General features: G+C 72.4%; 378 protein-coding genes, 8 tRNA genes, 12 pseudogenes and 2 riboswitches (1 of these 400 only partly in view). Of the genes and pseudogenes, 190 read left to right on the forward strand and 208 right to left on the reverse strand.

Annotation, left to right across the window (positions count from 1 at the left end):
- Positions 1–798, forward strand: the 3' portion of a protein-coding gene (locus ACH4EB_RS02125; protein WP_398345319.1) for an LLM class F420-dependent oxidoreductase. It extends 213 nt beyond the left edge of the window; only the last 798 of its 1,011 coding nucleotides appear in the window; the start codon falls outside the window, past its left edge; the stop codon is at positions 796–798.
- 80 nt (positions 799–878) lie between these two features.
- Here the strand turns inward: ACH4EB_RS02125 and ACH4EB_RS02130 are convergent, their stop codons facing one another.
- Entirely contained in the window at positions 879–1,670 is a 792-nt protein-coding gene (locus ACH4EB_RS02130) for a maleylpyruvate isomerase N-terminal domain-containing protein (protein WP_398345729.1), read from the reverse strand.
- 119 nt (positions 1,671–1,789) lie between these two features.
- Between ACH4EB_RS02130 and ACH4EB_RS02135 the strand changes: the two genes are divergently transcribed.
- Positions 1,790–2,089, forward strand: a complete 300-nt coding sequence (locus ACH4EB_RS02135) for a hypothetical protein (protein WP_398345320.1) — start codon at positions 1,790–1,792, stop codon at positions 2,087–2,089.
- A gap of 48 nt (positions 2,090–2,137) precedes the next feature.
- On the opposite strand, the gene ACH4EB_RS02140 is transcribed toward ACH4EB_RS02135, so the two are convergent.
- The 3 genes from ACH4EB_RS02140 to ACH4EB_RS02150 form a co-directional block, all read right to left on the reverse strand.
- Positions 2,138–3,208 (reverse strand): prenyltransferase, encoded by a 1,071-nt coding sequence (locus ACH4EB_RS02140; RefSeq protein WP_398345321.1) that lies wholly within the window; start codon positions 3,206–3,208, stop codon positions 2,138–2,140.
- The gene (locus ACH4EB_RS02145; RefSeq protein WP_398345322.1) at positions 3,205–3,969 is read right to left on the reverse strand and encodes a methyltransferase domain-containing protein; all 765 of its coding nucleotides are present in this window, start codon (positions 3,967–3,969) and stop codon (positions 3,205–3,207) included. Before ACH4EB_RS02145 ends, ACH4EB_RS02140 begins: the two co-directional genes overlap by 4 nt.
- A gap of 103 nt (positions 3,970–4,072) precedes the next feature.
- Positions 4,073–5,485 carry a glycosyltransferase family 4 protein gene (locus tag ACH4EB_RS02150; protein ID WP_398345324.1) on the reverse strand — a complete coding sequence of 471 codons (1,413 nt, stop codon included), beginning with the start codon at positions 5,483–5,485 and terminating at the stop codon, positions 4,073–4,075.
- Positions 5,486–5,779: 294 nt separating this feature from the next.
- Between ACH4EB_RS02150 and ACH4EB_RS02155 the strand changes: the two genes are divergently transcribed.
- Together ACH4EB_RS02155 and ACH4EB_RS02160 are read left to right on the forward strand one after the other, a co-directional pair.
- On the forward strand, positions 5,780–6,412 hold the full coding sequence (locus ACH4EB_RS02155; protein ID WP_398345325.1) for a TetR family transcriptional regulator: 633 nt from the start codon (positions 5,780–5,782) through the stop codon (positions 6,410–6,412).
- Between the two features lie 121 nt (positions 6,413–6,533).
- Positions 6,534–7,124: pseudogene (locus tag ACH4EB_RS02160) on the forward strand (DNA-binding response regulator); the annotation flags it as partial.
- Here the strand turns inward: ACH4EB_RS02160 and ACH4EB_RS02165 are convergent.
- From ACH4EB_RS02165 to ACH4EB_RS02190, 6 genes are all read right to left on the reverse strand, one after another.
- Complete coding sequence (locus tag ACH4EB_RS02165) at positions 7,050–8,933, reverse strand: ATP-binding cassette domain-containing protein (RefSeq protein ID WP_398345326.1); 1,884 nt, start codon at positions 8,931–8,933, stop codon at positions 7,050–7,052. The pseudogene ACH4EB_RS02160 and the gene ACH4EB_RS02165 sit on opposite strands and share 75 nt — an antisense overlap.
- Positions 8,926–10,632: an ATP-binding cassette domain-containing protein gene (locus ACH4EB_RS02170; RefSeq protein ID WP_398345327.1), complete on the reverse strand. Its 1,707-nt coding sequence runs from the start codon at positions 10,630–10,632 to the stop codon at positions 8,926–8,928. Before ACH4EB_RS02170 ends, ACH4EB_RS02165 begins: the two co-directional genes overlap by 8 nt.
- A gap of 119 nt (positions 10,633–10,751) precedes the next feature.
- Entirely contained in the window at positions 10,752–10,868 is a 117-nt protein-coding gene (locus ACH4EB_RS02175) for a SapB/AmfS family lanthipeptide (protein WP_063726143.1), read from the reverse strand.
- Between the two features lie 150 nt (positions 10,869–11,018).
- Entirely contained in the window at positions 11,019–13,688 is a 2,670-nt protein-coding gene (gene lanKC, locus ACH4EB_RS02180; protein ID WP_398345328.1) for a class III lanthionine synthetase LanKC, read from the reverse strand.
- A 184-nt stretch (positions 13,689–13,872) separates the two neighbouring features.
- Entirely contained in the window at positions 13,873–14,190 is a 318-nt protein-coding gene (locus ACH4EB_RS02185) for a ferredoxin (protein ID WP_398345329.1), read from the reverse strand.
- An 8-nt stretch (positions 14,191–14,198) separates the two neighbouring features.
- The gene (locus tag ACH4EB_RS02190; protein ID WP_398345330.1) at positions 14,199–15,650 is read right to left on the reverse strand and encodes an aldehyde dehydrogenase; all 1,452 of its coding nucleotides are present in this window, start codon (positions 15,648–15,650) and stop codon (positions 14,199–14,201) included.
- A gap of 148 nt (positions 15,651–15,798) precedes the next feature.
- Between ACH4EB_RS02190 and ACH4EB_RS02195 the strand changes: the two genes are divergently transcribed.
- The 8 genes from ACH4EB_RS02195 to ACH4EB_RS02230 all read left to right on the forward strand — a co-directional run bounded on the left by ACH4EB_RS02195 (position 15,799) and on the right by ACH4EB_RS02230 (position 25,596).
- Positions 15,799–16,872, forward strand: a complete 1,074-nt coding sequence (locus ACH4EB_RS02195) for an MBL fold metallo-hydrolase (protein WP_398345331.1) — start codon at positions 15,799–15,801, stop codon at positions 16,870–16,872.
- A 134-nt stretch (positions 16,873–17,006) separates the two neighbouring features.
- Positions 17,007–17,089: riboswitch (cobalamin riboswitch) on the forward strand.
- Positions 17,090–17,357: 268 nt separating this feature from the next.
- Positions 17,358–18,689 carry a prenyltransferase/squalene oxidase repeat-containing protein gene (locus tag ACH4EB_RS02200; protein ID WP_398345332.1) on the forward strand — a complete coding sequence of 444 codons (1,332 nt, stop codon included), beginning with the start codon at positions 17,358–17,360 and terminating at the stop codon, positions 18,687–18,689.
- Entirely contained in the window at positions 18,689–19,420 is a 732-nt protein-coding gene (locus ACH4EB_RS02205; RefSeq protein WP_398345333.1) for an SCO2322 family protein, read from the forward strand. Before ACH4EB_RS02200 ends, ACH4EB_RS02205 begins: the two co-directional genes overlap by 1 nt.
- Complete coding sequence (locus ACH4EB_RS02210; RefSeq protein ID WP_398345334.1) at positions 19,417–20,628, forward strand: energy-coupling factor transporter transmembrane component T; 1,212 nt, start codon at positions 19,417–19,419, stop codon at positions 20,626–20,628. Before ACH4EB_RS02205 ends, ACH4EB_RS02210 begins: the two co-directional genes overlap by 4 nt.
- Positions 20,625–22,478 carry an ABC transporter ATP-binding protein gene (locus tag ACH4EB_RS02215; protein ID WP_398345335.1) on the forward strand — a complete coding sequence of 618 codons (1,854 nt, stop codon included), beginning with the start codon at positions 20,625–20,627 and terminating at the stop codon, positions 22,476–22,478. The genes ACH4EB_RS02210 and ACH4EB_RS02215 overlap by 4 nt, the downstream gene beginning before the upstream one ends.
- Positions 22,475–23,341, forward strand: a complete 867-nt coding sequence (locus ACH4EB_RS02220; protein ID WP_398345336.1) for an ECF transporter S component — start codon at positions 22,475–22,477, stop codon at positions 23,339–23,341. Before ACH4EB_RS02215 ends, ACH4EB_RS02220 begins: the two co-directional genes overlap by 4 nt.
- 322 nt (positions 23,342–23,663) lie before the next feature.
- Positions 23,664–24,110, forward strand: coding sequence for a transglycosylase SLT domain-containing protein (locus tag ACH4EB_RS02225; protein WP_398345337.1), 447 nt, complete (start codon positions 23,664–23,666; stop codon positions 24,108–24,110).
- 76 nt (positions 24,111–24,186) lie between these two features.
- Positions 24,187–25,596, forward strand: coding sequence for an alpha/beta hydrolase (locus tag ACH4EB_RS02230; protein WP_398345339.1), 1,410 nt, complete (start codon positions 24,187–24,189; stop codon positions 25,594–25,596).
- 69 nt (positions 25,597–25,665) lie between these two features.
- On the opposite strand, the gene ACH4EB_RS02235 is transcribed toward ACH4EB_RS02230, so the two are convergent.
- The gene (locus ACH4EB_RS02235; RefSeq protein ID WP_398345340.1) at positions 25,666–26,835 is read right to left on the reverse strand and encodes a steroid 3-ketoacyl-CoA thiolase; all 1,170 of its coding nucleotides are present in this window, start codon (positions 26,833–26,835) and stop codon (positions 25,666–25,668) included.
- 316 nt (positions 26,836–27,151) lie between these two features.
- On the opposite strand from ACH4EB_RS02235, the gene ACH4EB_RS02240 reads away from it, so the two are divergent.
- The 4 genes from ACH4EB_RS02240 (at position 27,152) to ACH4EB_RS02255 (ending at position 30,738) form a co-directional block, all read left to right on the forward strand.
- Entirely contained in the window at positions 27,152–28,384 is a 1,233-nt protein-coding gene (locus ACH4EB_RS02240; protein ID WP_398345341.1) for a cytochrome P450, read from the forward strand.
- A 238-nt stretch (positions 28,385–28,622) separates the two neighbouring features.
- Positions 28,623–29,243 carry a DUF6230 family protein gene (locus tag ACH4EB_RS02245; protein ID WP_398345342.1) on the forward strand — a complete coding sequence of 207 codons (621 nt, stop codon included), beginning with the start codon at positions 28,623–28,625 and terminating at the stop codon, positions 29,241–29,243.
- Entirely contained in the window at positions 29,234–29,725 is a 492-nt protein-coding gene (locus ACH4EB_RS02250; protein ID WP_398345343.1) for a DUF6114 domain-containing protein, read from the forward strand. Before ACH4EB_RS02245 ends, ACH4EB_RS02250 begins: the two co-directional genes overlap by 10 nt.
- 302 nt (positions 29,726–30,027) lie before the next feature.
- Positions 30,028–30,738 carry a hypothetical protein gene (locus ACH4EB_RS02255; RefSeq protein WP_398345344.1) on the forward strand — a complete coding sequence of 237 codons (711 nt, stop codon included), beginning with the start codon at positions 30,028–30,030 and terminating at the stop codon, positions 30,736–30,738.
- A 96-nt stretch (positions 30,739–30,834) separates the two neighbouring features.
- Here the strand turns inward: ACH4EB_RS02255 and ACH4EB_RS02260 are convergent, their stop codons facing one another.
- Both ACH4EB_RS02260 and ctaD read right to left on the reverse strand, forming a co-directional pair.
- Positions 30,835–31,188 carry a hypothetical protein gene (locus ACH4EB_RS02260; protein ID WP_398345345.1) on the reverse strand — a complete coding sequence of 118 codons (354 nt, stop codon included), beginning with the start codon at positions 31,186–31,188 and terminating at the stop codon, positions 30,835–30,837.
- Complete coding sequence (gene ctaD, locus ACH4EB_RS02265) at positions 31,185–32,810, reverse strand: cytochrome c oxidase subunit I (RefSeq protein WP_398345346.1); 1,626 nt, start codon at positions 32,808–32,810, stop codon at positions 31,185–31,187. The genes ACH4EB_RS02260 and ctaD overlap by 4 nt, the downstream gene beginning before the upstream one ends.
- Positions 32,811–32,891: 81 nt before the next feature.
- Here ctaD and ACH4EB_RS02270 point away from each other — a divergent pair, with 81 nt between their 5' ends.
- A complete protein-coding gene (locus ACH4EB_RS02270) occupies positions 32,892–33,593 on the forward strand; it encodes an RNA polymerase sigma factor (RefSeq protein WP_398345347.1) in 702 nt (233 codons plus the stop codon).
- Between the two features lie 103 nt (positions 33,594–33,696).
- A complete protein-coding gene (locus ACH4EB_RS02275; protein ID WP_398345730.1) occupies positions 33,697–34,722 on the forward strand; it encodes a CU044_5270 family protein in 1,026 nt (341 codons plus the stop codon).
- 192 nt (positions 34,723–34,914) lie between these two features.
- Here the strand turns inward: ACH4EB_RS02275 and ACH4EB_RS02280 are convergent, their stop codons facing one another.
- Positions 34,915–35,481, reverse strand: a complete 567-nt coding sequence (locus ACH4EB_RS02280; RefSeq protein ID WP_398345348.1) for a superoxide dismutase family protein — start codon at positions 35,479–35,481, stop codon at positions 34,915–34,917.
- Positions 35,482–35,919: 438 nt separating this feature from the next.
- On the opposite strand from ACH4EB_RS02280, the gene proP reads away from it, so the two are divergent.
- A complete protein-coding gene (gene proP, locus ACH4EB_RS02285; RefSeq protein ID WP_398345349.1) occupies positions 35,920–37,485 on the forward strand; it encodes a glycine betaine/L-proline transporter ProP in 1,566 nt (521 codons plus the stop codon).
- A 151-nt stretch (positions 37,486–37,636) separates the two neighbouring features.
- Here the strand turns inward: proP and ACH4EB_RS02290 are convergent, their stop codons facing one another.
- Both ACH4EB_RS02290 and ACH4EB_RS02295 read right to left on the reverse strand, forming a co-directional pair.
- Positions 37,637–37,900: a hypothetical protein gene (locus ACH4EB_RS02290; protein ID WP_398345350.1), complete on the reverse strand. Its 264-nt coding sequence runs from the start codon at positions 37,898–37,900 to the stop codon at positions 37,637–37,639.
- A 183-nt stretch (positions 37,901–38,083) separates the two neighbouring features.
- Positions 38,084–38,608 carry a nitroreductase family deazaflavin-dependent oxidoreductase gene (locus tag ACH4EB_RS02295; RefSeq protein ID WP_398345351.1) on the reverse strand — a complete coding sequence of 175 codons (525 nt, stop codon included), beginning with the start codon at positions 38,606–38,608 and terminating at the stop codon, positions 38,084–38,086.
- A gap of 200 nt (positions 38,609–38,808) precedes the next feature.
- Here ACH4EB_RS02295 and ACH4EB_RS02300 point away from each other — a divergent pair, with 200 nt between their 5' ends.
- Positions 38,809–39,141 (forward strand): antibiotic biosynthesis monooxygenase family protein, encoded by a 333-nt coding sequence (locus ACH4EB_RS02300; RefSeq protein WP_398345352.1) that lies wholly within the window; start codon positions 38,809–38,811, stop codon positions 39,139–39,141.
- 22 nt (positions 39,142–39,163) lie between these two features.
- Here the strand turns inward: ACH4EB_RS02300 and ACH4EB_RS02305 are convergent, their stop codons facing one another.
- A complete protein-coding gene (locus ACH4EB_RS02305; protein ID WP_398345353.1) occupies positions 39,164–39,748 on the reverse strand; it encodes a hypothetical protein in 585 nt (194 codons plus the stop codon).
- Positions 39,745–40,515 (reverse strand): hypothetical protein, encoded by a 771-nt coding sequence (locus ACH4EB_RS02310; RefSeq protein ID WP_398345354.1) that lies wholly within the window; start codon positions 40,513–40,515, stop codon positions 39,745–39,747. Before ACH4EB_RS02310 ends, ACH4EB_RS02305 begins: the two co-directional genes overlap by 4 nt.
- Before the next feature lie 207 nt (positions 40,516–40,722).
- Here ACH4EB_RS02310 and ACH4EB_RS02315 point away from each other — a divergent pair, with 207 nt between their 5' ends.
- Positions 40,723–41,277, forward strand: a complete 555-nt coding sequence (locus ACH4EB_RS02315) for a GNAT family N-acetyltransferase (RefSeq protein ID WP_398345355.1) — start codon at positions 40,723–40,725, stop codon at positions 41,275–41,277.
- A 117-nt stretch (positions 41,278–41,394) separates the two neighbouring features.
- Here the strand turns inward: ACH4EB_RS02315 and ACH4EB_RS02320 are convergent, their stop codons facing one another.
- Positions 41,395–43,491 carry a DHA2 family efflux MFS transporter permease subunit gene (locus ACH4EB_RS02320; protein ID WP_398345356.1) on the reverse strand — a complete coding sequence of 699 codons (2,097 nt, stop codon included), beginning with the start codon at positions 43,489–43,491 and terminating at the stop codon, positions 41,395–41,397.
- Between the two features lie 132 nt (positions 43,492–43,623).
- Between ACH4EB_RS02320 and ACH4EB_RS02325 the strand changes: the two genes are divergently transcribed.
- Together ACH4EB_RS02325 and ACH4EB_RS02330 are read left to right on the forward strand one after the other, a co-directional pair.
- Positions 43,624–44,577, forward strand: a complete 954-nt coding sequence (locus ACH4EB_RS02325) for a peptidoglycan-binding protein (protein WP_398345357.1) — start codon at positions 43,624–43,626, stop codon at positions 44,575–44,577.
- A gap of 179 nt (positions 44,578–44,756) precedes the next feature.
- The gene (locus tag ACH4EB_RS02330) at positions 44,757–45,419 is read left to right on the forward strand and encodes an HAD-IA family hydrolase (RefSeq protein WP_398345358.1); all 663 of its coding nucleotides are present in this window, start codon (positions 44,757–44,759) and stop codon (positions 45,417–45,419) included.
- A 265-nt stretch (positions 45,420–45,684) separates the two neighbouring features.
- On the opposite strand, the gene ACH4EB_RS02335 is transcribed toward ACH4EB_RS02330, so the two are convergent.
- Together ACH4EB_RS02335 and ACH4EB_RS02340 are read right to left on the reverse strand one after the other, a co-directional pair.
- Complete coding sequence (locus tag ACH4EB_RS02335) at positions 45,685–46,266, reverse strand: TMEM165/GDT1 family protein (protein ID WP_398345359.1); 582 nt, start codon at positions 46,264–46,266, stop codon at positions 45,685–45,687.
- A 240-nt stretch (positions 46,267–46,506) separates the two neighbouring features.
- On the reverse strand, positions 46,507–47,265 hold the full coding sequence (locus tag ACH4EB_RS02340) for an ABC transporter permease (protein ID WP_398345360.1): 759 nt from the start codon (positions 47,263–47,265) through the stop codon (positions 46,507–46,509).
- A 222-nt stretch (positions 47,266–47,487) separates the two neighbouring features.
- Here ACH4EB_RS02340 and ACH4EB_RS02345 point away from each other — a divergent pair, with 222 nt between their 5' ends.
- From ACH4EB_RS02345 to ACH4EB_RS02355, 3 genes are all read left to right on the forward strand, one after another.
- Positions 47,488–48,132, forward strand: a complete 645-nt coding sequence (locus ACH4EB_RS02345) for an HNH endonuclease family protein (protein WP_398345361.1) — start codon at positions 47,488–47,490, stop codon at positions 48,130–48,132.
- Between the two features lie 207 nt (positions 48,133–48,339).
- Positions 48,340–50,139, forward strand: coding sequence for an alkaline phosphatase D family protein (locus ACH4EB_RS02350; protein ID WP_398345362.1), 1,800 nt, complete (start codon positions 48,340–48,342; stop codon positions 50,137–50,139).
- Between the two features lie 317 nt (positions 50,140–50,456).
- A complete protein-coding gene (locus tag ACH4EB_RS02355) occupies positions 50,457–50,930 on the forward strand; it encodes a DoxX family protein (RefSeq protein ID WP_398345364.1) in 474 nt (157 codons plus the stop codon).
- Between the two features lie 158 nt (positions 50,931–51,088).
- Here ACH4EB_RS02355 and ACH4EB_RS02360 read toward each other — a convergent pair whose 3' ends face one another.
- Positions 51,089–51,790: a superoxide dismutase family protein gene (locus ACH4EB_RS02360; protein WP_398345365.1), complete on the reverse strand. Its 702-nt coding sequence runs from the start codon at positions 51,788–51,790 to the stop codon at positions 51,089–51,091.
- 379 nt (positions 51,791–52,169) lie between these two features.
- Between ACH4EB_RS02360 and ACH4EB_RS02365 the strand changes: the two genes are divergently transcribed.
- The gene (locus tag ACH4EB_RS02365) at positions 52,170–52,817 is read left to right on the forward strand and encodes a DedA family protein (RefSeq protein WP_398345366.1); all 648 of its coding nucleotides are present in this window, start codon (positions 52,170–52,172) and stop codon (positions 52,815–52,817) included.
- 67 nt (positions 52,818–52,884) lie between these two features.
- A complete protein-coding gene (locus ACH4EB_RS02370) occupies positions 52,885–53,433 on the forward strand; it encodes a GNAT family N-acetyltransferase (RefSeq protein WP_398345367.1) in 549 nt (182 codons plus the stop codon).
- A gap of 83 nt (positions 53,434–53,516) precedes the next feature.
- On the opposite strand, the gene ACH4EB_RS02375 is transcribed toward ACH4EB_RS02370, so the two are convergent.
- Positions 53,517–54,458 (reverse strand): universal stress protein, encoded by a 942-nt coding sequence (locus ACH4EB_RS02375; protein WP_398345368.1) that lies wholly within the window; start codon positions 54,456–54,458, stop codon positions 53,517–53,519.
- Between the two features lie 147 nt (positions 54,459–54,605).
- Here ACH4EB_RS02375 and ACH4EB_RS02380 point away from each other — a divergent pair, with 147 nt between their 5' ends.
- Positions 54,606–55,811, forward strand: a complete 1,206-nt coding sequence (locus ACH4EB_RS02380) for a methyltransferase (protein WP_398345369.1) — start codon at positions 54,606–54,608, stop codon at positions 55,809–55,811.
- A 137-nt stretch (positions 55,812–55,948) separates the two neighbouring features.
- Complete coding sequence (locus ACH4EB_RS02385) at positions 55,949–56,620, forward strand: nucleoside/nucleotide kinase family protein (protein ID WP_398345370.1); 672 nt, start codon at positions 55,949–55,951, stop codon at positions 56,618–56,620.
- Positions 56,621–56,698: 78 nt separating this feature from the next.
- On the opposite strand, the gene ACH4EB_RS02390 is transcribed toward ACH4EB_RS02385, so the two are convergent.
- The gene (locus ACH4EB_RS02390) at positions 56,699–58,366 is read right to left on the reverse strand and encodes a glycosyltransferase family 39 protein (protein WP_398345371.1); all 1,668 of its coding nucleotides are present in this window, start codon (positions 58,364–58,366) and stop codon (positions 56,699–56,701) included.
- Positions 58,367–58,488: 122 nt separating this feature from the next.
- On the opposite strand from ACH4EB_RS02390, the gene ACH4EB_RS02395 reads away from it, so the two are divergent.
- The 4 genes from ACH4EB_RS02395 to ACH4EB_RS02410 all read left to right on the forward strand — a co-directional run bounded on the left by ACH4EB_RS02395 (position 58,489) and on the right by ACH4EB_RS02410 (position 62,749).
- A complete protein-coding gene (locus ACH4EB_RS02395) occupies positions 58,489–59,928 on the forward strand; it encodes a glycosyltransferase family 87 protein (RefSeq protein ID WP_398345372.1) in 1,440 nt (479 codons plus the stop codon).
- 203 nt (positions 59,929–60,131) lie between these two features.
- Positions 60,132–60,695, forward strand: a complete 564-nt coding sequence (locus tag ACH4EB_RS02400; RefSeq protein WP_398345373.1) for a MarR family winged helix-turn-helix transcriptional regulator — start codon at positions 60,132–60,134, stop codon at positions 60,693–60,695.
- A gap of 236 nt (positions 60,696–60,931) precedes the next feature.
- The gene (locus tag ACH4EB_RS02405; RefSeq protein WP_398345374.1) at positions 60,932–61,771 is read left to right on the forward strand and encodes an alpha/beta fold hydrolase; all 840 of its coding nucleotides are present in this window, start codon (positions 60,932–60,934) and stop codon (positions 61,769–61,771) included.
- A gap of 216 nt (positions 61,772–61,987) precedes the next feature.
- Positions 61,988–62,749, forward strand: a complete 762-nt coding sequence (locus tag ACH4EB_RS02410) for a PE-PGRS family protein (RefSeq protein WP_398345375.1) — start codon at positions 61,988–61,990, stop codon at positions 62,747–62,749.
- A 456-nt stretch (positions 62,750–63,205) separates the two neighbouring features.
- Here the strand turns inward: ACH4EB_RS02410 and ACH4EB_RS02415 are convergent, their stop codons facing one another.
- Entirely contained in the window at positions 63,206–63,541 is a 336-nt protein-coding gene (locus ACH4EB_RS02415; protein ID WP_398345376.1) for a zf-HC2 domain-containing protein, read from the reverse strand.
- A 61-nt stretch (positions 63,542–63,602) separates the two neighbouring features.
- Between ACH4EB_RS02415 and ACH4EB_RS02420 the strand changes: the two genes are divergently transcribed.
- Entirely contained in the window at positions 63,603–64,247 is a 645-nt protein-coding gene (locus tag ACH4EB_RS02420) for a sigma-70 family RNA polymerase sigma factor (RefSeq protein ID WP_398345377.1), read from the forward strand.
- Between the two features lie 162 nt (positions 64,248–64,409).
- On the opposite strand, the gene ACH4EB_RS02425 is transcribed toward ACH4EB_RS02420, so the two are convergent.
- The 3 genes from ACH4EB_RS02425 to ACH4EB_RS02435 are packed head-to-tail and all read right to left on the reverse strand — an operon-like array spanning position 64,410 to position 67,995.
- The gene (locus ACH4EB_RS02425; protein ID WP_398345378.1) at positions 64,410–64,955 is read right to left on the reverse strand and encodes a copper chaperone PCu(A)C; all 546 of its coding nucleotides are present in this window, start codon (positions 64,953–64,955) and stop codon (positions 64,410–64,412) included.
- Positions 64,952–67,759 carry a heavy metal translocating P-type ATPase gene (locus tag ACH4EB_RS02430; protein ID WP_398345379.1) on the reverse strand — a complete coding sequence of 936 codons (2,808 nt, stop codon included), beginning with the start codon at positions 67,757–67,759 and terminating at the stop codon, positions 64,952–64,954. The genes ACH4EB_RS02425 and ACH4EB_RS02430 overlap by 4 nt, the downstream gene beginning before the upstream one ends.
- The gene (locus ACH4EB_RS02435; RefSeq protein WP_398345380.1) at positions 67,756–67,995 is read right to left on the reverse strand and encodes a hypothetical protein; all 240 of its coding nucleotides are present in this window, start codon (positions 67,993–67,995) and stop codon (positions 67,756–67,758) included. The genes ACH4EB_RS02430 and ACH4EB_RS02435 overlap by 4 nt, the downstream gene beginning before the upstream one ends.
- Positions 67,996–68,584: 589 nt before the next feature.
- Between ACH4EB_RS02435 and ACH4EB_RS02440 the strand changes: the two genes are divergently transcribed.
- Together ACH4EB_RS02440 and ACH4EB_RS02445 are read left to right on the forward strand one after the other, a co-directional pair.
- Entirely contained in the window at positions 68,585–69,919 is a 1,335-nt protein-coding gene (locus ACH4EB_RS02440) for a cytochrome P450 (RefSeq protein ID WP_398345381.1), read from the forward strand.
- Positions 69,920–70,005: 86 nt separating this feature from the next.
- Positions 70,006–71,064 carry an L-tyrosine/L-tryptophan isonitrile synthase family protein gene (locus ACH4EB_RS02445; RefSeq protein ID WP_398345382.1) on the forward strand — a complete coding sequence of 353 codons (1,059 nt, stop codon included), beginning with the start codon at positions 70,006–70,008 and terminating at the stop codon, positions 71,062–71,064.
- Positions 71,065–71,195: 131 nt separating this feature from the next.
- Here the strand turns inward: ACH4EB_RS02445 and ACH4EB_RS02450 are convergent, their stop codons facing one another.
- From ACH4EB_RS02450 to ACH4EB_RS02460, 3 genes are all read right to left on the reverse strand, one after another.
- A complete protein-coding gene (locus ACH4EB_RS02450; RefSeq protein WP_398345731.1) occupies positions 71,196–71,981 on the reverse strand; it encodes an ABC transporter ATP-binding protein in 786 nt (261 codons plus the stop codon).
- Positions 71,982–72,250: 269 nt separating this feature from the next.
- Complete coding sequence (locus ACH4EB_RS02455) at positions 72,251–73,573, reverse strand: iron chelate uptake ABC transporter family permease subunit (RefSeq protein WP_398345383.1); 1,323 nt, start codon at positions 73,571–73,573, stop codon at positions 72,251–72,253.
- Positions 73,573–74,631 (reverse strand): ABC transporter substrate-binding protein, encoded by a 1,059-nt coding sequence (locus ACH4EB_RS02460; RefSeq protein WP_398345732.1) that lies wholly within the window; start codon positions 74,629–74,631, stop codon positions 73,573–73,575. Before ACH4EB_RS02460 ends, ACH4EB_RS02455 begins: the two co-directional genes overlap by 1 nt.
- 243 nt (positions 74,632–74,874) lie before the next feature.
- Positions 74,875–75,088, forward strand: a riboswitch (cobalamin riboswitch).
- Here ACH4EB_RS02460 and ACH4EB_RS02465 point away from each other — a divergent pair.
- The gene (locus ACH4EB_RS02465; RefSeq protein ID WP_398345385.1) at positions 75,086–76,303 is read left to right on the forward strand and encodes a HoxN/HupN/NixA family nickel/cobalt transporter; all 1,218 of its coding nucleotides are present in this window, start codon (positions 75,086–75,088) and stop codon (positions 76,301–76,303) included. (Overlaps the previous riboswitch by 3 nt.)
- Before the next feature lie 196 nt (positions 76,304–76,499).
- Here the strand turns inward: ACH4EB_RS02465 and ACH4EB_RS02470 are convergent, their stop codons facing one another.
- The 4 genes from ACH4EB_RS02470 to ACH4EB_RS02485 form a co-directional block, all read right to left on the reverse strand.
- The gene (locus ACH4EB_RS02470) at positions 76,500–77,000 is read right to left on the reverse strand and encodes a VOC family protein (RefSeq protein WP_398345386.1); all 501 of its coding nucleotides are present in this window, start codon (positions 76,998–77,000) and stop codon (positions 76,500–76,502) included.
- Positions 77,001–77,453: 453 nt separating this feature from the next.
- On the reverse strand, positions 77,454–78,005 hold the full coding sequence (locus tag ACH4EB_RS02475; RefSeq protein WP_398345387.1) for a DoxX family protein: 552 nt from the start codon (positions 78,003–78,005) through the stop codon (positions 77,454–77,456).
- Positions 78,006–78,255: 250 nt separating this feature from the next.
- A complete protein-coding gene (locus ACH4EB_RS02480; RefSeq protein ID WP_398345388.1) occupies positions 78,256–78,489 on the reverse strand; it encodes a hypothetical protein in 234 nt (77 codons plus the stop codon).
- A 313-nt stretch (positions 78,490–78,802) separates the two neighbouring features.
- Positions 78,803–78,877, reverse strand: a tRNA-Val gene (locus tag ACH4EB_RS02485).
- Positions 78,878–79,053: 176 nt separating this feature from the next.
- Here ACH4EB_RS02485 and ACH4EB_RS02490 point away from each other — a divergent pair.
- The 4 genes from ACH4EB_RS02490 to ACH4EB_RS02505 all read left to right on the forward strand — a co-directional run bounded on the left by ACH4EB_RS02490 (position 79,054) and on the right by ACH4EB_RS02505 (position 84,999).
- Positions 79,054–80,448, forward strand: coding sequence for a hypothetical protein (locus ACH4EB_RS02490; RefSeq protein WP_398345389.1), 1,395 nt, complete (start codon positions 79,054–79,056; stop codon positions 80,446–80,448).
- A 218-nt stretch (positions 80,449–80,666) separates the two neighbouring features.
- Positions 80,667–81,308: a DUF4383 domain-containing protein gene (locus ACH4EB_RS02495; RefSeq protein ID WP_398345390.1), complete on the forward strand. Its 642-nt coding sequence runs from the start codon at positions 80,667–80,669 to the stop codon at positions 81,306–81,308.
- Between the two features lie 161 nt (positions 81,309–81,469).
- Positions 81,470–82,615 carry a galactonate dehydratase gene (gene dgoD / locus ACH4EB_RS02500; RefSeq protein ID WP_398345392.1) on the forward strand — a complete coding sequence of 382 codons (1,146 nt, stop codon included), beginning with the start codon at positions 81,470–81,472 and terminating at the stop codon, positions 82,613–82,615.
- A 2,165-nt stretch (positions 82,616–84,780) separates the two neighbouring features.
- Positions 84,781–84,999 carry a zinc ribbon domain-containing protein gene (locus ACH4EB_RS02505; RefSeq protein ID WP_398345393.1) on the forward strand — a complete coding sequence of 73 codons (219 nt, stop codon included), beginning with the start codon at positions 84,781–84,783 and terminating at the stop codon, positions 84,997–84,999.
- Positions 85,000–85,209: 210 nt separating this feature from the next.
- Here ACH4EB_RS02505 and ACH4EB_RS02510 read toward each other — a convergent pair.
- The 3 genes and pseudogenes from ACH4EB_RS02510 to ACH4EB_RS02520 form a co-directional block, all read right to left on the reverse strand.
- Positions 85,210–85,752 (reverse strand): annotated as a pseudogene (locus tag ACH4EB_RS02510) (O-methyltransferase); the annotation flags it as partial.
- Between the two features lie 9 nt (positions 85,753–85,761).
- Positions 85,762–86,418, reverse strand: coding sequence for a response regulator (locus ACH4EB_RS02515; RefSeq protein WP_398345394.1), 657 nt, complete (start codon positions 86,416–86,418; stop codon positions 85,762–85,764).
- On the reverse strand, positions 86,409–87,545 hold the full coding sequence (locus ACH4EB_RS02520) for a sensor histidine kinase (protein ID WP_398345396.1): 1,137 nt from the start codon (positions 87,543–87,545) through the stop codon (positions 86,409–86,411). The genes ACH4EB_RS02515 and ACH4EB_RS02520 overlap by 10 nt, the downstream gene beginning before the upstream one ends.
- Positions 87,546–87,653: 108 nt before the next feature.
- On the opposite strand from ACH4EB_RS02520, the gene ACH4EB_RS02525 reads away from it, so the two are divergent.
- Complete coding sequence (locus tag ACH4EB_RS02525; protein WP_398345398.1) at positions 87,654–88,280, forward strand: DedA family protein; 627 nt, start codon at positions 87,654–87,656, stop codon at positions 88,278–88,280.
- On the opposite strand, the gene ACH4EB_RS02530 is transcribed toward ACH4EB_RS02525, so the two are convergent.
- From ACH4EB_RS02530 to ACH4EB_RS02540, 3 genes and pseudogenes are all read right to left on the reverse strand, one after another.
- On the reverse strand, positions 88,246–89,064 hold the full coding sequence (locus tag ACH4EB_RS02530) for an HAD family hydrolase (RefSeq protein WP_398345399.1): 819 nt from the start codon (positions 89,062–89,064) through the stop codon (positions 88,246–88,248). The two genes, ACH4EB_RS02525 and ACH4EB_RS02530, sit on opposite strands and share 35 nt — an antisense overlap.
- Positions 89,061–91,838: pseudogene (locus ACH4EB_RS02535) on the reverse strand (phosphoribosyltransferase). The gene ACH4EB_RS02530 and the pseudogene ACH4EB_RS02535 overlap by 4 nt, the downstream one beginning before the upstream one ends.
- 72 nt (positions 91,839–91,910) lie before the next feature.
- The gene (locus tag ACH4EB_RS02540; protein ID WP_398345400.1) at positions 91,911–93,083 is read right to left on the reverse strand and encodes an HpcH/HpaI aldolase/citrate lyase family protein; all 1,173 of its coding nucleotides are present in this window, start codon (positions 93,081–93,083) and stop codon (positions 91,911–91,913) included.
- Between the two features lie 219 nt (positions 93,084–93,302).
- On the opposite strand from ACH4EB_RS02540, the gene ACH4EB_RS02545 reads away from it, so the two are divergent.
- Positions 93,303–94,595, forward strand: a complete 1,293-nt coding sequence (locus ACH4EB_RS02545) for a TerD family protein (protein ID WP_398345401.1) — start codon at positions 93,303–93,305, stop codon at positions 94,593–94,595.
- A gap of 684 nt (positions 94,596–95,279) precedes the next feature.
- Here the strand turns inward: ACH4EB_RS02545 and ACH4EB_RS02550 are convergent.
- The 6 genes from ACH4EB_RS02550 to ACH4EB_RS02575 form a co-directional block, all read right to left on the reverse strand.
- Complete coding sequence (locus tag ACH4EB_RS02550) at positions 95,280–96,017, reverse strand: Tellurium resistance (protein WP_398345402.1); 738 nt, start codon at positions 96,015–96,017, stop codon at positions 95,280–95,282.
- Between the two features lie 175 nt (positions 96,018–96,192).
- The gene (locus ACH4EB_RS02555) at positions 96,193–97,374 is read right to left on the reverse strand and encodes a DUF475 domain-containing protein (protein WP_398345403.1); all 1,182 of its coding nucleotides are present in this window, start codon (positions 97,372–97,374) and stop codon (positions 96,193–96,195) included.
- 54 nt (positions 97,375–97,428) lie between these two features.
- The gene (locus tag ACH4EB_RS02560; protein WP_030023140.1) at positions 97,429–98,004 is read right to left on the reverse strand and encodes a TerD family protein; all 576 of its coding nucleotides are present in this window, start codon (positions 98,002–98,004) and stop codon (positions 97,429–97,431) included.
- A gap of 259 nt (positions 98,005–98,263) precedes the next feature.
- Positions 98,264–98,839 (reverse strand): TerD family protein, encoded by a 576-nt coding sequence (locus tag ACH4EB_RS02565; RefSeq protein WP_398345404.1) that lies wholly within the window; start codon positions 98,837–98,839, stop codon positions 98,264–98,266.
- 212 nt (positions 98,840–99,051) lie between these two features.
- On the reverse strand, positions 99,052–99,510 hold the full coding sequence (locus ACH4EB_RS02570) for a peroxiredoxin (RefSeq protein WP_398345405.1): 459 nt from the start codon (positions 99,508–99,510) through the stop codon (positions 99,052–99,054).
- Between the two features lie 207 nt (positions 99,511–99,717).
- On the reverse strand, positions 99,718–100,158 hold the full coding sequence (locus tag ACH4EB_RS02575; RefSeq protein WP_398345406.1) for a DUF3052 domain-containing protein: 441 nt from the start codon (positions 100,156–100,158) through the stop codon (positions 99,718–99,720).
- 471 nt (positions 100,159–100,629) lie between these two features.
- Here ACH4EB_RS02575 and aceE point away from each other — a divergent pair, with 471 nt between their 5' ends.
- Positions 100,630–103,362 carry a pyruvate dehydrogenase (acetyl-transferring), homodimeric type gene (gene aceE, locus ACH4EB_RS02580; RefSeq protein WP_398345407.1) on the forward strand — a complete coding sequence of 911 codons (2,733 nt, stop codon included), beginning with the start codon at positions 100,630–100,632 and terminating at the stop codon, positions 103,360–103,362.
- Positions 103,363–103,522: 160 nt separating this feature from the next.
- On the opposite strand, the gene ACH4EB_RS02585 is transcribed toward aceE, so the two are convergent.
- From ACH4EB_RS02585 to ACH4EB_RS02595, 3 genes are all read right to left on the reverse strand, one after another.
- On the reverse strand, positions 103,523–103,852 hold the full coding sequence (locus ACH4EB_RS02585; RefSeq protein ID WP_398345408.1) for a small hydrophobic protein: 330 nt from the start codon (positions 103,850–103,852) through the stop codon (positions 103,523–103,525).
- A 69-nt stretch (positions 103,853–103,921) separates the two neighbouring features.
- Positions 103,922–104,326, reverse strand: coding sequence for a peptidase inhibitor family I36 protein (locus tag ACH4EB_RS02590; RefSeq protein WP_398345409.1), 405 nt, complete (start codon positions 104,324–104,326; stop codon positions 103,922–103,924).
- A gap of 388 nt (positions 104,327–104,714) precedes the next feature.
- Positions 104,715–106,319, reverse strand: a complete 1,605-nt coding sequence (locus ACH4EB_RS02595) for an MFS transporter (RefSeq protein ID WP_398345410.1) — start codon at positions 106,317–106,319, stop codon at positions 104,715–104,717.
- 113 nt (positions 106,320–106,432) lie between these two features.
- Here ACH4EB_RS02595 and ACH4EB_RS02600 point away from each other — a divergent pair, with 113 nt between their 5' ends.
- From ACH4EB_RS02600 to ACH4EB_RS02630, 7 genes are all read left to right on the forward strand, one after another.
- Positions 106,433–107,146, forward strand: a complete 714-nt coding sequence (locus ACH4EB_RS02600) for a TetR family transcriptional regulator (protein ID WP_398345411.1) — start codon at positions 106,433–106,435, stop codon at positions 107,144–107,146.
- A gap of 207 nt (positions 107,147–107,353) precedes the next feature.
- Entirely contained in the window at positions 107,354–108,577 is a 1,224-nt protein-coding gene (locus ACH4EB_RS02605) for an alpha/beta hydrolase (RefSeq protein ID WP_398345412.1), read from the forward strand.
- Positions 108,578–108,744: 167 nt separating this feature from the next.
- Entirely contained in the window at positions 108,745–109,641 is an 897-nt protein-coding gene (locus tag ACH4EB_RS02610) for a DUF4429 domain-containing protein (protein WP_398345413.1), read from the forward strand.
- A gap of 143 nt (positions 109,642–109,784) precedes the next feature.
- Positions 109,785–111,167: a sensor histidine kinase gene (locus ACH4EB_RS02615; protein WP_398345733.1), complete on the forward strand. Its 1,383-nt coding sequence runs from the start codon at positions 109,785–109,787 to the stop codon at positions 111,165–111,167.
- On the forward strand, positions 111,164–111,844 hold the full coding sequence (locus tag ACH4EB_RS02620; RefSeq protein WP_398345414.1) for a response regulator: 681 nt from the start codon (positions 111,164–111,166) through the stop codon (positions 111,842–111,844). The genes ACH4EB_RS02615 and ACH4EB_RS02620 overlap by 4 nt, the downstream gene beginning before the upstream one ends.
- A gap of 347 nt (positions 111,845–112,191) precedes the next feature.
- Entirely contained in the window at positions 112,192–113,355 is a 1,164-nt protein-coding gene (locus ACH4EB_RS02625; RefSeq protein ID WP_398345415.1) for an alpha/beta hydrolase, read from the forward strand.
- 72 nt (positions 113,356–113,427) lie between these two features.
- A complete protein-coding gene (locus tag ACH4EB_RS02630) occupies positions 113,428–114,654 on the forward strand; it encodes an acyltransferase (RefSeq protein ID WP_398345416.1) in 1,227 nt (408 codons plus the stop codon).
- Between the two features lie 73 nt (positions 114,655–114,727).
- Here the strand turns inward: ACH4EB_RS02630 and ACH4EB_RS02635 are convergent, their stop codons facing one another.
- Both ACH4EB_RS02635 and ACH4EB_RS02640 read right to left on the reverse strand, forming a co-directional pair.
- The gene (locus tag ACH4EB_RS02635; RefSeq protein WP_398345417.1) at positions 114,728–115,747 is read right to left on the reverse strand and encodes an aldo/keto reductase; all 1,020 of its coding nucleotides are present in this window, start codon (positions 115,745–115,747) and stop codon (positions 114,728–114,730) included.
- Between the two features lie 7 nt (positions 115,748–115,754).
- Positions 115,755–116,228 (reverse strand): MerR family transcriptional regulator, encoded by a 474-nt coding sequence (locus ACH4EB_RS02640; RefSeq protein ID WP_398345419.1) that lies wholly within the window; start codon positions 116,226–116,228, stop codon positions 115,755–115,757.
- Between the two features lie 208 nt (positions 116,229–116,436).
- Between ACH4EB_RS02640 and ACH4EB_RS02645 the strand changes: the two genes are divergently transcribed.
- Entirely contained in the window at positions 116,437–117,255 is an 819-nt protein-coding gene (locus tag ACH4EB_RS02645) for a serine hydrolase domain-containing protein (RefSeq protein WP_398345420.1), read from the forward strand.
- Positions 117,256–117,323: 68 nt separating this feature from the next.
- On the opposite strand, the gene ACH4EB_RS02650 is transcribed toward ACH4EB_RS02645, so the two are convergent.
- Positions 117,324–117,998 (reverse strand): pirin family protein, encoded by a 675-nt coding sequence (locus ACH4EB_RS02650; RefSeq protein WP_398345421.1) that lies wholly within the window; start codon positions 117,996–117,998, stop codon positions 117,324–117,326.
- A gap of 72 nt (positions 117,999–118,070) precedes the next feature.
- On the opposite strand from ACH4EB_RS02650, the gene ACH4EB_RS02655 reads away from it, so the two are divergent.
- The 5 genes from ACH4EB_RS02655 to ACH4EB_RS02675 all read left to right on the forward strand — a co-directional run bounded on the left by ACH4EB_RS02655 (position 118,071) and on the right by ACH4EB_RS02675 (position 123,070).
- Positions 118,071–119,261: a PucR family transcriptional regulator gene (locus tag ACH4EB_RS02655; RefSeq protein WP_398345422.1), complete on the forward strand. Its 1,191-nt coding sequence runs from the start codon at positions 118,071–118,073 to the stop codon at positions 119,259–119,261.
- 89 nt (positions 119,262–119,350) lie between these two features.
- Positions 119,351–120,292, forward strand: coding sequence for an ACP S-malonyltransferase (locus ACH4EB_RS02660; RefSeq protein ID WP_398345734.1), 942 nt, complete (start codon positions 119,351–119,353; stop codon positions 120,290–120,292).
- A 13-nt stretch (positions 120,293–120,305) separates the two neighbouring features.
- Positions 120,306–121,352: a ketoacyl-ACP synthase III gene (locus ACH4EB_RS02665; RefSeq protein ID WP_398345423.1), complete on the forward strand. Its 1,047-nt coding sequence runs from the start codon at positions 120,306–120,308 to the stop codon at positions 121,350–121,352.
- 122 nt (positions 121,353–121,474) lie between these two features.
- Positions 121,475–121,723, forward strand: a complete 249-nt coding sequence (locus tag ACH4EB_RS02670; protein WP_398345424.1) for an acyl carrier protein — start codon at positions 121,475–121,477, stop codon at positions 121,721–121,723.
- 78 nt (positions 121,724–121,801) lie between these two features.
- On the forward strand, positions 121,802–123,070 hold the full coding sequence (locus ACH4EB_RS02675) for a beta-ketoacyl-[acyl-carrier-protein] synthase family protein (protein ID WP_398345425.1): 1,269 nt from the start codon (positions 121,802–121,804) through the stop codon (positions 123,068–123,070).
- Positions 123,071–123,159: 89 nt separating this feature from the next.
- Here ACH4EB_RS02675 and ACH4EB_RS02680 read toward each other — a convergent pair whose 3' ends face one another.
- Positions 123,160–124,029, reverse strand: a complete 870-nt coding sequence (locus ACH4EB_RS02680) for an NAD(P)-dependent oxidoreductase (protein ID WP_398345427.1) — start codon at positions 124,027–124,029, stop codon at positions 123,160–123,162.
- 67 nt (positions 124,030–124,096) lie between these two features.
- Positions 124,097–124,591 carry a DUF3145 domain-containing protein gene (locus tag ACH4EB_RS02685; protein ID WP_398345428.1) on the reverse strand — a complete coding sequence of 165 codons (495 nt, stop codon included), beginning with the start codon at positions 124,589–124,591 and terminating at the stop codon, positions 124,097–124,099.
- A 326-nt stretch (positions 124,592–124,917) separates the two neighbouring features.
- Between ACH4EB_RS02685 and ACH4EB_RS02690 the strand changes: the two genes are divergently transcribed.
- Both ACH4EB_RS02690 and ACH4EB_RS02695 read left to right on the forward strand, forming a co-directional pair.
- Positions 124,918–125,811: a GDSL-type esterase/lipase family protein gene (locus tag ACH4EB_RS02690; RefSeq protein WP_398345429.1), complete on the forward strand. Its 894-nt coding sequence runs from the start codon at positions 124,918–124,920 to the stop codon at positions 125,809–125,811.
- Positions 125,812–126,015: 204 nt separating this feature from the next.
- Positions 126,016–126,747 carry a DUF4097 family beta strand repeat-containing protein gene (locus ACH4EB_RS02695; RefSeq protein ID WP_398345430.1) on the forward strand — a complete coding sequence of 244 codons (732 nt, stop codon included), beginning with the start codon at positions 126,016–126,018 and terminating at the stop codon, positions 126,745–126,747.
- Positions 126,748–126,870: 123 nt separating this feature from the next.
- Here ACH4EB_RS02695 and ACH4EB_RS02700 read toward each other — a convergent pair whose 3' ends face one another.
- On the reverse strand, positions 126,871–129,486 hold the full coding sequence (locus ACH4EB_RS02700) for a glycoside hydrolase family 3 C-terminal domain-containing protein (RefSeq protein WP_398345431.1): 2,616 nt from the start codon (positions 129,484–129,486) through the stop codon (positions 126,871–126,873).
- 236 nt (positions 129,487–129,722) lie between these two features.
- Here ACH4EB_RS02700 and ACH4EB_RS02705 point away from each other — a divergent pair.
- The 3 genes and pseudogenes from ACH4EB_RS02705 to ACH4EB_RS02715 all read left to right on the forward strand — a co-directional run.
- Positions 129,723–130,250, forward strand: a pseudogene (locus ACH4EB_RS02705) (TetR/AcrR family transcriptional regulator); the annotation flags it as partial.
- Between the two features lie 281 nt (positions 130,251–130,531).
- Positions 130,532–131,872 carry a pyroglutamyl peptidase gene (locus ACH4EB_RS02710; protein ID WP_398345432.1) on the forward strand — a complete coding sequence of 447 codons (1,341 nt, stop codon included), beginning with the start codon at positions 130,532–130,534 and terminating at the stop codon, positions 131,870–131,872.
- The gene (locus ACH4EB_RS02715; RefSeq protein WP_398345433.1) at positions 131,869–132,678 is read left to right on the forward strand and encodes a carbon-nitrogen hydrolase family protein; all 810 of its coding nucleotides are present in this window, start codon (positions 131,869–131,871) and stop codon (positions 132,676–132,678) included. Before ACH4EB_RS02710 ends, ACH4EB_RS02715 begins: the two co-directional genes overlap by 4 nt.
- Positions 132,679–132,793: 115 nt before the next feature.
- Here ACH4EB_RS02715 and ACH4EB_RS02720 read toward each other — a convergent pair whose 3' ends face one another.
- The 6 genes and pseudogenes from ACH4EB_RS02720 to ACH4EB_RS02745 all read right to left on the reverse strand — a co-directional run bounded on the left by ACH4EB_RS02720 (position 132,794) and on the right by ACH4EB_RS02745 (position 141,651).
- Positions 132,794–133,693 carry a ribokinase gene (locus tag ACH4EB_RS02720; RefSeq protein WP_398345735.1) on the reverse strand — a complete coding sequence of 300 codons (900 nt, stop codon included), beginning with the start codon at positions 133,691–133,693 and terminating at the stop codon, positions 132,794–132,796.
- 7 nt (positions 133,694–133,700) lie between these two features.
- Positions 133,701–135,790: pseudogene (locus ACH4EB_RS02725) on the reverse strand (substrate-binding domain-containing protein).
- Complete coding sequence (locus tag ACH4EB_RS02730; RefSeq protein ID WP_398345434.1) at positions 135,780–137,504, reverse strand: sugar ABC transporter ATP-binding protein; 1,725 nt, start codon at positions 137,502–137,504, stop codon at positions 135,780–135,782. The pseudogene ACH4EB_RS02725 and the gene ACH4EB_RS02730 overlap by 11 nt, the downstream one beginning before the upstream one ends.
- Positions 137,501–138,535, reverse strand: coding sequence for a LacI family DNA-binding transcriptional regulator (locus ACH4EB_RS02735; protein WP_398345435.1), 1,035 nt, complete (start codon positions 138,533–138,535; stop codon positions 137,501–137,503). Before ACH4EB_RS02735 ends, ACH4EB_RS02730 begins: the two co-directional genes overlap by 4 nt.
- A gap of 1,570 nt (positions 138,536–140,105) precedes the next feature.
- A complete protein-coding gene (locus ACH4EB_RS02740) occupies positions 140,106–140,534 on the reverse strand; it encodes an organic hydroperoxide resistance protein (protein WP_398345436.1) in 429 nt (142 codons plus the stop codon).
- Between the two features lie 94 nt (positions 140,535–140,628).
- Positions 140,629–141,651, reverse strand: a complete 1,023-nt coding sequence (locus tag ACH4EB_RS02745; RefSeq protein ID WP_398345437.1) for an NADP-dependent oxidoreductase — start codon at positions 141,649–141,651, stop codon at positions 140,629–140,631.
- Positions 141,652–141,740: 89 nt separating this feature from the next.
- Here ACH4EB_RS02745 and ACH4EB_RS02750 point away from each other — a divergent pair, with 89 nt between their 5' ends.
- From ACH4EB_RS02750 to ACH4EB_RS02760, 3 genes are all read left to right on the forward strand, one after another.
- The gene (locus tag ACH4EB_RS02750; RefSeq protein WP_398345439.1) at positions 141,741–142,172 is read left to right on the forward strand and encodes a MarR family winged helix-turn-helix transcriptional regulator; all 432 of its coding nucleotides are present in this window, start codon (positions 141,741–141,743) and stop codon (positions 142,170–142,172) included.
- A gap of 101 nt (positions 142,173–142,273) precedes the next feature.
- Positions 142,274–142,912 carry a DsbA family protein gene (locus ACH4EB_RS02755; protein ID WP_398345440.1) on the forward strand — a complete coding sequence of 213 codons (639 nt, stop codon included), beginning with the start codon at positions 142,274–142,276 and terminating at the stop codon, positions 142,910–142,912.
- Positions 142,913–142,952: 40 nt separating this feature from the next.
- Positions 142,953–143,756, forward strand: a complete 804-nt coding sequence (locus tag ACH4EB_RS02760; RefSeq protein ID WP_398345442.1) for a maleylpyruvate isomerase family mycothiol-dependent enzyme — start codon at positions 142,953–142,955, stop codon at positions 143,754–143,756.
- Here the strand turns inward: ACH4EB_RS02760 and ACH4EB_RS02765 are convergent.
- Positions 143,743–145,425, reverse strand: a complete 1,683-nt coding sequence (locus ACH4EB_RS02765; RefSeq protein ID WP_398345443.1) for an MFS transporter — start codon at positions 145,423–145,425, stop codon at positions 143,743–143,745. The two genes, ACH4EB_RS02760 and ACH4EB_RS02765, sit on opposite strands and share 14 nt — an antisense overlap.
- 169 nt (positions 145,426–145,594) lie before the next feature.
- Here ACH4EB_RS02765 and ACH4EB_RS02770 point away from each other — a divergent pair, with 169 nt between their 5' ends.
- Positions 145,595–146,653: a TetR/AcrR family transcriptional regulator C-terminal domain-containing protein gene (locus ACH4EB_RS02770; protein WP_398345444.1), complete on the forward strand. Its 1,059-nt coding sequence runs from the start codon at positions 145,595–145,597 to the stop codon at positions 146,651–146,653.
- Here the strand turns inward: ACH4EB_RS02770 and ACH4EB_RS02775 are convergent.
- Together ACH4EB_RS02775 and ACH4EB_RS02780 are read right to left on the reverse strand one after the other, a co-directional pair.
- Complete coding sequence (locus ACH4EB_RS02775; protein WP_398345445.1) at positions 146,619–147,854, reverse strand: helix-turn-helix domain-containing protein; 1,236 nt, start codon at positions 147,852–147,854, stop codon at positions 146,619–146,621. The genes ACH4EB_RS02770 and ACH4EB_RS02775 overlap by 35 nt on opposite strands.
- Before the next feature lie 11 nt (positions 147,855–147,865).
- A complete protein-coding gene (locus ACH4EB_RS02780) occupies positions 147,866–148,009 on the reverse strand; it encodes a hypothetical protein (RefSeq protein ID WP_398345446.1) in 144 nt (47 codons plus the stop codon).
- A gap of 279 nt (positions 148,010–148,288) precedes the next feature.
- On the opposite strand from ACH4EB_RS02780, the gene ACH4EB_RS02785 reads away from it, so the two are divergent.
- The 9 genes from ACH4EB_RS02785 to ACH4EB_RS02825 all read left to right on the forward strand — a co-directional run bounded on the left by ACH4EB_RS02785 (position 148,289) and on the right by ACH4EB_RS02825 (position 160,616).
- A complete protein-coding gene (locus tag ACH4EB_RS02785) occupies positions 148,289–149,251 on the forward strand; it encodes a DUF3068 domain-containing protein (RefSeq protein ID WP_398345447.1) in 963 nt (320 codons plus the stop codon).
- Between the two features lie 245 nt (positions 149,252–149,496).
- On the forward strand, positions 149,497–150,723 hold the full coding sequence (locus tag ACH4EB_RS02790) for a glycosyltransferase family 4 protein (RefSeq protein WP_398345449.1): 1,227 nt from the start codon (positions 149,497–149,499) through the stop codon (positions 150,721–150,723).
- Positions 150,724–150,730: 7 nt separating this feature from the next.
- Complete coding sequence (locus tag ACH4EB_RS02795; protein WP_398345450.1) at positions 150,731–151,456, forward strand: class I SAM-dependent methyltransferase; 726 nt, start codon at positions 150,731–150,733, stop codon at positions 151,454–151,456.
- Positions 151,453–156,045 carry an alpha-(1->3)-arabinofuranosyltransferase family protein gene (locus ACH4EB_RS02800; protein WP_398345451.1) on the forward strand — a complete coding sequence of 1,531 codons (4,593 nt, stop codon included), beginning with the start codon at positions 151,453–151,455 and terminating at the stop codon, positions 156,043–156,045. Before ACH4EB_RS02795 ends, ACH4EB_RS02800 begins: the two co-directional genes overlap by 4 nt.
- Entirely contained in the window at positions 156,042–157,586 is a 1,545-nt protein-coding gene (locus ACH4EB_RS02805) for a condensation protein (RefSeq protein ID WP_398345452.1), read from the forward strand. The genes ACH4EB_RS02800 and ACH4EB_RS02805 overlap by 4 nt, the downstream gene beginning before the upstream one ends.
- Before the next feature lie 296 nt (positions 157,587–157,882).
- On the forward strand, positions 157,883–158,578 hold the full coding sequence (locus tag ACH4EB_RS02810; protein WP_398345453.1) for a class I SAM-dependent methyltransferase: 696 nt from the start codon (positions 157,883–157,885) through the stop codon (positions 158,576–158,578).
- Between the two features lie 4 nt (positions 158,579–158,582).
- Positions 158,583–159,731, forward strand: a complete 1,149-nt coding sequence (locus ACH4EB_RS02815; RefSeq protein WP_398345454.1) for a hypothetical protein — start codon at positions 158,583–158,585, stop codon at positions 159,729–159,731.
- Between the two features lie 3 nt (positions 159,732–159,734).
- Positions 159,735–159,971 (forward strand): Trm112 family protein, encoded by a 237-nt coding sequence (locus ACH4EB_RS02820; protein ID WP_398345455.1) that lies wholly within the window; start codon positions 159,735–159,737, stop codon positions 159,969–159,971.
- A 39-nt stretch (positions 159,972–160,010) separates the two neighbouring features.
- A complete protein-coding gene (locus tag ACH4EB_RS02825; protein ID WP_398345456.1) occupies positions 160,011–160,616 on the forward strand; it encodes a hypothetical protein in 606 nt (201 codons plus the stop codon).
- On the opposite strand, the gene ACH4EB_RS02830 is transcribed toward ACH4EB_RS02825, so the two are convergent.
- Positions 160,596–162,944 carry an ATP-binding cassette domain-containing protein gene (locus ACH4EB_RS02830; protein ID WP_398345457.1) on the reverse strand — a complete coding sequence of 783 codons (2,349 nt, stop codon included), beginning with the start codon at positions 162,942–162,944 and terminating at the stop codon, positions 160,596–160,598. The two genes, ACH4EB_RS02825 and ACH4EB_RS02830, sit on opposite strands and share 21 nt — an antisense overlap.
- A gap of 62 nt (positions 162,945–163,006) precedes the next feature.
- On the opposite strand from ACH4EB_RS02830, the gene ACH4EB_RS02835 reads away from it, so the two are divergent.
- The gene (locus tag ACH4EB_RS02835) at positions 163,007–164,065 is read left to right on the forward strand and encodes a helix-turn-helix transcriptional regulator (protein ID WP_398345459.1); all 1,059 of its coding nucleotides are present in this window, start codon (positions 163,007–163,009) and stop codon (positions 164,063–164,065) included.
- Between the two features lie 87 nt (positions 164,066–164,152).
- On the forward strand, positions 164,153–165,184 hold the full coding sequence (locus ACH4EB_RS02840; RefSeq protein WP_398345460.1) for a rod shape-determining protein: 1,032 nt from the start codon (positions 164,153–164,155) through the stop codon (positions 165,182–165,184).
- Positions 165,185–165,260: 76 nt separating this feature from the next.
- Here the strand turns inward: ACH4EB_RS02840 and ACH4EB_RS02845 are convergent, their stop codons facing one another.
- The 4 genes and pseudogenes from ACH4EB_RS02845 to ACH4EB_RS02860 form a co-directional block, all read right to left on the reverse strand.
- Complete coding sequence (locus ACH4EB_RS02845; RefSeq protein ID WP_398345462.1) at positions 165,261–165,857, reverse strand: histidine phosphatase family protein; 597 nt, start codon at positions 165,855–165,857, stop codon at positions 165,261–165,263.
- Positions 165,850–166,236, reverse strand: coding sequence for a thioredoxin (trxA, locus tag ACH4EB_RS02850; RefSeq protein ID WP_398345463.1), 387 nt, complete (start codon positions 166,234–166,236; stop codon positions 165,850–165,852). Before trxA ends, ACH4EB_RS02845 begins: the two co-directional genes overlap by 8 nt.
- A gap of 117 nt (positions 166,237–166,353) precedes the next feature.
- Positions 166,354–169,272: a molybdopterin-dependent oxidoreductase gene (locus ACH4EB_RS02855; protein ID WP_398345736.1), complete on the reverse strand. Its 2,919-nt coding sequence runs from the start codon at positions 169,270–169,272 to the stop codon at positions 166,354–166,356.
- Positions 169,273–169,362: 90 nt separating this feature from the next.
- A pseudogene (locus ACH4EB_RS02860) lies at positions 169,363–170,169 on the reverse strand (FAD binding domain-containing protein); the annotation flags it as partial.
- Positions 170,170–170,376: 207 nt separating this feature from the next.
- On the opposite strand from ACH4EB_RS02860, the gene ACH4EB_RS02865 reads away from it, so the two are divergent.
- On the forward strand, positions 170,377–170,745 hold the full coding sequence (locus ACH4EB_RS02865; RefSeq protein WP_398345465.1) for a PucR family transcriptional regulator: 369 nt from the start codon (positions 170,377–170,379) through the stop codon (positions 170,743–170,745).
- Between the two features lie 206 nt (positions 170,746–170,951).
- Here the strand turns inward: ACH4EB_RS02865 and ACH4EB_RS02870 are convergent, their stop codons facing one another.
- A complete protein-coding gene (locus ACH4EB_RS02870; protein WP_398345466.1) occupies positions 170,952–171,377 on the reverse strand; it encodes a hypothetical protein in 426 nt (141 codons plus the stop codon).
- 950 nt (positions 171,378–172,327) lie between these two features.
- On the opposite strand from ACH4EB_RS02870, the gene ACH4EB_RS02875 reads away from it, so the two are divergent.
- The 3 genes from ACH4EB_RS02875 to ACH4EB_RS02885 all read left to right on the forward strand — a co-directional run bounded on the left by ACH4EB_RS02875 (position 172,328) and on the right by ACH4EB_RS02885 (position 174,203).
- Entirely contained in the window at positions 172,328–172,462 is a 135-nt protein-coding gene (locus ACH4EB_RS02875; protein WP_398345737.1) for a hypothetical protein, read from the forward strand.
- A gap of 368 nt (positions 172,463–172,830) precedes the next feature.
- Positions 172,831–173,172: a PadR family transcriptional regulator gene (locus tag ACH4EB_RS02880; RefSeq protein WP_398345467.1), complete on the forward strand. Its 342-nt coding sequence runs from the start codon at positions 172,831–172,833 to the stop codon at positions 173,170–173,172.
- Positions 173,169–174,203, forward strand: a complete 1,035-nt coding sequence (locus ACH4EB_RS02885) for a hypothetical protein (RefSeq protein ID WP_398345468.1) — start codon at positions 173,169–173,171, stop codon at positions 174,201–174,203. The genes ACH4EB_RS02880 and ACH4EB_RS02885 overlap by 4 nt, the downstream gene beginning before the upstream one ends.
- A 112-nt stretch (positions 174,204–174,315) precedes the next feature.
- On the opposite strand, the gene ACH4EB_RS02890 is transcribed toward ACH4EB_RS02885, so the two are convergent.
- Positions 174,316–174,861 (reverse strand): hypothetical protein, encoded by a 546-nt coding sequence (locus ACH4EB_RS02890; protein ID WP_398345469.1) that lies wholly within the window; start codon positions 174,859–174,861, stop codon positions 174,316–174,318.
- Between the two features lie 1,302 nt (positions 174,862–176,163).
- On the opposite strand from ACH4EB_RS02890, the gene ACH4EB_RS02895 reads away from it, so the two are divergent.
- On the forward strand, positions 176,164–176,796 hold the full coding sequence (locus tag ACH4EB_RS02895) for a hypothetical protein (protein WP_398345738.1): 633 nt from the start codon (positions 176,164–176,166) through the stop codon (positions 176,794–176,796).
- Positions 176,797–177,515: 719 nt separating this feature from the next.
- Here the strand turns inward: ACH4EB_RS02895 and ACH4EB_RS02900 are convergent.
- From ACH4EB_RS02900 to ACH4EB_RS02910, 3 genes are all read right to left on the reverse strand, one after another.
- Positions 177,516–177,592, reverse strand: a tRNA-Ile gene (locus ACH4EB_RS02900).
- A 180-nt stretch (positions 177,593–177,772) separates the two neighbouring features.
- Positions 177,773–177,845 (reverse strand) — tRNA-Asn (locus tag ACH4EB_RS02905).
- Between the two features lie 5 nt (positions 177,846–177,850).
- A tRNA-Asn gene (locus ACH4EB_RS02910) sits at positions 177,851–177,923 on the reverse strand.
- Between the two features lie 256 nt (positions 177,924–178,179).
- Between ACH4EB_RS02910 and ACH4EB_RS02915 the strand changes: the two genes are divergently transcribed.
- Together ACH4EB_RS02915 and ACH4EB_RS02920 are read left to right on the forward strand one after the other, a co-directional pair.
- Positions 178,180–178,479 carry a YtxH domain-containing protein gene (locus tag ACH4EB_RS02915; protein ID WP_398345470.1) on the forward strand — a complete coding sequence of 100 codons (300 nt, stop codon included), beginning with the start codon at positions 178,180–178,182 and terminating at the stop codon, positions 178,477–178,479.
- A 113-nt stretch (positions 178,480–178,592) separates the two neighbouring features.
- Positions 178,593–180,032: an FGGY family carbohydrate kinase gene (locus ACH4EB_RS02920; protein ID WP_398345472.1), complete on the forward strand. Its 1,440-nt coding sequence runs from the start codon at positions 178,593–178,595 to the stop codon at positions 180,030–180,032.
- A 639-nt stretch (positions 180,033–180,671) separates the two neighbouring features.
- Here ACH4EB_RS02920 and ACH4EB_RS02925 read toward each other — a convergent pair.
- The 6 genes from ACH4EB_RS02925 to ACH4EB_RS02950 form a co-directional block, all read right to left on the reverse strand.
- Positions 180,672–181,868: an RNA polymerase sigma factor gene (locus ACH4EB_RS02925; protein ID WP_398345474.1), complete on the reverse strand. Its 1,197-nt coding sequence runs from the start codon at positions 181,866–181,868 to the stop codon at positions 180,672–180,674.
- Between the two features lie 408 nt (positions 181,869–182,276).
- Positions 182,277–184,199, reverse strand: a complete 1,923-nt coding sequence (gene dnaG, locus ACH4EB_RS02930; RefSeq protein ID WP_398345475.1) for a DNA primase — start codon at positions 184,197–184,199, stop codon at positions 182,277–182,279.
- Positions 184,200–184,331: 132 nt separating this feature from the next.
- Positions 184,332–185,294 carry a pyridoxal-phosphate dependent enzyme gene (locus tag ACH4EB_RS02935; RefSeq protein ID WP_398345476.1) on the reverse strand — a complete coding sequence of 321 codons (963 nt, stop codon included), beginning with the start codon at positions 185,292–185,294 and terminating at the stop codon, positions 184,332–184,334.
- Between the two features lie 92 nt (positions 185,295–185,386).
- Complete coding sequence (locus tag ACH4EB_RS02940) at positions 185,387–186,670, reverse strand: NAD(P)/FAD-dependent oxidoreductase (protein WP_398345478.1); 1,284 nt, start codon at positions 186,668–186,670, stop codon at positions 185,387–185,389.
- 343 nt (positions 186,671–187,013) lie between these two features.
- Positions 187,014–188,345 (reverse strand): deoxyguanosinetriphosphate triphosphohydrolase, encoded by a 1,332-nt coding sequence (locus ACH4EB_RS02945; RefSeq protein ID WP_398345479.1) that lies wholly within the window; start codon positions 188,343–188,345, stop codon positions 187,014–187,016.
- Positions 188,342–189,343 (reverse strand): sirohydrochlorin chelatase, encoded by a 1,002-nt coding sequence (locus ACH4EB_RS02950; RefSeq protein ID WP_398345480.1) that lies wholly within the window; start codon positions 189,341–189,343, stop codon positions 188,342–188,344. Before ACH4EB_RS02950 ends, ACH4EB_RS02945 begins: the two co-directional genes overlap by 4 nt.
- Before the next feature lie 248 nt (positions 189,344–189,591).
- Between ACH4EB_RS02950 and ACH4EB_RS02955 the strand changes: the two genes are divergently transcribed.
- Positions 189,592–191,736, forward strand: a complete 2,145-nt coding sequence (locus tag ACH4EB_RS02955; RefSeq protein ID WP_398345482.1) for a molybdopterin oxidoreductase family protein — start codon at positions 189,592–189,594, stop codon at positions 191,734–191,736.
- Between the two features lie 18 nt (positions 191,737–191,754).
- On the opposite strand, the gene ACH4EB_RS02960 is transcribed toward ACH4EB_RS02955, so the two are convergent.
- From ACH4EB_RS02960 to ACH4EB_RS02975, 4 genes are all read right to left on the reverse strand, one after another.
- On the reverse strand, positions 191,755–192,213 hold the full coding sequence (locus tag ACH4EB_RS02960; protein ID WP_398345483.1) for a nuclear transport factor 2 family protein: 459 nt from the start codon (positions 192,211–192,213) through the stop codon (positions 191,755–191,757).
- A 117-nt stretch (positions 192,214–192,330) separates the two neighbouring features.
- Entirely contained in the window at positions 192,331–192,786 is a 456-nt protein-coding gene (locus tag ACH4EB_RS02965) for a MarR family transcriptional regulator (protein ID WP_398345484.1), read from the reverse strand.
- Positions 192,787–192,926: 140 nt separating this feature from the next.
- Positions 192,927–193,940, reverse strand: coding sequence for an adenosine deaminase (locus ACH4EB_RS02970; RefSeq protein ID WP_398345485.1), 1,014 nt, complete (start codon positions 193,938–193,940; stop codon positions 192,927–192,929).
- Positions 193,941–194,127: 187 nt separating this feature from the next.
- On the reverse strand, positions 194,128–194,406 hold the full coding sequence (locus ACH4EB_RS02975; RefSeq protein ID WP_398345486.1) for a hypothetical protein: 279 nt from the start codon (positions 194,404–194,406) through the stop codon (positions 194,128–194,130).
- A gap of 238 nt (positions 194,407–194,644) precedes the next feature.
- Here ACH4EB_RS02975 and ACH4EB_RS02980 point away from each other — a divergent pair, with 238 nt between their 5' ends.
- Positions 194,645–194,968 carry a DUF397 domain-containing protein gene (locus ACH4EB_RS02980; RefSeq protein ID WP_398345487.1) on the forward strand — a complete coding sequence of 108 codons (324 nt, stop codon included), beginning with the start codon at positions 194,645–194,647 and terminating at the stop codon, positions 194,966–194,968.
- A 62-nt stretch (positions 194,969–195,030) separates the two neighbouring features.
- On the opposite strand, the gene ACH4EB_RS02985 is transcribed toward ACH4EB_RS02980, so the two are convergent.
- Positions 195,031–195,465, reverse strand: coding sequence for a gamma-glutamylcyclotransferase family protein (locus tag ACH4EB_RS02985; protein WP_398345488.1), 435 nt, complete (start codon positions 195,463–195,465; stop codon positions 195,031–195,033).
- Positions 195,466–195,658: 193 nt separating this feature from the next.
- Here ACH4EB_RS02985 and ACH4EB_RS02990 point away from each other — a divergent pair, with 193 nt between their 5' ends.
- Entirely contained in the window at positions 195,659–196,360 is a 702-nt protein-coding gene (locus ACH4EB_RS02990) for a vancomycin high temperature exclusion protein (protein WP_398345489.1), read from the forward strand.
- 31 nt (positions 196,361–196,391) lie between these two features.
- Here ACH4EB_RS02990 and ACH4EB_RS02995 read toward each other — a convergent pair whose 3' ends face one another.
- Together ACH4EB_RS02995 and cutA are read right to left on the reverse strand one after the other, a co-directional pair.
- Positions 196,392–197,450, reverse strand: a complete 1,059-nt coding sequence (locus tag ACH4EB_RS02995) for a trypsin-like serine peptidase (RefSeq protein ID WP_398345490.1) — start codon at positions 197,448–197,450, stop codon at positions 196,392–196,394.
- 1 nt (position 197,451) lies between these two features.
- Positions 197,452–197,748 carry a divalent-cation tolerance protein CutA gene (cutA, locus tag ACH4EB_RS03000; RefSeq protein WP_398345739.1) on the reverse strand — a complete coding sequence of 99 codons (297 nt, stop codon included), beginning with the start codon at positions 197,746–197,748 and terminating at the stop codon, positions 197,452–197,454.
- A 325-nt stretch (positions 197,749–198,073) separates the two neighbouring features.
- On the opposite strand from cutA, the gene ACH4EB_RS03005 reads away from it, so the two are divergent.
- Positions 198,074–198,406, forward strand: coding sequence for a cupin (locus tag ACH4EB_RS03005; RefSeq protein WP_398345491.1), 333 nt, complete (start codon positions 198,074–198,076; stop codon positions 198,404–198,406).
- A 121-nt stretch (positions 198,407–198,527) separates the two neighbouring features.
- On the opposite strand, the gene ACH4EB_RS03010 is transcribed toward ACH4EB_RS03005, so the two are convergent.
- Positions 198,528–199,313: a sulfite exporter TauE/SafE family protein gene (locus tag ACH4EB_RS03010; protein WP_398345492.1), complete on the reverse strand. Its 786-nt coding sequence runs from the start codon at positions 199,311–199,313 to the stop codon at positions 198,528–198,530.
- Positions 199,314–199,858: 545 nt separating this feature from the next.
- The gene (locus ACH4EB_RS03015; RefSeq protein ID WP_398345493.1) at positions 199,859–201,499 is read right to left on the reverse strand and encodes an alpha/beta hydrolase-fold protein; all 1,641 of its coding nucleotides are present in this window, start codon (positions 201,497–201,499) and stop codon (positions 199,859–199,861) included.
- A gap of 319 nt (positions 201,500–201,818) precedes the next feature.
- Between ACH4EB_RS03015 and ACH4EB_RS03020 the strand changes: the two genes are divergently transcribed.
- Positions 201,819–203,831, forward strand: coding sequence for a glycoside hydrolase (locus ACH4EB_RS03020; protein WP_398345494.1), 2,013 nt, complete (start codon positions 201,819–201,821; stop codon positions 203,829–203,831).
- A gap of 242 nt (positions 203,832–204,073) precedes the next feature.
- On the opposite strand, the gene ACH4EB_RS03025 is transcribed toward ACH4EB_RS03020, so the two are convergent.
- Together ACH4EB_RS03025 and ACH4EB_RS03030 are read right to left on the reverse strand one after the other, a co-directional pair.
- Positions 204,074–204,301, reverse strand: a complete 228-nt coding sequence (locus ACH4EB_RS03025; RefSeq protein WP_398345495.1) for a general stress protein — start codon at positions 204,299–204,301, stop codon at positions 204,074–204,076.
- A gap of 186 nt (positions 204,302–204,487) precedes the next feature.
- Entirely contained in the window at positions 204,488–205,429 is a 942-nt protein-coding gene (locus ACH4EB_RS03030) for a beta-ketoacyl-ACP synthase III (protein ID WP_398345496.1), read from the reverse strand.
- A gap of 275 nt (positions 205,430–205,704) precedes the next feature.
- Between ACH4EB_RS03030 and ACH4EB_RS03035 the strand changes: the two genes are divergently transcribed.
- From ACH4EB_RS03035 to ACH4EB_RS03060, 6 genes are all read left to right on the forward strand, one after another.
- The gene (locus tag ACH4EB_RS03035; RefSeq protein ID WP_398345497.1) at positions 205,705–206,331 is read left to right on the forward strand and encodes a TetR/AcrR family transcriptional regulator; all 627 of its coding nucleotides are present in this window, start codon (positions 205,705–205,707) and stop codon (positions 206,329–206,331) included.
- Positions 206,328–207,119, forward strand: coding sequence for a GNAT family N-acetyltransferase (locus tag ACH4EB_RS03040; RefSeq protein WP_398345498.1), 792 nt, complete (start codon positions 206,328–206,330; stop codon positions 207,117–207,119). The genes ACH4EB_RS03035 and ACH4EB_RS03040 overlap by 4 nt, the downstream gene beginning before the upstream one ends.
- 272 nt (positions 207,120–207,391) lie before the next feature.
- Positions 207,392–208,726, forward strand: a complete 1,335-nt coding sequence (locus ACH4EB_RS03045) for an NAD(P)/FAD-dependent oxidoreductase (RefSeq protein ID WP_398345499.1) — start codon at positions 207,392–207,394, stop codon at positions 208,724–208,726.
- 2 nt (positions 208,727–208,728) lie between these two features.
- Positions 208,729–211,365, forward strand: a complete 2,637-nt coding sequence (gene nirB, locus ACH4EB_RS03050) for a nitrite reductase large subunit NirB (protein ID WP_398345501.1) — start codon at positions 208,729–208,731, stop codon at positions 211,363–211,365.
- Positions 211,362–211,724 carry a nitrite reductase small subunit NirD gene (gene nirD / locus ACH4EB_RS03055; RefSeq protein ID WP_398345502.1) on the forward strand — a complete coding sequence of 121 codons (363 nt, stop codon included), beginning with the start codon at positions 211,362–211,364 and terminating at the stop codon, positions 211,722–211,724. Before nirB ends, nirD begins: the two co-directional genes overlap by 4 nt.
- Before the next feature lie 70 nt (positions 211,725–211,794).
- Positions 211,795–212,733: an oxidoreductase gene (locus ACH4EB_RS03060; protein WP_398345503.1), complete on the forward strand. Its 939-nt coding sequence runs from the start codon at positions 211,795–211,797 to the stop codon at positions 212,731–212,733.
- A gap of 156 nt (positions 212,734–212,889) precedes the next feature.
- Here the strand turns inward: ACH4EB_RS03060 and ACH4EB_RS03065 are convergent, their stop codons facing one another.
- A complete protein-coding gene (locus ACH4EB_RS03065) occupies positions 212,890–213,540 on the reverse strand; it encodes a hypothetical protein (RefSeq protein ID WP_398345504.1) in 651 nt (216 codons plus the stop codon).
- A gap of 355 nt (positions 213,541–213,895) precedes the next feature.
- Between ACH4EB_RS03065 and ACH4EB_RS03070 the strand changes: the two genes are divergently transcribed.
- Positions 213,896–215,848, forward strand: a complete 1,953-nt coding sequence (locus ACH4EB_RS03070; RefSeq protein ID WP_398345505.1) for an APC family permease — start codon at positions 213,896–213,898, stop codon at positions 215,846–215,848.
- A 161-nt stretch (positions 215,849–216,009) separates the two neighbouring features.
- Positions 216,010–216,684, forward strand: a complete 675-nt coding sequence (locus ACH4EB_RS03075) for a protocatechuate 3,4-dioxygenase subunit beta (RefSeq protein WP_398345506.1) — start codon at positions 216,010–216,012, stop codon at positions 216,682–216,684.
- On the opposite strand, the gene ACH4EB_RS03080 is transcribed toward ACH4EB_RS03075, so the two are convergent.
- Complete coding sequence (locus tag ACH4EB_RS03080; protein ID WP_398345507.1) at positions 216,668–216,808, reverse strand: hypothetical protein; 141 nt, start codon at positions 216,806–216,808, stop codon at positions 216,668–216,670. The genes ACH4EB_RS03075 and ACH4EB_RS03080 overlap by 17 nt on opposite strands.
- 56 nt (positions 216,809–216,864) lie before the next feature.
- Positions 216,865–217,401: pseudogene (locus ACH4EB_RS03085) on the reverse strand (ATP-binding protein); the annotation flags it as partial.
- Here ACH4EB_RS03085 and ACH4EB_RS03090 point away from each other — a divergent pair.
- The 5 genes from ACH4EB_RS03090 to ACH4EB_RS03110 all read left to right on the forward strand — a co-directional run bounded on the left by ACH4EB_RS03090 (position 217,291) and on the right by ACH4EB_RS03110 (position 221,489).
- Entirely contained in the window at positions 217,291–217,956 is a 666-nt protein-coding gene (locus ACH4EB_RS03090) for a Scr1 family TA system antitoxin-like transcriptional regulator (protein ID WP_398345508.1), read from the forward strand. The pseudogene ACH4EB_RS03085 and the gene ACH4EB_RS03090 sit on opposite strands and share 111 nt — an antisense overlap.
- 3 nt (positions 217,957–217,959) lie before the next feature.
- Positions 217,960–218,142, forward strand: a complete 183-nt coding sequence (locus ACH4EB_RS03095) for a DUF397 domain-containing protein (RefSeq protein WP_398345509.1) — start codon at positions 217,960–217,962, stop codon at positions 218,140–218,142.
- 192 nt (positions 218,143–218,334) lie between these two features.
- Positions 218,335–219,603: an ABC transporter substrate-binding protein gene (locus ACH4EB_RS03100; RefSeq protein WP_398345510.1), complete on the forward strand. Its 1,269-nt coding sequence runs from the start codon at positions 218,335–218,337 to the stop codon at positions 219,601–219,603.
- 92 nt (positions 219,604–219,695) lie between these two features.
- On the forward strand, positions 219,696–220,610 hold the full coding sequence (locus ACH4EB_RS03105; protein WP_398345740.1) for a carbohydrate ABC transporter permease: 915 nt from the start codon (positions 219,696–219,698) through the stop codon (positions 220,608–220,610).
- Positions 220,611–220,613: 3 nt separating this feature from the next.
- Positions 220,614–221,489, forward strand: coding sequence for a carbohydrate ABC transporter permease (locus ACH4EB_RS03110; RefSeq protein WP_398345511.1), 876 nt, complete (start codon positions 220,614–220,616; stop codon positions 221,487–221,489).
- Positions 221,490–221,577: 88 nt separating this feature from the next.
- Here the strand turns inward: ACH4EB_RS03110 and ACH4EB_RS03115 are convergent, their stop codons facing one another.
- Positions 221,578–222,495 (reverse strand): acetylxylan esterase, encoded by a 918-nt coding sequence (locus ACH4EB_RS03115; RefSeq protein ID WP_398345512.1) that lies wholly within the window; start codon positions 222,493–222,495, stop codon positions 221,578–221,580.
- 321 nt (positions 222,496–222,816) lie between these two features.
- On the opposite strand from ACH4EB_RS03115, the gene ACH4EB_RS03120 reads away from it, so the two are divergent.
- From ACH4EB_RS03120 to ACH4EB_RS03130, 3 genes are all read left to right on the forward strand, one after another.
- Positions 222,817–223,263: a GNAT family N-acetyltransferase gene (locus tag ACH4EB_RS03120; protein ID WP_398345513.1), complete on the forward strand. Its 447-nt coding sequence runs from the start codon at positions 222,817–222,819 to the stop codon at positions 223,261–223,263.
- Positions 223,264–223,338: 75 nt separating this feature from the next.
- Entirely contained in the window at positions 223,339–223,482 is a 144-nt protein-coding gene (locus ACH4EB_RS03125; RefSeq protein WP_398345514.1) for a hypothetical protein, read from the forward strand.
- A 196-nt stretch (positions 223,483–223,678) separates the two neighbouring features.
- The gene (locus tag ACH4EB_RS03130; protein ID WP_398345515.1) at positions 223,679–224,632 is read left to right on the forward strand and encodes a TauD/TfdA dioxygenase family protein; all 954 of its coding nucleotides are present in this window, start codon (positions 223,679–223,681) and stop codon (positions 224,630–224,632) included.
- Between the two features lie 87 nt (positions 224,633–224,719).
- Here the strand turns inward: ACH4EB_RS03130 and ACH4EB_RS03135 are convergent, their stop codons facing one another.
- The 3 genes from ACH4EB_RS03135 to ACH4EB_RS03145 all read right to left on the reverse strand — a co-directional run bounded on the left by ACH4EB_RS03135 (position 224,720) and on the right by ACH4EB_RS03145 (position 228,259).
- Complete coding sequence (locus ACH4EB_RS03135) at positions 224,720–225,784, reverse strand: ArsR/SmtB family transcription factor (protein ID WP_398345516.1); 1,065 nt, start codon at positions 225,782–225,784, stop codon at positions 224,720–224,722.
- A 374-nt stretch (positions 225,785–226,158) separates the two neighbouring features.
- Positions 226,159–227,394, reverse strand: a complete 1,236-nt coding sequence (locus ACH4EB_RS03140; RefSeq protein ID WP_398345517.1) for a tyrosine-type recombinase/integrase — start codon at positions 227,392–227,394, stop codon at positions 226,159–226,161.
- Positions 227,387–228,259 carry a helix-turn-helix domain-containing protein gene (locus ACH4EB_RS03145; protein ID WP_398345518.1) on the reverse strand — a complete coding sequence of 291 codons (873 nt, stop codon included), beginning with the start codon at positions 228,257–228,259 and terminating at the stop codon, positions 227,387–227,389. The genes ACH4EB_RS03140 and ACH4EB_RS03145 overlap by 8 nt, the downstream gene beginning before the upstream one ends.
- On the opposite strand from ACH4EB_RS03145, the gene ACH4EB_RS03150 reads away from it, so the two are divergent.
- From ACH4EB_RS03150 to ACH4EB_RS03200, 11 genes are all read left to right on the forward strand, one after another.
- The gene (locus ACH4EB_RS03150) at positions 228,258–228,575 is read left to right on the forward strand and encodes a helix-turn-helix transcriptional regulator (protein ID WP_398345520.1); all 318 of its coding nucleotides are present in this window, start codon (positions 228,258–228,260) and stop codon (positions 228,573–228,575) included. The genes ACH4EB_RS03145 and ACH4EB_RS03150 overlap by 2 nt on opposite strands.
- Before the next feature lie 134 nt (positions 228,576–228,709).
- Entirely contained in the window at positions 228,710–229,123 is a 414-nt protein-coding gene (locus ACH4EB_RS03155) for a hypothetical protein (protein ID WP_398345522.1), read from the forward strand.
- Between the two features lie 20 nt (positions 229,124–229,143).
- A complete protein-coding gene (locus ACH4EB_RS03160) occupies positions 229,144–230,016 on the forward strand; it encodes a bifunctional DNA primase/polymerase (protein WP_398345523.1) in 873 nt (290 codons plus the stop codon).
- A complete protein-coding gene (locus tag ACH4EB_RS03165) occupies positions 230,013–231,053 on the forward strand; it encodes an AAA family ATPase (protein ID WP_398345524.1) in 1,041 nt (346 codons plus the stop codon). The genes ACH4EB_RS03160 and ACH4EB_RS03165 overlap by 4 nt, the downstream gene beginning before the upstream one ends.
- Before the next feature lie 210 nt (positions 231,054–231,263).
- On the forward strand, positions 231,264–231,626 hold the full coding sequence (locus ACH4EB_RS03170; protein ID WP_398345525.1) for a hypothetical protein: 363 nt from the start codon (positions 231,264–231,266) through the stop codon (positions 231,624–231,626).
- The gene (locus tag ACH4EB_RS03175; protein ID WP_398345526.1) at positions 231,623–231,958 is read left to right on the forward strand and encodes a hypothetical protein; all 336 of its coding nucleotides are present in this window, start codon (positions 231,623–231,625) and stop codon (positions 231,956–231,958) included. Before ACH4EB_RS03170 ends, ACH4EB_RS03175 begins: the two co-directional genes overlap by 4 nt.
- Positions 231,955–232,386: an excisionase family DNA-binding protein gene (locus ACH4EB_RS03180; RefSeq protein WP_398345527.1), complete on the forward strand. Its 432-nt coding sequence runs from the start codon at positions 231,955–231,957 to the stop codon at positions 232,384–232,386. Before ACH4EB_RS03175 ends, ACH4EB_RS03180 begins: the two co-directional genes overlap by 4 nt.
- Positions 232,383–233,084 (forward strand): hypothetical protein, encoded by a 702-nt coding sequence (locus ACH4EB_RS03185; RefSeq protein ID WP_398345528.1) that lies wholly within the window; start codon positions 232,383–232,385, stop codon positions 233,082–233,084. Before ACH4EB_RS03180 ends, ACH4EB_RS03185 begins: the two co-directional genes overlap by 4 nt.
- Positions 233,084–233,350 (forward strand): hypothetical protein, encoded by a 267-nt coding sequence (locus tag ACH4EB_RS03190; RefSeq protein WP_398345529.1) that lies wholly within the window; start codon positions 233,084–233,086, stop codon positions 233,348–233,350. Before ACH4EB_RS03185 ends, ACH4EB_RS03190 begins: the two co-directional genes overlap by 1 nt.
- Before the next feature lie 27 nt (positions 233,351–233,377).
- Positions 233,378–233,758 carry a hypothetical protein gene (locus tag ACH4EB_RS03195; RefSeq protein WP_398345530.1) on the forward strand — a complete coding sequence of 127 codons (381 nt, stop codon included), beginning with the start codon at positions 233,378–233,380 and terminating at the stop codon, positions 233,756–233,758.
- A 30-nt stretch (positions 233,759–233,788) separates the two neighbouring features.
- Positions 233,789–234,538: a hypothetical protein gene (locus ACH4EB_RS03200; protein WP_398345531.1), complete on the forward strand. Its 750-nt coding sequence runs from the start codon at positions 233,789–233,791 to the stop codon at positions 234,536–234,538.
- 282 nt (positions 234,539–234,820) lie between these two features.
- Here the strand turns inward: ACH4EB_RS03200 and ACH4EB_RS03205 are convergent, their stop codons facing one another.
- Positions 234,821–235,144, reverse strand: a complete 324-nt coding sequence (locus ACH4EB_RS03205; protein WP_398345532.1) for a hypothetical protein — start codon at positions 235,142–235,144, stop codon at positions 234,821–234,823.
- A 169-nt stretch (positions 235,145–235,313) separates the two neighbouring features.
- Here ACH4EB_RS03205 and ACH4EB_RS03210 point away from each other — a divergent pair, with 169 nt between their 5' ends.
- Positions 235,314–235,607: a GntR family transcriptional regulator gene (locus tag ACH4EB_RS03210; RefSeq protein ID WP_398345533.1), complete on the forward strand. Its 294-nt coding sequence runs from the start codon at positions 235,314–235,316 to the stop codon at positions 235,605–235,607.
- Positions 235,608–235,629: 22 nt separating this feature from the next.
- Here the strand turns inward: ACH4EB_RS03210 and ACH4EB_RS03215 are convergent, their stop codons facing one another.
- Entirely contained in the window at positions 235,630–236,184 is a 555-nt protein-coding gene (locus ACH4EB_RS03215) for a GNAT family N-acetyltransferase (RefSeq protein ID WP_398345534.1), read from the reverse strand.
- Positions 236,181–237,440 (reverse strand): hypothetical protein, encoded by a 1,260-nt coding sequence (locus ACH4EB_RS03220; RefSeq protein WP_398345535.1) that lies wholly within the window; start codon positions 237,438–237,440, stop codon positions 236,181–236,183. Before ACH4EB_RS03220 ends, ACH4EB_RS03215 begins: the two co-directional genes overlap by 4 nt.
- Positions 237,441–237,770: 330 nt before the next feature.
- Here ACH4EB_RS03220 and ACH4EB_RS03225 point away from each other — a divergent pair, with 330 nt between their 5' ends.
- The 5 genes from ACH4EB_RS03225 (at position 237,771) to ACH4EB_RS03245 (ending at position 240,577) form a co-directional block, all read left to right on the forward strand.
- Positions 237,771–237,923, forward strand: a complete 153-nt coding sequence (locus ACH4EB_RS03225) for a hypothetical protein (RefSeq protein ID WP_398345536.1) — start codon at positions 237,771–237,773, stop codon at positions 237,921–237,923.
- A complete protein-coding gene (locus ACH4EB_RS03230; RefSeq protein WP_398345537.1) occupies positions 237,920–238,141 on the forward strand; it encodes a hypothetical protein in 222 nt (73 codons plus the stop codon). Before ACH4EB_RS03225 ends, ACH4EB_RS03230 begins: the two co-directional genes overlap by 4 nt.
- A 173-nt stretch (positions 238,142–238,314) precedes the next feature.
- Positions 238,315–239,433 (forward strand): radical SAM protein, encoded by a 1,119-nt coding sequence (locus ACH4EB_RS03235; protein ID WP_398345538.1) that lies wholly within the window; start codon positions 238,315–238,317, stop codon positions 239,431–239,433.
- Positions 239,434–239,439: 6 nt separating this feature from the next.
- A complete protein-coding gene (locus ACH4EB_RS03240; RefSeq protein ID WP_398345539.1) occupies positions 239,440–239,619 on the forward strand; it encodes a hypothetical protein in 180 nt (59 codons plus the stop codon).
- Between the two features lie 82 nt (positions 239,620–239,701).
- Positions 239,702–240,577, forward strand: coding sequence for a GNAT family N-acetyltransferase (locus ACH4EB_RS03245; protein WP_398345540.1), 876 nt, complete (start codon positions 239,702–239,704; stop codon positions 240,575–240,577).
- A 316-nt stretch (positions 240,578–240,893) separates the two neighbouring features.
- Here the strand turns inward: ACH4EB_RS03245 and ppdK are convergent, their stop codons facing one another.
- Both ppdK and dusB read right to left on the reverse strand, forming a co-directional pair.
- The gene (ppdK, locus tag ACH4EB_RS03250) at positions 240,894–243,632 is read right to left on the reverse strand and encodes a pyruvate, phosphate dikinase (protein WP_398345541.1); all 2,739 of its coding nucleotides are present in this window, start codon (positions 243,630–243,632) and stop codon (positions 240,894–240,896) included.
- 456 nt (positions 243,633–244,088) lie between these two features.
- Positions 244,089–245,216 carry a tRNA dihydrouridine synthase DusB gene (gene dusB, locus ACH4EB_RS03255; RefSeq protein WP_398345542.1) on the reverse strand — a complete coding sequence of 376 codons (1,128 nt, stop codon included), beginning with the start codon at positions 245,214–245,216 and terminating at the stop codon, positions 244,089–244,091.
- Positions 245,217–245,378: 162 nt separating this feature from the next.
- Here dusB and ACH4EB_RS03260 point away from each other — a divergent pair, with 162 nt between their 5' ends.
- The 4 genes and pseudogenes from ACH4EB_RS03260 to ACH4EB_RS03275 all read left to right on the forward strand — a co-directional run.
- Positions 245,379–246,863: an MFS transporter gene (locus ACH4EB_RS03260; protein WP_398345543.1), complete on the forward strand. Its 1,485-nt coding sequence runs from the start codon at positions 245,379–245,381 to the stop codon at positions 246,861–246,863.
- Positions 246,864–247,272: 409 nt separating this feature from the next.
- Positions 247,273–248,280, forward strand: a complete 1,008-nt coding sequence (locus tag ACH4EB_RS03265; RefSeq protein ID WP_398345545.1) for an aldo/keto reductase — start codon at positions 247,273–247,275, stop codon at positions 248,278–248,280.
- A 135-nt stretch (positions 248,281–248,415) separates the two neighbouring features.
- Positions 248,416–249,000 (forward strand): TetR family transcriptional regulator, encoded by a 585-nt coding sequence (locus ACH4EB_RS03270; RefSeq protein ID WP_398345546.1) that lies wholly within the window; start codon positions 248,416–248,418, stop codon positions 248,998–249,000.
- Positions 249,001–249,162: 162 nt separating this feature from the next.
- Positions 249,163–249,465: pseudogene (locus tag ACH4EB_RS03275) on the forward strand (Uma2 family endonuclease); the annotation flags it as partial.
- Between the two features lie 56 nt (positions 249,466–249,521).
- Here the strand turns inward: ACH4EB_RS03275 and ACH4EB_RS03280 are convergent.
- Both ACH4EB_RS03280 and ACH4EB_RS03285 read right to left on the reverse strand, forming a co-directional pair.
- The gene (locus ACH4EB_RS03280; protein WP_398345741.1) at positions 249,522–250,154 is read right to left on the reverse strand and encodes a response regulator; all 633 of its coding nucleotides are present in this window, start codon (positions 250,152–250,154) and stop codon (positions 249,522–249,524) included.
- 20 nt (positions 250,155–250,174) lie between these two features.
- Complete coding sequence (locus ACH4EB_RS03285; protein WP_398345547.1) at positions 250,175–251,386, reverse strand: sensor histidine kinase; 1,212 nt, start codon at positions 251,384–251,386, stop codon at positions 250,175–250,177.
- A gap of 176 nt (positions 251,387–251,562) precedes the next feature.
- Here ACH4EB_RS03285 and ACH4EB_RS03290 point away from each other — a divergent pair, with 176 nt between their 5' ends.
- Entirely contained in the window at positions 251,563–251,970 is a 408-nt protein-coding gene (locus tag ACH4EB_RS03290) for a hypothetical protein (RefSeq protein WP_398345548.1), read from the forward strand.
- 106 nt (positions 251,971–252,076) lie between these two features.
- On the opposite strand, the gene ACH4EB_RS03295 is transcribed toward ACH4EB_RS03290, so the two are convergent.
- Complete coding sequence (locus tag ACH4EB_RS03295) at positions 252,077–253,459, reverse strand: glycine--tRNA ligase (RefSeq protein ID WP_398345549.1); 1,383 nt, start codon at positions 253,457–253,459, stop codon at positions 252,077–252,079.
- A 199-nt stretch (positions 253,460–253,658) separates the two neighbouring features.
- On the opposite strand from ACH4EB_RS03295, the gene ACH4EB_RS03300 reads away from it, so the two are divergent.
- The 4 genes from ACH4EB_RS03300 (at position 253,659) to ACH4EB_RS03315 (ending at position 256,952) form a co-directional block, all read left to right on the forward strand.
- Positions 253,659–254,660, forward strand: a complete 1,002-nt coding sequence (locus ACH4EB_RS03300) for a metal ABC transporter substrate-binding protein (protein ID WP_398345550.1) — start codon at positions 253,659–253,661, stop codon at positions 254,658–254,660.
- A 67-nt stretch (positions 254,661–254,727) separates the two neighbouring features.
- Positions 254,728–255,501 (forward strand): metal ABC transporter ATP-binding protein, encoded by a 774-nt coding sequence (locus tag ACH4EB_RS03305; RefSeq protein WP_398345551.1) that lies wholly within the window; start codon positions 254,728–254,730, stop codon positions 255,499–255,501.
- A gap of 16 nt (positions 255,502–255,517) precedes the next feature.
- Complete coding sequence (locus ACH4EB_RS03310; RefSeq protein ID WP_398345553.1) at positions 255,518–256,426, forward strand: metal ABC transporter permease; 909 nt, start codon at positions 255,518–255,520, stop codon at positions 256,424–256,426.
- 97 nt (positions 256,427–256,523) lie between these two features.
- On the forward strand, positions 256,524–256,952 hold the full coding sequence (locus tag ACH4EB_RS03315; RefSeq protein WP_031001961.1) for a Fur family transcriptional regulator: 429 nt from the start codon (positions 256,524–256,526) through the stop codon (positions 256,950–256,952).
- An 84-nt stretch (positions 256,953–257,036) separates the two neighbouring features.
- Here the strand turns inward: ACH4EB_RS03315 and ACH4EB_RS03320 are convergent, their stop codons facing one another.
- From ACH4EB_RS03320 to leuA, 4 genes are all read right to left on the reverse strand, one after another.
- Positions 257,037–257,852 (reverse strand): isoprenyl transferase, encoded by an 816-nt coding sequence (locus ACH4EB_RS03320; protein WP_398345554.1) that lies wholly within the window; start codon positions 257,850–257,852, stop codon positions 257,037–257,039.
- A gap of 93 nt (positions 257,853–257,945) precedes the next feature.
- A complete protein-coding gene (gene recO / locus ACH4EB_RS03325; RefSeq protein ID WP_398345555.1) occupies positions 257,946–258,692 on the reverse strand; it encodes a DNA repair protein RecO in 747 nt (248 codons plus the stop codon).
- 80 nt (positions 258,693–258,772) lie between these two features.
- On the reverse strand, positions 258,773–259,498 hold the full coding sequence (locus ACH4EB_RS03330) for a TerB family tellurite resistance protein (protein ID WP_398345556.1): 726 nt from the start codon (positions 259,496–259,498) through the stop codon (positions 258,773–258,775).
- 250 nt (positions 259,499–259,748) lie between these two features.
- The gene (leuA, locus tag ACH4EB_RS03335) at positions 259,749–261,527 is read right to left on the reverse strand and encodes a 2-isopropylmalate synthase (protein WP_398345557.1); all 1,779 of its coding nucleotides are present in this window, start codon (positions 261,525–261,527) and stop codon (positions 259,749–259,751) included.
- Positions 261,528–261,830: 303 nt separating this feature from the next.
- On the opposite strand from leuA, the gene ACH4EB_RS03340 reads away from it, so the two are divergent.
- The 4 genes from ACH4EB_RS03340 to ACH4EB_RS03355 all read left to right on the forward strand — a co-directional run bounded on the left by ACH4EB_RS03340 (position 261,831) and on the right by ACH4EB_RS03355 (position 265,941).
- The gene (locus ACH4EB_RS03340) at positions 261,831–262,895 is read left to right on the forward strand and encodes a M4 family metallopeptidase (protein ID WP_398345558.1); all 1,065 of its coding nucleotides are present in this window, start codon (positions 261,831–261,833) and stop codon (positions 262,893–262,895) included.
- 61 nt (positions 262,896–262,956) lie between these two features.
- Positions 262,957–263,223 carry a protealysin inhibitor emfourin gene (locus ACH4EB_RS03345; protein WP_398345559.1) on the forward strand — a complete coding sequence of 89 codons (267 nt, stop codon included), beginning with the start codon at positions 262,957–262,959 and terminating at the stop codon, positions 263,221–263,223.
- 76 nt (positions 263,224–263,299) lie between these two features.
- Positions 263,300–264,685, forward strand: a complete 1,386-nt coding sequence (locus ACH4EB_RS03350) for a GH1 family beta-glucosidase (RefSeq protein ID WP_398345560.1) — start codon at positions 263,300–263,302, stop codon at positions 264,683–264,685.
- The gene (locus ACH4EB_RS03355) at positions 264,682–265,941 is read left to right on the forward strand and encodes an MFS transporter (protein ID WP_398345561.1); all 1,260 of its coding nucleotides are present in this window, start codon (positions 264,682–264,684) and stop codon (positions 265,939–265,941) included. Before ACH4EB_RS03350 ends, ACH4EB_RS03355 begins: the two co-directional genes overlap by 4 nt.
- 27 nt (positions 265,942–265,968) lie before the next feature.
- On the opposite strand, the gene era is transcribed toward ACH4EB_RS03355, so the two are convergent.
- From era to ACH4EB_RS03370, 3 genes are all read right to left on the reverse strand, one after another.
- A complete protein-coding gene (gene era, locus ACH4EB_RS03360) occupies positions 265,969–266,916 on the reverse strand; it encodes a GTPase Era (protein ID WP_398345562.1) in 948 nt (315 codons plus the stop codon).
- 171 nt (positions 266,917–267,087) lie between these two features.
- Complete coding sequence (locus tag ACH4EB_RS03365) at positions 267,088–267,441, reverse strand: cytidine deaminase (protein ID WP_398345564.1); 354 nt, start codon at positions 267,439–267,441, stop codon at positions 267,088–267,090.
- 103 nt (positions 267,442–267,544) lie between these two features.
- Positions 267,545–268,327 carry a helix-turn-helix domain-containing protein gene (locus tag ACH4EB_RS03370; RefSeq protein ID WP_398345565.1) on the reverse strand — a complete coding sequence of 261 codons (783 nt, stop codon included), beginning with the start codon at positions 268,325–268,327 and terminating at the stop codon, positions 267,545–267,547.
- A 102-nt stretch (positions 268,328–268,429) separates the two neighbouring features.
- Between ACH4EB_RS03370 and ACH4EB_RS03375 the strand changes: the two genes are divergently transcribed.
- A complete protein-coding gene (locus ACH4EB_RS03375; RefSeq protein WP_398345566.1) occupies positions 268,430–269,656 on the forward strand; it encodes an MFS transporter in 1,227 nt (408 codons plus the stop codon).
- Here ACH4EB_RS03375 and ACH4EB_RS03380 read toward each other — a convergent pair.
- From ACH4EB_RS03380 to ACH4EB_RS03395, 4 genes are all read right to left on the reverse strand, one after another.
- Positions 269,619–270,938, reverse strand: a complete 1,320-nt coding sequence (locus ACH4EB_RS03380) for a hemolysin family protein (RefSeq protein WP_398345567.1) — start codon at positions 270,936–270,938, stop codon at positions 269,619–269,621. The genes ACH4EB_RS03375 and ACH4EB_RS03380 overlap by 38 nt on opposite strands.
- 14 nt (positions 270,939–270,952) lie before the next feature.
- Entirely contained in the window at positions 270,953–271,450 is a 498-nt protein-coding gene (gene ybeY, locus ACH4EB_RS03385; protein ID WP_398345569.1) for an rRNA maturation RNase YbeY, read from the reverse strand.
- A 20-nt stretch (positions 271,451–271,470) separates the two neighbouring features.
- Complete coding sequence (locus tag ACH4EB_RS03390) at positions 271,471–272,481, reverse strand: PhoH family protein (RefSeq protein ID WP_398345570.1); 1,011 nt, start codon at positions 272,479–272,481, stop codon at positions 271,471–271,473.
- Between the two features lie 193 nt (positions 272,482–272,674).
- The gene (locus tag ACH4EB_RS03395; RefSeq protein ID WP_398345571.1) at positions 272,675–273,889 is read right to left on the reverse strand and encodes a PfkB family carbohydrate kinase; all 1,215 of its coding nucleotides are present in this window, start codon (positions 273,887–273,889) and stop codon (positions 272,675–272,677) included.
- Between the two features lie 66 nt (positions 273,890–273,955).
- Between ACH4EB_RS03395 and ACH4EB_RS03400 the strand changes: the two genes are divergently transcribed.
- Positions 273,956–275,290 carry a 6-phospho-beta-glucosidase gene (locus tag ACH4EB_RS03400; RefSeq protein ID WP_398345572.1) on the forward strand — a complete coding sequence of 445 codons (1,335 nt, stop codon included), beginning with the start codon at positions 273,956–273,958 and terminating at the stop codon, positions 275,288–275,290.
- Between the two features lie 67 nt (positions 275,291–275,357).
- On the opposite strand, the gene ACH4EB_RS03405 is transcribed toward ACH4EB_RS03400, so the two are convergent.
- The 3 genes from ACH4EB_RS03405 to ACH4EB_RS03415 form a co-directional block, all read right to left on the reverse strand.
- Positions 275,358–275,996: an MBL fold metallo-hydrolase gene (locus ACH4EB_RS03405; RefSeq protein WP_398345573.1), complete on the reverse strand. Its 639-nt coding sequence runs from the start codon at positions 275,994–275,996 to the stop codon at positions 275,358–275,360.
- Positions 275,996–277,081, reverse strand: coding sequence for an S-(hydroxymethyl)mycothiol dehydrogenase (locus ACH4EB_RS03410; RefSeq protein WP_398345575.1), 1,086 nt, complete (start codon positions 277,079–277,081; stop codon positions 275,996–275,998). Before ACH4EB_RS03410 ends, ACH4EB_RS03405 begins: the two co-directional genes overlap by 1 nt.
- 95 nt (positions 277,082–277,176) lie before the next feature.
- Complete coding sequence (locus tag ACH4EB_RS03415; RefSeq protein ID WP_398345576.1) at positions 277,177–278,520, reverse strand: enolase C-terminal domain-like protein; 1,344 nt, start codon at positions 278,518–278,520, stop codon at positions 277,177–277,179.
- 302 nt (positions 278,521–278,822) lie between these two features.
- Here ACH4EB_RS03415 and ACH4EB_RS03420 point away from each other — a divergent pair, with 302 nt between their 5' ends.
- Positions 278,823–279,617 carry an HAD family acid phosphatase gene (locus tag ACH4EB_RS03420; RefSeq protein WP_398345578.1) on the forward strand — a complete coding sequence of 265 codons (795 nt, stop codon included), beginning with the start codon at positions 278,823–278,825 and terminating at the stop codon, positions 279,615–279,617.
- 28 nt (positions 279,618–279,645) lie between these two features.
- Here the strand turns inward: ACH4EB_RS03420 and ACH4EB_RS03425 are convergent, their stop codons facing one another.
- The 3 genes from ACH4EB_RS03425 to ACH4EB_RS03435 all read right to left on the reverse strand — a co-directional run bounded on the left by ACH4EB_RS03425 (position 279,646) and on the right by ACH4EB_RS03435 (position 282,022).
- The gene (locus ACH4EB_RS03425; RefSeq protein WP_398345579.1) at positions 279,646–280,551 is read right to left on the reverse strand and encodes a ribonuclease Z; all 906 of its coding nucleotides are present in this window, start codon (positions 280,549–280,551) and stop codon (positions 279,646–279,648) included.
- Between the two features lie 22 nt (positions 280,552–280,573).
- The gene (locus ACH4EB_RS03430) at positions 280,574–280,930 is read right to left on the reverse strand and encodes a histidine triad nucleotide-binding protein (RefSeq protein ID WP_398345580.1); all 357 of its coding nucleotides are present in this window, start codon (positions 280,928–280,930) and stop codon (positions 280,574–280,576) included.
- Between the two features lie 243 nt (positions 280,931–281,173).
- Positions 281,174–282,022 carry a hypothetical protein gene (locus ACH4EB_RS03435; protein ID WP_398345581.1) on the reverse strand — a complete coding sequence of 283 codons (849 nt, stop codon included), beginning with the start codon at positions 282,020–282,022 and terminating at the stop codon, positions 281,174–281,176.
- A gap of 195 nt (positions 282,023–282,217) precedes the next feature.
- On the opposite strand from ACH4EB_RS03435, the gene ACH4EB_RS03440 reads away from it, so the two are divergent.
- Positions 282,218–282,646, forward strand: coding sequence for an OsmC family protein (locus ACH4EB_RS03440; protein WP_398345582.1), 429 nt, complete (start codon positions 282,218–282,220; stop codon positions 282,644–282,646).
- Positions 282,647–282,722: 76 nt separating this feature from the next.
- Here the strand turns inward: ACH4EB_RS03440 and ACH4EB_RS03445 are convergent, their stop codons facing one another.
- The 4 genes from ACH4EB_RS03445 to hrcA all read right to left on the reverse strand — a co-directional run bounded on the left by ACH4EB_RS03445 (position 282,723) and on the right by hrcA (position 287,048).
- Positions 282,723–283,466, reverse strand: a complete 744-nt coding sequence (locus ACH4EB_RS03445) for a 16S rRNA (uracil(1498)-N(3))-methyltransferase (protein ID WP_398345583.1) — start codon at positions 283,464–283,466, stop codon at positions 282,723–282,725.
- Positions 283,463–284,614, reverse strand: a complete 1,152-nt coding sequence (locus ACH4EB_RS03450; protein ID WP_398345584.1) for a nitronate monooxygenase — start codon at positions 284,612–284,614, stop codon at positions 283,463–283,465. Before ACH4EB_RS03450 ends, ACH4EB_RS03445 begins: the two co-directional genes overlap by 4 nt.
- Positions 284,615–284,894: 280 nt before the next feature.
- On the reverse strand, positions 284,895–286,031 hold the full coding sequence (gene dnaJ, locus ACH4EB_RS03455; protein WP_398345585.1) for a molecular chaperone DnaJ: 1,137 nt from the start codon (positions 286,029–286,031) through the stop codon (positions 284,895–284,897).
- On the reverse strand, positions 286,032–287,048 hold the full coding sequence (hrcA, locus tag ACH4EB_RS03460) for a heat-inducible transcriptional repressor HrcA (RefSeq protein ID WP_398345587.1): 1,017 nt from the start codon (positions 287,046–287,048) through the stop codon (positions 286,032–286,034). It abuts the gene before it with no gap.
- Between the two features lie 251 nt (positions 287,049–287,299).
- On the opposite strand from hrcA, the gene ACH4EB_RS03465 reads away from it, so the two are divergent.
- Positions 287,300–288,034, forward strand: coding sequence for an MBL fold metallo-hydrolase (locus tag ACH4EB_RS03465; protein ID WP_398345588.1), 735 nt, complete (start codon positions 287,300–287,302; stop codon positions 288,032–288,034).
- Between the two features lie 28 nt (positions 288,035–288,062).
- Positions 288,063–288,896, forward strand: a complete 834-nt coding sequence (locus tag ACH4EB_RS03470) for a DUF3097 domain-containing protein (protein ID WP_398345589.1) — start codon at positions 288,063–288,065, stop codon at positions 288,894–288,896.
- On the opposite strand, the pseudogene ACH4EB_RS03475 reads toward ACH4EB_RS03470, so the two are convergent.
- From ACH4EB_RS03475 to ACH4EB_RS03485, 3 genes and pseudogenes are all read right to left on the reverse strand, one after another.
- Positions 288,874–289,459: pseudogene (locus ACH4EB_RS03475) on the reverse strand (Uma2 family endonuclease). The gene ACH4EB_RS03470 and the pseudogene ACH4EB_RS03475 overlap by 23 nt on opposite strands.
- Before the next feature lie 99 nt (positions 289,460–289,558).
- Positions 289,559–290,791 carry a radical SAM family heme chaperone HemW gene (hemW, locus tag ACH4EB_RS03480; RefSeq protein ID WP_398345590.1) on the reverse strand — a complete coding sequence of 411 codons (1,233 nt, stop codon included), beginning with the start codon at positions 290,789–290,791 and terminating at the stop codon, positions 289,559–289,561.
- A gap of 245 nt (positions 290,792–291,036) precedes the next feature.
- Positions 291,037–293,079, reverse strand: a complete 2,043-nt coding sequence (locus tag ACH4EB_RS03485; RefSeq protein WP_398345742.1) for a SpoIIE family protein phosphatase — start codon at positions 293,077–293,079, stop codon at positions 291,037–291,039.
- Positions 293,080–293,948: 869 nt separating this feature from the next.
- On the opposite strand from ACH4EB_RS03485, the gene ACH4EB_RS03490 reads away from it, so the two are divergent.
- Together ACH4EB_RS03490 and ACH4EB_RS03495 are read left to right on the forward strand one after the other, a co-directional pair.
- The gene (locus tag ACH4EB_RS03490; RefSeq protein WP_398345743.1) at positions 293,949–297,971 is read left to right on the forward strand and encodes a HAMP domain-containing protein; all 4,023 of its coding nucleotides are present in this window, start codon (positions 293,949–293,951) and stop codon (positions 297,969–297,971) included.
- A complete protein-coding gene (locus tag ACH4EB_RS03495; protein ID WP_398345591.1) occupies positions 297,968–298,558 on the forward strand; it encodes a two-component system response regulator in 591 nt (196 codons plus the stop codon). The genes ACH4EB_RS03490 and ACH4EB_RS03495 overlap by 4 nt, the downstream gene beginning before the upstream one ends.
- Positions 298,559–298,730: 172 nt before the next feature.
- Here the strand turns inward: ACH4EB_RS03495 and ACH4EB_RS03500 are convergent, their stop codons facing one another.
- The 3 genes from ACH4EB_RS03500 to lepA all read right to left on the reverse strand — a co-directional run bounded on the left by ACH4EB_RS03500 (position 298,731) and on the right by lepA (position 303,535).
- Complete coding sequence (locus ACH4EB_RS03500) at positions 298,731–300,620, reverse strand: AMP-dependent synthetase/ligase (protein ID WP_398345592.1); 1,890 nt, start codon at positions 300,618–300,620, stop codon at positions 298,731–298,733.
- A gap of 379 nt (positions 300,621–300,999) precedes the next feature.
- The gene (locus ACH4EB_RS03505; RefSeq protein ID WP_398345593.1) at positions 301,000–301,287 is read right to left on the reverse strand and encodes a hypothetical protein; all 288 of its coding nucleotides are present in this window, start codon (positions 301,285–301,287) and stop codon (positions 301,000–301,002) included.
- A 379-nt stretch (positions 301,288–301,666) separates the two neighbouring features.
- Positions 301,667–303,535 carry a translation elongation factor 4 gene (gene lepA, locus ACH4EB_RS03510; RefSeq protein WP_398345594.1) on the reverse strand — a complete coding sequence of 623 codons (1,869 nt, stop codon included), beginning with the start codon at positions 303,533–303,535 and terminating at the stop codon, positions 301,667–301,669.
- 190 nt (positions 303,536–303,725) lie between these two features.
- On the opposite strand from lepA, the gene rpsT reads away from it, so the two are divergent.
- The gene (gene rpsT / locus ACH4EB_RS03515; RefSeq protein WP_030023016.1) at positions 303,726–303,992 is read left to right on the forward strand and encodes a 30S ribosomal protein S20; all 267 of its coding nucleotides are present in this window, start codon (positions 303,726–303,728) and stop codon (positions 303,990–303,992) included.
- Between the two features lie 565 nt (positions 303,993–304,557).
- Here rpsT and holA read toward each other — a convergent pair.
- Positions 304,558–305,541 (reverse strand): DNA polymerase III subunit delta, encoded by a 984-nt coding sequence (gene holA, locus ACH4EB_RS03520; protein WP_398345595.1) that lies wholly within the window; start codon positions 305,539–305,541, stop codon positions 304,558–304,560.
- A gap of 72 nt (positions 305,542–305,613) precedes the next feature.
- On the opposite strand from holA, the gene ACH4EB_RS03525 reads away from it, so the two are divergent.
- Complete coding sequence (locus tag ACH4EB_RS03525; protein ID WP_398345596.1) at positions 305,614–305,859, forward strand: hypothetical protein; 246 nt, start codon at positions 305,614–305,616, stop codon at positions 305,857–305,859.
- 4 nt (positions 305,860–305,863) lie between these two features.
- Here the strand turns inward: ACH4EB_RS03525 and ACH4EB_RS03530 are convergent, their stop codons facing one another.
- Together ACH4EB_RS03530 and ACH4EB_RS03535 are read right to left on the reverse strand one after the other, a co-directional pair.
- Positions 305,864–306,655 (reverse strand): arylamine N-acetyltransferase, encoded by a 792-nt coding sequence (locus ACH4EB_RS03530; protein WP_398345744.1) that lies wholly within the window; start codon positions 306,653–306,655, stop codon positions 305,864–305,866.
- A gap of 113 nt (positions 306,656–306,768) precedes the next feature.
- Positions 306,769–307,254, reverse strand: coding sequence for an RrF2 family transcriptional regulator (locus ACH4EB_RS03535; RefSeq protein WP_398345598.1), 486 nt, complete (start codon positions 307,252–307,254; stop codon positions 306,769–306,771).
- Positions 307,255–307,355: 101 nt separating this feature from the next.
- Here ACH4EB_RS03535 and ACH4EB_RS03540 point away from each other — a divergent pair, with 101 nt between their 5' ends.
- Positions 307,356–307,685, forward strand: coding sequence for a hypothetical protein (locus ACH4EB_RS03540; RefSeq protein ID WP_398345600.1), 330 nt, complete (start codon positions 307,356–307,358; stop codon positions 307,683–307,685).
- On the opposite strand, the gene ACH4EB_RS03545 is transcribed toward ACH4EB_RS03540, so the two are convergent.
- The 5 genes from ACH4EB_RS03545 to leuS all read right to left on the reverse strand — a co-directional run bounded on the left by ACH4EB_RS03545 (position 307,663) and on the right by leuS (position 317,082).
- Positions 307,663–310,545 carry a ComEC/Rec2 family competence protein gene (locus tag ACH4EB_RS03545; RefSeq protein ID WP_398345601.1) on the reverse strand — a complete coding sequence of 961 codons (2,883 nt, stop codon included), beginning with the start codon at positions 310,543–310,545 and terminating at the stop codon, positions 307,663–307,665. The genes ACH4EB_RS03540 and ACH4EB_RS03545 overlap by 23 nt on opposite strands.
- Positions 310,542–311,285: a helix-hairpin-helix domain-containing protein gene (locus tag ACH4EB_RS03550; protein ID WP_398345602.1), complete on the reverse strand. Its 744-nt coding sequence runs from the start codon at positions 311,283–311,285 to the stop codon at positions 310,542–310,544. Before ACH4EB_RS03550 ends, ACH4EB_RS03545 begins: the two co-directional genes overlap by 4 nt.
- A gap of 785 nt (positions 311,286–312,070) precedes the next feature.
- On the reverse strand, positions 312,071–312,916 hold the full coding sequence (locus ACH4EB_RS03555; RefSeq protein WP_398345604.1) for a DegV family protein: 846 nt from the start codon (positions 312,914–312,916) through the stop codon (positions 312,071–312,073).
- Between the two features lie 368 nt (positions 312,917–313,284).
- Complete coding sequence (locus ACH4EB_RS03560; protein ID WP_398345605.1) at positions 313,285–314,040, reverse strand: hypothetical protein; 756 nt, start codon at positions 314,038–314,040, stop codon at positions 313,285–313,287.
- A gap of 168 nt (positions 314,041–314,208) precedes the next feature.
- Positions 314,209–317,082, reverse strand: coding sequence for a leucine--tRNA ligase (gene leuS, locus ACH4EB_RS03565; protein WP_398345607.1), 2,874 nt, complete (start codon positions 317,080–317,082; stop codon positions 314,209–314,211).
- Between the two features lie 425 nt (positions 317,083–317,507).
- Here leuS and ACH4EB_RS03570 point away from each other — a divergent pair, with 425 nt between their 5' ends.
- Complete coding sequence (locus tag ACH4EB_RS03570) at positions 317,508–318,449, forward strand: hypothetical protein (protein WP_398345608.1); 942 nt, start codon at positions 317,508–317,510, stop codon at positions 318,447–318,449.
- Positions 318,446–319,981, forward strand: a complete 1,536-nt coding sequence (locus ACH4EB_RS03575) for an NADH-ubiquinone oxidoreductase-F iron-sulfur binding region domain-containing protein (RefSeq protein WP_398345609.1) — start codon at positions 318,446–318,448, stop codon at positions 319,979–319,981. Before ACH4EB_RS03570 ends, ACH4EB_RS03575 begins: the two co-directional genes overlap by 4 nt.
- A gap of 464 nt (positions 319,982–320,445) precedes the next feature.
- Here the strand turns inward: ACH4EB_RS03575 and ACH4EB_RS03580 are convergent, their stop codons facing one another.
- Together ACH4EB_RS03580 and ACH4EB_RS03585 are read right to left on the reverse strand one after the other, a co-directional pair.
- A complete protein-coding gene (locus tag ACH4EB_RS03580; RefSeq protein ID WP_398345610.1) occupies positions 320,446–320,748 on the reverse strand; it encodes a hypothetical protein in 303 nt (100 codons plus the stop codon).
- Positions 320,749–325,500 carry a DUF6531 domain-containing protein gene (locus ACH4EB_RS03585; protein WP_398345612.1) on the reverse strand — a complete coding sequence of 1,584 codons (4,752 nt, stop codon included), beginning with the start codon at positions 325,498–325,500 and terminating at the stop codon, positions 320,749–320,751. It abuts the gene before it with no gap.
- Between the two features lie 864 nt (positions 325,501–326,364).
- Between ACH4EB_RS03585 and ACH4EB_RS03590 the strand changes: the two genes are divergently transcribed.
- Positions 326,365–326,646 (forward strand): hypothetical protein, encoded by a 282-nt coding sequence (locus tag ACH4EB_RS03590; RefSeq protein WP_398345613.1) that lies wholly within the window; start codon positions 326,365–326,367, stop codon positions 326,644–326,646.
- Between the two features lie 189 nt (positions 326,647–326,835).
- Here ACH4EB_RS03590 and ACH4EB_RS03595 read toward each other — a convergent pair.
- Positions 326,836–326,908, reverse strand: a tRNA-Ala gene (locus ACH4EB_RS03595).
- Positions 326,909–327,073: 165 nt separating this feature from the next.
- Here ACH4EB_RS03595 and ACH4EB_RS03600 point away from each other — a divergent pair.
- Positions 327,074–328,459, forward strand: coding sequence for a glycosyltransferase 87 family protein (locus ACH4EB_RS03600; protein WP_398345614.1), 1,386 nt, complete (start codon positions 327,074–327,076; stop codon positions 328,457–328,459).
- Positions 328,460–328,616: 157 nt separating this feature from the next.
- On the opposite strand, the gene phsA is transcribed toward ACH4EB_RS03600, so the two are convergent.
- From phsA to ACH4EB_RS03650, 10 genes are all read right to left on the reverse strand, one after another.
- The gene (phsA, locus tag ACH4EB_RS03605) at positions 328,617–330,443 is read right to left on the reverse strand and encodes an O-aminophenol oxidase PhsA (protein WP_398345615.1); all 1,827 of its coding nucleotides are present in this window, start codon (positions 330,441–330,443) and stop codon (positions 328,617–328,619) included.
- A gap of 275 nt (positions 330,444–330,718) precedes the next feature.
- Positions 330,719–330,952: a hypothetical protein gene (locus tag ACH4EB_RS03610; RefSeq protein WP_073761452.1), complete on the reverse strand. Its 234-nt coding sequence runs from the start codon at positions 330,950–330,952 to the stop codon at positions 330,719–330,721.
- A 3-nt stretch (positions 330,953–330,955) separates the two neighbouring features.
- Positions 330,956–331,195 (reverse strand): hypothetical protein, encoded by a 240-nt coding sequence (locus ACH4EB_RS03615; RefSeq protein WP_398345616.1) that lies wholly within the window; start codon positions 331,193–331,195, stop codon positions 330,956–330,958.
- 265 nt (positions 331,196–331,460) lie between these two features.
- Positions 331,461–331,533: transfer RNA gene (locus ACH4EB_RS03620), tRNA-Ala, on the reverse strand.
- A 149-nt stretch (positions 331,534–331,682) separates the two neighbouring features.
- Positions 331,683–332,336, reverse strand: a complete 654-nt coding sequence (locus tag ACH4EB_RS03625) for a histidine phosphatase family protein (RefSeq protein ID WP_398345745.1) — start codon at positions 332,334–332,336, stop codon at positions 331,683–331,685.
- Positions 332,333–332,767 (reverse strand): ribosome silencing factor, encoded by a 435-nt coding sequence (gene rsfS, locus ACH4EB_RS03630; protein WP_398345617.1) that lies wholly within the window; start codon positions 332,765–332,767, stop codon positions 332,333–332,335. The genes ACH4EB_RS03625 and rsfS overlap by 4 nt, the downstream gene beginning before the upstream one ends.
- 193 nt (positions 332,768–332,960) lie before the next feature.
- On the reverse strand, positions 332,961–334,865 hold the full coding sequence (locus ACH4EB_RS03635) for a LytR C-terminal domain-containing protein (RefSeq protein WP_398345618.1): 1,905 nt from the start codon (positions 334,863–334,865) through the stop codon (positions 332,961–332,963).
- Between the two features lie 60 nt (positions 334,866–334,925).
- Entirely contained in the window at positions 334,926–335,555 is a 630-nt protein-coding gene (nadD, locus tag ACH4EB_RS03640) for a nicotinate-nucleotide adenylyltransferase (RefSeq protein ID WP_365834917.1), read from the reverse strand.
- 52 nt (positions 335,556–335,607) lie between these two features.
- Positions 335,608–335,769, reverse strand: a complete 162-nt coding sequence (locus ACH4EB_RS03645; RefSeq protein ID WP_031001894.1) for a hypothetical protein — start codon at positions 335,767–335,769, stop codon at positions 335,608–335,610.
- A gap of 170 nt (positions 335,770–335,939) precedes the next feature.
- A complete protein-coding gene (locus ACH4EB_RS03650) occupies positions 335,940–336,107 on the reverse strand; it encodes a hypothetical protein (protein WP_398345619.1) in 168 nt (55 codons plus the stop codon).
- 140 nt (positions 336,108–336,247) lie between these two features.
- Here ACH4EB_RS03650 and ACH4EB_RS03655 point away from each other — a divergent pair, with 140 nt between their 5' ends.
- Complete coding sequence (locus ACH4EB_RS03655) at positions 336,248–337,384, forward strand: M48 family metallopeptidase (RefSeq protein ID WP_398345620.1); 1,137 nt, start codon at positions 336,248–336,250, stop codon at positions 337,382–337,384.
- On the opposite strand, the gene ACH4EB_RS03660 is transcribed toward ACH4EB_RS03655, so the two are convergent.
- From ACH4EB_RS03660 to ACH4EB_RS03720, 13 genes are all read right to left on the reverse strand, one after another.
- Positions 337,356–338,447 carry a hypothetical protein gene (locus ACH4EB_RS03660; RefSeq protein WP_398345621.1) on the reverse strand — a complete coding sequence of 364 codons (1,092 nt, stop codon included), beginning with the start codon at positions 338,445–338,447 and terminating at the stop codon, positions 337,356–337,358. The genes ACH4EB_RS03655 and ACH4EB_RS03660 overlap by 29 nt on opposite strands.
- Before the next feature lie 136 nt (positions 338,448–338,583).
- Positions 338,584–339,222 carry a hypothetical protein gene (locus tag ACH4EB_RS03665; protein ID WP_398345622.1) on the reverse strand — a complete coding sequence of 213 codons (639 nt, stop codon included), beginning with the start codon at positions 339,220–339,222 and terminating at the stop codon, positions 338,584–338,586.
- Positions 339,223–339,338: 116 nt separating this feature from the next.
- Positions 339,339–340,607, reverse strand: coding sequence for a glutamate-5-semialdehyde dehydrogenase (locus ACH4EB_RS03670; protein ID WP_398345623.1), 1,269 nt, complete (start codon positions 340,605–340,607; stop codon positions 339,339–339,341).
- Positions 340,608–340,743: 136 nt separating this feature from the next.
- On the reverse strand, positions 340,744–341,241 hold the full coding sequence (locus ACH4EB_RS03675) for a hypothetical protein (RefSeq protein WP_398345624.1): 498 nt from the start codon (positions 341,239–341,241) through the stop codon (positions 340,744–340,746).
- A gap of 357 nt (positions 341,242–341,598) precedes the next feature.
- Positions 341,599–342,696 carry a glutamate 5-kinase gene (proB, locus tag ACH4EB_RS03680; RefSeq protein ID WP_398345746.1) on the reverse strand — a complete coding sequence of 366 codons (1,098 nt, stop codon included), beginning with the start codon at positions 342,694–342,696 and terminating at the stop codon, positions 341,599–341,601.
- A 299-nt stretch (positions 342,697–342,995) separates the two neighbouring features.
- Complete coding sequence (gene obgE, locus ACH4EB_RS03685; protein WP_398345625.1) at positions 342,996–344,432, reverse strand: GTPase ObgE; 1,437 nt, start codon at positions 344,430–344,432, stop codon at positions 342,996–342,998.
- Between the two features lie 142 nt (positions 344,433–344,574).
- Positions 344,575–344,832 carry a 50S ribosomal protein L27 gene (gene rpmA, locus ACH4EB_RS03690; protein ID WP_030020524.1) on the reverse strand — a complete coding sequence of 86 codons (258 nt, stop codon included), beginning with the start codon at positions 344,830–344,832 and terminating at the stop codon, positions 344,575–344,577.
- A 14-nt stretch (positions 344,833–344,846) separates the two neighbouring features.
- A complete protein-coding gene (rplU, locus tag ACH4EB_RS03695; protein WP_242585072.1) occupies positions 344,847–345,167 on the reverse strand; it encodes a 50S ribosomal protein L21 in 321 nt (106 codons plus the stop codon).
- A 231-nt stretch (positions 345,168–345,398) separates the two neighbouring features.
- Complete coding sequence (locus ACH4EB_RS03700) at positions 345,399–349,451, reverse strand: ribonuclease E/G (protein ID WP_398345626.1); 4,053 nt, start codon at positions 349,449–349,451, stop codon at positions 345,399–345,401.
- A gap of 250 nt (positions 349,452–349,701) precedes the next feature.
- On the reverse strand, positions 349,702–350,445 hold the full coding sequence (locus tag ACH4EB_RS03705; protein WP_398345627.1) for a TIGR03936 family radical SAM-associated protein: 744 nt from the start codon (positions 350,443–350,445) through the stop codon (positions 349,702–349,704).
- A gap of 116 nt (positions 350,446–350,561) precedes the next feature.
- A complete protein-coding gene (locus ACH4EB_RS03710; protein ID WP_398345628.1) occupies positions 350,562–351,719 on the reverse strand; it encodes a hypothetical protein in 1,158 nt (385 codons plus the stop codon).
- 310 nt (positions 351,720–352,029) lie between these two features.
- Entirely contained in the window at positions 352,030–353,961 is a 1,932-nt protein-coding gene (locus ACH4EB_RS03715; RefSeq protein WP_398345629.1) for a TIGR03960 family B12-binding radical SAM protein, read from the reverse strand.
- 237 nt (positions 353,962–354,198) lie between these two features.
- Complete coding sequence (locus ACH4EB_RS03720; RefSeq protein WP_398345630.1) at positions 354,199–355,962, reverse strand: CHAD domain-containing protein; 1,764 nt, start codon at positions 355,960–355,962, stop codon at positions 354,199–354,201.
- A 294-nt stretch (positions 355,963–356,256) separates the two neighbouring features.
- Here ACH4EB_RS03720 and ACH4EB_RS03725 point away from each other — a divergent pair, with 294 nt between their 5' ends.
- The 3 genes from ACH4EB_RS03725 to ACH4EB_RS03735 all read left to right on the forward strand — a co-directional run bounded on the left by ACH4EB_RS03725 (position 356,257) and on the right by ACH4EB_RS03735 (position 360,045).
- Positions 356,257–357,639 (forward strand): family 2B encapsulin nanocompartment shell protein, encoded by a 1,383-nt coding sequence (locus tag ACH4EB_RS03725; protein ID WP_398345632.1) that lies wholly within the window; start codon positions 356,257–356,259, stop codon positions 357,637–357,639.
- Complete coding sequence (locus ACH4EB_RS03730) at positions 357,626–359,347, forward strand: SufS family cysteine desulfurase (protein WP_398345633.1); 1,722 nt, start codon at positions 357,626–357,628, stop codon at positions 359,345–359,347. The genes ACH4EB_RS03725 and ACH4EB_RS03730 overlap by 14 nt, the downstream gene beginning before the upstream one ends.
- Before the next feature lie 239 nt (positions 359,348–359,586).
- Complete coding sequence (locus tag ACH4EB_RS03735; RefSeq protein WP_398345634.1) at positions 359,587–360,045, forward strand: hypothetical protein; 459 nt, start codon at positions 359,587–359,589, stop codon at positions 360,043–360,045.
- 58 nt (positions 360,046–360,103) lie between these two features.
- On the opposite strand, the gene rodA is transcribed toward ACH4EB_RS03735, so the two are convergent.
- The 9 genes from rodA to ACH4EB_RS03780 all read right to left on the reverse strand — a co-directional run bounded on the left by rodA (position 360,104) and on the right by ACH4EB_RS03780 (position 370,742).
- On the reverse strand, positions 360,104–361,312 hold the full coding sequence (gene rodA / locus ACH4EB_RS03740; RefSeq protein ID WP_398345635.1) for a rod shape-determining protein RodA: 1,209 nt from the start codon (positions 361,310–361,312) through the stop codon (positions 360,104–360,106).
- Entirely contained in the window at positions 361,309–363,450 is a 2,142-nt protein-coding gene (mrdA, locus tag ACH4EB_RS03745; protein ID WP_398345636.1) for a penicillin-binding protein 2, read from the reverse strand. Before mrdA ends, rodA begins: the two co-directional genes overlap by 4 nt.
- Positions 363,447–364,166: a rod shape-determining protein MreD gene (gene mreD, locus ACH4EB_RS03750; RefSeq protein ID WP_398345637.1), complete on the reverse strand. Its 720-nt coding sequence runs from the start codon at positions 364,164–364,166 to the stop codon at positions 363,447–363,449. Before mreD ends, mrdA begins: the two co-directional genes overlap by 4 nt.
- Before the next feature lie 3 nt (positions 364,167–364,169).
- A complete protein-coding gene (mreC, locus tag ACH4EB_RS03755; RefSeq protein ID WP_398345638.1) occupies positions 364,170–365,102 on the reverse strand; it encodes a rod shape-determining protein MreC in 933 nt (310 codons plus the stop codon).
- Between the two features lie 187 nt (positions 365,103–365,289).
- Positions 365,290–366,309, reverse strand: a complete 1,020-nt coding sequence (locus tag ACH4EB_RS03760) for a rod shape-determining protein (protein WP_003985182.1) — start codon at positions 366,307–366,309, stop codon at positions 365,290–365,292.
- Between the two features lie 290 nt (positions 366,310–366,599).
- On the reverse strand, positions 366,600–367,013 hold the full coding sequence (ndk, locus tag ACH4EB_RS03765; RefSeq protein ID WP_398345639.1) for a nucleoside-diphosphate kinase: 414 nt from the start codon (positions 367,011–367,013) through the stop codon (positions 366,600–366,602).
- 300 nt (positions 367,014–367,313) lie between these two features.
- Positions 367,314–367,673: a DUF4233 domain-containing protein gene (locus ACH4EB_RS03770; RefSeq protein WP_398345640.1), complete on the reverse strand. Its 360-nt coding sequence runs from the start codon at positions 367,671–367,673 to the stop codon at positions 367,314–367,316.
- A gap of 2 nt (positions 367,674–367,675) precedes the next feature.
- On the reverse strand, positions 367,676–369,214 hold the full coding sequence (locus tag ACH4EB_RS03775) for a bifunctional folylpolyglutamate synthase/dihydrofolate synthase (RefSeq protein WP_398345641.1): 1,539 nt from the start codon (positions 369,212–369,214) through the stop codon (positions 367,676–367,678).
- Between the two features lie 79 nt (positions 369,215–369,293).
- Complete coding sequence (locus ACH4EB_RS03780; protein ID WP_398345642.1) at positions 369,294–370,742, reverse strand: peptidoglycan D,D-transpeptidase FtsI family protein; 1,449 nt, start codon at positions 370,740–370,742, stop codon at positions 369,294–369,296.
- Positions 370,743–371,081: 339 nt separating this feature from the next.
- On the opposite strand from ACH4EB_RS03780, the gene ACH4EB_RS03785 reads away from it, so the two are divergent.
- Complete coding sequence (locus tag ACH4EB_RS03785) at positions 371,082–372,287, forward strand: hypothetical protein (protein WP_398345747.1); 1,206 nt, start codon at positions 371,082–371,084, stop codon at positions 372,285–372,287.
- Here the strand turns inward: ACH4EB_RS03785 and ACH4EB_RS03790 are convergent.
- Positions 372,253–374,892 carry a valine--tRNA ligase gene (locus ACH4EB_RS03790; RefSeq protein WP_398345643.1) on the reverse strand — a complete coding sequence of 880 codons (2,640 nt, stop codon included), beginning with the start codon at positions 374,890–374,892 and terminating at the stop codon, positions 372,253–372,255. The genes ACH4EB_RS03785 and ACH4EB_RS03790 overlap by 35 nt on opposite strands.
- Positions 374,893–375,050: 158 nt before the next feature.
- Between ACH4EB_RS03790 and ACH4EB_RS03795 the strand changes: the two genes are divergently transcribed.
- Both ACH4EB_RS03795 and ACH4EB_RS03800 read left to right on the forward strand, forming a co-directional pair.
- Positions 375,051–375,971 carry a hypothetical protein gene (locus tag ACH4EB_RS03795; protein ID WP_398345644.1) on the forward strand — a complete coding sequence of 307 codons (921 nt, stop codon included), beginning with the start codon at positions 375,051–375,053 and terminating at the stop codon, positions 375,969–375,971.
- Positions 375,972–376,008: 37 nt separating this feature from the next.
- Entirely contained in the window at positions 376,009–376,956 is a 948-nt protein-coding gene (locus ACH4EB_RS03800; RefSeq protein ID WP_398345645.1) for a hypothetical protein, read from the forward strand.
- Between the two features lie 86 nt (positions 376,957–377,042).
- On the opposite strand, the gene clpX is transcribed toward ACH4EB_RS03800, so the two are convergent.
- From clpX to ACH4EB_RS03825, 5 genes are all read right to left on the reverse strand, one after another.
- Positions 377,043–378,332 (reverse strand): ATP-dependent Clp protease ATP-binding subunit ClpX, encoded by a 1,290-nt coding sequence (gene clpX / locus ACH4EB_RS03805; RefSeq protein ID WP_398345646.1) that lies wholly within the window; start codon positions 378,330–378,332, stop codon positions 377,043–377,045.
- 164 nt (positions 378,333–378,496) lie between these two features.
- Positions 378,497–379,180, reverse strand: coding sequence for an ATP-dependent Clp protease proteolytic subunit (locus ACH4EB_RS03810; protein ID WP_398345647.1), 684 nt, complete (start codon positions 379,178–379,180; stop codon positions 378,497–378,499).
- Between the two features lie 71 nt (positions 379,181–379,251).
- Positions 379,252–379,854, reverse strand: coding sequence for an ATP-dependent Clp protease proteolytic subunit (locus ACH4EB_RS03815; protein WP_030643979.1), 603 nt, complete (start codon positions 379,852–379,854; stop codon positions 379,252–379,254).
- Between the two features lie 324 nt (positions 379,855–380,178).
- Positions 380,179–381,576 (reverse strand): trigger factor, encoded by a 1,398-nt coding sequence (gene tig / locus ACH4EB_RS03820; protein WP_398345649.1) that lies wholly within the window; start codon positions 381,574–381,576, stop codon positions 380,179–380,181.
- 292 nt (positions 381,577–381,868) lie between these two features.
- Positions 381,869–381,945 (reverse strand) — tRNA-Pro (locus ACH4EB_RS03825).
- 215 nt (positions 381,946–382,160) lie between these two features.
- On the opposite strand from ACH4EB_RS03825, the gene ACH4EB_RS03830 reads away from it, so the two are divergent.
- Together ACH4EB_RS03830 and ACH4EB_RS03835 are read left to right on the forward strand one after the other, a co-directional pair.
- A tRNA-Gly gene (locus ACH4EB_RS03830) sits at positions 382,161–382,231 on the forward strand.
- A gap of 249 nt (positions 382,232–382,480) precedes the next feature.
- Positions 382,481–382,858, forward strand: coding sequence for an arsenate reductase family protein (locus ACH4EB_RS03835; RefSeq protein ID WP_398345650.1), 378 nt, complete (start codon positions 382,481–382,483; stop codon positions 382,856–382,858).
- A gap of 46 nt (positions 382,859–382,904) precedes the next feature.
- Here the strand turns inward: ACH4EB_RS03835 and ACH4EB_RS03840 are convergent, their stop codons facing one another.
- Complete coding sequence (locus tag ACH4EB_RS03840) at positions 382,905–383,099, reverse strand: hypothetical protein (protein ID WP_398345651.1); 195 nt, start codon at positions 383,097–383,099, stop codon at positions 382,905–382,907.
- 657 nt (positions 383,100–383,756) lie between these two features.
- Here ACH4EB_RS03840 and ACH4EB_RS03845 point away from each other — a divergent pair.
- Positions 383,757–384,497 (forward strand): annotated as a pseudogene (locus tag ACH4EB_RS03845) (acyltransferase family protein); the annotation flags it as partial.
- Positions 384,498–384,569: 72 nt separating this feature from the next.
- On the opposite strand, the gene ACH4EB_RS03850 reads toward ACH4EB_RS03845, so the two are convergent.
- Positions 384,570–385,361 (reverse strand): ABC transporter ATP-binding protein, encoded by a 792-nt coding sequence (locus ACH4EB_RS03850; RefSeq protein WP_398345748.1) that lies wholly within the window; start codon positions 385,359–385,361, stop codon positions 384,570–384,572.
- A gap of 311 nt (positions 385,362–385,672) precedes the next feature.
- Between ACH4EB_RS03850 and ACH4EB_RS03855 the strand changes: the two genes are divergently transcribed.
- On the forward strand, positions 385,673–386,875 hold the full coding sequence (locus tag ACH4EB_RS03855) for a cation:proton antiporter (protein WP_398345652.1): 1,203 nt from the start codon (positions 385,673–385,675) through the stop codon (positions 386,873–386,875).
- A 110-nt stretch (positions 386,876–386,985) separates the two neighbouring features.
- Here the strand turns inward: ACH4EB_RS03855 and ACH4EB_RS03860 are convergent.
- Positions 386,986–387,429 (reverse strand): annotated as a pseudogene (locus ACH4EB_RS03860) (SRPBCC family protein); the annotation flags it as partial.
- A 155-nt stretch (positions 387,430–387,584) separates the two neighbouring features.
- A complete protein-coding gene (locus ACH4EB_RS03865) occupies positions 387,585–388,727 on the reverse strand; it encodes a PP2C family protein-serine/threonine phosphatase (protein ID WP_398345653.1) in 1,143 nt (380 codons plus the stop codon).
- 127 nt (positions 388,728–388,854) lie between these two features.
- Between ACH4EB_RS03865 and ACH4EB_RS03870 the strand changes: the two genes are divergently transcribed.
- Positions 388,855–390,084 (forward strand): GNAT family N-acetyltransferase, encoded by a 1,230-nt coding sequence (locus tag ACH4EB_RS03870; protein WP_398345654.1) that lies wholly within the window; start codon positions 388,855–388,857, stop codon positions 390,082–390,084.
- A 63-nt stretch (positions 390,085–390,147) separates the two neighbouring features.
- Here the strand turns inward: ACH4EB_RS03870 and ACH4EB_RS03875 are convergent, their stop codons facing one another.
- Both ACH4EB_RS03875 and ACH4EB_RS03880 read right to left on the reverse strand, forming a co-directional pair.
- Complete coding sequence (locus ACH4EB_RS03875) at positions 390,148–390,957, reverse strand: Fpg/Nei family DNA glycosylase (RefSeq protein ID WP_398345655.1); 810 nt, start codon at positions 390,955–390,957, stop codon at positions 390,148–390,150.
- A gap of 84 nt (positions 390,958–391,041) precedes the next feature.
- Positions 391,042–391,527: a ribose-5-phosphate isomerase gene (locus ACH4EB_RS03880; RefSeq protein WP_398345656.1), complete on the reverse strand. Its 486-nt coding sequence runs from the start codon at positions 391,525–391,527 to the stop codon at positions 391,042–391,044.
- A 204-nt stretch (positions 391,528–391,731) separates the two neighbouring features.
- Here ACH4EB_RS03880 and ACH4EB_RS03885 point away from each other — a divergent pair, with 204 nt between their 5' ends.
- Positions 391,732–393,234, forward strand: coding sequence for an amino acid permease (locus ACH4EB_RS03885; protein WP_398345657.1), 1,503 nt, complete (start codon positions 391,732–391,734; stop codon positions 393,232–393,234).
- A 179-nt stretch (positions 393,235–393,413) separates the two neighbouring features.
- Here the strand turns inward: ACH4EB_RS03885 and ACH4EB_RS03890 are convergent, their stop codons facing one another.
- Complete coding sequence (locus tag ACH4EB_RS03890; RefSeq protein ID WP_398345658.1) at positions 393,414–394,013, reverse strand: biotin transporter BioY; 600 nt, start codon at positions 394,011–394,013, stop codon at positions 393,414–393,416.
- A 310-nt stretch (positions 394,014–394,323) separates the two neighbouring features.
- Between ACH4EB_RS03890 and ACH4EB_RS03895 the strand changes: the two genes are divergently transcribed.
- The 3 genes from ACH4EB_RS03895 to ACH4EB_RS03905 all read left to right on the forward strand — a co-directional run bounded on the left by ACH4EB_RS03895 (position 394,324) and on the right by ACH4EB_RS03905 (position 398,321).
- Positions 394,324–395,736, forward strand: coding sequence for an amino acid permease (locus tag ACH4EB_RS03895; protein WP_398345659.1), 1,413 nt, complete (start codon positions 394,324–394,326; stop codon positions 395,734–395,736).
- Positions 395,737–395,985: 249 nt separating this feature from the next.
- Positions 395,986–397,452 (forward strand): amino acid permease, encoded by a 1,467-nt coding sequence (locus ACH4EB_RS03900; protein ID WP_398345660.1) that lies wholly within the window; start codon positions 395,986–395,988, stop codon positions 397,450–397,452.
- 227 nt (positions 397,453–397,679) lie between these two features.
- Positions 397,680–398,321, forward strand: coding sequence for a superoxide dismutase (locus tag ACH4EB_RS03905; RefSeq protein WP_398165930.1), 642 nt, complete (start codon positions 397,680–397,682; stop codon positions 398,319–398,321).
- A gap of 169 nt (positions 398,322–398,490) precedes the next feature.
- On the opposite strand, the gene ACH4EB_RS03910 is transcribed toward ACH4EB_RS03905, so the two are convergent.
- On the reverse strand, positions 398,491–399,147 hold the full coding sequence (locus ACH4EB_RS03910; RefSeq protein ID WP_398345661.1) for a disulfide bond formation protein DsbA: 657 nt from the start codon (positions 399,145–399,147) through the stop codon (positions 398,491–398,493).
- 123 nt (positions 399,148–399,270) lie between these two features.
- On the opposite strand from ACH4EB_RS03910, the gene pepN (ACH4EB_RS03915) reads away from it, so the two are divergent.
- Both pepN (ACH4EB_RS03915) and ACH4EB_RS03920 read left to right on the forward strand, forming a co-directional pair.
- Entirely contained in the window at positions 399,271–401,853 is a 2,583-nt protein-coding gene (gene pepN / locus ACH4EB_RS03915; protein WP_398345662.1) for an aminopeptidase N, read from the forward strand.
- 181 nt (positions 401,854–402,034) lie between these two features.
- Positions 402,035–403,081: a hypothetical protein gene (locus ACH4EB_RS03920; protein WP_398345664.1), complete on the forward strand. Its 1,047-nt coding sequence runs from the start codon at positions 402,035–402,037 to the stop codon at positions 403,079–403,081.
- Between the two features lie 30 nt (positions 403,082–403,111).
- Here the strand turns inward: ACH4EB_RS03920 and ACH4EB_RS03925 are convergent, their stop codons facing one another.
- The gene (locus tag ACH4EB_RS03925) at positions 403,112–404,887 is read right to left on the reverse strand and encodes a TIGR03767 family metallophosphoesterase (protein WP_398345665.1); all 1,776 of its coding nucleotides are present in this window, start codon (positions 404,885–404,887) and stop codon (positions 403,112–403,114) included.
- A 268-nt stretch (positions 404,888–405,155) separates the two neighbouring features.
- Here ACH4EB_RS03925 and ACH4EB_RS03930 point away from each other — a divergent pair.
- Positions 405,156–405,866, forward strand: a pseudogene (locus ACH4EB_RS03930) (pre-peptidase C-terminal domain-containing protein); the annotation flags it as partial.
- 83 nt (positions 405,867–405,949) lie between these two features.
- A complete protein-coding gene (locus tag ACH4EB_RS03935; RefSeq protein WP_398345666.1) occupies positions 405,950–406,981 on the forward strand; it encodes an aspartate-semialdehyde dehydrogenase in 1,032 nt (343 codons plus the stop codon).
- An 85-nt stretch (positions 406,982–407,066) separates the two neighbouring features.
- Here the strand turns inward: ACH4EB_RS03935 and ACH4EB_RS03940 are convergent, their stop codons facing one another.
- The 3 genes from ACH4EB_RS03940 to ACH4EB_RS03950 all read right to left on the reverse strand — a co-directional run bounded on the left by ACH4EB_RS03940 (position 407,067) and on the right by ACH4EB_RS03950 (position 408,250).
- Positions 407,067–407,588, reverse strand: a complete 522-nt coding sequence (locus ACH4EB_RS03940) for a DUF1203 domain-containing protein (protein WP_398345667.1) — start codon at positions 407,586–407,588, stop codon at positions 407,067–407,069.
- Between the two features lie 97 nt (positions 407,589–407,685).
- On the reverse strand, positions 407,686–408,033 hold the full coding sequence (locus ACH4EB_RS03945) for a type II toxin-antitoxin system PemK/MazF family toxin (RefSeq protein ID WP_398345668.1): 348 nt from the start codon (positions 408,031–408,033) through the stop codon (positions 407,686–407,688).
- Complete coding sequence (locus ACH4EB_RS03950; protein WP_398345669.1) at positions 408,020–408,250, reverse strand: ribbon-helix-helix domain-containing protein; 231 nt, start codon at positions 408,248–408,250, stop codon at positions 408,020–408,022. Before ACH4EB_RS03950 ends, ACH4EB_RS03945 begins: the two co-directional genes overlap by 14 nt.
- Positions 408,251–408,362: 112 nt before the next feature.
- On the opposite strand from ACH4EB_RS03950, the gene pepN (ACH4EB_RS03955) reads away from it, so the two are divergent.
- A complete protein-coding gene (gene pepN / locus ACH4EB_RS03955; RefSeq protein WP_398345670.1) occupies positions 408,363–410,939 on the forward strand; it encodes an aminopeptidase N in 2,577 nt (858 codons plus the stop codon).
- A gap of 189 nt (positions 410,940–411,128) precedes the next feature.
- On the opposite strand, the gene alc is transcribed toward pepN (ACH4EB_RS03955), so the two are convergent.
- The 7 genes from alc to ACH4EB_RS03990 form a co-directional block, all read right to left on the reverse strand.
- Positions 411,129–412,286, reverse strand: a complete 1,158-nt coding sequence (gene alc / locus ACH4EB_RS03960; RefSeq protein WP_398345671.1) for an allantoicase — start codon at positions 412,284–412,286, stop codon at positions 411,129–411,131.
- Positions 412,287–412,426: 140 nt separating this feature from the next.
- The gene (locus ACH4EB_RS03965) at positions 412,427–413,401 is read right to left on the reverse strand and encodes a LysR family transcriptional regulator (RefSeq protein ID WP_398345672.1); all 975 of its coding nucleotides are present in this window, start codon (positions 413,399–413,401) and stop codon (positions 412,427–412,429) included.
- A 165-nt stretch (positions 413,402–413,566) separates the two neighbouring features.
- The gene (locus tag ACH4EB_RS03970; RefSeq protein ID WP_398345673.1) at positions 413,567–414,541 is read right to left on the reverse strand and encodes an acyl-ACP desaturase; all 975 of its coding nucleotides are present in this window, start codon (positions 414,539–414,541) and stop codon (positions 413,567–413,569) included.
- Between the two features lie 241 nt (positions 414,542–414,782).
- Complete coding sequence (locus tag ACH4EB_RS03975; RefSeq protein WP_365835026.1) at positions 414,783–415,025, reverse strand: hypothetical protein; 243 nt, start codon at positions 415,023–415,025, stop codon at positions 414,783–414,785.
- A gap of 166 nt (positions 415,026–415,191) precedes the next feature.
- Entirely contained in the window at positions 415,192–416,940 is a 1,749-nt protein-coding gene (locus tag ACH4EB_RS03980) for an alpha-L-fucosidase (RefSeq protein WP_398345675.1), read from the reverse strand.
- A gap of 156 nt (positions 416,941–417,096) precedes the next feature.
- Positions 417,097–419,361 (reverse strand): 4-alpha-glucanotransferase, encoded by a 2,265-nt coding sequence (gene malQ, locus ACH4EB_RS03985; protein ID WP_398345676.1) that lies wholly within the window; start codon positions 419,359–419,361, stop codon positions 417,097–417,099.
- Positions 419,361–419,693, reverse strand: coding sequence for a hypothetical protein (locus ACH4EB_RS03990; protein WP_398345677.1), 333 nt, complete (start codon positions 419,691–419,693; stop codon positions 419,361–419,363). The genes malQ and ACH4EB_RS03990 overlap by 1 nt, the downstream gene beginning before the upstream one ends.
- Positions 419,694–420,516: 823 nt before the next feature.
- On the opposite strand from ACH4EB_RS03990, the gene ACH4EB_RS03995 reads away from it, so the two are divergent.
- A complete protein-coding gene (locus tag ACH4EB_RS03995; protein WP_398345749.1) occupies positions 420,517–423,726 on the forward strand; it encodes a beta-N-acetylglucosaminidase domain-containing protein in 3,210 nt (1,069 codons plus the stop codon).
- 133 nt (positions 423,727–423,859) lie between these two features.
- On the opposite strand, the gene ACH4EB_RS04000 is transcribed toward ACH4EB_RS03995, so the two are convergent.
- On the reverse strand, positions 423,860–424,396 hold the full coding sequence (locus ACH4EB_RS04000) for an HNH endonuclease (RefSeq protein ID WP_003982442.1): 537 nt from the start codon (positions 424,394–424,396) through the stop codon (positions 423,860–423,862).
- Between the two features lie 277 nt (positions 424,397–424,673).
- Here ACH4EB_RS04000 and ACH4EB_RS04005 point away from each other — a divergent pair, with 277 nt between their 5' ends.
- Complete coding sequence (locus ACH4EB_RS04005; RefSeq protein ID WP_398345678.1) at positions 424,674–425,744, forward strand: mechanosensitive ion channel family protein; 1,071 nt, start codon at positions 424,674–424,676, stop codon at positions 425,742–425,744.
- A 64-nt stretch (positions 425,745–425,808) separates the two neighbouring features.
- On the opposite strand, the gene ACH4EB_RS04010 is transcribed toward ACH4EB_RS04005, so the two are convergent.
- Genes ACH4EB_RS04010 through ACH4EB_RS04025 form a run of 4 tightly spaced genes read right to left on the reverse strand, consistent with a single transcriptional unit; the run spans position 425,809 to position 429,128 of the window.
- Complete coding sequence (locus ACH4EB_RS04010) at positions 425,809–426,429, reverse strand: SUKH-3 domain-containing protein (RefSeq protein ID WP_398345679.1); 621 nt, start codon at positions 426,427–426,429, stop codon at positions 425,809–425,811.
- 4 nt (positions 426,430–426,433) lie between these two features.
- A complete protein-coding gene (locus tag ACH4EB_RS04015) occupies positions 426,434–426,823 on the reverse strand; it encodes a YwqJ-related putative deaminase (protein WP_398345680.1) in 390 nt (129 codons plus the stop codon).
- Complete coding sequence (locus tag ACH4EB_RS04020) at positions 426,816–427,292, reverse strand: SUKH-3 domain-containing protein (RefSeq protein WP_398345681.1); 477 nt, start codon at positions 427,290–427,292, stop codon at positions 426,816–426,818. The genes ACH4EB_RS04015 and ACH4EB_RS04020 overlap by 8 nt, the downstream gene beginning before the upstream one ends.
- A 33-nt stretch (positions 427,293–427,325) precedes the next feature.
- The gene (locus tag ACH4EB_RS04025) at positions 427,326–429,128 is read right to left on the reverse strand and encodes a YwqJ-related putative deaminase (protein WP_398345682.1); all 1,803 of its coding nucleotides are present in this window, start codon (positions 429,126–429,128) and stop codon (positions 427,326–427,328) included.
- Between the two features lie 90 nt (positions 429,129–429,218).
- Here ACH4EB_RS04025 and ACH4EB_RS04030 point away from each other — a divergent pair, with 90 nt between their 5' ends.
- The 3 genes from ACH4EB_RS04030 to ACH4EB_RS04040 are packed head-to-tail and all read left to right on the forward strand — an operon-like array spanning position 429,219 to position 433,041.
- The gene (locus ACH4EB_RS04030) at positions 429,219–429,851 is read left to right on the forward strand and encodes a (2Fe-2S)-binding protein (protein ID WP_398345683.1); all 633 of its coding nucleotides are present in this window, start codon (positions 429,219–429,221) and stop codon (positions 429,849–429,851) included.
- On the forward strand, positions 429,848–430,864 hold the full coding sequence (locus tag ACH4EB_RS04035; RefSeq protein WP_398345684.1) for an FAD binding domain-containing protein: 1,017 nt from the start codon (positions 429,848–429,850) through the stop codon (positions 430,862–430,864). The genes ACH4EB_RS04030 and ACH4EB_RS04035 overlap by 4 nt, the downstream gene beginning before the upstream one ends.
- Positions 430,861–433,041, forward strand: coding sequence for a xanthine dehydrogenase family protein molybdopterin-binding subunit (locus tag ACH4EB_RS04040; RefSeq protein WP_398345685.1), 2,181 nt, complete (start codon positions 430,861–430,863; stop codon positions 433,039–433,041). The genes ACH4EB_RS04035 and ACH4EB_RS04040 overlap by 4 nt, the downstream gene beginning before the upstream one ends.
- Here the strand turns inward: ACH4EB_RS04040 and ACH4EB_RS04045 are convergent.
- Positions 433,013–433,144: a hypothetical protein gene (locus ACH4EB_RS04045; RefSeq protein ID WP_398345687.1), complete on the reverse strand. Its 132-nt coding sequence runs from the start codon at positions 433,142–433,144 to the stop codon at positions 433,013–433,015. The two genes, ACH4EB_RS04040 and ACH4EB_RS04045, sit on opposite strands and share 29 nt — an antisense overlap.
- A 216-nt stretch (positions 433,145–433,360) precedes the next feature.
- Between ACH4EB_RS04045 and ACH4EB_RS04050 the strand changes: the two genes are divergently transcribed.
- The 13 genes from ACH4EB_RS04050 to ACH4EB_RS04110 all read left to right on the forward strand — a co-directional run bounded on the left by ACH4EB_RS04050 (position 433,361) and on the right by ACH4EB_RS04110 (position 453,842).
- Positions 433,361–434,497 (forward strand): ROK family transcriptional regulator, encoded by a 1,137-nt coding sequence (locus ACH4EB_RS04050; protein ID WP_398345688.1) that lies wholly within the window; start codon positions 433,361–433,363, stop codon positions 434,495–434,497.
- Positions 434,498–434,840: 343 nt separating this feature from the next.
- On the forward strand, positions 434,841–436,178 hold the full coding sequence (locus ACH4EB_RS04055) for an ABC transporter substrate-binding protein (RefSeq protein WP_398345689.1): 1,338 nt from the start codon (positions 434,841–434,843) through the stop codon (positions 436,176–436,178).
- A 12-nt stretch (positions 436,179–436,190) separates the two neighbouring features.
- Entirely contained in the window at positions 436,191–437,180 is a 990-nt protein-coding gene (locus ACH4EB_RS04060) for a carbohydrate ABC transporter permease (RefSeq protein WP_398345690.1), read from the forward strand.
- 2 nt (positions 437,181–437,182) lie between these two features.
- The gene (locus ACH4EB_RS04065; RefSeq protein WP_398345691.1) at positions 437,183–438,091 is read left to right on the forward strand and encodes a carbohydrate ABC transporter permease; all 909 of its coding nucleotides are present in this window, start codon (positions 437,183–437,185) and stop codon (positions 438,089–438,091) included.
- A 7-nt stretch (positions 438,092–438,098) separates the two neighbouring features.
- Positions 438,099–439,391, forward strand: coding sequence for a 6-phospho-beta-glucosidase (locus ACH4EB_RS04070; protein WP_398345692.1), 1,293 nt, complete (start codon positions 438,099–438,101; stop codon positions 439,389–439,391).
- Between the two features lie 107 nt (positions 439,392–439,498).
- Positions 439,499–440,509, forward strand: a complete 1,011-nt coding sequence (locus ACH4EB_RS04075; protein ID WP_398345750.1) for an N-acetylglucosamine kinase — start codon at positions 439,499–439,501, stop codon at positions 440,507–440,509.
- A gap of 293 nt (positions 440,510–440,802) precedes the next feature.
- Positions 440,803–442,275 (forward strand): hypothetical protein, encoded by a 1,473-nt coding sequence (locus tag ACH4EB_RS04080; RefSeq protein ID WP_398345694.1) that lies wholly within the window; start codon positions 440,803–440,805, stop codon positions 442,273–442,275.
- 20 nt (positions 442,276–442,295) lie between these two features.
- On the forward strand, positions 442,296–443,285 hold the full coding sequence (locus tag ACH4EB_RS04085; RefSeq protein ID WP_398345695.1) for a glutamate ABC transporter substrate-binding protein: 990 nt from the start codon (positions 442,296–442,298) through the stop codon (positions 443,283–443,285).
- 433 nt (positions 443,286–443,718) lie between these two features.
- Positions 443,719–445,068, forward strand: coding sequence for a hypothetical protein (locus ACH4EB_RS04090; protein ID WP_398345696.1), 1,350 nt, complete (start codon positions 443,719–443,721; stop codon positions 445,066–445,068).
- Positions 445,065–448,100 carry a tetratricopeptide repeat protein gene (locus ACH4EB_RS04095; RefSeq protein ID WP_398345697.1) on the forward strand — a complete coding sequence of 1,012 codons (3,036 nt, stop codon included), beginning with the start codon at positions 445,065–445,067 and terminating at the stop codon, positions 448,098–448,100. The genes ACH4EB_RS04090 and ACH4EB_RS04095 overlap by 4 nt, the downstream gene beginning before the upstream one ends.
- Before the next feature lie 733 nt (positions 448,101–448,833).
- Positions 448,834–450,177: a PP2C family protein-serine/threonine phosphatase gene (locus ACH4EB_RS04100; RefSeq protein ID WP_398345698.1), complete on the forward strand. Its 1,344-nt coding sequence runs from the start codon at positions 448,834–448,836 to the stop codon at positions 450,175–450,177.
- Between the two features lie 320 nt (positions 450,178–450,497).
- The gene (locus tag ACH4EB_RS04105) at positions 450,498–451,871 is read left to right on the forward strand and encodes a VWA domain-containing protein (RefSeq protein WP_398345699.1); all 1,374 of its coding nucleotides are present in this window, start codon (positions 450,498–450,500) and stop codon (positions 451,869–451,871) included.
- Between the two features lie 465 nt (positions 451,872–452,336).
- Positions 452,337–453,842 (forward strand): FHA domain-containing protein, encoded by a 1,506-nt coding sequence (locus tag ACH4EB_RS04110; protein WP_398345700.1) that lies wholly within the window; start codon positions 452,337–452,339, stop codon positions 453,840–453,842.
- The last annotated feature ends 186 nt before the right edge of the window (positions 453,843–454,028 follow it).

A 454,028-nucleotide genomic window follows, 5' to 3' on the forward strand; every position in this document is an offset into this window, starting at 1 on the left:
ACCGCCACCGCCATGCAGGCCCTGACCCTGGACCACCTCTCCGGCGGCCGGACACTGCTCGGGCTCGGCCTGTCGGGGCCGCAGGTGGTCGAGGGCTGGTACGGCCGCCCGTTCCCGGCGAGCCCGCTCACCGCCACCCGCGAGTACGTGGACATCGTGCGCCAGGTGCTGCGCCGCGAAGCCCCGGTGGCCCTCGACGGCCGCTTCCACCCGCTCCCCTACCGCGGCCCCGGCAGCACCGGCCTCGGCAAGCCCCTCAAGCCCATCACCCACCCGCGCCGCGCCGGCCTCCCCGTCCTCCTCGGCGCCGAGGGCCCCAAGAACATCGCCCAGACCACGCGCATCGCCGACGGCTGGCTCCCGCTGTACTGGTCCCCGTACCGCACCGACGTGTACGCGGCCTCCCTCGCCGGCGCCCCCGAAGGCTTCCTCGTCGCCCCGATGGCCCGTGCCCAGGTCTGCGACGACGTGGCCGCGGGCCTGCTCCCGGTCAAGGCCATGCTCGCCTTCTACATCGGCGGCATGGGCCACACCTCCCGCAACTTCCACGCGGACCTGATGGCCCGCATGGGCCACGAGGAAGAGACCCGCCGCATCCAGGACCTCTTCCTCCAGGGCCGCCGCGACGAGGCCGTCCACGCCGTCCCCGACACCTTCGCCGACGAGATCTCCCTCATCGGCCCCCGCCCCCGCCTCGCCGCCCGCCTGACCTCCTGGCGCACGGGCCCGGTCACCGACCTCCTGATCACGGCCCCGGACCTGGAGACACTACGGGTACTGGCGGAGCTGAACACCTGACCCGGCAGGCCGGACACCCCGCTCGGATGAGCCTCTCCTCTCCACCACTGCTCCAGCCAGGTGCGCTTCCCGCCGCGCGCTCAGAACCGCGCTGCCTCCAGCCACTCCTCCAGGAAGGCCCGGTCGCCGGTTATCCGTACGCCGGGGGTGTCCGTCGGGAGGCGGCGGTAGTAGACGCGGAGGAGGTCGGCGAGGGGGGCCTGGAGGGTGACGGTGGCTTCTTCGGAGGAGTGGCGGTAGGTGAACGCGTCGCCGGTGAAGTCGAGGAGCCAGTCGGCGGGGGCGCCGGGCGGGGCGTCGGTGGCGTGGAGACGGAGGGTACGGCCGGTGCCGAGGAGGCGGTTGGCCGGGTGGTCGGGCATGAGGCGGGGGACCAGGCAGATCAGTTGGGTCCACTCCTCGACGGTGTCGGCGGCCACCTCGGGGTCGAGGCTGAAGGCGGCACCCGTCGTCGCCGCCGCGTCCGCCCGGTGGACGGCCGTCTCGTGGACCATCCGCCGGGCCCAGAAACCGGACGGCTGGTCCGGCGCCCAGGTCCAGATCCGGGCGTCGGGGCCCACTTCCCGCAGCGCCTCGACGACGCGCCGCGCGCCGTCCGCCAGCCAGGCGTCCAGGGCCGCCGGGTCGCTGCCCGTGGGGCCCTTGTGGTTCGGCGTCGCTTCGTGCGGCACCATTTCGGTGGCCCTGGTCCGTACGACCGTGTCCACCCAGCGGTACGCGCCGCCGACATGGCGCAGGAGGTCTTCCAGGGTCCATTCCGGGCAGGTCGGTACGGTCGCCTTCAGGTCGGCGCCGCGGACGGTCTGCCGGAGCAGGTCGGTCTGGGCGAGGACTTCGGCACAGTAACGGTCGTGGTCGAGTGTTCCGGTCATGGTCGTCATGGGTCGCACAGTAACGGGTGCAGGGAACGGACGGCTTCCGGGTTTCCGGTGAACGACGCGGGTCCGCGCGGGAGTTGTTTATGACGCACTCATGCGGCTACCCGGGCACCATGCCCAGGAGACACCGGTACGGAAGCAGCCACGCGGCCACGGCCGTCACCGTCATCGCGGACCTCACGGCCGTCATCCTCGGCCTGTGGATCGCGATGTACCTGCTCGACGCGAACCACGCCAACGACTTGGTGCACTTCGTCCAGGGCGCGGCGCGGTGGCTGGCGGGCTGGTCCTACAACCTCTTCACCTTCGACACGGACTGGCTGCGGACGCTGCTGAACTACGGGCTGCCGGCCATCGTGTACCTGGTCGTGGGGCACGCGCTGGCGGCCCGTATCCGGCGTATCGAGCACTGAGGGACCGAACTGGGGGACCGAGGGGCGGGGCGGCGGCGCCCCACCCCGTCAGCGGCAGCAGTCCGGGTCCAGCCCCGTCGGCAGGCGCTCACCGCCGAAGACGGCCGTGGTCGCCTCGTCCCCGCCCAGCGCGGCCACGGCGAGCAGCATCGAGCCCGCCGTCCAGGACGTCTGCTCCTCGGGCCAGACCGCGTCGTCGTCGAAGACGTAGCCGGTCCAGTACATGCCGTTGTCGGCGCGCAGATGCTGGACCCACTTGAGGATCTGCACGGCGCGGTCGGACTCGCCCATCACCCAGAGCGTCAGGGCCAGTTCGGCGCTCTCGCCGCCGGTGACCCATGGATTGGGCAGGACGCAGCGCACGCCGAGGCCGGGGACGACGAAGTCCTCCCAGGCGGACTCGATGCGGTCCTTGGCGGCGGTGCCGCGCAGGGCGCCGCCGAGGACCGGGTAGTACCAGTCCATCGAGTAGCGCGCCTTGTCGAGGAAGCGTTCCGGGTGGTGCTGGATGGCGTGGCCGAGGCGGCCGAGGGCCAGTTCCCAGTCGGGCTGGGGTTCCTCGCGCTGGTCGGCGATGGCCAGGGCGCAGCGCAGCGCCTGGTAGATGGAGGAGGAGCCGGTGAGCAGGGCGTCGGTGACGGGGGTTCCGTCGTCCTCGCGCTTCCAGCCGATCTCGCCGCCGGGCTGCTGGAGTTCCAGCACGAACTCCACGGCCGCGTAGACGGCGGGCCACATGCGGTCCACGAAGGTGTCGTCGCCGGTGGACAGGTAGTGGTGCCAGACGCCGACGGCCAGGTACGCGCAGAAGTTGGTCTCCCGGCCGCGGTCGGTGGGGGCGGCGGCGTCCCCGTCGGCGTACGCCGCGTACCAGGAGCCGTCCGGGTTCTGGTGCCGGGCCAGCCAGTCGTACGCGGCCTCGGCGCGCTCGTGCTCGCCGGCCGCGTCCAGGGCCATGGCGGCCTCGGTGTGGTCCCACGGGTCGAGGTGGTGGCCGCGGAACCACGGGATCGCGCCGTCCTCGCGCTGGGCCGCCAGGATGCCGGCGACCGTGCGGGCCGCTTGTCCGGCGGTCAGCACCCCCGGCAGGACCAGGCGTTCGGTACGTCCTGGTGTCGTCACTTGGCGGCCCCGGCGGCGGACTCGTCGGTGGCGGCGGCCCGCGCCGGCAGATGCGGCTTGGTGGCGTACGCGACGAAGCTCTTGCCGATGACCGGGTTGAGCACCTGCTCGGCCAGCCGCGTGGCCAGCGGCTTCTTCATGATGTCCCAGACCAGCAGCTTGTGGTACGCCTTGACGGGCAGCGCCTGGTCGTTGTCGACGCCGAAGGCGCACTTGAGCCACCAGTAGGGACTGTGCAGCCCGTGCGCGTGGTGGGTGCCGTACGGCTTCAGGCCCGCCTCGCGCATCCGGCCGAGGAGTTCGTCGGCCTTGTAGATGCGGATGTGGCCGCCCTCGACCTCGTGGTATTCGTCGCTGAGCGCCCAGCAGACCTTCTCCGGGCCGTAGCGCGGCACGGTCACCGCGATCCGCCCGCCGGGCCGCAGCACCCGCACCATCTCGGCGAGCACCCCTTTGTCGTCGGGGATGTGCTCCATGACCTCGGAGATGATGACGACGTCGAAGCTCTCGTCGGGGAACGGCAGGGCCAGCGCGTCGCCCTCCATGGCGGTGGCGGTGGCCCCCGCCGGGGCCTCCCCGGCCTCCTTCATCGCGGCGAACCACTTGGCGACCTCGCGGATCTCCTCGGCGTTCTGGTCGAGCGCCACGACCTGCGCGCCGCGCCGGTAGCACTCGAAGGCGTGCCGGCCCGCGCCGCAGCCCAGGTCCAGGACACGGTCGCCCGGTGCCAGCGGGAATCGGGAAAAGTCGACGGTCAGCAAGGGCTCTCTGCTTTCGTCCTGGGGTCGCGGGCGGGCCGGGCCCGACGGCGGTGGGTCTTGGCGGTGGTCGTGGCAGGGGTGGTCGGTGCCCGGCCGGGCCGCATCAGGCGCGGCCGGCGGGGGACGGGGCGGGCGCGGTGGTGCGGGCGGTCCGGGCGGCACGCCCGCGCGGGTGGTGCAGGGCGATGGCCTCCCGGTAGCGCTCGGCGGTACCGATGGCGGCCTGACGCCAGGTGAAGCGGGCGAGGACGCGTTCGCGGCCGGCGGCGCCGAGCCGGCGGCGCAGGGCGTCGTCGTCCAGCAGCCGGGTCAGCCCGGCGGCCAGCGCGTCCGCGTCGCCCGGCGGTACGGACAGGCAGGTCTCGCCGTCCGGTCCGGAGACCTCGGGGATGGCGCCGCCGGTGGTGGCCAGCAGCGGCGTACCGGTGGCCATGGCTTCGGCGGCGGGCAGCGAGAAGCCTTCGTAGAGGGAGGGGACGCAGGCGACCTGGGCGCCGCGGACCAGGTCGACGAGTTCGGCGTCGCTGATGCCCTTGACGAACTCGATCGCGTCGCCGAGGCCGTGCCGTTCGATGGCGGAAGCCACCGGCCCGTCGTCGGCGCGCCTGCCGACGACCACCAGGTGGGCCCGCGGGTTGCCGGCCCGGACCTTGGCCAGCGCCTCGACGAGGTGGACGAGGCCCTTGAGGGGGACGTCGGCGCTGGAGGTGGTGACGATGCGGCCGGGGATCTCGGGCACCGACGGGTCGGGCGAGAAGAGATCGGTGTCGGCGCCGATGTGCACGACGTGGATCCGGCCGTCCCGTACGCCGAGGTGGTCGACGATCTCCTGGCGGGAGGAGCCGGAGACGGTCAGCACCGACGGCAGGCGGCGGGCGACGCGCTTCTGCATCCGGGTGAAGCCGTACCAGCGGCGCACCGAGGCGCGGCGCTTCCAGCCCGCGGCGGCGTCCAGGTCGAGCTGCCGGTCGACGGTGATGGGGTGGTGGATGGTGGTGACCAGGGGCGCGCCGAGGTCGCCGAGCAGGCCGTAGCCGAGGGTCTGGTTGTCGTGCACGACGTCGAAGTCGCCGCGGCGGGCGGCGAGGTGACGGCGGGCGCGCAGGGAGAAGGTGAGCGGCTCGGGGAAGCCGCCGGTCCACATCGTGCCGACCTCGACGGCGTCGATCCAGTCCCGGTACTCGTCGCGCTTCGGCGTACGGAAGGGGTCGGGCTGCCGGTAGAGGTCGAGGCTGGGCAGTTCGGTGAGGGTGACCGCGCCCCCGGAGCCGGCCCGGGAGGGGTCCACGTGGTCCAGGACCGGGTAGGGCTGGGCGCCGATCACTTCCACGGTGTGGCCGAGGCGGGCCAGTTCGCGGGAGAGGTGGCGGACGTAGACGCCCTGGCCGCCGCAGAACGGGTTGCCCTTGTAGGTCAGCAGGGCGATGCGCAGGGGGCGGTCACCGTCCGGCCCTGCGGAGGCGGCGGGGGCCTCGGCGGGGTGCGGCGCGGCTGCCTGGACGGCCTCGGCGGACACTCTCGGCCCCCTTCTCGCTGGACTTTCGCCGGAGCGTAACCGCTGGCGCTAATCTAGAACAAGTTTCAGTACGGTTCGGCCGCGGCCGGCCGGCGGCCGGTGCGCGGCATCCGCGGGCCGCGACGGCCGGCGGGCTACTGATCAGTTCAAGGAGCCTCGAATCTACCGGCCGGAAACCCGGCGGAAAGAGCCGCACCAGGTGATTCGCGCCACCACCCGCGCCCCTGCCATGCTGTGCCGATCGCATGACCGGTACGTACCGCACCGCGGACGGACTGTCACGGAATGGGACATATGACTACGGACTCCACAGCGGCCGGAGCGGCGCTTCCCGCCAGTCCTCCCCTGACCGCGCGTCAGGAGGCCCGACGCCGCCGCATCCTGCACGCCAGCGCCCGGCTGGCCGGCCGGGGCGGGTTCGACGCCGTACAGATGCGCGAGGTCGCCGAGTCGTCCGACGTGGCGCTCGGCACCCTCTACCGGTACTTCCCGTCCAAGGTGCACCTGCTCGTGGCGACCATGCAGGACCAGCTCCAGCACATGCACGAGACGCTGCGCAAGCGCCCGCCGACGGAGCGGGAGCCGGGCGCGCGGGTCGCCCAGACCCTGATGCGGGCCTTCCGGGCGCTCCAGCGCGAACCGCACCTGGCGGACGCCATGGTGCGCGCCCTGACGTTCGCCGACCGCTCGGTGAGCCCGGAGGTGGACACCGTCTCCCGGCTCACCACGGCGATCATCCTGGACGCGATGGGGCTGGACGGCGCGCCGACGCCGGAACAGCTCTCCGCCGTCCGGGTCATCGAGCACACCTGGCACTCGGCGCTGATCACCTGGCTCTCCGGGCGCGCCTCGATCGCTCAGGTGAAGATCGACATCGAGACGGTCTGCCGGCTCATCGATCTCACCGCGCCGCGGCGCGGCACCTGACGTAAAGGCTACGAACGGGTAACCCCTAACGCGGCGCATTCGGGGCGCGCGCAACCCCAACGCGCGCCCCCACGACCCTGCTTGGCCAATTCTCCGGGTCCATGACAGTGGCATTGCCGGTATGAATTCCGGGTACTCGCAACGGTGCCGGTACACGGGGGTCTGGAGGGGGACTGCAGTGATCCGGGTGTTACTCGTGCATGACATTTGTCTGTTCCGGTGGGCATTGACAGAAGTTCTCGACCGGGAGAACGACATCGAAGTCTCCGCCGCCACCACCCGGGACGCGGCGGAACGGGTGCGCGCATTGCGCCCCGACGTCTGCGTGGTGGACGCGGAGAGCCCGGAGCCCACCGGGCACGGCATATGGCGCAAGTTATCCAGAATCCCGAAAGGGAAAGGCCCGGGGAAATCACCGGCCCTGCTGGTGCTGGGCTCCGCCCACCGGCCCGGCCCGCTGCGCCGGGCCTACGAGGCGGACGCCCTCGGCTACGTCGACAAGGAGGCCACACCGGTGCAGTTGACCACCGGGATACGGCAGGTGGCGGCGGGGAAACGGTTCATCGACGGGTCGCTGGGCTTCGGCTTCCTCCAGGCGGCCGACATACCGCTGACCCGCCGCGAGCTGAGCGTGCTGTCACTGGCCGCCGAGGGCTCCTCGGTCTCCGAGATCGCCGGCGTCCTGCATCTGTCGACCGGGACCGTGCGCAACTACATGTCCGCCATCACCCGCAAGACGGGAGCCCGCAACCGCGTCGACGCCATCCGCATCTCGCGCGGGGAGGGCTGGCTGTAACGGCGGGGCGGCCGGGACCGCGGCGGCCCTCCCCGGTTCCCCGTGCGCCCACCCGCCCGTCAATTCGCGGTAGAGCGCCGACCGCCGCAGCAGCTCGCCGTGCCGGCCCGTACGGACGTGCGTACCGTCCATCACCAGCACCCGGTCGGCCCGCAGCGCCGAGCTGATGCGGTGCGCGACGACGATCAGCGTGCCGCCGGGCCGGGCCGCGAAGGCACGCTCGGCGCGAGCCTCGGCCTCCGGGTCGAGGTGGCAGGTCGCCTCGTCGAGGACGACCAGCGGCGCCGGCGCGAGGTAGGCGCGCACCAGCGCGAGGAGCTGGCGCTCCCCCGCGGACAGTTCCGCGGGGGCGAGCGTGGCGTCCGGGCCGCCCAGCCGGGCCAGCAGCGCGTCCGCGCCCACCTCCGCGGCGGCGGCCCGGACGTCCGCGTCCGTGACCCGGCCGCCCGGACACAGGTAGAGCAGGTTCTCCCGCACGGTGCCGGAGAAGACGTACGCCTCCTGCGGTACGAGCACCCGGTCCGCGGTGGCGGGGCGGCGGACCTCGCCGCTGCCGGGCTCCAGCATGCCCGCGACCAGCGCGGCGAGGGTGGACTTGCCGATGCCGCTCGGCCCGACGACGGCCAGGTGCCCGCCGGCCGGCACGCTCAGGTCGAGGCCGCGCACGACCGGGTCGGCGTGCGGGCCGTACGCGAAGGTCACGCCGGTGAGTTCGACGGCGAGCCCGTCGCGCGGCGCGCGGTGCGGCCGGGCGTCCGCCGACCCGGTCGTCGGCTCGGCGGTGAGACGGCGCAGCACCACGCCCAGGCGGGTGCCGGCCGTACCCAGTCCGTGCATCAGACTCTGGAGCGCGGGCAGCAGCGACTGCGTGAGGTACGCCAGGGCGCCCACCAGCGCGCCGGGCGTCACCCCGCGGTCGAGCAGCCAGGGCGCGGCGAGCAGCAGCAGGACGATGGGCAGCCGGCCGCTGAGCCCGAGGGCGAGCACCCGGCACACGCTCCAGCGGGCCAGGGCGCCGGACGCCCGCAGTTCGGTGTCGAAGCGCTCGCCCGCCGCGGCCGCCACGGTCCGCTCGGCGCCGGCCGCGGTGATGTCGCGCAGTCCGCCGACCGCCGTACCGGTCTCCGCGGCGATGGCCTCGTCCGCCGCGAGGAACGTCTCCTGCCGGCGCGCCATCGGCCGCAGCGCCCCGGCGAACAGCGCCAGGCCGAGCACCAGCGGCGGCAGCACCAGCAGCAGCAGGACGGGGGCGAGCGAGCACAGCCCGACCAGCGCGCCGGCGGTGACGAAGACGAACGAGCGGGACACCAGCACCAGTCCGGCGAAGGTGTCGCGGGCGATCTCCACCTGATGGGTCAGCCGGGAGACCGCCGCGCCGTCGGGGGCGTACAGCCCGCGGGTGACGACCTTGCGCACCAGGGCGTCGCGCAGCGGTTCCACCAGGTCGGCCACGGCCCGGTAGACCCGTGCGGTGCCGTACGCGCCGGCGCCGACGCACAGCGCGGCGGCGGCCAGCCAGGCGACGCCGACGGCCGGGCTGCCGCGCAGGAACCCGTCGTCGAGGGCGCGCGCGAGCGCGAACCCGAACAGGAAGGTCTGCGCGGACTCGACCAGCGACCAGCCCGCGAGCCGGGCCAGGACAGCGCGCCGCCGCTTGAGGAAGCGCAGTCCGGACCGCCGCAGGGGGGCGCCCGGGACGACCCCCCGCTGCTGGGCTTCAGACATGCGCGGTCTCCTTCGGGGCCGTGGCGAACAGCGCCCGGTAGGCGGGGAGCTGCCACAGGTCGGCGTGCGGCGCAAGGGCGCGAATGCGCCCGTCGTCGAGCCAGGCCACCAGGTCGGCGCGGGCGGCGGTGGCGGCCCGGTGCGCGACGACGATCCGGGTGGTGGCCCGCACGTCGTGCAGCAGGGCGCGGGTGACGTTCAGCTCGGTGACGGTGTCCAGGCTGGACGTGGCGTCGTCGAGGATGAGCAGCCGCTCGGCGTGCGCGAAGGCCCGCGCCAGGCCGAGGCGCTGGGCCTCGCCGCCGGACAGCGGGGCGTTCGCGCACGGGGTCGCGTAACCGTCGGGCAGCCGGTGGATGAAGGGCGCGGCGCAGGCGGCTTCGGCGGCCGCCGTCACCTCCTCGCGCCCGGGGTCGTACGAGCCCAGGGCGACCGTGTCGCGGAGGGTGGCGCCGAGCAGCGCCGGGCGCTCGAAGGCGTAGCCGACCGCGCGGCGCAGCGCGTCGTGCGACAGGTCGGGCAGCGGTACGTCGTCGAGGGTGATCATGCCGGAGTCGGGGTCGGCCAGCCGTCCGGCGACCGCGGCCAGGACGGACTTGCCGGTGCCGGAGCGGCCGACGACGGCGACCGACGTGCCGCCGGGCACGGTCAGGTCCAGGCCGCGCAGCACGGTGCGGTCACCGCGCCGCACGGTGACCCCGTGCAGCTTCAGCGTGCCGCCCCCCGCGCCGAGTTGCCGCCTCCCGTAGGGCATCGCCGGGATCTCCAGGACCTCCGCGACGCGCCGGGCGGCGGCGCGGGCGTGCACCAGACTGTTCAGCCGGCCGACGAGCTGGCCGACCCCGGTGGCCAGCGCCGCGTACCGGGACGCGGCGAGCAGCGCGCCGACGGTCAGCGCGCCCTGTGAGAGCCGGACGCCCGCCGCGCACAGCACGGCGATCTGGAGCAGCGGTACGAGCATGGCGGCCTGCGCCGTGGACCGGCCCAGGACGTGCCACATGCGGTGGCCGTGCACGGCGAGGCCGGGCAGCGGGGCGAGGACACGGGCGGCCTCGCGGCGCTGGGTGCCGGCGGCGGCGATGGTGCGGGCCCCGCCGACCGCTTCGACGAGGCGGCCCGCCATGTCGCCCTGGCTCTCCTGGTACCGGCCGACGCAGTCACCGGTGTCGCGCGCGAAGGCGCGCAGCAGGAGGGCGAGCAGCGGCATGCCCAGGAGGAAGACGGCGGCGGTCCACACGTCCACCAGCGCGAGGGCGGCCAGCGCGCCGACCGGGGTGGCGACGGCGGCGAGCGAGGCGGCGAGGGCGGTGGGGGCGGTGCCGGCGTGGGTGGCGTTGCCGACGACGCGGGTGACCAGGTCCCCGGTCCCGTACCGCTCGGTGGCGCGCGGCCCGGCGGCGAGGAGGTGGTGGGTCAGGCGCCGCCGTACCCAGGCGGTGCCGCGGGCGTCGGTGGTGCCGGTGAGCAGTCCATCGAGGGCGTCCAGCAGGACGATCAGGCAGGTCAGGGCCGCGCAGGCGGTGAGCCAGCCGGTTGCGGGCCGCCGTTCGAGCAGCAGGTCGAGGGTGTGACCGAGGGCGGCGGGCAGGGCCAGGCCGAGTCCGGCCGAGGCGGCGGTGAGCAGCAGGAGCGCGGTGGCGCGCAGGGCGCTGTGGCGCAGGGCGCCGCCCAGCAGCCGGTCGGCGGGGGTCACGGTCACGGCCTCTCCCACGGGGTGTGCGTGCGGCCCGCGCAGGGGCCGCACGCACGTCCGGATCACACATCCCGGATCTGGGCTACCGGTTCAGGCGTTCCGGTAGCGGTGTCCGACCGGTCAGGTCAGAGACACAGGACGATGCTGGCCTCGCTCCAGCAGAGCAGCAGGCTGGCCTCGCTGCCGCCACCGCCGCCGCCGTGCTCCGGAGCGTCCATCGCCTGGAGGTCGAGAAGCGCCATGACACTTTCCTCTCACTATGGGGACGTTGTTGTGCTGGTGTTGCTGGTGTTGCTGGTGTTGCTGTGTTGCGGGTGTTGCTGCGGTGCCGGGTGGCGGGTCTCCCCGTGACACCCGGTGGTACGGCTCCGGCACGACGGCCGGGGCCGGCTCTAGGGCCGCCGGGCCTCCGGAGAGGGCGGTGGCGGGAGGAAGGGCAACTGGACGGGCCGGTCGTGCAGCGCGGCACCGAGGGCCAGCAGACAGCCCGCCGTACCGGTCGCCAGGTCCATCGACAGGCGCATCATCTGGTCGCCGGGGAAGGCGAGCTGCTTCCGGTAGGGCATGGCGTACCAGCTCAGGTACGAGATCTGGGCCGCCAGCTCACCGTCGAGGTCGGCGCCCGGCGTGGTCGTCCGCGCCAGGTGCAGGACACAGCCCGCGCGGCCGCGGAAGAGGCCGGGCTGCGCGTAGAAGCGGGACCTGGCGGCGGGCAGGATGGCGACCCGCGCCTCCTGGAACTCCTCGTCCGCCCGGTGCGCCAGGTAGTCGTCCAGGACGGCCGCGATGCCGACGCTGCCGCCGCCGAGGTACGGCAGCGTCCGCCACCCCTCGTCGACCACCAGGGCGCCGTTCTTGTTCCGTACGCAGCGGGCCAGGTCGCGCCGGAGCGCCTCGGCCGCGAGGTCGAGCAGGCCCGGGTCGCCGGTGGTCTCGTACAGCCGCAGGAAGAGCAGCGCGGGTCCGCTGGCGCCGCGCAGCAGGCCGGCCCGCTTTCCGCAGGCGTCGAGCCGTTCGGCGGTGTGCCCGGCGGCCTCCAGGGCCCGGTCGCGCAGCTCGCGTTCGCCGCTGGTGCGGGCGAGGTGGTCGAGCGCCAGGCCGACGCCGGCCAGACCGCCGTGCAGGTCGGGGGCGAGGCGGTGCCACTTCTCGGCGAGCACCCGCTCCATCAGCTCCCCGGCCCGCTCGGGGTGGCCCAGCCGGTCCAGGACGCAGGCGACGCCGGCCAGGCCGTCGTAGAAGCCCAGCGGGGTGCCGGGAGGAGGCGGGGCGGTCTGCCGCAACAACCACTCCTCGCCTTCCCCGTACCTCCCGGCACCGGTCTCGGCGAGCGCGTACAGGACGCCGGCGGCGCCGTACGCGATCCCCAGGCCGCCGCCGTCCGTGAACTGGGCGATGTCGCCGGGAAAGAGCCGGTCGGTGCGTTCGGGGGTGGCGGAGGCGAGGATGCCGGCGGCCATCGCGTCGCGACTGTGCGGCCAGTCGGCGGGCTCGGCGGGGAGGTAGGGCGTGGAGCCGGTGCGCCGCTTCGCGGGCGGGGCCGCCGTCGCGGGGGCGGCCGGTGCCGGTTCCGGCGCGGCCGGTGCCGTCTGCGCGGCCGGGTCCTGCGCGGTCCCCTGGATCACGGCCACCGCCTCGGCCAGGAACTCCGCCGGTACGTCGGGAAATTCGTGCGCCACGATCTCGGCGAGGTGCGCGGCCTTGTCCCGGTCGATCACCAGCAGGGTGGTCATCGGCAGGAACAGCGCGAGCCGCAGGCAGGCGAGGGCGTACCGGTCCACCGCGAAGCCGGTGCGGTCGGCCGGGGCGATGAAGCCGGGGTGGGCCAGCGTCTGCCGCTGTGCCGCGCCGGCCTCCGCGGCCGCCTCGAAGTCCAGGAGCCGCACGCCGCTTTCGTCGGGCGCGACCATGATGTTGAACATGTGCAGGTCGTTGAAGACGACGCCGCGCCGGTGCACGGCGGCCACCACGTCCTCGACCGCGGCGTGGATGCCCAGCGCCCACCGCGTGTAGTCGGCCAGCGCGGACGGCTCCGGCGCGGCCCCGATCAGCGGATGCCGTTCGGCGAAGAACGAGTTGAGGGTGCGCCCCTCCAGGAAGTCCATGACCAGGAAGCGGTGGTCGTCCAGGGTGAACCAGTCGCGGACCTCCGGCGCGACACCGAGCCCGGACAGCTTCTCCAGTGCGGCCCGTTCGCGCTCCAGGCGGGTGACGGCGTCGGCGCGGTCGGCGGCCAGTCCGGCGTGCGGGCGGGCCTCCTTGAGCACCACCTTGTCGCCGGTGCGCCGGTCACGGCCGAGGTAGACACCGCCGCCGTTGGAGAAGTGCAGTGCCGACTCGATCTGGTACGGCAGGTCGGTGACGGTGGTGGAGTTGCGGGCGGCGAGCTGCGGGGCGAGGAAGTCCGGCAGTTTCACCCACTCCGGCACCTGGAAGCGCGGCTCGCGCCGGTCGGGGACCAGCTTGCCCTCGGGGTTCTCGACGGCTCCGACCAGGCTGCCGTGCTCGTCGACGCAGTAGCGCCGGGTGAATCCGCCGTACCGCACGTAGAGCGGGCCGTCCTGCCAGCGCAGGTCGCTGAGGATGTACGGGCCCGGCTCGCCGGCCAGCAGCGCGCCCAGCTCCCGCAGGACGGTGTGCAGCTCCTCCTCGTCCGCGGGGTAGAGGGTGGCGAACTTGCCGCTGGAACCGCGGTCGGCGTACTTGGAGTTGCGCAGGTGCAGCGGGCGCGGCCCCGGCACGAACTTGAACGGGATCAGCCGGGCGACGCAGTAGTCCCACACCTGGGACGCCAGCTTCTCGGCGTTGTCGGTACAGGCCGAGACGTGGATCTTCCAGCCCTGTGCGGGCAGTCCGGGGCACGCCTGCCCCTCGGCGTCGACCGGGTTGACGTGGAGCCAGTCCCCGGAGAGGAAACACCGCCAGCCTTCGGGGACTGCGCGCTGCGCCGCTTCGTACAGGGGACCGCGGCCCGACGGGGCTTCGGTCCCGGCGGACAACCGGTCCGGGGTCTCGTAGAAGAATCTGTCGGCGAGACAGTAAACCTCGTACCGCTTGTCCATCGTCTCCCCCCTCGGCGGCGTGGCACCGAGATTTCCACGCCGCCGGGGAGCGTTAACAGTCGCAGATGTCACGAGGTAACCGTGAGAAGTTCACGGGTTACCGACGGTACGTACCGGTGGGTGCGGGGGCTCGTACCCGTACCGCCCAGCGGGAACGCCCGCGGCTCCGGTGGCCGGAAGCCGCTCACTCCTCGGGCGGGAAGACGGCCTCCCCCGTGGCGGCGAGCGTCACGGTGATCGCTTCGACGGGGCAGTTCTCGGCCGCCGCCAGCACGTCGTCGGACGCCTCGCACTCGGGCCGCACGGGGTGCGACTGGCGGGCCGAGTCCAGCTCGAAGCCGCCGGGCGCGGTGGCCGCGCACATACCGGAGCCGATGCACACGCCCCGGTCGACCGCCACGTGCCAGCGAGGCCCGGGACGCGCCTCCCCGGGCGCGCTCCCGCCGGCTCCGGCCGCGTCGCCCGCAGCGGCCCCGTCGTCCTTGTCGGCCGTACCGCTCATGTCGTCCCTCATCCCTCCGCCGGCAGGTGGATCATCTTGTGCTCCAGGTACGCGCCGAAGCCCTCGGGGCCGAACTCCCGCCCGATGCCGGAGTTCTTGTAGCCGCCGAAGGGGCCGAGCATGTCGATGCTGAAGGTGTTCACGGAGTACGTGCCGGTGCGCACCCGCCGTGCGACCTCGATACCGTGCTCGGTGTCCGCCGTCCACACCGAGCCGGACAGCCCGTAGTCGGAGTCGTTGGCGATCCGGATCGCGTCGGCCTCGCTCTCGTACGGCAGCAGGCAGATCACCGGACCGAAGATCTCCTCGCGGGCGATGCGCATCCCGTTGGACACGTCACCGAACAGGGTCGGCTCGACGTACCAGCCGGTCTCCAGGCCCTTCGGCCGCCCGCCGCCCGTGAGGACCTTGGCCCCCTCCCGCTGCCCGAGGGCGATGTACTCCAGCGACCGCCGCTGCTGGCGCCGGGCGACCAGCGGGCCGACCTCGGTCGCCGGGTCCAGCGGGTCGCCCACGCGCAGCGCGGACGCCGCGGCGGCGAAGCGTTCGGCGATCTCGTCGTAGCGCTCGCGCGGCGCCAGGATGCGCGACTGCGCGATGCACGCCTGCCCGTTGACCAGGTACGCGAACGGCACGATGCCGGCCACCGCGGCGTCCAGGTCGGCGTCCGGCAGGATGACGGCGGCCGACTTGCCGCCCAGTTCCAGCGTCACCCGCGTCAGGTTGCGCGCCGCGACCTCCATGACCCGCTTGCCCGCCGCGACCGACCCGGTGAAGGCCACCTTGTCCACGTCCGGGTGGCCGACCAGATACTCGCTCACCTCGCGGTCCGCCGGGAGGATGGACAGCACCCCCGGGGGCAGCCCGGCCTCGCTCGCGATGTCCGCCAGCAGGTAGGCGTCCAGCGGCGTCTCGGGCGACACCTTGAGCACCACCGAGCAGCCGGCCAGCAGCGCCGGCGCCAGCTTGGCCGCCGCGGTGAACTGCGGCACGTTCCACGGCACCACGGCCGCCACCACGCCGACCGGCTCGCGCCGCACCAGCAGCGGCCCGAGCGCCCCGGCCCGGCGCTCCTCGAACGGGAAGCCGCGGGCGACGGTGACGGCCGCGTCCCACGCCATCATCGCGGCCAGCGCCTGCACCATCACACCGGAGGTGTACGGGGTGCCGTTCTCGGCGCTGATGACCCGGGCGATCTCCTCGCTCCGTACGGCGAAGGCGTCCTTGATGCGCGTGACCACCGCGATCCGCTCCGCGAGCGGTGTGTCCGCCCACACCCCGGAGTCGAAGGCGGCGCGGGCCGCGGAGACGGCGCGGTCCACGTCGGTCCGCGAGGCGTGCGGCACCCGGCCGATGACCTGCTCGGTGTGCGGCGAGACCACCTCGATGGTGCCGCCGCCGGCCGGGTCGGCGAACTCGCCGCCTATGTAGAGCTGTTCGTACTCGACGAGTGCGCTCATGGCTGCCGCCTCCTGCGGGTCGACCGGTGGAGTGCGAACGTACGGAAAGTTTCTGACGCCGCATCAGGACTGATACCAGTTCTAGTTATGCTGGGCAATGCCCGGCACAGGGGCGCGGCGCGTCCGCGCGGAAGCGGAGGTGCGGCGGATGACGGCAGCAGCCCGGACCGGGACGGCGGAGGCCGGGCCCCGGGTGACCGACCACCGGGGCGGCGTGTGGTCGATCGCCGTCCCCATACCGGACAACCCGCTCGGCCACACTCTCGTCCACCTCCTGGAGACCGGCCGCGGGCCGGTCCTCGTGGACACCGGGTGGGACGATCCGGACGCCTGGGACACCCTCACCGCCGGGATCGCCGCCTGCGGCTTCGGCGTCACCGACCTGCACGGCGTCCTCGTCACGCACCACCACCCCGATCACCACGGCCTCTCCGCCCGCGTACGGGAGGCGTCCGGCGCGTGGATCGCCATGCACGCGGCGGACGCCGCCGTCGTACGCCGTACCCGGCAGACCGAACCCGGGCGGTGGCTGGAGTACCTGATCACCAAGCTGGCCGCGGCCGGGGCGCCCGACAGCCACCTCGCCCCCCTGCGGGCGGCCCGCGCCGAGGGACGGGCGCGCGACCTCCCCGGGCGGCGCGCCGCGCTGCCCGACCGCGAGATCGCCCCCGGCGCGCTCCTCGACCTGCCGGGCCGCCGGCTCCGCGCCGTCTGGACACCCGGCCACACGCCCGGCCATGTCTGCCTGCACCTGGAGGAGGACCATCCGGCGCGGCGCCCCGGCCACGGCCGGCTCTTCTCCGGCGACCACCTGCTGCCCGGCATCAGCCCGCACATCGGGCTGTACGGGGACCCGGACGACGCGGCGCCCGCCGACCCCCTCGGTGACTACCTGGCCTCCCTGGAACGCGTCGCCCGGCTCGCGCCCGCCGAGGTGCTCCCCGCCCACCAGCACGCCTTCACGGACGCGGCCGGCCGGGTGCGCGCACTGCTCGCCCACCACGAGGAGCGGCTGGCCGGCCTGCGCGCGCTGCTCGCCGTACCCCGTACGCCGTGGCAGCTCGCCGAGGCCATGGAGTGGAACCGGCCGTGGGAACGGATCCCGTACGGGTCGCGGAACATCGCCGTCTCGGAGGCCGAGGCACATCTGCGGCGCCTGGTCCGGCTGGGGCTGGCGGAGGCGGTGGCGGGGTCCGAGCCGGTGACGTACCGGGCGGTGTGAGGGCCGGACTGGGCGGGGGCCGGGCGAGGAGCGGGGCGGGGCGGTGCGCGGGAGTGCCAGCCGGGCCCGTGGCCGGGGCCCGCCCGGCCTGCCGGTTAAGGTGTGCGGGACAACTTCATCCCGTGCCCGATCGGGGGAAGCCGGTGGAAATCCGGCGCTGACCCGCAACCGTGATCCGGGACGTACGGCATCGACGCACCGGCCGCCCGCCGGGACCGTGACCAGGCCCCCGCGCCGGCCGCCCGTACCCCCGGCGAGCCGGAGCACCCGCTGGGGCACGGCCAAGGCTCCCGCCACCGCAAGGCCGCGCCTGCTCGCGCGGACGCCCGGTGCGCGGCACCGTCGAGGTATGCGGAGCTGAGCCCGGTGTGCCACCGCGGCCGATCACGATCGGCGGGCGGCGGGGCGTCCGAGTGCGGCTGCGCACCCACCGCAGACCCACCGCGGTCCCACCGCAGCGAACCGACCCGAGAGGCACCGACCCGATGGCCACCACGGCTTCCCAGGCTCCCCTGGCCCCCCTGGCCCCCAGGGCTTCCACGGCCCCCACCTTCGCCGCCCTGGCGCGCCGCGCCGCCGCGGCGCTGGCCGGGGCCGCCGTGCTGTGCGCGGCCGGTGCCCCCGTGGCGGCCGCCGACTCCCCCGCCCCCGCCGCCAAGGCGTCGAAGCTGCCCGAGGGGCTGTACGGCACCAAGGACCCGCAGTACGACGGCGTGTGGCGGCAGTCACTCGCCCTGCTCGCGCAGCGCACCGTCGGCGTGCGCCCGTCGGTGACGGGGGTCGACTGGCTCGCCGGGCAGCAGTGCTCCGACGGTGCCTTCAGCGCCTACCGCGCCGACCCGGCCAAGGCGTGCGACGACAAGACGATGCGGGACACCAACCAGACGGCCGCCGCGGTGCAGGCGCTGGCCGCGCTCGGCGGGCACGACGACGCCGTACAGAAGGCCGTGAAGTGGCTGAAGTCGGTGCAGAACGACGATGGTGGCTGGCCGTCGATGAGCGGCTCGCCCAGCGACGCCAACTCCACCTCCGTGGTGATCGGCGCGCTGAAGGCGGCGGGGCAGAAGCCGGAGTCCGTGCAGAAGGGCGGCAAGTCCCCGTACGACGCGCTCGTCACCTTCCAGCTCGGCTGTGCCGCGAAGGAAGGGGAGCGCGGCGCGTTCGCCTTCCAGCCCAAGGACGGCAAGCTCGCCCCGAACGCGGACGCCACGGCCGCCGCCGTGCTCGGCGGGCTGGGTGAGGGCTTCGTGGTCGACCCGGCGGGCAAGGACGTCAAGGAGCCGGTCGCGCCCCTGAAGTGCGACGGCGGCGAGGACCGGAAGCCGGACGCCGAGCAGGCCGCCGAGGGCGGCGCCGCCTACCTGGTCGCGCTGCTCGACGCGGGCGGCGGGCACCTGAAGTCCGCGCTGCCCGGTGCCGGGGACCAGCCCGACGTCGGCAACACCGCCGACGCCGTCGTGGCGCTCGCCGCCGGCTCGCACGGCGACGCCGCGCAGAAGCCACTGCGGTGGCTGGAGAAGAACTCCGCGAACTGGGCCGAGGAAGCCGGCCCGGCCGCGTACGCGCAACTCGTGCTGGCCGCGCACGCCGCGGGCGCCGACCCGCGCCACTTCGGCGGCGCCGACCTGGTCGCCCAGCTCAACGCCACGGGCCCCAAGCCGGCCGGCAGCTCCGCGCCGTCCGCCGCGCCCCGCAAGGACGCCCAGGACCAGGACGAGCAGGGCTCCGGCGTGTGGTGGATCTTCGGCATCGTGTTCGTCGCGTGCGTCGGCGTCGGGTTCCTGCTCAGCGGCCGCCGGAAGAAGAACGGCCTCTGATGCGCTCACCACGGCCCCGCCCCGCCCGCCTCCTCGGCGCCCTGGCCCTGGCCGGTACGGTCACCGGCCTGGGCGCGGCGCCCGCCCAGGCGCAGGAGTACCGCTACTGGTCCTTCTGGGACGGCCCCACCGCCGGCGCTCCGGCCGCCGGGGACGGCGGCTGGTCGTACGCGACCGAGGGCCCGGCCACCAGCCGCCCCCGGGACGGCGCCGTGGCGGGCTTCCGCTTCACCGTCGGCGCCGACTCGGCGGCGGTCGGCAAGCCGCGCCACGCCGCGGACTTCGACGCGCTCTGCGGAAAAACGCCCGCGCGGGACGGCACCAAGCGCGTCGGCCTGGTCCTCGACTTCGGCACGAAGGCCGACGCACCGGCCGGGGAGCACCCGCCGCCGGTCCGTACGGAGTGCGCGCGGCTGCCCGAGGACGGGACGGTCGGTGACGCGCTGGCCGCCGTCGCGGGGCCGCTGCGGTACGACGCGAGCGCGCTGCTGTGCGCGATCTCCGGTTACCCGAAGGCGGGGTGCGCGGACAAGGCGGGGTCGGGGGCCGGCTCCGGGTCCGCCTCCGGGGCCGGTTCGCCGGAACCCGGGGCTTCCGGTGACGCTTCCGCTTCCGGGCAGGCGGACGACGACGCTTCGGGCGGCCCCTCCGCCGGACTGATCGGTGGCATCGCCCTGGTGGTCGTCCTGGGCGCGGCGGCCGGGTGGCAGGCCCGCCGCCGCCGCGGATGAGCGCCCGCGTCCCCCGCGCCACCCGCTCCACCGCCTTGCACGCGGGCGCCTGGTGGCTGTGGGCGCTGGGCCTGGCCACCGCGGCGTCCCGGACGACCAACCCGCTGCTGCTGGGCCTCCTGATCGGTGTCGCCGGGTACGTCGTCGCGGCGCGCCGCACGGACGCGCCGTGGGCCCGCTCGTACGGCGCGTTCCTGAAACTCGGCCTGCTGGTGATCGGCATCCGGCTGGTCTTCGCGTTCTTCCTCGGCTCGCCCATCCCCGGGACGCACACCCTGGTGACGCTGCCCGAAGTGCCGCTCCCCGAGTGGGCGCGCGGCGTGCGGATCGGCGGCCGGGTCACCGCCGAAGGCATGCTCTTCGCCTTCTACGACGGGCTGAAGCTGGGCACCCTGCTGATCTGCGTCGGCGCCGCCAACGCGCTCGCCAGCCCGGCCCGCCTGCTGAAGTCGCTGCCGGGGGCGCTCTACGAGGCGGGCGTCGCGGTCGTCGTCGCGATGACCTTCGCGCCCCACCTCGTCGCCGACGTCCAGCGGCTGCGCGCCGCACGCCGGCTGCGCGGCCGCCCGGACCGGGGCTTCAAGGCGCTGCTCCAGGTCGGGCTGCCGGTCCTGGAGGGCGCACTGGAACGTTCGGTGTCGCTGGCCGCGGCGATGGACGCGCGCGGTTACGGCCGTACGGCGCGGGTACCGTCCGCCGTACGGCACACCACCACCGCGCTCACCCTCGGCGGCCTGCTCGGGGTCTGCGCCGGTACGTACGGGCTGCTGGCCGACACCGGAGCCGCGTACGGCCTGCCGGTGCTGCTCGCCGGGCTCGTCGCGGCGCTCGGCGGACTGTGGCTGGGCGGCCGCCGGTCCGTACGCAGCCGCTACCGCCCCGACCGGTGGGGCGTGCGCGCCTGGCTCGTGGCGGGCTCCGGCATCACGGTGGCCGCCCTGATGATCTGGGCCAACTCCTCCGACCCGGCCGCCCTGCACCCGCCCGCCGTCCCGCTCACCGCACCCGTCCTCCCGCTGTGGCCCGCGGCCGGGGTCCTGGCGGGGCTGCTCCCGGCGTTCGTCGCGCCCCTGCCGCCACGGGCGGCGCGGACCGGGCCGGGGACGGCGGAGGCCGGACCGGGGGCGGGAGAACCGGGCGCCGGGCGGGCACGAGCAAGGAAGTCACCGGCGCAGGGCGCGCCGCACACGAAGGAGTCCCCGCAGTGATCCGCTTCGACCAGGTGTCGGTCACCTACGGGGACGCGGCGCGGCCCGCCGTCCAAGGCCTCGACCTGACCGTGCCGGAGGGCGAACTGTGCCTGCTCGTGGGCCCGTCCGGCGTCGGCAAGTCCACCGTCCTGAACGCCGTCTGCGGCCTCGTACCGCACTTCACCGGCGGCACCCTGCGCGGCCGCGTCACCGTGGCCGGCCGCGACACCCGTACCCACAAGCCCCGCGAACTGGCCGACGTCGTCGGCACCGTGGGCCAGGACCCGCTCGCCCACTTCGTCACCGACACCGTCGAGGACGAACTCGCGTACGGCATGGAGTCGCTGGGCCTGGCCCCGGACGTCATGCGCCGCCGCGTCGAGGAGACCCTGGACCTCCTCGGCCTCGCCGACCTGCGCGACCGCGCCATCACCACCCTCTCCGGCGGGCAGCAGCAACGCGTCGCCATCGGCTCGGTGCTCACCACCCACCCCAAGGTGCTGGTCCTGGACGAGCCGACCTCCGCCCTGGACCCGGCCGCCGCCGAGGAGGTGCTCGCCGTGCTGCAACGCCTGGTGCACGACCTCGGGACGACGGTCCTGCTGGCCGAACACCGGCTGGAGCGCGTCGTCCAGTACGCGGACCAGGTCATCCTGCTGCCCGCGCCCGGCGCGCCTCCGGTCGTCGGCGCGCCCGCCGACATCATGGCCGTCTCCCCCGTCCACCCGCCGGTGGTGGCCCTGGGCCGGCTCGCGCACTGGTCGCCGCTGCCGCTGTCGGTACGCGACGCCCGCCGCAAGGCGTCCGCCCTGCGGCAGCGACTGGCGGGGGTGGAGCCGGGGGACACGGGTGCCGCTGGGGTCGCGGGTGCGACAGGTGCCGCCGGGATCGCGGGTGTCGGCGTGGCGGCCGGGAACGGTACGGGGCCGGAGGCGGTCGGTGCGGGCGCCGGGAATGGTTCGGGCGCCGCCGGAGCCGGAGCCGGAGCCCGTAGGCGTTCGGGCTGGTGGCGCCGGCGCGACAGCCGTACCGGTTCCGACGCGGGGGCAGGTGCCGACGCGCGGTCCACACCGGGACCCACGCCTCTCCCTGGCCCCGCCGGTGCCCCGCTCGCCGCCGAGGCCGTGGCGCTGTCCGTACGGCGCGGCCGGATCGACGCCCTGCACCGCGTCGGCCTGACCGTACGCGCCGGCGAGACGCTCGCCCTCATGGGCCGCAACGGCGCGGGCAAGTCCACCCTGCTCACCACCCTCGTCGGAATGCACGAACCCGCCGCCGGCTCGGTCAGCGTCGGCGGCGCGACCCCGCACCGCACCGCACCGCGTGACCTGCTGCGGCACGTCGGCCTGGTACCGCAGGAGCCGCGCGACCTCCTGTACGCGGACACCGTCGCCGCCGAGTGCGCCGCCGCCGACCACGACGCGGACGCCGCCCCCGGCACCTGCCGCGACCTGGTCACCCGGCTGCTCCCGGACGTACAGGACGGCACCCACCCACGCGACCTCTCCGAGGGCCAGCGGCTCGCCCTCGCGCTGGCCGTCGTGCTCACCGCCCGCCCGCCGCTGCTCCTGCTCGACGAGCCGACCCGCGGCCTGGACTACGCGGCCAAGGGCCGCCTCGTGGAGCTGCTGCGCGGCCTGGCCGCCGAGGGACACGCGATCATCCTGGCCACCCACGACGTCGAGCTGGCCGCCGAACTCGCCCACCGCGTCGTCATCCTCGCGGACGGCGAGATCGTCGCGGACGGCCCGACCGCCGAGGTCGTCGTCTCCTCCCCCGCCTTCGCACCGCAGGTCTCCAAGGTGCTCGCCCCGCTGCCGTGGCTCACCGTGCCCCAGGTCGCGCACGCCCTGGAGGCCACGGCATGACCCGTACGCTCCCCGCTCCCCCGGACCGGCAGGCACGGGCGGTACGGCTGGGCCCGCGCGCCGTGGCCGCACTCGTCCTGATCTCCGCCATCGGTGTGATGGCCTTCGGCTGGCCGCTGCTGGCCGGCTCCGCCTCCGGCCTCGCGCACTCCAAGGACGCGCCGTGGCTGTTCGCGGCGCTGCTGCCACTGCTGCTCGCCGTCGTCGTGGCCACGATCGCCGACACCTCGGCGTCCTCGGCGGCGGGCGGCGCGCCCGGCCTGGACGCGAAGGCCATCGCCATGCTCGGCGTGCTGGCCGCCGCGGGCGCCGCGATGCGCCCGCTGGGCGCGGGCACCGCCGGTATCGAGCCGATGTTCTTCCTGATGGTGCTGTCCGGGCGGGTGCTGGGGCCGGGCTTCGGGTTCGTGCTCGGCTCGGTGTCGATGTTCGCCTCGGCGCTGCTGACCGGCGGCGTGGGGCCGTGGCTGCCGTTCCAGATGCTCTCGATGGGGTGGGTGGCGATGGGCGCGGGCCTGCTGCCCGGCCCGAACCGGCTGCGCGGCCGCCGTGAACTGGTCATGATCGCGATGTACGGCGCGGTCTCCGCCGTCCTGTACGGGCTGCTCATGAACCTCCAGGGCTGGCCCTACATCGGCGGCATGGCCAGCGGCGTCTCCTTCGTGCCGGGCGACCCGCTGCCCGACAACCTGGCCCGCTTCCTCGCCTACTGCCTGGCGACCTCGCTGGGCTGGGACCTGCCCCGGGCCGTGGTCACGGTCGTTCTCACCCTCACCCTCGGCGGCACCCTCCTCAAGGCCCTGCGCCGCGCCACCCGCCGCGCGGCATTCGACGCCCCGGCGACGTTCGACACCACTCCGTAACGCCTGAATCCGGACTGAACCCCTTACCCCCCTCTCCCCACCCCCCTCTCCCCTCGCCCGGTTCCCTGTGACTCCGACCACAGGACTTCCGTCCCATACGACCGGCCTTCGTAGACCCGGCCCTTCGCGTGATCCGCTCCCCCTGGGGCCGGAGCGGGCGGGACTTTCCACCTTCGGTGCGAGATCCACTAGTACGTGCGGGTATTGCCATCCCCGCCGACCACTTCCCAGGGTGGAGGTGTCGCCGAGCGCAGCGTGCTTCTTCCCCCCTGGCCGCAGCCTCGGCGGCGCCCCTTGCACCCCGTCGGAAGGTAACTCCTCCGTGAGCGTCACCTCGTCCACGATCACCCGCCGCCTCGCCGCCCACAAGAAGGCCGTCGTCGCCGCCGGCGCCGTCGCCCTGGGCGCTTCGGCCGCCGCCTTCGCCGTCACGCCGGCCCAGGCCGCCACGCCCGCACAGGCACCGTCCTCCGCGAGCGCGAGCGACGCCAAGGCCGCGGCGCACAAGCTGATCCCGGACCAGGCGCAGTACCAGTGCTTCAGCAACATCGTCGAGCGGGAGAGCGGCTGGGACCCGACCGCCACCAACCCGTCCAGCGGCGCCTACGGCCTCGTGCAGGCACAGCCGGGCTCGAAGATGGCCTCGGCGGGCCCGGACTGGAAGACCAACCCGGAGACCCAGATCAAGTGGGGCCTGGACTACATGAACTCCACCTACGGCAGCCCCTGTGACGCCTGGAACTTCTGGCAGTCCCACAACTGGTACTGAGCCCCCGCCCCTCCTCCCCCAGGACTCGGGGAAGACCCCCATACCCCTTCCCCATGGGCCGCCCTAACATCGGCCCATGTCCCGTCACACCAGTAACCGGCGCCCGGACAAAGGCGGTTGGCGAGCCCGGAGCACCCGGCGGCCCGCCGCCGGCGCGACAGCGGCACTTCTCGCGGCGGCCACCGCCCTCGTCCCGCTCGCCACCGCACCGCCCGCGACCGCCACACCGGTCCACCCGGCCGCACTCCCGGCGACGCGCCCGGCCACACCGCCGCCGGCCCGCCCGGACTCCGCCTCCGTCGGCCGTGGCGCCCTCCTCACCGTCACCCCTCTCGGTACGCGGGATCGCGCCCAGCTCGTCGCCGCCGCCCGGCAGGCGCACTTCGCCGGCAGCGCGGCGGACTGGCGTCACGCTGTACGGCACGACGTGTCCGCGTACCGCGTCGGCTACCGCACCATCACCCCGGACGGGCGGCCGACCACCGCCTCCGGGCTGCTCGTGCTGCCACGCGGCGCCCCGGACCGGCTGCCCGCCCTCGTGCACACGCACGGCGGTATGACGGCCCGCGACCGGGCACCCTCGGTCAACGCCCAGGGCCCGGACCGCCTCGCCACCGCCCTCTACGCCGCGGGCGGCCGGGCTGCCGTCGCCCCCGACTACCTGGGGCTCGGCAAAGGACCGGGCCGGCACCCTTTCCTGCACACCGCGGCCACGGTCTCCGCCTCCCTCGACATGCTCCGCGCCGCCCGTACCGCCGTCCCCCTCCTGAGCGCCGCCCACTCGGCTGGCACAGACCACCCCGAGCACGCCTCCCCGCCCCGGCGCACCTCGCTGGACGGGCGGGTGTACGTCACCGGCTACTCGCAGGGCGGCCACGCCGCCATGGGATTCGCCCGCGCCCTGGCCGCAGGAGCCGACCCGCGCTTCCGGCTGCGCGGGCTGGCGCCCGGCGGCGGCCCGTACGACCTGCTGAACGCCGAGATCCCGGCCGCGTTCGACGGCCGCGTCAGCGGTGTGGCCGCCGTGCTCACGTTCTCCCAGGCCCTCATCTCACACCACCACTTCCTCTCGCCACCCCTCTACTCCGACCCGCACGAGGTCTTCCGCCCTCCGTACGCCTCCTTCATCGACGAGCTGTTCAACGGCGAGCACCAGCAGGACGAGGTCATCGAGAAGCTCCCGGGGACGCTCAGGGAACTGCTCACCGACGCCTGGTACGAGAAGCTGCGCCGCCCGTCCGGCCGCCTGCTCGACGTGTTCCGCGCCATCGACACCACGTGTTCCTGGGCGCCCGAGGTGCCCGTGACGCTCCACACCGCGTCCGGCGACCACGACGTGGTCAAGGAGAACACGCTGAGCTGCGCCCGGCAGTTGACCGCACGGGGCGCCTTTGTGACGGTCGTCGACCGGGGCGCCGCCGGTCACAACGAAGTGTTCCAGCAGTCGGTCCTGGACGTGACCCGCTCCTTCCCGCTCACGGACTGAGGACGCCCACCGGCCCGGCTCCCATCCGACCGCCGACGGCTGACGGCCAACTCCCGACGCCCCCACCCCTCACAACCGCTGAATGATCGTCCCCGTCGCCAGCCCCCCGCCCGCGCACATCGTGATCAGGGCGAATTCCTTTTCCGTACGCTCCAGTTCGTGCAGGGCCGTGGTGATCAGGCGGGCGCCCGTGGCGCCGACCGGGTGGCCCAGGGCGATGGCGCCGCCGTTCACGTTGACCTTCGCCAGGTCCTGGTCGAAGACCCGGGTCCACGACAGGACGACCGACGCGAACGCCTCGTTGATCTCGACCAGGTCGATGTCCTTGAGGGACATCCCGGCCTTGCCCAGTACGGCCCGGGTCGCGTCGATGGGCCCGTCGAGATGGTAGTGGGGGTCGGCGCCGACCAGGGCCTGTGCGACGATCCGGGCCCGGGGCCGGAGTTTCAGCGCGCGGGCCATCCGTTTGGACGCCCACATCACCGCGCACGCGCCGTCCGAGATCTGTGCACAGTTGCCCGCCGTGTGCACGGCGGTCGGCATGACCGGTTTGAGCCCGCCGAGCGCCTCCGCGCTCGTGTCGCGCAGCCCTTCGTCGCGGTCCACGAGCCGCCACATGCCCTGTCCGGCGGCCTGTTCCTCCTCCGTGGTCGGCACCTGCACCGCGAACGTCTCGCGCTTGAACCGCTCCTCGGCCCAGGCCGCCGCGGCCCGCTCCTGGGAGAGCAGCCCCAGCGCGTCGACGTCGTCGCGGGTCAGTCCCCGGTTGCGGGCGATGCGTTCGGCGGCCTCGAACTGGTTGGGCAGGTCCACGTTCCACTCGTCCGGCCAGGGTTTGCCGGGGCCGTGCTTGGAGCCGCTGCCCAGCGGCACCCGGGACATCGCCTCCACGCCGCAGCCGATGCCGATGTCGATGACGCCGCCCGCGACCATGTTGGCGACCATGTGGTTGGCCTGCTGGGACGAGCCGCACTGACAGTCCACGGTGGTGGCGGCGGTCTCGTACGGCAGGCCCATCGTCAGCCAGGCGGTGCGGGCCGGGTTCATGGACTGCTCGCCGGCGTGGGTGACGGTGCCGCCGACGATCTGTTCCACGCAGTCGGGCTGGATGCCGGTGCGGGCGAGCAGTTCGCGGTAGGTCTCGCCGAGGAGGTAGGCGGGGTGGAGGTTGGCGAGCGCGCCGCCGCGCTTGCCGATCGGGGTGCGTACGGCTTCCACGATGACGGGTTCCGCGGCCATGACTGACTCGTCCTCTCCTCACGTCCCGCAGGACGTCCCGGCACCCCCGACGACGGAACTGGTACGCGTTCTAGTTCCACGGTCAGTCTCTTTGAGCCGCGGGCGGCGGCGCAAGGGTGCTGCACGGGCGTTCCGCCCCCGACGACCCCGCGGCGGAGGCACTTGACGCCCCGCGCCCCCTTGCCACTTGTGGAACTCGTTACTACCTTCACCATGAGCTGACGGCCCGTCAGTCCCGCCGGACGGCATCCGCACGACGACAGGCCGCCAGGACCCGCTACCGGCACCGGGCCGGACCAGAGCTGGAGTCGCCGAGATGCCATGCCCCGCGCTGCCCGACGGGTTCGACTTCACCGACCCCGACGTCTACCAGCACCGCGTACCGCTGCCCGAGTTCGCCCAGCTCCGGCGCACCGCGCCCGTATGGTGGAACGCCCAGCCGCACGGCATCGCCGGCTTCGGCGACGACGGCTACTGGGTGGTGACCCGCCACGAGGACGTCAAGGAGGTCTCCACCCGGCCGGAGATCTTCTCGGCGAGCCTCAACACCTCGATCATCCGCTTCAACGCGGCCATGACCCGCGACAAGATCGACGTGCAGAAGCTGATCATGCTGAACATGGATCCGCCGGAGCACACCCGGGTCCGCCAGATCGTCCAGCGCGGCTTCACGCCCCGCGCCATCCGTGCGCTCGAAGGCGCCCTGCGGGACCGGGCGCACGCCATCGTCACCGCGGCCCGCCGCAAGGAGTCCGGCGACTTCGTCACCGACATCGCCTGTGAGCTGCCGCTCCAGGCCATCGCCGAACTGATCGGCATCCCGCAGGACGACCGGGCCCGCATCTTCGACTGGTCGAACAAGATGATCGCGTACGACGACCCGGAGCTGGCCACCACCGAGGAGGTCGGCAACACCGCGGCGGAGGAGCTGATCTCGTACGCGATGGACCTGGCCGCGGCCCGCAAGGAGTGCCCGGCCCAGGACATCGTCAGCCGGCTCGTGGCGGCGGAGGACGAGGGCAACCTCGCGTCCGACGAGTTCGGGTTCTTCGTCCTCCTGCTGGCCGTCGCGGGCAACGAGACGACCCGCAACGCGATCACCCACGGGATGCACGCGTTCCTGACCCACCCCGACCAGTGGGACCTCTACAAACGGGAGCGCCCCGGCACCGCGGCCGAGGAGATCGTGCGCTGGGCGACGCCCGTCGTCTCCTTCCAGCGCACCGCCACCCAGGACACCACCCTGGGTGGCGCGCGGATCGAGAAGGGCCGGCGGGTCGGCCTCTTCTACGCCTCCGCCAATCACGACCCCGAGGTCTTCGAGAACCCCGGGACGTTCGACATCACCCGCGACCCCAACCCCCACCTGGGATTCGGCGGGGGCGGCCCGCACTTCTGCCTCGGCAAGTCGCTCGCCGTCCTGGAGATCGACCTGATCTTCCAGGCCATCGCCGACACCGTGCCGGACATCGCCCTCGCGGGCACCCCGCGCCGGCTGCGGTCGGCCTGGCTCAACGGGGTGAAGGAGCTGCGGGTCCGGTACGCGTAGGGCGGCCGCGTCCCGGCCGTGGCACCGCGGCTCTTTTTGCGCCTCCTGTGGTTCCTTCGGTCCCCAACCTTGCCAACGGCTACTGGCAGACTTACATTCAACTCGCCAGTAACACCGGCCAGTTCTTCACACCCTCCACATGATCATCACGCACCTCCCTCTCCTGGCCAGGTGTCCAGCACGTCCCCCCACATCTCTCGGCTGCGCGATTCACCGCACTTCGAAGGGGACCACTCTCATGAAGGACGCACACGGCAGACACGTCACCGGGCGGGTGAGCTGGCGCAAGTTCGCCGTGCTGTCCGTCCCGGCCTTCGCCGGGACCGCCGCGCTGGCCATCGCCCTGGCCAACGGCGCGCTGGCGGCTTCGTTCGCCGTATCGGGACAGCAGTTCAAGGTGTCCGCCGCTTCTCTCAAGGGCGACGGCTTCGCCCAGTACGGCGGCGTCGACCAGAACGCCAGGGGCGACCTGCTGCCGGTGGCCGTGACCGCCATCAAGAAGGCCGAGCTGCGCAAACTGTGCCAGTCGGTCGTCACCTCACTGCCCGTCATCGGTGACATCTCGCTCAACCTCACCGCGGGCGGCGGCAGAACGCCGGTCAAGGCGACCGACCTCTTCGTGGACGCCACCCAGCTCTCCGGCAACGCGGACTTCACCAACATCGAGATCGGCCGGGACGCCTCCACCCTCGACAAGGGACCGGCGACAGCCCAGGGCATGCAGGACCTGTTCGCCCAGCAGGCCGACGACGTGAACATCACCAACCTCAAGCAGACGGCCTGGGCCACCAACGCCGGGACGTTCCGTCTGGCCGGCCTGAGCATGAACATCTCCAAGGGCAAGAAGGAATGCTTCTGACCGGGAAGGGCTCCTGGCGGCGCGGACGCGCGGCCTGGCGCCGCTGGCGCAAGGGCCGTCCCTTCTGGGGCGGGCTGGCGGCCGTCGTCGCCGGTGCGGAGATCTGCGCCATCCCGCTGGCGCCGCTGAAGGTCATGCTCCAGCAGGGCATCGCCGGGATCCCGTCTGTCCTGATGGGCCTGGTGATGATCCTGATGGGCCTGTCCGCGTGGTTCGCGCCGCACTACCGGGGGCTGGCCGGCATCCTCACCGTCCTGGTCGCCACCGCCGCGCTGGTGATGTCCAACCTCGGCGGATTCCTGTTCGGCACCATCGTCGGCATCCTCGGCGGCGGCATGATCTTCGCCTGGCAGCCACGCCCGCTGCCGGACCCGGACCCGGGGGCGGACACCGGGCCGGACGCGGTCCCGGGCACGGACCCGGCGCAGGGGCCGTCCGGCAGCGAGCCGTCCGCGCCGCCCCGCTCCCGGCCGCGGAGCTGACAGGACCGCACGGGACCGCCGTACGCGTACGGCAGCGCCTGCACACGCGTACGGCGGTGACCGCCGCGGATCCCGTCCGCGGACGACCGTCCCCCGCTCGCGCTGCCGTCACCCCGGCAGCCCGCGCCCGGACCGTCACCACCGGCACACCCCCCTGACCCGCAGGTACGCACCGGCACCTGCGTCGCCCCTCCCGCACCAGGGGCAGTAACAGCACCACCCGTTCCATCGCCCCATGAGCACCACCGGTTCCACCGCACCATCTCCGTACCACCCATACCGCTCGCAGAAGGAGATTCGCGATGACGCACAGACCCGCACGCTCTCGCGCACATCACCCCGTCGTACGGCGGCCGCGCGCCCTGCTCGCCGCCGGTACGGGAATCCTCGCGACCGCGTCCCTCTCCCTGGCCCTGACCGGCTCGGCCACCGCCCAGCCCACCGGGGCCCCGGTCGCCGCCGGCCCGACCACCGTCACCCCGGCCGGTCACGCCTACGCCGCCGACCTCAGCGGCAAGGCCACGTTCAAGGCCGGTTCGGTGACGGTGACCTGCGCCGTCTCGCACGCCGCCGGGCAGGTCCCGGACGCCCCGGACAACACCAACGCCGCCGGCCCGGTCGACAGCACCCTCTCGGCGCCCACGTACAGCTCCTGCACCACGAGCATGCCGGGCGTCAGCGCCACCATCCAGACCTCCGGCACCTGGGGTGTCTCGATGCAGAACGGCGCACCGAGCACCGCCGGGCTGACCATCCCGACCGGCGGTTTCGTCCTGAAGACCAGCGGCCTGGCCAGTTGTACGGTGACGGCGGCGCCCACCGCCGCGGCGACGGTGAACGGCGTGTGGACCAACGGCGCGCCGTCCGGCCTCGTCTTCACCAACGCCTCGGTGCCGGTCAAGGTCGTCGGCGGCTTCGGCTGCCCGACCAGCGCCACGACGTCGGCCTTCAACGCCACGTACCAGGTCACCGACACCACCGACCCGGCGTCGCAGATCACGGTCACCGGCTGACGGGCAGCCCCCGGCCGACAGCCGGGAGGTGCCCGCCGGCCGCCCCCTCAGCCGCGGGGCCCCGGCCGTCGTCAGGCCGTCGTCAGGCCGTCGCCCTCACCCGCCGGTGAGGGCGACGGCGACCGTCACCGCGCCGGCCACCAGCGCTCCCGTCACGGCGAGCAGCCCCGTCACCAGCCGGCGCCGCAGCACCTGGTGGACGCCCTCGTACTCGGCGCGCAATTCCCCGCTGCGCGCCGCGATCCGCCGCAGATACGCGCGGGAGAATTCCAGTTGGTCGGCCTGGTACTGCCGCTCGACCTCCTCCCGCTGCGCCCGGGTCAGCCACGGCAGCCGGGCGCTGAATTCGCGGGCCCGGGCGCGGGCGCGGTCCTTCTCGGCCTCCCAGAGCAGATAGCCTTCGATCTCGTTGATCGCCTCGGCCGTACTCACCGGCGTACCGCCGCTCATACCAGTACACCTCGTTCCTTCTCACTGACCGGTTCGGGCGCGCCGACCTCGGGGTGGTGCAGGTCGAACGCGGGGGATTCGGAGCGGATGCGCGGCAGCGAGGTGAAGTTGTGGCGCGGCGGCGGGCAGGAGGTCGCCCACTCCAGCGAACGTCCCCAGCCCCACGGGTCGTCGGAGGCGACCTTCTCCCCGTACTTCGCGGTCTTCCAGACGTTGTAGAGGAACGGCAGTATCGACAGGCCGAGCAGGAACGAGGCGATCGTCGAGATGGTGTTCAGCGTGGTGAAGCCGTCGGCGGCCAGGTAGTCGGGGATGCGGCGCAGCATTCCTTCGGCGCCCAGCCAGTGCTGGACGAGGAACGTGCCGTGGAATCCGATGAACAGCGTCCAGAACGTGATTTTCCCGAGCCGCTCGTCGAGCATCTTTCCGGTGAACTTCGGCCACCAGAAGTGGAAGCCGGCGAACATCGCGAAGACGACGGTGCCGAAGATGACGTAGTGGAAGTGGGCGACGACGAAGTACGAGTCCGTCACGTGGAAGTCCATCGGCGGGGACGCCAGGATGACGCCGGTCAGGCCGCCGAAGGTGAAGGTGATCAGGAAGCCGACGGCCCACAGCATCGGTGTCTCGAACGAGAGGCTGCCCTGCCACATCGTGCCGATCCAGTTGAAGAACTTCACCCCGGTCGGTACCGCGATCAGGAAGGTCATGAACGAGAAGAACGGCAGCAGGACGCCGCCCGTCGCGTACATGTGGTGCGCCCACACCGTGACCGAAAGGCCCGCGATCGAAATCGTCGCGGCGATCAGACCGATGTAACCGAACATCGGCTTCCGGGAGAAGACCGGAATGACCTCGGAAATGATGCCGAAGAACGGCAGCGCGATGATGTACACCTCGGGGTGGCCGAAGAACCAGAAGAGGTGCTGCCACAGCAGCGCGCCGCCGTTCGCCGCGTCGAAGACGTGCGCACCGAATTTGCGGTCCGCCTCCAGGGCGAAGAGAGCCGCCGCCAGCACCGGAAAGGCGAGCAGGACCAGCACACCGGTCAGCAGCACGTTCCAGGTGAAGATCGGCATACGGAACATCGTCATGCCGGGCGCGCGCATACAGACGATGGTGGTGATGAAATTGACCGCGCCCAGGATCGTCCCGAAACCGGACAGCGCCAGGCCCATGATCCACATATCGCCGCCGATCCCCGGGGAATGCACGGAGTCGGAGAGCGGCGCGTAGGCGAACCAGCCGAAGTCGGCGGCGCCCTGCGGCGTGAGGAAACCGCCGACCGCGATCAGCGAGCCGAAGAGATAGAGCCAGTACGCCAGCATGTTCAGCCGGGGGAAGGCGACGTCGGGGGCGCCGATCTGCAGCGGCATGATCCAGTTGGCGAAGCCGGAGAACAGCGGCGTCGCGAACATCAGCAGCATGATCGTGCCGTGCATCGTGAACGCCTGGTTGAACTGCTCGTTCGACAGGAGCTGATGGCCCGGCCGGGCCAGCTCGGCGCGCATGAGCAGGGCCATCAGGCCGCCGACGCAGAAGAACGCGAACGAGGTGATCAGGTACAGGGTGCCGATGGTCTTGTGGTCGGTGGTCGTCAGCCACTTCACGGGGGACTTCATGCACCGTAGGTGTCCGGGGCCGCGGAAATCTTCACCGCGGGCGGGTGTGAAGATCCTGTACGTGCCGGACACCAACAGATCATGAGCAAGGACGCAGGCGCCGAGGACGGCCCCGGCCAGGACTTCGACACGGGCGTCGACACAGGCGTCGATGAGGCCTTTGCCGACGCCTACCGCGCGCACTACTGGGCGGTCAGCCGCTTCGTCGCCCGCCGGCTGGACAGCGGGCAGACGGACGATGTCGAGGAGGTGGTGGCGGAGGTCTTCTCCATAGCCTGGCGGCGGCGCGCCGAGCTGCCGTCGTCCCCGCTGCCCTGGCTGTACGGCGTGGCCCGCAACTGCCTGTCGAACACGGTGCGCGGCTTCGGCCGCTACCGGCGTCTGCTGCACCGTCTCGGCAACCACGAGGCCGCGCACCGCCGCCAGACCGTGGACAGCCCCGACGCGGAACGGCCGGGCTCCTGGGTGCACGAGGCGCTGGAGCGCCTCTCCCCCGCCGACCAGGAAGTGCTGCGCCTGACGGCCTGGGAGGAACTGACCCTCCAGGAACTGGCCGTCACCCTCGACTGCAGCCAGAGCGCCGCGGCGATGCGGCTGCACCGGGCGCGCAACCGGCTCCGTACACAGATAGACCGCCTCCGCCCGAAGGGGGCGCCGGAGCCGGGGCCCGGCCCGGGCCCCGCCCCTCCCCCGCCGCGCCCGCGCGCGCACCGTACGCCCGCACTTCCCCCCCTGCCCGCTCCCGCGGTGCCGACCCGAGCCGGAGGCCGCAGCCTTGACTGACGAACTGGGGCTGCTGCGGCAGGCCGATCCCGTACGGTCCGACGAAGGGCCCTGGCGTGACCGCCCGCTCACCGCGCGCGCCGAACACCGGCTGACCGCGCTGATGGGCGCCGACGCGCCGGCTCCCACGCCGGTGCGCGCCCAGGAGCACGCCACCACCCACGAGCACACCACCAACGTCCACCGGCACACCGTCAGCGCACACCAGCGCGCCGCCCGCGCCCGCCGTCCACGCCGCACCCGCCGCCTGCTCATCGGCGCCACCGCGGCCTCGGCCGCCGTACTGGCGGTCCTCACCCTCACCTTCTCCGGTGCCGGTACGACACCGGCGGAGGCCTCCCCCGCCCCGCTCGTCGTGCAGCGCGACGCGCCCGCTCTCCCGCTCGACGAGGTCGCCCGCAACGCGGAGGCGTACGCCCGCGCCCAGCGCGACGCTCCCAAGCCGCACCGGGGCAGCCACCTCCAGAGCTGGTACCTGAGCATGCGGACGGGCCCGAACGCCGAGCCACCGGTCACCGTCCCCGAGGAGCGCATCACCCGCTGGAACCCGGACGGCAGCGGCTCGGAACTCGTCGTCGCCACCGACCCCCGGCACCCCGGCCGACCGGTGATCAACGACGCCGACGGCGCATGGCGCACCGTCAACGACGGCAAGGTCCTGCACCGCAAGACGTATCCGGCGGGCACCCGCCTGGACGACCCGGTCACCGGCGAGGGCACGCTGCCCGCCCGGCCGCCCGCCGACCCCGACGAACTGCGCTCCTACCTCGCCACGTTCTACAGCGGCGCCGGCACGAAGACGCAGCCCCTGCTCATGGCCCTGTCCTCCTTTCTCCAGGAGTGGACCCCGGGCCCGCGCGAGTCGGCGGCGCTGGCCCGGATGCTCTCCCGGCTGCCGGACCTGCGCCCGGCCGGGCAGGTCGTCGACCGCCTCGGCCGGCGGGGCCAGGCGTACGCCTACCACGGCACGGACACGTCGGACGGCGCCATGGACGGGGCCCTGCAACTGGTCATCCTCGACCCGGAGACCGGCCGGGTCCTCGGCCTGGAGACGACGTTCACGAAGGACGTCCCCGACTTCAAGATCAAGAGAGGTGATGTGCTGTCGTACGAGGCGTGGCTGCCGTAAGAGGCAACGGCCCTGCGGCGACGGATTCCGGGGCCCGGCCCGGCGCCCTGCACAGGCAGCCACCGGCCGCCACCCGGGCAGGTCCGCGCTCCTCCGAGTGGCGGGGTGCGGCCGGAGGGCCGATGCTTGATGGGCGCGACGATCCCGCGGCGCGGCAGTGCGACACTGCCGCGCCGCGCACGTCCGAAGGGGTCAGGCCAGCGGAACGTTGACGCAGGCCAGGCGGGCGCCCGCGGTCCCCGCGTGGCCGGGTTCGGTGTGGGTCCGGTGCTCGTGGACGACCACGGAGCGGGCCTGTCCGTGCCGGACGTGCCAGTTGACCCTGGCGGCCGAGGCGCCGTCGCCGTCCTCGTCCGTCCTCAGGTCGAGCCACACCTCGTTGCGCGGGTTGGCGTAGGCGGGGTCGGTGGAGGGCTGCACGGGGTCGGGCACGTTCTGGTAGTGCGGGCCGGAGTCGTTGGGCTTCGGCCCGCACGGCTTGGTGTGGACATGAGCGCCGTACGTACGGTCCGGGACCAGGCCGGACAGGCGCAGGGCGACGACCGTACGGGCGTCCTTGCCGGATCCGTACCGCTTCTCCACCACCGTGACCCGGCTGCCCTCGGGCACCAGGGCCGGGTCGTAGGTGACGGCCTCACCCGTCGGCGAGGCGGCGAAGTGGGCGCGGACGGTCACGCTGGTGCACTGCACTCCCATGGATGGCGCGGCGGCCGGCGCCATCGCCAGTGATGCGGTCAGCACTGCCGTAGCGATAGACATGCGACGCACCCTCGCGTCCCGGCGCGCCGGTCCGGAACCGGGTATCCGGTCAAGCGGAACGTACGGGAGAGTTATGGAAGAGGGGTGGGGGAAGGGACCGCGGGGCACCCGGGAGGCGGCGTGAAGTGGGCCGCCGCGGGCCCCGGAGAAATTCTTCGGCACGGCCTGCATACATCGGCGCGGAGTGGGCAGGGTCAGGTTCGTGCGCTGCGCATGTGGCGCAACACAGGGCAATTCGGTTGCGGTGATCACCGCGAGATGGATCACATTCATAAAGGCCGGATAAAGACCCTCGGGACGCCGTTTCCCCTGCCGGGAGCTGGGCTGCGCGCTGTTGCGCGGTCAACCGTGCACTGTCCGTGATGAGCCGCTCTGCCCCTATGGTCGACCTTTGCCCGTCACGCCATGACGGGCCGGACCCGCCAACGCGGGTGTTCCATGCAGTCGACCCAGAGAGCGCAGGCGAGCGAGCACGTGCCGACGCAGTCACCCGTCGCACCGCGGACCCGTACCGGTGGTCCCGTACCCGACCCGGCCAAGCCGGAGAAACCGGAGAAGCGGGGGCAGGGCAGCGACGACGTCACCGTCGTCGACCCGACCATGGTCAAGCGCGCCGTGTCGGCAGCCGCCGTCGGCAACGCGATGGAGTGGTTCGACTTCGGCGTCTACAGCTACATCGCGGTCACGCTGGGACAGGTCTTCTTCCCGTCCGGCAACCCGACCGCGCAGTTGCTGTCGACGTTCGGCACCTTCGCCGCCGCCTTCCTCGTCCGCCCCATCGGCGGCATGGTCTTCGGGCCGCTCGGCGACCGTATCGGCCGGCAGAAGATCCTCGCCATCACCATGATCATGATGGCCGCGGGCACCTTCGCGATCGGTCTGATCCCCTCCTACGCCTCCATCGGCGTCTGGGCACCGATCCTCCTGCTGGTCGCCCGGCTGGTGCAGGGCTTCTCCACCGGCGGTGAGTACGGCGGTGCCTCGACCTTCATCGCCGAGTACGCGCCGGACAAGAAGCGCGGCTTCCTGGGGAGCTGGCTGGAGTTCGGCACGCTCGCCGGTTACGTCGGCGGCGCGGGCCTGGTCACGCTGCTGACCTACCTCTTCCGCCACGATCACGACGCCCTGCTGTCCTGGGGCTGGCGCATCCCGTTCCTGGTCGCGGGCCCGATGGGCATCATCGGCCTCTACCTGCGGATGCGGCTGGAGGAGACGCCGGCCTTCGCGCAGCTCGAACAGGAGGCGCGGTCCAAGGAGAAGGAGCGGCGGGAGGTCGAGAAGAAGATCGGCCTGCGCGAGATGATCTTCGGTCAGTGGCGCTCGATGCTGCTCTGCGTCGGCCTGGTGCTGGTCTTCAACGTCACCGACTACATGCTGCTGTCGTACATGCCCAGCTACCTGACCTCGGAGCTGAAGTACGACGAGACGCACGGACTGCTGGTCGTGCTGGCCGTCATGGTCGTGATGATGTGCGTGCAGCCCTTCGCGGGCCGGCTCACCGACCGCTTCGGGCGCCGCCCGGTCATCGCGACCGGCTGCGTCGGCTTCCTGGTGCTGTCCGTACCGTCGCTGCTGCTGATCCGGCAGGGTTCGCTGGCCGGCATCGCGCTGGGCATGGCCGTCCTCGGCCTGCTGCTGGTGTGCTTCACGTCCACCATGCCGTCCACGCTGCCCGCGCTGTTCCCGACGAAGGTGCGCTACGGCTCGCTGTCCATCGGCTTCAACATCTCGGTCTCCGTCTTCGGCGGTACGACGCCCCTGGTGGTGACCGCGCTGATCGGCGCCACGGGCAACAACATGATGCCCGCGTTCTACATGATGGCCGCCGCCGTGGTCGGCGGAATCGCGGTGCTGATGATGTCGGAGAGCGCGGGCAAGCCGCTGCCGGGGTCGCCCCCGGCGGTCGAGACGGAGTCGGAGGCACGCGCGCTGCGCCGGGCTTCCGGCCCGGCCTCCAGGCCGGCTGCGGGCAAGCGGCGGGTGGCGGCGAAGTCTCCTGCCTGATCCGCCCGGTGGCGCGAGCCACCGCCGCGCACCCCCACGACGCCGGTGCGCGAGGACACCCTTGTCCTCGCGCACCGGCGTTTTCGGCGGTACGGGCGCGGCGTGGGCTGCGCACGCCCCGTGGGTCCCACGCGCCCCTGCGCCCCGTACCTCAGGTGTCGCTCGGGCGGTTCGGACCCACCCAGCCGCCGTTGTCGCAGGTGCGCCCCAACGGGTCCTTCTTGCCGTGTGCGTAGAGCCCGTCGCCCGTGATCGCGCCGGTCGGCGAGGGGAAGAAGCTGGTGTAGGCGAAGCGGCAGGAGTCACCGCCCGCCGAACGGTCGTGCGCGGGACAGGCCGACGCGGCGGGAACGGCGGTCAGCACGGCGCCGGCCACGGAGACCGACACCACCGCGGCACGGGTGAACTTCCGCATGGGGTACAAGAGGTTCCCTTTCGTCACCGGGCCGCGCCCTCGCGCGCCCAGGTGGCCATGCTGGCGGGAAACCGCCGCCCGGACCCGGCCACACTCCGGTGTCCCCGCGACTGCAACCCCAACAGCGGACCCGGCCGTCACCTCCACCGCCGCCGCCCCGTTGACTCCTCCCGGCCGCCCGCGTCACTGCTCCACGAGCCGTACGAACGGTATGTTCTCCCCCGCCTGCCGGTAGCCCTCCGGCGTGCCGTCGACCTCGAATCCCATGTACGCCGTCAACTGTCTGGCCGCCTTCGGGTGCTTCGGCGCATACCGCGCCATGACCCGGCCGCCCTCCTCGGCGGGGAGGAAGTGCGCGATGACGGCACACCGCCTGCGGCCGACCTGGATGGTGGCCCTGGGCTGCGCCTGGAGATTGCGGTACCACTGCGCGCCCGGACCGAAGCCGGAGGCCAGCGTCCACGTACGGGCCTGCCGGTCGTACGACACCACTTCCAGGACGACCCGGCGGGTCTTGCCCGACGTACGGCCGAGGTGCTCCAGAAGCAGCAGCCGCTTGCCGAAAAGGCCGCCGAGACCGAGCCGGTAGAGGTGGATCGGAGCACGGAAGGCAAGCCGTTTCCAGCCCGTCGGCCGCTCCGGTCTGCTGACCCGCCGCGCCGCCCGCGGCGTCTGCGACGATCCCTGTCCCGCTTCTGAGTTCGACATGCTCCGACGCTAACCCCGCCCACCGACAACGGGAGTGACGCAACCGGCCGAGCTGTGGCCCGGACGCGGGACCGCCCGCGGCCCCGCGGACCGGCCGACAAGGTGATCAAGGCGCGAAGCCGCCGGCCCGGCCCGCGGCACCGGCCCGGCGGGCGGCCCTGGCCTCCGCCCGCCGGCCGGCATGGGGCACGATGTTCGGTATGAGCATCGTGAAGATCAATGTGCTGACCGTCCCCGACGAACAGCGGGAGGTCCTGGAGAAGCGCTTCGGCGCACGCGCCGGTTCCGTGGAGTCCTCGGACGGCTTCGAGTGGTTCGAGCTGCTGCGCCCCGTCGAGGGCACCGACCAGTACCTCGTCTACACGCGCTGGCGGGACGAGGAGTCGTTCCAGGCCTGGATGGAGGGGCCGATGAAGGCCGCGCACCAGGGTGGTGGCGCGGAAGGCGGCGAGCGGCCCAAGCCCGCCGCTTCCGGATCCACGCTGTGGTCCTTCGAGGTGGTGCAGCAGGCCGGACCGAAGGCGCAGGGCTGAGCGACCCGGTGACCGGGGCGGCTCAGAAGTCGAGCAGCCGCTGGGCCGTCTCCCGGTAGTGGCGCAGGGCGACGCGGAGCTGTTCGGTGTCGGTGCCGCCCTGCTCCCAGGACGTGTGCAGGGCGCGGCGGCGGGCGGCCAGGGCCTCCGGGAGGAGAGCGGCCAGTTCCTCGTAGATGCCGTCGGCTTCCTGCACGGCCTCACGGGGGCGGTCGACGAAGCCGTTGACCGCGTGGTCGAGCCGCTGCCGCAGCTTCTCCCGGGCGTCGGAGGGGAGCAGGGGCTCGGGGGACCCCGCCCGGCCGGGGGTTTCGGACGGGGTGGATGAGGCGGGTGTGCCGGTCGCGCCGGACCCGCCGGGCGTTCCCGCGGGGTAGTCGGTCCCGGTGCCGGGCAGGCCGGCGTACACGCCCGGTTCGGACTCGGTGGCGCCCTGCGTGGCGGTGGGCGGCGGTGCGGTCGGCTGCTGGGCGGTCGGCTGCTGGGCGCTGCGGTCGCCCTCGTACGCCGCGGCTCCGCGCTCCGGGGGCGGCATGCCCTCGCTCGCCGCGCGCTCCCCGGGCGTCTCGACGGGACGTCCGGTCCCGCGTTCGTCGTAGCTGCTCATCGCGCACCGCCTTCCGCGGTGTCGTGCCCGTGGCCGCGGCCGTGCGTCCAGGGAGAACGCAGCCGGTCGCCGAGCCGCCGGGCGGTGGGCTTGTGGTGCCGGGCACCGGGCCGGCCGGTCGCGGGGCCGTGGCCGTCGCCGGACGGGTCGGTCCGGCCGTGCGCCGTGCCGCCGTGGCCGTGGCCCCGGGGGCCGTGCGCGGCGGAACGGCCCTGGCCGGCTTCGAGCAGTTCGGTGAACAGGGCGCGTGCGTGGACCACGGCGGCGCGCAGTTCCTCGGTGCCGGCGGCGTTCTCGGGCCGGTTGTTCCGGGCGCGTACGGCCGTCTCGTGGGCCTTGCGGTAATCGTGGACGGCCTGCGCGTGGTGCACGGAGAGCGCGTCGGTCTGCTCGTCGTAGGTGTCCGCCGGGTAGCCGCGCTCGCGGGCGAGCCGGCCGATCAGCAGGTCGGCCTCGACGACGGCCTGCTCGGGCTCGTCGACGAACTGTCGCTGTACGGCCTCCCACCGCTCCTCGTACTGCAGGCGCAGTTCGGCGCTCAGCGGCAGCGGACGGAACGCGCCGTGCCGGTCCAGCCGCTGGTTCAGCTCGCGTTCGGCGGCCGTGGTGTCGCCGTCGTGCACGGCGACGGCGCGTTCGTACTCGGGGCCGAATCGCCGTCGCAGACCTCTGCTGCCACTGCGGGCGACCTTGGCGCGTGCCATGAGGACGAGAGCGGCGATCACGAGTAGTGCCACGATGGGGACGATGATGAGAGTGATGGACATACGGGGCGGGTTGCCCGGCCCCGGGGCGCCAAACACCGCCAGGTGAAGGGCCCTTGGGGCATGACGGTCCGGTACGGCGGCCCGGTGCGGCGGGGCGTACGGCGGCCCGGCGGGGCGGTACGGCGGCGCGGTGCGGTGGCGCGGTGCGGTGGCGTGCCGCGCGATATTCGCGGGCGGCCGTGCGGGCCGTACCGGCACAATGCCGCCATGACCGACGCCGCCACCAGGCTCCCGCCCGTGACCTGGCACCTCTCGGCCGAGCCCGACGACTCGCCCGCCGCCACGGCCCTGTTCCGTGAGTACTACACCGAGGTCGCGCAGCGGTACCACACCCTGCACGGGCGGCCACGGATCACCCCCGAGGAGATCGACGAGGGGGTCGCCGGGTACCCGCCGGGCCAACTGGCGCCGCCGATGGGCGTGTTGTTCGTGGCCCGGCAGGCGGGTGCGGCCGCCGGGTGCGCCGGGCTGCTGCTCATCGACGGCGGGCGCACGGCGGAACTGAAGCGGGTCTTCGTCCGGGCGCCATGGCGCGGACGGGGCGCGGCGGGCGTGCTGATGCGCGCCGTCGAGCGCCGCGCGGCGGAACTGGGCGCCGAACGCCTCCGGTTGGACACCCGGCGCGATCTGACCGAGGCGGTCGCACTGTACCGCGCGTACGGGTACGCGGAGATTCCCGCCTACAAGGAGGATCCGTACGCGGATGTCTTCTTCGAGAAGCGGACGGGGGCGGCGGGAGGTGGGGCGGCAGGCGGAGAGTAGGGCAGCGGAAGGCGGAGCGGGCAGGCCGGGAGCAGGGCGAAGGCAGCCGGGGCAACGCCGGGATGCCGGGTTCCGTGGGGCGGGGAAACCGGTACCGCCGCGCTCGGCGGCACCGGTTCAGCGCGGCGCCGCCGGCGGGCGCCGCCTGCGGATCTCACCGTCGTGCTGCGGACTCTCCGCGTCCGAGCCGCACAGTTCCGCGGTCAGCTCGTCGACCAGCTCCGCCAGGTCGGTCGGCCGGTCCTCGGTCCACCAGTCCCCGAGCAGTTCGGCCAGCGACCGGCGGCGCGCGTCGGCCAGCCGCTCCGCGACCGCGCGGCCCTTGTCGGTGAGGACCAGCGGCAGCCCTTCCCGTACGGCCAGGCCGCGTTCCTCGACCTGCCGGGCGGCCTCGGCGATCACCCGGAACGGCACGATGCTGCGCTCGGCGAGCAGGGCGGGCTCCACCGACCCGTAGCGGTTGATGCGCAGCAGCATCCAGCTCGCCGCGGGCCGCAGGTCCAGCCCGGCCTCCTCGGTGATCCGCTCGTAGACCGCCTTGCGGCCCTCCAGGCTGCCCAGCTTGGACAGCGCGCGGCAGACCTCGTCGTACGAGGAGCGCTGCACGGGGTTCGAGGACAGCACCTCGGAGGTGTCGGGCGCGGTGACGCCGCGGCGCAGCGGCTCCTCGCGCAGGAACCAGGCCAGGACGAAGGCGACCAGCACGACCGGGGCCGCGTACAGGAAGACGTCGGTGATGGAGGTCGAGTAGGCGTCGAGCACACCGGACGCGGCGTCGGCGGGCAGTTGCCGCACCGTCCGCGGGTCCTCCGCGATCTTCGACGGATCGATGCCGGGCGGCAGTTGGCTGCCCGCGAGGGCGTCGGCGATCCGGGGCCCCAGCTTGTTGGCGAAGATCGTGCCGAAGATGGAGACACCGAAGGAGGAGCCGATCGACCGGAAGAAGGTGGCGCCCGAGGTGGCCACCCCGAGGTCCCGGTAGTCGACGGCGTTCTGCACGATCAGCACCAGGACCTGCATGACCAGGCCCAGCCCGAAGCCGAAGACGAAGAAGTACAGGCTCATCACGGGGACACCGCTGGACGGGCCGAGCTGGTGCAGGAGCAGCAGGCCGACGGCCGTGACGGCGGTACCGGCGATCGGGAAGACCTTGTAGCGCCCGGTCCGGCTGACGAGCTGCCCGGAGGCGGTCGAGGACAGCAGCATGCCGACGACCATCGGCAGCATGTGCACCCCGGACATGGTCGGCGAGACGCCCTGCACCACCTGGAGGAAGGTCGGCAGGTACGTCATCGAGCCGAACATCGCGAAGCCGATGACGAAGCCGATGACCGCGGTCAGCGTGAAGGAGCGCAGCCGGAACAGGCGCAGCGGCAGCACCGGTTCGGCGGCCCGCCGCTCGACGGCGACGAACGCCGCCAGCAGCACGAGCCCGAGCACGCCGAGGCCGATGATCTGCCAGGAACCCCAGCCGTAGCTGACGCCGCCGAGCGAGGTCATCAGGACGAAGCAGGCGGCGACCGCGGCGATCAGCACGGTACCGAGGTAGTCGATGCGGTGCGGGGTGCGGCGGACCGGGATGTGCAGCACGGCGGCGATGACGGCCAGCGCGACGATCCCGATGGGCAGGTTGATGTAGAAGACCCAGCGCCAGCTCAGATGGTCCACGAACAGGCCGCCGAGCAGCGGCCCGAGCACGCTCGTCGCACCGAAGACCGCGCCGAACAGGCCCTGGTAGCGGCCGCGGTCCCGGGGCGGCACGATGTCGCCGACGATCGCCATCGACAGCACGATCAGACCGCCGCCGCCCAGCCCCTGGACCGCGCGGAACGCGATCAGCTCCGGCATGTTCCGCGCGATGCCGCACATCGCGGATCCGATCAGGAAGATCACGATGGCGGTCTGGAACAGCCGCTTGCGCCCGTACTGGTCGCCCAGCTTGCCCCACAGCGGGGTCGCGGCGGTCGAGGCCAGCAGGTACGCGGTGACCACCCAGGACAGATGGTCCAGGCCGCCGAGGTCGCTGACGATGGTGGGCAGCGCGGTGGCCACGATGGTCTGATCGAGTGCCGCGATGAGCAGACCGAGCAGCAGCGCGCCGATCGCGACGAGGACCGTCCGCCGGGACTGGCCCTCGCCGGGGACGGCCGGAGCACCGGTGTCCTGCGCCATGAGCGCCTCTCTTCGTGCGGGCGGGGTCGGACTTCCCTCCATCCTGATCGTTTCGGTGGGATACGGCCTGCTGAGAGCCGTGGGGCCCGGTGGCTCCCGGATGCTCCCTGTGCAGGAAGGGGTCAGACCGGGATAATCGCTGACCGATCGAGGGCTTCAGGAGGGGGAAGGCTCGTGACGGCTCAGACCTGCCCGCACTGCTCGGCACCCGCGCGTGACGACGGCCGGCCGAGGTGTCTGTGCCAGGCGGTGGGCGCCGAGGACTTCGATCCCCTGCGGGTACGCCCGTACGTGCGCCTGCCGGACGGTACGGACACCACCGGGGCGGCGGGCACGACGGCGGACGCCCTGCGCCCCGAACCGCGCCCCGCGCCACGTTTCGGCTTCCGCACGGTGCCCCCGGCCGGGTCCAGGACCGGGGTACGGGGCGGGCCGGGGACGGATGCCGGGGGCGGGCCCGGGGCCGGCCTCCTTCCCGACGCGCGCACGGCAGCGCGTGACGACGCCGCCCGCCGCCGCAAGAAGCAGGCGGCGCTGGCCGTCATGGCGGTCGCCGCGGCGTCCTTGGCCGCGGGAGCGGTGCTGCTCAGCGGGGCGCTGCTGTCCGACACGGATCAGTACCGCGCCCTGCCGGACGACCACCGGCACATGCCCAGCGCCGCCCGGACACCGGACAGCCGCGACGACGGCCCCGCGGGCGGCGGTCCGGGCCGCCGGGCCGCGCCGCCGTCCGCCGCGCCCACCCCGGCGCCTCAGCGGCCGACCAGGGCCCGGCCGTCGCCCGGCCCGTCCCGAGCCGCGTCCCCGCCGCCCAGCCCGTCGGCGGCCGCGCGTACGGCCACGGCGTCCGGCAGCATCACCGGCGCCCCCGAGAGCCGCGCGCCGAGCAGCCCGCCGGCCGGGCCGCTCGTGCTGCGGGAGGGGGCCGGCGGGCCGGAGGTGCTGGAGCTCCAGCGACGGCTGGAGCAGGTGGCCGCGTACCCGGGTCCGGTGGACGGCCGGTACGGCGCTGCCGTGCGCGAAGCCGTCGCCGCGTACCAGTGGTTCCACGGGCTGCGGCAGGACCCGACCGGCGTGTACGGGGTGCAGACCCGCCGTTCACTGGAGGCCCGTACGGTCGAACCGTGAGCCGGGGCGCGCGGCCGGACGGACGCGTGCGGACGGGCGGGCGGCCCGTCGGCCGAGGGGGCGGTTGGCCTCACACCGGGGGCTCTTTGTATCGTGTAGGAACAAAGTGGTTCCGCCCGCACTCCCTGACCGGCGGGCGGAGCCGCTTGACTCTTTCCTCAGCGCCCAGGAGCCCGCCGATGCCGGCAACCACCACGCTCACAGCCCGCGCCCTGCTGCTGGACATGGACAGCACGATCGTGAACTCCGAGGCCGTGGTCGAGCGCTGCTGGCGCCGCTGGGCCACCGAGCAGGGGCTCGACACGGACGAGGTCCTCAAGGTGGTGCACGGCCGGCAGGGCTGGGCCACGATGGCGGCGCTGCTGCCCGACCGCCCGATGGAGCTGAACCACGAGGACAACCGGCGGATGCTGGAGCAGGAGACCGCCGACGTCGAGGGCGTCGTGCCGGTCCCGGGCGCGCCCGCCTTCATGGCCGCCCTCGCCCGCCTCCCGCACGCGCTGGTGACCTCCGCCGACATCGCCCTCTCCGACGCCCGGATGGGCGCCGCCGGACTGCCGATGCCGGACGTGCGGATCACCGCCGAGTCGGTCAGCGCCAGCAAGCCGGACCCCGAGGGCTTCCTCAAGGGCGCGGCCGAGCTGGGGTACGCGCCCGAGGACTGCGTGGTCTTCGAGGACTCCGAGGCGGGCATCGCGGCCGGCCGCGCGGCGGGGATGCGGGTGGTCGGCGTCGGCGAGCGGGCCGGGGCCTTCGGTCCCGACGTCCACGTACGCGACCTGGAGCAGATCCGCGTCGAGGCGCTCGCGGACGGCTCGATCGCGCTGCACGTCGACGCCTGAACCGCCCTGCGCGACGACACCTGAACCGCCCGCGCGTCGAGGCCTGAACCGTCCGCGCCTCGGCGTCTGGAACCGCCCGCGCATCGACACCTGAGCTGCGGCCCGCCCGTCGGCAGGGCGGGCCGGGTCACCGGTCGGCAGGGCACGCAGCCGACCGGTCACGACCCACCGGACCAGCCACGGCCCCACCGACCGGCCAAGCCCCGCCGGACCAGCCACGGCCCCGTCGGCCGGCGCGTCGGCGGGGACGTGGCCCGGGCCGCGCTCAGCCCACGATCGCCTCGTACAGGCTGAAGCCCGCCAGCAGCACCATCACCGCTGCCGCCACCTTCGTGATCAGCTTGAGCGGTACGTACTTCATCAGCGTGCGCCCGCCGAGGATGCCCAGGCCCGCCACCGCCCACAGGGCCAGCACCGCGCCGACGCCCACCGAGACCGGGTCGTCGTAGCGGGCGGCCAGGTTCGCGGTCATGATCTGGGTCAGATCGCCGAACTCGGCGACCAGGATCATCGTGAAGCCCGCCCCGGAGACCTTCCAGAAGCTTTGGTCGGCGGGCTTCTTGACCTCCTCCTCGTCCTCGTCCTTCTTGAAGAGCAGGACCGCCGCGCCCGCGAGGAAGAGCACGCCGACGACCGCCTGCACGAGGCGGTGCGGGAGCAGGGACAGCACACTGCCCGCGGCGATGGCGAGCGCGACGTGCACGGCGAAGGCCGCGGCGACGCCGGCGAACACGTACGAAGCGCGGTAGCGGGTGCCGAGCATCAGCCCGGCCAGGGCGGTCTTGTCCGGCAGCTCGGCCAGGAAAACGACGCCGAAGACGACGGCGGCGACGGTGAAACTGAACACGGGGTGTCTTACCTCGATCGGTCGGGCCGCACCGAGGGGCCCGGGAAAGGGGTCGCTTCGGCACGGCAGCGTCCCTTGCGCAGACGTGCGTCTGCGCAAACACTGCGGCCGAAGGTCTCGCTGGCGCGGCAGGGACACCGGTCACCTGCCACGCTCCGGGCGCCGGCCCACCGCGGGCGGCCTGTCACCTGTGCGGTGGCGGCCGACGGGCGGGCAGTATGTCGACGGTCCGGCGAAGAGCTACTCCCCTTCTGCTGGGGGCAAGGGTACGCGGTGCAGCCGCCCGCGGGCCACCAGCTCCAGCACCACCGCCACGGCCGCCGCCTGTACGGCGAGCAGCGCGACGAGGACGAAAAGCTGCACCGCGCCCGCCTGAACGGGTGACGCGCCGCCCAGCAGCATGCCGACGAAGGCGCCGGGGAGCGTGACGAGTCCCACGGTGCGGGTCTGGTCCAGGCCCGGCAGCAGCGCGTCGGACGCGGCCGGACGGGCGACCTCCATCCGGGCCTCCCGGTCGAGCAGGCCCAGCGCCAGCCCCGCCTCCACCTCCCCGTGCCGTGTCTCCAGCTCGTCCAGGGCCCGCCGCCCGCCGAGAACGGTGGCGGTGAGGGCGCCGCCGATCAGGATGCCGGCGACGGGGACGAGGGTGACGCCGCGCGGCGGGACCAGGCCGGTGAGCAGCAGGGCGCCGACGACCGGCACGACCCCGGCGGCGAGCGGCGCGGCCGCCCACCACCAGGTGCGGTTCGGGGTGAGACGGCGGCCCGCGGTCCGTACGGCAACCGCGAACATCAGTACGAGGAAACAGAGCAGCCAGGGCACGTCCCGTACCACCCAGCCGATGAGGTACGAGACGGCGGCGAGCTGGAGGGCCGCGCGCAGGCCGGCGAAGGCGATGGCCCGCGCGTGATCGAGGCGGGCGAGCGCGGCGACGGCCACGGCGGCGGCGAGCAGGACGGCGAGAACGACCCCGAGGGTGGTGTTGACCGGCAGCAGCACGCGATCACTGTAGGGCGCGGCGGACGGCGCCCCGGAAGGGCGCACGCGCCCGCGCACGCCACATCCCGGGCCGCCGGGGGCGGGTGACGTCATGTCAACCCCTTGAAGTGACGTGAGCATGTCGTCACCCTGTTACCTGGGGACTGCCTCGCGGTAACCCCACGGCACCACCATGAGGCCCCGTCCCGCACCTCGACTTCCCCCCACAGCAAGGGAGTTCCGATGCCCAAGGTCTACGCGCGTCGTGTCACACTCGCCGCCGGATCCGCCGCCGCCCTCGCCTGCACGCTGGTGCTCGGCACCCAGCCCGCCCAGGCGGCGCCGCCCACCCCGCCGGACGCCGCGACCGCCCGCGCCTATCTCGCGCAGATCAAGGAAGCCCCCCAGGGCTCGCAGGACGGCTACAGCCGCGACAAGTTCCCGCACTGGTCCGACCAGGGCAAGAACTGCAACACGCGCGAGGTCGTGCTCAAGCGGGACGGCGAGAACGTGCAGACCGACAGCAAGTGCGCCTCGACCGGCGGCACCTGGAAGTCGGCCTACGACGACGGCGTGTGGACCAAGGCGTCCGACGTGGACATCGACCACGTCGTACCGCTGTCGGAGGCGTGGAAGTCCGGCGCCTCCAAGTGGACGACCGAGCGCCGCGGCCAACTGGCCAACGACCTCACCCACGCGCAGCTCATCGCCGTCACCGACAACGTCAACCAGGAGAAGGGCGACAAGGACCCGGCCAAGTGGCTGCCGCCCAAGACCTCGTACCACTGCACCTACGCGCGGATGTGGGTGTCGGTGAAGCACGTGTACGGGCTGACGGCCGACACGGCGGAGAAGGCGGCACTGAAGAAGATCCTCGACCGCTGCTGAGGGCCGTCGCCCGGCACGGCCCCGAACGGTGGGCGCCCGGTGGGTGATCGGCCGCTGACCGGCGGATGACCGGGTGACGCAACCGTACGACCGGACGGCTCCGTCTTTCTCCGCGAGGAGGCCGGAGCCGTCCCGTCACCCGCGCTCGGCTCCTATCCTCTGAGCACACACGTACGGGCACCGGCCCGTACGAGGGGAGGATCGCCGATGGCCGGGCTGCTCCTGGGGCCGCTGCTGCGGTACGTGGACGAGATCAGCGCGACGGTGTGGGTCGAGACCGACCGGCCCTGCGAGGTGCACGTCCGTTGCGAGAACGGCGCGGGCGGCGCCGAGCGCACATGGCAGGTGGCCGGTCACCACTACGCGCTGGTGCCCGTCGCCGGACTGGCGCCGGACAGCGAGACCCCCTACCGCGTCCTGCTGGACGGCGAGCAGGTCTGGCCGCTGCCCGGCAGCCGCTTCCCGCAGAGCACGATCCACACCCCGGCGGCCCCGGGCGATGCCCCGGCGGACCAGCACCTGCGCGTCGCCTTCGGCTCCTGCCGCTGGGCCGCGCCGCCCGCCGACGCCCACGACCCGGTCGGCCCGGACGCCCTGGACACCCTCGCCGCCGCGCTCGCCGCCGACCCCGCGCTCCGCCGCCCGGACGTACTGCTCCTGCTGGGCGACCAGGTGTACGCCGACCAGACCTCGGACGCGACCGCCCGGCTGCTCGCCGCCCGCCGCGACACCTCCGAGCCGCCGTGGCGGCAGGTCGCGGACTACGAGGAGTACACCCACCTCTATGCCGAGTCCTGGCTCGACCCGGAGGTGCGCTGGCTGCTGTCCACCGTCCCGAGCTGCATGATCTTCGACGACCACGACGTCATGGACGACTGGAACACCTCCGCGGCCTGGCAGGCCCGGATGCGCGCGACCCCCTGGTGGCGGGAGCGGGTGCTGGGCGGCCTGATGTCCTATTGGGTGTACCAGCACCTGGGCAACCTCTCCCCCGCCGAGCTGGAGAAGGACGAGCTGTACGCCCGGGTCAGGGCGCTGCCGGACGGCACGGACCTGGTACGGGAGTTCGCCGCGGCCGCCGACGCCGACCCGGGCTGTGCCCGCTGGAGCTACCGGCGCGACTTCGGCCGCGTACGGCTCGTCATGGTCGACACCCGCGCCACCCGCGTCCTGGACGAGGGACGGCGGGCGATGCTCGACCCGGCCGAGGCGGGCTGGCTGCGCGAACAGGTGCTGGCCGACCACGGCGCGTACGACCACCTGCTGATCGGCAGCTCACTGCCCTGGCTCCTGCCGAACCTGATCCACGACGCGGAGGGCTGGAACGCCGCACTGTGCGCCGGCGCGCGCGGCGCACGCTGGGCCCGCCGGAGCGAGTCGCTGCGGCAGCGGGCCGACCTGGAGCACTGGGCGGCGTTCCCGGAATCCTTCGCCGCGCTCACCGACCTGCTCACCGAGGCCGGCACGGGTGACGCGGCACCGGCGACGGTATGCGTGCTGTCCGGCGACGTGCACCACGCGTACGTGGCCGAGCCGCACTGGCACGACGGCTCCACGCCCGCCGCCCGCGTGCTCCAGCTCACCTGCTCGCCCGTACACAACAGCATCCCCGCCACCATGCGGGCCGGCTTCCGCTTCGGGTGGAGCCGGCCCGGCCGCCGGCTGGGCCACGCACTGGCCCGGCACGCCCGGCTGGAGCGGCCGCCGATCGGCTGGCGCCGCACGGGAGGCCCGTGGTTCGGCAACCAGCTCATGACCCTGGCGCTGGACGGGCGCGCGGCCCGGCTGCGGCTGGACCAGGCACAGCGCGAGCAGGGCGGCGGCGCGCGGCTGGTCCGCGCGTGGGACGAAGAGCTGACGGGCGGGAAGGCGCCGGGAGCGGGGAAGGGCGCGGAGGCGGACGCGGGGGCGGCCTCGGAGAAGGGCCCGGGGGCGGACGCAGGGGAGGGCCCAGGGGAGGCACCGGGGGCGGACGCGGGGAAGGGCCCAGGGGCTGACGCGGGCTAGATGGCGGGCCGCCTCACCCGGCCGCCCGGGCGCTTTACCCGCTCTTTTGCCTGGCCTGTCGCCGGGCTTTGCGCCGGAGCTGCCTTCTGCTGCCGCCGAAGCGTTCCGCCCGGCGGAGGGCCACATTCCAGGGCATCCCGGGGTGAGTTCGGTGGCCAGGGCACACACTGATGCCGTCGCTCGGGCGGCACTTCGGGCCATGACCATTTTCGGCCACCGGCCGGATATGGCCAGATGTTGAACTTGCAAGTACCGATTAGGTCTCCCTAACCTTTCTCCTTGTCGGTTCCCGTCCCCGAAACCGCAGGAGTTCCTCCATGTCCGCGCAATCCCCGGTGACCGAGCTCACCGAACGAATCAAGCCGCACACCCTCTCGCTCTTCCGCGTCGTCACCGGCCTGCTCTTCGCCTGCCATGGCGCGTCCTCGCTGTTCGGCGTCCTCGGCGGCGCGATGGGCAAGGGCCTGACCGTGCCCGTGGGAAGCTGGCCCGGCTGGTACGCGGCCGTCATCCAGTTCGTCGGCGGCGTCCTGGTCATGCTGGGCCTCGGCACCCGCGTCGCCGCCCTGATCAGCTCCGGCTCCATGGCGTACGCGTACTTCTCCGTGCACGCGGGCCAGTCCCTGTGGCCGCTCCAGAACGGCGGTGAGCTGTCCGTGCTGTTCTGTTGGGCATTCCTGCTGCTCGTCTTCACCGGCCCCGGCACCTGGTCGCTGGACCACCTGTTCTTCCGCTCGCGGCAGCCGGCCGAGGCCACGACGGGCGCCCAGCGCGAGCCGAGCGCGGCCTGACGGCAGCACGGCGGCCCTTCCAGCCACCACCCGGCGTCGAGCGGCGGCCCCCGGTACACACCGGGGGCCGCCGCTCGTTCACACGCCTAAGGGTGCCGCCGGGCCGCGCCGAGTCCGCTGGACCGGGCCGTAGGCGGAAGGCAGGTCCGGACCCGCGGTCAGAAAAGCTTCCCCAGGAGGCCGGAGACGGCCTTCGCGGCTTCCTTCGACTGGTTGAACGGCACGGAGTAGCACGCCACCACCCGGCCGGCCGTGCCCGCCACCCCGGCGCCGGTCGCGGTGCGCCGCTCGTGGATCGCCACGGACCGCGCCTCGCCGGACCGGAAACGCCACGCGTGCCGGGACTCGGCGCTGCCCTCGCCGCGCCCGTCGGTCGTGAAGTCCAGCCAGACCTCGTTCTTCGGGTTGGCGTAGGCCGGGTCGACGGACGGCGTGCGCGGGTCCTTGCGGTGCTGGTAGTGCGGCCCCGAGCTGTCCGGGCTGACTCCGCACTTGCCCGTGTGGACGTGCGCCCCGTAGGCGCGATTCGCCACCAGGCCGGCCACCCGCAGGCCGACCCGGGTCCGTGCGCTGTCGGCACGCTCACTGACCGTCACGCGGGAGTTCACGGGCACCAGCTTGGGGTCGTACGTCAGCGCGCTGCTCAGCATGGCGCTGTTCGGCCGTGTGAACTGCGCCGCGGTCGTGACGGCGTACTCCTGGTTGACGGTGTTCTTCACGATCTTGTCGCCGTCCGCCGCCACGGCCGCCGGTGCGAGCAGGAGCGCGCTCGCCGTGGCGAGGACCGCCGCGGAGGCACCCGCCGCCCTGGCCGCCGTCCGCCTGCGCGCCGCACCGTTCCCGGACCGCCCCCCGCTCACGGCCCTTCCCCTTCCAGTGGCCGGTTCCGCCGCGCTGTCCGACGCCGTCGACGGCTCCCTCAACGTCTGCATGCCTGTCTCCATTCGTGTGCCGTTCCGCTCCGGAGCGCCCTGCTGTGCGCACTTCACAAGGCACTTATATCGGCACATAACATGCCCAAAGCCGCGCTCTTTTGCGCCACGGCCGGAGCAGACGGGTGACAGTGCCGCCCGGGACGGTTCCGCGCGGGTGTGAACCCAACAACACCGGGCGCCCCGGAACGTCACTGCGGGCACGCCAGGCGTACGCTGTATGGCGGTAAGCCGCCCCAGCCGCCGATGCGACGTCGCGGCAGGGGTTCGGATCAGGAGAAGGACGTTGTTGGAAAGCCTGGGGTCGTTGAGCGACACCCCTTGGGTCTACGCGATCGTCGGACTCTCCGTACTCCTCGACGTCTTCGTGCCGATCCTGCCCAGCGGCGTCCTCGTGATCACCGCGGCCACCACCGCCGCGGGCACCCGCACCGCGGCCGGCGCGGTGGGCGTCTCCACCTCCGTACGCGGCGACGCCGACCTCTTCGAGATGCTGGCCCTGGTCCTGTGCGCCGCGACCGCCTCGGTGCTCGGCGACATGGTCGCCTACCGGCTCGCCTGGCGCGGCGGCGACCGCTTCGACCGCGCCATCGCCCGCTCCCGCCGCCTGACCGCGGCGCAGGAACGGCTCGGCGCGGCCCTGACGCGCGGTGGCGGCGGCATCGTCGTCCTGGCCCGCTTCGCCCCCGCCGGGCGCTCGGTGGTCAGCCTGGGCGCGGGGGTCGCGCACCGTACGGTCCGGGAGTTCCTGCCGTGGTCCGCGCTGGCCGGGCTGGCCTGGGCCGTGTACGGCGTGTGCCTGGGCTATGTGGGCGGTACGTGGCTGGGCGCGTCGTGGATCAGCACCGCCATGTCGGTGTTCGCGCTGTTCGCGGCCGGGTCGGCGGCGGTCTTCCTGATGCGCAGGCCGGAGCGGCAGGCCGCCGCGGCGTTCCCCGCGACCAGCTCGGACTGATCGCCCGCGGCACGGGGCGGGAAAAACGCGCGGGCGGATTGTCGGACCCCGATGCGACCATGTGGGCATGAACAACTGGCAGTGCCGCCCCGAGACCCCCGAGGACATCCCGGCCGTCCGCCGGATCGGCCTCGCCGCCTTCGAGACGGCCGGCGAGGCCGACCTCGTCGACGCGCTGCGGCGTGACCCGGCGGCCTGGCTGCCGGGCCTTTCGTACGTGGCCGAGCCCGCCGCCGGGCCGGGCGGCGAGTCGGCCGGCGCCGTGGCGGCGTCCGCGCCCGTCGTCGCGCACGCGCTGCTCACCCGCTGTCACATAGCCGGCGAACCGGCCGTCGCGCTCGCGCCGTGTGCCGTGCTGCCGGAGTTCCACCGGCAGGGCGCGGGCAGCGCCGTCGTCCGCGCCCTGCTGGACGCGGCCCGGGCCGCCGGCGAGCGGACGGCCGTCGTGCTGGGCCACCCGCCGTACTACCCCAGGTTCGGCTTCGAGCCCGCCTCCCGCTCCGGCATCCTGCCGCCCCAGGAGTGGCCGGACGAAGCGTTCCTCGCGCTGTCCCTGGACGGCAGCACACCGCCGCGCGGCACGGTGCGCTATGCGGAGGCGTTCGGCATCGACTGAGGGGGCCGTGGGGGCTTCCCTGGCGCGTCCTGCTCGGCTCGCGTGGCCTGCTCCCCTTGCCTGTCCTGTTCTCCCTGCGTGCTCTACTCCCCCTGCTCGCTCTGCTTCTCCTGGTTGCTGCGCTCGGACGCTTCCGGTACGACCGCGATCGGGCACACCGCGTGCAGCAGTACGGCATGGGCGACCGAGCCGAGGCGGCGGCCGACCGGCAGGCGCCTGCGGTGCCGGGCGACCACGACCAGGTCGCTGGACCTGGACGCCTCGACGAGCTGCCCGGCCGCGTCCGCCTCCCGCAGCTCGGCCGTCACCGCCACCTCGGGGTAGCGCTCACGGTACGGCGCGAGCGTCAGCGTGACCTGCTCGCCCAAGGCGTTCGCGTACTCCTGCTGGGTGCCTTCGTAGGCCGCCATGTATTCGAAGGACGGCGCGGTCAGCATCGGCCAGGCATAGCCGGAGACCACCTTCAGGCGCGCGCCGCGGCGGCTCGCCTCGGCGAAGGCGAAGCCGATCGCGCCCGGCTCGTCCGAGGAGGCGTCGACGCCCAGCGTGACCTGTGGCGGATCCGACCGGACCAGTTCGCCGTCGGGGCCGCGTTCGGCGCCGGCGCGGTCCGGGCGCGGCACGACCACCACGGGCCCCTCCGAATGCGCCGCGCACGCCATGCCGTTCGAGCCGAGCAGCAGGCTGGCGAAGCCGCCGCGCCCGCGCGAGCCGAGCACCAGCAGTTGCGCCTCGGCCCCGAGGGCGGGCAGCAGGGTGTCGGTGAGCCCGCTGAGGCTGCGGAATTCGATGCCCGGCAGACCGGCCGTGTCGGCCTGCCCGTCCAGCGTCTTGCGCAGGCCGTCCAGGACCGGGTCGCCGATGCCGGACTCGGCCGCCGCGCGGCCCTCCGAGGTGACGTACGGCCAGACGTGCACGACCTGGAGCGGCGCGGAGCGCAGCCGGGCCGCCTCGATCGCCCAGCGCAGTGCCCGTTCGCTGTCGGGGGATCCGTCCACCGCGACAATGACCGGCATGGTGTCCATGTCCGCCTCCATACGACCAACAGCGAGTGCTATGCCCAACTATTTCCATACTCCTACCCCGCGCCGTTCCGGCGACAGGGGACGAAGGTCCCTCCCCGGCACGGAGTAGAGTCGAACGTCACTTCTCAGCCCCTTACCTGGGACGCAATGAACACACTTCAGGCCCCGCAGTCCGTCGCGTGGACCGAGGCCGGCGCCGCCCGCGCCGCACGCTGGCGTTCCGAGAGCGGCGCCCCGGCGCCCCGGCGGGTGGTCGTCGCGGACGACCGCACGAAGGCCGACGACGCCTACAAACTCGCCTGCGAAGGCACCGCGCTACTGTGGCGCGGCGACTTCCACAACGCCCGCCAGTTGCTGACGGCGCTGGCCCGCCGTATCGACCGCCGCCCGCGCAAGCGGCCGCCGGCCGACCCAGCCCAGGCCTTCCACCAGCACCGGGCCGCGCAGAGCCAGCGCGCCCGCATCCTGGGGATGCTGCTGGTGCCCCTGGAGCCCGGGTACGGGCTCGCGCTGCGCCGCGCGCCCGACGTACGGGAGGCGTGCCTCCACGCGTACGGCCCGGACGACGCCGGAAGGCCCGCCGAGGGGGCGCGAACGGCACCCGTCGGGGCGGATCCCGCCCTGCCCCTGATCGTTTCGCTGCGCGAACTGCTCGGCGTGATCGGCGCGTACGAATGGCGCAGAAACGGCGTCGTCATACCGGCGCTCGGCGGCGACCGCGTCCACCCGTACTACGGCGTCTTCTCACCCGTCCGCGGCGAGTACGTCGACCTGGTGGCCCGGGCGCCGCTCCCGTCCGTCCCGGGTCCGGCGTTCGACATCGGCACCGGCACCGGCGTCCTGGCCGCGGTGCTGGCCCGGCGCGGCGTGCCCCGGGTCGTGGCCACCGACCAGGACCCGAGGGCGCTGGCCTGCGCCCGGGAGAACACCGAGCGACTGGGGGTGGCCGGCCGCGTGGCGGTCGTGGCGGCCGACCTGTTCCCGGCCGGGCGCGCGTCGCTGATCGTCTGCAACCCGCCGTGGGTGCCCGCCAAGCCCACCTCCCCCGTCGAGTACGCGGTCTACGACCCGGGCAGCCGGATGCTCCGCGGCTTCCTGAACGGCCTGACCGACCATCTCGAACCGGGCGGCGAGGGCTGGCTGATCCTGTCCGACCTCGCCGAACACCTCGGGCTGCGCCCCCGCGCCGAGCTGACCGCCGCCTTCGACGCGGCGGGCCTGACGGTCCTGGACCGCCTGGACATCCAGCCGCGGCACCCCCGCGCCAGTGACGCCACCGACCCCCTGCACGCGGCGCGCGCCGCCGAGGTGACCTCGCTGTGGCGGCTGGGGGTGGCGGGAGAGTCGGAGTAGGCCGACCGCCCCACCGAACCCGACCGCCCCACCGAACCCGCCCGTCCGAACGGACCGGCCCACCGAACCCGCCCGCACCGGCCGTCCCCATCGAACCCGTCCGCAGCCGGCCCGAAGGAGGAGCAGGAACCGCGATCATGGAACTGCAGCAACTCGTCACGCGCGCCCGGCGCCTCGCCGCCTCCGCCTCCGTCTCCGCCATCCCGGCCCGCCGGCGGCTTCTCGGTATCGCGGGGCCGCCCGGCTCGGGCAAGTCCACCCTGGCCGCCCACCTGGTCTCCGAACTGGCCGGATCGGCGGTGCTCGTCCCCATGGACGGCTTCCACCTCGCCGAGGCGGAGTTGCGCCGCCTGGAACGTACGGACCGCAAGGGCGCGCCGGACACCTTCGACGCCACCGGATACGCGGCCCTGCTCGCCCGCCTGCGCTCCCCCGAACCGGACACCGCCGTCTACGCCCCTGCCTTCGACCGCCGCATCGAGGAACCGGTGGCGGGCAGCATCGCCGTAGCGCCCGACGTGCCGCTCGTCGTGACGGAGGGCAACTACCTGCTGCTCGACGACCCGTCGTGGAAACGGGCCAGGGACTGCCTCGACGAGATCTGGTACGTGGACCTGGACGACGCGGAACGGGTACGGCGCCTGATCGACCGGCACGAGCGCTTCGGCAAGTCCCGCGCGCACGCCGAGCACTTCGTACGCACCTCGGACGAGGCCAACGCCCGGCTGGTGGCGGCCGGGCGGGAGCGCGCCGATCTGGTCGTCAGGTTCGGTGCGGGGGCGGAGCCGGGGCCGTGCGGGGGAAGCTGAGGGGTGTGCGGCTGCGGGCCAGGACTCGCCAGTCAGGTTTCGGGGCCGTAGGTCCGGGCTCGGCTTTCGGCGGGTGGGTCACCGCACCTTTTCGTAGACCTCTATACGGCGGCCGACGGTGTCCGTACGGTCGGTCCGCTGGAAGTGCTGGTCGAGGACGCGGAGCTTCTCGGTCTCGCGTACGGGGGCCGGCGGCGCGGCCCGGCGGGTGTCGGTGACCACCACTATGCGGGACTTGGCCAGCATGGCGATACGTATCTGCTCGGCGCTGCCCTCGACGCCCTTGATGGTGCCGGAGGCCACCGGGCCCTCGGCCAGCGCGAGGTCGTCCAGACCCGTGAACGCCGACGGCGTCACCAGCGCCGTGTCGCGCCGCGCGGCCGGTATGAACAGCACGCCGTCGCCCGTGCGCGCGGTCGCCGCGACCCGGTCCGCCGCCCGCAGCACGTCGTCCGCCCGGCTCTCCGGCTCGCGCAGGCCGGTCTCCACGGGCAGCAGTGCCACAAAGGCCAGCACCGTGACGCCCGCGAGCAGCGCCCCCGTACGGACCGGGAGCGCCTGCACGGCCGCGGCCACGCCGACGCCGAGGAGCAGGGCGAAGCCGATGTTCGTGTAGAGGACATAGCGGTCGAGGTAGAGGGGTTCCACGAGGACCGAGGCCAGCAGCAGGCCGCACTGGGGCACGGCGAGCAGCGGCAGTCCGACGGAGGCCGGTGACACGGGCGCACGGCCCCGGCCCGGGTACGGGACGCGGGCGCACACCAGCGCCACGAGCAGCAGAACGGCGATGCCCAGCACCGTGGACCCGGCGACGGGCCTGATCCACGACACCTGGCCCGCCTGGGCCCGGCTGGCCTGGATGAGCGGCAGCGCCCCCGCCAGCACCACGGCGGCGGAGACCGACCACGGCGCGAGCAGCGGACGTCCACCGCGGCGGCGCGCGACGAGCACGGTGACGGCGTGCGCGGGCAGGACGAACAGCGAGAACCAGTTCAGCAGGGCCGTGGTCAGCAGGGCCAGGACGTAGCCCACCCAGCGCGGCCAGTGGTGCCAACCGGGCCGACGGGGCCGGCGGTTCCGACAGGGCCGCACCGTGGCCGACGCGCGGTCGGCGACTGCCGGAGCGTTCCCGCCCTTCGAAGCGGCCGGGCCGACGCCGGCTTCGGCGGCGCTGACCAGGAGCCAGGTGGCCACCGCCGTACCGGCCGTGACCAGCGCGTACGCCCGGCCCTCCTGGGCGTAGTGCTGGATGTTGGGGATCAGTGCGAGCACCAGCCCGGCCGCGAGGCCGGCCCACGGCCCGGCGAGGCGGCGTCCGGCCGCGGCGGTCGCCGCAGCGGCCACGGCGACGGCCAGTACGGACGGCATCCGGAGTACGGCCGGTCCGGTGCCGAAGACTTCGAAGACGCCGTGCATCAGCACGTAGTAAAGGCCGTGCACGACGTCCACCTGGCCGAGCATGTCCCAGATCTCCGCCACCGAACGCTGCCCGACCTGCCAGGTCACGGCCTCGTCCCGCCACAGGCTGCCCTCCCGTCGGATGCCCCACAGACCGAGCGCCAGCGCCAGCAGCGCGGGCAGCACCGGGACGGCGAGCCGCGCGAGGGCGGAGGCCGAGCCGAAGGGCGCGGGGCCGGGGCCGGGGCGGCCGGGGCCGGAAGCGGAGGGGCCGGTGGGGACGCCGCGTTGCGTGGGAGGAGTGACGGCCGGTGCGGCGGGGACGGCAGGGACGGCTTCAACGGGCATGACGGGGACTCTACACTGCACGTATACATTGCATGTATACACCCCGTGGGTAGCCTGTTCGCCTGCCGTCTCCGCAGGTCAGGCACATACCGCCCCACTCGTACGAACGGAGCCCCGGCACAGTGCCCGACCAGACCACCGTTCAGGCCACCGGACGGGTCACCCCCCGGGCCGCCGATCACGCCGACACCCGGAAGACCGCGGTTCACGCCGACACCCGGTCCGCCGATCAGGCCGTCAGCCCGACCGCCGATCACGGCGCCGAGGGGACCACCGTCCAGGTCACCGAACGGATCGCCCACCAGGCCACCGACCGCCCCATCGGGCAGACCACGGCGCAGGCTCCACTCCCGAAGCGCCGCCGCGCGGCGTTCCTTCCCCTGCTCGCCGTCTGGGTCCTCACCCGGCTCTGGCTGGTGCCGGCGGCGCTGAAGATCAGCCCGTTCGTGGGCGGCGGCGGGCTCGATCCGTCCGTGAGCAGGGTCTACACCGGCTGGTACATGGTCCTGAGCGGTGGCGGCTTCCCGCTGCACGACGTGAGCTGGCAGTACCCGCCCGGCGCGGCGCTGCCGATCCTGGCCCCCGGACTCGTCCCCGGCCTCGCTTACGGGCACGCCTTCATCGTGCTGGCCGCCCTGTGCGACGCCGCGATCTTCGCGGTGCTGGTGTGGGCGGCGCGGCGGCGCGGCCGCTCCCTCGCCGCCCCCTGGCTGTGGACCGTGGGTCTGGCCGTCCTCAGCACCATGCCGTGGAACCGGTTCGACCTGCACGTCACCGCCCTGGCGATACTCGCCCTGGTGGCCGCGTCCGCGCGGCGCGCCTGGTCCGACCGGCTCTTCGGCGCCGTGACGGCCGTCGCCGCCGTCATCAAGGTCTGGCCCGCGCTGCTGCTCGCCGGCACGTCGCGGGGCCGCCGCACGCGTACGGCCTGGGCGGTCGCAGCCGTCACCGGCGCGGCCGTGACCGCCGGGTTCGCCCTCACGATGCCGAACGCGCTCTCCTTCCTCTCCGCCCAGGAGGCGCGCGGCATCCAGATCGAGTCGGTCGGCTCCCTGCCGTTCCATGTGGCGCGGCACCTCGGCTGGAGCGGTACGTGGGCGGCGAAGGACGGGTCGCACGAGTTCGTCGGCCCGTGGGTGCACGGGGTCAGCGTCGCCATGCAGGTGTCGACCGTGTCGGCCTTCGGCTGGCTGCTGTGGTGGCGGCGCCGCTCGGACCGCACCGCCGCCCGGGTCCTGCCGGACGCCGCGCTGACCGCCACGCTGCTGTTCGTGGTCACCAGCCGGGTGATCAGCCCGCAGTACATGGTCTGGCTGCTCGGCCTGGCCGCCGTCTGCCTGTTGCGCGGCGACACCACCCAGCGCCCGGTCGCCGCGCTGATCCTCGCGGCCTGCGTCTTCACCACGCTGGACTTCCCGCTCCTCTACCGCGGGCTGCGGGATGACGCGGCCTGGCTGTCCATCGCCAACCTGTACGCGCGCAACCTGCTGCTGCTCGCCGCGGCCTGGCTGTCCGCCCGCCGCCTGTGGCGCGGAACCGTGCCCGTGCGCCGCCTTTCCTGACGGGGCGAGAGGAAGCGATACCGGTGCGGGAACTTCGGCGCGCGTTCGTCCGTACATACAGCGGAATCCCCGGATTTTGCGGGGCCGGCGGATCCGATGGGGCCGGCGGGTGTCCGGAAGGGTGTGAGCGCCGGGCGTACGCCGCAACTGCCGGGCGCGTGGCGCGACTTCCGTAATGACACTGTCGATGTCATCATGACACCATGAGTGTCACTGAGGGCGGCGCGGACTCCGCCGAGCACCTCGCGTACGAGGTGCTCCGCCGCCTGTGGCCGCTGCACCGGACGGTCGTGCGCGCAGTGGAACGGGAACTGGCGGGTACGGGCCTGACGGCCGGTCAGTGCGCGCTGCTGGACGCCCTGCGCTCGCAGGGCCCGCGAACCGTACCGGAGCTGGCCCGCACCCTGGAGCTGGACCGGCAGCCGGTGCAGCGCTGGGTGAACCACGCGACGGGACTGGGCCTGGTGGAGGCCGTCCCCAACCCCGCGCACCGACGCTCTCCCCTGATCCGGCTCACGCCGGACGGCTCCGAGGTCATGAGTGCGCTCCAGCAGTCCGAGGCGGCCGGGCTGCGGCGGGTGCTGGCCGGGGTGCCGGCTGCCGACGTGGCCACCACGCTGCGTGTGCTGGACCGCCTCGGCGAGGAGTTCCGGGCCCTGGCCCGGGACGACCCGGCGCGCCCACCCACCTCCCGGGCGCCCCGAGCACCCCACGCGCCCCGAGCGCCCCACCCGACACCAGCACCCACAGGACGGCACGGAGCATGACGACCGAAGGAATCCACGAAGCCAACGGGATTCGAGAGACTCAAGGGGCTCTGGGCACCCCGGGGATATTGGCGGTCCCGGGGAACTCGGCCGCCCCAGGATTTCTGGAAGCCTCAGGGATCTCGGGCACCCCTGGATTCCTGGATGCCCCTGGGTTCCTGGCTGCGCCAGGGGCTCTGGAGGCCCCAGGGGCGCTGGAGTCCCAGGGGGCTCCGGCAGCCGACGCATGGTTCGGGGTGGAGGTCGAGAACGACACGGTCCCGGTCGAGAACGGTGAGCTGTTCTACGAGGCGGCCGGCGCCGGAACGGAGGGCGACCCCTCGGTGGTGCTGCTGCACGGCGGGATGCTCGACCAGCGCATGTGGGACGAGCAGTTCGCCTGGCTCGCCCGCTCCGGCCTGCGCACGGTCCGCTACGACGCGCGCGGTCACGGCCTGTCCTCCACCGTCGACGGTGACTACGCCAACCACGAGGACCTGCGTACGCTCCTCGACCACCTCGGCATAGCGAGTGCCATCCTCGTCGGCCTCTCCCACGGCGCACGTATCGCCCTCGACATGGCGCTCACCCACCCGGACCGCGTCTTCGCGCTGGCCCTGGCGTCGCCCGGGGTGAGCGGCCGGGCCTTCACCGATCCGTTCATCCTGGAGCACATCAAGGAGCAGGTGGCCGCCGTCACCGAGGACGAGGACGGCACGGAGCGCTACATCGAGCACTTCCTGCGCATGTGGGTGGACGGCCCGCACCGTGGTCCCGACGCCGTGGACCCCGCCCTGCGCGAGCGGATGCGGGCGTCGGCGGACGCCAACGTGGTGGTGCACGCGGGCGGTATGGGCGCCGGGGTGCCGGTCGAGGTCGGCGCGTACGAGCGGCTGTCGGAGATCCGCGTACCGACCCTGGTCCTGGACGGCGACCTGGACAGTTCCGACATCTCCGCCAACGCCCATGCCATCACCCTCGCCGTGCCGGACGCCCAGCGCGTACGGATCCCGGGCGCCGGCCACATGGTGAACCTGGAGAACACCGGCCACTTCGACCACGCCCTGCATGCGTTTCTCTCCGGGCTGCCGTACTGAACCCGACGTGGACCCGGGAGCCGGAGCTGGACCTGGGCCTTGCACCTGGACCACGCCTGGATCTGGGCTCAGGCCTGGGCCCGGGCCTGAGCACGTACCTGGATCTGGGCCTACCTCGCCCCCTTTCCCTGCCCCTGCCGTCCGGCGTCCGGAGCGGGGTGCAACGATGTGCGGGTCATGATTGCGGGGCGCGTTCTCAGGGGATTGCGGGCCGGGGTGTTCGCGGCGGTGTGTGTGCTGCTCGCCGCCCTCGGCCACGCCCTCATGTCCGGCGCGCCCGTGCCCTGGTGGGTACTGCTCGGCACGGTGACGCTGACGGCCGGCGGGGCGTGGTGCCTCGCCGGACGCGAGCGGGGACCGCTGTTCGTCACCGCGCTGACGCTGGTGACACAGGCCGCGCTGCACGCCGCCTTCTCCTTCGGTCAGTCGGTGGCGGCCAGCGTGTCCGCCGCCGGGGCCGGGGGCGAGCAGGCGTCCTTGGCCCAGCGGTGGGCGGCCTCGCTGACGTGCGGCACGGTCGGCCCGATCCCGCAGCGTCAGGCCGAACAGATGCTGTACGACGTGGGGATAGGGCGGCAGTACGGCGATGCCGTGACCGGCATGCAGGGGACGCACGGGCTGCACGCGATGCACGGGGCCCACGGAACCCACGGGGTCCATGGCGGCCACGGGATACATCACGTACATGACATGCCGGGGATGGACGGCAGCATGACCGGCATGGTCGCGGCGCACCTTCTGGTCGCGCTGCTGAGCGCCTGGTGGCTGTGCGGCGGCGAGCGGGCCGCGTTCCGCGTCGTACGGACCGTCTCCGTACGGCTGTTCGTGCCGCTCGCCCTCGTCCTGCGCGCGGTCCTGCCCGAGCCGCCCCGGCCCGGCCGTCCGGTGCGCCGCGAGCCCCGGCAGCCGCTGCGGCGGCTGGTCCTCGTCCACGTCATCTGGCTCCGCGGCCCGCCCCGGGAGACCGCTGTCTGCTGACAGCACGGTCACACCCAGGACTACGCGCCTCTCGGTACCTCGTGCTTCTTGGTGCCCGCGCCTGCGCCGCCTTTGGTGCCCGCGTCATGGGCGCCCGCACCTCTTGGCCCCTCGTACCTCGCGCCGCGCCGTTACGCGCTCCCGCGCAGGCGTGGCCGGAGCCGGTCCTGGTCCTCGTAATCGTCACCGGTCCCGATCGCCGTCGTCCGTTTCGTACACGGCGGGACCGGTTCTCCCGAAGGACTACTGATGTTGACTCCTGTCCGGAGAGCGGCGGCGCCGGCATGCCCCGCTTCCACCTCCGCGGTCAGGCGCGCTGCCGAAGCGCCATGCGCCGACACGTCGAACGCCCAACCGTCGGGCCCCGAAACGTCGAGGCCCGAAATGTCGAGGCCCGAGCCCTCCGGCTCCGGGCTCACCGGCTCCGGGCCGGTGGGCGAACGGGGCAGCTCCCGCTCAGGGCCGCTCGCCATCGCCGTGTGCGGCGGACCGTCGCAACCGGTCGAGCCGCCCGTCCGGAGCCGGCGCAGCCGCCGGATCGTTCCCCGTACCGCCGAAGGCACCGCCGACCGCACCGCCCACCGCGCCGCCCACCGCGCCGTCGTCCGCGCCACCGGCCGTCGTCCGCGCGGCCGAGATGAGACGCTGCAACCGTGCGGCCCGCTCCCGCCAGAGACGGCAGTCCGCGCAGCCCGCCAGGTGGGCGTCGAGCTGCCCGCCCGTGACGCCCGGCGGCAGTTGTTCGCCGTCCAGGCGGGCGGAAACGGCGGTTCGTACGCGCGAGCAGTGCATGCCCCCATCCTCCCCGACATGCGCGGCCACGGTTCCGCGGCCGGCGGCGAGGGGGTGCGGCGTGCGCGATGACAGTGCGGTGACGGCCTGGGCCCTGGCGGCCCGTACCGGGGACGAGACGGCCGTGGAACGGTTCGTGCGCGCCACACAGTTGGACGTACGCCGCTACGTCACGCACCTCAGTGGCGACGCACAGGCCGCCGACGATCTGGTGCAGGACACCTATCTGCGGGCCCTGCGCAGCCTGCCCCGATTCGAGGGCCGGTCGTCGGCTCGTACCTGGCTGCTGTCCATCGCCCGCCGTACGGTCGCCGACCGGCTGCGGTCCATGGCCAGCAGGCCCCGGCTCGCCGGGACCGACGACTGGCAGACCGCGGTGGAGCAGGCTCAGCCGCGTGGCGTGCCCGGTTTCGACGAAGGCGTCGCCCTCGCCGACCTGCTGTCGGCGCTGCCCGCACCCCGCCGGGAGGCGTTCGTGCTGACCCAGTTGCTGGGCCTGCGGTACGCGGAAGCGGCGGTGATCGCCGACTGCCCGGTGGGGACGGTGCGTTCCCGAGTGGCCCGGGCCCGCGAGACGCTGGTGGCGTTGCTGGCGGAACAGGAGGAGCGGGGCGAGGGGCACGAGCGGGAGCACAGGAGTCCGGCCCACTCCGTGGGCGCGCTCGCACGGGCGCACGCCCGCGTGCCGGCGGGGTCCGCCGCGTGAAACGGGCGGCGGAAGCGGGTGACTGTTCCGGTTTCCTGAAGCAGTGCCCTGAATCCGGCCGTGTTTGAACCGGATGCCTCAACAGACCGGTGCCCCGGGTGCGCGCCCGGGGCACCGGCCTCCGGCGGGGCGCTCATGGCCCTCGTCGGCTCAGAGCCTGTGTCATAGCCGTAGCTGACCCGGGCGTACCGCGACGGCCTGGGCCGTGACGGGTCCGCTGTCGCGGAAGTGCAGGGTGAAGCTGAGCCGGTCGCCCGGTTCGAGACGGGGCGGCGGGCTGATCATGACGTCCAGGCCGGTCGGCGCCATGCGCAGTTCGCCGCGTGCCGGGACGGTGACGGCGCCGGCCATCTCCATCCGGTGCGCTCCTTCGGCGACCTCGGCGTCCCGGCCGACCATGGCCCGCAGCCCGGCCGGGCCGGTGACGCCCGTCAGTTGGTCGGCGGTGGTGCCGGTGTTGCTGATGGTGAAGAAGGCGGCGGTGGCTTCCGTGTTGGAGGCGGTGAGGATACGGCCGTCGGTCACGCGCAGCCGGGGCGGAGTGCCCGCGTTGCCGGTGACGGTCCAGGCGGTGAGGCAGCCGAGCGTCAGCACGCCCGCGAGCAGCGGTACGGCGGCGGAGCGCAGGACGGCGCGGACCGCACTCGCAGGACGCCCGGCGCCAGCGCCGTCTGCGATGCCCTGAGCGCGTGTGGCGGAAGAGGTCATGGAGTGTCCCGGGAAGTCGCCGAAGGAATGCGGGAGGTGTCGGCCGTAGCGCGCGGGGCGGCGTACGCGGCACGTTTCCCGGGCCCGCTGCGCGGCCGGCCGTTCCGGTCCCCGCGGCCCGGGCCCCCGCCGCCCCGCTTGCGGCCGCCCGGCTGCCACGCACGTAGCCGCAAGCTGTTGCCCACCACCAGCAGCGAACTCGCGGACATCGCGGCAGCCGCGATCATCGGGTCCAGCCGTCCGACGGCGGCGAGCGGCACGGTGACCAGGTTGTAGCCGAAGGCCCAGACAAGGTTGACGCGGATGGTGGCCAGCGTGCGCCGGGCCAGCCGTACGGCGTCGGGTACGGCCTGGAGGTCCTCGCGCAACACGGTGACGTCGGCCGCGCCGATCGCGGCGTCCGTACCGCTGCCCATGGCGATGCCGAGGTCGGCGCGGGCCAGGGCGGCCGCGTCGTTGACCCCGTCCCCGACCACCGCGACCCGGCCGCCGTGTTCCTTCAACGTGGTGACCAGTGCGGCCTTCTCCTCGGGGAGGGCCCCGGCGTGGATCTCGGTGATGCCGAGGTGGTCGGCGACGGCCCGCGCGGTGGCCGCCCGGTCCCCGGTGGCCAGCACCGGCCGCAGGCCGAGGCGGCGCAGTTGGTCGACGGTCCGGTAGCAGTCGGGCCGCAGCGTGTCGCCGACGGCGACGACGGCCTGCGGAGTGCCGTCGACGGACACCAGTACAGCGGTGTGCCCGGCGGCCTCGGCCGTACGGACGGCGTCCGCGAGCGAGACGGGCAGTTCCGCCGGCTCGCCGGGCCGCCCGACGGTCACCGACCGCCCGTCCACCTCGCCGGTCACGCCGTACCCCGCGGTCGCGGCGAAATGGCGCACCACGGGAGACGGCCGATGGTCGGCGAGGGCCTTGCGGCGCAGGTCGCCGTACGCGGTGATGGCGCGCGCCAAGGGGTGCTCGGAGCCGTACTCCACGGCCGCGGCCAGGCGAAGGATCTCGTCGGCCGGGTAGGCGCCGGGCGCGTCCGCGGCTCCTGCGGGTTCCGTGGATCTCGCGGGCTCCGTGGCATTGGCGAGCTCCGTGACTTGCGCAGGCTCCGTGATTTCCGCAGACTCCACGGCTCCCGTGGGCTCCGTGGCATCCACGGCCCCGCTCGTTATCTCCGCGGCTCCCGTGGCCTGCGTGACCTGTGTGACCTGCGCGCCCCCTTCCGTGGCCTCCGCTGCCCCTCTCGCCTCCGCGATCTCCGTACGGGCCGTCACGGCGATCACGCTCATCCGCCCGGTGGTCAGCGTGCCGGTCTTGTCCAGCACCAGAGTGTCGATGCGCCGCAGCCGCTCCAGGGCTCGCGGACCGCTGACGAGGATGCCCAACTGCGCGCCCCGGCCGGTGGCGGCCAGCAGGGCGGTGGGCGTGGCCAGTCCGAGCGCGCAGGGACAGGCGACGACCAGGACGGCCACCGCGGCGGTCACGGCCGCCTGCGGGTCGGCGCCGGCGCCCAGCCAGAACCCGAGGACGGTGACGGAGACCGCCAGCACAGCCGGGACGAAGACCCCCGCGACCGCGTCGGCCAGGCGCTGCACCTGGGTCTTGCCGGTCTGTGCCTCCTCCACGAGGCGGGTGATCCTGGCGAGCCGGGTGTCCGCGCCGACCGCGGCCGCGCGTACTTCCAGGAGGCCGCCCGCGTTCACCGCGCCGCCGATCACCGCCGAGCCCGGCCCGACCTCCACCGGGCCGCTCTCGCCGGTGACGAGGGAGAGGTCGAGGGCGGAACTGCCGTCCACCACCGTGCCGTCGGTGGCCACCCGTTCCCCGGGGCGCACGAGGAATCGGTCACCGACCTGGAGCCGGGACACCGGAATACGGCGCTCCACGGTGGCGGCAGCGCCCCCGGAGCCGCTGCCGGAACGGTCACCGCGGCCGCTGCCGCTGCTGGGACCGCTGCTGGGACCGCTGTCCGTGGCGTCGGCCGCCGGTACCCGTACGGACACGTCCTTACCGACCAGTTCGGCCAGTGCCCGCAGCGCGGACCCCGTACCCCGCCGGGCCCCGGCCTCCAGCCGCCGCCCCGCGAGGACGAACAGCGGTACGCCGACGGCCGCTTCCAGATAGATGTGCGCGGTACCGCCGCTCAGGAAGAGCGCGTACGTGGACCAGGCGAACGAGGCGGCCACGCCGAGGGAGACCAGGGTGTCCATCGTCGCGGCGCCGTATCGCAGGCCATGCGCCGCGCGGCGGTGGAACGGCAGGGCGCTCCACACGGCGACCGGCGCGGTCAACGCGAAGCAGAGCCACTGCCAGTCGCGGAACTGCCAGGCGGGGACCATCGAGAGGACGAGGACGGGGACGGCCAGCAGCGCGGTGACGAGGAGGCGGTCGCGTTCGGTTCCCGGCGCCTCCCCCTCGGGAGACGCCGGACCGCCTTCGGGGGACGATGGGCCGCCTTCGGGGGGCGGCGCATCGCCTACGGGGAGTGGCGGGACACCTGCCGGGGGCGGCGCATCGCCTACGGGGAGTGGCGGGACACCTGCCGGGGACGGTGGCTCGCCTACGGGGGACGTCGGGGCACCCACCGGGCCGCGCAGTCGGGCCTCCGGTAGCCCCGCCGTGAACCCCGCGGCCTCCACGGTCGCCACGAGGTCGGCCACCGGCAGTGCGTCCGGGTGATGGACGCGGGCCTTGCCGGTGGCCAGGTTCACCGTGGCGGTCACCCCGTCGAGCCGGCCGAGCTTCTTCTCCACCCGGTTCACGCACGCGGCGCAGGTCATCCCGCCCACCGTCAGTACGGTGACACGCTCGCTCATCCCATCTCGCCCATGCCGCCCATGCCGTCCATCCCGCTCATGCCGTCCATGGAGCCGCCGCCCCCGGGTTGTTGCGAGGTTCCGGGGAGCGTGCCGCTCGGCCGGATCCCCGGCGCCACGGGACCGGCGGCCGCCCCCGCGACGTACGCGCACACGAACAGGACGGCAAGCAGCGCCACGAACCCGATCACCGGTTTCGCGGGCAGCGCGGATGACAGACGCCGCACGAGAGGCATGGCCGCTCCGATACACAGACGAGGGAAAGGAATGAGAGTGAGAGAGGGAGAAGGAAGGGGGAAAGGAAAGGGGCGGAAGTCTCCAAGGCCCGAACGACGAGGAGACGAAACCGGATCCGGAAACCGGCGAATAGCAATCAGAGGCTGGTCAGGAAGAAACCCGGAGCAGCCATCCTGGCACGCCGATCACCTCACGCGCTGTCCCGAACACACCCCCAACCACGTGAGGTTTGTCCTGCCCACCCGCCGGAACCCACCCGGCCGCCCACCCGACTACCTGAGGTTCCCAACACCGTCCTGATGCCGTCCCGACGCCGCCTCGATATCGTTCCCGCCGCCACCGCCCGCCATCCGCACGGCAATTGCCCTCCCTCAGTGGAATTCCCGTACCGCGCCGGGAACTCATCGCCCTTTCCGTCCGACCTCTGGGTGAAGCGTGTGCGCGACCGACCCCGGGCGTGTACGCGAAATCCTGCCGACCGCCGAGGGGTTCGGCCCGTGCGTGCCGGCACCGGACGGGTCTCGTACCGCGAGGCTCTTCGGCCCGACCGGGCCCATCCCCGCCCCACCCCAGAGGAGCCCTCATCCCATGTCCCTCCCCGAACCGCTTCCCCTCTACGGAGAGGACTACAAGCGTGACCCGTACCCCCTCTACGCCGAGCTGCGCGAGCGCGGTCCGGTTCACCGTGTCCGGTTCCCGAGCGGTGTGTGCGCCTGGCTCGTCACCGGTTACGAAGCCGCGCACCGGGCGTTGAACGACCCACGACTGGGCAAACATCACTCCCGGGGCAACGCGGCCTGGCGCGCCCGTGCCTCGATCATGCCGGAGCCGCAGCACTCCCAGCTCCAGGTGCACCTGCTGCACCAGGACCCGCCCCGGCACACCGCCCTGCGCCGGCTGATCACCGACGCCTTCGCTCCCAAGCGCGTAGCGGAACTCCGCCCGCGCTTCGAGGCCCTGGCGGACGCGCTGCTCGACGAGCTGCCGCCCGCGAGCCCGGCGCACGGCGGTACCACCGATCTCGTCGGGTCATTCGCCGCCCGCTTCCCCTTCCTCGTACTCGCCGAGGTCATCGGTCTGCCGGACGAGTTCGCCCGGCGCTTCGACCGGGACTGGGGCAAGGTCGTCCAGCCCGTCGGCCCGGAGGATCCCGGGCGCCCGGCGTACGAGGCGAGACTGCGCGGCCTGCAGGACTACATCGCCGGGCTGGTACGTCACAAACGGCAGGCCCCCGGTGCCGACCTGCTCTCCCGTCTCGTCGCCGCCCACGACGCGGGAGCCCTGGACGGCGCCGAACTGGACTCCATGATCTTCCAGCTCCTCGTCGCCGGACAGGAACCCGTCACCAACCAGATCACGACGGCCCTGATCGCCCTGCTGCGCCACCCTCAGCACCTCGCCGCACTCCGCGCCGACTCGGCGCTCCTCCCCCGCGCCGTCGAGGAACTCCTCCGTTACGACAGCGCCTTCGAGCTGACGACCTGGCGTTTCCTCGCCGAGGACGCGGAAGTGTCCGGCACCCGCGTCCCGGCCGGCGACTCCGTGATCGTCTCGCTGTGCGCGGCCAACCGCGACCCCGCCCGTTTCCCCGTACCCGACACCCTGAACCTCGACCGGTCCCCCAACCCCCACCTCGCCTTCGGCCACGGCATCCACTTCTGCCCGGGCGCCACGCTGGCCCGTACCGAACTGCACATCGCCCTGGAAACGCTGCTCCGCCGCCTGCCCGGCCTCCGGCAGGCCGTACCGGACAGCCGGCTGACATGGATCCCGGCAGTGCTCGCGCGCGGCGTCGACAAGCTCCCTGTCGCCTACGGGCCGGGCACCGACGGCGGAACGGTTACGACGCGGGCCGATGCCGGAACCACACCCGGCTGCCCGTTCAGCGGGACCAGCGGCACCGGGGAGGCCACCACCCGATGAAACCGACGAGACCGACGAGACCGACGAGCCCCATGCTCTCGATGCGCCCGATGTACCCGATGAACCCCATGCGACAGACGAGACCGATGAGACAGGCGACCGACTCGACGACGGACATGAACCCGAGCGACGCGGCTGCCGACCCTTCCACCGCCATAGCCAACGACATCCTCGCCCTCCTCCTCCCCCACCGCCGCACGCTGGAGACACCACACAGCGCCTACGACCACCAGGACCCCACTCCCGCCCACTTCCCCCACCAACTTCAGCAGGTGCGGCGCCTGGTGGCCGCCCGCCGCCCCATCCGTCTCACGCTCCCCGGCTTTCCCTGCAAGTCCCCCAACCCCGCCAAGGTCATCGGCCACCTCCCCGACGAAGGCGAACGCCTCGCGCTGCGCTTCCTCGACGGCCTCTGCGCCGCGATAGGCGAGCGGTACGCGCCGGGCGCGCGGCTCGTCATCTGCTCGGACGGGCACGTCTTCAGCGATGTGATCGGCGTGCCGGACGCGCACGTCGACGCGTACAACGACGCGCTGCGCGCCATGATCCGTACGGCCGGGCTGTCCCACCTCAGCACCTTCGACCTCCGGGACGTCTACGGAGACCTGCCCTGCGACGTCAAACGCGCGGAGGTGCACCGCCGCTACGCCCCGTCCCTGGACTCCCTGCGCGCCGAAACCCGCGGAGCGGCCGCCAACGACGGCATGCGCAGCGGCCACGGCGGTCGCGACAGCGATAGCCGTGGCGAGGGTGACAGCGATGGCGAAACACTGCGCCTCTATCGCGGCATCACCCGCTTCCTCTTCGAGGACAGCACCGGATTCGAGGGCACCCGCTCCGCCCTGCAACGTGCCTGCCGCAGCCGCGCCTACAGGGTCATCCAGCGAAGCCGCGCCTGGGGCGCGCTGATCGCCGAGCACCATCCGGACGCCGTACGGCTGTCCATCCACCCGCAGCCGCGCGGCGCGGCGAAGTTCGGCATCCGGCTGCTCGACGCACCCGACGTGTGGATGACGCCCTGGCACGCGTGCGTACTGCGGGACGCGGACGGCGGTGTACGACTGATGCGCGCGGCGGACGCGGCACAGCGCGGGCGGCTCGTCCACCGGGACGGCCACCCCAGCCACTACGTGCGCGAAGACTGATCGGATCGCCTCGTGCACGGAAGCCGATCGGACCGCCACGCGTACGGGAGCCCCTCCGGCCACCACGACTACACGGCCGGGCGGCCGGCACCGGATCAGCTACCGGCACCGACCCGCCTAACGGCACCGGCTCAACCACCAGCGCCAACGGCCCCGCGCTGATCGACGGCGATCAGCGGGTCCCCCGTCAGCGGGTGGTCGACCACCGCCGCCCGCACCCCGAAAACCTCGGCCAGCAGCTCCGGCGTCAGAACGTCGCGCGGCGCGCCGGACGCCACCACCGTCCCCTCGGAGAGCACGTGGAGCCGGTCGCAGACCACGGCCGCCGCGTTCAGGTCGTGCAGCGAGACGAGCGTTGTACAGGCCCGGCCGCGCAGCAGGGCCAGCAGCTCGACCTGGTGCCGTACGTCCAGGTGGTTCGTCGGCTCGTCCAGTACGAGGACGTCCGGGGCCTGGGCGAAAGCGCGGGCGAGCAGGGCCCGCTGCCGCTCCCCGCCGGAGAGCGCCGAGAACCGCCGCCCGCCGTGCTCCGCCAGCCCCACGTCGGCCAGGGCGCGGGCCACCGTCTCCCGGTCGGCGCGGTCGTCGCCCGCGAATGCCCGCTTGTACGGGGTGCGGCCCATCGCCACCACCTCGTGGACGGTGAGTTCGAAGTCGCCGCCGCGTTCCTGGGGCAGGGCGGCGATGTGCCGGGCGGTGCGCGTCGGCGGCATGGCCCGGATGTCCTCCCCCGCGAGCAGCACCCGGCCCGCTTCCGGGCGCAGATGCCGGTAGACCGTACGCAGCACCGTGGACTTGCCGCTGCCGTTCGGACCGACCACCCCCGCGATCTCGCCCGGCGCCGCCATCAGACGCACCCCGGCCACCACACACCGGCCGGCGTAGGACACCCGCAGATCCTCGATGTCGATCCGCAGACCGTGGCCCGTGGTCGTGTCCGTAGCCATGCGCGTCGGCGTGTCCATCGTCGCCTCCGTGGGCGTGTCCATCGCCGTCTCCGTAGCTGTGTCCGTAGCTGTGTCCGTAGCCATTTCCGTAGCTGTGTCCGTAGCCGTATCCGTAGCTCTGTCCGTCACCGGGCCCGTAACGGCAGCCGCGGCGCCCACACCCGTAGGCCCGCTCCCGCTCACGTCCCCATTCCCGTCCCCGCCCCCGTTCTCCTCCCCGCTGACGCTCTCGCCCCCGCTCACGTCCCGCCCCCCAGCCGCCGGTCCAGGACGTACAGCAGCACCGGCGCGCCGATCAGCGCCGTCACCACGCCCACGGGCAGTTCCTGGGTATCCATGGCGGTACGGCACACGATGTCCACCACCACCAGCAGGAGCGCCCCGGTCAGCGCGGCCAGCGGCAGCAGCCTGCGGTGGTCGCCCCCCACGATCAGCCTGCACAGATGCGGCACCATCAGCCCCACGAAGGCGACCGCCCCGGACACCGACACCAGGACGCCGGTGAGCAGGCTGGTCACCACGAACAGCGTGCGGCGCAGCCGGACGACGTCCACGCCGACGCTCGCCGCCGTCTCGTCCCCCATCGTGAGCGCGTTCAGCGCGCGGGCCCGCGCCTGGAGGACCAGCAGCCCGGCCGGCACGGCGAGCGCCGGCAGGACGAGCGTGCCCCACGTGGCGCCGCCGAGGCTGCCCATCAGCCAGAACAGCACGCCGCGCGTCTGCTGCTCGTCCCCGGCCTGTAGGACGAGATAGCTGGTGAACCCCGCCAGGAACTGCCCGATGCCGACCCCGGCCAGCACCAGCCGCAGCGGCGCGAAGCCGCCGCCCCGGCGGGCCAGCGTCCACACCAGCGCGAACGAGGCGAGCGCCCCGGTGAAGGCGGCCAGCGACAGACCCACGCCCCCACCCAGGCCGAACGTTCCGCCCGCGCCGAACACCCCGCCCGTTCCCGCCATCGCGCCCGCGCCCAGCACGATCGCGGCCACCGCGCCGAGCGACGCACCGTTGGAGATGCCCAGCAGGTACGGGTCCGCCAGCGGGTTGCGCACCAGCGCCTGGGTGGCCGTACCGACGAGCCCGAGGCCCGCGCCGACCAGCGCGGCGAGCAGCGCCCTCGGAACGCGTAGCTGCCAGACGATCAGGTCGTCCGTACCCGGCCGGGGCGGCTCACCGCCCAGCCGCCGGAACACCACCGACCACACCTCGGCCGGAGCGATGTCGGTGGCACCGAGCGCGACGGCCGCGGTCAGCGCGCCGAGCAGCGCGACCAGCAGACCGATGGCGAGCCATACGGTACGAGCCGCGCCTACGGCTCCCGTAGGGGCAGCGTCCGGGGCCGTACGGTCCGACCCGTTACGCTCCTCGACCCGCTCGGCCTGCCCGGCCTGCCCGGCCCCCTCGGCCCGCCCGGCTGACTCGGACCGCTCGGCCGACTTGGCCCGCTCAGCCGGCTCGGCCCGCTCGGACGTCTCGGCCCGTCCGGACGTCTCGGCCCGTCCGGCCGACTTGGCCCGCCCATCCCGCTCAACCTGATCGGCCCGCTCAGCACCGAACGGCGCCATCAGCGGCCCGCCCCGGACGTGGCCAGCCGGTCCGGGTAGAGCGTCTCCGCGATCTGCCGTACCGTGTCGGCATTGCCCACCCCGGCGATGGTCGTCCGCTCCGAGCCGATCCGAAGGAATTTTCCGTCCTTCACCGCCCGCAGCCCCGCCGTGGCCGGAAACTCCTTGAGAAATCTCTCGGCCTCGTCGAATGCCTTCTCGTTGGCCGCGGCGCTGCCCCGGTTCCGTACGCCGAGTTGAATCCAGTCCGGGTCCTTGCCGACCACGTCCTCCCACGACACCGGCTTGAAAGCGCTCGCGCAGTCCGCGAAGACGTTCCGCGCCCCGGCTTCGGTCAACACCGCGTTCGCCACCTGGCGATTGCAGACCGCGACGGGCTGTTTCGTCCCCGCGTCGAAATCGAAGAAGAAGTACGACGGCCGCTTCGCCGCGGGCACGTCCGCGAGGGCCGCATGTACCGAGGAGACCTTCTTCCGCATCTCCCTCACCAGTTGCGTCGCACGCTGCGAAGTGCCCGTGACCTGCCCGAGCCGCTGAATGTCGCCCTCCACCGCCGACAGATCCCGCTGCGGCACCTTCTTGCGCGGCGCGCACGCCGTCGACGCCAGATAGACGTGCTTGATGCCCGCCGCGGCGAATTCCTCCTCGGTCGGCCCGGTCGCCGCTCCACCCATGGTGCCCATGGAAGCGAACGTGTCGATATAGACGTCGGCTCCGGAACCGAGCAGCTTCTCCTTCGGAATCACCGTCTTCCCCAGCACCGGGACACGCTGCGCGCGGGCATCGAGTTCAGGCGGCAACGTGCCCTTTCCGGGCGGGAATCCGGTACCGATGACCCGGTCACCCGCACCCAGCCGGAGCAGCATTTCCAGGCTCGCCGCATTGCTCGTGACGATTTTCCGCGGCGCCTCGGTGAACGTCGTCCGCCGCCCGTCGCAATCGGCAACCGTGACGGGAAAGCCTCCCGCCGCGCCGCCCGAACCGGCCGATCCGCCCGCAGCCGTACGCCCGTCACCACTGCCGCAACCAGTGGCCAGCGCGGCCACCGCCAGCACCACCACTGACGCCGCCGTCGTCACCGATCGCTTTCCGGTCACCGACTTCACCAGACCCACGCGAGGACGCATACGTCCGCTCTCCCTGCCTCTCGACTGCCCACGGCCCGCGTATACGGGCCCAGGACCAGGTAGTCGAGCGGACGGCGCCCCGGGTTCCCGCCATGTTGGTCCGATGACCTTGTCCGACGCCCCTGTCCGATGACCATCCAGCGATCATGACCATGACCATGTGGCCAGCGGGCGTTAGAGTGTCCGGGCCGTGGTGTCGGGAAGACCGGTGAAGACCTTCGGGTCCAGACCGGAGCGGCCCTCGCCACTGTGATCGGGAAGTTCCCGCCCCTTTCCGTACGCGCCGGGCGCCCGTACGGAGCCACTGGCCGCAGCCCGCGGCCGGGAAGGCAGGGGCGGGCGCGTACACCCGTCAGCCAGGAGACCGGCCACGGCATCTCACGAAATGATCCACGAGGTGCTGGAGCGTGACCACCGGATGCCCCTGTCCGCCGATTCCCCTACGCCGTCCCCGACTTCTCCGCCAACCCCTCCCCCAGCCGCAACGTCGTCCCCCTCGCCTTCCCCCTCCCCGCCCCTTCTGCCCGGGTTTCGCTGGCGGCGCCAGGACACCGTGCGGACCGCGGGCCTGATGGCGGTCATAGCCGCCCTGCACGTCGTCGCCTTCGGTGTGCTCTTCCTGCTGGTCGTGCCGCAGCACTACACCGTGGGCTCGCAGGTCTTCGGGGTCGGCCTCGGCATCACCGCGTACACCCTCGGCATGCGGCACGCCTTCGACGCCGACCACATCGCCGCCATCGACAACACCACCCGCAAACTGATGGCCGACGGCAAGCGCCCGGTCTCGGTGGGCTTCTGGTTCGCGCTCGGGCACTCCAGCGTGGTCGTCGCCATGGCGGCCCTGGTCGCCGGCGGCGCACAGTTGGCCGGCACCCTGCTCGACGACGGATCGAGCGCCCACCAGGTGCTCGGCACCGTGGGCACCACGGTCTCCGGCGGCTTCCTCTACCTCATCGCCGCCCTCAACCTCGTCGCGCTGGCGGGCATCTGGCGGGTGTTCCGCGCGATGCGGCAGGGCCGGTACGACGAGACGGAGCTGGAACAGCACCTCGACTCCCGCGGCTTCATGAACCGCGTACTGGGCCGCTTCACCCGCTCCATCACCCGGCCCGGCCAGATGTACCCGCTCGGCCTGCTCTTCGGCCTCGGCTTCGACACCGCGACCGAGGTGACGCTGATGGTGATGGCGGGCAGCGGCGCGGCGGCCGGTCTGCCGTGGTACGCGATCCTGGTCCTGCCGCTGCTCTTCGCTGCGGGGATGAGCCTGTTCGACACGCTGGACGGTACGTTCATGAACTTCGCGTACCAGTGGGCGTTCTCGAACCCGGTACGCAAGGTCTACTACAACCTCACGATCACCGGCCTGTCGATCGCCGTCGCCTTCTTCATCGGAACCATCGAACTGGTCACCGTCCTGCACGAGAAGCTGGGCCTCACCGACGGCCTCACCGGCTGGATCTCGTCGATCGACCTGGACAACGTGGGCTTCATCATCGTCGGCCTGTTCGTGGTCGTCTGGGCGGCCGCCCTGGCGTACTGGCGGCTGGCCGGGGTGGAAAAGCGCTGGTCGGCCCGGGCGACGGAGGGCCGGGAGGCCGCTTGACCTAGGAGGCGCGGCGGCTGGGGGGCGGTAGGTCGCTTGGCGTGCGGGGGCGCGGAGCCGGGATCGGAAGGCTGCTTGGCCTACGGGGACGCGGAGCCGACCCGACCACGCGTACCCCGCTCTCAAGCTGCCGACCCGGGCGCCGCGCCCACCTTCCCCTTCGCACCGCCGACCCGGGCGCCGCGCCCCCTCCCCCTCAAGTCGCGGAACCGGCCGCCGCGCCCGTCTTCACGTCCCGCCCCCAGCGCGCCAGCTCGGCTTCGAGGTCGAGCGGACGGAGCCGGTCCGGTTCGTCCGGCCCCGGCCAGTCCTCCCGCGGCACCCGCCACATGACCTCGAACTCGTTGCCGTCCGGATCCTTGGCGTACACCGACTTGGACACCAGGTGATCGGTGGCGCCGACCAACGCGCCCCGCTCCGCCAGGTCCGCCGACACGTCCGCCAGCTCGCCGAGGGTGCCGACCTCCCAGGCCAGGTGGTAGAGCCCCACCCGCCCATGCTCCGGCCCGGGCGCCGCGGCGCCGACCGCGAACAGCCCGAGGTCGTGATCGTTCGCGGTCCCCTCGGCCCTGAGGAACGCGGCCCTCCCCGGGATCTCGCTGTCCACCCGGAACCCCAGCGCCTCCGTGTAGAAGTCCACAGCGCGCGCCACGTCCCGTACGTAGAGCACCGCGTGATTCAGCCGCCGCACCGCCACGTCAACCCCTCACCTTCCGCTTCTCCACTCACGTCGCTTTCGCTTCCTTCAAGTCCGCGTGGTCCCGGCCCGAGGACGTTTCCCCCGGCTCTGGCCCGACGTCGCTTTCCTCGGCAGCCGGCCCGACGTCGCTTCGCCGACCGCCGGCTCGGCGTCGCTTCGCCGACCTCTCGTGGACCTACGTGCCTGCACGTGGTCGTACGTGTCTTCACTCGACCCCGTGCGACCCCACGTGGGCCCATGCGGCGTCATGTGGGCCCACGCGGCTTCACGGGCCCCCCACGGCTTCAAGTGACCCCCACGGCTTCACGTGGGCCACGCCGTTTCACGTGGCCTCACATAGACCGGCACATAGCCCCGCGCGGCTCACATGACCGCACGCGCCCCCGCAGCCTCACGTACGCCAACCGCCCCCACGCGGCCTCACTTCACCCAGTTCCACCCAGCTCAGCCTCAGTCGCGTACCAGCAGAATCACGAACGCCGCGACCACGCCGAACACCAGGGCAGCCACCCCATATGCGAGCCGGTGCGTACGCAGCACCGGGAGCAGCCGGTCGACCGCGTAGCGGCCGGGCCCGGTCAGCGCGAGGGCGCCCGCGCCCGCCGTGAGCAGCAGCTCGTACTCCACGCCCTCGGGCGCGAAGAAACCACCGCCCCACTTCACCGCCAGCGCGTTCACCATCGTTCCGACGACCGCCGCGCCCGCCAACGGCGTCAGCAGCCCGAGCACCAGCCCGACGCCGCCGAGCGTCTCACTGAGGCCGGCCACCACGGCCATCGCCTTGCCTGCCGGGTAACCGCTGGCCGTGAAGAACTGCCCGGTCCCGTCCAGCCCGGCCCCACTGAACCAGCCGAACAGCTTCTGCGTACCGTGCGCGGCCATGATCAGACCGACCGCGAGCCGCAGCACGAGCAGACCGACGTCGTACGCGTGCGGAGTGGCGGCGTGCCGGTCGTCGACACCGCTGCCGTAGTCACGGAGGGGGCTGAGGGGGGAGGACATGCGAGTGCTCATTTCTGTCTGGTCTGCCTGGGCCGACGGACCCGGCACGGGGACCGGCCGTCGGCCACCGGAAGTACTTGAAACTTCAAGTCACACCTCGACGATACACACCACTTGAAAGCTGAACAACAACCCACGCCGCACACCGTCACCCTCCGGATGCCGACCCGCACAGCGCGTAACCCCAATACCTACCCTCCCCGACCGCACCCCACCCCACCGCACGCGCGCCCCGCCCCCTTCACACCCCTCACCCCTCCCCTTCCGAAACCGTCCACGTGTCCTTGTCACCCCCACGCCACTCGACCAGCCCCGGCGCGTCCAGGTCGATGTCCTCGGCATCCGGCGCCAGCCCCGCATGCCGCAGAAACTCGGCGACGTCACCGCGCCCGTGCGCCAGCCCGACGATCTGCCCGTGGATGGTGACCCGCCGCCTCCCGGACGACGAGGGCGGGTGCACGATCACCGGCGGATGCTCAGCCATGCTTTCAGCGTGCACCGGGACCGACCACCACGCATGTCGACCGCCCACCACGACGTCATCGCGCGCCTCCCGGAACGGCACAGCCCCCCGAACCAACGCCACTATCGGCAGCGTTGACCACACAGATCGGCCACACCAACCAGGCCCCGATAACCCCGCACCAACAACAGACCACCCCACAACCACCCCAACCCGCGCCCCACACCACCGCCCCACCCACCGGCCGGCAGTCCACGGCCCGGCCCCCCTCCAGCCCCACCAACCCCAAAAACACCAAAGGCCCCCCGTCAAGATCGACGGGGGGCCTTCACGCTGGTGGGCACAACAGGATTTGAACCTGTGACATCTGCTTTGTAAGAGCAGCGCTCTACCGCTGAGCTATGCGCCCTGGCTGAGCCGACAGACTACCTTGCTCCCCGGGCGATACCGCAAACCAGGGCGCACCCCTCACCGTGGGGCCGGTGAACCAGACCCCGCGATCGCGAACCAACCGGCCGCTGTGTTCGTTCCTACTGGGTGGGAGAATGGCAGTCGGGCCTGGGGCGATGCGATCGGGAGAGGGATGTGACGGCGACACACACGCAGCCGCACGAGCAGCGAGCGCGCCGTGCAGTACGCCGTCGCCCTCGACGGGGCGCGTTCCGGGACACGATGACGCTGCTCCTGCTGCCGCTGCCCCTGCTGGCGGCCGCGGCGCCGGCCGCGTTCGCGGGTGGCGGTACGCGGCGCTGGTTCGGGCGCGGGGAGAGCCAGCGTGCGGACGCGCAGGCCGCGAAGGATGCGGCGGCGGCGGCGTTCTACGAGCTGGACACGGCGCAGCGCGATCTCCGGATCTCCATAGAGACGATCACGGCGGTCGACAGATCTCCGGCGGCCAGACGTGCCGCGGAGGACTACGAGAACTTCGGGCGGCGCATCGACGAAGTCAGCCAGGGCTACATCTCCGCCGTCGACGCCCATGATCTCGACCGGGACGATCTCGACGCCGGTGCGGCCTCGCGGGCCCGCGCCGACCTCACCCGGGCCAAGGAGGAGCTGGAGCGGGTCAAGGCCGACCTCGACCGTTTCGCGCAGGGCCTCGGCCCGCTTCTCCAGACCGCGGAAACGCAATTGGCCCGGCTCGCGCCGGCGGTGGAACGGGCCCGGCAGGCCCTGCTCGCCGCGAGCAACGCACTGGACACCGTCCGCGCGCAGGACTTCCGGGCCGACGATCTGGCGGCCCGGCTGGCCGCCCTGTCGCCCGAGCTGACCAAGCTGAACCAAGGCGCCGGGCAGCACGGCGTGCAGGAGACGATCCGGCGCGCCGACGACGTACTGCGCCAGGCCGAGTCGGTACGGACCGAGGCGGAGCGGCTGCCCGAGAAAGCCGCGGAGATCGACAAGCGGCTGGTGTCGCTGCGCACCCGGGCCCAGGCCATCACGACACGGGCGAGCAAGGTCGACCCCGTACTGAGCGAACTGCGCCGGCGTTACAGCGCTGCCTGCTGGCAGGACCTCCAGCACGTACCGGACCAGGCCGCGGACGCCGTCGCGCAGGCCGAGACCAAGGTGCGGGAGGCCCAGCGGGCCCGGGACGAGCAGCGATGGGCCGACGCCACGAGCCTGCTGGCGACCGTACGGGCCCTGCTGAACACCACCGACGAGGCGGTTTCGGCGGCCGGCGACCGGCTGCGGCGGCTGGACGAGGTGTCCTTCGACCACGAGAAGGAGGTCGAGCGTACGCGCTTCGCCGTACGGGACGCGCAGCGCCTGGCGATGGCGGGGCGCAGCACGCCCGACCCGCGGCATGCGCGGCCGCTGGACGACGCGGTGGCGCGTCTGGAGCGCGCGGTCACCGGCCTGGAGGGGAGGCATCCCGACTGGTGGCACTTCCTGACCGAGACGGAAGCGGTACGGCAGACCGCGGCCCGGGTCGTTCAGGAGATCCGCGAGGAACGGGGTGGCGGAGCGGCGGGCTGAAGCCGACGCCTCCGGACGCCCGGCGGCCCAGCCGGCAGTCCGACGGCACAGCCGACTGCCCCTGGCCCCCTCCCCGCCCGGCCCCGCACCCGGTACCCGCCCTGGCCCGCGTCCCCTTCCCCAGCCTCATGACCTGGCACTATGGCGTCACGCCGCAGACAGGCGGATGCTGGACTCAGGCACGGCCCAGGCGGTTCATCGCGCTAAGGAGGCCGCACATGGAAGCTGGCCAGGCCCTGCACGGGCCCTCCCGGACGCTGCGCGGCAAGGTGCGGCGCACGCGACTCGACGAACACCTGCCCGTCGATCACCGGCTCAGCACGGTTTACCGTTTCGGAGCCGGACTGATGGGCCTGGTACTCGTCGCCTTCGGCATCCTCGGGCTGATCGACAAGATCGGATTCTTCGACACGGGTGGTGACACCGTCGCCGGTCTGAACACCAACGGCGCACTGAGCGTCCTGTCGATCATCGTGGGGCTGATCCTCTTCGGAGGCATGGTGATCGGCGGCAACTTCGCCTCCACGCTCAACATCGTGCTCGGAATGGCATTCCTGCTGAGCGGCTTCATCAATCTCGCCATCCTGGAAACCGGCTTCAACTACCTGGCTTTCCGCATCCAGAACGTCCTGTTCAGCTTCGTCGTCGGCCTGATGCTGCTGGTCTTCGGCATGTACGGACGGGTCTCCGGCGGCCTGCCGCACGACAATCCGTACTGGCGCGCGCGGCACCCTGAAGTGGCGCAACGGCAGACCCGGCGCCCTCCCCCGCCGCACACCGGCGCTCATGCGGCACCGCAGTACGAGACTGCCAAGCGAGGCCGCCATCGCGCCCCGAAGCACCGCAGACACGCCCTGTGACAACGGCCTCGCCAGACGCCAACGCCCGACACCGTTCCTCCCACTCCGCTCTCCAACCCCACCTCCATGTCCCACGCCCCACCGATTGATGGCCTCCACTCCCCGTGCCAACCTCTGGCCAGTCACAGTCACAGCCACAGTCGGAGAAAGGGCGGCGGCCCGTGAAGATCAGCCGTGTCGAGACGTTCTTGGCCCCGCCACGCTGGATGTTCGTCCGCGTGGAGACCGACGAGGGACTCAGCGGCTGGGGCGAACCGGTGGTCGAAGGCCGAGCCGAGCCGGTACGCGCCGCCGTCGAGGTCCTCTCCGAGTACCTTCTCGGCCAGGATCCGTCACGCATCGAGGACCACTGGCAGGTCATGACGAAGGGCGGCTTCTACCGCGGCGGGCCGGTACTGTCCTCCGCCGTCGCCGGACTGGACCAGGCCCTGTGGGACATCAAGGGCAAGCAGTACGGCGTGCCCGTCCACCAGCTCCTCGGCGGGCCGGTACGGGAACACGTCCGCGCGTACACCTGGGTCGGTGGCGACGAACCGGACGAGATCCGGGACGCGCTGGCCGCCCAGATCGAGGCCGGCTTCACCGCCGTCAAGATGAACGGCTGCGGACCGATGACACCGGTAGCCACCCGCGCGGAAATACGCGACTGCCTGCGTCGCGCCGAAACCGCCCGGGACGTGCTCGGCGACGAACGGGACTTCGGCCTGGACTTCCACGGCCGAGTCTCCCCCGCCAACGCACGACGCCTCCTTCCCCTGTTGGCCGAGCACGCGCCGATGTTCGTCGAGGAACCCGTCCTCTGCGACTACCCGCACGCCCTGCCCGACCTGGTCAATGCCTCCAACATCCCGCTGGCGCTGGGCGAGCGGCTCTTCACCCGCCAGGAGTTCCTGGCTCCTCTCCGAGCCGGCGTCGCCATCCTTCAACCGGACATCTCACACGCGGGCGGCATCTCCGAACTGCGCCGGATCGCCGCTCTCGCGGAGACGTACGGAGCCCAGCTCGCCCCACACTGCCCACTCGGCCCGGTCGCCCTCGCCGCCAGCCTTCAAATCGCCTTCACCACCCCCAACTTCCTCATCCAGGAACAGTCCATCGGCATCCACTACAACCAGGACGCCGAACTGCTCGACTACGTGGCCGACCCGGAACCCTTCCGCTTCCACGACGGCTCGCTCCTGCGCACCGACCGCCCGGGGCTGGGTGTGACGGTCGACGAGCAGGCCATACGTGCTGCCGACCGGCAGGGACACGCCTGGCGCAACCCGGTCTGGCGTCACGCGGACGGCTCATTCGCCGAATGGTGAGCGGCAACCGAGCCCCCAACCGACACGTACGCAGCAGAGAGGGAAGACAGAGACTCACCGCATGGGTTTCGCCACGCGCTACACACCGCGCCCAGCCGCCATCGCCATCGTCCCTGGCACGGACACCGACGCATCGTTCCGTACGGCCCTGACGCTCGCGAAGGCAGGCACCTCCACGACCGAGGCCTCCCTGGCCGAGGGATCCTCCACCCTGAAGTTTCCCTGGCCGAGGGCTCCTGCACGACTGAGGTCCCCCTGGCCGAGGAATCCTTCAGCGAGGCCTCCCTCGCCTGGCGGGACGCTCTTCACGTGATCCGCCACACCCACGTCGAACTGGGCGGTGACGCCCGGCTCGGTGCCGGAACCGTACTCACCACCGACGGCACCCGTCTCGCCGCCGAAGCCTGAGCGAACCTGACCGTCACCCCGTCCCGAGCGCGGGCCTGGACACCTCTGTACACCTCCGTCTGCCGGTCCTTGCCGAAATCCTCACCCCTTCAAAGTGATCGCTGCCGATGCCGCGGGAGCAACCGCACTGAAGCTCTTCCCGGCTTCAGTCGGCGCCCCGGCTACCTCAGAGGTCTCCGCACGTCGCCCCCTGATGCGTCGTTCTCCGATGCGCCGTTCGTGCCGGTCAGCGGGTGGACGCGGCAGCGGCCCACGCCTACCTGGCCGCCGGAGCAGTGACTGTCGGAGTCGGCCCCCTGACCGGGCCATCGCAGACGGCGGCGACCTGGCCGCCCTCCGAACCCGCGCAACCGACTGCCTCTCGATGCGCGCAGGATGAGCACCGACACGACCATCGACGCGGAACGAGCAGCACCGGTTACCCCTACCAGCGCGAGCCCCAGCCCGCCCCCAGCTCCGGGCGCCTGCACAAATCCGAATACCGAAGCGGCGCCGCGGCGCGTAGCTGGCCCAAATCTCCCAGCGGGTCCGAGTCCCGCAGCGGGTCTGGGACCCGCAGCGACCCCGGCTGGCGAAGCGAGCCCGGTTGGCGAAGTGACCCCGAGTGTCGAAACAGTCCCAAGTTGCGATGCTGATACGGGCAACAGCCGTGACGTTCTCGCCTTCGGCGAGACCAGGGTCGCGCTGCGCGGAAGCGGCCCGCTCAAGCTGGGCGGCACAACGAACGTCTCCATCGCAGGCGCAGAGAGCAACATCGCCATCGGCCTCGCCCGGCTCGGCCGCCCTGCCCGCTGGGTGGGCGCCTCCGGGAACGATAAGACCGACGGGTTCGTACTCCGTACGCCGTGAGTGGAAGCGGTGAACGTCTCGGGAGCCCGAAGGGGCCCCGGCGCCCCAACCGGGCTGATCCTCTCCGAGCCACGGCTGCCAAACCTGCCCCGGGTGTACTACTACCGCGGGGGCCCGGCCGACTCGCGTCTGGCTCCGGACGCACTCGACCGGGCCTCCACCACCGCCGCACCTCGGATCCTTCACCTGACCTGCATCAACCCGGCGCTGACCTCCACCGCCCGTGCGGCCTCGGCGCATGTTCTTCGACTGGCCCGGGGTCATGGCCCCTTGGCGTGCTGGGACGTCAACCCCCGGGGTCGACTGTGGACGGGTGACCACGCCTCGGCGGTGTCGCGGGACTGGATGCCATACGTGGGCCCCCTGGTCACCTCGGCCGACGAAGTCCCCCTGCGCTCCCCACCGGGCGCCCTGCCCGGCACCGCTGCTCAGGCGGGGCAGTTGCTGGCCACGGGCGCCAAGGAGGCTGCCTTCGAACTCGGCCAGGCCAGCGCCACCCCTTACACGCGCCCGAACCGCCCCGTCACCCCGACAAACAGGATAAGCAGCCCATACCCGACAGAGAGCCCGCACGACGCGCACGACACCGGAGGCGATTCGCTGCACCAGCCGGCCATAGCCGTGCGGGCCGTGGACGCGGTCTGCGCCGCCGACGCGCTCGTGGCGGGGCGCCTTTCCGCCCCGCTGGACTCCGCACTGCCGGATGGCGAGGGCGTCGCCGGGCGCTTGGAACGAACCGTGACGACCGATGCCTTCGCGGTCGCCTCGCCCGGCGGCTGGGAAGGGGCACCCACGCGTGCCGAAGTGAGCCTTCTCGGCGCCCCTCCGGGCACGGTCGAACGCTGCCCCGGACTGCTTCCGCCTCACGCCCCGCCCCCTCTCTCCCACTCGCGGGCTAATCTGTCGCCATGCCTCGTTACGAATACCGCTGCCGTTCCTGCGGCTCGACCTTCGAGCTGAACCGCCCGATGGCCGAATCCTCCGCCCCGGCCACCTGTCCGGACGGGCACGAGGACACGGTCAAGCTGCTGTCCACGGTCGCCGTCGGCGGCACCGCCGCAACCCCGTCCCAGACGCCCAGCGGCGGCGCAGGCGGTGGCTGCTGCGGAGGCGGCTGCTGCGGCTAGCACCGACAGCCACGGCTCCCGGCAGTCGACCGGCCCGGGGCCCGGGCGCCGACTCCGACGTCGGCCCGGTACCCGGCGCTGGGCACCCGTCTGCCGTCTGCCGTCTGCCGTCTGCCGTCTGCCAGCGTTCGGCTCTCGCCTACCGGCTGTCCATACCTGCGCCTTGGCGTCGTGTCTCGAAGCTGCGCCCCCGCCCGTCCCTAGTTCTGACGACCTCCGCTCCACCATCAGTCCACCTGCCCCGGCAAGCCCCATCGCCTCCACCCGCTCGTCCGCACTGGCGTGCTCGGTGAACTACCTGATGGCCGTGACTGCGCCTTCCGCCTGCGAGACGCCGACGGCCGACGTCGCGACCCCGTCAAAGAGGACGCTGTCCGCGATGATCAAGCCCCCGGATCGCAGACGCTGAATCAACTCGTCCCAGAACTCGGGTTAGTTGACTTTGCCCGCACCGAGGCAAGCGAAGCCGATGTGCGGCTCGGTGGGTATCGTCCGCAGGGTGTCCAGCACCGGTGCAATCCGCAGGTCGATCAAATCGGCCAAGCCGACCTTCTCCCACGCCTCACGGCCATACGCCGTCCGCTCCCCGGAGACGTCACAGGCGACCAGCTTGCCGCCCGGGGACACGGCCTGTGCCAGCACCAAATGCGTGGTCTCCACCAGCTCCCGCTGCACGGCGGCCGGCGGCGAGATGTGCGCGAGTACGTAGTCGGGCAGCTCCTCCGCGACGGCGGTGGTTTTGCTCTTGATCACTGGCCCTCCTCAGGTCCCCAGGTAGCGCAGTACGGCCAGAACGCGGCGAGAGTAGCCCGAGGTGCCGGTCAGGCCGAGCTTGTCGAAGATCGCGTTGGTGTGCTTCTCCACCGCGCTCTGCGAAATGTGCAGCCTCCCGGCGATGGCGGCGTTGGTGTGTCCCTCGGCCATCTGGGCGAGCACCCCACGCTCGCGGGCCGTGAGCGAATTCAGCGGATCGGTACGGCTGCTGCGGGAGAACAGGACGCGTACGACTTCCGAGTCGAACGCGGCCTTCCCGGAACCGACCCGCTCCAACGCGTCCAGGAACTCATCCACCTCTACGACTCTGTCCTTGAGCAGGTAGCCGACCCCCTCGCTGTCCTCGGTCAGCAGCTCGGCGGCGTACCGCCGCTCGACGTACTGCGAGAGGACAAGGACGCCGACGTCCGGCCAGCGTTCACGGATCTGCACGGCCGCCCGCAGCCCCTCGTCCGTGTGCGTGGGCGGCATCCGTACGTCCACGACCACCACGTCGGGCCGCTGCTCCGCCGACGCGCGCTCCAGCACGGTCATCAGTTCAGCGGCGTCCCCGACCGCGGCTGTCACCTCGTGGTCCTCTTCCGTCAGCAGTCGCACCAGGCCCTCCCTCAGCAAGGTCGAATCGTCGGCAAGTACTACGCGCACGGCAGCTCCGCGGTGATCGTGGTGGGTCCGCCGACCGGGCTGTCCACCCGTAACCGGCCGTCCATGGCGGCGACCCGGCGGGCCAGCCCGAACAGACCGCTTCCCGCGGCATTCGCCCCACCCCGGCCGTCGTCCTGAATCCGGACGGACAGGAGGTTGTCCTTCCGGTCGACGGTAACGGTTATTCCTACCGCGGAAGAGTGCTTGACCGCATTGGTGACCGCCTCGGAAACGACGAAATAGGTGACGGTCGCCACGGCGGTCTCGGGCTCTTGAGTGAGTCGGTACGTCAGCCGGACAGGGACCGCCGAGCGCTCCGCGACGGTTTCCAGTGCGGCCCGCAGTCCGGCCTCGTCCAGGACCGTCGGATAGACACGCCAGGCGACCTCGCGCAGCTCGGTCAGTGCCTGGCGGCTCTCCGCATGGGCCTGCCGCAGCAAGTTCACGGCGTGGGCCTCGTCCTTGCTGCGCAGCGCGCGGCCGAGCAACATCCCGAGGGCCACCAGTCTCTGTTGGACACCGTCGTGCAGGTCGCGCTCGATGCGGCGACGTTCGTCATTGACCGCGGCGACGACCCCGGCCCGGCTGGAGGCCAGTTCCGCGACCCTGCGTTTCAGTTCTCTCTCGTGCGTGGGGCCGAGGAAATGGCGCGCCAGACGGGCCTCCAGAGCCGCCACCCCGAACACCGACTGCAGGCTGAGGAAGAGGAGGAACAATGCGCCCACGCCGGTCTCCGCGACATCGACCGGATGCTCGATGTGGGAGAACATCCATGCCGTCGCCGCCCACAGAACGACGGTCGCCCCCATGAGCGCGGCGAGCACCACGCACGCGCCCAGGAGACCCAACAGCCAGCGCACCGCCAGGTACTTGAGCGCACGCTCGTCGTCGTACCCGTAGGAGAAATCGGCCCCGCCGAACCGCAAGCGGCGGCGCGCCGACTCGATGAGCCACCGGGCCATGGTCATCACCGGCTCCATTACCTTGCGTCTCCCACGCGGCCAGACGAACACGCAGAGCAGCGCGAGCCCCGAGAGCACGATGAACGGCAGCTCGACCGCCACCGTGCCCGCGCCGACCAACAATCCGACCGTGAGGCGCATCCCGCGCCGTGCCATCCCCCGCATGATCGAAACGCTAGCGGCTGCGCCGACACCACCGCACTGCGGAAAACCGCAGTGTTCCGTGCGGTTTTCCGCAATGTGCCGACGCCCGCGAATTTCTAACGTCGAAGCATGAACGAACACGCGGATATCGACTGGATCACCGGACTCATGGACACCCTCGGCGCGCCCGGCGCGGGCCTGGCGGTCGCCGCCGAGAATCTCTTCCCGCCCCTGCCGAGCGAGCTGATTCTGCCCCTCGCGGGCTTCGCGGCGGGCCAGGGCCGGATGACTCTGTTCTCCGCGCTCGCGTGGACGACGCTCGGATCGGTGCTCGGCGCACTGGCTCTCTACGGTGTGGGCGCGCTGCTCGGCCGGGCCCGGATGCTCGCGATCGCGGCCAGGCTGCCGCTGGTCAAGGTCTCCGACATCGAGAGGACGGAGCGCTGGTTCCAACGGCACGGCAACAAGGCGGTGTTCTTCGGCCGGATGGTCCCGATCTTCCGCAGCCTGATATCGATACCGGCCGGTATCGAGCGGATGTCGATACCGGCCTTTCTCGCCCTGACCACACTCGGCAGTCTGATCTGGAATTCGATCTTCGTCCTCGCCGGCTACGCACTCGGTGAGAACTGGGAGGAAGTGACCGGCTATGTGGACGCGTACTCGAAGATGGTGCTGGTGGCCGCCACCCTGGCTGTCCTGGCGTTCCTCGCCGTACGGCTCAACAAGAGCGGGCGGGGGCAGCACCGCGGGTGAAGGCCCGCAGGATCTCCTCGCCTGCCGCCACTCCGCGCTCGTCCAGCGCGGTGACATGCGGGGCGCTCCAGCCCGAGTCCGCCAGCTCCCCGTGGCCGGGTCGCCACCCGCGGTCCGCGGCCAGCAGCAGATCGGCGTCCAGGAGCGAGTCGCCGGCGGCGAGTACTCGCGAGGCCTCGGTCCGACGGACGACCTCGGCCACGGCCGCGCTCTTGGTCAGCGGTTTCGGCACGGCGTAGACCTTCCGGCCCTGGAGCGAGACGGTCCAGCCGCGGGCGTCCGCCCACTCGGCGAGTTCCTTGACCCAGGTCTGCGGCAGCAGCGAGCGCTCGACGACGAGGTAGGCGAAGAGTCCTTCGGCGACACGCTCCTTGAGCAGCCATGCCGGGTCGACGGTCCGCAGCAGATGCGTGCGGACCTCGTCGAGCGAGGCGCACTCCGCGCTCAGCCGGGCGGCGACGGTGTGCTGCCAGTCCCGGTCGGACTCGCCGTCGACGAGCAGGTGGCCACCGTTCGCGCAGATGGCGAACCGCGGGGCGGGGCCCGGGAGGTGGATGCGTCCATACTGCTCGCGGGTGCGCGTGGTCGTGGGGACGAACGTGGTGGTGTCGGCGAGGCCGGCGAGCAGTTCCGCCGCCGTCTCCGTCATGTAGGAGAGCGGTCTGTGTTCGTAGACCTCGACGCAGAGCAGGCGTGGCGCAGCGGCGTCGGGCATGGCCAGGTCCAGTGCGGCGGCCGAATAGATGAGGGTGCGGTCCAGGTCACTGGCGACGATCGTGCTCACGGCGCGGTCACCGCCTTGCCGTCCGCACCCGTCGCGCCCCGGGTGAAACGGGGGTGGATCAAGCCAACGCAGGTGTAGGGGAGTTCGTCGACCTCTTCGACGGGCACGCCCCGCTGTTCAGCCAGGAGACGCACATGATCGAGGTCCGTTCCGGCGCCGCGCCGGGCAAGAATCTTCCAGGGGACACGGCGGAGCAGTACCCGCGTGGTCTCGCCGACACCCGGCTTGACGAGGTTGACGTCATGGATGCCGTACACCTCGCTGATCCGCTCGACCGCGGCCCAGCCCGCCCACGTGGGCGTCCGGTCGGCCGCGGCCAGTTCCTTCACGTCGGCGGCGACCTGCTCGGCGACCTCGTCGAACCGCGCGGCGACCGCGTCGATCAGCACCCGCGACAGGTCGGCCCCGGCGAGGTCGCGGTAGAACTTGGCGCCGTGGAAATCATCGGGTCCCACGAGGTCGTCGCGCAGTACGGTGCGCGAGATCAGGCCCGACACCGTCGAGTTGAGGCACGCGGAGGGGATCAGGAAGTCGTCGCGGGTGCCGTAGGTGTCCACGCAGCCGCCGGGGTCGGCGAGCACGGCGATCCGCGGGTCGAAGCCCGGGAAGTCGCGCAGTGCCTGCGCCAGTTCCCGGGTGATGGCGCCCTTGCCCGTCCAGCCGTCGACGAAGACGACGTCCGCCGGGTCGTGGTGGGCCGCGAGCCAGCGCAGTGCGGTGGTGTCGATACCGCGCCCGCGCACGATCGAGACGGCGTAGTGCGGCAGGTCGAGCCCGTCGGCGTGCAGCGCCCAGCGGCGCATCAGCACGCCCACCGGGGTACCGGCGCGGGCCAGCGAGACCAGTACCGGGCGAGGGGAGCGCTCGGCGAGCACGGTTTCCGTGACCGCACCGACCGCCCGCGCGATGCGGCCGGCGGAGGTCTCCAGAGCGCTGTGGAACAGCGCCTGGTACTGCTCGCTCGGCTGGTATTCGACGGGCAGCGACTCGGCATAGTGCGCGCCGCCGGCCTGTATCGCCTCCTCGCGTTCCTCGGTGGGCGCTTCCAGACTGATCGAGGACAGGTCCTGGAGCAGCCAGCCGACCTCGTCAGGGGCGTAGGAGGAGAAGGCGGGGCCGCGCAGCGGCTCGGGGAGGGGCATCGGTCAGACCTGTCGTCGCGTGGCGTGGGGCGTGGACTTCGGGGCGGGCTCCGGCGTCTGCGGCAGCGGGTACGCCGGTGTGTAGGAAGGGATGACGGCGAGCAGCAGCCGGTCGGTGTGCGCGGCGAGCCGGTCCAGGAGACCGTCGGGTCCATGGAGTTCCGGGGTGTCGCCGTGCGAGTCCGTGACGGCGACGATCGCGTCGAAGCGTCGCTGCGGGTCCGCGCCGGCCGCGACGTTGTACGCGTACCGCTCCCCCGGGCCGTCGGCCGGCCGGTCGTGGGCGGGGAAGGTCAGCCGGGTGCGTATGGCGTAGCCCGGGTCGTCCACGGCGAGGACCGGCGAGCGGGTGGTGGTCGAGAAGTACACCTCGGCCGACGTGGAGTCGTCCAGGGCTCCGGCGAGGCGCAGCGGTGCGTACATCAGCTCTTCGTTGCCGAGGACCAGTATCCGGCGGGCGCCGGCGAGTTCGTCGGCGATCCGGTCCGCCATACCGGGGAGCGCGGCCTCCAGGTCGGCGCGGTGGGCGGGGGTGAAGCCGTGGCGCCCACCGTCCGGCACGGCCTCCGGCCAGCCGAGGTCGATGCGTACGGCTTGCGCCGGGCCGCCCGGAGCCGTGGTCCGGCCCGAGGTCGCCGACTCGCCCGAGGCCGCAGCCCCGCCCGCGACAATCTCCGTGGCCGAGGCCACCGACGCGCCCGCAACAACATCTGCGTCCGAAGCCACAACCCCGTCCGCAGCCATGCCTCCGTCCCCACCTCCACCCCAGCCACTGCCACTGCCACTGCCACTGCCACTGCCACTGCCACTGCCACTGCCACTGCCACTGCCAGCGTCTCCGGCGGGGGCCGCCGCTGCTTCCGGAGCCCGCGGCGCCTGTTCTGGCACGGGTGTCGCGTTCTGATGGGCGGCTACGAGGGCCTGGCCGCGTTCGAGGACGTCGGCCGGGAGCTGCACGCCTCCGGCAGCCAGGGCCATGAGGTCGACCCGGGCGCCCAGGTCGGCGGCGAACTTCTCCAGGTGGCCGCGGTCCGCGTCCGAGCGCATGTCGACCAGGGCGACGACGACGTACCGCTCGCGGGGGAAGCGGGCGTGCAGCGCCTTGATGGTGTTCAGGACCGTGCGACCGGTGGAGAACTCGTCGTCGACAAGGACCAGGGGGCCGTCACCGGCCAGCAGCTCCGGATTCTCCGGGAGCAGCAGGTGCGAGGTCGCGTGGCTGTGTTCCTCCTCGAAACCGCCCGCCTGCTCGACGCCCGCGACCGGCCGACGCGTGGAGTGCAGATACGGCGCGAGGGCCAGCCCGTCGGCCACACTGTGCCCGAGTCCTGTGGCGGTCTCGGCATATCCCAGGACGACGGCGCGTGCCGCCTCGGTGTCGCCGAGAAGTTCCCGGACCTGGCGGCCCAGCCCGAGGCCCGCGCCGTAGACCGTTTCAGGACGCTGCGGCACATGCTTGCCGAGCACGTTCGACACGAGCAGGTGAGCTCGCTTGGGGTTGCGCCGCAGCGCCAGTCCCAGCAGCCGGGGCAGCTCCGCCCCACCTCTCAGCGAGACACCGAGCCGCTGGGCGACCCACTCTCCCGTCCACACCACTGTGCCCGTCTCCTTCGTCTCTTCCGCCGTCGTCATCGTCCGTTGCTTGCCGGGCGTCGCGGGCCCGGTGGGGCGGTAGCCGCCCGGTCTGTTGAACCGTTCGCCGCCTCAGGTGTGCGGAAGGCTGGCCGTCAGCAGTTCCACGAAGCCGACGCCCTCGCGGGCGACGCCGAACGCGTCGGCGCGCAGCAGGGTCCGTTCGGCCCAGGCACGGTGCGGCTTGATCTCGTTCATCTTGTTCGTGTACGCCGAACGCAGTACGCCGCCGGCGCCCCGCTCGGGCCGCAGGATGTCCACGGCGTCGCTGAACTCCTCATGGCTGACGACCGACAGCGCGTGTACCGGTGCCACGTGCGAGGGGTGGATGCAGGTCTTGCCCTGCAGGCCGTTCGCACGGTCGAGTTCGATCTCGCGCAGCAGCCCGTCCATGTCATGTTCGATCAGGGCTGTCCGGAGTTCCTCCGCCCGGCCCAGGAAGGGGCTTTGCCGCAACTGCGGCTTGAACATCCGCTCATGCAGGCGGAAGTACTCCCACACCGGGCCGGTGACGGTGAATCCGGTGCCGTCCGCCCGGCCGAGCACGTTCACCACGTCGGCGATCACGGATGCGACGATCTGTACGTCGTACGCGGTCATGTCAGGTGCCCGGCGCAGGCCGTAGGCCGAGCAGAAATCAGTGACACCGAGCCGGAGTGCCAGGATGCGTTCGCGGTATTTGTCCACCGTGCGTGCGATGCCCCGCAGTGTCTCGCCGCGGCTCTCCAGGTGGAGCAGGTCGGGGGATTCGAGCACCGGCATCGCGAACAGCCGCCGCCCGCACTCCGCCTCCGCACCGGCCAGCGCCTCCAGGAACGGGACGCCGCGCTCCTCGGTGAACTTGGGCAGCACGAATCCGGACAGCAGCCGCACGTCGCGGCCCAGTCGGCGCACCAGGTCGGGTATCTGCGCGGCCGCGCGCACCCGGATGAACAGCAGCGGAAGGTCCGTACCTTTCTCGGCCTCCTCACCGAGGGCCGCGAACTGCCGTACGAGGTTCTCCTCACCGGCGACCACGTCCGCGTCGCTGATGGAGTCCTCCAGACACAGCACCATGGACACCACTCCACGGCCGGCCTGCTTGACGACGTCCTCGGCGAGCCGCGGACGGGTGGCCGGGCTGTAGAGGGTGGCGCCGAGGGCGACCGACAGCGTGCCGGGCGGGGAGTCGGCGGTGAACTCGACCGGCTCCTGGTGGAACAAAGCGTTCCGGATATCGGGCGCAAGGTGCCCAAAATGACGCATAGAACTCCCCGTGAGCAGGCGGGGCCGGGGCCACCCCGCGGCGACTCGTTGTCTGGATCCGGCCGGTAATCGTACGTGCGGCCGCATCGGGAAAGTTCCCGCCCACATGAAAAGCACATGACCCGCACGCGGCGGCCAGGTGTCGCGAGCACCGTGCGGGCCACGCCGGGAAGGCCCCCGCGTTGTCCCCCCGACCTCCGGGAAGGCAGGATTACGGACATGACGCACGCGATGCTGAAAGGGTCGAACGTACCCCTCGACACCACGGCGGTCCGGGCCGTACTGCGCTGGGCGCCCGGCGCGGGAGTGCCCGATGTCGATGCCTCGGCCCTGCTCCTGGGCACCGATGGACGCGTGCGTTCCGATGCGGACTTCGTCTTCTACAACCAGCCCCGGCACCCCAGTGGGCTGGTGCGGCACCTGCCGAAGACGCAGCTCGCCGACGCGGTGGCGGACACGATCGAGGCGGACCTGTCCGGGCTCGAAACGTCGGTGGACCGTGTCGTGCTCACCGCTTCGGCGGATGGCGGAACCTTCGCGCACGTACGGGATCTGCGCGTAGTGCTGCATGACGCCTCCTCGCCGGACGACGAGCCGGTCGCGGTCTTCGACGTGGTGCCGGAGACGGGCAAGGAGACGGCGCTGATCTGCGGCGAGTTGTACCGGCGCGGCGATCAGTGGAAGTTCCGTGCGCTCGGGCAGGGGTACGAGAACGGGCTGATCGGCCTGGCGACCGAGTTCGGGATCTCGGTGGAGGAGGACGAGTCCGCAGCGCCGGAACCCGGCACGGCTGCGGCGTCCGCCGCCACCGTCGCATCGGACGGCTCCGGCGAGGCGGAGTCCCTGTCGCCCGCTGCGGACCCTGACGCCGCGACACAGCACCTTCCCGACCCGGACCCGGCGACACTGACCCCGGCCCCGGCCCCGGCATCGCCCTCGACGCAAACTCCGGCCACGACCCCAAGCACGGCACCAGCCCCAGCCCCAGCCCCGGGCACCGCGCCGGCCCCGGGCACCGCGCCGGCCCCGGGCACCGCACCGGTCCCAGGCACGGCACCGGCGCCGGCCTCGGTCCCGGCGCCGGCCCCCGCTTCGCAGGCCGAACCGGACTCCTTCCCGCTTTCGCCGCCCACCGCTCCGCCCTCGACTGCCCCGCACGCGGCCGCGCCGGCTGCCGCGTTCCCGCCTCAGCCTCAGCCCACCGGCGGGGGCTACGGTTATCCGCAGAACGCTCCGAACATCCCGCCGCCTCCTGCCCAGCCCCCGGCCCAACCCGCGTACGGGTATCCCGGGCCGATGCCGCAGCAGCCGCAGCCCGCGTACGGGTATCCGCAGCCTCCGCAGCAGCCCCAGCACCAGCCGTATCCGACGGGTCCCGTGGCAGCGGCTGTTCCAGCGCCTCCCGCCTACGGCCACCCACAGCAGCCCCCGGCCCCAGGCCCCGGGCCTGGTCCCGGACCGGACCCGCACTTCGTTCTGCCGCCTCAGGGGCCGCAGTTTCAGCACCGTTGACCAACGGCAGCAACCGCCCACCGCCGGGAGAGGCTGACTGTAGCGCCTGGCCACCACGGCCCCTCCTCGCCCGGCAACGGCACCCCGGTGCGGCGAACCCGCCGCACCGGCCTCGGGCAGGGGCATCCCGCATCGGCTCCGGGCGAGCACTCCACACCGTCCCCGGGCAGGTACCCCACAGCGCCCCGGACGCGCACCCCACACCGGCCCCAGGCAAGCACCCCATACCGGCCCGGGCGGGCACCCCACACCGGCCCGGGCGGGCAACCCCCATACCGCCCCCAAGCGGAATGCCCAGACCATCCCCATACGGGCTCCCCACAGCGCCCCTGGGCGGAGTCCCCACACCACTCCCGAGCGAGCACCTCACACCCCCCGGACACGCACCCCACACAGGTCCCAGCCGGGCACCCCACACCGCCCCTGGGCGGAGTCCCCACACCAATCCCGAGGATCCCCGCCCCCAAACAAGGCCCCGCCCACCCCAAGCGCCCAAGCACCCCACCCCGAACGCCCCCACCCACAGCACCCCCCATCCACAGCCCACCCCCAAAGCCAAGCTCAACCACCGCCCAGCCATGCCGACAGATGCCGCCCCACCCACGGGACGGCACCCGCGTCGGATGTCTCACCACCGCGTCGGCCGGACCGTTTCCCCGTCCGGTCTCCCTGGGCCGCCGTCCCTCACACCTTTGTCTTGTACCCCCGTCCCCACTGCAGCCCCCAGCCGTACAGGCGGTCCAGTTCGGACTGGAAGCCGTAGACGTACTTCACCTCGCGGCGGACGGTGAGTTCGCCCTTGTTGTTCTCCAGCATGAAGATGGCGCAGGAGCGGGCCTGTGGCGCGCGTTCGTCGAGGCCGATCTCCACGCGGGGGCCGCTGCTCGGGTAGAGCGTCACGACGGCGTGGGTGCGGTCGAACGCCGGGGTGCCGTCGTAGATGTAGACGAAGATCAGCAGGCGCTTGATCTCGTCGCGGTGGTCGAGGTTGATGTAGAGGGTTTCGCCGGAGGGCGAGCCGAACCGGTCGTCGCCGCTGAGCTTCACGTAGGGCGCGGCGTTGATGTCCCCCAGGAAGTTGCCGAGGGGCTGCACCACGCCCTTGGTGCCGTCCTGCAGCTCGTACAGGCAGGCCAGGTCCAGGTCGATCTTGACGACCGCCGGCCCCTGCGCCTGCACCACCTCCGGTTTGAACATCTTGACCGGGTTGCGCAGCAGGCTCCCGCCGCGCTGCGAGCCCCGCATCCCGATGTCGGACGTGCGCATCTGCCAGGACAGGTTGACCCGCAGGTGGCCGGAGGCCGCGCCCTGCTTCGTCAGTGAGACGACCGGATTGCGTTTGGTCAGTTCGACCACGTACGACGCGCCACCGGCCTCGTATTTCGGCGCCCCGCCCCGACGCCAGTTGTCCAAGAACGACACCTTGCCCCACCCCATCGATCCGAACCGGAGGCCGCCCGCCCCGATGGCCGGACGGCCCGACTGCTGCTTGTCCCGGCTGTCCCGGCCGCCCCATGGCCCGGTACGGCCGCGGGGCGGCCATGGAGTGAGCACTCCATGGCCGCCCCGCTGAGAGCGTTCCTCAATCGGACCCTCGTCACACTCCGGAGGCGACTTCCGACTTTGCCGCGGAATCTTCGCCCGGTTTGCCGTCCTGCCGGTTCTTGCGCACGGACGACCAGAACGACAGCACGATCAGGACGATTCCGATCAGGCCGGTGACGAGCTCGTTGACCTCGTACTTGATCGTGACGAGCAGGAGGACGGCGAGCGCGCCGATGGCGTAGTGCGCGCCGTGCTCCAGGTAGACGTAGTCGTCCAGGGTTCCCTTGCGGACCAGGAAGACCGTCAACGAACGGATGTACATCGCACCGATGCCGAGACCCAGCGCCATCTCGAAGATGTCGTTGGTGACGGCGAAGGCACCGATGACGCCGTCGAAGGAGAACGACGCGTCGATGACCTCCAGGTAGAGGAACAGGAAGAACGCGGCCTTGCCCGCGAGCCCCACGCCCGAGACGGAGCTGCGGCCGGACGCCGCGCCGTTCGGCCCGGCCTCCTGGGCCGCCACGGCCCCCTTCGCCGCCGAGCCGTTCTCGACGTCCTCGTCCTCGTCCTCCTCGGCGTCCTCCAGCTTGTCCTCGAAGTAGCCGGAGATACCGCCCACCACCAGATACGTGAGCAGGCCGGCGACGCCGGACAGGAGCACCGTCGCGCTCTTGTCACCGCCGCCGTGCGCGACGTCGGTGGCCAGCGTCATCGCGCTGACGAGCAGGACGACGAGCGCGATGATGACGGAGAGCATGTCCAGCTTGCCCAATTTGGCCAGCGGCCGCTCCAGCCAGCCCAGCCACTTGTGCTCGCGCTCCTCGAAGATGAAGTCGAGGAAGATCATGAGCAGGAACATGCCACCGAAGGACGCGATGGCCGGGTGGGCCGCCGTGACCAGGTGCTCATACTGCGTCTTGTCGTTGATCGCCAGGTCGACGGCCTCGATCGGCCCCAGCTTCGCGGTGATCGCGACGATGACGACCGGGAAGACCAGGCGCATGCCGAAGACGGCGATGAGAATGCCGATGGTCAGAAAGATTTTCTGCCAGAAGGCATTCATCTTGCGCAGGATTCCTGCGTTGATGACCGCGTTGTCGAACGAGAGCGAGATCTCCAGGATCGACAGGATGCCGACGATCGCTAGCCCCTGCCACCCCCAGAGGACGCCGGCCAAGGCCAGTCCGGCCGCCGTGACGGCGAACGACCAGCCAAAGGTTTTCAGGAGCACTGCCTAACCCAATCCCTCGCTGTATGGGGTCCCCCGCGCGCAGCGCGCGGCGCTTTACGAAACGTTGACCCCGAAGTCTAGAGCGATGCCTCGCAACCCCGACGCGTACCCCTGGCCCACCGCGCGGAACTTCCATTCACCGCTGTAGCGGTAGACCTCACCGAAGATCATTGCGGTTTCGCTGGAGGCGTCCTCGCTGAGGTCGTAGCGGGCCAGCTCGCTGCCGTCCGCCTGGTTGACCACCCGGATGAAGGCGTTGCTGACCTGGCCGAAGCTCTGGCCACGGACATCCGCCTCGTGGATCGAGACCGGAAAGACGATCTTGTCGACCTCTTCGGGGACCGTGCTGAGGTCGACGAGGATCGACTCGTCGTCCCCTTCACCCTCACCCGTGAGGTTGTCGCCCGTGTGCTCGACCGAGCCGTCCGGACTCTTGAGGTTGTTGTAGAAGACGAAGTACTCGTCGCCGAGCACCCGCCCTGACCTGCACAGCAACGCGCTGGCGTCCAGGTCGAACGGCGCTCCCGTGGTCGAGCGCGCGTCCCAGCCGAGGCCGACCATGACCTGCGTGAGATTCGGAGCGGCCTTGGAGAGGGAGACGTTGCCTCCCTTTGCGAGCGTGACGCCCATGGTGTTCGCATCCTCCCCGGTGACGGTGGTGCCGCGGTGGTCCACGGCTTTCATACGGGTTCGTACGGGCCCGTACGGGACGGACACGGCCCCGGATACGCCACCTTTACGGCGCACGCGTGGACTCCGTGCGGTGCGCGTACGCCGCGTCGCGGGATCCGTGTCCCGTACGGCTCCCGTACGGGCTTCAAGCGCGCCCGGCGCCGTACTCCCCGGACAGGGGTGTACGGCGCCGGGTGCGGAAGGGTGACGGCTCGGGTCAGACGTTGACGCCGAAGTCCTGCGCGATGCCGCGCAGGCCCGAGGCGTACCCCTGACCGATGGCCCGGAACTTCCACTCCGCACCGTTGCGGTACAGCTCGCCGAAGACCATGGCGGTCTCGGTCGAGGCGTCCTCGCTCAGGTCGTAGCGCGCGAGCTCGTTGCCGTCGGCCTGGTTGACGACGCGGATGAACGCGTTGCGCACCTGGCCGAAGCTCTGCTGGCGGTTCTCGGCGTCGTAGATGGACACCGGGAACACGATCTTGGCGATATCGGCCGGCACCGCGGCCAGGTTCACCTTGATCTGCTCGTCGTCGCCCTCACCCTCACCGGTGATGTTGTCGCCGGTGTGCTCGACCGAGCCGTCCGGGCTCTTCAGGTTGTTGAAGAACACGAAGTTCTGGTCGTTGGCGACCTTGCCCTGGTCGTTGGCCAGCAGAGCGCTGGCATCCAGGTCGAAGTCCGTACCGGTGGTGGTACGGGCGTCCCAGCCCAGACCGACGACGACCGCGGTCAGATTGGGGGCTTCCTTCGTCAGCGAGACGTTTCCGCCCTTGCTGAGGCTGACTCCCACGAGTCCTCCCTGGGTTCGAGGGGTACGTATTGCTTTGCGCCCCCATCGTGCATGGCATCAGATCAACGATTTGATCCTAGTGACCGGTTCCCACCGATTACAGGTACCGGTACGGACACCGCGCCGATGTCGCGGCGGGAGCCGCTCCCGGCGGGGCCGGCCGCCGGAAAGGGCGGGCCGGGGACCGGCCGGGAACGGCCCGGCGCCCGGGATCAGAGGGTGTCGAGCGCCTTGAGGTAGTCGTTGAGGTCACGGGCGTCGGGCAGGCCGTTGACGACCGACCAGCGCACCACGCCCTCCTTGTCGATGATGAAGGTCCCGCGCACCGCGCAGCCCTTCTCCTCGTCGAAGACGCCGTACGCCCGCGAGGCCTCGCCGTGCGGCCAGAAGTCCGACAGCAGCGGGTATTCCAGGCCCTCCTGCTCGGCGAAGACGCGCAGCGAGAAGGGCGAGTCGTTGGAGACGGCCAGCAACTGCACGTCGTCGTTAACGAACTTCGGCAGCTCGTCGCGCAGGGCGCACAGCTCACCGGTGCACACGCCGGTGAAGGCGAAGGGGTAGAAGAGGAGGACGACGGCCTTCTCGCCGCGGAAGTCGGAGAGCTTGATCAGCTCACCGTGCTGGTTCTTCAGCTCGAACTCCGGAGCCTTCGAGCCGACCTCGATCGCCATGGGGACCGTTCCCTTCGCAGACACCGTGCGCGGACGCCTTCGCCGTGCCCGGCGCCGTCACCGGCGTGCGGCGCGGGGCACCGCCGGCAGCGTCCGCTCCGGCGGATTCCAACAGGTTGCGGCCAACCCTACGCGCCGGGGCGCACACGCCGAGCCCCCCACCGGATCATCCGGCGGGGGGCTCGGTACGGAACGTGGGGGCGCAGGTCAGCGCTTGCCCGACTTGGCACCCTTGGGGGTGACCAGGCGGCTGCCGCTCCAGTCCTTGCCCGCGTTGATGCTCTTGGTCTGGGAGAGGCCCGCGGTCTGCGCGGCTTCATTGATGTCGCTCGGCTCGACGTACCCGTCACGGCCGGTCTTGGGGGTCAGCAGCCAGACAGGGGCACCCTCGTCGATCAGACCGATGGCGTCCACCAGCGCGTCCGTGAGGTCGCCGTCTTCGTCCCGGAACCACAGCAGGACGACGTCAGCGACGTCGTCGTAGTCCTCGTCGACGATTTCCTGGCCGGTCACGGCCTCAATGCCTTCTCGGAGCTCCTGCTCGACGTCGTCGTCGTAGCCGATCTCCTGGACCACCTGCCCGGGCTCGAACCCCAGCCTGGCGGCAAGGTTGGTCCGCTCCTCCGCGTGGTCCGCGGTCGCGCTCACGGATTGCCTCCTGTCATGTTTCGGAAAATGGCTTGCACCCACGCGTGCGCGGGGCATTGGGCGTAGTCCACACGGGCCGGGCGGATCGCGCAAGTACCCGGCGGCCGAGACCGTCGAAACGGTGACGTTTACCGCCGTCTCGCCGCAACTGCGACCCCTTCACGCGCGGCGGTAAGTGATTCACCCCACACCGCTTTGCCGTCTTTATCAGGTTTTGGTAGAAGACTGGGCCCTTTGGGGGGCGTCGCTCGGTACGCGGACACCCTCTCGGGGTTCGCACGACCGTACGGCGACCGGTTCCGGCGTGGGCGTATGGTTGCGATTTGGCCGACCTCAAAAACCGGCCTTGCAGCGCCCGTCTCTTAGGGAGTGGTTACCCACCGGTAGAGATGACGTATCCCGGCGAGCCGGTACACGATGGAAGACGGCGCGACACCAAAGCAGAGCAAGACCGAACAGCGAAGGAACAGCGTGGCTTCCGGATCCGATCGCAACCCGATCATCATTGGCGGCCTTCCCAGCCAGGTCCCGGACTTCGATCCCGAAGAGACCCAGGAATGGCTCGACTCGCTCGACGCAGCCGTCGATGAGCGAGGCCGGGAACGTGCCCGCTACCTCATGCTTCGCCTGATCGAGCGGGCCCGCGAGAAGCGCGTGGCCGTGCCCGAGATGCGCAGCACGGATTACGTCAACACCATCGCGACCAAGGACGAGCCGTTCTTCCCCGGCAACGAGGAGATCGAGCGCAAGATCCTGAACGCGACCCGGTGGAACGCCGCGGTGATGGTCTCCCGGGCGCAGCGCCCCGGTATCGGCGTCGGCGGCCACATCGCCACCTTCGCGTCCTCCGCCTCCCTGTACGACGTGGGCTTCAACCACTTCTTCCGGGGCAAGGACGACGGCAAGGGCGGCGACCAGATCTTCTTCCAGGGCCACGCCTCCCCCGGCGTGTACGCCCGCGCCTACCTCCTGGACCGCCTGAGCGAGGCGCAGCTCGACGCCTTCCGCCAGGAGAAGTCCAAGGCCCCGCACGGCCTGTCCAGCTACCCGCACCCGCGGCTGATGCCGGACTTCTGGGAGTTCCCGACCGTCTCGATGGGCCTCGGCCCGCTCGGCGCGATCTACCAGGCCCGGATGAACCGCTACATGGAGGCGCGCGGCATCGCCGACACCTCCGACTCGCACGTGTGGGCCTACCTCGGCGACGGCGAGATGGACGAGCCGGAGTCGCTCGGCCAGCTCTCCATCGCGGCGCGCGAGGGCCTGGACAACCTGACCTTCGTCGTCAACTGCAACCTCCAGCGGCTGGACGGCCCGGTCCGCGGCAACGGCAAGATCATGCAGGAGCTGGAGTCGCAGTTCCGCGGCGCCGGCTGGAACGTGATCAAGCTGGTGTGGGACCGGAGCTGGGACCCGCTGCTGGCCCAGGACCGCGACGGCATCCTGGTCAACAAGCTGAACACGACCCCGGACGGTCAGTTCCAGACGTACGCGACCGAGACCGGCGCATACATCCGCGAGCACTTCTTCGGTGACGACCACCGCCTGCGCGCGATGGTCGAGAACATGACCGACCACCAGATCCAGCACCTGGGCCGCGGCGGTCACGACCACAAGAAGATCTACGCGGCGTACGCGGCGGCCAAGGCCCACAAGGGCCAGCCAACGGTGATCCTCGCGCAGACCGTCAAGGGCTGGACCCTCGGTCCGAACTTCGAGGGCCGCAACGCGACCCACCAGATGAAGAAGCTGACGGTCGACGACCTGAAGATGTTCCGCGACCGGCTGCACCTGCCGATCCCGGACAAGGACCTGGAGGACGGCCTGCCGCCGTACTACCACCCGGGTCGCGACTCCGAAGAGATCCAGTACATGCACGACCGCCGCAAGGCGAACGGCGGGTACGTCCCGACCCGTGTCGTGCGGGCCAAGCCGCTGCCGCTGCCGGACGAGAAGGCGTACGCGGGCGCGAAGAAGGGCTCCGGCCAGCAGAAGATCGCCACGACCATGGCGTTCGTGCGGGTCCTGAAGGACCTCATGCGGGACAAGGAGATCGGCAAGCGCTTCGTGCCGATCGCGCCGGACGAGTACCGCACCTTCGGCATGGACGCGTTCTTCCCGTCCGCGAAGATCTACAACCCGCTGGGCCAGATCTACGAGTCGGTCGACCGCGAACTGCTGCTGGCCTACAAGGAGTCGCCGACCGGCCAGATGCTGCACGACGGCATCACCGAGGCCGGCTGCACCGCCTCGCTGATCGCGGCGGGCTCCGCCTACGCCACGCACGGCGAGCCGCTGATCCCGGTCTACGTCTTCTACTCGATGTTCGGGTTCCAGCGCACCGGTGACCAGTTCTGGCAGATGGCCGACCAGCTCGCGCGCGGCTTCGTGCTGGGTGCGACCGCCGGCCGTACGACCCTGACCGGTGAGGGCCTCCAGCACGCGGACGGCCACTCCCAGCTCCTCGCCTCGACCAACCCGGCGTGTGTCGCCTACGACCCGGCGTACGGGTACGAGATCGCGCACATCGTCAAGGACGGCCTGCGCCGGATGTACGGCGAGGACAGCGAGGACGTCTTCTACTACCTCACCGTCTACAACGAGCCGATCCAACACCCGGCCGAGCCGGCGGACGTGGACACCGAGGGCATCCTCAAGGGCCTGTACCGCGTCAACCAGGGCGCGAAGGGCGAGCACGCGGCCCAGATCCTCGCCTCCGGCGTGGCGGTGCCGTGGGCGCTGGAAGCCCAGCAGATCCTGGCCGACGAGTGGAACGTCAAGGCGGACGTCTGGTCGGCGACCTCCTGGAACGAGCTGCGCCGGGACGCGGTGGAGGCCGAGGAGCACAACCTGCTCCACCCGGAGGAGGAGCAGCGCGTCCCGTACGTGACGCAGAAGCTCGCCAACGCCGAGGGCCCGAAGGTGGCCGTTTCCGACTGGATGCGTGCGGTTCCCGACCAGATCGCGCGCTGGGTGCCGGGCACCTACCAGTCGCTGGGCGCCGACGGCTTCGGCTTCGCGGACACGCGCGGCGCGGCCCGCCGCTTCTTCCACATCGACGCGCAGTCGATCGTCCTCGGCGTGCTCACCGAGCTGGCCCGGGAGGGCAAGGTGGACCGCTCGCTGCTGAAGCAGGCGATCGACCGCTACCAGCTCCTGGACGTCGCGGCCGCGGAGGCCGGCGAGGCGGGCGGCGACGCGTAGGCACCCGACGCGTCGTCACCCGCGCGAGCGCTGACACCGCGAGGCGCCCCCGGCCGGATCTCTTCGGCCGGGGGCGCCTCGCGTCGCGGTTCCGGTGGTCCTGCCCGCCCGTTTCCTCACCCGCGGGCAGGTGATCGCGTACGGCTGCGGCGGGACCCGCTCAGAACGGGGCCCCCACGGCCGTGGTGGTGATCCGGATGATCGCCAGTACCGTGTCGATCGCACCGAGGACGACAGCCACCAGCGCCGGGAGCGCATGGCTCCCGTTGCTCCACCGGCGGCCCATCGCGAGCCAGCCGAGCAGCACGGACACCGGCCCGAGAATGATGCTCAGGATGAAGAATCCGGCAACCGCGCAGATCAGTCCGATCACGCCCAGCGTCGCGCGGTCCGGCCCGGTCCGAGGCCCCGTCCGGTCTCGTGAGCGGGGGTTGCTCCGCAGGTGGGTACGCCATCGGGTACGGCTGTGCTGTCCGAGGCCCGCCATCATCCCTCCCGAGGGTCGCGTGGTTCGGGCTCGGAGCCCGGGTACCCCCCGTCGCCGTACCCACTCCCCCGGTCAGCGCTCCCAGATTTTGAACGCCCTGACCTGGTAAGGGGATTCGGGCACCCAGCTACCGCCGCCCGGGTAGGTGTCGAACTCCCCGGTTTCCTCGCACTCGGCGCTCTGGTAGGTGGTGACGGGCCGGCCCGTGCGGTTGGCGAACGAGCTGCCGCGGACTCCGGCGGGCAGCGTGACGCAGCTTTCGATGTCGGTGCCGGACAGTTCGTAGGTGTGCCGCTTGCCGCCGAAGCCGCGGGCCGGCCAGACGCAGAACTGGCCGGTGGCGCAGTCGCCCGCGGCCGGTCCCGCATGGGGCCGAGGCCGGTGCTGCGGCGCTCCGTGCGCTGACGGGACGCCGAGGTGGGCGGCGGTCAGTGCGGCGGCTCCGGTCAGCAGCGCGACGGCGTGGATCGTACGCATGTGGATCTCCCCCGTGGAGTATGTGGTGGCCTGCCACGGCGGGCGGTTGTCCGCCGTGGGTCGATGATCCGAGCTTGGCCGCGCGGTGCCGCCGGAGCCAAGCCCGCGACGGGTGGCCCACCCTGATAGGCGATGCGCTGCCGCCGGGGCGGCAACATGGCCGGCACGGCGGGCCGTTGACGTCTCTGCCACCGGCTCCGGCGCCGTGGTGTCCGGGCGGGCGGCGTGCAGGCCGGACCCGTACGGCCGGGTCGCGGAGGCGGGGTGCGGAAAGCCGCACGTCCGTACGGGGGACCGGGCACCTGTGGAGAAACGAAACGCGCGGCCGGCCGGAGCGGGGAGCCCCGGCCGGCCGCGCGTCGACGCGACCCGGTCGTCCGGCGGACGGTCAGATGTGACCGACGCCCGCGCCCGCCTCCGCGTTGGCGCCGCGCTTGGTGAACAGCGCGACGACCGCCGCGACGACCGCGACGGCGCAGGCGACGGTGAAGGCCAGCCCCATGCCCGACACGAAGGTGTCGTGCACGGCGGTGCTGACGCGGTCGACGATCTGCGGCGTCATGCCCGGGGCCTGGGCCACCTGCGGCGGCACCGCGCCGACCTCGGCGGCGGCCTTCAGCGCCGGGTCCGGAGCACCCGGCAGGCCGGCCTTGGTCCAGTTGCCCGCGAACTCCGAGCTGACCTTGCTGGACATCACGGCGCCGAGCACCGCCGTACCGAGGCTGCCGCCGACCTGCATGGCCGCCTGCTGGAGGCCGCCCGCCACACCGGACAGCTCCAGCGGCGCGTTGCCGACGATGACCTCGGTGGCGCCGACCATGACCGGCGCGAGGCCCAGGCCCAGCAGCGCGAACCACAGCGACATCGTCAGGGTGTCCGTGCCGGTGGTCAGGGTGGTCATGCCGAACATGGCGACGGCGGTGCAGACCATGCCGCCGACGAGCGGGATGCGGGGGCCGAACCTGGTGATCAGCGCGCCCGCGGCCGGCGAGCCGACGATCATCATCGCGGTCAGCGGCAGCAGGCGCAGACCGCTGTCGACGGGGCTCAGGCCGTGCACGTTCTGCAGGTAGAAGGTGACGAAGAAGAGGCCGCCCATGAAGGCGAAGGCCATCAGCACCATCAGGACCGTGCCGGCCGTCAGCGGTACGGAACGGAACATCCGCAGCGGGATCAGCGGCTCGCGGACCTTGGTCTCCAGGACCGCGAAGGCGGCGAAGACGACGATCGCGGCGCCCAGGAAGCCCAGCGTCTTCGCGTCGCCCCAGCCCCACTCACCGGCCTTGATCAGGGCCCAGATGAGGCAGAACATGGCGCTGGAGAGCAGCACGATGCCGGGGATGTCGAAGGAGCGCGGGGCGTTCGCGGCGCGGTGGTCCTTGAGGATCGCCAGGCCCAGTACGAGGGCGAGGACGCCGACCGGCACGTTGATGAAGAACACCGACTGCCAGTTCACGTGCTCGACGAGCAGGCCGCCGACGATCGGGCCGCCGGCGGTGGAAGCGCCGATGACCATGCCCCAGATGCCGATGGCCATGTTGAGCTTCTCGGCCGGGAAGGAGGCGCGCAGCAGTCCGAGGGCGGCGGGCATCAGGAGCGCGCCGAAGATGCCCTGGAGCACGCGGAAGGTGATGACCAGCGAGGCCTCACCGGACAGACCGATGGCCCCGGAGGCGAGCGCGAAGCCCACCACGCCTATGAGGAACGTCTGCCGGTGGCCGAAGCGGTCACCGAGCTTGCCGGCCGTGATCAGCGAGACGGCGAGGGCCAGCAGATACCCGTTGGTGATCCACTGGACGTCGGCGAGCGACGCCTTCAGGTCCGCCTGGATGGCCGGGTTGGCGATGGCGACGATGGTGCCGTCGAGGGCCACCATCATCACGCCGATCGCGACGGAGAACAGGGTCAGCCACGGATGACCCCGGAGTCCCTTGCGAGGCTCCGGGGCGGGGAGGTCCGGCGCGGCTTCGGCAACCGAGGTCTGAGAGCTCATCCCCCGAGGCTAGTGTCAGCCACTGACAGTTGACAAAGTAATTCATGAGTCGGTAACTGTCATTTAGCTCACAGGTATTCTGAGCAGCGGCGACAACAGAAAGGCGGCGCAGGATGACCGGCTCCACGCCGCAGGTGACACGGCCTGAAATCGCCCGGCCCCACGAAGGCGGACCCCCCGGCAGTACCGGGCCCGGCGGCCTGCGCGAGCGCAAGAAGCAGCGCACCCGGGACGCGCTGATCCGCTCCGCCCTCGAACTGTTCACGGCGCACGGCTACGAAGAGACGACGATCGACGAGATCGCCGAGGCCGTCGACGTCTCGCAGCGCACGTTCTTCCGCTACTTCGCGAGCAAGGAGGAAGTCGTCTTCGCCGTACAGGAAATGGTGGAGGCGCGCTTCATCGAGGAACTGGAGCGGCGGCCGGCGACCGAAGTGCCCCTGGAGGCGCTGCACAACGCCACGATGACTTCGTGGAACGACATCGGTGGCGCGATCCAGTCGGTGATTCCGCTGGAACTGCACATGCGGACGTACCGGATGATCGAGTCGACGCCCGCTCTCGTGGCCGCCCACTGGCGCCGCTACTCGGAGCTGGAGGAGCAGGTCGCCCGGCTCATCGCGCGCCGCGAGGGGCTCGACGTGACGGCCGACCCGCGGCCGCGGGTGGTGGTCGCGGTGTTCAGCGGCGCGATGCGGGTCGCGGGGAAGGTGTGGGGCGAGGGCGAGGACGTCAGCGTGGAGTCCATCCGCGAGATCACCGAGGAGTACCTCGCGAAGATCGGCCCGGCCGTCTGCGGGGACTGGCGCGGCCCGAAGGGCCGCTGACCGGGCGGTCGGCGAGCCGCGGCGGAAGGCCGGTGCGGGCCGGGCGTCCCGGCGCCGGTCCGAGTTCCTGCCTGAGCCCGTTTCTGCACGTCTGAGCGTCGGGCCAGGGCGCACCGTGTCCGAAGTGGTCCCATATGACCAGCGCGAAACGTGATATCCCTCACCCGCTCAGCGGGCGCCCCGTCACGTCTCCTAGGGTGGCCCGCGGTGACTTCTTCCTTTCCGGGGCTCGGTTCCCCCTCCTTCGGTTTCCTGCAGTCCACCGCCTGGCGTGCCGCGCTCGCCCTGTTGGTGGTGTTCGTGATGCTCGCGATGACCGGCTGGACGGCCGTCAGAGGCAGCAAGGACGACGCGAACCCGCTGGCCTCCGCGCGGTCCGCCTGGGAGCACGCCTCCTTCCGCGGCCACCGGCTGCCGGACACCGGCTCCGCGCCCGGCACGCTCGCCGCCTTCTTCCGGAAGCTGGGCCGCGCCGACCGGGCCGCGCTCGTCAGCCGCTACCCGCTGGTGGTCGGCAACATGGGCGGCGCCCCCGTCGACCTGCGCTACCGGGCCAACAGAGAGGCGCTGCGGCAGGCCGGTGAGGTGGAGCGGAAGCGGATGCACGACCGGCGGCTGACGCCGGTGGGCCGCCAGGAGGCGAGCCGGCTGATGCACCGCTTCGAGTCGATGCGCGGCCCCGGCCGGCAGATCCTCGCGTTCGATCCGGCCGGGGGCGGCCGGGCCGCCGAGGTCTTCGGCGACCTGCGCCAGGCGCGCCGCGTCTCCGTGGTGGTGCCCGGCGTGGACACCAATCTCGCGACCTTCGAGCGCACCGCGCGGGCGACGAGCGCGCCCGCCGGCATGGCCAGGTCGCTCTACGACGCCGAGCGGTCCGTAGGCGACGGCGACTCCCGTACGGCCGTGATCGCCTGGGCCGACTACACCGCGCCCGCCGGACTCGGTGTCGGCGCGGCCACCGGCCGGCTCGCCGAGGCGGGTGCGGTACGGCTGAACGCGCTGGTGCGGGCGCTGCCGAAGCCGGCTTCCGTCTCGCTGATGTGCCACAGCTACGGCTCCGTGGTGTGCGGCGTGGCGGCCCGCCGGCTGCCGTCCAGCGTCAGTGACATCGCGGTGGCGGGCAGCCCCGGGATGCGGGCGGAGAGCGCCGAGGGGCTCGGTACGCACGCCCGGGTCTGGGCGATGCGGAACGCCGACGACTGGATCCAGGACGTGCCGTACCTGGAGGTCGGCGGGCTCGGCCACGGGGCCGACCCGGTCACCGCAGCCTTCGGCTCCCGGGTGCTCTCGGCCGCCGGCGCCGAGGGCCACGCCGGGTACTTCGTGCCCGGCAGCCAGAGCCTGCGCAACTTCGCGAAGATCGGGGTGGGCGCGGTCGCCTCGGTGGACTGCGCCGCGCAGGACCGGGACTGCTCGGCCGGCCTTGCCTGAGCGGCGGGGTCCGACGGGCCCTGGCCGCCAGGTACCGGCCCCGCGGCCGGGGCACGTACCGGACGGGCCGGGCGGGCGGGCGGCATGGGGCAAAAGCGGCTTGACGCGCGTAGCGCATGATGTCCGGAAGGGGGACGGGCGGGCGACCGCCGCTTACGATGAGCCGCATGGGTGATGTGCTGGCCGGTTTTCACGCCGTCTGGGAGTTCGACACGGACTCCGTGCTCATCCGCTTCGAACGGGGGATCCGCAGGCCGAAGCTCTTCCAGGCGCTCGGCGAGCGACGCGTCCCCTACGAGGCGCTGAGGTCCGTCGAGCTGTCGCCGGGCAGACGCGGCACGGTGGTGCTGCGCGCGCTGCCCCGGCCGGGCGCCGACCCGCTGATGGAGGCCGCCGACGGCCAGCTCAAGGACGATCTCGACCCGTACCGCCTGGTGCTGCCGGCCGATCGCGGGACCCTCGCCGAGTACTACCGCGACGAGCTGCGCGCCGTCCTCGGACCCGCCGCCGCGCTGCCCGCCGACGAGCATCTGGTGGCCGCGCCGGAACCGCCGCTGACCTTCAAGGCGTACGACGGCAAGGCGTCCTTCGACGGCAGCTCGGTGGCGTTCCGCTGGTTCTGGACGGGGGCGTCTTCGGCCAAGTGGAAGTGCGGTGACCAGCACTTTTCCGTCGGTGAGCTGTCCGGGGTGGAGTGGCGCTCGCCGGAAGGCGGCGCCGGGGTGCTGTCGGGCAACGGCTACCTGCGGCTGGTGGAGCGCGACGCGCGGGACGCGCGGCCCGGCGAGGCGGACCAGGACCCGGCCTCGGTGGTCTTCGGGCTGGGGTACGGTCCGGTGCACGAGTCGCTGCCGTTCGCCGCCTCGGTGCTCCAGGCGGTACGAACCGCCGCGCCCGGCGCCGGTCCGGCGCCGGGACGGCCGGTGCGGACCCGTACCGACGAACGCCGCGACCCGGCCGACATCGCCGACCGCATACGGCAACTGGGCGAGCTGCACACGGCAGGCCTGCTGACGGATGCCGAGTTCACGTCGAAGAAGGCCGAGTTGCTGGCGGAGCTGTAGCGGCGCGGGCGCGGGGCCGCGGGCACCGTGGGGCGAGCCGGTGGGGCCGCTGGCCGTGGGCGGACCCGGCCGCACCCGCCAGTACCGCGGTATGACATCCGTGCTCCCCGTACCGGGGTATGACGGCAGAGGCCGACCCCCGTATGACGCCCCGGCCCCCGGCCGCCGCTTACGCTGACCAGGCCATGAAGACCACACCACGCCCCACGGGCGACCGCCGTCCCGCCCGCGACCGCCTCCTGCGGGCCGGGCGGCAGGCGCTGCGCACCCTCGCCGAGGACCTCGGGAGGCCGACCGACCCCGGCACCCCGCTCTTCGGCCACGTGCAGAACCGCTGGCTGCGCCTGCTGCCGTACGCGGTCGCCTTCGCCTTCATGGCCTCCCTGCTGCCCACGACGGTGCACGTCTTCACGCACGACTACGGGCTCAGCGGCGGCCCGGCCGGCGCGCTGGCCACCGCCCAGACCGTGCCGCTGCTGCTCGCGGTGGCCCGGCCGCTCCAGGCCTGGTGGGTGATCTTCGCGGCGGACATCGCCGGCGCGGTGCTGCTGGCCGCCGCGCCGGCGGGCGAGGGACGCGTCTGGCCCTGGCCGGCCACGGTCATCATCGGTTACCTCGCCCTGATGCTCGCGCTCTCGCTGCGCGAGCGGCGCCGCACGCTGATGGCCGTCTGGGGAGCGACCGGCGCCGTGAGCACCTACTTCGAGCTCGTCAAGCCGGAACACAGCGACGGCACCTGGGTGCTGACGTTCGTCCTCTCCGGTGTCGTGCTGCTGGTCGGTGGCGCGCTCCGGGAGCGCGGTGCGGCCCAGCGCAAGCTGATCGAGCAGGAGAACATCAGCGAGGCGGAGCGGGCCATGCGCACCCTGCTGGAGGAGCGCACGCGCATCGCCCGCGAGCTGCACGACGTCGTCGCCCACCACATGTCGGTGATCACGGTCCAGGCCGACAGCGCGCCGTACCGCATCAGCGGCATACCGGAAGCCGCCCAGGAGGAGTTCAGCACCATCGCCGCCACCGCGCGGGAGTCGCTGGCCGAGATGCGGCGGCTGCTGGGCGTGCTGCGCAGCGAGGAGACGGAACGGCACGGCGGTCCGGAGAAGGCGCCGCAGCCCGGCCTGGCGCAACTGCCGAAGCTGGTCGAGGGGACGGTGCGGGCGGGCGTCCCGGTCGAGTTGGCGCTGCCCGACGAGCCGGTGGCCCTGGCGCCCGCGGTGGACCTGTCGGCGTACCGCATCGTGCAGGAGGCGCTGGCCAACGTCGTACGGCACGCCCCGGGCGCGCCCACCCGCGTCTCGGTCACCGCCGACGGGGCGGGCGGCCGGCTGACCGTACTGGTCGTCAACAGCGCCCCGCCGCGCGCCGCCGCGCCCCTGGAGCCCTCCGGTACGGGCCATGGACTGGTCGGTATGCGCGAGCGCGTACGGCTGGTGGACGGCACCCTGGACACCGGGCCGCTGCCCGACGGCGGCTTCCGGGTCGCCGCCCAACTCCCCCTCACAGCAAAGGACCGCCACCCCGCATGACCACTCGGGTGATCATCGTCGATGACCAGGCCATGGTGCGCGCCGGCTTCGCCGCGCTGCTCGCCGCGCAGAGCGACATCGACGTCGTCGGTGACGCGCCGGACGGCGTGCGGGGCGTCGAACTGAGCCGCCGCACGCACCCGGACGTGGTGCTGATGGACGTCCGGATGCCGGAGATGGACGGGCTGGAGGCGGCCCGGCACCTGCTGGATCCGCCGCCCGGCGTCGTGCACCGGCCGAAGGTGCTGATGCTCACCACGTTCGACGTGGACGACTACGTGTACGAGGCGCTGCGGGCCGGGGCGTCGGGGTTCCTCCTCAAGGACGCGCCGCCGGCCGATCTGATCTCGGCGGTTCGGGTCGTCGCGGCGGGTGAGGCGCTGCTCGCGCCGTCCGTGACGCGACGGCTGATCGCCGACTTCGCCCGGCAGCGGCCCGCGCCCCGCAAGGACCGGACCGCGCTGCGGCTCAACGGGCTGACCCCGCGCGAGACGGAGGTGCTGGAGCTGATCGCCCGCGGGCTGTCGAACCAGGAGATCGCGGACGCGCTGGTGCTCGCCGAGCAGACCGTGAAGACCCACATCGGCCGGGTGCTGGCCAAGCTGGAACTGCGCGACCGTGCGCAGGCCGTGATCTTCGCGTACGAGTCGGGGCTGGTGTCGCCGGGCGTGAACTGACCGGGCGGTGTGGTGAGGGGGCGGATGGGATCGCGCGGGGTGGCGCGACCGGTCCCCGCACCCCCGTGTCCCGCGCCCCCGCACCCCGGCCCCCACCACCCGCTCCGGGCCGCCCGCTCCCGACCGCCCACCGCCGGCGATGCCCACCGCCGGGCCGGTCAGCGCGGCCGAAGGTGGGGCTAACCCCCCACGCTGCCTGAGGGTGGCCGGTCGTGCTGGAGGACTAGCAGGTCAGCCACCCCCTACCCCGGTATCAGCGGACAGTTGGCCCCGCGGTGTGACGCCGCGTCATACGTCCGCTTCCTACGTTTCCCTCCGTCACACCAACGGAAGAGGGAGACCCCACCATGTCCTTGCTGCGCCGGTTCACCCCACGCGGTAGGCGCACGCTCGTCGCGGTCACGCTGGCGGCGGCGGTCGTCGGCGGCACCGGCGGCTGGGCGGCGGGGTCCACCCAGGAGGCCGTCACCGGCCCCGCGCCCGGGGCCGCCGCCTGGCGCGCGGATCACTCGTTGGGCCAACGGCTCCCCGACCCGGCGGCCGCCACCCCGGCGGACGTCGCCCGGTTCTTCGCCTCGCTGACCGAGGCCCAGCGGCAGGAGCTGACGGCCCGTCACCCGCTGACCGTGGGCAACCTGGACGGCGCGCCCGTGGCCCTGCGCTACCGCGCCAACGCCCTCGCGCTGAAGGCCGAACGCGACCGGCAGACGGCCCGGGCCACCGATCCGGCCGGGACCCTCCAGGACCACCGGGAGGCGCGCCGACTGGCCGATCGTTACGCCGAACTGCTCCGCCCCGGGCGGCAGATACTCGCCTTCGACCCGCGCGGCCGAGGCCAGGTGGCCGAGGTCTTCGGGGACCTGGCGGCCGAGCGGACGTCCGTGTTCGTGCCGGGCTCGGACATCGACCTGTCCTCGTCCGACCGCGAGCGCGACCCCTACGGCACGCCGTCCGGCATGGCGAAGTCGCTGCGGGCCCGGATGGCCGCCCAGGCGCCCGGTGTCCGTACGGCCGCGATCGCCTGGACCGGCTACACCACACCGGTCGGCCTCGGCCCGGACGCCGCGACCGGCCGCCTGGCGGAGGCCGGCGCCCCGCGCCTGGCCCGCTTCCTGGACGGGCTGGCCGCCGTCGGGGTCCGGGCCCCCGCCCTGCTGTGCCACAGCTACGGAACGGTCGTGTGCGCCCAGGCCGTACCGCTGGTGGAGCCGGGGCGGATCGCGGACCTCATCGTCTTCGGCTCCCCCGGTATGCGCACGGACAGCGTGGCGGCGCTGCGCACCACCGCCCGGGTGTGGGCGGCCCGCGACGCCTCCGACTGGATCGGCAACGTGCCGCACGTCGAGTTCCTGGGCCTGGGCCACGGTACGGACCCCACCGACCCGGAGTTCGGCGCGCGCCGGGTGCCCGCGCGGACGGCCGAGGGCCACACCGGCTATCTGGCGCCCGGCACGGACTCGTTGCGCAACTTCGCCGACATCGCCCTCGGCCGTTACGGCCAGGTGCGCTGACGGACACCGGGCCCGCGCCCCACGCCTCCCGCCCCCGAACCTCCACCGCGACGTCCTCCGAAGGAGGCCCTCATGGCCACCTCACTCCTGGCCCCCGTCCACCGGGCCGTCCGCACCATAGAGGGCCGCACCCCCGCCCACCGTGACCGCGCCGTCGACGGCCTGCGGGCTCTCGCGCTGCTCGCCGTGCCGACCGGGCACTGGCTGCTCGGCGGTTTCACCCTCGATCCCGACGGCGCGCTGCACAACGCGAGTCCGCTGACCTCCTTCGCCGCCCTGGCGCCCGCGAGTTGGGTGCTCCAGATGCTCGGCATCTTCTTCCTGGTCGGCGGGTACGCCTCGGTGCTCTCCTTCCACCGCGCCGCCGCCCGCGGGGAGTCGACGGGCCGCTGGCTGCGGGCCCGCCTCGCCCGGCTGGGCCGCCCCGTCCTCGGCGTGACCGCCGTGTGGGCGGCGATGATCGCCGTACTGTCCCCGCTCGGCGTGCCCGAGGCGACGCTGCGTACGGGCGCGACGCTGGTCATCCAGCCCCTGTGGTTCGTCGGCGTCTACGCGGGGATCACCGCGCTCACGCCGTACTGCGTCCGCGCGGCACGCCGCACGGGCGTCTGGTCCGCGGCGCCGCTCCTGGCCGCCGTCGCCGTCGTCGACCTGCTGCGGTACGGGCCGTACGCGGACGCCATGCCCTCGTGGCTGAGCCTGCTCAACCTGCTGCCGGGCTGGATGTTCGCCTACCAACTGGGCGTGGCCTGGGGGGAGAAGCGGCTCGGCGGGCGTGCCGCCTGGACGCTGCTGCTCGGCGGCACCGCCCTGTTCGCCGCGCTGCTGCTCTTCTTCCACTACCCGGTGAGCATGGTCGGCGTCCCGGGCCAGGACCGTACGAACTCGCACCCGCCGTCGCTGCTGGTGCTCGCGCTGGCCGCCGCCCAGTCCGGGGCCGCGATCCTGCTGCGCGACCGCATCGCCCGGCTGCTGCGCCGCCCCGCCCTCTGGGCGCCCGTGGTCGTCGTCAACCTCTGCGCGATGACGATCCTGTGCTGGCACCAGACGGCGCTGTTCTCGGCGGCCGTCCCGGCCTCCTTCCTCGGGGCCGTGCCCGGCCTGACCACCGCCCCGGACACCGCCGGCTGGATTCTCGCGCGCCTCGCGTGGCTGCCCGTCCTCGCCGTCGCGCTGCTGCTCATCGGCCGGCTGACCCGCCGTTTCGAGGCGCCGTGGACGGGCGTCACGGCGGTCCGCCGGGCCGTGGCGGGGGTCCTGGCGGCGGCCTTCGCGGTGTTCGCGCTGGGCCTGGCCTGAGCGGGGCGGGGGCGTGGGCGCGGTGGGCGGAGCCGATCGGGGGACGGCTCCGCCCGCCGCTTGTCCGGGTCCGCTACTCCCGGCCCGCCGAGGTGAACCGCATGTCCGCGTACCGGTCGCCCGCGACCTTCCCCGCGACGGGCGCCAGGAGTGCCAGCTCCGCCTCGCCGAGCACGACGCGGGTGGCGGCCGCGTTCTCCTCGACCCGGCTGCGCTTGCGCGTCCCCGGGATCGGCACCACGGGCAGGCCGTGCACCCGCGCCTGCTGATGTATCCAGGCCAGCGCGATCTGCCCGAGCGAGGCCCCGTGGGCCGCGGCGACCTCGCGGACCGGCTCCAGCAGGGCCGCGTTGGCCTTCGCGTTGTCGCCCGTGAAGCGGGGCTGCTGACGGCGGAAGTCGTCCGCGCCCAGCTCGACGTCGGCGTTGACGAACGAGCCGGTCAAGAACCCGCGGCCGAGCGGCGAGTACGGCACGAAGCCGACGCCGAGTTCGCGGGCGGCCGGCACCACGCCGTTCTCCACGTCCCGGCTGAACAGCGACCACTCCGACTGCACGGCCGCGATCGGGTGGACGCCCTGCGCCGCGCGCAGTTCGGCACCGGTGACCTCGCTCAGGCCCAGGTGCTTGACCTTGCCCTCGGCCACCAGCTCGGCCATCGCGCCGACCGTGTCCTCGATGGGGACGGCCGGGTCGCGCCGGTGCATGTAGTACAGGTCGATCTCGTCCACGCCGAGGCGGCGCAGGCTCGCCTCGACGGCCTGGCGGATGTAGGGGCGGTCGTTGCGGATGGAGCGTTTGGTGGGGTCGTCCGGGTCGACGGCCAGGGCGAACTTCGTCGCCAGCACGACCTCGTCGCGGTGCGCCCGGATGAACGGCGCGATGAACTCCTCGTTGTGCCCCATGCCGTACATGTCGGCGGTGTCGAAGAGCGTCACGCCCAGTTCCAGCGCGCGCTCCAGCGTCGCCCGCGCCTCGCCCCCGTCCTCCGTGGGCCCGTACGCGAAGCTCATGCCCATGCAGCCGAGGCCCTGGATGCCGACCCGCGGGCCGGTGGCTCCCAGTCGGACGGTTTCGATCTTTTCGGTGGTCATGCCGACCTCAGACTCTCTCGGACGCCCGGCGGGCGTCGGCGTAAACGTCGATCTTGTAGTCGAGGACCTGGAGGGTGCTCCGCAGCTCGGCGATCCGCTGCCGTACGTCCTCGCGGTGGGCGGTCAGCAGCCGTTCCCGCTCGGGGAAGGTGTGGGCGCCCTCGCGCACCAGCTCGGCGTAGCGGACCATGTCCGCGACCGGCATGCCGGTCAGGCGGAGCTTGGTCACCAGGTCCAGCCAGTCCAGGTCGCGGTTGCTGAAGCGGCGCTGGCCCGTGTGCGTACGGTCCACGTGCGGCATCAGCCCGATCCGTTCGTACCAGCGCAGGGTGTGCGCGCTCAGACCGGTGTGCTCGGCGACCTCGCTGATCGTGTACTGGTCGCGGCCGGCGGGCCGCGGGTGCAGCACCGCGCCCTTGCAGAGGGCCGGCCGCACCGGCTCCTGGTCCGCCGCCGTCCTGTCCGTCGCCGTCACCGTCATGTCGCGCCTCCCGTAGTCGCCGGATGTCCCGGTACCGGGACGCCTTCTCCCGGATCTCTCACGACGTCCTCAACGCTAGAGACCTGGAGTGCACTCCAAGCAAGCGAAGTCTTGACCCGGTCTTGGGCGGAGGGGAGCCCCCCGCCCCTTCCCCACCGTCTGCCCGGCCCGTCCCGGCCGCGCCACCGGGGGCGTTAGGCTCGGGGCCATGTCCTTGCAGAGCCTTCGGATGATCGAGAACTGGCCGGTGCCGACCGCGGCCGCCGCCGTCGTACGGACCGACGGGACGGTGGCCGGATCGTACGGTCCCCCGGAGCACCGCTTCCCGCTGGCCTCGGTCACCAAGCCGCTCGCCGCGTACGCCGCGCTGCTCGCCGTCGAGGAGGGCGCGGTCGAGCTGGACGAACCGGCCGGGCCGCCGGGCTCGACCGTCCGCCATCTGCTCGCGCACACCTCGGGCCTGGCCTTCGACGAGGACCGTGCGCAGGCCGCGCCGGGTGAGCGCCGCCTGTACTCGAACGCGGGCTTCGAGGCGCTCGGCGACCACATCGCCAAGGCCACCGACATCCCCTTCCCGCGGTACCTGCGCGAGGCGGTCCTCGAACCGCTCGGCATGACCGCCACCGACCTGCCGGGCTCGCCCGCCAAGGACGGCGTCTCGACCGTCGCGGACATGGCCCGCTTCGCCGCCGAGCTGCTCGCGCCGCGCCTGGTGGCGCCGCAGACGCTCGCCGAGGCGACGTCGGTGGTCTTCCCCGGCGTCCGCGGTGTGCTGCCCGGCTACGGCATGCAGAACCCGAACGACTGGGGCCTGGGCTTCGAGATCCGCGACGGCAAGACGCCGCACTGGACGGGCGCTTCGTCCTCGCCGCGCACCTTCGGGCACTTCGGCCAGTCGGGGACGTTCCTGTGGGTGGACCCGGACGCGGGCGCGGCCTGCGTCGCACTGGCCGACCGGGCCTTCGGCCCCTGGGCGATCGAGGCGTGGCCGCCCCTCACGGACGCGATCCTCGCCGAGCTGCGCTGAACGCGCGCGACGGCGGCGCGGTGGCACCGGCCCGGCCCCTTTCGGCCGGCCGCCCGGCCGCCGCCCCCTCAGCCGTACGACGGTTCGCCCGGCATCTCCCACAGCAGGCACTCCGCGGCGCCCTCGGCGGCCAGCTCCAGGCCCGCCGCGTCCGTGATCCGCGCCGCGTCCCCGGCCGCCAGGCGCTCGCCGGCCAGCCGGACCGCGCCGCGCACGACGTGCACGTACACCCGCGGCGCGTCCGGCACCGCGGACCGCTCGCCGTCGGACAGCCGCCGGACGTGCAGCATCGACGCGGCCCTGGGCAGCGCGTACGGCGTCCCGTCGGCGATGCCGCGCACCACCTCGTACTCCGGTTCGCCGCCGAAGCAGGTGGGTGCGAGCCACATCTGCACGAACCGCAGCGGCTCGGCACCGTCGTTGCGCTCCTCGTGCCGCACGCCGTCCGCCGCGCTGAGGCGCTGCACGTCGCCGGGCCGCACCACCGTGCGGTGGCCGGTGGTGGAGTCGTGGTGGGTCAGCTCCCCCTCGACGACCCAGGTGACGATCTCGGTGTCGCGGTGCGGGTGCTCGTCGAAACCGGCGCCGGGTGCCAGCCGTTCCTCGTTGCAGGCGATGAGCGCGCCGCAGCGGAGGTTGTCCGGGTCGTAGTGCGGGCCGAAGGAGAAGGCGTGCCGGGTCTCGATGCCGGCTGCCGCGTCACCGCCCGGATAGCGTTCGTCGCCTCTGTGTACCTGGATCACCCGACCACCGTAGTCCCCGCCCCGAGAGCCCACCGCGCCATCACACCGCCCCGATAAGGCAGGCTTGTCCCCGTGTCTGAACCCGCATCGCGCGACCCGCACCCGCATCCGCACACCGCGACCCTCCGCCGTCTGGAGAAGTCGTCGGGAAAGCTGGCTGCCAACGCCATCGCCCGCATGGACGCGCAGTTGCCGTGGTACCGCGCCATGCCGCCGGAGAACCGCTCGTGGATCGGGCTGGTGGCCCAGGCGGGCATCGCGGCCTTCACCGAGTGGTTCCGGCATCCGGAGACGCCCCAGGCCATCAGCACCGACGTGTTCGGTACGGCGCCGCGCGAGCTGACCCGGGCGATCACCTTGCGCCAGACCGTCGAGATGGTCCGCACGACCATCGAGGTCATGGAGGCGGCGATCGACGACGTGGCGGCCCCGGGCGACGAGGGCGTGCTGCGGGAGGCGCTGCTCGTCTACGCGCGGGAGATCGCCTTCGCCACCGCCCAGGTGTACGCGCAGGCCGCCGAGGCGCGGGGCGCGTGGGACGCGCGGCTGGAGTCGCTGGTCGTCAACGCGGTGCTCTCCGGGGAGGCGGACGAGGGGGCGGTCTCGCGGGCCGCCGCGCTCGGCTGGAATTCTCCCGAACACGTGTGCGTTGTGCTGGGTACGGCCCCCGACGGGGACAGCGAGCTGACGGTGGAAGCCATCCGCCGTGCGGCCCGGCACGCCAAGCTCCAGGTGCTCACCGGCGTCCTGGGCAGCCGTCTGGTGGTCATCGCGGGCGGCTCGGACGATCCGCTCAAGGCGGCGAAAGCCCTGATCGGTCCGTTCGCGGCGGGCCCGGTGGTGGCCGGTCCGGTGGTCGCCGACCTGCTGGCGGCGACCCGTTCCGCGCAAGCCGCCGCGGCGGGGCTGAAGGCATGTGCCGCTTGGCCGGATGCCCCCCGTCCCGTACTGTCCGACGACCTGCTCCCGGAGCGGGCGATGGCCTCCGACCCGGCGGCGCGTGACCAACTGGTGGAGGAGATCTACAGACCGCTGGAGGAAGCAGGCTCGGCGCTCCTGGAGACGCTGAGCGTGTATCTGGAACAAGCCAGCAGTCTGGAGGGCGCGGCCCGGATGCTCTTCGTCCACCCCAACACCGTGCGCTACCGGCTGCGACGTGTGACCGACGTCACCGGATGGTCACCTTCGGACGTACGCTCCGCCTTCACGCTGCGCATCGCGCTGATCCTGGGGCGGCTGGCCGACAGTGACAGCCAACCCTAGCCTTTTGTAGAACACCGACAATTCCCCTGATGGTTCTTCGTCCCTGTCCCCACGGGCGGGCGGGACCTCCCACAAGAGAGAGTGTGAGGGTGCTCGTACTCGTCGCTCCCGGCCAAGGCGCTCAGACGCCCGGCTTCCTGACCCCCTGGCTCGACCTCCCCGGAGTCGAAGACCGGCTTCGCGCGTGGTCGGCCGCCATCGACCTGGACCTGGTCCACTACGGCACGAAGGCCGACGCGGACGAGATCCGCGATACCGCGGTGGCGCAGCCGCTGCTGGTGGCGGCCTCCCTGCTCTCCGCCCGGCAGCTTTTCGCGACCCCGGAGGACTTCTCCCGGCAGGTCGGCGCCGCCGCCGGGCACAGCGTCGGCGAGCTGGCCGCCGCGGCGCTGACCGGCGTGCTGTCCGAGGACGCCGCGCTGCGGCTGGTACGCAAGCGGGGCCTGGCGATGGCCGACGCCGCCGCCGTCACCGAGACCGGCATGGCCGCCCTCCTCGGCGGCGAGCAGGACGTGGTCCTGCCGCACCTGGAGAAGCTGGGCCTGACCCCCGCGAACGTCAACGGCGCGGGCCAGATCGTCGCCGCTGGCACCGCCGAGCAGCTCGCCGCGCTGGCCGCCGACAAGCCCGAGGGCACCCGCCGGGTCGTACCGCTGAAGGTGGCCGGCGCCTTCCACACCGTCCACATGGCCCCGGCCGTGACGGTCCTGGAGGAAGCGGTCGGGCAGGTCACGCCCGCCGACCCGCACACCCGGTACGTCTCGAACAAGGACGGCCGCGTCGTCACCGACGGGCAGGACGTCGTGCGCCGCCTGGTCGGCCAGGTGGCCAACCCGGTGCGCTGGGACCTGTGCATGGAGACGTTCAAGGAGCTGGGCGTCACCGGCATCGTCGAGATGAGCCCCGGCGGCACCCTCGTCGGCATCGCCAAGCGCGCCCTGCCCGGGGTGCGGACCCTGGCGCTCAAGACCCCGGACGACCTCGACGCGGCCCGCACGCTGATCGCCGAGCACTCTGCCCAGGCCGAATAGGAGCCCCGAGAGCATGACCTCGAAGATCAAGCCCGCCAAGGGCGCCGCGTACGCGCGCATCATGGGCGTCGGCGGCTACCGCCCGACCCGTGTGGTGCCGAACGAGGAGATCCTCAAGCACATCGACTCCTCCGACGAGTGGATCCGCTCGCGCTCCGGCATCGCCACCCGGCACTGGGCCGGCCCGGACGAGACCGTGGCGGCCATGTCGGTGGAGGCGGCCGGCAAGGCCATCGCGGACGCCGGCATCACGCCCGAGCAGATCGGCGCGGTGGTCGTCTCGACCGTCTCGCACTTCAAGCAGACCCCGGCCATCGCGACCGAGATCGCCCACAAGGTCGGCGCGGGCAAGCCCGCCGCGTTCGACATCTCCGCAGGTTGCGCCGGATTCGGTTACGGTCTGACGCTCGCCAAGGGCATGATCACCGACGGCAGCGCGGAGTATGTGCTCGTCATCGGCGTCGAGCGGCTCTCGGACCTGACCGACCTGGAGGACCGGGCCACCGCGTTCCTCTTCGGTGACGGCGCGGGCGCCGTGGTCGTCGGCCCCGGCAAGGAGCCCGCGATCGGCCCGACCGTCTGGGGCTCGGAGGGCGACAAGGCCGAGACGATCAAGCAGACGCTCGGCTGGGACATCTACCGCCGCACCCCGGTGCCCGGCGGCGACGGCCCGGACGCCCGGGTGGCGCTGGACGAGATCCGCTACCCCGCCATCACCCAGGAGGGCCAGGCGGTCTTCCGGTGGGCGGTGTTCGAGATGGCGAAGGTCGCCCAGCAGGCGCTGGACGCGGCCGGGGTCAGCCCGGAGGACCTGGACGTCTTCATCCCGCACCAGGCCAATATGCGGATCATCGACTCGATGGTGAAGACTCTGAAGCTGCCGGAGAGCGTCACGGTCGCCCGTGACGTGGAGACCACCGGCAACACCTCGGCCGCCTCGATTCCGCTCGCCATGGAGCGGCTGCTGGCGACCGGGCAGGCCAAGAGCGGGGACACCGCGCTCGTCATCGGCTTCGGGGCGGGTCTCGTCTACGCCGCGACGGTCGTTACCCTCCCCTAGGCGAGATTCGCGCAGTGCCATCCGTGTCCGAGCGTCCCGGTGGCCGTGCGGAGCTCGCTCCACAACCCGGAACTGCAGACTTCTCTACCGTTCCCCCGACAAATTACCGAAGGAGCGCCATCATGGCCGCCACTCAGGAAGAGATCGTCGCCGGTCTCGCCGAGATCGTGAACGAGATCGCCGGGATCCCCGCCGAGGACGTCCAGCGTGACAAGTCCTTCACCGATGACCTGGACGTCGACTCGCTGTCCATGGTCGAGGTCGTCGTCGCCGCCGAGGAGCGCTTCGACGTGAAGATCCCCGACGACGACGTCAAGAACCTCAAGACGGTCGGCGACGCGACCGATTACATCCTCAAGCACCAGGGCTGATCCAGCCCCGGCGCATGTCGCCACCCCGCGGTGGCGCCGTCGATTCTCAACCCCTCTACCTGTGGAGTAAGAATTCCCGTGAACGCGACCAATCGCACCGTGGTCGTCACCGGTATCGGCGCAACCACACCGCTGGGTGGCGACAGTGCCTCGACCTGGGAGGGGCTGCTCGCCGGCCGTTCCGGCGTGTCCGCCCTCGACCAGGACTGGGCGGCCGACCTCCCGGTCCGCATCGCCGCCGCGGCAGCCGTCGACCCGGGTGAGATCATCCCCCGGGCGCAGGCCCGCAAGCTGGACCGCTCGGCGCAGTTCGCGCTGATCGCGGCCCGTGAGGCGTGGGCGGACGCCGGTTTCCAGGCCCGGGCCGGCGAGGACGCGTCGGTCGACCCGGACCGGCTCGGCGCGGTCATCGCCTCCGGCATCGGCGGCGTGACCACCCTCCTCGGCCAGTACGACGTGCTCAAGGAGAAGGGCGTACGCCGCGTCTCCCCGCACACCGTGCCGATGCTGATGCCCAACAGCCCGTCGGCCAACGTCGGCCTGGAGGTCAACGCGCGGGCCGGTGTGCACACCCCGGTCAGCGCCTGCGCCTCCGGCGCCGAGGCCATCGGCTACGCCATCGAGATGATCCGTACGGGCCGTGCCGACGTCGTCGTCGCGGGCGGTACGGAAGCGGCCATCCACCCGCTGCCGATCGCCGCGTTCGGCAACATGATGGCGATGTCGAAGAACAACGACGACCCGCAGGGCGCGTCCCGCCCCTACGACGCGGACCGCAACGGCTTCGTGCTCGGCGAGGGCTCCGGCGTGATCGTCCTGGAGTCGGCCGACCACGCCGCCAAGCGCGGCGCGAAGGTCTACGCCGAGGCCGTCGGCCAGGGCATCTCCGCCGACAGCCACGACATCGTGCAGCCCGAGCCCTCCGGCAACGGCATCGCGCACGCCCTGCAGAACCTGCTGGCCAACACCGACCTCAAGCCGGCCGAGATCGCGCACGTCAACGCGCACGCGACCTCGACGCCGCTGGGCGACCTGGCCGAGATCAAGGCGCTGCGCAAGGTCTTCGGCACCGACGTCGACCACATGGCGGTCTCCGCCACGAAGTCGATGACCGGCCACCTGCTGGGTGGCGCGGGCGGTGTGGAGACCGTCGCGTCGGTGCTGGCGATCCACCACCGGACGGCGCCGCCGACCATCAACATCCAAAACCTCGACCCCGAGGCGGCGGACGCGGACATCGTCCGCGACGAGAAGCGCGCGCTGCCCGCCGAGGGCACCCTCGCGGTGCTGAACGACTCGTTCGGCTTCGGCGGCCACAACGTGGTGCTGGCCTTCCGGACCGTCTGACCGGAGCCGGACCCGCCGGTCCGCCGTACGTGGGAGGGGGCCGTGCCATCGGGCGCGGCCCCTTTCGCGTGCCCGCGGGCCGGGCGGTCTCAGAAGCCGGCGAAGTACGCCGCCGCGCCGTCCTCGTCGCCGTGCCCCTGCGCCTCCGCCCGCCGGAAGCGCTCCGCGGCGGCCGCCGCCAGGTCCATGTGCACCCCGCCCGCCGCGGCCGCCTCCGCGATCAGCCGGGCGTCCTTGCGCGCGGCGGACACCGTGAAGGCGGCCGGGTAAGCGCCGGACAGGATCATCTCCGACTTCATCCGGAGGTAGGGCAGGTCGAGCGGGCCGCCCTCGACCGCTTCGAGGAAGGAGCGGGGGTCCACGCCGAGCCCCTGCGCGAGGGCCAGCGCCTCGCCCGTGCCGTTGATGACGGTCAGCACCCAACTGTTGACCACCAGCTTGAGGCGGCCGGCCGCTCCCGAGGAGGCGTCCTCGTCGACCCACAGGGTGCGCTGTCCGAGGATGTCGAGGACCCGTGCGGCCCGGTCCCGTACCTCCGGCGGCCCGGCCGCGAGAACGGTCAGCAGGCCCTTCTCCGCGGGTTCCTTCGTGCCGACCACGGGCGCGTCCACGAGGTCCAGCCCGTGGTCGCGGGCGAAGGCCGCGAGCGGGGCGTGTCCGCCGATGCCCACGGTGCTCATCTGGAGCCAGAGGGTCCGCTCGCGCAGGGCGGGGGCGCTGTGCCGCATGGCGTCCAGCACGGCGGGCCCGTCCAGGAGCATGGTCAGGACGGCGTCCGCGCCGTCCACCGCATCGGCCGGGGTGTCCGCGACCCGTACGCCGACGGCGGCCAGCGGTTCGGCCTTGGCGCGGGTACGGTTCCAGGCGCGTACGTCGAGGCCGGCGCCGGCGAGGTTGCGGGCCATCGCCGAGCCCATGATTCCGGTGCCGAGCACCGCCACTGAGGTCTTGTCAGGCATGCCCGCACGCTACGGCGTGGAGTGGACTCCAGGGCAAGGGCGGCGTCGGCGCGCCGCCGCGGCCGCCTCAGACGACCTGGTGCAGCCAGCGGACCGGGGCGCCCTCGCCCGCGTACCGGAAGGGCTCCAGCTCGTCGTCCCAGGGCTTGCCGAGCAGCTTGGCGACCTCGGCCGCCAGCTCGGTCTCGCCGCCCGCCGAGCGGGCGAGCGCGGCGCGCAGCCGGTCCTCGGGGATGAGGATGTCGCCGTGGATGCCGGTGACGGCGTGGAAGATGCCCAGGTCGGGCGTGGCGCTGTAGCGCTCACCCTCGGCGGTGGCGCAGGGTTCGGCGGTCACCTCGAAGCGCAGCAGGTGCCAGCCGCGCAGCGCGGAGGCCAGCTTGGAGGCCGTGCCGGCCTCACCCTGCCAGGAGAACTCGGCTCTCCAGGTGCCGGGGGACGCCGGCTGGCGGATCCAGTCGAGGTTGACGCGCACACCGAGGACGCCCGCGACGGCCCATTCGACGTGCGGGCACAGCGCGCGCGGTGCGGAGTGGACGTACAGAACTCCACGTGTCGTCACCGGGACCTCCAGTACGGTTCGAGGTTCGCCTTCCCCAGCGGCCTCGTGCCCGTTCCGGTCGCGGCCGGGACAGCTTCCAGCATTCTGCCCCAGTGATCACGTCGGCACCAGCATCCGAGGTTACCTACAGTAAACACCATGAGCCCCAATTTGCCGCAAAAGGGACAGTAAATGACGCGATGTCATGCACGCGTGCCGACCGTGCCGGTGCTGTCGGGCGAGGACCCTACGGGCCACGGCACAAGCTACCGCGCGGCAGCGGTCAGGTGGTGACGTACCGTCGGTACCGGAACAGATATCACTCGCACGCCGGAGGGGGACAGGGGATGACCGTGGTCAATCGGCCCTTTCGGCCAATCCGGGCCCGTACCGCCGCGGCCGCCGCCCTCACGGCGGCCGCGCTCACCGTCTCCCTGACCGCCTGCGGCAGCGCTCCGGAGGACGGCGGACCGGCCGCGCGCCCCTCCCCCGAGCCCACACCCGCCTGGCGCACCGACCCCGCCTCGGTGGCCGCGCTGGGCGACTCCATCACCGTCGGGTTCGACGCCTGCTCGGTGCTGTCCGACTGCCCCGCCGTCTCCTGGGCCACCGGCACGGACCCGGGGGTGAACAGCGTCGCCCGCCGGCTGGTGCGGGACCCCGCCACGCAGAGCTGGAACTTCGCGCGGACCGGCGCCCTGATGCGCGACCTGCCGGCCCAGGTCGACCAGGCCGTACGGAAGCGGCCCGAGCTGGTCACCGTCCTGGTCGGCGCCAACGACGCCTGCCGCACCGACGTCGGCGCGATGACCACGGAGGCCGCCTTCCGCGCCGGCTTCGAGACCTCCCTGCGCAAGCTCCGCCGCGCCCTGCCCAAGACGCAGGTGTACGTCGCGGCCGTGCCCGACCTGATGCGGCTGTGGTCACAGGGGCGGCAGAACCCGCTGGGCAAGGAAGTGTGGAAGCTGGGCATCTGCGGCTCGATGCTGCGTGACCCCGACGACCTCTCGAAGGCCGCGGACACCCGTCGGCAGAGCGTGCGGGAGCGGGTGATGGGCTACAACAGGGCCCTGGAGTCGGTCTGCGGACGCGACGCGCTGTGCCGCTTCGACCGGTCCGTCTTCGACTTCCGCTTCACCGGCGCGGAGTTGAGCACCTGGGACTGGTTCCACCCCGGCCGGGAGGGGCAGCGGGAGCTGGCCCGGATGGCGTTCCAGGAGATCACCCGTAAGGGGACGTAGCGACCCGGACGGGACGGTACGGACACCCCTATGCGGGGTGGCGGGCACCCTTAAGGGGGGCGCCGGAGAGATCGTTCCTGCTGGGGACCCGGGCGGAGCGCGGGCCGCGAGAGGATGACAGCCGACCCGAGCGGCGGTGCGCGCGGAACCCGTACGCCGCTCCGCGCTCTCACACTCCGCATTCCATTTCCGGGGGGACCCGCCATGACCGCACGCCGCACCACCAGACCGGGACAGCGCACCACCCGCATCGCCCTCGCCTCGGCCGCCCTGGTCACGGTGACCGTCGCGGTCACCGGCTGCGAGCTGACCGAAAAGGCCACCGAGAGCACGCAGACCTACACGGTGGACGGCCGGACCACCGAGCTGAACGTGACGACGCCGGGCGGCGCCATCGAGGTCGTCGCCGACGACACGGCCGACGGCAAGGTCAAGGTGACGGAACGGCTGCTGTACGACAAGAAGAAGCCCGCCACCCGGCACACCCTCGAAGGCGGCCGCCTCAAGCTGACCGCGGACGACTGCGGAGGCGCCAAGAGCAACTGCAGCGTCGCCTACGAGGTACGGGTGCCGCGGTCGGTCGCCGTGAAGCTGGAGACGGACGGCGGCGACATCGACGTCAAGGGGACCTCGGGGGCCGTCACCGCCAGGACCGGCGGCGGCGACATCGGCCTCACGGACTGCGCGGCCAAGCAGGCGACCGCGGACACCGACGGCGGTGACATCGACGCGCGCTTCACCGCCGTACCGGACCGGGTGGACGGCCGCAGCAGCGGCGGCCGGGTCTCGGTCCGGCTCCCGCGGGGCCGCTACGCGGTGGACGCCGGCACGGACGGCGGCGACCGCAGGGTGACCGGCGACGTGGACAGCGGCTCGCCGCACAAGGTCAAGGTGCACAGCGACGGGGGCGATGTCGAGGTGCGGGCCGGCCGCTGAGGGGGAGGGGTTCGGGCGGCTGCCTTTCCTGGTCTTAGGGGGCTTTCCTGGGGTCGCGGCTCCAGGGGCTCGGGACTCCGGCTTGGAGGCGCGGCTCGGGGGTGCGGCTCGGGGGTGCGGCTCTCAGGCCACGGTGACCTGCGCGGTCAGCCGCCGGTCGGTGACGCTGCGGGCCGCCTCGATCGCGTACGTACCGTCGACGAAGCGGCGGGCGCCGGCCGACTCGTCCCAGACCTCGAAGGCCCGGCGCGGCAGCGCGATCTCGGCCTCGGCCGTCTCGCCCGGGGCGGCCTCCACCGTCGCGAACCCGGCCAGCCAGCGGTCCGGACGGTCCGCCGGTGCCCCGACCGCGACCCGGTCCCGGGGCGCGAGGTAGATCTGCACCACCTCGCGGCCGTGGCGCGTACCGGTGTTGCGCACCCGGACCCGGGCGCGTGCCGGGGTCGCCTCCAGGGACTCGTAGCTCCAGTCGGTGTAGCCCAGTCCGTGCCCGAAGGGGTACGCCGGCTCCGGGCCCGCCCCTTCCCGCGCCCGGCGCTGCCAGGCCCGGTAGCCGATGAAGACGCCCTCTTCGTACACGACCCGGCCGTCCACCGGGGTGACCTGGGTGACCGGGGCGTCCGCCAGACGGGCGGGCCAGGTGGTCGGCAGCCGGCCGCCCGGCTCGTACGTCCCCAGCAGGACGTCGGCCAGCGCGGCCCCCGCCTCCTGGCCGGGGAACCAGCCGAGCAGGACGGCGGGCACCTCGGCGCGCCACGGCAGCTCCACCGGAGAGCCCGCGTTGACGACCACGACGGTGTGCGGGTTGGCGGCGGCCACCCGGGAGACCAGCTCGTCCTGGCGGCCCGGCAGTGCCAGGGTGGTGCGGTCGAAGCCCTCGGACTCGGTCTCCTCGGTGGTCGCCACGACCACGACCACGGCGTCCGCCCCGGAGGCGGCCCGCACCGCCTCCTCGATCTCGGCGTCCGGGTCGAGTTGCGGTTCCGCGTGGCCGAGCGCGAAGGTCAGTACGGGCAGGTCCGCGCCGAGACCGGTGCTGCGCGGGACGAACCGCAGTGCCACGTCCAGGGCCCGGCCCGCCGTCAGCTCCGCCTCCAGGCGGTGTTCCGCGGGGTTCATGAACGCCTCGAACGGGTCGTCGGTGTCCGGGGCACAGGGGGCGTCGAACAGCACCCGGCCGCCGACGGTCAGCCGCAGTTCGCCGGTGCCGGAGACGGCGAAGGTGTGCGCGCCGCCGGCCCGCGGGGTGAAGGTGCCCGCCAGCTCCACACTGTGCAGGTTGTGCTGCGTGACGCCGTCGGGCAACCGGCCCATCACCTGGACCTTGCCGTCGAACTGCGGCTCCTCGGCGAGCAGCGCGCCGTCCGCGTCGCGGTAGCGGGCGCACAGCTCGAAGCCCGCGCGGGCGTGCGGGACCTTCGTACGGGGGTCGGCGCCGACCGCGAAGACGACCTCGGTGCCGGGCAGAGCGGCGCGCAGGCCCTCCAGCGGGGAGACGATGCGCTCGGGGAAGACGGTGGCGGAGCCGCCGCCGAGCACCCGGGCGTCCTTGGCGGCGGCACCGATGACGGCGAGCTTGCGGAGGGAGTGGGGGGTGAGGGGGAGGGCGCGGGCTCGGGAATGGGGCCGGGCGGGGGCGTGGTCAGGGGCGGCCTCGTCGCGGACGGCCTGGCCGTTGCGTACGGTCTGCCCGGCGCGTACGGCCTGCCCGCCGCGCGTGACCGGCGCGTCGCGTGCGACCGGCTCGTTGCGGACGAGGACGAAGGCGCGACGGGCGACCTCGCGGGCCAGCGCGCGGCCGTCGATGTCCTCCGGCAGTTCCTCCGTGGCGACGGCGGCCGGGACGCCGTCCAGGCAGCCGGTGCGCGCGGCGAGCAGCAGCACGCGGCGCACCGCGTCGTCCACCTCGGCCTCCGTCACCCGCCCCGCGCGGACGGCCGCCGCGAGCGGGGCGCCGAAGACCGTGTGCGGCCCCGGCATCGCGAGGTCCAGGCCGCCGCGCAGCGCCCGTACCGTGTCGCGGGCCGCCGTCCAGTCGGAGACATTGACCCCGTCGAAACCCCACTCGCCCCGCAGAACGCCGGTGACCAGCTCGCGGTGTTCGGTCATCGTCGAGCCGTTGACCCGGTTGTAGGCCGTCATGACGCCCCAGGGGCGGGCGGTTTCGACGATGTGCTCGAAGGGCGCCAGGTACAGCTCGCGCAGCGGGCGCGGGGCGATCCGGTTGTCGACGGTGAAGCGCTCGGTCTCGGCGTCGTTGCCGACGAAGTGCTTGACGGTCGTCCCCACCCCGCCGTCCTGGACCCCGGCGACGTACCCCGCGCCGATCGCTCCGGTCAGGTACGGGTCCTCGGAGAGGCACTCGAAATGACGGCCGCCGAGCGGGGAGCGGTGCAGATTGACGGTGGGCGCCAGGAGGACGTGCACACCCTTGCGGCGTGCCTCCTGGGCGAGCAGCCGACCCGCGCGGCGCGCCAGCTCCGGGTCCCAGGTGGCGGCCAGCGCGGTGGGGCTGGGCAGCGCGACGGACGGGTCCTGCGCGCCCCACCCCTGGCCGCGTACGCCGATCGGCCCGTCCGACATGACCAGGGACCGCAGCCCGATCTCCGGGACGGCGGGCAGCGTCCAGACGTCCTGCCCGGACAGCAGCCGGGCCTTGGTGTCGAGGTCCAGCTTTCCGAGGGCCGCCTCGACGGCCTGGGCGGCTGCCGCGGTGTGGGCACTCCGGTGGTCGGTCATACGGCTCTCCCTGGCGTGGACGTACGGCTCTGGGCCCCTGGCCCGATTGTGCCGCGTTCGCCTGGCGTCCGGTAGGCATCGTTATCGTCACGTAATCGTACGGACAGGGTCGGCGGCGGAGTTACGCTCGGCCGGTGACTGCACGACACGAGGCGCGGCCCGAAGGCCGTCGCCGGACCGGTGGAGGGCGCGAGGCGCAGCGCGAGGAGCGGCGCGCGGCGATCCTCCAGGCCGCCATGGAACTGATCGCCGAGCGCGGCTACCGGGGCACATCACTCGCCGCCGTCGCCGAGCGCGCGGGGCTCACCCAGCAGGGCCTGCTGCACCACTTCCCCAGCAAGGAACTGCTGCTGGTCGGCGTTCTGGAGGCGCGCGACCGCTGGGACACGGCCGCCGCGGCGGCGTCCGGCGCCTGGCGCACGGAGACCCTGGCCGGGCTGGTCGAGTACAACGCCGGGCGGCCCGGCGTCGTGCAGACGTACACGGTCCTGGCCGGGGACAGCGTCACCGAGGAACACCCCGCCCGGGACTTCTTCGAACGGCGGTTCCGGCACGTGCGCGGGGCGCTGGCCGCGACGCTGCGGGCGGAGTACGGCGACCGGCTGCCGGGCGGGCTGACCCCGGAGCGGGCCGCGCCGCTGCTGGCCGCCGTGATGGACGGGCTCCAGCTCCAGTGGCTGCTGGACCCGGAGGAAGTGGACATGCCCACGGCGTTCGGGGACTTCCTGGCGCTGCTCAGGGGGGCGGAGGCGGGTACGGGGGCGGGCTCCAGGACGGGCTCGGGGGCGGACTCGGGGGCGGCCCCGGAGGCGGGCTCCAGGACGACCCCGGAGACGGGTACGGGGGCGGACGCCAGGACGACCCCAGGGGCGGCCCCGGAGGCGGGCTCAAAGGCAGACTCCCGGACGGGCCCGGAGGCGGGCGAGCGGTCCTGAAGGGGCGCGTTCCTGTGGGGCGGTCGGTCCGGTGCGGGTTCCGGGTGGGTGCCCGCCGTGGCGGGGATCAACCTCTTCCACCGGGGGCGCGGCGCCGGTTTACTCACCCCATGAGACGCATACGTACCAGGGTGGGCGTCCTCGGCGCCGCATTTCTGACCGCGGCCCCGCTCGCCCTCACCGCACCATCCGCCGCCGCCATGACCACCGGCAACACCGCCCCCGTCGTGGCGCGGGAGCGGCCCGCCACCGCGTCGGCCGTCGAGGAACGGCGGCTGTCACAGCGCGCTCCGCAGGAGATCTTGCGGCGCAGCGGGTTCGCCGGCGTGGCCGGGACGTTCGGCGACGGGCTCGCGCGGGTGCACTCGTACGGGGCGGCGAAACGGTACGTCGCCGAGGCGGGGCGCGGCCTGTGGCGGCGCGCGGTGGACCGCGTCCAGGGGCGCGGGCCGCAGGGCGGTGACCTGAGCCGGGACGACGACCGGCCGCTGTACTGGGCGCGACTGGGCATGACCAAGGCGCTGCGCGAGTGGAAGCCGCCGTTCCGGCTGACCGCGGGCCAACGGGACGCGCTGATGGGGTCGCTGGAACGCGGCTCGCGCGGGCAGGACTCGATCGACCTGCCCGGCGGCGGGCACGCCCCGTCCCGCCCCCTGCGCGTCGTCGTGACCGGCTTCGACCCCTTCCAACTGGACGCGGACGCCCGGCGCAGCAACCCGTCGGGCGCCGCGGCGCTCGCACTGGACGGCACGACGGTCCGTACGTCCTCCGGGCGGCTCGCCCGCGTCGAGACCGCCGTCTTCCCCGTACGGTGGGCCGACTTCGCGGCGGGCACCGTGGAGCGGACGCTGCTGCCGCACTTCCGGCGCGGGCCCCGTCAGGTGGATCTGTTCACCACCATCAGCCAGGGGCGGCCGGGGCAGTTCGACCTGGAGCGGACGAACGGCGCCTGGCGGGGCGGCTTCCCGGACAACGCCCGGGAGTCGCGGACCGGGACGATTCCCGTGCCGAAGGGCGTGCCGACCGTACGGCCGCAGCCGCAGTGGACCACCACGACCCTGCCGTACGCGCGGCTCACCTCCGCCGCCACCGGGCCGTTCCCGGTGCGGGACAACACGGCGGTGACCGAGATCCCGGCGGGCGGCGGGGCGCCCGTCGAGCGGCCGGACGGGCCGACGCCGGGCTCCACGGCCCGCGAGGGCGGCGGCGGTGACTACCTGTCCAACGAGATCGGCTACCGGGCGACACTGCTGCGGGACGCGCTGAAGCTGAAGGTGCCGGGCGGCCATCTGCACACCCCGGTGCTCCAGTTCGGCCCGGCAAACACCGATCCGGCGACCGGCGAAGTCACCGATCCCGACTTCGTGCGGAACCGGACGGCCATCACCGGGCAGGTACGGGCCCTCCTCACCGCCGCGTTGTCAGTGGCACCGGGCATGATGGCGAAATGATCGTCGCAGCAGCGCAATTCCCGTCCGCCGCCCTGGACATCGAGGCCAACGCGGCCCGTACGGCCGAAGCGATCGCCGAGGCCGCCGGCCGCGGTGCCGAGCTGGTCGTCCTCGCCGAGCTGGCCCTGACCGGCTATGAGCTCGACGCGATAGCCGCCGCCCCCGAGCGGTGCGTCCTCGCGCCGGACGACCCGCGGCTGGACCCGGTCCGGGAGGCCTGCCGGGCGGCGGGCGTCGCCGCGGTGGTCAACTGCCCCGGCCGTGGCCCGGCGGGCCCGGCGGACGGCATGGCGATCTCCACGTTCGTGTACGGGCCGGACGGCGCGCCGCTGGCCCGCTACGACAAGCACCACCTGCACGGCCGGGAGAACGGGCTGTTCACGGCGGGGCCGACCGCGGGCGGCCGCTTCACCTTCCGCGGCCTGAGGTTCGCTCTCGCCACCTGCTACGACAATGCCTTCAGCGCGGTGGCGGAGCAGGCCGCGGCCGACGGCTGCCAGGTGTATCTGGCCAGTTCGTTCCACGACACGGTGGACGGCACGGAGCGGTACGCCGTCAAGGCACGGGACCACGGACTCGATGTCCTGCTCGCCAACGGCATCGGCCCGGGGAGCGAGAGCGTGGCCTGCGGGTACAGCGGCATATGGGCGGCGGACGGGACATGCCTCGCGCGCCTGGCCGACGGGACCGGTCTGGCCGTGGCCGAGGTCGGCCCCGCCGCCGGGCGCACAGCGGCGGGTCCGGAAGGGGCAGCGATGTCCGACGGCCAGGGCCGGGCGAGCGCGTCGGTCCCCCAGCTCCCCTAGCCCCCCAGGCCCCTTAGGCCCCCAAGTCCCCTAGGTCCCCCAGCAGGCCCGAACGCACCCGAGCGGGCCCCGGCGGGGGCGGCGGCCGGAGAGCGGCCGCCGCCGCGCCCTCCGCTCAGGACGGCAGTTCGTCCAGCGTCGGGTAGGACGGCTGGGCGCCCGGCTTGGTGACGGCCGCGGCGCCCACCCGTACGGCGAAGCGGGCCGCGTCCGTGAGGGAGTCTCCGCGGGCCAGCCGGGTCGCGAGGGCGCCGGTGAAGGCGTCGCCCGCGCCCGTGGTGTCCACGGCCTCGACCTTGACGCCGGGGACCCGGTCGGCGCGGCCCGCGCCGTCCACGACCAGCGCGCCGTCGCCGCCGAGGGTGACGACGACCGAGCGGGCACCCTGCTCGCGCAGCGCGTGGGCCCACTCCTCGGGCGTGCCTTCGCCGCGGCCCGCGAGCTGCTGCGCCTCGTGCTCGTTGACCACGAGCGGGTCGGCGGCGCCGAGGAGTTCGGGGTCCAGGCTGTCGGGCGTCGGGGACGGGTTGAGGACGACCCGGGTGCCGGTCTCCGTGGCGGTGGCGGCGGTGGCCCGTACCGTCTCCATGGGCACCTCAAGCTGGAGGGAGACGGCGGCGGACGCCGCGATGGCGTCGCGGGCGGCCGCCACGTCCGCGGGGGTCAGCGCCGCGTTGGCGCCCGGGGAGACGACGATGCTGTTGTCGCCGTCCGGACCCACGATGATCATCGCGGTGCCGGTACGGGTACCGGACTCCACGATCACCTGACCGACGTCCGTGCCCGCGGCCCGCTGCGCGTCCAGCAGCAGCTCTCCGTACGCGTCGTCACCGACCCGGGCCAGCAGACCGACCCGGCCGCCGATCCGGGCAGCGGCGGCGGCCTGGTTGGCGCCCTTGCCGCCCGCCGACTCGACCAGGTCGGAGCCGTGCACGGTCTCGCCCGCGCCGGGCCGCCGCGCCACCCGGACCGTCAGATCCGCGTTGGCCGAGCCCACTACCAGTACGTCGTACATCTGCTTCTCACCCATCGAATTCCGCCGCGTTCTTGCCGGTCACCAGGACCACCGGCACCTTCACCTGCTTCGGCAGCCGCTCGCCGCGCGCCGCCTTGAGCGCCTGCTCCACGGCCCGCCTGCCCAGCAGCCTGGGCTGCTGGGCGACCGTGGCGGTCAGCGTCCCGCCCCGTACGGCCGCGACGCCCTCCGGCGTCCCGTCGAACGCCACGATCTTCACCTCCTTGCCCGCGCGGGCGCCCAGCGACTTGGCGGCGCCGAGCGCCATCTCGTCGTTGGCCGCGAAGACGCCGCCGAGGTCCCGGTGTACTTGGAGCATATTGGACATCACGTCCATGCCCTTGGCCCGGTCGAAATCGGCGGGCTGCCGCGCCACCACCTCGATGCCCGGATACGCCTTGATGCCCTCCTCGAAGCCCTGTCCGCGCTCGCGGGCGGCCGAGGTGCCGGGCTGGCCCTCCAGGAAGGCCACCTTGCCCTTGCCGCCGAGGGACGCGGCGAGCGTCTCGGCGGCGAGCCGGCCGCCCGCGACATTGTCCGAGGCGATGGCCGAGCCGACCCGGCCGCCGTTGACGCCGCGGTCGAGGGAGATCACCGGCACGTCCGCCCGGTTGGCGACACCGACGGCCGGCACGGCGGCGTCGGAATCCACCGGGTTGATGATCGCCGCCTTGACGTCCTGGCTGGTGAACGTCTCCATCTGGTTGATCTGCTGCATGGGGTCGTTCTGCGCGTCGGTGATGTTGATGTTCAGGCCGCGCCGGTCCGCCTCGGCCTGCGCGCCCTCCCGGACGGCGACGAAGAACGGGTTGTTCAGGGTGGACAGGGCCAGGCCCAGGTCCGTGTCGCCGCCGCGGTCGCAGCCGGACAGCACGAGAGCGCCGGCCAGGGCGGCCGCACCGAACAGCCCCGTACGCCTGCGCAGCGGACCCGTACGCCCACCGAGCAGACCCGCACGCCGGCCGAACGGCCCCGAACTCCCGCCCAGCAGGCCCGTCCACCGATCGAACGACCCTGAACCCCTGCCGAGCAGACCCGTCCACCGGCCGAACGATCCCGCACTCCTCCCGAGCAGCCCCACCCGCCGCCTCATCGGGCGCTCCGGCGCCGCAGTGTGTCCAGGAGCACCGCCAGCGCGATGACCAGGCCGGTGGCCACCTGCTGCCAGAACGCGGAGACGCTCAGCAGGTTGAGGCCGTTGCGCAGTACGGCGAGGATCAGCGCGCCGATGAGCGTGCCGGAGGCCTTGCCGGAACCGCCGGAGAGGCTGGCACCGCCGATCACGACGGCGGCGATGGCGTCCAGTTCGTAGCCGACGGCGGCCTGCGGCTGGGCGGAGGTCAGCCGGGAAGCCAGGACGATGCCGGCGACCGCCGCGAACACCCCGGACAGCGCGTAGATGACCAGTTTGCGGCGCTTGACGTCGATGCCGGAGAGCCGCGCCGCCTCCTCGTTGCCGCCGATCGCGAACATCGCGCGGCCCGCGTACGTACGGTTGAGCACCAGCGCCGCCACGAGGCCCATGGCGATCATGACAAGGACCGGGACGGGCAGCCAGCCGCCCAGCGTGTCCCCCAGCGCGCTGACCGAGGCGGGGAAGGGGATCGGCGTACCGCCGGTGATCACCAGGGCGAGGCCGCGGCCGACCGAGAGCATCGCGAGGGTGGCGATGAAGGCGGGCAGCTTCCCGTACGCGACGAGCGCGCCGGAGACCAGGCCCGCCGCCGCGCCGATCGCGAGCCCCAGCAGGACGGCGGCCCACACCGGCAGTCCGGCGTCGGTCGCGCCCCAGGCGACCACGGTGGCGCTGAGCGCGGCGACCGAGCCGACCGACAGGTCGATGCCGGCCGAGACGATCACGAAGGTGACGCCGAACGCGAGAATGGCGGTGACGGACGCCTGGACGCCGACGTTGAGGAGGTTCTGCCCGTTCAGGAAGTCCCCGGAGAGGACCGCCATCACCACGACGAGGGCGATCAGGCCGCCCAGCGGGCCGTTCTTCAGGACCGCCCGGGTGAACCAGGGGCCGAATCCGTCACCGGGCGGGGCGGTGCCGACCGCCTCGGCGCCCGCTCCCGTCTTCACATCAGCGGTCATCGGAGCCCTCCATCGCGCTCTCGTTCGTCGTCCTGTGCGGCCCGGACGCGCCGTCGGCGGGCCGTACCGCCAGTTCCATCACCGCGTCCTGCGTCGCCTCGTCACCGCGGAGTTCACCGGCGAGCCGTCCCTGCGCCATGACCAGCACCCGGTCGCTCATGCCGAGCACCTCGGGCAGATCACTGGAGATCATCAGCACCGCGCGGCCGGCTGCCGTCAACTCGTTGACCAACTGGTAGATCTCGACCTTCGCGCCCACGTCGATGCCGCGTGTCGGCTCGTCCAGGATCAGCAGCCGGCTGTCGGCCAGCAGCCACTTGCCGATGACGACCTTCTGCTGGTTGCCGCCGGAGAGCGTGCGGGCGTGCTGCCCTAGGCCGCTCATCCGCACCTTCAGTTGCGCGGCCACGTCGGCCGCGGCGCGCCGCTGGGCACGCCGGTCGACCAGGCCGCCGCGGGTGTCCCGGTCCAGCCGGGCCAGCGTCAGGTTGTCCTGGAGCGAGGCGTCCAGGACCAGCCCCTGGCCCTTGCGGTCCTCGGGGACCAGCCCGAGCCCGGCGCGCATCGCGGCCCGTACGTCGCCGGGGGCCAGCGCCTGCCCGTCGATCTCGACGGTTCCGGCGTCGGGCCGGTCCACGCCGAAGATCGCCCGCGCGACCTCGGTACGGCCCGCGCCGACCAGGCCCGCGAGGCCGACGACCTCACCGGCCCGCACCTCGAAACCGATGTCCGCGAAGACCGGGGTGCCGTTGGGGCCGTGGCGGGTCAGGCCGCGGACGCGCAGCAGGGGAGCGCCGGGCTCGTCCGGGCGCTGCCGCGGATACTGCTCGGCGATGTCCCGGCCCACCATCAGGCGGATCAGCTCGTCCTGGTCCGTACCGGCGGGCACCTCGGCGACCGAGCGGCCGTCGCGCAGTACGGTGACGCGGTCGCCGAGCGCGCCGATCTCCTCCAGATGGTGGGTGATGAAGATGATCCCCACCCCGTCGGCGCGCAGTTCGCGCACGATGGTGAAGAGGGTCTCGACCTCCTCGGAGGTCAGCACGGCGGTCGGCTCGTCCATGATCAGGACGCGGGCGCGCAGGCTCAGCGCCTTGGCAATCTCGACCATCTGGAGGCGGGCGATACCCAGTTCGGCGACCGGGGTGTCGGGGGAGACGTCCAGGCGTACCCGGCGCAGCAGTTCGGCGGCGCGCACCCGCATGGTCTTCCTGTCGATCAGGCCGAGCGCGGTGCGTGGCTGCCGGCCGAGGAAGATGTTCTCCGCGACGGTCAGGCGGGGGACGAGGTTGAACTCCTGGTAGATGGTGGCGATCCCGAGCCGCTCGGCGTCCTGCGCGGAGCGGATGTGCACCTCGTGGAGGGCGGCGCGGGAGGCGGAGCGGCGGTCCGCGCGAGGGTCGGCGGCTGGTCCGGTGATGGGGCCGAGGGCCGGGCCCGGGGCGGCCGGGTTGCCGGGCGGGCCGGTGGCCGGGCCGGGGGCTGCGAGGATGCGGCCAGCGTCGGGGCGGTGGGCGCCGGAGAGCAACTTGATCAGCGTGCTCTTGCCCGCCCCGTTCTCGCCCAGCAGGACGTGCACCTCGCCCGCGCGCAGGCTCAGGTCCACGCCGTCCAGCGCGCGCACGCCGGGGAACGACTTCGTCACCCCCTCCACGCGCAGCAGTTCGCGGCCGGCCGGTGCGTCCTCCCGAACGTCGTCGTTGACGTCGGTCATGCGCTGCCCTCCTCCTCTTGGGTGTCCTGCCGGGCGGTGCCCGGTTCGCCGCAGGAGCGGCGGATGACGAGGCGGGCCGGCAGCAGTACGGAGCCGGGCGCGCGCCCCTCGATCCGTTCCAGCAAGGTGTGCAGGGCGGCCCGGCCCAGTTCGCGGGTGGGCTGCGCGATGGCGGTGAGCGGCGGGTCGGTGTGCGCGAACCACGGCACGTCGTCGTACACGACCAGCGCCATGTCGTCGGGCACCCGCAGCCCGCGCGCGCGGATCTCGTCCATCGCGCCGAGCGCCATCAGGTTGTCGGTGGCCAGTACGGCGTCGGGCCGCTCGGGCAGGTCCAGGAAGCGGCGCATCACCTGGCGGCCGCCGGTGTGCTGGAGGTCGGGCGTGGAGCCGACACGCTCATCCGGCAGCGCTATGCCGTGTGCGGCCAGCGCCGTACGGAAGAGTTCCAGCCGCTCGTCGCCGGTCGGCGTGCCGGCCGGGGCGACGATGATCGCGGGGCGCCGGCGGCCGAGGGCGGCGAGGTGCGCGGCGAGGCCGGTGAGCGCCGCGGCGCCGTCGGCCCGTACGCACGGCGCGTCGATGCCGGGCACGATCCGGTCCAGCAGCACCAGCGGCGTTCCGGAGGCGACGACCTCGCGCAGCATCGCGGAACCGGTACCGGCCGAGCTGACCAGCAGGCCGTCGATACGGCGGTCCAGCAACGTACGGATGTAGTCGTCCTGCTGGCCGGTGCGTTCGGCGGCGTTGCCGATGATCAGGCTGTAGCCGAGGCCGCGCGCCGCGTCCTCGACGGCGTCGGCCAGCTCGGTGAAGAACGGGTTGGTCAGGTCGCTGATGACCAGGCCGAGCGTGCCGGTACGGGCGGTCCGCAGGGCCCGGGCGACGCTGTTGGGCCGATAGCCCAGCTCCTCGACGGCGGCCAGCACCCGCTCCCGGGTCTCGGCGACCGGGCTCCGTCCGTTGAGCACTCGGGAGACGGTCGCCACGGACACCCCGGCCCGCTCGGCCACATCCTTGATCTTCGCCATGCCGCCCCAGCCCTTCCGTGCGGGTCCGCGCAGGCCGGTCGAGGACACCTCGGCGCGTGGCGTCTCGATCGCACAACAGCGTGTAATCGATTTCGTGTGGGCTACGAAATCGATTACACGCCGGTGGCGTCAAGATGCCGCGAGAGTGGTCTGCGTCACAGGCGAGGGCGCGAGGGGGCAGTGATCGGTGCCGGGCAGGGAGCTGCGGCCGAGGGCGGACAGGGACTGGCGGCCCGTGACGGACAGGCGACGGCGGGACACAAGGGCCACGGAAATGCACCTTCGGCGCCCCGCTCAACCGTTCCATCACTCGCCCCCCTCAAATGCCCTGCGCTCCCAAGGTAGCCACTGCCCACACACCACCCCAGGGCCCCACCATCCTTTGGCGTGAACCCGACAGGCAGCGTCAGAACAGCGGGCCGGTCGCGGCCGGTTGGAGCAGCAACTCGGGGCAGCCACTCGGCCTTCGCGGCCACCGGGGCAACCGGGGCGTCGTGGACGCCGGGCCGTTGCGCCAGCAGGGCCGCCGTGGATACCGGGGCGGCGGGCAGTCGTGGACGCCGGGGCAGCCGGGGCAGCCGGGCCGTCAGGCCGCTGCCGCAGCAGGGCCGCCGTGGACGCCGGGGCAGCCGGGGCGGCTGGGTCGCCAGGCCGCTCCCGCAGCAGGGCCGCCGTGGACGCCGGGGCAGCCGGGCCACCGCAGCCACCGGGTCAACCGGGGCGGCTGGGCCGTCGCGGCCATTGGGACACCAGGCCATCGCGGCCGCCAGGCCGTTACGGCAGCAGGGCCGCCGTGGACGCCGGGACGGCCGGGCCATCGCAGCCGCCGGGTCACCGGGCCGTCGCGGCCGCCAGGCCGCTCCCGCAGCAGGGCCGCCGTGGACGCCGGGGCAGCCGGGGCAGCCGGGCCACCGCAGCCACCGGGTCAACCGGAGCGGCTGGGCCGTCGCGGCCATTGGGACACCAAGCCATCGCGGCCGCCAGGCCGCTGCCGCAGCAGGGCCGTCATGAACGCCGGGGCCACCGGGGCGTCGCGGCCACCCGGCCACCGTGTCCCCCGGAACAGCCGGGCCGACACGGCCACTTGGCCATCATGCACGCCGGGCAACCAGCCACTGCGGGCCACCTGGCCATCGTGACGCCGGGGCCAACCAGGTGGCCGCGACCATCTGACCCCTGCGGCCACCAGGCCACCAGGCCACCAGGCCACCCTGGACGATGGGCCGCCCTGGACATCAGGCAGCCGGGATATCCGGGCCATCGCATCCGCCGAAGGCAGCCAAGCCGCCCGAGCAGCCTGACCACCGGGCCAACCGGATCACCGCGCCCGCCCGAACCCCCGGCCCTCCGGGGCATCCGGACCACCGCGCCCGCCCGAGCAACCGGTCCGCCCGAACACCCGGACCGCCAGACCAACCCGACCACCACGCCCGCCCGAACACCCGGCCCGGCAGACCAACCGCACCACCCCACCACCGAAGCAACCACACCACCCGCACCACCCCACCCACCAGAACAACCAAGAACCGCACCCCTTCCAGGAGTGCGGCCCTCGGTTCAATGGGTGGTGTCAGATGACGCTCAGTTTGACGTCGATGTTGCCCCGGGTGGCGTTCGAGTAGGGGCACACCTGGTGGGCCTTCTCGATCAGGCTCTGAGCGGTGGCCGCGTCCACGTGGGGAATGGAGGCGGCGATCTCGACCGTGAGGCCGAAGCCGCCGGACGGGGTCTTGCCGATGCCGACCTTGGCGGTCACCCGGGAGCCGGAGACATCCGCCTTCTCCTGGCGGGCGACGACGCTGAGCGCGCCCTGGAAGCAGGCGCTGTAGCCTGCCGCGAAGAGCTGCTCGGGGTTGGTGCCGGCGCCGCTGCCACCCTGCTCCTTGGGCGGGTTGACCACGACGTCCAGCTTGCCGTCGTCGCTGGCGACGCGGCCGTCCCGGCCGTTCTCCGCGGTGGCGACGGCGGTGTAGACGACGTCTACGGGCTGGATGGACATAGAGATCCTCCTGTGGTTCGCCGCGACTCGCGCCCACGATCGCGACGGCTTGGCGCCGAGCCTAGTGGCCCGGCCTGGCTGGCTCCCCGGAGGGTCAGTCCGTGAGATCGACGATCATCTTGCCGGTGTTGTCACCGCGCAGCAGGCCGAGAAACGCCTCGAAACCGTTCTCGATGCCGGCGACCTTGGTCTCGCTGTACTTCAGTTCACCCGAGCGGACCCAGGCCGACACCTCGGAGACGAACTGCTCCTGGAGGTGGGCGTGGTCGGCGACGAGGAGGCCCTGGATGCGCAGCCGCTTGCCGATGACCTGCGCGAGGTTGCGCGGCGCCGGGGTCGGCTCGGTGGCGTTGTACTGCGAGATCATGCCGCAGACGGCGACGCGGCCGTGCACGGTCAGCGAGTCGAGGGCGGCCTCCAGGTGGTCACCGCCGACGTTGTCGAAGTAGACGTCGATGCCGTCGGGGGCGGCGTCGCGGAGCTGCTCCTTGACCGACCGGTCGGACTTGTAGTTGAAGGCGGCGTCGAAGCCGTACTCCTTCGTCAGCAGCTCGACCTTCTCGTCGGAGCCCGCGCTGCCGATGACGCGCGAGGCGCCCTTGAGCTTGGCGATCTGGCCGACCTCACTGCCGACCGCGCCGGCCGCGCCGGACACGAAGACGGCGTCGCCCTCCTTGAAGGAGGCGACCTCCAGCAGGCCCGCGTAGGCCGTCAGGCCCGGCATGCCGAGCACGCCGAGGTAGGCGGAGAGGGGCGCCAGGGAACCGTCCACCTTGGCGATCTTGGCGGCATCCACCACCGCGTACTCACGCCAGCCCTTGAAGTGCAGGACGTGGTCGCCGACCGCGAAGCCGTCGGCGCCGGAGGCGATGACCTCACCGATCGCGCCGCCCTCCATCGGCTCGTCCAGCTTGAAGGGCGGGGTGTAGGACTTCACGTCGTTCATCCGGCCGCGCATGTACGGGTCGACGGAGAAGTAGAGGTTGCGGACGAGGAGCTGTCCCTCGCCGGGCTGGGCGACCTCGGCCTCGCGCAGCGCGAAGTCCTCCGGCTTCGGCCAGCCGTGCGGGCGGGCGACCAGGTGCCATTCGCGGCCGGACGTGGGCTGTGCGGACATGGGTTGCTCCTCCTCGAAATGCTTCAGGTGCTGAAACAACAATGCTCCTAGATATTTCAGGTTGTCAAGCAATTCGGTACCCTGGTGTCATGACTCCTCGCCCAGAGCACCTGACCGTCGAGGTCGTCGAGCTGATCGGCACCGTCGTGGCCCGCTATCACGAGGAGTACGAGCACGCCGCGGCCGAGCACTCCCTCACCGGCGCCCAGGCGCGCGTCCTCGGCCTGCTCGCCCGCGAGCCGATGCCGATGCGCCGGATAGCCCGGAGCCTGAAGTGCGAGCCGTCCAACGTGACCGGGATCGTGGACCGGCTGGAGTCCCGCGGCCTGGTCGAGCGCCGTCCGGACCCGGCCGACCGCCGGGTCAAGCTGGCCGCCCCCACCGAAGCGGGGCTGTCGACGGCCGCGCAACTGCGTGATTCTCTGGACTTCGCGCGCGAGCCGCTCGGCGAGCTGTCCGTCGCGGAGCGCGCGCTGCTCAAGGAGCTGCTCCAGCGGATGCTGGGCATCACACCGGAGTAGGCCGGGCCCCGCACCCGGCGCGGGCCGGCCACAGGTGCCCGGACGGAAAGCCACGGATCGAACTTCCGGCCGGAAGTTCGGATGCGAACTATCGTGGCGCCATGACTGTCCAGAACACGCCTTCCCCGAACACGACCCGTCACACGGTCGACTTCTACTTCGACCCCCTCTGCCCGTTCGCCTGGATCAGCTCGCGCTGGATTCTGGAGGTGGAGGCCCACCGCGACATCGACCTGCGGTTCCGCGTGATGAGCCTGTCCGTCCTCAACGAGGGCCGGGAGGGGCTGCCGGAGCAGTACCAGGAGCTGCTGGCCAAGGGCTGGGGGCCCGTACGGGTGTGCATCGCCGCCGCCCAGCAGCACGGCGAGGACGTACTGCGCGATCTGTACACCGCGCTCGGCACCCGCCTGCACAACGGCGGCCGGGACGACTACGCGACCGTCATCGAGGAGGCGCTGGCCGAGGCCGGGCTGCCCGCGGAGCTGGCCCGCGCCGCCGACAGCACGGAGTACGACGACGCGCTGCGCAAGAGCCACCACGAGGGCATGGACCCGGTCGGCGAAGAGGTCGGCACGCCCACCCTGCACATCGACGGCGTCGCCTTCTTCGGCCCGGTGCTGACGGCGATCCCGCGCGGTGAGGACGCGGTGCGGGTCTTCGACGGCGCCCGGCTGCTCGCCGGTTACGACAAGTTCTTCGAGCTGAAGCGGACGCGGACCGGGGACCTGGACTTCGGCTGACCCCAAGGCGGTTGTCGGTGGCGGGACTTACCGTGGCGTCATGAACGCTTCGACGTACGACCGCCACTGCTCCGAAATCGTCGCGCAGACGGACCTGTTGCGGTCCCTCATCAGGGACGCGCACCACCTGAGAACCCCGGTCCCCTCCTGTCCCGGCTGGAACGTCGGCCAGTTGCTGCGGCATCTGGGCGGCGCCCACCGCTGGGCCGAGGAGGTCGTGCGTACCGGAGCGGAAGCGCCCCCGCCCGACGGGCACTTCCGCGATCTGTCGCCGTACGCCGACGAGAACCCGGCCGTGCTCGACGGCTGGCTGGGGGAGGGGGCCGCGCTGCTGGCGGAGACCCTGCGGACCGCCGGGCCCGGGGCGGAAGCCTGGGTCCCTCTCCCCCGGCTGGGCCCGGCGGCCGCGTTCTTCGCCCGCCGGATGGCCAACGAGACGGTGATCCACCGCGCCGACGCGTTCCTGGCCGAGGATGCCCGGTTCACCCTCGGCGAGGAGACCGCCGTCGACTGCTTCGGCGAGTGGCTGGAGCTGGGCTCGCAGCCGGAGATGTCCGACCGCCACCCGGAGCTGCGCGAGCTGCTCGGCCCCGGCCGCACGCTGCGCTTCAAGGCCACCGACACGGCACCGGGGACGGCGGCCGACTGGCTGGTCGACCTGACCGGCGAGGCGATCACCTGGCGCCACGCACCGCGCGAGGAGGCCGCCGTCACCGTGCGCGGCCCGCTGACCGACCTGCTGCTGGTCGCCTACCGGCGGCTGCCGGCCCGCAGCCCCGGCATCGGGATCGACGGTGACGCGGAGCTGCTGGACTTCTGGCTGGAGCGGGTCAGCTTCGGGTGACGGCGGCGTCGGCAGCGGCGCTCGGACCGGCCGCTGCGCCCCGGGCGGCCGCCGCCTCCGGACCGGCCGCGCCCACCGGCCCGCCCGCAGCCGGTCCGGCCGCGCCCGGCCCGCCCCCGGCCGTCTCCTCCCCCGGCGCCGGTGGCTGCGCCCGTACGCCCTTGAGCAGCGCCGCCGCCAGCAGCGCGCCCAGGATCATCACGGCCGCCGCACCGAGCATCGCCGCGTGCAGGCCCCCGAGGAACGACGTACGGGCCGCCGACAGCAGCGCCTCCCCCGCCCGGCCCGGCAGTTCCCCCGCGACTGCCGCGGCTCCGGCCAGAGTTTCCCGTACGGTGTCCGCCGCGCCCGCGGGCAGCCCGCCGGGGACGGCGCCGTCGATGCCGCCGCGGTAGACGGCGTTGCCGAGGGTGCCCAGGAGCGCCAGGCCCAGGGCGCCGCCCAGTTCGGACCCGGACTCCAGGAGCGCGGAGGCCGAGCCCGCGCGCTGCGGCGGGGCGACGCCGAGGGCGAGTTCGGTGCCGAGCGACATCACCATGACCAGCCCCGCCGCGTAGACGCCGGCGCCGAGGAGCACGGCCCACAGCGGTGTGTCCGCCGCCATCCGGGACACCCACAGGAATCCCCCGGCAGCGGCCAGGAAGCCGCCGGCGATGACGAAGGCCCGGTCCACGCGCTGCGCGAGGGCGGCGGCGGCCGGGGCCATGCCGCCGACCGCGACGGTCGGCACCACGTTCCACAGGGCCGCCTCCAGGGGACCCATACCGCGTACGGACTGGAGGTACTGGGTGAAGAAGACCGCGCTGCCGACCAGGGCGAACATCGCGAGCAGATTCATCAGGACGGAGCCCGAGTAGCCGCGGTGGCGGAAGAGCCGCAGGTCCAGCATCGGGTGCCGGGCGGTGCGCTGACGGTGTACGAACGCGGCGGCGGCCAGCAGCCCCGCCACGACGGCCAGCACGGGCAGCACTTCGAGGCCGTCGCGGGCCAGCTCCTTGACGCCGTGGACGACCGACAGCATCGCGGCCAGGGAGAGCAGTGCGCCCGGCAGGTCGAAGCGGCCGGCCGCCGGGTTCTTGAACTCCGGGAGCAGCAGGGGCCCGGCCACGAGCAGCAGCACCATCGCCGGGGCGTTGATCAGGAACACCGAGCCCCACCAGAAGTGCTCCAGCAGAACACCGCTGAGCACCGGACCGACCGCGATGCCGCCCATCATGCCGCCGGACCAGATGGCGACGGCCTTGCCGCGCTGCTTGGCGTCGTGGAAGAGGTTGCGGATCAGGGCCAGGGTGGACGGCATGAGGGTGGCGCCGCCGACGCCGAGCACCGCGCGGGCGGCGATGAGCGTCCCGGGGCTCTGCGCGTACGCGGCCAGGGCCGAGGCGATGCCGAACAGGACGGCGCCGGAGAGCAGCAGCCTGCGGCGGCCGATGCGGTCGCCGAGCGCGCCCATGGTGATCAGGAGTCCGGCCAGGACGAAGCCGTAGACGTCGAGGATCCAGAGCTGTTCGACGCCGCTGGGCGCGAGTTCCGCGGAGAGGAACGGTACGGCGAAGTAGAGCACCGAGACGTCCATCGAGACGAGCAGGCAGGGCAGCAGGAGCACCACGAGGGCGGCCCACTCGCGGCGCCCGGCGCGAGGTGGCGGTGCGTACGAAGTAAGCGTCATAGCCAGGAAGGTAGACAGTGCCCGCTTACAGCGCAAACCCTAGGCGCAACAGGGGTTTTGGAGGTGCATCACACTAGTGCACCTGGGGCGCTCCGACCGGCGTCGGCGCCGTCTTGCTACCCTCGCCCTGCCCTGGTGCACTAGTACGGAGAGTCCGGAGGCCGCCGCCATGGACCGTTCAGCCACCCCGCCGTACCGCCGGATCGTCGCGGAGATCCGGCGGCGCATCGACGCGGGAGAGCTGGCCACGGGCGACCGGGTGCCCTCGACGCGGCGGATCACCCAGGAGTGGGGGGTGGCGATGGCGACCGCGACCAAGGTCCTGACGACGCTGCGCCAGGAAGGGCTGGTCCGGGCGGTCCCGGGGGTGGGCACGGTGGTCGCGGACACCGCCGCGCGCACGGACAGCGGCCCCCCGCACCGGGCACGCGGCGACAGCGGCCCCCATGGCGGCGCTCCCGGCGACACCTCCCACCGGCCCCCGGCCGGCCCGGGGCGGCCCCGTACCGACCAGGGACGGCCGCGCACCGGCCACGCCCAGCCCCCCGGCCTCAGCCGCCACCGCATCGTGCGGGCCGGTATCCGGATCGCCGACGCCGAAGGGCTGCGTTCCCTGTCGATGCGCCGGGTCGCCGCCGAGTTCGAGGCGTCCTCCATGGCGCTCTACCGCCATGTGGCGAACAAGGACGAGCTGGTGTTGCTGATGGCGGACGCCACCTTCGCCGAGATCGAGCTGCCCGACCCGGGCCCGGAGCACTGGCGCGCGCGGCTGGAGGCCGGGGCCCGCCTCCAGTGGGAGCTGTACCAGCGGCATCCGTGGGTGGCCCAGTACCTGTCGATCACCCGTCCGCAGCCGATGCCGCACGCGATGGTCGTCATCGAGTGGACCGTGGCCCGGCTGACCGGCTTCGACCCGCTGACCAAGCTGCGGCTGGCCCTGACCCTGGTCAACCACGTTCGCGGTACGGCGGTCGCCCTGGAGGAGGACCTGGAGGCCGAGCAGCAGACCGGCATGGACCGGGACCAGTGGATGGCGTCGCTGGAGCCGGAGTACGAGCGGATCATCGATTCCGGTTCGTTCCCGATGTACGAGGGGGTCAACGACGCGGACGACGCGAACGACGCGGAGATGCTGCGGCTGGACGCGATGTTCGAGTTCGGCCTGGCCCGGCTGCTGGACGGCTTCGCGCTGTTCACCGAGGGCAGGACGGACGGCCCGGCACGCTGAGTTCGCCGCGCAGCCGCCGGGCCCGCAACACCAGTTCCAGTTCGAAGCGGCGGTCCGGGTCGTCCACCTCGTCGCCCCACAACTCCCGTATCTGGCGCAGCCGGTAGCGGACGGTCTGCGGGTGGACACCGAGCCGGGCGGCCACCTCGGGTGCGCCGCCGCGCGTCTCCAGCCAGGCGAGGAGGGTTTCGGCCAGCCGGCGGCCGTGGGTGGGTCCGCAGTGCGCCAGCGGTTCCAGGCGCCGCCGGGTCAGGTCCTCGATCAGCTCCTCGGGCGGCAGGAGGACCAGCGCCTCGGTGTGATCGGTGCAGTGCAGCAGTTGTCCGGCGGGCAGCAGGCCCCGCTCCATCAGGTCGACCGCGGCGCCCGCCCAGCGCAGGGACTTCGCCGCGTGTGCCAGAGGTACGGCCGGGCCGAGCGCGCCCGACCAGCCCGCCGTGGCGCGCTGGAGCAGTTCCCGGCGTCCGGCGGCGTCCGGTTCCGGCACCACCATGCGGGGCCGCTCGCACTCCATGTCCAGCAGGACGTCGGTGCCGACGGCCGGGGCGACGGCCTCGGGGGCCGGGCGCAGCAGCACGGCCACGGCGACGCGTTCGGGCAGCGCCCAGCCGATCCGGGCGGCGCGGTCCGTGAGCGCGGGCGCCGGGCGGGCCCGCGTCCCGGCCGCGAAGAGCTGTTCCATCAGGCGGCGTTGGTGCCGCAGCCGCTCGCCCGCCTGGCGGGCCGCGGCCTCGGCGAAGCCGCGGACGGATTCGGCCACCAGCCCGTCCAGGTACTCGAAGCCGGATTCGGCCAGTTCGTACATGGCGGGGGCCGGGATCGCCACCTGCTGGCCGATCTCGGCCAGCCGCCGCCAGGCCAGCCGTACGCCGAGCCGGTAGATGGCCTGGAGGGCGTCCAGGCTGCGGCCTTGAATGCCCGCGCCGCGGCCGAACTCCTGGAAGATGCGCGGGTGGACGTGCGGGCTGTCCAGGCCGGTGGACATGTGCTCGACGAAGTGCTCCAGGGACTGCCGGATACCGACCAGGGCGCGTGGCTCACCGAACCCGTCGAGGGCGAGCGGCAGTTGCGGGTACGCGCGGCGGATCTCCGCCAGGATGCGCTGGGCCAGCGCCGGGACCTCGTCGAGGGCGCGGGCGGCGAACTCCCGTACCTGCGCCGGGGGCACGTCCCGCCAGGCCGAGCGGGAGGTCTCCACCACGCCTGCGCTCCCTAAGGCGTCCGGTCGAAGGTCACCAGGGGCACGTTCGGCTGTTCGGGGGTGGCGTCCAGGGCGGCGACGACGCCGAGGGAGGCAGCGACGGCGAGGGCGGCGGCGGCCAGCGAGGTCAATACGGCGGCGAGCAGTCTGTGCATGGCGCGGCGAGCCCCTTCGGTGGCGGGAACGTCGAGGGTTGCGCGGCGCACCGGCCCGGCCGGGCCCGCGGACGGCCTCGGCGCACGCGGGACCGCACGACGGCGGCCGCGGTGCCGTTCCGCTCCGGCGGGGTGCCGGTCCGCGTCGGCCGCGGTGCCTGCCGAGTGTGTGGGGGCATTGACGGCATGTCAAGCGGTCCCCTACGGTTCCCGCCCGTTCACCCGGACCCACCGCCACGCCGCACGTGCACTGCCCCCGCCGCCCTCAGGAGTGCCCGTATGCGTAAGACCGCCTCGCCCTTTTCGCTGGTCCTGCTGGGACTCGGCGTCTTCCTCCTGGTGCTCGCCCCGATGCTCGCCTGGTACGTCGCGCCGCGCGCCCAGCGCACCCCGGTGGACGTCGACGTGACCACCGTCTTCACCGGCACCGGCAGCTATTTCGACGCCGAGACGCTGCGCACCAAGGACCAGCAGAAGATCACCATCACCCGGCACGTACTGGGGGACGTGGCGGAGAGCGAGCGCAGCGGACGGGCGGTGTGGGACGTGTCCACGACCGTCGACACCCCGGTGACGCTGGAGCTGAAGGACCCGCGCAGGGCGTTCCAGTGGACGCTGGAGCGGTGGGTCACCGACCGGCGCACCAACGCCCCGGTGCACTGCTGCAAGGAAGCGCCGACCCGCTTCGAAGGGGACGCGTACCTGAAGTTCCCCTTCGACGTGCAGCGCCGGTCCTACCGCTGGTGGGACAACACCCTCGGTGCCGCGGTCCCGCTCCGCTTCGCCGGCACCAAGCGCGTACAGGGCTACGAGGGCTACCGCTTCACGGGGACCGTCGAGCCCACCAGGACGGGCAGCCGGCAGGTGCCGGGACGGCTGGTCGGGCGGTCGGCGCAGGGCCAGGTCCAGGCCGAGGAGTGGTACGCGAACAGCGGGATCGAGCTGGTCGTCGAGCCGCGCACCGGCCGCATCATCAACGCGTCGCTCTCGCCGCACAAGACGCTGCGGGCGCCCGGGGCGCGGACCGACGCGGTGACCCTGCTGCGCGGGAACGGCCTGGAGTTCACGCCCGCGACCCAGCGCAAGCAGGTGGCGCTGGCGGACGCGGACAGCACCCGGCTCAAGACGGTCGGCGAGACGGCGCCGCTCGCGGCGGCCGTGGCGGGTGGCGGTGCGGCGCTCTTCGGGGTGGTGCTGGTGGTGCGCGGGCGGCGGCGGTTCAGCTCATCCAGCGCGAAGTGATGAGGCGTCAGGCCGAGTCGGGGCGGAAATTGTCACGCCGGTGAGTAGCCGCATCGAACAGGGCGGCGAAAACTATCGAGCCCACCCACCCGTGTACCGGTCCCCCGCCCCGCCCGCAGCCCCGGGCCGACAGGCCCGCACGGCGCAGTACCACGACTCGGCACCACCGTTCGGCACCACGACTCAGTACGCAGTACGTCCCCCCACACCACTGGTACCGCACCCTGAGACGAGTTGGAGCGCACATGCCCCAGCACGTACGACCGTCCTTGTCCGCCGCACCGCCCGCACGTCCCGCACCACCCGCAGCATCCGCACCCCCCGTACCACCTGCCCGGCACGCACCACCCGCCCAGCCGGCCACCCCCGAGCACCCCGCACCCCCGCTCCCCCGCCGCATCGTCTTCCTTGCCCGCCGCGACCTGGGCAACCCCGCCGCCGGCGGATCCGAGCTGCTCGTGGACCGCATCGCCGAGGGCCTGACCGCGCACGGCCACGAGGTCACCCTGCTGTGCGGCGGACCCGCCGCCGACCGCGGCTACCGGGTGGTGTCCGCGGGCGGTGACGCCGGGCACTTCCTGCGCGTCCGGCGGCAGTTCGGCCGCCGGGTCGGCGCGTGCGACCTGCTGGTCGAGGTCTGCAACGGCATGCCGTACCTGTCCCCGCTGTGGCACAGCGGACCGACACTGTGCCTGGTCAACCACGTCCACACGGACCTGTGGGGGATGCGCTACCCGGCGCCCGCCGCCCGGCTCGGCCGCCGGCTGGAGCACTGGGCACTGGCGGGCACCCACCGCGGCAACCTGATGGTCGCCGTGTCGGGCTCGACCGCCGCCGCGCTGCGCGGGCTCGGCGTGGAGCGGGAGCGCATCCGGCTGGTGCACAACGGCGTGGCGGAACCGGGGACGCTGCTCCCCGAGTCGCCGGAGCCGCTGTTCCTGGCCATGGGCCGGCTGGTCGAGTACAAGCGCGTCGATCTGCTGCTGCGCCTGTGGGAGCGGGTGCGGCCGGTCACCGGCGGCCGGCTGGTGATCGTCGGCGACGGCCCCGAGCGCGACCGGCTGGCCGCCATGGCCGGTCCCGACGTGCACTTCACCGGCCGGATCAGCGAGCAGGAAAAACACGAACTCCTCTGCCGCGCCTGGCTGCTGCTGCACCCGTCACTGATCGAGGGCTGGGGGCTGGTCGTCATGGAGGCGGCCGCCCGGCACACACCGGCCGTCGGGTTCGACATCCCCGGCCTGCGCGACTCGGTGGACGACGGGGTGACGGGGCTGCTGGCGCGCGGCGAGAGTTCGTTCGCCGCGCACTGGTGCACGCTGGCACTCAGCGGCCCGCGCCGGCAGGCCCTGGGCGCCGCCGCCGCGCAGCGCGCCGCGCGGTTCCGGTGGAGCGCCACGGTCCGCAGCTTCCGGGCCGTGGCGGCCGAGTCGTACGCCGAGGCGCACCTCGACCTCCCCGCCGGGCGGTGATGCTGAGGTGCGGGATCCTTCCCTGCGCAGATCTCTCTCCCTCTTCCGCGCCTTCCTGCGCGAGCAGCACGACCCCGAGCACTGTTACGGCCTGCTCGCGCGGGACGCCGCCGACCAGATCGAACGGTACGAGCCGCTGGCGGGCCGCGTCGTCGCCGACGTCGGCGGCGGCCGGGGGCACTTCACCGAGGAGTTCCGGCGCCGCGGCGCGTACGGCTACCTCTTCGAACCCGACCTGCGCGAGCTGGCCGCGCGCGGCCGCCCACCGAGCTGCGCGGTGCTCGCCGACGGCTACCTCCTCCCTCTGGCCGACGGCGCCGCCGACGTCTGCTTCTCCTCCAACGTCCTGGAGCACGTGGCGGACCCGCAGACCTTCCTGAGCGAGCTGGTACGGATCACCCGGCCCGGCGGCCTGATCTACCTGTCGTTCACCAACTGGCTCTCCCCCTGGGGCGGGCACGAGATGGCGCCCTGGCACTACCTGGGCGCCCGGCGGGCCCGCGAGCTGTACCGGCGGCGTACCGGCCGGCCCGCCAAGCACACCCTGGGCGTGAACCTCTTCGCGCTGCACGTCGGCCGGACACTGCGGCAGATCAGGGCCCGGGACGACGTCTGGATCGTGACGGCCCGCTCCCGGTACGCGCCGTTCCTCGCCGAAACGATCCCGCGCCTGCCGGGCGTACGTGAAGTAGCCACCTGGAACCTCCTCCTCATCCTGCGGCGGTTGCCATGACCCAGACGCTCGTGTCCAGCTCACCGGGTTCGCCGGACGCCGGTGGCACCCCGGCCTCCGCGCCGGGCGCGCCGCCGCCCGGACCGCCCCGGTCCCGCCGCTGGCTCCTCGCGTTCTGGGCCGTCGCCTTCGCGCTCCTCCTCGCCCCGTCCGCCGGGAAGATGACCTTCGAGACGAAGCTGGGCGTGACCACCGACCCCTGGCGGTTCCTGAGCGACCTGGGACAGCTCTGGCACGACCGCGCGGGGTTCGGCGGCATCACGGACCAGTACGTCGGCTACGCGTTCCCGTCCCTGCCGTACTACGCCCTGACGGACCTCGTGCACCTGCCGGTGTGGCTGGCCGAGCGGCTGTGGATGTCGCTGATCGTCACCACCGCCTTCTGGGGTGCGCTGCGGCTGGCCGAACGGCTGCGCGTCGGTTCCCCGCCGGCCCGGCTGCTCGCCGCCGCCGGGTACGCGCTGTGGCCGACGTTCACCATGGTGATCGGCTCCACGTCCGCCGCCGCCCTGCCCGGCGCGCTGCTCCCCTGGGTGCTGCTGCCGCTCACCGGCCACCACACTTCGGCGCGCCTGGCCGCCACCCGGTCCGCGCTGCTGATCCCCTTCATGGGCGGCGTCAACGCGGCCTCGACCCTGGCCTCGCTGCTGCCCGCGCTCCTGTACGTCCTGTCGCGCCCGGGCCCCCGGCGCGGAGCACTGCTGGCCTGGTGGATCCCGGGCGTCATCCTGGCGACCGCGTGGTGGGCCGTGCCCCTGCTGCTGCTCGGGGTGTACGGCGAGAACTTCATGCCGTACATCGAGCAGGCGGACACCACGACCGGCACCATGTCGGCGACCGAACTGCTGCGCGGCGCCGGCAACTGGACCGGCTACCTCAACTTCGGCGAGCCCTGGCTGCCGGCCGGCTGGACCATGGCGGCGGGCGCCGTCGCGATCCTCGGCTCGGCGCTGGCCGCCGCGCTGGGCCTGGCCGGACTGGCCCGCCGCGATGCGCCGGAACGGCGCTGGCTGCTGCTGACCGTGCTGGTCGTGGCCGGTATCTGCCTGACCGGGTACGCCGGTTCGCTGGGCGGCCCGTTCCACGGGGTGTGGCAGGACTGGCTGAACGGCTGGCTGCGGCCGTTCCGCAACATCTACAAGTTCGGGCCGGGCCTGGCGCTGGCGCTCGCCTTCGGCCTGGCGCACCTCGTCGGGGTGGCCGGCGAACGGCGCGGCACCCGGCGCGTCCCCGGACGCCGCCACACCCTGCTGCTCGTCGCGCTGCTGACGGTCCCCGCGCTCGCCCTGCCGTACCTCAACGGCACCGTCCTCCAGCCCGGCGCCTTCAAGGAGCTGCCGTCCGCCTGGGAACGGACCGCCGACTGGCTGAAGAAGAACACCCCCGACAACCGCGCCCTCGTCGTCCCCGCCACCGCGCACGGCGTCTACACCTGGGGCTCCCCCATCGACCAGCCCCTGGACGTGCTCGCCCGCTCCCGGTGGGCACAGCGCGACTTCGTGCCGTTCGGGACACCGGGCGTACGGCGCGCCCTGGACGCCGTCGAGCAGGCGCTGATGTCCGGCTCCGAAGTGCCCGGACTGCGGGCCTTCCTGGGCCGGGCGGGCCTGTACGACGTCGTCGTACGCAACGACCTGGACCCCGACCAGATCGGGTACGTGCCGACGCAGACCGTCAAACGCACCCTGGAGGCGTCCGGCTACCGCAAGGTCGCCGCGTTCGGGCCGCTGACCACGGACGGGCGGATCGCCCCCGACACCCCGGTGCAGATCCAGGGCCTGTACCCGCGCCAGCGGTCGGTGGAGATCTACGAACCGGTGGACACCCCGCGGCCAGGGCCGGTCACGGCGCTGCCGGTGGCCGACACCGCGCAGGTCAGCGGGGGGCCGGAGGCGCTGCTCCCGCTGTCCGCCGACCCCACGCTGCGCCATCGCCCGGCCGTTTTGACCGGCGACAACCACCCGGGCGTCGGCACCCCGCCGCTCCAGCTCACCGGCGACGGGCTGCGCCGTGCCGACACCCGGTTCGGCCTGGTCAACTCCCACACCTCCTACACGTATACGCCCGACGAACGAAATCACCCGGACAGCGTCCAGGACGCCGGGCGCCCGCCGCGGCAGATCCTGCCGACCTCGGGCCTGGCGCACCAGACCACCGGGGTGCTGCGCGGCGCCGCCTCCGTCACCGCCTCCAGCAGCGGCAACTGGCTCTTCCACCTGCCGCAGTACGACCCCGTGCACGCCTTCGACGGCGATCCGGACACCGGCTGGGCCGAGGGCAGCGCGGGCGAACCGGTCGGCCAGTGGCTGCGGATCGGCTTCACCCGGCCCACGTCCGTTCCGTCCACGATCGCGCTGACGCCGCTGCCCGGTGACGGGATGCGGGCGGCACCGACCTCCGTACGCGTGCAGACCGACCGGGGCAGCGTGACGAGCCAGCTCCTGACCAACGGCGCGCGGCAGCAGGTCAGGGCGCCGGCCGGGACCGCGAAATGGCTCAAGATCACTATCACCGGGTCGCAGACACCGCGCGCCGGGCTGTCCGGCGCGGGCTTCTCCGAGGTCTCCGTACCGGGCGTACAGGTCAACCGGCTGCTGCGGCTCCCGGCGGACGCCGAGCAGTCCACGGCACCCGCCGCGACGTACTCCCTGCATCGCGGCAGCGATCCCGGCGGCCTCTCGCCGGTCTCCGCCGAGGTCGGGCTGCACCGCCAGTTCCGTACGGGCGCGAGCGCGTCGTACGAGGTGTCGGCGCGGGCACTGGCCGTACCGGGCCCGGAACTCGACCGCCTGCTGGACCGCGTGGCCCCCCGACAGCAGGAGCGGATCACCGCCACCGCCGACTCCACCAGCTTCGGCTCCGGCCGCTCGCTCAGCCCCCGCAACCTCGTCGACGGGGATCTGACCACCGCCTGGATCGCGGGCGACAAACCCACCCTGCACCTGCGCTGGCCCGGCAAACGGCGGATCGACCAGATCGTGCTGGCCGCGGCGGGCGGCATCTCCACCCGCCCCGAACAGATCCTGGTCAACTCCCCCGACGGGGCCGCCACCGCCGGCGTCGACGAGAACGGCCAGGCCCGCTTCGACCCCATCACCACCGACCGCCTCGACATCACCATCAGCAAGGTCAAGGAACTCACCGTCCACAACCCGGTCGCCGACCAGGCACTGCAACTGCCCGTCGGCCTCAGCGAGGTCCACCTCCCGGCGCTGGACGCACTGCGCACCCCGCCGCCGTCGGCCGGCGACCGGTTCTCGCTGGCGTGCGGCCAGGGCCCGCCGCTGGCCGTGGACGGCACCCTGCACGCCACCAAGGCCGCCGGATACGTCCGCGACCTCACCGAGCGGCGGCCCGTCACGGTGGAACTGTGCGCGGGCGCGGCACGTGACGGGCGCCTCGGACTCCCCTCGGGACAGCACCGGGTGGAGGCCGGCGACCAAGGCCCGCTGGCGCTGACGGACGTCACCCTCAGCCGGGGCAGCGCCCCCGCGCCCGCCAGCGAGCGGCGGTCGGTGACGGCGCAGGACTGGGCGGGCGACCAGCGGTCGGTGCGGGTGGGCACCGGCGCCGCCGCGTACCTCCAGATGTACGAGAACGCCAACGACGGCTGGCACGCGACACTCGGCGGGCGCGAACTGTCACCGGTCCGGCTCGACGGCTGGCAGCAGGGATTCCTCGTCCCGGCGGGCGAAGGCGGGCTGGTCAAGCTGTCGTACGAGCCGTCCACGGCGTACGACCTCGGGCTGCTCGGCGGAGCGCTCGGCATCGCCGTACTCATCGGCTCGGCCCTGGTACGCCGTACACCGCGCACGCCGCCGCAACCGCGGACGCCGCCGGCGCCCTCCTGGGTGCTGGGGGTCGTCGCCCTCACGGTGGTCGTGGCGCTCGCCGCCGGGCCGTACGCGGTGATCGTGCCGCTGCTGGTGCCGGCGGCGCGGTTCCGGCCGGGGCTCCTCGTACCGGTCGCGCTCCTGGCCATGGTGGGCGCCGGCGTCACGGCGGCCCTCGGCGCGGGCGAACCGGCCGCCGCCGACGCCGGGGCCTTCAGCGCCACGGCGCAGGCGCTCGCCCTGCTGGCGCTCGCGGCGGCGGTGGTGACCGTACCCGTCGCGGGGGCGCGACGCGGGGCGCATGCGGGGACGGGGGCGGGGCCGCTCGGGGAGCCGGCGATGGCCGGTGCGCCCAGCGCCTCGGGAGCGGGCCCGGAACCGCTCGGGTCGGCGCCGGACACCGCCAGGGGCACGTCCGTGACCGGACCGAAGCAGCCGACGGCGTCCGGACCTCCGGTACCGCCGCTGCCCCGCCGACGGCGGCGGCGCGGCGCGCCAACGGAGAGCGCGTCTTCGGAGAGCGTGCCGCCGGGAGGCGTGCCGCCGGGAGGCGTGCCGCCGGGAGGCGTGCCGCCGGGAGGCGTGCCGCCGAACGATACGCCTCCGTACGGCACATCGGCGGACGGCACGCCTCCGTACGGCATGTCAGCGGACAGCGCACCTCCGCATGGCACACCGGCGCGCGGAACACCGCCGAAGGGCGCACCACCGAGCGGCACACCGACGAACCGGAGCGGGGAGGAACCCACTCGATGACCGCACTACAGCCGGCCCGGCAGGATCCGGACGGGGACGGGCCGCCCGGCACGGCGGACCGCACCGTACGGCGCATCCCGTTCCCGGTGGTCGACGAGATCACCCGGCACTGCCTCACGGACGACGAACCGGAAACCGTGCACATCGAGATCCACCTGCCCGGAAGGCCGGACCCCGGCCGGCTGCGGGCGGCGTTCCGCGAAGCGCTGTGCCGGCACCCCCGCATCCTGATGCGCCAGGCACCGCACCGCTGGTGGCGGCGGCGGTACGAGTGGGAGCTGACCGGCGTACCGGACGTGGACCCGGTCGTCATCCCGCCGCCGGGCCCGGACGCCCTCGAACGCGCCCGGGAGCGGGCGCTGGCCGACCTGCCGCCGCTGGACGCCTCGCCGCCGGTGCGGCTGGAGATCATCGAGCGGGAGCCGGAGGGCGGCAGCGCGGGCGGCACAGTGCTGCTCGTCACCATCAACCACACCGCGCTGGACGGCCCGGCCTGCCTGCGGGTGCTGGCCACCGCCGCCCAGCTCTACGGTGGCGCGGACAACTCCCCGGCGCCGCCGCCCGTACGCGCGGCGGCCGGCACCGCCGCGGACGGCGCGCCCCAGGACGTGCCGCCGCTCGGTGGGCACCGCCTGGCCCGGCCGGTACGGATCGCCGCCGACCACGGGCAGCACCGCCCGTCCGATCATGGCAGCCGGGGCCGTAGTGACAGGAAGGTCGGTAGTGACAGCCCGGGCAGCAGTGGTAACCCTGGCAGTAGTGGCAAACAGGGCAGTTGTGACAGGCGGGGCAACGGGATGCTCATCACCGAACTGCCCGTGCCGGCCCGCCCGCCGCGCACCGGCGGTGTCGCCGCCTTCACCGTCAACGACCAACTCCTCGTCGCCACCTGCCTGATGGTGGCCCGCTGGAACCACGTCCACGGGCGCCCGAGCGCTCCCGTCGTCGTCACCATGCCGGTGGACGACCGTCCGCGCGGCGCGGACATGCCCATCGGCAACGGCACCCGGCTGGTCTCCGTCGGCTTCGGCCCGGAGGAACGGCGGGACGCGGCACTGCTCACGGCCGACCCGCCCGACCCGGCGGCGGTCGCCCGGCTGCTGCGGCGCACCGCCGCCCGCACCCGGTCCCTGAAGGCCGCGCCGGGCTCCCAACTCGGCCTCGGCGCGGTGCTGCTCACCGCACCCGCGCTTCCGGTCGGCGTGCGCGGCGTGCTCACGCGGGCGCTGCGTACCGCCGCCGCACCACTGGCGTCCACCACGCTGCTGTCCAACATCGGCCGCATCCCCTATCCACTCGACTTCGGGGACGCGGGGCGCCCCACCGCCGTGTGGTTCTCGGCCCCGGCCCGTATGCCACGCGGCCTGACCGTCACCACCGTCTCCGTCGGCGGGCGCGTCCAGCTCGCCCTGCGCTGGTCGCACGCCCTCCTGGACGACGCGGCGGGCGCCCGCCTGGGCACGCTCTTCGCCCGCTCCCTCGCGGCCACTTCCTGGTCACCGGGGGCCGACGAGTCCCACCCCGAAGGAGGCGCCCCATGACCCGTCAGGCGACCACCGCACGGCACGGAGCGTCGGGCGGACATCCGGGCGGCCCGCCGGAGGGGCTTCCGGGCGGTCCGCCGGACGGGCACCCGGCCGGTCCGCCGGGTGAGCTTCCAGACGGGCATGCGGCCGGTCCGCCGGACAGGCATCCAGGTGAGCATGCGGCCGGCAGGCCGGGCGGGCACCCGGCCGGTCCGCCGGGCGAGCACCCGGACAGCCCGCCGGGCGAGCTTCCAGGCGGCCCGTGCGAAGGGCGCCGCGACAACCTGCGGGAGTTCTACGAGAATCCCGCCGTGCCCGTCGCCTCCGGTGACGCCCGCAGTCGCCGTCAGGCGCTGATGCTGGCCCGCGCCCTGGGGCCCGTACGCCCGGGCGCTCCCCTTGCCCCGGCCACGGTCCTGGACGTCGGGTGCGGTGACGGGAGCGCGGCCGCCGTCGCGGCCCGCGCCCTGCCCGGCCACCGCATCGTCGGCGTCGACTGGTCGCAGGACGCGCTGCGCCGCGCCGCGTCCCGCGTGCCGTACGCGGTGCGCGGTGAACTGGGTGGCGGCGGGCTGCCGTTCGCGGACGCCACCGCCGACGCCATTCTCTTCAGCGAGGTCATCGAGCATCTCGTCGACCCGGACGCGGCCCTCGACGAACTGCGCCGGGTGCTGCGTCCCGGAGGTCATCTGATGCTCTCCACCCCCAATCTCGCCGCCTGGTACAACCGCGGACTCCTTCTCGCGGGAGTCCAGCCCGTCTTCTCGGAGGTGAGCATGCGAGGCATCCACGGCCGGCCCGGCACCCAGGTCGTCGGCCATCTGCGCCTCTACACCGCCCGCGCGCTGCGTGGCTTCCTGCCGGCCTGCGGCTTCGAGGTCGTACGGATCGCGGGGGCGCCCTATCACGACGTACCGCGTCCGCTGCGGCCCCTGGACCGCGCCGCCTGTCACCTGCCGTCGCTGGCCTCCGTCCTGCTCGTCCATGCCCGCCGGAGAAGGGAGTAGGGCAGTGCTGTGGTGGGGCGTGGCGGCCGCACTGCTCGCCAACGTTCTGTACAGCACCGGCTTCGTGCTGGAGAAGCGCGCCCTGTCCGCGCTGCCCGCGCTCAGCACCCGTCGGCCCGCCCGGCTCGTCCGCCATCTGCTGGGCAGCCCGCTGTGGCTCGGCGGCTCGCTCGCCCTCGCCGCCGGTTTCGCCGCCCAGCTCGCGGTCTACCGCACTCTTCCCATCGCCGCCGCCCAGGGCATCTTCGTCTCCGGCCTGGTCCTGCTGCTCCTCCTGTCCTCCGTCTTCCTCGGCGAGCGCACCAGCGGCCGCGAACGGCAGAGCATCCTGGCGATCCTGCTCGCGCTCGGCATGGTCGTCGGCTCACTCCAGGGCAGCGGCGCCGGCACCGTCACGCGCACCGCGCCCACCGGCACCCTGCTCGCCATCGCGCTGCCCTCACTGGCCGCGGGGCTGTGGCTGTACGGGGCCGCCGAACAGCGCGCCAAGCGCCGCCACCGCCAGCCCACCTCGGGCGTCCCCTACGGTGTGGCCGTCGGTCTGCTCTACGGCGTCAGCTCGCTCGCCATCAAGGGCGTCTCCGGACTGCTGAGCGCGCACGATCCGGCGGGTGCCGTCCGCGATCTGTTCACCTCCCCGTATCCATATCTGCTGCTGTTCACCGGCGCGGTGGGGCTGGTGCTGTCGCAGACCGCGCTCCAGCGCTGCCGTGCCTCCCTGATCGTCCCCGTCTGCACCACCGTGACCTGTGTCTTCACCGTCGCCTGCGGCACGGTCGCCTTCGGCGAGCCGCTGCCCTCCGATCCCCTGCGGCTGACCCTGCGCCTGGGCGGCACCGCGGTCGCCGTCCTCGTCCTGCTCGCCCTGCCCCGCCAGGACGCCACACCATCGGCCCCGGAGCTGGAATCAGCACCGCCACCGGCATCGGCACCGGCCCCGCCACCGGAACCGGCACCAACCCCGCCCTCCCCCACCCGGGAGGCCGAACCGGCAGAAGCCGACCCACCGGAACCCACCCCGCCGAAAGCCACCCCACCAGGCACCGCCCTCACGACAGCCGCCCCGCCAAGCGCCATCCCCTCGGACCCCATCCCCTCAGACGCCACCCCCTCACCGGCCCAGCAGGCCGAACCCGACCTCCCCAGGAGCTGAGCCGTGACACCCGACGACCCGTTGCTGAAGATCCTGGCCTGCCCGATCGACAAGGGGCCGCTGACCCTGCTCGTCCCGGACGACGTCCTCTACAACCCCCGGCTGCACCGCCGTTACCCGATTCTCGACGACATCCCCCAACTCCTCCCCTCCTCCGGTGAACAGGTCACCGAGACCGAACACGAAGCCATCCTGCGCCGTCTGCCCCCGGACGCGCGCCCACCCGACGAGCCCCGGTAGGCCCCACCCGCACACGCCGTATCCGCGAACATGTCCATCATGGACCCCACCACTGACAACGGACCGGCCGGCGGGCCCGGCGGGTCTTCCGACGGCCCCCGCGCCTTCCAGCTCGTCCTGCTGCGCCGCATGGCCGACCACCAGCCCGGCCTGGTCGAGGACGCGCTGCGCACGCTCGGTGCCTCGCGCGCCGAGCTGCGCGAGGCCAACCGCCGCTGGCAGGCATGGGCCCACGCGCCCCGGTCTCGCGGCGCGGTGCAGCGGTACCGTTCGCTGCTCGGCCGCCCCGAGTCCGTCACCGCCCGCCGCCTCGGCGACCTCACCTGCGAGGCGCTGACCTGGCCCGTACCGCTCTGGCCCGACCTGCGTTTCGAGGTGCTCACCGGCCCGCAGGGCACCGCGTGGAACGCGTGGCTCGTCCGGGCGCCGGGCGCCGCCGCCCCCGGCCTGCGGACGACCGACGACCTGGTCCCCTGGTCGTGCACGGTCGACGAGGTGGCGCGCGCCTTCGCACCGGCCCGCCCCATGGAGGGCTCGGCCCCCACCCGCTGGCGGCTCGCCTTCACGGCGCCCGACGCGGACGGCGCGCCGCGGGCGACGGTCGCGGAGTTCACCTGGGGCCTGCTACAGCGCACCGTCGAGTGAGGCCCGCAGACAGTCGGCCGTGGCCGAGCCACCGGCCGACACCAGGTCGTGCGGCGTCCCGGCGAACACGATCCGGCCGCCCCGCCGGCCGCCGCCGGGCCCGAGGTCGACCACCCAGTCCGCGCGCTTGACCACGTCGAGGTCGTGTTCGATCACCAGGACGGTGCTGCCGCCGTCCACCAGCCGGTCGAGCAGCGCCAGCAGTCCCTCGACGTCGGCCGTGTGCAGCCCGGTGGTCGGCTCGTCGAGGACGTACACGCTCCCCGTACGGTGCAGCCGGGTGGCCAGTTTGAGGCGCTGCCGCTCGCCGCCGGACAGGGTGGACACCGACTGTCCCAGCGTCAAGTAGCCGAGTCCGACCTCGACGAGGGCCGCCAGCTTGCGCACGATCCCCGCCGCGTCCTCGGTCCCGCCGTCGAAGAACGCCTTCGCCTCCGCCCCCGTCATCTCCAGCACCTCCGCGACCGACCTGCCCCACAGGGGCAGCCCGAGCACCTCGTCCTTGAAGCGCCGCCCCCGGCACGCCTCGCAGGTCGAGGTCACCGGGTCCAGGTACGCCAGGTCGGTGTGGATCACCCCGCGCCCCCGGCACTCCTGGCACGCCCCGGCCGCGTTGAAGCTGAACAGCCCCGCCGGTACGCCGTTCTCGCGCGCGAAGAGCGCCCGTACCGCGTCCATCACCCCGAGGTACGTGGCCGGAGTGGACCGTGCGGACACCCCGATCGCCGACTGGTCGACCACGACCGCCTCCGGGTGCGCGCCCACGAACGCCTCGGACACCAGCGTGCTCTTGCCGGAGCCCGCCACCCCCGTGACGACCGTGAGCACCCCGGTGGGCACCCGGAAGTCCACTCCCTTGAGGTTGTGCAGCGTCACGTCCCGTACGGTCAGCCAGCCGCCCGGCGTACGGACGTCCTCCTTTACGCCCGTCACCCGCCGCAGGCCACGGCCCGTGGGCGTGTCGGCCGCCGCCAGTCCGCGCACCGTGCCCGCGAAGACCACTTTCCCGCCGTCCCTCCCGGCCCCGGGCCCCATGTCCACCACGTGGTCCGCGACGGCGATGACGTCCCGGTCGTGCTCGACGACGAGAACGGTGTTGCCCTTGTCGCGCAGGCGCACCAGGAGGTCGTTGAGGCGGCGTACGTCGCCGGGGTGCAGCCCGGTACTCGGCTCGTCGAAGATGTACGTCATGCCCGTCAGGCTGCTGCCCAGGTGGCGCACCATCTTCAGCCGCTGTCCCTCGCCGCCGGACAGGGTGGCGGCCGGGCGGTCGAGGCTGAGGTAGCCGAGGCCGATGCCGGCCAGCCGGTCCAGCGCGGTGACCGCCCGCGCCGCGATGGCCGCGCCCACCGGTTCCCCGGCCGGGTCGATGCCCCGCAGGACCTCGCTCAGTTCGGTGGCCTCCAGTGCCGCCATCTCGGCGATGGAGCGCCCCGCGACCCGGGATTTCAGCGCCGCCGCGGTCAGCCGCGCCCCCTGGCACTGCGGGCAGGTCCCTTCCCGTACGAAGCCGCGCACCATGGCCCCGGTCTTCTCGGACAGCACCGTGAGGTCCCGTTTCACATAGCGCCGGTCGAAGTTCTCGACCAGTCCCTCGTACGTGTTGTTGTAGGCCCGCTCACCGCGCTTGACCGTGAACCCCTTGCCGTACAGGAGCAGCTCCCACTCCCGTGGCGTGTACCGGTCCAGCGGTTTGTCCGGGTCGAAGAGGCCGGAGGTCGCGTAGATCTGCCAGCCGGCCGTGCCGACGGCGAGCGGCGGGAAGCGGATCGCGCCGTCGTTGAGGGAGCGGCCGGTGTCCAGGAAACGGTCGAGGTCGATGCCGGTGGTGCGGCCCAGCCCGGCGCACTCGGGGCACATTCCGGCGGGGTCGTTGAAGGAGTACGCGGTGGCCTCGCCGGCGCTCGGCGTGCCGCAGCGGGAGTAGAGCACCCGCAGGATCGCGTAGATGTCGGTCAGCGTGCCGACGGTGGAGCGCGCGCCGCCGCCGAGGGGCCGCTGGTCCACGACGATCGCCGGGGAGAGTCGCTCGATGGTGTCGGCCTTCGGCCGTTCGTGTTTGGGCAACTGGTTGCGTACGTACCAGGTGAAGGTCTCGTAGAGCTGGCGCTGCGACTCCACCGCCACCGTGTCGAAGACCACCGAGGACTTGCCCGACCCGGACACCCCGGTGAAGACGGTGATACGCCCCTTGGGGATCTCCAGGTCCACGTCCTTGAGGTTGTGCTCACGGGCTCCGGTGATGGTGACGTGGCCGGCACCGGCGATGTGATCGGTGCGGGTGCGCCTCTCCGTACCGGCAGCGCTGTCGATGTCCTGGGCTTCCATACGGACCACGCTAGGGACGAAGCAGGTCAGAACATGGCCGCCCGCTGCGCCACCCTGGAAACATGAGCGACACTCCGGCGCGCCTCCTGAAGCTCCTCGCGCTCCTGCAGACCGGCCGCGAGCGGACCGGCCCCGAACTGGCCGAGCGGCTCGGCGTCAGCCCGCGCACCATCCGCCGCGACATCGGCCGGCTGCGCGGCCTCGGCTACCCCGTTGACGCGGCCATCGGCGCCGTCGGCGGCTACCGCCTCGCCTCCGGCACCGCGATGCCGCCGCTGCTCCTGGACGACGAGGAGGCCGTCGCCATCGCCGTGGGGCTGCACGCCGCGGCGGGCGGCACGGTCGCCGGCGTGGCGGAGACCTCCGTACGCGCCCTCGCCAAGCTGGAACAGGTGCTGCCCGCCCGGCTCCGGGACCGGGTCGCCGCCCTCCAGGAGGCCACCGTCCCGCTCTACGGCCTGCTCACCGGCGGCGGCGAGGCGCCCGTCACCGACCCGGCCGTGCTGACCGCCCTCGCCACCGCCTGCCGCCGCCGCGAGCGGGTGCGCTTCGCGTACGCGACGGCGGACGGCGCCCCGGGCAAGCGGCACGCCGAGCCGTACCGCCTGGTCAGCGCGGATCACCGGTGGTACCTCGTCGCGTACGACCTGGACCGCGCCGACTGGCGCACGTACCGGGCCGACCGGATCAGCGGCCCGTGGCCCACCGGGGCCCGCTGCGTACCGGACCGCCGGCCGCCCACCCCCGACGCCGCCGCGTTCGTCGCCGAGTCGATCACCAGCCACCGCGCGCGGCACCGGGCGCTGGTCACGCTGCACACCACCCTGGAGGACGCGGCCGCCCGGCTCCCCGCGGGCACCGGACTCCTGGAGCCGCTCACCCCGGACTCCTGCCTGCTGCGTACGGGAGGCGACGCGCTGGACTGGCTCGCGTACCGGCTGGGCTTCCTCGGCGTCCCCTTCGAGGTGCACGAACCGCCGGAGCTGATCGCCTACTTGCGCGACCTCGGCACCAGGCTCCTCGACGCCTCGCACCACGCCACACCCCCACCGGACCCCACCGGCCCCCCGGAGCCCGCGGGCCCGGCGTCCCCCAACCGGACCTCCTCAACGCGCACCTGACGAACCGTTGGCACACGATGGATCACGAGTGGCCGCCGGCGGCCACTCGGCCCGTACTGCCGAACGCTTCCCGGGGAGGCACCATCCATGACCGCCAGCCTGGCACAGTTGCTCCGTTGCTCGGTCGCCGTCGACCTGGGCGCGGCCCGCACCCGGATGTACGTCAAGAACCAGGGCCTGGTGGTGGACCAGCCGACCGTCGCGGCCGTCAACATCCGCACCGGTGCGCTGATCGCCGTCGGGGACCGCGCGGAGGTGATGGACGGCCGCACGCCGGACCACATCCGTGTCGTGCGCCCGGTCTCCGGCGGCACCGTCGTGGACATCGACATGGCCCAGCGGCTGCTGCGCAACCTGGTCGACGACAAGCTGCGCAAGGCGTGGCGCCGCAGACCCACCATGCGGGCCGCGGTCTGCCTGCCGTACGGCAGTGAGCCGCTGGCGCAGCGGGCCGCGGTGGAGACCCTGAACGGGATCGGCGCCCGCCGGGTGGAGATGGTGGACACGCTGGTCGCCGCGGCCGTCGGCTGCGACCTGCCGGTGGAGCACCCCGAAGCCACCATGATCGTGGTGTGCGGGGCGGGGACCACGCAGATCGCGGTGCTCTCGCTCGGTTCGATCGTGGCGGCGAAGACCGTCTCGGTGGGCGGCAACGCCATCGACCACGCCGTCGTCCAGCACCTGAGGCTGCATCACAAGCTGATGCTGCCGGGCCAGTCCGTACGGCCGCTGCATCTGATGCTCTCCAGCAACGGCGACCTGGTGGCGGGCCCGACCGAGGTGCACGGCCGGGACGTGGTCAGCGGGCTGGCCCGTTCGGTCATGGTCGAGACCGAGCCGGTTCAGCGGGCCATCGCCTCACCGCTGACCACCATCCTGGACGGAATCGGGTCGGTACTGCGCCGCTGCCCGCCGGACCTGGTGGCCGACCTGGGCGAGCGCGGCATCATGCTGGCGGGCGGCAGCGCGCTGATCCCCGGCCTGCAGTCGATGATCCGGCAGGCCACGACCATGCCGGTGCACATCGCGGACCGGCCGGACACCTGTGCGGTGCTGGGGCTGGGCGCCATGATCGAGGGCAAGGTTGAGCCCCTGCACCTCGATCCGATGGCCACCTAGGCGAGCCGCCCGACGGCGGCCCGGGCGGACAGCCGGCACCCGCCTTCAGGAACGTTCCCCGGCGTGCGCCTGCCGCTCAGAGCGTCCGGGTGTTCCAGCCCACCACCGCGGGCCGCCCGTGCTCCTCGCCGAGTACGCCCACCGTGCCCGTCTCGAAGGTGAACAGCGCGCCCGCCGACGGCGGCAGGCCCAGCCGGCGGGCCGCCAGCACGCGCTGGAAGTGCCCGTGGCCGACCAGCACCACGTCGCCGTCCGCCGTGCGCAGCCGTTCCTCGATACGGGCCAGCACCCGGTCGGCGCGCGCGCCGACCTGCTCGGGCGACTCGCCCGGGTGCTCCGGGGGCCCGGCGGTCACACCGTCGGTGAACAGGAACCAGTCGGGGCGGGTGCGGTGGATCTCGTCGGTGGAGATGCCCTCGTAGCCGCCGTAGTCCCATTCGCTCAGGTCGGCGTCGACCTGCGCATCCGGCAGTCCGGCCAGCTCGACGGTGTGCCGGGCCCGCCGCAGCGGGCTGGTGAGCACGGCGCCGATCTTCCGGTTCGCCAGGACCGGCCGCAGGGAACGGGCCTGCTCCTCACCGCGGGCGGTGAGCGGCAGATCGGTCCAGCTCGTGTGCTGCCCCGACCTGCTCCACTCCGTCTCGCCGTGGCGGATCAGCAGCAGTTCACTCACCGCCGCCCTGTCCCTCCTGCTGCTGGGCCTCCTCCACGGAGGAGCGGACCTCGTCCATGTCCAGGTTGCGGGCCTGGCCGATGACGTCCTCCAGGGCCTCCTCCGGCAGCGCGCCGGGCTGCGAGAACACCGCGATGTTCTCGCGGACGATCATCAGCGTCGGGATCGACTGGATCTGGAAGGCGGCCGCCAGCTCGGGCTGCGCCTCCGTGTCGACCTTCGCGTAGACCAGGTCGTCGTTCTTGTCGGACGACCGTTCGAAAACCGGACCGAACTGCTTGCACGGGCCGCACCACTCGGCCCAGAAATCGATCAGGACGAAATCGTTGCCGGAGACGATCTCGTCGAAGTTGTCCTTGGTGAGCTCTACCGTGCTCATGCGTACTTCCCTGCTTCCGGTTCCGGTCTCTTGTCGGTCCCGCTGCGACAACGGGTTCATCGCATGACCTATTCCGCACGCCGGACCGTCCCGCACCCCTGCCCAGCAAACGCCGTCCTATCCATACGAATTTCCACGGCTGTACGGAGGCGCCCCGGACGCCCTCCGGGACAGCACCCGCCACACCCGGTCCCGGGCCAGCGGCAGCCGCGTGAAGCGCGCCCCGGTGGCGTCACGGAGCGCGTTGGCCAGGGCCGGCGCGACCGGATTGAAGGGGCTCTCGCTCATCGACTTCGCGCCCGCCGGACCGATCGTGTCGGACGTCGGTGTGAAGTACACCTCGGTACGGGGCACATCCGCGAAGGCGGGCAGGTGGTACTCGCGGAACGCCGCGGTGCGCACCGCGCCGCGCCCGTCCAGCCGTACGTCCTCGAAGAGCGCCGCCCCCAGCGCCTGGGCCACCCCGCCCTCGACCTGCCCCCGGCACTGCATGGGATTGATCACAGTGCCGGCGTCCGCGGCGTGCACGCTGCGCAGGATGCGGATCTCCCCGCTGTCCGGGTCCACCGCGACGCGGAACCAGTGCGCGTTGAAGGCCACCGTGCGCGGCGTACCGTCGAAGTGCCCGTACCCGGTCAGCGGCCCGCTCCCGCCCCCGCCGGCCTCCCGGTCCCTGATCAGCCCGGCCAGGGACCGCGCCGCGCGCCGCACCGCCTCGCCCCCGACCACGATCCCGGCCGAGCCGAAGGCGCCGGTGTCGTGCCCGACCGCGTCGGTGTCGGCCTGCCGTACGGTGATCCGCGCGGCGGTGATGCCCAGCTCCGCGGCGGCGATCTGGCGCAGCGCGGTGGTGGTCCCGCTGCCCGCCTCGGTCGCTCCGACGGCCAGTTCGTACGTGCCGTCGGCGGTGCGCGTGACCCGGGCGTCGGCGTGGTGCCCGCCGGGACCGCCCGCGGCGATCATCGACACGGCGCCGCCTTCGCCGATCAGCCATCCGTCCGGGGCGGGGGCGGTGTTCGGGTGGCCTTCGGGGGCAGTGGCGGGCGCACCGGCCGGCCCTCTGCCGAGGTCCCTGTCGAGCCCGCCGACTGGCCCTGCGTGCGGTCCTCCATCTCGCTCTCCGTCCGGTCCTGCGTGCGGCCCCGCTTGCGGCGCTTCGGAAGCGGACGCCGTACGCAGCACCTTCAGGCACGCGTCCAGGCCGTAGCTGCCGATGCGCAGGTCGGTTTCCCCCTTCACCACTGTCTCCAGCACGTCGCCGGGCCGCACCACGTTGCGTTCCCGCAGCAGCAGCGGGTCGACGCCCAGCCGCCGCGCCAGCTCGTCGAGCGCGCTCTCCAGCGCGAAGACGACCTGCCCGAGCCCGTACCCGCGAAAGGCACCGGCCGGGACGGTGTGGGTGTACACGGCGCGCCCGTTCACCTTCTTGTCCGGGCAGCGGTAGAGAGCCAGGGCGTCGCCGCAGCCGTGCGCCAGGACGCTGCGGGCGTGATTGCCGTACGCCCCGGTGTCGGACACCACGTCCAGCCGGAGCGCGGTGAGCGTCCCGTCCCGGCGCGCACCGGCCTTGACCCGCACGGTGAACGGGTGCCGCGTCGTCGCGCCATGGAACTGCTCGGCCCGGGTGAACTCCAGCTTCACCGGACGCCCGGTCCGCAGCGCAGCCAGCGCCACCACGTCCTCGACGAGCATCTCCTGCTTGCCGCCGAAGGCACCACCGACCCGCCCCGCGACGACCCGTACCGCCTCGGGCGGCAGGTCCAGCAGCGTGCACAGGGAGCGCCGCACGAGGAACGGCACTTGTGTACTGGTACGGATGACCAGACGGCGTTCCGGGGGGTTGTCGCCCTTGGGCGGGGTGGGTGGGCCGGGTGGCTCGGGTGGTTTGGTCGGCTCGACCGGCTCGAAGTACGCGAGCGCGCCGTGCGTTTCCAGGCTGGCGTGCTGCGCCCGCTGCGTACGGAAGGTCTCCTCGTACACCGCGTCGGCGACCGCGAACCCGCGCTCCACGTCACCGATCTCCCCATGCACCTCACCCGCCACATTGGCGCCGGGCCGCGCTGTACCGGCCGCCCACACCCCCCTCTCGTGGACGACCGGAGCCCCCGGCAGCATCGCCTGCTCCGGATCGAGCACCGCGGGCAGCACCTCGTACGTCACCTCGACCCGGCGGCAGCCCTCCTCCGCCGCCGCCTCACTGTCCGCGACCACCGCGGCCACCCGCTGCCCCACATGGCGGACCGTGTCGTCCAGGAGCCGGGTGTCCCGCGGATCGTCCTCGGGGTGCTCGTGCTGAGCGGTGGAAAAGCGCCGGTCAGGAACGTCGTGGTGGGTGAGGACCGCGTGCACGCCCGGCACCCGCAGTGCCGCGCGGGTGTCGATGGCGGTGATCCGGGCATGGGCGTGCGGTGAGCGCAGCAGCTTCATGTGCAGCAGGCCCGGCAGGGCATCCGTGTCCAGGTCGAAGGTGTAGCGGGCCGCGCCGGTGACCACGTCCGTGCCGCCGGGCGCGGGCACATCGCGGCCGACGGCGGCCCCCGCCGCCGGCTCCTCGGTGTGCCGGACGCCCCGTACGGCGTCCTCGATGGCCCGGTAACCGGTGCAGCGACACAGATTCCCCTTGAAGGCGTGCGGCAGATCGGCGAGCAGCCCCTCGTCGAGCGCGGCAGTCGTCATCACGAACCCGGCGGTGCAGAACCCGCACTGAAACCCCTGAGCTTCCAGAAACCCCCGCTGTACGGGATGCAGCCGACCGCTCCCCTCATCGGCCAGCCCCTCGATCGTGGTGACCGACCGCCCGTCGGCACGCACGGCCGGATACACGCAACTGTGCACCGGCTCCCCGTCCACGTGCACCGTGCACGCCCCGCAGTCTCCGGCGTCACAGCCTTTCTTGACGCCGAAACAGCCCCGCTCGCGCAGGTAGGTGCGCAGACACTGCCCGGGCCGGGGGACGGCGTCGGTGGTGCTGCCGTTGACCTCGGTACGGAAGGGGACACGGTGACCCCGCCGGACGGGCGGGACCGCAAGCGGCACGGACGTCCCGGCCACCGCCCGCGCCCGCGAAGCGGAAGGCGAACCGGAAAGCACAGCAAGACGCGACCGCGCCCGGGTGGTCGCCCCCTCCCCCACCTCCTCCCGGATCTCCTCCCCCATCCGATACGTCATGTGCCGCCGCCACTCCGGCAACCCATGAACATCGTCGAACCACCCGTCGTCCGGCACGGCCCGCCCGATCGCTCCTTCCAGCTCACGGGCGGAGGGCAGCTCCGGGAAGCGCAGCCGTACCGGCCGTACGGTGGAGGCGGTGACCGTCAGGGCGAACGCGCCGTCCACCGGGTCGAGCGTCCCGATCAGCAGCGCGGCCGAGCGCCCGAGCCCGTACAGCGACGTCTGCCGGAACGCCGTACGGCACGCCAGCGCGCGGGCCGGCAACGTGACCGAGCGCAGCAACTCGCCCTCCACCAGGGCAGTGCGCCCGGCCCCGGTGACGAGGTCGGTGACCGGCAACCGCCGGGTCGTTCCGTCCCTGGCGAGCAGCAGGCAGGTGCCGTCCAGCGCCACCGTGAGGGAGATCATCGGGCCGGCGGGCAGCGCGTGGCACAGATTCCCGCCGACGGTGGCCGTGTTCCAGATCTTGAACGAGGCCAGGAAGGCGCGGCAGCACTGCTCGAAGAGCGGCCCCGCCGGCTGCCCGGCACTCCGGCCGAACCGGGACACCTCGGCGATGGTGCACGTCGCCGAAATCTCCAGCCCGCCGTCCGGTAGCCGCCGCAGCGGCTCCCAGCCCATCCGGCTCAGGTCCAGCAGCCGCCGCAGGCCGGGCTGGGGTTCGGAGAAGAGGTACGTGCCTCCGCCCAGCCAGGCGTCACCCGCCCGCCATTCCGGACGTTCCCGGGCGTCCCGGACCTCCCGCACCGTATTCAGGTCCATGCCCCGAGTGAAGCAAGCACACCCCGCCGAAACCCGCCGCAACGCACCACGACCTCCTCGAACACACCCTCACCCCGCCCTCGGCATCAGCACCACTATCCGACCTGTCACCCTGGCATTTACGATGCTTTTCGACACTCTCACCTGGCGAGTGCGCACGGCAGAGCCCCGGGCCCGGCGCCCGGAACGGTACGAGGAGCACGCCCCATGCCGCACACCACCCCGCCCTCCGCCGGGAACGGCTCCGCCCCCGCCACCCTCGAGCGGCTCCTGGCCGCCGTACCCGCCGACGTACGCGCCGTCTACAGCGCCCGCGCCCTGCGCCCGCTCCTCCCCGAACACGACAGAACCGGCACCCTGCTGCGCACCCTGGAGGTCTTCCTCCACCACGACGCCTCCTGGTCCCGCACCGCCGCCGCCCTCCACCTCCACGTCAACACCGTCCGCTACCGCATCCACCGCATAGAACACCTCACCGGCCGCGACCTCACCCGCCTGAGCCACCGCCTCGACCTGCGAGCCGCACTGCTGTGCCACGCGGGGCCGGCGGACGCCGGGGGTAAGGCCGGGGCGTAACCCGTGGCGGAAGTCCGAGGCGGAGCGGCGTCGAAGCACGGGCCGGTGCCATAGCACGGAGCGACGCCAAGCACGGACCGGCCGGCGCCGGAGATCGGACCGGCCGGCGCCGGAGCACGGACCGGCCGGCGCCGGAGCACGGATCGGACACGCGAAAGGCGGGACGGCAAGCGCCGCCCCGCACGCTTCCGGGAGAACTGCCCGAATCAGATGTGCAGCAGGTACACGTACTTACCGCCCGCGCCCGCGTTGAGATCCCTGTCGTACCGCTCCCAGGGCTTCGGGGGCTGGTAGTCACGGTTGTCGGTGAGCGCGACGTCCAGGGCGTTGATCGGCGAGCCCTGCTCGGCGTTGCGGGTGTAGGCGGCGTAGATGTACTCGCCGCCCGCGCCGGCGTTCAGGTCCTTGTTGAGCTTGCGGTAGCCGTGCGGGGGCTCGTCGCCCTTGGACAGGAAGATGATGTCGGTGATGGGGCCGAACGCGGCGTTGGGCGCGGCGAGCTTGCTGTCGGTCTCGAAGGCGAAGTACAGATATTGGCCGCCGGCACCGGCGTTCAGGTCCTTGCTGATCTTCGTCCAGCCCTCGGGCTCCTGCTCGTCCCCTTCGAGGACCATGAGGTTGATGACAGCCATGGCGTCCGTTCCTTTCTCGTCGGCGTACGGAGAAGAGGCGGGCTCACGCTATGGCTGCCACCCCCGCCCCACATCGTGCGCAACCGGCCAGCGGCACGTTCGAATCGGCATCAGGTCACGGCCCCGCTGAGCTGCCGACCAGGTAATTCACCCGGCAAACACCCTCGAACAGCCCAGCGGCACGACAGCCCACCCCCTGTCCGATTCCCCCGCCGCACCCCCCTCCCGCCCCCCTGACCCCCCTCACGAACACAGACGACGCAAATCCCACCACCGAGGACCAGCCGATCCCGAACCGGCAACCCCCGATACCCGAAGTCGATTACACCCACCCCCGCCCCCTCGCACCTCACCCAAACCAAGCCACGCCTGGCCAACGGCATTGACGGGGCGGATAGCCGCTACCTGCGGGCAGTAGTGTGAACAGGCCCCTGAACTCCCCTCCCGCTGCGCCTCTTTGAAACCAAGATGCCGGAATCCACGAAAGCAAGTGAAGAGCCGCACTTCGCCGGGCGGAACTGCGGGTCACGGACAATGGTCCCCGCGCGTGCGGGGGTGGTCCCTCGCGGCGCTTGCGGCCCTGGAGGTCTTCGCTATGGTCCCCGCGCGTGCGGGGGTGGTCCGTGTCAGCGGCGCGTGGGCACGGACGCCGAAGAAGACCTCCGTGCTGATCCCGGTGAACGCGGCCTCATCCAGGAGCTTCGTCCACACGCGCTTCTGCATGACCAACAGCGCATGATGGCCGCCTCATCAGTCCGGTGCCTGCGCGCCGATGTCAGTTCAACGACCGGACCCGGTTCGCCAACGGGGTGCTGGCTCTCGTCGAGGAGATCGCCGGACTCACGCGCTCACCGGAGCCCGGTTCGACGAGCACCGACGCCCGATGCCGATCCGGAGCCTGCCCGGCACGGTCCCCCCTCGGCGCCGAGTTCATCGCCACCGGCGGAGACATGGAGGCGTTCGGCACAGCCGACCGCTTGGCCTCCTTCGTCGGCCTCCCACCCGTTCCGCGGGACTCCGACCGCGTCAGCGACACCACGCACTGTTGGGTACTGCAGGCGTCACCAGGCCCAAGGCACTTCTGATGGGTCTCCGTGGAGGCCCGAGGGCGTTCGGCGCGTGCGCTCGGCGCGCGGCGTGAAGGGTCACGTCGCGGAGCCGCCTGCCCGCTTGCGCCACGCGCGAGGGCGCGCGCCGGCGCCGCGATGCCGCGGAGATCCACCAGAAACGCCCTGGGCGCGGACTTCATGTTGAGTGTCGCCCGGGCCTGACGCCTCCGGTGACGTCGATCTTTGTGCCGGCGCCCCGGCGGGTGCCGCCCGAGGCCAGGAAGGTGACCGCGTCGGCGCTACCCGGGGACCTGGCCGGTCCGGCCGAGGGGGCTGATGACAAGTGTCGAGTTCTCCCACTACTCTGGATTTCGTACTAGACGGGATTGCTGAACGGAGGAAGGATGTCGGGGACACCAGCTCTTGCCGCATGGACGCGCGCCCTGCTGCAACTGTGCCTGCTGGGCGTCCTGGAGGCCGAAGGAGCCAGCTACGGCTATGCGTTGCTCAACCGGCTGTCGGCGGCCGGGCTCGACACGGTGAAGCCCGCCACTCTCTACCCAGCACTGGCCCGCCTGGCGGACGAGGGGGCGGTGGAGGTGCGGTGGGCAGCCGGGGAGCACGGTCCGGGGCGCAAGTACTACAACATCTCGGAGGAGGGGCGAAGACGCCTCGACGATCAGCGCAGGGCATGGGGTGACTTCAACGCCGCGGTGACGGCACTGGCAGGGGGCGAGCAAACGTGACGGCGAAGACGGGAATCCAGTGGGCGCGCAAGGACGATGAGAAGTGGGCCGCCGCCTTCGAACTTCACCTCGTCATGCAGTTCCACCCGCCCAAGGGGCTGGCGCACCAGGCGCTGTCGGAGATTCACGAGATGGTGACCGAGACCGGCAGGCCGGCGGAGAAGCTGTTCGGTGAGCCTCGGCAGTACGCGGCCAGCGTCGCGGCTGAACGCATGGACGAGACGCACCCGCCCATGGTGGATCTGGAGGGCGTGACACCCGGTGAGCGTTTCACCAGTGGTGTGGTGGTGGCCGGTTTCTTGGCGTTCGTCCTGTCGGTGGTGCGGTGGGCCCGCGACGGGCTGTGGGCCGAAGTGTCGTGGGCGTCCCTGGTCGGAGTCAGCGCACTGGCCGCAGGTGCTCTGGCCCTGTGTCTCGCAGCCGCGCTGCGCCCGGCGGGGCGTGTGCGGGCAGCAGGCGTGTGCTGGTGTGTGGTTGTGACACTGGTGGCTGGTGGGATTGCCGCCCTCTCGGCGCTGCCCGAGACCGCGCTGTTCCGGCTGCCCGTGCCGGTACTGGTGGCAGGGGCGGTTGCGGTGACGGCCGGCGCGCATCTCATGCCGGACGCCAGGGCTGACAGGTGGTTCACCCCGTCGCACGATGGCGACAGCGGGCAGTGGACGCGGCATCTGGACGGGTTGTTGCGGGGCCGGCACGGCATGTCGGCGAAGGAAGCTCGTGAGCATGCGGCCGAAGTCCGCTCGCACCTGGCCAGTGCGACGGAGACGACGGCGCAGGACGAGTTCGGGGACGTGGAGGTCTACGCGTCCCGGCTGGCCGGGGGCAGGCGCCGCATACAGCGGGCCCAGCGCCAAAAGGCGCGGATGGCCGCGGTGTTCGCGTTGGGCATCGTTGTGGCGGACTTCGACGCCCTGCGCAGCTTGGACCTGACGTCGTTCTGGTTCTGGTTCGGACTGTTGGCCGTGGTGTTCTCGGCACTCCTTGCCGCGCTGCGGTACCGGGACATTCCCCGATCTCATCGGCACCAGTGACGGACAGCGCCGGGTGACAGGACGGGGGAGGGCGGTAACGTCGCCCTCCCCCGTCGCCGGTCGACCCACGCGGCACCTGCTCACCTGTCAGCCAGCGGGCGCCCGCACGTCATCAGAAGCAGTTGGCCTGGATCGCGGAGACGCCCAGAATGTCGAGAGCAGCGTTGCCCGCAGCCGCCTTGAAGGCGTTCCAGTCACGGGAGACGACCAGCAGCTTCGCCGCCTCCGCGACACCACCGAGTTCCTTGATGGCCTTGTACGCCTTGGACGTCGGGATGAAGGCCGCGCCGACAGCCGCAACGCACTTGGTGTACTTCCAGGTGGTGTCCCAGAAGCCGTACGCAGTGACGTTCGAGCGGGCGGCTTCAGGCGACTCGCCGTGCAGCACCCGCAGAGTGACAGCCTGGGCGTTCTTGTCGCCCGGGTACATCGCGCCGACGATCTGATCCATCGTGCGCTCCTTCGGGAGCGCGGCCAGACGGTCGTCCAGCCCCTCGGTCTGGATCTCCGGCACGTCGGCGGCCTGCTCGAAGCGGTGAGCCGCCTGGACGGTGACAGCCTCGCGCTGGTGCTTGGCCTCGCTGGCTGAAGCGAGCGGAGCGGTGACACCGAGAGCCACTGCTGCCATGGTGGAGGCGGCGGCTATACGTATGGGCATGCTGGTCTTCACGGCTATCCTGTTCTGCGCGGTACATGGTGTGGGCGTCACCGCGCAAGTGGCCTAGGAACCGAACTGCGCCCTGACGCCCGCACCCCAGCCACTCCTCGGGCCGGGGTTCTTGATCCTTTCTCGCACGTTGATGGGCGTCACCCGCACGATCAGGCCATTGGGACACCTGGACCACTGAGGTGATTTGCCCGATATATCGGTTCGCGCTGTTGATGGCCGGCCCGCCTGGGGGCGATGCCACGGGATCCGCCCGTACGGGCGCGTTGGCACGTCGCACTGTTCGTCAGGGCGAACGGGTGCGTACAGGCTCGCACTTCACCCCCCACCCGCGTCATTTCAGATGAATGCCCGAGGGATATCCAGTAAGGGCATAAGGCCCGGTCGGGCATGTTGAGATGGTGTGTGCGCGGATGGCTGATCTGCACTGGCTTGTCTCGCCGCCAGGCCGATTCGCCAGAAGCACCCCCGGCCCTGCGGTTCTGGACCCGGACCTGTTCCCGCCTCGCCCAGCAGGCGCGCGGCATGGGCAACGGGCGGGATCACCGGTGGGCGCCGGTCGCGGATGCCGGTGCGGCTGACGCTGGATTCGCCCGACCGGACAGTGGAACAATTGCGCCCCGCGCTGATCGCCGGTGGCATCCGCCCGGCGGCACCACATAAGCAACAGTGCGCTCGGGGCGGAATCGTTCGCGACCCTACTGACACTGTCCACCTGATCCAGCGGTCCTTCACGTCCCCGTCGCGAAGGACCGCTTCACATCAGGACGCCGCGAGTCGGCCGCACGGTTGTGGAATCCACCGGCACGTTGCCGCGGCCTATGAACAGCCTCTGGACGCCTGATCCTCGCCGAATGCCCAAGCGGCGGGCCGGAGCCGCTCCGATGCTCGGCAGAACCATGTGGTTCTGCATGGAACTCTGTCAGTTGGTGCGGGACCGCCCGGATACGCCTGTCAGCAGCTCGACACACTCAAGGGCATGAACCGGGGAACAGTTCCCCGGTCACGCACCCAGGCTCACACGGCCCCTCGACGAAGCCCTCACCCTTGCCCCAGCCAGGCGGCCATCGCTGTCCGTGACCGTTTGCGAGACCACGGAAACGCTTCGCCGCTGTCTCACCCGGCGGTGGTTGACCTGACAGTGGTACCCGCGCGCGGGTGTCGGCGTACACCCGTACCTGCTCAGTGCGGTACACCCGAAGGTGCCCACCTCTTTGGAGCGGGATGAGGGTGCTCGATGTGATCGGGAGGCGATACGGCGGCGTGTGGGGAACACTTCTCCGGGTGATCGTGATGCAGCCCGTCCTGGAAATATACGCACCTGACAGCTTCGACCTCTGGCCTGTCACAGAGGCCGAGTCGTTTGGCTTCCTGCCTCTCAGCGGTGAGCTCTCACCCACCGAGGTCGGGACGGCGGTGATGCGCATCGCCAGTTGCAATGACATCACCGCCGACGGCGACCGCCCGCACCATCAGGCCGATGCCCTTGACTCGTTCCTTCACGGACTGCTGACCTTCGACAGTCTTTTCGCGGCTGGCGGCCTGCGGGTCACCGACAACTCCACAGGCGTCACCTTCCTGCCTGGCTGCTGCGATGGGCTGGAGGAATGGCGCGACTGGCATCAGCTCGTCGACGGCGGCAGCCTGCTCGGATTCGGCCACGCCCCCTTGTCACCGGTTGCGGAGCGCTTCGGCGACACCGTCCGGCTCACCGTCAACGCCGATCGGAGCGACAGTCCGGTGGTCGAGCTGTCCGTCACCGAGCTTCGCAACCTGCTCGCCGGTGCCGAGCGCGACCTGGCCGACTTCCTCGCGCTGGCAGCCGACTGGGCCTCCAGGCACCTGCCCGACCACTGCGCTCCCGTCACAGCCGCCCTCGCCCGTGCCCTTGACCTTCCCGCGCTGGCCATACCACCGCAGCCGTAGGACGGCGGGCCTGGCTTCGCCGGCCAGGAAGGCAGGCCCGGGATTGCCATGGCGTGCGAAACGGTGAGCATGTTCGTGTGCACCTGCCTGAGCACTTCGGCGTGTACGCCCACAGCGGGGGTGGAACCGAGGAGGTGGCGGCAGCGGAGGTCGGCGGGGAGTGGTCCCCGCGCGCACGGGGCTGCCCCGGACACCCCGGAGGCGGGTCCTTCGGCGCGCCCTCGCCGTCGGCCGGCCGATCGCCGTCGACGCGGTTGGAGGAGCCTGCCGCCACCTGACCGCCGGCCGCCCGGCATCACCGGCGGCCGCTGGGGCCTCGTCGGTGCCGAAGCGTTTCTCCGGCGCCCTGCCGTCATCGCGGACGACGGTTTCGCCACCTTCCGGCACTTCCGGGAGGGCACAGGCGGGATACGTCACGTCGCCGCCCTCAAAGATGTGACGGTCGCGGCAGTGCTTCTGGCTGCGAGATGGGCAACACAGGTCCGGGCCGCGTGGAGCTCACGACAAGTTCTTGTTCGATCCGGGTGGGGTGCCTTGCGCAACGGCCGTGGGAGCATCGACTACGCCTCCCACTCCGGCGCCGCTCCAAAACCCCAGGTCACCAGGGGACCGACGGCTCGACCGGGCCACACGGGCCCGCGTTTGCCGCACCGCTCTGAGGCAAACGCCGCACGCAACCGTCCGCTCCGCCCGCGTTTATGCAGGTCAGAACGATTCTTTGGTGGGGCGGGTGGGACTCGAACCCACGGCCGACGGATTATGAGTCCGCTGCTCTAACCGGCTGAGCTACCGCCCCGAAACGGCGCGCCGCGCACATTTGTGCGCGCCGTCTGCCGCAGCATAGCCGCTCATACGATCTGTTGCGCGGGTGGGTCCTCGATGGGCCGCCATGCTTGTCCAAGAGGACTTCGGCCACCGGGTGTTCGGTTCCCCCGCACAGGAAAGAGGACCCCCGTGGGGGTCCTCTTCCGTCCTGCTCCCCCGACTGGACTCGAACCAGTAACCCTCCGGTTAACAGCCGAATGCTCTGCCAATTGAGCTACAGGGGACCGAGCTCCCCCGACTGGACTCGAACCAGTAACCTGCCGGTTAACAGCCGGCTGCTCTGCCAATTGAGCTACAGGGGAATGCTCTGTGTGCCTCGAATGCACTCCGTTCCGGGGGCTCCGGACGGCGCGCGCTCGCTGCTGCACATACATTAGCGCAAGCAGGGGGGTGCTCCGCCAATCGGTATGGCCCCGGGCGGTCCGGATGATCTTCCGATCCGCGGGTAGGCGGGCAGCACAGACCGGCGGACCCCGCGGGCAGGCGCGCAGTGCGGCCCCGGCGGACCGGCGCACAGCGCGCGCGAGCGAGACCGACGAGAGGGAAGGTGGAGCGACGATGCGCTACCGGCTCACGTTCATCACGGGACTGGCCATCGGATACGTGCTCGGCACCAAAGCCGGCCGGGAGCGCTACGAGCAGCTCCGCAAGAGCGCCCGGCGGATCGCGCAGAACCCTGCCGTACGCAACACCGCGGAGTCCGCCGCCCTCGGCGGCCGTGAGGTGGCCACCAAGGCGTACGACAAGGTGTCGGCCAAGGTCGGCGACCGGATGCCGGGGCCGGTGGCCGAGCGCATCCGCGCGCTGCGCGAGCAGCGCGGCACCGACGAGGACGACTGGGGTACGAGCAACACCTGAGCCCCGGACCGCGCGGGCGGCCGGGGCCGGCCGTCCGCGCCCGGGCGGCCCATGCCCCCGGGGTGTGAACCTGGCGGCCGTCGTGTCCCGTCGATGGGGCATCATCTGGGGGCATGGGGATAGTCGCCGGGCTGGACAGTTCGTCCGAGAGCACACGGATCGTCGTCTGCGACGCGGACACGGGTGCCGTCATCAGGCAGGGGTACGCACCGCACCCCGCCGAAAAGGGACACGAGATCGACCCGCAGGCGTGGCTGATGTCACTCGGCGAGGCCGCGGGCAACGGGCTTCTGGAAGGCGTGCAGGCGATCGGCGTCTCCGCCCAGCAGCAGGGGGTGCTGCCGCTGGACGCCGACGGCGCCCTCGTACGGGCCGCGCTGGTCGGCAACGACAAACGGGCGCAGAGCGCCGCGGCCGACCTGATCGACGCGCTGGGCGGGCGGGCCGCCTGGACGCAGGCCGTCGGGGCCGTCCCGCACGCCGCACAGCCCCTCACCAAGCTGCGCTGGCTGGCGCGGAACGAACCGGCGAACGCGGCGCGCGTCGCCGAGGTCCTTCAGCCGCACGACTGGCTGGTGTGGCAGTTGCTGGGGCGCCCGGCGCGGCGTACGACGGACCGGGGCGGCGCGTCCGGCACCGGCTACTGGTCGGCGGCGGCCGGTGCGTACCGGCCGGATCTGGTGGAGCTGGCACTCGGGCACCAGGTGCGTCTGCCGGAGGTGCTGGGGCCGTCCGGCACCGCCGGGTTCACGCCCGAGGGGCTGCTGATCTCCGCCGGGACGGGCGAGACGATGGCCGCCGCGTTCGGGCTGGGGGTCAGCGCGGGTGACGCGGTGGTGTCGCTGGGCGCCTCGGGCTCGGTCTTCGGCATCCACCACGAGGCGCTGGCGGACTCCAACGGCACCATCACCTCGTTCGCCGACGCGACGGGGATGCACCTGCCGGTGGTGCACACGAGCAACGCGGTACGGGTGCTGCGCGGTACGGCCGAGATGCTGGGCACCGACCTCCAGGGGCTGTCCGAGCTGGCGCTGAAGTCGACGCCCGGCTCGTACGGCATGGTGCTGCTCCCCTATCTGGAGGGCGAACGGACGCCGCACCTGCCGCACACGGCGGGCTCCCTGCACGGGCTGCGGCGGGAGAGCATGAAGCCGGAGCACCTGGCGCGGGCGGCCTTCGAGGGCATGCTGTGCGGGCTCGCGGACGCGCTGGACGTCCTGCGCGGGCGCGGCGTCGAGGTGCGCCGGGTGTTCCTGCTGGGCGCGGCGGCCGAGCTGGGCGCCGTACAGGCGGCGGCGCCGGGACTGTTCGGGGCGCAGGTCGTGGTGCCACAGCCGGCGGGCTACGCGGCGCTGGGCGCGGCCCGGCAGGCGGCCTGGGCGCTGGGCGCGGCACACGGCACGCTGGCTCCGCACGAGCCGCCGCGCTGGCCCGCGGCGGCCAGCCAGATCTTCGAGCCGGGCGAGGACCTGCCGGTCGGGCAGGCCGTGCGACAGCAGTACATCGCGGTGCGGGAGGAGAGCTACGCCGGGGCGTTCTTGTCCGCTCAGTAGGGCCGGCGGGCGGTTCACGGCCGGGATCGTGACCGCCGGGACCGGGGGCACGGCGGGCGGTTCACGGCCGGGATCGTGACCGCCGGGACCGGGGGCACGGCGGGCGGTTCACGGCCAGGGTCGTGGCCGCCGGGACCGGGGGCGTGACCGCCACGGCCGGGCCGGTACCGGAGCGACGTCCGGGCGGCTGGGCCTGACGTTCTCGTCCGCTCCGTAACACCGGCGAGCGGTTCACCGCCGGGGTCGTGCCGCCACGCCAGGCTGGTGTCGGAGCGGTATCCGGGCGGCTGCGCCGGGGCGTTCTCGGCCGGCCAGCAGGCCCCCGCCGAGGGCGTCCCGCAGTCCGCAAGCGTGACCGCTTGGATCGGGCTGGTGCCGGAGCGACGTCCGAGCGCCCGGGCCTGACATTCTCGTCCGCCTCGTCCGCCTCGTCCGCCTCGTCCGCCCAGTAGGCCCGCCGGGCGTCCCGCAGCCGTGAGCGTGACCGCCAGGATCGGGCCGGTCCCGCAGTGGCCTCCGGGCGGCTGCGCCGGGGCGTTCTCGGCCGGCCAGCGGGCCCCCGCCGGGGGGCGTCCCGCAGCCGGGAGCGTGACCGTCAAGGCCCGGGGGGGAGAGACCGAAGCGGCGTCCGGGCCCCGGCTAGTCGAGGTACCCCCGGAGCTGATCCGCGAAGGCGTGGTCGCGCAGTTTGTTCAGGGTCTTGGACTCGATCTGGCGGATGCGTTCGCGGGTGACGCCGAAGATCCGGCCGATCTCTTCCAGGGTGCGGGGGCGGCCGTCGACGAGGCCGTACCGCAACTGGACGACCTTGCGTTCCCGTTCGCCGAGGGTGGACAGGACCGCTTCGAGGTGCTCGCGCAGGAGGAGGAAGGCGGCGGACTCGACGGGGGACGCGGCGTCGCCGTCCTCGATGAGGTCGCCGAGCGCGACGTCGTCCTCCTCGCCCACGGGGGCGTGCAGGGACACCGGCTCCTGGGCGAGCCGCAGTACCTCGCTGACCCGTTCGGGGGGCAGGTCGAGCTGGGCGGCGACCTCTTCGGGCGTGGGCTCGTACCCCCGCTCCTGGAGCATCCGGCGCTGTACCCGGACGACCCGGTTGATCAGCTCCACGACGTGCACCGGGACGCGGATCGTACGGGCCTGGTCGGCGAGCGCGCGGGACATGGCCTGGCGGATCCACCACGTGGCGTACGTGGAGAACTTGTAGCCGCGGGCGTAGTCGAACTTCTCGACGGCGCGGATCAGCCCGAGGTTGCCCTCCTGGACGAGGTCGAGCATGGTCAGGCCGCGGCCGACGTAGCGCTTGGCGACGGAGACGACCAGGCGGAGGTTGGCCTCGATAAGGCGGCGTTTGGCCATCCGGCCGAGGACGACCAGCTTGTCGAGGTCGAGGGCGAGTTGGGAGTCCAGGTCGGGGGCGAGCCGCAGCCGTTCCTCGGCGAACAGGCCGGCCTCCACCCGGCGGGCCAGTTCGACCTCCTCCACGGCGGTGAGCAGCGGTATCCGGCCGATCTCGCGCAGGTACTGGCGGAACAGGTCGGAGGAGGGGCCGCCGGCCTCGGCACGCGGCGGCGGCTCCGGGGCGATCTCCTCCACGAGGATTTCGGGCGCGGGCGGCTCGGCCTGCTGTGGCACGGTGGCCGAATCCGCGGCCGGCGCGTCGGCGAGGGTCCGGGTCTGCACGGGGGCGACCTCCAGTGTGATCGCTGCTGAGGCGGCGGAAGGGCCGGGACCGTCTGCGGCCGAGCCGCTGTCCGTCCCGTACATCAAGAGCGGTTCCGCGGGGGGTTCAGGTTCCGTACGTCCGGACCCGCCGCGCTCCGAGGACTCAGGCACCGCTCCTCAGTGTGGAGTACGACACACGCCCGCCACGAGGGGCGTGCGGGCACTTTTTGGGTCCGGACGGTGACCGCGCGGCTACGGCGGGGTGGCTACGGGCCGTGCCGGGGTACCGGGGTGCCGACGGCCGTCCGCTCCGGCCGGGGTACGGGGCACGGGCGCCGCCGGGCGCGGGCCCCCGGCGCGGGCACCGCCGGGCGCAGACTCAGCCGGGCACGGACATCCCGGGCGCGGGCACTGCCGATCGCGGACCCGCGGGACGCGGGCACCGCCGCGCACGGCCCCCGGACACGGGCACCGCCCGGCACGGGCACCCCGAGCGCCGGCACCGCCGGGCGTGGACACTCCGGGCACGGGCACCCCGAGCACGGGCACCACCCGGCGCGCACCCCCAACCACGCGCCGCTACAACGCGGCAGCCCCCCGTACGCGCAGGGTCTTGCCGTACTGCTGGAGGACCCACAGCTCTTGCAGTACGGCTGCCGAGCCGGCGTGGTCGCCCTGTGCCTCCAGGCGGCGGGCGCTGCCTTCCAGGTCGGCGATGCGCGCGTCGACGGCGGCGATGCGGACGGTGACCAGTTGTTCGCCGGCGTACGCCTCGTCCGCGTCGCGGCGGGTGTGCAGCGGCTCCACGGCCAGCTCGGTGACCATGGCGCGGACCGTGTCGTCGGGGGCGGCGGCGCGGACCCGGGAGAGGTAGGTGTTGTCGCCCGCGGCGGACATCGCGCCGCCCGCGTCCTCGATGCACCGGCGGACGGTCGCGTAGGGGGGCGCGGTGAACTCGTCGGCGCCGTACGCGTCGAAGGCGGGCGAGACCAGGTCGGGGCGCTGGAGGGCCAGCTTGAGCAGCTCCCGCTCGACGCGGTGGGCGGGGCTGCGGAGGTTCAGCGCGGGGCCGCGCGGGCCGGGCGGCCGGGCGGCCTCCGGGGTCTGCGGGCCGGCGCGGCGGCCCGCGCGGGCCGCGTCGTCCCGGCCGTGGTGCCCGTCCCGGCCGCGCTCGCGGGCCCAGCGGGCGAGCTGGCCGACCCGGCGGACGACGAACTGGGTGTCGAGGATGCCGAGCATGCCGGCGAGCTGCACGGCGGACTCGTGCTGGATGGAGCTGTTCTTGATGTTGGCGACGATGGGCGCCGCCTCGTCCAGGGCGGCGGCGCGGCCCACCGTCGTGTCGAGGTTGTGCCGGGCGACGACCTGCCGCAGCGCGAACTCGAACAGCGGCGTCCGGGACTCGACCAGGTCGGCGACGGCCGCGTCGCCCTTGGCCAGGCGCAGGTCGCAGGGGTCCATGCCGCCGGGGGTGATGGCGATGGAGGTCTGGGCGGCGAACTTCTGGTCGTCCTCGAAGGCGCGCAGCGCGGCCTTCTGGCCGGCCGCGTCACCGTCGAAGGTGAAGACGACCTCGGAACCGGAATTGTCCATCAGCAGCCGGCGCAGGATCTTGATGTGGCCCTCGCCGAAGCTCGTGCCGCAGGTGGCGATGGCGGTGCGGACGCCGGCGAGATGGCAGGCCATGACGTCCGTGTAGCCCTCGACGACGACCGCGCGGCTGCCCTTGGCGATCTCCTTCTTGGCGAGGTCGATGCCGTACAGGACGTGGGACTTGCGGTAGAGGGGGGTCTCCGGGGTGTTCAGGTACTTGGGGCCGTTGTCGTCGTCGCGCAGCTTGCGGGCGCCGAAGCCGACGACCTCGCCGGCGATGTCGCGGATCGGCCACATCAGGCGGCCGCGGAAGCGGTCGATGGGGCCGCGGCGGCCGTCCTGGGAGAGGCCGGAGAGGATCAGCTCCTGGTCGCTGAAACCGCGGCCGCGCAGGAACCGGGTGAGGTGGTCCCAGCCGGCCGGGCTGTAGCCGACGCCGAAGTGCTGGGCGGCGGCCTGGTCGAAGCCGCGCTCGGCGAGGAACGCGCGGCCGATCTCGGCCTCGGGGCTGTCGAGCTGCTCGATGTAGAACTGCGCCGCGACCTTGTGGGCCTCGACCAGGCGGGTGCGCTCGCCCTGCTGACGGCCCGGGGTGTAGCCGCCCTCCTCGTAGCGCAGCGTGATGCCGGCCTGAGAGGCGAGGCGCTCGATGGTCTCGGCGAAGGAGAGGTGGTCGAGCTTCATGATGAAGTCGACGACGTCCCCGCCCTCTTGGCAGCCGAAGCAGTGGTAGAGGCCCTTGGCCGGGCTGACGTGGAACGACGGGGACTTCTCGTCGTGGAAGGGGCACAGGCCCTTGAGGTTGCCGCCGCCCGCGTTGCGCAACTGGAGGTACTCGGACACGACGGCGTCGATCGGGACCGCGTCCCGCACCGCCTTCACGTCGTCATCGTTGATCCTGCCTGCCACGCCTGAATTCTACGGGTGGGGTACGACAGTCCCGCCCGGGCCCGCCCGGCGGCCGGGGCACCGCCGCCGGGCCGCCCGGGATCCCCGCCCCCGGGCGGGCCGGGGCCGCGTCCCCGGGCGGCCCTCAGGCCATCAGGCCATCAGCTCCAGGAAGCGGTCCAGCCCGATGTTCCCGCCGGAGATCACCACGCCGACGCGGCGCGGCAGCGGATCGACGGCCCCGGCCAGCAGGGCGGCCAGCGCGCTCGCCCCGCTCGGCTCGGTGACGATCTTCAGCCGTTCGAAGGCCAGCCGCATCGCGGCCCTGATCTCGTCGTCGCTGACCAGGACCACCGAGTCCAGCAGCCGCCGGTTGATCGCGAAGGTCAGCTCGCCGGGCTCCGTCACGGCCTGTCCGTCGGCGATGGTGCGCGGTACGGGTACGCGTACCCGCTCGCCGGCCGCCAGCGAGCGCCGGTGGTCGTCCCCGGCCTCCGGCTCGACGCCGATCATGCGGATGCCGGGCGACAGCGCGGTGGCGGCGACCGCCGAGCCCGCCATCAGCCCGCCCCCGCCGACCGGCGTGAGCAGGGCGTCCAGCGGGCCGGTCGCCTCGATCAGCTCCAGCGCGGCCGTGCCCTGTCCGGCGATGACGTGCGGATGGTCGTACGGCGGGATCAGGGTCAGGCCGCGTTCGGCGGCGAGCCGCGCGCCCAGGGCGGCCCGGTCGCCGGTGTAGCGGTCGTACGTGACGATCTCGGCGCCGTAGCCCTCGGTCGCGTCCCGCTTGGAGCGCGGCGAGTCCTCCGGCATGAGGATGACCGCGCTGCTGCCCAGCTCCCGGGCGGCCAGGGCGACCGCCTGGGCGTGGTTGCCGGAGGAGAACGCCGCGACACCGCGGGCGAGCCGCTCCGGCGCCAGCCGCGAGACGGCGTGGTAGGCGCCGCGGAACTTGAAGGCGCCCACCCGTTGGAAGTTCTCGCACTTGAGGTGCACCTCGGCGCCCACGAGGGCGTCGAGGGTGCGGGACCGCAGCACCGGGGTGCGGTGGACGACGCCCTTGATGCGGGCGGCGGCGTCCCGGACGTCGTCGAGCGTGACGGTGGCTTCGCTCATGTGTGGCTCTCCTGGGCGGCGGGGCGGCTCGCCCCGGGCGTCGGTCTGCAGTACGGGTTTCCCGCCGCCCGGTCCGCGGGCGGCCCCCGGGCTCAGAGCAGCGAGTCCAGGGCCACCTGCGGGTTGGCGAGCGCGTTCGGGTCGAGTTCCCGGCCGGAGCGGATGAGCTGCTGGATCGGCTCGGTGACGTCCCACATGTTGACGTTCATGCCCGCCAGCAGCCGGCCCTCGCACAGCCAGAAGGCGATGAACTCGCGCTTGCCGACGTCGCCGCGGCACACCACCTGGTCGTACGAGCCCGGCGGCGCGTAGCCGGAGTACTCCAGCCCGATGTCGTACTGGTCGGAGAAGAAGTAGGGGATCCGGTCGTACGTGACGTCCTGGCCGAGCATGGCGCGGGCCGCGGCGGGGCCGCCGTTGAGGGCGTTGGCCCAGTGCTCGACGCGCAGCCCGGCGGGCTCGCCGCCGTCCCCGCCGCCGGGCAGCAGGGTGTACGGGAAGGCGGCGATGTCACCGGCCGCGTAGATGTGCGGGTCGGAGGTGCGCAGCGCGGCGTCGACCGCGACGCCGCCGCCGTGCGCCGGGTCGACCAGGGTCAGCCCGGCCTGCTCGGCCAGGGCCGTGCGGGGGGCGGCGCCGATCGCGGCGAGCACGTCGTGGGCGGGGTGCTCCTCGCCGTCGTCGGTGCGCGCGGCCAGCACCACGCCGTCCTGTCCGGCGATCTCGGTCAGGCGGGCGCCGAAGTGGAAGCGGACGCCGTGCTCGCGGTGCAGGTCGGTGAAGAGACTGCCCAGTTCGGGCCCGACGACGCCGTGCAGCGGGGTGGGCTCGGGCTCCACGACGGTCACCTCGGCGCCGTACGAGCGCGCGGCGGCGGCGACTTCCAGGCCGATCCAGCCGGCGCCGGCGATGACGAGGTGGCCGTTGTCCCGGCCGAGGGACTGCAGGACGCCGCGCAGCCGCTCGGCGTGCGCGAGGCGCCGCAGGTGGTGGACGCCGGCCAGGCCGGTGCCGGGGATCTCCAGCCGGCGCGGTTCGGCGCCGGTGGCCAGCAGGAGCTTGTCGTACGCGATCAGGGTGCCGTCGCCGAGCCGTACGGTGCGGGCCGCCGGGTCGAGGTGGACGGCGGGCTGGCCGAGGTGCAGTTCGATGTCCGCGCCGGCGTACCAGGCGGGCTCGTGGACGAAGACGCTGTCGCGCTCCTCCTTGCCGAGCAGGTACCCCTTGGAGAGCGGGGGGCGCTCGTACGGGTGGTCGCGCTCGTCGCAGATCAGTATCACCCGGCCGGTGAAACCTTCCGCACGAAGGGTCTCGGCGGCCTTGGCACCGGCCAGGCCACCCCCGACGATGACGAACGTCTGGTGTGCGTCGACCACTTGCTTCCTCCTCGCTGCGGCGCGGTGCGTCCGCGTCCGTGAACGCCCCCGGTCGTGTCCCCGTTCTACCCCCCGCGGTGCTGCTGCCGCGTACCGCCCGGCGCGGCCGGCCGGGTGTCCCCCGCCCGGCCGTGTGACGCGGGTGCGTCCCCCGGCCGTTCAGGCACTGGGGGACATACCGCGTTCCCGGGCCGTCCACCCCGTCGTGCCCCTGATGTGTTTCCCCCGTGCGCAACGCTCAAGCCCGAGCGTCCCGCACCGGGCGCGCCACGGGAAGGGGGCCCGTTCCCCAGGGGGCGCACCGGCCCCGTCCATGGTGGCCCGGCGGCTCGGGTGCCGCTGGTCAGCGCGTGCCCCGCGGCCGGGTGAGCCGGGCGTGCAGGGAGCGCGCCGAGGCGTCGGTGAGGGCGGCGATCTGGTCGATCAGGGCGCGCATCCGGGCGGTGTCGTCGCCCGCCGCCTCGGCCCGGTCGTACAGGGCGCGGAACTGCGGGTCCAGGCCGTCCGGCGCGCGGGCGACCAGCGCCTCGGCCAGTTCGGCGATGACGACGCGCTGGTCGGCGCGGAGCGCCTCCTGGTCGGGCCGGCGCATGACGTAGCGTTCGGCGACGGCCTTCAACACGGCGCATTCCAGCCGGGTTCCGGGCGGTACGACGAGCCGGGCGCGGTGCCGGGTGAGCCGGCCGGTACCCCATTCGGCGCGGGTGGCGGTCTCGGCGGCGAGGCAGAAGCGGCCGATGAGCTGGCTGGTGGCGTCCTTCAGGCGGGCCTGGGCGACGGCCGTGCCGTCGTAGCCGTGCGGCCACCACTCCTGGTCGAGCAGGCGGTCGAGGGCTTCGCCCAGTTCCGCCGGGTCCGCGCCGGGCGCGTAACGTTCGGCGGCGATCGCGAACACTTCGGCACGTTCGGGCTCGGCGAGCAGGCAGTTCGGGTCCAGGTGGCCGGCGTGCAGCCCGTCCTCCACGTCGTGCACCGAGTACGCCACGTCGTCGGCCCAGTCCATGACCTGCGCCTCGAAGCTGCGTGCCATTTCCGGCGCGCCCTGCCGGAACCAGGTGAAGACCGGCAGGTCGTCCTCGTAGACACCGAACTTGGACGAACCGGGATCGGTGGGGTGACCGCCGCGCGGCCACGGGTACTTGGTCGCGGCGTCCAGCGCGGCGCGGGTGAGGTTGAGGCCGACGCTGACGGCCGAGCCGTCCGTGTCGGGGACGAACCGTTTCGGTTCCAGGCGGGCGAGCAGCCGCAGCGACTGGGCGTTGCCCTCGAAGCCGCCGCACGGCGCGGCGACCTCGTTCAGCGCCTGTTCGCCGTTGTGCCCGAAGGGCGGGTGGCCCAGGTCGTGGGCGAGGCAGGCGGTCTCCACCAGATCGGGGTCGCAGCCGAGCGCCGCGCCGAGTTCGCGGCCGACCTGGGCGCACTCCAGGGAGTGGGTGAGACGGGTGCGGGGGCTGGCGTCCCACAGGTGTTCGGTGGTGCCCGGGGTGACGACCTGGGTCTTGCCCGCGAGGCGGCGCAGCGCGGCCGAGTGCAGCACCCGGGCCCGGTCACGTTGGAAGGCGGTGCGTCCCGGGCGTTTGTCGGGCTCGGGGACCCAGCGTTCGGTGTCGGCCGCGTCGTACCCCGTACCGTTGTGGCCCGCTTCGCGGCCGGTCGTCGTTCGTGTGCCCGTCATACGGCGACGGTAGCCGCCCCGGCCGCGTCGTGGTCGCACCCGCCGCGTGCAGCGCGGGCCTGGTCGTCGGCGCGGGCCTGGTCGTAACGGTGCAGGACCAGCCGGGCCAGCGCGGGGTGGTCGCCGAGCGGCGCGGCGGCGGGGCCGGGGGCGGCCGCGGCGCACTGGGCGGCGAAGCGGCCGGGCGCGGTGAAGCAGGAGGCGAGGGCGGGCCGGTGGTGGCCGCGGGCGGCGAGGTCGCGCAGCGCGGCGCGGACGGAGAGCGGGGTGCCGGGCGGTCCGCCTTCCGGGGGCGCCGAGGCGTACGCGGGCAGGACGGGTACGCCGCCGAGCCGCTCGGACAGGAGCCGTGCCGTACGGGCCGTGTCGGCGGCCGATTCGGGAGCCCGGGACCCGGCGGCGGCCAGCACGACGGCGCTCGGGCGCCGGGCCCCGGCCTCTTCGAGGCGGGCGTGCAGGGCTTCGGCGAGCAGCGGGTGCGGGCCGAGCGGGCGGGCGAGGAGCGCCGCGAGGTGGGGCGCGCCGGCCAGCGCGGCCGGTATGTCGTGGCCGGTGTGGTGGCCACGGGCGAGCAGCAGCGGCACGGCGACGGCCGGTCCGCTCAGCCGGGCCAGGGTGTCCGGGAGCAGCGGCGCGTTCAGTTCGATGTGCCCGAGGCGGACGACGAGCCCGGGGCGCAGTCGCCGTATCCGCTCCAGGAGGGCGGTGACGGTGCGCAGCGCGGCGGGGTCACGGCTGCCGTGCGCCACGGCGACGAGTGGGGGCGCCTCCCGGGCCGCCGCGGCACGGGGGAAGGGCCGGGGGCCGTCCGGTGCGCGGCCGGGGCGGGGGCCGTCCGGTACGGCCGCGGGCCGCGGGGGCAGGCCGCGCAGCCCGGCCCGGCCGAGCCGGTCGCTGAGCTGGGTGCTGATCTCCGTCATGAGCTGCGCCGTACTGTCGAAGGGAACCGCGGTGCACGAGGGGGCCGCGGGCGGCGGGGGCGGTGTCGACGCCTTCATGCGGGGAGCCTGGCAGCCGGGCGTTGCCGGGCCGTTGCGCGGGTGTGACGGCTGGTTTCCGGTGGCTGTCGGGCGGGCGGGGGCGGGCGTGAGGGCGGGGCGGGTCCGGGCCCGCCGGCCGGGCGGGGCGGCCACGGGGTGCGTGGCGATCCTTCTCACCTCCCCCGTACGAACGCCGTGAGGCACGCTTCCCCGGCCCGTAACGCCGCCACGGACCGGCGGAAACACGGGCGCCGCACGCTGGCCGCATGAACGCCGCCACCCCCCGCGCCACCGCCACGCCGACGGCCTCGCCCCCGGACCCGCGGGCGCCCGTGGACACCCACTGCCCCTACTGCTCCCTCCAGTGCGGCATGGGTCTGCGCCGCCGCCCGGCGGGCGCCACCGGCGCGCCCGCCGAGGTCGTGGAACGCCCCGCCTTCCCCGTCAACCGGGGCGCCCTGTGCGGCAAGGGCCGCACCGCCGCCGAACTGCTCGCGCCCGGCGTCCGGCTGACCGGTCCCCTGGTGCGCGACACGGCGACCGGCCGGCTCGTACCGGCGGACTGGGACACGGCCCTCGACCGGGTCGCCGCGGGGCTGTCCCGTACCGGCGCGGTGCACGGCAAGGACGCGGTGGGCGTCTTCGGCGGGGGCGGACTGACCAACGAGAAGGCGTACGCGCTGGGCAAGTTCGCGCGGGTGGTGCTCGGCACGTCGCAGATCGACTACAACGGCCGGTTCTGCATGTCCTCGGCCGCCGCCGCACACCAGCGGGCCTTCGGCCTGGACCGCGGGCTGCCCTTCCCGCTGGCCGACATCGCCCGTACCGGCTGCGTCATCCTCGTCGGCTCCAACCTGGCCGAGACCATGCCGCCCGCGCTGCGCTACCTGACGGAGCTGAAGGAGAACGGCGGCCGGCTGATCGTCGTCGACCCGCGCCGTACCCGTACGGCCGAACAGGCGGACCTGCACCTGGCGCCGCGCCCCGGCACCGACCTGGCCCTCGCGCTCGGCCTGCTGCACCTGGTGGTGGCGGAGGGCCGTACGGACGAGGACTTCATCGCGGCGCGCACCAGCGGCTGGCCGGCGGCACGGGCCGCCGCGATGGCGCACTGGCCGGAACTGGTGGAGCGCGTCACCGGCGTACCGGTCCCGCAACTCCGTACTGCCGTACGGCTGTTCTGCGAGGCCACCACCTCCATGGTGCTCACGGCACGCGGCCCCGAACAGCAATCCAAGGGGACGGACACCGTCAGCGCGTGGATCAACCTGTGCCTGGCGACCGGCCGCGCGGGCCGCCCGCACTCCGGTTACGGCTGCCTGACCGGCCAGGGCAACGGGCAGGGCGGGCGCGAACACGGCCAGAAGGCCGACCAGTTGCCGGGCTACCGCAAGGTGTCCGACCCCGCCGCGCGGGCGCACGTCGCGGAGGTGTGGGGCGTGCCGCCCGCGTCCCTCCCCGGCCCCGGACGCAGCGCGTACGAGCTGCTCGACGCCCTGGGGCGGGACGTACGCGCCCTGCTCCTGATGGGCTCCAACCCCGTCGTCTCCGCACCCCGCGCCGCCCATGTCGAGCAGCGTGTCCGGGCGCTGGACTTCCTCGCGGTGGCCGATGTGGTGCTCTCGGAGACCGCGGCCCTCGCGGACGTGGTCCTGCCGGTGGCCCAGTGGGCCGAGGAGACCGGGACGACGACGAACCTGGAGGGCCGGGTCCTGCTGCGCCGCCGCGCCCTCGACCCCCCGCCCGGCGTCCGCACCGACCTGCACGTCCTCAACGCCCTCGCCGCCCGCCTCGGCTGGGAGAAAGGCTTCTCCGCCGACCCGGAAGAGGTCTTCGACGAACTGCGGCGCGCCTCGGCCGGCGGCCCGGCCGACTACGCCGGGATCACCTACCGGCGGATCGCCGCCGAGGACGGCGTCTTCTGGCCCTGCGCCGACGAGGACCACCCCGGCACCCCCCGCCTCTTCCTGGACCGCTTCGCGACCCCCGACGGCCGGGCCCGCTTCACCCCGGTCACCCACCGCCCGGCGGCCGAGGAGCCCGACGGCCGCTACCCGGTGGTGCTGACGACCGGCCGCGTCCTGGCCCAGTACCAGTCAGGCGCACAGACCCGCCGGATACCGGAGCTCAACACCGCGGCGCCCGGCCCGTACGTGGAGATCCACCCGCGGCTCGCCCGGCAGTACGGCATCGAGGACGGCACCCCGGTGGCAGTGGTCTCCCGGCGCGGCCGCGCGGTGGCCCCCGCCCGCTACAGCGAAGCGATCCGCCCCGACACCCTTTTCATGCCCTTCCACTGGCCGGGCCCCGGCCGCGCCAACACCCTGACCAACCCGGCCCTGGACCCGACATCGGGGATGCCGGAATTCAAGGTGTGCGCGGTACGGCTGGAACGGGTGGAGGAGACGTAGGAGCGACGGCCGGTGCCTTCACGGCGTGCAGGCTTCGGCGACCGAGAGGCTGTTCTCGTAGAGGTGGTGGCGGGTGATGCGGCCGTTCTCGACGGTGAGGCGCAGGGCGAACGGCCCCTCGAAGGTCTTGCCCGTCGCCCGTACGGTCCCCGCCACGTGCCCCGTCAGCACGGCGTCGGTGCCCTCCACGAGGAAGGCGTCGACGGAGGCGCGCGACTCCTCGGGCACCGTGTGTGCCGCCAGCTCCTCGGCCTGGGCGGCACATTCGGCGGCCGTGGTGCGCGGGCGGATCCACGGGACGACGGGGTTCTCGGCGAGCAGCCAGTCGACCTCGTCGGCGAAGAGCGCGGTGAGCCGAGCGGTGTCCCCGGCGATCCGGGCGGCGAGGAACTGTGCCACGACGGCCCGGGTGCCCTCGGCGGCCGGTGTCTCGTCCGCGGCCGTACCGGGGGTGTCGGCGGTGGGGTCGGCGGTCATGGCGCTCTCCTCGCGGTGCGGCCGGGCCCGGCGGGGGACCCCGCCGGTGTGTCCGATGCTGCCGTGGGCGGGGCGGCCGGTCGATTACCCCGAAGGTAAGGGGGCGGATCGGCGCCCTCAGTGGTGCCGCATCTTCCCGCCGACGTTGTGGATCATCCGCTGGAGCACCTTCAGCGTGCGCACGTACTCCTCGTCGCTGATGCCGTCGTGGATCCGGGCGCGCATCTCCACCTGGAGGGCGGCGCAGGTGGCGTGCAGGGCCGCGCCGTCGGCGGTGATGTGCAGCCGGTCGCCGTCGGCGGCGGCGAGACCGCGGCCGAGGAGGTCGTCGGCGGCCGCGCGGATGCCGTCGGCGCCGGTGTCCAGATAGTCCTTGAGCATGTCGGTCACCTCCGTCCGGCCGCGGCCGCCGGGGTGGCCCACGAGCTGGTTGAGCACCCACCACTGGGGCTGGTTCAGGCCGTGGCGGGCCAGGCCGGCGCGGATGTGGGCGACGGCCGCCGTGTGGGCGGCCCAGGCCCAGTAGCCGATGGGCTGACCGGCCAGTTCGGCGTCGCTGTGCGAGTACTCCATGGTGGTGCCTCCTCTGCCCGTTGCGGGCGTCGTGCCTGATGAGGAAGAACCTAGGAACTCAACCGGACTTGAGGTCAACGGTGGCGTCGGTCACGCGGCCGGCGGCCGGGGACCATCGGCGTCCCCGGCCCGGCGCACGGTCACGTACGGCCGTGCGCCTCGACCTCCTTGAGGTATGCCTCGCGGGTCGCCTCGTCCAGGAAGGACGCGCGGAAGGAGTTGCTGGCGAGGGTGCGCAGGGTCTCCTCGTCCAGGTTGAGGGCGTCGCGTACGGCGGTGAAGTTGTCGTCGGCGTAGCCGCCGAAGTAGGCGGGGTCGTCCGAGTTGACGGTGACCAGCAGGCCCGCTTCCAGCATGGCGGGCAGCGGGTGGTCGGCCAGTTCGCCGATGACGCGCAGGCGGACGTTGGACAGCGGGCAGACGGTGAGCGGCACCTGGTCCGCGACCAGGCGGGCGACCAGCCGCTCGTCCTCCAGGCAGCGCACGCCGTGGTCGACGCGGTCCACGCCGAGGATGTCCAGCGCCTCCCAGACGTACGACGGCGGGCCCTCCTCGCCCGCGTGCGCCACGCACTTGAGCCCGGCCTCCCGCGCCAACGCGTAGACCTCCTTGAACTTCGACGGCGGGTGCCCGACCTCCGCCGAGTCCAGGCCGACGGCGGTGATCCGGTCCAGGTACGGGCGGGCCGCCTCGAAGGTGGCGAGCGCGGACTCGGCGCTCTCGTCGCGCAGGAAGCACATGATCAGGCGGGTGGTGATGCCGTACCGCTCCTCGGCGGTGTCCAGGGCCCGCGTCAGGCCCTCGATCACCGTGCCGACGGGCACGCCGCGCGCGGTGTGCGCCTGCGGGTCGAAGAAGATCTCGGCGTGCCGGACGCCCTGGGCCTGCGCGCGGGCCAGGTAGGCGTGGGTGAGGTCGGCGAAGTCGTCCTCGGTGCGCAGCACCGCCATCAGCGCGTAGTAGAGGTTCAGGAACGACTGGAGGTCGGTGAAGGAGTACGCGCGGCGCAGCTCGTCCTCGGTGGCGTACGGCAGCGTGACACCGTTGCGCTCGGCGAGGGCGAAGGCCAGCTCGGGTTCCAGGGTGCCCTCGATGTGGAGGTGCAGTTCCGCCTTGGGGAACGGGTTCGCCGGGGCCGGGGAGGTGGGGGGCACGCTGGGATCACACCTGTCTGCTGCTGGGACTGCCGGGGCTGCCGGGTCCTGTGCGGTACGGAACAAGTCGTCCAGATTAACGGGGCGGCGGCGCCGGCCGGGCGGGCGGGGCCGCTGTCCGGCGCGCCGGACGCGGGAAGGGGGTGGCGTCATCGCGTCGTGCCCCGCCCAGCGCCGCCGCTCTTGCTTACGTGCGCTGTTCCTGGGCGGGCCCGGAGAAGACGTTGACGGTCTCCTCCGTGTACCGCACGTACTTTTTGCGCACTTCTTGCGCCCTTCTTGCGCCCTTCTTGTGCTCGTGCTCGTCCGCGTGGGCGCGAATCCGCACGTCCAGGGACCTGGGCGAGTCCCAGGCGTCGGAACGGGCGCCGCACGGCCCGTCATCGACGGGCGTGACACATTCGGCGACGTGCTTCCGAATGCCGGTGATCTGAAGGTCTGTGCGCGTCGGGGTGGGGAGGGCCATGGCTGTGCCTTCGCGTCGGGGTGGTCGAGGGCGGCGTCACTGCCGCCGCCGGTACGCAGGAAGAGCACGTCGTCGTGCCCGCTGGAGCGCATGAGACGGATGAAATCTTTCCGGCTGGAGCCGGGGTTCGGGCTGGTCACCTGCGACCGTCCGTTCCTCTCCGTGTTCGCGCCACTGCCGGAGAGGGTCGGAATGGTCCTACGGTCGCCCCGTATTCGACGTTCCGGAAACGGAGGGCATGTTGGTCACCATCGAGGAGCTGAACCCGGAGGCCGGGCCGAAGGCGGCGTACGGCGCGCGCCTGCGCAGCGCGCGGGAGGCACGCGGATGGAAGCAGGAAGGGCACCTCGTGACCACCGACACCCAAACCCTCGTCTGGTCCAAGTCTTCCTACAGCGGCAACGGCGGCTCCTGCGTCGAGTGGGCCCCGGCGCAGGCGACCACCGGCACAGTTCCCGTCCGCGACAGCAAGGACCCGAACGGCCCCGTTCCCTCCGTCCCCACCCGCTCGTTCGCGGAATTCGTCGCGGGCGTCAAGGGTGACGCGTTCTCCGCCACGTGATGCGGCACGCTCGCGCCACCCGGCTTTGAGCCCCGCCGCTCCCCACCGGAGTGGCGGGGTTTTCAGCAGGTATGTCCGCGCGGCCAGTCGCCGCCGGGTATCGGCGCGCCGGACGTGCGCAGGCGACCGGCGAGCGGTTCGGCGGCCACGTAGATCCATGCCCGTACGGTCCGGCCGTCCGCGCACTCGGCCTGCCCTATCACCCGCTCGTAGAGGTTGCCGGGAGCGTCGGGCACATACCCCTCCAGCCGGTCGAGGGCGGCTCGCACCGTGTCATGGATCTCCGTGCGCAACCGGACGAGGTCGCCGTGCACGACCGCCTCGGCGGGTCCCGTCACGGCGTACGGGTACCCGGGCCCCTCGTACAGCAGCACCCCTCTGACCAGCGCCGGCTCCTCGGACGCGGTCCGTCCGCGCAGGCAGCGCGCGTGGTTGGCCCGGCCGGGGCGCAGCGTTCCGTAGACGAAGAACGGGAGGCGCTCGGGCTCGGTGGGCATCGGCGGGCTCCTTCGGTCGGGGCGGCGAGTGGCGGCGCCTACGGGCCGGGGCGGGTGGCCGGTGGCGACGGCCGGCCCCGTGCGGGCCGGGAGCGGCCGGTGGCGGCGGCCGGGCTTGGCTCGCCTCCGCAACCATGCCAGGGCGCGACGCGTCGGTGCTTGCGACGGCAACACGAACAACGGGGGACATCCGGTGACACAGCAGACGCAGTGGATACGGCGGATATGGCACCGTCTGCGGCTGCCCCGGACGCGGCGCGGACAGCGGCGGGCCTTCCAGGTCACCGTGCTGGCGTGCGTGCTGGCGCTGCTGCCGACGACGTGGATGAACGTCGCCGCGGGGTCCCGGGTCCGCACGGTCGAGGACGTGCCCGCCGCGCCGGTCGCCGTCGTCTTCGGCGCGGGGCTGTGGGACGGCGAGCCGTCCCCGTACCTGGCGCACCGGCTGGACGCCGCCGCCCGCCTGTACGAGCGGGGCACGGTCCGCGCGCTCCTGGTCACCGGCGACAACAGCCGTGAGGATTACGACGAGCCGGACGCCATGCGCCGGTACCTGGTCGCGCACGGCGTCCCCGCGCGACGGATCGTCAGCGACCACGCGGGCTTCGACACCTGGGACTCCTGCACCCGCGCCCGCCGGGTCTTCGGCGTGGACCGGGCCGTCCTGGTCAGCCAGGGCTTCCACATCCGGCGCGCGCTGGCGCTGTGCGGTGCGGCCGGTCTCGACGCGTACGGGGTGGGGGTCGACGCCGAGCACGACGTCACCTGGTACTACGGCGGGACCCGCGAGGTGTTCGCGGCGGCGAAGGCGGCCGCCGAGGCCGCCGTACGGCCCGATCCGCGCTTCCTCGGGCCGGAGGAGGACGGGGTGGCTACGGCCCTGCGGCAGCCGTAGCCCGGCCCGGCGGGCCGCCGCCGTGGCCCCGTCAGCCCGTGACGGCGCGGGCGTAGAGCCGGAAGACCTCAGAGCCGTAGAACGGGCTGTACGACGTCCGGTGGCTGTCCGGGCCGGACGGTCCGCCGCCGTTCAGGCCGCCGATGTTGCCGACCACGAACCCGGTCTTCGTCCGCTCGTCGAAGCGGCTCAGCCACGGGCTGCCCGAGGTGCCGCCGTGGAACCCGCCGCACTCCATCCGGAGCTGCCGCTGCCCGGTGAGCCGGGTGGTCCGCACGTCGCACCGTATGGCCCGGTCGGCGGGGTCGTTGCGGACGGTCGGGTAGCCGATGACGGTGACGTCCGTGGTGTAACCGGGGGTGCGCGAGAGGATGTTGCCGCCGGTCACCGACTCCAGGGCGCGGCCATCAGCGTCCGGCTCGACCGTCGCGAACGCGAAGTCCAGGTCCGATCCGGGGCCGGTGCCGGTGCGTCGCGGGTCGGTGAAGCCGCGGGCGACCGCCCAGACTCCGTACGGCTGGGTGGCGGCGCCGGAACGATACTGCGGAACGAAGGCCGCACGGGCCCCCGGGTCGCAGTGCCCGGCCGTGAGGATCAGGTTGCGGTGCGGGCTGCGGACGACACTGGCGGTGCAGTGGTGCGCCCGCGCGTCCTTGTCGACGGAGAAGAGCACACCGACGGAGGGCACACCGTCGAAATGCCGGGCGGTCCGCCCGGCGGCCGCCGTGGCACGCGCGGCCGGTGCACCGGCGCTCTTGCCGCTGCCCGTGCCCGCCGGAACGGCCGCCGCCATCCGGCCGGCCGTCCAGTACCGGGCCGCGGCCTCGCTCGTCCAGCCGCCCGCGCCGTCGTCGACGGCGGCGGCGGTGACACCGGCGGTCGCACCGCTCGCGGGCGCCACCAGGAGGCACAGCGCGAGCCCGGCCCCGGCGGCGCCCGCCCGGCGCCGGACCGGCCGCCCGGCCCGACGCCGGGGGCTGTGCCGGGGACCGGGCGCGCCCCTCCGGCCGTCACCCGCCGTGCCGTCCGGCCCACCGCCGGCCTCCTGCCGGGCCCCGGCCCCGCTCCGCTTCTCGGACCACCGCCCCACGTCAGCTCGTCTCCTCCGCGACCCACGCCAGATAGCCGGCCCCGCCCCGGGTGACGGGCGTGGCGATGATCTCCGGTGTGTCGTAGTCGTGCGCCCCGAGGAGATACGACTGAAGCGCCTCGTACCGCGCGGCCGCCGTCTTGAACAGCACCTGCCACTCCTGTGCCGTCTCGATCGCCTGCCCCCACCGGTACACGGACGTGACGGGTGCGCTGATCTGCGCGCACGCCGCCACCCGGGCCTCGACCGCGCCGCGCGCCAGGGTCTCCGCCTTCTCGGCGCTGTCGGTCGTGGTCATGACGGTCAGGAAACCGGCCGGGCCGCCGTCCGTTCCCGTGGCGGGCTCCTGCTCCCTGCCGTGTTCCGCCGGTTCGCCTCGCATGCGGATTCCCCCTTCGGGCACTGGGTCCGTGATCAGGTCCCCCGCATCGTACGGACCTCGGTGATCATCCGGCTGCCGGCCACGCGCCATGCGGCGTCCACCGGCCATTCGGCAGCCGACCGGCCACCCGTCAGGATGGACCGCGCCCGGCGGTGGTGCGGTTACCGGAGCCGATACGGGTACCAGTACGGCACCGGTGCCGGCCCCGGCGCCGTGGACCCCCCGATCGAAAGGCCGCGTCATGGACGACCTCAGCTCGCTCGCCCGCCGCCAGCTCGACGACGCCAGGGCCTCCGCTCACGGGCGCAGCGCCCACCTCTTCCTCCAGGACGGCCCGCTCCGGCAGACCGTGATCGCGCTCATCGAGGGCGCCGCCCTGGACGAGCACGTCACACCCCCGGCCGCCAGCCTTCAGGTGCTGCACGGCCGGGTGCGGCTGACCGGGACGAGCGACGACCGGGACCTGATCGCCGGGCAGGTCATGCCGATCCCCCACGAGCGGCACGGCCTCAAGGCCCTCCAGGACTCCGCCGTACTGCTGACCGCCGTCACCGCGACGAAGTCCATGAACTGACGGGGCGGCCGCCGGGGGGTCGGCCGTAGGGCCGGTCGCTCGTCGGACCGGCCGTCCGTCGGACCGCCCGTCTGTCAGGCCGGTGCCCGTCGCGCCGGTCGTCCGTCGAACCGGCCGTCCGTCAGGCCAGCCACTGGTCGAAGGCCAGCTTGCACAGCAGCGACACGACGACCACGACCAGCACCCCGCGCACGAACCCGGCACCCCGCTTGAGGGCCATGCGCGCGCCGGCCGTGCCGCCGGCGAAGTTGAACACCGCCAGCAGCGCGCCCAGTTGCCACAGGACCGTGCCCTGGTAGGCGAACATGGCCAGGGCCCCGACGTTGGTGCACACGTTGACGATCTTGGCGGTGGCCGAGGACGTCACCAGGTCCATGTGCAGGATCGCGGCCAGTACGACGACGAGGAAGGCCCCGGTACCGGGGCCGATCAGGCCGTCGTAGAACCCGATGCCCAGGCCCGCCACCAGGATCGCGGCCAGGACCCGCCGCCGGGTGACGGGCCCCGAGGGCGGCGGGGCGGTGCCGAACGCCGGGCGCAGGAGGACGAACGCCAGCACCCCCACCAGGACGGTCATGATGAGCGGGCGCAGCACCTCGCTGTCGATGCCCGCCGCGAAGAACGCCCCGCCCAGCGAGCCGCCGAGTGCGACCAGGCCGATGCGCAGCGCGGTGCGCAGGTCGACGGGGGCCTTGCGTACGTAGGTGCAGGCCGCGGCGGCGGTGCCGACGACGGCCGTGGACTTGTTGGTCCCCAGGACGTACGCGGCGGGCGTGTGCGGGAGGCCGACGAGCAGCGCCGGCAGGAGCAGCAGACCGCCACCGCCCACGACGGCGTCGATCCAGCCCGCCGCGAGGGCGGCCAGGCACAGCAGCAGGGTCGTCGTCAGCGATATGTCGGCGGGCACCGGCCGATCTTAAGGAGTCGGGTGGGGCGGCAGAGGTCCGCGTGGCGGGAGTCACAGGAGGGGCGGGCAGGCAGGGGCGGGCGGTGGGCGGCCCGTGACCGCCGCCCGCCACCCGTCCGAATCAGGGGCGCCCCGCCCCGGCACTGGTGGGGCGGGACGCCGCGTCCGTCACCCGGCGAGGGCCTTGGTACGCCGGTGAGGACGGTCAGGGACGGACCGCGGCGGGCGGTCCGGGGCGGGCCGTTGGGGGTGGTCCGGGGCGAGGCGGTACGGGAGGCCGCTGAGCGGCCGCTCCGAACGGTCTGCCGTCGGCCACTCCGAAGGGCCCGGTGTCGACCGCTCCGAAGGGCCCGGTATCGGCCACTTCGAACGGTCCGGTACCGGCCGCTCCGCGAGGCCCGGCGTCGCGCGTCGCGGGTGGTCCGGGTGGCGTTCCGCGGCCGTCGGCGCTGCCGACTTGGCCGTACGGAAGCGGGGTGTGCGCAGGACGGCACGGTACGCGCGGGACTTGAGGACGTAGTACGCGAGGCGCGGCGTGAAGGACCTCATGCCGGTCCCGCCCCCGGTGTTCCGGCGTCGGCCCCCGGTGCGGCGTCCGGCCGGCCCAGGAGGTCCGCCAGCCCCTCCGCCAGGCCGCCCGCCCAGCAGGCGTGGTCATGACCGCCGTTGTACTCCCTGTACGTGACCAGATGGCCGAGGGCACGCAGCGTGTCGCGCAGTTCCCTGGACCGTTCACGCGTGTCGCCCGCGTACCGGCTGACCCGCAGGTGCGTCCGCAGCTCACGGCGGCCGCCTTCGGCGAACCGTTCCGCCGGCCAGGACGGCCGTTCCGTGACAGTGGCCCCGGCCGCCGGCCGCCGCCACGGCGACGGCGACTGGGCCAGCACCTTGCCGAACCGGCGCGGCGCCGCGAACCCGGCGTACAGCGCGGTGAGTCCGCCCAGGCCCTCACCCGCGACGACGGTGCGCGACGGGTCGAAGGTCACCGGCAGCCGCGCCGCCGCCCAGGGCAGCAGTTCGGCGGCGAGGAAGTTCGTGTACGCCGGCCCGCCGCCGAACTCGCGGGCGCGGGTGGCGTTGTCCACGGCGTCCGGGGCGAGCACGACCAGCGGCGGCAGCGCGCCGTCCGCGATCAGCCGGTCGAAGAGGTCCTGGACGCCGAGCCGCCCGAACCACATGTCACCGTCCAGGAGCACCAGCGTGTCGGCGCCGCCGTCCGGGAGCGGCCCCGGCGGCAGGTACGTCCAGACGTCGCGGTGGGTGGCGAGGGCGGCGCTGGTCACCCGGTGCCGTTCCACCACGCCCCGGCCGCCGCCGCCCGGCCCGGCGACCGGCGCCCACGGCCGCCACGGCTGCGGCGACGCGTCGGGCAGCTCGAACACCGACCCGCCCTCACCGCGCCAACGGGAGGGCAGGACACGCGGGTTGAGCGGGTCCGGCCGGGCGGCGGCGAGCAGCGGGAGCAGCCGGGCCTGGAAGTCGTCCGCCGGCCCGGAATCCGGCGCGGACGGGGACACCGGTACGGGCATGGACGGCGACACCGCTACGGGCGTGGCCGGGGGCCCCGGTACCGGCGCGGGCGCGGCCGGGGACTCCGGTACAGGCGTCGGCGCGGCGGGTGGCGCCGGTACGGGCGAGGCCGCCGTGCGCCGACGGCCGCTCCCCGTACCCGTGTCGGGCGCGATGACGTACGACCCGCGGTGATCGGAGGGCAGCCGGTAGGTGAGGTGCCAGACGTCGGTCCCGTGGATCCGGCGCATCAGGCTGCCCGCGAGGTGCGAGCGGTCCACGAGGCGGTCGGCCAGGAGGAGGACCCGGCGGGTCCCCTCCGTGCCGCGCCACAGGAAGGTGACGGCCCGGTGCTCGGGGTCCCAGGGGATCGGCTCGACGAGCGGGGTCCCCTGCGCCTCTGCCTCGGCCCAGAATTCCCGTACGGCGGCGTCGCGTCCGCCCGCGACGGAGGCGGCCAGCGCGACGATCCGCGGGCTGTCCACGATCTCGGCCGGCGCCGGGCGCGGCGGGCGCGGCGGCCCCGCGGGTACAGCCTGCGCCGCCCCCGTTTCCGCCGGCCCACCGGAGGGCGCGCCCGGCGCCGCCCCCGCTGCCGCCCCCGTCGCCGTACCCGTCGCGGCGCCCGGCGGGGTTCCCCCGACCGCGCCCGTCGACGTGCCCACCGATGCCTTCATCGACGCTCCCATCGACAACCCGCTTTCCCGCCCGGCGCGGTGGCGCGGGCACAGACGACTTCGGCCGGGGCCGTACACGGCATGTGGCGACACACACCGTGCGACGACCTCGACTTAGGTAAGGCTAACCTAACCGCATTCGTGGTGCCCGACAACACCTGTCCGACACCCTCCGTCCGGCAGCACCCACCGACCACTCGACGGACTCGCCGCATTCGTCGTCGCCGTCAGCCAGTCGCCGGCCGTACCGAGACGGGCCGGCACTGCCCGCGCACACGTTCTTAGAGAGTTCTTAACTCCGCCCACTATCCACGTGTCCATGGATTCCAAGATCGCTCCAAGCGGTGGCCGCCCCCGCTCCCGTACCCGCACCGGTACGCGCGTGCTCGCCGCCTCCCTCGTCCTGACGGCCACGGCCACCGTCGGCGCCTCCGGGTGCAGCAGCCAGGCCGTGGCCGGGACCGTCGGAGGACGGCACGTCGAGATCCCCGTGCGGGGCGGTACGGCCACCGTCGACACCGGGACCCTCGCGGTGAACGCCCGTACGGCGGACGGCAGGAGCCTGGTGCTGTCCGCCCCCTCCGGCACCGGCCTCGGCAAGCCGGGACCGGTCGAGCGCGCCGACGGCGGCGCCCGCTGGAGCTACCCGGACCAGGGGCTGACGGTGACCGCGCGCGCCGACCACGGGCGGCTGCGGGTCAGCATGAAGGCGGGCCGCGACACCTCGGTCACCTGGCCGGTCACCGGCACCGACCGGGCCGCGTCGTCCGTCCAGTTGCCGCGCGGCGAGGGCCTGGACATTCCCGTACGCGACACGTTCTGGAACTCCGCGAAGGCCGGGCTCGCGGACAGCGCGATCGACGTGGGCGGGCAGCTCGAACTGCCGCTGTGGGGCTACTCCCTGGGCCGCGGACACGGCGTCAGCTACCTCACCCCCACCGACCTCGGCACCTCGTTGACGTTCCGCTCCGCCGGCGGGCGGCTGAGCACCTCCACCACCCACGACTTCAACGGCGGCGACGGCACCCGCGACTACACCGTCACCTTCGCCCTCACCGACGGCAACCCCGTCGCGCCCGGCGCCGACTACCGTTCCTGGCTCTCCGAGCACGGGCAGCTCGGCAGCCTGCGCGAGAAGATCGACAAGAATCCGGCCAACGGCAAACTGCTCGGCGCCTTCCACGCGTACGTGTGGGGCGACGCGCGCAAGGCCGGAGGCGTCCAGGAGCTGCGGAAGCTGGGGGTGGACCGGATGTGGCTCGGTTACGACGCCGGGCCCGACCCGATGGACGCCGCGGCCGTCAAGGCCGCCAAGAAGGCGGGCTACCTCGTGGGCCCGTACGACACGTTCGCCAACGGCCAGGACCCGAAGGCCGCCGACTCCCCCACCTCCGTGTGGCCCGGCACGGTCTACCCGGACTTCTGCGTCCGGGACGCCCAGGGCAAGCCGGCGACCGGCTTCGGCAACCGCGGCTGCTACCTCAGCTCACGCGCCTTCGAACAGGCCGAGCCGCGGCACCACTACCTCGCCGACCGCACCCGCGCCATGACCGCCAACGGCGCGGACAGCTACTTCCTGGACGTCGACGCGACCGGCGAGGAGTTCCGCGACCACAGCGCCGCCCACCCGATGACCAAGGCCGGCGACCGTGCGAACCGGCTGGCCCGGATGCGGCGCCTCGCCCAGGACGACAAGCTCGTACTGGGCTCGGAGAGCGCCCAGTCCTGGGCCAACAAGGTGCTGGCCTTCAACCACGGGGCGGCCACACCGGTCGCCGACGGCCTGTGGAAACTCCAGCGCGACAGGGAGACCTGGGGCGGCTACTACCCGCAGAACGCCCCCAAGGCCTTCTTCAAGCCGGTGGAGCTGCCGGCCGACCTGGCAAAGGCGATGTACGACCCGGCCTACCGGGTGCCGCTGTACGAGACCGCGCTGCACAGCTCGCTCGTCAACGCCGAACGCTGGGAGCTGTCGTACGACAAGCTGCCGCGGCAGAAGACCGACCGGGCGCTGCTCGCGATGCTCTACAACATCCCGCTGAACTACGTGCTCGACGGACCCGCCATCAAGAAGTACGGCCCGGAACTGGCCGCCCTCCAGAAGTACTTCTCGCCGCTGCACAAGGCGGCCGGCACCGAGAAGCTGACCTCGTTCCGCCGACTGACCGGCGACAACCTCGTGCAGCGTACGGAGTTCGGCGACGGCAAGCTCACCGTCACCGCCAACTTCGGCAGCACCCCCCACGCCGGTCTGCCCGGCGGCTGTGTGGACGCCGAGCTGAGCGGCGACAAGCAGCCGCGCCGCCTGTGCCCGGCGAAGATCACGGGCTGACGGTCAACAGGGGCTGACGGAGGCCACCGGCCGGCACGACACCGGGCCGGCGGAGATCACTGGCCGGCACGGCAAAAAGGGGCGGACGTCTCGTGGACGTCCGCCCCAGTGCTTCGGTTGCTGTCCGCGGGCTCGCGCCCGGCCCGCCGCGGACGCCGCAACGGCGTCCCGCCCGGCCGACGGTCACCGGCCCGCCCGGCAGCTTCCGTCGCGACGGCGGCTGTTCGCCGTGACAGTGGCGGCTACGCGCCGTGGCGGCTGCGGCCGCCCTTCTGCCCGGCCTCGGCGGCCCGCTCGCGGTCGTTGGCGAAGTTGCCGCCACTCTCGTGACCGCCCTTCTGCCCGGCGTCCGCCGCGCGCTGCGGGTCGTTGGCGAAGTTGCCGCCACTCTCGTGGCCGCCCTTCTGCCCGGCGCGTGCGGCCTTCTCGCGGTCGTTGGCGAAGTTGCCGTTGTTGGTGGACTCAGCCATCACTACTCACCCTTACTCGTTGTGGGGGCTGTTTCCTTCCCAACAGGCGGGTTGCCTCGCGCCCCAGGAGTAAACACCCGCACCAGGAAGAAAATCCGCGAACCCGACCCATCCACCCCTTCCGCACTCCGTCTCCTCCGTCCGCTCCATCCGCTCTTCCCGTTCCCTTCGACCGGCCCCCGCCCCCTACGGGCAGTCCACGACCTGACCCGCGTACGACAGTCCGCCACCGAAGCTCAGCAGCAGGACGGGACCGCCGGACGGCAGCTCGCGGCGCTCGGCCAGCTTGGACAGGGCGAGGGGGACCGACGCGGCGGACGTGTTGCCGGAGTCGACCACGTCCCGCGCGATCACCACGTGTTCGGGCAGGCCGAGCTGCTGCGCCAGGGCCTCGATGATGCGCAGGTTGGCCTGGTGGGTGACGACACCGGCGAGGTCGGCGAGGGCGATACCGGCCCGGGCGCAGGCCTCCCGGGCCAGCGGGGCGAGTTCGGTGGTGACCCAGCGGAAGACCGTCTGCCCCTCCTGCGCGAAGCGCGGGTGCCAGTCGCCCATCAGGCGCACGGCCTGCGAGCGGGTGGGGTCGGAGCCCCAGACGACGGGCCCGATGTGCGCGGACTCCGCGGCGCTCAGCACGGCGGCACCCGCGCCGTCCCCGAGCAGGACACACGTACTGCGGTCGGTCCAGTCCGTCACGTCCGACATCTTCTCGGCGCCGATGACCAGGGCGTGCCGGGCGGCACCGGCCCGGACCGAGTGGTCGGCGCAGGCGAGTGCGGTGCAGAAGCCGGCGCAGCCGTTGTTCAGGTCGTACGCGACGGCCGAGGGGATGCCGAGCGCGGCGGCGACCTGGGCGGCGGTGGACGGACAGCGGTCGATGGCCGAGCAGGTCGCCACGGTGACCAGGCCGATGTCACCGGGCTCCAGCCCGGAGGCGGCCAGGGCCTTGCCGGCGGCGGCCGTGGCCAGGTCGGCGACGGACTCCGCGTCGGCCACCCGGCGGGTGGCGATGCCGGTACGCCGCCGGATCCACTCGTCGCTGGTGTCGACCATGCCCGCCAGGTCGTCGTTGGTCAGGACGCGGGACGGCTGGTGGTGGCCCAGCGCGGCGATTCGGGTTCCCGGCACGTGCTCTCCTCGGGTCGCCGGCCGCACACGGCGTGCGGCCCGGTACGGGTGATGCGGTCGGTATGGACGAGCGGTGCGGACGGTACGGACGAACGGTGCGGGCCGCGTCGGTCCCACGGGCCATATCGGTCACACCAGGCCCGCGGACCACGCTGAGCCCCGCCGACCCCATGGACCACTCCGTCCACACCATCCACACCGGCCGGAAATATAGCAACCGATCGTTCGGAAGCTAATTGGAGGGGGGTCCTGGGCACGCTGGATACGATGGCGGCATGAGCCCACGCAAGTCCGCCGCCGAGTCCCGCAGGACCCGCGAGCGGATCATCGACCGCAGCATCGCGATCGCCTCGGTCGAAGGGCTGGACGGGCTGACCATCGGGCGCCTCGCCACCGACCTGGGCATGAGCAAGGCCGGGGTGCTCGGTCACTTCGGCACGAAGGAGGCGCTCCAGCTCGCCTCCCTGGACGGCGCGTCGGCGATCTTCTCCAGGGCGGTGTGGGAGCCCTCCACGCACACCGCCCCCGGCCTGGCCCGGCTCCGCGCCGTCTGCGAGTCCTGGATCACCTACCTGGAGCGTGAGCGCGGCGCGTTTCCCGGCGGCTGCTTCTTCACCACGGCGGCGGTCGAGTTCGACGCGCGCGTCGGCCCCCTCCGGGACGCGGTGGTGCGCCGCTCGACCCTGTGGCGCCGCCGTCTGGCCAACGAGATCCGGTACGCCGTCGACGCGGGCGAACTCCCCGCCGACACCGACCCGGATCAGCTCGTCTTCGAGCTGATCGGCCTCTACACCGGCCTCAACCAGGCCATCCAGCTCTTCGCCGACCCCACGGCCCCCGACCGCACCCGCCGCGCGCTCACCCGGCTGCTCGGGCCGACGCCGGAGAAGGAGGCCCGGTGACCGACCCGCGCCGGACGCACGTCGCGCATCTGCTCAGGACCGAGATCGAGGTCATCTGGCGCACGGACGGACGCGGCCGCTTCCGGGGCCCGCACCACATGGTGCTCGCCGTGTCGGCCGACGGCCGCACCCAGGTCCCGGCGGCGGCCGACCACCTCCCGGACGCGCTCGCCGCCGAGCTGCTGGCCGCCGTCTCACCGCAGCCGGCCCCCGCGGGCCCGGAGTTACCGCCTCCTGACCTCCCCCGCCTCCACCACCTGCTGGAGACGGCCCTCGGCCCCGTACACATCACCTCGGGCCCCAGCTACCTGGTCCGTCCCGACCGCATCCGGTACGCCCCGACCGCCCCCGTCGTCCGCTCCGACACCACGGACCCCGCCGTGGTCGCGTCCCTGCGCACCGCCAACCCCGGCAACTGGGACGCCGACGAGTGGCACGACCTGCTCGACGGGAAACTCGGACCGTGGGCCATGGCCCTGGACCCGGCGGCCCCGGCTCCCGACCCGGACGCCGGGCACCCCGCCCACGTCGTCTCGATCTGCCACACCCCCTGCTGGACCGACCACGGCGCGGAGGCCGGCACCTGGACCCGCCCCGGTCACCGTGGCCGGGGCCACGCCGCGACCGTCACCGCCGCCTGGTCCCGCCTCCAGGCGCCCACCGGCCGCCACCTCTTCTACAGCACGTCCGCCACCAATCACGCGTCCCAGAACGTCGCCGCCCGCCTGGGCCTGCGCCCCCTGGGCCACCTGTGGAAACTCTCGCCGCCGGCGAGCATCGCGCTCTAGCCCGCCCCCGGCGCGCTGCCTCCCTGTCCCCCTGTCCCCCCTGCCCTGCCCCCACCGCCTCCAGAGACCGCAGCACCGCCGGCACCCGGCGGTGATCGGTTTCGGACGGGGGGCGGTCCCCGGGGAGAGGGGTTACGGGTGGGGACGCGGACGGTGACCACGGCCAGGCCCCGGCCCCTCACACCGCGCCCTCCCCCGCGCTGAGGGCAGCGTTCCCCACGGGAAACAGCGCGGATGCGGTCGGGTAACAGCCCGGCCGCACGCTGGCGGACATGACCTCGCAACAGCGTGTGGTGGTGATCGGCGGCGGGATGGCCGCCGCCCGGCTCGCGCAGCGCCTGAGCCCGGCCGGCGCCGACGGCACCGGCGGCGCCCCGGCACTCACCGTCCTCGGTGCGGAGCCGCACGCGCCGTACAACCGTGTCCTGCTCGCCGAGGTGCTGGCCGGCCGCTACGCGCACGAGGTCATCGCCCTCCCGGCCCCGCACGGTGCGGTGCGGTGGCTGAGCGGAGTGCGGGCCGTCCGGATCGACCGGGCGCGCCGTACGGTGCTGTGCGACGGCGGGCAGGCCGTCCCGTACGACCGGCTCGTCCTCGCGACCGGCTCCAACCCGGTGCTCCCGCCGCTGCGCGGGCTCTTCCCGCCCGGACAGGACGATCTGCCGCACGGCGTCCACCCGTTCCGCACGCTGGACGACTGCACGGCGCTCGACGCGGCCGCCGCACGCTCCGGAGCGCGCGCCGTGGTGATCGGCGGCGGCCTGCTCGGGGTCTCCGCGGCCCGTGCCCTGGCCGAGCGCGGCGTACCGGTTCTGCTGGCACAGCAGGGCGAGCACCTGATGGAACGCCAACTCGACGCCGAAGCCGCGGCCCTGCTGCGCGCCCACCTGGAAGCGCTCGGGGTGGAGGTGCACACCGAGTGCCGGGTGCGCGGGCTGCGGGTCGAGGACGGTTCCGTGCGTGCCGTGGAACTCGCGGACGGTTACGTGTCCGACGCCGACCTGGTCGTCCTCGCCTGCGGGGTGCGCCCGCGCGTCGGCCTCGCACGGGCGGCCGGGCTGCCGGTGGACCGCGGCATCGTCGTCGACGACCACCTGCGGACGGCCGATCCCCGTATCCACGCGATCGGCGACTGCGCACAGCACGACGGCCTGGTGTACGGCCTGGCCGGCCCCGCCCTCGAACAGGCCGACCTGCTGGCGAGGATCCTCCTGGCGGAGGCCGGGGACGCGACCGCGCGGGCGCGTGCCTACCGCGGCACCCGCGCCCTCACCCGCCTGACCCTCACCCGCACCGGCCACGGGCCACGTCCCGGAACCGTGCCGCCGGCCCCTTTCGACCTGGCCGCCTTCGGCACCCCCTCCCCCCGCCCCGGCGACGACGTGATCCACCTGTCCGACGCCACCCGCAGCGCCTACCGCAAGGTCATCGTCCGCGGTGACCGCCTGGTCGGCGGCATCCTCCTCGGCGACCTCGGTGCCGTCGGCGCCCTCGCCCGTACCTGGGAGGCCGACGACCCGCTGCCGGCGGCGCCCCTCCTGCACCTGCTCACCACCGAACCCAGCGGCGGTCCCCGCACCGCCCCCACCCCCGACGGAGGCTCCTGACCATGGCCGCAACCGCCGTTCCCACCCTTGTGCTCATCGGCCACGGCATGGTCGGCCAGCGGTTCCTCGAAGCGCTCGCCGACCGTGGGGTGACCGGGCGCGCCCGGGTGGTCGTGCTGTGCGAGGAGCCCCGCCCCGCCTACGACCGGGTCCAGCTCACCTCGTACTTCGCCGGCCGCACGCCGGACGACCTGTCCCTGACCGACCCCGGTTTCATGGCCCGGCACGGCATCGAGCTGCACCTCGGCGACCCGGCCACCGCCATCGACCGCGCGGCGCGCACCGTCACCGCCCGGTCCGGCCTGACGGTCCCGTACGACACCCTCGTCCTGGCCACCGGCTCGTACCCGTTCGTGCCGCCGGTGCCCGGCAAGGACAGCACCGGCTGCTTCGTCTACCGGACCGTCGAGGACCTGCTCGCCATCGAGGCGTACGCCGAGAACTGCCGCACCGGCACCGTCGTCGGCGGCGGGCTGCTCGGCCTGGAGGCGGCCGGCGCCCTCAAGGGGCTCGGACTGCGCACCCGCATCGTCGAGTTCAACCCGCGCCTGATGGCGCTCCAGGTGGACGAGGGCGGCGGCGGCGCGCTGCGCCGGACCGTCGAGGGCATGGGCCTGAGCGTCCACACGGGCGTCGGCGGCAAGGAGATCGTCGCGGATGAGGACGGCGCGGTGCGGGCCATGGAACTGTCGGACGGCTCACGCGTCGAGACCGACCTGGTGATCTTCTCGGCCGGGGTGCGCCCGCGCGACCAGCTCGCCCGGGACTGCGGGCTGGCGGTGGGCGAGCGCGGCGGCATCGCGGTGGACGAGCGGTGCCGTACCGGGGATCCCGCGGTGTACGCGATCGGCGAGTGCGCGCTGGCCTCCGACGGCACGGTGTACGGCCTGGTGGCGCCCGGCTACGAGATGGCCGAGGCGGCGGCGGCCGCGATCGCCGACGCGGCCGGGGCGCCCGTCTTCACCGGCGCGGACACCGCCACCAAGCTCAAGCTCCTCGGTGTGGACGTGGCCTCCTTCGGGGACGCGCACGGCGCCACGCCCGGCTGCCTCGACGTCGTGTACGCCGACTCCCGCTCCGGCGTCTACAAGAAGCTGGTCATCGGCGCGGACGGCGAGCTGCTCGGCGGTGTGCTGGTCGGCGACGCCGAGTCGTACGGGCTGCTGCGCCCGCTCACCGGCACCGTGCCGCCGGTCGCCCCGGAGCAGCTCGTCCTGCCCGCGGGCTCCGGCGCGCCGGCTGCCCTCGGGCCCGCCGCCCTCCCCGACGACGCGGTGATCTGCAACTGCCACAACGTCACCAAGGGCACCATCCGTTCCGCGGTCTCCGAGCACTCCTGCACCACCGTGCCCGAGGTGAGGAAGTGCACCAAGGCGGGTACCGGCTGCGGCAGTTGCGTCAAGGCGCTGACCACCCTGGTCAACGACGAGCTGACGGCCGGCGGCGCGGTCGTCGACCGGGGCCTGTGCGGCTGCTTCCCGCACACCCGCGCCGAGCTGTACGAGATCGTCCGCACCCGCCGCCTCACCTCGTACGCCGCGCTACTGGACGGCCACGGCCGGGAGGCGGCGCGCGGCGGTGACGGCTGCGAGGTCTGCAAGCCGACGGTGGGTTCGATCATCGCCTCCCTGGCGCCCACGGTCGGCGCCGACGGGTACGTCCTGGACGGCGAGCAGTCCGCCCTCCAGGACACCAACGACCACTTCCTCGCCAACCTCCAGCGCAACGGCTCGTATTCGGTCGTCCCGCGCGTCCCCGGCGGCGAGATCACCCCGGAGAAACTGATCGTCATCGGTGAGGTGGCCCGGGACTTCGGCCTCTACACGAAGATCACCGGCGGCCAGCGCATCGACCTGTTCGGCGCCCGCGTCGACCAGCTCCCGCGGATCTGGGCCCGGCTGGTCGACGCGGGCTTCGAGTCGGGGCACGCGTACGGCAAGGCACTGCGCACCGTGAAGTCCTGCGTCGGACAGACCTGGTGCCGCTACGGCGTGCAGGACTCGGTCCGTATGGCCATCGACCTGGAACTGCGCTACCGGGGCCTGCGCTCCCCGCACAAGCTCAAGTCGGCCGTCTCCGGATGCGCGCGCGAGTGTGCCGAGGCGCGCGGCAAGGACTTCGGCGTCATCGCCACCTCCAACGGCTGGAACCTCTACGTCGGCGGCAACGGCGGCGCCGACCCGCGCCACGCCGACCTGCTCGCGCAGGACCTCTCCGACGCCGAACTGGTCCGGCTCATCGACCGCTTCCTGATGTTCTACATCCGCACCGCCGACCGCCTGGAGCGCACCTCCGCCTGGCTGGAGCGCATCGAGGGCGGCCTCGACCACGTACGCGACGTGGTCGTGCACGACTCGCTGGGCCTGTGCGACGAGCTGGAGGCGCTGATGGCCGCGCATGTGTCGGCCTACCGCGACGAGTGGGCCGACACCCTCGCCGACCCGGAGCGCCTCGCCCGCTTCGTCTCCTTCGTCAACGCGCCGGACGCGCCGGACCCGGCCGTCCGCTTCGTCCCGGAGCGCGACCAGATCAAGCCGGACCTGCGCCTGCTGGCCGGCCCGACGCTTCCCGTCCGCACCCTGGCCGACGCCCCGGCCGCCTCCGCCGCCCGCACCCTGGAAGGGACCGCCGCCCGATGACACTCGCCGTGGAACTCACCGAACACGCCCCGGAACAGCGAGGGGACGGCCACTGGTTCCCGGTCTGCGACCCGTCCGCCCTCGTCCCCGGCCGGGGCGTCGCCGCCCTCCTCCCGGACGGCGGTCAGGTGGCGCTGTTCGTGGACCGCGCGGGACGCCCGTACGCCATCGGCAACCGTGACCCGTTCACCGGCGCGTACGTCCTGTCCCGCGGCCTGACCGGCTCGGCGGACGGCCGCCCGTTCGTCGCCTCGCCGCTGCTCAAGCAGCGCTTCGACCTGGAGACGGGCACCTGCCTCGACGATCCGGCGGTGTCGGTGCCCGTCTACCGGGTGCGGGACCTCGGCACCGGTGCGTGAGGGGCGTGTCCTTACCGTTCCGGGCGTACGCTGGTGCCCCCCGACGCCCCGACGAAGGAGCGCAGCAGGCGTGACCCGTTGGACCACGAGCCACATCCCCGACCAGACGGGCCGCTCGGCGGTCGTCACCGGCGCCAACAGCGGTATCGGCTACATCACCGCCCGCGAACTCGCCCGCCGTGGCGCACGTGTCGTCATGGCCTGCCGCAACGAGGCACGCGGGCACACGGCGCTGGCCCGGCTGCGATCCGAAGTGCCGGCCGCCGAGGCCGAGTTCCGGCGGCTCGACCTGGCCGACCTGGCGTCCGTGCGCGCCTTCGCGGCGGGCCTCGACGACTTCGACGGCGACCGCCTCGACCTCCTGATCAACAACGCCGGTGTGATGGCGCTCCCGCACCGCCGCACCGCAGACGGCTTCGAGATGCAGTTCGGGACGAACCACCTCGGCCACTTCGCGCTGACCGGCCTCCTCCTGCCCAAGCTGCTGGCCACCCCGGGGGCCCGCGTCGTCACCGTCTCCAGCGGCTTCCACGTGCTGGGCAACGTCGACCTGGAGGACCTGGGCAGCGAGCGCGGCTACCGCCGCTGGATCGCCTACGGCCGCTCCAAGAGCGCCAACCTGCTCTTCGTCCACGAACTGTCGCGCCGCCTCGCGCGCGCCGGTTCGCAGGTGCTGGCCGTCGCCGCGCACCCCGGATACGCCGACACCAATCTGCAGGCCGCCGGCGTGCGGATGGAAGGCCGTACGGGCGCCGAGCGCGTCGTGGCGCTGGCCAACCGCCTCATCGGCCAGCCCGCCGAGTCCGGCGCCCTGCCGACCCTGTGCGCCGCCACCGCACCGCACATGAAGCCGGACGCCTTCCTCGGCCCCCGCAACGGCCTGCGCGGCGCCACCGCACCGTGCTTCCGCGCCCCGTGGACACGGGACGACGAGACGTCGGCCCGGCTGTGGGACGCGTCGGAGGAGCTGACGGGCGTGCGGTACGACTTCGGCGGGGCCGGGGGCTGATTCGGCGGAGCCGGGAGCTGATTCGGTGGGGCCGAGGACCGAGGGGCGGGCAGGCCGGAGCGGGCACGCCGTGGTCCTGTCGGCCGGGGCCGGCAGGCCGTGGACCTGACGGCCGGGACAGCCACGCCGTGGCCCCGACGGCCGGGGCCGGCGCGGTCAGTGGAGGCCCGACGCCTCGAAGACCGCCCTGGCCCCGTCCCGGTCGATCCGCTCGCTCAGTACCCGCAGCACCTCACCGCCCGACCGCAGCAGACCGCGCTCCCGGGACAGCCGGGCGCCGGTGTCGAGCAGATGCCACAGGGCCGGGTCGGCGGTGAGGACCTTGGGGTCCAGTTCGACGCGGTCGCCCAGCGCGTCGCGGAGCACCAGCCGGGGCGCCATCCCGTCACTGCGGTGCACGAGGACCAGCAGGTCCGTACGGACCCGGTGCTCGCGCAGCAGTCCGCGTACGGCGAGCCAGCCCGCCCCGGCCGTCACCCGGGGCGGGAAGAGCGCCGCGAAGAGCACCACCGCGAGGGCCGCCCAACAGGCGGCGCGCAGCGGATCGAGGGTGTGGCAGGCGAGGTCGACGACGAGCATGAGGCCGAGGACGCCGGCCGTGCCGCAGGCCGCCGTGCGCAGCTCGGCCGTCCACCGGCGGTCGCGGTAGGCCGCCGGGCCGTGCACCGGGGGTGGAAGGGCGTACCTCTTCCGCGCCTGCCGTCCATCGCGCGCCTCACCGCCTCTCCGCCCCGTGCCGTACGCGCCGTCGTCGCCGTCCCCTCCGTGGGCCGTGGCCCCGGCCCCCGGCATCCATCGCCGTCCCATGGCCGCGACGCTAGGGCCACGGTGCCGGAATCGGCGGGACCTTGACGCGGCGCTGACGCACGGCGCGGGAACTTGACGCGCCGTTGACCATGTGCCGCGCCCTACGCCGGCCACGGGCCCCGGCCGCTCCTGTCCCGGGGAGCGCGTCCGTACGGTGTGTGCCCCGCCCAACCGGTGCTCCGGCCACCCGTACGTATCCGTACGCCCCCGCCGGGCATCAAGAAGGCGTGAAGAAGGCCGGATCTTCCGCCAAGGCCACGCCAAGAACCGGCGCGCCCGTACGAACCGGCACTCACGCTGGGCTGGCCCCGGTACCGGGGCTCTCATCCCGCAGCGCACGGAGGTACGGCGAACGATGTCGATGGTGTGGAAGCCCACGGGCGGGACCGCGGGCCGTACCGGCGGACGGGCCGTGGGCCGGAAACCGCCGGACGCCGGGGCCGCCGACGCGACGGGCGCCCCGACGGCCGCGCCCGCGCCGCCCGCCGACCCGGCAGCCGCGCCCCGGCCCGGCCCCGACCCGGACGCCCGGCACCGCCTGACGTCCCTCCAGGGCCTCGCCGCCCTCTCCCTCGACGCGATGGCCTCCGTCGCGTACGGGCCCGAGTCCATCGTCCTGGTGCTGGCCGCCGCGGGTGCCTACGGCCTCGGCTGCACCCTCCCGGTGACCCTCTGCATCGCGGGGCTGCTCGCCGTCCTGGTCGCCTCCTACCGTCAGGTGATCGCGGCCTTCCCGAACGGCGGCGGTTCGTACGCCGTCGCCAAGGCCCACCTCGGGCGCCGTACCGCACTGGCCGCCGCGGCCTCTCTCCTCCTCGACTACGTCCTGAACGTCGCCGTCTCGGTGACGGCCGGCGTCGCCGCGCTCACCTCCGCCTTCCCCGCCCTCTACGGCGAGCGGCTGTGGCTGTGCCTGGGGGTGCTCGTGCTGGTGACCGGTGTGAACCTGCGGGGCATCGTCGACTCGGCGAAGGCGTTCCTCGTGCCGACCGCCGTCTTCGTGGGGTCGATCCTCGCCGTCGTCGCGGTCGGCCTGTTCCGGGACGCGCCCGTCTCCACGGCGTCCGCCACCGGCCACGCCTCCGTACTCGCCGGCAACGCCACCTCCGTCGGCGCGCTGCTGCTCCTGAAGGCGTTCGCCGCCGGGTGCTCGGCCCTGACCGGCGTCGAGGCCGTCGCCAACGCCGTACCGTCCTTCCGGGCGCCCGCCGTCAAGCGGGCGCAGCGCACCGAGATCGCCCTGGGCGCCCTGCTCGGTGTGATGCTGATCGGTCTCTCGGTACTGATCGGGCGCTTCCACCTCCAGCCGGTCGAGGGCGTCACCGTCCTCGCCCAGCTCGCGGACGCCTCGCTCGGCCACAACTGGGCTTTCTACGTCGTGCAGTTCGCCACCATGGTGCTGCTCGCCCTCGCCGCCAACACCAGCTTCGGCGGGCTGCCGGTCCTGATGAGCCTGCTGGCCCGCGACAACTACCTGCCGCACGTCTTCGGCCTCAAGGCCGACCGGCAGGTGCACCGGCACGGCGTCCTGGCGCTGGCCGCCGTCGCCGCCCTGCTGCTCGGCTTCTCCGGCGGCGAAGTGAACACCCTCGTGCCGCTCTTCGCCATCGGTGTCTTCGTCGGCTTCACCATCTGCCAGGTGGGCATGGTCCGGCACTGGCGGCAGGAACGTTCCTCCGGCTGGCGCGGCAAGGCCGTCCTCAACGGTTTCGGCGCACTGCTGACCGGCGTCTCGGCCGTCGTCGTCACGGCGACGAAGTTCACCGAGGGCGCCTGGCTGATCGTCATCGCGCTGCCCGCCCTCGTCCTCGCCTTCGAGGCGGTCCACCGGGCGTACGGCAGGATCGCGGACCACCTGCACCTCGGCCGCATCCCCGAACCCCCGCACCGCGACCGCTCCCTCGTCGTCGTCCCCGTCTCCCACCTCTCCAGGCTCACCTGCGAGGCGCTGAACGCCGCGGTCTCGCTCGGCGACGAGGTACAGGCCGTCACCGTCACCCACGCCGGGCCCGAGGACCGCCGCGCGGCGGAGTCCCTGCGCCGCGACTGGGAACTGTGGAACCCCGGCGTCGACCTCCTCGAACTGCCCTCCGCCACCCGCACCGTCGGCCGCCCGATCGCCGCCTACGTACGCGACCTCGCCCACCGGCAACCGCGTACCCGGATCACCGTCCTGATCCCCGAGGTCGAACCGGCCCACCTGTGGCAACGCCTCCTGCAGAACCAGCGCGGCGCGGTCGTCGCCCACGCGGTCCGCCGCACGACGGACGCGACGATCTGCCGACTGCGGTTCCGGTTGTCGGCGTAGCGGCGCGGGGAGGGCGCGTCCGGCACCTCCGGGCCGGCGGGCGGGGGCCCGGGGCCACGCAGGGGTCGCTCTCCCCCGCCCTCGTGGTGCGGTACGGGGCCGACCGCACCGGGCCGGTTCGCGGCCTTGCCCGGCCCTCCGCCACGTGCGACAACGGCCCCATGCCGACCTCACCCACGCCGTACCGGGGCTTCCCCCTCCGCCACCCCACCCGGCCGCCGTTCGTCCTCCCCGCCGGCCCGGAGAGCGCCGAGCTGTACGGCCCGGTCTTCGGCCATACGGACGTGACGCCACTCGACAGCGACCTCACCCGCCACCACGCGGGCACCCCCATCGGCGAACGCATCACCCTGACCGGCCGCGTCGTCGACGACCTCGGCCGCCCCGTCCCCCACCAGCTCCTCGAACTCTGGCAGGCCAACGCCGCCGGCCGCTACGCGCACCAGGGCGACCAGCACGACGCGCCCCTGGACCCCCACTTCACCGGCGCGGGCCGCGCCCTCACCGACGCCGACGGCCGCTACACCTTCACCACGATCAAGCCGGGCCCGTACCCGCTCGGCGCCCCGGACGACGCCTGGCGCGCCGCCCACCTGCACTTCTCCCTCTTCGGTCGCGCGTTCGCGCAACGCCTGGTCACGCAGGTGTACTTCGAGGGCGACCCCCTCCTGGCCCACGACTCGGTCCTCCAGGCGGCCCCGGACACGGCCGCCCGCCGCCGCCTGATCGCCACGTACACCCCGGCACCCCTGCCACCGGGCCGCCCCGTGTCCCTCACCTACCACTGGGACATCGTCCTCGGCGGCCCCTCTCCCACGGTCACTCCCGCCGCCTGACATCCAGCTCGCACCACACCGTCTTGCCGACCTCCCACTCCCGCACACCCCACCGCGCGGCCACCTCCCGCACGAGCACCAGCCCGAGCCCGCCACGGCCGTCGCCCCCGGCTCCCGTACGCACGGCCGGGCCTCCCCCCGCGCGTCACTCACCGCCAGCCGCAGCACGTCCTTCCCCAGCGTCAGGTCCACCCGCACCAGCCGCCCCGGCGCCCTCCCGTGCGTGATCGCGTTCGTGAGCAGCTCCGACACGAGCAGCTCGGCGTCGTCCACGAGGTGTCCGCACCCCCACTCCCACAGCAGCCGGGCCGTCCGGTACCGCGCGAGCCGCACACTCTTGGGGAACGGCGAGTAGTCGAGCAGGTCCTCGTGGAGGACAACTTCTGTGGGGTCATGCGGAGAGATCGTCGACGGCCTCCTCGTGATGACGAGCAGCGCGCACCCTTGCGCCAACTGATGCGGCCGCACGAGTGGTTCGTTCGTTACGGACGGCAGGGGCAGCAAGCGCGCCGTACAAGTTCCTCTCGGAGGAAATCCTCCGAACGAGTTGCGAGGCCGTCTCGGACGCCACCAGACTGATCCGGCCCCGCCGAGGAGGAGCAATACGTGGCAACCAGCCAGCCGACGCAGGGAAACAGCACCTCGACCGTCTTGGGCCGCAGACTCGGCGGCGAACTGACGCGCCTGCGCACCACAGCAGACCTCCGCCAGCCCCACGCCGCCAAGGCCCTCACCGCCTCCACCACCAAGATCGCCAAGATGGAGGGCGGCTGGGTACCGATGCGCGACCCGGACATTCGAGCGCTGTGCGAGCTGTACGGAGTGCACGACCCCGCCGTCGTGGGCGGCCTGCTGGAACTGGCGAGGTTGGACCGCGAACGGCGGAAGGCCAGGGGGTGGTGGAGTGAGTTTCCGGGCATCGGCGCCATACAGGAGTACGTGGCACTGGAGTGCGCCGCGACGACCATCACAACTTGGCAACTGGCCTTCGTACCTGGCTTGCTACAGGCGCCGGAGTATGTGCGCGCGCTGAACCCGAACGAGAGCTGCGCTGGTGCTCAGCCCGGCATGGGATGCGCCTTCAACGTCCTCTCATTCGCCGAGCCAGGCGCCATGGACGTGGTCTACATGGAGATCCCTCGCAACGAGCTGTGGCACGAAGGGGGCGAAGAGGCTGGCGTGTACGGCGCCATGTTCGAGAACATCGAACGGAATGCCCTCAGCGCCGAAGAGTCCCTGGCTCCCATCACGAGCCTCAGCACAGAACTGTGAGCCATGCCCCCCTACGCCTTCCTCAAGTCCGGCTACAGCAACGAAGAGCGCGAGTGCGTCGAAGTAGCCACCGACCTCCCCCACCTCATCGCCATACGCGACTCCAAACGCACCGACGGCCCCACCCTCCACGTCAGCCCCGCCGCATGGACGGCGTTCCTCACCGCGCTCCGGCCGGAGTCGTGAACCGGCCCGGTCGGTGCTCACTCTTACGGCGTGCTCACCGGCCGGTTTCGTGAAGGTGTCATGCGTTCTTCACGCCGGTGCGGCAGAGTAGGCGGCCGCGGCAGGCGGTGATCGACGATCACCGGGGCCGTACCGCAAGCCGTACGACGACCGCGCGCGACGCGCGACGGGTGACGCAGGGGGCGATCGGGCATGACACGCGACATCGGCAGACGGCGGTTGCTCGGAGTGGCCGGTGGTGCCGCGCTGGCCGCCGTGCTGGCGGCTTGTGGTTCCAACACGGGCCGCAACGGGAAGGGTTCGGGGCCGGCGCTCAGCCAGTGGTACCACCAGTACGGGGAGCCGGGCGCCGAGCAGGCCGTCCGGCGGTACGCCGCCGCGTACGGCAAGGCGCGGGTCACCGTGCAGTGGCGGCCGGGCGACTACGACCGGCAGACCGCCGCCGCGCTGCTGACGGACTCCGGGCCGGACGTCTTCGAGGTCAACGGGCCGAAGCTGGACCAGATCAAGGGCGGTCAGGTCGTGGACCTGACGGCGGAGATCGAGCCCGTCGAGGACGACTTCAACCGCACGGTGCTCGCGCCGAAGATCTGGCAGGACAAGGTCTGGGCGGTGCCGCAGGCCATGGACACCCAGTTGCTGTTCTACCGGAAGAGCATGCTGAAGGCGGCGGGTGTCGAGCCGCCGCGCAGCGTCGACGAACTGGTCGAGGCCGCCCGGGTGCTGACCGCCCGGCACCGCAAGGACAAGGTCAAGGGGCTGTTCCTGGGGAACGACGGCGGGGCCGCCGTGCTGGGCGGCACGCCGCTGTTCGCCGCGGGGCTGAGCCTGGTCACGGAGGACGGCAAGGTCGGTTTCGACGATCCGGCCGCCGCCCGCGTCATCGGGAAGATCCGGCGCCTGTACGCCGATGAATCGTTGTTGCTCGGAGCGCCGACGGACTGGTCCGACCCGGCGGCGTTCGTCCAGGGGCTGACCGCCATGCAGTGGTCGGGTCTGTGGGCGTTGCCGCAGGTGAAGAAGGCTCTGGGGGACGACTTCGGGGTGCTGCCGTTCCCGAAGGACGGCAGCGGCGGGCCGGCGGTGCCCGTGGGCGCGTACGGCTCGGCGGTCAGCGCCCGCAGCAAGCACCGCGCGGAGGCCAAGGCGTACGTGAAGTGGCTGTGGGTGGACGGGACCGACAAGCAGGAGGACTTCGCCCTCTCGTACGGCTTCCACATCCCCGCCCGCACCTCGCTCGCCAGGAAGGCGCAGCAGCTCAAGGAGGGCGCGGCGGCCGACGCGGTCGCGTACGCCACCGAGCACGGCTACGCCGAGCCGCTGCTCTGGACGACGCCGAGCAGCACCGCCTACCAGGACGCGCTGAACCGCGTCATCAAGGGCGGCGCGAATCCGGAGAGCGAACTGAAGGCCGTGGTGCGCAAGGTCGAGGCCGAGCTGCGGCGGGCGAAGCAGAAGTGAGGGGAACAGGCGCGCGGACCGAGGCCGCGGCCGGTACAGGATCGGGATCGGGATCGGCGGCAGGGTCGGGCTCGGGCGCACGGCCCGGCGGCCTGCTCGCGCGCCTCCGGGGGCCACAGAACCGGAACCTGTGGTTCTGGGCCTTCGTGGGCCCGTTCGCGATCGGCCTCGCGCTGTTCACGTACGTACCGCTGGCCTGGAGCGTCTACCTCAGCTTCTTCGACGCCCACAACACGGTCACCCCGACGGACTTCGTCGGGCTGGACAACTACACGGCGATGCTGGGCGACAGCGCCTTCCTGAGCAGCCTGGGCACGTTCCTGCTGTTCACGGCCTTCATCGTGCCGGCGACGTATGTGCTCTCGCTCGGGCTGGCGCTCATGGTCAACCGGCTGCGCTTCGCCCAGGCGTTCTTCCGGTCGGTGTTCTTCCTGCCGACCGCCTGCTCGTACGTGGTCGCGGCGCTGATCTGGAAGCTGTCGATCTTCAACGGGGTGCGGTTCGGGCTCGCCAACACCGTGCTGGGGTGGTTCGGCGCGGACCAGACCGCCTGGCTGTCCACGACCGACCCGCCCTGGTACTGGCTGGTGATCGTGACCGTACGGCTGTGGCTCCAGGCCGGATTCTTCATGATCCTGTTCCTGGCGGGGCTACAGCGGATCTCGCCGCGCCTGTACGAGGCCGCCGCGGTGGACGGCGCGCGGCCCGGCTGGCAGACGCTCCGCCACATCACACTGCCGCAACTGCGCGCGACGTCCGTGGCCGTCGTCCTGCTGCTGGTGATCAACGCGTTCCAGGCGTTCGACGAGTTCTACAACCTGATGTCCGACGCGCGCGGCTACCCGCCGTACGCCCGCCCACCGCTGGTCTACCTCTACTACACCGCGCTCGGCCAGGAGCAGAACCTCGGCCTGGGCAGCGCGGGAGCGGTGATCCTGGCGCTGATCATCGCCGTGGCGACCGTCGCCCAGGCCCGCTGGTTCGGCCTCGGGCGGAAGGAGGACTGACCGATGGCCACCACGTCCGCGGAACGGGCACGGCGGAGCGCCCCACGGGACCCCCGGGTACGCGCCGGACGCGCGCTGCGCGCCGCGCTCGTCACCGTCCTGGCCGTACTGTTCCTCATCCCGTTCTACCTGCTCGTACGCAACGGCCTGGCCACCGAGCAGGACATCACCTCCCCCGACTGGACGTTCTTCCCGCGCGACATCCAGTGGTCCAACCTGACCGAGGTCTTCGACGACGCGAACCTGCCGATGGCGCGGGCGCTGCTCAACTCCACGCTCATCGCGGTCTCCACGACGATGGGCACGGTGCTGCTGGCGTCGCTGGCCGGGTACGGGCTGGCGCGGATCCCGTACCGGCACGCGAACCCCGTCTTCTACGCCGTCCTCGGCACGCTGATGGTCCCGGCGGCCGTCACCTTCGTGCCCAGCTTCGTCCTCGTCTCGTCGCTCGGCTGGATCTCGACGCTGCGCGGGCTGATCATCCCGACCCTGTTCAGCGCCTTCGCCTGTTTCATGTTCCGCCAGTACTTCCTGGGCTTCCCCCGGGAGCTGGAGGACGCGGCGCGGGTGGACGGGCTCGGGTACTGGCGTACGTACTGGCGGATCGTGGTGCCCAACTCGCGGCCCGTCTTCGCGGCCGTCGGCACGATCGTCTTCATCGGCGCCTGGAACGCGTTCCTGTGGCCGCTGGTCATCGGCCAGGACCGCGAGTCCTGGACGGTGCAGGTCGCGCTGTCCACGTTCACCACGGCCCAGAACCTCAACCTGCACGAACTCTTCGTCGCCGCGGCCATCTCGATCGCGCCGCTGGTGGTCGTGTTCGTGCTGTTGCAGCGGTACATCGTGGCGGGGGTGGAGCGGTCGGGGATCGACGACTGAGGAACGTACCGATGCGCGGGCGGATGCGAACCCGGGTCCGAACGGAGTCGATCCGTCCGCGGCGGAACCGTTCCGCCCGCGCGTCCGGTCAAGAGGTTTCGGCCGCCTTCGCGTTGCGCTCGAAGGCCGACCACGGGCCGCCGCTGCCGTCGGCAGTGCCGTCACAGTAGCCGCAGTGTGCCCCGAAGAACTCGGCGCGGGCCTGCCGGTCGCCGAGCAACTGTGCCCGGAACCATGCCGTGACCGGGCCGCGGAACCCGCCGCCGTCGGACACGGGCGTGAGGTGTGTCGCGCCCGCCAGTTCACCGTAGACCGCGGGGACGTGCGTGGTCTGCCGGAAGCGCGGGTGGACGAGGAGCCAGGGCGCCACCACCGCGTCGTACTGCCCGGCGAGGAAGAGCGCGGGGCCCCGCAGCGCGCGGACGCTGCCCTGCGGTCCGGGCTCGATCGCCACCGTGGTGTCCACCCGGGGGTTGGCACCGGCGGCGAGCGCGCCGCCACCGCCCTGGGAGTGCCCGGTCGCGCCGACCTCGGACAGGTCCACCTTCCCCTCGTAGACGCTGCCCGGGGTTCCGTTCTCCCGGGCCAGGTGGTCGATGCCGGCCAGCATCTCCCGGCCGGAGCCGGACCATGTCGTACGGGCGGCGGCGACGATGAAGCCGTGCGAGGCGAGGTGCCGCAGCAGCGGCCCGTAGACCGCTACGGGAGCGCCGGTGCCGTTGCCCCAGAGGATCACCGGGTGCTTGCCGCAGCCACGGCTGCCGAGGTCGGCCGGCCGGTAGACGGTGTGGGCCGGGCCGACGGGCTCGACGGTGACGGCGAACGGTCCCGGGGCCGCCCAGTCGCCTTGGGCGGAGGGGCAGCCGGACGCGGTCGGTGCCGTGGGCGCGACGGCCGCCGCCGCGGGGGCCGTACCGCCGGCGGTCAGGGCGGCCGTGAGCAGGGAGCAGGCGAGCAGGGAACCGAGTGTGCGGAGGCGGCGGGTCGTGCGGAGGGGACGGGGCACGCGGAGGGCTCTGAGGGCTTTCGACGGGTCGAGGGGGCTCGGTGCGCCGAGGGGGCGCGGACTTGGGACCATCGCACACTCCTGCTCCTCGTGGGGTGTTGACCGACACATGATGAGGCATACGCCGCCGTCCCGCACGCCCCCCGGCACGGTCGACCACCGGTTGCTCCGGGTCCGCGCGCTGACCGGCCCGGACCCGACGAAGGCCACCGACGCGAGCCTCCTCGGAGCAGCCCTGGCGGCGCGCCGGGCCGGGCGACCGGGTGCGGCGGTGCGAAAACCCGGTGGCGGTGCCCGCGGACCGTGTGGGAGAACTCAGGGATGAGCGATGCCACGCCCCCGATCCAGGACACGGCACTCGCGGTCGGCGCGCACGACCCCGGGCTGGACAAGCGCCTGGAGGACGAGCTGGACGCCTTCAACGCCGCGGCGACGGACCACGCCGAACAGGCCGACTTCTCGGTGCGGGTGACGGACGCGGAAGGCGAGCTGATCGGCGGGCTGAGCGCCTGGACCTGGGGCGGGCTGTGCGGAATCCACCTCCTGTGGGTACGGGAGGACAGCCGCGCGGCCGGCTGGGGCGCGAAGCTGCTGCGCGCCGCCGAGCAGGAGGCGGTACGGCGGGGCTGCGACCGCGCCACGGTGTCCTCGTACACGTTCCAGGCGCCGGGGTTCTACGAGCGCCAGGGGTACGTCGAGGTGGGCCGCGTACCGGGGATTCCGGGTGGTCACGCGGATGTGTACCTCTACAAGGAGTTGAAGGGCTGATCCCCCCCGGGACGCCACGGGGCGGGCGCCCCTTGCACCTGCCGCGCGCGCCGGACATGAGGTACGGTGCGTGCCATGACCACGTACTCGACCTTCCGTGAGACGGAGCCGCTGCACCGCGGCCCCCACGGCGAGTGCGCGCCGCGCGGCATGACGTTCCTGCGCCGCCGCGGCCGGGTGGGTTCGCCCCCGGCCGCCGCTTTCCACGACTGTCGGTGACTCCCGGGCCCTGAGGGCCTGTTCCCGAGCCCGCCCGACGGCAGCCTCCGCCCACCGCGGAAGTTCCGCACTCCGTACGGCCGTGGCGCCCGTTCCCGCACTCCGGGGCCCATACCCCCACATATCCGGATGGACACCGCGCCCCGCCCCCTCCCCCTTCCCGTACCTTCCGCTCCTCGCCCTTCAGGAGGTCCCCTTGACGGCCACCGCCGACCACGCCGCCCCGGCCCCCGCCCCGCTCTCCGCCGCCCTGCGCGACCACCGCATCCCCGCCGACGGCCTCTACGAGGGCACGCGCGTCCTGCGCCGTACGCCCGAGGGCTGGGAGGACCGGCCGTACGAGCGTTTCGAGCTGGTCCCGCAGGCCGCCACGATCGGCGCGGAGATCCGTGGCCTCGACCTGTGCCGGCCCCTGGCCCCGGCGCTGCGCGCGGAGTTGAACCGCGCACTGCTGGAGTGGAAGGTGCTCTTCTTCCGTGGGCAGCACCTCACCTCGGCCGCGCAGCGCGCGTTCGCCCGCAACTGGGGTGAGCTGGAGACCAACCCGCTGCTGGCGACGGGTGACGCCGAGGACGTCGTACGGTTCGACCGCAGCGCCGTGCCGACCTTCGAGAACGTCTGGCACACGGACGTCACCTTCCGCGAACGCCCGGCGCTCGGCGCGGTGTTGCAGCTCCGCGAGGTGCCGCCGTCCGGTGGCGACACCATGTGGGCGGACATGGCGGCCGCATACGACAATCTGCCGCAGGACGTGCGGGACCGTATCGACGGGGCGACCGCCGTGCACGACTTCCTGCCGGGCTTCGCGCGCTTCTACGCCGCCGAGCGGCTGGCCCCCTTCCAGGAGCGGTTCCCGCCGGTGGAGCACCCGGTCGTACGGCGGCACCCGGAGACCGGCCGCCGGATGCTGTTCGTCAACACCTCCTTCACCACCCGCATCGTGGGATGGGAACGGGCGGAGAGCGACCGGATGCTGCGGCTGCTCTTCCAGCAGGCGCACGTACCGGAGTTCCAGGTGCGGTTCCGCTGGCAGGCGGGCGACCTCGCCTTCTGGGACAACCGGGCCACGCAGCACTACGCGGTCAACGACTACGGGTCGTGGCGCCGGGTCGCCGAACGCGTCGCGATCACGGGCGACCGGCCGTACTGACGCGGGGCGCGGGCGCGGGGCGCGGACACGGGCGCGCTTCGCCTGGCGCGTGGCGCGGAAGAGCAGCGCGCCCCGGCTGCCGGAACGTTACTGCACAGCTCCGGCACCCGGCACCCGGACCCCCACCTCCCGCGCCTCCAGCGCCGAGATCTCCAGCCCCCGGGTGTCCACCCCGCGCACGTCCACCTCCGGGCCGCCCCGCAGCAGCGCCGCCCCCAGCGGCGTCAACGTGTGCAGCACGGCGTTGCCATGACGCAGCGTCAGCAGCAGGCCCGCGTCCCGCAGCACCGTCGCGTGCTGGCTGGCCGAGGCCAGTGAGACGTCGACGCGCCGCGCCAGCTCGCTCGTCGTACAGCCGCCGCCCACGCCGTGCAGGATCGCCGAGCGGGTACGCCCGACGAGCTTGCCCAGCGAGTGACCGGGCGAGACCGTCGGCAGGACGCGCGGCGCGGGGTGTTCGAGGGGGTAGACGAGGACCGGCGTCAGGTCGGGGTTGTGGAAGGTGACGGGCGTACGGCGACAGAAGAACGACGGCAGCAGGAGCAGCCCCCGGCCGTTCAGGAAGAGGTCGCGGTCCACCGGGTAGTCCACTTCCAGGACCGGCGGCCGCCAGCGCATCGTCGGCGGGAGCGAGGCGAGCAGGTGGTCCGCGCCGCCGTCCAGGAGCGCCCGGCCCCGGGCGGCGCGGTCCGCCTCGATACGGGCCTGGAGCAGCGGCCAGTACGGCGCGACCGCGTTCTCGTAATAGCTCCGCAGCGCGCACGCGAGCCGGCCGAGCGCCGCGGAATCGCCCTCACTCAGCTCCCGCAGCCACGCCGGCAGCGGCCGGGTCGCCGGCAACCGCGAAAGTTCGGCATGCACTCGGGCGGGCGGGGTGGCGCGGAGCGCCGCCAGCCCTTCGTCGATGCCGAGCAGCCCCTCCGGTGGCGTCAGGAAATCCGGAAAATAGCCCCGCGTGGGAACGAGCGGCGCCAGCAGCCGTGTTTCACCATTCAACCTGCAACGGGCTTCGGAGCGCCATTTGCCGAAGGCCGCGCCGGGCCGCCGGTCGCGCAGTCGGTGAAAACTTAAAACGGTCTCCCACAGCACGTCAGGGCGCGCGGCAATGCGCACCCGGGCCAGATCCGGTCCACTGAAATGGACGCGTAGCACCGAACCCCCACCAATGCTTCCTAGTCGACCCCCGGCCATCTGAGTATGCACGCAGACACAGGCTGTCACCACGCCCTTTTGGCCAGAGTTGAAAGGGGTCGCGCCAACACGCCGTACCGGGAAAGCTGTTACTCAATTCGACGGCAGTGCGAATGGAACGGATTGCTCGATCCCGTGGGGGGTGACGAGGCAATGACCGACCGCTCAGCATTTGCCGTGGAAGGCCGTCAACCAGGCCGACATGGCTGACGGCAGCTCCCGAGGGGGGAGTCCGGAGAAAAACGAGGGCGGCACCTCCGCACAGGTGCCGCCCTCGTTCGGCTGACCTGCACAAAGATCCATTCGGTGGGGCCGCAGGGCACTCTGAGGGCACATCACGCCAAAACCGCATCCATGATGTCCGCGGTGTCGTCCTCGTCGTCCTCCCACAGGTGGACGTACAGGTCCCACGTGATCGAGGGCTTCGCGTGCCCGAGGAGCCGCTGCACCTTCTTCACTGTAGCGCCATGCTTGATCAGGACGGACGCGTAGAAGTGACGGAGATCATGCAGCGTCGCACCCTCCGGCACCCGCAGCGGCGAACCCCACTCCTCCAACAGCTTGTCGGCTCGCCTCACGATGCGGGCCCACGTCTTGGCCCACGAGCCGCGACGGACGGGGGCGTTCGCCTCGCTGAGGAACAGCAACCGCGCCTTGCGCCACTTCGGCTTGCGCGGGTCCGTACGGTCCTCGATCTCGACCTCGCGTGGCGGGAACATCTCGCGATGCAGCTTGATCGCCTCAGCCGCGGATGCCGACAACCGACCCGTCCGGTAGCTCTTGTCCGTCTTCGGCGGCCCCAGGTACGGCACCCCCTTGTCAGGGCCTATGAGCTGCTGCTCGACTATGACTTCCCTGGTGTCCAAGTCGATGTGGTGATCTTCCAGTCCGAACAGCTCACCGCCACGCAGCCCCGTTGTGCCGTCCAAGCGGACTGCCGCCCTGTAGCGATCTGAGGCCGCCTGCATGAGCGCCTTCACCACCAGCGGTTCGAGGGGTACCACCTCGGCGTTACGCGGCTCGGGCAGCTCGACGCCGTGGCACGGGTTCGACGTGATGATGCCGTCCGCGACCGCGGCGCTCATCACGGCAGTAAGCGCGTTCCAAGGCGTGCGCAAGCTGATGGGCGCGAGGACCTGCGATCTCTCCTTGACCCATGCGCGGACATCGGTCCGATTGATCGCGGCCGGCGGACGGTTGCCGAAGGTCGGGTAGACGTGCAGCCGCAGCGCCCGCTCGACGTTGACCTCCGTACGCTCCCGATGCGTCGCTGAGGTCCGCCACTCCTCGGCGAAGGTCCGGAAGTCCTGCTTCTTTCGCTCCGGGTCCACGTACGTGCCGCGATCGAGGTCCGCCTGCACCTCGTCGGCCCGCTTGTCCGCAGCGGCCTTCTTGGCGAAGTTCTCCTTGCACTGCTTCCCGCTCGCATCGCGCCAACGGACCTGCCACCGCTTCCCCTGGCCGTGCTCGCTGCTGGCGACCATCTTGCGGGTCTTGCTGGTGTGCTCGCCACACGGCTTGTCGGCCTCGCCCGGACGGGACTTGTGCCAACGGTCGTAGACCTCAGCCATTCGCCTCCCCTCCCTTCCTGCTGACCCCCATAGGGCCGAGGTCCGCAGGGTCGGGCCGCTCTGCCTCGCCGCGCCGCTCCTCGTAAGCCTTCACGATGGGCTCCAGCTCAGCCACGAGAGCGCGCGTGATGTGCCCGCGCGCAGACTGGAGGGCCCGTTTGCCTTCCGGTAGTTCGCCTCGATCCCGCAGGCGCGCCTCGCGCTCTGCGGCGAGGCCGTGCCCCCATACCTCTCTCGCGGCGTATGCGACGTAGTGCGGGGTTGTTTCCAGCCGCTTGGCCGCCTTAGTCTCCGCGTCGTCGGGCCTGTCCTGCGTGTGACGGATCTCGGCGTTGGTCGGCCATGGAGAGTGCGCCTGCAAGTACGAGATCGCCTGTGCCGTCCGGCGGGCGACCTCTTCGGGGGCCTGATCACTCACACCCTTCACGTGCCAGCCGCCTGGCGCCCGAAGCGCAAGGAAACTGGGATTGTGGTCGCCGCTGAGGACTCGACGCACCTCGCGGTCGTAAACGCCAACCTCAGACGTCAGCCACACCGTCCCCTCGGGCAGTAGGTCACCCAACGGGCGGGCGTAGATGATCGGCAGCATGATCAGCTCGACCGCGGAGAGTGCGCGTCGCCCCCGCTCGATCTGGCCAACGGTCGGTCGATGCCACGAGAGTCCGAGTTGCTGCGCCGTCTGCGCCACCTCTTCCGCCGTGCGACCGGCATCCTCCCGGGCACGCAAAAGCCGCCGCCCGATCGCCTCACCGAAGGTGAGGGCCTGCGCGAGGGCACGTTCCCAACGCTCCTGATCTGTAGCAGGCGCGACCTCCGCAGCGGACTGACTCTCTGGCGTTCGTTCGTCGCTGTTACTTCGCTTCATGGAGCGCAACAATACATTCCGCTGGACAAGGGTACGGAAGATCGCTAAGTTTCGAGAGCACGATTTCGTAACGCTTCAACCCAAGGAGTCCGGCACCGTGCCCCGCACCCGCCTCGTCAGCGTCACTTCCTCTGACCGCCGCAAGCTCGTCACCGCAAGCGAACTCGCCGATTACTGCGGCGTCCCGCTCGCCACCGTCTACCAGTGGAGCCACCGCGGCGGCGGCCCCCGGATGATCAAGGTCGGCCGCCATCTGCGAGCCCGTTGGGATGACATCGAGCGATGGCTCGACGAGCAGACGATCGAAGCCGCCTGATGCACAGCGGCCCTCAGCCGGTGCGCCAACACCGATCGCTGAGGGCCGGAAGCATCCATCCGCCCTTTGCTGAAAGACAGACCGGTGGCGCGGGCCGTGAACCCATATGCGCCGCCGTTGTAAGGAGCTTCACCATGAAGCGTACTGAGTACGCCCCCACCCCCACCCCAGTCACCACGGCGCCGGCGGCCGTCGCGGATGCTGCCCACTACGTTCTCGGCCTTGCGGCCCTGCGTCAGGCTGCGAACGCCCCCGCGGACGGGCGCGGCGCCGCTGGCCGCGTCGCCCAGCGTGGGCGGGAACTCAGTGGCGCCGTGGCAGCAGCCATGGCGCAGGCAAGCGGTGAGAACGGCACAGTGGGCACGCCCGGCGAACTGCTCGCCGAGTCCCACCTGCGTCTCGTCATCCACCACGCCCGCGAGTACCTCCTCGCCTCATCCGTGGCTGCTGTCGAGACCGGCGAGGACACCGAGAAGGCATCACAGCGCGCGGTCGCCATGATGCGTCGTCTTGCCGATCGCCTGCGAAGTGCCGGGGCCGCCCGGTGACGAACGCCTCGAAGCATCGAATGCAGCAGGTCGAGCGAGTGCTCGACCTCGCGGCCCATGGCCTGTACGTCTTTCCCCTCCGCCCCAACGACAAGCGGCCCGCCGTCAGCGACTGGCAGCAACGGGCCACAACCGACCCCCACCGCATCGAGCGCGCCTGGTCCGCCGGCGCCTATGGGGTTGGCATCGCCTGCGGCCCGTCCGGGCTTGTAGTGATCGATCTCGACACTGCCAAGGGCGCTACCCCTCCCGACGAGTGGAAGCTGCCCGGCATCGTCGACGGTGCCGATGTCTTCGCCGAGCTGCACGCCCGGCACGGCGCCCGCTGGCCGTTCGGCGCTACTCCGTCCGTTCGCACTGCCTCGGGCGGGATGCACCTGTACTACCGTGCGCCCGCCGGCCGCGAGGTCCGCAACAGCGCCGGGCGCCTCGGCTGGAAGATCGACGTACGTGCGGCAGGTGGATACGTCGTCGCTCCGCCGTCTCCCGTGGCAGGCAGCCTGTATCGCTGGGAGACCGGCCCCGGCGTGGCGCCGATCGACCTGCCTGAATGGCTCGCCGCCCTCGCTGCGCCCCGCGCCGAGCAGCCGCTCGCGACCGTGCAACCGCTGCCTTTCGCACGCCGCAACCAGCGCGGGTATGCCGCTGCTGCCCTGCTCGACGAGGTCGACAAAGTGCGCACGGCGGTCCCCGGCACCCGCAACGACACCTTGCACCGAGCCGCATTCAACCTTGGCACCCTGGCCGGGCGCGGTGACCTCGCCCCCGCCGAGATCGTCGACCACCTGTTCGTCATAGCGGTGGCCGTCGGCCTCGGCCCGACCGAAACGGAGAAGACCATCACCTCGGGCCTGCGCGCCGGAATGCTGCACCCGCGCGGAGCCGCCGCATGACGGACGCCGCCGCGCGTGAGCGCATCCTCGCCGCAGTCCCCTCCCCGCCCGTCCCGCCGGCCGAGGAGCAGAACCCCACTCAGGCCCGGCTCGCCGAGCTTCGGTCCCTGCTCGTCGACACCGACGGCCTCGACTCCATCGCCGACCCCGAACCGCTGATCGACGGCGTCCTGTACCGCGACTCGCTCGCTTGGCTGTACGGCAAGCCCGGTCACGGCAAGTCGTTCGTTGCCCTTGACTGGGCCGGCTGCATCGCCAACGGAATGCCCTGGCAACACCGCGAGGTACGCCGCGGCCCGGTCCTCTACCTCGTAGCCGAGGGCGCGTCCGGCATTCGTCGCCGCGTCCGCGCGTGGGAGCAGGCGTTCGGCCAGCGTATGCACGACGTTGTATTCCTGCCCGTCCCGGTGCAGCTTCTGCACGGCACCGACCTGAGCGCGTTCACGTTCTTGATCCGAGAGCAGCAGCCGGCCCTCGTCGTCATCGACACGCAAGCGCGCGTAACGGTGGGGGCCGAGGAGAACAGCAACACCGAGATGGGCCGCGTCGTGGCCGCCGCCGACGCGCTGCGCCAGGAGTCCGGAGCCTGTGTGCTCATGGTGCACCACGCCGGCAAGAGCGGCCTCGACATGCGCGGCGCTTCGGCTTTCGACGGCGCGGCGACCAGCGTCATCAAGGTCACCAAGGATGGCGAGTACGTCGAGGTGCACAGCGGGAAGCAGAAGGACACCGAGGACTTCGACACCGTGTTCCTTCGGCTTCGTCCTGCTGGGCAGTCCGCCGTACTGGAGTCCCGAGAGGCCAGCCGGCTGCCGCTGGACGTGACCCGGAGCGAAGAGACGCTACTCGCCACCATGCGGGAATCCTTCGGGACGACCGGTGCCACCGGGCCGCAGCTCTTTGAGGTGTGCGACGTACCCAAGAGCACGTTCTACCGATCCCTCAACTCGCTATTGGGACGAGGGGCGTTGGTGAACATCGGCACGGAGAAGCGAGCCCACTACAAGCTACCCGCCGCCCTGCCCGCTGCGGCCTAGCACGCACAGTCCCACCCGGTCTCACCCGGTCCCGCGAGACCGGTCCCCAGTCCAGTCCCGTCCCACCCCCTTTAGGGGTGGGACGTGGGACCAACCCGAGATGGCACTGCCTGCTCGGTACCCCACCCTCACCCCTTCACCCCCGCGGAATGTCCGTCCGCGTCGTTCGGCGTCTCGCGCGCGTGCGCGAGGCCGATAGGAGTCTGAATCTTGACCAGCACCCGCCGCCCTGCCGCCGTACTCGCCCTCGCTCAGGGCCGTACGACCGGGCAGGCCGCCAAAGCCGCCGGAGTGTCCGGCCGCACCGTCCTGCGTTGGCTTGACGAACCCGAATTTCATCGCGAGGTCGCCGACATGCGCACCGAGTTGCTACAGCTCGCCGTCGGCCGCCTCGCCGCCGGCGCCACCAAGGCCGTTGACGCCCTGGTCGACGCGCTCGACACCGAGCGCGGGCAGGCCCGCGTACAGGCCGCTCGCACCCTGCTCGACGCCTGCCTGTCGCTGCGCGAATCCCTCGACCTCGAACAGCGCCTCGCCGCTCTTGAACAGGACGAGGAGGCTCGCCGCCGATGAGCCGCCCGACCCCGCTTGCCCGCCGCCTGGTCGCCATCGAGAAGCAGCGCGACAGCCGGCGCCTCATGCACGCCCACCGGCTGACCGACGGCCGTACGGTGCGTCTGTCCACCCTCGATGTGCTGGAAGCCCTGCACGACGGCCTCGCGCTGCACGGCCATCACGTCACCGAACCGCCGTCTGACGTCGTCCGCTGCCTGGCTCTGCTCGCCCCGGACGACGACACATCGATGATGGGCCGCCTCACACGCTCTGTCGCAGCCGAGTGGTGCGCTGCTTACGACGAGGGGCGCGCCGTGTCCCTTCACGATGGCGAGGAGGCCGACGGATGAACCACCTCGGCACCGATCACCTGACGCGCGCCGACGGGGCTGTGATCATCCTGCCCTCGGTGGCGGGCGAGGTGCTGCGCGCCCTTATACGTGACCTCACGACCCGTGTGCGCGCCGATGGGGGCGAGGTACCCACCAGTGTCCGCCAGTTGCTCTACGCCTTGCATACGGCCGCACAGCGCGCCGAAGCGTTCGATTCCGTTACCGCGCCGTTCGATTCTTCCGCTACCGGAACCGCCCCCGACCCGTCAGGCACGGTGTCAGTAGCAGAGGCCGCCACGCTGATGGGCTGCTCAACTCGCCACATCCGCGCCCTCATTGCCAGCGGCCGGCTACCCGCCGAACGGGTCGGGGCACGCGTGTGGGCCATCGACGCCGCCGCCCTCGACCACTACCGACACCACCGAACAGGAGATGCCCGACCATGACCGCCGCCACGACCACGGACCAGCCCGGAACCGGGGCCGCCGAGCAAGCCGAGCAGGAAGCCAGCGAGGCCGAGCAGTTGCTCGCCGCACTGGAGGAACGTGTACGCGACGGGGACGAACAGGTCACCGCGCAGCAGCTTGCCGACGCGCGCGAACTCGGACGCTTTGCCAAGCTCCGGGCCGAGGCCGCCCGGCGCAAGGCTGAGCGCGCCGCCCAGGCCGCAGCGGACAAGGCGCGGGCCGACCGCCTAGCCGAGGCCGCCGCCATGACCGCGCCCGGCGGGGCACTCGACGCCACCACGCTCGCTGCCTCGTACGCCACCGCACGAGATGCGGTGCGGGCGTTCGTTACTGCCTCCGAGACGTACAACGCCGCCATCAAGGAAGCCACTGGACTGCTCGCCGCCGCGGACGTACCCGACAGCGCCTATGGTCATAACCTCGCCCCCGGCGCCATGGCCCGTTGGGGCACAGACACGCTGCGCCTCGCCGATGGCACCCCCATTCACCGGACGGGAACCGGGCTCCGCCTCGCGGTCCTGCTCGACGACCTCGACCGCGAGTTCGCCGGCATCCCGACCGGTGGCTACCACCCGCCGTTCGGCCGGACCCCGCTCGCCGACCAGGCTGCCCGTGGACGCGACGCTCAGCCGCGCTTGCACATACTCGCCAACCAGCAGGCAGGGGGCGCGGCGTGATGAAGCGCGAGCACGTCACCCACGACAACCACCAGCAGACCGCCGCCACCCCGCGGCACCGTGCCGAGGCAAGCGAGCACTACATGTCCCCCGCCTACCTCCGTTGGGCCGAGCAGGTCGAGCAGGCCGCCCGCCCGCCGTCCGACACCTTCGTCCTGCCCACCACCACGGCCGAGCTGGACGTCCTGAGCTACCCCGACCGTGTGCGCGTCTACACCGAGGCGCCCGCCTTGTACGACCAGCTCACCGGCCGTACTGGCGCCTGACGCTCTACGACCAGGAGACCCGATCCCATGAGTACCGCCACCGTCCACCCCTCCCAATGGGATGACCGCACCCCCAAGAGCTGCCGCGTCCCGTGGCGCAAGGTCACCGCTGCGGACGCCCGCTCCGGCCCACTCAGCACGCATCCCGTGATGGGTGAGCGCGGCTTCGTGCACCCCGCTCCCTGGTGGGTCGACGGCACCCTCTACACCAATGACGCCCGTTGGCTCGCCCTCGTCCGCGACCAGGCCACCAAGAGCGGCGAGGAGATCACCGACGAGGCCGCGCCCGACGGGCCGCCCGACGGCCACCTCGCTGAGATCGAGGCCATGCGCCGCTACGCCGAGCTGCACGGCCTGCGCCCCGTCGTCGCTCCAGCCCCCAATGCACCCCGCATCCGCCCGTACTGAACTCGCCGCCTAACCAAGGGACTTGCCCTCGTGCCCATGCTCACCGGCCCCGACCACATCGACGCCAACACCGCCACCCACCGACTCAACCAGACCCGCAAGACCGAGCTTGTCGAGCTGCGCCGCACCCTCGACGCCGCCCTCGCCGCAGCTCGCACGTTCCGCGACCCTGACCTGACCGACGAAGCCAACGCCCGACGCCGCGCCGACATGGAGCGCACCGCGCGCGCCCAGGCCGCCGCCGCCCTCGACCGCATCGAGCGGGAGGCCAACAACGCTGCCACCCTGGTACGTACCGTCGCCGACAAAGCCGGCGCTGCGAGCCAGCCCCGCGACGCCACCGGGCAGCTACTCGCCGAAACCCGGCAGGCCCGCGCGTGGGATCGCGCCCGCGCACTCCTCGACGCCGGCCGTACCCCGCAGGAAGTCATCAAGGGGGCCGACCTCGACACCCTGCACGCCCTGCGCGCCGAACTGCCTACTTACCTCTCCGCTCAGCGCACCAAGCCGCAGGGCCTCGCCGGAGCAGAATTCACCGAGGTCAACCCGGCCCGCATCCTGCACACCATCGACCGAGCGCGCCTCGATCACCTGCCCAAGGAACAGGCCGCCGCCCTTCGTGCCCGCCTCGACCTCGACGCCATCGAGCCCGGTCTACGCGAAACCTTCGCCGGACTGCGCCGCGAAGTCGATGGCACGGCCGACCCCGGCAACGGCCTGCGCACTGCCGTCGCCGCCCGCCTCGCCGACCAGCAGGCCGCCCCGCCGCCCGCTACGTAGGGACCTCAGCCCCGCAGCGACGCCCCGACACGACGAAGCCCCGCCCGGCACTGCATAGCCGAGCGGGGCCTTTCGCTGCCTGCGGGCGCTACCTGGCAGCCTCCTCCGGCGTCATGCCGGGAACTTCATACGGTGCGCAGTTCGGACAGGCCCACTGCGTCCAATCGGGGCCGCTTGCACGAGGGACGAACCGCACGAAGACCAGGGCACGCGTCAGCTTTGAGCAGCGGCAGCACACGGCGGCCCTCTCTGGCGGAACAAGCGGAAAGCAGCGGTCCGCCCTCATGCGGACACCGCACAGCTAGCCGTGAGCGGCACCGGACCGTACGGGTAGTCGATTCCCATCGTGGCGAGTGCCGCCGCAGTGCGCCTCTCCCGCTGCCACTCACACTCGCGCTGCCGCTCCCACGCGAGCAGGTACCGAGGGATGCGGAACTCTTCTCGGGCCGGCATCGAGCGCGCGAGCACGTGCAACGGGATTGGACGCGCGCAGATGACGCGCACGGCGGGCGCCTCGTCCGGCGTCGTGCTTGCGCGGTGCTTGCCGCGACCGGGGATGAACAGCAGGCACAGGCACGCCGCTAAACGGGCGATAAGGTCGGTCACGTTCGTCAGCTCCCAAATAGCTGATGGGCTTCGCCCCGGTGACGGCCTGGCCGCTGTCACCGGGGCTTTGTCATAGACGAAGCTATACCAGTAGGTACTAGTCGTACAGGCTGGAGACTGTACGTATAGCTCCGAGCAGCTAAGAAGCTAGCGCCCTACGCTCTGCGGCATGAGCGAATACGCGCCGGAGGAGTACGGACCGGATGACGAGATCATCCACGGCGGGCCGGTGCCGGTGTACGTACAGATCGCCGGCGTGCTGCGCGCCCGCATCAACCGCGGCGACTGGAAACCGCTACGCCCCTTGCCGGGCGAGCAGCGTCTCGCCGACGAGTTCGGCGTCGCTCGCATGACCGCGCGCAAAGCCGTTCGCGTGCTTGCGGACGAGGGGACGCTGTTCGTCGTTCCGCAGCGAGGCGCGTTCGTCTCCGCTCCCAAGCAGCCCGACCCCGAAGGGACGTGAGTCGACGACCGCCCGACCGCGCTTACGCAGTCGTCCGCGGCAGATCAAGGACCATCACGTCATGCAGGGCCGCCCCGTCCCACGGGTGAGCCTCCCCGACCTTGCGGTACCCCCACGACCGGTAGGCAGCCTGTGCAGCCTCGACATCCGGCCGTGCGTTGAGCAGTACCCGTTCCTCCGTGGCATCGGCGAGCACCGCCTCGTGCAGGCGCCGGGCTACGCCGAGGCGACGCCACGGGGCGCGCACCGCAAGTTCGATCAGTCCGAACGTCCGGTGCCCGTCCTCACGGCGCAGTTCGTCGGGTACAGGCGTAGTCAGCCGGCCCCACCAGCCAGTAGCAGGGCTGAGAGGGTAGCCGTAGGCCATACCGATCGGCTCACCGTCGCCAGCGCGGGCGAGGGCGGCTCGGAACGTTGCCTTACGGACCTGCGAGCGGAACCGCCGGAAGTTCGCTTCGACGTCCTTCTCGGACTTGTTGTAGGGCGGCTCGGCGAATGCCTCGGCGTAGACCACGGCGAACGCGTCCTCGGCCTTCGCTGCGTCCGCACCACTCATGCGCTCTATCGTGATCGTCATCGGCTCCCACCCCGCGTCATCTCGCGGATGCGCTCGACCGCGTCGCGCGCTACAGGAGCACCGAGGCGTACAGCGGCCCGCTCGAAGGCGCGCAGGCGGCGGCGCAGGCGCACCGACGACACTCCACCGCAGGCATCGAGCACACCCGTCATCTCGTGGCACGCATCCTCTACCTCGTCCGTGTCGAGCAATGTCTGCGCGAGCCGTGCACGGTACCAAGCGGTATTGCGGGTGTAGCCGCCCCCGAGGCCCGCGACCGCCGAGCGCAGGAATGGCACGGCCCGCTCGGGGCGGCCCTCTCGGGAGTAGTAGGCCGCCGTCGCATAGTCGACCTCGACGGGCCCGGCGAACCGCGCCCACCGCGGCACCTCAGCATCGGTATCGGCACGTCCCTGAAAGGACACGGCACGGCTCAGCGCCCGACGCGCGCCCGGCAGGTCGCCTGAGTGCGTCGCCGCGCTCGCCTCACGCAGCGAGATCACCAGGCGCACCGTCGCCCCCGCACCCGCCCGGCGCGCGAGGCCATAGGCGTTTTCGACCGCCGATGCGGCTTCCCAGTACCGCCCTGCGTCCACGGCGAGCAGGCACAGAGTGTTGAGCGCGCGGACCTGCAACAGGGGGTTGTCGATGAGCTGTGCCGCAGTCATCGCTTCCATGCAGGCGGCGCGGGCTTCGTCGGGCGGTCCCCCGTCGTACCCGAACCAGGCACGATGGCAGGCGAGTTCGCACACCATCGTGTGTAGCTCGCGGCCGACTCGGCTCGTGTAGACGCTACTGCTCAGGGTCCGCGTGATCTGCTGCTCAAGCTGCTTGGCGCGAGCCTTGGCGGGAATGCCGCCGGATCTGTGGTCGACCGCGTACAGGTCGACCAGACTGGCCCGAAGTGCCGCCGCGTCGCTCGTACCGATACGCGGACCGTGTTGATCGGGGAAGATCGCCGCTGCCGCGAGCGCCCCCGTGCCGGTGACGAATGCTCGACGTTTCACCTCTCCATCGTCACCGATCCTCCGAGCCGCTTCGTTCCGGCGAGGTGGGACCTCGAACCCCATCTCGGCGAGCGGTACGCCGAACATGGCCTCTAGTACGTCCTGCTGACTCGGATGCGGCAACGGCGGAGGGGACTCGTTCTCCCACCGCCGAAGCTGGCGGACGCTCACCGACGCATCGACGCCCAGACGTGCAGCCTCTCGGGCGAACGCGGCAACAAAGGTCACCTGTGTGTAGCCGGCTTTACGCAACCGCGCGAGTTTGCTCACGCCTGCACCTGCCATGCGCTTCCCCTCGCGGTCGGGCAATTTCCTTCCCAGAGTACTGACTTGATCAACGGGCGACGGCGAAAGCGTCCGCCTAAACGTCCGGTCGCCGGGCACCCTCGGATACCGCCGAAGCGGTGCACTGATGAAGCACCACGTCATGAGGCAGACCTTCGAGGGGGTTCACCCGTGATCAGTCCGCGAGCGCGGCAGAACGCACCGTACGGCGTCGGGGCTCACTTGGCAGACAGGCGCCGTGGCCGAACGGGCGTGGTGATGGCCTCGACTGCCTCGCGCGTGTGGCTTCGTCCGGTCAGTGGTGGCCGTGAATGGGTGGCGCGTGTAGACGAGGTGTCCCTCGCCGCCGGGGCCGCGTACCGGATTCGGCACGGTGACCCGTGCTACTGGACCGCCCATGAGATCGAGGTCTACCTCGACCTCGTGACCGGGGCTGCCCGGCCGCTCGTACCGGAAGGCAGCAGATGACCGTAGAGGTACCGGGATGGCTGCACATCGGCGCGCGCGTGGTGGACACGTCCCTCAACCGCGAGGGCGTAGTACACGGCATGGGTGAGCCGTATGTGCAGGAGGAAACGCCCTCGTGCGTGTGGCTGCTGCCACCACACGGCGGATACGAGTGGCGAGCGAAGATCGCGGACGTGTGTCCCGCCGAAGGAGCACCGGAGACATGCGGCAGCGACTAGCGGTACTGCTGTGGATCTTCCTGTGTATCGCCGTCGTCGTGCCGCTCGCCATCGCAGCCGACCCGAGGCGATAGCCCACGAACTCCGCCCCTGCCGGTGACTGCCCACCGTGCTCCCCCACGAGCCGAGACCCGGCAGGGGCGGACCCAACGCCGAGGAAGAGAAGAGGGGACATGCACGAACTGATCGCCAGCCCGTTCCTCGAACAGCACATGCTCGTACGTCCTGGGGACTCGTCCGGGCTACTGCTCCCCGAAGCGAACTACGAGGAACTGCGGCGCGTAGCCGGCAGCGACGCCCCCGCCCCGCCGTGGCTGCTCGACGCCGTCCGCGAACGCTGGGGGACGCACATCGGCGACCGCACCATGACCGACTACCTACTCGTTCGGGAGCCGTCCGCACACGGCTACTCGCGGGCGAGTTGGGAAATCAACCTCGGCTGTAACTACCAGTGCAAGCACTGCTACCTCGGCTTGAAGGTCTTCTCTGGCATGTCGCTCGCCGACAAACTCAAGGTGCTGGAGGTCGTCCGCGATGCCGGGGTGCTGTTCTTCCAGATCACCGGCGGCGAACCGACCGTCGACAAACACTTCATGCACACCTACGAGGCAGCGTTCCGCATGGGCATGATGCTCACGGTCTCGACGAACGCCTCCCTCCTATGGCGCGAGAACCTGCTGAGCATGTTCGAGCGGTTCCCGCCGTACCGGGTCACCGTGTCGATGTACGGCGCCACGAAGCCCAGCTACGACGAGTTGACCCAGCGCAAAGGCGCATGGGACCTGTTCCAACGCGGCATGACAGCCGCCCGCGAGGCGGGGCTGCCACTGAGACTTTCGATCATCGTCACCGAGGTCAACGCGCACGAGGAACAGCAGATGATCGCGCTCGCCGAGCACTGGGGCATCGAGCACAACGTCTACACGAACATGACGCCGACGATCTACGGAGGCGCCGAATCGCTCACCGCCCAGTCGAAAGAGCACCTGCGGATGCGAAAGCCGTTCACCGGGTGCAACGCGGGACACACCTTCTTCCACGTCGACCCGCACGGCCTCGCCTCGATCTGCAAGATCGGGCGTGACGACCACATCAATCTGGTCGAGGAAGGGCTCGACGGCCTCGCACGGCTCGGCGCCGTCGCCGACCGACTCATGCTTCGCACTGGCGGTTGCTCAGGCTGCACGCTCGCCGGCCAGTGCGTTGTGTGCCGCCCGCTTGCCAAGCACTACCAGGAGGCGGGGGCGCAGAAGGAAACCTACTGTCAGCACGGAATGAAAAAGGCAGGGTGAAGCCGCATGACAGCCGTATCCGTCGAGATCGCCCCGATTCAGCCCTCGGGGACCGCGCCCTACGCGACGCGTCCCGTCGCGCCCGCCGCAGCCCCGGTCACCACGATCACCGCGGTACCTCAGCTCGACGACGTCATGGACAGTGCGATGTGTTCGTGCCAAGCGGGCGACGACAACCCGCACTGACCGCAACCGCTCGATCCCGCTCAGGCCCCGACACTTTCGTGCGGGGCCTGAGCCCTGTGTGGCAGGCGAGTAATGTGCCGCCATGCGATTCCGCTGGGACTGGCTGAGACCCCAGATCACTGCCCCGTACGTCCCGACGATCGGTCCGGTGCACCCCGACACGCTCGGTCAGCATCTGTTCGCCGACGTTGTCGCCAACGCCCCTACCGGCCGTTTCCTCCCGTACGACAAAGACCAACGATGGTCCGACGTGAAGGACGAACGTGTGCTCGTCGAGGACATCGCTCACAGCCCTCGCGAGACGTTGCTGCCGACCCTGTCACGGCGGGGTGCGGGAACGGTGAGCGTCCACCTGTACGGCACGCACCCCGACGGGCACGACCTCGCCGCCGACCTCGCCGTGAAACTCTGTGCCACGCATGACGCGGCGACCGGTCGCGTCGTCTCGTTCGCAGGCCCGGAAGAACAGCCGGCCACTCAAGGTCAGGTGACCCGCGTCCAACTCCGCGAGTTCGGCCCTGAGTATCCGGCCCACGCCTCCGAAGGGGTACACCCACTCACCGACTGCCCTGCATCCGTGCAGGCGACGTTCCCGAGATTCGCCGAGCTGCTTGCCGACGAGGGATTCGCCTTCCTGCACGACCGTATGGGGGCCGGCGGTGTCGGCCCCGTACTGGTCGCGGTCGACGAGGGGCGTGTCGTGGGCGCCATCGGACCGATGGAGGTCATGCCCGATTCACGCGGTGCCACCCGCCTGCTCCCGCAGTACTTCGGCATCCTTCCTGAGCAGCGGGGCCGCGGCCTCGGGCGCGCTTTGTGGCGTGCGGCGATGAGCTGGGGGCAGCGGAACGGCGCCGCCTACCAGCTTCTACAGACCGAGGTCGGCGGCGCTTCTGATCATCTGTGCCGGTCCGAGGGACTGCGGTCGCTCGGGTTCGTCTGCGTCACCAAGGTGTGAAAGCGCGCCATGCCGCCGAGAGACGTCTGTGCCCCGGCTCACCGACACATGGTGAACCGGGGCACTGTCCTGCGAGGCCGCCTTACCCGGAGGGCACAACGAGGGCACAAGGGCCAGGAAGATCCCGGAAAACTACGGCAATCACTGCGAGTAGTTTTCGCACTTCAGAGCCATGATTGTTGCGTTCCCGCAGATCACAAAAGCGAGGGCGGCACCTCCGCACAGGTGCCGCCCTCGTCGGGTTCCGGAGCCGGCGTCGGGGTGAGGGTTGGATGACCCGACGCCAACTCCGGTGGGTGTGCGGTCCGTTGCCGCGTCAGCGGCTGTCGCTGCCCAGGGACTCCGCCGCGGCGCGGCCCGCTTCGAGGCGGGCGACCGGGATGCGGAACGGGGAGCAGGAGACGTAGTCCAGGCCCACCTCGTGGAAGAAGTGCACCGACTCCGGGTCGCCGCCGTGCTCGCCGCAGACGCCGAGCTTGAGGTCGGGGCGGGTGGCGCGGCCGGCTTCGGCGGCGCTGCGGACCAGGGAGCCGACGCCGTCCTTGTCGATGGTCTCGAACGGGCTGACGCCGAAGATGCCCTTCTCCAGGTAGGCGGTGAAGAAGCTGGCCTCGACGTCGTCGCGGCTGAAGCCCCAGACCGTCTGGGTCAGGTCGTTGGTGCCGAAGGAGAAGAAGTCGGCGGACTCGGCGATCTGGCCGGCGGTCAGCGCCGCGCGGGGCAGTTCGATCATCGTGCCGAGGGTGAGCCCGAGGTCCACGCCGTGGGCCCGCTCGACCTCGGCGATGACCTGCTCGGCCTCCTCGCGGACGATCTCCAGCTCCTGGACGGTGCCGACCAGCGGGATCATGATCTCGGCGCGCGGGTCGCCCTTGGCCCCGTTCTTGCGCTCGGCCGCGGCCTCGGCGATGGCCCGTACCTGCATGGCGAACAGACCGGGGATGACCAGGCCGAGGCGGACGCCGCGCAGGCCCAGCATCGGGTTCTGCTCGTGCAGCTTGTGCACGGCCTGGAGCAGGCGCAGGTCGTTCTCGTTGGCGTCCTTGCGGGACTCGGCGAGGGCGACGCGCACGGACAGCTCGGTGATGTCGGGCAGGAACTCGTGCAGCGGCGGGTCCAGGAGCCGTACGGTCACCGGCAGGCCGTCCATCGCCTCGAACAGCTCGACGAAATCGGCCTTCTGGAGGGGCAGCAAGCCACCGAGGGCGGCTTCGCGGTCCGCGTCGGTGTCGGCGAGGATCAGCCGCTCGACCATCTCGCGGCGCTCGCCGAGGAACATGTGCTCGGTGCGGCACAGGCCGATGCCCTGGGCGCCGAAGCGGCGGGCGCGGGCGGCGTCCTCGGCGTTGTCGGCGTTGGCCCGTACCCGGAGCCGGCGCACCCGGTCCGCGTACGCCATGATCCGGTGCACGGCCTTGACCAGCTCGTCGGCGTCGTCGGCGCCGGCGTGCATCCGGCCCTCGAAGTACTCGACGACCGGCGACGGCACGACCGGCACCTCACCGAGGTAAACCTTGCCGGAGGAGCCGTCGATGGAGACGACGTCGCCCTCCTCGACGACGATGCCGCCGGGCGCGGTCATGCACCGGCGCTTGGTGTCGACCTCCAGCTCCTCGGCGCCGCAGACACAGGTCTTGCCCATGCCGCGGGCGACGACGGCGGCGTGCGAGGTCTTGCCGCCGCGTGAGGTGAGGATGCCCTCGGCGGCGATCATGCCGTTGAGGTCGTCCGGGTTGGTCTCGCGGCGGATGAGGATGACCTTCTCGCCGGAGCGGGACCACTTGACCGCGGTGTAGGAGTCGAAGACGGCCTTGCCGACGGCGGCGCCGGGCGAGGCGGCGATGGCCCGGCCGATCATCTGCGCCTTCGCGTTCTCGTCGAAGCGCGGGAACATCAGTTGCGCGAGCTGCGCGCCGTTGACCCGCTGGAGCGCCTCGGCCTCGTCGATCAGGCCTTGGTCGACGAGCTGGGTGGCGATGCGGAAGGCGGCGCCGGCGGTGCGCTTGCCGACGCGGGTCTGGAGCATCCACAGCTTGCCGCGCTCGATGGTGAACTCGATGTCGCACAGGTCCTTGTAGTGCGTTTCGAGGGTTTCCATGATCTGCATCAGCTCGTCGTACGACGACTTGTCGATGCCTTCGAGGTCGGCGAGCGGCACGGTGTTGCGGATGCCCGCGACGACGTCCTCGCCCTGCGCGTTCTGGAGGTAGTCGCCGTAGACGCCCTGCTGGCCGCTGGCGGGGTCGCGGGTGAAGGCGACGCCGGTGCCGGAGTCCGGGCCGAGGTTGCCGAAGACCATGGAGCAGACGTTGACGGCCGTGCCGAGGTCGCCGGGGATGCGCTCCTGACGGCGGTAGAGCTTGGCGCGGTCGGTGTTCCACGAGTCGAAGACCGCGCGGACGGCGAGGTCCATCTGCTCGCGGGGCTCCTGCGGGAAGTCCCGGCCGGTCTCCCTGGAGACGATGTCCTTGAACTGCCCGACGAGGTTCTTCAGGTCGGCCGCGTCGAGGTCCACGTCGACGCGTACGCCCTTGGCGCGCTTGGCCTCCTCCAGCGCCTCCTCGAAGAGGTCGCCGTCCACGCCGAGCACGGTCTTGCCGAACATCTGGATGAGGCGGCGGTAGGAGTCCCACGCGAAGCGCTCGTCGCCGGCCTGGGCCGCGAGGCCGGAAACCGACGCGTCGGACAGGCCGATGTTCAGCACGGTGTCCATCATGCCGGGCATCGAGAACTTCGCCCCGGAACGCACCGACACGAGAAGGGGGTTGTCGGGCTGGCCGAGCTTCTTGCCCATGGTCGCTTCGAGGGCTTCCAGGTGCTCACTGACCTCGGCACGCAGTGCCGCGGGCTCCTGGCCGCTCTCCAGGTGGACCTTGCACGCCTCGGTGGTGATGGTGAACCCCGGCGGAACGGGAAGCCCCAGGTTGGTCATCTCGGCGAGGTTGGCTCCCTTGCCACCGAGAAGGTCCTTGAGGTCCTTGTTGCCCTCGGTGAAGTCGTAGACGAACTTCGCAGGCTCGGACGGGGTTACGTGGGGATCTTGTGTTTCCGGCACGAGAGTGACTCCTCGCTGGGGGTCCCCCCGGCGAAGCTGGGGGAGGTCTGCCCTGACGGCGAGGAACATACCCAGATCGAAGGTGTCTGGGTACGTCCACTCGGTCGACATACGCCTGTAACCCGTCGTCCGCCAGCAGATCGAAAGTCACTTCACTCGAAGACGCGGCTTCAAGCCTTGAAGGCAAGGTGACGTTCGGCGAGAGGAATCGGCCCGGACGGCTACGGAACGCACTGTTCGCTTGATCAGCCGAACACAAGAAGGGTGGCACCCAGTGCCACCAATTGGAGAGGTGCACTCCCCTTCGAAGTGCTCATCTGAGCGCTACCCCTATCAAGGGTGGCGAGAATCACGCCGTCGCGCGGGCCCGGATCCCGCGATGCGGACCCGGAATCGGACCGGCCGCCTCCCCCGTGTCCGCACCCCCGACCGGGCCCCGCGCACGGCGTTCACGGGTCAGCCGCCCGAAGTGTCCAGTTCCGCGTCGGCCGTGACGCCCGCGCGGTCGTACGGGTCGTCCAGCCAGCCGTCCGGCAGGACCACCCGGTTCCGGCCAGATGTGCGGCCCCGCGGTCCGTCCGCGCCCACGGGCCAGGGCTGGTCGAGATCCAGCTCGCTCATCAGAGCGTCCAGTTCGTCCAGCGATGAGGCGATGGCCAGCTTCTTCCGCGACTCCGAGCCGATCGAGAAGCCCTTCGTGTACCAGGCGACGTGCTTGCGGAAGTCGATGACACCGCGCGCCTCGTCCCCGAGCCACTCCCCGAGCAGCGTGGCGTGCCGCAGCATCACGGCCGCGACCTCCTTGAGGGTGGGCCGTGCGTACGTACCCGTACCTTCGAACGCCGCCACCAGATCGCCGAACAGCCACGGCCGCCCCAGGCAGCCGCGCCCCACGACCACCCCGTCGCAGCCGGTCTCGCGCACCATCCGCAGCGCGTCGTCCGCCGACCAGATGTCCCCGTTGCCCAGCACCGGGATCTCCGGCACGGCCTCCTTCAGCCGGGCGATGGCCTCCCAGTCGGCGGTGCCGCCGTAGTGCTGGGCCGCGGTCCGGCCGTGCAGCGCGATGGCCGTGACGCCCTCCTCGACCGCGATCCGGCCCGCGTCGAGGTAGGTGATGTGATCGTCGTCGATGCCCTTGCGCATCTTCATCGTGACCGGCAGCTCACCGGCGTTGGTGACCGCCTCGCGCAGGATGGAGCGCAGCAGGTGGCGCTTGTACGGGAGGGCCGAGCCGCCGCCCTTGCGGGTCACCTTCGGCACCGGGCAGCCGAAGTTCAGGTCGATGTGGTCGGCCAGATCCTCTTCGGCGATCATGCGGACGGCCTTGCCGACGGTGTCCGGGTCGACACCGTAGAGCTGGATGGAGCGCGGCTTCTCCGTCTCGTCGAAGTGGACGAGCTGCATGGTCTTCTCGTTGCGCTCGACCAGCGCCCGCGTCGTGATCATCTCGCTGACGAACAGGCCCTTGCCGCCCGAGAACTCCCGGCACAGCGTCCGGAAGGGGGCGTTGGTGATCCCGGCCATCGGGGCGAGGACCACGGGCGGCTGCACCGCGTGCGGGCCGATCTGCAGTCGAGTCATGGGGAGCGGGTTTCCTTCGGCGGTCGACGGGCGGACTGAGCGACCTCCCATTGTCGCGCACTCCGGCGGCGGCCTCGCCGGAGCCGTCGGTCCCCGTTCGTCGCGCACCCGGGCGGCGGCTTCGCCGGAGCCGTCGGTCCCCGTTCGTTGTAACGTTCACCTATGCCCGAGCCGAGCCACCGGCGACGTCTGCTCGTGCTGGCGATCTGCTGCATGAGCCTGCTGATCGTCAGCCTCGACAACACCGTCCTGAACGTCGCCCTGCCGTCCATGCAGAAGGACCTGGACACCTCGGTCTCCGGAATGCAGTGGACGATCGACGCCTACACCCTGGTCCTCGCCTCGCTGCTGATGCTGGCCGGCTCCACCGCCGACCGGCTCGGCCGCCGCCGGGTCTTCCAGGCGGGCCTGGTGGTCTTCTCGCTCGGCTCGCTGCTGTGCAGCCTGGCGCCGAACCTGGAGTGCCTGGTGGTCTTCCGCATGGTGCAGGCCGTCGGCGGCTCGATGCTCAACCCCGTCGCCATGTCGATCATCACCAACACCTTCACCGAGCCGAAGGAGCGGGCCCGCGCGATCGGCGTGTGGGGCGGCGTGGTCGGCATCAGCATGGCGGCCGGGCCGGTCGTCGGCGGACTGCTGGTGCAGACCGTCGACTGGCGGGCGATCTTCTGGATCAACGTCCCCATCGGGGCGCTCGCGCTGTTCCTGACCATGCGGTACGTACCGGAGTCGCGCGCGCCCCGGCCACGCCGCGTCGACCCCGTCGGTCAGCTCCTGGTGATCGTGCTGCTCGGCACACTGACGTACGCGATCATCGAGGCGCCGGCGGCCGGCTGGACCTCGCCGCTGATCCTCGGCTGCGCCGCGGCGGCCGTCGCCGCGCTCGCCGGCCTGCTGCGGTACGAGCGGCGGCGCACCGAACCACTGATCGACCTGCGGTTCTTCCGCAGCGCGCCGTTCAGCGGCGCCACCGTCGTGGCGGTCTGCGCGTTCGCCGCGCTCAGCGGCTTCCTCTTCGTCAACACCCTCTACCTCCAGGACGTGCGGGGCCTGTCCGCCCTGGACGCGGGGCTCTACATGCTGCCGATGGCGGGCATGACCCTGGTCTTCGCGCCGCTGTCCGGGCGGCTGGTCGCCTCGGTGGGCCCGCGGCTGCCGCTGCTGCTGGCCGGACTGGCGATGGCGGCGAGCGGGGTGCTGTTCGCGGGCTTCGAGGCGGAGGCGAGCACACCGCTGCTCTTCACCGGGTACGTGCTCTTCGGCATCGGCTTCGGGCTGGTCAACGCGCCCATCACCAACACCGCGGTCTCCGGGATGCCCCGTACGCAGGCGGGCGTGGCCGCGGCCATCGCCTCCACCAGCCGCCAGGTGGGCGGATCGCTGGGGGTCGCGGTGATCGGCGCCGTCCTGGCCGGCGGCATCCGTACCGCCGCCACCGGCAGCCGGTTCGTCGAGGCGAGCCGCCCCGCCTGGTGGATCATCGCCGGATGCGGCGCGGCCGTCCTGCTGCTGGGCGCGCTGACCACCGGCCGCTGGGGACGCGACACCGCCCGCCGCACCGCGGAACGGCTGGAGGCGGCCGCGCGAGACGGACAGACCCCGCCGCCCGGCCCCGGCGGTCAGCCTTCGGCACCGATCGGGGCCTGAAACCGCTCCAGCCGCTCACGCGGCGCCTCGTCGTCGGGCGTACGCGTCGTCGGGCCTGCGGCCAGGGGCCGGTGTGCAGGTGAGCGTCGTGGCCCCGTGGTACGGGTGCCGCCCACGAGCCGGTGGCGGACCGCCGCAGCGCACCAGCGTCCTGCCGCCGGAGGACCTTGACGTGGCCCACCGGCCGTACCGTCTCCTGCCCCGGCGGGACCGGCTGCCCGGTCCGGGACCGGCTGACGCTCGTCCTTCCTGATCAGTGTGCCGATCACCGCGACCCCCCTGCGGCGTAATGACAGATATTGAAATCTGTCATCGCACATGCCATGGTTGCTGTGCCGCCACGCCATACCGCGCCTGCCATGGCGCCCGACGGCCCACCCATCACCCCCTCCCCTCTGAGGAGCCCTCCGTGCAGACCCGCACCCTCGGCACCACAGGCCCGCAGTCCTCGGCCCTCGGCCTCGGCTGCATGGGCATGTCCGCCCTGTACGGCGACCCCGGCGACCGCGCCGAATGCCTCGCCACCATCCACGCCGCCCTCGAAGCCGGCATCACCCTGCTGGACACCGGCGACTTCTACGGCATGGGCCACAACGAACTGCTGATCAACGAGGCGCTGCGCACCGCCCCAGCGGCCCGTCGCGAACAGGCGCTGACCAGCGTCAAGTTCGGCGCCCAGCGCGCCGTCGAAGGCGGTTTCATCGGGTTCGACGGCAGGCCGTCGGCAGTGAAGAGCTTCGCCGCGTACTCGCTCCAGCGCCTGGGCACCGACCACATCGACATCTACCGGCTCGCCCGCGTCGACCCCGACGTACCGATCGAGGAGACGGTCGGCGCCATCGCCGAACTGGTCGAGGCCGGTCACGTACGACACATCGGGCTGTCCGAGGCCGGCGCGGACACCCTGCGCCGGGCCGCCGCCGTCGCCCCGATCGCCGACCTCCAGATCGAGTACTCACTCATCTCCCGCGGCATCGAGGAGCGGATCCTGCCCACCGCGCGGGAGCTGGGCATCGGCATCACCGCGTACGGCGTCCTCGCCCGCGGCCTGCTCAGCGGCCACTTCGAGCGCGACCGCCAATTGGCCGCGGGCGACTTCCGCGCGGCCAGCCCGCGCTTCCAGGGCGCGAACCTGCACCGCAACCTCGACCTGGCCGACGCGCTGCGCGCGGTCGCCGAGCGGAAGGGCGGCACGCCCGCGCAGACCGCCATCGCCTGGGTGCTCGCCCAGGGCGCGGACATCGTGCCGCTGGTCGGCGCCCGCCGCCGGGACCGGCTGGCGGAGGCCGTGGGCGCGCTGGACGTCACGCTGGACGCCGGCGACCTCGCGGCGATCGAGCGCGCCGTCCCGGCGGACGCCGCGGCCGGTGACCGCTACCCGACGGATCAGATGGCCCTTCTGGACAGCGAGCGCTGACCTCCCCGGGCACGGGCCGGGGGGCGTACGGGCACGGTCGGGGAACATGCGGGTACGGTCCGGGGAAGGACGCCCCCGCGTCCGTACCAGGACGCCCCGCACGGCGTCCCCGACCGAAAGGCCCGTACGCCCGCCATGCCTCCCGCCGAGACCCTGACCCCCGAACGCATCCTCGAAGTGACCGAGGAGGTGCTGCGCCGCTACGGCCCGGCCAAGGCCACCGTCGTCGACGTGGCCCGCGCGCTGGGTGTCAGCCACGGCAGTGTCTACCGCCACTTCCGCACGAAGACGGCGCTGCGCGAGGCGGTCACACAGCGCTGGCTGGACCGTACGAGCGAGCAACTGCGGACCGTCGTCGCCGAGGACGGCCCGGCGCCGGAGCGGCTGGAGCGCTGGCTGCGCACGCTGTTCACCGCGAAGCGGCACAAGGCGGGCGACGACCCCGAACTGTTCGCGACCTACATGACGCTGGTCGGCGAGAGCGGCGGCGTCGTGGAACGTCATGTCGCCGATCTGACGGGGCAGTTGGCGGCGATCATCCTCGACGGCATCGAACAGGGCGCCTTCGCACCGGGCGACTCGGCGACGCTGGCCCGCGCCGTCTTCGACGCGACGGGCCGCTTCCACGACCCGTGCTACGCGGCGGAGTGGGCGAAGCCCGGGATCGAGGAGGCGCTGGGGGCGGTGGTGGAGTTGGTGTTGCGGGGGTTGCGTGCTTGACGAACACCCGGCGACTGTCAGCGGCGCCCGTTACTCTGTGTGGTGAACGGCTCACTTCGCGGGGGAGGGCGCATCATGACAGTGATGCCCGAACGACCGAAGACCATGGACGTTCCCCACGGCTCAGCCGAATTCCAGGGGCCGCGCCGCACCGTCCTGAGCATGGACGTGCCCGATGACTACCGGGTGGAAATCATCAGAGATCTTCACGTCGCCGCTGCGAGCGCGTTCGACACCGACGCCACCTTCCTCGACGGCGAAGCGCTCTCACGCGTCGGCGAGCTGACCTCCACATCGACACGTGGCGCGGACTGGGAGGACAAACTTCCTGTGTACGGGCACGCCGGTGTGCCGGTGTACCTGCTCCTGGACATGCGGGAGCAACACGCGATCGTGTGCTGGGAACCCTCCGGAGATGGCTACACCAAGCGCCGCACTGTGCCGTTCGGTGACAAGCTCCGCATCCCCAAGCCCTTCGACTGCCACCTGGACACCACCGACTTCGTCCGGCCCTGGCCCCCTCACACCCCCAAGAACCGCAGCACCGCCAGCACCCGCCGATGGTCCGCGTCCGCCCTCGGCAGATCCAGCTTGGCGAGGATGTTGTTGATGTGCTTGGCCACGGCCGACTCGCTCACCACGAGCGCCGCCGCGATGCCCGCGTTGGAGCGGCCCTCGGCCATCAGGGCCAGGACCTCCCGTTCGCGTTCGGTCAGCCGCTCCAGCGGATCGCTCCGCCGCCGTACCAGCAACTGGGCGACCACCTGCGGGTCCAGCGCCGTTCCGCCGTCGGCGACCCGGCGCAGGGCCTCGATGAACTCCTCGACGTCGGCGACCCGCTGCTTGAGCAGATAGCCGATGCCGCTGGTGTTCGAGGCGAGGAGGTTGGCGGCGTACCGTTCCTCCACGTACTGCGACAGCATCAGTACGGCGGTGTCCGGCCACCGCTCCCGGATCTCCAGCGCCGCGCGCACCCCCTCGTCCGTGAAGCCGGGCGGCATCCGTACGTCCACCACCGCGATGTCCGGCCGGTGCGCGTCCACCGCCGCCACCAGGGCCGCGCCGTCACCGACCTCGGCGGCCACCTCGAAACCGGCCGCCTCCAGCACCTTCACCAGCCCCACCCGCAGCAGGACGGAGTCCTCGGCGATCACGGCACGGCGTACGGCGGGTGTCAGGTCAGGCACGGCAACTCCACGGTCATGGTGGTCGGGCCCCCGGCGGGGCTGCTCATCCGGAACGCCCCGTCCACGGAGCGCACACGCTGGGCGAGCCCCCTCAGGCCACTCCCCCGGGCCGGATCGGCACCGCCCACCCCGTCGTCGGCGACGACCACCCGCAGTATCTCCCCGAGGCGGGTCACGGTCACGTCGGCCCGGGTCGCGGCCGCGTGCTTGGCCACGTTGTTGAGGGCCTCGGAGACGACGAAGTAGGCGACCGCCTCGACGGCGGGCGCGGCCCGGCCGGGCAGGTCCGTCCACAGCCGCACCGGCAGCGGAGCCCGTGCCGCCAGGCCCGACAGGGCGGCGTCCAGGCCGAGTTCGTCCAGTACGGCCGGGTGCAGGCCGCGTACCAGGCTGTTCAGCTCCTCGATGGCCTCCTTGGCCTCGCGGTGGGCCTCGTCGATGGCCTGCCGCGCCTCGGGCGGCAGGTCCTTGAGCGTGGCCTTGGCCAGCCCCAGGTTGAGCGCGAGGGCGACCAGCCGCTGCTGCGCCCCGTCGTGCAGGTCCCGTTCGATACGGCGGCGCTCGGCGTCGGCGGCGTCGACCGCGCCGGCCCGGCTGACGGTCAGGTCCTCGACCCGCCGCTCCAGCTCCTCGGAGCGGCTGACGTCCAGCACCGCCCGGCCGACGACGTTCTCCAGCCGTACGAGTCCGCCGGCCAGGGCGGGTACGGCGGCCAGCACGAGCAGGCCCCCGACCGTGGCGTACCCGAGCGGGGTGGCGTACCCCCGGTGGTCCACCCGCCACTGCCACCCGAGCGTCCAGATCCACACCGGGCTGGTCGCCGCGGCCAGGGCGGCCGCCAGCGCCCCGAGCACACAGAGTTCGAGGAGGCCGAGGAGCGGGCCGACCAGGCAGTTGTAGGCCCACTGCCGCTTTCCCGCACGGAAGCGCAACCTTGGCAGGTCCATCCCGCACAGCGACCGGAACCGCCACCGCTGGGCCTCGGTGAGGCCGTAGGCGGCGAGCAGGAGCAGTCCCACCGGGAACGGCAGCAACAGCGTCCCCAGGTCGGACCCGGGCCCCATGATGTCCTTCAGTTGCATGAGCACCCAGAAGAACAGCACCGGCGGTATGGCGTGCAGCGGCAGCCCGGCGCCCATGAAGAGGAGATCGCGGCGCAGCCGTACCAGAGAACGGCGCAGCCGCGGTGGAATGTTCATGATCCAACGGTATGCGGCGCCCTTCCGGGCCACCATGAAGCCGGTTTCCCCTTCGGGGGTGCAACCAGTGCCACCCCAGGTCGGAAACGGGCGTTACTGACGGTGGCCGCCCGCGCCGGGAGAGTGGAACACGAGCCCGAAGGCCGGGTTCACCACCGCCCGGAAGAGGACCGACCATGGCGCTCATCGCCCTCAGCTCCCCTTGCACCGCACGCCGGTTCGCCCCGGCGGCGAGTCGCCGCACCTGGGCGGGCCGCATCCTGACCGGCGCCGGGCTGGCCCTGCTGCCGTGGATGGGCTACCTCGCGGGGACGCTGCCGCCCGCGCAGGCGGCGGCCTGGGTGGCGCTGGACGCGGTCGAGGCGGCGTGCCTGCTGGCCGCCGGTACCCGGCTGATGAGCGGCCACCGCGGCCACCGGGCGGCCGCCACGGCGGCCGCGGTGCTGCTCCTCGCCGACGCGTGCGCCGACGTGGCGACGGCCGGGCCGGGCGGCGAGCTGGCGGGCGCCCTGGCCATGGCGGTCGGCGCGGAGCTGCCGCTGGCGGTCCTGTGTGCGGCGCTCGCCGCGCGGGCGGGCCGGTGACGTCCGGCGGCGGTCCCACGGACGACGAGCGCCGGCCGGGCCGGAGGATTCCGGCCCGGCCGGCGCTCGATGCCGTCTTGTCGGTGCGGCGGCGTCCCGCGACGGGTCAGCAGCCGAGCAGACGCCCGCCCAGGTACGACTGGATCTGGTCCAGCGACACCCGCTCCTGCTTCATCGTGTCGCGCTCGCGCACGGTGACCGCGTCGTCGTCGAGGGTGTCGAAGTCGACGGTGACGCAGAACGGCGTGCCGATCTCGTCCTGACGGCGGTAGCGGCGGCCGATGGCGCCCGCGTCGTCGAAGTCGATGTTCCAGTTCTTGCGCAGGTCCGCGGCCAGGCCCTTGGCCTTCGGCGAGAGCTGCGGGTTGCGGGACAGCGGCAGGACGGCGACCTTGACCGGCGACAGGCGCGGGTCCAGGCGCAGCACCGTGCGCTTCTCCATCTTGCCCTTGGCGTTCGGTGCCTCGTCCTCGGTGTACGCGTCGAGCATGAAGGCGAGCATGGCGCGGCCGACACCGGCCGCGGGCTCGATGACGAACGGGGTGTAGCGCTCGCCGGCCTCCTGGTCGAAGTACGACAGGTCCTGGCCGGACGCCTTGGCGTGCGAGGACAGGTCGTAGTCGGTGCGGTTGGCGACGCCCTCCAGCTCGCCCCACTCCGAGCCGCCGAACTGGAAGCGGTACTCGATGTCGGCGGTGCGCTTGGAGTAGTGCGAGAGCTTCTCGGCGGGGTGCTCGTACCAGCGGATGTTCTCCTCGCGCAGGCCGAGGTCGCGGTACCAGTTGTACCGCTGCTCCATCCAGTACTCCTGCCACTGCTCGTCCTCGCCCGGCTTGACGAAGAACTCCATCTCCATCTGCTCGAACTCGCGGGTGCGGAAGATGAAGTTGCCGGGCGTGATCTCGTTGCGGAAGGACTTGCCCATCTGCGCGATGCCGAACGGCGGCTTCTTGCGGGAGGTCTGCTGGACCTGGGCGAAGTTGGTGAAGATGCCCTGCGCGGTCTCGGGGCGCAGGTACGCGACGGAGCCGCTGTCCTGGGTCGGGCCGAGGTGGGTGGAGAGCAGGCCGGAGAACTGCTTGGGCTCGGTGAACTGACCCTTGTTGCCGCAGTTCGGGCAGTTGACGTCGGTCAGGCCGTTCTCGGGCAGCCGGTTGTGCTTGGCCTCGTACGCCTCTTCCAGGTGGTCGGCGCGGAACCGCTTGTGGCAGGCGGTGCACTCGGTCAGCGGGTCGGTGAAGGTCGCGACGTGGCCGGAGGCCACCCAGACCTCGGGGGCCAGGATCACCGACGAGTCGATACCGACCACGTCGTCGCGCGAGGTGACCATGGAACGCCACCACTGGCGCTTGATGTTCTCCTTGAGCTCGACGCCGAGCGGACCGTAGTCCCAGGCGGCGCGCTGGCCGCCGTAGATCTCACTGCACGGGTAGACAAAGCCACGGCGCTTGCTGAGGCTGACGATTGTGTCGATCTTGTCGGCGGCCACGGTGCTCTCTTCATTGCGACGACGAACGATTGATAGGAGCGGCGCCCTGGTGCCTCCTGGGGGGTGGTGGCCGGGAGGCGCGCGGGCGAATGACTCAGGTTACCGGCGGCCCTGCCCCCCGGATCAAATCGGTTCCCCGCTCGCCCTCCTCGGGACCCGTTGTTGACAATCGTTTCCACTTTTGTTGAAAATGAGTGTCATGAACGTACGACGTCACATACCCACCGCCGTCCTGGTCGGCGCCTCCGTGCTCGGCATGCTGGCACTGTCCGCCTGCTCCGACTCCGCCGGAGGCAGGAGTGACGGCAAGCTGAACGTGACGGCGTCGTTTTACCCGATGGAGTTCCTCGCCAAGGAGATCGGCAAGGACCACGTCCAGGTCACCGACCTGACCAAGCCCGGCACCGAGCCGCACGACCTGGAACTCAGCCCCCGCCAGATCGCCGACCTCGGCGAATCGGACGCGATCGTCTACCTCAAGGGCGTCCAGCCCGCCGTCGACAAGGCCGTCCAGCAGTCCGGTGTCGAGCACACCGTCGACGCGGCGTCCCTGACCGAGCTGAAGAAGCACGGCGCGGAGGTCGACGGCCACGACCACACCACCGGCGACAACGGCACCGGCCACGACGCCGGCGAGCACGGGCACGAGGGCCACGACCACGGCCACGAGTCCGACGACAACGACCCGCACCTCTGGCTCGACCCGGTGAAGCTCGCCCAGGTCGCCAAGGGTGTGGGCAAGACCCTCGCGGACGCCGACCCGGCACACCAGGCCGACTACGCCCGGAACACCGACGACCTGGTCAAGAAGCTGACCGACCTGGACAAAAAGTTCCGGGACGGGCTGAAGAACAAGAAGTCGGACACCTTCATCACCACCCACGCCGCCTTCGGCTACCTCGCCGAGCGCTACGGCCTGACCGAGGAAGCCATCAACGGCATCGACCCCGAGTCGGGCGACGTCAGCGGCAGCCGGATGAAGGAACTGCAGAAGCTGGCCAAGGACCACCACGTCAACACGGTCTTCTTCGAGACGCTGACCAGCCCGGCGATGGCCCGGACCCTGGCCAAGGACCTCGGCGTGAAGACCGACGTGCTCGACCCCATCGAGGGGATCACCGAGAAGTCCCGGGGCAGAAACTACGTCCAGGTCATGGAGTCCAACCTCGCGGCTCTGCAGAAGGCGCTCGGCGCCAGGTGACCGGGCGGGCGACGCGGCCGGCGACCCGGCGGGACCAGCACGTACGGCACGACGGGAGGAAACGGCCATGAAGGACCAGGACACGGTCATATCGCTGCGCGGGGCGGGTGCGGCGCTCGGCGCACGCCCCGTCCTGCGCGGCGTCGACCTGACCGTACGGCGCGGCGAGGTGGTGGCCCTGCTCGGCGCCAACGGCTCCGGCAAGTCCACCGCCGTCCGCGCGGTGGTCGGCCAGGTGCCGCTGACCAGCGGCGAACTGGAACTGTTCGGCACCCCGCAGCGCCGCTTCAGGGACTGGGCGCGCATCGGGTACGTCCCGCAGCGCACGACCGCGGCGGGCGGCGTGCCCGCCACCGTCCGCGAGATCGTCGCGTCCGGCCGGCTGGCCCGTACGAAGCTGAAGTGGCCCGGCCGGGCCGACCGGGACGCCGTCCACCGGGCGCTGGACCTGGTGGGCATGGCGGACCGGGCCAAGGACTGTGTCGAGGCGCTCTCCGGCGGTCAGCACCAGCGGGTGCTGATCGCCCGCGCGCTGGCCGGCGCGCCCGAACTGCTGATCATGGACGAGCCGATGGCCGGGGTCGACCTGGCCAGCCAGGAAGTGCTGGCCGAGACGCTGCGGGGCCAGGTCGCGGCGGGCGCCACCGTGCTGCTCGTGCTGCACGAGCTGGGCCCGCTGGAGCCGTTGATCGACCGCGCCGTGGTGCTGCGCGACGGCTGTGTGGTGCACGACGGGCCTCCCCCGGAGGCCGTGGGCCAGCACGCCCTGCCCGGCCACGACCACGTCCACCCGCACGCGGACCCGGCCGCCGAGCCGGTCCGGACCGGGCTGCTGACCTGAGACGGACTGACCTGACATGGACCTTCTGAACTACGCCTTCATGCAGCGCGCGCTGCTCGCCGCCCTCCTGGTCGGCGTCACCGCGCCGGCCGTCGGCATCTACCTCGTACAGCGCCGCCAGGCGATCATGGGCGACGGCATCGGCCATGTCGCGCTGACCGGTGTCGCCCTGGGCTTCCTGCTGCGCACCTCGCCCGTGTGGATGGCCGTGCTGGTCGCCGCGCTCGGCGCGATCGCCATGGAGCTGGTGCGCTCCAAGGGCCGTACCCGCGGGGACATCGCGCTGGCGATGCTCTTCTACGGCGGTATGGCCGGCGGTGTGCTGATCGTCAACCTGGCACCCGGCGGCTCCACCGCCAACCTCACCAGTTACCTCTTCGGCTCGATCACCAGCGTCTCCGCCGAGGACGTCACGGTCACCTGCCTGCTGGCCGCCTTCGTGATGGCCGTCACCCTGGGGCTGCGCCGGCAGCTCTTCGCCGTCTGCCAAGACGAGGAGTTCGCCCGGGTGCTGGGCCTGCCCGTGCGGTGGCTGAACCTGCTGCTCGCGGTCACCGCCGCGCTCACCGTCACGGTGGCGATGCGCGCCGTCGGACTGCTGCTGGTCAGCGCGCTGCTGGTGGTGCCGGTGGCCGCCGCGCAGCAGGCCACCCGTGGCTTCGCGATGACCCTGGCACTGGCCGTCGCCATCGGAGTCGTCGTCACCCTCTCCGGTACGGTCTTCTCCTTCTACGTGGACGTACCGCCCGGCGCGAGCATCGTGCTGCTGGCCATCGCGGTCTTCGCGCTGATGGCGGCGCTGGCCGCCCCACTGGCCAGAAAGCGCGCGCGGGCCGCCGCCAGGGCCGCCGAGCAGTGCACTCTGGACGTACCCGGCAGCCGCTCCCCCGACGACGACGTCCGTGTGCAGGAGGCCCAGGGGTAGCCGCGGGCGTAAGCGTTGCACCCGGGCCCCGGTCATCACCTGGCACAATGGCCGGACTGATGTGCAGGGGGACGTCCCGAGACCTAGGGAGGCAACGGTGGCGAGCGCTGGATCTCCGGTGCGCGGCCGGTCGACGCGGCAGCGGGCCGCCGTGGCAGCGGCACTGGACGAGGTGGACGAGTTCCGCAGCGCGCAGGAACTGCACGACATGCTCAAGCACCGGGGGGACTCGGTCGGGCTGACCACGGTCTACCGGACGTTGCAGTCCCTCGCCGACGCGGGCGAGGTCGACGTGCTGCGGACCAACGACGGCGAGGCCGTCTACCGGCGGTGCAGCACCGACGACCACCACCATCACCTGGTGTGCCGCAACTGCGGCAAGGCCGTCGAGGTGGAGGGCCCGGCCGTGGAGAAGTGGGCGGACCAGATCGCCGCCGAGCACGGCTTCCAGGACGTCGGGCACACCATCGAGATCTTCGGTACGTGCGGTGAGTGCGCGGCCAAGGCGGCCGCCGGCTCCGCCTGACGCGGAGCGCCATCGCCGGCGGCACGAGAACGCGGCCGGACCCCTGCCCGGGGTCCGGCCGCGTCCGGCACGGCTGCCGCGCCGCTACGGCTTCGCGGGCTCCGCCTCGGGGGCGGCGCCGAAGCGGCGGTCCCGCTTGGCGTATTCGAGGCAGGCGTCCCACAGGTTCCGCCGGTCGAAATCCGGCCAGAGAATGTCCTGGAACACCATCTCGGCGTAGGCGCTCTGCCAGATCAGGTAGTTGGACGTGCGCTGCTCGCCCGACGGCCGCACGAACAGGTCCACGTCCGGCATGTCCGGGTAGTACATGTACTTGGCCACGGTCTTCTCGGTGACCTTCGCCGGGTCCAGCTTCCCGGCCCGTACGTCCGCCGCGATGGCCGCCGCCGCGTCCGCGATCTCCGCCCGGCCGCCGTAGTTGACGCAGAAGTACAGCGTCATGGCGTCGTTGTCCTTGGTCTGCTCCTGGGCGACCTGGAGTTCCTGCACCACGGACTTCCACAGCTTCGGCATCCGGCCGACCCAGCGGATCCGGATGCCCAGCGCGTCCATCTCGTCCCGGCGGCGGCGGATGACGTCGCGGTTGAAGTTCATCAGGAAGCGCACCTCCTCGGGCGAGCGCTTCCAGTTCTCGGTGGAAAAGGCGTACAGCGACAGGTTCTTGACGCCCATCTCGATGCAGCCCTTGAGCACGTCGAGGACGACGCCCTCGCCGACCTTGTGCCCTTCGGTACGGGGCAGGCCGCGCTCCTTGGCCCAGCGGCCGTTGCCGTCCATGACGATCGCCACGTGGTTCGGGACGAGCTCGCCGGGGATCTTCGGCGGACGCGCGCCGGACGGGTGCGGCTCGGGCGTCTCGTAGTCGCGTCGGCCGCGCCCCAGGAATCCGCGTCGTGCCATCCGGTCCACATCTCCTATGCGTAGTGCGTGGTGCGGTCGTGTCCGGGCCGCCCGTCGCACGGGCCGGGCCCGCCCCCGAACTGCTGAGCCTATCTACTTCTCGACGTACCGCAGCGAGCGCAGCCCGCGCTCCAGGTGCCAGTGCAGATAGGCCGCGACCAGCCCGCTGCCCTCCCTGACGTGCCGGGGTTCGCACGCGTCCGCCGTCGCCCAGTCGCCGGACAGCAGCGCCGCCAGCAGTCCGATGGCTTCAGAGGAGGGTACGACGCTTCCGGGCACCCGGCAGTCACCGCACACCACACCGCCCGAGCCCACCGAGAAGAACCGGTTCGGGCCGGGCAGACCGCACTTGGCGCAGTGGTCGAAGCTGGGAGCGTAGCCGTTGACCGCGAGCGAGCGCAGCAGGAAGGCGTCCAGCACCAGATGCGGCTCGTGCTCGCCGCGCGCGAGCGTACGCAGCCCGCCGACCAGCAGCAGATACTGCTGCACGGCCGGCTCGCCCTCGTGGTCGGTGAACCGCTCGGCGGTCTCCAGCATGGCCGTACCGGCGGTGTAGCGGGCGTAGTCCGTGACGATGCCGCCACCGTAGGCGGCGATGGTCTCACTCTGCGTGCACATCGGCAGGCCGCGCCCGACCAGCTCGCTGCCGCGGGCATGGAACTGCACGTCGACATGGGAGAACGGCTCCAGCCGCGCGCCGAACTTGGACTTCGTACGGCGTACACCCCGGGCCACGGCGCGCACCCGGCCGTGCCCGCGGGTGAGGAAGGTGATGATCCGGTCCGCCTCGCCCAGCTTCTGGGTACGCAGCACCAAGCCGTCATCGCGGAACAGACTCATGCCGTCCATTCTCGCGCACGCCGCGGAACCGTCGTACGGGCCCGCCCGGGCGGCAGGCGGACCGGCGGCCCGTACCGCCCTCAGGAAGGCGTGCGGGCCGCCGCCAGCAGCCGGGCGGTGTCGTCCGGACACAGCAGCAGGGCCGCGCCCACGGTGGTCAGCACCTCGCGCTCGGACGGCAGGTACGGGCCGTCGGCGAGGGCGATCCGGGCGCCCTGGAGGAGCAGCGACTCCCGGCCCGCCGGGGCGAGGTGCGGGGCCAGCGGCTCCAGCGCCTCGTGCAGCTCTATGGCCAGCGCCGTACCGCACGGGTCGAGGCCGCCGCCGGGACGGCCGACGCTCCCGGAGGCGGCACGCGACAGGGCGCCGTCGTGCGCGCCGGGCAGCCGGCCGGTGTCGGCGGCGAGCGCGGCGAGCAGGGTCAGGAGCTGGTCCTCCGTGCAGTCCGCGAAACCCGCCGCGCGCACCGTCCCGACCGCGGTGCTGCGCACCCCGGGCGAGGCCGTGCCGCCGGCGGCCAGCACCGCCAGCGTGACGGTGTGCACGGCGTCCCGGAGCATCGCCGAGAACCGTGCGGTGGTGGGGTGGTCCAGCGCGTCCAGCGCGAAGTGGCCGCGACAGGCGGAACACTCGACGACCGGGCCCGCGGTGCCGCGCGGCAGCAGCGGCACACCGAGGACGGTGAGCCGGCGGCGGCCGGTCCGCCGGAGGTAGTTGCGGTCCCCGCCGCACTCGGGGCAGAAGAAATCGCCGTCGGCGACGGTGCGCCAGGACATCCGCACACCCATCACAGCCAGCTTGTGCATCACGTCGACCCTCCGTAACGCTCCGGCATCCTTGCCGCGTTGACGTGATGTTAGCCACATCCGTGATGCGACGTCAGTAGCGCGGACCGGACAAGACGGCCGTTTAAACCGGTTGACCGCCCGAGCGCCCCCCGGCGCTCGCGGAAAGAACCGGGGGGCGCTCGATACGTCGCAGGTCACAGCCGGTCGGCGGCCCGGACACCGGTCCGGCCCGGGGGCCGGGGGCGCGGGCCGCACGACGGCCCGGTGATCAGCGGCTCGCGCGGTTGACCGCGGAGACGGCCGCCTTGATCGAGGCCCGCACGATGTTCGCGTCGATGCCGACGCCCCACAGCACCTTGTCGCCGATCGCGCACTCGATGTACGCGGCGGCCTGGGCGCCGACGCCTTCGCTCATCGTGTGCTCGACGTAGTCCAGCAGCCGGACGTCCACGTCGATCGCGTGCAGCGCGTCGAAGAACGCGGCCAGCGGACCGTTGCCGGTGCCGGTCAGGACCGTGTCGGCGCCGTCCACGACCGCCTCGACGGTCAGCGCGTCGGTGCCCTCGGTCGTCGTGGAGGTCTGCGCGCTGCGCAGCGCGATCCGGCCCCAGGGGTTCTCGGGGGTCGGCAGGTACTCGTCCTGGAAGACCGACCAGATCGCGTCCGGCGTGACCTCCCCGCCCTCGGCGTCGGTCTTCTCCTGGATGGTCTTCGAGAACTCGATCTGCATCCGGCGCGGCAGGTCCAGCTTGTGGTCGTTCTTCAGGACGTACGCGATGCCGCCCTTGCCGGACTGCGAGTTGACGCGGATCACGGCCTCGTACGAGCGGCCGACGTCCTTGGGGTCGATGGGCAGGTACGGGACCGCCCACTCCAGGTCGTCCACGCTCCTGCCCTGCTCCGCGGCCTGGGCCTCCATGGCCTCGAAGCCCTTCTTGATGGCGTCCTGGTGGGAGCCGGAGAAGGCGGTGTAGACCAGGTCGCCCGCGTACGGGTGGCGCGGGTGGATCTCCATCTGATTGCAGTACTCGGCGGTGCGGCGGATCTCGTCGATCTGCGAGAAGTCGATCTGCGGGTCCACGCCCTGGCTGAACAGGTTCATGCCCAGGGTGACCAGGTCCACGTTGCCGGTGCGCTCGCCCTGCCCGAACAGGCAGCCCTCGATGCGGTCCGCGCCCGCCATGATCGCCAGCTCGGCGGCGGCCACCGCGGTACCGCGGTCGTTGTGCGGGTGCACGGACAGGCAGATGTGCTCGCGCCGGGACAGGTTGCGCGACATCCACTCGAAGCGGTCGGCGTGCGTGGAGGGGGTGGAGCGCTCGACGGTGGCCGGCAGGTTCAGGATGATCTCGCGGCCCGCCTCGGGCTGCCAGACGTCCATGACGCCCTCGCAGACCTCCAGCGCGAAGTCCAGCTCGGTGTCGGTGAAGATCTCCGGGCTGTACTGGTAGCCGAAGGCCGTCTCCGGCCCCAGGATCTTCTCCGCGTACTCCACGACCAGCCGCGTGCCGTCCACCGCGATCTGCTTGACCTGCTCGCGTGAGCCACGGAAGACCACCCGGCGGAAGACCGGCGCGGTGGCGTTGTACAGGTGAACGGTGGCCTTGTGGGCGCCGCGCAGCGACTCCACGGTCCGCTCGATCAGCTCCTCGCGGGCCTGCGTCAGGACGGAGATCGTCACGTCCTCGGGGATCGCGCCCTCTTCGATGATCGACCGTACGAAGTCGAAGTCGGTCTGGCCCGACGAGGGGAAACCGACCTCGATCTCCTTGTAACCCATCGCGACCAGCAGGTCGAACATCTCGCGCTTGCGGGCCGGCGACATGGGGTCGATCAGCGCCTGGTTGCCGTCGCGCAGGTCGGTGGAGAGCCAGCGGGGGGCCCGGGTGATGCGGTTGTCCGGCCAGGTGCGGTCCGGGATGTCGACGGCCTCGTAGCCGCCGTACCGGTGGACCGGCAGGCCGGACGGCTTCTGGGTGCGCGTCGCGTTCGTGATGGGCGTGGGGCGGCCGACGGAGTTCTCAGCAGGAATCGACGGATTCGTCATGGTGACGCGGGGCTCCTCGTGTGTCCGCGGGGGGAAGAGGCCGACGGGGCGAAAATCGCAGCACCGAACTCCGCGGGGAGGGGGTCGGCCTACGACAACAGACCCTCGCCGCGGCAGCTAAGGAGAAGCAGCCCGTAACGCATGATGCACAGCACCCTAGCCGAGGTGGCGCGGTGACAGCGGCCCCGTATCAGTATGCGGGACCGGGCGCAGGTAACCCCTTAATCGCGATCAACCACACGTTTTCAGGAATCATGGCGGCAGGGAGTGACACGCTGATGACCCAGTGCCACATTGCCCTGCATGAACCCTGAAGCCACTGAGGGCCACCCGGTCTTCTGCACGATCGTGCCGCCGCACGTCCTCGACACGCTGTCCCGGCTGGAGGACACGGACCGCTCCGAGCGCGCCCTGCGCACCCTGGAGCACGACGCCCTCCAGCGCACCCGCCGCCGCATCACCACCGTCCGCGGCCTCGGCGCGCCCACCGGCACCCCGTCGGACAAGCCGAACCGCACGATCTACGACGCCAAGCGCCAGGAGGTGCTGCCGGGCAAGAAGGTGCACTCCGAGGCCGACAAGCCCTCGAAGGACGCCTCCGTCAACCGCGCGCACGCGGGCCTCGGCGCGACCTTCGAGCTGTATCTGAAGGTCTACGGCCGGCACTCGATCGACGACGCGGGCCTGCCGCTGGACGCCACCGTCCACTACGGCGAGAACTACGACAACGCCTTCTGGGACGGCCGGCGCATGGTGTTCGGCGACGGCGACAACGACCTGTTCCTCGACTTCACCATCCCGGTCGACGTCATCGGCCACGAGCTGACCCACGGCGTCACCCAGCACACCGCCAACCTGGACTACTTCGGCCAGTCCGGCGCGCTCAACGAGTCGATGTCGGACGTCTTCGGCGCCCTGATCAAGCAGTACGCGCTCGGCCAGAACGCCTCCCAGGCCGACTGGCTGATCGGCGCCGGACTGCTCGGCCCCAACGTCACCGGCGAGGCGCTGCGCTCGATGAAGGCCCCGGGCACCGCGTACGACGACGACGTACTGGGCAAGGACCCGCAGCCCGCGACGATGGAGCACTACGTCAAGACCTCCCGCGACAACGGCGGTGTGCACATCAACTCCGGCATCCCCAACCACGCCTTCTACCTGCTCGCCACGGACCTCGGCGGCAACGCGTGGGAGCGGGCGGGCCAGATCTGGTACGACACGCTGACCGGCGGCGAGCTGGACAAGGACGCCCAGTTCGACGACTTCGCGCGGCTGACCGTCGCCACCGCCCGCACCAAGTACGGTGACGGCGAGGAGTTGCAGGCCCTCCTCAAGGCGTGGTCGCAGGTGGGCGTCCCCACCGGCTGAGCCGTCGCCTTCTGGCCCGTTCCGTCCGTTTCCCCGAGCCCCACTGGGTAGGAAGCCCGTCATGCGGATTCAAGTACGACGCACCGGCGGCTTCGCCGGCATCGAGCGCCACGCCGAGGTCGACACCTGTGGCCGCCCCGATGCCGCGGAATGGCACGCCCTGGCCGAGCGGGCAGCCGCCGCCGGCCGGGGCACGCCCCCGGTCGGCGTCCCCGACGGTTTCAGCTATCAGATCACCATCGACGGCCACACGGTCTACGCCTCCGACCCCCGCCTCACCGAGGAACAGCGCAAGCTGATCAGCCGAGTGCTGAAGGAAGGGAGCTGACCGGCCCCCCGGTCGGCAACTCCCGTCCGCCGTACGCCTCTTGACACCGTACGCGGCGGTCAGCACGATCCGGCGCATGGACGATGCGCGGGTGCCGGGTGAGTCCTCGTCGGGTGCGCTGCCCCGCTTTCCCGCGGGGTTCGAGTGGGGGGTGTCGACGTCCGCGTACCAGATCGAGGGGGCGGTGGCCGAGGACGGGCGCGGGCGGTCGGTGTGGGACGCCTTCGTGGAGCGGCCCGGGCGGGTCAAGGACGGGTCGGACGGGCGGGTGGCGACCGGGCACTACCACCGGTACCGGGAGGACGTCGCGCTGATCAGGGCGCTGGGCGTCGGCGCGTACCGCTTCTCGGTTGCCTGGCCGCGGGTGATGCCGGACGGTGGCCCGCGAGTCAACGCGGCGGGGCTGGACTTCTACGACCGGCTGGTCGACGCGCTGTGCGCGGCGGGGATCCGGCCGGTGCCGACGCTCTTCCACTGGGACACGCCGGAGGCCGTCGAGGCGGCCGGCGGCTGGCTGGAGCGGGACACCGCGCGGCGGTTCGCGGCGTACGCGGAGGCCGTGGCGGCGCGGCTCGGGGACCGGGTGGACCGGTGGATCACGCTCAACGAGCCGGCCGAGCTGACGCTGCTGGGGTACGGGCTGGGGCAGCACGCGCCCGGGAGGCACCTGGGGTTCGCGGCACTGCCGGCGGCCCACCATCTGCTGCTGGGACACGGGCTGGCCGTGCAGGCGCTGCGGGCGCGCGGCGCGGACAGTGTCGGGATCGCCAATTCGCACGGGCCGACGTGGGCCGCGTCGGAGTCGGCTGCCGACCAGGAGGCGGCCGGGCTGTACGACCTGCTGCTGAACCGTTTGTTCGCGGAGCCGGTGCTGCTGGGGCGCTACCCGGAGGCGGACCTGACGGCGGCGCTGCTGTCCGGTACGGCGGACGCGGACCTGAAGGTGATCGGTGAGCCGCTGGACTGGTACGGGATCAACTACTACCAGCCGACGCTGGTCGGGGCGCCGGACGCGGAAGGCCCCGGGCCGGCCGGCTTCGCGGGGATCGAACTGCCGCCGGGGCTGCCGTTCGCGCCACGGGAGATCGAGGGGTACCCGCACACGGACTTCGGCTGGCCGGTGGTGCCCGCGGCGCTGACCGAGCTGCTGACCGGGTTCCGCGACCGGTACGGCGACCGCCTGCCGCCCGTCGTCATCACCGAGAACGGCTGCTCGTACGACGGCGTCGCGGACCACGAGCGGATCGCCTTCCTGGACGGGCATCTGCGGGCCCTGCACGACGCGATCACCGCCGGGGTCGACGTACGCGGCTACTTCGTCTGGTCGCTGCTGGACAACTTCGAGTGGGCCGAGGGCTACGCCCGGCGCTTCGGCCTGGTGCACGTCGACCGCGACACGCTCGCCCGGACCCCGAAGGACTCGTACCACTGGCTGCGGGACGCGCTGCGGGCCCAGCGGTGACCGGCGCGGGGGCCGCGGGCACGCCCGGGGCCCCCGCCGAGCCGGCCGAGCGGGTGGGCCGCGGCTGGACCGCCGCGCTGGCCCTGGCCAACGGGGCGGTCTGGGCCGGCTGGTACGGCCCGATCCAGGTCCTGCTGGCCCTCCAGGCCGCCGAACTGGCGCCGCCGGGCACGTCCAAGGAGTCGGTGCTCGCGTGGGTGACCGGCCTGGGCGCCGCGGTCTCCCTCGTCGCCAACCCGCTCTTCGGCGCGCTGTCGGACCGCACGGCCTCCCGCTTCGGGCGCCGTACGCCGTGGATCGTGGCCGGTGTCCTCGGCGGCGCGGCGGCGCTGTGCCTGCTGGCCGCCGCCCGGAGCGTCGCCGTCATGGCGGCCGGGTGGTGCCTGGTGCAGCTCGCGCTCAACGCCGCGTTCGCGGCCGTCACCGCGGCCGTGCCGGACCGGGTGCCGCACCTCCAGCGCGGCACGGTGGGCGGCTGGCTGGGCGCGGCGCAGATCCTGGGCGTCGTCGCCGGTACGGGCCTGGCGACCGCCGCGGGCGGCATCGCGGCGGGCTACGGGGCCTGCGCCGCCTTCACGGTGCTGGCCACACTCCCGTACGTACTGCGCCACCGGGACCTGCGGATCGGGCCCGGCGACCGGCCACCGTTCGCGTGGCGGTCCTTCCTCGCCGGGTTCTGGATCAGCCCGCGCCGCCACCCCGACCTCGCCTGGGCGTGGCTGACCCGCTTCCTGGTCAACCTCGGCAACGCGATCGCGCTGCTGTACCTGCTCTACTACCTGCGGGATGCTCTGCACCGGCCCCGCCCCGAGGACGGGGTGCTGGTCCTGACCGCCGTCAACGGGGTCATGCTGCTCGCCACCGTCGTCGTGGGCGGGATCTGGTCGGACCGTACGGGCCGCCGCAAGCCGTTCGTGCTGGGAGCGGGCGTGATCATGGCGGCGGCCACCGCGCTGCTCGCCGGGTGGCAGGCCTGGACCGGCGCGCTGGTCGCCGCCGCGCTGCTGGGCGTCGGCTTCGGCGTCTTCACGTCGGTGGACTTCGCGCTGATGACGGACGTGCTGCCGGCCGCCGCCCACCGGGGCAGGGACCTCGGCGTCATCAACATCGCCAACTCGCTGCCGCAGGTGGCCGCCCCCGCGCTGGCCGCGCCGATCGTGGCGTACCTCGGCGGCTACCGGGTGCTGTACCTGGTCGCGGCGGGCATCGGGCTGGCGGGGGCACTGCTGGTGCGGCGGATCCGCGGGGTGGCGTGAGCGGCCGCGGTCTCCGGGAGCCCGGTCTCAGAAGCCGAGCTTGCGGAGCTGCTTCGGGTCGCGCTGCCAGTCCTTGGCGACCTTCACGTGCAGGTCCAGGAAGACCGGCGTACCGAGGAGAGCCTCGATGTGCTTGCGGGACTTCACGCCGACCTCCTTGAGCCGCTTGCCCTTGGGACCGATGATGATGCCCTTCTGACTGGGCCGCTCGATGTAGACGTTGGCGTGGATGTCCAGCAGCGGCTTGTCCGCCGGGCGGTCCTCGCGCGGCAGCATCTCCTCGACGACGACCGCGATGGAGTGCGGCAGCTCGTCCCGTACGCCTTCGAGCGCCGCCTCGCGGATCAGCTCGGCGACCATGACCTGCTCGGGCTCGTCGGTGAGGTCGCCCTCGGGGTAGAGCGGGGGGCTCTCCGGGAGCATCGGGACGAGCAGGTCGGCGAGAAGGCTCACCTGCTGGTCGCCGACCGCCGACACCGGGATGATCTCCGCCCACTCGATGCCCAGGTCCCGGCCGAGCTGATCGACCGCGAGGAGCTGCTCGGCGAGCTGCTTGGAGTCCACCAGGTCGGTCTTGGTGACGATGGCGATCTTCGGGGTCTTCTTGATCCCGGCCAGCTCGCCCGCGATGAAGCGGTCACCGGGGCCCAGCTTCTGGTCGGCGGGCAGGCAGAAACCGATCACGTCGACCTCGGCCCAGGTGGTCCGCACGACGTCGTTGAGCCGCTCGCCGAGCAGGGTGCGCGGCTTGTGCAGCCCCGGGGTGTCGACCAGGACGAGCTGGGCGTCCGGGCGGTGCACGATGCCGCGCACGGTGTGCCGGGTGGTCTGCGGGCGGTTGGAGGTGATCGCCACCTTCGTGCCGACCAGAGCGTTCGTGAGGGTCGACTTGCCCGCGTTCGGGCGGCCGACGAAGCACGCGAAGCCGGCGCGGTGCTGGGCGGAGGACTCTGTACGAACGCTCATGGCGCCCATTGTCCCCGATCGCCGGGGCCGCACCGACCACCGGTCCCGGAGGTGGCCGTGCGGGGGCGGGCGGCCCGGCCGGGGCCGCCGGCCCGTACGGCGGCTGTCGGCCCGTACGGGCGGTGGCCATCAGCCCGTACAGCGGCCGTCACGGCCGGCGGTCGTCACGGCCGGTCGCCGTCACCCCGCCTGGAGCGTGGCCCGCAGGGTGCCGTCCGGGCCGGCGACCAGCACCGGCGTGCCGGCGCCGCCGAGGTCCCGTACGGCCGCGCGGTCCTCGTCCGAGGCCGACTCGGCCTCGGTCACCACGGCGGCGGCCTCCAGCGACCGCGCGCCGCTCGCGACAGCCATGGCGACCGCCGTACGCAACGCGCTGAGCCGCAACGACTCCAGGGCGACGGTCCCCGCGACGTAGGTGCGCCCGGTCTCGTCACGGACGGCGGCGCCTTCCGGCACCCCGTTGCGGGCGCGCGCGGAACGGGCCAGCGTGATGATCTTGCGGTCTTCCGGGTCCAGCGGTGCGGCTTCGCTCATACGGGCGAGCATATGCGGCCGGCGGCCCGCCGGGGGCGAGGGGGCGTGCGCCCCCGGTTCCGGGCCCCACCGGCCTGCGCATCCGGCCCCCGAAGGAAGCCGGCTACGTACCCGGGCGCTCGAAGTAGGCCGACGGCGTGGTCCCCAGGGACCGCCGGAACATGGCCGAGAAGGCACTGGGGGTGGCGTAACCGAGATCGGTGGCGACGGAGGTGACCGGGGTCCCCCTGGCCAGCAGGGTGACCGCGTGCACGAGTCGGGCCTGCTGCACCCAGCGGGCCAGACTCATTCCCGTCGCGGCGCCGAACCTGCGGTGCAGGCTGCGCGGGCTGAGGTGGGCGTGGGCCGCGGCGGACGTGGTGGTCCAGCGCCCGCCGGGATCGGTCCGGATCGCGGCGCAGAGGTCCGTCAGCCGGGGGTCGTCCGGTGCGGGCAGGTGCAGCGCCGGTACGGGCCGCGGCGCGAGTTCGAGGAGCAGCAGCTCCATCACCCGGCCGTCGCGGCCCCGTACGTCGTACTCCACCGGGAGCCGGGCCGCCTCGTCGATCAGCTCGCGCAGCAGCGGGGAGACCGAGACGACGGTGGGTGCGGCGGGCAGCCGCCAGACGGACTGCGGCTCGATGTAGAGGGTGCGCATCGCGACCGCGCCCGCGCAGGTCATCGCGTGGGTGAGTCCGGCGGGCACCCACACGCCACGAGTGGCGGGGACCGCCCACACCCCGTGCCCGGTGGCGACCGTGATCGCGCCGGTCGTGCCGTAGATGAGCTGGGCGCGGGCGTGGTGGTGCGCGGGGATGTGATGGCCGTCGGGGAGGTCACGGGCCATCGCGGCGACCGGCCGGGGCACGTCCTGGTAGTCGTCACGGTCCTCACTCTTGCCGTACACGACGTCCGCTCCTCGCCCGTGCCACTGCCTGGCACGTTCTCGACAGAACTTGGCACTGTCACACAAGCCTGCCACGGCGGTCCCGCCCTAGCGTCGGATCATGTGATCGAACCCGCTTCCGCTCCCCCGCGCACCGACCGTCCGCCCCGCTCCGGCCTGACCCGTCCGACCGCGCTGCTGCTCGCCGCCGCCAGCGCCGTCACCGCCGCCAACGTCTACCTGAACCAGCCGCTGCTGGGCGCCGCCGCCCACTCGCTCGGGGTGGCCCCGGACGTCCTCGGCGCGGTGCCCACCGCCACCCAGCTCGGCTACGCGGCGGGCATCCTGCTGCTGGTCCCGGCGGGCGACAGCCACGACCGGCGGCGGCTGATCCTGGGCCTCGGTACGGCGTCCGCGCTGGCGCTGGCCGCCTGCGCCGTCGCGCCCACCGTGACCTGGCTGGTGGTGGCCGGCTTCGCGGTCGGCCTGCTCTCGCCCGTACCGCAGCTCATCACGCCGCTCGCCGTGGCGCTGGCCGCGGGCGGCGGCGACACGGGCCGGGGCCGGATCGTCGGCACCGTGCAGGCCGGTCTGCTGGTCGGGGTGCTCGCGTCCCGCGCGTACTCGGGAGCGCTGGCGGATCAGGTCGGCTGGCGGGCGGTGTTCGCCTGCTCGTGCGTCCTGACCCTGCTGACGGTGCTCGTCCTGAGCCGGGCCCTGCCCCGCGTCCCGGCGGCCGCGGCCGCCTCCTACCGGACCACACTCGCCTCCCTGCCGCGGCTGTTCGCCGCCCACCCGCCGGTCCGGCGGATCACGGTGTCCGGCGCGCTGGTCGGGGTGGCGTTCGGCGCGTTCTGGACGACGCTGACGTTCCTGCTGGCGCGGGACTACGGGTACGGGTCGACCGAGACCGGCCTGTTCGGGCTGGTGGCCGCGGCGAGCGCGCTGGCCTCGCCGTACGCCGGACGGCTGGCCGACCGGCTCGGGCGGCGCGGCGCGCTCGCGGCGCTCGTCGGCCTGGTGATCGTGGGCTGGCTGTTCCTGCTGCCGGGCGGCAGCGCCCTCGGCTGGCTGCTGGCGGGCGTGGTCGTGCTGGACGTCGGGGTCTGGGGCAGCCAGGCCGCGTCACAGACCGCGCTGTTCGGCCTCGACCCGGCCGTGCACAGCCGCCTCAACACCCTCTACTTCACCCTGCGCTTCCTCGGCATCGCCGTCGGATCGCTGGTCGGCACGGTGGCGTGGTCGGGCGGCGGCTGGCCCGCCGTGGTGGCCACCGGGTCCGGCACGGCGCTCGCCGGCCTGCTCGTCGCGGTCAGTCCGGACCGGCTGCTTCCCCGCCGCCGCCCCTGACCGGCTCGCAGAGCACCGTGACGATCTTGTTGCGGCGGCCGGCCGGGGCCTCCGCGGTCAGCCGCAGCGCCTTCGGCGAGAGCGCGGACGCGTTCTCACTGAGGTCGATCTCGGCCGTGGCCCCCGCGATCGGGACCCGGCCGAGGTGCTTGGCGAGCAGCCCGCCGACCGTCTCCACGTCCTCGTCGTCCAGCTCCGCGAAGCCGTACAGCTCGCCGAGGTCGCCGATGTCCAGCCGCGCGGTCACCCTGTACCGTCCGTCGCCCAGGTCCTCCACGGGCGGCAGCTCCCGGTCGTACTCGTCGGTGATCTCGCCGACGATCTCCTCCAGGATGTCCTCGATCGTCACGATGCCGGCCGTGCCGCCGTACTCGTCGATGACGACCGCGACGTGGTTGCGGTCCTGCTGCATCTCGCGCAGCAGGTCACCGGCGTTCTTGGTGTCGGGCACGAAGACCGCCGGCCGCATGGCCGTGGAGACCAGCTCCGTCTCGGCGTCCCGGCTGATGTGGACCTTGCGGGCGAGGTCCTTCACGTACACGATGCCGACCACGTCGTCCTCGTTCTCGCCGGTCACCGGGATACGGGAGAAACCGGAACGCAGCGCGAGGGTCAGGGCCTGGCGGATGGTCTTGAAGCGCTCGACCGAGATCAGGTCCGTCCGCGGCACCATCACCTCGCGGACGAGGGTGTCGCCGAGCTGGAAGACGGAGTGCACCATGCGGCGCTCCTCGTCCTCGATCAGCGACTCCTTCTCGGCGAGGTCGACCAGCGAGCGCAGTTCGGCCTCGGAGGCGAAGGGGCCCTGGCGGAAGCCCTTGCCGGGGGTGAGCGCGTTGCCGAGGAGGATCAGCAGCCGCGGGATCGGGCCCATGATCCGGGCCAGCGGCAGCAGCACGTACGCCGCGGCGGTGGCGGTGTTCAGCGGGTGCTGGCGGCCGATCGTACGGGGCGAGACGCCCACCGCGACGTACGAGACCAGCACCATCACCGCGATGGCCACGGTCAGCGCCTGCCAGGTCTGCTCGAAGGAGCGCAGGCAGGCGTACGTCACGAGCACTCCGGCCGCCATCTCGCAGCCGACGCGCACCAGCAGCGCGACGTTCAGATAGCGGACGGGGTCGGCGGCGACGGCGGCCAGCTTCGCGCTGCCCCGCCGCCCGGACCGCACGGCTTCCTCGGCGCGGAAGCTGGTCGTACGGGCGAGGCCCGCCTCGGCGCAGGCCGCGAGCCACGCCACGACGACGAGGAGGACGGCGACCGCGATGAGCTGGGTGGACACCACGACTCCCGCCGTCAGGTGACGGTCGGGGCCGGGGAGGGGCCCGTCAGCCCGCGCTCGGCGCGCCAGCCGTCGATGATCGCCGCCTGGAGGCCGAACATCTCGGCCTTCTCCGAGGGCTCCTCATGGTCGTACCCGAGCAGGTGCAGGACGCCGTGCACGGTCAGGAGCTGGAGCTCCTCGTCCATGCTGTGCCCGGTCGGCGCCTCCTGGCCCTGCTTCTCGGCGACCTCCGGGCACAGCACGATGTCACCGAGGAGCCCCTGCGGGGGCTCCTCGTCGTCCTTGGCCGGCGGACGCAGCTCGTCCATCGGGAAGGACATGACATCGGTCGGGCCGGGCAGGTCCATCCACTGGAGGTGGAGCTGTTCCATGGCGTCGGCGTCGACGACGATGACCGACAGCTCGGAGAGCGGGTGGATGCGCATCCGGGCCACGGCGTAACGGGCGACGTCCAGGATCGCCTGCTCGTCGATGTCCGTTCCGGACTCGTTGTTGACGTCGATCGACATGTGGTGCTGCTTCTCGTTTCTCAGGTTCGTCGGCCGTTTTGGCTGTCGTACTTCTCGTACGCGTCGACAATACGGCCGACGAGCTTGTGCCGGACGACGTCCTGGCTGCTGAGCCGCGAGAAGTGCACGTCGTCCAGCCCCTCCAGGATCTCCTGCACCTGCCGCAACCCGCTCTTCGTGCCGCCGGGGAGGTCGATCTGCGTGATGTCACCGGTGATGACGATCTTCGAGTCGAACCCGAGGCGGGTGAGGAACATCTTCATCTGCTCGGGGCTGGTGTTCTGCGCCTCGTCGAGAATGATGAAGGCGTCATTGAGCGTCCGGCCACGCATATATGCGAGAGGCGCCACCTCGATCGTCCCCGCCGCCATCAGGCGCGGGATCGAGTCGGGGTCGAGCATGTCGTGCAGGGCGTCGTACAGCGGGCGCAGGTACGGGTCGATCTTTTCGTAGAGGGTGCCGGGCAGGAAGCCCAGGCGTTCGCCGGCCTCGACCGCGGGGCGGGTCAGGATGATGCGGTTGACCTGCTTGGCCTGCAGGGCCTGGACCGCCTTGGCCATGGCCAGGTAGGTCTTGCCCGTGCCGGCGGGGCCGATGCCGAAGACGACCGTGTGCCGGTCGATGGCGTCGACGTAGCGCTTCTGGTTGAGGGTCTTGGGGCGGATCGTGCGGCCGCGGTTGGACAGGATGTTCTGGGTGAGGACCTCGGCGGGGGTCTCGCTCGTCGCGCCCTCGCCGTCACCGGCCGTGCGCAGCATGGCGATGGAGCGCTCCACCGCGTCCTCGGTCATCGGCTGGCCGGTGCGCAGCACCAGCATCATCTCGTCGAAGAGGCGCTGGACGAGGGCGACTTCCGCGGCGTCGCCGACCGCGCGGATCTCGTTGCCCCGTACGTGGATGTCGGTGGCCGGGAAGGCGTTCTCGATGACCCGCAGCAGGGCGTCTCCGGACCCCAGGACCGTCACCATCGGGTGCTTGGCGGGGACGGTGAACTGGGCGTGCGCCTGCGGTCGTGTAGGTGTCTGAGTCATGGGCCGGCTCTGTGGCCTGCTCATCCCCCCTTCGTTGCGCTGCAAAGGCGGTACCCGGCAGCTCGGCTCCTTGGGATACCCAGGGTACGACGGTGCACTGACAAGCCCGAAGACTTTTCCGGCGTTCTCCTGTTCCGGTGTTTCTCCGGTGACGGGGCGCTCACGTGCGCGTCTGCGGCGCGTGGCCGGCCGGTCACGCGGGGCGGCGGAACCCCAGCGTCGGCAGGGCCCGGGCCAGCGGCCAGGCCCGGTCCGCGGTGGGCAGCAGCGCGTCCAGGAAGGCGTACCGGCGGCGCAGCGCGGCCGCGCTGCGGGCGCAGGCCGCCGACGCGGCGCCGCCGTCCGGGGTCCGCCCGTACGCCTCCGCCGCCGTGACCCGCTGCCACCAGGCCGCGATCTCCACCCAGCCCGGAGCGGACAGCGAGCCCCCGAACTCCTGCACGGAGAGCGCGGCGGTCAGCGCCGCGAAGGCGAGCCGGTCGGCCAGCGGCCAGCCGGCCAGCGAGCCCGTGACGAAGCCCGCCACGAACACGTCGCCGGCGCCGGTCGGGTCCATGGCCTCCACCGCGATGGCGGGCACCTCGGCGGTCTCGCCGGTCCGGGCGTCCACCGCGTACGCGCCCTCGGCGCCCAGCGTGACCACGGCGACCGGCACCAGGTCGGCCAGCTTGCGGGCGGCGGCGCGCGGGCAGTCCAGGCGGGTGTAGCGCATCGCCTCCTCCGCGTTGGGCAGGAAGGCCTCGCAGTGCTCCAGTTCGGCGAGGTCGGCCGGGTCCCAGCGGCCGGTGTCGTCCCAGCCCACGTCCGCGAAGATCCGGCTGCCGCGGTGGGCCGCGCAGCCGAGCCAGCCCTCGGGGCGGCCCGGCTCCAGGGAGGCGACGCAGGCGCGGGACGGCGGCGGGCAGCCCGGCGCGTGCTTGCCGTCGAAGGCGGTGCGGGCGGGGCCGCTCGGCGCCTCGTGGCCGTGCGAGACCATCGTGCGCTCGCCCTCGTACGCCATGGAGACGGTGACCGGTGAGTGCCAGCCCGCGACGGTGCGCGACAGCGACAGGTCGACGTGTTCGCCGCGCTCCAGCGCCTCCCAGCAGTACTCGCCGTACATGTCGTCGCCGAAGGCCGCGGCGAGCGAGGTGCGCAGGCCCAGGCGGGCCAGCGCGGTGGCCATGTTGGCGACGCCGCCGGGGCTGGAGCCCATGCCGCGCGCCCAGGACTCCGTACCGCGTACGGGCGCCGAGTCCAGGCCGGTGAAGATGATGTCCAGGAAGACCGTGCCGGTGAGATAGACGTCGGTGGCCGGGTCGTCCTCGGCCCGTACGGCTGCCAGCGGGTCGAGCGCGGGCGCGGGGCCCGGCGGGACGTGGCTGACCGGACCGCTGCCGGTGGTCCGCTGGACCTCGTGTGCGCTCACCGTGCCTGCCCCTCTCATCCGTGCGCGTGACGCCAGTCTGCCCGATGCTGCGGTACGTTCCGGCCCATGAGGCTCACGATTTTGGGCGGCGGGGGTTTCCGGGTACCGCTCGTGCACCGCGCGCTCCTGGACGATCCCTCGCAGGCCGTCTCCGAGGTGACGCTGTACGACACCGACCCGCGGCGGGTGGCCGTGATCGCCTCCGTGCTCGCCCGGCAGGCCGAGCGGCAAACCGGCCCCGGCAAGCCGCCCCCCGTCCGTGTGCGGATCGCCGAATCCCTCGACGAGGCGTTGCTCGGCACCGACTTCGTCTTCTCCGCGATCCGCGTCGGCGGCACCGCCGGACGCATCGCCGACGAGCGGATCCCGCTGGAGGCGGGCGTGCTGGGCCAGGAGACGGTGGGGGCGGGCGGCGTCCTGTACGGGCTGCGCACGGTGCCGGTCGCGCTGCGCGTCGCCGAGCGGGTGGCGGCGCTCGCGCCGGACGCCTGGGTCGTCAACTTCACCAACCCGGCCGGAATCGTCACCGAGGCGATGTCGCAGGTGCTGGGCGAGCGGGTGATCGGCATCTGTGACTCGCCCGTCGGGCTGGTGCGGCGCGCGGCGCGGGCCGCGGGCGCCGACCCGGCCCGGGTGACGTACGACTACGTCGGCCTCAACCACCTCGGCTGGCTGCGCTCGCTGACCGGTGAGGACGGCACGGACCTGCTGAAGGCGCTGCTCTCCGATCCCGGCGCGCTCACCTCCTTCGAGGAGGGCAAACTCTTCGGCGCCGACTGGCTGCGCGCGCTGGGCTCGATCCCCAACGAATACCTGCACTACTACTACTTCCGCCGCGAGACGCTCGCCTCCCTGGTGGGCACGGCGGAGACCCGGGGCGAGTTCCTGGACCAGCAGCAGGGCGGCTTCTTCGAGGCGGCGTCCGGCGCCTCGCCCGAAGCGGCGTACGCGCTCTGGGAGCGCACCCGGACGGAGCGCGAGGAAACGTACCTGTCGCACAGCCGGGAGGCGGCCGGCGGCTGGCAGCGCGACACCTGCGACCTGGAAGGCGGCGGTTACGACCAGGTGGCGCTGGCCGTCATGCGCGCCATCGCGGGCGACCGGCACGCGCGCCTGATCCTGAACGTACGGAACGGCACGACCGTGCCCCAGCTCGCGCCCGAGGCGATCATCGAGACGGTGTGCGAGGTGGACGCGCACGGCGCGCGACCGCTGCCGTGCGCGCCCCTGCGGGAGGACCAGCTCGGCCTGATGCTCCAGGTCAAGGCCGTCGAACTGGCGACGGTCGAGGCGGCGGAGTTCAAGGACCGGGGCGCGGCGCTGCGCGCGATGGCCCTGCACCCGCTGGTGGACTCACCGGCGGTGGCCGCCCGCATCCTGGAGCGGGCGGCCACGCCCTGAGAGCCGGTGCCCGCACCGGGCCGGGTCCGGCGCGTGCCCGGACCCGGGCTGCGGGAGCCGGCGGGGCTCAGTGCCCCCGCTTCACCCACTCGTCCAGGTGCGGAGCCTCCGCGCCGATCGTCGTGCCGTCCCCGTGCCCGGTACGGACCTCGGTCTGCGGGGGCAGCGTCAGCAGCCGCTCCCGGATCGAGTCGACGATGGTCGGGAAGTCGGAGAACGACCGGCCGGTGGCGCCGGGACCGCCCTGGAAGAGGGTGTCGCCGGTGAAGACCGTGCCGTGCTCCCCCAGGTCCGGCGCGTACAGGCAGACCGCGCCCGGCGCGTGGCCGGGGGTGTGCAGCACGGTCAGGTCGACACCGCCGATGGTGAGCACCTGACCGTCCGCCAGTGCCTCCTCCGGCGCCCGGTCCGGGTGGGTCTGCTGCCACAGCGGCAGGTCGTCCCGGTGCAGGTGGACGGGGGCGCCGGTGCGGGAGGCGAGCGCCGGGGCCGCGTCGATGTGGTCGTTGTGCGCGTGGGTGCAGATGATCGCGCGCAGCGTACGGCCGTCGAGCGCCTCGAAGATCGCGTCGGCGTCGTGTGCGGCGTCGATGACGACGGCCTCGCTGTCGTCACCGACGATCCACACGTTGTTGTCCACGTCCCACGTACCGCCGTCGAGCGTGAACGTGCCGGATGTGACCAGGTGGTCGATGCGGGCCGTCATCAGAGCGTCACCACCGAACGCAGCACGTCGCCCTGGTGCATCCGCTCGAAGGCCTGTTCCACGTCCTCGATGCCGATCGTCTCCGTCACGAAGCCCGCCAGGTCGATGCGGCCCTGCTGGTGCAGGTCGACCAGCATCGGGAAGTCGCGGGACGGCAGGCAGTCGCCGTACCAGGACGACTTCAGCGCGCCACCGCGGCCGAAGACGTCCAGCAGCGGCAGTTCCAGCTTCATCTCCGGCGTCGGCACGCCGACCAGGACCACCGTGCCGGCCAGGTCGCGGGCGTAGAACGCCTGCCGGTAGGTCTCCGGGCGCCCCACCGCGTCGATCACCACGTCGGCGCCGAAGCCGCCGGTCAGCTCGCGGATCGCCTCGACCGGGTCGGCGGCGCGCGAGTTCACCGTGTGGGTGGCGCCCATGGTCTTGGCCAGGGAGAGCTTACGGTCCTCCACGTCCACGGCGATGATCCGGGCCGCGCCGGCCAGCCGGGCGCCGACGATCGCCGCGTCCCCCACCCCGCCGCAGCCGATCACCGCGACGGAGTCACCGCGGCCCACGCCGCCCGTGTTGATGGCGGCGCCGATGCCGGCCATCACACCGCAGCCCAGCAGCCCGGCCACGGCGGGCGACACCTCGGGATCGACCTTGGTGCACTGCCCCGCCGCGACCAGCGTCTTGTCCGCGAACGCGCCGATGCCGAGGGCGGGCGACAGCTCCGTGCCGTCCTTCAGCGTCATCTTCTGCTTCGCGTTGTGCGTGTCGAAGCAGTACTGCGGCCGTCCCCGCTTGCAGGCCCGGCACTTTCCGCACACCGCGCGCCAGTTCAGGATCACGAAGTCCCCGGGCGCCACGTCGGTCACGCCCGCCCCCACGGCCTCCACGACACCCGACGCCTCGTGCCCCAGCAGGAACGGGAACTCGTCGTTGATCCCGCCCTGCTTGTAGTGCAGGTCCGTGTGGCACACTCCGCACGCCCGCACCTGCACCACGGCCTCCCCCGGCCCGGGGTCCGGCACCAGGATCGTCTCCAGCCGCACCGGCTCGTTCTTGCCCGGTGCGATGACGCCACGCACTTCCTGTGCCATCGGGACAGCTCCCTCCAAAGATCACGTACGGGATGAATACGGTACGCGTCCCCGGCGCCGGAAGCGCCGGCCCGTCGGCGGGCGGGACGCGCCGCTCACCACCGCGGCACCCGGGGCGTCACCCACCCGGGGTCGGCGGCCCGCATCGCCGCCGCGTCGTCGCGGTCGCGGTACGTGCCGTCGTCGGCGAGCCAGCGCGCGTGCAGGGCCGCCAGCCGCTCGCGGTCGAGCGCGACGCCGAGGCCCGGGGCGTCGGACACCGGCAGCGCGCCGTCCGTGAAAGCGAGGCGCTCGGTGAGGACGTCCTCGGTCTGCCAGGGGTAGTGGGTGTCGCAGGCGTGGCGCAGGCCGGGGACGGTCGCGGCGACCTGGGTCATCGCGGCGAGGCTGATGCCCAGGTGGGTGTTGGAGTGCATGGACAGGCCGACGCCGAACGTCCGGCAGACGGCGGCCAGTTCCCGGGTGGCGCGCAGCCCGCCCCAGTAGTGGTGGTCACCGAGGACGATCCGGACGGCGCCGCGGGTGAACGCCTCGCGGATCTCGGCGAAGGTGGTCACGCACATGTTCGTGGCGAGCGGGAGGTCCGTACGGGAGGCGACCTCGGCCATGTGGGCGGTGGTGCTGGTGGGGTCCTCCAGGTATTCCAGGACGTCCCGGAGCTGGTGGGCGACCTTCAGGGACGTGGGAACGCTCCACGCGCCGTTCGGGTCGAGGCGCAGCGGACGGCCGGGGAAGGCGGCGGCCAGGGCCCGGATCGCGGCGATCTCCGCCGCGGGCTCGAAGACGCCGCCCTTGAGCTTGAAGGAGCGGAAGCCGTGGATGTCGCGGAAGCGGCGGGCCTGGGCGACGATGCCAGGCGGGTCGAGGGCCGCGCCCCAGTCGTCGGGTTCGCCGCGGCCGCCGGGGTGCGCGGCCCAGCGGTGGAAGAGGTAGGCGCTGTAGTCGACGCGGTCGCGGACCCTGCCGCCGAGCAGCGCGTGGACCGGCAGGCCGGCGAGCCGGCCCCAGGCGTCCAGGCAGGCGACCTCGAAGCCGGAGAGGACGGACAGCCGCAGCTTGTCGGCGGTCTGCGCGCCGCGCAGGCCGCCCGCGGTGACCTCCCCGGCCTCCGTGGCCGCCGGGGAATCGCCGCAGGTCTCGGCGGCGAGGCGGGGCAGCGCGTTCAGGTCCGTGACCCGGCGGCCGGTCAGCGCGTCCGCCAGGGGACGCGCGAGATCGAGGTACTTCGTGTCGCCGTACGTCTCGCCGAGGCCGGTCGCGCCGCCTGCCGTGGTCACTTCGACGATCAGGCGGGGTGTGTAGGGCTGGTGGACGCCCTGGACGTTCAGCAGGGGCGGGTCGGCCACGAGGACCGGGGTGAGGTGGATGGCGGTGATGGTGGTGGGAGCGGGCGCTCCCGCCCCCCATCCGGTCTGCGTATGTAGACGCGATCCGTCCATGGGAACGGAGCGTAGGGAGGTGGAACGAGGGGCGTCAATGGACGCCCGCGGAAGTCGCGCGGGACCCACGTGAGTTGGCCACGGCCGGCACCGGCTCCGCGACCGGGCCGGCACCGGGCCCGTCGACGCGGGAGCCGGCGTGGGCCTCGGGCACGGCGGCCGCCCGCCCGGGATCACCGGCGTGCCGAAGCACCGGCCGTTCCGCCCAGCCTTTGCCAACCGTTGAATCTTCGCGCGTAGATGACCACGTAAAGGCTCTGTTAAACCTAGGTGGCCCCCACCGGTTCACCTAGGAGCAGCACATGCGCCACCCCGTCCTCTCCCGTCGCCGTGTCCGCATCGGCGCCGCGGCCGCCACGGCGGTCGTCGCCGGCACCGCGGTCTTCGGCGCCGGCCAGGCCACCGCCGAGCACTCCGTACCGCGTACGGACAAGGAGATCCCCAACCTCACCCAGGTGCAGGACCGGATCAAGGCGTACTACGGCGACACGGTGACCGCGGACGGGCAGCACCACGCCGCACCGAACAGCAACTACGCCCGGCAGGTGCGCGGCATGACCGACTCGGCCCGGCGCTACCTGGCCAAGGCGGCCAAGGCCGGGCACCACGGCAAGAAGCCCGCCATCGTCCTGGACATGGACGACACCACGCTGCTCACCTACAACTACGAACTCCAGGTCGGCTTCCACCACACCGAGGCGGCCCAGGACGCGTACCTGGCGAGCACCGACATGGCACCGGTCTTCGGCATGGACCGCCTCGTCAACTGGGCCCGCGGCAAGGGGTACGAGGTCTTCTTCGTCACCGGCCGCAAGGAGGCGCAGCGCGAGTGGAGCGTCCGCAACCTCAAGAACGTCGGGTACCGCGTCCCGCTCGACCGTGCGCACGTCTACCTCAAGGACAAGAAGAACCCGCCGGCCTACCTGCCGTGCGGCGCCAACTGCACGACGGTCGAATTCAAGTCGGGCACCCGCAAGCACATCGAGTCGCGGGGCTACGACATCGTCGCCAACTTCGGCGACCAGCACAGCGACCTGAACGGCGGCTACGCCGACAAGACGTTCAAGCTGCCCAACCCGATGTACTTCCTGCCCTGACCGGCCGGGCGCGCGGGCCCGCGCGTCCTCAGGCGCGCTTGGGCACCGGGACGCGCATCAGGTCGCGGGCGATGGTCAGTTCGCCCTCGAAGCCCGCGGCCCGCGCCTGGCGTTCGAACTCCCCGGGGTCCGAGTAGCGCTGCGAGAAGTGGGTGAGGACCAGGTGGCGCACGCCCGCGTCGGCAGCGGCGCGCGCCGCCTGGCCCGCCGTCAGGTGACCGTGGTCCGCGGCCAGCCCCGCGTCCTCGTCGAGGAACGTCGACTCGATGACGAGCAGGTCGCAGCCCTCGGCGAGGACGTGCACCCCGTCGCACAGCCGGGTGTCCATGACGAAGGCGAAGCGCTGGCCCCGCCGCACCTCGCTGACGTCGTCGAGGGTGACGCCGTTCAGCTCCCCCTCGCGCTGGAGCCGGCCGACGTCCGGCCCGGTGATCCCGTGTGCGGCGAGCCGCTCCGGCAGCATCCGGCGCCCGTCCGGCTCGACCAGGCGGTAGCCGTACGACTCGACCGGGTGGGAGAGCTTGCGCGCCTCCAGGGCGTACGACGGGGTACGGGCCAGCACCCCGTCGGCGGCCACCGGCTCCTCGGCCAGCCGCACCGTCTCGCGGTAGGCGGTGGCGTACCGCAGCCGGTCGAAGAAGCGCCGGCCGCTCGCCGGGTAGTGCGCGGTGACCGGATGCGGCACCCGGTCGAGGTTGATGCGCTGGATGACTCCGGCGAGCCCCAGCGAGTGGTCGCCGTGGAAGTGGGTGACGCAGATCCGGTTCAGGTCGTGCGCGGCGACCCCGGCACGCAGCATCTGCCGCTGCGTGCCCTCGCCGGGGTCGAACATGATGCCTTCGCCGTCCCAGCGCAGCACGTAACCGTTGTGGTTGCGGTGCCGGGTGGGCACCTGGCTGGCGGTGCCGAGGACGACGAACTCGCGTACGGACACGGTGTGGTGGCCCCTGCCCCGGTCAGACCAGGCGCTGGAGGTCGCGGCCGCCCAGCACGTGCGCGTGGGCGTGGAAGACGGTCTGGCCCGCGCCCGGGCCGGTGTTGAAGATGATCCGGTAGCCGGTCGAGTCGACCTTCTCGTCGGCGGCCACGGCGGCGGCCGCGCTCAGCACCTCACCGGCGATCCGCGGTTCGGCGGCGGCCAGCTCCCCGGCGTTCGCGTAGTGCACCTTGGGGATCACCAGGACATGCGTCGGTGCCTGCGGGCTGATGTCCCGGAAGGCGAGGGTGGTCTCGGTCTCCCGCACGATCGTCGCGGGCACCTCGCCTGCCACGATCTTGCAGAACAGGCAGTCGGCCTGCGGTTCTCCCGCCACCGGTGGGCTCCTCCCGGGTCGCCGGCCGGTACTCGGCGGCCCGTCCGTCCGGGGCCGGTCCGTACCGCGCCGTGTCACGTCATCACGTCTACGGGACCGGATGTTACCGGCCGCCCGCGCGGGGTGGTGCGGCGGCCGGTCCGGGAGGACGGGCCGGGGGGCGGGTGGCCGGGTGGCCGGGTGGCCGGGTGGCCGGGGAGGGCGTACCGGAGGCCGGAACCGGGCGTCGTGCCCTGACCGGATTCAGCGGCGGGCGGCCCGGGCGTGCTGCTGGCCGGCGTACCGCTCCTCGTTCCGGGCCTGATCCTGATCCCCGCCGCGCCTGTTGTCCTGGCCGCCGTGACCGTCGTGGCCATGCCCGTTGTCCCGGCCGTCTCCCTGGCCGTCGTGGCCATGCCCGTCATGACCGTCGTGCCCCCGCCCGTCGTCCGAGCAGGTGTCGCCGGGGGACGGGTCCGGGTCCGGATCGGGGTCCGGGTCCGGGTCGGATGCCGTGACCGTGACCGTCACGGGCGGCGTGTCCGGCGGGTCGTCGGACGAGTCGCCGCTGCTGGACGGCTGGACGGTGCGGGTGACGGTCGGCCGCGGGCTGCCGGTCGGCCGGTCCGCGTCGCAGTCGCCGAGCACGCTCACCCGGAAGACGACCTGCCCGGCGACGCGCGCGGTCAGCCCGCCCCGTACGCAGCGCCCGTCGACCTCGGAGGTGACGCGGCCGGCGATGGTGATCTTGCTGCCATGGGCGGTCTGGCCCTGGCAGTCGACGGTGGCGACCGACTTCCGGCGCGCCGTGGCCGACGGGTTCACGGTGGCCCGCTGGTCTCCCTGGAGCGTCGCCGTACAGCTCAGCCAGCTCACGTTCACGCCGATGCGCTCCAGCGCCCGTGTCCCCGCCTGGTCGGTGGTGACGGCGATCGACGAGGTGTTCAGCCCGCCGGCCGGCTCGCAGGCGGACACCCCGGCGATCGCGGCGCCCACGGCTCCCGCCACCGCCAGCAGCCTGCCGCGCCAGGCCCCGCCGAACCGACGCGGACCGGTCCCCGCGTGCCGCACCCGCCCGTGCCGTACGTCGCGTACGCGCCCCATGGCCCCCATGTCCGGCAGCCTCCCACCGCCGCACACGGACCGACAGCCCCGGCTCGGCCAGTGTGCGCGGCGCCCGCACGGGCCGCGCCCCGCCCGCACGGACTGCCATGTTCCGCCTGTCCGGGTCCCGCCGTACGCCCCACCGGTGTCACTAAGCTGATCCACCACAGACCGCCGTCCCTCCACCACCAGGAGTCATCCACCATGGCAACCACCCGCACCGCTCAGACCCACTGGGAAGGCAACCTCCTGGAGGGCAAGGGCCAAGTCTCCCTCGCGTCCTCCAACGTCGGTACGTTCGACGTGAACTGGCCGGCCCGCGCCGAGCAGCCGAACGGCGTCACCAGCCCCGAGGAGCTGATCGCGGCGGCCCACTCGTCCTGCTACTCGATGGCCCTCTCGCACGGCCTCGCGGGCAAGGGCTACACCGTCACGGCGCTGGACACCACGGCCGACGTGACCTTCCAGCCGGGTGAGGGCATCACCGGCATCGCGCTGACCGTGAGGGCCGGCGTGCCCGGCCTGTCCGAGGAGGACTTCCGGGCCGCGGCCGAGGACGCGAAGAAGAACTGCCCGGTGAGCCAGGCGCTGGCCGGCGTCAAGAACATCACCCTCGACGCCGAGCTGGTCTGACCGGCGGCAGCACGAAGCGGCGGGGCCGCGGCGTCACCCGCGCCGCGGCCCCGCCGTCGTCTTGCCCGTCGCTACGTCAACTCCAGCGCCCGGTACGGCCCAACAGCAGCGCCGTGGCCGCCGTACCCGCCGTCGATGTCCGCAGCACGCTCCACCCGAGCCGGTACGCCTTGGCGCCGACCTCCTCGAAGGCCGCCAGCTCCTCCGGCGACACGCCCCCTTCGGGACCGACCACGAGCACGATCCGCCCGCTCGACGGCAGTTCGACGGAGGCCAGCGGCGCGCTCCCCGCGTCGCGGTCCTCGTGCAGTACGGCGGCGAACTCCGCCTCCGCGAGGAGCGCCGCGACCTGCTTGGTCGACATCAGGTCGGTCACCTCGGGAAAGCGCAGCCGACGCGCCTGCTTGCCCGCCTCACGGGCGGTGTTGCGCCACTTGGCGAGGGACTTCGCGGCCCGCTCGCCCTTCCACTGCGTGATGCAACGGGACGCGGCCCACGGAACGATGGCGTCCACGCCGGTCTCCGTCATGGTCTCCACGGCCAGTTCGCCGCGGTCGCCCTTGGGAAGCGCCTGGACGACGGTGATGCGCGGCGCCGGCTCCGGCTCGGTCTGCGTACCGGTCACCTCGACGACGAGCCGGTCCTTGCCCTCGGCGGCCCGCACCACGCCCACCGCGCCGCTGCCGCGCCCGTCCGTCAGCACCACGGGTTCCCCCGCGCGCAGCCGCCGTACGGAGACCGCGTGCCGCCCCTCGGGCCCGTCCAGCACGGTCTCCCCCGCGCCCGGGACACTCTCGACGAGAAACACCGGCGCCGTCACAGCGCACCTCCCAGCTCACCCGGGATCTCCTGCCCGGCCGGACACCCTTCCGGCGGACCGGACGCGTGCGGGGCCCCGGACACCGACCCGGCGCGCGCCGCCTCCAGTTCGGCCATCAGCACCTCGACCAGGTGCCCGGCCGGGAGCTGGCGCGCCATCCGGTGCCCCTGGCCCGCCCACAGCGCCATGCCCTGCGCGTCACCGGCCCGGGCGGCGGCCTTGCGCAGGCCCGAGGTGAGGTGGTGGACGGCCGGGTAGGCGGCCGGGGCGTACGGGCCGTGCTCGCGCAGAAAACGGTTCACCAGGCCGCGGGCCGGACGTCCGGAGAAGGCCCGGGTCAGCTCCGTACGCGTGAACAGGGGGTTGGTCATGGCCTGCTTGTGCAGCGGGTCGGCGCCCGACTCCGGGGTGACCAGGAACGCCGTACCGAGCTGCGCCATCGCGGCGCCCGCCGCCAGTACCGCGGCGATCTGCGAACCGCGCATCAGGCCGCCCGCCGCGATGATCGGTATCTGCACGGCCTCGCGCACCTGCGCGATCAGCGAGAGCAGCCCGATCCCGGCCCCGGTGCCGTCGGCCTGCGGGTCGTCGCGGTGGGTGCCCTGGTGGCCGCCGGCCTCGACACCCTGGACGCACACCGCGTCGGCGCCGGACCACTGCGCGGCCTGCGCCTCGGCCGCCGTGGTGGCGGTGACGATCGTGTACGTGCCGACCTTCGCGAACCCGTCGAGAACGGCGCGGGCCGGGCACCCGAAGTGGAACGAGACGACCGGCACCGGGTCCTCGCGCAGGATGGCGAGTTTCGCCTCGTACCCGTCGTCGGCGCCGCCGTACGGATCGATGTCGTCCAGCGCGGTCTCGTACCAGGCCGACTCGCCCGCGAGCTGCTCGCGGTAGACCTCGACGGCCGCGTTGTCGGCGAGCGAGGGCTGCGGCATGAAGAGGTTGACGCCGAAGGGGCGGTCGGTGAGCCCACGCAGTTGTTTGATCTCCTGGTACATGCCGTCCGCGGTCTTGTAACCGGCGGCCAGGAAGCCGAGTCCGCCGGCCGCGCAGACGGCGGCGGCCAGCTCCGGGCGGGCGACGCCGCCTGCCATGGGGGCCTGCGCGATCGGATAGCGGCAGAGATCGGTCAGCGCTGTGGGCATGACCACATCGTGTCACGCCATACGCCGGGTCCCGAACCGGCCCCGGACCCACCAAGATCCAATAGGTCCGGCGATCAGGGCACTTCGGGCAATGGCCCAGGGCCTCCCGGGCAGCGGACGACGAACGGCGGCCGGGCTCCCGCCCGACCGCCGCCATGAGTCCGTACGGACGGCCTACCGCCCGTTGAACGCGTCCTTCAACCGCGAGAACAGCCCCTGCTGCCCCGGCTGACGGCACCAGCCCGGGGACAACCCCCGGACCCCCGGCACCACAACACGCCTACCGCCCGTTGAACGCGTCCTTCAACCGCGAGAACAGCCCCTGCTGCCCCGGCTGGAACTGGCCCGTCGGGCGTTCCTCGCCGCGGAGCTTGGCGAGCCGCCGCAGCAGCTCCTCCTGCTCCGAGTCGAGCTTCGAGGGCGTGATGACCTCGACATGCACGATGAGGTCGCCGCGGCCGTTGCCCCGCAGGTGTGTGACGCCGCGGCCGTGCAGCGGGATCGACTGACCGGACTGGGTGCCGGGCCGGATGTCGATCTCCTCCACGCCGTCCAGCGTCTCCAGCGGGCACTTCGTGCCCAGCGCCGCCGCCGTCATCGGGATCGTGACCGTGCAGTGCAGGTCGTCCCCGCGCCGCTGGAACGTCGGGTGCGCCAGTTCGTGGATCTCCACGTACAGGTCGCCGGCCGGGCCGCCACCGGGGCCGACCTCGCCCTCGCCCGCGAGCTGGATGCGCGTGCCGTTGTCCACACCGGCCGGGATCTTGACCGTGAGCGTACGGCGCGAGCGGATGCGGCCGTCACCGGCGCACTCCGGGCACGGGGTCGGCACGACCGTACCGAAGCCCTGACACTGCGGGCACGGCCGCGACGTCATGACCTGGCCCAGGAAGGACCGGGTGACCTGGGAGACCTCACCGCGGCCGCGGCACATGTCACAGGTCTGCGCCGAGGTGCCCGGCGCCGCGCCCTCGCCCGAACAGGTCGTGCAGACGACGGCGGTGTCCACCTGGATGTCCTTGGTGGTGCCGAAGGCCGCCTCGTCCAGCTCGACGTCCAGCCGGATCATCGCGTCCTGGCCGCGCCGCGTGCGGGACCGCGGTCCGCGCTGCGAGGCCGTGCCGAAGAACGCGTCCATGATGTCGGAGAAGTTGCCGAAGCCCGCGCCGAAGCCGCCGGCCCCGCCGCCGCCACCCGCCTGCGAGAGGGGGTCGCCGCCGAGGTCGTAGACCTGCTTCTTCTGCGGGTCCGACAGCACCTCGTAAGCGGCGTTGATCTCCTTGAACCGCTCCTGGGTCTTCGGGTCGGGGTTCACATCCGGGTGCAGCTCGCGGGCCAGCCGCCGGAAAGCCTTCTTGATCTCGTCCTGCGAGGCATCGCGCCGTACGCCCAGGACCGCGTAATAGTCCGTGGCCACTTACGACTCCGCGAGGATCTGTCCGACGTAACGTGCCACTGCGCGTACCGCTCCCATCGTTCCGGGGTAGTCCATGCGGGTCGGTCCGACCACGCCGAGTTTGGCGACTGCCTCGTCGCCCGAACCGTAGCCGACCGCGACGACCGATGTGGAAGTCAGGCCCTCATGAGCATTCTCATGCCCGATGCGTACGGTCATGCCGGAGTCCTTGGCCTCCCCGAGCAGTTTGAGGAGCACCACCTGCTCCTCCAGGGCCTCCAGCACCGGCCGGATGGTCAGTGGGAAGTCGTGCCCGAAGCGCGTGAGATTGGCGGTACCGCCGATCATCAGCCGCTCCTCGGTCTCCTCCACCAGAGTCTCCAGCAACACCGACAGAACTGTCGAGACCGTGCCCCGGTCCTCCTGCTCGAAGGACTCCGGGAGATCCTGCACGAGCTGCGGCACGTCCGTGAACCGCCGCCCCACCACGCGGCTGTTCAGCCGCGCCCGCAGGTCCGCCAAGGAGGTCTCGCCGAACGGTCCCGGACAGTCGACCATGCGCTGCTCGACGCGGCCGGTGTCGGTGATCAGGACCAGCATCAGCCGGGCCGGCGCCAGTGACAGCAGCTCCACGTGCCGCACCGTGGACCGGGTCAGCGACGGATACTGCACGACGGCGACCTGCCGGGTGAGCTGCGCCAGCAGCCGTACCGTACGGCCCACGACGTCATCCAGATCGACGGCGCCGTCCAGGAAATTCTGGATGGCACGCCGCTCGGGGCTGGACAGCGGCTTGACGCCGGCCAGCTTGTCGACGAACAGGCGGTAGCCCTTGTCCGTCGGGATGCGTCCGGCGCTCGTGTGCGGCTGGGCGATGAAACCCTCGTCCTCCAGCGCCGCCATGTCGTTGCGGACCGTGGCGGGTGAGACACCGAGCTGGTGCCGCTGGGTCAGCGCCTTGGAGCCGACCGGCTCCTCGGTGCCGACATAGTCCTGGACGATGGCGCGCAGCACTTCGAGCCTGCGTTCACTGAGCATCGCGCACACCTCCAGTCCGGCCGTGTCACCGGCGCGCGGCCGGGTTCTTCCGGGTCGTCTTCCCTGGCACTCATCAGGTCCGAGTGCCAGACCCTGACCAAGTGTACGGCCGGGTCACCTGGGCAGGGCAAGGGCGGCGGTACCGGGGCCGTGCTCCGCCCTCCCGCAAAAGACGTACCGCGGGCACGGCGCGTCCCCGGGAAGCGCCGGTCCGGCAGGCAACGCTATCGCGGTGCGGCTAGCGTCTCGGTATGCGTACGACTTGGGAAGAGGCCGGGTGGGAACGGCTCGGCGCGGGCGTCGGGCGGCGCCGGATGCCGGGCTGGGACGAGACGATCGGTGCCGTCGTCGGATCGTCCGGCGTCCTGATCGTCGACACCGGCGCGACGATCCGGGACGGCGCCGAACTCCGCCGCCAGGTGCGCGGCATCACGGGGCGGAACGTGACACACGTCGCGCTGACCCACCCCCACTTCGACCATGTGCTGGGCACCGCCGCCTTCGCCGGCGTCCAGGTCTTCGGCGCGGCCGGCCTCGACGAGTTCCTGCCGCGCGCCCAGGACGACCTGCGACGCGACGCGGTGGCGCACGGCGTGGACCCGGAGGCCGCGGCGGAGGCCACCGACCTCCTCGTCCGCCCGCACCACCTCGTCTCCGGCGAGCGCACCCTCGACCTCGGCGGCCGGCAGGTGCTGCTCGCCAACGTCGGCCCCGGCCACACCGCGCACGACCTGGTCGTCCTGGCCCCCGGCACGCACGGCTCACCCCCGGTCCTCTTCTGCGGCGACCTGGTCGAGGAGTCCAGCGCACCGCAGGCCGGCCCGGACGCGATCCCCGGGCAGTGGCCCGCCGCCCTGGACCGGCTGCTGGCCCTCGGCGGGGAGGACGCGGTGTACGTACCCGGGCACGGCGCTGTCGTGGATGCCCGATTCGTCCGTGAGCAACGCGACGCGCTGAGCCGCCGCTTCGGCGTGTCGCGGCACTGACCGGCCATCCCTTCTTATCGTCTGTCCAATGCGCAGCAGACAGTACGGCCCGGACCTCACCCCGCCGTGGAAGAAGCAGCAGCCGGCCCCCGAGGTCGAGGCGGAGCCGGACCTCGTCGTCGAGGAGGCCGGCTCGGGTTTCTGCGGCGCGGTCATCCGCTGCGAGAAGACCGCCGAGGGCCCGACGGTCACCCTTGAGGACCGCTTCGGCAAGCACCGGGTCTTCCCGATGACGCCGCGCGGCTTCCTCCTGGACGGCAAGGTCGTCACCCTCGTACGGCCCGCGGCCCGGCCCGCCGCGCGCGGCCCGGCCCGTACGGCGTCCGGCTCACTGGCCGTCCCCGGCGCCCGCGCACGGGTCGCCCGCGCCGGGCGCATCTACGTGGAGGGGCGCCACGACGCCGAGCTGGTGGAACGCGTCTGGGGCGACGACCTGCGCGTCGAGGGCGTCGTCGTCGAATACCTCGAAGGCGTCGACGACCTCCCGGCCGTCGTCCGCTCCTTCTCCCCCGGCCCGGACGCCCGGCTCGGCGTCCTCGTCGACCACCTCGTCCCGGGCTCGAAGGAGTCCCGCATCGCGGCCTCGGTCACCGGCCGGGACGTCCTGGTCGTCGGCCACCCGTACATCGACGTCTGGGAAGCCGTGAAGCCGGCCTCGGTCGGCATCCCCGCCTGGCCGTCCGTCCCCCGCGGCCAGGACTGGAAGACAGGCGTGTGCCGGGCCCTCGGCTGGCCGGACAACACGGGCGCGGCCTGGCAGCGGATCCTCGGCTCGGTCCACTCCTACAAGGACCTGGAGCCGGCGCTGCTGGGGCGGGTGGAGGAACTGATCGACTTCGTTACGGACGGGAGTGCGGCCTAGCACCGGGAAGCGTCTGGAACTCGCTGGTGTCCAGTTCCATGCCGAGGAGATGCAGGGACATGGGGCCGCCGAACTTGGAGATGCGCTGCACGGCGTAATCGGCTTCTTCACCGGAGCCGGTGGGCTCGGTGAGCAGGACGCACTGGGCCATGATGGGGTCGATGACCAGGTAGGCGGGGACCTTGCCGGCGGCGCAGATGTTGCGCTTGACGCGGTAGTCACGGTCCAAGCTGGTCTTGCAGACCACCTCTAGGAGCATGGTGACGACCTCGGTCGGCGTGAGCCGTCCGGACTCCGGTCCGGCACCACGCTCCAGGATCACGAGGTCCGGCTGCGGCTCACTGATCTCTTCGAGAATGCCGACATCCTGAGTCTGCGCACGCTCCCACCTGCCTGGGGATCTGGTCCTGCACGTCTTGGACGATCCGGTTGTGGACCACGTCGGGCCCCGCCGTCATCACGATGTTCCCCCTGAGAAGCTCCGCCTTGTACCACTCCGGAACTTCCAGGCGACGGAAGATCTCGGTGGCATCGGTGATCAGCCGGTCATCCACAGCGGTCATCTCCGTGGTCCTCCACATCCGCCGCGTGCGTTGGCGGCGGCTTATGGACAGCGTAGGCAGTCGGCCTGAACTGCGTCGGGCATTCGCCCAGCCGGGTGATCAGTCCACCAGGTCCCGCACCACCGCGTCCGCCAGCAGGCGTCCCCGCAGGGTCAGGACGGCGCGGCCCTCCTCGTAGGGGCCGGGCTGGAGAAGGCCGTCGGCCAGGGCGCGCTCCGCGGCCTTCGCGCCCGCCGGGGCGAGGAGGTCGAGGGGGCAGCCGGCCGCGAGGCGGAGTTCGAGGAGGATGCGTTCGACGCGGCGGTCCTCGGCGGAGAGGAGTTCGCGGCCCGCGCCCGGGGACCGGCCCTCGCCGAGGGCCTGTGCGTACGCGCCGGGGTGCTTCACGTTCCACCAGCGGACGCCGCCGACGTGGCTGTGCGCGCCCGGCCCCGCGCCCCACCAGTCCGCGCCCGTCCAGTACAGCTCGTTGTGGCGGCAGCGGCCCGCTTCCGTCGTGGCCCAGTTCGAGACCTCGTACCAGTGGAAGCCGGCCGCGGACAGCGCTTCCTCGGTGATCAGGTAGCGGTCCGCGTGCACGTCGTCGTCGGTCATCGGCACCTCGCCGCGCCGGATCCGGCGGGCCAGTTGGGTGCCCTCCTCGACGATCAGCGCGTACGCGGAGACGTGGTCGGGCGCCGCGCCGAGCGCCGCGTCCAGCGTGGCCCGCCAGTCGTCGTCGGACTCGCCGGGCGTCCCGTAGATCAGGTCGAGGTTGACGTGCTCGAAGCCCGCCGCGCGCGCCTCGGCGACGCAGGCCTCGGGGCGCCCCGGTGTGTGCGTACGGTCCAGGATCTTCAGGACGTGCTGCCGGGCGCTCTGCATGCCGAAGGAGACCCGGTTGAAGCCGGCCTCCCTCAGTTCGGCCAGGTAGCGCGGGTCGACGGACTCCGGGTTGGCCTCGGTGGTGACCTCCGCGCCGTCCGCCAGCCCGAACTCGTCACGGATCGCGGCGAGCATCCGCCCGAGGTCGGCGGCCGGAAGCAGGGTCGGCGTGCCGCCGCCGACGAAGACCGTCTCGACCGGCCGGGGGTCGTCGCCGAGGACCTTGCGGGCCAGCCGGACCTCCTCGGCGACGGTGTCCGCGTAGTTCTCCCGCGAGGCGAGCGCGCCACCCGAGCCGCGCAGCTCGGTGGCCGTGTACGTGTTGAAGTCGCAGTAGCCGCAGCGCGTCGCGCAGTACGGCACGTGCAGGTAGAACCCGAGCGGCCGGGCGCCCGCCCCCGTCAGGGCGTGACCGGGCAGCGCCCCGTCTTCGGGCATGGGCTCACCGTCGGGGAGTGCGGAAGGCATGTCTTCCATTGTCCGGCATCGGAAGGGAAGCCCGAGCCCGGCGGGCGGGCGGTCGCGTGCAGGGTCGGTCGCCTGTGGACGGCGGTCGCGTACGGGTCGGCCGTCCGCGGGCGCCGGTCGCGTACAGAGTCGGTCGCTCGCGGACGCCGGTCGCGTACGGAGCCGGTCGCGTACGGGCCGGTGGCCTGCGGGGCCGGCCCCTGCGGGCCGATCGGTGCGGGAGGTCCCGGCCGGCCTCCCGTCCGTCAGCGGTGTCCCGTCGCCTGGAGCACCAGCAGCGCCAGGTCGTCGTCCGGCGGCGTGTCCGCGAACGCGTGCACCGCGCGCCGGATGTGCTCGGCGACCGCGGTGGCTCCCAGGCCGGTGCAGGCGGCGAGGTGATGGGCCAGACCGTCATCGTCGTCGAACTGGCGGTGGCCCGAGCGCCGCTCCGTGACCCCGTCCGTGACGCACAGCAGCGTCTCGCCGGGGGCCAGCTCGAAGGACTCGGACTCGTACGAGGTGTCCGCCACCACCCCGACCAGCATCTGCGGCACGGCCGCGGTGCGCACCGCGCCGTCCGTGCCGAGGACCAGCGGCAGCGGGTGCCCGGCGCTGGCCAGGGTGCAGCGAGCGCCTGGCGTGCCGTCGGCGTGCGGCTCGATCTCGCCGTACAGGAGGGACAGGAAGCGGGTCTGCTCCCCCTCGGCACGCAGTTCGACGGAGGGGTCCAGCCCGCTGCCCGCCGCCGCGACCGCCGCCGTGACGACTGCCACCGAGTCCGCGGCCTCGCGCGCCATGGTCTTGTTGAGCCGGTCCAGCACCTCCCCGACCCCGAACCCGTCGCGGGCCAGCAGCCGCAGCACGGGGCGGGCCAGGCCGGTGACCGCCGCGGCTTCCGGGCCGCTGCCGCACACGTCGCCCAGGGCGAAGCACCAGCGCCCGTTCCCGGCGTCGAACAGGTCCCAGAAATCGCCGCCGGCCCATGCGCCCTCGCGCGGCTCGTACACCACGGAGGACTCCATGCCGGGGACCGCGGGGCGGCCCCTGGGCAGCAGCCGGCGCTGGAGCACCTGGCTGATCCGTTCCTGATTCCGGTAGGCGCGGGCCGTGGCCAGCGCGCGGGCGACCCGGCGGGCCAGGTCCTCTATGAGACCCACGACCTCGTCCGGGAAGCGCATCAGCCCGGCCCGCCCGATCAGCAGCGTGCCCTGGTCGCAGCCGCCGGCCACCAGCCGGCAGGCCAGCGCGGCGCCGCCGGGCCCGTACCCGCTCGGCTCCTGCGGCCAGGGCCAGGGCACCGCCGCCCCCGCGCCGTCCCGCTGCGGGCCGGGCGCCGGCATCACCGGCGGGTTCTTCTCCAGCGCCCTGCGCAGGGCGTCGATACGGCTCTCGCTGGAATGCCAGACGCGGGCGAGCCGCAGGGCCTCGCCCGTCCCCTCGCGGCCGCCGTCGTGCAGCCAGACCGCGCACCAGTCGGCGAGGCGCGGTACGACCAACTGGGCGGCGAGCAGCGCGACCTGTTCCTCGTCGAGCTGCCCGGACAGCAGGTCGGACGCCTCCGCGAGGAAGGACAGGGCGCCGTGGTTGATCCAGTCCGCGTCGGTCCGCCGCGCCGCTGACCGCCGGGCGGGCGCAGGGGCGAGCAGTTCGGCGGCCCGCAGGCCGCGCTGCAGCTCCAGGTCGTGGTGGGAGAACCGGGCCGGCGGCCCGTAGGCGCGGTGCCGCGAGCCGGCCCGGAGCCGGAACCATACGGTTTTCCTGTCGCGCCGGTACGTGATGCCCCAGGACTCCGCGACCGCGCCGACCAGTTGCAGGCCATGGCCCCTGCTCTCGTCCGCGGAGGCCGACTGGCGCGCCCGTACGGCACGGGCGGGGTGGTGATCGGACACCTCGATGACGACCGCGGCGCGCGCACCGTCCGGCTCCGCGCCCGTCTCCCTGTCGGCGTCCGCGTCCGCCCTCGTGACCGGATCCGCTCCCTCGCCCGTATCCGCGCCTGTTCCTCCGCCCGTTTCCAGGCGGCACAGCAGTTCCACGGTTGTCCCCGCGTGCACCACGACGTTCGTGACCAGCTCGCTGACCAGCAGGACCGCCTCGTCGGCGAGGTGAGCCCCGAGGGCGTCCGCGCCGGGCAGCGACCGGGCGACCCAGTCGGCCAGGACGGCCCGTACGAACTGGCGGGCCGCCGCGGCGGCCCGCGGATTGCCGGGCAGGCTCGACCGCCGGACGCTGTCCCGCGCGTCGGACGTGGACCCGCCGCCGGGCTCGCCGGGCTCGCCGGCGGACCCGCAGCCGGGGCCGGGGATCGGTCTGGAGGGCGGGGTGGCGGGCGGCGCGGCGGGGGAAGCGGGAGATGGAGCGAAGGTCCCTACCAGGGTCTCCACGGGGGCGTCGGTGGCCGGTACGGCTTCGACGGGCGCGCCTTCGCCGGAAGCGGTTTCGGCCGGTGCGGATCCCGTGGGCACGGTTCCGGTTTCGGCGGATGCGAATCCCGTGGGCACCGCTTCGGTCGGCACGGTTCTCGTGGGCACCGCTTCGGTCGACGCGGCCGCCCGGTCGACCGTTCTCGTTACGTCGCCCAGGACCGACCCGCCCGACACATCCGGCCCGTCCGGCACATCCGCCACTGTGGCCGAATCCATCGCCCCGGCCCCCCTCGCCCCGATGGCCGGTCGCCTCGCTCCCTCCCCCGAGATCGCGTCCGTCACGTCGGCCGCGTCCGTGACCGCCTCCGTACGGGAATCCACCGGCCCGCCCCCTTCGGAATGTCCGTCGGAGGGCTCCTCGTGGGGCCCGCCGGACGGCGTTTCGGGCCGCGGATCCCTGCGGGGACCGGCCTGCGGGGAGGCCCCGGCCGGGGCGCTGCCGGGAGCCGCCGCCCCTGCGGAGCCGCCGCGGCCGGGGCGGAACGCCGCCCGGACCACCGCGGCGCCCCGGTCCGGGACGTCCCTGTCTGACGAAGTTGTCGTCCTCATTGAGCAACTCCCGGGCAGTTCCGCAATAGCGCCGAATACGCCACTCCCAGAGTGACAGACTGAGCGCACCCATAAGCACCGAGTTACTGAAGTGGGGAGACATGGCGGTCGAGCCGGCAGTGCCCCGAGTGTCCCTTGAGCCGGGTGGTGACGTCGTGCGCGCCGCCGATCTCAGACCGCTTCTGACCGCACTGACGTCGATGGCGGCCGGAGACTTCCGTACGCGGCTGCCGGTGGCGCAGGAAGGGCTGCTGGCCGAGCTGTCCGCGGTCTTCAACCAGATAGCTTCCCGCAATCAGCACCTGGCCGACGAGTTGTTACGCCTGCGGTCGGAGGTGGTGCGCCAGGGCCGGCTGGACGAACGGATGTCCGCCAGCCCGGGCCCGGGCACCTGGGCCACGTCCGTACAGGCCGCCAACGCCATCATCGACGCCCTGGTCATCCCGACCACCCAGGCCACCCAGGTGCTGGACGCGGTGGCCGGCGGCGATCTGACCCTGCGGGTGGACCTGCACGACGGCAACCGCCCGCTGCGCGGCGACCGGCGGCGCCTGGGCCGGGCGGTGAACCGTATGGTCGACCAGCTCTCGCTGTTCACCGGCGAGGTGACCCGGGTGGCCCGCGAGTCCGGTACGGAAGGCCGGCTCGGCGGGCGCGCCAAGGTGGCCGGGCTGTCCGGGAGCTGGCGCGATGTGACCGAGGCGGTCAACACCATGGCGGCCAGGCTGACCGCCCAGGTGCGGGACATCGCGCTGGTGACGACGGCGGTGGCGCGCGGCGATCTGACCCGGCAGGTGACGGTGGAGGCGGCCGGTGAGCTGCTGGAGCTGAAGCTGACCGTCAACACCATGGTCGACCAGCTCTCCGCCTTCGCCGACGAGGTCACCCGCGTCGCCCGCGAGGTCGGCACCGAAGGGCAGCTCGGCGGCCGGGCCCAGGTGCGGGGCGTGTCGGGCGTCTGGAAGGACCTCACCGACAACGTCAACTTCATGGCGTCCAACCTGACCAGCCAGGTGCGCAACATCGCCCAGGTCACGACGGCGGTGGCCAACGGCGACCTCAGCCAGAAGATCACGGTCGACGCGCGCGGCGAGATCCTCCAGCTCAAGCTGACCGTCAACACCATGGTCGACCAGCTCTCCGCCTTCGCCGACGAGGTCACCCGCGTCGCCCGCGAGGTCGGCACCGAAGGACGGCTCGGCGGCCGGGCGCACGTACGCGGCGTGTCGGGCGTCTGGAAGGACCTCACCGACAACGTCAACTTCATGGCCGACAATCTCACCTCCCAGGTGCGCAACATCGCCCTGGTGGCGACGGCGGTCGCGGAGGGCGACCTGGGGCGGAAGATCACGGTCGAGGCGAAGGGCGAGATCCTGGAGGTGAAGTCGACGATCAACACGATGGTCGACCAGCTCTCCGCCTTCGCAGACGAGGTCACCCGCGTCGCCCGCGAGGTCGGCACCGAAGGCAACCTCGGCGGTCAGGCCCAGGTGCGCGGCGCCTCCGGGGTCTGGAAGGACCTCACCGACAACGTCAACTTCATGGCGTCCAACCTCACCTCACAGGTGCGCAACATCGCGCAGGTGACCACGGCGGTGGCCGACGGCGACCTGTCGAAGAAGATCACGGTCGACGCGCGCGGCGAGATCCTGGAGCTCAAGGACACCGTCAACTCGATGGTGGAGCAGCTCCGGGCGTTCGCCGACGAGGTCACGCGGGTGGCCCGCGAGGTCGGCACGGAAGGCAACCTCGGGGGCCGGGCGCAGGTCCGGGGCGCCTCCGGGGTCTGGAAGGACCTCACCGACAACGTCAACTTCATGGCGTCCAACCTGACCACCCAGGTGCGCAACATCGCGCTGGTGGCCACCGCCGTCGCGCAGGGCGACCTGTCGAAGAAGATCGACGTGGACGCGCGGGGCGAGATCCTGGAGCTGAAGACGACGCTCAACACGATGGTCGACACCCTGTCGTCGTTCGCGTCCGAAGTCACCCGCGTCGCCCGCGAGGTCGGCAGCGAGGGGCGGCTGGGCGGCCAGGCCCGGGTCGAGGGCGTGTACGGCACATGGAAACGGCTGACGACGAACGTCAACGAGCTGGCGTCGAACCTCACCACCCAGGTCCGGGCCATCGCGGAGGTGGCCTCCGCGGTGGCCGCCGGCGACATGACCCGCAACGTCACCGTGGAGACCCAGGGCGAGGTCGCCGAGCTGCGCGACAACATCAACCTGATGGTGTCCAACCTCCGGGAGACCACCCGCGCCAAGGACTGGCTGGAGTCGAACCTCGCGCGGCTGGCGGGCCTGATGCAGGGCCACCGGGACCTGATGGAGGTCGCCGATCTCATCCTGCGGGAGCTGACGCCCCTGGTGAACGCCCAGTACGGCGCCTTCTTCCTGGCCGACACCGACCGCGACGACCTGCAGCTCGCCTTCATCGCCGGGTACGGGTCGTCCCTGGACACCACGATCGACACGCCCGGCTCCATGGACCACAGCCTGGTGCGCCAGGCCGCCCTGGAGAAGAAGCGCATCCTGGTGGAGGAGGCCCCGCCGGACTACATCAAGATCAATTCCGGGCTGGGCGAGGCCAACCCGGCGACCGTCGTCATCATCCCGGTGCTGTTCGAGGACCAGACACTGGGCGTCATCGAACTGGCGTCCTTCTCCCGCTTCTCCGACGTGCACCTGGCGTTCTTCGACCAGTTCGTGAACACCATCGGCGTGGCCATCAACACCATCGTCGCCAACTCCCGTACGGAGTCGCTGCTCGGCGAGTCGCAACGGCTGGCCCGCCAGCTCCAGGAACGCACCGACGAGCTCCAGCGGCGGCAGGCCGAACTCCAGCGCTCCAACGAGGAGCTGGAGGAGAAGGCCGCGCTGCTGGCCAGCTCGTCCCAGTACAAATCCGAGTTCCTCGCGAACATGTCGCACGAGCTGCGCAACCCGCTGAACTCGCTGCTCATCCTCGCCCGGCTGCTCGCCGACAACCCCGACGGCCATCTGAACGAGCAGGAGGTGCAGTTCGCGATCACCATCCACCGGTCCGGGTCCGACCTGCTCCAGCTCATCAACGACATCCTCGACCTGTCCAAGATCGAAGCGGGTCGGATGGACGTACGGCCCAAGCGGCTGCCGCTGATCAAGCTGCTCAACTACGTCCACGACACCTTCCGCCCGATGACCCTCGACCGGGGGCTGGCCTTCGAGGTGTCGGTGAGCGAGAACGTCCCCAAGGAGCTGTTCTCCGACGAGCAGCGCCTCCAGCAGGTACTGCGCAACCTGCTGTCCAACGCCGTGAAGTTCACCGCCGCCGGCAAGATCGACCTGCGGGTGGACCGCTCCGGGGACGGCACCATCGCATTCACCGTCACCGACACCGGCATCGGCATCGCGCCGGAGAAGCTGCCGGTGATCTTCGAGGCGTTCCAGCAGGCGGACGGCACCACCAACCGCAAGTACGGCGGTACGGGCCTGGGCCTGTCGATCAGCCGGGAGATCGCGGGGCTGCTCGGCGGCCGGATCACCGCGAGCAGCCGGCCCGGCGTCGGCAGTGTCTTCACCCTGCACGTCCCCATCGACTGCCCCGGTTACGCCGAGCCGCTCGACAGCGGCGAACAGCGCGCGGACGACGCGCTGCACCTGACGAAGACGCCGCGGCACCACCCCCGCCCGGGCCCGCCCGCCCCGCGCGACGAGGCGCCGTGGCCGACCACCACCCGGCTGGAGGACTGGGTGAGCGGGCCGTCGGGCACGCTGCTGTCCGGCTGCCAGGTCCTGGTCGTCGACGACGACATCCGCAATGTCTTCGCGCTCACGAATGTGCTGAGCCGCGTCGGTATGCGGGTGCTCTACGCCGAACACGGCCGGGAGGGCATCGAGATGCTGGAGAAGAATCCCGGTATCAACCTGGTCCTGATGGACATCATGATGCCGGAGATGGACGGCTACGAAACCATTCGCGCGATCCGGCGCACGCCGCGCTTCGCGGATCTGCCCGTCATCGTGCTCACGGCGAAAGCGATGCCCGGCGACCGGGAGAAATCCCTGGAGAGCGGAGCCAACGAATACGTCCCGAAACCCGTCGACGTGGACCGCCTGCTGGCAGTGACCGTCGAGCTCCTGTCCCGGCACGGCTCCGGCATCCCGGCCCCGGGCGGTGAATCAGGCAAGCAAGACCCCGACGCGACCTCTTCGAGGTCCCAAGGCACCGAAGGCCCACCATGACCCATGCACCCGACACCGGCGCCGGAACCGACGACCGGGCGGGCATCCTTCTCGTCGACGACATGGAGGACAACCTGGCCGCGCTGGAAGCGGTCCTGGGCTCGCTCGGCGAGCCGCTCGTACGGGCCCGCTCCGGCGAGGAAGCGATGAAAGCACTGCTGCGGCAGGAATTCGCGGTCGTTCTGCTGGACATTCTCATGCCCGGCATGGACGGTTTCGAGACCGCCTCGAACATCAAACGCCTCGACCAGACGAAAGACATCCCGATCATCTTTCTGACCGGGACGGACAGCGACTCCGGATTCGCCTTCCGTGGCTATTCGACCGGCGCCGCCGACTACCTCACCAAACCCTTCGACCCGTGGGTGCTCCGCGCCAAGGTGAATGTGTTTCTCGACCTGCACCGCAAGAACCGGCAGTTGCGACGACTCATAAAGCAGGACCACGCCCGGATGGGCGAGTTGGCGGACCGTATCGACGAGATCGAGCGCCGCCTCGCCGACAGCTCCGCGCCCGGCGAACGGGAGCTGAGCGAGAGCGTGGCACGCATGGGCGAATCCCTACGGGCACTGCGGCGAGGACGGTAGCCGCCCGAGGGCGGTACGCGGTCGCGGCCCCTGGTGCGGTCACAGCCCCGGTCGCGCTCACAGTCCCTGGTGCGGGCGCCGGTCCGGGCTGCGGACGGCAGGGCCACCGGCGGTCGTCGGTGGCCCTGCCGCCCGGAGCCAGGGCGGCCGCCGCGCCTCACGGGCGCCGTCGCTACGCCTCGCGGGCGCCCTCGTACATCTCCTCCAGCAGGTCCTTGAAGGCGCGTTCCACCACCGGCCGCTTGATCTTGAGGCTGGGTGTCACCTCGCCGTGCTCGATGTCCAGGTCCCGCGGCAGCAGCCGGAACTTGCGGATCTGCTGCCAGCGCTGGAGCCCCTCGTTGACCCGCTCCACATACCCCTCGATCAGCTCGCGGGTCTGCGGGGCGCTCACGACCTCGGCGTACGCCGTGCCCCGGAGGCCGTGCTCGGCGGCCCAGCCCATGATCGTCGGCTCGTCGAGGGCGATCAGCGCGGTGCAGAAGTTCCGGTTGGCGCCGTGCACCAGCACGTTGGAGACGAACGGACAGACCGCCTTGAACTGCCCCTCGACCTCGGCCGGCGCGATGTACTTGCCACCGGAGGTCTTGATCAGGTCCTTCTTGCGGTCGGTGATCCGCAGATAGCCGTCCGGGGACAGCTCGCCGATGTCGCCGGTGTGGAACCAGCCGTCCGACTCCAGCACCTCGGCCGTCTTCTCCGGCAGCCCGTGGTAGCCCTCCATGATGCCGGGCCCGCGCAGCAGCACCTCGCCGTCCTCGGCGATGCGCACCTCGGTGCCGGGCAGCGGCTTGCCGACCGTGCCGGTGCGGTACGCCGCGCCGGGGTTGACGAAGCTGGCGGCGCTGGACTCGGTGAGGCCGTACCCCTCCAGGATGTGGATGCCGGCACCGGCGAAGAAGTAGCCGATCTCGGGGGCGAGGGCCGCGGAGCCGGAGACCGCGGCGCGCAGCCGGCCGCCGAAGGCCTCGCGCAGCTTGGCGTACACCAACGCGTCAGCGATCTTGTGCTTGGCGCCGAGCGCGAAGGGGACGGAGGCGTTGCCGGTGCGGCGGAAGTTGTCCTGGGAGGTCTTGGCGTACTCCCGTGCCACGCCCGCCGCCCACTGGAAGATCTTGTACTTGGCGGCGCCGCCCTCCCGGGCCCGGGTCACCACCCCGTTGTAGACCTTCTCGAAGATCCGCGGCACGGCCGCCATGTAGGTGGGCCGCACCACCGGCAGATTCTCGATGATCTTGTCGACCCGGCCGTCCACCGCGATCACGTGCCCGACGGAGATCTGCCCGGCGGTCAGCACCTTCCCGAAGACGTGCGCCAGCGGCAGCCAGAGGTACTGCACGTCGTCCTCGGTGACCAGGCCGGTGGCCTGGATGGCCCGGGCCATGTACGACCAGCAGTCGTGCGGCAGCCGGACCCCCTTGGGCCGGCCGGTGGTGCCCGAGGTGTAGATCAGCGTCGCGAGCTGGTCCGCGCGCAACGCCGCGACCTGCTCCCGCACACAGTCCGGGTGCTTCTCCAGGTGGGCGGCGCCGCGCTTTTCCAGCTCGGCGAGGGAGAGCACCCAGTCCTCCGGGTCGCCGTCGGCGGACCGCGCGGCGGCCTCGTCGATCACTACGACATGGGCCAGTTCCGGCAGGTCGGCGCGCTTCTCCCGGGCCTTGGCGAGCTGCCCCGCGTCCTCGGCGATCAGTACGCGGCTGCCGGAGTCGGCGAGGATGTACGCCGTCTCCTCCGCGTTGGTGCTGGGGTAGACGGTCGTGGTGGCCGCGCCGGAACAGAGCACGCCGAGGTCGGCGAGGATCCACTCGACGCGGGTACTGGCGGCGAGCGCCACCCGCTCCTCGGGCCGGACGCCCAGCGCGATCAGTCCGGCGGCCACCGCGTACACCCGCTGGGCGGCGTCGGCCCAGCTCAGCACCTTCCAGTCGTCGGGCCCCCGGCCCTCGGCGGGCGGCACCGGGTAGCGGTACGCCTCGTGGTCGGGGGTGGCTGCGACACGCTCCAGGAAGAGGGTCGCCACGGAAGGTGGCCGGTTCTCGATCAGCGTCTGGGTGTCCGTCACGGCATCCTCCGGGGCCCGCTACGTTGCTGGTGACTCGCGAGTAACCTTCGAGCAGTGATCAGACTAGAGCGCGTTGCGCCATGGCGTAAGGGGCTGCGGCCGACTGGTTCACGATGAGACCAATGCGGTGCATGTGCTGTACATATGTCGGCCGGAGCGGGTAGGAGAGGCGCCTTCGGCGGGCTGCCGGAACAGTCGGCCGGGGCCGGTGCGGACGTACCGTACGCCGAACGTGGGAGTCCGGGTGAGCCGATCGTGGGATGTGGTTGCGCGCCGTCACCCGCACTCCGGCCGGAGCCCCGGCCGCCGGGTGCGCGCCCGGACGGGCCGGGGCGGGGCGCGCGGGACGAGGCGGGAGCGCGGGCGACGGACGGCAGGGTCAGCGGCGGAGTGAGGCTTCCTGGATGCCGATGCCGTCGGCGTTGGGCGCGTTCACGGCGGCCGAGTCGCCGACCATGTGGCCGATCCGCTCGTCGCCCCGCAGCGCGCCGTTGAGCTTCTTCAGACCGTCACCGACGGTGGTGACGGCCTTCTGCGCACCCCCGACCGTCCCGGTGACACCGCTCCTGAACTTCTCCGCCCCCGACTCGTCGGCGGAGGCGGGTGCGGCGACACCCACGGACAGCGCGGCCCCGGCCAGCAGCGCGGCGGCCTTGGTGTACTTCATGCGTATCCCTTTCTGGCGCGGCCTCCTCGGCGGTACGGCACTCATGCCGCCCGGACGAGCTTTCTGGGCCGCCCGGAACACCGCTGCCACCCACGACAACGGCGGCCGACGCGTCCCGGAAACCGCCTGACCGCCGATTTCCCGGCCGACCGCCCGGATGCCGTACGGATCCGGACAGCCGAGCGGAACCGGTACCGCACCGGACAGCCGTGCGGATCCGGACAGCCGAGCGGATCCCGTACCGCACCGGACAGCCGGCCGGTCCGGTCCGGCGACCGCCCGGCGGCAGCACTCAGCCCCCGGCCGGACCGGCCGGGGGCTGAGGAAGTGGCGGGGCCATGGCAGCCCCGGGGACTACCGCAGCCTGGGGACCACCGGCCTACTTCTTGCCCTTGGAGTCGCCGTCGGAGTCGGACGACAGCACGGCGATGAAGGCCTCCTGCGGGACCTCCACGCTGCCGACCATCTTCATCCGCTTCTTGCCTTCCTTCTGCTTCTCCAGCAGCTTCCGCTTACGGGAGATGTCACCGCCGTAGCACTTGGCGAGCACGTCCTTGCGGATCGCGCGGACCGTCTCACGGGCGATGACCCGGCTGCCGATAGCGGCCTGGATCGGGACCTCGAAGCTCTGCCGCGGGATCAGCTCGCGCAGCTTGGCGACCAGCCGCACACCGTACGCGTACGCCTTGTCCTTGTGGCAGATCGCGGAGAACGCGTCGACCTTGTCGCCGTGCAGCAGGATGTCGACCTTGACCAGGTCGGCGGCCTGCTCGCCGGTGGGCTCGTAGTCCAGCGAGGCGTAACCGCGGGTCTTGGACTTGAGCTGGTCGAAGAAGTCGAAGACGACCTCGGCGAGCGGAAGGGTGTAGCGGATCTCGACCCGGTCCTCGGAGAGGTAGTCCATGCCGAGCAGGTTGCCGCGGCGGTTCTGGCACAGCTCCATGATCGCGCCGATGAACTCGCTGGGCGCCAGGATCGTGGCCCGGACGACCGGCTCGTGCACCTTGTCGATCTTGCCGGTCGGGAACTCGCTGGGGTTGGTGACCTCGTGCTCGGCGCCGTCCTCCATGTCCACGCGGTAGACCACGTTGGGGGCGGTGGCGATCAGGTCGAGGCCGAACTCGCGCTCCAGGCGCTCGCGGATGACCTCCAGGTGCAGCAGCCCCAGGAAGCCGACGCGGAAGCCGAAGCCGAGGGCCGCGGAGGTCTCCGGCTCGTAGACCAGCGCGGCGTCGTTGAGCTGGAGCTTGTCCAGGGCGTCGCGCAGCTCCGGGTAGTCGGACCCGTCGAGCGGGTACAGGCCGGAGAAGACCATCGGCTTCGGGTCCTTGTAGCCGCCGAGCGGCTCCTGGGCACCCTTGGTGAGCTGGGTGATGGTGTCGCCGACCTTGGACTGGCGGACGTCCTTCACGCCGGTGATGAGGTAGCCGACCTCGCCCACGGACAGGCCGTCGGCGGCCTTCATCTCGGGCGAGTTCGTGCCGATCTCCAGCAGCTCGTGGGCGGCGCCGGTGGACATCATCTTGATCCGCTCGCGCTTGCCGAGCGTGCCGTCGACGACCTTCACGTACGTCACGACGCCGCGATACGCGTCGTAGACCGAGTCGAAGATCATCGCGCGGGCGGGCGCGTCCTTGACGCCGACCGGGGCCGGAACGTCACGGACGACCTTGTCCAGCAGCTCGGCGACGCCCTCGCCGGTCTTCGCGGAGACCTTCAGCACATCCTCGGGCTCGCAGCCGACGAGGTTGGCGAGCTCCTTGGCGAACTTCTCGGGCTGCGCGGCCGGCAGGTCGATCTTGTTCAGCACCGGAATGATCTGGAGGTCGTGCTCCATCGCCAGGTACAGGTTGGCGAGGGTCTGCGCCTCGATGCCCTGGGCGGCGTCCACGAGAAGGATGCAGCCCTCGCACGCGGCGAGGGAGCGCGAGACCTCGTACGTGAAGTCCACGTGGCCCGGGGTGTCGATCATGTTGAGGATGTGGGTCGCGCCACCGTCCTCGTCGGAGCGGGCCCAGGGCAGCCGGACCGCCTGGGACTTGATCGTGATGCCGCGCTCGCGCTCGATGTCCATGCGGTCGAGGTACTGCGCGCGCATCTGCCGCTGGTCGACGACGCCGGTGAGCTGGAGCATCCGGTCGGCGAGTGTGGACTTGCCGTGGTCGATGTGCGCGATGATGCAAAAGTTACGGAGGAGAGCCGGGTCGGTACGGCTCGGCTCCGGCACGTTCGTAGGGGTCGCGGGCACGCAGGGTCCATTCAGAGAACGCGGGTAGGCGGGACTCGGTTGTTTTTCGTCTCCCCCATGGTCCCATGCGCGGCGGCTCTGGTCCGGTTTGGGAGGCCGAGGAGGCTGCTGGTAGCCTGGTCCACTGCGCTTTGTGCTCTCTGGTACGAGGCGCAACTCGAAATTCCAACGAACCTGAAAAGGCTCTTTCGTGGCGAACATCAAGTCCCAGATGAAGCGGATCAAGACCAACGAGAAGGCTCGTCAGCGCAACAAGGCTGTGAAGTCGTCTCTGCGTACCGCCATCCGTCGCACCCGTGAGGCCGTGGAGGCCGGTGACCTTCAGAAGGCCGCCACCGCCCAGGCCGAGGCCGCCAAGAAGCTGGACAAGGCCGTCAGCAAGGGTGTCATCCACAAGAACGCCGCCGCCAACAAGAAGTCGGCGCTGGCCAAGAAGGTCGCGGCCCTCAAGGCCTGACCTCGTTCTTGACGCTTCACCTCTGCCGGTAAGGGCTCAGCGGCCCCTCTCTCCGCTCCTTCCGGTGCACCACCGCGCCGCACACGGCCAGCGTTCGCCACGCGGGTACGGCGCACACACAGCTTGAGACGACGGACCTCGCAGTCACTCTTCCCCAGGGTGATGCGGGGTCCGTTGTCGTGTGGGGAGGGGGCGGGGCTCCCGCCCGGGGTACGGGGTGGGGGCGGGGAGGGGTACGGGGGTGGATGGGTGTGGGTGGGATGGCACGGCGGGCCTGTCGGGGGCGGGCAGGCTCGGCCGGCCTGTCGGGGGCTGCGGGGCGGGCAGGCATGGCGGGCCCGTGCGGGTCTGCGGGGCCGGTGCGGTATCGGTCACGGGAGAACCGGCCTCTGAAGGACCGATTCCGCAAGGACCGGCCTGTGGAGACCCGAGCCCGTAAGGCCCAGCCCCGCAGGGACCGCCCCGGAGGCCCGGCCCCGTAAGGGCCGATCCGCGCAGGACCGACCGGCAAGGACGCCCCCCCCACAAGGACCGCCCCCCGCAGGACCGGCCGGTCCCGGTGCGGTCAGCGGGAGCGGGCCGCGCGGACGATGGTGACGACGGCCTTCTCCAGGGCGTACTCGGGATCGTCGCCGCCGCCCTTGACGCCGGCGTCGGCCTCGGCCACCGCACGCAGCGCCGTCGCGACGCCGTCCGCCGACCAGCCGCGCATCTGCTGCCGCACCCGGTCGATCTTCCAGGGCGGCATGCCCAGCTCGCGGGCGAGGTCGCCGGGGCGGGCGCCGCGCGGGGCGGAGGCCAGCTTGCCGATGGCGCGGACGCCCTGGGCGAGCGCGCTGGTGATCATGACGGGCGCGACGCCCGTGGACATGGCCCAGCGCAGCGCCTCCAGGGCCTCGGCGGCCCGGCCCTCCACGGCACGGTCCGCGACGGTGAAACTGGACGCCTCGGCGCGGCCGCGATAATAGCGGGCCACGATGGCGTCGTCGATGGTGCCCTCGATGTCGGCGACCAACTGCGAACAGGCCGAGGCCAGCTCGCGCAGGTCGCTGCCGATCGCGTCCACCAGCGCCTGGCACGCCTCCGGGGTGGCGGAGCGGCCCGCCGTACGGAACTCGCCGCGCACGAACGCGAGGCGGTCGGCGGGCTTGGTCATCTTGGCGCAGGCGACCTCCCGCGCACCGGCCTTGCGGGCGGCGTCCAGCAGGCCCTTGCCCTTGGCGCCGCCGGCGTGCAGCAGCACGAGAGTGATCTCCTCGGCCGGGGAGCCGAGGTACTTCTTGACGTCCTTGACCGAGTCGGCGGACAGGTCCTGGGAATTGCGGACCACCACGACCTTGCGCTCGGCGAACAGCGAGGGGCTGGTCAGCTCGGCAAGCGTGCCGGGCTGGAGCTGGTCGGGCGTGAGGTCGCGTACATCGGTGTCCGCGTCGGCGGCGCGGGCCGCCGCCACCACCTGCTGCACGGCGCGGTCCAGGAGCAGGTCCTCCTGGCCCACGGCGAGCGTGAGCGGGGTGAGCGGGTCGTCGTGTGCTGCTTTCCTGGCCATCGTGGTCCAGCATCCCACGCCCCACCGACAGCGGCGTTCGGTCCCCGGCCCGCGCTGCCGGACAATGACCGGGTGAGCGATGTACGACATGTTCTGGTGCTGCCCGACCGCGACTCCGCCGAGGAGGTCGCCGAAGCGCTGGCCGAGCGCTTCGGCGTCACGGAGGAACCCCAGCTCGTCCGGGACGCCCTGGCGGGCGAGGACGACGCCGAGGACGCCCAGTGGCTGGTGGTCGTCGAAGATCCCACAGGCCGCCACGACGCGGCGGAGCTGGACGCCCTGGCGGACGAGTACGAGGGCTGGCTGGAGGCCGAGTGACGCGTCAGCCGCGCAGCTCCGGTATCCGCTCCAGCGTGATGCCGAAGTGGGCACGGTAGGCGGGCAGCACCTCGTCCTCGGTCAGTTCGCGCTCCTCCCGGCCGTCGGCGTCCGTGATCACGAGCGTACGGCCGGAGAGCGTGACGCGGCCGGTCTCCGTCAGCCGGGAGCAGACCAGCGACCGGGTGAAGGGCGACTCCGGCGAGGTGCGGTGGTACCAGCAGCCCGCCGCGAAGTCGGCCAGGGCGCGCGGCCGCTGTTCCATGCGGTACTGGGGCACGCCGTCCCGCAGGACGTCGAGGTCGCCCTCGGCGGTCTCCTCGATGCGGAACACCCCGGCGGGATCGGGCTGTTCGTCGCGGCTGTCCAGGCGCAGCGGGAACTGGCTGTTCCTCCCGAAGCCGACGTCGGCGAGCCACGGCCCGCCCCGGCCGTCGCCGGTGTGGACGCGCAGCGCGAGGTGGTCGTACGGGATGCCGGGGCCCTCGGGGCCGAAGACGCGGGCGGCGAGGAGTTCGACGCGGTGACCGAGGGCGCGGAGCAGGGCGGCGAAGGCGCCGTTGAGTTCGTAGCAGAAGCCGCCGCGCGAGGCACCGACGACCTTGTCCACCAGCGACTTGTACTCCAGGGTCACGTCCTCGGCGAGGTGGACCGAGAGGTTCTCGAACGGGACCGTCCGCAGATGCCGCAGGTGCAGGTCGTGCAGCGCCTCGGCGTCGGCAACGGCCGGGCGGGCGGCGCCGATGCGCCGGAGGTAGGCGTCGGTACGGGCCTGGTCGAGCGGCTCGGCGCGCATCCGCTCGGCTTCCGAGGAGCGGACGGCAGGCGCTCCGCCGCTCGCTTGCGGCGCCTGGGGGGCCGGCGGTTCCTGCGGGGCCGGCCGGGACGACCGGGTCTGCCGGGAGTCCATCAGGTACTCGTCCTCTCGGTCGCGAACCAGCGGCGGGTACGCTCCACCGCCGGTCCCGGGGCGCCGGCCAGGAGGTCGGCGACGGTCTGCTTGGCGAGCTCGCGGCGCCAGGCCAGCTCCGCCCGGCGCATCGCGGTGGAGATGCCGCAGGGGCGGCGGAAGTCCCGGTCGGGTGCTTCGGCGCCGGAGCCCTGGCGGCGGATCTCGGTGCACCGGAAGGCGTCGTCGGTGCCCTCGATGGCGGCGACGACATCCATCAGGGAGATCCGCTCGGGCGGCCGGGCCAGCCGGAAGCCGCCGCGGGCGCCGGGGGTCGAGGTCAGGATGCCGACCCGGGCCAGGGCCTGGAGGCGCTTGTTCAGGTAGGCCTGGGGCAGATCGAAGGAGGCGGCCAGCCGGGCTGTCGACACGGGCCGCTCGTCGCCGAGCGAGGCCAGGGTCACACAGCAGTGCAGGGCCCATTCGACGCCCTCGCTCATCCTCATATTTCTGGAGTTTACAGATCCTGATTCCGGGGCTGCCCGCGTACGCCGGCCCCGCCGTGGCCACCGACCGCGCGGACGACCGATGAACCTCCGGTGACGGGATGCCGAAGCCGTGCCGGACATCGCCGCGCGTCTCCTCTACCGGAAGGCAGCGGGTCGGCGGGTCGGCGGGTCGGCGGGTCGGGACCATCAAGGCGGCAGGCCGGCTCGTCGGGATCGTCAAGGCGGCGAGCCGGCTCGTCGGGATCCTCCCGCTCGGCATGGTCGACAACGACCGGGCCGGCGTCGACAAGCTCACCTTTGAGCCACTGCGCGGTGAACAACGTACTTATCCCTTCTGGACGGTGGAGTACCTGTACACGTACGGGCAGCCGGCGGACGGCTCGCTCGCCGCGACGTTCCGGGCGTTCATGGGCTCCGGCACGGCGTAGAACATCCTGTGCAAGAACCGGCACGTGCCCTGCGCCGACCAGGCGGGCGTGCCGGGCTCCGTCTGCCGCCCCTGACGGTTGTGGTCAGCCGGTCCCGGCCGCCCAGCACCGCGATGGCGCCGTCGGTGTCCGTACGCAGCACCCGGGCCCCCTGGGAACGCAGCGTCTGTACGGTGCGTGGCGCCGGATGACCGTACGGGTTGCCGGCGCCGCAACTGATCAGGGCGACGCGCGGCGCCAGGCGGCGTATCAGCCGCGGGTCCTGGTAGGCGGACCCGTGGTGCGCGACTTTGAGGACGTCCACGGCGGGCAGGTCGGGGAGCGCGCTCGACAGGGCTTGCTGGGAGATCGGTTCGAGGTCGCCGAGGAGGAGAAAGGTCAGGCCGAAGGTGCGCAGCAGCAGCGTGACGCTGGCGTCGTTGGGGCCTTCGACGGCGCGCGAGGCGGGTGCGGAGAAGGGGTGGCCGGGGTCGGCGGCAGGCGGCCACAGGACCTGCCAGGTGAGCGGGCCGAGGCTGCGTCGTTCCCCCGGCGTGGAGCCGGTCACCGGTACGCCCGCGGCCGCTGCCGTGCGGTGCACGAAGGCTGCCTGACCAGGCGGTTCGGGCAGAGTGGTGGTCTCGATGGCGCCGACCGAGCGCCCGCGCAGCACACCGGGCAGTCCGCTGACGTGGTCGGCGTGGAAATGGGTCAGGACGAGCAGCGGAATCCTGCGTACGCCCAGGTCGGTCAGGCAGCGGTCGATGGCGTCCGGCTCCGGGCCGGTGTCCACGACCAGGGCGGTGCCCTCCCCGGCCGCGATCACCAAGCCGTCGCCCTGCCCCACGTCACAGGCCACCGCACGCCAGCCCTGAGGTGGCCAGCCGGTGATGACGCGGGTGACCGGAACCGGTCGCAGGATGGCCACGAGCAATGTCAGGACGCCGAGGACGCACAGCCAGGGGCGGCGCAGCAACCGCCGCCCCACCAGGACGAACGCCACCGTCACCACGGCCAGGAGCAGCGCGCCGGCCCACCCGCCCGGCCAGTCCAGCTCCGCGCCGGGCAGGCCCGCTCCCGTACGCGCGACGCCGGCGATCCACTCGGTCGGCCAGCTCGCACACCAGGCCAGTGCATGGGCCAGGGGCGGGGCGAACGGAGCGGTGGCGAGCGCGGCGAAGCCCAGGACGGTGGCCGGGGCGACGGCCGGCTCGGCCAGCAGGTTGCAGGGGATGGCGACGAGGCCGACGCGTGCGGCGAGTACCACGACGACCGGGGCACAGACCGCCTGCGCCGCGGCCGCGGCGGCGAGCACCTCGGCGAGGCGGGGCGGCACCCGGCGGCGTTGCAAAGCCGCGCTCCAGCGGGGAGCCAGGGTGAGCAGGGCGCCGGTGGCCAGTACGGAGAGCAGGAAGCCGTAACTCCGGGCGAGCCAGGGGTCGTAGAGCACGAGTACCAGTACGGCGGCGGCGAGCGCGGGGACGAGGGAACGGCGGCGGCCCGTCCCGATGGCGAGCAGCGTGATCAGGCCGCAGGCGGCGGCGCGCAGCACGCTGGGGTCGGGGCGGCAGACGATGACGAAGGCGAGGGCGATCGAGCCGCCGACGAGGGCGGTGGCGCGCAGCGAGAGGCCCAGGATCGGTGCCAGACCGCGGCGTTCGGCCCGTACGGCGAGGTGGGGCGGGCCGATGAGCAGGACGAGCAGGATGGTCAGGTTGCTGCCGGAGACGGCGAGCAGGTGGGTCAGGTCGGTGGTGCGGAAGGCGTCGTCGAGGTCGGGTGGGACGCGCGCGGTGTCACCGACCACCAGGCCCGGCAGAAGAGCACGGGCATCGGGGCTCAGGCCGTCACTGGCTTCCCGCAGTCCGGCCCGCAGATCTCCGGCGAGTCGCTGCAACGCGTCGGGTGTGCCGACCACTTGAGGCCCTGGGCCCGTGGTGACCCGTAGGGCGGCCGCGGCCCGGTCGGCCGACTGGAGAGGCGGCGCCGCGCGGGCCGTGAGGCGGACACGGGTCGAGGGCAGGAGGCGCTGCCAGTCGACGAGGTGCTTCGTACGGTGCACGACGACCAGTACGGGGGTGCGGGTCGCGGTGACCGTACCGTCCCGTGCGGCGACACGGAGCGCCTCCGCGGTGAACACGACGGCCGGAGGCGCTTGCCGGGCTCCGCTCACTCGTGGCCGAGTCAGCCGAGGATCGCCGGTCAGCTCCACCTCGGCCGTGACCTGGGCATGCCGGCGCGCGAGCTCCGGCAGCGGGCCGCGTCGTACGTCCGCCGCGTGCAGAGCGGCGGACGCGGCTCCGGCCACCGCGCCCAGCAGCACCGCGGCGAGGGCGATCAAGGCCCCGGCGGTCCGCCGTTCCGGCCGACGGACCGCGACGACCACCACGATCGCCGCCAGCGCCGCCGCCCCGGCGCCGGCCGCCGCCACCGAGCCGCCGGACCACCCCAGGGCCAACGCCGCCGCTCCCCACGCGGCCGACGCGGGCCCCACCAGACGAAGATCGACGGCTTCGTCCGGCCGACGGGGGTCGGCGGACCCGTAGGGGGAGGATGCCGCTGCGTGGAGGGGGGATCGGCCGGTGGTGGTGTGGGAGGTGGCGAGGTCGGAGGTGGCCGTGTCCGGGACGGCTGTGTTGGGGGTGGCTGTGTCGGAGGTGGTGATGCCGAGGGGGGTGATGCCAGGGACGGTGCTGTCGGGGGTGGCGGCGTCGGGGACGGCACTGTCGAGAGTGGCGGCCCCGGAGGTGTCGGCCGGTGCAGTGATGGCGCCGGGCGCGGTGTGAGGCGCTGCATGGGGCGCGGTGTGGGGTGGGGAGTGAGGGCTGCTGGGGTTGGTGAGGTGGGGCGGTGGTTGTGGCGTGGCGGGGGACGGAGTCATGGCTGGACCAAGGGGCGCAGGTCGGCGAAGCGGCGGTCGCCGATGCCGTTGACTTCGCGAAGTTGGTCCACGGAGGTGAAGCCACCGTGTGCGGTGCGGTATTCGATGATGTGCCGGGCCAGGACCGGGCCGACGCCGGGGAGGCCGTCGAGCTGTTCCGCGGTCGCGGAGTTCAGGCTGACGGGAGCGGCTCCGGCGCCCGTACCACCGGGGGAACCCGTACCGCCGGAGGTCGCTCCACCGCCGGGGCCCGCTCCGGTCGCCCCGGGGGCCGCGCCCGCCCCCTGCCCTGCCGCCCCAGGCCCCGGCCCCGGGACGTCCACGGCGATCTGTTCGCCGTCGGTCAGCAAGCGGGCCCGGTTCAGCCCCCGGGTGTTCGCACCGTCCAGCAGACCGCCCGCCGCTTGCAGTGCGTCGGCGACCCGGGCGCCCTGCGGCAGCCGGTGGATTCCGGGACGGCGCACCTTCCCGACCACGTCGACCACGAGGAGCCGTCCCGCGGCAGTTGGCGGCCCCCCTACGGGCGTCGGCGCCGCCACCTGCGGTTGCGGTGCCGGAGCCTGGGTCGGCAGTGCCGTGGACCGGGTGACGGCCGGGGCACGTACGGGCTCGGGCCGGCCCACCCAGAAGTGGTGGGCCGCGAAGGCCACCGCGATCACCAACACCACGACCAGGGCAGTCAGCGCCTTCGGGTCGGTCGCGCATCTCGACTGCACCCACAGCGGCAGCCGCTCCCGCACGGCGAGCCCCAGACGGGCCGCAGGACCGGGGCCAGCGCCTTCGGTGGAACTCCGAGGCCGGTCCTCCGTCAGGACACCAGCGACGCCCCGGCCAGGGCGCGGTGAGCCGCTGCCTGGTGGACTCGTGCCGGGAGACGGTGAGCCACTTCCCGGCGGGCTCGCGTCAGAAGGCGGCGAGCCACCTCCCGACGGGCTTGCGCCATAAGGCGGTGAGCCGTTCCCCGTCAGGCTCGCGTCCCCCGTCGGGCTCGCGTCAGAAGCCATCGGGCCGCTGCCCGTCTGGCCCGCGTCAGGAAGCGGTCCATCGCTTTCCGTCAGGTTCGCGTCAGGAAACGACGGGCCGCTCCCCGGCGGGTCCACATCCGTCGGGCTCGCTCGCCCACCCACATCAGGCGGCCCCCGGAAAAGGCCCTCGGCCCGCGTACGTACCGCTGCGGCGGCCTCCGCCCGCCGGGCGGCCCGGCCACGCACGGCCCCGGCCCTTCGGCGGAAGGCCGTGCCAGGCGTGAAGTCGGGACCGGAGCCGGGGCCGGGATCCGGGACGGGCCCCGGGCCGGGGGTGGGGCCGGGACCTGGGACGGAACCAGGCTCAGGGTCGGTGGCGATCCCATGAGGATCAGTCACGGAGAGTGATTGCTGCGTCATGCCCAACGACGTTAGGCACTCCGCGCCGATCCCGCTGCGAGCCGTCAAAAGCCGGGGACAACCGGCCTGTTGTGGATAACCGCGTCACCCGAAGGAGCGCTTCCGCACCCCAAGAACCCACTCCCCTCGTCCCGCCCCCGCTAACGCGGCGAGACCACAACCCCCAGCAACCCCGGCCCCGTGTGCGCCCCGATCACTCCCCCCACCTCGCTGGCGTGCAGTTCGGCCAGCCCCGGCACCCGCTCGCGCAGCCGTTCCGCCAGAGCGTCCGCCCGTTCGGCCGCCGCGAGGTGGTGCACGGCGATGTCCACCCGCGCCTCGCCGGCCCGCTCCACGGCGATCTCCTCCAGCCGCGCGATCGCCTTGGAAGCCGTACGGACCTTCTCCAGGAGATCGATCCGGCCCTCGGCGAGCTGGAGCAGCGGCTTGACCGCGAGGGCGGAGCCGAGCAGCGCCTGCGCCGCCCCGATCCGGCCGCCCCGCCGCAGATAGTCGAGAGTGTCGACGTAGAAGTAGGCGGAGGTCTGCTCGGCGCGCTTCTCGGCCGCGGCCACCGCCTCGTCCAGGCTGCCGCCGGACTCCACCGCCTCGGCCGCGGCCAGGGCGCAGAAGCCGAGCGCCATGGCGACCATGCCGGTGTCCACGACCCGCACCGGTACGGGTGCGTCGCCGGCCGCCAGCACCGCCGCGTCGTACGTGCCGGAGAACTCCGAGGACAGATGCAGCGAAACGATGCTTTCGGCGCCCGCCTCGACGAGGTCCCGGTAGGTGGCCGCGAAGGCCTCGGGGCTCGGCCGCGAAGTCGTCACGTACTTGCGCTTCTGCAGGGCCTGGGCGACCGATCTCGCCGAGATCTCGGTGCCCTCCTCCAGTGCCTCGTCGCCGAGGACGACGGTGAGTGGCACCGCCGTGATCCGGTGGCGCCGCAGTGCCGCCCGCGGCAGGTAGGCCGTTGAATCGGTGACGATCGCGACATGGCGGGACATGACTGGGAGGTTATCCGGGGATCCCGGAGGCCGACAGTGCGGGCCCCTCCCAAGATCCTCCGTCCTGGGCCGAAGACGCGCCGGAAGCGGCTGCCGGTTCCCCGCCTCGACACCGCGACGCCCAAGCCGCGCCGCCCCAGCCGCACCAGTCCGTCCGCCCGACCGGCGCCGGGCCACCCCATCGACGTAAGACAACCCCGCCCAGACCACTCAGGCCGCGCACCCAGCCGCCCCCCCCAGGCCGCCTCCCAACCGGCATCAAGCCTCAGGCAACCCGCCCCACCGGCCTCAGACAGCCCGCCCGGGCCAGACCACCCCACCACCCGGCAACGGGCCACCCGACCGACGTCAGCCCGCCCGCCCCACGATCAGGTCGTCCGCTCCGTACGCGGTGCCTTCTGCCACGCGTACGAAGGCTGTGTACGCGGATCCCGGGCCGTGATGGCGGGCGTCTCGTCCCCGACGGGTCCCCAGGACTTCCGCCCCACCGCACCTCCGGCGGATGCGCCGGACGCCCCGGCCCCCTCACCGCCGGCCGCCGACGCGCCCCCGGACGCCTCGATGCGCTCCTCCAGCGGCTCCTTCGACCAGTGCCGCAGCGCCCCGGCCTCCATGTCGATCTGCTCGCCGAGCGCTGCCAGGTCGTCGTCGGCGAACTGCCGGGCCCGGTCCCGGGCGGCCCACCGCAGCGACTCGGCGGAGTGCGTGATGCGCTCCGTCCGCTCGCGCAGCTCGGGCAGCCGCGCCGCGACGCTGGCCTTGTCGGGCTCCCGCTCCAGCCGCTTCAGCTCGTCGTCCAGTTCGTGGCCGTGGGCGCTGAGCCGCTCGAAGAGGCCCAGGGACTCGGTCAGCGAAGCGTCCTGCTCGGCGCCGGTGTGCAGCGCGTCCTGAGTGGCCCGCATGGACGTGCGCAGCGACAGCCGGAGCTGGGCCAACTCGCCGGCCACGCCGGGCTGGGTGAGTCCGCGGGCCCTGAGCGTGGTGTCCTCGACGGTCCGGCGCGCCTGGGCCACCCCGCGGTCCACACCGCGCTTGGCCGCCTTGACGGCCTTGACCGTGACGAAGACACCGGCCGCGACGAACAGCAGGAAGAGGAGTCCGAAGATCGCGACGACGGCTTCCATGGTTTCTCCTCGTCATGACAACGGCATGGTGGGCGGAGGCGCCGGGGTCCCGGCTCTTCCACCGTAAACGCCGCGGGCAGGTCGGGGGTTCCCTTCGAACCCCCAACCTGCCCGTAGTGGTCATCCCTCAGTCAGGCCCCGGAGGGGCCCGGCGACGGGATCAGCGCCTCACGCGGGAACGATGTTCACCAGCTTCGGAGCCCGCACGATCACCTTGCGGATGCCCGCGCCGCCCAGTGCCGCCACGACCGCCGGGTCCGCCAGTGCCGCCGCCTCCAGGTCCGCGTCCGAGACGGACGGCGAGACCTCCAGACGCGCCTTGACCTTGCCCTTGATCTGCACGACGCAGGTCACGCTCTCGTCGACCACGTAGGCCGGGTCGGCGACGGGGAAGTCCTGGTGGACGACCGAGTCGGTGTGGCCCAGCTTGCGCCACAGTTCCTCGGCGATGTGCGGGGCCAGCGGCGCGACCAGCAGCACCAGGCGCTCGGCCACCGAGCGCGCGACCGGGCCGCCCGCCTTGGTCAGGTGGTTGTTCAGCTCCGTCACCTTGGCGATGGCGGTGTTGAAGCGCAGGTTGGCCAGATCCTGGCTGACGCCGTCGATCGCCTTGTGCAGAGCGCGCAGCGTGTCCTCGTCGGGCTCGGTGTCGACGACGGTGGCCTCGCCGGTCGCCTCGTCCACGACGTTGCGCCACAGCCGCTGCAGCAGGCGGTACTGGCCGACCACGGCGCGGGTGTCCCAGGGCCGTGAGACGTCCAGCGGGCCCATCGCCATCTCGTACAGCCGCAGCGTGTCCGCGCCGTACTCGGCGCAGATCTCGTCGGGCGTGACGGCGTTCTTCAGGGACTTGCCCATCTTGCCCAGGACGCGGCTGACCTTCTCGCCCTGGTAGTAGTACGCGCCGTCGCGCTCTTCCACCTCGGCGGCCGGTACGGCGATCCCGCGGCTGTCCCGGTAGACGAACGCCTGGATCATGCCCTGGTTGTACAGCTTGTGGAACGGCTCCGAGGAGGAGATGTGGCCCAGGTCGTGCAGCACCTTGGACCAGAACCGCGCGTACAGCAGGTGCAGTACGGCGTGCTCCTGGCCGCCCACGTACAGGTCGACGCCACCGGTCGGCTGCCCCTCACGGGGGCCCATCCAGTACTGCTCGACCTCCGGGTCGACCAGGGCGGTGTCGTTCTTGGGGTCGGTGTAGCGCAGCTCGTACCAGCAGGAGCCCGCCCAGTTGGGCATGGTGTTGGTCTCACGGCGGTACTTCTTGGGACCGTCGCCCAGGTCCAGCTCGACGTTGACCCAGTCCTCATTACGGGACAGCGGGGTCTCGGGCTGGGTGTCGGCGTCGTCCGGGTCGAAGGTGCGCGGCGAGTAGTCGTCGACCTCGGGCAGCTCCAGCGGCAGCATCGACTCGGGCAGCGCGTGCGCGACACCGTCCTCGTCGTAGACGATCGGGAAGGGCTCGCCCCAGTAGCGCTGGCGGCTGAACAGCCAGTCGCGCAGCCGGAAGTTGACGGTGCCCGCGCCGATGCCGTCGGCGGCCAGCCACTCGGTGATCTTGATCTTGGCGTCCGGGACGGTCAGGCCGTCCAGCGAGATGGCGGCGCCCGACGAGTTGACGATCTTCGCTTCGTACGAGTCGAAGGCGTCCTCCCAGGTGGCGGGGTCCTGGCCACGGTCGTCCGACGGCTCCACGACACAGCGCATGGGCAGCTCGAAGGCGCGCGCGAAGGCGAAGTCGCGGCTGTCGTGCGCCGGGACGGCCATGATCGCGCCGGTGCCGTAGCCCATCAGCACGTAGTCGGCGATGAAGACCGGGACGCGCTCGCCGCTGACCGGATTGGTCGCGTACGCGCCGGTGAAGACGCCGGTCTTGTCCTTGGCCTCGGCCTGCCGCTCGACGTCCGACTTGGCCGCGGCCTGCTTGCGGTACGCGGCGACGGCCTCGACCGGATTGGCGTACCCGCCGGTCCAGACGTCGTGGGTGCCCTCCGGCCAGGCGTCGGGGACGATCGAACGCTCGCCGGAGACCAGCTCGTGCTCGGGCGCCAGCACCATGTAGGTGGCGCCGAACAGGGTGTCCTGGCGGGTGGTGAAGACGGTGATCTTGTCGTCGCCGACGGGGAAGTCGACGCGCGCGCCCTCGGACCGGCCGATCCAGTTGCGCTGCTGCAGCTTGATGGCGTCCGGCCAGTCCAGCCCGTCCAGGTCCTCCAGCAGGCGGTCCGCGTAGGCGGTGATGCGCATGTTCCACTGGCGCAGCTTGGCCTTGAAGACCGGGTAGTTGCCGCGCTCGGACCGGCCCTCGGCGGTGACCTCCTCGTTGGCCAGCACGGTGCCCAGACCGGGACACCAGTTGACCGGCGCGTCCGAGGCGTACGCCAGGCGGTACTCGCCCAGGACCTCGGCGCGCTCGGCGGCGCTCAGCGCGCTCCAGGGGCGCCCGTCCGGCGTCGCACGCTCTCCCGCCTCGAACTGCGCCACCAGCTCGGCGACGGGGCGGGCCTTCTTCGCCTCGGCGTCATACCAGGAGTTGAAGATCTGGGTGAAGATCCACTGGGTCCACTTGTAGTAGGCCGGGTCGATCGTCTCGACCGACCGGCGCAGGTCGTGGCCCAGGCCCAGCCGGCGCAGTTGGCGCCGCATGTTGACGATGTTGGCCTCGGTGGAGACCCTCGGGTGGGTGCCGGTCTGTACGGCGTACTGCTCGGCGGGCAGGCCGAAGGCGTCGAAGCCCAGGGTGTGCAGCACGTTGTGGCCGGTCATCCGCAGGTGACGGGCGTAGACGTCGGTCGCGATGAAGCCCAGCGGGTGGCCCACGTGCAGCCCCGCGCCCGAGGGATACGGGAACATGTCCATGACGAACTTCTTGGGCTTGGCCGCCAGCTCCGGGTCGCCCGCCAGGTCCCCCTTCGGGTTCGGGGCCTCGTACGTCCCCTCGGCCTCCCAGAAGTCCTGCCAGCGCGCCTCGATGTCGGCGGCCAGCGCTGCCGTATAGCGGTGCGGCGCTGCCACCTCGGCAGCCGAAGTCGTCTCGCTCATCGTCCTCAAAGCTCCATCGGTCGTCTCTGCCTGCGGCTACTGCGAATACTGCGAATTCTGCGGAAACAAAAAGACCCCTCGCACAGGAGGGGACGCCGCGCCGATGCCGACCGGAAGCTCACCGGTCGGTACTGATCAGCGCGGCCCGCTAAGCAGAAGGCGTACGGCACGCATGGCGCCAGGGTACCGCAGGGGGCGCCGGGCCCGCTGCGAGCCGTCCCACCGCGCCCGGGGCGGTGCCCCGGCGGACGAGGCTTCCGGGGCGGACGGGGACCGGTCGGCCGGCACCAGCGACCGTCCTCTCCTGCGTGCGGCGCGGCTCCCTGGGGCGCGCCCGACAGCCGACGGTAGCAGCGCGCCGCCCCGCTCCACGCCGCTTACGCAAACCCCGCCGCACCGGCCCCGCACCCCCCTACTTTTCCCCCATGCGTCCCCACCGCAAGAGCCGCGCCGCCCCCGGCCCGCGGCTCCCCGGCTTACCCCGCCTCCCGCTCCGCCTCCCTGTCCGCTTCCCGGGCCCGTCCCGCCCGGCCCTCGGCCCGCGCCGCCACGGCCCCCGGGGCGGCCCGCGCCACACGGCTCCCCCGGGCCCGGGGACGGCCCCGGCCCCGCGCCGCCCCCTCCTGCGCCGCCGTCCCGCGCTCGCCGCCGGAGCCGTCGCCGCCCTCGCGCTCCTCCTGCTCTCCGGCACCGACCCGCTGCGTGACTTCCTCGACTTCACGGTCGGCGCGCTCACGCTCGTCTCCCTCACGGCCGCCGTCGTCTGGGGACTGGTCGCCGCGGGCCGTACGGTGCTGCTGCCCCGCAGCCGGCTGCTCGCCCAGGGCGTCCACCGGGCCCTGGGCACCGCCTCGCTCGGCTTCCTGCTCCTGCACATCGCGGTCAAGATCGCCGAGGGGCGCGCGCACGTGCTGAACGCGCTGCTGCCTTTCACCGGGACGCCCGTCGGCGCTTCCACGCTGATCGGCTTCGGTGCCGTGGCCGGCTATCTGATGGTGCTGGCCGCCGCGACCGGCGCGCTCCGCAGTGCCTTCGCCGGCCGCGGCCGCGCTTCGGAACGCTGGCGCGCCCTGCACGCCTGCGCGTATCCGGCCTGGTGCCTGGCGCTCGTGCACGGCCTCAAGTCCGGGCGCGCCCCCTCGGGCTGGGTCACCACCGGGTACGTGCTGTGCCTGGCGGCCGTCGCCACCGCCCTCCTGGCGCGCGCCTTTCTCCCGCACGTACTACGGGTCCGCCTGCGCGCCCGTACTGCCGCCGCCCCGACCGCCCCTCCCTACAGGACCGCGCCTCCGTACAAGGACGCCACGCCCTCCGCGTACGGTCGGCACGCCCTCCACCCCGCCTCCCACGGGAGGGGCCGACCGTGACCGGCCCGCTGCCCGACGTCCCGCCCGTCCGCGTCATCGGCCTGCCCCGGCTGACCGCGGGCTTCGACGAGGCCGAGCGCCTCGACCGCCGGGCCCATCTGCTCACCCACGGCTCCCCGCCGTCCCTGTCCGCCGACCGGCTGACCGAGCTGGCCGGCGCCGTCGCGCTGCGCGGCCGCGGCGGCGCCGGCTTCCCCTTCGTACGGAAGCTGGAGGCGGTGGCCCACCACGCGCGGCGCTCCGGCGTCCGGCCCGCGATCGTCGTCAACGGCTGTGAAGGCGAACCCGCCTGCCGCAAGGACACCGTCCTGCTGTGCCGCGCGCCGCACCTCGTCCTGGACGGTGCGCTGCTCGCGGCCGACGCCCTCGGCGCCCGCACACTGGTGGTCGGCGTGGCCAGGAGCACGGCCGAGCAGTCGGTACGGGACGCGCTGGCCGAGCGCGGCCTGAGTGACCGCCGGCGCGGGCGGTCGCTCCGTGCCCGGCTCGTCCGCGTACCGGAACGGCTCGTCTCCGGGGAGGCGTCCGCGCTGATCCGGGCCGCGGAAGGCGGGCCGGCGCTGCCGCCCGGGCGGCGCGTGCGGGCCGCGGAGTCCGGACTCGGGGGCGTGCCCACGCTCTTCTCCAACGCCGAGACGTTCGCGCAACTCGCCGTCGCGGCGCGGATGGGCGCCCCCCGGTACGCCGCGACCGGGGCGCCCCAGGAACCCGGCACCCTGCTCCTGACCGTCTCCGGCGCGGTGCCCTCCCCCACCGTCGTCGAGGCGCCGAGCGGGGTGCCGCTTCCGTACGTCCTCCAGACGTGCGCCGCCGACCCGGCCCCCGGCGGCGTCCTGGTGGGCGGCTACCACGGTGCCTGGCTGGACGCCGCGACCGCGTACGGAACGGTCGTCACCCGCGAAGCACTCGCGGCCGGCGGCGGGGCGCTCGGCGCGGGCGCGGTGCTGCCGGTGCCCGCCGGTACCTGCCCGCTCGGCGAGAGCCTGCTCGTAGCGCGCTGGCTCGCGGCTGAATCGTCAGGCCAGTGCGGGCCTTGCCGCCTGGGCCTGCCCTCCGTCGCCGACGCTCTGGCGGACACACTGGCGGGCGGCGGCCAAGAGGCGCTGGAAGCCGTACGGCGTGCCGCGCGGACCGCGCACGGGCGCGGCGCCTGCAAACACCCCGACGGCGCCGTACGGTTCGTGCTCTCCGCGCTGGACGCCTTCACGGACGACCTCGCCGCGCACACGCTGGGCGGTGGATGCGGCCGGGAGACCGCCGGCCTGCTGCCCCTCCCCGCGCCGGACTCGGCCGACACGGCCGACGGCACGGGGACCGCGGCCCTGACGGCTGCCGCGGGCCGGCTGGCGGTGGACTGGACCCTGTGCGAGGGGCACGGCCTGTGCGCGAGGCTGCTCCCGGAGGCCGTGACCCTCGACCCGGACGGCTACCCCCTGATCACGGACACCACCCTCCCGCCCCGTCTCCACCAACGCGCCCAACGCGCGGTGAGCCGCTGCCCCGCCCTCGCCCTCCGCTTGGAAAAGCCCTGAGGGCGGGCAGGAGCCCCGGAAACAAAAAACCCCGCCCGATCAACCAGATCGGGCGGGATCTTGTGAACCTTCGCGAGTTGCCTCACTGCCGGTTCTTCTAAGGGCGTGTTCGTGAGTGCTTTCGAGCTGCTACATCAAATCCACAATGATGGTCGCTTCCGGTTCCCGGCGTGATCGCTCCCCAACCGTCCGTCGCTCGCTCCTGGAATGCACTGCGCTTCCACTTCCCCGCCGTGCCATCCCGGCGACGCCCGCGTGCCCACCCGCTCCCGGACTGGTCAAGGTCGCCTGCATCGAAGAGTCGCGCGCCATGACACCTAGTTCTCCTGAGCACCGCTGACGTCCGCCCCCTCCCCCAGACGAAGCCAAAGTAGAACCTCTGCCTGTGTCGGACGCTGGCTCACCGTTTCAGTTCCGGGCGTAACCGCACCCTATTCATATCGACACTTCAGACCAGCATTGGTTCAGTGGAGTGTCCATGCAGTATCACCCGCCGGAGGAGCGTTACGAATAGACCATCGCGTACGGTCCGCCTCCGGGTCCCAGTAGGGAACAGTTCCACTGTAATACAGCACGTAGGCCCAATGCTCGGGCAACTCATGGAAAATCAAGTCATCTTCTTCCTCGAAGGACTGATCCCTCCATTCATAATTAATACGCGCCACCGCTTCTGCCGTTGGGATACCGAACAGCCCTACCATCTCTTCGGCAATCTCGTCGAGATAATCTTCAACTTCCTGCGTGACTGTCATCTCGTATTTCGACATCTACAATATCCCTTGAAGTCCTCGATTGAGCACGGCTGCCGCCTCAGGAGAGAAGGCGGCGATCTGATGTCCGCTGATTTTCGCCTCAGCACCCTTGCGCAGGAAGGGGCCAAGGTTCCTCAGCATGGGACCTTCAACTGTATCGTAACTGTGCATGGGGCCGCCGTTCCGGTGATGGCGGTAAAACTGCGACAGTTCGTCACTTGGGCCATCGAATTTCTTATTGTTCAACCCCGCCAGCTCGTCAGCGGGTACACGAAAATGCAAGACCGCCGGCGAATCGCCGCTCTTACCCGCCAACCTGCCGGCCCACTCCTCGGCTTGTGTGCGGTTCTCCGTTGTATAGAAGCCGCCACGTCCAAAATCCATTGGGCGCGTACTGAAGTTCGGGTCTACGCCACCCTTCATTATCGCTTCAGCCGCAGAGCGCGTAGTCCCGTGATACAAATCCCGGTAAGGGGCTAGCCCCAGGGGATCCGACCAGGCGTGCGGATTATCCACATAGGTGGCCGGGTTGGGGGCCGGACTCAGGCCAAGTGGATCAGGGGAAAGATAGCGCGCTGTATTCGGATCGTAATATCGATGGACGTTATAATGGAGTTCGGTCTCCGGGTCAAAGTACTGTCCAGGGAAGCGAAGTGGCGTATACGCGGTACTGGAGTGTGTCCACGTCATCGAGCCCCAGAGAGTGGACCGAGCACGCCAGGCTATACCTCCTCTCTCATCGACAAGCTCGGTCGGAGCCCCTACCAGATCGGTGACTATCGCGAAGAAACGTCGATCTACCTCTTCTTGAGGAGCGCCCGCCACACTCTTGAATTCACTCTGCGCGATAGGCTGAAGGCCATTGTAATCCCAAACAGTGGATATGGAAGTCGGCGCGCCTTCGCTGACAGCGGTTTGTTCAGCAAGCGTGGAACCATCCCATACAAAGTGCACCTGTTCCACTACGGTCTGACGATCTGCTGAAAGTCGCTTTTTGGCGATGCGCCGCCCAAGAGGGTCATAGAGATAGCGCCAGACAGCTCCCTCTGGGGTCATTGCTTCGGTGAGGCGATCCTCAGCATCCCATTGGAACGTCCACGTATCCGGTTTCCTGGACAACCGTGTTTTCCTGCGGTGGGTAACCCTGCCTTGGGCGTCGTGTTCGAAGCGTACTTTCCCTGCGTGGTTGATGAGCGTACCGATGTAGGAACGTTCACCCCGGGCCTCTGCCGACGGATACCTGTCGGGCCAGTCAGCATTTACTTGGTTGCCGACTTCGTCGTACGCGTAGGTTTCTCGCCAGTTGTGTGCATCGACTGCTGTGACTCGTCCGACGGAGTTGAGAGTGAAGGTCCGGGCACCTCCGAGATGATCATCGATTGCTGTGAGGTGACCATCTGCGCGGTAGGTGTAACACTTACGCTGAATCGTGCGTGAAGCGCCATCGAGCAGAGTTTGGGTAGCGAGACGGCCGCTGGTATCCCAGTCCTGCGAGAGGGTAGGCCCCACGGCAAGGGATCGAGACGTTTCCCGGTTCACGGCGTCGTGAGTGAAATTGAAGACTCGCCCGGAAGTGCCGTGTTGGACTCGCCGACCAGCGGCGTCATAAGTCCACGTGCTCACCGATCCCGACGGTGTTGTGCGCCGAGTGCGACGCCCCAGCAAGTCGTACTCGAAGCTCAACTTGCAGCCATTAACAGTCTCAGACGTGACCCGGCCCAGCGCATCATGGGTATATGTGAGCGTAGCGTCCGGCCCCTCCGCACGACAGAGACGGCCTACTTGGTCATAGTAGTAGGTGGTCACCTTTCCCGCTGCATTCCGCTCTGTGACGTTACCGAGCGCGTCATACACAAAATTCACAGTTTGCCCGAGGGCATTAGTGCGGGAGATCAGCTGTCCGGCCGGATCATGGGAGTAGGCAATCGTGCGGCCATCAAAGTCGGATTCGGACACCAGGCGGCCCAGGGGATCATATTCGTAGACCCAACTAAGCCCTTGTGGGTTGGTGACACGAGTCAGGCGAAGATGAGCATCGTGCGTGAATTCGTAGCGAACACCGTCCGGTCCGGTGCGGGCGGAGAGCTGATCAAAGTGTCCATATTCGAAGGTGGTAATATTCCCGATAGCGTCTTCATGCCGTACGCAGTTTCCCTCCCCGTCGTAAGCCCACGCCTCACGTGTTCCGTCTGAGTTGGTTCGGGCGACGAGTTTGCCTTCGGCACTCCATGAGAAGTGAGCTGTCTCGCCGAGAGGGTCGGTGATGGAGGTGATACGGCCGAAGGCATCACGGCAATAGCGAGTGCTATTACCGAAAGGGTCGATGACAGCAAGTGGCATACCTGCGCTATCACAACGGAGCTCAGTGGTATTGCCAAGCGCGTCGGTGACAGCCGTGAGCTGGCCACGGTGGCCGTAGGTAAAACGAGTGACTGCACCGCTCGGATCGGTGACTGCCGTCCGATTTCCACAGAGGTCATATTCCTGATGCCATGTTGCCCCATCGGGAGCGGTGACGGTGACCGGAGCTCCCATGTCGTTGTAGACCGTACTGGAACGGGAGCCGTCGGGACGCGTGACGGAAGTCAGGCGTCCTTCCTCGTCATAGGTGAACGAAACAACCCGGCCGAGAGGATCGGTGACCGCGGCGGGGCGGCCGAATTCATCACGCTCCGTGCGAGTTGCCTGGCCAAAGGCATCGATTTCGGCGACGACTTGTAGCCGTTCGTCGATCAGGTAGCGCGTAACATGACCGTAAGAATCTGTGACAGTGGTAGCGGACAGCCCGGTACTGGGGTCCTTCTCAGCGTACGTGAAACGCAGTGAAATGTGCCCCGACTGGCCGCCTTCAGCCACACACCGGTGTCGATCATCGTATTCGTAGTCATACCGACGAGCATTGGTGTCAGTCCAGGAGACAACCCTGCCCCGATCATCGTATGCGAAGCGAAGCGGCAGCCCGGAAGAATTCGTAACCTCAGTCAGGTTGCCGTGGGTATACCCGTATCGGACCAGCTCGCAATCACTGCCGTCCAAATTGGCTGCTGCAAGGGTCAGGGAAGTGATTCGATCGCCGTCTGTGGTGAGCTTGAGGTGATACCCCGCGCTATGGCGAATATCGGTTGGCGCACCAGTCTCGTCATAATTGAAGTTGATCCGGTTTCCATTACGATCAGATATCTCGTCAAGCAACGCCAGACCTGGCACGTGATCGCTGAAGTAACGAGTATGACCGGTTTCCGGGTCATGGATGGCCCAATCGCCTTGCGGCGTGCGCACCAGCGGGCGGCGAGGCCCCCGGGCAGGCAGAACAGGCCGCCCCGGTTCCGGAAGGTCATAAGTCAGCAATAGGCCGTCTTCAGATATGAAGACTATGCCCTGCTCGTCGATCTCAAGACGTTGATCCGCCGTGGATGACCAGGATGGTCCGAACCATTGTCCGGCTTGGTAACCGGATTCAACACGACGAGAGAAGACCAAGGACAGAGAACCCGGAAGCACGATGTCGGTCTGCGGCAAGAACATCTTGCCGCTGGCCATGTCCACCGGATCACTGCCACCAGAATTGACGTTATCGGCAGCCCGAGTGTTGTTGTAAGGGTGGGCACTACTGATCTGCTCACGCCCCTTGCCGATGGGGCGTCGACCGTTCTTTCCTGCGGGTCGCTTATCCTTGCCCCCCTTCGGCCCCTTCGGTTCCGGTTTGCCGCCCTTGCCGAGGCCGGAGAAGTGGGCGGAGAGTTTCCGGTCGTTGTCCTTGTGGTTCTTGGCCATCTGTTGGACGCCGCGGGTCATGCTGTCGTCGAGGTGTCGGGCGGACTTCTTGACCGCGTCCTCGATGCCGTCGATGACCTTGTCGAGCATCGTGTTGGCCGCGTCCGCGATCGCGTCCTTGCCGCGGGTACGGCCGTGGTGGCTCCTGGCACGGCCGATCTTGCCGCCGGCGGTGTCACGGAAGTGACCGCCGGCGCTCTGCAGGCCGGTGACGGCCCTGACGTGGGCGTCATGATCGAACGTGAAGCCGCCGCTGCCGGAACCGGACCCGCCACCCACCCCACCCCCACCCCCGCCGCCCGCACTCAGAAGCCGCATCGAACTGCCGGCGGCATCCTTCGCGCCCTGCACGCCCCGGGAGAAACCTTCCCTGCCCGCCTTGGCGGCCTGCCCCAGGTCGACACCGTCCCTGACACCCAGCACATCGCCGCCGAGCTGGACGACCAGATCACCGACCATCGCCGCCAGGGCCTCCTCAACAGGAGTCAAAGCAATGCTGACGACCTGCTCGGCAACCTGCCGGCAGACCTCCTTGAACAGACGCTTGACGACGACCCGGGTCGCCTGCGTGGCGGCCAGAGCACCCAGCTCGGACAGGCCGAAGGTGAAAGGCGCGGCAGCCTGGGCGGCAACGACCTCGGCAGCCAGAATCCCGAGCTGGACGATCGCACCGAGCTTGGCCCCCTCGATCAGCACGGCCACACCGTCCAGCGCGGCGGCGGCCAGTTCCCCACACCGCGCCAGCTTCGCCAGATGGGTACCGTTGACCTTCCCCCAGTGCGCGTTCAGCGCCTCCGCGGCCTGCCCGCCACCCGCCGACGAGACCAGCGCCCGCACCGCCTGATCCGCCTGACCCGCGCCATCGCTGATGTCCCCGGCGAACTCCCGCATCGCCGTCGCCATCTCGCGGTAATCGTCCTCATCGACATTGGGCCACGACACCCCGATGATGTCCAGAACCTCGTCCGCCCACCCCGGCAGCACCACACCCATGCAGAACACGCCCCCCGTTGAACACTCTCGCGTCGAAGGGCATGTTTCCACACAGTCGCCGTCCCGGATGCTGCGCTGTCGACTCACGTCATCACAGCACCCAATTCCGCCCACATCACCAGGCTGATGGCGCCGTAATCTGCCGGCCCGGCCGGTGTGCGCTTGACCGCCCGGCAGGTTGGTGCGTCACAGGCCCCCGTCGCGCGCCCCCGGAGGGCTTCGGCCCCGGGCGGCTTCCGTGGTGATGTTCTCGCCATCGTCCAAGAGCCGGACGGTGGTCTTTGCGCTGGACCTTCCACGCCCGCTACACCAAAGTGCTGGACGGGGCGCCACTGTGCGCACCCTCCTCCCTGATGATGTGGGCAGAGATCGCGCGGTACACACCGGCGGCTGCGCAACGGTTATGGAACGTCGACTCGAAAGCGCCGACAAGGCATTTGTTCGAACAGAGGCCACTGGCCCAGATATGCCCCTTCGGCTTGGACGACCGCGTCCTCCGCACCGGGGCGACACCACGCAAGCACAGATCGACAACCGCCAGCCATTCGCCCTGCACCTCGAACAGGGCCCGACCGCAAGGGGCAATCCGGCTCGCCTGCTCCGCCACCGGCGCCTCGACCACCGTGAATTACCTCCGCAGACCACCCCCGAGGTCCCGCCACGGACCATCGACCTGGTCGATGCCCGCCGGTGCCACGCCCACCCGCGCCCCGGCTCGCCGAGCCCTCCCGTTCTCCCTGGCATCGAACTGCCGAAGATCTGCCGTAAGCAGTCGGTCACCTTGCGCCCCGGCGACCTCGGCCCCATCGAAAGCTTCGCCAGGACCTGCCCTAGCTCGCCGACGCCTGGGCGCGCACCTACACCGTGACCCGTGTTCGGAACGAGGGCCTCAACGGCGTCCTCGAAGGCCATCACATCGACATCGGCGAGCCGAAGAACCGGCTCGCCTACGGACGCGTCGCCCAGACCCTGCTCGACACCCTGACGGTTACCATCGCCATCCTGGCGATCCTCGACGTCTACTGCCGAACCGGTCACGGCCAGCCTCTTGATCACACCGGCCACGACACCGATACCGACCGGCCCACCGCCGCCGATCACGCCGGCCCCAGGCCCGCCGGGCGCTTCCCGCCGCTGGCACTGTGACGAAGCGCACGACACCGACCACATCGGCCACCGCACACGAGACCGCCCCCGGTCCCGCAGTCCCCGAAGCCGCTCCCCGACCCCGGCTGACCCAGCACGCCTCCCGAAACCAGAAGATCCCGCCTGATCGAGTCGATCAGGCGGGATCCCTGAACCGAACCGGAGAGATCTCCGAAACGGCCTTTCCTGTGGAGCTAAGGAGAATTGAACTCCTGACCTCCTGCATGCCATGCAGGCGCTCTACCAACTGAGCTATAGCCCCTTGCTGTGGTCCGCCGCGGTTTTCCTGGCGGCTCCCCGCTGCGGCATCGCCTACATTACACGGCTCGCCCCGCCTTCTGCCAAATCGGTTGTCCGCGGTCCCCTGGGAGCGGCTCGATGTACTGTCGGCGGGCCGTGCCCGATTCGTCCTGGGGAGCTGTACGCCGTGTCCGCGCTGGAGCTGGAACAGTCCGCTGCACCCGGCGGCCCCGCCCCGCTGAGGAGCTTCGCCCGCCGTCGTCCGTTGCTGGTGGCGGCCGTCGGCTGTGTGCTGTCCTTCGCGGCCTTCTGGGTCGCGCAGCGGCTGGCGCACGTGACGATGGTCGACCTGATGGTCTACCGCGCCGAGGGCTGGACGGCCCGTAACGGCGAGGACCTCTACGACATGGTCGCGACCTCCGCGCATCTGCCCAACACCTACCCGCCCTTCGCGGCGCTGCTGTTCACGCCGTTGACACTGGTCGGCGTACCGGAGATGCGTACGCTCGCCACCCTCGGCAATCTCCTGCTCCTGGTCGCCGTCGCGCACCTCGGCCTGCGGCTCGCGGGGCGGCCGAAGCGGGTGCCGCCGCTCGCCGCGGCACTGGGTGTGGCCGCGCTGCTGGTCTGGTGCGAGCCGGTGTGGACGACGCTGCGCTACGGGCAGATCAATCTGCTGCTCGCCGTGCTGGTGCTGTGGGACCTGACCCGCAAGGACACCAACCGGTGGGCCGGGGTCGGCATCGGTCTGGCGGCCGGCATCAAGCTCACCCCGGCCCTCTTCGCCGTCTTCCTCGCGCTGGCCGGACTCGTACGAGCCGGGCAGCGGCTGCGCGCGGGCGCCGGGCCGCGGGGGGCGTGGAACCCCTGGCTGCGGCAGGCCGCCGTCGCCTGCCTCACCTTTCTGGGCACCGCGCTGCTGTCCGCGCTCGTCCTGCCGCACGACTCCCGGCGCTTCTGGACGGAGATCATCTTCGCCGCCGACCGGGTCGGCGAGGTGGAGATCACCGCCAACCAGTCGCTGCGCGGCGCGCTGGCCCGACTGCTGCACACCCACGACCCCGGCCTGTGGTGGCAGGCGGCCGCGGCCGTCGTGGCCGTCTTCGGGCTGGCCGTCGCGGTCGCCGCGCTGCTGCGCGGCCGCCGGGCCTGGGCGGCCGTCGCCTGTGCCGTGACCGCGCTGCTGATCAGCCCGATCTCCTGGTCGCACCACTGGGTGTGGGGCGTGCCGATGCTGATCCTGCTCGGCTCGGAGGCGATCGGCCGCGGCGGCTTCGGCAGTTGGAACGGTAGGCGCTGGTGGGCGGGGACGCTCGCGATGGGCCTCCTCTTCTGTTCGTTCGCGCTGTGGTTCGTGCCGCACCGCTACCACCACCACGAGGAGCTGCACCAGAACGGCGGCCAGATGCTGCTGTCCGGGATCTATCCGATCGCCGGGCTGGCCTTCCTGGCCCTGACCGCCGTGCTGGTGCGGCGGGACCGTGCGGGAGGGGACGGGGCGCTGCCGAGCACCGGGCGGGGCGCGACGGCCGCGCCCGGCGTCGGCCGGGGGACGGTCACGCCGGAACGCTGAGCCGCGGCCCAGCCGCAGCACAGCCGCCCCCACGTCGGCACGAGCGCCGCCGAGGCCCACGGCCAAGCTGGTGCCCCTCGGCCCGCAGTCCGATCATCGCCCGGCCCGCGGCCGGAGCCTCGGCTCAAGGCCCCGGCGCGGCGTCCACGGCGCTGTCTCAGTGTGCAGCGTGGTCATGTCCTCCCGGCTGGTGATGGTGGAACCTCAGCACCTCGCGCGGCATGACGACGAAGGGCCGCATCATCCCCATGTCCTCGTGCTCCAGCAGGTGGCAGTGGTACATGAACCTGCCCTTGGCGCCCTGGAAGCGGCCGAGCACGTTCACCATCTGGCCCGGCGGAACCTGTATGACGTCCTTCCAGCCCTGGTCGCCCGGGGATATCGGGGTCGTACCGCCGAATTCGAGCGGGGTGCGGGTGCCGCCGACCTCGTTGTCGTACGGGCCGTCCGGATCCGCCGGGTAGCGGTACCGGCTCAGGACCTGGAAGTCGACGAGGTGGATGTGCATCGGGTGGGTGCCGGCGCCGCCCAGGTTCAGGAAGCTCCACTGCTCCCAGTCGCCGTGCCGGACCATGTGGCCCAGTGTGTCGTCGAACATCCGGGCCGTACGGCGGTAGGTGCGGACCGTGCCGTCCGCGCCGCGGATCTGGATGATCCCTTCGGTGGGCACCGGCACGTCCGTGCCGGGGATCTGCCGCATCTCCCACATCTCCGGATGGAAGTTGCCGACCGGCCCGGGCGGGGTGAGGACGACGAGCCGGCGCTCGTGCCCGGGCGCCGAGTCGGGGGTGAGCCGCTCGAAGGACGGGGAGATCACCTGCGGAAGCACGAACGGGTCGCGCACCTGCGTGGTGCCCACCCGGAACTGCAGCACGTCCGGGTACGCGACCCCGGGCGCGGCGTTGACGAGCCGGAGCGTACGGCCGCGCAGCCGGCCGAAGTCGATCAGCACGTCCAGCCGCTCGGCGGACGCCAGCGACAGCGGGCCGTCCACCGGGACCGGCCGCGGCAGCAGGCCGCCGTCCGAGCCGATCTGCCACACCGCGCCCGTCACCGGCGCTCCGGTCGCGTCGTCCACCAGCCGGAGTTCGAAGGTGCGGCTGTTCGCCGCGTTCAGCACGCGGAAGCGGTACCAGCAGGCCGCGACGTCCGCGTGGGGCCAGATGACTCCGTTGACGAGGGTGTACGGGCCGGTGAAGGGCAGGGAGACGTTCTTCCCCTCCTTGTCCTTGGCCACGATCTGCGTCTTGTGGAGCAGACGGCCCGTCAGGCGGCCGTCCTCGTCCGTGTCGAGGTTGCGGTCCTGGATGACGAGCGGTATCTCCCGTTTCCCGGAGGGCAGTTGCAGCATGTCCTCCTCGTCGTCGCGGATCAGGTACATCCCGGTGAGGCCCGCGAAGACGTTCCACCGCGTGATGTCCATGGCGTGGTCGTGATACCACCAGCACGTCGCACGGTGGTCGTTGGGATACTCCGAGAGCTGGGAGTCGCCGGGCGAGACGGCGTTCTCCGACCAGCCGTCGTTGCCGCCGCCGGTCACCGCGCCGTGCAGGTGGGTGACCGTCCAGGGCGGGAGGTCGGCGACGCCGGCCACGAGGCTGCTGTTCGCCCGGCCCGGCTCGTCGGTGGGCGAGGGCGCGCCCGGTATCGGCTCCGCCTCGGCGGCGGTGACCGGATAGCCGCCGGTGAGGTGGTTGTTCCAGTTGACGCGCAGCCGCCGGCCACGGCGCACCTCGATGGTCGGGCCCGGGTAGTGGCCTTCGTACGCCCACACCTTCGTCGGCGGGAGTTCGGAGTGCAGCCGGACCCAGGTGGTGGTCTGGTCGATGTCGATGCCGCGCAGGGCCTCCTTGCGGCCGGGCCGCAGGACGGGCGGGATGCGCAGCTCGTCGACGAAGGGTGTCAGTCCGGCTGCGGCTTCCCGCTTGTGCGGCGCCTCGGACGGCCGGTCCACCGGCGCTTCCCGGACAGGATGAATCGTCATGTCGCTCACGATGCGACCCCCGTATCGCTTCCCCCGTGCCGCCGGCCGTCTCCGGCGGCAGCTTCACGAGGTCAACGCCCCGCCCGTCGCACGGAGTTCCGCGTTCATCGGAAAATTTCGCACTGGTGCTCGCAACGCCGGCTCATCCGGCAGGCGCGGCACCATCCGGAACCGAAGCTGGGGTCCCGTCAGGAACCGTGGCGGCGAGGGCTGCTGAGCGCCGCCTTCGGGCGCACGGCACTGCCGGGCGCCCTCGCCGCGCCCCTGCACGCCCCTCAGGCGGTCGCGAAGGAGTAGAACCGCTTCAGTGTGCAGTGCTCGTCGAGCAGGCGCCCGTAGATCGGCTCCCCGTCGAGTTCGCGGTACGTCTCGATCGGGTCGCCTTTTATGACCAGGGCCCGGGCGCACTCCTCGCACCAGTACTGGTAGTCGGGGTTGACCGGCTCCATGTCCCGGACGATCGGCGTCCCGCTGCCGCACCAGTCGCATTTCCTGCTGTGAGCGCCCATCAGTCAGCTCCAACTGTGGCCGCAGGCCGTACACACGAACGAGATGCCACCGTTGTCGCCCAGCACCTGCGCCACGTGGGCCGATCCGCAGGACGGGCACTGGAGCACGGCGCCGCCCATGCCGTACGTGCCACCGGCGGGACGGGTGGGGCGGGGAGCGTCCTCGGGCAGTGGGCCGGCGCTCAGCGCGGGAGCGGCCGCGTCGAGCAGGTCATCGACCTCCTCCAGGATGCTCGTGGGCATCGCGTTCTCTCCTCCCCTGCCGGCGCCGTCCGAATTCTGCCACGGACCGCCGACCGGGTCAGTCCCGCCGCCGTACCCGTTGTGCCAGCACACCGCCGTACGGGGGCCGGAGCGCCGGGGGAACCGGCGTCGAACACGGACCGGCCGCGCGGCCCCGTACCGCGGGCTCCCGACGAGGTCTACCCCGGTACGCACCGGTTCGTGCGCCGGCCCGGGCACGAAATGATCCCGCCTCCCTGAGCGGGAGACGGGATCATCCGAGGTGTGGAGCTAAGGAGAATTGAACTCCTGACCTCCTGCATGCCATGCAGGCGCTCTACCAACTGAGCTATAGCCCCGGGTCTTGTTCCGCTCCTCCGGGGGTTTCCCCGGCGGCGCCGCGAACAAGAAGAACTCTAGCCTGCGACCAGCCCATATGTGAAATCCGGTCGCTCCGGGCCCCCGGAGAGGCGGTCCGCTGGGCCGCGGGGCCCGGTCGCGGAGCCGCTCAGTCGTCGTCGCCGAGCACCGGCTCCGGGAGGGTGCCGGCGTTGTGCTCCATCAGGCGCCAGCCGCGGGCGCCCTCGCCCAGCACGGACCAGCAGCAGTTCGACAGGCCGCCCAGCCCCTCCCAGTGGTGGGACTCCAGGCCCAGCAGCCGCCCGATGGTCGTGCGGATCGTGCCGCCGTGGCTGACGACGACCAGGGTGCCGTCGTCCGGCAGCTTGTCGGCGCTGCGCTCCACGACGGGGGCCGCGCGGTCGGCGACCTCGGTCTCCAGTTCGCCGCCGCCGCGCCGTACGGCCTCGCCGCGCTTCCACGCCGCGTACTGCTCGCCGTACTGCGCCAGGATCTCCTCGTGGGTCAGACCCTGCCAGGCGCCCGCGTAGGTCTCGCGCAGAGCTTCGTCGTACGTGACCTCCAGGCCGGTGACGGCCGCCAGCTCACGGGCCGTGGCCGCCGCCCGGCGCAGGTCGGAGGCGATGATCGCGTCCGGTTCGAGGGCCGCGAGCAGCCGGGCGGCGCGCCGCGCCTGCGCCACGCCCTCCTCGGTCAGCTCGATGTCCGTCGAACCCTGGAAGCGGCGCTCCAGGTTCCACGCCGTCTGGCCGTGGCGCCACAGGACGATCCGGCGGCCACGGCCGCCCTTGGTGCCGTTCAGCTCAGGTCTCCGTCCTGCTCGGCCGCCGTGGCCTCGGCGTGCTCCGCGGCCTTGCCGCGGGTGGCCTTGGCCTCCTCGGGGAGGTCCAGCTCGGGGCAGTCCTTCCAGAGGCGTTCGAGGGCGTAGAAGACGCGCTCTTCGCTGTGCTGGACGTGGACGACGATGTCGACGTAGTCGAGCAGCACCCAGCGGGCCTCGCGGTCGCCCTCGCGGCGCACCGGCTTGGCGCCCAGGTCCTTGTTCAGCCGCTCCTCGATCTCGTCGACGATCGACTTGACCTGGCGGTCGTTGGGGGCCGAGGCCAGCAGGAACGCGTCGGTGATGGAGAGCACGTCGCTGACGTCGTACGCGATGATGTCGTGCGCGAGCTTGTCGGCGGCCGCCAGCGAGGCGGCCTTGATCAGCTCGATGGAGCGGTCGGTGGCGGTCACAATCCAGCTTTCGGGATCGGTGGTCAGGTACCCACCAAGGGTCTCACGGACCGCCGACACTCCCACCGGGCGTTCGGGCGGGCCCCGGCGGCCCGACCCGATGGCCGGACCGCCGGGCAACCGGGCCGCCGGCCACCGGGCAACCAAGCGGGCCGGACGACCGGACCCACGGCCCGTACCGCCCGGCCCGCCCTCAGCCCCTGTAGTCCTTCCCCAGCACCACCGACACGTCGGCGTTCGAGGCGACCTTGCCCTGCTTGACCACGCCGGCCGGCAGACCCAGCGTCTTGGCGGCCTCCTCGGCCTTCGCCTTCTGGGCGGCGTCCGCGTACGTCACCTCGGAGGCGGGCCTCGCCGCTGCCGCCGCGCCGCCGTCGACGAACGAGTATCCGCCGTTGACCAGGGCGATCCGTGCCTTGTCGGTCGCTCCCTTCGCGCCGGTGGCGTTCTGGACGCTGATCCGCGGGGTCGAGCTGGGGTCGGCCTTCTTGACCGTGCCGCCGAGCACCTCCTTGACCACGCCGTCCGCCGCCTGCGGGCTGAGCGCGCCGTCCTGCTGCACCGGCAGCAGGGTGGTCCCGTAGGCGCCGGCCTTCGCCAGCTCGGCGCGCTGCGCGAGCGAGCTGCCCAGCTCGGCCTCGGTGAGCGGCGGGTCCAGGACCTGGAGCAGCGACTTCACGGTGGCCGTGGCGCCGTCCGCATCACTGGAGACCTTCTTCAGGGTGGCCTGCATCACCTGGCCGAAGCGCTCCAGTTGCTTGGTCTGGGGCTCACCGGGCGCCTGGTAGGTGGCGTACGCCACGGCCGCCTGGCCGTTCAGTTCCTGGCCCTTGCCCTGCTTGACGAGCGGGCTGTCGCCCTTCTTGCCGCCGGGGACGGTGGCGTCGGTGTCCAGGGTGATGCCGCCGGTCGTCTCGACCAGGTTCTCCAGGTACGGGGTGTCCAGCCGCCAGCTCGCCTTGATGTCGGCGCCGAAGAGGGTGTTCAGGGCCTCCCTGGTGGGGTCGATGCCCTGGTCCTTGACCGACTTGGCCAGCGTCGTGGTCCCACCGTCCTCGGTGGAGACCACCAGGCTGTTGGGGAGCAGGACGGTGGTGCCCTTGTGGCTGCTCTCGTTGTCCACGAGGAGCGCGGTGGAGCTGTTGCCCTTGGGGTCCTTCAGGTGCACGACGAGCACGTCGCGCTTCTCGCCGGCGCCCCCGGCCTCCGTGCCCGCCCCGGCACCCGAGAGGCCGGGCAGTTTGCCCGCCCACCACAGATAGCCGGCACCGCCGAGGAGCAGCAGGACCAGCAGCACGATCAGCATGACCTTGCGGCTGCGGCCGCGCCGCTTGGCCTCTTCACGCCGCTCGGTACGGCTCTCGGTGAACTTGAGCCAGTCGATGACGTCCTCGGAGTCCTCGGCGGGCTCCTCGATGAACGAGAACTGCTCGGTGCGGTAGTCCCTGTCCGGGGCGTTCCCGGGGCCCGAGGAGGCCGCCGGGGCGCCCGCCGCCCGGCCGCGCGGCGCCCCGGCGCCGGTCTCCTGGGCGGGCCGGCCGTACGGCTGGTGCTCCGGCTCCTGGTAGGAGACCTGCTCGTACGCGGGCTGCGCCGACTGCTGCGGGATCCACCCCTGCTGCTGGTGATCGGGCTGCTGCGGCGCCTGTGGCGTCGGCATACCGTGCTGCTGAGCCTGGTGAGGCTGCTGGACGTCGTGCTGCTGAGGCTGCTGGGACTGGCCGTACGGGTCGTACTGCTGGGGATACTGCTGGGGGTACTGCGCCTGCTGGGACGCCTGCTGATGGCCGTACGGGTCGTAGCCGTACCCCTGCTGCCCGGCGTCGGTCCCGCCCGCTCCCTGCTGCCCCGGGATCTGCGGCCCGGCGCCCGGCTGCCCGCCGTGCTGCTGATGACCGTACGGGTCGTACGGGCCCGGTGCGCCGTACGGGTCGTGGCCCACCGGCTGCCCGTACTGGTCGTACGCGGGCTGCTGCGGCGCCTCCTGGTACACCGGCTGCCCGTAGGCGTCGTAGGTGTACCCCGGCTGCTCCTGCTGCCCCTGCTGGTCCTGGGCATACGGGTCGTGCGGCACGTACGGGTCGTGTCGGTCGTTCACCGGTGCCCCTTTCCGTGAGCCCCGTGGGCGGTCGTCGTCGGCGGCCGTCGGCAACAGATGTCAACGGCCGTCGTGGCCGGTCAGGTCCTCGCGGTACAGCTCGCGCTTGTCGATGTAGCGCACGACACCGTCCGGCACCAGGTACCAGACCGGATCCCCCTGGGCGACGCGCGCCCGGCAGTCGGTCGAGGAGATGGCCAGGGCCGGCACCTCGACCAGCGACACCGCTCCTTCGGGCAGCCCGGGATCGGCGAGTATGTGCCCGGGCCTGGTCACCCCGATGAAGTGGGCCAGTGAGAACAGCTCCGGCGCGTCGTGCCAGGTCAGGATCTGGCCGAGCGCGTCGGCGCCGGTGATGAAGAAGAGGTCCGCGTCACGGTGCAGGTCGTGCAGCTCCCGCAGCGTGTCGATGGTGTACGTCTTGCCGCCGCGGTCGATGTCGATACGGCTGACGGAAAACTGCGGATTGGACGCGGTCGCGATGACCGTCATCAGATAGCGGTCCTCGGCCGGCGACACCGTTTTGTGGCTCTTCTGCCACGGCTGCCCCGTCGGGACGAATATGACCTCGTCGAGGTGGAACTGGCTGGCCACCTCGCTGGCGGCGACCAGGTGTCCGTGATGGATCGGGTCGAACGTCCCGCCCATCACTCCGAGCCGCCGCTTCACGGGCCCTGTCTGCTCTCCCATGCGTGCAGACCCTACTGGGCGCTGCGCGGTGCCGGGGCCCCGGTGCCCGCCGTCAGCGGTCCCGGTTGAAACGGGTGGTGATCCAGAGGAGCAGAAGCAGTGCGATCAGGGCGCCGCCACCCGTGACGAACGGGTTCAGGCTCTCGTGCGCGCCGCCCTCCTGACCGCCTTCGGCGAGGGTGACCAGGTGCTGTGCTGTGGTGTGCAGGCTCATCGTCGGCAGAACCAATCCGGGATGGGGTCGGACAGAGACTTCCGCCACATCGTATGCGCGAGCTCACCCGCGTCTCACGCCGACTCCGCCGGGAGGGCGTTCGCACGCCCGTCCGCGGGGGCCGCTCCCGGCCCGGGAACGGTGCGGCCGCGGCCGGGACGGGGGCGGGGTCAGTCCCGGTCGTCGTCGTTGTCCTTCCCGTAATTGCGCAGCAGGACCCATGCCAGGAGCACGGCTCCGAGGATGCCGACGATCAGGACGGTGCGCAGGATCCATCCCGGGCCGTCGTTCTTCGAGGTCTCCGCCGCGGCGGCGAGCAGCACGCTCGTGTTGGGCATGGCTGAAGCGCTCCCTTTGTACGGGCATGTGGGCATCTGCGGGCCCTGGTGCGTCCGCCAGCGTACGCCTGGGCATCCAAATGGCTGTCAGTGGCGTCCTCTAGTCTGAATCACACGCAGTCGAACAGGGGGAGGCCCCAATGACGGAGAGCCCAGGCGGCAGCGAGCGCGTACCGGGCCGGGACCGCAGGCGGTTCCCGGGGATCTCGTCCCGCGCCTACGAGCACCCGGCGGACCGTTCCGCGCTCGTGGCCCTGCGCAAGCTGAGCGGGTTCGACACCGTCTTCAAGACGCTCAGCGGCCTGTTGCCGGAGCGCAGCCTGCGGCTGCTGTTCCTGTCGGACTCGGTGCGCGTCGGTGACCAGCAGTTCGCGCACCTCAACGACATGCTGCGGGACGCGTGTTACATCCTGGACCTGGAGAAGGTCCCGCCGATGTACGTGAACCAGGACCCCCAGCCGAACGCCATGTGCATCGGCCTGGACGAGCCCATCATCGTGCTGACCACGGGCCTGGTCGAGCTGCTCGACGAGGAGGAGATGCGCGCGGTCATCGGCCACGAGGTCGGTCACGCGCTCTCCGGCCACGCGGTGTACCGCACGATCCTGCTGTTCCTGACGAACCTCGCGTTGAAGGTCGCCTGGATCCCGCTGGGCAATGTCGCGATCATGGCGATCGTGACGGCGCTGCGCGAGTGGTTCCGCAAGTCGGAGCTGTCGGCGGACCGGGCCGGTCTGCTGGTCGGGCAGGACCTGCGGGCGTCGATGCGCGGCCTGATGAAGCTGGCCGGTGGCAACCACCTGCACGAGATGAACGTGGACGCGTTCCTGAAGCAGGCCGAGGAGTACGAGGCGGGCGGCGACCTGCGCGACTCCGTCCTGAAGGTGCTGAACATGCTGCCGCGCAGCCACCCGTTCACCACCGTACGGGCGGCCGAGCTGAAGAAGTGGGCGGCCAGCCGCGACCACCAGCGCATCATGGACGGCCACTACCCCCGCAGGGACGAGGACAAGGACACCTCGGTCTCCGAGTCCTTCCGCGAGTCCGCCGCGCATTACGCCGAGTCGGTGCGCACCAGCAAGGACCCGCTGATGGGCCTGGTGCGCGACATAGCCGGCGGCGCCGGTGACCTCGGCGGCAAGCTGCGGGACACGGTCTTCCGCGGCGGCTCCCGGCCGGGCGGCGCGGGCGGTTCCGGTGGCACGGGCGGTTCCGGCGGCGCTAACGGATCGGACGGCTCGGACGGCGCTAACGGGCCGGGCTCGGCCGGGAAGTAGCCGCCAGCTTCCCGCACAGCCCCGTGTTCGAGCGGTCGCGGGCGTACGGGTCGGTGGCCGCCGGCCCGGCGTCCCCGGCCCGCTCCCCCGCGAGCAGGGGGCGCAGGGTGCCCGACACGTCGGCGGCGCAGGACATCGGCCCCGCCTGGAGACTGCTCTGCAACACCTGCAGCCGGTGGTCGCCCAGGTCGTCGCGGCTGATGCGGAAGCGCAGTTCCCGGCGGACGGTGAACAGCGAGGCGCCGGCGGCCTGTTGCGCCGCCGACCCCCTGGCCTGCGCCGGGCGCACCGCGTAGGCGAACGTGAAGTCGGCGCCGACCTCCAGCGCGTCCGCACTGACCTCGGTGACCGAAAGCGTGCCGCTCACCCGGACGTTGGGGTCGGCCAGCTCCACCCGGCCCGGGTCGAAGCGGGTCAGCCAGCCGGTGGCCGCGTGCCGCCCGTCATCGGCCGGGTGCGCCAGACTCCGGTCGAACTGGTCGAGTTGGCGGGGATCGATCAACAGCCCCACCGGCCGTACGGACCCGCCCGTCAGGGTGGCCGGGTCGATCGAGGACCGCACGATGTAGTCCTTGGCCAGGGTCAGGGCGGAGACGATCTGGCCGTCCGAGAAGTGCTCGGTGCGCGAGACCGCGGGCAGGTTCACGCCCGCCGCGCCGACGCGGTACTGCGCCGCGGGGCTGCGCGCGAAGAGGTCGGCCGGTCTGCCGCCCGGCACGGCGCCGGCCGGCGCCAGCGGCACGACCGTGGACCGCAGCGGCTCCGCCGCCATCGGCTCGGGAGGCCGGTAGGGGTGCCGGATGCCCATGTAGATCGCGGTGCCGAAGGCGATGACGAGCAGCAGGGCGAGGAGCACGGCCTGCCGTGCGCCGCCGAGCCGTGCCCAGGCGTGCCGGGTGCGCACGGCCCGTGCGTGGTCCTCCATGCGCTCCCTCGCCGAGTACTCCTGAAGGCGTGCAGCTCGTACGAACGATTCGTCGAAGACGACGGATCGGTATTCGTCCTCTCCGCCTCCCGCGGCGCCCTCGGGGGTCCCTTCGGGAGGGTCACCAGCACCGGCCATACCACAAGGGTAGGTCTGTGGAGGCGCCGGTAAACGCGCTGGTACGGGACAAGTTCGGCGGGCTCTTTCGGAGCTGTGGCCCTCACTTGCGGCAACCGGGCCCGCTCCTGGGGCCCGCGCGGCGCCCCGGAGGCGCTCAGCCAGCGCGCGGGGTGGCCGGCGCGGGCGGCGGCGTCGACTCGGCCGAGGCGGACGCCGAAGGCAGCAGGCTGGAGCGGACGGGCGGTATGCCGTCCACGCCGCTGGTCGCGGGCGGTGGCGTCGGATTCTGCGTGCGCCCGCCGGACGCTCCGCGGTGGACCGCGGAGAAGGCGAGCGCGACGAGCCCGATGCCCATGAGGACCGCGAGCACCCAGGCCACCGGGCGGTGCCAGCGGACACTGCCGCGGTACGGGCGCAGGGCGCCGCCGTACGGGCCGTACGGACCGTGGGGATCGTGGGGATCGTGCGCGTCCGGGTCCTCGCTCCGCTCGCGGGTGTCGTCGGCGCGGCCGAAGCGGCGGCCCGTGGTGCGGGGCCGGCCGCCCGGGTCGTCGGGGTCCGGGTCGGTGCCGTACCCCGGGCGGGCGCGGGCGGCGTCGGCTTCGGCGCGCGCCTGGGCCGCGGCCAGCATCCGTTCCGCCGCGGTGGGTTCGTGGAAGCGCGCGGAACGCACGAAGTCCTCGTCGAGGACCACGGAGGCGAAGTCCTCGTCCGCTTCCCCGTGGCTCGGCTGACTGTGCTCGTCGGGCTCCTCGCCGTCCGGGAACGGCCTGCCCCCCACGTCGTCCGGCACCCGTCCAGACTAGCCCGGGCCGGCCGGTTGTGGGCGGACAGCACGGGAATTCGGCCGCGGACCGGCGCGCTCCCCGCCCGTGCCGCGGGCGCCGGACGCGCCGCCCGCCCGTACCGTCAGCGTGTGTGGCCGTCGCCCGTGACGACGTACTTCGTCGAGGTCAGCTCCGGGAGCCCCATCGGGCCGCGGGCGTGCAGCTTCTGCGTCGAGATGCCGATCTCGGCGCCGAACCCGAACTGGCTGCCGTCGGTGAAGCGGGTGGAGGCGTTGACCGCGACCGTCGTGGAGTCCACGAGCTGGGTGAAGCGGCGGGCCGCCGCCTGCGAGGTGGTGACGATCGCCTCGGTGTGGCCGGAGGACCAGCGGCGGATGTGCGCCACCGCGGCGTCCAGGTCCTGCACGACGGCCGCGGCGATGTCGTACGAGAGGTACTCGGCCGCCCAGTCCTCGTCCGTGGCGGGCGCGACCAGGCCGGGGCCGGCCTGCTGCCACGCCGTGTCGCCGTGCACGATCACCCCCGCCTGGGTCAGCGCCTCCAGCGCCCGCGGCAGGAACGCCTCGGCGATGCCCGCGTGCACCAGGACCGTCTCGGCCGCGTTGCAGACGCTGGGCCGCTGCGCCTTGGAGTTGATCAGGATGTCCAGCGCCATGTCGATGTCGGCGTGCTCGTCCACGTACACATGGCAGTTGCCGGTGCCGGTCTCGATCACCGGGACCGTGGACTCCTCGACGACCGTACGGATCAGCGAGGCGCCGCCGCGCGGGATCAGCACGTCGACCAGGCCGCGCGCCCGCATCAGCTCGCGCACCGAGTCGCGGCTCTCCCCCGGGACGAGCTGGACGACGTCGGCCGGCAGCCCGACGCTCGCCACCGCGTCCCGCAACACCTCCACCAGCGCGCTGTTCGAGGCGTACGCGGAGGACGAACCGCGCAGCAGCACCGCGTTGCCCGCCTTCAGGCACAGCGCGGCGGCGTCCACGGTCACGTTCGGCCGCGCCTCGTAGATGATCCCGACGACGCCCAGCGGCACCCGGACCTGCCGCAGGTCGAGGCCGTTGGGCAGCGTGGAGCCGCGCAGCACCTCGCCCACCGGGTCGGGCAGGGCCACCACGTCGCGGACGTCGGCGGCCATCGCGGTGACCCGCTCGGGGGTCAGGGTGAGCCGGTCCACCAGGGACTCGCCGGTGCCCGCGGCCCGTGCCTTGGCGACGTCCCCGGCGTTGGCGGCGACGATCTCTTCCGTACGGGCCACCAGGGCGTCGGCGATGGCGAGCAGCGCGCCGTCGCGCGCGGTGCGCGGCTGCGGCGCCAGGACGGCCGCCGCTTCCTTGGCGCGCCGGGCGGTCTCGATGACGGGTGAGGAGTGCGCTGATTCGCTGGTCATGGCGGAAAGCCTAGCCGGGCGGCGGAGCGCGGCCCGGCCGCGTTCCATCTGGCAAGACGCCACGGCTCGCCGCTCGCCGCCCCGGAAGCGGCGGACCGCGGCCCGGAGCCGGGCCCGCCGCCGGCCGGTACGGCCGTCAGTACGGGTGCACGCCCACCGGGGAGGCCGGCGGCGGACCGTATCCCTCGGCGACGCGCTGGTGGTAGGTCTCCCGGTCGATGACCTCCAGGCCCACGATCTCCCACGGCGGCAGCCCGGCCGAGGAGCGGTGCTCGCCCCACAGCCGCAGCGCGACCGCCGCCGCGTCGTGCAGGTCGCGGGCCTCTTCCCAGTAGCGGATCTCGGCATGGTCGTTGGCGTAGCGGCTGGTCAGCAGGAAAGGGTGGTCGTGGGCGAGCTGTTCGAGTGCCCGCCGGACCTCCTGCACGGGGGCCTCGGCCCCCGAGACGCTGAGGGTGACGTGCCACAGCCGGGACGCCTCGCGCCGCCCGGCCGCCGACCGCTCGGACGTCACCCGGCCCGGCCCCGCGCGGTCCCCGGATGCGGAACCGCCGTCCGGTCCGGCGGCTCCCACGCTGGTCAGTGTGCGCTCCGCCGTCCCTCGGGGCAGCGCCCCTGAGCGCCCTCGTCTCACCGGCGGCCTCCTGTTATGCGTATCGCTCCGCTCGTACGTACGGGGGCGGAGCCGATCGGTGCTGTCGTCCTTCACCGGCACCGGACCGCCGCCGGATGCGCCGCCGCGGACGGACCGCTCGGGTCACCGCGGGTCACGCTGCTCCGGGGCCCGGTCGCGGGCGGTTCCTCGGCAGTGGTCCGGCACTGCTGTCTCACGGCGCGCACTCGCGCGCGGCGGACGGCGCTCCCCTGACGCCGTCCCCGCAACAAAGTTGACCAGCCCGCGGGCCGTCGCGGGGGCATTTTCGAGAAGGTCTCCGTGGAAAGGCTGGTCTTTGGACCTTTCCTGCCACTTGTTTCCCTGTTGTGACGACCGTCAGTGGTGCAGTACGACCAGATCGTCGCGGTGCACGACCTCGCGCTCGTACGCGGGCCCCAGCTCGCGGGCGAGGTCGCGGGTGGAGCGGCCGATCAGCCGCGGGACCTCCCGCGCGTCGAAGTTGACCAGGCCACGGGCGACGGCGCGGCCCGTGGTGTCCCGCAGTTCGACCGGGTCACCGGCGCTGAACTCTCCTTCGACCGAGGCGATACCGGCCGGCAGCAGCGAGGAGTTCCGTTCGACCACGGCCTCGACGGCGCCGTCGTCCAGGACCAGCGCGCCGCGCGGGGTGGAGGCGTGCGCGAGCCACAGCAGCCGGTCGGCGGAGCGGCGGCCGGTGCGCAGGAAGTGGGTGCCGGTGGGGCCGCCGGCCAGCGCCTCCGCGGCGTGCACGGCGGAGGTCAGCACGACCGGGATGCCGGCCGCGGCGGCGATCCGGGCCGCCTCGACCTTGGTGACCATGCCGCCGGTGCCGACGCCGGCCCGGCCCGCGCTGCCGATGGAGATGCCCTCCAGGTCGGCCGGCCCGCGCACCTCGGCCATGCGGGAGGTGCCGGGGGTGGACGGGTCGCCGTCGTAGAGCCCGTCCACGTCCGAGAGCAGCACGAGCAGGTCGGCCCGTACGAGGTGGGCGACGAGGGCGGCCAGCCGGTCGTTGTCGCCGAAGCGGATCTCGTCGGTGGCGACGGTGTCGTTCTCGTTGACGATCGGCACGGCGCCCATGGCCAGGAGCTGGTCCAGGGTCCGGAAGGCGTTGCGGTAGTGGGCGCGGCGGCTGGTGTCGTCCGAGGTCAGCAGGACCTGGCCGACCCGGCGGCCATAGCGCGCGAAGGAGGCGGTGTAGCGGGCGACCAGCAGGCCCTGGCCGACGCTGGCGGCGGCCTGCTGCCGGGCCAGGTCGCGCGGGCGCCGGTCCAGGCCCAGCGGCGCCAGGCCGGCCGCGATGGCACCGGAGGAGACCAGCACGATCTCCTTGTCCTGGTGCTTGGCCAGCACGTCCACCAGCGCGTCCACCCGGTCCGCGTCCAGGCCGCCGCTCGCGGTGGTCAGCGAGGACGAACCGACCTTGACCACGATCCTGCGGGCGTCCGTCACGTCCTGCCTTGCGCCTGCCACTGCCTACCCCTGTGCTCGCCTGTGCACCGCCGCGTACGGAAGGTCCGTACGGGTGGTTCCGTACCACCGCAATCTACGGCAGGAGGGCAGGCGGACGCCCGCCGGATTCGCGCAGGGCGGCCCGGCGGCACCTCGGGACGCCCCTGCTCCCCCATTGATCGCGCCCATGCCCCACGGCCCGCCCCTGACCGTCCTGCCGCCTGGAACGCCGCCCACAGGGGAGGCCCCCGGGAGCAGCGCTTCCCGGGGGCCTCCCCTGTGGGCCGGTCGGACCGCGACTAGAAGGGGCGGAAGTCCTGGTACTCGTCCTCCACCTCGTCCCGCGCCGCCTCGCGGTCGCGGCGGCGCTGCGCGGCCGGCCGCGGCGCCTCCATGCGGTGGTCCTCGCCGCGGCGGCCGAGCATCTCGGCGCCCGCCGCCATCATCGGCTCCCAGTCGAAGACGACCGCGTTGTCCTCGGGGCCGATCGCGATGCCGTCGCCGGCGTGCGCGCCGACCTTGCGCAGCGCGTCCTCGACGCCGAGGCGGTTGAGGCGGTCGGCGAGGTAGCCGACGGCCTCGTCGTTGTTGAAGTCGGTCTGGCGCACCCAGCGCTCGGGCTTCTCGCCGCGGACGCGGAAGAAGTTCTCGCCCTCCGGCGTGACCGTGAAGCCCGCGTCGTCCACGGCCTTCGGGCGGATGACGATGCGGGTGGCTTCCTGTACGGGCTTGGCGGCGCGGGCCTTGGCGACGATGTCGGCCAGCGCGTACGACAGCTCCTTCAGGCCGGTGCGCGCGACGGCCGAGACCTCGAAGACGCGGTAGCCGCGCTCCTCCAGGTCGGGGCGGATCATGTCGGCGAGGTCCTGCCCGTCCGGAATGTCGATCTTGTTGAGGACCACGACGCGCGGCCGGTTGTCCAGGCCGCCGTACTGCGCCAGCTCCGCCTCGATGATGTCGAGGTCGGAGACCGGGTCACGGTCGGACTCCAGGGTCGCGGTGTCCAGGACGTGCACGAGCACCTCGCAGCGCTCCACGTGCCGCAGGAACTCCAGGCCCAGGCCCTTGCCCTGGCTGGCGCCGGGGATCAGACCGGGCACGTCCGCGATGGTGTAGACGGTCGAGCCGGCCGTCACCACGCCCAGGTTGGGCACCAGGGTGGTGAACGGGTAGTCGGCGATCTTCGGCTTGGCGGCCGAGAGCACAGAGATCAGCGAGGACTTGCCGGCGCTCGGGTAGCCGACCAGCGCGACGTCCGCGACGGTCTTGAGCTCCAGCACGATGTCCCGGGCCTCGCCGGGCTCGCCGAGCAGCGCGAAGCCGGGGGCCTTGCGGCGGGCGGAGGCCAGCGCCGCGTTGCCGAGGCCGCCCCGGCCGCCCTGGCCCGCGATGAAGGTGGTGCCCTGGCCGATCATGTCGGCGAGCACGTTGCCCGCGCGGTCCAGGACGACGGTGCCGTCGGGGACCGGCAGGACCAGGTCCTGGCCGTTCTTGCCGGCGCGGTGGTCGCCGGCGCCCGGCTGGCCGTTGGTGGCCTTGCGGTGCGGGTGGTGGTGGTATTCGAGGAGTGTGGTGACGTCCTGGTCGACGACCAGGATCACGTCGCCGCCGCGGCCGCCGTTGCCGCCGTCCGGGCCGCCGAGGGGCTTGAACTTCTCGCGCATGACGGAGGCCACGCCGTGGCCTCCGTTACCCGCGGCGACATGCAGCTCGACGCGGTCCACGAAGGTGGTCATGGTGGGGGTGCCTCCAGATACGACGGGGTTGTCTCTGTACTAACACGCCAAGGGCGGACCGGCCTTCCCGCGTACTGCGGGGAGAGGCGGTCCGCCCTCGGAGTGGTGCTGCTGAGCTATCGCTCGACGCTGAGGTGGTGGGTCACTCAGCGATCGGGACGATGTTCACGACCTTGCGGCCACGGTGGGTGCCGAACTGCACCGCACCCTCGGCCAGGGCGAACAGGGTGTCGTCGCCGCCGCGGCCGACGCCCGTGCCCGGGTGGAAGTGGGTGCCGCGCTGGCGGACCAGGATCTCACCGGCGAGGACGGCCTGACCGCCGAAGCGCTTCACGCCGAGCCGCTGAGCATTGGAATCGCGACCGTTCCGAGTGGACGATGCGCCCTTCTTGTGTGCCATGTCTCCTCAGTCCCTTACTTCGCCGGAGCGTCGATGCCGGTGATCTTGAGCGCGGTGTGCAGCTGGCGGTGGCCGATCCGCTTCTTGTAACCGGTCTTGTTCTTGTACTTCTGGATCCGGATCTTGTCGCCCTTGTGGTGGTCGACAACCTCGGCCTGGACCTTCACGCCCGCCAGGACCCACGGGTCGCTGGTGACCGAGTCACCGTCGACGACCAGCAGCGTGGAGAGCTCGACGGAGTCGCCGACCTTGCTGGTGGAAATGCGGTCTACCTCGATGACGTCGCCGACAGCAACCTTCTGCTGACGGCCGCCGGTGCGCACGATCGCGTACACGCGGAACTCTCTCTCGCTAGGAACGGGACCTCTGATGCCAGCCGCTCACACGGGTTCGTGACGATCCCGTGGAATCCGAGTGGACGAGCGGCCTCTCCCGGCGGACCGGGAGGTGTTTGCTCAGGGGTTGGGCATGCATACACACGCCGACGGTTAAGGTTACGGGGCCTTGACCTGGGGGTCAAACCGGTCCCCGGGCCGCATGCGGCCCGGGGACACGGTCCGACCGGTTCAGTCCTCCGCGGAAGCCGACACCGAGGCGGCCGGGGCCTGCTCGGCGGCGGCGGTCTTCTTGGCCGCCGCCTTCTTCGTCGTGGTCTTCTTCGCGGTGGTCTTCTTGGTGGCCGCCTTCTTGGCGGTGGCCTTCTTGGCGGTGGCCTTCTTGGCGGTGGCCGTCGTGGTGGTGGCCTTCTCCGCCGTGGCCTTCTTGGCGGTGGTGGTCTTCTTCGCCGCCGCCTTCTTGGCCGTGGCCGTCTTCTTGGCCGCCGCCTTCTTCGCGGGCGCCTTCTTGGCCGCCTTCTTCGCCGCGGTCTTCTTGGCGGGCGCCTCCTCGGCGGCCTCCTCGGTGACCTCGGCGGCCGCGGCGCCGTCCGTGCTCACGGTGTCGTCCGCGGGCGCGGCGTCCACGGTCACGGCGCTGTCGGCGGGCGCCTCGGCGACCGGCTCGGGCGCGGCGTCCGCCACCGGAGCGTCCGCGGCGACCTTGGGCGAGCCCGCGGGGGCGGTCGCCTTACGGGTCGCACGGCGGCGCGGGCGGGCCGGCGCGGGCTCGGCGGCCGGTTCCGGCTCCACGGCGGGCTCCGGCTCGGCGGCCGGTGCCGGCGCGGGCTCGGCGGCCTCCACCACGATCGCGGCGGCCTCGGATGCCTTGGGCGCGCCCGCCGGGGCGGACACCTTGCGGCTGGCGCGACGGCGGCCACGGCCGCGCACGCCACCGGCTGCCGCCTCGGCCTCCGCCGGGCTGCCGAACCACTCGTCGGTGTCGGCCACCGCGGGCTGCAGCTCCGCCTCGGTCACCGCGACCGGCTCCAGCTCCGGGTGCTCGCCGGCCCGCGCGCTCTCGGCGACGTCCTGGTGCTCGTCGTGGTGCTGATGGTCGGGCTGCTGGTGGTCCGGGCCGGCGGCTCCGGACTTGCCCTTCTTCTTGCGCTTGCCGCCGCCACCGCCGCCGGCCGAGGACGGCTGGTCCATGTGGACGATGACGCCGCGTCCGTTGCAGTGCACGCACGGCTCGGAGAAGGACTCCAGCAGGCCCTGGCCGACCCGCTTACGGGTCATCTGGACCAGGCCCAGCGAGGTGACCTCGGCGACCTGGTGCTTCGTACGGTCGCGGCCCAGGCACTCCAGCATCCGCCGCAGCACCAGGTCCCGGTTGGACTCCAGCACCATGTCGATGAAGTCGATGACGACGATGCCGCCCAGGTCGCGCAGCCGGAGCTGGCGCACGATCTCCTCGGCCGCCTCCAGGTTGTTCCTGGTCACGGTCTCTTCGAGGTTGCCGCCCTGGCCGGTGAACTTCCCGGTGTTCACGTCGATGACGACCATGGCCTCGGTCTTGTCGATCACCAGCGAGCCGCCGGAGGGCAGCCAGACCTTGCGGTCCAGCGCCTTCATCAGTTGCTCGTCGATGCGGTACGTCGCGAAGACGTCGACGTCCGAGGTCCACTTCTGGAGGCGGTCGACCAGGTCCGGCGCCACGTGCGAGACGTAGCCGTGGATGGTCTCCCATGCCTCGTCACCGCTGACGATGACCTTGGAGAAGTCCTCGTTGAAGATGTCGCGGACGACCCGGACGGTCATGTCGGGCTCGCCGTACAGCAGGCTCGGCGAGCTGGTGGAACCCGCCTTGGCCTTCTTCTGGATGTCCTCCCACTGCGCCTGCAGGCGCTCCACGTCGCGGCGCAGCTCGTCCTCGCTGGCGCCCTCCGCGGCGGTACGGACGATGACGCCCGCGTCCTCGGGAACGATCTTCTTCAGGATCTGCTTCAGGCGCGCCCGCTCGGTGTCCGGCAGCTTGCGGCTGATGCCGGTCATCGAGCCCTCGGGCACGTAGACCAGGTAGCGGCCGGGCAGCGAGACCTGGCTGGTCAGGCGGGCGCCCTTGTGGCCGATCGGGTCCTTGGTCACCTGGACCAGCACGGACTGGCCGGACTTCAGCGCGGTCTCGATGCGGCGCGGGCCGTTGGCCATGCCGAGCGCCTCGAAGTTGACCTCGCCCGCGTACAGCACGGCGTTGCGGCCCTTGCCGATGTCGACGAAGGCGGCCTCCATCGACGGCAGGACGTTCTGCACCTTGCCGAGGTAGACGTTGCCGACGTACGACGTCGCCTGCTCCTTGTTGACGAAGTGCTCGACGAGCACGTCGTCCTCCAGGACGCCGATCTGGGTGCGCTCACCGCTCTGGCGGACGACCATCACGCGCTCGACGGCCTCGCGGCGCGCCAGGAACTCCGCCTCGGTGATGATCGGCACCCGACGGCGGCCCTGCTCGCGGCCCTCGCGGCGGCGCTGCTTCTTGGCCTCCAGACGCGTCGAGCCCTTGATGGACTGGACCTCGTCGGACGGCTCGTCCTTCTTGCGCGGCTCGCGGACCTTGACGACCGTACGCTCCGGGTCGTCGCCGCCCTGGCCGGCGTCCCCGTCACCGAGGTCACCGCTGCGCCGGCGCCGACGACGGCGCCGGCGGCTGCTGCTGGAGCCGCCGCCCTGCTGGTCGTCGTCCGCGGCGGACTCGGCCTGCTCGGCCTCCTCCTCGGCGTCGGACTGCCCGGCGTCGGACTCCTGCGCCTCGCCCGGCTGCTCGTCGCTGCCGTCGGCGGCCTCACCGCGACGGCGGCGGCGGCCTCCGCGACGGCGGCGGCGCGAGGGGCGGTCACCCGACTCGTCGTCGCCCTGCGCGGCCTCGCCACGCTCGTCGTCGGTGTCGTCCTCGTCGTCGTCCGGGGCGTCCTGCGCGACGGGGGCGTCGTGGGTGCCCTGCGCGTCCTGGACGTTCTCGGCGTTCTGGGCCGGCGCCTGCTCGGCGGCGGGCCGCTGCTCGGACTCGACGGCGGCGCCCCGGCGGCGGCGACGGCGGCTGCCGGCCGCCGGCTGCTCCTCCGGCTCGGCGGGCTCGTCGGCGGCCTGCTCGGCCGCGGCGGCGGCCGCCGCGGCGGCGGTCTCCGGGGTCTGGAACATCGGCTCGGTGAAGACCGGGGCCTGGAACATGGCCGTCGGCGGGCGCCGGTCACGGCGGCGGGAGCCACGGGCGGGCTCCTCCGGCGCGGCCTCGGCACGCGGCTGCTCGGCGGCGGGCTGCTCCCGCTGCGCGGCCTCGGCCGCACGGTCGCCGCGGCGGCGCGGGCGGCGGCGGGGCGCGTCACCGGAGCCGGACGGGGCGGCCTGCTCGGCGGCCTCGGGGGCGGCAGCGGCGGCCGGGGCGCTCTCCGTGGCGTCGCCCGCCAGCGGGGAGCCCGCGGGGGCGGTGGCCTTACGGGTGGCACGGCGACGCGCACGGGCGGGCTTGGTGTCCTCGGCGGGCGCGGCCGGGGCCTGGACCGCGGCGGTCTCCTCGGCCTCCTCGGCCTCCTCGGCGACCTCCTCCTCGGCCTCGACGTCGGCCGGCGCCGGGGCGGCCACGGTCGGCTGCTCGGCGGCGGACTGCGGGGAGCCGGCGGGGGCGGTGGCCTTACGGGTGGCACGGCGACGCGCACGGGCGGGCTTGGCGTCGTCGGACGCGGCGGGCCGCTCGGCGGCGGCGGGCTGCTCGGCGGCGGGCGCGGTGTCCTGGCCGGTGGCCTGCGGCGCTTCGGCGGCGGGCGCCTCGGCGGCCGGCGAGCCGGCCGGCGCGGAGGAACGGCGGGTGGCGCGGCGGCGGGGGCGGGCGCTCGGCGCCTCGTCCTCGGCGGCCGGCTGCGTCTCCTGCGGGGCCGGCGCGGCGGCCGGAGCCTCGGCAGCGGTCTGCGCGGCCTCGCCCGCCTGCGGGGGGCCCGCGGGAGCGGTGGCCTTACGGGTGGCACGGCGGCGCGCGCGCGCCGGCTTGGCGTCGTCGCCGGAGACGGCCGTGGAGGCGGCGCTCCGGTCGTCCTGCGCGGCGCTCGCGGCCGCGCTGCCGGCGGTCTCGGCGCCGCTGTCCACGGTCACCGGGCTCCCGGCCGGGGTGCTCGACGCCGCGCTGGGCGGGCCGGCCGGCCGGGAGGCGGCGCGGCGCCGGCGGCGCGGCGGCAGCGTGTCGCTGGGGGTGCTGCCCTCGGAGGAGTGCTCCGTGGGACCACTGGGTTCGTTGGGCTCAATGGGTTCGAGCATGCGGGCGGTTCTCCCGTCACGCTCCCGGGCGCCGCGCCTGATTCCGGACGCGGCCCGCCGATGGTGCGCGGTGCCGCCCTCCGGGGCGCGGGCGCCGCACGGGAGCTGTCGTCTCGCTCGCCGGGCCCGTAGGTCGGGGACCGGCGAAAGTCTGCTGGTCAGTGCGTCTGCCGGACCGGGGTGGCTCCCTGGTTGATCGGCGACGCGACGACGGCGGTCCTGTGCAGAACCGTCCGGCGCCTCGCGGCACTCAGCCGGCGGCCGTTGTTGTGCCGGCCTCGGCAGCGTCGCGATCGGGCGCGAGCGGGTCGGTCACCGCGCCGGTCTCCTCATCGAGCAGCCCCTGCGCCAGCCTGGTCACCGCTGCGGGGACCGGCGGCGCCAGGTCGGCCGTAGCTCGGAGGCCGGACAGGACGTCGTCGGGTCGTACGGCAGGTGTCAAATGCCGAACAACCAGCCGCAGTATCGCACAGGCTTTGCCGTCCGGCCTATCGCCCTCGGGGGCGGCGGCTTCGAGACGGGCGACCGCGGCCCGCGCGTCGAAGGCCCGCATGCCGTTCTTCGTACGGCGTTCGACCTGCACTTCCTCGGCGGCGAGGAACGCCTCGACGGCCCGGGCCGCCGTGGCGGGCTCGACGCCGTCGAGCCGCAGCTCCCACACCGAGGCCTGGAGCCGGTCGGCGAGCCCGGAGGTGTGGGCCTCCACCGCGTCGGTGATGTCCAGACCGGGCGGCAGCGACTCGTTCAGCAGTTCCCGGAGCATGGCCGGGTCGCGGCGCTCGGTGAGCTGGATCTCCAGGTACTCGGCCTCGCTGCCGGTACCGGTCGGCGCGGCGTTGGCGTACGACACCTTGGGGTGCGGGGTGAAGCCCGCCGAATAGGCCATGGGGACCTCGGCGCGGCGCAGCGCCCGCTCGAAAGCGCGCTGGAAGTCGCGGTGGCTGGTGAACCGGAGGCGGCCGCGCTTGGTGTAGCGCAGTCGGATGCGCTGCACCGCCGGTGCGGGCGGCGGGCCTTCGGGCTGTCGCTTGCCCAGTGTTACTTCTCCTTGGTGTGAGGGCGCTGCTGGACGTCACCCCCGCGTGGGGCGGGGACGGTCCCGGATGACACCTACCCGGCGTCGCCCGGTCCGGACCCCCGCCCAGGCGGGGACACGTCGCGCCCGGACGTCTTACCTAGAGTACGTGCCCGCGGTGCCACCGGTTCCCGCCGGGGCTCCGGCACCGCGGCACGCTCCGGCCGCTTCGGCGCCCCGAACAGGGCCCGCCGCACCTCGGCGCGGGCCTGCCGTACGGACTGCCGGGCGGCGGCCAGCGCGCCGCGTACGGACCGGCCCGCCTCGCCCGCCGCGCGCCGCACCGGGCGCCACAGGCCGTCCCGTACGGCATGGCCCACCGGGGTGAGGACCGTGCGGTACGCCCACCGGAACGGTTCGACGAAGATCCACCGCAGGAGTGTGCCGAGGAACCGGCCGACGGCCCGGGAGATGTACCCGGCCACCCGCCAGCAGTGCGCGAACGCGGCAGCCGTCTCGCGCGCCAGGACGGTCACGACGGCGCCGAGCGCCCGGCCCGCCGGGGCCAGGACGTACCGCCACACCGCGACGGCCGGGACGACGACCGTCCACCGTACGAGCGCGGCGACGGCGGCCACGACGCCGCGGACCACCCAGGCGATCCCGCGCCCGACCGGCGTCAGTACCCGGCGGTGGCACCACCGGGCGGGGCGCACGACCAGGTGACGGCCGAGCCAGGCGAGCCCCGCGCCCAGCCCGCGGAGCAGCCCGACGAACCCGCGGCCCAGCCACGCGAAGGCGTGCCCCACCGGGGTGAGGAGCCGGCGGTACGCCCAGAGCACCGGCACCACGATCAGGTGGTGCGCCAGCCAGGCCACGGCCGTACCGATGGCCACACCGACCGGCACCAGGACGTACCGCCACAGGGCCACCCACGGCCAGAGGAAGAGCGCCTTGACCACCCAGCGCAGCGCCGCGCCGAAGGCCCGGGCGGTCCAGGCGACACCGCGCCCGACCGGCGTCAGTATCCGGCGGTGCACCCAGGTCAGCGGCGCGACGACCAGGACGCGCCCCAGCCGGGCGAGGCCGCGGCCCACCGGGCGCAGCACGCCACGGTGCAGGGCACGGCCGCAGGCGGCGAGCACGTCCCACACCATGCGCACCGGCACCACGAGCACCAGCACGACGATGCGCACCGGCAGCCGGACGACCCGCGTCAGACAGCCTTCGCCCGGCTCGTGACGGTCGGGCACCCGGTGGCGGCCGGGCTCTTGGTGGCGGGCCGGCTCAGGGGGGTGGTTCGGTTCAGAGGGACGGTTCGGCTCAGAGGGACCGTTCGGCTCCTGGCGGTGGTCCGGCCTCTTGGTGAGCGATGGCCCGGTGGGCGACGGCCCGGTTGGTGACGGCAGCCCGGTCGGCCCGGTCGGCTCCATACGGCTTTCTCCCCCTCGCGCCCGTTATGGGCACTGACGCGCACATGCCGCGGCCCGGCCGCCGCATCGCTGCGGGGGCCGGGCCGGGGCACGTGCCTGGAACGCTTGTTTCGGTAACGCCTGCTTCTGTTTACGCCTGCTTGACGACGGACAGCGGCAGCAGCTTCTTGCCCGTGGGGCCGATCTGGATGTCGAGGTCGAGCTGCGGGCACACGCCGCAGTCGAAGCACGGGGTCCAGCGGCAGTCCTCGACCTCGGTCTCGTCGAGGGCGTCCTGCCAGTCCTCCCAGAGCCAGTCCTTGTCCAGGCCGGAGTCGAGGTGGTCCCAGGGCAGGACCTCCTCGTAGGTGCGCTCACGGGTGGTGTACCAGGCGACGTCCACGCCGTACTCGGGCAGCGTCTCCTCGGCGGCCTTCATCCAGCGGTCGTACGAGAAGTGCTCACGCCAGCCGTCGAAGCGGCCGCCGCCCTCGTAGACGGCGCGGATGACCGAGCCGACGCGGCGGTCACCGCGCGAGAGCAGGCCCTCGACGATGCCGGGCTTGCCGTCGTGGTAGCGGAAGCCGATGGACCGGCCGTACTTCTTGTCACCGCGGATCTTGTCGCGCAGCTTCTCCAGGCGCGCGTCGGTCTCCTCGGCGGAGAGCTGCGGCGCCCACTGGAACGGCGTGTGCGGCTTGGGCACGAAGCCGCCGATGGAGACCGTGCAGCGGATGTCGTTGGAGTTGGCCACCTGGCGGCCCTTGGCGATCACGTTGACCGCCATGTCGCCGATCTGGAGGACGTCCTCGTCGGTCTCGGTGGGCAGGCCGCACATGAAGTACAGCTTCACCTGCCGCCAGCCGTTGCCGTAGGCCGTGGCGACCGTACGGATCAGGTCCTCTTCCGAGACCATCTTGTTGATGACCTTGCGCATCCGCTCGCTGCCGCCCTCGGGCGCGAAGGTCAGACCCGAGCGACGGCCGTTGCGCGTCAGCTCGTTGGCAAGATCGACGTTGAAGGCGTCGACGCGGGTCGACGGCAGCGACAGGCCGATCTTGTCTTCCTCGTACCGGTCGGCGAGGCCCTTGGCGATGTCGCCGATCTCGGAGTGGTCCGCGGAGGACAGCGACAGCAGGCCGACCTCCTCGAATCCCGTGGCCTTGAGGCCCTTGTCCACCATCTCGCCGATGCCGGTGATGCTTCGCTCCCGCACGGGACGCGTGATCATGCCTGCCTGGCAGAAACGGCAGCCGCGGGTGCAGCCACGGAAGATCTCGACCGACATCCGTTCGTGGACGGTCTCGGCCAGCGGGACGAGCGGCTGCTTGGGGTAGGGCCACTCGTCCAGGTCCATGACGGTGTGCTTGGACACCCGCCACGGGACGCCGGAGCGGTTCGGCACGACGCGCGAGATGCGCCCGTCGGCCAGGTACTCCACGTCGTAGAACTTGGGGACGTACACGCTGCCGGTCCTCGCGAGGCGGAACAGCAGCTCGTCGCGCCCGCCCGGACGGCCCTCGGCCTTCCAGGCGCGGATGATGTCGGTGATCTCCAGCACGGCCTGCTCGCCGTCGCCGACGACCGCGCAGTCCAGGAAGTCGGCGATCGGCTCCGGGTTGAACGCGGCGTGGCCGCCCGCGAGGATCAGCGGGTGCTCGTCCGTACGGTCCTTGGCCTCGATCGGGATGCCCGAGAGGTCCAGGGCGGTGAGCAGGTTGGTGTAGCCCAGCTCGGTGGAGAAGGAGACGCCGAGCACGTCGAAGGCGCTGACCGGGCGGTGCGCGTCGACCGTGAACTGCGGCACCTTGTGCTCGCGCATCAGCGCTTCGAGGTCCGGCCAGACGCTGTACGTGCGTTCGGCCAGCACGCCCTCACGTTCGTTGAGGACCTCGTAAAGGATCATGACGCCCTGGTTGGGCAGCCCGACCTCGTAGGCGTCCGGGTACATGAGCGACCAGCGCACATCGCAGGAATCCCAGTCTTTGACGGTGGAGTTGAGCTCTCCACCGACGTACTGGATGGGCTTCTGGACATGCGGGAGAAGCGCTTCCAGGCGCGGGAAGACCGTCTCGACAGGCATCGCGGCGTCTTTCATGAGCTGGCAGGGGTGACCATCCAGCGTACCCCGGGAACGGGGTGCCGTTGACAGGCGCCGCCCTGGTGGGCAAGGGGTGACAGGGCGCGGACGGTGGGTCACCGGACGGACGGGGGCGAACGAGGCGGACGGGCCACGCCGGGCCCCGCCCGCGCCCGGCGCGCCCAGCCCGTCCGGCACCCAGCACGCCCGGCTCCCGGCCCGCCCGGCCCACCCGACGCGTCACCCGCGCAGTTTCCTGCGGTGCCGCGGCTTCGACGCCTTCCGCCACACCTCCGGCAGCTCCCGCTCACGGGCGGCCGCCGCCGCTTCCTCCCGCCCGTACAGCAATCCGAAGCTGAAGCCGCCCTCCCCGGCGCCGTGCGCCTGTACGGCGAGATCGCGCAGCGCGGCGCGGGCCACCACACTGTCCTGGTGATCGCCGAGAAGCTGCTGCACCCGCTTCATACGGGTGGCGAACTTCTCCGCCGGACGCCCCAGCGCCGGCCCCGCCGCCTCCGCCGCGTACCGCACCCGCTTGGCCGCCTTGCGGGCGGCGTGCAGCGCCTCGTCGCGCTCCGGCCCGGGCGGCGCCGCCAGCGCGACCGCCATCCGCCCGTCGAGCCGCCGGTAGTCCCTGAGCACGGCCTTCGCCATCGCCCGGGCCGGCGGGCGGGCCGCGGCCGGACGCAGCGGCGGGTCCGCGAGGAGCGCGTGCAGACGCTCCAGCAGCGCCAGGTGCCGCGCCCCGTCCAGGACCGCGAGCAGCGACTGCCGGGAACCGAGACGGCGGCGCTGCGACCACAGGCGCAGCCGCGCGGCCACCGGCCCCAGCCGCAGCGCCCGCGGCAGGTCCGCCAGCCCCTCGCGCAGCCGCTCCGCCAGCACCTCGCGGTCCCGGTCGACGCCCAATTCGCCTGCCAGCCACTTGAGTTCGGCACCGACCGGATCGGTCACCGACCGGTCCAGCACCGCGCCGTACGAGCGGAAGGCGCTGCGCAGGCGGCGGGTTGCGACGCGCATCCGGTGCACCGAGTCGGGAACGTCACGGCGGACGGCCGGGTCCAGCTCGACGAGGGTACGGATCTGCTCACGGACGTACGCGAGCACGACGTCACCGGCGGTACGGGGGACGACGGGCTTGCCGGACACCTTGCCCTTCCCGGCTTCGCCGGCCGCCCGGCCCCTCCCGGCCTTGTCGCCGCCCCCGGCCTTGGTGCGCCGCGCCTTGCCGCCTCCCGCCTCGGCGCCCCTCGCCACCCCGGTCTTAGGCGGCTCCCCCGACCCCTCCCCCGTCTCCGCCAGCGCGCGGGCCAGCTTGGACGCCGAGGCGGCGGGCCGCACCCCGGCGGCCACGAGGACCTCGTCCACGGCGTCCAGGAGCGCAGGATCCCCGTCCCCCACCAGCTCCACCTCGATCTCACGCCATCGGATCCCGGCCGTCAGCCGCCCCGGCCGCGCCCGCTCGCGCTCCGGGTCCCTGTCCCACCCCCGGTGCCCGTCCTGGTCCCGCCTCCGGGCCCCGCCCTCCTCGTGCGACCCCGCCACCACATCCGCCTCCCCCGCACCGTCCACCCGGTGCGCCACCACCTCGTCGACCGCCACCTCCGCGAGCGGCTCCCCTCGGCCGTTCTCCAGCACCCGCAGCGTGCGCCGGGTCCGCAGATGCGCCACCGGCGCCAGGCGCGCGCCGCGTACCCGCGAGCGCACCAGGGCCGCGAGTTTCGGCGGCAGCCGGTCGGCCGGCGGCATCCGCACCTCGTCCCGCACGCCGGGGGCGACCGGGAGCTTCAGGTGCCAGCCCGCGTCGCCGCCGCCCGTGCGCCGCCGCAGCGTGATGCCGTCGGCGGCGAGCCGCTGATCAGGGGTGTCGTAGTAGGTGGCGGACAGGACGATGGTGCCCTGGTCCGCGATGGCCGCGACCCCGGCGACGCCGGTCAGGTCGGGCAGTTCGGTGCTCTCGTCGGCCTCGTACTTCCGCTCGATTTCCCGCACGGTGTCCGCCATGGATCGAATCTAGCCGCGTGTGAGGCGTCGAGGCAGTCCCCGACCGGACGTTCGCACGGTGCCACGTCGCGCGCCGGACGGGTTCCGGGCTGGCCACGCGGCACCCGGGCCAAAAACAGTTCATCTCTGTACGAACACCTGCGAATGCCGGATAGCTCCTTTCCGGCCGGTTGCGGAAATACGCCGTCTTGCCGTCGGCAGTTGCCACTCGGACGATCGGTCCCTCATCCCGTGCGGACCACGGTGGCCACGAGGGCCGCCGTGCGCCCGCGCGCCCTTTCACGAGGAGGACCGATGACCACTCCCAACGGCCGCCAGAGCCTCAGTCCCGATGCGGCACGGCAACTCGCCACCGCCACCAAGACCACGCCCCAGATGCGCGGTATCACCCCGCGCTACCTGCTGCGGGCCCTGCCGTGGGTGGACGTCGACTCCGGCGTCTACCGCGTCAACCGCCGCCGTACGTTCATCCTCGGCGACGACCGGATCAGCACGTTCTCCGAGGGCGACAGCCACCGCATCGTGCCCGAGGACCTGAGGGAACTGCCGTTCCTGCGGCAGGCCGACGAGGCCCAGCTCCGCGAACTCGCCGAGACCTGCGACGAGGTGACCTTCGAGGCCGGACAGTTGCTGTGCTCGGAGAGCGACAGCGCCGACCGGCTCTGGGTGCTCGTGCGGGGCCGCGCCGAGAAGCGGGTGACCGGCCGCTACGGCGAGGACGCGCTGCTGGAGATCGTCGGCGACGGCCAGTTCTTCGACCTGGAGTCCTGGGCCAAGGGCGAGAACCTGCCGTACCGGGTACGCGCGCTCACCCCCGGCGTCGCCCTCTGCGTCCACCGTTCCAAGCTGGCCGAACTCGCCGACCGCGACGAGACGTTACGCACCTCGATGGAGACCTACTGCTCCGGCGACGGGCCGACGCCGGGCGCCGAGGCGCCGGTCGACCTGGCCTCCGGGCACGTCGGCGAACCGGAGCTGCCGGGCACGTACGTGGAGTACGAGGACACGCCGCGCGAGTACCACATGAGCCTCGCCCAGACCGTGCTGCGCGTGCACACCCGCGTCGCCGACCTGTACAACCAGCCCATCGACCAGACCCGGGCGCAGAGCAACCTGACCGTGCACGCGCTGCGCGAGCGGCAGGAGTCGATGATGCTCAACCACCCGGACTTCGGCCTGTTCAACCAGGTCGCGCCGGGGATGCGGGTACAGCCGCGGACCGGCGCGCCGACGCCGGACGACCTGGACGAACTGCTGGCCAAGGTGTGGAAGCAGCCCGCGTACTTCGTCGCGCACCCGCGGGCGATCGCCGCGTTCGGCCGCGAATGTACCCGCCGGGGTGTGCCCCCGGTGACCGACACCCGGTTCGGCAGTCCGCTGCTGACCTGGCGCGGCGTGCCGCTGCTGCCGTCCGACAAGGTGGGCATCAACGGCGCGGGCACGACGGAGATCCTGCTGATGCGGGTGGGCGAGGCCGAGCAGGGCGTGGTCGGGCTGCGGCCCGCCTCCGTACCGGACGAGGCGGAACCGGGCCTGTCCATACGCAACATGGGCGTCGACCAGAAGGCCATCACCTCCTACCTGGTCACGGCCTACTTCAACACCGCCGTCCTGGTCGAGGACGCTCTCGCCGTCCTCCAGAACGTCGAGGTGTCCAAGTACCATGACTACTCCTGAGGTCACGGGGCTCACGGCACCGCTGAGCGCACTCCTCGGCAGGGGGACGAAGACCGCCGCGCCGAACACGGCGACAGCCCCTGCCCCGGGTACGGACACGGCCACACGTACGACCGCGATCACGGACACGGGCACGGGCACCGGCACGGGCACCGCGCCGGCCACGGCCCCGAGCATGGGCGCGGTCCCGGGCGCGGGGGCGACCGTCGTACCGGCCGCGGCCATGGCGGGCCTGCCGGGCATGGCCCAGGTCCCGAGCGCGGACTCCGCCACGGGCGGCGCCACGTCAAATGCCGTACCCGGCGCGCCGCTCCCAGTCCCGGGGACGCACCAGTACCCCGGAACGGACCAGTACCCCGCCCCGGCCCCGACCACCGCCACGACGCCGTCGGCCGGCACGCTCCCGACGACCGGCACCATCCCGACCACGACCACGACCCCGGCTTCGGCCCCGGCCACCACCGCCCCCCGGTCCCTCCCCGGCGCCCAACGCGGTGCCTTCTCCCCCGAGATGGCGCGGCGGGACGTCCCGATCCTGCACCGGCTGGTCAACGGCCGCCCGCTCGTCTGGCTGGACAACGGCGCCACGACGCAGAAGCCGCGCCAGGTGATCGAGGCCCTGGCCGCCTTCTACGGTTCGGCCAACTCCAACATCCACCGCGGCGCCCACACCATGGCCCGCGACGCCACCGCCCTGTACGAAGCGGGCCGGGCCGCCGTCGCGGACTTCCTGGGCGCCCCGTCCCCCGAGGAGATCGTCTTCGTCCGGGGCACCACCGAGGCGATCAACCTGGTCGCCCAGACCTGGGGGCGGGCCAACGTCGGTCCGGGCGACGACATCCTCGTCCCCGTACTGGAGCACCACTCCGACATCGTGCCCTGGCAGCAGCTCGCCGCCGAGACGCACGCCCGGGTGGTGCCGGTGCCGCTGCTGCCGGACGGGCAGATCGACCAGTTCGCCTACGCCGACCTGCTCTCCTCCCGTACCCGGCTGGTGGCCGTCAGCCACGCCTCCAACGTGCTGGGCACCGTCCCGCCGGTGGCGGAGATGACGGCGCTGGCCCACCGCTACGGCGCCAAGGTGCTGGTGGACGGCGCGCAGGCGGTGGCCCACTTCCCGGTCGACGTGCAGGCCCTGGACGCCGACTTCTACGCCTTCTCCGGTCACAAGCTGTTCGCGCCCACAGGCATCGGCGCGCTGTACGCCAAGCCCGAACTGCTGGCGTCCATGGCGCCGTGGCAGGGCGGCGGGAACATGATCGAGTCCGTCTCCTTCGACCGCACGACGTTCGCGCCCGCCCCGCACCTCTTCGAGGCCGGTACGGGCAACATCGCCGGCGTGGTCGGCCTGCTCGCGGCCCTCGACTGGCTGTCGTCCTTCGACCACGAGGCCATCGCCACGTACGAGACCCAGCTCCTGGCCCACGCCCGGCAAGCCCTGGCGGCGGTGCCCGGCCTCCGCGTACTGGGCGAGGCCCCCGACCGCATCGGGGTCCTGGCCTTCACCCTCGCGGGCCACGACCCGACGGCGGTGGCGCAGTCCCTGGACCTGGACGGCATCGCCGTCCGCTCCGGCCACCACTGCGCCCAGCCGGCCCTGGCCCACTACGGCCTGGACAGCGCCGTACGCGCCTCCCTGGCCCTCTACAACACCCCGGAGGAGGTGGACCAACTGGCAGCCTCCTTGCTGCGCCTCCAGCAGACCTGATCTCCCGGCCCGTGTCCGCCCCGGCCCGCCCGGGGCGGACACACCCTCGGCCACGCACCGCCTCCCGGGCCGGGCCTTCGCTCGCCGAGAGGAGTACCGCAGCCCACCGCCTTCGGCCGGCCCGCCGGCAGCGGGTCCGCCGGTCGCGCCGCGTGATCGACGGCCCCCGCCCCGGGCCGGCCCGCCCCTCCCGGTACAGTGCCTTCCTTGACTCGCGCACATCACGGCAGGGGGGCACGATGCTCGCGCATCTGACGGACACCGCACGGCAGTTGGCGGCCGTTCTGTGGCAGCGGCACACGGTCTACCGGGACCGGGCGGGTGGTGTGGTCATACGGGGTGAGCACGTTCAGCGGTGGATCAGTCTGTCCGTGACGGGGACCCGGGGTGAGGTGCTCATCCGGGCGGGACGCATTCTGGACGGTGGTACGAGCGCGCCCGCGCGGGCGGAGACGGTGCTGCGGCTGGACAGCGGCACGGCGGAAATGGCTGCCGCCTGCCGCCGGTTACTGGCCGACACGGCCCTCAGCGGCGCGCCGGGGACGCCCCGCGCCCCGCGGCCGGAGCGGCACCGGCCGCGGGCCCGGGCGGGTAAGGCGAGGATCGCCCTGTGGGCCGTCCTCGTCACGGTGACGAGCGCCGCGGTGCTCGCCGCCCTCGTCGCCTACAGCGCCTACAGCGCCGCCTCCGGCCGCTGAGAGCCTGTGTCACGACCCCGGCCGGGCGCCCGCCGCCCGGCCGTACGGGCGGGCGCCGTCAGGCCGACACCGGCCGCTGTACGTGGATGGACTGGAGCAGCCCTATGGCGATCCAGACCGCGAACATGGATGTGCCGCCGTACGAGACGAACGGCAGCGGCAGACCGGTGACGGGCATGATGCCGAGCGTCATGCCGATGTTCTCGAAGGCCTGGAAGGAGAACCAGGAGACACAGCCCGCCGCGACGATCGTGCTGTACAGCTCGCTGGACTCGCGGGCGATGCGGCAGGCGCGCCAGAGGACGACGCCCAGCAGGACGATGATCAGGCCCGCGCCGAGGAAGCCCAGCTCCTCGCCGGCGACGGTGAAGATGAAGTCGGTCTGCTGCTCCGGGACGAACTGGCCGGTGGTCTGGCTGCCCTGGAAGAGACCGGAGCCGGTCAGCCCGCCGCCGCCGATGGCGATACGCGCCTGGTTGGTGTTGTAGCCGACGCCCGCCGGGTCCAGGCTCGGGTTGGCGAAAGCGGCGAAGCGGGCGATCTGGTAGTCGTCCAGCAGGCCGAGCTGCCAGATGGCGACGCAGCCGGCGACGCCGGCGCCCACCAGGCCGAGGATCCACCGGTTGGAGGCGCCGGAGGCGAGCAGCACGCCGAGGATGATGGCGCCGAGGACCATGACCGAGCCGAGGTCCGGCATCAGCATGATGATGACGACGGGGACGGCGGCCAGGCCGAGGGCCTGTACGACGGTGCGGTGGTCGGGGTGCGGGCGGTCGCCCGCGTCGACCCGGCCCGCGAGGATCACCGCCATCCCCAGCGTGATCGTGATCTTGGCGAACTCGGCGGGCTGGAGGGAGAGCCCGCCGGGGATGGCCAGCCACGAGCGGGAGCCGTTGATCGTGGCGCCCAGCGGCGTGAGGACGAGCAGCGACAGCAGCAGCGAGAAGACGTACAGGATCGGTACCGCCCCGCGCAGCGTGCGGTGGCCGAGCCAGATCGCGCCGGCCGCCAGGGCCAGGCCGATGCCGGTGTTCAGCAGGTGGCGGAGGAGGAAGCCGTACTCGTCGCCGTGGTTGAGTTCGGTGCGGTTCCGGGTCGCGGAGAAGACCAGCACCGCGCCCATCAGGGACAGCGCCAGGCAGCACAGCAGCATGACCCAGTCGAGCCGGCGGACGACCGAGTCGCGCGCGGTCAGCTTGCCCCAGGCGCCGCGGTCGGGGGTGTAGCGGCGGACGGTGAAGCCGTTCGCGCTGTGGGAGCTGGTCACCGGCCCCGCCTTCCGGCCGCGGCGGGCGGCGGGGTGGCGGCGACGGGCTTGATGGGCTGCGCCTGGATCGTGCCGTCACCCAGGATCTCGGGCAGGCCGGTCTGCGGCTTCGGGAGCAGCGCCGCCTTCTCGTCGATCTTGCCCTTGTCGTCCACCCCGTACAGCGCGTTGTAGATCTTGCGCACGGCGGGGCCGGCGGAGCCCGAGCCGGTACCGCCCTGGGAGATGGTCATGACGATCGTGTAGTCCTTGGTGTACGTGGCGAACCAGCCCGTCGTCTGCTTCCCGTAGACCTCGGCCGTACCGGTCTTGGCGTGCATCGGGATCTTGTCCTGCGGCCAGCCCTGGAAGCGCCAGGCGGCGGTGCCGCGGGTGGCGACGCCGGCCAGCGCGCCGTCGATCTGGGACAGCGTCTTGGCGGTCACCGGCAGCTTGCCGTGGGACTTGGGCCGGATGTGGTCGATGTGCTTGCCGTCGGGGCTGACGACGGCCTTGCCCACGGTCGGGTTGTAGAGCGTGCCGCCGTTGGCGATCGCCGCGTAGATCGTCGCCATCTGGATGGGGGTGACCTGGGTGTCGCCCTGGCCGATGGAGTAGTTGACGGAGTCACCGGCGCGCATCTTCATGCCGGACTCGCAGTTCTCCCTGGCGATCTTCGAGACGTAGTCGTCGCCGGTCTTGCCCTGCTTGCACCAACTGTCCTTGTTGGCCTCCCAGTACCGCTTCTTCCACTGGCGGTCCGGGACGCGGCCGGTGACCTCGTTGGGCAGGTCGATGCCGGTCTCCTTGCCGAGGCCGAACTGGTGGGCGGTCTTGTAGAACCAGTCCGCCGGCTTCTTCGGGTTGTTGCCGCCGTCCTTCTGCCACTGCTGGTACGCGAGGTTGTAGAAGACGGTGTCGCAGGAGACCTCCAGCGCCCGGCCGAGGTTGATCGGCCCGTAGCCCTTGGACTCGAAGTTCTTGAAGACCTGGCCGCCGATGTTGAAGGAGGCGGTGCAGGGGTAGGTGCCGTCGAAGTCGTATCCGGCGGCGATCGCGGCCGAGGTGGAGATGACCTTGAAGATCGAGCCGGGTGCCGACTGGCCCTGGATCGCGCGGTTGAGCAGCGGGTAGTTGGACTCCTTGCCGGTCAGCCGCGCGTAGTCCTTGCCGGAGATGCCGCCGACCCAGGCGTTGGGGTCGTAGGACGGGTTGGAGGCCATGGAGATGACCCGGCCGGTCTTGTTCTCCATGACGACCACGGCGCCCGCGTCGGCCTTGTAGGTGGTGCCGGTGTTCTTGTCGTGCTCCTTACGGGCGTCCTTCATCGCCTGCTCCAGTTCCCGCTCCGCCATGGCCTGGACGCGGGCGTCTATGCTCGTGACGACGTTGGCGCCGGGCACCGCCTTGTCGCTCTTGGCCTTGCCGATGACCCGGCCGAGGTTGTCGACCTCGTAGCGGGTCACGCCGGCCTTGCCGCGCAGGGCGCTGTCGTAGGTGCGCTCCAGTCCGGACCGGCCGACCTGGTCGGAGCGCAGCAGCGGCGAGCGGGTGTCCTTGGCCTTCTGGATCTCCTCGTCGGTGACCGGCGAGAGGTAGCCGAGGACCTGGGAGGTCCGGGCCTTGCCGGGCGCGGCGTAGCGGCGTACGGCGGTGGGCTCGGCGGAGATGCCGGGGAAGTCCTCGGAGCGTTCGCGGATCTGGAGGGCCTGCTGGGTGGTGGCCTCGTCGGTGATCGGGATGGGCTGGAAGGGCGAGCCGTTCCAGCAGGGCTGCGGCGTCTTGGCGTCGCACAGCCGGACCTTGTTGCGGATCTCCGTCTCCGACATGCCGAGGACCTTGGCGAGCCGGCCGAGCACGGCCTTGCCGTCGTCCTTCATCTTCAGCAGGTCGGTGCGGCTGGCGGAGACGACCAGGCGGGTCTGGTTGTCGGCGAGCGGGATGCCGCGGGCGTCGAGGATGGAGCCGCGGGTGGCCGGTTCGACCACCTGCTGGACGTGGTTGTTGCGGGCCTCGTCGGCGTACTCCCGGCCGTTGCGGATCTGGAGGTACCACAGCCGGCCGCCGAGGGTCAGCAGCAGCGAGAAGACGAGGATCTGGATGGCGATCAGCCGGATCGTGACGCGCGAGGTACGGCCGGTCTCCGGAATGTTGGTCACAGTCGCTTGACCCCCTTGATGCGTCCTGCCTTGTTACGGGCCGATCTGCCGAGCAGTCCGCCGCGCTGGCCGCCGATCCGGGCCGGCTTGGCCGGGAGGCTGGTGCGCATCGAGCGACTCGCCTTCAGGCCGGTGCCGGAGCCGATCCAGCCGTGGACACTCTTGCGGCCCTTGCCCGAGCCGCCCTGCCCGGCGGCGTCCGTCGCCAGCGGGTCGTGTTCCGTCCTGCGGGCCAGGGCCATGACCAGGGGTACGGCGAACGGGGCCAGCAGCAGGTCGTAGAGCGTGGCGGTGAACAGCAGCCATCCCAGTCCCACGTGCCGGGCGGCGGAGTCGCCGACGAGCGAGCCGACGCCCGCGTACAGCAGGGTCGAGCCGAGGGCGGCGCCGACCACGACGACCAGCGGCATGGTCGCCGAGCGGTGCTGTCCGTTGTCCGGTTTGGTCAGCCCGGCCGCGTATCCGATGACGCACAGCACCAGCGCGTACCGGCCGATGGCGTGGTCGGAGGGCGGTGCGAGGTCGGCGAGCAGGCCGGCGCCGAAGCCGACCAGGGCGCCGCTCACATGGCCGTGCACCAGAGCCAGGCCGAGGACGACCAGGAGCAGCAGGTCCGGTACGGCACCGGGCAGTTGGAGCCGTGCCAGCACGCTGACCTGGACCAGCAGGGCCACGACCACCAGAGCGGCCGAGAGCAGGGTCCTCTTGATGCGCATCGGTCAGCTCCTGGGAGAGGCGCTCGCGGTGGGGGTGGCCGTGACGGTGACCGTCGGGGTCGGCTTGGGCTTGGCGGGTTTCGGCGGCAGCACCGTGTCGCGCGGGTCCTCGCGGGGCGGCTGGACGACCACGCCGACCACGTCCAGCTTGGAGAAGCCGACGAACGGGCGGACCTGGAGGGAGCGGGTCAGATCGCCGTTGGACGGGTCGACCTTGACGACCCGGCCGACCGGGACGCCGGGCACGAAGGGCTTGTCGGCGCTGGAGCCAAAGGTGACCAGCCGGTCGCCCTTCTTCACCTCGGCCTTGCCGTTGAGGAGCTGGACGCGCAGCGAGTCGCCGCCCTGGCCGGTGGCGAAGCCGATCTCGTTGGTCTTCTCCATGCGGGTGCCGACGGTGAAGTCGGGGTCGTTGGCGAGCAGGACGGTGGCGGTGGTGCGGCCGACGGTGGTGACGCGGCCGACCAGGCCGTCCCCGTTGAGGACGGTCATGTCGCGGGCGATACCGTCCTGGGAGCCGGCGTCGATGGTGACGGTCCAGGAGAAGCCCTGCGCCGCGCCGATGGCGATGACCTGGGCGCCCTTGATGCCGTACTGACCGGTGCCGGCGGTCTTGAGCATCCGGTCCAGCTCGGCGGCGCGGTTGCGGTTGCGGTCGGAGGAGCCCAGCTTCGCCTTGAGCGCGGCATTCTCCCGTTCCAGGGCGCTGATACGGGTGTGCCGCTCACCGGAGTCCCGTACGGCGCCGACCGCGTTGCCCACCGGGTCGACGACCGTGGCGATACCGCTCTCGACCGGTCCGAAGGCCGCGGCGGCGGCCTGCCGGGCGCCGGCGAGCGGGGACCGTTCGCCGCCGCGGATGTCCACCGTGATCAGCGCGAACGCGATCGCGACCAGCAGCACCAGTAGCAGCCGGCTCTCTCGTGTGTCCCTCACGTGCGGCGGCCGTGTCCTTCCTCGTAGGACCGGCCGGCTGCGGGCCCGCGCCGGTCGCGCTGGGGAGTGCGGTTGTGCCTTTGTACGCAGTGCTCGCCCGTCGGGGCGTGGTGCCTGTATATCAACGATCCGCCGTACGGACGTTCAGCCGCCCGTACGGCGGGATGTCGGTTTCCCGTCGGCTTCCCTAGCGGCGCGGCTGGGAGTCCAGGACCTGCTGGAGCGCCTCGAACTCCTCGACGCACTTGCCGCTGCCGAGCGCGACGGAGTCGAGCGGGTCCTCGGCGATGTGGATCGGCATGCCGGTCTCGCGGCGCAGGCGCTCGTCGAGGCCGCGGAGCAGGGCGCCGCCTCCGGTGAGCACGATGCCGCGGTCCATCACGTCGCCGGACAGCTCCGGCGGGCACTTGTCGAGCGTCGTCTTGACCGCGTCGACGATGGAGTTGACCGGCTCCTCGATGGCCTTGCGGACCTCGGCCGCGGAAATCACGACGGTCTTGGGAAGTCCGGAGACCAGGTCCCGGCCGCGGATCTCGGTGTGCTCGTCCTGCTCCAGGTCGTACGCCGAACCGATGGTGATCTTGATGCTCTCGGCGGTGCGCTCGCCCAGCAGGAGGCTGTACTCCTTCTTGATGTGCTGGATGATCGCGTTGTCCAGCTCGTCGCCGGCCACCCGGATCGACTGGGCCGTGACGATGCCGCCGAGCGAGATCACCGCGACCTCGGTCGTGCCGCCGCCGATGTCCACGACCATGTTGCCGGTGGCCTCGTGGACCGGCAGGCCGGAACCGATCGCGGCGGCCATCGGCTCCTCGATGATGTGCACCTGACGGGCGCCGGCCTGGGTGGACGCCTCGATGACCGCGCGGCGCTCGACTCCGGTGATACCGGAGGGGACACAGACGACCACGCGCGGGCGGGCCAGGTAACGGCGCTTGTGAATCTTGAGGATGAAGTAGCGGAGCATCCGCTCGGTGATCTCGAAGTCGGCGATCACGCCGTCCTTCAAGGGACGCACCGCGACGATGTTGCCAGGGGTGCGGCCGATCATCTTCTTCGCCTCGGCCCCGACGGCGAGGATGCCGCCGGTGTTGGTGTTGATGGCCACGACCGACGGCTCGTTGAGGACGATCCCGCGACCCCTGACGTACACCAGCGTGTTGGCGGTCCCGAGGTCGACAGCCATGTCACGGCCGATGAACGACATGTTGTTCCCCATGAGGATACGTCTGGCCTTCCCAACTGGAGCGGAATGCTTACTTGAGGTCGGCAGGTGTGGTGCGCCGGGGCGCGGAAGCTCCATCGTAGTCACGAAGTCCCCACCGCTCGAACGCGGTGCGGGGTTCCTCCGCCATTGTCGGCGGAACACGGACCCGCCCCCCACAATGGGGACGTCGTGTCGCGCCGAAGCGTTCCCCCGTTAGGAGCGCGGATACCGCGAGGCGACCGGCGGTCCGCCGGTCGCCCCAGGTCACCGGGGGTCCCGGTGACCGGAAGTCAGGCCAGGCCCGGGAAGAAAATCTTGATTTCACGCTCCGCCGACTCCGGCGAGTCCGAGGCGTGGACGAGGTTCTCCCGGGTGATGGTCCCGAAGTCGCCGCGGATGGAACCAGCGGGCGCCTTGATCGGATCGGTGGGACCGGCCAGCGCCCGTACGCCCTCGATGACCCGCTCGCCCTCGACGACCAGGCTGACCACCGGGCCCGAGGACATGAACTGCACCAACGGCTCGTAGAAGTCCCGGCCGACGTGCTCGGCGTAGTGCTGCTCCAGGATCGCGCGGTCCAGGGTGCGCAGCTCCAGCGCGCTGATCGTCCAGCCCGCCTTGCGCTCGATACGGCCGAGAATCTCACCGACCAGGCCGCGGCGGACCGCGTCGGGCTTGAGGAGGACGAGCGTGCGCTGGCTCACGGGAGGGGCTCCTTGGGTACGTGGACAGACGGCAGGTGCCCTGAGGCTACATGGGTGACGGCATTGGGCTGTACGCGGTACCGGGGCCCGGATCACCGGATCCGGGCAGGCTGCCGGGGCCGTACGGGTGAACGGGCCGGGGCGGGCCCGCCGGTTTTCGCACCCACGTTCGCACCCGGTTTCGCGCCGACGTCCGCACCGGTTTGATCCGCACGTCCGCGCCCGGCCCCGGAAAGACGCCCGGCCCCGGAAAGACGTCCGGGCCGGGTGCGTCCGCACCCGGCCCGGTTTCCGCCGCTGCTACGCCGTGCCCGGCTGCGGGCCGTCCTCGGCCTGCGCCGCCCAGCGGGCCTTCGCCTCGTCGATCTTGCGGCCGAAGTGCACCGACGCCCACCACAGGGCGGCGAAGACCACCCCGAGGAAGAACATCGTCGTCACCACGAAGCCGCCGGCGATCAGGGCCGCCTGGAGAACCCAGCCGAGCTGTACGCCGCCGGGGCGGGTGAGCATGCCGCACAGCAGGACGCACAGCAGCATCGCGACGCCGCTGACCGTCCAGACCGTGGCCGTGGAGTGGCCGGAGGTCTGCATCGCCACCAGCCCGGCGAACCCGATCACGAAGAACTCGCCGATCAGCGTGCTCGCACACAGCGTGCGCATGGTCAGTTCCTTCCCAGGAGCAGCCGGGCCTCGCCGACCGTGATCACGGAGCCGGTGACCAGCACGCCGGCACCGGAGTACTCGCCCTCCTCCTCCGCGAGGGTGATCGCCGCCTCCAGCGCGTCGTCGAGCCGCGGCTCGACCTGTACGCGATCGGCACCGAAGACCTCCACCGCGACGGCCGCGAGCTCGTCCGCGTCCATGGCGCGGTGGGTGGAGTTACGGGTCACCACGACCTCGGCGAAAATCGGCTCGAAGGCTTCGAGGACCCCCCGCACGTCCTTGTCCGCACTGGTGCCGACCACGCCGACGAGTCGGCTGAAACCGAACGCCTCGGTGACCGCCTCGGCCGCGGCCCGCGCGCCCGCCGGGTTGTGCGCCGCGTCCAGGATCACGGTCGGGCTGCTGCGCACGACCTCCAGGCGGCCCGGCGAGGCCACCGCGGCGAACGCGGAGCGGATGGTGTCCAGGTCCAGCGTGCGGGCGTGCTCGGAGCCGATGCCGAAGAACGCCTCCACGGCGGCGAGCGCCACCGCGGCGTTGTGCGCCTGATGGGCGCCGTACAGCGGCAGGAAGATGCCCTCGTACTCGCCGCCCAGGCCGCGCAGCGTCAGAAGCTGGCCGCCGACCGCCACCTCCCGGCTGAGCACGCCGAACTCCATGCCCTCGCGGGCGACGGTGGCGTCCACCTCGACGGCGTGCTTGAGCATCACGGACGCCGCGTCCACCGGCTGCTGCGCCAGGACGACGGTGGCGTCCTTCTTGATGATCCCGGACTTCTCGCCGGCGATCAGCTCGGGCGTATCGCCGAGGCGGTCGGTGTGGTCCAGCGAGATCGGCGTGACGACGGCGACATCCGCGTCGATCACGTTGGTCGCGTCCCAGGTCCCGCCCATGCCGACCTCGACGACGGCGACGTCCACCGGGGCGTCCGCGAAGGCCGCGTACGCCATGGCGGTGAGCACCTCGAAGAACGACAGGCGGTACTCCTGGCGCTCGTCGACCATCTCCACGTACGGCGCGATGTCCCGGTACGTCTCGATGAAACGCTCGGCCGGGATCGGGGCGCCGTCCAGGCTGATCCGCTCGGTGATGGACTGCACGTGCGGGCTGGTGTACCGGCCGGTGCGCAGCTCGAAGGCGCTCAGCAGGGCCTCGATCATGCGGGCGGTGCTGGTCTTGCCGTTGGTGCCGGTGATGTGGATGGACGGGTACGCGCGCTGCGGCGAGCCCAGGACGTCCATCAGCGCCGCGATGCGCTGCACCGAGGGGTCGAGCTTGGTCTCCCCCCAGCGGCCGGCCAGCTCGGCCTCCACCTCGCGCAGCGCGCGGTCCACCTCCGGGTCGGCGGGACGGGCGGGCACGCCGTCCCCCTGGGGCGGGCCGGCCTGCGCGCGCAGGGTGCGGCTGCCGGCCTCGATCACGGCGAGGTCGGGGTCCCGGCCGGTCTCGGCCTCCACCATCTCCTCGAAGGGGTCGGCCGGGCCGTCCGGGCCGGGGATCGGGTCGGGGTCGTCGTTCTGGGGGCGGTCGTCGCTCACGGCACCCAGTCTACGAGGCCGCTGTCGCGGCGGGCGGGCGCCGGCCCGCGGACGACGGTACCGGCGGCCCGCGCCCCCGCTACGACAGCGCCGCCTTCATCATCGCCTTGGCCACCGGAGCGGCCAGCCCGCCGCCCGAGATCTCGCTGCGGGCCGCGTCGCTGTCCTCGACCATGACGGCGACGGCCACCTGGTGGCCCCGGTCGTCCTTGGCGTACGAGACGAACCAGGCGTACGGGGTGCCCTTGTTGTCCACGCCGTGCTGGGCGGTGCCCGTCTTGCCGCCGACCGTCAGGCCGTCGATCTTGGCGTTGGAGCCGGTCCCCTCGTTCACGACGGTCTCCATGGACGACTGGAGCTGCTCGGCGGTGCGCTGCGAGACCGCCTTGCCGTACGTCCGCGGCTCGTACTGCTGGAGGGTGTTGCCGCCGCTGTCGGTGAGCTTGTCGACCATCTGCGGCGTCCGGAGTTCGCCGCCGTTGGCGATGGCCGAGGAGACCATGGCCATCTGGAGGGGCGTGGCGGTGTCGTTGAACTGGCCGATGCCGGACAGCGCGGTCTGCGCCTTGTCCATGCCCTGCGGGTAGAGGCTCTTGCCGGCCCGTACGGGGGTGTCCAGCCTGCCGTCGTTGAAGCCGAACTTCTCGGCCTGCGCGCGCACCTTGTCCTGGCCCAGGTCGGCGGCCAGCTTCGCGAAGACGGTGTTGCAGGAGTACTGGAGCGCGGTGCGGATGGTGGCGTTCTCGCAGGGGGCGGAGGCGCTCTCGTTCTTCAGCGTGGTGCGGGTGCCGGGGAGCGTGTACGGGTCGGGGCTGTCGGTGGCCTCGTCCACGGAGGAGTACAGGCCGTTCTCCAGGGCGGCCGCCGCGACGACCAGCTTGAAGGTGGAGCCGGGCGGGAGCGGCTGCCGCAGCGCGCGGTTGATCTCGGGGTGCTTCTTGTCGGCCGTCAGCTCCTTCCACGCCTGCTGGTCGCCGCTGCCGGAGCCGGCGAACTCACCCGGGTCGTAGGACGGGGTGCTGACCATGCCGAGGATCTTGCCGGTGGCCGGGTCGAGGGCGACCGCGGCGCCGGTCTTGCCGTCGAGCGCCTGGTAACCGGCCTTCTGCACCTTGGAGTCGATGGTGGTGGCCACGTCGCCGCCCTTGGGCCGCTGGCGGGTCAGCGCGTCGCCGGGGTTCTGCAGGCGGCTGTCGGAGCCGTCCAGGAGGTCGCCGTACAGGCTCTCCAACTGGTTGCTGCCGAAGATCTGCGAGGTGAAGCCGGTGACGGGGGCGTAGAGCGGACCGTTCTTGTACGTCCGCTTGTGCCTGAGGGTGCCGTCGGTGGCGGTGGAGCCGGTCACCGGCTGCCCGTCCACGAGGATATTGCCCAGCGGATTCGCGTACTTGGCGATGGAAACGCGTGGATTGTGCGGATCGTCCGAGAACGTGGACGCCTTGGCCCCCTGCAGCCAGGTGACCCACGCCAGCAGCGCGAGTATCAGCAGGATGCAGAAGACCGAGACGCGGCGCAGGGGTTTGTTCATGGGTGGCGCGGCTCCTCGTCGCTGGACGGTGTGTGCGGCCGGCTGGGTACGTTTCGCCGGAAACTCCCGATTGCGGGCCCATGGTCCCCCGTCTCGATGAGAGGCGGATGAGAACGCGGCGGCCGCCGTCCCACCGTGACGCACGCCTCCGATCGCCGTCCCGGAGCAACGCACCACCCCCCTGCCCGCATCTTCCCCGGCGGGCTCTGTGAGCCTTGACCGACACGAGGATCGAGGAAGTCCGGAAGAGACGGGCCCCGGGGGCGGCGTACGGCTGCCGGGCTCCGCCGGGCAGGGTGGGAGCTGAAGAGCGTGCGGGTGCCGGCCATCAGTCAGCGGATGCACTTGGTGCTGCTCACCGCGTGGACCGTGCTGTGGTTCGTCGTGGTCGAGCCGAACGGGGGGTTCTCCTGGCACTACCTGCGCACCGGCGGCGAGCTGATCTACCAGGGCTCGTCCGGCGACGGCACCGGCGGCCTCAACCTCTACGCCCACCACCCCGAACTCCAGATGGGCCCGGTCAGCTTCCTGGTGGCCGGCCTGTTCAACCCGTTCCCCGAGCACACCGGCCAGTTCCTGGCCGCGGCCCTGATGTCGCTGCTCGGCCTGGTGATCGTGGTGCTGGCGGGCCGCAGCGCCGCCTGGCACTTCCTGGGCACCGGCACCAACCACCAGCGGCTGCGGCAGCGCGTCCTGATAGCCGGCCTGGCGTTCATCCCCATGTGGATCGAGGTGTCGGTCCGCTTCGGGCACCTGGACGACGTGCTCGCCCTGTTCTTCACGGCGCTGGCCGTACGGTCGGTGACCCGTGGCAACGCCGCGCTCACCGGCGCCTTCCTGGCCCTGGCGATGGACTCCAAGCCGACGGCGCTGGCCTTCGTGCCGCTGCTGCTCGCCCTCCCGAGGGAGAAGTGGCTGCGCGCGGGGCTGTGGATGGCGGGCCTGGTCGCGGTGGCCTGGCTGCCGTTCTTCGTCGGTGACATGAATTCGTTCTCGGCGGCCAGGTTCGCCATTCCCAACCATCCGGCGTCCGCCCTGCGCTGGCTGGGCGTGGCCGCCCCGGAGACGCCCGGCTGGGACCGGCCCGCGCAGTTCGCGCTGGGCCTGCTGCTGGGCTGCCTGGCGGTGTGGCGGGGCCGCTGGGCCGCCGTCGTCCTGCTCGGCGCCAACGCCCGTATCGTCCTGGACCCCAGCGTCTACACGTACTACACCGCGTCCGTGCTGCTCGGCACGCTCCTGTGGGACGTCATCGGGCAGCGCCGGCTCGTGCCCTGGTGGAGCTGGCTGGCCCTGCTCATCCTGTACGGCAGTGTCTTCGCGGTGCCCGACGACTCGGCCCGCGGCCTGATCCGCCTGGCGTTCGTCGCGGTGTCCACCGCGTACGTGCTGCTGTGGCCGGTACGGGAACGCGGCGCCCGGCGCGGCTCGGGGGGACGGCGCAGGCCCCCCGCCCGTACGGACGAGGGGCCTGCGGAGGATCACGTGCCGGGGCCCGCCCCGGCGCCCGGCACTACGCCTTGGGCAGGGCCTCCAACTGCGCGCTGATGCGCACGATGTCGGCCTCGGCCGTCTCCAGCCGCGTACGGATCTTGGCGACGACGTGTTCCGGGGCCTTGCCCAGGAACGCCTCGTTGCCCAGCTTCGCGGTGGCCTGGGCCTTCTCCTTCTCGGCGGCGGCCAGGTCCTTCGACAGCCGCTTGCGCTCGGCCTCGACGTCGATGGCGCCCGACAGGTCCAGCGCCACCGTCGCCCCCGCGACCGGCAGCGACGCGGTGGCGGTGAAGCCCTCGTCCGCGGGCTGGAGGCGCAGCAGCGAGCGCATCGCGGCCTCGTGGGCGGCGAGCCGCGTACCGGCCAGGTCCAGCCGGGCCGGCACCTTCTGGCCGGGCTGGAGCCCCTGGTCGGACCGGAAGCGACGGACCTCGGTGACGACCTGCTGGACGGTCTCGATCTCCCGCTCGGCCGCCGCGTCACGGAAGCCGCTGTCGGCGGGCCACTCGGCGACCACCAGGGACTCCCGGCCGGTCAGTGTCGTCCACAGCGTCTCCGTGACGAACGGCACGACCGGGTGCAGCAGCCGCAGCGTGACGTCCAGGACCTCGCCGAGCACCCGCCGCGAGACGTCGGCGGCCGGGCCGCCCGCCATGAAGGTGGTCTTGGACAGCTCGACGTACCAGTCGAAGACCTCGTCCCAGGCGAAGTGGAAGAGGGCGTCCGACAGCTTGGCGAACTGGTAGTCGTCGTAGTACGCGTCCACCTCGGCGACGACCGTGTTGAGCCGGGACAGGATCCACCGGTCGGTTGCCGACAGCTCCTCGGCCGGGGGCAGCTCGCCCTCGACCGTCGCGCCGTTCATCAACGCGAAGCGGGTCGCGTTCCAGATCTTGTTGGCGAAGTTGCGCGAACCCTGGACCCAGTCCTCGCCGATCGGCACGTCCGTACCGGGGTTGGCGCCGCGGGCGAGGGTGAAGCGGACGGCGTCCGAGCCGTACTTGTCCATCCAGTCCAGCGGGTTGACCGCGTTGCCGAAGGACTTCGACATCTTCTTGCCGCGCTCGTCGCGGACCATGCCGTGCAGGGCGATGGTCTTGAACGGCGGGGTGCCGTCCATTGCGTACAGGCCGAACATCATCATCCGGGCGACCCAGAAGAAGAGGATGTCGTAGCCGGTGACCAGGACCGAGTTCGGGTAGAACTTGTCGACACTCTCGGTCTTCTCCGGCCAGCCGAGCGTGGAGAACGGCCACAGGCCGGACGAGAACCAGGTGTCCAGGACGTCCGTGTCCTGCGTCCAGCCCTCACCCGTCGGGACCTCGTCGTCCGGTCCGACGCAGACGACCTCACCGTTCGGGCCGTACCAGACCGGGATGCGGTGGCCCCACCAGAGCTGGCGCGAGATGCACCAGTCGTGGAGATTGTCGACCCAGCCGAAGTAGCGGGACTCCATCTCCTTGGGGTGGATGTCCACCCGGCCGTCGCGGACCGCGTCACCGGCGGCCTCGGCGAGCGGGCCGACCTTGACCCACCACTGCATGGACAGCCGGGGCTCGATGGTCGTCTTGCAGCGCGAGCAGTGGCCGACCGAGTGGGTGTACAGGCGCTTCTCGGCGACGATGCGGCCCTCGGCGCGCAGCGCGGCGACGATCGCGGAACGGGCCTCGAAGCGGTCCAGGCCCTCGAAGGGGCCGTGCGCGGTGATCACGCCGCGCTCGTCGAGCACCGCGAGGTTGGGCAGGTCGTGCCGGCGGCCGATCTCGAAGTCGTTCGGGTCGTGGGCCGGGGTGACCTTGACCGCGCCGGTGCCGAACTCGGGGTCGACGTGCTCGTCGGCGACGACCGGGATACGGCGGCCGGTCAGCGGCAGCTCGATCTCCGTACCGACCAGGTGCCGGTAGCGCTCGTCGTCCGGGTGGACCGCGACGGCGGTGTCACCGAGCATCGTCTCGGCGCGGGTGGTGGCGACGACAATGGACTGCTCGCCCTCGCCATAGCGGATCGAGACCAGCTCACCCTCGTCGTCCTGGTACTCCACCTCGATGTCCGAGATGGCGGTCAGACAGCGCGGGCACCAGTTGATGATGCGCTCGGCGCGGTAGATCAGCTCGTCGTCGTACAGCCGCTTGAAGATCGTCTGGACGGCCTTGGACAGGCCCTCGTCCATCGTGAACCGCTCACGCGACCACGCGACGCCGTCACCGAGGCGCTTCATCTGCCCGGAGATCTGCCCGCCGGACTCGCCCTTCCAGCGCCACACCCGCTCGACGAAAGCCTCCCGGCCCAGGTCGTGGCGCGAGACGCCCTCCTTGGCCAGCTCGCGCTCGACGACGTTCTGGGTGGCGATGCCGGCGTGGTCCATGCCGGGCTGCCACAGCGTCTCGTAGCCCTGCATCCGCTTCCGGCGGGTGAGGGCGTCGATCAGGGTGTGCTCGAAGGCGTGCCCGAGATGCAGCGACCCCGTGACGTTCGGCGGGGGGATGACGATCGTGTACGGCGGCTTCTCGCTCTTCTCGTCCGCCTCGAAATACCCCCGCTCCACCCAGCGCTCGTACAGCGGCCCCTCTACCTCGGCCGGCGCGTACTGGGTCGGCAGTTCAGTGGGGCTGCTGTTCGGCCCGCCGTCTCGGGGGCTCTGCTGAGTGTTCTCGGTCACGACGCTCAGTGTACGGGCGCACATGTCGCGGTCTCGAATCGGTTTGGCCCCCGGGGACCCGGCCGACAGCGGCGTCGTACAGGATGTTCGCGACGCATCAGCATCAGTTGTGACCGGTGTCATCGACGCCGTCAGTCGCCACGAGGGGAACCCGCTCCATGAGCTTCAACCAGCCGCCTCCCGGCCCGTACGGGCAGCCGCCCCAGCAGCCCGCTCCGTACGGGCAGCCGCCGCAGCAGCCCGCCGGGCAGCCCGGGTACGGTCACCCGCAGCACGGCGGCCAGGTCCCCCCGCAACAGCCCTACGGCTACCCGCAGCAGGCTCCCCAGCCCGGCCACCCCCAGCAGCCGTACGGCCCGCCGCAGCAGCCGGCCCCGTACGGGCAGCAGGCCGCCTACGGGCAGCAGCCGCAGAACGGCGGCAAGGGCAAGGGCATGAAGATCACCCTCGGCGTCCTCGCGGTGGCGGCGGTGGCGGGCATCGGCGTGGGCGCGTACTACGCGTTCGGACCGGGCGGGGACGTGAAGCCGTACACGGTCTCCCTGACGACCGCCGTCCTCGACGGTACGTTCACGAAGGTCCCGGGCAAGGCCGACAAGGACGAGAACCTGGCCGGCGACGCCGAGACCAAGGCGATGGGCATCACGGAGGCCAGGGGCGTCCAGGGCACCTACGCGAACGGCAGGAAGCAGCCGCTGGTCATCACCGCTGTCTACGGGAAGGTCGCCGACCCCAAGAGCGCGGTGAACAAGATGTTCGCCCAGTTCGACAAGAAGCTGGACAAGACGGACACCATGGGTGCGAAGGTGGAGACCGTCACCCCGGTGACGGAGTTCTCCCCCGACGGGTTCGACGGCTCGGTCATGAAATGCAAGGCGCTCAAGAGCACCGCGTCGAGGAGCGGCCTCACCGCGACCGCCACGGTGACGTACTGCGCCTGGGGCGACTCCAGCGCGGTCGGCGTGGTCATGAACAACGGGCTGGAGGCGCCCGCCAATGCCACGGGTCCCGCGTTCTCCGCCCAGGAGCTCTCCGAGAAGACCCACCAGATCCGCTCCGAGGTACGGCGCGAGAAGTGACCTCCGCGCCCGTGCCGGACCATCCCAGGGGGGACACATGAGCTTCGACCAACCGCCGCCGGGCCCCTACGGGAGCAGTGGGCAGCAGCCGCCGCAGCCGCACGGCGGGAGCTTCGGACCACCGCAGGGGCAGCCTCAGGGAGCGCCCCAGGGGCCGCCCCAAGGCCCGCCGTCCGGTCCGTACGGATACGGCGCGCCGCAGCAGCCCCAGGCCCCGCAGCAGCCGGCGCAGCCACCTCAGTTCCCGCAGTTCCCGCCGCCGGGGCCGCCCGGCCCGTCCGACGGCGGCAGCACCGGCAAGATCATCGCGGGGGTGACCGCCGGTGTCGTCCTCGTGGGCGCCATCATCGGCGGGGCCGTCATGCTCGTCTCGGGTGACGACAACGGCGGCCGCACCCGGGCCGACGGCAACAACTCGGCCGCGCCGACGGCCGGTTCGGACGCCGACGGCACGTCCGGGGAGCAGCCGTCCGCGGAGGACGGTGAGCGGCGGATGCGGCTGACGACGCCCCGGACGGTCGGCGACGGCGCGTACACGCTGGAGAAGGACAAGGCGGCGCTGGAGCGCGACGGCCTGAAGCTGGGCTCGCCGCCGCCCGGCATGACGCAGGAGATCGCCCGCTACCGCGGCACCCGCGACAGCCGGCCCACCGGCCTGATGATCTCCGGCGGGTACGGCACCATCTCCGACCCGGACACCGTGGTGAACGGCATGTTCCGCGGCGTCTCCAGTGGGGGCACCACGGTCGTCCGGCCGCGCGAGACGTTCCGGCCCGGCGGAGCCGGCGGCAACGTCAAGATCGACTGCGAGGTCGTCCGGAACCCGACGTTCGGCTACGCGCCGGTGTGCGGCTGGGCCGACGGCTCGACCGCCGCCGTGCTGCTCTACATGAACGGCGCGCTGCGCTCCGCCTCGGACGTCAACCTGTCGCAGTACGCGGACACCACCGCCGCGGTGCGCGGCGAGACCCGTACCCCGCGGTAGCCCGGGGCCGCGGACGAGCGAAAGGGCCGCCCGGCGACCGTGTCGCGGGGCGGCCCTCGCCGTCCGTGCGGGGGGAACGGACGGCGCTACGCGCTCTTCTCGTGATGCTCGCCCGACTCGCCGCCGCGGTTGCGCGGCACCAGCGTCGGGTTCACGTTGGAGTGGACGACCTCTTCGGTGATGACGACGCGGGCCACGTCCTTGCGGGACGGGACCTCGTACATCACCGACTGGAGGACCTCTTCCATGATGGCGCGCAGGCCGCGCGCGCCGGTGCCGCGCAGGATCGCCTGGTCGGCGATGGCCTCCAGGGCCGGGCGGTCGAAGTCCAGCTCCACGCCGTCCAGTTCGAACAGGCGCTGGTACTGCTTGACGAGCGCGTTGCGCGGCTCCAGGAGGATCTGGAGGAGCGCCGCACGGTCGAGGTTGTGCACCGAGGTCAGGACGGGCAGCCGGCCGATGAACTCCGGGATCATCCCGAACTTCACCAGGTCCTCCGGCATGACGTCCTGGAGCTGGTCCTTGGACTCGATCTCGCGTTTGGAGCGGATGTTGGCGCCGAAGCCGATGCCCTTGGCACCGGACCGGGCCTCGATGATCTTCTCCAGACCGGCGAACGCGCCGCCCACGATGAACAGCACGTTCGTCGTGTCGATCTGGATGAACTCCTGGTGGGGGTGCTTGCGGCCGCCCTGCGGCGGCACCGAGGCGGTGGTGCCCTCCAGGATCTTCAGCAGGGCCTGCTGGACGCCCTCGCCGGAGACGTCACGGGTGATCGACGGGTTTTCGCTCTTGCGGGCGACCTTGTCGATCTCGTCGATGTAGATGATGCCGGTCTCGGCCTTCTTGATGTCGAAGTCCGCGGCCTGGATCAGCTTGAGGAGGATGTTCTCCACGTCCTCGCCGACATAGCCGGCCTCCGTCAGCGCCGTCGCGTCGGCGAAGGCGAACGGGACGTTGAGCATCCGGGCGAGCGTCTGCGCGAGCAGGGTCTTGCCGGAGCCGGTGGGGCCGAGCAGCAGGATGTTGGACTTGCCGAGTTCGATGCCGTCGTCGCCGCCACGCGCGCCACCGTTCTCACCCGCCTGGACCCGCTTGTAGTGGTTGTAGACGGCTACCGAGAGCGCCTTCTTGGCGGGCTCCTGGCCTACGACGTAGCTCTCCAGGAACTCGTAGATCTCCCGGGGCTTGGGCAGTTCCTCCCAGCGGACCTCGGAGGTCTCGGCGAGCTCCTCCTCGATGATCTCGTTGCAGAGGTCGATGCACTCGTCGCAGATGTACACACCAGGCCCCGCGATGAGCTTCTTCACCTGCTTCTGACTCTTCCCGCAGAACGAGCACTTGAGCAGGTCGCCGCCGTCACCGATGCGTGCCACGAGGTGCTTCCCCTTCGCCTGGGATCCGCATTGCTCCGCGGACCCGGGTGCTTGCCTATCGACGGTACCTTGCCGGGCCCCCCGTACGGGCCCCCCTTGGACCGACTCGGTCAACCCGATCCAAGGGGGCGTGTATCACCGGCTCACTTCGCGACGGGTCGCGATCAGACCGAGGCGGCCGTCTTACGGGTCGAGACGATCTGGTCGACCAGACCGTACGCCAGGGACTCCTCGGCGGTCAGGATCTTGTCGCGCTCGATGTCGTCGCGGATCTTCTCGATCGGCGTGGTGGAGTGCTTGGCCAGCATGTCCTCCAGTTGCGTACGCATCCGGAGGATCTCGTTGGCGGCGATCTCCAGGTCGGACACCTGGCCGCGGCCGGTCTCGCTGTACGGCTGGTGGATCAGCACCCGGGCGTTGGGCAGCGCCATCCGCTTGCCGGGGGTGCCGGCGGCGAGCAGCACGGCCGCGGCGGAGGCCGCCTGGCCCATGCAGACCGTCTGGACGTCGGGCTTGACGAACTGCATCGTGTCGTAGATCGCGGTCAGCGCCGTGAAGGAGCCGCCGGGCGAGTTGATGTAGATCGAGATGTCCCGGTCCGGGTCCATCGACTCCAGGCACAGCAACTGCGCCATCACGTCGTTGGCCGACGCGTCGTCGATCTGCACGCCGAGGAAGATCACCCGCTCCTCGAAGAGCTTCGCGTACGGGTCGTACTCGCGCACGCCCTGCGAGGTGCGCTCGACGAAGCGCGGAACGATGTAGCGGGACTCGGCGGGCTGGCCCTGGAACTCCGCCTGCGGGGCGTCGGGGCGCTCGTAGAAGCTACGGCCGGGGAAGTTGTTCATCTGGAGGTTCACCGTCCTGGTGGCGGTCAGAAGAGGCTGGGGTCGGCTGCTGGGTGCGTCGTCCGGGGCGCTCAGGCCCCGGTGCCGCCCCCGCCCGGAACGCCCGCCGCGGTGGTCATGACGTCATCGATGAGGCCGTACGCCTTGGCCTCCTGCGGGTCGAACCAGCGGTCCCGGTCGGAGTCGCGGGTGATCTGCTCGACGGTCTGACCGGTGTGCTGGGCGGTCAGCTCGGCCATGCGCTTCTTGGTGTGCAGCAGCCGCTCGGCGTGGATCTTGATGTCCGACGCGGAGCCCGCCAGGCCCGCGGAGGGCTGGTGGATGAGGATCTCGGCGTTGGGCAGCGCGAAGCGCTTGCCCGGGGTGCCGGCGCTCAGCAGGAACTGGCCCATCGAGGCGGCGAGGCCCATGGCGATGGTGACCACGTCGTTCTTGATGTACTGCATGGTGTCGTAGATCGCCATGCCGGCCGAGATCGAGCCGCCCGGGCTGTTGATGTAAAGGAAGATGTCCTTGTCCGGGTCAGCGGCGAGGAGCAGCAGCTGCGCGGTGATCTTGTTGGCGATGTCGTCGTCGACCGGCTGGCCGAGGAAGATGATCCGCTCGCCGAGCAGCCGGTTGTAGACCTGGTCGCCGAGGCCACCGAAGGTCGGCTCAGCGGCGGCGGAAGGCATCGGGATCGTCACGTGTCCACCTGCTCGTTGTCGGACGGCCCAGGGCCGTCTCAGCGTCGTCTTCTGGGGCGTGGGGAGGGCGCGGCGTGCTCCGCCGGCGCCGTTTCGGCTACTCCCCTGCCCTCGTATCTACGGACCCTAACGCGCTGGTCGGCGGGCGCCATCCCGCATTGTCAACTGTTCGCTGTGAGCGCAGGCTCACGGGCGCCCACCGGCCCTGACGACGTACGGGCCCGAACACGCGGGCGTGGCGTGTTCGGGCCCGTACCTCTACTGGCACTGCGGGGCGGCCTGGGCCGCCCGTACCACCGGGGCGACCGGGGCTCAGCCCTCGGTCTTCTCGGCCTTCTCGGTCTTCTCGGTCTTCTCGGCGTCGGTGCCCTCGGCCTCGACGGTCTCGGCTGTCTCGTCCTCGTCGTCCAGGTCGACGACCTCACCGTTGGTGTCCTTGACCGTGGCGGCCTCGACGACGACCGCGAGGGCCTTGCCGCGGGCGACCTCGCCGACGAGCATCGGCACCTGGCCGCCCTCGACGACGGCCTGGGCGAACTGGTCGGGGGACATGCCGGAGGACTGCGCGCGGCGCATGAGGTGCTCGGTGAGCTCCTCCTGGCTGACGTTCAGCTTCTCCTTGTTGACCAGCTCGTCGAGGATGAACTGGGTCTTGATGCCCTTCTCGGCCTGCTCCTTGGTCTCGGCGTCGAACTCCTCCTCGGACTTGCCCTGGATCTCCAGGTACTTCGCGAGGTCGAGGCCCATCTGGCCGAGCTGGTGGTTGACCAGGTTGTGCTTGCGGGTCTCGATCTCGTCCGCGAGCAGCTTCTCCGGCATCGGGACCTCGACCAGCTTGAGCAGCTCGTCGAGGACCTTCTCCTGCGCCTGGGTGGCCTGGTCGTACTTCTTCATCTGGGCGAGGCGCTTGGCGCTGTCGGCGCGCAGCTCCTCCAGCGTGTCGAACTCGCTCGCGAGCTGGGCGAAGTCGTCGTCCAGCGCGGGCAGCTCACGGGCGGCCACGGCGGTGACGTCGACCTTGACCTCGGCCTCCTTGCCGGCGGCCGAGCCGCCCTTCAGCTCGGAGGTGAAGGTGCCGGACTCGCCGGCCTTCAGGCCCTTGACGGCGTCGTCGATGCCGTCAAGCAGCTCGCCGGAGCCGACGGTGTAGCTGACGCCCTGGGCGACGCCGTCCTCCAGCACCTCGCCGTCGACCTTGGCCTCCAGGTCGAGGGTGAGCACGTCGCCGTCCTCGGCGGCGCGCTCGACCGGGGAGGTGGAGGCGAAGCGGTCGCGAAGCTGCTCGACCGACTTGTCGATGTCCTCGTCCGACACCTCGACGGCGTCGACCTCGACCTCGATGCCGGAGTAGTCCGGGATCTCAAGCGTCGGGCGGATGTCGACCTCGGCGGTGAAGGCCAGCAGCTCGCCGTCCTTCAGCTCGGTGATGTCGACCTCGGGCTGACCGAGGACGTTCAGCTCACCCTCGTTGACCGCTTCGGTGTAGAACTTCGGGAGCGCGTCGTTGACGGCCTCCTCCAGCACGGCGCCGCGACCGAACCGCTGGTCGATGACGCGGGCCGGGACCTTGCCCTGGCGGAAGCCCTTCACCGTGACCTGCTGGTTGATCTTCTTGTACGCCGCGTCGAGGCTGGGCTTGAGCTCCTCGAAGGGCACCTCGACAGTGAGCCGAACCCGGGTCGGGTTCAGGTTCTCCACGGCGCTCTTCACGGTTCGGTCTCCTTGGGGCTGACTTCTGGGGTTCTGCTTGAGATCTGCCGACGCCTGGAGCCCAGGCGCCCTGCGGATCGCGCCCGGGAGAAAGACACACGGGCACGCAGCTTGCATAGTAACCGCAAGCGGGTTGGCACCCGCAATGTGATCTTGACAGGCCGCTTACGGGCCCATCGGAACGGGCCTCGGAAAGGGCCGTACGGCCGGGGCGTGCCGCGCCCGGGGAAGCCGCACGGCCGGCCGGCCCGGGGGCCGGGGCGCCGTACGGCTGAACGTGGGGAAAACCTGCTGGTCGGGGTGGCCGGATTCGAACCGACGACCTTCCGCTCCCAAAGCGGACGCGCTACCAAGCTGCGCCACACCCCGTCGGTGCGACACGTAGGGTACATGGCCGTGGACGGTACGGCTGCCGGATATCCCCGGGCACGGCCCCGGACGCGGGGGGCGCACGGCGGACGAACGGGGGCGCGCGGGGCCCGGACGGGCTGCCGCGACGGGCGGGAACGGGGCGGAGTGTGCGGCGGGCCCGGGTGACCCGCTACGATGCACTGCGTGCCGCGGTCACCCGACCGGCGGCGCATGCGGGCGTAGCTCAATGGTAGAGCCCCAGTCTTCCAAACTGGCTACGCGGGTTCGATTCCCGTCGCCCGCTCCGATGGTTCAGGGCCAGGTCCGAGGTGCATTTCTCGGCCTGGCCCTGAACGTTTTCCGGAAGGGCGCAGCCCGGTGCCGCCGGGCCGACCGCGCACCGCGATGAATCGTGAGCCCGGAGCCGGTGCCCGGGCCCCGACCGTGCCCCGTCCGCCGCCGGAGCCCGGCAGCGTCCCGTCGCCGCGGCCGGTTCTGGTCATCCGCGCACCGGGTCGGACCGGTCCCCGGCGGGCCTCACTAAGGTGTCGGCATGGAGATCTGGCTCAATCCCGCGTGCTCCAAGTGCCGTGGCGCCGTCCAACTGCTGGACGCGGAAGGGGCGCACTACACGGTGCGCCGATATCTCGAACAGCCGCCGACCGCCGCGGAGTTGCGGGAGGTGCTGGAGCGGCTGGGACTGGAGCCGTGGGACATCACGCGCACGCAGGAGGCCGAGGCGAAGGAGCTGGGGATCGGCGCCTGGGAGCGTTCGGACGCCGCGCGGGATCGCTGGATCGAGGCGCTGGCCGAGCGGCCGCGGCTGATTCAACGGCCGATCATCACGGCGGACGACGGCACGGCGCTGGTCGGGCGCAGCGAGGAGGCCGTGCGGGAAGCGGTCGCGCGGAGCGGACGCGGCGACCGCTGATCGTCCCGGCCGGGCCCGTACGCCGTGGGGCGGGGCCCGGGCGGCGCTAGAAGCTGATGTTGTTGATCGTGTCGGCCACCGAGTTCAGGAACCGGTTGATGGACGGCGCGATGCCGGTGGAGGCGAGGAAGAAGCCGAAGAGGATGGCGACGATCGCCGGACCCGCCTTGAGCGACTTGCCGCGTATCAACACGATCATGATGATGCCCAACAACAGCACGACGGACAGCGAAAGAGCCACAACTGATCACACCCTCGGTCGGAACGCCTGGCCGGCCCCGGAAGTGTGCAGCCGCGCACACCCCCGCTCGGCACCATCGTGCCACCAAGTCACTGCCCAGTGGAGGCGGGTGGCGAATCATCGGCCAAGGCTTTGCCGGCGCCCCGGACGACCGCACCGCCGGGTACGGGCGGACGCCGGTCCGCCGCACGGGAATTGACGCCGCGGAACGCATTCGGCGGCGGGGCCGGAACCGTTCGCGGCGCCTGGCCGGATGACGCCGTACCGCCCGACCCCCTTTTGTGCACACGTGAATTCATGCGGCACGCGCCCGGTCGACGGGCGTCCACCGCACCGACATACCGGCAGCGAAGCGGACATCACCCCCGGGTCCACGACGAAGCATATGCCCTCGCATAAGTGGACGACGCACCCCTGGGACAGATATTCGACGGGTCTCCGGAAAAGGCGCGAAAGCCCGCCCGGACTGCCCGGTGACGACCCCCGCAAGGGGCATTCCCACCGCACCATGCCCGTATTTCCCATTCGGCAGCACCTATGCGGCGGAGAAGGTGTTACGCATTCCCGGGACGTCACTAGGGTGCGTCAGGTGTTTCCCGCTGCGCCGGCCCCACGACGTGTGCTCCCCCGGCCGCCGGGAAGCGGCGGCGGAGGCGGGTGCCCCGGGCTCCGCGAGGGGCCGGGCGGCCCGTGGCGAAGGCCGCGCAACCCGCTGCCGGGGGCGGGCGGGACGCCTTCTTCGACAATGCGAAGCATCTGGCGATCGTCCTGGTCGCCCTGGGGCATTCAGGGGAGCCGCTGACCGGTCAGGGCCGTGCCGCCGGGGCGCTCCACATGACGGTGTACGTCTTCCACATGCCGGCGTTCATCATCGTCTCCGGGTATTTCTCGCGCGGTTTCGATCTGCGTACGGACCGGCTGCAACGGCTGATCACCGGCGTCGTGGTGCCGTACGTCGTCTTCGAGACCGCCTATACGCTCTGCGCGCGCTGGGCGGACCACGACCCGGACCTGCCGATCAGCCTCCTGGGCCCCTGGTATCTGACGTGGTTCCTGGCCGCGCTGTTCGTGTGGCGGCTCACCACTCCCCTGGGGCGGATCGTGCGGTGGCCGGTTCCGCCGACGCCGGCCGTCGCCGTCCCGGCCTCCGTGTCCCCGGAGGTCGGCGACGACCTCGACATGCAACGGCTGCTCCGGTTCCTGCCGTTCTTCGTCCTGGGGCTGAACCTGAGACCCGGGCACTTCGCGCTGGTCCGGCGGCGCGCGGTGCGGATCGCGGCGGTGCCGGTTCTCGCGCCCGCCGTGGTGCCGGCCTACTGGGCGGTGCCGCGGATGACCTGGGCGTGGTCCTACCACCGGGAGAGCGCGCAGGAGCTGGGGGCGCCCTGGTGCGCGGGGGCGTTCCGGAAGGAGCCGGCGCTCGTGGCACGCGGCCGGTGAGCGCCGGGCCCCGGATCGCCGCCGGCCCCCTCAGGCCACCGCTCGCCGCGCGCGGCCGGTGAGCGCCGCCATCCGGGCCGCGACCTGCTCGGGCGAGGGCCGTTCCAGGCTGTCGGCGAGCGCGCCGTCGGCGAGGAAGAGGACACGGTCGGCCCAGGAGGCCGCCACCGGGTCGTGGGTGACCATGACGACCGTGGTGCCGAGCCGGTCGGCCGCGTGCCGCAGCAGGCCGAGGACCTCGGCGGCGGTGCCGGCGTCGAGCGCGCCGGTGGGCTCGTCGGCGAAGACCACGTCCGGGGCGGTGACCAGCGCGCGGGCGATGGCGACGCGCTGCTGCTGTCCGCCGGAGAGCTGACCGGGGCGCCGTCCGGCGTGCTCGCCGAGGCCGACCCGGGCGAGCGCCTCGGCGGTGCGCCGCCGGTCGGCGCGCTGCCCCGCGAGCCGCATCGGCAGGGCGACGTTCTGCTCGACGGTCAGCGACGGCAGCAGGTTGAACGCCTGGAAGACGAAGCCGAGGCGTTCGCGGCGCAGGGCGGTGAGCCGGTTCTCCCGCATCCGGGTGAGGTCCGTGCCGCCGATGCGGACCGTGCCGCCGGTCGGCCGGTCCAGGCCCGCCGCGCACTGGAGGAACGTGGACTTCCCGGACCCGGAAGGGCCCATCACGGCGGTGAAGCTGCCGTGGGGCAGGGCGAGATCGATGCCGCGCAGGGCGTGCACGGCGCCCGCCCCGCGCCCGTACTGCCGCCGGACGCCGCGCAGCTCCACGGCGCAGGAGCCGTCCTCCCGCCCCCGCCCGTCCCGGTGCTTGTCGCGCAGGTCCATCGTGCCGTCCTTCGTCTCGTACGTCCGGTCGCCTGTTGACCGTACGGAGCGGGGGTGAACCTGGGCCATGGCGGCTGCCGGTCACTCCGGGGTGGGGAAAACCCCAGGCAGGGCCGACGGGAGAGGTCCCGGAGGCGGATCGGTGAAGGAGTGGACGGGAGCCGGTGAGGTGTGTGGCGAGCGCAGGCGCGCCGGGCCCGAAAAGTCGTTTGGTAAACTAACTACTGACGCTTTCTTGACTCCCCCTTGACCGAACACCGTCCGGCCGTACCTCTGGAGGAGCCATCGGACACGCAGAAACCCTCCTCGCGATGGGCGGGGCCTTCCTGGCCGCGGCCGTCCTCGCCCGCCTGGGCAGCCGTATCGGGCTCCCCACGATCCCCCTGTTCATCCTGGCCGGGATACTGCTCGGCCCGCACACCCCCGGCGTCTCCCTGGTCGACGACCCGCACGAGCTGGAGATGCTCTCCCTGCTGGGTCTGGTGCTGCTGCTCTTCTACCTCGGCCTCGAATTCCACATGGACGACCTCAAGGAGGGCGGCCGCAGGATGGCCGTCGCCGGGGCCGCCTATCTGGCGCTGAACGTCGGCGCGGGCCTCGGCTTCGGCTTCGCGGTCGGCTGGGGCACCTCCGAGGCGCTGGTCCTGGCCGGTGTGCTCGGCATCTCCTCGTCCGCGATCGTCACCAAGGTCCTGATGGACACCGGCCGACTCGGCAACCCGGAGACCAAGCCGATCCTCGGCATCATCGTGGTCGAGGACATCTTCCTCGCGCTCTACCTGGCCGCCCTCCAGCCGGTGATCTCCGGCGCCGACTCGATGGCCTCGGCGGTCCTCGACGCCGGCAAGGCGTTCGGGTTCCTGCTGCTGCTCGCGGTGGTCGCCCGCTGGGGTACGACGGTGATCGGCAAGCTGATCGCCACCAAGGACAACGAGCTGCTGGTCATCTCCTTCCTCGGTGCCGCCGTCTTCGTGGCGGGCGTCTCGGAGTGGTTCGGCGTCGCGGACGCGATCGGCGCGTTCATGGTCGGCCTGATGCTCGGCAGCACCGGCTCGGGCAAACGGATCATGGAGCTGGTGCACCCGCTGCGGGACGCCTTCGGCGCGATTTTCTTCTTCGCCTTCGGCCTGTCCATCGACCCCGGCGACCTGCCGTCGGTGGTGTGGCCGGTACTGATCGCGGTGGCGCTGACGCTGGTGATGAACGTGGCCGCGGGGCTGGTCGCCGCCCGGATCTACGGCTTCGGGCCGCGTCCGGCCGCGAACATCGCCACCGCGCTGCTCGCCCGCGGCGAGTTCGCGCTGATCCTGGCGACGATGGCGGCGGGCGCCGGGCTGGACGAGCGGCTGGCGCCGTTCATCGCCGGGTACGTACTGATCCTGGCCGTACTGGGGCCGCTGGCGGCCGGCCGGTCCGGGTGGCTGGCGCGGATCCTGCCGGGCGGCGGGCGGCCCGGCCCCGACGCGCCGGCGGGCGGCGGGCGGCCCGAGCCCGCGGCCGCCGGGCGGAGCTGACGCTCACCGCCGCCCGGTGGGCCCCACGGTCACGGAGGTCACGACGGGCTCCAAGGTCACGGCAGACCCCGCGGCCACATCGGTCACGGAGGTCACAGCGGTCACAGCGGTCACGGCATGGTCCAGGGCTCGCGCGGCAGCGGGCGACCGGTCTCCAGCAGCGTCTTGAGGTTGGCGAGCACCGCGTACCAGCCCCCGGCCGCCGCGTCCCGCTCGGCCTCGTCGGCCAGGCCCTCGTGCGTCAGGGTCAGCCGGACGATCTCCCCGTACGGCTCGGTGGCGAACGTCACGGTGGAGACGCCGGGCCCGGCCGGCTCCGCCCCCGCGCCGGGCTCCGCCCACGTGGTCACCAGCCGCGTGGGCGGACTGCTCGCCACGACCGTGCCCTCGACGTCGGCGATGCCCGACCCGTCGGTACGCCGGTGCTCCCAGCGGGAGCCGGGCTGCCAGTCGGAGATGTTGCTGTGCCCCCAGTAGACGGCGGTCGCGTCGGCGTCCGTAAGGGCGTGCCAGACCTTTTCCGGCGTGCTCTCGATGTACGTGACACAGCCGAAGGTGAGGGTGCCGGCCATGGGGGTCCTCCGTGGGGCGGTCGAGGGCCGGCCTCCGTGCGGCGCGACGGGGCCGGGGCGGCACGGCCCCGGCCGCCCCGTGTTCACCGGGGTCGGCGGCGTGCGGATCCGGGCCGGGTCCGGCACCACCGTACGGTTCAGTCGCGGCAGATCAGCAGCAACGCGCGGTCGTCGTTCACGTCCTTGGCCACGGCTTCGATCAGATGCCAGGCGGCACCGGCGAAGCCGCGGGCCACATAGCGGTCGGCCTCGCCGGTCAGCCGGTCGATGCCCTCCGCGATGTCCCGGTCAGCGGCCTCGACCAGGCCGTCCGTGAAGAGCATCAGCACGTCACCGGGGCGCAGGGTCCCCTTGACCGGGTCGAACTGCGCCCCGTCGTACACCCCGAGCAGCGGCCCCTCCGCCGCCTTCTCCTCCCAGCGGCCGGTGCCCGCGCTGAGCTGGAGGGCGGGCAGGTGCCCGGCCGACAGCAGCTCGTAGTCGCCGGATTCCAGGTCCAGGACGAGGTGGATGGAGGTGGCGAAGCCCTCGTCCCAGTCCTGGCGCAGCAGGTAGCCGTTGGCGGCGGGCAGGAAGCCGTGCGGCGGCAGTGAGCCGAGAAGCCCGCCGAAGGCGCCGGACAGCAGCAGCGCGCGGGAGGCCGCGTCCATGCCCTTGCCGGACACGTCGGTCAGCACGACTTCGAGGATGTTGCCGCCGTGCGTGCGGGAGGCCACCACGAAGTCGCCGGAGAAGGACTGCCCGCCGGCCGGGCGCAGTGCCATCTCGCGGTGCCAGCCGGCCGGCAGCTTGGGCAGCTTGCTCTGGACGCGGATACGTTCACGCAGGTCGAAGAGCATCGTGCCGCCGCGCCGCCACGGCACCCCGACCCGGCTGCGGAACTGCGCGATCAGCAGTCCGGACAGGCCGACCGCCGCGACCACCAGGACCGTGCCCGGGGTGATCCGGTCGCGGCCCTGGTCGTACGGGCCGAGCAGCGATGCCTCGACGATCAGCGCGGCGGCGGACGTGCCGTACAGGGCGAGCAGGTTGGCGGGGCGCAACAGCAGGCCGCCGGCGATGACCGGCAGGACCAGCGCGGTGGGCGCGATCCAGTCGGGGCGCCAGACGGTGCCGCAGGCGATGGCGGGAATGGCGATCAGGAGGGCGACCAGGGCGATCCAGTCGGAGCCGTCACCGCGGAAGTAGTCGACCCCGGCCTTGCGCACGCTGACGCGGGCCCGGTGCACCGCCTTGCGCCACCGGGCCGTCAGGGACTCCGCTCCCGAGCTGCTCGCCATTGTTCTGGGACCTTATCCACCCGTTCGGCGGCGCGTCGATTCGCGGCACGCCGCCCGGTGCAATCGCCGGGAAACGGCGTTCGAAAAACGGTCGCGCGGGCGGAAGATGTCCTGCTACCCATGGCATATGGCGACCGAGTTGCGGGAGTTGCGTCCGGACGAGTGGGACGACTGGTACGGCAAGCTGGAACGCGCGTTCGGCGGCACCCCGGAAGCCCCCGAGGAGCGCGCCCTCTGGCGGGACCTCGGAGAGCCCGAGCGCTGCCTGACCGTCCGGGACGCCGGCGAGGTGGTGGGCACGGCGGGGGCGTTCTCCTTCCGGATGTCGCTGCCCGGCGGCGCGGTCGTGCGGGTGCCCGGCGTGACGCTGGTCAGCGTGCAGCCCACGCACCGGCGGCGCGGCATCCTGCGCGCGATGATGCGGCACCAGCTCGCGGACTTCCGGGCGCGGCGCGAGCCGCTGGCCGTGCTGACCGCCTCCGAACCGGCCATCTACGGGCGCTTCGGCTACGGCAAGGCATCCGAGGCGGTGAGCATGACCCTGGACACGCCGCGCCTGCGGGTCGCCGTGCCGGACGGCGCCGACGACGTGCGGCTGCGGCTGGTCGACCCGGAAGCCGGGCTGGCGGACTGCGAGAAGGTGTACGAACAACTGGTCGCCGGCCGTCCCGGGATGCTCGCGCGGCAGCCCGGCTGGGAACGGCTGCCGCTGCTCGACCCGGAGGCCGACCGGGACGGGGCCGGGCCGGTGCTGTGTGTGCTGGCCGAGGTGGCCGGAGAGGTGCGCGGGTACGCGCGCTACGCGGTCAAGGCCGCGTGGAACGGGGGCGGTCCGGACGGGACGGTGGTCCTGCGGGACGTCGAGGCGCTGGACCCGGTCGTCTACGCGGCGCTGTGGCGCTATCTGTTCGGCATCGACCTGACGTCTCGGCTGACGGTGCGCAACCGGCCGGCCGACGATCCGTTTCTGCACCTGGTGGACGACGTGCGGCGCTGCCGGGTCGTGGTGCGCGAGTCGCTGTTCGTCCGGCTGGTGGAGGTCGGCGAGGCCCTGGCGGCGCGGACGTACGCGGCGCCGCTGGACGTGGTCCTCGACGTGACGGACCCGTTCTGCCCATGGAACGAGGGCCGGTGGCGGCTGACCGGCGACGCGAAGGGCGCCTCCTGCGAGCGGACGACGGATCCGGCCTGCCTCGCGCTGTCCGTGCGGGAGCTGGGGGCCGCGTATCTGGGCGGCTTCGGCCTGGGTGCGCTGGCCACGGCGGGACGGGTGCGCGAACTGCGGCCCGGCGCGCTGCGGGAGGCGTCGGTGGCGTTCGGGACGCAGCTCAAGCCCTGGCTGCCGCACGGGTTCTGAGAGGGGCGCGCGGCCCGTGTCCCACATGGGCCGGCAGGTGGTCGACGGGGCACGGCCCCTGTCTCACCTCGGCTGGCAGGTGGGGCACCAGAAGAGGTTGCGGTTGGCCAGGTTCGCGGTGCTGATCTCGGAGCGGCAGATGTGGCACCGCTGGCGGGCGCGGCGGTAGACGTAGACCTCGCCGCCGTGGTCGTCGACGCGCGGCGGGCGGCCCATGGCCTCGGGGAGGTGTGCGGCGCGTACCGTGTCGATGCGATTGTGCCGTACGCCCTCACGCATCAATGCGACCAGGTCCGCCCAGATGGCGTCCCATTCGGACCGGAGCAGATCACGCCCGGCGCGGTACGGGTCGATGCCGTGCCGGAAGAGCACCTCGGCGCGGTAGACGTTGCCCACGCCCGCGATCACCTTCTGGTCCATCAGCAGCGCGGCGACCGACGTACGGCTGCGGGAGATCCGGGCCCAGGCCCGCTCGCCGTCGTCCCCGGGGCGCAGCGGGTCGGGGCCGAGCCGGTCGTGTATCGCCTGCTTCTCGGCGTCGGTGAGCAGCGCGCAGGCGGTGGGCCCGCGCAGATCCGCGTACGCGGTGTCGTCGGCCAGCCGCAGCCGCACGGTGTCGGCGGGCGGCGGCGCCGGGGCGTCGCCGAAGGCCAGCTTGCCGAAGAGACCGAGGTGGATGTGGACCCACCCGGTGGGCCCGAAGCCGAGGAAGAGGTGCTTGCCGTGTGCCTCGGCGGTGGTCATGACCTGGCCGTCGACGAGCGCCGCGCTGTCGGAGAACTTGCCCTGGGGGCTGCTCGCCCGGACCGGCGCGCCCTCGAAGAGCGCACGGTGGTCCAGCGCGAGGCGGTGGATCGTGTGCCCCTCGGGCATGGGTCGACGCCTCCTCGGCGGGGTGGAAGGGACCGTACGGCGTCCGCCCGCGCCGGCGGCGGCGCGGGCGGACGGCGGGTGGGCTCAGCCCTGCGGGTGGTGGGCCGGGATGGCCGGCAGCTCGCCGGTGGTCTCGTAGCGGGCGAGCATCTCGATGCGGCGGGTGTGCCGCTCCTCGTTCGAGTACGGCGTGGCCAGGAACGCCTCGACGAACGCCGTCGCCTCGTCCTGGGTGTGCATCCGGCCGCCGACCGAGATCACGTTGGCGTTGTTGTGCTCACGGCCGAGCTTGGCGGTCTCCTCGCTCCACGCCAGCACGGCCCGTACGCCCTTGACCTTGTTGGCGGCGATCTGCTCGCCGTTGCCCGAGCCGCCGATGACGACACCCAGGCTCTCCGGGTCGGCGGCGGTCCGCTCGGCGGCGCGCAGACAGAACGGCGGATAGTCGTCCACGGCGTCATAGATGTGCGGGCCGCAGTCGACGGGCTCGTGGCCGTGGGCCTTGAGCCACTCGACGAGGTGGTTCTTCAGTTCGAAACCGGCATGGTCGGAGCCGAGATACACGCGCATGTGCCGAGTGTTGCACGGACGTGTGCCCCGCCGGGCCGGGGGTAGGTGCCGCCGGGTCCCCCGGCCGCCCTACGTGCGGTGTACACGCGGCGCCCCGCGGAAATGAGATCCACGCAACGATCCGGATCCAGATCTTCCAAAACGGCCGTTAACGCAGTTCTAATGCGGGGACTCGACACCGAGAACCACAGAAGGACGGTGCACATGGGCGCGCATCCGCCGACCATGAACGCGGGCAAGACCGCCGGTGACCCCGGCGCCGGCCCCGGCGGAGGCCAGTCTCCCGACGGTCTTCAGGCAGGTCTCAAGAACCGCCATCTGTCGATGATCGCCATCGGCGGGGTGATCGGCGCGGGCCTCTTCGTGGGCTCCGGCGCCGGCATCGCGGCCGCCGGCCCCGGCATCCTGCTCTCGTACGCGCTGACCGGCCTGCTGGTCGTCCTGGTGATGCGGATGCTGGGCGAGATGGCCGCCGCCTCCCCCACCTCCGGCTCGTTCTCCGCGTACGCGGACCGGGCGCTGGGCCGCTGGGCGGGCTTCACCATCGGCTGGCTGTACTGGTTCTTCTGGTCGGTCGTGCTGGCCGTCGAGGCCACCGCCGCCGCCTCGATCCTCACCGGCTGGGTCCCCGCCGTCCCGCAGTGGGCGTGGGCGCTGCTGGTGATGATCGTGCTGACCGGCACCAACTTGATCTCGGTCGGCTCGTTCGGCGAGTTCGAGTTCTGGTTCGCCGGCATCAAGGTCGTCGCGATCGTGGTGTTCATCGTGATCGGCGCGCTGGCGATCTTCGGGCTGCCGCCCGGCGACCACGCGGTGGGGCTGACGAATCTGACCGGCCACGGCGGGTTCCTGCCGAACGGGCCCGGCGCGATCCTCTCCGGCATGCTGCTGGTGGTCTTCTCCTTCATGGGCAGCGAGATCGTCACCCTGGCGGCCAGCGAGTCGCCGAACCCGGTGCAGGCCGTCCGCAAGGCCGTCAACAGCGTCATCTGGCGGATCGCGCTCTTCTACATCGGCTCGATCGCGGTGATCGTGACGTTGCTGCCGTGGGACGACCCGGCGCTCGACAAGAGCCCGTACGTGGCCGTGCTGCGGTCGCTGGACATCCCGGCGGCCGGCACCGTCATGGACATCGTGGTGCTCACCGCCGTGCTGTCCTGCCTGAACTCCGGCCTCTACACGGCCTCCCGGATGGCGTTCTCGCTCGGCGAGCGCGGCGACGCGCCGAAGTCCTTCGCCCGGGTGAACAAGGGCGGCGTCCCGGCGACCGCCATCTGGGCGTCGGTGGCCTTCGGCTTCGTCGCGACGATCTTCAGCTACACCTCGAAGGACACCGTCTTCGAGTTCCTGCTGAACTCCTCCGGAGCGGTGGCGCTCTTCGTCTGGCTGGTCATCTGCTTCTCGCAGCTCCGGATGCGCAAGGTCATCGAGCGGGAGATGCCGGAGCGGCTGACCGTACGGATGTGGTTGTACCCGTACCTGACGTACGCGACGATCGCGCTGATCCTCTTCGTCGTCGGCTACATGTTCTACAACCCCGACGGGCGCAAGCAGATGGTGCTGTCGGTGGTCGCGGCCGTGGTCGTGCTGATCCTCGGCCTGGTGCTGGACCGCCGGCGGCGCGCCAAGGGCGGCGCCGGTCCGGTGGACGGCGGCGGCCCGGCGGGGCAGCAAGACGTCCGGAAGGACACCTTGACCCGGTCGTAGACGCGCAGGGTGGCGGCGGTCCTGGGCGTGGGCCGCCCCACGGGGGAGCACGGGCCGTACGGGATGTACGGCCGGTACCGGAGGTACGCCCGCGGAACGCGGCCGGGCCCCGTACCGCCACGCGAGGTGGCGGTACGGGGCCCGGTCCGGTTCCGTACGGCGGAGACGGCGCCCGCGGGTCAGCCGCGGCGGCCGAGCAGCTTCCAGGCGGTGGGCAGCGCGCCCATCGCCAGCGCGGCCTTGAGGGCGTCACCGATCAGGAAGGGGACGAGACCGGCCGCCACCGCCTGGCCGAACGACATGCCGGTGCTCAGCGCCAGGAAGGGCACGCCGACCGCGTAGATCAGGGCCGTGCCGACCGCCATCGTGCCGGCCGTGCGCAGCGCGCCGCGGTCGCCGCCGCGGCGGGCCAGCGCGCCCACCGCGGTCGAGGCGAGCAGCATCCCGAGGACGTAGCCGAAGGTCGCGCCGCCCGCGCCGGCCGCGCCGTTCGCGAACCACGGCAGGCCGGCCATGCCGAGCAGCGCGTACAGCGCGAGGGACGCGAAGCCGCGGCCCGCGCCGAGCGAGGCGCCGACGAGCAGGGCGGCGAAGGTCTGACCGGTCACCGGGACCGGGGAGCCGGGGACCGGAAGGGCGATCTGCGCGGCGATGCCGGTGAGCGCGGCGCCGCCGACGACCAGTGCGGCGTCACGGACGCGGGCACGGGTGGCGCCTGCTGCGGGCAGCAGATCGGCGAGGACCGCACCGGGCCTGGTGGTTGCGTCGGCAGTGCTCATCGGAACTCCGCGGGGTGTGAGGTGAAGCGGAACAGGGTGGACGCGATGACGTTAGTTCAGCGCCCTTGAGCCGATCATCGTGTGGCGGCGACAAAGGCGCAATGGTGTCCTTGGAGAGTTCCGTACAACGTCCCGGCCGGTGGGCCGTACCGCCGCGTCAGCGGTCTTCGCAGGTCACGTGATGCTCATCACGGCCCGCTCCCCGGACAGGTGTGCATTTTGTGGTAGCGCGCGGCGGACGGGGAAACTGAGGGGACAACGCGGGACCCTGTGGGGTTCCCCCAAAGACCCTTTGCGAGAGTACAAGTCCATGCACGACGCACCCACCGTCGCAGGAACGCCGTCGCCGGGCGATGGCACCGGCGAGCGAGAACCGCTGTCCGCCGGGCTCAAACAGCGCCACCTGACCATGCTCGGGCTGGGCGGGGTGATCGGCGCGGGACTGTTCGTGGGCTCCGGCGCCGGTATCGCGGTGGCCGGCCCCGGCATCGTGCTCTCGTATCTGATCGCGGGCGCGCTGGCCATGCTGATCATGCGGATGCTGGGCGAGATGTCCTCGGCGATGCCCGCGTCCGGCGCGTTCTCGGTGCACGCGGAGCGCGCGCTGGGCCGCTGGGCGGGCTTCAGCGTGGGCTGGCTGTACTGGTTCCTGCTGGTGGTGGTGCTGGCGGTGGAGGCCGCCGGCGCGGCGCAGATCGCCAACGGGTGGGTGCCCGCCGTCCCGCAGTGGGGCTGGGTGCTGATCTTCATGCTGGTGTTCACGGCCGCCAACCTCACCGCGGTCAAGAGCTTCGGCGAGTTCGAGTTCTGGTTCGCGACGCTGAAGGTCGCCGCGATCGTGCTGTTCCTGGTGCTCAGCCTGCTCGCGATCTTCGGCGTGCTGCCGGACACCGAGGCGGTCGGGCTGGCCAACCTCACCGGGCAGGGCGGCTTCCTGCCCAACGGCTGGCAGGGGGTGATCTCCGGCGTCCTCGCCGTCGCGTTCGCCTTCGGCGGCCTGGAGGTCGTCACCATCGCCGCGGCCGAGTCCGACGACCCGGCGCGCAACGTGGCGCGGGCGGTGCGCAGCGCGGTGTGGCGCATCCTCTTCTTCTACGTGGGTTCGATGCTGGTCGTGGTGACCCTGCTGCCCTGGTCGTCGATGGAGCCGGGCAAGAGCCCGTACGTCGCGGTGCTGGACAGCATCGGCGTGCCGGGCGCGGGCCAGATCATGAACGTGGTGGTGTTCGTGGCGCTGCTGTCGGCGCTCAACGCCAACCTCTACGGGTCCTCGCGGATGGTGTTCTCGCTGGCCGAGCGGGGTGAGGCACCGCGCTCGCTGCTGAAGGTGACGGCGGGCGGGGTGCCGCGCCGGGCGGTGCTGTCCTCGGTGGCCTTCGGCTTCGTCTCGGTGCTGCTCAATCTGCTGTGGCCGGACACCGTCTTCCTCTACATGCTCAACGCGGTCGGCGCGGTGCTGCTGTTCGTCTGGGGCCTGATCGCGGTGTCGCAGCTTCGGCTGCGGCGGCAGATCGAGCGGACGGCGCCGCAGACGCTGACCCTGCGCATGTGGTGCTTCCCCTATCTGACCTGGACGGCGCTGGCGGCCATGGCGGCGGTGCTGGTGCTGATGCTCACCGACGACGGCGCCCGGCCGCAGTTGCTGTGGTCGGCCGCCGCGACCGGTGCGGTGCTGCTGGTCGCGGGGGTGCGGGAGTGGCGGATCCGGCGGTCCGGCGCCTGACCGGACGCCCGCCGCGCCGCGCGGGAAACGCGGCGGGCCGGAACGGGCCGTCGCGCTCGGGTCCCCTTCCGTTCCGGAAACACCCAGGGTCACGTCGCACAACGGTGTGAATACGGCCGGTCACGATCACGTCTGAATACCGAACAACTACTGCACGACTGTTGCCCTCAGCGGACACAGACACTCAAACTGAGCGCGTTTTCCGTCGATCGTCTCGCTCCGCTCTCACTTAATGGGACAGGTACGACCATGAATCGGACACCTTCGTCCACCACGCCCGAGCGCGAGCGGACCGGCCAGGTCCCGGGCGCCGGACCTGGCCCGGACGGCACCGGCGCCACGGCGGGCCCGGGGACCGGCACCCCCCTGTCCAACGGGCTCAAGCAGCGCCATCTGTCGATGATCGCGCTCGGCGGCGTGATCGGCGCCGGGCTGTTCGTCGGCTCCAAGGAGGGCATCGCGGCGGCCGGCCCCTCGATCGTGCTCGCCTACGCCGTCTCCGGCTGTCTGGTCATGCTGGTGATGCGGATGCTCGGCGAGATGGCGGCGGCCAGCCCCGCCTCCGGCTCGTTCTCCGTGCACGCCGGGCGCTCGATCGGCCCCTGGGCGGGCTTCACCACCGGCTGGATGTTCACCGCGCAGCTCTGTGTGGCGGTGGCCGCCGAGGCGATCGGCGCCGCCGGGATCATGACCGGCTGGTTCCCGGACACGCAGCCCTGGATGTGGGTGCTGCTGTTCATGGTGGTCTTCTGCGGGGCCAACCTGGCGGCGGTCAGCAACTTCGGCGAGTTCGAGTTCTGGTTCGCGGCCCTGAAGATCACCGCGATCGGCATCTTCCTCGTCCTGGGCCTGCTCGCCATCTTCGGTGTGCTGCCCGGCACCGCCGCCCCCGGCGCCACCCATCTGACCGGTGACGGCGGGTTCCTGCCCAACGGCTCGGACGGCCTGGTGATCGGCCTGCTGGCCTCCGTCTTCGCGTACGGCGGCCTGGAGACGGTGACGATCGCCGCCGCCGAGTCCAAGGACCCGGTGCGCGGCGTGGCCCGCGCCGTGCGCACTGCGATGTGGCGGATCGCCCTGTTCTACGTCGGCTCGATGGCCGTCATCGTCACCGTCATCCCCTGGAACAACGCGGACATCGCCAGGAACGGCCCGTACGTCGCGGTCCTGGACTACCTGCACATCCCCGCGGCCGGCCAGATCATGAACGTCGTCATCCTGATCGCGCTGCTGTCCGCGATGAACGCGAACATCTACGGCTCCTCCCGGATGGCGCACTCCCTGTCCGCCCGCGGCCAGGGCCCGCGCTTCCTGCGCACGGTCAGCGGCGGTGTGCCGCGCCGCGCGGTGGTCCTCTGCTCGGCCTTCGGGTTCCTGGCGGTGCTGTTCAGCTACTGGTGGCCGGAGACCGTCTTCCAGTGGCTGCTCAACATGGTGGGCGCGGCGATCCTGGTCGTCTGGGGCTTCATCGCCGTCGCGCAACTGCGGATGCGCCGCCGGCTGGAGCGCGAGGCGCCCGGGAAGCTGGTCGTACGGATGTGGCTCTTCCCGGTGCTGACGTGGGTGGCGCTGGCCGGTGTGGTGGCGGTGCTGCTGCTGATGCTGCGGGACGAGAACCAGCGCGTCCAGCTCTACTTCACCGGCGGGTTCGCGGTGGTGCTCATCGCCATCGGTCTCGCCAAGCAGCGAATGACACGTCAAAAGGACGCGGGATAGGAACAAGTAAGGCTTACCTCACCGAAATCACAAGTGCGGTAAGGCTTACCTCACCAGAATGCGCCGCTCTTTTCCGGAGGCGGTGCCGGGCCTCGGACCGAGGTCGGGCACCGCCTCCTTCTTTTGGCCCAGAACCCGCCCCTCGAAGGATTCGTGATCACTCATGCTGGTAGCGTGCAGTTGCAAGTCGATTGCAATTAAAGGTCGTAAGCAGCGGAGGGCTCGACATGGCCACCTACAATCTTCCGGAACTTCCGTACGACTACGCGGCGCTCGAACCCGTCATCAGCCCCGAGATCATCGAGCTGCACCACGACAAGCACCACGCCGCGTACGTCAAGGGCGCCAACGACACCCTGGAGCAGCTCGCCGAGGCGCGCGACAAGGACCAGTGGGGCTCGATCAACGGCCTGGAGAAGAACCTCGCGTTCCACCTCTCCGGCCACATCCTGCACAGCATCTACTGGCACAACATGACCGGTGACGGCGGCGGCGAGCCGCTGGACAAGGACGGCGTGGGCGAGCTCGCGGACGCCATCGCGGAGAACTTCGGCTCGTTCGCCAAGTTCAAGGCCCAGCTCACCAAGGCCGCGGCCACCACCCAGGGCTCCGGCTGGGGCGTCCTCGCCTACGAGCCGATCACCGGCCGCCTCATCGTCGAGCAGATCTACGACCACCAGGGCAACGTCGGCCAGGGCTCGGTCCCGATCCTGGTCTTCGACGCCTGGGAGCACGCCTTCTACCTCCAGTACAAGAACCAGAAGGTGGACTTCATCGAGGCGATGTGGCGCGTCGTCAACTGGCAGGACGTGGCCAAGCGCTACGCGGCCGCCAAGGAGCGCGCCAACGTCCTGCTGATCGCTCCCTGAGCCCGGCGCCCCCGGCGCCCCTGCTGAGCGTCCTGCCTCGTGATCGTCTTCTCAGCCTTCACCCGGCAGGCGGATAGCGGAAGGACCCCCGCGAGGACAGGACTCGCGGGGGTCCTTCTGCGTCCGGCGGCGGGTGCCCCGTACCCGGGAAGGCCGTTCGTGCCGCGGCTCAGCCGAAGACCGGGCCCTCGGTCCGTGTCCGCTTGATCTCGTAGAAGCCCGGAATGGACGCGACCATCAGGGTGCCGTCCCACAACTGCGCGGCCTGCTCGCCCTTCGGGGCCGGGGTGACGACCGGGCCGAAGAAGGCGATCCGCCGCCCGTCGGGGCCGGGGACGGCGATGACCGGGGTGCCGACGTCCTGGCCCACCAGGTCGATGCCCGCCTGGTGCGAGGCGCGCAGCTCCTTGTCGTAGGTGTCGGTGTCCGCCGCGTCGGCCAGCGCCGCGGGCAGCCCGGCCGCCACCAGGGCGGCCGCGATCGTCTCCTTCGTACGGGGCAGGCCCTGGGGGTGGAAGCGGGTGCCGAGCGCGGTGTAGAGGCGGGCCAGGGCCTCGGGGCCGTACTCCTGCTCGACGGCGACGCACACGCGCACCGGGCCCCACACCACGCCGCCGGGCCGGTTCTTCTCGCGGTACTCCGCCGGCAGCTCGTCGAGCCGGTTCTCGTTCAGCACGCCGAGGCTCATCACGTGCCAGCGCACGTCCACCGGGCGCACCTTCTCCACCTCCAGCATCCAGCGGGAGGTCAGCCAGGCCCACGGGCAGGACGGGTCGAACCAGAAGTCGGCCGGGGTCCGGTCGGTTGCGGCAGCGGTCTCGGACACGGTTGCTCCTCGGGCATACGGATCGATGGCCGATCGGAGGATCGGTCACCGGCTTCAACCGGGGCGCGGCGTGCCATGATTCCCAGTGTTCGATATACGAGACGAGGACGAGGGAGTCGCGTCGTGCCCGGTGAGAATCTGACCCGAGACGAGGCCCAAGAGCGGGCCGGACTGCTGAGTGTCGACGGGTACGACGTGGCGCTGGACCTGCGCTCCGCGGTCGGGGAGGGGGAGGCCGCGCGGACCTTCCGTTCCCGCACCACGGTGCGCTTCCGGTGCGCCGAGCCCGGCGCCGCCACCTTCGCCGACCTCGTGGCGCCGTCCGTCACCGCCGTCACCCTCAACGGCCGGGAGCTGGACCCGGCGGAGGTCTTCGACGGTACCCGGGTCGCCCTGGCGGACCTGGCGGCGGAGAACACCCTGGTGGTCGACGCGCAGTGCGCGTACAGCCGGACGGGCGAAGGCCTGCACCGCTTCGTCGACCCGGAGGACAGCGAGGTCTACCTCTACACGCAGTACGAGCCGGCCGACGCCCGGCGGGTGTTCACCACCTTCGAACAGCCCGACCTGAAGGCACCGTTCCGCTTCGAGGTGACCGCGCCCGACGGCTGGGTCGTGCTCAGCAACGGCGCCCGGGTGGGCGAGCCCGAGGCGGGCACGTACCGGTTCGCCGAGACGCAGCCGATCCCGACGTACATCACGGCCGTCGTCGCCGGCCCGTACCACTACGTCAGCGACACCTACCGGCGCACCCTCGACGACGGCACCGAGCTGGAGATCCCGCTCGGCGCGCTGTGCCGCAAGGGGCTGTCGCGGCACTTCGACCCCGCGGACATCTTCACCGTCACCAAGCAGGGCCTGGACTTCTTCCACGAGCACTTCGACTACCCGTACCCCTTCGGGAAGTACGACCAGGCGTTCGTGCCCGAGTACAACATCGGCGCGATGGAGAACCCGGGCTGTGTGACCTTCCGTGAGGAGTTCGTCTTCCGCGGCAAGGTGACCGACGCGTCCTACGAGCGCCGCGCCAACGTGATCCTGCACGAGATGGCGCACATGTGGTTCGGCGACCTGGTGACCATGCAATGGTGGGACGACCTGTGGCTCAAGGAGTCGTTCGCCGACTTCATGGGCGCGCTGTCGCTGGTGGAGTCGACCCGCTTCACCAACGGCTGGATCACCTTCGCCAACGGCCGCAAGGCGTGGGCGTACCGCGCCGACCAGCTTCCCTCCACCCACCCGGTCACCGCCGACATCCGGGACCTGGAGGACGCCAAGCTCAACTTCGACGGCATCACGTACGCCAAGGGCGCGGCCGTCCTCAAGCAGCTCGTGGCGTACGTGGGGCGGGAGGCGTTCCTGGAGGGCGCGCGGCGCTACTTCAAGCGGCACGCGTACGGGAACACCCGCCTGACCGACCTGCTGTCCGTCCTGGAGGAAACCTCGGGACGCGACCTGGCCACCTGGTCGCGCTCCTGGCTGGAGACGGCGGGCGTCAACGCCCTGACCCCGCAGGCCACCTACGACGCCGAAGGCCGCATCACCGAGCTGGGCATCCTCCAGGAAGCCGCCCCCGAGCGCCCCGAACTGCGCCCGCACCGAGTGGCCGTGGGCCTGTACCGGCGGGAGAACGCGGACGGCGCGCTGGTCCGCTACGCCCGCGCCGAGCTGGACGTCTCCGGTCCGCGCACGGTCGTCACCGAGCTGACCGGCGCCGACCGCCCGGAACTGATCCTGGTCAACGACGACGACCTGACGTACTGCAAGATCCGTTTCGACGAGCGGTCGCTGGCCACGCTGCGCGGCCACCTCGGCGAGATCACCGAACCGCTCTCGCGCGCGCTGTGCTGGTCCGCGGTGTGGGGCCTGACCCGCGACGGGCTGATGCCCGCCCGTGACTACCTCGACCTGGTGCTGCGCTTCGCGGGCCGCGAGTCGGACATCGGTGTGCTCCAGTCGCTGCACGCCCAGGCCGATCACGCGCTCACGCACTACACCTCGCCCGAGCACCGCGAGCAGGCCGCGCGGGAACTGGCGCAGGGCGCGCTGCACGAACTGCGGCTGGCCGAGCCGGGCAGCGGACACCAGCTCTCCTGGGCGCGCTTCTTCGCCTCGGTGGCCACCACGGCCGCCGACCTCCAGCTCCTCCAGGGCCTGCTGGACGGCACGGCGAAGATCGACGGCCTGGAGGTGGATCAGGAGCTGCGCTGGACGTTCCTGGAGCCGCTGGCCGCGCACGGCGCCGCCGACAAGGCCGCCGTCGACACCGAACTGCGGCGCGACGACACCGCGTCCGGCCGCCGCCATCACGTACGCTGCCTGGCCGCCCGGCCCTCCGCCGAGGTCAAGGCGCGGGCCTGGGCCGACGTGGTGGAGTCCGACGAGCTGTCCAACGCGCTGGTCGAGGCGACGATCTCCGGCTTCGTCCAGGCGTCGCAGCGGGAGCTGACGGCCCCGTACGCGCCCCGCTACTTCGACGCCGTCGAGCGGGTGTGGCGGGAGCGGTCGATCGAGATCGGCATGGCCGTGGTCCGGGGGCTGTTCCCGCTGCACCAGGACCGCCGGGAGACGCTGGACGCGGCGGACGCCTGGCTGGCCGGACACCCGGAGGCGCCGGCCGCGCTGCGGCGGCTGGTGTCGGAGGCGCGCGACGACCTGGCGCGGGGGCTGCGCGCGCAGTCCTGCGACGCGCAGGCCGCACGCTGACACCCGGCGCCCGTGTGCGAGTCCCGGCCGTGTGCCCGGGCGCGCGCACGGGCGCCGACTCCGGCCGGACCGGCGATTTTCGGCAGTCGAACGCCCGTACTTTAGGACGGCGTTGTCCGGATTTGTCGACGGGCGTGTAACAGGCGTTAGGAGGCGGGACGGCGGCGGGAATGGCCGGGGCATGAACCCTACTTCCCCAACCTCCGGCGGGGAGTCCCCCACCCCGCTCTCCCCCCGTCCCCTGCACAGCCGCTCCGGCGCCGGCCCCCGCGTGATGACCGGCCGTCAGCTCCGGGAACACGGCGTCGGCGCGGCGGAAGCCGCCGAGCGGTGCCGCCCCGGCGGCCCCTGGCAGCAGGTGCTGCCGGGCGTGCACCTGCTCCACCCCGGGCCGCCCACCAGCGAGGAACGCCTGCACGCGGTGCTGCTGTACGCGGCGGGCCGGTCGCCCGCCGTCCCCGCGCAGAGCAGTGCGGCGCCCGCCGAGGAGCCGATGATCACCGGGCTGGCGGCACTGGCCCTGCACCGCTTCTCCGCCGCTCCCCCGCTGCTCTCCCTGGACCGCATCGAGGTGCTGGTGCCCCGCACCCGGCGGCTGCGCAGCACCGGCTTCGCGCAGGTCGTCCGGGCATCGGTGATGCCGCCCGCGCAGCAGGTCACCGGGGTGCCGGTCGCCCCCGTACCCCGGGCGCTGGCGGACGCCGTCGGCGGACTCTCGGACGCCGGCACGGTACGGCGGCTGCTGACCGAGGCGGTGCGCGGCGGCCACTGCGAAGCGACCGCGGTCGTCCGGGAGTTCAGCCAGGCGCGGCTGCTGAACCTGCCGCACGTGGTGGACGCCGTGCACGCCCTGCTGGCCGAGGGCCGCGCGCTGGCCGAGGGGCGGCTGTACGAGCTGGTGCGGCGGTACGGCCTGCCCGACCCGCTGTGGAACGTGGACCTGCGGCTGCCCGGCGGCCCGTACCTGGGCGGGATGGACGCGTACTGGCCGGAGCACGCGGTGGCCGTGGAGATCGACGCGCGGGCGCCGCGCCAGGAGGACGACGCGCTCCGCGCGCAGTGCAACCGCAAGCGCGAGCGCCTGGAGCGGCTGGGCATCACCGTCGTCCACGTCACCCCGCGCAAGCTGCGGGACGCGCCGGAGCAGCAGGCAGCAGTGATCCGTACGGCCCTGATCGCGGCGGACGACCACGAGCCGGGGCCGTACGTGGTGGCGCTGCCGCGCTGACGCCGGCCGGGGCCGTGTGTGGCCCACCGCTCAGCGCCGTCCCAGCAGCAGCTCGGTGTTGCGGTCGCCCGGGCCGCCGGCGAGATCGCTCCGGGCTCCGGGAGCGTTGCAGGACAGTTCGCGGTAGAGCGCCGCCAGACCCCGCTGCGAGAGGTCGCCGAAGTCCGTACGGTGCGGCGCGTGCGACTCCACGAGCGTGGTGAACAGGGACAGGGTGCCGTCCCGGTTGTCCGTCACCTCCACGACCCGGGCCAACTGCGGGAAGTCGATGTGCGAGGCGGTGGTGACCTCCCAGAAGGTGCCGTGCGGGGTGACGCGGTTGCGGTGGCTGTGCCCGTTGATCCAGGCCAGCACGTTGCGGTGCCGGGAGAGCAGGGCGAGCAGCTCGGGCCCGCCGTGCCGCCGCTCGGCCGGGCGGGACGGGTCGGGCAGGGTGTTGTCCATGGACGTACTGGTGTGGTGGCTGAAGACCAGGACGTGCTCGTACGCGTGCGCCCGCAGCGTACGGCCGAGCCAGCGGAGCTGCCCCGCCCCGATGGAGCCGGTGTGGTGGCCGCCGGGGTCGGTGGTGTCGAGGCTGATGCCCACCACGTTCTCCGCGATGCGGAACGTGTAGTGGAGCCGGTCCGCGTCGAGGTCGGCCGGCGTGTAGCCGTGGCCGTGCGGGCCCGGGCCGGTGTACCGGGGGTCGAGGTGCGCGCGCAGGTACGCGGCGCGGGTGAACGGGACACGGCGCTCGTCCGGGGTGACGGAGCGCGCCCGCCTACCGTGCGCCCTCAGCAGGTCCGCGAAGTCCCGTCTGCCGGGGCCCGGGCCGCGGCGCACCGCCAGGTAGGCGCGGAGGGCCTCGTCGGCCGGCAACAGTTCCAGCTTGCGCCCGCCGGCCGCGACTTCCGCCAGGAACGGGTCGTCGGGGGCGCAGCAGCCCGCGGGCAGCGCGTCGTGGTTGCCGACGGTCGAGTACCAGGGCAGGTGCAGCCCGGGGCTGGTGACCGTACGGGTCGCCGCCGCCAGGAAGCCGGGTATGCCGGGGAAGCCGCGCAGCTTGTCGGCGTCGCGCAGGGCGCTGTCCGGCTGCCAGTAGAGCGGGTGGCCGCTGTTCTGCACGCCTTCGTAGTGGCGCGGGTCGCCGGAGTTGGGGGTGATCCGGCCGCCGCTCAGCGCGGTCAGGAACCAGTCGAGTTCGAGGCCGGCGTTGTTGTCCGTGTTGTCGCCGGTGGTCATCGCGAAGGACAGCGGCGCCCCGGTGGCGGGCCCGCCGGGCAGGCTGTTGACGCGCTCCACGAGGGAGACCGCGCCGGCGACGGACAGCGCCTCCTGCGGGCGCCAGGCACCGGCGGACCGCACCCGGAGGTACTCGTAGCGCAGCGGATGCTGTACGTCGACCAGGTGCAGGTCGGTGAGCTGCACGAAAGCGGCCAGCACGGTGCGCCGGTCGTCCCGGCCGGGGTGTGCGGCGGCGAGGTCACGGCGTACGACGCGGCCCCAGCCGGGGCCTTCGGCGAGCCGGCGGTACCCGGCCGCGCCGCCGCCCGGGGCGGACACCGAGGCGAGGGTGGTGCCTTCGGTGTAGGGCACCGGGGGTACGGGCGGCGCGGCGACCGGTTCCGGTGCGACGAGGGGGGCGGCGAGTGCGCCGGGACCGGTGGCGGGCCGGGCACCGCCGGTCCCGTACGCCAGCGCGAGCGCGGCCGTGGCGCCGACGGCACCGCCGGCGGCGAGGAAGGCCCGGCGGTCGACGGCGGGCGCGGTGCGGACGGTTGCGGCGGTGGGCGCGGCGGGGGCGGCGGACCGTGTACGGGACATGCACGAGCTCCCTGGTACGGACGGGCGGCGGCGAGGGCGGCGCGAGACGCCCGCAACCGCCCTCTCACCTGGGAGCGTTGGCAGCCGGTATGGCCCACGGGTGAACCGCGCCGCAACGCCTGCCGCCGATCGCCGCACAGGGATCATGGCGGGCGCCGATGGCCACCGGGCCCTCGGGCCGGGTGCGGCCGCCGGCCACCGGAGGTTCATCTCGCGGGGTAGGCGGGCGGCGGTCCGGGACGGGCCGGGCGCCGGGTCGAAGGCGGCGCCCGGCGTCTGGGAGATCGAGGTCGAGTCGCGGCGCACCTCGGCGCTGCTGGACAACCCGTACACGGTGACCGCGAGCGCGCTGGGCGCCGCCTTCGACCCGGCCGTCCGCGTCCTGCCCGAGGCCGGGGCCGGCCGCCCGGCCCCGGTGGACTGGAAGGTCACCAATGCCTTCGCCGCCGTCGAGGGCACCCTCAAGGGCGGCGAGCTGGGCTCGTCCCGCACCGAGCGCCCGACGGTCGAGGAAGGCGAGTCGCAGCGGTACGAGGTCGTCGTCGGCAGCGGAGCGTCCCGACTGGACGCCGCGATCGGCGCGCCCGCCGACGTCAAGGCCGACCTGGACCTGAGCGTCCTGCTCGGCGGCAAGGTGGTCGCCTCGTCGGCCACCGGCAGCTCGGACGAGGCGGTCAGCATCGCCAAGCCGGCGGCCGGCACGTACACCGTCGTCGTGGACGGCTACGCGGTCCCCGCGGGCAGCACCGCCTACGACTACCGTGATGTGTATTACTCCTCCGCGCTGGGCTCGCTCAAGACGGACGAATCTTCCCCGGTGAAGCTGGGTAGCGGAGCATCGACGCAGGTCACGGCCGAGGTATCGGTCGCGGGCGCGGCCCCCGCCGGACGCGGGCTCTTCGGCGAGGTGCATCTGCTGAACGCTTCCGGCACGGTCACGGGCAGCGGTGGCGTGCGCATCGAAAAGGTCGTGCCGTGACGGCCTGAGATAGTGGACAGTAACGGGGCGGGTGCCCTCGACGGCACCCGTTCCGCTGCTGTACGTACCGAACAAGGAGTGCCATGAGGATCGGAATCGTCGGAGCCACCGGTCAGGTCGGCAGCGTGATGCGGGGCATCCTCGCCGAGCGGGATTTCCCGGTGGAGCAGCTTCGACTGTTCGCCTCGGCCCGCTCCGCCGGGCGTACGCTCCCGTGGCAGAACACCGAGATCACGATCGAGGACGCGGCCACCGCGGACTACTCCGGTCTGGACATCGTGCTCTTCTCGGCGGGCGGGTCGACCTCCAAGGCGTTGGCCCCGAAGGTCGCCGACGCCGGCCCGGTCGTGATCGACAACTCCTCCGCGTGGCGCATGGACCCCGACGTCCCGCTGATCGTCTCCGAGGTCAACCCGCAGGCGATCTCCGAGCGCCGCAAGGGCATCATCGCCAACCCGAACTGCACGACCATGGCCGCCATGCCGGTGCTGCGCCCGCTGCACGCCGAGGCCGGGCTGGTCTCGCTGGTCGTCGCCACGTACCAGGCGGTGTCCGGCAGCGGTCTGGCGGGCGTGGCCGAGCTGGACGAGCAGGTCCGCAAGGCCGTCGAGCAGGACGCCACCAAGCTCACCCACGACGGCTCGGCCATCGACTTCCCGGCGCCGGACAAGTACGTCCGCCCGATCGCCTTCAACGTGCTGCCGATGGCCGGCTCGATCGTCGACGACGGTCTGAACGAGACCGACGAGGAGCAGAAGCTCCGCAACGAGAGCCGCAAGATCCTGGAGATCCCGGAGCTGAAGGTCTCCGGCACCTGCGTGCGCGTCCCGGTCTTCAGCGGCCACTCGCTCCAGGTCAACGCCCGCTTCGAGCGCGAGATCACCCCGGAGCGCGCCAACGAGCTGCTGGCCGGCGCCCCCGGCGTCGCCCTCTCGCACGTCCCCACCCCGCTCCAGGCCGCCGGTCAGGACGCGTCGTACGTGGGCCGCATCCGCAAGGACGAGACGGTCGACCACGGTCTGGCGCTGTTCCTCTCCAACGACAACCTGCGCAAGGGCGCGGCGCTGAACGCGGTCCAGATCGCGGAACTGGTCGCGGCGGAACTGCGCGGCTGAGACGTTTCCGCAGGTGCCGAGGGGCCCGTACGGATCTTCCGGACGGGCCCCTCGGCGGCTTCGTGCCGGGTCATGACACGGGCTCTTACGGCCGCCGCACCTCGAAGTGGAAGCACCCGTACTCCAGGGCGCGGACGTGCACCAGCACCACGTCCGGCTCGGCGAACGCCTCCGCGAGCGCCGCGTCGAACCCGGCGTCCGCGTCCTCCGGGATCTCGAAGCAGCGACCGCCGACGATGTGCCCGTCCGCGTCGTAGCGCCGCAGCGTCCGCAGCGCCCCCGGCCGGGCGAACGGGTACCCGGTCCGGCCCGCGTCCGGCCCGCCGCACTCGTCGGCGTGGAGGAACACCGGCCCGCACTCGTCGTACGCCCCGGGCCGGGCCCCCTTCTCCTCGGCCCACCGCCGCAGCGGCGCGTACGAGACCAGCGCGATCCGCTCGCCTTCCTCGACGGCCCGCAGGCAGCAGCGCAGCGGGCTGCCCACGCTGCCGATGCGGTCACTCGCACTTCCGGCGGCATACGGCTCCGTGGCCCGGCCGGAGTCGTCGGACACCCGCAGTTCCTTGAGGGCGGCTTCGGGGATGGGGAGAGGTGTGTACGTCGTCATGCGTACAGGGTGGGCGTACGAGAAGCCGGTTTCCGGCGGGAATCGGACGGGGAGGTGGGGCGATTCAAGGCGGTCCGCCACGGGTGGACCGGCGCGCTCAGAGCCCCAGATGCCTGCGCAGGGCCGCGTCCAGGCCGACCATCGCCCGCGCCGGAACGCTGCCGATCCGCCGGCCCAGCCGCTCGGCGGACACCGAGCGCACCTGCTCGCACTGAGCCTTGGAGTCCCGCGGAAGCCCGCAGTCGCCGGCGGTCAGCAGTACCTGAAACGGGAGGACCCGAGTGACGTTGGACGTCACAGGCACCACCGTGAGCACGCCCCTTCCGGCACGCTGAACAGAACGGTTGGCCGCGTCGTTGGACACGAGCACCGCGGGACGCAGCTTGTCGGCCTCACTCCCCCGGACCGGCTCCAGGTCGACCAGGTAGATGTCACCGCGCCGCATCGACGATTCCGTCCCCCGAAACCCCGTCCCACAGCCGCGCGTCGTCGCTCTCGTCCCACTCCTCCCAGGCCAAGGCGTAATCCGCCTCCAGCTCGGAGGACCGCAGCAGCTCGATCGCCGCGTGTATCACGGCCGACCGAGATTCGGCGTCGGTCTTCTTGCCGTACGCGTCGACGAACGCGATGTCCTCTTCCGGAAGACTGACACTAACCTTCATACCCTCGATGCTACTGCGAGCGGAACAGCTTTACCACCTCGTTTACCCCCCTCCGTCGCAGCATGCCTCCGTGGAAGGATGGCCCAAAGTCCGATGCGAAGGAGATGAACGGGTGCCTGGCACGAATCTGACCCGCGACGAGGCGCAGCAGCGGGCGCGGCTGCTGAGTGTGGACGCGTACGAGATCGATCTGGACCTCTCCGGTGCGCAGGAGGCGGGCGAGGGCGGCACCTACCGGTCGGTGACCACGGTGCGGTTCGACGCCGCCGAGGCGGGTGCGGAATCGTTCATCGACCTGGTGGCGCCGACCGTGCACGAGGTCGTGCTCAACGGTGAGTCCCTGGACCCGGGCACGGTCTTCGAGGACTCCCGGATCGCGCTGCCGGGCCTGCGCGAGGGCCGCAACGAGCTGAAGGTCGTCGCGGACTGCGCGTACACCAACACCGGCGAGGGCCTGCACCGCTTCGTCGACCCGGTCGACCAGCAGGCGTACCTCTACACGCAGTTCGAGGTGCCGGACGCCCGCCGGGTGTTCGCCAGCTTCGAGCAGCCGGACCTGAAGGCGACCTTCACGTTCACCGTCAAGGCCCCCGAGGGCTGGACGGTGATCTCCAACTCGCCGGCGCCCGAGCCCCGGGACAACGTGTGGCGGTTCGCGCCGACACCGCGGATCTCCACCTACATCACCGCGCTGATCGCCGGCCCGTACCACAGCGTGCACAGCACCTGGGAGGGCGACGGCCGGTCGGTGCCGCTGGGCATCTACTGCCGTCCGTCGCTGGCCGAACACCTCGACGCGGACGCGATCTTCGAGGTCACCCGGCAGGGCTTCGACTGGTTCGAGGAGAAGTTCGACTACGCGTACCCGTTCGCCAAGTACGACCAGCTCTTCGTGCCGGAGTTCAACGCGGGCGCGATGGAGAACGCGGGCGCGGTGACCATCCGCGACCAGTACGTCTTCCGCTCGAAGGTGACCGACGCCGCCTACGAGGCGCGCGCCGAGACCATCCTGCACGAGCTGGCGCACATGTGGTTCGGCGACCTGGTCACCATGGAGTGGTGGAACGACCTGTGGCTGAACGAGTCGTTCGCCACGTACACCTCCATCGCCTGCCAGGCCCACGCGCCGGGCAGCCGCTGGCCGCACGCCTGGACCACGTTCGCGAACTCCATGAAGACCTGGGCGTACCGGCAGGACCAGTTGCCCTCCACGCACCCGATCATGGCCGAGATCCGCGACCTGGACGACGTGCTCGTCAACTTCGACGGCATCACGTACGCCAAGGGCGCGTCCGTCCTCAAGCAGCTCGTCGCCTACGTCGGCCAGGACGAGTTCTTCCAGGGCGTGCAGGCGTACTTCAAGGCGCACGCCTTCAAGAACACCCGGCTGTCCGACCTGCTCGGCGCGCTGGAGAAGACCAGCGGCCGGGACCTGAAGACCTGGTCGAAGGCGTGGCTGGAGACGGCCGGCATCAACATCCTGCGCCCGGAGCCCACGGTCGCCGAGGACGGCACGCTCACCTCCCTCGCCGTCCGCCAGGAGGCCCCGGCCCTGCCGGCCGGCGCCAAGGGCGAGCCGGTGCTGCGGCCGCACCGCATCGCGGTCGGCTGCTACGACCTGAAGGACGGCAAGCTCGTCCGTACGCACCGGATCGAGCTGGACGTGGACGGCGAGCGCACCGAGGTGCCGTTCCCCGCGAACACCCGCCGCCCGGACGTCATCCTCCTCAACGACGACGACCTGTCGTACGCGAAGGTCCGGCTGGACGAGGACTCGCTGCGGGTCGTCACCGAGCACCTGGGCGACTTCACCGAGTCGCTCCCCCGCGCGCTGAGCTGGGCCTCCGCCTGGGACATGACGCGGGACGGCGAGCTGCCCACCCGCGCCTACCTGGAGCTGGTGCTGTCGGGCATCACCAAGGAGTCCGACATCGGCGTCGTGCAGTCGCTGCACCGGCAGGTGAAGCTGGCGCTGGACCTGTACGCGGCCCCGGCCTGGCGGGAGACCGGCCTGGCCAGGTGGACCGAGGCGACGCTGGAGCAGCTCCGGGCCGCGGCCCCCGGCAGCGACCACCAGCTCGCCTGGGCCCGGGCGTTCGCCGCCGCGGCCCGTACCGACGCGCAGCTCGACCTGCTCCAGGGCCTGCTGGACGGTACGCAGGAGATCCCCGGCCTGGCCGTGGACACCGAGCTGCGCTGGTCGCTGGTGCAGCGGCTGGCCGCGACCGGCCGCGCCGACGAGAAGGTCATCGACGCGGAGCTGGAGCGCGACCGGACCTCGGCGGGCGAGCGGCACGCCGCCGCGGCGCGGGCGTCCCGGCCGACCGCCGAGGCGAAGGCCGACGCGTGGGCCTCGGTCGTCGAGAGCGACAAGCTGCCCAACGCGGTGCAGGAGGCCGTGATCGGCGGCTTCATCCAGACCGACCAGCGGGAGCTGCTGGCGCCGTACGCGGAGAAGTACTTCGCCGCGGTCAAGAGCGTCTGGGACAGCCGCAGCCACGAGATGGCCCAGCAGATCGCGGTCGGCATGTACCCGTCCCTCCAGGTCTCCCAGGAGACCCTGGACGCGACCGACGCCTGGCTCGAATCGGCCGCGCCGAGCGCCGCCCTGCGCCGCCTGGTGACGGAGTCCCGCTCCGGCATCGAGCGGGCGCTGAAGGCCCGGCGGGCGGACGAGGCCGCCGCGTAACGGCTCGCGGAAGCACGGGAGGCGCCCCGGGACGGATGATCCGGGGCGCCTTCGCCGTGCGCGGTCCGGCGCCGGGCATCCGGACACGGTGACGCCCGGCGGGCGGCGCGCCGTGCGCTGCCGTCTGCCGGGCGAGCCGGTGGACGCCGGGCTCCGCCCCCCTCCGGCGGAGCCCCGGGCGGAGTGCGGTCAGCCGTTCAGTTCGTCGAAGCGGCGGACCAGGCCGGCGCGGCCGGCGTCGGTGAGGTCGCCGTGCAGGCGCATCCGGGCCACGCCGCCGTCGGGGAAGACGTCCAGCCGTACGTGCGTCGCGGTCACCGGGCGCGGGAGCGCGAAGCGGTGCGGGGTGTCGGGCTGGAGCTTCGTCTGCGGCAGGATCTCGAACCAGGCGTCGTCGTCGGCCGGGTCGGCGGTCGCCGCGTCGCACCCGTGGAGCGCCGCCCAGCCCGCCGCGTTGCCCTTGAGGTACGCGGTGTCGATCTCGACGGCACGGATCTCGCCCTGCGCGGCGAGGCGGAACCGTACCCAGTCGTTGGTGTCGCGGACCCGGCGGCGGCGGTTCTCCCAGCCGTCGTCCATCTTGCGGGACAGGTCGGGCCGGATGATCTGGGTGGGGGAGGAGTAGAAGCGGTCGGAGGCGTCCTCGACGACGCCGCCGTGCATGACGGACGCCAGGTCGACGGTGCCGAGCACGTCCAGCCAGGCCGGGTCGGGCACGACCTCGCCGTACACCCGCAGCCGGGCGATGCCGCCGTCGGGGTGCTGCTTGAGGCGCAGGTGGGTGAAGCGGCGCTCGGCCGTCACCGCGAAGCCGTTGGCGGCGTGGCCGCGCACCGGCGTCCGGGGCACGATCTCCTCCCACTTCACGTCGCCGGCGAGCAGGTCCGCGGGGCCCGGGCTGCCGGGGACCGCGGTGGCCTCGACGGTGACCTGCTGCGGGTAGTTGCCACGGAAGTGGGCGGTGTCGACGATGACGCCCCGGACGACGCCGGGGGCGGCGAGGCGGATCAGCGCCCAGTCGTGCTCGTCGTCGGTGGGGAAGGGGTGCGCGCCGTCCGCCCCGCGCCGCCGCCGGGTCTCCCAGCCGTCCATGATCTTGCCCTTGTGGCCGAAGCGCTCCGGGTCGAAGACCGCGGGCCCTGGCTTCAGCAGGTTCTCGCGCTCGGCGAAGAACTCGTCGTTCGCGGCGATGACCCCGGCGCCGAAGCGGCGGTCGGCGAGGTCGACGAGCGAGGTGAAGGGGAAGTCCCCGCCCCGGTAGTCCGCGTACGGATCGCCGCCGCCGTACGGTGCGGCGTCGTTGGCGTGCGGATCGGTGGAGGAGGCCACGGCCGGAGTGCTGGTCATCTCTGCCCTTCGGTGAGGGGGTGACGCGGACTCCTCGACGATGGCAGGAACGTTTATTCCAGGTCTATCGAAAGTTTTTGGAGGATACGTTCAGGCACACTGAACGATCGGCCCACCGGCCGACCGAGAGCGGTCGGAAGCTAGTGCCCGGTGTCCGCTTCCGGCTGCACCGCGAGGCCCGTGGCCACCCGCCGGAGCGCGGCCAGCACCCGGGCCGGCCCCGGCGCTTCCTCCGCCCCCCGCCGCACCGCCGCCACCACGTGCCGCCGCGGCTGGTCGGCCCGCAGCACCCGCACCGCCACCCCCGGCTCCGCCGCGGGCCCGCCCCCGTGCCCCGGCCCGGACCGGCCCCGTACGCCGGACATCGCCATCCGGGGCACCAGCGCCACCCCCATGCCCGCGCCGACCATGGCCAGGATCGCGTCCCAGTCGGCAGCGGCGTGCGCCCGTTCCGGAACGAAACCGGCGTGCTCGCACGCGGTGGTCGTGATCTGCGACCAGGGCCCGCTGCTCCCGAAGATCCACTGCTCGCCCGCCAGGGCGGCCAGCCGCAGCCCCGGCTCGTCCGCCAGCGGGTGCCCGGCCGGCAGCGCCACGTCCAGCGGGTCGGCGAGCAGCGAGAACCGGGTGAACTTCGGGTCGCGCGGCGTCGGCGCGTGCGCCGCCAGCGAGAGCGCGAGGTCGACGCTGCCCTCCGCCAGCAGCCCGTACGCCTCCGCCGCCTCCGCCTCCCGTACGGACACCACGAGCCCCGGGTGCGAGCCGCGCAGGTCCCGTACGGCGGGCACCACCAGCGCCGGGATGGAGGTGGAGAACGCGCCGACCCGCACCTCCCCCGCCTCGCCCTGGAGGTAGCCGAGCAACTCGGCGTCCGCGCGTTCCAGTTGCGCGAAGACGGCTTCGGCGTGCCGCAGCACCAGGTGCGCGGCGTCCGTCAGGCGCACGCGCCGGCCGTGGGCCTCCAGGAGCGTCACCCCGAGCTGCTTGGCCAGCCCGGTGAGCTGCTGTGAGACCGCCGAGGGCGTCAGGTGCAGCGCCTCGGCGGCCGCGGTGACCGTGCCCAGCTCGTGCAGGGCGCGCAGGACGCGCAGCTTCTTGATGTCCCAGTCGGCCATGCGGGCAGCGTACGCACCCGGCCCCGGCGGCCCGCGACGCCCGGCCCGCCTGCCGCGGCGGCCCCGGGCCGTACCAGGGCGCTTCCGACGGATCTCCGCGGCATCGCGCCGGCCCCAGACCCGGTCGTCACACCCCCGCCTGCCCCTCCGGCCGACGACGGGAGGCTAGCCGCGCGCCGCCCGGCGGGCCTCCCGGGCCGCCAGCCGCTCGTCGAACTTGCGCGCCTGATCGTCCAGTCCGCCCATGAACTGCCCCAGCTCCTCCTGGGCCCGCAGGCCGGCCGGGCCGAGGCCGCCGATCTCCAGGACCTTCAGGTAGCGCAGCACCGGCTGGAGCACGTCGTCGTGGTGGATGCGCAGGTTGTAGATCCCGCCGATCGCCATCCGGGCCGCGGCGCGCTCGAAGCCGGGCATGCCGTGACCCGGCATCCGGAAGCCGGTGACCACGTCCCGTACCGAGCACATGGTCTGGTCGGGCGCGAGCTCGAAGGCGGCACCGAGCAGGTTCCGGTAGAAGACCATGTGCAGGTTCTCGTCGGTGGCGATGCGGGACAGCATCCGGTCGCAGACCGGGTCGCCGGAGTGGTGGCCGGTGTTGCGGTGCGAGATACGGGTCGCCAGCTCCTGGAAGGCGACGTACGCGATCGAGTGCAGCACGCTGTGGGCGTTGTCGGACTCGAACCCGGCCGACATGTGCGCCATGCGGAAGTTCTCCAGCTCGACCGGGTCCACGGCCCGGCTGGTGAGCAGGTAGTCCCGCATCACGATGCCGTGCCGGCCCTCCTCCGCCGTCCAGCGGTGCACCCAGGTGCCCCAGGCGCCGTCCCGCCCGAAGAGGCTGGCGATCTCGTGGTGGTAGCTGGGCAGGTTGTCCTCGGTCAGCAGGTTGACCACCAGGGCGGTCCGCCCGATGGCGGTGACCTTGGACTGCTCGGGGGCCCATGGTTCGCCGCCCATGACGCCGTCGAAGTCACGGCCGTCGCTCCAGGGCACGTACTCGTGGGGCATCCAGTCCTTGGCGGCCTTCAGGTGCCGGTTGAGCTCCTTCTCGACGACCTCTTCGAGCGCGTACAGCAGCCGGGTGTCGCTCCATGCGGCCTGGCCGCGCTCTCCGGCGTGACGGTCGGGGGCGATGGTCACGGGTACTCCTGGGGACGGGTTTACCTACGACTCCGTAGGTTACGCCATCGTAGGTTAGGGCCGCGTGAAAACAACCCCCCGGCGGAATCGCACCCTCCGCGACACCGTGGCAGCGGCCGGCGCGGTACACGGGTACCGCACGCGCGGCCGGAAAATCCGCGCCGAACGCGAAAAAAGGGCGCCCGCCGGTTCTCACGAACCTGCGGGCGCCCTCGACGAGGCGTTGCGGATGAGCTCTGGATCAGACCTTCGACTGCTTGCGGGACTTGTCGCCGGCCATGACCAGACCGGCGATGACCAGGAAGAGCACGAGGGGAGCGGCGACATAGAGGCCGAGCGTCTGCACGACACTCAGGCCCGGACCCGGGTCGTCACCATCGTCGCGGGTGAGCGCGAACGCGGGGGACGACATCAGCAGCATCAGCGCGGTGCCGGCCGTGATGGTTCCGGCGCGCAGGGCGTTCTTCTTGACCAGATTGCTCACGAGGTCAACGTATCGGACGCCGTTCACCCTCGCGCGCCCGGGGTGGCCTAACGGCTGACCCGGCCGCACCGGCCCACCCCGGGACCGTACCCGGACTTTTCCCCCGGTCGTTCCGCACCGGCCCCGGGCTGTGCCCGCACTTCTCCCCCGGCCGTGCCGGGCCCGTTCAGCGCCGGGACAGATGGGCGGTCACCGGCTTCAGGTGCGGGGCGGCGCGGGCCGCGAGGACCCGCACCCGTACGGCGTCGGCGGTCACCGGCGCGGGCAGCGCCAGGATGCGCCGGTGGCCGACGGTCGTCCCGCCGGCGATCCGCCGCCATGTCCCGCCGGTCCGCGCCTCGACGGCGAACCGTTCCACCCGCTGCCCGTACCGCAGGTCCTCCCCGAGCCCGACCCGGTCGAACGTGGCGCCTTCCGCCCGCGTGGCCGGGGCCCGGCCACCGTCCAGGAGGTCCTTGCCATACGTCTCCCGCACCGCCCGTCCGAAGCCGGTGAGGGAGGTGACGTCCGCCGCGTCGATCCGCCCGCCGCGGGCCGGTGCCACGTTGAGCAGCAGCGACGCGTTGCGGCCCACGCTCTTCTCGTAGAGGCCCAGCAGCTCGGCGGGCGTCTTGGGCCGCTCCCACGGGTGGTGGAACCAGCCGGGCCGGAGCGAGACGTCCGCCTCGGCCGGATACCACTGGAGGTACTTCGTGGTGGGCGCGAGCAGCTTCGCGCGGGAGCCGATGTCGGCGTCGGTGGAGTCGTTGGGCAGGCCACCGGAGAGCACCGACCAGGGATCGACGGCGGACGGGGTGACGCTCCACTCCGTCTCGCGCGCGACGCCCCGCTCGTTGCCGACCCAGCGCACGCCCTGCGGCCCCTGGAAGACGACGGTGCGCGGCGAGAGGCGGCGGATCGTCTCGAACCACCGGCGCACGTCGTACTTCTGCGTGATGCCGGCGCCTGCCCACGGGTTCGCGCCGTCCAGCCACAGCTCCTCCACCGGGCCGTACTGGGTGAGCAGTTCGTAGACCTGGTTGAGGTAGTACGCGCCGTAGTCGTCGGCGCGGACGGTGAAGGAGGGCAGCCGGCCGCCGCGTACGGCGTCGGCGCGGTCGTCGCCCGGGACGAGGGCGGGAAGGGTGCGCTCGGTGACCGCGCTGCCATTGCCGAAGCGGCCCAGTCCGGCGGGCGCCCGGCCGCGGTCCTCCAGGGCGACCCGTTCGGGCAGGCTCAGCGGCTTGCCCTCGGCCTGCTTGCGCCGGACCTCCTCGACCCAGCGTGCGTGCCAGGCGTGCGGCAGTTCGGCGCCGTCGGAGGGGGAGAGGTAGAGGCCCACCGCGAGCCCGGCCCTGCGGGCGGCCCGTACGTACGCGCCGACGACGTCCGGCCGCCCGGGGCTCGCCCGGACGCTGTGCGGGGTGTGGCGGCTGGGGTAGAGCACGAAGCCGTCGTGGTGCTTCACGGTCAGCATGACCTGCTCGGCGCCTGCCGCCCGGTACGCGCGCATCCACTGGTCCACGTCGAGGCGCGGCGGCGCGAACCACACCGGGTTCTCGGTGCCGGAGCCCCACTCGCGGCCGGTGAAGGTGTTCATGCCGAAGTGCGTGAACGCGGTGACCTCCCGCTCCTGCCAGGCACGCTGGGCGGCGGTCGGCACGGTGTGGGCGGCCTTCTCGATGATCCGCGCCGGGGTGTCGCAGGGCTGGACGGTCATCTGGGAGGCGGGGCGTACAGGGCCGTGGCAGGGGGACGCCACGGGCCGGTGAGCGGAGGTCGGGTGTGCGGCGGACCGGTGGACGGCGGGCCGGCCGGCCGGGGCGGGCGGCTCGCCGACGGCGGTGGCCTGGAGCGGGGCCAGGGGGACGAGAGCGGCGGTGACGGTGAGCGCGAAGGCGGTACGCAGGCGGACCCGCGGTCTGCTTCTTGCCATGGTTCCCTCCAACTCCCCGACCTCGACAGGTCGGATCTCTTGGACGGTGACCACGGCATGGTCCCGTACGGCCGGGCAGACCGGAAGACCGGAAGACCGGCGCGGGCGGCCGGCCACCCGGCCGGTTCAGCCGGGCTTCCGGCCGCTTCGGTCCGACTACCGCCGCCACGTGCGCAGTTCGCGCATCAGCGCATGGAGCCTGGGCGACGCGGCGATGTCCTCCAAGGACAGCGGGCGTCCTGCCGGATCGGCGATCGGCAGCCGCCAGTTGGGATATTCGTCCGATGTCCCCGGGAGGTTCTGCGGACGCCGGTCACCCACCGCGTCCGGCAGCCACACACCGATCATGCGCGCGGGGGTGCCCAGCAGGTAGCGGTGCAGCGCCTTGACCGCCGCCTCCTCGCTCCCCCGCCCCTCCGGCAGCAGCCCCAGCCGGTGCAGCGTCTCCAGCCATTCACCGACCTCGACCGCCTCCGCCGCCTTCTCCTCCGGGAGCGGGCGGTCCAGCAGCCCGAGGCCGTGCCGGAGTTCGGCGTGCTGTCCGGTCAGCCGGGCCGCCGAACTGGGCAGGTCGTGCGTGGTGACCGTGGCCAGGCAGTCGGCGCGCCAGTCCGCGGGCGGCAGCGGCCGGGCGGGCTCCTTGGCGTAGTCGCGTTCGAACCACAGGACGGACGTGCCGAGCACCCCCCGTCCGGCCAGCTCCGTACGGACCACCGGCTCGACCGTCCCCAGGTCCTCGCCGATGACGGCGGCGCCCGCGCGGTGCGCCTCCAGGGCCAGCACGGAGAGCATCGCCTCGGCGTCGTACCGCACGTACGCGCCTTCCGTCGGCGGCCGCCCCTCCGGCACCCACCACAGCCGGAACAGCCCCATGACGTGGTCGATGCGCAGCCCGCCCGCGTGCCGCAGCAGGCCGCGCAGCAGGCCGCGGTACGGGGCGTAGCCCTGGGCGGCCAGCGCGTCCGGCCGCCAGGGCGGCAGGCCCCAGTCCTGGCCGCGCGAGTTGAAGGCGTCGGGCGGCGCGCCCACCGACATGCCGGCCGCGAAGGCGTCCTGCTGGGCCCAGGTGTCGGAGCCGGAGGGGTGGACGCCGACGGCCAGGTCGTGCACCAGGCCGATGCCCATCCCGGCCTCCTCGGCGGCGCGCTGGGCGGCGGCGAGCTGCTCGTCGGTGAACCACGCGAGCCGGCTGTAGAAGTCGATGCGGTCCAGCAGACAGCCGCGCGTGCGGGCCGTACGGGCCGAGCGCGGGTCGTCCAGGCCGGCGGGCCAGCCACGCCAGTCGGAGCCGTACCGCTCGGCCAGCGCGCACCAGGTGGCGTGGTCCTCCAGACTGGTGCCCTGCTCGGCGAGGAAGTCCCCGTAGGCGGCGCGCCGTCCGGGGCTCAGCGGCACCTTCCAGAGCAGCTCCAGCGCCTCCTTCTTCAGCTCCCACACGGCGTCCCGGTCGATCAGCGCGCCCTGGCCGAGCACCGCTGCGCGCAGCCTCCGGGCCCGTACGAGCAGCGCGTCGGCCCGGCGGCGGGCCGCGCCTTCGAGGAAGCCGAACTCGGGGACGTCCTCGATGCGCAGGTGGACGGGGTCGGGAAAGCGGCGGGAGGAGGGGCGGTACGGCGAGGGGTCGGTGGGCGCCCCCGGTACGGCGGCGTGCAGCGGGTTGATCTGGACGAAGCCGGTGCCGAGCGCGCGCCCGGACCAGGCGGCCAGCTCGGCGAGGTCACCCAGGTCGCCCATGCCCCAGGAACGGCCGGAGAGCAGGGAGTAGAGCTGCACCATGAACCCGTGGGTGCGGCCGGGCGGCGCGGGCATCCGGTCGGGGGCGACGATCAGATGGGCGCGGGCGGAGCGGCCGTCGGGTGTGTGGGCGCGCAGGGTGTGGATGCCGAGGGGCAGGCGGCCCACGTGGTCGGCGGGGGGCGGGGGGCGGCTGTCGCTTCCGGGACCGTCCGGACCCGTGGTCCCGTTCGCGGTGTCGTTCCGGATGCGGCTCCGGTCGCGGTGTTGATCCCGGTCGCGGCCTTGGCCACGGTCGCGGCCCCGGTGCGCCGTACGGGCGCCGTCGCGGCCGGATTCCCGGGCGGGCGGCTCGTACGCGTACTCCGCGCGGCCTCCGGGGTCCGGACCCCAGTCGAGCACCTCGCCCGACTCGGTCTCCACCCGCAGGGCGGTGCCCTCGGGCAGGCGCGACAGCTCCGGGGGGCGGCCCGGGCGCACCACGACGGTGGGCGGGAGCAGGGCCCGGCCCGCGCCGTGGTCGTACGCCTCCAGTGCGGCGCGTACGGCGTGCGGAGTCGAGGCGTCGACCCCGAGCGCGGCGAGAACGGCGACGACGGTGTCGTCACCGACGTGTTCGATGCGGCCCGGTGCGGGCTCATAGGACGTGCACACACCGTGCAGACCGGCGAGCCGCGGTCGGCCCATCAGACCTCCATGGTCTCCGTGCCCAGGCCGGTCGCGGTGGGCTCGCTGGTCAGCGGCAGCTCGGCGGCGATCGGGGACTCACTGGTGAGCGGGGCGGCGTCGGCGAGCGGGGGCTCGCTGGTGAGGGGCGGTTCGCAGAAGCAGAGCGAGCCGGATCCGTCCAGACCGGAGTCGGGGTCGGACACCCCGTCGAACAGATTCGGCTCGACCGGCTGCCCCGGGTCGGCAAGTCCCGCCCCGGCTTTTTCGAATGCGGAGGGTTTGACGCGCTCTGCGGGGTACTCGGGGGCGGACGACAGTGCGTCGAGGAGGAGCTGAGCGGACGCGGCCACGGAGGGCCTCCCGTTCGTCGGTAGTGGGACACGACCTGCCCTACCCACTCCGGGCGGTCGCAGACGTACCCATTCAATCAACGTGGCCCAGGTCACACATCCCTCGTGCAGGCGATTTGCCGGTGCCGGACGGGTGACGGCGCAGAGCCGCCCCCGGGAAGGGCGATCCGGAGGAAGTCCTTCAGGGGTGGGGAGGTCCCCGAGGAGGCGGCGGAGGTCCCCAGGGGGGCGGGGGCGCGTTCCCGAGGGCGCGGCGCCCGACCACCGGCCACCGCGCCACGCACCCCTCACCCGGCGACCACCACGCGCCCCTCGCCCGGCCACCGCCACGCATCCCTCACCCATCCGGCCCGGACGACCGCGCGCACCCCCGGAACACGCCGCGACACGCCGGTCGCACACGGCAAACCCGGCACTTCGCCTTCCGCCGTTGACACCCTCACCACCACAGTGGTGGGGTCACTGCCGATGGCTTGTCCGGCGGGGTTTCCACGGGGTACGGAGCCCCACCGCGACAGTCGGCTCAGGGGCGCGCGGCCGCGGGGCGGCCGGGCGGTGGCCGGCCGGTGCGTAGGAATACGGGGACTGAGGAGAGACCGTGCGAGTCCGGAACAGCGTTCGGGACGCCGGAAGGGGCGGCAGGCGAAGCGAGGGGAACGGCGCGGCCGGGAGCGGCGCGGCCGGAGGCGGGACCGGGGACGGCGGTGCACACCCGGGCGGCGCCGAGGACGGCGGCGCCCGCCGGGCCGTGGGCCCCGACGCCCACCGGGCCGGAGTCCCCGGCCCCCGCCTGACCGGCCCCACCAGCATCGGCACCGGCAGCATCGGCCGCTTCGGCGCCGCACGGGCCGGGGCCCGCGCGCGGGTCGCCGGGGCCACCGCCCTCGCCGCCGCCGTCATCGGCGGGCTCCTCGGAAGCACCGCCCCCGCCCAGGCGGCGCCCGCCGACCCGGCCGTCGGCACTCCCGACCTGCCCGCGCGGACCGACGGCCCGGACGGCACCGGCCGGACCGCCACCGCCGGGCAACTGCCCGCCGTGTGGCCGCGCCCGCAGTCGATGCGGCCGGCCGGCGCGCCCGTCCCGCTGGACGGCGAGGCCACGGTCGTCGCCGCGCCGGACGCCGACCCGTACGCCCTGGACGCGCTGCGCGCCCTGCTGCGCGCCGCCGGGGTCCATACGGTCCACGAGGTCCGCCCGGGCCGCGCCCTGCCCGGGGAGGGACCGGTGTTCCGCGTCGGCGGCCCGGACGCCGAAACCGCGCTGCGGGCCCTCCGCGCCCCGGCCCGCGGGGACCTGCCGTCCGGCGGCTACCGCCTCGCGGCCGGGGAGGTCGCGGGCCGGGACACGGTCGCCCTGGACGGCGTCGGCCCGGACGGCCTCTTCCACGCCGTACAGACCCTGCGTCAGCTCGTCGTGGACCGTTCCGGGAGCGACGGCGGCGAGGGCGGTGGGGGCCCGGCCGCCGGCGGGAGGGCCGGCAGCGCCAAGGAACTGGCCGCGGTGGTCGTCCGGGACTGGCCCGGCACCCCCGTACGCGGCATGACCGAGGGCTTCTTCGGCCAGCCCTGGACCCGTGAGCAGCGCCTGGCCCAGCTCGACTTCATGGGCCGCACCAAGCAGAACCGCTACCTCTACGCGCCCGGCGACGACCCGTACCGCCAGTTCCGGTGGCGCGACCCCTACCCGGCGGCGCAGCGCGAGGACTTCCGCGCACTGGCCGCCCGGGCCCGCGCCAACCATGTGACGCTGGGCTGGGCCGTCTCCCCCGGGCAGGCCATGTGCATGTCCTCCGAGGACGACCTGAAGGCGCTGCGCCGCAAGGTGGACGCGATGTGGGCGCTGGGTGTGCGCGCCTTCCAGCTCCAGTTCCAGGACGTCAGCTACAGCGAGTGGCACTGCGACGCGGACGCCGACGCCTTCGGCTCCGGGCCCGAGGCCGCCGCGAAGGCGCACGCCAAGGTGGCGGACGCGCTCGCCGACCACCTCGCCACGAGGCACCCCGAGGCCCCGCCGCTCACGCTGATGCCGACCGAGTACTACCAGGACGGTTCGACCGCCTACCGCGAGGCGCTCGCCGCCGCGCTGTCCGACCGGGTCGAGGTGGCGTGGACCGGCGTCGGCGTCGTCCCCCGCACCATCACCGGCAGCGAACTGGCCGAGGCCCGCGAGGTGTTCGGTCACCGGCTGGTCACGATGGACAACTATCCGGTCAACGACTACGCGCAGGACCGTATCTTCCTCGGCCCCTACACGGGCCGCGAACCCGCCGTCGCCACCGGCTCCAGCGCCCTGCTGGCCAACGCCATGGCCCAGCCCACCGCGTCCCGCATCGCGCTGTTCACCTCCGCCGACTACGCCTGGAACCCGCGCGGCTACCGGCCCGGCGCCTCCTGGCAGGCCGCCATCGACGACCTCTCCGGCGGTGACACCTCCTCCCGCGCCGCGCTGCACGCCCTGGCCGGCAACGACGCCTCCTCGGTCCTGGGCACCGACGAGTCCGCGTACCTCAAGCCCCTGATCGAGGCGTTCTGGAAGGCCCGCGCCGCCGCCACCAACAGCGACGCCCGGGGCGACGACGAGCGCTACACCAAGGCGGCCGCCCGGCTGCGGGCCGCCTTCCACACGATGAGCGGCGCACCGGAACGGCTCGCCCCCGACCTCGCCGACGAAGTACGCCCCTGGGCGCGCCAGTTGGCGCGCTACGGCTCGGCGGGCGAGCGCGCCGTGGACATGCTGGTGGCGCAGGCCCGCGGTGACGGTTCGGCCGCCTGGACCGCCCAGCGCGCCATACAGGACCTGCTCAAGAAGATCAAAAAGAGTCCGGTGACGGTCGGAAAGGGCGTTCTGGGGCCCTTCCTCGACCGCGCGATGACCGAGTCCGACGCGTGGACCGGTGCCCGCTCCGACACCCCGCCACCGAAGGAGGACGCCCACCCCACCGCCCTGACCGTCCCCTTCGGCCGCCCCCGCCCGCTGACCGCGGTCACCTCGCTCACCGAGCCGAGCCCGTCGGCGGCCGCCGTCTCCGTGGAGGCGCACGTCCCCGGCGAGGGCTGGCGCCGCCTCGGCGGCCTCTCCCGCACCGGCTGGACGCAGACCGAGGCGCGCGGCCTGAAGGCCGACGGGATCCGGCTGGCCTGGAAGGACGGTGCCACCGCGCCGTCCGTGCACTCCTTCACCCCGTGGTTCGCCGACACCCCGGCGGCGGGCCTGGAACTCTCCCGCGATCAGATCGACGCCGACACCGGCGGCACCTTCTCCGTGGACGCCCGGATCTTCTCCCGGCGGCCCGCCGACGTGGAGGGCAAGCTCACGGCCGAAGCGCCCAAGGGATTCACCGTACGGGCGCCGGAGCACGTCACCGCCCCGCGCGGCGGCACGGCCACCGCCCGTATCCAGGTCACGGTCCCCCGCGACGCCGAGTCCGGCACGTACGAGATCCCCGTCACCTACGGGGACCGGAAGCGGACGCTGACCGTCCGGACCTACCCGCCCACCGCGGGGCCCGACCTGGCCCGCGACGCGGCGACGACGTCCTCCGGCGACGAGACGCCCGACTTCCCGGCCGCGGCCGCCACCGACGGCGACCCGAAGACCCGCTGGTCCTCCCCCGCCCAGGACGACGCCTGGCTCCAGTTCGCGCTGCCGCGCCCCACCCGCCTGGGCCGCCTCGTCCTCACCTGGCAGGACGCCTACGCGGCCGGCTACCGGGTCCAGGTGTCCGCGGACGGCGTCACCTGGCGCACGGCGGCCACCGTCCGCGACGGCAAGGGAGGCCGCGAGACCGTCCGGATGGACGCGAAGGACGTCCGCTTCGTACGCGTCCAGGGCGACCGGCGCGCGACCCGCTTCGGCTACTCACTGTGGAGCGTGGAGGCGTACGCGGTGCGGGGCTCCGACAAACCGGCCCCACCGCCCACCCGGCCGCCCGGCGGCGCCCACCCCGGCACGCCTGCCCGGCCACCGGCCACCGGGGGCACGCCCGGGGACGGTCCGTCGGCCGACGAGGAGTGGCCGGGCGACGGCCGGTAGGCGGGGGAAGGCGGGCGTGCGGGGCGGCGCGCGGACGGGAGCGGGGCCCGGCGGACGAGGGGCCGGCGGCACGGGCCCGGGCCCGGGCTCCGTCCGGACCCGGTCGGGGGGCACCCCACGCAAAAACCCGGACCTAAGCCGATACGGCATCGATCCGGGCCAGCGCGTCATCCGCCCCGTACGGCTGCAGATATGGCAGCCAACGGGGGTCCCTATGCCCCGTGCCGATGATCCGCCAGGCCAGGCCCGACGGCGGCGCGGGCTGATGCCGCAACCGCCAGCCGATCTCGGCGACATGCCGGTCGGCCTTGACGTGGTTGCAGCGGCGGCACGCGGCGACGACGTTCTCCCAGGTGTGCTGCCCGCCACGACTGCGCGGTACGACGTGGTCGACGCTGGTTGCGACGCCACCGCAGTACATGCACCGCCCGCCGTCCCGGGCGAAGAGGGCACGGCGGGTCAACGGGACGGGGCCGCGAAAGGGCACCCGCACGAAACGCTTGAGGCGGACCACACTGGGAGCGGGCATCACACGGGTCGCGCTGTGCATCAGGGCGCCGGACTCCTCAAGGCTCACGGCCTTTTCGTTGAGGACGAGGATGAGCGCGCGGCGGAGCGGTACGACGCCGAGCGGCTCGTACGACGCGTTGAGGACCAGGACATGCGGCACGGGTGCCTCCTTGTACGCCGGCGGCGCGTGGCTCGCGCCGGGACGATCTCTCCACAGTGTCCCCCGGTGCCTGGTCGCGGCGCCACCATCACCGGGTAACGGGTCCGAGGTGTTTTCCACCACATGCCTTTACTTCCCCCCAAACAGACCCGTCATGGGTCCGGTCACTCTCGAACACCGGCGCGGACCGCCCCCGTTGCCCCGTTAGTGTGGTTGGTCTGCCCGGGGCACGGTGAGTCCCGACCCGGGTCTGCTGTCCCACACGGAGGTTCCTGCTGTGTTCTGGTCCGCTTCCCCAGCCGCCACGCCGCCCGGCGCGCATCGCCGGGCGTCGTTCGACGACGCCACGGAGAAGGCCACCAACGCCGCCGGATGGGTGGAGGAGAACTGGGCGACCTGGCTCACATCCGGTCTGCAGATCGCGCTGATCATCGTGATCGCCGTGATCCTGCGGCATGTGATCCGGCGCACGATCACCAAACTCATAGAGCGGATGAACCGCACCGCGACGGCCGCCCAAGGCACCGCGCTGGGCGGGCTCCTGGTCAACGCCGAACGCCGCCGCCAGCGCTCCGAGGCCATCGGCTCGGTGCTGCGCAGCGTCGCGTCCTTCGTCATCATGGGCACCGCCGCCCTGACGGTGCTGTCCGTCCTCAAGATCAATCTGGCCCCGCTGCTGGCCAGCGCCGGCGTCGCGGGCGTCGCCATCGGCTTCGGCGCACGCAACCTCGTCACGGACTTCCTCTCCGGCGTCTTCATGATCCTGGAGGACCAGTACGGCGTCGGTGACGAGATCGACGCGGGCGTGGCCACCGGTACGGTCGTCGAGGTCGGCCTGCGTGTCACCAAGCTGCGCGGCCCCAACGGCGCCATCTGGTACATCCGCAACGGCGAGGTCAAGCGCATCGGCAACCTCAGTCAGGGCTGGTCCACCGCCACCGTCGACGTCATGATCGCCCCGGACCAGGACCTGGACCGCGCCCGCGCCCTCATCACGGCCGTCGGCGAGGAGATGTCCAAGGCCGAACCCTGGAACGAACAGCTCTGGGAGGCCGTCGAGGTCCTCGGCCTCAGCGAGGTCCACCTCGACTCCGTCACCATCGGCGTCTCCGCCAAGACCATGCCCGGCAAGGCCCTCGGCATAGAACGCGAACTCCGCTGGCGCATCAAGAAGGCCCTCGACGCCGCCGGCATCACCCTGGCCCCCCGCCCCCTCCCCACCACCCCCGACGAATCCCCCACCCCCGACCCCACCGCCACGGTAGCCGCCCCATCGGCCCTGGCCAGCCCGACTTCACCACAGTCACTGGCGACTACGCCGATACCGCCGCCGAACTTGGGCAAGTAGCCGGGCCGTCCGGCCGCCCCACCAGACCGCACCCGCCCCGCAGTCCAGGGCCGGGGGCGGCTCCTCACCCGAAGACAGCGCGCACCTCAGCACCGGGGGCCACGCCCTCAGTCCGGGTGGCCTCCGACGACGCACCGCCACCGGCCCCTGTCGGTTCCGGTCCCGACTCCGCAGGGTCCGACTCCACCGACTCCCACGCCCCGTCCTCCCCCACCCGTTTCGGCCGCCGCCCCTCGATCAGTACGGCCAGCCCGGCGAGCACCGAATCACCGAGGTACCACCAGCCGCCGTGGTTGACCATGAAGAGGCGGCTCTGTTCGTCCACGGCGAGCAGGGACGCGTCCCCATGCGATCCGAGCGGGAAGACACGGCTGCCGATCCGTTCTCCGAAACGGTGCATGGTGGCCGACGCGAAGCGTCCCTCGCGGGGATCGAGGACGAAGGCCCGTAGGCCACACTCCAGGCCGGGGCCGTGCAGAAGCACATCCAACCCGTGGAATCGGCGCACCGCTCGTTCCGCCGCCGGAAAAGGCTCCCAGGGGACACCGCTTCCGGGCCCGACCGTGCTCACGGTCTCCAGCATGGCCAACAACGCGGCCGACCCAGCATCGCGCGTCGGCGACCATCCCGCGTCACCGAGCACCGCGAGCGCGCTGCGCACCATGCGATCCGTCCGCTCACTCATACCGTCAGGCACCGACGAAATCGATGCCCAGCCGGTCGATCAGCGCCCGGCAGGCCGCACACGGCGCCGTCGGCTGCCCGTGGTCCGGGTCTCCTTCTTCACGGATCATCTTGGACACCATGGCGGCTCCCGCAAAGTGCGGAAGAGCCTCGTCCAGAGAGATCGGGGCACGGCCGGGACGTTCGGCGTCGATCCCCCACATCTGATCGGAGATGAGGGCGGATTCGGCGCAGTACCCGGTGAATGAATCCTGGAACTCAACAGGCAGGGCCTCAAGAAACTCACGCACAGCCGGGTGGAGGTTCGGCTCACCCGCACCGCTCAGATTGGTGTGACTGAAGATTCTCCCTTGCACGAGAAGCGAAGAAGCAGTACCTGGCACAAGATCAGACATAATATTCCTCGGCAGGCTCGGTGCGTCCGTTCATCAACCTGATGACAGCTTCCCGCATCTCTGACCCCAAGTAGTAGAAGCCGGTGTGATGCAGATAGAAGAAGCGACCGGACGGGTCGATCACCGCCAGCCCCCCTTCGATACTGTCCCAGCCGACCGGAAATACCGGCGCCTGCAACCCCTCGCTGAGTTCACGGATCTCCTCAGCCCTGTCGTCACAGAACTTCGCACACGTATTGAAATGCTCCGTACGACCCTCATCGTAGGGGAACTCCACGTCGAGGAAGCCGTACGAGTTCAGAAACTCTTCCGCCGCACCAGAGAGCGATACCGGGCATGCCTGAGCCGCCAGGTCCGCGACGACGAACCGCACCAGTTCCGGCACCCGATCCGATACGTCGCGCCCCGGGTACCAGCCGGCGGAGGCCAGCAGCGCATCGGCCTCCCGGCGCTCGGAGTCGGTCAACATGTCAAGCCATCCTTCCTGCCGTTCGAGAGCGCACTACCGATGAGCCTTGACGCCCAGCCGGGGAAGCATCGAACTGCAAGAGCGGCACGGTTCCTTGTAATCACCATGGTCGATCTCGATTTCTCCGGTTTCTCGATTCCGCTGCTGACCGATCTGACGGGTGTGCACCATGCTCCCGTCCAGGGCTTCCCGCGCATCTTCCGGTGTGCGAATGCGGGTACCATCCGGATCCATTTGATGCAGTCGGTCCGAAATCAGCGCCACCTCGGCACAATTCCCGTGACCCACCCCAGGACGCTCCCCGCTGGCCAGTTTGTCCGCCTCAATCTCATCGAGGACCTGCCGGACGACCGGATGCGCCGCCGCGCGCGTCTGCGGTTCCGGCTTCTCCATCTTCCCTTCTTTGATCAGCTTTGCTTCCTGCGGGCTGAGGACCGGCTTCCGGCGCGTCGTGCTGGTGTGGGACGTGATGACGCCATTGTGCAGCAAGCTGCCGGCACATCCGCTGGTGCGCTGATCCTTGCCAGGCACAGTGTTGCTGTTATCGGCTGCGCGAGCGTCGTCCGCCACTTTTCGTGATTCGTACTCCAGCCGCTCCATACGGGCCGACTCGTCCAGGTGGTTCACATCGACCGGATCGTTCCGGTGGTGCCTCATCTCGCCGGCACTCCTGCCATGCCAGTGAGGTGCCCCCTCGCCACCGGGAGGGCCTCCCCCTCGGCCGCCTCCGCCCCCGCCACCCCCACCCCCCTTCGGCCCCTTCGGTTCCGGTTTGCCGCCCTTGCCGAGGCCGGAGAAGTGGGCGGAGAGTTTCCGGTCGTTGTCCTTGTGGTTCTTGGCCATCTGTTGGACGCCGCGGGTCATGCTGTCGTCGAGGTGTCGGGCGGACTTCTTGACCGCGTCCTCGATGCCGTCGATGACCTTGTCGAGCATCGTGTTGGCCGCGTCCGCGATCGCGTCCTTGCCGCGGGTACGGCCGTGGTGGCTCCTGGCACGGCCGATCTTGCCGCCGGCGGTGTCACGGAAGTGACCGCCGGCGCTCTGCAGGCCGGTGACGGCCCTGACGTGGGCGTCATGATCGAACGTGAAGCCGCCGCTGCCGGAACCGGACCCGCCACCCACCCCACCCCCACCCCCGCCGCCCGCACTCAGAAGCCGCATCGAACTGCCGGCGGCATCCTTCGCGCCCTGCACGCCCCGGGAGAAACCTTCCCTGCCCGCCTTGGCGGCCTGCCCCAGGTCGACACCGTCCCTGACACCCAGCACATCGCCGCCGAGCTGGACGACCAGATCACCGACCATCGCCGCCAGGGCCTCCTCAACAGGAGTCAAAGCAATGCTGACGACCTGCTCGGCAACCTGCCGGCAGACCTCCTTGAACAGACGCTTGACGACGACCCGGGTCGCCTGCGTGGCGGCCAGAGCACCCAGCTCGGACAGGCCGAAGGTGAAAGGCGCGGCAGCCTGGGCGGCAACGACCTCGGCAGCCAGAATCCCGAGCTGGACGATCGCACCGAGCTTGGCCCCCTCGATCAGCACGGCCACACCGTCCAGCGCGGCGGCGGCCAGTTCCCCACACCGCGCCAGCTTCGCCAGATGGGTACCGTTGACCTTCCCCCAGTGCGCGTTCAGCGCCTCCGCGGCCTGCCCGCCACCCGCCGACGAGACCAGCGCCCGCACCGCCTGATCCGCCTGACCCGCGCCATCGCTGATGTCCCCGGCGAACTCCCGCATCGCCGTCGCCATCTCGCGGTAATCGTCCTCATCGACATTGGGCCACGACACCCCGATGATGTCCAGAACCTCGTCCGCCCACCCCGGCAGCACCACACCCATGCAGAACACGCCCCCCGTTGAACACTCTCGTCCACACTGGTAACGGTCCGGAGGACGCCGACCACAGCGTAAACGGTTCTTCAAGGGGCGATGGAGCTGACCTCTTCGGCAGGACCCACGCCCCTCCCCGCTCCCCCGTCACCTGTATGCAGTCGTTTACCGCCCTTTCTCCGGGTGACTCGGCTGACCATGGAGACCGACATCAGGCTGCGCGTCGACGGCCAGGCGTACGAGGTGACGGTGGATACGCGTACCACCGTGCTCGACGCGTTGCGGGAGCGGCTGGGGATCACCGGCCCCAAGAAGGGGTGCGACCACGGGCAGTGCGGGTCGTGCACCGTACTGCTGGACGGGCGGCGGGCGACGACCTGCCTCGCGCTGGCCGTGTCGTACGACGGGGCGGAGATCACCACGGCCGAGGGGCTGGGTGCGGACGGCGAACTGCATCCCGTACAGCAGGCCTTCGTGGACCACGACGCGTTGCAGTGCGGGTACTGCACGCCGGGCCAGGTGTGCTCGGCCGTGGGCGTGCTGCGGGAGGCGGCGCAGGGGTGGCCGAGTGCGGTCACCGAGGTGGGCGCGGAAGGGGGCATCGCGCCGGATGCGCTGGGGCATGACGAGATCGCCGAGCGGATGAGTGGCAATCTGTGCCGGTGCGGGGCGTATGTGAACATCGTTCCGGCCGTCGCGGCCGCCGCCGAGGCCGAGAGGGCGGACCGGTGAAGCCGTTCCGGTACGAGCGCGCCACCGACGCCGCCGGGGCCGTGGCCGCCGTGGCGGCGCACCCCGGGGCCGCGTTCCTGGGCGCCGGCACCAACCTCGTCGACCATCTGAAGCTCGGTATCACCTCCCCCGACCTGCTGGTCGACGTCACCCGGCTGCCCCTGGACCAGGTGGAGGAGCCGGCCGACGGCGGCCTCCGGGTGGGGGCGAACGTACGGAACGCCGACCTGGCCGCGCATCCCGCCGTACGTTCGCGCTACCCGGTGCTCTCCCAGGCCCTGCTGTCCGGCGCGTCGGGACAGCTCCGCAACCTCGCGACCACCGGCGGCAACCTCCTCCAGCGCACCCGTTGCGCCTACTTCCAGGACCCCGGCGCCCCGTGCAACAAGCGCGAACCCGGCTCCGGCTGCGCGGCCCTGGAAGGCTGGACCCGCTATCACGCCATCCTGGGCGCCTCCTCGCACTGTGTGGCCGTGCACCCGTCCGACATGGCGGTGGCCATGACCGCGCTGGACGCGGTGGTCGTGACGCTGGGCCCGGACGGTGAGCGCCGGATCCCGCTCACCGAGTTCCACCGGCTGCCGGGGGACGCGCCGCATCGCGACACCGTCCTGCGGCACGGCGAGCTGATCACCGCCGTGGAGCTGCCCGCGCTGCCGTACACGGCCCGCTCCCGCTACCGCAAGGTGCGCGACCGGGCCTCGTACGCCTTCGCGCTGGTCTCCGTGGCGGTGGCGCTCGATCTGGAGGACGACGGCCGCACCGTACGGGAGGCCCGTATCGCGCTGGGCGGGATCGCGCACAAGCCGTGGCGGGCCGAGCGCGCCGAGCGGGCCCTGCGCGGGCTGCCGGCCACCGAGGAGAGCTGCCGTACGGCCGCCGACGCCGAGACGGCGGACGCGCATCCGCTGCGGGACAACGCGTTCAAGGTCCCGCTCGTGCACAACACGCTGGTCGCCGTCGTCCGCGACCTCGTGCCGCAGACGCCGGGCGGCTTGGAGGAAGCACGATGACAAGTACGTCCGAGGACCGGGCCGCGAGCCCGGCCGGGAACACTCCGCCCGGCGGCCCGGCGCGCCCCCCAGCCGTCGGCGCCGACCAGGAGCGTTCCGACGCCCGCGACAAGGTGCTCGGCCGGGCCACGTATGCCTTCGAGCACCCGATGGAACGTCCCTGCTACGCGCACGCCGTGCTGTCCTCCGTGCCCCGTGGCCGCATCACGGCCGTCGACACCGAGGCCGCGCGCCGGGAGGACGGCGTCATCACCGTACTGACGTACGAGAACGCCGAGCGGCTGGCCTCCACCGACGACGCGGAGCTGGCGATCCTCCAGGAGCCCGAGGTGGCGTTCCGGGGGCAGATCGTGGGCGCGGTGGTCGCCGAGACGCCGGAGGTGGCGCGGGAAGCGGCCGCACTCGTACGGATCTCGTACGACCAGGAACCGCACTCGTCCGAACTGAAACCGGACGAATGCGAGCTGTACCCACCGGAGTCGGCCAACGGCGGCTCCGACGCGGACAGCGAGCTGGGCGACCTGGACGCGGCCATGGAGGCTGCCCTGGCCGACCCGGGCGCGGTGGCGCTGGACGAGACGTACCTGACCGCGATGACCCACTGCAACCCGATGGAGCCGCACGCCACGATCGCCGTGTGGCAGGGCGACGAGCTGACGCTGTACGACTCCAGCCAGAGCGTGCACGGGCACCGCGACACCCTGGCCGAGGTGTTCGGCCTCGACCGGGCCCGGGTCCACATGATCTGCCCGTACGTCGGCGGCGGCTTCGGTTCGAAGGGCGAGCCGCACGCCCACTCGGTGCTCGCCGCGCTGGCCGCGCGGGCGGTGCCCGGACGGCCGGTGAAGTTCGCGCTGACCCGGCAGCAGATGTTCACCCTCGTCGGCTACCGCACCCCCACCCACCAGCGGGTCCGGCTCGCGGCCGGCGCCGACGGGCGGCTGACCGGCATCGGCATGGACGCCGTCGAGCAGACCTCGCGCATCAAGGAGTTCGCCGAGCAGTCCGCCAACCCGACCCGGACCATGTACGCGGCGCCGCACCGGAAGACCACCCACCGCCTGGCCGCCCTGGACGTGCCGGTGCCGTCCTGGATGCGGGCACCCGGCGAGTGCCCCGGCATGTTCGGGCCCGAGGTGGCGATGGACGAACTCGCCGAACGCCTCGGCCTGGACCCGGTCGAGGTGCGGGTACGCAACGACGCGCCGGTGGACCCGGAGTCCGGCAAACCGTTCTCCAGCCGCAACCTGGTCGCCTGCCTGCGCGAAGGCGCGCGCCGCTTCGGCTGGCAGGACCGCGACCCGCGGCCGGGCGTGCGGCGGGACGGCCGCTGGCTGATCGGTACGGGCGTCGCCTCCTCGGCCTACCCGGTCAACCGGCTGCCCGGCTCGGTCGCCGCGGTCCAGTACCGGGACGACGGCCGCTACCGGGTCGACATCGGCGCCGCGGACCTGGGCACCGGCGCCTGGACCGTACTGGCCCAGATCGCCGCCGACGCGCTGGACGTCCCCCTCGGCCGCGTCGAACTGCGCATCGGGGACACCGCCCTCCCGAAGGCGACCGTCGCCGGCGGGTCCTCGGGGACGGCGATGTGGGGTTCGGCGATCGTGGCGGCGGCACGGACGTTCCGTGAGCGCCACGGGCACGACCCGGCGCCCGGCGATCACGCCCAGTCCGCAACGCCCGCGAACCCGCACGCCGAACGCTTCGCGATGCACGCCTTCGGTGCCCAGTTCGCCGAGGTGCGCGTGGACGCCGACACCGGCGAGATCCGGGTCCCCCGCCTCCTCGGCGTCTTCGCCGCCGGCCGCGTCATCAACCCGCGCACCGCGCGCTCCCAGTTGGTCGGCGGCATGACGATGGGCCTGTCCATGGCCCTGCACGAGGAAACCGTGACGGACCCCCGCTACGGCCTCCTCGTCAACCACGACCTGGCGAACTACCACATCACGGCCAACGCCGACGTGCACCGCATCGAGGCCCACTGGATCGACGAGGACGACCCCTACGTCAACCCCTTGGGCGCCAAGGGCATCGGCGAAATCGGCATCACGGGGACCGCCGCGGCCGTCGTCAACGCGGTCCGGCACGCGACGGGGGTACGGGTGCGGGAGGTACCGGTGACGTTGGACAAGGTGCTGGAGGGGCTCAGTAACGGTCCACCTTCGGGGCTGTGAGGAAGGCCGCCCGGATTCGACTGCTCCGGGAGGTGCTGATGCGGTCCGGCACGGCCTCCGGGACGATCGGGACGATGTAGTCCCGGTACGCGTCTGCGGCCATGCGTCTCCCGGTATGTGACGCCCGGCAGGTGTCTTCCGGGGAGTGCCCGAACTCAGTGGTCCAGACCCATTGACGGCGCGCTGACGCGGCGCTTACGTTCCTGTGCATCGATTGGAAACTTTCCTAACAGATCGCGCAGCGAGAGGCGGGGCGGGCTTCATGGCCGGAGGGCAGGGCGGGCAGGGAACTCCCGGGACGCCACGGGTGTTGCGGGCCATGAACGACCGGGCCGCACTCGACCTGCTCGTGGCGCAGGGGCCGTTGACGCGTACGCAGATCGGCGAGCTGACCGGGCTGTCCAAGCCCACCGCTTCGCAGTTGCTGACACGGCTGGAGGCCGCCGGGCTGGTGCGGGCCACGGGCAACGTGACCGGGCGGCCGGGACCGAACGCCCAGTTGTACGAGGTCGATCCGGACGCCGCGTACGTGGCCGCGCTCGCCGTCGACCAGGGCGGGATCACCGCCGCGGTCGCCGATGTCACCGGGCAGGTGCTCGGTGCGGAGCGGGTCGGCACGGACGCCGTGGAGGAAGCCGCGCCGCGCAGGACAGCGCAGCTCGTGGCGTCGGCCGTGGAGGGAGCGCTGGCCAAGGCCGGGCTGGCGCGGGAGCGGCTGCACGGCGCGGTGATCGGCACCCCGGGCGCGCTCGACCCGCGGACCGGTGTGCTGCGGTACGCGCCGCACCTGCCCGGGTGGCAGTCGCGGACGCTCAGGGAAGAGCTGGCCGGGGTGCTGGGCGTGCCGATTGTCATCGAGAACGATGTGAATCTGGCGGCTGTCGCCGAGCAACACGACGGGGCCGCACAGGACTTCGACGACTTCGTGCTGGTGTGGGTCGATGAAGGGGTCGGCGCCGCCATCGTGCTCGGCGGGCAGGTGCTGCGCGGCGCCACGGGGGGTGCGGGCGAGATCGGCTACATGCCGCTGCCGGACGCGCCGCTCGCGCGGGACGGCGACCGCAGCGCGGCCCGGCCGGACGCCGGCGGCGGCTTCCAGCGGCTCGTCGGGTCGCCGAGTGTGGTGGAGCTGGCGCGGGAGTACGGGGTGCCGGACGCCCGTACGGTTGGTGAGGCGCTGGCCGACAGCGGCGTGCGGGCCGAGGTCGCGCGGCGCTTGGCGACCGGGCTGGCCGCGGTGGTCGCGGTCGTGGACCCCCGGCTGGTGGTGCTGTCCGGCGAGGTGGCCCAGGCGGGCGGGGAGTCGCTGCGGGAGCTGGTCGAGGGGGAATTCACCGGGCTCGCGCTGCCCCGGCCGGAGCTTCGGCTCAGCAATATCGAGGGGAATCCGATTCTTATCGGCGCGCTGCGAACGGCGCTCGCCGAGGCGCGTGACACCGTGTTCGACACGGCCTGATGGGGCGGCGCAGCGGATCCGTGGCGTCCGTGTGGCGCTCAGGGCCGCCCGTTGCGGGCGTAGGGCCCGTGGCGCCCGTAATCCACACAGTACCCGCAGTACCCGCAGTACCCGCGGCACCCATGGCGCGCGTAGCTCCCGTGGTCCGATCACCCGGCGGCCGCCGCGGCCGCGCGGCCGGGAACGCCGGGAGCCGGGAAGGCCCCGGGGACGCCGAAAACGCCGGGAGCCGGAACGGCTCCCCACCCGCCGGGCACTCCGGCGGCAAAACCGCCACCCGCCCCGCTCGCCTCACCACTCGCATCACCTCCTGTCATCACCCCTGCCGTAAAGGAAGTCCGCCATGCGTCCGCGTATGCGCATCTGCCTGTCGGCGGCGCTCGCCGGAGCCGGTCTGATTCTTTCGGGCTGTGCCAATCCGAGCGTCGGCAGCGATCGCGACGATCCCACTCGGCCCGTCACGCTGAAGTTCTGGCACGGCTGGTCCAATCCGTCCGAAGTGAAGGCGATCGACGACAGCATCGCCCGCTTCGAGAAGCTGCATCCGAACATCACGGTGAAGACGGTCAACAACGTCACCGACGCGACCGTGAACCAGGCGCTGCGCGCCGGTGGGGACGACGCTCCGGACGTGGTGTCGTCGTTCACCACCAACAACGTGGGGCAGTACTGCTCGTCCGGTATGTGGGTGAACCTCGACCCCTTCATGAAGAGGGCGGGGGTGGACAAGGCGAAGGTGTTCCCCAAGACGCTCCTCGATTACACGCGGTATCAGGGGAATCAGTGCGCTCTGCCGTTGCTGGCGGACGCCTACGGGCTGTACTACAACAAGGACGCGTTCAAGGAGGCCGGTATCGAGCGGCCGCCGCGCACCATGTCCGAGTTCAAGCGGACCGCGGCCAAGCTGACCAAGCGGAAGCCGGACGGGTCGTACGAGCGCGTCGGTTTCGTGCCCAACTTCCGGCTGTATCAGAACAGTCCGGACCGGCTGTTCGCGCAGTGGGGGCCGACCTATTTCGACGGCAAGGGCAAGGCGCGGCTGGCGAAGGACCCGCGCAGCAAGCGGTTCTTCGCCACACAGCGGGAGCTGATCGACGCGCAGGGCGGTTATGCCGCGCTGGAGAAGTTCCGTACGACGTTCGGTGACGAGATGTCGTCGCAGAGTTCCTTCATGGCGCAGAAGGCGGCGATGCATCTGGACGGCGAATGGCGCGGCCTGATGCTGAAGGACGCGAAGGCCGCATTCGCTTGGGGGACGGCGCCGCTGCCGGTGCCGGACGACCAGCCGAACACCTACGGGCGGGGATTTCTGACCGGCACGGTCGCGGGAATCGCGCACAGCAGCAAGCACCAGAACGCCGCGTGGGAGCTGGTGCGGTTCCTGACGATGGACACGGATCAGGTGGTGCGGTTCGCCAATGCCATCCACAATGTGCCGTCCACCATCGCCGCACTCAAGTCGCCGGAGCTGGACGCCGATCCGTCGTTCCGCACCTTCCTCGGCATCGCGCGCAATCCGCACAGTACGGCGCTGCCGCCGTCCGTCAACGGCGGGCAGTACGTGGTGGCGCTCCAGGACTTCTCGTACGACGTCGAGGCCGGGAAAGTGCCCGATCTCGACAAGGGCCTGCGTGACCTCGATGCCCAGATAGACGCCGACAATCTCCAGTCCGTGAACTGACGGAGCCCCGCCATGTCCTTCGTCGAATCCCCCGAGCGTCCGGCGGCCGCCGCGCGGCGCCCGAAATCCCCCGCGCTGCGTCGTAAGCACACCCGCCGACGGCTGCGTACGCTCGGTTTCCTCTCCCCTTGGCTGGTCGGTTTCAGCGTCTTCTTCGGCTATCCGCTCATCGCCACCGTCTATTTCTCGTTCATGCACTACAACCAGATCCAGCAGCCGTCGTTCGTCGGTCTGCGGAACTGGAAGTACGTCTTCACCCAGATGCCGCTGTTCGGTCCGGCGCTGTGGAACACGCTGTGGCTGGTCGTGGTGATGGTCGCGCTGCGCGTGGTCTTCGGCCTCGGCGTCGGGATGCTCGTCACCAAGATCAAGTCGGGGGTGGGCCTCTTCCGTACGGCCTTCTACCTGCCGTACCTCGCCCCGCCGGTCGCGGCGACGGTCGCCTTCGTCTTTCTGCTGAACCCCGGCACCGGCCCGGTCAACGGGCTCCTGGAGGCCGTCGGCATCCCGGCGCCCGAGTGGTTCAACGACGCGGCCTGGGCGAAGCCGTCGCTGGTCCTGCTCTCCCTGTGGGGCATCGGCGACCTGATGGTGATCTTCATGGCGGCGCTGCTGGACGTGCCGAAGGAGCAGTACGAGGCGGCCGAGCTGGACGGCGCCGGTGCCTGGGCCACGTTCCGGTACGTGACCTGGCCGTCCATCACGCCGATCGTGATGTTCGCGGTGGTCACCGGGGTCGTGCAGACCATGCAGTACTACACGCAGGCGCTGGTCGCCGGAAAGCTGGCCTCCGGCGTGACCATCGGCCCCGGCACGGTCATCCAGCCCGGCTACCCGGACCACTCCACCCTCACCGTGCCGCAGCTCGTCTACTCGCTCGGCTTCCAGAACTTCAACACGGGCGCCGCGTGCGTGCTCTCGCTCGTGCTCTTCGTGATCGCCATGGCCGTCACCACCCTGCTGATGCGCAAGCGCGCCGGCCTGCTCCCGGCGGAGGACTGAACATGACCACGACGACCCTGAGGGCGGGCGGCGCGCCGGCCCGTACCGGCTCCACCGACCGGGGCCCCGCCGCGGCCCGCGCCCGCCGCAAGCGGCTGCTGCACTGGATAGCCGTGCACGCCGTCGCCGTTGCCGCCGCGCTGTTCTTCGTCCTGCCGTTCGTGTTCGTCTTCCTGACCTCCGTCATGAGCGACGACCAGGCGATGAGCGGCACACTGTGGCCGCACGAATGGAACTGGTCCAACTACGCGACGGTCTTCAGCACACCGGGTTTCCTGGACTGGTGGAAGAACTCGCTGATGTACGCGGGCCTGGGCACGCTGTTCACGGTCTGCTCGGCGATCCCGGTGGCGTACGCGCTCGCCAAGTTCCGTTTCCGGGGGCGGCGTACGGCGATCGTCCTGGTGATTTCCACGATGATGCTGCCGCCGCAGGTGATCGTGATTCCCATGTATCTGGTGTGGGCGCAGCAACTGCACCTGTCCGGTTCGCTGTGGCCGCTGCTGCTCCCGATGGCGTTCGGTGACGCGTACTCCATCTTCCTGCTGCGGCAGTTCCTGCTGACCATTCCGCAGGAGTATCTGGAGTCGGCGAAGGTGGACGGCTGCGGTGAGGTCCGTACCGTCCTGCGCATCGTCGTGCCGATGGCGAAGCCGGGCATCGCGGCCGTCGCGCTGTTCCAGTTCTTCTACTGCTGGAACGACTATTTCGGGCCGCAGATCTACGCCGCGCAGAATCCCGCCGCCTGGACGTTGAGTTACGGACTCGAATCGTTCAAGAGCGCGCACAACGTCAACTGGAACCTGACCATGGCCGCGACGCTGCTCGTCATGGCCCCCGTCATCATCGTCTTCTTCTTCGCACAGAAAGCCTTCGTCGAAGGCGTCACGCTCACCGGAGTGAAGGGCTGATCGATTCATGCTGCCGTCCGACGGGGGAACGCCCCCGCACCCCCGCCTCAAGATCGCCGTGGTCGGCGGAGGCTCGACCTACACCCCCGAACTCGTCGACGGCTTCGCCCGGCTGCGGGATGTGCTGCCGCTGGCGGAACTGGTCCTGATCGACCCGGCGGCCGACCGGCTGGACCTGGTCGGCGGCCTGGCCCGGCGGATCTTCGCCCGGCAGGGGCACCCGGGCCGCGTCTCGTGGACGTCCGACGTCGACGCCGGAGTGGACGGCGCGGACGCGGTGCTGCTCCAACTGCGCGTCGGCGGGCAGGCGGCCCGCAACCAGGACGAGACCTGGCCCCTGGAGTGCGGCTGCGTCGGACAGGAGACCACCGGTGCGGGCGGCCTCGCCAAGGCGCTGCGCACCGTGCCGGTCGTCCTGGACATCGCGGAACGCATCCGCCGCCGGAACCCCGACGCGTGGATCGTGGACTTCACCAACCCCGTCGGCATCGTCACCCGGGCCCTGCTCGCGCACGGTCACAAGGCCGTCGGCCTGTGCAACGTGGCCATCGGCTTCCAGCGGAAGTTCGCGCGGCTGCTCGGCATCGCGCCGGAGCGGGTGGAGCTGGAGCACGTCGGGCTGAACCACCTCACGTGGGAGCGGTCCGTACGGGTGGACGGCGAGGACGTGCTGCCCCGGCTGATCGCCGAGCACGGCGCGGCCATCGCCGAGGACCTGCGGATGCCGCGCTCCCTGGTGGACCGGCTCGGCGTCGTGCCGTCGTACTACCTGCGCTACTACTACCAGCACGACGAGGTCGTGGAGGAGCTGCGCAGCAAGCCGTCGCGGGCCGCGGAGGTAGCGGCCATCGAGAAGCAGCTCCTGGAGATGTACGGCGACCCGGAGCTGGACGAGAAGCCGGAGCTGCTGGCCGAGCGCGGCGGCGCGTTCTACTCGGAGGCGGCCGTGGCGCTGACCTCGGCGCTGCTCGGCGACACCGGTGAGGTGCGGATCGTCAACACGCTGAACAACGGCACGTTCCCGTTCCTGCCCGACGACGCGGTGATCGAGGTGCCGGCGACGGTGGACGCGGGCGGCGCGAAGCCGCTGCCCGTACGGCCGCTGGAACCGCTGTACTCGGGCCTGATCGCCAACGTCACGGCCTACGAGCACCTCGCCCTGGAAGCGGCCCTCAAGGGCGGCCGGAACCGGGTCTTCGAGGCGCTGCTGGCCCACCCGCTCATCGGCCAGATCGCGTACGCGGACCGGCTGACCGACGAACTGATCGCGCACAACCGGGAGCACCTCACGTGGCTCTGAGCGAAACCGAGGGGGGCGGGACGGTGACCGGGCACGGCGAGCTGCCGTACGGAGGCGGCAGGGCGGCGTCCGGGCCGGCCGAGGCGGTGACCGGGCCGGAGGCCCGTATGGTGACCGCCCTGGCGGGCCCGCGCGGCGACGGGCCGGCGCTCGCCGTCGACGCGGGCAACAGCAAGACCGACGTGGCGCTGGTCGGCGCGGACGGGACGGTGCTGGCGACGGCCCGCGGCGGCGGTTTCCGGCCGCCGGTGGTCGGCGTGGCGCGGGCCGTCGGCGACCTGGCCATACTGGTGGACGCGGTACGGGAACGGGCCGGCGTCACCGGCCCGGTGGACCAGGTGTCGGCCTACCTGGCCAACGCCGACCTGCCCGCCGAGGAGGCCGAACTGGCCGCGGAGATCACCTCGTACGGCTGGGCCCGCACGGTCACCGTCGGCAACGACACCTTCGCGCTGCTGCGCGCCGGGCTCCCGGACCGCGGTGATCCGGTCGGTGTCGCGGTGGTGTGCGGCGCCGGCATCAACTGCGCGGGCCTGGGACACGGCGGCCGCACCGCCCGGTTCCCGTCCGTCGGGCGGCTCTCCGGCGACTGGGGCGGCGGCGGACACCTGGCCGAAGAGGCCCTGTGGTGGGCCGCGCGGGCCGACGACGGACGCGGCGAACCGAGCGCGCTCGCCCGCGCGGTACCCGCCCACTTCGGACTGGCCACCATGCCGGAGCTGATCGAGGCGCTGCACCTCGGGCGCATACCGCGCGAGCGCCGCTACGAGCTGACGCCGCTGCTGTTCGCGGTGGCCGCTTCCGGTGACGCGGTCGCGCGGGCCCTGGTGACACGGCAGGCGCAGGAGATCGCGCTGCTGGCGTCGGTGGCCCTGGAGCGGCTGGACCTGCTGGACGAGCCGACGCCGGTGGTCCTGGGCGGCGGCGTCCTGGCCGCACGGCACCCGCTCCTGCACGATCAGCTCATCCGCCTGCTGGCGGAGCGCGCCCCCAAGGCGGAGCCGAGCGTGGTGACGGCGCCGCCGGTGCTGGGGGCCGCCTTGCACGCGCTGGACCGGGCGGGCGCGGGGGCGGAGGCGTATGTGCGGGTGCGGGGGGAGTTCGGGGCGGGGAGCTGAGGGCCTGAAGAGGACGCGCGGGCTGGTCCGCCGTCCCGACCGTATGCCGGAAACCCGTACAGGCGTGCTTATTTCGGGAACCGCGTCCGGTGGGCCGTGCGTCGTGGAGGACGGGGAAAGACGGAAACGCCCGCCGGGCGGGAGGATTCGGCGGGGCCCGATCCGCACATGATCCAGGCAATAACGGTGTGGTTGTCAGTCCCTGCGGCCATACTGACTGCTGGCCGTGCATCTGTTCCCGTGCGCCCGACGCACGGGGCCGGGGCCGCCGTCCGCGACCAGGGGGAGGTTCCGTGTCCAAGCCGCCGACCGGCACTGCGCCGCCGTCGCCGACCGGCCGCGCCTCCGGTCCCGCTGCCGTCTCCCCCGCGGGCCCGGACTCCGCCGGCAGTGCCGCTTCCCCCGGCGGTACGGGCCCCACCGCCCGGCGGCGTACGGCATGGGCCGACGGGGTGGACCAGCTCCGGACCGCCGCCACGACCGAGCCGGGGCGGCTGCGGATCATCGGCGCCGTACTGGCTTTCCTGGTCCTCGCGTTCGGCGCCGCCACGGCCTGGGAGGTCGCCGACCGGTCCGCCGCCGCGCGCGACGTCGTGGCGCGCAGCCAGCCGCTGACCGCGGACGCCGCGGACATCTACCGCTCGCTCGCCGACGCCGACACCACCGCCGCCGCCGGCTTCCTCGCGGGCGGCAAGGAGACCCAGGCCACCCGCGACCGGTACGAAAACGACATCGCGACGGCCGCCCGGCTGCTGGCCAAAGCCTCGTCCAACGCCGGTGGTTCGGATGCCGCGGCCCGCCGGATAGGGCAGCTCAACAGCCTTCTCCCCCGGTACACGGGCCTGATCGAGACGGCCCGTACGAACAACCGGCAGGGTCTCCCCCTGGGCGGCGCCTACCTGCGCTACGCCAACGCGCAGATGCGCGACGAACTCCTCCCGGCGGCACGTGGGTTGTACGTGACCGAGACGGCGCGCCTCGGCGACGACTACGACTCCGCCAAGGCGTGGCCATGGCTCGCGCTCTCCGCCGGGGTGCTGGCGCTCGGCGCCCTCATCTGGGCCCAGCGCCGCAACTACCGCCGCACGAACCGGGTGTTCAACCGCGGCCTGCTGGCCGCCACGACCGCCTCGGCCGTCGTCCTGCTGTGGCTGGTGGCCGGCCACCTCGTGGCCCGCTCGGGCATGAACACGTCGTACGAGAACGGGGCCAGGTCCCTGAAGGTGCTCAACGAGGCGCGTATCGACGCCCTCCAGGCCCGCGGCGACGAGAACCTGACCCTCGTCGCACGCGGCGCCGTGGTGACCAAGGACCAACAGGACTTCTACGAGGCCGGCTACCGCTCCGGCATGAAGGACCTGGCGGGCCCGGGCCGGACCGGCGCCGCCACGGCGGACAGCAGTCTGGGCACGGCCCTCGCGCTCGCGGACGACGACAGCGGCCGGCGGCCCGTCCAGGAGGCGGTCGAGACCGTACGGCAGTGGCAGGCTCGGCACGCCGAGGCCCGCGCCGCCGACGACCAGGGCGACTACGACCGGGCGCTGGCCAAGGTGATCGGCGGCGAAGTGGCGACCGGCCGGTCCTTCGACCGGGTGGACAGCCGGCTGGCCCAGGCCCTGGCCCATGAGCAGCGGGAGTTCCGGCGGGCCGCCGACGACGGGCGCGGGGCCCTGGACGGGCTGGCGGCCGGGGCCGTGGTGCTGGCCGTCCTGGGGGCGACGGCCGCGGTGCTGGGCATCGGGCGCAGGCTTTCGGAGTACCGGTGATGAGGCCTGGTGATGGCGACATGACGATGCGCGCGAGGGGCCTGCGCAACCTCCGGGCCGCGCTGGCACCGGTGGCGGCGGGGGTGTGCGTGATGGCGGCGACGGCCGCCGTCCTCGTCCCGGTGCTCGGCAGCGGCGCCCCGGCGCCCCGCCCCGTACCGCACGGGACGGGCACCGCGCGGGCTGACGCCACGGCGGCGGACTGCACGCCGGAGAACGCCGCCGCGAGCCTGCGTCCCTCGCCGGACGACGGCCCCGCGGTGGACCGGATCAAGGCCCGCGGCCGGCTGATCGTCGGCGTCGACCAGAACACCTACCGCTGGGGCTACCGCAACCCGGCCACCGGCGACCTGGAGGGCTTCGACATCGAGCTGGTGCGGGCGATCGCCGAGGACATCCTCGGGCCCGACCCGAAGATCACGTTCCGCGCGATTCCCACCAACCAGCGCATCCCCGCCCTCCAGAAGCGCGCCGTCGACCTGGTCGTACGGACCATGACCATCAACTGCGCCCGCAAACGCCAGGTCGCCTTCTCCACCGCGTACTTCCAGGGCGGGCAGCAGGTCCTCGCGCCCAGGAACTCCACGATCACCGCCTTCGACGACTCCCTGAAGGGCAAACGCGTCTGTACGGCGGCCGGTTCCACGGGCGAGGCCCGGCTGGCCGAGGAACGGCACGGTGCCGAGGTCGTGACCGTGCCGAACCAGCTCGACTGCCTGGTGCGCCTCCAGCTCGGCGAGGCCGACGCGGTGGTGACGGACAACGCGCTGGCCGCGGCACAGGCCGCACAGGACCCGACGGTGCAGCTCAAGGGGAAGCCGTTCACCGACGAGCCGTACGGCGTCGCGGTCAACCGCGCCGACACCGACCTGGTGCGGCGGGTCAACAAGGTGTTGGAGGACTACCGCGCCGGCGGCAGCGGAAGCCGGTGGATGGCCGCCTACGCCAAGTGGCTCCAGGCGGACCTGCCCGGCATAACCAAGGCGCCCGAGCCCCAGTACAGCGACTGATCCGTGCGGGGGCCGGGCGCCGCACCGCACACCGGGCGGCACAGGGCGGGGCCGGGCGGCCCGTCGTGGACCGGCGTTCGCCCGCCGGTCGCGTCACCATGGAAGGAACACCGCGGGCGCGGGGACGGAGAGAGGGGAGGCACGAGGACCGGCGCCGGCGCGAAGGCGCCGCCGGGGGCGCGGCCACGCCGCCGTGCGGCACCGCCACCGCACGGCGGCGCCACGGGGCACCGACACGGGGCGCCACCGCCCGGCAGCAGCGTGCGGTGCCACCGCCCGGCAGCACCGCACGCAGCAGGACCCCGGGCAACAGGGCTCCGGGCAGCAGGACCGCACGAAGGCGCCCGTCCCGTACCGCCGTACGCAACCGCCGCGACGACCGTCATGGCCGTCACGAACGCCGCGCACCACACGCACTCTGGAGAGGTGATCGATGGGGGCCCCTGGACCCTTCCCCGGATCCCCGGGGAAGTCCCAAGACCCGGTGCTGAGCCGGGAGGAGGTGGACCGCGCCCTGGGCCGGCTCGCTGCCGAGTACGAGGCGATCGAGACGTCGCTGCTCGCCCTGCAGGACCACGCGGGCCGCAGGCTCCTGGAGGGCGCCGAACTCACCGGCCTCACCAAGGACCGCTGGGCCGCCACCGAACAGTCCATCACCGTCCTGTGGGCGCACTTCGACGCGTACGCCAAAGCGCTCACCACCGCCCGCGAACTACGCGCCCGCCGCCGCTGGCCGTCCCCCGACGACCTCGCCGAACTGACCGAGCTGCTCCGCGGCACCCGCGTCACCGTCTCCGGCGCGGTCACCGGCGGCGGCTCGCCGCAGGCCGGCGGCGGGCCCGCCCGGCTGAGCGAACAGTTCAGCCTGGACGAGCTGGTCGAGCGGATGAACGGCCGGTACGCGGCGGCCCTGGACGTCATCGTCTCCGCCGACGCCGTATGGTCCGCGCTGCCCGCACGGATAGACCTGCTCGCCGCCGAACTGCGCCGCACGCTGTCCCTGGCCCGGTCGGTCGGCGTACGCCCCGGGGAGCACCCGGCCGGTGACGACCTGGAGCGCATCACGTACGAGCTGACTCAGTTGCGCGCCCAGGTGGTGTCCGATCCCCTGGCGTTCTGGGTGCCGGACGCCGACCGCAGCGCGGCGCCCGGCGGCGGCCGCCCGGACACCGCCCGCTACGACCGCGCGGCGCTCGCCCTGGAGGACGCCCGGCGGGAGATCGAGGCGGTCCTGGACGTACGGCAGGACGCCGAGCGCCGGCTGATGCAGGTGCGCGACGTGCTCTCCCGGGCGGACCGGACGCTCACCGAGGCGCGGCAGGCCCGCGGCGAGGTGCTCGCGAAGATCGCCGCGTCCGAGGTGCCCGCCGTCAGCGGCCCGCCCACGGCGCTGCACGAGCAGCTCTCCACCGCCGCCGAGTACCGCCGCCACGCCCAGTGGCACCGCCTCTCCCCCCTGCTCGACAGCCTGGAACAGCGCGCCGAGGACGAACTGCACCGTGCCCGCGCGTCGTTGACGGCGGTCACGGCCCCCCTGGCCGTACGGGCCGAATTGCGCGGCCGCCTGGACGCCTACAAGGCCAAGGCCGCGCGGCACGGCCTGGCCGAGGACCCGCTGCTGATGGAGCGCTACGACCTCGCGCGGCGCATGCTGTGGAGCGCCCCGTGCGACCTGCGGGCCGCCGAACAGGCGGTGTCGCGCTACCAGCGCTCGGTGGCCGAGGCGCTACAGCCACCGGGGCCGGACCGAGGACCGGCGGACGGACCACAGGGGGGAACATGAGCGAGCAGCGGACCGGCGGCGCCCCGTGCCAGCGTCGCGAGTGCCCCGGCACGTACGAGGACGTGGGCGGCGGCGAAATCTACTGCGACACCTGCGGCCTGGCCCCGGTCGTGTCACCGGAGGGGATGGTCGGCTCACCACCCACGGGAGTCACGGCGGCGCGGCGGCGGGCGACGCGGCTTGGTGAGGAGGGTGGGGTTGAGGGGGTGGGAGTGACTGTTGGGGCTGGCAGACCCGGGGGGCCTGGCGGCTCTGCCGGGTCCGGCGGCTCTGCCGGGTCCGGGGGGCCTGGCGGGTCCGGGGGGCCTGGCGGATCCGGTGGCCCCAAGGGGTCCGGCGGGTCCGGGGCGGCGGGAGGGCGTGGTTCCGGGTCCGTGACGTCCGCCGGTGGGCGTACTTCCGCCTCCGCCCGTTCCTCGACGTCGCGGCGCTCCGTACCCGGCCGCCTCTCCCGGTCCCTGCCGGGCGCCTCGACCCGTTCGATGTCCGTGTCGGTACGCAGCTCCGGCCGCGGCACCGGTAGCGGCTCGGGGCCATCCCGCGGGCGGCTGGGCGCCGGGCTGGTGACGGTGCCGGAGGTGCCGCGTCCCGACCCGCGGACGGCCGTCCTGGAGAACCCGGAGGTCCCCGAGCGCAAGCGGTTCTGCAGTCGCGGTGACTGCGGCGCCCCGGTGGGCCGGGCGCGTGGTGACCGCCCGGGCCGTACGGAAGGTTTCTGCACCAAGTGCGGCCACCCGTACAGCTTTGTGCCCAAGCTGCGCCCCGGCGACGTGGTGCACGGCAGCTACGAGGTCGTCGGCTGCCTGGCGCACGGCGGCCTGGGCTGGATCTACCTGGCGATCGACCGCGCGGTCTCCGACCGCTGGGTGGTGCTCAAGGGCCTGCTGGACACCGGCGACGAGGAGGCGCTGGCGGTGGCCGCCTCCGAGCGCCGCTTCCTCGCCGAGATCGAGCACTCCAACATCGTCCGCATCTACAACTTCGTCGAGCACCTGGACCGCACGACCGGCAGCCTGGACGGCTACATCGTCATGGAGTACGTCGGCGGCAAGTCCCTCAAGGACATCGCCAACGAGCGGCGTACGGCGAACGGGCGCCGCGATCCGCTGCCGGTCGAGCAGGCCTGCGCGTACGGCATCGAAGCCCTGGAGGCGCTCGGCCACCTGCACAGCCGCAACCTCCTGTACTGCGACTTCAAGGTGGACAACGCCATCCAGCAGCGCGACCAGCTCAAGCTGATCGACATGGGCGCGGTCCGCCGGATGGACGACGACGAGAGCGCGATCTACGGCACGATCGGCTACCAGGCGCCCGAGGTCGCCGCGTTGGGCCCGTCCGTCGCCTCCGACCTCTACACGGTCGCCCGCACCCTCGCCGTGCTCACCTTCGACTTCCAGGGCTACACGAACGTCTTCGTGGACTCGCTGCCCGACCCCGACCACATCGAGGTCTTCCGTACGTACGAGTCCTTCTACCGCCTGCTGGTGCGGGCCACCGACCCGGACCCGGCGCGGCGGTTCTCGTCGGCGGAGGTGATGGCCGAGCAGCTCACCGGGGTGCTGCGGGAAGTGATGGCGCTCCGGGCAGGTGAGCAGCGGCCCGCGCTCTCCACGCTGTTCGGGCCGGAACTGCGCGTCGTGGACACGGACGTGGTGGCGCGCGCGGAGGGGGACACGTCGCTGCTGGGCGCTCGCGCGGTGGCGGCCGGGCCGCGCCGGGCCGTACAGAAGGGGTGGTGGGCGGGACGGAAGAGGCGGGGCTCGGGCTCGGGCTACGCGGTGGTCGGCCCGGCCACCGGCATCGGAGCGCCGGGTGGGACCGGAGGGGCTGGTGGGGTCAGAGGGCCTGACGGGACCAGCGGCGGTACGGGCGGGCCGGGGGCCGTCGGCGGTACGGGCGGGCCGGTCACGCCGCCGGCCGGCAAGGCCACGCAGCCTGCCGTCCCCGCCCAGGTCGCCTACGAAGTCACCTCGGCCACCGGCCCGCAGACGATGACCGGCGGCGCCGGACCGGCGGCCGCGACGGCCGGCGGGGCCCGCGGCGCGCCCGCGCTCCGGCCGCTCGACACCGGCCTCGCCGTACTCGCCCTGCCCGTACCGCGTGTCGACCCGGCCGACCCGAACGCGGGCTTCCTGGCCGGTTTGCTGGCCGCCGCCCCCGCCGAGCTGATCAGTGCGCTGCGCGCGGCCCCCGCCGACACGATGGAAACCCGGCTGCGCAGACTGCGGGCCCATCTGGAGAGGGGCGACGGCGCGGCGGCCCTGAGCGAGCTGCGCGCCATGGAGGCGCAGCCCGACCAGGGCTGGGACGAGGACTGGCGGGTGGTCTGGTACCGCGGCCTGGTGGCGCTGACGAACGGCGACCACGAGACGGCGGCCCTGTCCTTCGACGCGATGTACGACGCCTTCCCCGGCGAGCCCGCGCCGAAGCTGGCGCTCGCCATCTGCGCCGAGGTGCTGGGACAGCTCGACAACGCGGCCGAGTACTACCGGCTGGTGTGGGCCACCGACCACAGTTACGTCAGCGCGGCGTTCGGACTGGCCCGGGTGCGGCTCGCGGCCGGTGACCGGGCCGGCGCGGTGGCCGCCCTGGAATCCGTACCGGAATCATCCATTCACTACACTGCGGCGCGCATCGCGGCGATCCGGGCCCGGCTGCGGCAACGTCCCGCCCATGGCGCGCTGCTGGAGGATCTGCGGGCGGCGGCCGGGCAGGTCGAGCAGTTGGCGGACTCCGGACTGGACGCGGAGCGCCGCGAACAACTGACGACCGAGGTGCTGGGCTGTGCCCTGGACTGGGTACTCTCCGGTAGCCACGGTGCCGAGCAGCGGGGGCGTACATTGCCGTCCGGGGCCCCCGGCTCCGGCGCCGCCGCCCGGCCCGGTCTGCTCGGCAGCGCACTGGACGAACGCGGCCTGCGCTTCGGCCTCGAGCGGTCGTTCAGACTGCTCGCCCGGCTGGCGCAGCGCGGCGAGGAAAGGATCGAGCTGGTGGAACGGGCCAACCGCTTCCGCCCCAGGACGTGGGTGTGACATGGGTGTGACAGGGCCGTTCCGGTGTGCGAGCTGCAGTGAGCCGCTCGAACCGGGGGACAACTACTGCGGGTTCTGCGGCGCCGACGTCGTGGCCCCCGGCGGGCCGGGCGGGACCGGCGACCGCCCCACGGTCCCGCTGGGCGACACGGCGCCCCCCGCACCCGGCGCCGGGGCCCCGCCGGGGCCCGTGGCCCTGCCCGCGTCGTTCCTGATGCCGGGAGCGGGAGGGGCGTCGGGGCAGGTGTCGGGGCACGGCGCGGCGCCAGGGCAGGCTCCCTCGATGCCGTCCGTTTCGGCTTCGCCGCCCATTTCGCCGCCATCGTCCGTTTCGCCGCCGCCATCGTTCGCTCCGCCCTCAGCGCCCGTGCCGCAGCCGGCGCCCGGGCAGGCTCCGCCGTCCCAGCCGGTGACCGTACCGGGGCAGGCGACGCCGCCCGCGCCGCTCGCCGCGCCCGCACCGGTCCCGTCGTACGGCAGCCCCTCCCCGTACGGCACGGAAGCCCGGCACGACAGCGGGCCCACGTACGCCACGAACGCCTCCCACGCGAACGGCTCGGCGCACGTCCCGCACGCGCCGGTACCTCCGCCGTCCCCGCCGGGTCACGCGCCGAGCGGGCCGCAGACGTACGCGCAGACCGGCGTGCGGACGCACGCACAGGCAGGCGTTCAAGCCCCTGCGCAGGCCGACGCGCAGCCCCGGGCGCCTCATGCGGAGGCGAGCGTTCCGCCGGTGGGCGGTCACGGTGGCGCACCGGACCCCCGCGTCATCGGTTACGACCTCACCGCCGAGGCGGCGGACCGCCCCGCACACGCGAGCGGCGCCGGCGCGGAGCCCGGCCCGACGGGCCCCGGAACGCCGCCCGGAGAACCGGCATACCCGACGGAACCGGCCGGAACGCCAGGGACGGCTGGTCCGGGCGGAACGGGCGGGATGGGCGGACTGGGCGGCCCGGCTGGACCGGAGGGACCGGTTGGACCGGGGGCACCGGAAGGACCGGGGGCACCGGAAGGACCGGGCGTACCGGAAGGACCGGGCGGAACTCCGGGACCGGCGGGCACCCCGAGCCACACCGAACCGGCAGCCCCCGCGAATCCGCCTCCCACCACCCCCAGCGCCCCTCCCGCCCCCGAACACCAGACCCCCGCCCAGGGCACCAGCATCTGCGCGCTCTGCCACGCGGGAACGGTCACCGGGGACGGCTACTGCGGCCACTGCGGGCACGCCCAGCCGCGCGAACGCGACCACATGGAGCGGGAGCTGCCGGGCGTGGCGGCGGTCAGCGACCGGGGCCACCGCCACCACCGCAACGAGGACTTCTTCGCGGTCGCCGAAGGGGCGCTGCCGGACGGCTCGCCCGCCGTGCTCGCCGTGGTCTGCGACGGCGTCTCCTCCGCCTCGCGTCCCGACGCCGCGTCCGCCGCCGCGTCCGGGGCCGCGGCCCGGTCGCTGCTGGCCGCGCTGCCCGGCGGTACGCACCCGCAGCGGGCCATGCACGACGCGATCCTCGCGGCCGCCAAGTCCGTCAACGCCCTGGCGGCCGCGCCCGAACAGGCCCAGCAGCACGACCCGTACCGCCAGCAGAACGCCCCTGCCTGCACCTTCGTCGGCGCGGTGGTCGGCGGCGGGCTGCTCGTCATCGGCTGGGTCGGCGACAGCCGCGCGTACTGGGTCCCCGACGACCGCGGCGCGCCCGCCGTCCGCCTCACCGAGGACGACTCCTGGGCGGCGCAGATGGTCGCCAACAACCTGATGTCGGAGGCGGAGGCGTACGCGGACGACCGGGCGCACGCCATCACGGGCTGGCTCGGGGCGGACGCGTACGAACTGGAGCCGCACACCGCTTCCTTCAAACCCGACGGACCGGGTGTAGTGGTGGTGTGCACGGACGGGCTGTGGAACTACGCGGAGGCCGCGGACCAGTTGGCCGCGGTGCTGCCGGGCGACGCGCACGACCGGCCGCTGCACAGCGCGCGGACCCTGGTCGCCCACGCTCTCGCGGGCGGGGGCCACGACAACGTAACAGTGGCGGTGGTGCCGTTCCCGGCGCCGCGGGGACGGGCAGGATCGGCCTGAGCACCCGCCCGGACCGGGGGTGCGCCGCCCGCCCGCACCGGCACCGGTGGCCGGGAGCCGCGAAGCTCCCGGCCACCCCCGCATGACCAGCACCGGCAACCACACACGGCACCGGACGGCACCGCACCACTCCACCCGGGCTGCGCCGAGCCGGACCGCACCATGCCGCACCGCACCGCCCCGTCCGTACCCGCACGAACCACCAGAAGTAAGGCGCCAACGGGGGGATGATCACGGGGACTTCCGCCCGCCCATGTGTCTCTTCACCGCCGCGAGGACTGCGCCGCGGGGCCACTCGGCGGCACAAAGGAGCGGAACAGATGGCCAATTTCTCCAAGACCGGAGTGCCGCGGTTCGCCGCCGAGGTGTACCAGAACGCGTACCTGCCCGAAGGCGGGCGTGAGGTGAACGCCATCGTCACCGTCACCGCCACCGGCGGCGGCACCAGCGGTGGCCTGCCGCTCTTCGCGGCCGGTACGGACGCGGGCGGGGTCGGCGCCGCCCACGGCCACGACGGCGTACGGCACGCGGGCGTCGTGATCATGGTGGACTGCTCCGGTTCGATGGACTACCCGCCCACCAAGATGCGCAACGCGCGCGACGCGACGGCCGCCGCGATCGACACCGTGCGGGACGGCGTCGCCTTCGCCGTGGTGGCCGGTACGCACCAGGCCGCCGAGATCTACCCGGGCGGCGGCCGGCTCGCCACCGCCGGCCCGGCCACCCGCGCACAGGCCAAGGAAGCGCTGCGCAGGCTGAGCGCCGGCGGCGGCACCGCCATCGGCACCTGGTTACGGCTGGCCGACCGGCTGCTGGCCGACGCGGACGTCGGCATCCGGCACGGCATCCTGCTCACCGACGGCCGTAACGAGCACGAGTCGCCGCAGGACCTGCGTGCCGCCCTCGACGCCTGCGCCGGCCGCTTCACCTGTGACGCCCGAGGCGTCGGTACGGACTGGGAGGTCAAGGAGGTCACCGGCATCGCCTCGGCGCTGCTCGGCACGGCCGACATCGTCGCCGACCCGTCCGGGCTGGCCGCCGACTTCACGCGGATGATGGAGGCCGCGATGGGCAAGGAGGTGGCGGACGTCACCCTGCGCCTGTGGACTCCGCAGGGTGCGCGGGTCGCCTTCGTGAAGCAGGTGGCACCGGTCGTCGAGGACCTGACCGGCCGCCGTACCGAATCCGGCCCGCGGACCGGCGACTATCCGACGGGTTCGTGGGGCGACGAGTCCCGCGACTACCACGTGTGCGTACGTGTTCCGGCTGCCGGGGTGGGCCAGGAGATGCTGGCCGCGCGGGTCTCGCTCGTCCTCCCCGACTCCGTCGGCCGCCCCACGCGGTCCCTGGCCCAGGGGCTCGTACGCGCGATCTGGACGGACGACATGACCGCTTCGACCACCATCAACCCCCAGGTTGCCCACTACACGGGACAGGCCGAACTGGCCCAGGTCATCCAGCAAGGGCTGGACGCCCGCAAGTCGGGTGACGCGGACGGCGCCACGGCGAAGCTGGGGCGTGCCGTGCAACTGGCGAGCGCGTCCGGGAACGAGGACACTGCGAAACTGCTTGCGAAGGTGGTGGACGTCGTCGACGCGGCGACCGGTACTGTGCGACTGAAGGCGAAGGTCACAGAGGCGGACGAGATGACGCTCGAAACGCGCTCGACCAAGACAGTTCGCGTCAAGAAATAACAAACGAGACGTACTACCGAACACAATCGGTACTGAGGGGGAAGATCCGACATGCCGACCTGCCCGAACGGCCATCAGTCGGTGGCCGAAGACTGGTGCGAGGTGTGCGGCCACCGGATGGCGGGCGCTGTTCCCCCGCCGCCCTCCCTGCCCGCCGGATTCCTCAATACCCCTCCGGCCGGCCAGCCGGCCCCGCCGCCCGCGCCGCAGGGCGGCCCGGCCCCTCAGAACGGCCCCGGCGGTCCCGGCGAGACCGGCGGTCCCGGTGGCCTTGGCGGTCCCGGTGGGCCCGGCGGCCCCGGCGGCTCCCACGGCGGGCAGGGCTTCCCCGGCCAAACCCCGCCACCTCAGCAGACCCCGCCGCCTCAGCAGACCCCACCTTCACAGCAGGCCCCGGCCCCTCAGCCTCCGGTCCAGCAGACTCCGCCGCCCCAGGCCCCGCCGCCGCCCGCGCCGCAGGGCCCGATGGGTCAGGGCTCCGGCCCGGCCCCCAACCCGCACGGCAGCCAGAGCGGCCAGAGCGGCCAGGGTGGCTACGGCTTCCCGCCCCCGGCCCCCGGACCGAACGCCCCCGCGCCCCCTCTCCAGCAGGGCCCCGGGCCCGGCCAGCAGCACCCGGGACAGCCGGCCCCTCCCCAGCAGGGCCGGCACGGCCAGCAGCCGCAGCCGGGTGGCCAGCCGGAACTGTGCCCCCAGTGCCGGACGCCGCGTGAGGCGATGGCTCCGTTCTGCGAGGAGTGCCGCTACAACTTCCTGACGCACTCGGCCACCTCGTACGCCCCGCCGCCCCCCGCCCCGCAAGGCGGCCCGGGTGGTCAGGGCGGTTACGGCTTCCCGCCCCCGCAGCAGGGTCCGCCCACCCCGCCGCAGCAGTACGAGTACCAGGGCTCGCGCCCGTCGCAGATCAACCGTCCCGCCGAACCGCTCTCGCCCGAGCAGCCCGGCCAGCCCGGCCAGTTCGGGCAATCCGGCCAGTTCGAGCAGTCCGGCCAGTTCGGGCAGCCCTTCCAGGGGGGACAGGCGGGACAGGGCGGACAACCCCGTCCTGCCGGTCAGCCGGGACCGCCCATGCCTCCCCCCGCGCCGCACGCCGGGCAGCAGCCACCCGGTCAGCCCGGCCCCCACGGCGCGCCCGGCCGGCCCGGTCCGACGCCTCCGCCCCGGGCGGCCGACGACGACTGGCCGCTGCCCCCGCCCAGCTCCCAGTCCGCGCCCCCGCCGCCCGCCCAGCCGGGCCCGCAGGGCGGCCCGGATCACAGCCGGGGCGGCCAGGGCGGCTACGGCTTCCCGCCCCCGCAGCAGGACCCGCCCACCCCGCCGCAGCAGCAGGGCCCATACGAGCCCCAGCAGCCTCCCCGGCAACAGCCGCAGCAGGCTCCGTACGATCCGCAGGCCGCCCAACCGGCGCCTCCGCAGGCGCCGTTCGAGCCGCAGCAGCAGCCCGGCCCCTTCGGTCAGCCGCCGCAGCAGCAGCCGGACGCGCACCAGCAGCCGCAGCCCGACCAGCAGTGGAACCAGCCCGCGCCGGGGCCCGCCGCCCCGCCCGGACCGCCGCCGGTCGTCGGTGACGGCTGGGTCGTGGCGATCGCCCCGGACCGCGAGTACTTCATGGCGATGATGGGCCGCAGCGGTCCGGAAGCGGCCGGCCTGAACCTGCCCGCCTACTCCCCCGAGCAGACGGTCCCGCTCACCGGCACCCAGATCGCCGTCGGCCGCCGCCGACACAGCACGGGCGAGTCCCCGGACATCGACCTCGGCCGCCCGCCGGAGGACCCGGGCGTCTCGCACCAGCACGCCCTTCTCGTCCAGCAGCCCGACGGCAGTTGGGCCGTGGTCGACCAGAACTCCACCAACGGCACCACCGTCAACCTCGCCGAGGACCCCATCCAGCCCTACGTCCCCACCCCTCTCCACGAGGGCGACCGCATCCACGTGGGCGCCTGGACCACCATCACCGTCCGCCGGGCCTGAGAGCCTGTGTCATGACCCAGGCCGGGGCGCCCGCGAGACGCGCCCCGGCCGGAAGCGGCGGGCCCCCCCCCCCCCCCGGGGGCCGGGGGGGCGGGGGGGGGGGCGGGTTCCCACCCAGCCGGGGGGGGGGGGGCGGGGGGGGCGGCACCGCGAGCGTGCGGGGCGCGCCCCCCCCGGAGGGCCCGC

Source organism: Streptomyces sp. NPDC018045 (assembly GCF_044327445.1).
In the GTDB taxonomy this organism is placed as follows: Bacteria; Actinomycetota; Actinomycetes; order Streptomycetales; family Streptomycetaceae; genus Streptomyces.

Excerpts from the sequence above, each read along its gene's own strand:
- ACH4EB_RS02130 (WP_398345729.1), bottom strand. The coding sequence starts at position 1,670 with ATGACCGGAACACTCGACCACGACCGTTACTGTGCCGAAGTCCTCGCC.
- ACH4EB_RS02135 (WP_398345320.1), top strand. The coding sequence starts at position 1,790 with ATGCCCAGGAGACACCGGTACGGAAGCAGCCACGCGGCCACGGCCGTC.
- ACH4EB_RS02155 (WP_398345325.1), top strand. The coding sequence starts at position 5,780 with ATGACTACGGACTCCACAGCGGCCGGAGCGGCGCTTCCCGCCAGTCCT.
- ACH4EB_RS02165 (WP_398345326.1), bottom strand. The coding sequence starts at position 8,933 with ATGTCTGAAGCCCAGCAGCGGGGGGTCGTCCCGGGCGCCCCCCTGCGG.
- ACH4EB_RS02175 (WP_063726143.1), bottom strand. The coding sequence starts at position 10,868 with ATGGCGCTTCTCGACCTCCAGGCGATGGACGCTCCGGAGCACGGCGGC.
- lanKC (WP_398345328.1), bottom strand. The coding sequence starts at position 13,688 with ATGGACAAGCGGTACGAGGTTTACTGTCTCGCCGACAGATTCTTCTAC.
- ACH4EB_RS02185 (WP_398345329.1), bottom strand. The coding sequence starts at position 14,190 with ATGAGCGGTACGGCCGACAAGGACGACGGGGCCGCTGCGGGCGACGCG.
- ACH4EB_RS02190 (WP_398345330.1), bottom strand. The coding sequence starts at position 15,650 with ATGAGCGCACTCGTCGAGTACGAACAGCTCTACATAGGCGGCGAGTTC.
- ACH4EB_RS02195 (WP_398345331.1), top strand. The coding sequence starts at position 15,799 with ATGACGGCAGCAGCCCGGACCGGGACGGCGGAGGCCGGGCCCCGGGTG.
- ACH4EB_RS02200 (WP_398345332.1), top strand. The coding sequence starts at position 17,358 with ATGGCCACCACGGCTTCCCAGGCTCCCCTGGCCCCCCTGGCCCCCAGG.
- ACH4EB_RS02205 (WP_398345333.1), top strand. The coding sequence starts at position 18,689 with ATGCGCTCACCACGGCCCCGCCCCGCCCGCCTCCTCGGCGCCCTGGCC.
- ACH4EB_RS02210 (WP_398345334.1), top strand. The coding sequence starts at position 19,417 with ATGAGCGCCCGCGTCCCCCGCGCCACCCGCTCCACCGCCTTGCACGCG.
- ACH4EB_RS02220 (WP_398345336.1), top strand. The coding sequence starts at position 22,475 with ATGACCCGTACGCTCCCCGCTCCCCCGGACCGGCAGGCACGGGCGGTA.
- ACH4EB_RS02230 (WP_398345339.1), top strand. The coding sequence starts at position 24,187 with ATGTCCCGTCACACCAGTAACCGGCGCCCGGACAAAGGCGGTTGGCGA.
- ACH4EB_RS02235 (WP_398345340.1), bottom strand. The coding sequence starts at position 26,835 with ATGGCCGCGGAACCCGTCATCGTGGAAGCCGTACGCACCCCGATCGGC.
- ACH4EB_RS02240 (WP_398345341.1), top strand. The coding sequence starts at position 27,152 with ATGCCATGCCCCGCGCTGCCCGACGGGTTCGACTTCACCGACCCCGAC.
- ACH4EB_RS02245 (WP_398345342.1), top strand. The coding sequence starts at position 28,623 with ATGAAGGACGCACACGGCAGACACGTCACCGGGCGGGTGAGCTGGCGC.
- ACH4EB_RS02250 (WP_398345343.1), top strand. The coding sequence starts at position 29,234 with ATGCTTCTGACCGGGAAGGGCTCCTGGCGGCGCGGACGCGCGGCCTGG.
- ACH4EB_RS02255 (WP_398345344.1), top strand. The coding sequence starts at position 30,028 with ATGACGCACAGACCCGCACGCTCTCGCGCACATCACCCCGTCGTACGG.
- ACH4EB_RS02260 (WP_398345345.1), bottom strand. The coding sequence starts at position 31,188 with ATGAGCGGCGGTACGCCGGTGAGTACGGCCGAGGCGATCAACGAGATC.
- ctaD (WP_398345346.1), bottom strand. The coding sequence starts at position 32,810 with ATGAAGTCCCCCGTGAAGTGGCTGACGACCACCGACCACAAGACCATC.
- ACH4EB_RS02270 (WP_398345347.1), top strand. The coding sequence starts at position 32,892 with ATGAGCAAGGACGCAGGCGCCGAGGACGGCCCCGGCCAGGACTTCGAC.
- ACH4EB_RS02275 (WP_398345730.1), top strand. The coding sequence starts at position 33,697 with ATGGGCGCCGACGCGCCGGCTCCCACGCCGGTGCGCGCCCAGGAGCAC.
- ACH4EB_RS02280 (WP_398345348.1), bottom strand. The coding sequence starts at position 35,481 with ATGTCTATCGCTACGGCAGTGCTGACCGCATCACTGGCGATGGCGCCG.
- proP (WP_398345349.1), top strand. The coding sequence starts at position 35,920 with ATGCAGTCGACCCAGAGAGCGCAGGCGAGCGAGCACGTGCCGACGCAG.
- ACH4EB_RS02290 (WP_398345350.1), bottom strand. The coding sequence starts at position 37,900 with ATGCGGAAGTTCACCCGTGCCGCGGTGGTGTCGGTCTCCGTGGCCGGC.
- ACH4EB_RS02295 (WP_398345351.1), bottom strand. The coding sequence starts at position 38,608 with ATGTCGAACTCAGAAGCGGGACAGGGATCGTCGCAGACGCCGCGGGCG.
- ACH4EB_RS02300 (WP_398345352.1), top strand. The coding sequence starts at position 38,809 with ATGAGCATCGTGAAGATCAATGTGCTGACCGTCCCCGACGAACAGCGG.
- ACH4EB_RS02305 (WP_398345353.1), bottom strand. The coding sequence starts at position 39,748 with ATGAGCAGCTACGACGAACGCGGGACCGGACGTCCCGTCGAGACGCCC.
- ACH4EB_RS02310 (WP_398345354.1), bottom strand. The coding sequence starts at position 40,515 with ATGTCCATCACTCTCATCATCGTCCCCATCGTGGCACTACTCGTGATC.
- ACH4EB_RS02315 (WP_398345355.1), top strand. The coding sequence starts at position 40,723 with ATGACCGACGCCGCCACCAGGCTCCCGCCCGTGACCTGGCACCTCTCG.
- ACH4EB_RS02320 (WP_398345356.1), bottom strand. The coding sequence starts at position 43,491 with ATGGAGGGAAGTCCGACCCCGCCCGCACGAAGAGAGGCGCTCATGGCG.
- ACH4EB_RS02330 (WP_398345358.1), top strand. The coding sequence starts at position 44,757 with ATGCCGGCAACCACCACGCTCACAGCCCGCGCCCTGCTGCTGGACATG.
- ACH4EB_RS02345 (WP_398345361.1), top strand. The coding sequence starts at position 47,488 with ATGCCCAAGGTCTACGCGCGTCGTGTCACACTCGCCGCCGGATCCGCC.
- ACH4EB_RS02350 (WP_398345362.1), top strand. The coding sequence starts at position 48,340 with ATGGCCGGGCTGCTCCTGGGGCCGCTGCTGCGGTACGTGGACGAGATC.
- ACH4EB_RS02355 (WP_398345364.1), top strand. The coding sequence starts at position 50,457 with ATGTCCGCGCAATCCCCGGTGACCGAGCTCACCGAACGAATCAAGCCG.
- ACH4EB_RS02370 (WP_398345367.1), top strand. The coding sequence starts at position 52,885 with ATGAACAACTGGCAGTGCCGCCCCGAGACCCCCGAGGACATCCCGGCC.
- ACH4EB_RS02375 (WP_398345368.1), bottom strand. The coding sequence starts at position 54,458 with ATGGACACCATGCCGGTCATTGTCGCGGTGGACGGATCCCCCGACAGC.
- ACH4EB_RS02380 (WP_398345369.1), top strand. The coding sequence starts at position 54,606 with ATGAACACACTTCAGGCCCCGCAGTCCGTCGCGTGGACCGAGGCCGGC.
- ACH4EB_RS02385 (WP_398345370.1), top strand. The coding sequence starts at position 55,949 with ATGGAACTGCAGCAACTCGTCACGCGCGCCCGGCGCCTCGCCGCCTCC.
- ACH4EB_RS02390 (WP_398345371.1), bottom strand. The coding sequence starts at position 58,366 with ATGCCCGTTGAAGCCGTCCCTGCCGTCCCCGCCGCACCGGCCGTCACT.
- ACH4EB_RS02400 (WP_398345373.1), top strand. The coding sequence starts at position 60,132 with ATGAGTGTCACTGAGGGCGGCGCGGACTCCGCCGAGCACCTCGCGTAC.
- ACH4EB_RS02415 (WP_398345376.1), bottom strand. The coding sequence starts at position 63,541 with ATGCACTGCTCGCGCGTACGAACCGCCGTTTCCGCCCGCCTGGACGGC.
- ACH4EB_RS02425 (WP_398345378.1), bottom strand. The coding sequence starts at position 64,955 with ATGACCTCTTCCGCCACACGCGCTCAGGGCATCGCAGACGGCGCTGGC.
- ACH4EB_RS02430 (WP_398345379.1), bottom strand. The coding sequence starts at position 67,759 with ATGAGCGAGCGTGTCACCGTACTGACGGTGGGCGGGATGACCTGCGCC.
- ACH4EB_RS02435 (WP_398345380.1), bottom strand. The coding sequence starts at position 67,995 with ATGCCTCTCGTGCGGCGTCTGTCATCCGCGCTGCCCGCGAAACCGGTG.
- ACH4EB_RS02440 (WP_398345381.1), top strand. The coding sequence starts at position 68,585 with ATGTCCCTCCCCGAACCGCTTCCCCTCTACGGAGAGGACTACAAGCGT.
- ACH4EB_RS02445 (WP_398345382.1), top strand. The coding sequence starts at position 70,006 with ATGAGACAGGCGACCGACTCGACGACGGACATGAACCCGAGCGACGCG.
- ACH4EB_RS02455 (WP_398345383.1), bottom strand. The coding sequence starts at position 73,573 with ATGGCGCCGTTCGGTGCTGAGCGGGCCGATCAGGTTGAGCGGGATGGG.
- ACH4EB_RS02465 (WP_398345385.1), top strand. The coding sequence starts at position 75,086 with ATGATCCACGAGGTGCTGGAGCGTGACCACCGGATGCCCCTGTCCGCC.
- ACH4EB_RS02475 (WP_398345387.1), bottom strand. The coding sequence starts at position 78,005 with ATGTCCTCCCCCCTCAGCCCCCTCCGTGACTACGGCAGCGGTGTCGAC.
- ACH4EB_RS02480 (WP_398345388.1), bottom strand. The coding sequence starts at position 78,489 with ATGGCTGAGCATCCGCCGGTGATCGTGCACCCGCCCTCGTCGTCCGGG.
- ACH4EB_RS02495 (WP_398345390.1), top strand. The coding sequence starts at position 80,667 with ATGGAAGCTGGCCAGGCCCTGCACGGGCCCTCCCGGACGCTGCGCGGC.
- ACH4EB_RS02505 (WP_398345393.1), top strand. The coding sequence starts at position 84,781 with ATGCCTCGTTACGAATACCGCTGCCGTTCCTGCGGCTCGACCTTCGAG.
- ACH4EB_RS02520 (WP_398345396.1), bottom strand. The coding sequence starts at position 87,545 with ATGCGGGGGATGGCACGGCGCGGGATGCGCCTCACGGTCGGATTGTTG.
- ACH4EB_RS02525 (WP_398345398.1), top strand. The coding sequence starts at position 87,654 with ATGAACGAACACGCGGATATCGACTGGATCACCGGACTCATGGACACC.
- ACH4EB_RS02540 (WP_398345400.1), bottom strand. The coding sequence starts at position 93,083 with ATGCGTCATTTTGGGCACCTTGCGCCCGATATCCGGAACGCTTTGTTC.
- ACH4EB_RS02545 (WP_398345401.1), top strand. The coding sequence starts at position 93,303 with ATGACGCACGCGATGCTGAAAGGGTCGAACGTACCCCTCGACACCACG.
- ACH4EB_RS02560 (WP_030023140.1), bottom strand. The coding sequence starts at position 98,004 with ATGGGCGTCACGCTCGCAAAGGGAGGCAACGTCTCCCTCTCCAAGGCC.
- ACH4EB_RS02570 (WP_398345405.1), bottom strand. The coding sequence starts at position 99,510 with ATGGCGATCGAGGTCGGCTCGAAGGCTCCGGAGTTCGAGCTGAAGAAC.
- ACH4EB_RS02585 (WP_398345408.1), bottom strand. The coding sequence starts at position 103,852 with ATGATGGCGGGCCTCGGACAGCACAGCCGTACCCGATGGCGTACCCAC.
- ACH4EB_RS02590 (WP_398345409.1), bottom strand. The coding sequence starts at position 104,326 with ATGCGTACGATCCACGCCGTCGCGCTGCTGACCGGAGCCGCCGCACTG.
- ACH4EB_RS02595 (WP_398345410.1), bottom strand. The coding sequence starts at position 106,319 with ATGAGCTCTCAGACCTCGGTTGCCGAAGCCGCGCCGGACCTCCCCGCC.
- ACH4EB_RS02600 (WP_398345411.1), top strand. The coding sequence starts at position 106,433 with ATGACCGGCTCCACGCCGCAGGTGACACGGCCTGAAATCGCCCGGCCC.
- ACH4EB_RS02610 (WP_398345413.1), top strand. The coding sequence starts at position 108,745 with ATGGGTGATGTGCTGGCCGGTTTTCACGCCGTCTGGGAGTTCGACACG.
- ACH4EB_RS02615 (WP_398345733.1), top strand. The coding sequence starts at position 109,785 with ATGACGCCCCGGCCCCCGGCCGCCGCTTACGCTGACCAGGCCATGAAG.
- ACH4EB_RS02620 (WP_398345414.1), top strand. The coding sequence starts at position 111,164 with ATGACCACTCGGGTGATCATCGTCGATGACCAGGCCATGGTGCGCGCC.
- ACH4EB_RS02625 (WP_398345415.1), top strand. The coding sequence starts at position 112,192 with ATGTCCTTGCTGCGCCGGTTCACCCCACGCGGTAGGCGCACGCTCGTC.
- ACH4EB_RS02630 (WP_398345416.1), top strand. The coding sequence starts at position 113,428 with ATGGCCACCTCACTCCTGGCCCCCGTCCACCGGGCCGTCCGCACCATA.
- ACH4EB_RS02635 (WP_398345417.1), bottom strand. The coding sequence starts at position 115,747 with ATGACCACCGAAAAGATCGAAACCGTCCGACTGGGAGCCACCGGCCCG.
- ACH4EB_RS02640 (WP_398345419.1), bottom strand. The coding sequence starts at position 116,228 with ATGACGGTGACGGCGACGGACAGGACGGCGGCGGACCAGGAGCCGGTG.
- ACH4EB_RS02645 (WP_398345420.1), top strand. The coding sequence starts at position 116,437 with ATGTCCTTGCAGAGCCTTCGGATGATCGAGAACTGGCCGGTGCCGACC.
- ACH4EB_RS02665 (WP_398345423.1), top strand. The coding sequence starts at position 120,306 with ATGACCTCGAAGATCAAGCCCGCCAAGGGCGCCGCGTACGCGCGCATC.
- ACH4EB_RS02670 (WP_398345424.1), top strand. The coding sequence starts at position 121,475 with ATGGCCGCCACTCAGGAAGAGATCGTCGCCGGTCTCGCCGAGATCGTG.
- ACH4EB_RS02680 (WP_398345427.1), bottom strand. The coding sequence starts at position 124,029 with ATGCCTGACAAGACCTCAGTGGCGGTGCTCGGCACCGGAATCATGGGC.
- ACH4EB_RS02690 (WP_398345429.1), top strand. The coding sequence starts at position 124,918 with ATGACCGTGGTCAATCGGCCCTTTCGGCCAATCCGGGCCCGTACCGCC.
- ACH4EB_RS02695 (WP_398345430.1), top strand. The coding sequence starts at position 126,016 with ATGACCGCACGCCGCACCACCAGACCGGGACAGCGCACCACCCGCATC.
- ACH4EB_RS02700 (WP_398345431.1), bottom strand. The coding sequence starts at position 129,486 with ATGACCGACCACCGGAGTGCCCACACCGCGGCAGCCGCCCAGGCCGTC.
- ACH4EB_RS02710 (WP_398345432.1), top strand. The coding sequence starts at position 130,532 with ATGAGACGCATACGTACCAGGGTGGGCGTCCTCGGCGCCGCATTTCTG.
- ACH4EB_RS02715 (WP_398345433.1), top strand. The coding sequence starts at position 131,869 with ATGATCGTCGCAGCAGCGCAATTCCCGTCCGCCGCCCTGGACATCGAG.
- ACH4EB_RS02720 (WP_398345735.1), bottom strand. The coding sequence starts at position 133,693 with ATGTACGACGTACTGGTAGTGGGCTCGGCCAACGCGGATCTGACGGTC.
- ACH4EB_RS02730 (WP_398345434.1), bottom strand. The coding sequence starts at position 137,504 with ATGACCGACGTCAACGACGACGTTCGGGAGGACGCACCGGCCGGCCGC.
- ACH4EB_RS02735 (WP_398345435.1), bottom strand. The coding sequence starts at position 138,535 with ATGGCGAAGATCAAGGATGTGGCCGAGCGGGCCGGGGTGTCCGTGGCG.
- ACH4EB_RS02740 (WP_398345436.1), bottom strand. The coding sequence starts at position 140,534 with ATGTCCATCCAGCCCGTAGACGTCGTCTACACCGCCGTCGCCACCGCG.
- ACH4EB_RS02745 (WP_398345437.1), bottom strand. The coding sequence starts at position 141,651 with ATGTCCGCACAGCCCACGTCCGGCCGCGAATGGCACCTGGTCGCCCGC.
- ACH4EB_RS02750 (WP_398345439.1), top strand. The coding sequence starts at position 141,741 with ATGACTCCTCGCCCAGAGCACCTGACCGTCGAGGTCGTCGAGCTGATC.
- ACH4EB_RS02755 (WP_398345440.1), top strand. The coding sequence starts at position 142,274 with ATGACTGTCCAGAACACGCCTTCCCCGAACACGACCCGTCACACGGTC.
- ACH4EB_RS02760 (WP_398345442.1), top strand. The coding sequence starts at position 142,953 with ATGAACGCTTCGACGTACGACCGCCACTGCTCCGAAATCGTCGCGCAG.
- ACH4EB_RS02765 (WP_398345443.1), bottom strand. The coding sequence starts at position 145,425 with ATGACGCTTACTTCGTACGCACCGCCACCTCGCGCCGGGCGCCGCGAG.
- ACH4EB_RS02770 (WP_398345444.1), top strand. The coding sequence starts at position 145,595 with ATGGACCGTTCAGCCACCCCGCCGTACCGCCGGATCGTCGCGGAGATC.
- ACH4EB_RS02780 (WP_398345446.1), bottom strand. The coding sequence starts at position 148,009 with ATGCACAGACTGCTCGCCGCCGTATTGACCTCGCTGGCCGCCGCCGCC.
- ACH4EB_RS02785 (WP_398345447.1), top strand. The coding sequence starts at position 148,289 with ATGCGTAAGACCGCCTCGCCCTTTTCGCTGGTCCTGCTGGGACTCGGC.
- ACH4EB_RS02790 (WP_398345449.1), top strand. The coding sequence starts at position 149,497 with ATGCCCCAGCACGTACGACCGTCCTTGTCCGCCGCACCGCCCGCACGT.
- ACH4EB_RS02800 (WP_398345451.1), top strand. The coding sequence starts at position 151,453 with ATGACCCAGACGCTCGTGTCCAGCTCACCGGGTTCGCCGGACGCCGGT.
- ACH4EB_RS02805 (WP_398345452.1), top strand. The coding sequence starts at position 156,042 with ATGACCGCACTACAGCCGGCCCGGCAGGATCCGGACGGGGACGGGCCG.
- ACH4EB_RS02825 (WP_398345456.1), top strand. The coding sequence starts at position 160,011 with ATGGACCCCACCACTGACAACGGACCGGCCGGCGGGCCCGGCGGGTCT.
- ACH4EB_RS02830 (WP_398345457.1), bottom strand. The coding sequence starts at position 162,944 with ATGGAAGCCCAGGACATCGACAGCGCTGCCGGTACGGAGAGGCGCACC.
- ACH4EB_RS02835 (WP_398345459.1), top strand. The coding sequence starts at position 163,007 with ATGAGCGACACTCCGGCGCGCCTCCTGAAGCTCCTCGCGCTCCTGCAG.
- ACH4EB_RS02840 (WP_398345460.1), top strand. The coding sequence starts at position 164,153 with ATGACCGCCAGCCTGGCACAGTTGCTCCGTTGCTCGGTCGCCGTCGAC.
- trxA (WP_398345463.1), bottom strand. The coding sequence starts at position 166,236 with ATGAGCACGGTAGAGCTCACCAAGGACAACTTCGACGAGATCGTCTCC.
- ACH4EB_RS02865 (WP_398345465.1), top strand. The coding sequence starts at position 170,377 with ATGCCGCACACCACCCCGCCCTCCGCCGGGAACGGCTCCGCCCCCGCC.
- ACH4EB_RS02870 (WP_398345466.1), bottom strand. The coding sequence starts at position 171,377 with ATGGCTGTCATCAACCTCATGGTCCTCGAAGGGGACGAGCAGGAGCCC.
- ACH4EB_RS02875 (WP_398345737.1), top strand. The coding sequence starts at position 172,328 with ATGGAGGCGTTCGGCACAGCCGACCGCTTGGCCTCCTTCGTCGGCCTC.
- ACH4EB_RS02880 (WP_398345467.1), top strand. The coding sequence starts at position 172,831 with ATGTCGGGGACACCAGCTCTTGCCGCATGGACGCGCGCCCTGCTGCAA.
- ACH4EB_RS02890 (WP_398345469.1), bottom strand. The coding sequence starts at position 174,861 with ATGCCCATACGTATAGCCGCCGCCTCCACCATGGCAGCAGTGGCTCTC.
- ACH4EB_RS02895 (WP_398345738.1), top strand. The coding sequence starts at position 176,164 with ATGCAGCCCGTCCTGGAAATATACGCACCTGACAGCTTCGACCTCTGG.
- ACH4EB_RS02915 (WP_398345470.1), top strand. The coding sequence starts at position 178,180 with ATGCGCTACCGGCTCACGTTCATCACGGGACTGGCCATCGGATACGTG.
- ACH4EB_RS02920 (WP_398345472.1), top strand. The coding sequence starts at position 178,593 with ATGGGGATAGTCGCCGGGCTGGACAGTTCGTCCGAGAGCACACGGATC.
- ACH4EB_RS02935 (WP_398345476.1), bottom strand. The coding sequence starts at position 185,294 with ATGAGCGAAGCCACCGTCACGCTCGACGACGTCCGGGACGCCGCCGCC.
- ACH4EB_RS02945 (WP_398345479.1), bottom strand. The coding sequence starts at position 188,345 with ATGACGGGCACACGAACGACGACCGGCCGCGAAGCGGGCCACAACGGT.
- ACH4EB_RS02950 (WP_398345480.1), bottom strand. The coding sequence starts at position 189,343 with ATGAAGGCGTCGACACCGCCCCCGCCGCCCGCGGCCCCCTCGTGCACC.
- ACH4EB_RS02955 (WP_398345482.1), top strand. The coding sequence starts at position 189,592 with ATGAACGCCGCCACCCCCCGCGCCACCGCCACGCCGACGGCCTCGCCC.
- ACH4EB_RS02960 (WP_398345483.1), bottom strand. The coding sequence starts at position 192,213 with ATGACCGCCGACCCCACCGCCGACACCCCCGGTACGGCCGCGGACGAG.
- ACH4EB_RS02965 (WP_398345484.1), bottom strand. The coding sequence starts at position 192,786 with ATGGAGTACTCGCACAGCGACGCCGAACTGGCCGGTCAGCCCATCGGC.
- ACH4EB_RS02975 (WP_398345486.1), bottom strand. The coding sequence starts at position 194,406 with ATGGCCCTCCCCACCCCGACGCGCACAGACCTTCAGATCACCGGCATT.
- ACH4EB_RS02980 (WP_398345487.1), top strand. The coding sequence starts at position 194,645 with ATGTTGGTCACCATCGAGGAGCTGAACCCGGAGGCCGGGCCGAAGGCG.
- ACH4EB_RS02985 (WP_398345488.1), bottom strand. The coding sequence starts at position 195,465 with ATGCCCACCGAGCCCGAGCGCCTCCCGTTCTTCGTCTACGGAACGCTG.
- cutA (WP_398345739.1), bottom strand. The coding sequence starts at position 197,748 with ATGACCACGACCGACAGCGCCGAGAAGGCGGAGACCCTGGCGCGCGGC.
- ACH4EB_RS03005 (WP_398345491.1), top strand. The coding sequence starts at position 198,074 with ATGGACGACCTCAGCTCGCTCGCCCGCCGCCAGCTCGACGACGCCAGG.
- ACH4EB_RS03015 (WP_398345493.1), bottom strand. The coding sequence starts at position 201,499 with ATGAAGGCATCGGTGGGCACGTCGACGGGCGCGGTCGGGGGAACCCCG.
- ACH4EB_RS03020 (WP_398345494.1), top strand. The coding sequence starts at position 201,819 with ATGGATTCCAAGATCGCTCCAAGCGGTGGCCGCCCCCGCTCCCGTACC.
- ACH4EB_RS03025 (WP_398345495.1), bottom strand. The coding sequence starts at position 204,301 with ATGGCTGAGTCCACCAACAACGGCAACTTCGCCAACGACCGCGAGAAG.
- ACH4EB_RS03035 (WP_398345497.1), top strand. The coding sequence starts at position 205,705 with ATGAGCCCACGCAAGTCCGCCGCCGAGTCCCGCAGGACCCGCGAGCGG.
- ACH4EB_RS03045 (WP_398345499.1), top strand. The coding sequence starts at position 207,392 with ATGACCTCGCAACAGCGTGTGGTGGTGATCGGCGGCGGGATGGCCGCC.
- nirB (WP_398345501.1), top strand. The coding sequence starts at position 208,729 with ATGGCCGCAACCGCCGTTCCCACCCTTGTGCTCATCGGCCACGGCATG.
- nirD (WP_398345502.1), top strand. The coding sequence starts at position 211,362 with ATGACACTCGCCGTGGAACTCACCGAACACGCCCCGGAACAGCGAGGG.
- ACH4EB_RS03065 (WP_398345504.1), bottom strand. The coding sequence starts at position 213,540 with ATGGGACGGCGATGGATGCCGGGGGCCGGGGCCACGGCCCACGGAGGG.
- ACH4EB_RS03070 (WP_398345505.1), top strand. The coding sequence starts at position 213,896 with ATGTCGATGGTGTGGAAGCCCACGGGCGGGACCGCGGGCCGTACCGGC.
- ACH4EB_RS03075 (WP_398345506.1), top strand. The coding sequence starts at position 216,010 with ATGCCGACCTCACCCACGCCGTACCGGGGCTTCCCCCTCCGCCACCCC.
- ACH4EB_RS03095 (WP_398345509.1), top strand. The coding sequence starts at position 217,960 with ATGCCCCCCTACGCCTTCCTCAAGTCCGGCTACAGCAACGAAGAGCGC.
- ACH4EB_RS03100 (WP_398345510.1), top strand. The coding sequence starts at position 218,335 with ATGACACGCGACATCGGCAGACGGCGGTTGCTCGGAGTGGCCGGTGGT.
- ACH4EB_RS03110 (WP_398345511.1), top strand. The coding sequence starts at position 220,614 with ATGGCCACCACGTCCGCGGAACGGGCACGGCGGAGCGCCCCACGGGAC.
- ACH4EB_RS03120 (WP_398345513.1), top strand. The coding sequence starts at position 222,817 with ATGAGCGATGCCACGCCCCCGATCCAGGACACGGCACTCGCGGTCGGC.
- ACH4EB_RS03125 (WP_398345514.1), top strand. The coding sequence starts at position 223,339 with ATGACCACGTACTCGACCTTCCGTGAGACGGAGCCGCTGCACCGCGGC.
- ACH4EB_RS03140 (WP_398345517.1), bottom strand. The coding sequence starts at position 227,394 with ATGGCTGAGGTCTACGACCGTTGGCACAAGTCCCGTCCGGGCGAGGCC.
- ACH4EB_RS03150 (WP_398345520.1), top strand. The coding sequence starts at position 228,258 with ATGGAGCGCAACAATACATTCCGCTGGACAAGGGTACGGAAGATCGCT.
- ACH4EB_RS03145 (WP_398345518.1), bottom strand. The coding sequence starts at position 228,259 with ATGAAGCGAAGTAACAGCGACGAACGAACGCCAGAGAGTCAGTCCGCT.
- ACH4EB_RS03155 (WP_398345522.1), top strand. The coding sequence starts at position 228,710 with ATGAAGCGTACTGAGTACGCCCCCACCCCCACCCCAGTCACCACGGCG.
- ACH4EB_RS03160 (WP_398345523.1), top strand. The coding sequence starts at position 229,144 with ATGCAGCAGGTCGAGCGAGTGCTCGACCTCGCGGCCCATGGCCTGTAC.
- ACH4EB_RS03165 (WP_398345524.1), top strand. The coding sequence starts at position 230,013 with ATGACGGACGCCGCCGCGCGTGAGCGCATCCTCGCCGCAGTCCCCTCC.
- ACH4EB_RS03175 (WP_398345526.1), top strand. The coding sequence starts at position 231,623 with ATGAGCCGCCCGACCCCGCTTGCCCGCCGCCTGGTCGCCATCGAGAAG.
- ACH4EB_RS03180 (WP_398345527.1), top strand. The coding sequence starts at position 231,955 with ATGAACCACCTCGGCACCGATCACCTGACGCGCGCCGACGGGGCTGTG.
- ACH4EB_RS03185 (WP_398345528.1), top strand. The coding sequence starts at position 232,383 with ATGACCGCCGCCACGACCACGGACCAGCCCGGAACCGGGGCCGCCGAG.
- ACH4EB_RS03190 (WP_398345529.1), top strand. The coding sequence starts at position 233,084 with ATGAAGCGCGAGCACGTCACCCACGACAACCACCAGCAGACCGCCGCC.
- ACH4EB_RS03195 (WP_398345530.1), top strand. The coding sequence starts at position 233,378 with ATGAGTACCGCCACCGTCCACCCCTCCCAATGGGATGACCGCACCCCC.
- ACH4EB_RS03210 (WP_398345533.1), top strand. The coding sequence starts at position 235,314 with ATGAGCGAATACGCGCCGGAGGAGTACGGACCGGATGACGAGATCATC.
- ACH4EB_RS03215 (WP_398345534.1), bottom strand. The coding sequence starts at position 236,184 with ATGACGATCACGATAGAGCGCATGAGTGGTGCGGACGCAGCGAAGGCC.
- ACH4EB_RS03230 (WP_398345537.1), top strand. The coding sequence starts at position 237,920 with ATGACCGTAGAGGTACCGGGATGGCTGCACATCGGCGCGCGCGTGGTG.
- ACH4EB_RS03235 (WP_398345538.1), top strand. The coding sequence starts at position 238,315 with ATGCACGAACTGATCGCCAGCCCGTTCCTCGAACAGCACATGCTCGTA.
- ACH4EB_RS03240 (WP_398345539.1), top strand. The coding sequence starts at position 239,440 with ATGACAGCCGTATCCGTCGAGATCGCCCCGATTCAGCCCTCGGGGACC.
- ACH4EB_RS03245 (WP_398345540.1), top strand. The coding sequence starts at position 239,702 with ATGCGATTCCGCTGGGACTGGCTGAGACCCCAGATCACTGCCCCGTAC.
- dusB (WP_398345542.1), bottom strand. The coding sequence starts at position 245,216 with ATGACTCGACTGCAGATCGGCCCGCACGCGGTGCAGCCGCCCGTGGTC.
- ACH4EB_RS03260 (WP_398345543.1), top strand. The coding sequence starts at position 245,379 with ATGCCCGAGCCGAGCCACCGGCGACGTCTGCTCGTGCTGGCGATCTGC.
- ACH4EB_RS03270 (WP_398345546.1), top strand. The coding sequence starts at position 248,416 with ATGCCTCCCGCCGAGACCCTGACCCCCGAACGCATCCTCGAAGTGACC.
- ACH4EB_RS03285 (WP_398345547.1), bottom strand. The coding sequence starts at position 251,386 with ATGAACATTCCACCGCGGCTGCGCCGTTCTCTGGTACGGCTGCGCCGC.
- ACH4EB_RS03290 (WP_398345548.1), top strand. The coding sequence starts at position 251,563 with ATGGCGCTCATCGCCCTCAGCTCCCCTTGCACCGCACGCCGGTTCGCC.
- ACH4EB_RS03300 (WP_398345550.1), top strand. The coding sequence starts at position 253,659 with ATGAACGTACGACGTCACATACCCACCGCCGTCCTGGTCGGCGCCTCC.
- ACH4EB_RS03305 (WP_398345551.1), top strand. The coding sequence starts at position 254,728 with ATGAAGGACCAGGACACGGTCATATCGCTGCGCGGGGCGGGTGCGGCG.
- ACH4EB_RS03310 (WP_398345553.1), top strand. The coding sequence starts at position 255,518 with ATGGACCTTCTGAACTACGCCTTCATGCAGCGCGCGCTGCTCGCCGCC.
- ACH4EB_RS03320 (WP_398345554.1), bottom strand. The coding sequence starts at position 257,852 with ATGGCACGACGCGGATTCCTGGGGCGCGGCCGACGCGACTACGAGACG.
- recO (WP_398345555.1), bottom strand. The coding sequence starts at position 258,692 with ATGAGTCTGTTCCGCGATGACGGCTTGGTGCTGCGTACCCAGAAGCTG.
- ACH4EB_RS03330 (WP_398345556.1), bottom strand. The coding sequence starts at position 259,498 with ATGCACAAGCTGGCTGTGATGGGTGTGCGGATGTCCTGGCGCACCGTC.
- leuA (WP_398345557.1), bottom strand. The coding sequence starts at position 261,527 with ATGACGAATCCGTCGATTCCTGCTGAGAACTCCGTCGGCCGCCCCACG.
- ACH4EB_RS03340 (WP_398345558.1), top strand. The coding sequence starts at position 261,831 with ATGAACCCTGAAGCCACTGAGGGCCACCCGGTCTTCTGCACGATCGTG.
- ACH4EB_RS03345 (WP_398345559.1), top strand. The coding sequence starts at position 262,957 with ATGCGGATTCAAGTACGACGCACCGGCGGCTTCGCCGGCATCGAGCGC.
- ACH4EB_RS03350 (WP_398345560.1), top strand. The coding sequence starts at position 263,300 with ATGGACGATGCGCGGGTGCCGGGTGAGTCCTCGTCGGGTGCGCTGCCC.
- era (WP_398345562.1), bottom strand. The coding sequence starts at position 266,916 with ATGGGCGCCATGAGCGTTCGTACAGAGTCCTCCGCCCAGCACCGCGCC.
- ACH4EB_RS03365 (WP_398345564.1), bottom strand. The coding sequence starts at position 267,441 with ATGAGCGAAGCCGCACCGCTGGACCCGGAAGACCGCAAGATCATCACG.
- ybeY (WP_398345569.1), bottom strand. The coding sequence starts at position 271,450 with ATGTCGATCGACGTCAACAACGAGTCCGGAACGGACATCGACGAGCAG.
- ACH4EB_RS03390 (WP_398345570.1), bottom strand. The coding sequence starts at position 272,481 with ATGACTCAGACACCTACACGACCGCAGGCGCACGCCCAGTTCACCGTC.
- ACH4EB_RS03400 (WP_398345572.1), top strand. The coding sequence starts at position 273,956 with ATGAGGCTCACGATTTTGGGCGGCGGGGGTTTCCGGGTACCGCTCGTG.
- ACH4EB_RS03405 (WP_398345573.1), bottom strand. The coding sequence starts at position 275,996 with ATGACGGCCCGCATCGACCACCTGGTCACATCCGGCACGTTCACGCTC.
- ACH4EB_RS03410 (WP_398345575.1), bottom strand. The coding sequence starts at position 277,081 with ATGGCACAGGAAGTGCGTGGCGTCATCGCACCGGGCAAGAACGAGCCG.
- ACH4EB_RS03415 (WP_398345576.1), bottom strand. The coding sequence starts at position 278,520 with ATGGACGGATCGCGTCTACATACGCAGACCGGATGGGGGGCGGGAGCG.
- ACH4EB_RS03420 (WP_398345578.1), top strand. The coding sequence starts at position 278,823 with ATGCGCCACCCCGTCCTCTCCCGTCGCCGTGTCCGCATCGGCGCCGCG.
- ACH4EB_RS03435 (WP_398345581.1), bottom strand. The coding sequence starts at position 282,022 with ATGGGGGCCATGGGGCGCGTACGCGACGTACGGCACGGGCGGGTGCGG.
- ACH4EB_RS03440 (WP_398345582.1), top strand. The coding sequence starts at position 282,218 with ATGGCAACCACCCGCACCGCTCAGACCCACTGGGAAGGCAACCTCCTG.
- ACH4EB_RS03450 (WP_398345584.1), bottom strand. The coding sequence starts at position 284,614 with ATGCCCACAGCGCTGACCGATCTCTGCCGCTATCCGATCGCGCAGGCC.
- hrcA (WP_398345587.1), bottom strand. The coding sequence starts at position 287,048 with ATGCTCAGTGAACGCAGGCTCGAAGTGCTGCGCGCCATCGTCCAGGAC.
- ACH4EB_RS03465 (WP_398345588.1), top strand. The coding sequence starts at position 287,300 with ATGCGTACGACTTGGGAAGAGGCCGGGTGGGAACGGCTCGGCGCGGGC.
- ACH4EB_RS03470 (WP_398345589.1), top strand. The coding sequence starts at position 288,063 with ATGCGCAGCAGACAGTACGGCCCGGACCTCACCCCGCCGTGGAAGAAG.
- hemW (WP_398345590.1), bottom strand. The coding sequence starts at position 290,791 with ATGCCTTCCGCACTCCCCGACGGTGAGCCCATGCCCGAAGACGGGGCG.
- ACH4EB_RS03490 (WP_398345743.1), top strand. The coding sequence starts at position 293,949 with ATGGCGGCCGGAGACTTCCGTACGCGGCTGCCGGTGGCGCAGGAAGGG.
- ACH4EB_RS03495 (WP_398345591.1), top strand. The coding sequence starts at position 297,968 with ATGACCCATGCACCCGACACCGGCGCCGGAACCGACGACCGGGCGGGC.
- ACH4EB_RS03505 (WP_398345593.1), bottom strand. The coding sequence starts at position 301,287 with ATGAAGTACACCAAGGCCGCCGCGCTGCTGGCCGGGGCCGCGCTGTCC.
- holA (WP_398345595.1), bottom strand. The coding sequence starts at position 305,541 with ATGGCCAGGAAAGCAGCACACGACGACCCGCTCACCCCGCTCACGCTC.
- ACH4EB_RS03530 (WP_398345744.1), bottom strand. The coding sequence starts at position 306,655 with ATGCGCGCCGAGCCGCTCGACCAGGCCCGTACCGACGCCTACCTCCGG.
- ACH4EB_RS03535 (WP_398345598.1), bottom strand. The coding sequence starts at position 307,254 with ATGAGGATGAGCGAGGGCGTCGAATGGGCCCTGCACTGCTGTGTGACC.
- ACH4EB_RS03540 (WP_398345600.1), top strand. The coding sequence starts at position 307,356 with ATGCCGAAGCCGTGCCGGACATCGCCGCGCGTCTCCTCTACCGGAAGG.
- ACH4EB_RS03545 (WP_398345601.1), bottom strand. The coding sequence starts at position 310,545 with ATGACTCCGTCCCCCGCCACGCCACAACCACCGCCCCACCTCACCAAC.
- ACH4EB_RS03555 (WP_398345604.1), bottom strand. The coding sequence starts at position 312,916 with ATGTCCCGCCATGTCGCGATCGTCACCGATTCAACGGCCTACCTGCCG.
- ACH4EB_RS03560 (WP_398345605.1), bottom strand. The coding sequence starts at position 314,040 with ATGGAAGCCGTCGTCGCGATCTTCGGACTCCTCTTCCTGCTGTTCGTC.
- leuS (WP_398345607.1), bottom strand. The coding sequence starts at position 317,082 with ATGAGCGAGACGACTTCGGCTGCCGAGGTGGCAGCGCCGCACCGCTAT.
- ACH4EB_RS03570 (WP_398345608.1), top strand. The coding sequence starts at position 317,508 with ATGCGTCCCCACCGCAAGAGCCGCGCCGCCCCCGGCCCGCGGCTCCCC.
- ACH4EB_RS03580 (WP_398345610.1), bottom strand. The coding sequence starts at position 320,748 with ATGTCGAAATACGAGATGACAGTCACGCAGGAAGTTGAAGATTATCTC.
- ACH4EB_RS03585 (WP_398345612.1), bottom strand. The coding sequence starts at position 325,500 with ATGGGTGTGGTGCTGCCGGGGTGGGCGGACGAGGTTCTGGACATCATC.
- phsA (WP_398345615.1), bottom strand. The coding sequence starts at position 330,443 with ATGACGATTCATCCTGTCCGGGAAGCGCCGGTGGACCGGCCGTCCGAG.
- ACH4EB_RS03610 (WP_073761452.1), bottom strand. The coding sequence starts at position 330,952 with ATGGGCGCTCACAGCAGGAAATGCGACTGGTGCGGCAGCGGGACGCCG.
- ACH4EB_RS03615 (WP_398345616.1), bottom strand. The coding sequence starts at position 331,195 with ATGCCCACGAGCATCCTGGAGGAGGTCGATGACCTGCTCGACGCGGCC.
- nadD (WP_365834917.1), bottom strand. The coding sequence starts at position 335,555 with ATGGGAGAGCAGACAGGGCCCGTGAAGCGGCGGCTCGGAGTGATGGGC.
- ACH4EB_RS03645 (WP_031001894.1), bottom strand. The coding sequence starts at position 335,769 with ATGAGCCTGCACACCACAGCACAGCACCTGGTCACCCTCGCCGAAGGC.
- ACH4EB_RS03650 (WP_398345619.1), bottom strand. The coding sequence starts at position 336,107 with ATGCCCAACACGAGCGTGCTGCTCGCCGCCGCGGCGGAGACCTCGAAG.
- ACH4EB_RS03655 (WP_398345620.1), top strand. The coding sequence starts at position 336,248 with ATGACGGAGAGCCCAGGCGGCAGCGAGCGCGTACCGGGCCGGGACCGC.
- ACH4EB_RS03660 (WP_398345621.1), bottom strand. The coding sequence starts at position 338,447 with ATGGCCGGTGCTGGTGACCCTCCCGAAGGGACCCCCGAGGGCGCCGCG.
- ACH4EB_RS03670 (WP_398345623.1), bottom strand. The coding sequence starts at position 340,607 with ATGACCAGCGAATCAGCGCACTCCTCACCCGTCATCGAGACCGCCCGG.
- obgE (WP_398345625.1), bottom strand. The coding sequence starts at position 344,432 with ATGACCACCTTCGTGGACCGCGTCGAGCTGCATGTCGCCGCGGGTAAC.
- rpmA (WP_030020524.1), bottom strand. The coding sequence starts at position 344,832 with ATGGCACACAAGAAGGGCGCATCGTCCACTCGGAACGGTCGCGATTCC.
- ACH4EB_RS03700 (WP_398345626.1), bottom strand. The coding sequence starts at position 349,451 with ATGCTCGAACCCATTGAGCCCAACGAACCCAGTGGTCCCACGGAGCAC.
- ACH4EB_RS03715 (WP_398345629.1), bottom strand. The coding sequence starts at position 353,961 with ATGCCTGTCGAGACGGTCTTCCCGCGCCTGGAAGCGCTTCTCCCGCAT.
- ACH4EB_RS03720 (WP_398345630.1), bottom strand. The coding sequence starts at position 355,962 with ATGGCGGACACCGTGCGGGAAATCGAGCGGAAGTACGAGGCCGACGAG.
- ACH4EB_RS03725 (WP_398345632.1), top strand. The coding sequence starts at position 356,257 with ATGACCACTCCCAACGGCCGCCAGAGCCTCAGTCCCGATGCGGCACGG.
- ACH4EB_RS03730 (WP_398345633.1), top strand. The coding sequence starts at position 357,626 with ATGACTACTCCTGAGGTCACGGGGCTCACGGCACCGCTGAGCGCACTC.
- ACH4EB_RS03735 (WP_398345634.1), top strand. The coding sequence starts at position 359,587 with ATGCTCGCGCATCTGACGGACACCGCACGGCAGTTGGCGGCCGTTCTG.
- mreD (WP_398345637.1), bottom strand. The coding sequence starts at position 364,166 with ATGCGCATCAAGAGGACCCTGCTCTCGGCCGCTCTGGTGGTCGTGGCC.
- ACH4EB_RS03760 (WP_003985182.1), bottom strand. The coding sequence starts at position 366,309 with ATGTCGTTCATCGGCCGTGACATGGCTGTCGACCTCGGGACCGCCAAC.
- ACH4EB_RS03770 (WP_398345640.1), bottom strand. The coding sequence starts at position 367,673 with ATGCGCACGCTGTGTGCGAGCACGCTGATCGGCGAGTTCTTCGTGATC.
- ACH4EB_RS03780 (WP_398345642.1), bottom strand. The coding sequence starts at position 370,742 with ATGAACAAACCCCTGCGCCGCGTCTCGGTCTTCTGCATCCTGCTGATA.
- ACH4EB_RS03785 (WP_398345747.1), top strand. The coding sequence starts at position 371,082 with ATGCACTTGGTGCTGCTCACCGCGTGGACCGTGCTGTGGTTCGTCGTG.
- ACH4EB_RS03795 (WP_398345644.1), top strand. The coding sequence starts at position 375,051 with ATGAGCTTCAACCAGCCGCCTCCCGGCCCGTACGGGCAGCCGCCCCAG.
- ACH4EB_RS03800 (WP_398345645.1), top strand. The coding sequence starts at position 376,009 with ATGAGCTTCGACCAACCGCCGCCGGGCCCCTACGGGAGCAGTGGGCAG.
- ACH4EB_RS03810 (WP_398345647.1), bottom strand. The coding sequence starts at position 379,180 with ATGAACAACTTCCCCGGCCGTAGCTTCTACGAGCGCCCCGACGCCCCG.
- ACH4EB_RS03815 (WP_030643979.1), bottom strand. The coding sequence starts at position 379,854 with ATGCCTTCCGCCGCCGCTGAGCCGACCTTCGGTGGCCTCGGCGACCAG.
- ACH4EB_RS03835 (WP_398345650.1), top strand. The coding sequence starts at position 382,481 with ATGGAGATCTGGCTCAATCCCGCGTGCTCCAAGTGCCGTGGCGCCGTC.
- ACH4EB_RS03850 (WP_398345748.1), bottom strand. The coding sequence starts at position 385,361 with ATGGACCTGCGCGACAAGCACCGGGACGGGCGGGGGCGGGAGGACGGC.
- ACH4EB_RS03855 (WP_398345652.1), top strand. The coding sequence starts at position 385,673 with ATGGGCGGGGCCTTCCTGGCCGCGGCCGTCCTCGCCCGCCTGGGCAGC.
- ACH4EB_RS03865 (WP_398345653.1), bottom strand. The coding sequence starts at position 388,727 with ATGGCGAGCAGCTCGGGAGCGGAGTCCCTGACGGCCCGGTGGCGCAAG.
- ACH4EB_RS03870 (WP_398345654.1), top strand. The coding sequence starts at position 388,855 with ATGGCGACCGAGTTGCGGGAGTTGCGTCCGGACGAGTGGGACGACTGG.
- ACH4EB_RS03875 (WP_398345655.1), bottom strand. The coding sequence starts at position 390,957 with ATGCCCGAGGGGCACACGATCCACCGCCTCGCGCTGGACCACCGTGCG.
- ACH4EB_RS03880 (WP_398345656.1), bottom strand. The coding sequence starts at position 391,527 with ATGCGCGTGTATCTCGGCTCCGACCATGCCGGTTTCGAACTGAAGAAC.
- ACH4EB_RS03885 (WP_398345657.1), top strand. The coding sequence starts at position 391,732 with ATGGGCGCGCATCCGCCGACCATGAACGCGGGCAAGACCGCCGGTGAC.
- ACH4EB_RS03890 (WP_398345658.1), bottom strand. The coding sequence starts at position 394,013 with ATGAGCACTGCCGACGCAACCACCAGGCCCGGTGCGGTCCTCGCCGAT.
- ACH4EB_RS03895 (WP_398345659.1), top strand. The coding sequence starts at position 394,324 with ATGCACGACGCACCCACCGTCGCAGGAACGCCGTCGCCGGGCGATGGC.
- ACH4EB_RS03900 (WP_398345660.1), top strand. The coding sequence starts at position 395,986 with ATGAATCGGACACCTTCGTCCACCACGCCCGAGCGCGAGCGGACCGGC.
- ACH4EB_RS03905 (WP_398165930.1), top strand. The coding sequence starts at position 397,680 with ATGGCCACCTACAATCTTCCGGAACTTCCGTACGACTACGCGGCGCTC.
- ACH4EB_RS03920 (WP_398345664.1), top strand. The coding sequence starts at position 402,035 with ATGAACCCTACTTCCCCAACCTCCGGCGGGGAGTCCCCCACCCCGCTC.
- ACH4EB_RS03925 (WP_398345665.1), bottom strand. The coding sequence starts at position 404,887 with ATGTCCCGTACACGGTCCGCCGCCCCCGCCGCGCCCACCGCCGCAACC.
- ACH4EB_RS03935 (WP_398345666.1), top strand. The coding sequence starts at position 405,950 with ATGAGGATCGGAATCGTCGGAGCCACCGGTCAGGTCGGCAGCGTGATG.
- ACH4EB_RS03940 (WP_398345667.1), bottom strand. The coding sequence starts at position 407,588 with ATGACGACGTACACACCTCTCCCCATCCCCGAAGCCGCCCTCAAGGAA.
- ACH4EB_RS03945 (WP_398345668.1), bottom strand. The coding sequence starts at position 408,033 with ATGCGGCGCGGTGACATCTACCTGGTCGACCTGGAGCCGGTCCGGGGG.
- ACH4EB_RS03950 (WP_398345669.1), bottom strand. The coding sequence starts at position 408,250 with ATGAAGGTTAGTGTCAGTCTTCCGGAAGAGGACATCGCGTTCGTCGAC.
- alc (WP_398345671.1), bottom strand. The coding sequence starts at position 412,286 with ATGACCAGCACTCCGGCCGTGGCCTCCTCCACCGATCCGCACGCCAAC.
- ACH4EB_RS03965 (WP_398345672.1), bottom strand. The coding sequence starts at position 413,401 with ATGGCCGACTGGGACATCAAGAAGCTGCGCGTCCTGCGCGCCCTGCAC.
- ACH4EB_RS03980 (WP_398345675.1), bottom strand. The coding sequence starts at position 416,940 with ATGGCAAGAAGCAGACCGCGGGTCCGCCTGCGTACCGCCTTCGCGCTC.
- malQ (WP_398345676.1), bottom strand. The coding sequence starts at position 419,361 with ATGGGCCGACCGCGGCTCGCCGGTCTGCACGGTGTGTGCACGTCCTAT.
- ACH4EB_RS04010 (WP_398345679.1), bottom strand. The coding sequence starts at position 426,429 with ATGAGTGAGCGGACGGATCGCATGGTGCGCAGCGCGCTCGCGGTGCTC.
- ACH4EB_RS04015 (WP_398345680.1), bottom strand. The coding sequence starts at position 426,823 with ATGTCTGATCTTGTGCCAGGTACTGCTTCTTCGCTTCTCGTGCAAGGG.
- ACH4EB_RS04020 (WP_398345681.1), bottom strand. The coding sequence starts at position 427,292 with ATGTTGACCGACTCCGAGCGCCGGGAGGCCGATGCGCTGCTGGCCTCC.
- ACH4EB_RS04025 (WP_398345682.1), bottom strand. The coding sequence starts at position 429,128 with ATGGGTGTGGTGCTGCCGGGGTGGGCGGACGAGGTTCTGGACATCATC.
- ACH4EB_RS04030 (WP_398345683.1), top strand. The coding sequence starts at position 429,219 with ATGGAGCTGACCTCTTCGGCAGGACCCACGCCCCTCCCCGCTCCCCCG.
- ACH4EB_RS04040 (WP_398345685.1), top strand. The coding sequence starts at position 430,861 with ATGACAAGTACGTCCGAGGACCGGGCCGCGAGCCCGGCCGGGAACACT.
- ACH4EB_RS04045 (WP_398345687.1), bottom strand. The coding sequence starts at position 433,144 with ATGGCCGCAGACGCGTACCGGGACTACATCGTCCCGATCGTCCCGGAG.
- ACH4EB_RS04050 (WP_398345688.1), top strand. The coding sequence starts at position 433,361 with ATGAACGACCGGGCCGCACTCGACCTGCTCGTGGCGCAGGGGCCGTTG.
- ACH4EB_RS04055 (WP_398345689.1), top strand. The coding sequence starts at position 434,841 with ATGCGTCCGCGTATGCGCATCTGCCTGTCGGCGGCGCTCGCCGGAGCC.
- ACH4EB_RS04060 (WP_398345690.1), top strand. The coding sequence starts at position 436,191 with ATGTCCTTCGTCGAATCCCCCGAGCGTCCGGCGGCCGCCGCGCGGCGC.
- ACH4EB_RS04065 (WP_398345691.1), top strand. The coding sequence starts at position 437,183 with ATGACCACGACGACCCTGAGGGCGGGCGGCGCGCCGGCCCGTACCGGC.
- ACH4EB_RS04070 (WP_398345692.1), top strand. The coding sequence starts at position 438,099 with ATGCTGCCGTCCGACGGGGGAACGCCCCCGCACCCCCGCCTCAAGATC.
- ACH4EB_RS04075 (WP_398345750.1), top strand. The coding sequence starts at position 439,499 with ATGGTGACCGCCCTGGCGGGCCCGCGCGGCGACGGGCCGGCGCTCGCC.
- ACH4EB_RS04085 (WP_398345695.1), top strand. The coding sequence starts at position 442,296 with ATGACGATGCGCGCGAGGGGCCTGCGCAACCTCCGGGCCGCGCTGGCA.
- ACH4EB_RS04090 (WP_398345696.1), top strand. The coding sequence starts at position 443,719 with ATGGGGGCCCCTGGACCCTTCCCCGGATCCCCGGGGAAGTCCCAAGAC.
- ACH4EB_RS04095 (WP_398345697.1), top strand. The coding sequence starts at position 445,065 with ATGAGCGAGCAGCGGACCGGCGGCGCCCCGTGCCAGCGTCGCGAGTGC.
- ACH4EB_RS04105 (WP_398345699.1), top strand. The coding sequence starts at position 450,498 with ATGGCCAATTTCTCCAAGACCGGAGTGCCGCGGTTCGCCGCCGAGGTG.
- ACH4EB_RS04110 (WP_398345700.1), top strand. The coding sequence starts at position 452,337 with ATGGGTCAGGGCTCCGGCCCGGCCCCCAACCCGCACGGCAGCCAGAGC.